This is a genomic window from Runella sp., from assembly GCF_965279615.1.
Classification (GTDB): domain Bacteria; phylum Bacteroidota; class Bacteroidia; order Cytophagales; family Spirosomataceae; genus Runella.
This window is the reverse complement of record NZ_OZ257252.1, coordinates 3,500,587-3,961,959: the sequence shown is the minus strand read 5'-3', so window position 1 is coordinate 3,961,959 and position 461,373 is coordinate 3,500,587. Positions and strand designations below refer to the sequence as shown.

The following is a 461,373-nucleotide window of genomic DNA, read 5'->3' as shown; positions in this document are numbered from 1 at the left end:
CCAATTGATAAACTCCCTCGGAATTGGTGGTGGTGCCTCGCTGTGAGCCTTTGACCAACACACTTACGCCGGGTAGGCCGGCGCCTTTTTCATCGGTTACTTTTCCTTTGATGAGTTGTGCCATTACCGCCGCTTTTTCCAAGTTCTTCGTAATAGAAGTTTCGCTTGTCAAGGATTTTTCGGCGGGCTGTTCGGGGCTGACACTTTCCTGAAATCGGGCCTCAGCTTCCGCCGTTTTAGGAGCTTTTTTGGTTTCCAAAATGAGGTAAGAACCATTTTTGACCTTTTTGTAACTCAAGCCCGATGTCCGCAGGATACGATCCAGGTTTTGTTCCAAATTGGCGTTAAGATTGACCAGCTCCGAAGAAACTGTAATGTCTTCGACCAAACCTCCTTCAAACAGAATATCTACCTGATAGCGACTTTTGAGGTCTTTCAACACATCTCTTAATTTCAATTGAGTCGGAGCGGCGGCCTCCGATTTTTGAGGCATTTTGTGAGCCCTTGCGAAGGTTTGCGACCAACTTGGCTGTCCGCAAAGCAATAAGGCGAAGAGCATGACGCCCATCCAACAGGATTTTTGTAAGCTTTTCTTCATAGTAGGAGACTGGTTTAGCGGCTATTGATATTGATTGTCAGAAAGAATCACGGCATTACCCGTTTTTACGATTTTGATATTGAAAATCTCGGAGATTATTCCGAGCAATTCTTCCGCATTTTCGGCGCGGAAAGAGCCTACAAGGGTACGTTTAGAGAGATTTTCGTCTTTAATAATGACCTGAATGCCGTAGTTTTCATCCATGATCTTTGCAAATTCTTCTAAGGTTGTATCATCAAATACAAAGCGGTGATCTTTCCAAGCCGCGTATTTTTCCGGTTGTTTGGTCACTTCCCGGTTCAGATGATTGCCTTGGTCGAGCGTTACCAAGTCACCCGGTTTCATCATTACCTGTTTTTGGGTTTCGCCTTCGCGGTAGCGCAGTTGAACTTTCCCTTTGTTCAAAACTACTTTTGCCGTTTGCTGACGGGAATAAACCGTAAACTCAGTTCCGAGTACGACCACTTCAAATCCCTTATCAGTTTTTACGATAAACTTCTGATGACTAGGCGTATGCGTCACGGCAAAGTTGGCTTCGCCCGTCAATAATACTTCGCGGGAGGTAGAGCCAAAGCCAAAACGCGGCACCCGCAGAGAAGAATTGGCATTCAGGATCACTTTTGTATTGTCGCTGAGTTGAAGGGATCGGGTTTCACCAAAGGCCGTGGTATGGGTTTGATAAATAAAATCATTTCTGAAAAACCAACCGCCAAACACCAAACCCGCTATAAGCGATGCTGCCATCATCCACATGCCAAGATGACGTCGGGCGGAGAGGGGTGCTTCTGCGGCCGGAAAGGTAAACGTTGGATTAGTATCAAATTGGTCAGCGTACGTATGAAAACGCTCGACGGCTTCGGGTAGGTCGGTCAAATACTGTGGATGTCGGTATTCGTATTCAACCAACCACTTGTAAAAAAGCTCCTCATTGTCGGGATTCTTGATCCATTCATCTACCGTCTGTTTTTGTAAAGCCGAAGTTTTGCCGGATAAGTAGTTGAATATGAATTCTTTGTTTATTTCTGCGTTCATTGGTGCTGTCTTTTTTGAGAGATAAGAATCATTTAGTAAATTCCTTAAAGGCGATGGGTTTAGCGTTTAAAATGGCGCAAAAAGACCGATAAGGAAGAGTGAGGCTGACAGCAGCCACTTATCTTTCAGAAGGTTTCGAATGTACTGGTTGGCTCGGTTGAGTTGCACATCTACGGTTTTGACCGATAGATTGAGTTCGACGGCAATTTCCCGGTACTTTTTACCTTCAAATTTTTGCATAAGGTAAATGCGTCGCCGTTCGATGGGTAATTTATTGACTGCCTCTTCCAAGTCGTGGTATAATTCCTCAAATTGACTGATTTGGTCGGGTTGTTGTTCGTCCAAAATGGGCTTTTGGCAAGCTTCTGTCAGATCGGCCTTGCGGCTCAAATCCCAACGGAGGTAATTATACGCCCGATTTCGGACCGTACGAAACAAATACAGACGATACGAGGAATCGATCTCAGAAAAGGTTTGATTGGTATAAAACTGAAAAAATATCTCCGATACCAAGTCTTCCGCGATTTCGCGCGAGCCGACAAACTTTACCGCGTGCGTACACATGGGTTGGTAGTATCTTTTATAGAGTAGCTCCACCCCAAGACGAAGATTGGTTTCCAGGGTTTTTCGGATAAATAATTCATCATCCAATTCAAAAGGAGCCTTGGGTACTTGCGCCGCCGTGTTAAACGGAATGGAAGGATTGCCAAATGATTTTTGGTCGTCTCCCATATTTTCATTGTAAGCCTTCTCCATCTTTCTGCCTGAGGGTCGTTTTTTGAAGAAATTATATCCCTTTTACTAAGACAAGTTGGGTACAAAAAACTCCTTACAGAAATATGAAAATATTTTTATTTTTTTGAATGTTACTAATTTAATGGAAAAATATCTCTTTTATTAAAATACGGTTAAATGTGGCGCTATAGCCTATGTATGAGGTCACTTCGCTGGCAGCAGGTAGGCAAAGCTGGCGATTGGAAGAAACAACCGCCATGGTAGCAGATTGAGTATTTCTTTGGATTGTAGAAAGCGATGGAACGCTTTTCAAAACCGACAAAGACGGAAATTATGAACAGTTAGGGGAGAAGAGGCTGCTCAGTGCCGTAACGCTTATTGTGGCAATGGACGGTGCACTTTACGTGGTGGAAATGGTAGAACCGGAGGGTAATAAAACGTCGGCGAGGACTGGGCGTCTCCGTTCTAAACCTCGCCGATGTTCGTTCGCCGACGTTATTTTTTATTACGTATGAAGAATCTTATCAACGGGTTTCGTCGGTATCTTTTCGTTGCTTCAGCATGGAAGTACCGGAAAGAAAAAACACGAGCCCTATAATGGTAAGCGCATAGGAATTGACACTTACCAGGTCTTTTCCGAATATGCCCAAAACTCCTAAAATAAGTGCCACTGCACCGATAACCAACAGAATTAATGATGCGACCTTGATCATGATATTTAAGTGATTCGTGATGAAGATTACTGTCTAAAATTCTGTTCCACAGCTAAAAAGGCGTTCGAAATTGTTTAGGTGCTCATGAAAGGCTGCTTGCGCTGAATTATGTAGAAAAAATGCCTCAATAACTGTCTATGTAAATCATTGAGGTAAAGTGTGAATGGAAAGATTATTCAGTTTTACATTTCCGCCTTCCGACGTAATAGTGATTCCGCCTTCATGCTTAGTTGGGAAAACCCAATCGGTCAAGACTTGTTCGCCATCCTGTGCAAATAACTCCACGATAGATTTATCAGCCAAGAGCCTTAAACTGAGCTTTCCATCTTTCAACGGTACTTTTACACGCTCAATGCTTGAAAACCTTGGGTGAAAATTCACTTGTCCCGAATGCGTTCGATCAAGAGACAATTCCTGCGTGAACACATCGTAACGAATCACGGTAGCTTCGTCTTTACTTTGAAATATATTGAGCGTAACAGCCTTGGCCTGTTGGGGTTGAATTTCCAATGCCAAATCAAATACTTCGCCTTTGAACGGCACTTCGTACGCTTTGTTGATAACTTTGTTTTTAACGCTGAATGCCAACTTTTTAAGAGCCATAACAGGATGTTGCACAAGCCGCAATCCATTGGCCGTTTTTTTCAATGATAACTCACGAGGTACCGAAAATCCACCGCGCCATGTATCGCCCGTAGGAATTTCGCGGGCGTATTCCCAATCGTTTATCCAACCGATCATAATGGGTTTGGTGTGTGATTTGGGTAAATTGTTGAACGGAATGGCTGCGTAGAAATCTTTACCTTCATCTACGTACAATATCTCATTTTGCTTCTGTGACGTAAATGTTTTACCGTCAAAATCGCCTACGAAATACTGCATTGCCAAGTAATTCTTTTGACGGTGCCCGCTTGAAACCATCAAAACCCATTTGAATTCTTTTGTTCCTTCAATGGGTATTTTGGTCAATGACGGACATTCCCAGATTTTTGTCATGTCGCCCTGTTTGCCAAATTCGCTCAATAATGTCCATTTTTTCAGGTCTTTGGATTCATAGAATTGAGCCATATATTCGAGCGGTTTGACGACGGTCATGATCCAGGCTTGTTTTTCGGGATACCATATTACACTGGGGTCGCGGAAATCTTTCATGCCCAAATCCAGCACCGGGTTCTTATCATACCGTTTCCAGGTTCTTCCTTTATCAATACTATATGCGATACTTTGATGCTGGGCTTTTCCTTCAATGTGTGAAGTAAAAATGGCTACCATTCCTTTGGTGAAACCTTTTTCGAAAAAGCCGGACGTATTCATGCTGTCGATAACGGCACAGCCTGAGAAAATCATGGTTTGCGTTCCGTCAGGATTGTCAAATTCAGGCAATGCCGGCGGTAATGTTTCCCAGTGTTGAAGGTCTTTACTGACGGCATGACCCCAACTCATGTGTCCCCATACATTACCGAAAGGATTATATTGATAAAATAAATGGTATTCGCCGTCAAGATATACCATTCCATTTGGATCGTTGACCCAATTTTTGGGGGCGGTATAATGGAATTGAGGGCGATAGTCCTGCGGAACGCTTTGGGAAAAGCCAATCAAAGAACGGATGATGAAAAACCAAAAGAGCGCTGTTTTTTTCATTTATATATGTCATTAGAGAACTGTCAAAATTACCCTTTTTTACTAAAGATGAGTGCAGTAAAAATTGGCCTGACATGAATGCACAAAAAAAGGTGCTGACGCGATCAACGTCAGCATTGCAGGTGTTTTTCACCATAGCCATCAAGCTAAGAAACTGCTTCGGAGAAGCTTTACCTTTGTAGAAGTTTATCACCCGGTTACAAGGCTTCGGAGAAGCCCAACCACAAATTAACAATGGGGTTCTCCGAAGCCTAAGAATTTGAGTCATTGCAGGTGAAAAACCCCTCCTAAGACCAAAAAGGCAAAGCCACGCCACGGTGCAGTCGGTTACTGATAACCGACGCTTGGGGTTCTCAAACCCCAATGCCTAAGGTTTTATGATTGAAATAGACGATTTAGAGGCGCTTTGGAGTTAATAAACACAAGTAACCGTACACACATGAGGAAATCATCCCTTTATATTCTCAGTATCGTATTTTTAATACTTCCGTATTGTACAGAGGCACAGGTTGAATCTACCACTTTGCGTGGTTTGATGACGTTGAAAAATCCATCGCCTCAAAAAATATACCGCGTGAGCGACGCCGGCAAGCAGGGCGATTGGAAATACGATGCTGCTGATACTGAATCCATTGCCAACGGCGGCACAATACTCGAAAGTACTAACCGAGCCATCAAAGGTCGATTTAAACGCGAATTTGAGTATGAAAATGGCGTAAACATCGACTGGTTTATCAATAACTCATCGGAAACGATCAATGAAGCGTTATTACAGGCACTGTTGGTATGTGACCGTGTAAATTTTGCGGCAAAAACGTATTCTGTCGGCCCCGTCAGTATTACTCCCAAGCAACTGGTCAATCCTAAAAGAGTGAGTTTTTACTTTCAAAATACCGTGTTACAGGCTCAAAAAGGGCTGACAAAAGTGAAAGTGATTCAACTCGAAAATATTCCGGAACTGACATTTGCCGGCTCATTGACGCTTGACGGTAATACCCCTAATCTCAAAATCTCCAATCCTATGAGTGAAGGCGGTGAGGCGTTTTTACAGATCATGGCACCTTCCAACAACTCAAAATCGCGCTTAACGATGGGCTCAATCACCTTTCGAAATATGCCGATGTGTGCGATAAATATCCTTACCCGCGACCAGGAACGTGACAATGGCTACGACCGTATTCGGGTAAAGGCATTCCGGGAAGTGAATGGCTTTAATTGTTTGAACCTGCAAAAAGATGATTTTGCGGTGTGGGGTGTCAACGTGCGGGGCGCTCACCGGGCCGTTATCATTGACTCTTTGTACGCGCAGCAGGACAATGAAGCGTGGGGCGATGCGCCCATCGAAAAGCCTTTTTATACGTTCACGTTTGAGAACCAAGTAGATCCAACGGTCCATAAGCGCAAGGATAGTTTGTATGTTAAAAACCTGTATGCCAAATATCCATGTGCCATTGTGTTGTATACGCAAGCCATCAATAATGTCCGCATAGATAATTATGTCATGGAAGGCGTGTTGCGAAAACCGGGCGTAGCCGATGCCGCTGCTTACCCAAATATGCTTCAAAAAAGCCTTTCATGGGTAGGTTCAAAGCATACCTGGACGTCGTATCGAAGTCCGAAAAGCAGTTTTCGAGTAAAGAAAATGCTCGTCAGAAATACTAATTCCGCATTTATGAATGAGTCGATGATGAATGAAATGACGGTTTTGTGGCTTAACAAGGCCATTACGGGTGCGATATTTGACGAAGTGGAAACCGACGTGCGCCTTAAACTTTACGGTGATGGTTACTACTTTAATTATTCCGATGTGCCCGACGGACGCCATCGCATCGGTACATTTATATGCAGGATACCCAACAAGAAATATTATGTACAACCTTTGGGTTCCGATTTGACCATTGACAAACTGCATATAGCCAAAGGCGCGGGCGTAACGTTTGCGATGGGGAACTGCAAGATCGGAGCCATCACACAGGAAGCAGGAACGCAGGTAACGTTTGAAAGTCGGGAAAATAAGTTTAAAAATGACGCTCCGCTCTACAATGGTTTCATTGTGGAATCCTGTAAAGCGACCAATATTCTCTGGAATTTTAACTGGTATATTAACCGGCAAAATGTTGCCGATGCCAATAAAGTTTCGACGGGCGAGCGGTATGAATTTAAAAGCTTCTCGGGCAATAATTTTATCCAAACAAACACGAGTGTTGAGTCATCCAATGGCGCATCTGTCTACGTAACGGCTTTCCGCTATGATGAAGACCCAACGTTGCGAACAACGGTGCAGCAATTCCTGAATTTTGTAGAATTCAACTGGACCAACGTCGAGATGAAACTGAAAGATACTTCAAGCAGTGACCTGACGCAGAGATACTTGCCCGTACAGGCTGCTTCGGAAGGATTATTAAAGTCAGGTCGCAAAGCGTTTACCGCACCGGGTTGGAAAAAAGGCTGGCAACCGAGTTCGTTTGTGAAATGTACCATCAGTCGTTAGCAGCGCAAGAAAAGTGAGGGCCGCAAAATCTTTTGCAGCCCTCACTTTTTATAAATGAACGATGGGAATCTTAAAATAATAAACTCAAGCCACCGGTCAGGTTCAGTGAGCCGATTGGGTGTACTTCGCGGATTCTTTCGTCACCTTGATCTTTTCCAATGGTCAATGTGCTCGTTAGGTCGTTGAAAGAAGCTTTGGTGCTTACATAATCAGCATGGAGGGCAAGGGCAAAATTACGGGTGATCTTACACCGAACACTTGCACCGCTACCAACAGTAAACGAGCCGTTGCGGCTTTGCGTTGTTTTGATGGAAAGCGGAACATCATAGAAATTCCCTTTCAGTTCAGTAGTAGGCCGCTGGATCCATGAATAACCGCCCGTAACGCGAGCGTCAAACATCCAAATGCCTGCTTTGAAAGTTATGTACGGGCCTGCCACAAAATGTGAACAGTTCCATGTGCCGCCCGTTGAGGCCCAATTGCCGCCCGGATGGCTTATCTGTATGTTTGAAACAAGTTTTTGAGTACCTGTCGCATTGAGGCAATTGGTAAATGATCCCATAACTCCCACTCTGCGCGTGAGGCGATACCCGCCGGATATTTGCATGGAAGTGCCTCGCAAAGCGGTGATGTCAGAAGGGGCGGTTGGGTCTCCCTGCATTAATGATTTAACAGGAATGCTTACGCCACCTGAAATATTCACAAAACCACGGTGGTCAATGTGCGATAAAATAAAACTTTGCTGGGCAAAACTCATGCCTGTAGCAAGTAAACCTATGACAAGAGTATATATTTTTTTCATAACAACTTACGGATTAAGGTTGATATAGAAAGTTGTTAACAAACTTCGTGCCAAATTTTTAATGCGTTGATTTTCAGCTAGACTATGTTCCGTTTTCTTGGAAAAGAAATGATTTTACGATATTCGCACCTTGAATTTTTCAACATGGATTTATTGGACGACTGTATAGAACGAATTGCTGAATTACAATCGAAAGGAGAGACGTATTTCGACGAGGGGTTATTCCCGGCGCAGCGTATTAATCGACTGATTGGCTACGAGCGTCCTGATACGACCGTGTTTTTTACGGCCATAATTGTCTTTACCCTGCAAAAACTTAAACCGCTGCTTTCGTCCAAAAGTCAACAATTGGTCGATGAAATTGCGCAAAAGGGCGTTCGGACTTATCCGAAATTTCAGAATAAAGACGGGTTGAAAACGTATAATTTTTGGAAAACAACACCTTCAAAACACTTTCCGAACGGTCGTTTGTTTCGTCGCTTCGATCATTTCCGAATTCCGGACGATACGGATGATACGGCCATGATCTACCTTACGTCGTCGCCTACACAAGGTGAATTACGTTGGCTGAAAGAAAAACTGAGTTTACACGCCAACGGCACCAAACAAAGGATTCGAAACACTTATCCCGAATATCGTGAATTAAAAGCCTATTCGACGTGGTTTGGCAAAAACATGTACATTGAGTTTGATGCCTGCGTTTTGACCAATGTGTTGTATTGCATTTATGAATATCAATTACCACTGAATCAGCACGATACCGATAGTTTGGCCTACATCCGTTCGGTCATTGAAACAGATCGCTATTTAACTGAGCCTTTCAGGTGTGCGCATCAATATCCGCGAACGGTGCCCATCATTTACCACGTGTCGCGGCTGATGGGCGCTTTTCAAATTCCTGAATTAGAGCCTGTTTGTGAGAAGCTAATTTCGGACACCCAACATCTTTTGCGAAAACCACACTCCGTGATGGATGAGATTTGTCTGAAAATAGCATTGATGCGGTTAGGTGTAAAAGTAAAAAGTGAAAAGCGGAAAGTGGAAGCGAAAGATTTTGAAGGTTTTTATTTCTTCATTGCGGGTTTGCTAACGGCCTACGAAAATCCGCTACTGTACCGATTGGCTGTCTCGCCTTTATTTCAAATGCGTTGGGAATGTGAAGCGCATTGCCGGACGTTAATGGCTGAGTATTTGGCTTTGCAGCAAAATCAATAATGTTTTGCAACGTGTGATTTTTTCGTGTGGCTATGTGGCTCCGTTTTCTCAAAACCGGAGCCACATAGCCACACGAAAAATGATTGCCACACAGAATATCGAAATTATAAAAGATTGACCCTCAGTTTGGTAAAATAAAACCTTCCGCCAAATCCCATTTGAACTCCTTCATACATTCCGCCCGTTTCGCTGTAAGAAGGATCGTGTTTGCTGGGATAGGTATTTAAGAGATTGGAACAGCCAAAAATAAGCCGCATCTCTTTCCGTAATAAAAATCCTATGGACGCATCAGAGATAATTCTTGCGCCATAAATGTTTGAAATGTAGTTGCCGTCCGCATCCTGTTCGTGGCTTTTTATATCCAATTTTGAAAAGCCGATAAAACGAAGATTCGCGTTGAATTTTGGTTGTTGGAGTGCAAAGGTCAGGTTAAATTTATAATTGGGTGCCGAAGTCAGGACATACGATTGGTCACGTTGTGAAAAGTAATTTTCTTCTTTGCCCACCAAAGAGGCCGTAGTGTTAATGTCACCCAACATGATTTTGTTGTAATTGAAAGAAAACATGGTTTCGAGTTTTCCTTTTTCTCCCATTTCTGAAAAAACGGTTCCTACTACATCTATACCGTAGCTTTGGGTATTGAGCGCGTTGGTGAAAAACAATGCCGATTTTACTTCAAGCGGTTTCAGCAATTTACCAACTTGGGGATCATCATCGGTAAAATCGCCCGTAAGAAGAATTCGATTTTTGACCGCTACATAATAGCCGTCTACCGTCAGGGAAAACGTAGTATTGGGCTTAAAAACAGTTCCCAGACTTGCGTTTATGGCCGTTTCCTGCGTAAGTGGTTTTACACCAAGTGCTTTTGTGATAGAACTGTTGTTGGCGGCCAGAACTTTTCAAAGGAAATTCCGTCCACTACGTCATTATAGATAGCACTAAAATGAGATTGGGCCAAAGAAGGCGCTCTGAATCCCGTACTTGCAGAGCCTCTGAAGGCAATCAGTTCATTGGGCTTTACTCGGAAGGATACTTTTGCGTTCAGAGAATTGCCAAAATCGCTGTAGCGTTCAAATCGCGTGGCAAATGTCAGAAGTAATGAACGGGTGATATCGGTCTCAACGTCGGCATACGCACCTAAATTGGTTCGGAAAGTACTCAGTTCATTTTCCGGTCTAAACCCGGGGAATGTTTGTGCACCGCCCGGCAGATAGCCCGCATTTGGATATTTTTTCCATGAGCCTTCTTCCCCCGCAAAAATGTAATAGTTTTCAACTCTCAATTCACTTCCAATGGCAACGTTGGTATTTTTCAGTCCATTTCTGAATTTTCGCGTTATGTTGACTCCCGTAACATTTTGCATTAGCCCAAATCCTCCTGCATCGAAGGAACGGGGAGATTTGGCGCCTAACGAAGAGTTCAACGTATTAGCCACCGAATAATGCATTTGGTTTTGGCCAAAGGTATTGTTCAGATCAAAATTCCATTTTTTATTGGTTTTCGTTTTAAGTCCGACCGAAAATGTGCCATCCCAAATTTGGGATACTATATGAGGTTCAAAACCATTGGGATAAATAGCTTTAATATTGCGCTCATTATTGGCCTCGTAAGTCCATGAATTAGCATCTGTATTACGAAGTTGAACTCCGCCAAAGGCATAAAAAAAGGCTTTTTGTTTGCGACTTAAAGGGCTTTCGGTGTTAAAATAAAGGCTGTAATTCTCCGCTTTTGTATCGCCAAACATGAGGCGTGGTACATCTGAATAAATGGTGGCCGGGCGATACATTCTCCCACGACCCAAAAAATCGGCGGTTACATCAAAAAAACCTTCGTTTTTGAGGCCTTTTCCATAATGCAGGCTATAATTCTGGAGTACGCCGTCACCATTATTGGAGATACTGTGATTGGTATTGAATTTTAACCCATTCGTATCAGACCTTAATACAATATTGATGACACCTGCAATGGCGTCTGAACCATATTGCGCGCTGGCCCCGTCTCTCAAAACTTCGACGCGTTCAATGGATGCAACCGGAATCGTATTGAGGTCGGTCGGAGTATTGCCTCGGCCCGTTGTTCCAAACAGGTATACCAGCGACGCCTGATGTTTTCGTTTGCCATTGATCAAAACAAGTACCTGATCCTGCCCCAATCCACGAAGCACCGAAGGGTCAACGTGGTCTGCACCATCTGAGCCGGATTGACGATTGGAATTAAAAGAAGGAAGCACAAAATGAAGCAATTGACTCAGATCCAGTTGGCCAAAAGCATCGGCAAATTGCTCAACTTTGATGTTGTCAATGGCAACCGGTGTATCTGTATATGTTCGGTTATTGATATCCCTTGTGCCAACTTCCGTTTCTTCCTGGGTCAAATCGCTGGATGCCCGCATGGCTACATTCAGTTGGTAGTCAGCCACCCCAAATCGGGTTAGAGAGTTATAGGTAACATAGCCGTTTTTGGAAATCTTTACAAAGTATTCTCCACGACTGATTTTTAGACTGAATCGCCCGTCTTTGTTTGAAACGGCACTGCCATCCACTCCTTCAATAGTTATTTGAGCACCTTGAATGGGTTTTCCGGTTTGATTTTCGTAGATTTTTCCAATAAGCTGTTGGCCTAAAAGAGTGGAATAAGAAGCAAAAAGCAGTAGAAGGAAGACATACGTCTTCCTGAAATTTTTTAAGTTCATGAGGGTTAGGTTTAGAGTTTCATAATCGACATAATCACTTTGTGTACTAATCCGACATTAAGTTCTTATAGTGCATAAATAATTGTATTTACAAACTGATAAGCGCCGATAAAGAACATATTGGATTAAGGTGCCGCAATTTATACATTAAAAAATAACAGCCTAAAAAATCAATAAAAAGCATACCAATTAATTTCGTCAGCCGAAAAATTCACGTTGTACAATAGGAATATTTGGCGCTTCATTGCTTTATACAAATAGCTAATCAAAAAACTGTATTCATGAAAGCCTTTGCATTTTCACTATCGTTGCTTGTGCTCTCTTTTGGGTGGGTCGCCCTGAAACCCAAAGACTTTACCATTGCCAAAATTCCGTTGAAGATGACAGAGTTGAAGTTGGTACAAGATGAAAAAGCGGGTACTGTTTCAGTATTTAGAATTAACGGAAAACAGCCAATTCTGACCCAAAATGCAAAAGCCGATTTTCGTCCTTATTTGCATCCTATCATGGCTCCGGATGGCAAAGGAGTATTGACCGAATACAGTCCCGGGCACCACAAACATCAAACAGGTATCTATTGGGGCTATACGCGCGTCAACGGGCGTGACTATTTTCACCATCCTGACGGCGATTATTGGCGGCGTGTTTCGGCCAAAGTCATTAAAAGCAAAGGCGCGGAAGTGAAGTGGGAAACGGTCTATGATTTGCTGGATGAAAAAGGTGCGGCTGTATTGACCGAGACGCAAACATGGACCATGAGTGAGAAAGACGGCAAATACATCCTCAATCTGGAATGGGCGGGCGAAGCGCAAACGGATGTTACGATTGGTAAATACGATTATGGCGGTCTGTTTGTCAGAATGCCGTGGAAGCAGGGAATCAAGGGAGAAGTAATAAACGCGGCCCGTCAAAAGAACGAAAAAGCCGAAGGGCAGCGCGCTACGTGGGTAGACATTGGAATGCAGGTAGAAGGGCGAGACGATTTGGCTCATATCGCCATTTTTGACCATCCTGAAAACAAAGGTTTTCCGCAATACTGGCGCGTAGACGGTCAATTGGGAGCCGGACCGGCGCGGGCGCGCATGGCCGATTGGCAAATCAAAAAGGGGAAAGTGGAAGTGATCAAGCACCAATTGGTGATCTATACCGGCGAATTCAATGATGTTAAAATGTCTGCTACGTGGGGTGAATTCAGCGGGCAAAACATGGAATACGCCTTGTGGGGAGTGGCGCAGCAGGAAGGACGTGATGCCAAATTTCTGACACCCGAAGAGGCCGTTGCCAACATGACTCTCAAAGAAGGTTTTAAAGTGAACACATGGGCATCAGAGCCAATGATGACACAACCAATGGCTTTTTGCTGGGACGACCGCGGACGGCTCTGGGTTGCTGAAAACCGTGATTATGAATCGCGCGGACACGGATTTTCCAATGGGGGTAACAGTCGAATTTTGATTTTGGAAGATACCAACCATGACGGCGTAGCCGATACCAAAAAAGTGTTTTTGGAAGGAATTGCCTTTCCTGCCGCGATGGCCGTAGGATTTGACGGACTGTATTTGGGCGCACCGCCAAACTTGCTTTTCGTCCCCGACCGCAACCACGACGATGTGGCCGACATGGACAACATTGAAGTAAAACTCACAGGCTGGGGCATTCGTGACCGTCACGAAACGTTGAACAGCTTGCATTGGGGGCCTGACGGGTGGTTGTATGGCTGTCAGGGGTTTGCCACTCCTTCCAAGGTTCGTAAGCCCGAAGGGAAAGGGAAAATTTATCGTCATAAAGACCCATTCCCCGAAGATATTTTGCAGGGAGAAGGGGTCGATATCAACGGTGGCGTATGGCGGTACCATCCCACAAAAGATAAATTTGAAGTGGTGGCACACGGTTTCAGCAATCCGTGGGGAATTGACTATGATGCTAAAGGTCAACTGTTTATCAGTGCCTGCGTGATTCCTCACATGTGGCACGTTATCTTAGGCGGTATTTATCATCGTCAGGGTGGGCAGCATTTCAATCCGTACATTTACAGCGATATTCGTACCATTGCCGACCACAGCCACCGCTCAGCACACGGGGGGGCGCGGGTATACCAATCCGACGCATTTCCGCAAGAACAGAAAGGACGCATTTTCATGGCCAATATCCATGAACATGCTGTTTTGTCGGATATTTTGGTAAAAAAAGGTTCCGGTTTTGTGGCCAAACACGGCGATGAATTGCTCACGGCCAACAACGCCCAATGGGTAGGATTCAGCATGGAAGTCGGCCCTGACGGAGGTTTGTATGTACTTGATTGGCACGACGCTGATATTTGCGGTAAAGAAGTCATAAACGGCGAGACGGGCCGTATTTTCAGAATTATGCCTAAAGAATCATTGGCCAAAAACTGGGAAGGCCGTTTTGATGATCTGACGAAATTTTCGGATAAACAATTGGTCGAATTGCAAAAAAATCCGAGTGATTGGCATGCCCGTCGTGCCCGCGTGATACTTCAATCGCGTGCTGTGAAAGGCGCGTTGGACAAGAGCGCAATGGCTGACCTGCAAACCATTTTTCAGACTGATTCCAATCCTGATTACCGACTTCGGGCATTGTGGGCGCGGCACATTACGGGAACTATCACATCAGACGAACTGCAAAAATCACTGAGCGATACCGATGAATACGTGCGTGCTTGGGCAATTCAACTGTTGTGCGAAGACAAAGCCCCTTCGCCGGAAGTATTGACAATGTTTGTAAAAATGGCCAAAGAAGATGCATCTCCGATTGTGCGACTCTATTTAACTTCTGCGATGCAACGGATTGATAATGAATCAGCTTGGAAAATTGTGGAAAATCTTGCCAAACACGGCGAAGATAATGAGGATCATAATTTGCCCAAAATGATTTGGATCGGTTTGGAGCCATTGATCAAATCCAACCCTGATCGAGCGCTTGAATTGGCCTCACAAACGCAAATTCCGTTGATTGCCAAATACATAGCACGTCGAATAGTTGATGCCAATACTCCTGAAGTTGTGGTCACAAGGTTGGCAAGGTCCGGAACCTTGCCAACGTTAAATTTGGTAAGCATATTGGAAGGAATGCGGGATGGCTTAGAAGGGCGATTTGACCTGAAAGCCCCTGCCAACTGGGCCGCTGTGTACGCGAAGTTGAGATTGGAAAAAGGAGAAACAGCATCACTTGCCACCCAAATTGCCCAACGTTTCGGTGATACTGAGGCTACGCAGAAATCTCTGATCACCTTGAAAAATAAAAATGCGTCACTGGCTCAACGCCAACAGGCCATCCAAGCCATTGCGGCCCGTAAACGTGAGGAACTGGTGGATGAGATTCCTGAGTTGCTGAATGAGCCTAAACTGCGATTGGATGTGATTCGAGCCATTGCCGATTATGACAAAGAACCATTAGCTAAATTGCTGATCTCGAAGTACAAAGACTTGAATGCCGCCGAAAAGCAGCAGGCAATTCAAACACTTTCTTCGCGACCTAAATACGGTTGGCAATTGACTCAAGCCCTGAAAAATCAGACAATTCCGAAACGTGATGTGCCGCCATACGCCGCTCGTCAATTATTGCGGGTAGTGGGAAGTGGTTTTATTGAAGTGTGGGGGCCGATTGAGCAGGAACCGTCGTTGGAAAAATCGTACTCAAAATACCAGCGAATGATTACCGACAAAGCCGTTGCAACTGCCAATGCAGCCAAAGGCGAAGTGATTTTTCAGCGCACCTGCGGCAGTTGCCATAAAATGTACGGAAAAGGTGGAAACATTGGTCCGGATCTCACAGGCTCCAACCGCGCCAATTTGGATTATTTATTATTTAATGTCCTGAATCCCAGTGGTGAAATTCAGGAAGATTATAAATTGGTTGTCGTTACGACCCGCGATGGTCGGACGTATTCCGGCAATGTAATTTCAGAAAATGAACGTCAGATTACCATGCGTGTTGTTGGGCAGGATGCGGTCGTGGTCAACAAATCGGCCATCCAGTCGCGCGAGGTAATGCCGACATCGTTGATGCCCGTAGGATTGTTTGATTCATTGACCGAGCAGGAAGTGCTTGACTTGGTCAAATACATGCGCACAATGGGCGGTAATAAACAGGCACAGAAATAAACGTTACAAATCTATAACTGTGGTTACAAAGGTGGCGCTTCTCCGAAGCTTGTCGGGTTTTATTTTTCTACAAATATTGCGCTACAAAGGTTTGGGCTTCTCCGAAGCAGAATGAATACAAAACCTATAAGCTTCGGAGAAGCGCAACCTTTGTAGAAAAGGGAAATAGTAATCATACATCAAAAAAGCTTCGGAACGGTCCGCCGCGCGGAAGCGCCACCTTTGTAGTAGTGACCGTTAAAGAAATCGTGCGTTAGAGGTAAAAACGAAATTTCGTTAAACCTCAAAAAAATCATGGCTGACGTTTTCTCGCAACTATATATTCACCTCGTATTCTCTCCTAAAAATCGTCTTGCTTTAATTCACCCTTCTTGGGAAGAACGTTTACACAAATACATTACCGGAGTGATACAGGCACGTGGACATAAACTGCTGGCCATTGGCGGAATGCCTGATCACATTCACATTTTTGTAGGATTAAAACCGGCCGAGGCTATTGCTGATCTGGTCAAAGAAATAAAAAATGCCTCCAACGATTTTGTAAAAAAAGAAGAGCTGTCACCTGCCAAATTCGATTGGCAAAACGGATACGGCACTTTTTCGTATAGCCGCTCTCATATTGATGCTGTTTGTAAATACATTTTAAATCAAAAAGAGCATCATCGCAAAAAGACGTTTCGTGAAGAGTTTTTGAAATTATGTGACGATTTTGGAATAGAAATAGGAAAGAAAGACTTCTTTGAGTGGTTCGCCTAAACGACTGCTGCCTTAGTAAATTACCCTTCTCACGAAAAGACCAATCTCCTTCGTACCTTTGCGTTTTAAATAGAGCAAAGCGCATGAAGTTTGAAGATTATCACATCGCCCCTGAAATCAAGAAGAGTTTAGTAAATCTTGGTTTTAAACGCCCCACTGATATACAATTTAAAGCAATTCCTTCCATTTTGAAGGGCGAAGATGTGTTGGCGATTGCGCAGACAGGCACTGGAAAAACAGCTGCCTTTGCTATTCCAATCATCCATTTACTGAACGAACGCAAACGAAACAGCCGCCGCCCCGACGGTGTAAAATGCATCGTTATGGTGCCTACACATGAACTGGCCATGCAGATCACGGAGGTTTTTAACCGCCTTGGTCATTTTACATTGGTCGAAACGTTAGGTTTGTTTGGAGGAGTGGCGCAAGACCCGCAAATTGCAAAATTGGCAAAAGGAGTGGATGTGGTTGTGGCAACGCCCGGGCGTTTGTTTGACTTGGTCAGTCAGGGTCACCTTAAACTGGAACGCGTTGAAGTGCTGATTCTCGACGAAGCCGATCATATGCTGGATTTGGGTTTTATCAAAGACATTCGTGATTTGCTTCGCCACCTGCCCCGTCGGCGACAAACCCTGTTTTTTTCGGCCACTATCGACGAAAAAATCAAAAAGTTAGCCTATTCTTTGATCAACAGCGGAGCCATCCGCATTCAGATTTCCCCCAAAGATCCCGTTGCTAAAAACATCGACCATTTTGTGGCTTTTGTAGAAATGGACGATAAACGCTTTTTTTTGGAACGGATCATCAACGAGCATCCCGAAAGTAAAATCATGGTCTTTGTGCGTACCAAAGTGCGGGCCGAACGAGTGTTCAATGCGTTGGAAAGAATGGAAATAAAAAGCGCAACACTTCATGGAGATAAAGAGCAAAAAGATCGCCTATCGGCGTTGAATGATTTTAAAAGCGGTAAAGTTAAAGTGTTGATAGCAACCGATATAAGTGCTCGAGGGATTGATATTGCCAATGTAGATTACGTTATTAATTATGATCTGCCCGAGCAGGCCGAAAACTACGTTCACCGTGTGGGGCGAACAGGGCGCGGTACTCAAAAAGGAAATGCTGTTTCGTTTTGCAGTCCGGAGGAAAAACCGATTTTGGAAGAAATCGAAACTTACCTTGATAAACCCATTGATGTATTGCAAATCACTAAAGCTGAATACGATAGTATGATTGATTTTACCAACGATAATTCGGGAAATCTGCAAGTGTTGCTGCGCGAGATAGAAGAACTGGAAGAAGGACGGAAAAAGAAAAAAGGCAAGAAAAAGTAAGGTGTTGCAGCGCGCTATGTACATTTTTCGTGCCGTATCTTGAATATTTTGTTTTCCGGCAGGCTATCCATTGAGTTTTCTTCTAAATTGCAACTTTAAAATTCAATTTTTTATTAAAAAACCCATATTAACTCTTTACCTTATTTATAAATGAAGTACCTCCGTGCGTTGTTGAGTCTGCTGGTAGCCGGTGGACTGACGTACTTACTTAACCTACCTTTAGGCCCTGCGCCTGCATTAGGCCCTTTTTTCAGTCCTTTTACCGGATTTTGGCAAAATGAGGATGCGCCCCGGAAAGCAACCGCTTCCGAACTCAAACTGAAAGGCTTGAAAGGCGAGGTCGTTGTAAAATACGATGACAATGGCGTACCGCACATTTTTGCGCAAAACGATGAAGACTTGTTTTTTACGCAGGGATATATCATTGCCCGCGACCGTCTATGGCAAATGGATTTCTATACGCGCGTTACTTCGGGGCGTTTGAGTGAAGTAATGGGCCCGCTGGCATTGGACTTTGACCGCTATAATCGGCGCCTGCAATTGCCCGAAGGAGCCGCTAAACTGGCCGAAGCGTTTATGCATGACCCCGTTTCCAAGATGATTGCAGACTCCTATTCTGCGGGTATCAATGCGTATATTGAGCAGGTTGAGTACAAAGATTTGGCCATTGAATTCAAAATCCTTGGCTATAAGCCGGAAGCATGGTCGCCTTTAAAAACGGCATTGGTCGAAATGCTCATGCGCAAAGACATGAACGCCCGTTCTGATGATTATCGGATGTCAAACGCTTTGGCCAAACATGGCAAAGAGGTCATGAAAGACTTGTTCCCGGATTATCCTATTGAAGAATCGCCTATTATTCCAAAAGGAACCAAGTGGGATTTTACGCCTGTGGCTATACCTAAAGTGCCTGAGATGTTGAAAGCAAGCGTGGCGGCCAAATTGGACGTAGAAGCTGAAAACCCGGGCATTGGCTCCAATAACTGGGCGGTGCATGGTTCACGCACGGCTTCGGGATTACCGTTGTTGGCCAACGATCCGCACTTGGGCCTGTCGCTCCCTTCTATTTGGTACCAGATGCAACTGGTTTCTCCTACGGTCAATGTATATGGTGTGTGCGTACCCGGTTGGCCCGGCGTAGGGATTGGGTTCAATAAAGATGTGGCTTGGGGAATGACCAATGTAGGTTCGGATGTGTTTGATTTTTATCAGATCAAATTCAAAGACAAAACTCAAACAGAATATGAGTACGACGGTGGATGGCGCCCGGTGACCATGAAAGTGAATGAATTCAAGGTGAAAGGTGAGGCGAAGGTTGTTTCGGATACCGTTCGTTATACACATCATGGCCCTATCCTGTATAGCGACGGGCAAACGCCTTTTTTTGGAGATATACCTGTAGCACACGCACTTACGTGGATAGGGCCTGTCGCACTTGGAAACTCGCTGAAAGCACTATACATGATCAATCGGGCAAAAAATTACGATGATTACCGGGCTATTATGCCTTTTTTGGCTTCTCCGGCGTTCAATGTAGTTTTTGCCAGTAATCAAAATGACGTTGCCATCACGTCGGCGGGGCATTTGCCGCTCAAATGGAAGGAGCAGGGTAAGTTTGTGCTGGACGGTACAAATCCTGAGCATGATTGGAGAGCATGGATTCCTGTTGAACAAAATCCTCATGTCAAAAATCCTTCCCGAGGTTTTGTCAGTTCAGCCAATCAATTTCCTGCTGACCCTTCCTATCCCTATTATCTGGGGTGGAAATTTGCTCCGGGAGAGCGGGGGATTCGCATCAATGAACGTTTGGAAAACATGAAGCAGGCAACCATCGACAGCCTTCGATTGATGCAAACGGATAATTTTAACATTGAAGCGCGCCGTATTTTGCCTGATCTGCTTAAAATATTGGAAAAAGACTCAAGTTCTAAAGCCAGTCCTGCATATCCTATTTTAGCCAAATGGAATATGAAAAATGATCCCGAGCAGGTAGGTGCAACGATCTTTGAGCGTTGGATAAAAGAACTCCGCCTGGCAATCTGGGACGACGATTTTCCTGCAAATGACAAAAAAGCCCCCATGGCACTGCCCACGCGCGACCGTACATGGGAACTGCTTAAAAAAGAACCAAATTCAAAATGGTTTGACGATAAAAGAACACCCAAAAAGATTGAAAATGCCGCAGATATTGTGCGGACTACCTTTGTGGCTACCATTGATTCTCTCATTGACAAACACGGACGCCTCAATGAAGAATCGTGGGCATGGGGAAAAGCAAAGAGCACAGACATCAAGCACCTTGTGCCGTTGTTTAAATCATTTTCACGGATGGATGTAATCAATGGGGGAGGGGCAAACATCATCAACGCAACCACCGAGGGCGGGCACGGACCTTCTTGGCGAATGGTGGTGCAATTGGACAAAACATGGCCTAAAGCTTTTGGTTTATATCCCGGCGGTCAGTCCGGGAATCCGGGAAGCCCTTTGTACGATAACATGATTGATGGATGGGCTAAAGGCGAATTGAACGAACTTATTTTCCTGAAATCAAAGGATGAAAGCCATCCCAAGATCATTTCAACGATAAAAATCAGCAAGTAGCAAGCTTATTGAGAGGGTTATTTCTATTAGAATTCGGTAATTATTTGTATTTCAGTAAAATCCATTAAAAAACTAAGTACAAATTGTATTATAATAACCGTAAACTCACTAATTTTGTGTAATTCGTTAGTAGCTAGTAGATTGTAGCGCGTTTTCATTATCCTAAACTCAAAGTTATGCTTTACGTTCTTATCATTCTATTCAGTGCCATTGCTCAATACTTTGGTCCTTGGTGGCTGATGCCTATTGTATGTTTTGTACTTTGCTTGTGGAAAGCAGATGCGGCATTAAAAGCGTTTGGAGTTGCTTTTTTTGCGGCAGCAACGTTATGGTTAGGCTATGCTTCTTATCAGCATTTTGTCAATGAAGGACTCATTGGTCAAAAAGTAGCCGACATTTTTAAAATTCCTAATGTGCTGGTACTTGTGGTTATCACTACGCTGATCGGCGGAATTGTATCAGGTTTTGCCGGTATGGCGGGGTATTACTGCCGTAGAGCGCTGGCTTAGAATTTTGTACTTATAAAAAAGGGTCTGAAGGTTCAAAACCGCCAGACCCTTTTTTGATGATATAAGTGTTATTAAATGCTTCGCTCGATCCAGCCGAGTATATAATTAAACACTTCCGATTTTTGCGGCTCGTTATGAATTTCGTGGTACATTCCTTCCCATTTTTTGTAAGTAACCGGGCCGCTTACTCGCTGCGCAAATGCCTCGCTTGCAGGTTGAGAAGTGAGTTTATCTTCGGCTGCGTGCATTATCAGCGTCGGAACGGGCATTTCGCCTGAGTAGGTATTGAGAAAATCGGCTGCTTCCAAAATACCGATACTGGCCGATGCCGTGATCGAACCGTGTACCAACGGGTCATTTTTATAAGCTTCCACCACGGCCGGGTCTTTTGAAATATGTTCCTGCACCAAGCCGCTTTCCTGACTGAATCCGGGAAAAACAGAGCGCATCATTTTACCCAAAGTAACCAAAACAGGCTTGGGAGCAAACGCCAATTGTATCCACGGACTGCTGACAATCAATCCTTTGATAGCGGGTTTATGGCGAATAACATAATTCAAAGCTAAATTTCCTCCCATGGAATGCCCATAGAGAAAAACAGGTTTTGGGGATGTTTGGGAGCCAATAAATGCCAGAAAAACATCAATATCATCTAAATATGCATCGTATTTTGGAGCGTGGCCGCGTTTTCCTGCCGAATTTCCGTGACCTCGGTTATCAAGCGCGTAAAATGAATACCCGTTTTTATTGAAAAATTCCGCTACATGTTTGTAACGACCGCTGTGCTCTCCAAAACCGTGAATAAATGCAATGACAGCTTTGGGTTCTGCAACGGCCCATGTATGGACAAAGAGCGCGAGTCCATCTTTGGCAACAAGGTTTTGAGTGATTTCCGGCATGGTTCAGGATTTTGCCTGAAAGATAAACAAAAACCTCATTCAGTACCTTTACTTCGGTTGGAATTGGGGTATTAGTGTTTAAATTTGCTGATAATCAATCAAAAGCAGAAAACGTGGTTCATGATGGCATATAACAAAAATCCAAAACAGAGCGTTTGAGTAGGTGAGAAAACCCCGTTTCATGTCTTTATAATAAGTCGTTTAATGCGTAGTTGAAAAATGGGAATAAAATCAAAATGGATCGCAACGGGCGCGGCAGCAATAGTGTTGCTGAGTTCGTTTTCGTTTTTAGGAATGTTTGAACATCGGGTAGATTTCAACGATGAAGTAAAACCCATTTTGAACAAACATTGCATGGCCTGTCATGGTGGAGTAAAAAAGGCGGGAGGCGTGAGTTTTTTGTTTGAACAGGATATGTACGAGCCTGCAAAATCAGGCAAACCTCCTGTAGTAGCGGGCGATGCCGACGACAGCGAAATGATGCGTCGTATTTTACTGCCCGAAGGACATGAAGATAAAATGCCCAAAGATGGCCCGCCATTGACGGAAGAAGAAGTAAACGTATTGACAAAATGGATTGACCAAGGTGCCAAATGGGGAAACCATTGGGCTTATAATCGCATTGAGCGCCCTGAAGCTCCTAAAATTGGTGGTTTTTGGGCAAAACTGGGCTTGACAGAGGATGACGAAACACGTTGGGTACAAAATGAAATAGATCATTTTGTACTGGAAAAATTGCGGGAGCAAAATCTTAAACCTGCCCTCGAAGCCGACCGCGCCACACTCATTCGACGCGTAAGTTTAGACCTGACAGGATTGCCGCCCACGGATGCGCAGGTGCAACAATTCCTTAGTGATAAATCCCCTAAAGCGTATGAAACATTGGTTGATACGCTATTGGCTTCATCTGCCTATGGAGAACGCTGGGCCGGAACGTGGTTGGATCTGGCACGTTATGCCGATACCAAAGGCTATGAGCGCGATCCCGGACGCAGCATTTGGCGTTATCGTGATTGGCTTATTAAAGCATTTAATGACGATAAGCCTTATGACCAATTTCTAACGGAGCAATTGGCGGGCGATCTATTGCCAAATGCCACTGACGATAACTTGGTAGCAACGGGATTCCACCGCAATACCATGAACAACGACGAAGGAGGAACACAGGACGAAGAGTTTCGCGTGGCAGCGGTCATTGACCGTGTTAATACCACTTGGGATGTTTTTCAGGGTACTTCTTTTGGCTGTGTTCAATGTCACAGTCACCCTTACGATCCGTTCAGGCACGAGGAGTATTATAAATACATGGCGTTTTTTAATAATTCCCGCGATGAAGATGTCACCAGCGAAACGCCAACGTTGCGTTTTTATAAAACGGAAGATTCGTTGAGCATCGTAAAAGTAGAGAACTGGCTTAAAAAACATTCCGACGCCCGAAATCAGGCAGCAGTTATGCGTGATTTCAGACAGTTCGTCCGCATTATGGAGCCAAAGGTTAACTCGCATGATTTTGACCAACACGTGAATGCTTCCCTGTTGGATGCCAAATATTTTGGAATGCAGGACAGTGCGTCGGCTCGTTGGCAAAATGTGACACTGACGGGCAAAAATCGACTTTTGATAGCGATTGGGACCAATGCCGAAGATGCAATTTTAGAATTACATCAGGATAGTTTAGGCGGGAGAGTTATTGCCAAATTGGCCGTTCCCAAAACGGGCGGTGCCGGCAGAGATACAGTCGTTATTTTGCCCGTACAGCCCGATGCCGGCAAACGGACGCTTTATTGGACGCTCAAAAGCCCTAAAACACCCAAAGACTGGGTACAGATCAAATGGGCAACTTTTCAACAGGCGTTGCCCGGAAGCGATCAGCCCGAATTTGCTGAAATTGAAAAATTATACGCTCAGATTTTGACGGGAAATGTGGAAGGAACGCCTATTATGTACGATGGGCACGGTGATCTGGCGCGTCAAACCAATGTATTTGTTCGTGGAAATTGGACCGTAAAAGGAGAGAAAGTGCAACCCGGTGTGCCAACCGTTTTTAAAGTAAAAAATCAGGGAAAAGCCAAATTTAAAAACCGTCTTGATCTGGCACGATGGATGACCTCGCGCGATCATCCGCTTACGGCTCGGGTAGCAGTGAATCGCTTATGGGAGCAATTGTTCGGTACAGGAATCGTGGAAACCGTGGAAGATTTTGGCTCACAGGGAATTGCACCTACGCATCAGGCATTGATGGATTGGCTGTCGGTAGAACTTATGGAAACCAATCAATGGAGCATCAAGAAAACGTTGAAACAAATAGTGCTTTCGGCAACGTATCGTCAAAGTTCGGCAGTGACGCCAGAAAAGTTAGAAAAAGACCCTTACAACAAATGGCTGTCGCGCGGCGCACGAGTACGGTTAACGGCCGAACAGGTACGTGATCAAATGTTGTCAGTCAGTGGGCTATTGTCTCGTAAAATGTACGGAAAAAGCGTTATGCCTCTGCAACCCGATAATATCTGGCTTTCTCCTTACGATGGTGCCAAATGGCAGCTCAGCGCCGGGGAAGATCGCTATCGGCGGGCGCTTTATATCTACTGGAAACGAACCGCGCCGTATCCTTCGATGGTGACCTTCGATGCTCCAAGCCGGGAGTTTTGCCAAGTGCGACGTTTGCGTACCAATACACCTTTACAGGCATTGGTGACGCTTAACGACCCCGTCTATTTGGAAGTAGCTCATTGTTTTTCGGAAAATATTACGGCGCAATACCACCAACCGCAGCAACAAATTCGCGAAGCCTATCGCCGTCTGACCTATCAAACCATTTCGCCCAAACGATTGCAGGTGTTGATGAAGTTGTATCAACAATCCCTGGTCGAATACCGTAAAGACCCTCTGTCGGTCAAAAAGCTATTGGCAAATGATGGCAGCGCGAATCCCGAACTCGCTGCCCTGACCGTAACCACCAACGCCATGCTCAATTTGGACGAAGTCGTGACAAAAGAATAGTGCTTTCTAAACAAATTGCGTATACTTGGAGCACAAACGATTCCAAAACAGATGAAAATAAATTTCTACGGTGCCGCTCGCCGCGTGACCGGCACCAAACACCTCATTACTACAGAAAAAGGCACCAAAATTTTACTTGATTGCGGGCTGTTTCAGGGGATCAATACCCAAGACCTCAATCAACATTTCGGATTCAGTGCCAAAGAAATTGATTTTGTCATTCTTTCGCATGCCCACATTGACCATGCGGGCTTATTGCCCAGGTTGGTACGCCAAGGATACAAAGGCCCTATTTACTGCACCTCTGCTACGGCAGATTTGTGTAATATCATGTTGTTGGACAGTGCTTTTATTCAGCAAAAAGACCTGGAGCGTATCAATGAACGCCGTCGCAAAAAAGGGAATGCTGAATTGGAATTACTCTACGACGAAAACGACGTGCGCCAAACACTTGATCTGTTTGTTACGGTAGAATATCACGAAGATTTTTGGCTCAATCAGGATGAAGTAAAAGTGATGTTTACCGATACCGGACATCTTTTGGGAAGCGCAGCTGTCCATTTGACCATTAAAGACCAAGGGACTGAGAAACAGGTGACGTTTTCCGGCGATGTAGGTCGTCCTGAGGATAAGATTCTGCGTAGCCCTGAGCCGTTTCCGCAGGCACAGGTGATCATTTGTGAATCCACATACGGTAATCGCAAACACGAGCCTGAGCCGGACATGAAGGCGCATTTGCTGCGCATTGTGCGCGATACCTGCGTAACGCGCGCCGGAAAGTTGCTCATTCCTGCTTTCGCCGTTGACCGCACGCAGGAATTGGTCTATGCGTTGGACCAGCTTGCCAATGAGGGCTTATTGCCACGTTTGAAAGTGTTTATAGATAGCCCGTTGGCTGTTAAGGCAACGGCTATTATGCGTAAACATGACGATTGTTTTAATCCTGATATTCTGGAATACATTGAAAAAGACGGAGATGCATTCAACTTTCCTAATTTGTATTACGTATCAGATGTGGAACAATCGAAAGCCATCAATAACCTCAAAGAGCCTTGTGTGATCATATCTGCATCAGGTATGGCGGAAGCCGGACGCATTAAGCATCACATCAAAAATAACATCCTTGATCCCAACAGCACTATTCTGCTCGTTGGCTATTGTTCACCTGAGAGCTTGGGGGCAGCGCTCAAACGCGGAGATGCCGAAGTGAAAATATTTGGAGAAACTTACCAAGTGCGGGCGCGTGTGGAGGTGATGGATTCATTCTCGGCCCATGCAGATTATACCGAGCTTATTCAATTTTTAAAATGTCAAGATCCTATGCAGGTCAAAACGCTGTTTTTGGTTCACGGCGAATACGAAAACCAAGTGGTGTTCAAAGAAAGGCTTGAAAAGGAGGGATTCCGAAATGTGGAAATTCCCTCACAGGGTGAAGGCTTTTTTCTATAAATAACTTGTAGGGGCAGGCCTTGCGTCTGCCCCTACACGCTCATACAACACAATCGGGCAGACGCAAGGCCTGCCCCTACAAGTTATATGTAAAAATAAAAAACAATCCTTGAAAGTTGCGAAAATCAGAACGGAACGTTTTATTTGCAGCATCAAACAACCGGCGAAGTGGTGGAATTGGTAGACACGCACGTTTCAGGTGCGTGAGCCTTCGGGTGTGCGAGTTCGAGTCTCGCCTTCGTCACGGTATATAGTAGACAGTTACGGACAAAAACCCGTTTTTATGCGACAATATCGCATAGAGGCGGGTTTTCCCCTTTTAGGGACGGAGCATCTGGACACTACTTTGGACAATCGCGGACACTTAAACCCGACCCCCAAAACCATCATGCTAAACGTACAGTTCAAACTTCGAAAACTCAGACCCGACCACTTGAGTCAGGGTCGGGTCTTTCTGACCTGCTATTTTAACAGGTCTGAATTCATGTTTTACACCTCGCTGAATGCGACGCGCTCGCAGTGGGACGAAAAAAAACAGGAATTCAAACGCAATTACGACGGTTGGCAAAAAGCCAACATGGTGCTCGACAACCTGCGGAGCATCGCCAAAACCTACGAGAAAGACTGTATTTTAGGGCAAAAGCCCCTCGATGCGGCCGTTTTAAAGTTTTTATTGCAGGGAAAGAAGGAAAGTGACCGAAATCAAAAGCCGCTGTCCAAATGGTACGAACAGTTCATCGAAGCCAAAACAACGGAAGGCTTAAAACCCGCTTCCATCCGTGCCCACAACGCTACGAAAGATCATCTTTTGGAGTTTATTGCCAAAAAGGAGAAAAATGTGAGCCTTGACACATACGTCGATGAGGTGCACCAACGCTTTCTGACGTTCCTGCGCTCCAAACGCGACTACCATCCCAATTACATCGGAGCCATTCACAAGAATTTGAAGGTGTTTTTCAGCTATTGTGCCGAAAACGGGGGCAAACTCTCCCCCAACCATGCCCGCCTGAAACGCATTTACATCCCGCCGAAACGTGAATTCTTAACGCAGGAGGAACTTAAAAAGTGGATGGGGCTTACCAAAGAAACTTACGACGCCTGGTACATGAAAGTAAGCGGTGGTAAGGGTGGTTACAGTAATTTGCCCACGTGGGAATACGCCGAAAAAGCCAGAGACGCTTTCACGTTTCAGGCGCTGACGGGGCTTCGGCATTCCGATCTGTTCAGATTAACGCCCGATCACATCACTGATCTGGAAGGCGGGGGCAAAGGCCTGAAATTCATTCCGCAGAAAACAACGTCCGTGCGTAATAAAGCCACGCGGTCGGTGACGGTGGGGCTGATCGCGCCCGCGCTGGAGATCGTTAAAAAATACGAAGGCGGGCTGTTTGTGATCCCCGTGCCGCACATGCATCATTATAACCGACAATTGTCGTACGTGGCCGAAGCAGCCGGATTTACCGAACTTGTGGAGGTGGTGGAGTATGTCAAAGGTGTTCCCGTGTCGGTGCAGAAACCCAAATACGAGACGATATCCTCTCACATTGCCAGACACACGTTCGGGACCATTTCAAGGGTATTGGGTATTGATCTCTCCGATCTGAAAGATTTAATGGGGCACAGTGATATTCGCACGACCACGATCTACGATCACATGGCCAACGAGTACAAGGCCATCAAACAGTTGGATGCGTGGAAGGGTTTTAAATAAGTAACAAAAAACCCCGTCAGCACTTTGACGGGGTTTTTTGTTTATGGAAATGTCTTTAATCGGCTAATCACCGTCTTTTTTCACAAGGATGACCGTCTGAATTCGCGTTCGCTGGGAACTGCCGGTGGTTGTACAGGTAGTTCGAAGATGGGTAGCCTGATAATTATCCAACTCCCAAATGGCCCCCTGTACGGTTGAGACGTTGGCAATGGTCAGCAGGTTCTTTTTCTTCATGTACGTACTGTCGATGTCGTAAAAATAGACACCGTCTGTACTTCGCTGAATTTTGCAGGTTGCTGCCGGAGTGCCGTCAATTTTAAGGCCGTTGATCTGAACAGTTACCTTTTTGTAGATCGGTGGTACCTGCAAGGTTTGGGTTTTGGTGTTCGAGGCGTTCAAAAGCGTATCCCAGACCGTCGCATTGGCATCGGAAAGGGCGTAGACTGATTTATACACCGGGTTTTTTTGCGCCAGAGCGCCGGAGGAGTCGTTGAAACAGGTACCAAACAGTACCAGGCCAACCGTAAAGAAAAACAGCAGTTTTTTCATGGAAAAAAGTGATTAGTTGGAAAAGAATAAGAATTGATTTGCTTACAAAAATACAACAATTGATGTATTATCAAACACCAAAAAAAGCGGGCATTTCTTTCCGGATCTGAGCGGCCACCTGTGTCACTTTATCCGTGAGCGCGTCATGGGTATAGATCACGCTGCCAAGGTTTATGGCAAGGGTTTTGTTTTCAGCCGTAAAGATCAGTGCCCCGGCTTCGGTCGCGTAGCCATCGGTGATAAGCCGGCCATAGAGTTGGTTTGACTTGGTACGAAAAGCCGTTTCGGCGGTGTCAGTGGATTGAATTCTTGGAAGCATGACGTTGTTTTAAAAGGGTTGTCAGCCGGGTTATAACAGTTGTTTTTTGTCGGCGTGAGGGCTCCATTGTGTCACCCAAACGCATTACAATGCGGTCGAACGGGTCAATTTCCCTGACATATGTAGGATTGATGGCCGTTGATTTGTGAATGCGCATCAGGCCGAAGCGTTTACACAAAAGTCCCAACGGCTTTGAGCTCAGGATGCTTTTGCCATCGACGAATACTATAATAGTATACACACCCCTGCCTTTCAAATGAGAGATCGTTTCGGGAATAAGTTGAATGCCGTCGACTTTCATTGCTTTCATCGGGTAATAAAATAAAGGGCTGTCAATGCTTCAACACTTAGCGTACCGATTACACCCCATGTAAACCCCTGCTTTCTGCCCGTTTTTTTCGCGGTTTTTACCTGTGATTTCGTCTCGGATTTCCACACCACGCGCTCGGCACGATGCTTCAGCAAAGTATCGGCAAACATGGATTTTAAGGTATCTCGCTCATTACTGAGTTTGACATAGCTACGCTTACAGTCCATAAGCTCAACTGAAACGTTATTTATTTTCTGCGCGTTTACGCTCGTATTCAGCATTAACAGCAGAGTCAGGCAGAGCGTCAACAATCGAATCACTTTTGACTTTTGCATCTTTAAGGGCTTTATTGATAGTGTTAATTTCATCGGCTTTGGTTACGGGCTTTTGGTTGCCTCCGCATTTGGCCACAATACCCCAAATCGAAAACATGACAACTAAGCCCAACAGAATGTAGATAAGCGGCTTTTTCATTTTAATTGCTTCCAGTTTTTAAGTTCAAAATGCGGCCGATCAACAATGCTTTTAAACCTGCCACCCCAAAGAACTTCGTTTGAAATCTTCTCTGCAATGTCCGCGAACCGTTCAAATAACACAGGTCGCCAGTCAAGTGCCTTTCCTTTTTTAAACGCTATGTCAAAGGCGTAAGAGGGTAGGTAATTGTGAGGCGATTCTCCCGGCTTGGCATTGGTCAGGATCCTCCCTTTGACGGTTCTTCCCGAGGCGTATAATGCCGCCTGTTCTTCATTGGGGCGATTTGTGTACGTCAGAAAAGGCACAGGATCGTTCGGGTATTGGACAGTCCATTGCGCTTCTGCCTTTTGCCAGACAGCTACCAAAGTCGGATGCAGGTCGTTGAGGCTTCGTGACATTATTTCTCGGTATTGGTTTGAACAGCCTTGACGATCAACAGAGCACTTACCACATTGCTTACGATCTGGGTAAAGCCGTCAAAAACAGCCTTGTCTTTTGTGGTCACAACCATGTAGATAACACAAAATGTATAACCGCCCACGAGCATGACAGCGATGGAGTTAGCCGTTCCCATGCGGTTATTGAAAAAGTTTATCAGCCAGTTTGCCATTATTTTCGCTTTTTAAGTTTGAAACCTTCCCTGAAAAACTTCTTGGGATTTCCGTCGAAATCCGTATTGATCAGCCGGATAATGCGGGCGATCACAAAAATGAAACCGAACAGGGTAGTAAGCGCTCCAACGGTTTGAAGTGCCACGTCTCCGTAGCGGGCCAGGTCCTTCCAAAAGGGAATAAGTGAAAATATCACAACCAGAACAGACCCGCCTATATCATTACTCAGCGTCATTGGTTTCATGGTTAAAGGGTTTAGAGATCGGTTTAAAAGGGTGTGTTGCGAGTTTCATATTATAGGGGTTTGGTTGGTAAGGTTAAAGGCCAAGCGTGTATTTTATCCAGGAATAAATTTGATATCCAACCGGCCGATGGCCTTCGGCATTAATGTGCGCTTTTATGCCGACAGAGGTGCGCGATGGGATTTCAAAAACATATTCCGGGTCTTGGCTTAAGCTGTATTCAACCGAATTGCCGGCCCTCCAAACAAGAGACTTTGCAGTGGGAATGACAAACGTATTGGCTAAGACAAAGATTCGATTACCGTCTTCATTCGTGACAGCGGCATTGAGGCGCTGCAAATTGTCATCGTGAACACTGCGCTGAAATTCGTCTATAACACTTTGGGAAGCCGGTACCGAGCGGTACGACTTCGGGAAATAAGTTCCGGCACCGTCGATAACGGAGAGTCCGATATTGATGATGCCCCATCCTTGGGCGGCATATTCGGCCTTAATGGCGTCGGCCAGAGACTTAGCCATTAACCCAAAATGCGTTACATTGCCGTCATTCTGGCACGATTGAATCACAATATAATTTGGCAATGTGACATCCAATGTCGCCAAATTGCCGCCCACTTTCGTACCGATAGCACCATTCCCGCTTGCAAGCCTTACGCCCGAATCGTTCATGGTACGCCATCTTGAGAGATATTTGCTTATAGAAAAGCGAATCGTCCAGACATTGCCGGAAGTATCCGTGATGGTACTGCTCTTTGCGGAATCGTAAAAAGGATTTACCGGGTCGTTACCAACGTCGGTAAACTTTGTTATGTAATCGCTAAGCGTAGTTCCTGTAAAACTCAGATTGGCGAGCGCCCAATCCTTCATGGGCTGCGTAAACTTCGGAGTGTTTTGAAGCCATGCTGTGCGGTCGAAAAGCAGTTGTTGTGCGGCCGAATTGACCCAATCCGTCCCGGTTCCATTCCCCAAACCGAGTAAATCCCATGTACCCTGTGACCGCTGACAAAGCACCGGCTTGTTGATGTACATATAATACGACCAACTTCCCCTTCCTTCGGATTCGAGCGTATAGCTTGCCGTAACGCCTCGATAATTCAGGGTGTACTTTTCGAGCGCCGTCGGATCAGTGACCGTGCCAATGTTGACAAAACGATATTTGGTCGTGTCACTTGCGCTAATGGCATTGCTCATGATCTGAGCGGGCGTATAACCCTGTCTGAGCAAATAATCTATTCGGTCTTTTTGCCATTGTTCATGCACCACCCCCCATGCCCGATGCGCGTAGCCGTTCGGCACTCCTATTTCGGTATTAAGCCCGAAAACGGTACTGTCGCCAATTTTCAGAAAGCGGATCGTAGTGCCGGCACCCGTAGAAGCCCGCGTACTTTTCTGCGTAAACGATATTGTCTTGACAAAGTAATTCGTACCGGAAAGTGTAATTGTGCGCGAAATACTTTCGCTTGGCGTAGCGTGAACGGTCGTTCTTTCCGTGTTAGTGGTACCGACAACAAAATCACCGTTTCGTGGTGAATAAATGGGGTACCTTAAGAATCCGTTATCGAATCGTACATCCGTATCGAGTGTGAAATTCGTCGAATTGGTGGGGCCACGCAAAAAATGGTCTGCATAAAGTGACAGCGCATCCTGTCGTACTGAGTCCTGCCGTATGGCCGACGCCGTGGTGAATTCGTTTCTTGGATCAATGTCGTTCAGAGTCGTATAGATCCTGCCCGGTATTGCCGTTGACGGCAGATTGATTTTTATAGGCCCTGCCGTTAAACCCTGCGGCGCATAGACCTGCTGAGAGATCATTGCTTTGCCGCGCAATGACACGTACACATATTCGGTATTCACCGGTAATGCTGCCCAGTTTACTTTTATGGTGGCTCTGACGCCACCTTGCCCGCTTTCGGGCGTTGTGGTCAATACGTCGTAGATGTTTCCGTATGCATCTGGGCTTGGCTCTACATAGTTATCGGAAAACCACGTCGTAATGCGCGTCCCATTTTTGCCCAGCGTCACCATCGAACGCGTGAAAGCGGGTGGCCCCGCGAAGCTCTTGTTTCTTCGGATGGTTTCAAAATGGATCGTGTCACCCGTTACAGCGCTGATCTGATTACCCCCAATGATCTGAATGTCTACAATGAATTTCTTTAAATAGGTATCCGTGCCCGAAAAGGGCAGCGCTTGCAAATAGGAAGGAACTTGGCGGGCAAGAATGCGGCTTGCCGTATCAGGCAATGCGTCGAGTTTATTCCTCAGCGCAGGTACCATGTTATTGGTAGTAACTCCCGACGTAGTCACCGGAAAGCCGGTATCGGTGATGCTTACCGGAAACTGTGCCCACGAAGTGAGCGAAAAAAGTAAAAAGGCTATAAAGTGTCTTGTTTTCATAATCGTCATGAAAGGGGTTTAATTGTCATCGACGGCAGCTATCCAAATACGTTTTCCAGAGGGCCACCATTTATAAATTGTATTGTTCAGGGATTTGTTGGAGTCGGTTAAAACCGTGATTTCGGTCAGTACCGAAGGTGTACCCAAGGCCAACATATCGGCATAGGTGTTTACCTGCACAAAAGCCACCTTAACGTTCAATGCCGTTTGCAGGCCCGTAACCGTGCTTATTGCCTGCGCGCCGGTATGAGTGCTTCTATCTCTTAATTGAGAGTCCGTACTGTTGGCTGTGGCACCTGTGGCAATACCTGCGAGCTTTGTTCGTTCCGCATCCAATAACAGGCTTTGTCCTGCAACTTTGGCTACGTACACTCCTGCTGCCGTGGTTTTGCGGAGTAGGGGCACCGTATCCGTAATGTTTAGCTTTGTGGCAAGATTACCTGTCACCGCATCGACAATCGCCTTGGCCGCATTGGAATAGTTGTTCTGTGAAAGACTGTACCCCGCTACTTTGTCCACTTTTGTAAATAAGGCGTTGGCAATGCTCTCCCCATTAATGATCGGCAGATTGGCGATCACCTCCCCCATTGAAACCGATACGGTTGTAAAAGTCAGCGGAAACAGGTACGTATACCCCGAATTATTCACCGGTGCCGTGGACGCTGCGCCCGTAATGGATGCGTAGATTTCGTAGTTGAATACATCGGTTTTTCTTGCCCCCGTCAAAGCCGTCTGAATTTCCACCTGCCACGTCCCGCGCCCGTAGTAAGTACGTGTGTCCTGATTGGAAAACTTAAAGACATACAATGTGTCACTGACACGTTGTATGCTGCCGTCGGCGGTACTGAACTTTTTCAGGCGGGACGTGGAGGTTCTGAATTCAGCTTCCAACAGGCGAAGTGAGTCGGGCAGATTGCGAATGACCAAACCCACCGAAAACGAAGTACCCTGCTTTTCGGCAATGCGGTTTAAGGTGCTGTTTTGCGCCTGCGTTGTCAGCGCAAGCGCCCAAAAACAGAGAATTAAGAGCTTTTTCATGTTAGTGAAGGTCAAACCAATTAATAAGATCCCGCAATGCGTCGGCAATATCTTCGTGTCCGGTCGTGCTGATCTGCGCCCCGCGCTGCACGTTCGTAGGCGCTGAAGGTGAGCCGCTGAAAGTCACAATGAAGCCGTACCAAAGTCCCGCTTTTTGGTAGGGCAACCCCCATTTGTCATCGCCACTGCCTGCCGAATTGCCGCCGTTGTTACACAGGACATAATCACTCCAATTGGACGGGGTTTTGTCGGTATTTTGTGCCTGTACACGGATTTGGGTGACGGTCGCCGGTATCCACTGTGTAGGGTTTACCTGCCAATTACCCTCTTCGTCGGCCGTTGCGGTGAGAAATTTTTCATTCGTCCCTGCCTGAATCTGAATCTTTGCGCCCGGCTCGGCTGTGCCGCGAAATTCGTACTGCTGGCGTTTTACCTTTCCGTCGCTGTTGGGCGTGATGGTGGGCGTAGCGGTTTGTGTACCGCTTCCCGAACCGGTCGTATGGATCGCTACAACATTGGAGGCGCTGCTGTCATCGGTACCGTTGGTGGCAACCAACTTAAACCAGTAATCCGTATTGGGCGTCAGACCGGAAGCGGTAATATCGGTCACGCCCGTGATGGTCGTGCCGATCTGCGAAAACCCTGCACTGGCCGAAGTGGTGGAGCGCAGGAGTTTATACCCCGATGCCCCCGACACACTTGCCCATGAAAGCGGTACACTTGTATTACCGACAGTCCCCGCTGTCAGCGACGGCGCGGCGGGTGCCCCTGAAGCGACTAAAATGTCGCGTTGTTCGCCCACCTCAATGACGGTGGCAAGGGCAGCGTTGTTGCCACTGTTATACACGGTGAATGCGTCGGAAGAAACGTCCCGTATACGCACTTCGAAGGGATGGTTAACATAATACCCCTCCGGCATGGAAAAGTCCGCATAATGTGTAAAACCTCCCGAAGAGGAAAGTACCCACGAAGCCGTAATGGGCACACCTGCGCCACTGCCGCTTCCGGGCACCAATTGTACAGTATTTGACGCGTGGGTATTGCCGCCATCACCTATATCGGTTTTAAGAAGGCGGCACGGGCCCGGTCCAAAGCCCATCATGCGAATGGCAACGGCGGTAATTCTGGATAGTGACATATTAAAAATAAGTTGGAATCGGTCTCATTAAAACATCTACTTTGCTACTGCTCAGCCCGTTACTGTCGGGACTGACTGCCGACAGCCACGCGGCCACGACACCGTTGGGGCTGCTGACGTTATTGAAAATACTTTCAAGGCTTTGGTAGTTGGAAGCGCCGTAACTGACCGTACTGCTGATGGTCAAAATGCTTCGCTCTTGGTTTCTGACGTAGGTGTCATAGGCCAACTTGGCATCGTCCATAAAGCTGTGCGTAGCCCCGTCTATGCCCAGATAGCCCGTTTCGTCCCATTCGGTTGTTTCATCGTAAAACACGTAAATGAGCCACTCGGCACCCCAATCGAAAGCGACCCGCGCCAGCCGTGACGGCCCGATACGCCCGCCGTTTTCCGAAAGATTATCCCGGTCCATTTCCTGTCCGTACACCACGCCCAGCGCGTGAAGCATGGCCATGCGGAAGGCGTACGATTTGAATCGATTGGAACCTACGGGCGGGCCATCGGTCGAGCCGGAACTGGAGAAAATCACGTCAAATACCTGAAGCATCGACACTACCGCTGCGCCCCATGAAAGCCCCTGTGCGGCATTGAGGTTTTCCGTCCAATATGCCGCCAATTGGAATTTTGTATCGGTCGTACCGTCGCTGAAAACAGGCAGGCTTGAATCAATGGAGCGCGGATTGCGCCACGCAAATTTGACCTGCCCATAAAAATTCTGGTGCATCTCGCACAGAAAATTAAACCAGTCGCGTTGCCTGCGCGTCTGCGCATAATCAATGGTTGAGCCGTAAATGGCAGGACGGTAATCGGTCGGATTGATTTGATCAAAATCGGTAAAACCTGTTCCCCAGTTTGTATTTAAGTTTGAGATAGACCCATATTTTTGGGGTAGCCAACCTCGGAAAGTCTGCGTAGCCTCAATACTGTAGTCGCCATCGTCAAATGCTCCACCGAACTCCGCCGTAAAAAAGCCTGTTTCTTCGCTACCCCCATTGATAAATAAACCGGGGCCGCAATTGGCACGGTAAGTGGCATTGGAACGTATAAAGTGGGCAATGCGGGCGGTCAGCTTTTGAAGGCGTTGTACGTAGTAAGCATTAAAAATAGAGCCGGTCGTTCCGGTAATGCCGTGTTTGGCGCGGTTGCCCGATCGCAGCAAGATCGCGTTGGCAAGTCCCAAATAAGCCGAACTTTTCCCGCTTGCCGTATCCGGGTCATCAACACAGGCGTATCGACGGGGTAACTGAATGACAAACTTGAGTTTTTGCGAGATCAGAAAATCCAATCTTCGCGCCAGTTCCCTAAAATCATAAATGTTGTACCCTGTTTCAATGTCCCACCAGTCAATCAAAACGGTCATGTAGGTCACCCCGCCGATCTTGGCTTTGGAAAGCCAGGGCAGCGAAGATGAGGGATCACCCCAATTCATTTCAACGGGATTGTGCAAAAGCACCTTGCGGCTGTGTTCGGTTTCTACCGGCAGAGGCGTTGTGCCACACTCGGGAGCTGCGGGCAGGTTACTGCGAGCCAGTCCGCGAAAAGTGTCATTTTCGTCCGTTGTTGTGCCGCCGTAAACAGTTGTAAAAATGGCCCCTGCGTACTTCTTGGTTCGATTGTAGAACGAAACCCCGCCCGTAGCTCCGTGGTGAAAGGCTTCATTGTTGCCCGCATCCGGATAAAGCCCAAAGCCATACCCGACGCCGATACCGGTTTGGTCAACTTCCATGGAAAGGACAGCCGCCTCACTTAGAAGCCGAAAGCCGCTATGCACCCCTTTTTTAAGACGCATTTTCAGGAATTTGGCCCAGTCCGCCATTGTTGTACGAAGGCCCGCGTGAATGATTGGATTCGTTGGGTCACCTTCGCCCGGTAAGCCCAATTTATAATCCGTGGCGGTCATACCTAAAATACTCCATACTTCGCTTTGGCAAATCTGCGTCCACGTCTTTCCGGTGGCTACTTCCGCCATACGGGCCGCAATGCACCAGTGCACACCTCCATAAGAATAATAGGTTCCCGGTGTGTGGGAAAGCGGATGATTTGCGGCAATACCGGCAACGGCGGCGGCGGAAGTAATACCGCCCTGATCTTCCCAAGGTACTCCGCCTGTGCCGGTGGATGTTCCGTCAAAGCCGGAGGTGTGTGACATTAGCTGCTTTAGGGTCATACTCCCTTTGCCGGCAGAAGACAGATCGGAGATCAACGAGCCGGCCGTGGTATTAAGGCCGCTCGCAAAAACGCCCTTTTCCACCAAAATAAGCAGCACAGTCGCCGCAAAATGCTTGCCGACCGAGGCTATGTGCACCTGCGTTGTTCGGTTAAAGCTGCCGCGCTCAGCGTACCATATTTCGTTGTTTCGAATCAGAATGCCCACAAAATTACCTGAATAGGCCGAGAGGTTGGCGTCAACCCAGTTTGTGAGTGTGGACGTAATACCGGAAGATAATGTCTCTTCACATTCATTCTTGACCCCGCCGAAATCGGCATCGCTGAATAATTGTGACAACAACGGCACAAAATCCCCGGTAACGGTCTCGTTATCGCAAAACAGGTAATCAAGATCAGGCTCCTCAAATTCATCGTCGGGACTTTCGTTGTCACAGAACAGATACCGCAGATCGGGTTCAAACTTTTCCTGTTGGTAGGGAAACCACCGGTCAACAAAATAAAAGCCGTTATTCCATAGCGCCAGTCCTAACGGAAGTAAATCAGAGGTTACTTCATCCCAAAGGACAATACTGTTATTGGAAGGTTTGAGGGCATACAAACTGCCGGTAATCAGTCCCGGAAGGGTTAATTTAAAGTTAGGCAGGTACACCGTTACCTCATCGCCTGTCGTCACACTTTCCAAAATAACCCCGTGCACGATGGTACGCGCCCGAATGATGGTATTGTCCGCTCCGATCTGCACAAACTGGGCGCGGGCACTACAGTCAATGTCTTCCCCCGCCGTGCAGACGGTAGAAGATTGTTCAAGCACATCTGCATCGAAATCGCGTTCAATGAGCTTTTTGGTATCGGGGGCTATGGTTACGTATTTTCTACCCATCAGCTTCGTATAATGTAGGTTTCAATGTCAAGCAGTAATTCGGTGGCTGACAATGCCCGTCCGATGGGTTGCCAGATGAGGCCGGAACCTTCAGCCGGCCCCGCATCGGAAATACCGCCCGGGTTGGTTGTAGATAAAAAATACTGGGCACCCGGCACGAGATCAAGGTAGGTTTTGATCGTGTCAAATTTGGGTTCGACCGACTGGTCTTCCAAAACCGTTTTGTCAACAAATCCATGGGCGATGTGCGCCTCGTCGGTGCCGATGGCAGGGCGCATTTTGGAGACACCGCCATCGTCGTAAATATTGACCAACATTCCCGCCCAAAGGTGTTCTGACGCAATTACCGTCGCTTCTGACGTGATCTGAATGCCAAACAGATCCTCGGTGTAAGCCCCGATCTCATCGGTATAGCGTACCCTGACGTTGTAATTGCCCGTAGTACCGGAGGGCGCGGTTCCCGAAACAATGTTGGTATCGGAGTCAAACGTCAGCCAGCCCGGAAGGTCATAGAGCGTGATACCCGTAATGTTGCCGTTAGGAGAGGCGGCATTGTTGGGAGAAAGCAGGATTTCAATGTCACCGCCGTAGTGATAATTGACGTTAGGCATGGGTGAGGTGATGATGGGCATCGCGCCGCCCCCGCCGCCTCCACCCCCGCCAATGAGGGCGCTGAACTCGTCCAACAGACTTTGACGCATGTCGTCAATCAGGGCGTCGGTCTGGGTTTTGGAATAGAAATAGGGCAGGGAAACGTCGAAGTACTCGCCGCTTTCGGTCAAAAAACGAATCAGCGGCACACCGTCACCGTCCAGATTCACTTCACCCTCCACGATGACGGCATCATCGGCATTGGCGTTGAAAATGGCGCGAAAGTTCGCAAACGTATGGGACGGAAGTACCTTTAAGACCGACAGCGACATAGTGAATCGTTGAAAAGCGTGATGTTTTTCAAGGCTCTGCCAATAAGGAAAGGGAATAAAAACCCACTTGGTCAGAGCGGGCGTTGTCGGTTAGGCAAATATAGGTAAGATTTTTTACAACAATTGATGTATATAGGGATAAAAATAAAACCGCACACCATTGATTATGCGGTTTTATGTCTCTGACTTAACCTAAACCCTAAAACTTATAATGTTGTCAGCAAAGGTAAGTCGGGTTACGGGTATCTGAATACTCCTGAAGGCATTGTTTATTTAACGGACGTTACCCGAAAGCACTCATCAGACACTTTTCCAGACTTTTCGGCACGGGATTGGCTTCAAAGTCAGCAAAGGTCCATCCTTCATATTCATTGCAATCAGCCAATTGATCATCCACAAGCGATTGATAGGTTTTGAGCATTTTAATACTTGTTTTGCCCGTGCTTTTCTGCCGTCTGACCTCAAAGGGATACCCTGAAAGATCACTGCCGTCCCAATCGGTAATGGTCAGATAACCATAGTCGGTTTCATCGTTGTTCCAGCCTCTGAGGGCATTGCGTATCAGATTGAACTGCGCCTCGGACAGATCACAATTGAACGTAATCCAATCCGGTGAAAAAATGCGTTTGCCCCGATTGGCATTTTCAATGGGGATGTCGGCTTTTTCGGTCAGCAGTAAATGATCGGGATTGCAGGCAGGGAAGGCGTCGGCTGTAGAAAGCTGCGTCACCAGATCACCGTTAAGTTTGGCAAAGGTGTTTTTATAAACCTCATCTCCCTGCATGTACGCCAGTGAACTGTTCAGCCAGGCGGCATGGTTCAATAAATTCTGCTTTGGCGTAATGCGCAGATTGTAGGAGGTTTCGGGCTCCAACAGGTTTTCCACGATGCTGAAATGCTCGTTTCTTTCGGCATACCCCGCAAAATCAGCCGGGGCAATGGTGGCACTCGAAACCACTTCGCCCGTAAAGAATTTATCCAGCACAATGACTGTCTGCACGCCGAAATCAGTCAGTTTTATAATGGTAAAGGTAGTGTTGTGATGGGCAGTACCGGAAATACTGAGTTTTACCCCCACTTCACAAAAAGAGGGTTTAACGGGCAAAAGAAGCAGCGGTCGATTCGCAAACAGCAAGGGATTTTTGGCAAACGTGGCCATGCCGACGTACGAAGGAATGTCAGGATTAACGCTGATAACAAACAGATCGTCATCGTATCGGGTGGAATCCTTGGGACTTGTTTCAAACTGTTCGCGGCGTGTGGCTTCGATGGCATACCCGGAAGCCACTTCATTGGACGTGGCCTGATATTGCCCGTTTTGGTTTAAAATGGGCGTACTGTACTCATGATACGCATTGAACTCATCGAGGTAATTCAAGCCCTCATCCAAATACTTGGCATAGCCGATGCGAAGCATGGAATAAATAAGCTCATTGGCTACTTTTTTATTTAGGTTTGAGACTTCATTAATACGCAGGATTTCGCCGCCTTTATAGAAAAACTCCGCTTTTTCCATGCGGATGACGGGCGTCGTGTTGTCCAAGGTGTATTCATAGCCGATCTTGAAAACGGCATCGGTATCTTCCACAAGTTCTTTAAAAGAGCGCTGAACGGCCTTGTCGAACCTTCGTATCTGAAAGCCGTTGGTTTTTAAATAATTGGCCCCGTCGCCGTCCTGTGGGTAGAGACCGGAAGATTTACCCAAAAAGGAAGAACGAAAACAGTCACTTTGACCGGTGATCAGGCGTATGGCCTGCTGAATGGCGTCATACGCCAATAATCCTTTGGTGGGGGATTGGACGTTTCTCGAAACCCCGTCGATCTGCATGGAAAAGTTGGTACTTGTGGCTTTGAGCGACGTGGAAGCCAGTTCGTTGGCTCCCCGGTAGGTGTACTTGATCTCAACAAACAGGTAGACATTATCCCCCTGCCGAATCTGCAAGGTATTGACAACATTGGCACCCGTTACCGTAAAACGCACAAACAGCGGCCCGTAATAGCCGCCATCGGGTTGGTTGTATTTGCCATCACCGATCTTATAGCGCTTCAATTCGGCTCCGTCGCGTTCGTGCACCAAATAAGGCTGCGCCGTAAAATTGGTAATGGCGGCACGGTTCAAAGAGAACTGACGCTGTTTCAGGTTCAGATCACAGGTGATGTTTAAGCTGATGGTGATGGTGTATTTTCCGTCCGAAAAGGCTTTCCAGAAATAGCTTTTATCGGCAATGGGATCAGAGAAGTCTATTCCAAAAATCCTGCCCGGTACCAGTGTTTTTATATCGGCTTTAGAAGGGTCGGCCAGATTGGGAAACACATACACGTCACTGTCGCCGATGGTGAGATATTCGGCTGTATCACTTGCCGAGGCGACCTGATAGGTTTCACGAAACGCTTTTGAGTGCAGAATGGTCGTTTTAACAGTAGGAGCCGTGACGGCCGTTCCGTCCAAAGCGACTGAGTCCAACAGATTTACTTTGGTATCGGCTTTTGCCTGAATGCGGCTTTGCAGCGTATTGGTCTCCACATCACAGGTCAAAATACCGGCTTTTTCATCCTTTGAACCCATATTCAGTACGCCTTCATGCTCCACGATCTTGGCAGAGTCCACGTCAGCCCCCGACTGAAAGATGATTTTGGCATTGGTACCAAAGGCTTTGTACATGGCCAGTATGATCGACTTTCCCGCAGGGCAGTCGGAAGCCATCGTAAAATCATCCAACGATTCATAGTCGAAGCCGTGGTATTGATTGTGACGCAGTAATACCACCGATACGTCAGCCCAGTTAACGGGCTCCTCTATTTCGGTGGTCACAGGCTCACCGCCGTCCAAACTGTAGATCAGTTGGAAAAAAGTGCGGTACATGTCCCTGAAACCATTAATGGTATGAGACTGCCCTAAGTAGTCAAAGATGGTAGATTGCATAAAACCAAAGCGTTAGAAGGTCTGCTTTGGTAGCTTTGGTCGAGTTAGGACAAAGGTAAAACTATTTATCCAATTGCATTAAGTCAAAATACATTTGACGTGTCGATTGACTTATATCAGTTTCTGTCAGATATAAAAATCCTTTTTTTTCGTAAAAACCGGTGGATTGAGCGTAAGCGTCAACTGTGATAAAACGACAGCCTGTTTTGTTGTTCTCAAAAAAGAAGTACTTAATAAAATCAATAATTTGCGTACCAACCCCTGTTTTTTTGATTCTTTTATTTACAGCAAGCCTACCAATTTTTACACAGGGATACGTATTGAAGCGTTTACTATTGGGTATTTTTCGCTGGAATCGATTTCTTATTCCTTTAAAATCTTCCGATGTAAGTTTGTCATTTAAGACACAAAAAAATCCTAATATTTCGTTTGTCTCCGGATCTTCAATGATATAAGTAACTGCCAATAATTGCTTTTGATATAATCTGGCGTCTTTATAAAGAAATTCGTTTAAATCATGGTCGTCGCAATCGAATACTTTGGTTTCGATGGGATAATCATGATTTAAACGAATTAGGCGAAACTGATCGGACATGAATACTAATAGAAACGAATATTAGTCAACCAGTTTAAATTTTTTGAAGTTCTCCTTCATTTTTTGCATTTCTGCAGCGGACACTTTTGTCTTTTCGGACTTTGCAATGTTATTGGCAAAACGAGCCGCATCTCTACCCTCTAATATGGGTGTTTCCTTAATTGGTCGTGCCATGTTTTGTTTAGTTTTTATATTAACGTGTATTCTGACTAGCAACCATTTTGCATTCAGATTTGTGTTTAATAAGCGATGCATGAAATATAGCATTGCTATTTTACGCTGCAAAATTAATGTTTTATAAGTACATTTCCAAATGCAACTTACTTGCAATCAGTTGATTATCAATGAATTACAACAATTGATGTATTTTAGAAATTTGATGTAATTTGTGTTTTTAAGCCATTAGGAACAATCATAACTGCTCTGGGGATGGGAGATATTAAATGTGCCGAACGTAGTACAGAAGGCAAATTAGGTACAGTGTAGACAGTTTTGACTACACTCTTAGATGTGTAGATGTTAATACTGCATTTCTTGTGACTTAAGGTGGTTGTTTTAGCAAAAAAAACTAAAGAGTTTTTACATATTTTTTCTCAGTAATGCATTTTTATTCGTAGAAATTATACAGAATTCATCATTCTGCGTCAAAATCTGCGCCGCGAATTGCGATAAGAAATTGCACTATTCCTAATTTTGTGACGTTTCCAAACCCCTTCTCATCAAAGTGTATATTTGTTCATAACAAAAGACCTCTCACTTAAAGAGGTCTTTACGTTTAGCTTCCTATAATGTATAGGTGATCTTTACCCCTTTGACCGACATACGGTTTACAGTTGGGGTTGCGGTATTGTAATTCCAAACGCCCGTCCCGTAGTTCCCGGTTGAATTGACGGGCGATACTTGTATCGTATAATATCTTTCGGCCGTTACTGCACTGGAAAATAAAGCACTTGTCAGCGTCGTGATGGTATAAGGCTGTGGATTGGCGGTATTTTGAAACAAAGTGGCATGAGCTATACTATTGGCATCATCAGCCGCTGTACTGCTGAATACAAAGCGAAGGTTATTGGTTGGGTCATTGTCGGTAAAATATACCTGCACCTGAGTGACTGTCGCACCAACGGGTATTGTTGCCGCCGCCACCAGATCTTCCGAAATATTATTACCCATTATGTGAGCATCGCTATAGAACCCGAGGGAGGTAAATGTTCCTCCGCCACTATTGTAACGTCGTTGGAAATCCTGAGGAGGAATCATTACGGTATAAGTTTGGACTGCTGCGGTCAGGGTGCCGTTAGCGTCTGCGCTGACAGTTCTACTACCTGTTCCTGCCAAACTTGAGGCACGAATATTGCCCTGAACCGTTAATTTTTCGGCAGGGACAGTCAATACCGGCAGACCGATACCCACGTTGCCGGGTTTACCGTTACTTGGATTTAAAATAATGTTTCCATTGTTGCTGAGGTAGAGCTGAACACTTGCGTTTGCGGTCGAAAATATCAAGGGGTGATTAGTGGTGGTTTGCAGCCAGCCACCCCAGTGAATAGAACCGGGATCATCTTCAACATACGTATTAATTCGAATCGTTCCGGAGGTATGCTCCAAACCATATGTTTCTGTCGCGGTTTTTGTTTTGACACTGGCAGAGACACTCGGATCAAGAATAATGGACTGAGCAAGGGCGGTGTTAGCCGCAAACAAAAGAAGCGTACAAATTTTTTTCATGTGACGTTTTAGATTAAGTGTTTTAGTTTTATACAAAAAACTCAATAAATAATTGTATTGTTTCTATCTTTAAGTCACAACTTACTAAACGGTAACGGCCAAAAAAACGCCGTTTCGGTTTCCCGTAAACGGCGTAGTACTAAGAGAGTTATATGCGCTAAAACCTCCGTCGTGCATTACGATACGTTATTATTGAATTGTCTTTCTGAATACGTTTTCTAAATCCATCTTCATCCAAAAAGAAATCAGTTTTCGGTAGCCTGTCTACCGCATCATTGAACTTGCCTCCCAAACGGTCAATGTTCATGTTCAACTGCTGGGCAATGGCATAATGCATATTTATCTGCGCTTTCTGCTGTGACACCTGCAAATTCTTGGCCATGTCAGAGGTGATCTGTGAGCGGCCTATGACGGTATTCAATTCCTGAGATTTGAACTGATCGGCCAGCATCCGCGTCGTTTCGGCATGAGTATAAATTTTATCACCACTCTTCAGTGGCACAATCGACGGCTTTTCATGCAGGAAGTATTTGCCCTGTGATTCGTGAAGCTCTGCTCCCTCTTCGGCCACGAGGGCAGGACCCTCGGGAGCGTTTTTAGTCCCCTTTTTAAAGGCCGGTAACGGCGTGGCCAAAACTGTGGCCAATCTGACGGCTCCCTGTGCGGCCACGATGGCGGCAAAGGCAATGCCCAATGGTCCGGGAATTTGAGAGTATGCTTTCATAGTTGCAACAGCCGTCTCCGTAGCGATTTGGAAAACGGACAAAGCTTTTTGATCTTTCGCCTGTTTAATGCGAAGCTCTTTAATTCGGGCATCCATGCGTTTCTCAATCGCTTCTTTGGCTTCGGCATTTTCACCCGCCAATTTCATTTCATACTCTTTTTGTGTTTGCAGACCTGCGATATCACGTTCACGGTAGGCGTTGGTTACTTCAAAAATTCCCTGCACGGTCATGGTAGCCAGTTGGATAGACTCTTCCACTACCATACGTCGATTCTGTACATCCTGTAAATAAAGCTGCTTTTTAAAGTCAAACTCTGCCTGTGCTGCATCTTTACGCTCTTTGTTTCCCCTAAGTTCAGCATCCTGAATCTCTGATAATAACGACATCAACTCCTCTTTTTCTTTCTGCTTAACTCCACGAAGGCTTTTTGAAAAGCTGATTTCCAGACTTTGGCGCTCGGATATAAACTGTTTTTCCAGTAAAAGCCTTTCTTCAAGAGCTTTGCGTTGCGCCTCAAAGTCAGCCGTTTTAATGGGCTTTTTCTGTGTTAACGCCGTCGTGTCCAAGTTGGGCGTAAGTGTATTGGCACTGTACGTGACACGTTGAGGGTCAAGATAATTATTAAACTCTCTGAGCTTTGCAGGAATATCGTAGCCTGTTTCTTTGGAAATTTTCGTGATGTAACTATACAGTTCTTTCCATTTGTCGATGCTCTTTTGGGGCAGATCAATGGCTTTGCCGTTACGAACGTCGGCCAATGCATCATCCAACAGCACATCCTGAAGCTTTTCCAAATCTTTGAGAAGGGCTTCAAGCTGGGTGAGTTCTTTGTCTTTATCCTTTTCCTTTTTCTTGTTATCAGCATCGTTTTTCTTGGCATTTTCAGCCCTGAGCTGACCCTCTCTAAGCTCTGCTTTATATACCTTATCATAGCCCGCCAAAATGAGGTCGTACGCCCGTAAGAAGTTTTTATCGGCCTCCAACTGCGCCTTATTTTCATAAACGGTGGAATCCAAACGGTCTTGGATAGCCTGACGTTGATCATACATGCGCCGATATTCCCGGCTCATTGCCCGTCTGTTGTCAATCCCCTGAAATGCTGCTATTTTATCTTCAACCGTTTGACCGTCAACCGTTACATTACTGGAGCTTCCTGCCAAACGGTATAGTTCGCGAAGTTGACCCACCAAATCGGCCACTTTAGAGGTGACACGGCCAAAAAAGCGGGTAACCCCCGATTCACGGGAAAATTCATCAATAAATAAAGAGGTCTCATTTTTCAGGCGATTCATTTGCCCGCCCATCGTCTCCAGATTCTTGGCGGCGTCTTTACCATAGGTTTTATCCATTTGACGGGCAACTTTCGGCAGTACCTGTTCTGCCAAAACCTCTCCCTTTTGCATCATTTTGTCAAGCTCGGCAGTGGTAATACCCATTGCTTCAGCAAGCAGTCGGTACGCTCCCGGAAGACGGTCGCCGACCTGGCCTCTCCACTCTTCGGCCTGAATACGTCCCTTCGAGATGGCCTGTTCAATTGCTTTGAGGGTACCTTCGACCTCTTCGTTGGATAATTTAAGTGCTGCACCCGTCTTGACAACACCCGCAAAAATATCCCTGACCTTACCACCTTCCAACCGTGTACCTTTGGCCGCAGCTTCCAATTTGGTAAACGTTGGATAAAGTACTTCAATAGCCGAACCCGTATCATTGGCCAGTTTTTCCAGAAAAACCAGATTGGCATTAAAGCGCGCCGTACTTCCCGACGCTACTTCCAAGGCTGTACGATACCGCTCAAAACTATTGATAACTTCAAAGGTTTTTGTAATAGCAGTCAATGCACTGTCAACCCCAAATGCGGCACCTGTAAAAGCCAACAGATTACCTCTTACCCCGTTGAGTGCACTTCCATAATTTCCGACTGACCGCTGATGTTGCCCCATGGAAGCATCCATCCGTTTGAGTGCCGCATCGTTTTGCTGAATCTGATACAGTAAAGCGACGGCTTCCTTATTATTCTTGTTGATCTTGCCCGTGTTGATGTCAAAGGCATTGTCAAGGTTTCTGAGGCGTGTGCGAAATTCGTTGGTTTCTTTGGAAAGTTTGGCGTAGGTATTGACAACGCCGCCCAAGGTTTGATTTACCGCTTTGAGGGTAGTATTCTGGGCGTCAATGGCCTGTTTTGCCAGCTTGACCTTATCGGCGATCTGTTGCTGCTGGGCTTTGAAATCGGCGGCTTTGGGGTCAAGTTTGTCGTATTCTTGGTGTAAAAGCTTGAGAGAGCCTTTCAGGTTGTCAATGCTGATCTCGTTGGCTTTTTGGGTATCGGTGAGAGAGGCTATGATTGCCTTTAACTCCTCATGTCGTTTGATGGAGTTTGACAGCTTTTCGGATTGCTGCTCAAACTTTTGATTGGATCCTGATTGTGCGGTATTAAGGGATTTTATTTCCCTGATCAGGTCGGTTATCTCTTTGGCGTAAGAGGAAAGCGCCGTTTTGACAATGTTACTGCCATCGGCAGTATGCTGAACAAACTTCTGATATTCAGCATCCAGAGAGCCGATTTTGCGCTCTAAGCCGTCAAAATCAAAGAGTTTTTGGTATGAAATCATGTGCCAAAGCGTTAAAGGTTGCTTTGGCCGGTTGTCGGGGAGTGGTCAGGGCAAAGATATAAAAAAAGGAACTCATTTAAAGTGAATCCCTTTAGCTAAAGCCGTCATAAACCGCATCGGTTATCTAATCGTCCGATTTCTTGGTTTTATTTATTTCGTCCAGGTAAAAATCAGCCTGCTTTTGATATTCTTCCTCAGTGATTGCTCCCGATTTCAGTTGCAGTTTTAATATATCTATTTGTGCTTCGTTGGCTACTGCAATAGTCTTTTCAATTGAATTGATAAGCTCCTGCCTTTTTTTCTCAAGATCATTGCTCATTTGTTATAAATTTATTTTTATGATTATCTGCCTCATCAAGCCATTTATTCACTTCACGATCAAACTCCTCATCAGAAATTTGACCGGCATCATGCAGTCTATTTAATTCGTCTATCCACACCTGCCGGGTTATCTGTAACGCCGACTGTGCTTTCTTTAAAAGTTCCTGCCGTTCCGATTCAAACAAAGCTACATGCTGCCCGTCTTTGGAAGCGATCTTTAATTCATCTTTCGTAAGTACCAGCTCGTGCTGCTTTTTAAGATCACGAACAGCCGCCTCGTATTCACGGCGGCTGATACGGTCGTCAGGACGTTTGAAGTTCAGATAATAGACCAATAGGACGGCGACAAACACGGAAAGAAGCATAAAAGCAATTGTTTTTAACAAAATTACCCAATTATTGGCAGTAATTCAATTCAGCTTCCGAATTATCCACCAAGCCTATTCTATTGATATTCAGTGACAATGTCGGGTCATATTCCAACCTGCCGATATTGGAAAGATTGGGTGCATGTTCAATACCATTGACATAGATCAGGCTGTGCTGTTTCAGGGTTTCAATGGCTTCATTGGTCTCCTTATCGGCAGGAGCAAACGTTAGGGTGCGCGTCTTTTTGGAGTTGATCGAGTAGGCCCGTTCCTTACCGGTGGTTTCCGCCCGGTATACCTCCCCATCAAAAATAACATCTTCGGCATTGTCCAGAATGGGCAAACGAAACTGCTGGTAAAACGTGGGCAGAAACGCATAGTATACCCCAAACAAATGCGATTTCAGGTTATTGCGAAACTTTACCACAACCGTATTCAACCGAATGTATTCGGCATCACTAATGATCTGCACGGTATTGGAGTAATTAGCCCCGATCTGAAGTCGGTAGCAACCGTCGGCAACCGCAGGACCTGTAAAGCTGCCGTAGTTGTGAAACTTAGCCCCGTTTTGAATGGTGAGTACATTGGCTGTGCCGACATTGACAACAAACACCCCTGCCAATGTATACAATTTCACATCAACAGGGTCTGTGCCGCCGATGGCCACAAAGTCAGGGGTATTGATATAGAAGTACGACGTTTCTCCGGGTACCAAAATGGGCATGGGGTTTTCGGCATCATCGTCAATAAGTGGATGCGGAATAGGCGTTAGGGTTTCTGCCTGATTGTCGAACCAGCGTAGAAAGTTATGTTTGTTTCGTTGCATTGTACCAAAGCTTAGAGGTTGCTTCGGTCACTTGGGGGTTGTAAGGTGTAAAGATAAAATAAAAATTGCTTATTTTGAGCGTGAAATTATTGAAGTCTTATCAAATGAATTAACCCATGATTATAGGAATTATTCTATCCAGATACGCTGCAGAACGTTTACCCGGTAAACCATTGATTAAAATTAAAGGTAAGCCAATAATCCAAAGAGTGTTTGAGCAGGCCAAGCAAGTGAAGTCATTGTCTATGGTTGTAGTTGCAACAGACGATGAAAGAATTGCCAAGGTTATAAGTGATTTAAATGGAATGGCTATTATGACCCGAAAAGACCATATTAGTGGCACTGATCGTTGTTGGGAGGCATATCAACATTTGGTGAGTCAAAAATTCATAGTACCAGATGCATTAAATTATATAATAAATATCCAAGGCGATGAGCCTTTTATAGAGCCTGCTCAGATAGATGAATTAGCAGCAACTTTAAATGGCAGTATAGAACTTGCCACACAAATATGTCTTATTGAATCACCTGATATTCTTAAAAACATAAATGAAGTCAAAGTAACAGTTGACAACAATGGTAATGCTCTTTACTTTAGTCGAAATCCTATTCCTTACATTTATCAAGTTACCCAAGAAGAATGGCCCATTCATCATAAATATTTTAAGCATATCGGATTGTATGCTTATCGTTCAGACATACTTAGTAAAATTGTTCAATTACCACCCTCTACTTTGGAATTGTCAGAATCACTAGAACAATTAAGGTGGCTGGAGGCTGGTTTTAAAATAAAAGCCAAGCTTACAACCTATCAACCGCAGGATGTAAATACAGAAGAGGATTTAATGAAGATTATAAATAAAATAAATATAAGCTAGCCTTTGTATTTAAATTTAGGTTTTTTATCGCCAGCCTTCTTGTTTTTAAAGACATCACGTTCTTTTTTTAGTTTTTCAGCTATTAGTGGTATTGGGTAATATTCATCATAAAATTGATGAGGATTCACCTTTTTTTCCATTGGTAATATACATTCTGTAAAAAGTACAATTCCTCCTGCACTACATATTTTTTCTGCAGTAGCGTCATTTATGCAACCATCTTGGTGTAACGTTGCTACATCCCGATAAAAATATTTAACTGTACGTCTGGCATCTTCTAGCTCCAATGCCCATCCTTCTTTATTCAGGTATGCAGCATACCAAATATTAATGAACTCCTCTCGATGTTTTTCTGTATATTCTTTTTTAAAGGCCCCTACCTTTTGAAGTGCTTTGTGCATTTTTTCATCACAGTATCTGGTATAAAACTGATAAGATATATTGCCTTTTGTAAGCCTTCCTGCAATGAGAGCATAATAGGCAGATACAGCAGCACCAATGCAGGAAACGACAGAACCCGCAGCAACTACAATTTCTAGTAAATTTAAATTCATAACATTAATAAGTTAAGGATTAAGGTTAAGATATTGAACGCGCTATTTTACTTTTTCAGAAGGATAGGATTATGAAAATTATACTAATCAAGGCTTAAAAAAGTTATCAAGCGGTTGAAACCTTAAACAATCCTATTCGTCAGTTGTAGTTTCGTTACGTTTTTGGTAGAACTCCATTTTGGTCAGCAGTTCAAAGGCGGTGAGCTCCCCCGCATTTTTACAGCCATTTTCCTCCAGAATGGTCAGGGTATTTTGAAAGGCTTTCAGGTGCTGCACCAAGACGTTTTTGGGATGCTCGGGTGTGAAGATCGGCGGTTTGTCGGCCCTTAGTAAACTTACGAACGCCGCCCTTTTTTCGGCCTGCGCTTTTAGGTTTTCCGGGTCAATGACGCATTCGGCAGATGCAATGATGTATTTACGTCTACGTTCCATTCGGGCGATGGATTGTCGATCCAACTTTTTGCTATGCTCAGGAAAGAAGTGTTTGAGTTCGGCTTCCAGTTTTTTTTTACATCTTCCAAACTTTCGTTTAAAATAGTGGCAGTCAATCCATCGTCAGAGCATTGCTGTACAATACCCTGTAAATAATCGTGGTCATAATTCTTCAAAGGCTCCCCATCAATGTTAGCAATGAGACACGCCCATGCGCAGTGCAGCGGATTGAAATTCATGGCCATGTTCTGCAAAGTATAATCGGCATTTTCCAATTCAATGACCGCTCCCGCCAAATCTTCTGTCTGAAGGCGCAGAATGGCACCCGAATAATGGCGGCGCACATCTTCAATGGTTGAGCCGGTACCTGACTGATTAATGAGGTAGAAATGAAAGAAGTTCTCGGCAACCGCCGGAATAGACATCGAGTCGTGAAGCTCCAGCGTCAGGGTATTGAGTTTAATTTTTTTCATTGGTCAGAATGATTCGTGGTAGGAGATAAGAAACGATTGTAGCGCAACACAGTGCGCCCAAAATTGCCCCGGCACCTACCTTTGTTATTAAAAAAAAGACAAGGCTAACCCAAAATGACCAACAGAAAAAACACGTCGTTTTTTTAAAATACGACTCAGTAGCGGCGAAAAACTTCCATTTCCACCCCAAAAACATAATAGCAGTAACAGCAAGGCTGACAACAATGATCAAATCTATCAAGTCGTGCATGGTGAATAGTATTTAGCGGTAAAGGTTAATTTCATGGCGGCATAAGGGTATTTGAAGTACCTCAAATCCACTTTGGAAACGTCATAACCCCTGAAAACCTCCAGAGGTTCGTCGGTGTATTCATCAAAACTTTTCAAACACGATAGCCGCCGCAGTTTTTCCATCAGATCGGCTTTCAGATTCTCGGTATAGGGATAATCCGATTTGTAGGTAAAGCTGATCTTTTCAAGATTCACCCACACGATGATGGATAATTGCCGCGTAGCTTCGGTACGGGCCAGCCGCCTGCCGACATCCCCTTCGGGGTATTTTTCGGGACCTTCGATCTTAATGAAGGTCTGCGAAGCCAAAAAGTCATTTTCCAGTACTGCGAAATACTCTCCTTTTCCCGAATAGGCAAAAGGCAACGCTTTGGGCTTGTCTCCAAGGCCTGTGACCTGTGTCCATGCGCGGCCATAGACATGTTGAATCCATGGCACAGTCCACAACGTATCAGTGATCTTTTGAATGACGGCATCCAATCCCACGGCATTGGGGATTTGGGTAATGCTAACGGGGTTCTTTGAATGCATGAGTGCTATTGTCAAATTTCTGTTCAAAGCTTTTTACCAGCGTTTCTTCAATGATCTCGGCGGTTTCGTCAATGTTTTTATCGGTCAGCCCTAAGATTTCCTCACCGTATTTACCCACGAGTGCCGCCGTCTTGGGGTCAGTGGCGTCCATTTCAAAGGCGTTTTGATGCGTTTTTACGAAAATACTTTTATGAAAACTGCCTTCGTCTTTCAGGGTCACGCGGTCGGTTGGTTGATTTTTGGCCTGTTTGTGAATGATCGTGAACGGCACATACGGCGGAGTGATGGCATGGCCGGTAGCGTCCTGACCCGCATTGAGCTGCTCAATGTTCAAATCTTCGATTTCGGCTTTGTGAGCTTCCACCGAGGCTTTGACCAATACGGCAATGTCGATGGATTTCAGGCCATCCAACAGCCCTGTGAATGCTTTTGCAACCATCAGATATGAACGATTTTAGTGATCTCTATACCAAATTCTCTTTGCAGGATTTCGGAGGCGTTTTTAATGTCATGGAATCTTGCTTCGTGCAGTTTAAAACCACCTTCAACCGCTTTAGTTACCCGTACATAATACAAACCGTCTCTTCGGAATGTATAGCCAACATTCAATTCTCCAAATTCTTCTTTCATGGCAGTGTGTTAAATGGCTCCTGTTCTAACCGCATACGCCACATCATTACACGGCAAACACACGCCCGAAAGTCCTGAAAAATCAAAGCTGATGGCATCGATTACCTTTTGCAGTTTTAAGTGAGGATTGCCATACTTGTTTGACTCTGAACCAAGCTCTGTAAACGCCAGATTAGAGGCTTCACTTGCTTCTTTGTTATTGCGCAGGGTGAACATGATCTCCTGAAGCAAATTGACTTTCAGGGTTTCGGCAATGCCCACGGCAAAATTCTCTTTCTGACGAATCACCGGATCCGTAATGTCACAGTGAATGCCGAAAATGAGATTAAGCCCCCAATTCGTCAGGTTGCAAAGCTCCATTTCGGATTCAAGCCATGTTTGGGTTTTGTCGTTTTCCAATAAACCTGTCGTCACGGCAATCGGACGCACAGCGACGTAAGGGTTCCAGTAACTGCGGTTCATGGCGTTGGGATGGCCACAACCGCTGCAATTCTCTCCCAGAAAATCCCACTGAGCATCATAGGCTGTACCCGTCAGATCGCTTTCGTAATAACCAAGAGTATAATACGCATCGGGCGAAAACGTCAGCTTGGGAGGCTCTGCATCTATCTTAAAGTCAACGTACTGAAACCGTTTGGTATTGGTGTAAACGGCCTGCACCGTACCAATGGGCGCGGCTTGGCTGCTGTGATACAGGTACAGCGTAAGCGTCTGATTGGCTGATAACTGAATGCCCACCTTTTGAATGATCATCAATACGTCCTCATAACGTCCTTTGATCTGAAAGCCCACAAACCGCCCCTGTTTGGCAATGATGGTCGACCCCTCTCCGTGAAAGAGCTGCTTTTCAATGAGCAGCGATTTGAAAGCCCCGGCTGTTTTTTTGGAAATAATGACCGAATTGACCACGGATGAAACGGCATCGGCGTACTTTCTTCGTAGAAATTCCGCTAAAAGTGTCGTGGGTTCCCACCATGCACCATTGTCTACAGGATGATTGGTATTACTGTCCTGAAGGGATTTACAATACTTATCACCATTGGCCACAACCTGCCCTTTTTTATAGGTTTTGCCTGCGTCATACTCATCCATTTTGGTAAACGGGCTTGCCTGCATGACGGCCTCAATGTTGCGAAGCGTCAACAGCGGATGCATACCATCCACGTACAACCCCGATGATGTTGTCAAAAGGTCGGCCGTCAGAAAAGCATCCTGAGTATCAAATGAGGGCCTGAACCCTACCAGTCCCGTCATGGCGGGCTGAATATCTTTGATTCGTATCATAATTACCTCCCTTCGGGATATTGAATTTCATCACAAAGAACCTGGATGAAATACTCGGCGGCTCCATTGGCTATATTGTGAATATCCTGACTGTCCAAGACCGATAAACCCTTCTCATTTTTATAGTGATCGTATTTATCCTTGAATGCCATTGCAATGTTTGCAACATAGGCTTGTCTAAGGCTTTTGTCTTTTCTTAAAGCATCGGTCAGAACATTGACAGCATTTGCTAAATCAGATTGGTTTTCAGTGCAATTTTCCATTGATGGATTGATTTAAAGTTTAAGGTCTCATTTCGGTATACCTCCACCCCTGAAAACCTGTATAAATAAGATTGGGGCAAGGGTGCCAATTGGCCATTACAATGCACTTTGTATTTCTTAGTTTGCCGATGTCGTGCGTCCATCGGTAATGCTCGGAAAGGTCAGTATCCACAATGTCAAAATAGCCTCTGATGAGTCCATCAAAAACCATGTAGCAGACCGATTCACCCAATACGATACTTTTGGGCAGGTTATTGGTATTGATGAGCCGGAACATTGGCCCATCTTCATCCCATTCGGTTGTTCCGTCACATTTTCGTAAAACTCTTTCAGCAACTTCCCATGATGAAAATTTGCTTTTGGGAATGGTTGTCAGAATGTTTTTCATAAAGAGCCATTTGAAACAAAATACCCCCGCCACAACGCGGACGGGGGTAAAGGGGAATTATTCACCAAAAAACAGCCAAAAGGCATTACTATCTATGCGACAGCCGAAGCTTTTACCACAACCGAACGGTTGGCGGTTGAGCTATACGCTTTCACGGCAGCAAAGTCAGCGGCAAAGTCCCATTGACGCACGTACACACGCTCAAAACCTGCGCCATACGTGCCTGAAAGGTCTTTGAAAGTACCGGTAAACAGTACTCCCCAGCTCATGCCGAAGGGATCGACCCACGTAAACATGAAACGACCTTCATCGTACGAACCCTCACCCGTCACACCGCCGGTTTTCGAGCGGGCATCGTGTTCGACGTAGTTCAAAAGCCCTAATGTGCCTTTGGGAGCAAGGTAGTGGAGTTCCACATCCAAGCCCGAAGGCACAATGCCGGTATCAAACTGCGTATCAAACCCGCTGCCGAGCATCGAAAGGTTTTGGCCCTGGTACTGACCCATGGTTTTGCGGTACAACTCCTGAGCGTAGGCTCCGACGTTGGCAAAATCGTGGTACGGACCGGTCAACTGCATTTCGCGCAGGTAGGCAGGCATCTTGATGTAGAAATCATTGATGGCCGCTGTTACCTTGTTGTTGGCGCCGTTGATGGCCAGACCGGGAATTGCAGTTGCAGGCAGTGCCTGATTGATGGACGCCTCCAAAAACGCCACGCAATACGCCGATAAGCTGTCGCCATCGGTACCGTACACCGCCCGTAGGTTTTGCTCCAGATCAAAGGCCAGTTGCGTTGCCGCACTGAACCAGTTCGAGGCGTTGTAAGCACCCACTGAGATCAGGGAGAAGGTACGGGTAAACCAGTTTAAGCCAACAACCGCCGACTGCGATTGTGATGGCGTAACATTCAAAGAACGAACCGTGCCGATGTCAGGGTCAAAGCGCTTGAGTACTGCGACTTCGACGGGACGTTTCGGGTCACGCATTTTAACGAGTTCATCAGCGCGAACCACACGCTTGGTACCTTCCATGAATCCGTTTACGATTCCCATTTCAGGTTTACGGAGTTCATCCTGTTTGAATGTATCCGTGGCAATGGAGGTACCCTTTTGAAATATGGTAGCATCTAAAAGAGCCATTGTAATAAAATTGACGGTTAGAAAATTGATTTCGTTTCCGTCGCTTGCGGTTGGTCGGTTGGTCGCCTGACCGGCTCTGATGCACTATGGATTGATTACTGCAAAGTGGGATTCACTTTTTCGTATTCGGCAAACTCTTTGTTAAATTCCTCGCTGCCTTGGGCAATACCCTGCGCGGCAAGTGCCTTTTGAAACTCGGCAAACGGAACGCTGTATTTTCCACCGGAACCGCCCTGTGGGTTTCCGCCCGTGCCGCCCTGTTGGTGAGAGCTGGGAGCCAACAACGGCCCGTAAAACTGCTTGGTAATGGCATCCACGCCCAAGGGTTTGCCCGCAGCGTCGGCCAAGGCTTTGCCGTCTTCTCCGTAAAAAGCCAGTAAACCGTCAGTGGTTTCTTCGGCTTTCATGCCCAGAAGCGAAGCCCGCACGAGGTTACGTTGCGCCTGTCGGTAGGCCTCAATTTCCTCGTTGGTTTTCAAATGGGCAGGAATGGCAATGTTTAAGGAATTGATGTGAGCATCTACCGTGGCCTTTTTTGTGCGCTCGAAAAGGGTTTTTTCCTTGTTGGCATTTGCTTCTCTCTCTTTCTTCAGATCATCTTCAAGGGTTTTAATCCTTGTATCCAAAAGGTCTTTGTCGGTTTGGTTTTTTGGGTCAGTTTGCACGGTAAGACGTTTTTTGATTTCATCAGGAAAAAAGTCAATCTCTTTAACACCATTGGGCTTTTGAACGCCCAATTGATCGGAAAACACTTTACCCCATGCTTCGTTGATTCGCTTCACTGCCTCACCGTCTCCCAGCTTTTGGGCATCGGCAATGGCTTTATCAATGTCGGCCTGGGTTTTAAGCACTCTGCCATCTTTGGCAAAATGGGCAGTTACCTCCGCAGAGGAAAAAAATTGGTTCGCTAAATCGGGGTTTTCGGCAAGTAATGCCAATAATTGCGCTAAGGTCATTTGTACGGGTGGTTAGAAATGGGTAATTGATTAAACGCGTGGAGGCCAATCCCAATAATGAGAGCCTTCAATGAGGTATTCTGCATCTTTGTGGCTTACACTCCATTCCTGACGCACAGGCTCACCGCCGGGTGACGCCAAAAAAAGTGACAAATTAACCATCGTATCACTGAATACCTGTGTGATGATGGCGGGTGCAGCCTCCATGCCGTTAGGAAGTTGCTTATCGACGCTGTTGCCCGGATGGAAAAAGACAATGCGACCTAATGAGGGTTTTTGCTCTGGCATTTTTATAAAATTTAAAAGATTGTTAAATTCTTTATTGGGGTTCGTGCAAAATCTTGGTTTCGATGTTGCCCAGCTTTTTAAGCGAATTCATGTAGTTCTCAAAGTCGTCTTTGTGAACCGGTACCAGTGCCCCCGTCATTTTTTCAACAATACGGGTGTTTTTGCCCGTTTTGAGGTACTTCTCAATGACGTACGTGTGTCCAAGGTCTGCACCTTTGACGGTCAATACCTCCGAATCATCCATGGAATGTTTGAAGGTTTTATCGGCAGGTACAACCACAGGCGTTTCAACTACGGGCGGTTGAGCCACGGGCGCTTTGGTGTTTTCCTGTGGAGCCGTTGGCGTTGCTACGGGAGCAGTTGCAGCTTTTGCTTTTGGCTCAGTTGCTTTGGTCGTTGACGGCGTTGGCGTTGCTACGGGAGCAGTTGCGGGCGTCGTTTCAGGCGACTTGTTCGACTCGTTTGGGGTCGGGGTTGTTTGACCCCCCTCCGAGGTTTGGAGTGATGCTGAGTCCGCTTCGTTGTTTTGCATAGCGAATTAATTGAGTTTGAATTGATTTAAGTTTGTCTGAGAGTTTTGCTTTTGAGCCAAACTCTTCAATGGTGATATTGTTATCCATTTCGAACTGCTCAATGAGTTGCGGCAGATCGGCCTTGATGCGGTATTCTACCGAGGCGGGGTCCAACAGACTCAGCGACAGATTGCGGTAAGGCTCCAAGAGGCGCATAATGGCCAGCCGTTTTTCCTGCGTATTGTTGTTGCGCACAATAAGAGCTTCAATTTTCTTAAGCTGCTCATCCAACAGGTACACGGGAAGTCCTGATTTTTTCATGCGGTCGAACTCATCCAGCATATCCGTCAGCGTCTCCAAATGGTACTGATCACCGTTCTTGAAAACGTAGCTGACAAACGCATTGCCGTAGCGAAGCTTTGCCGCCGTGGAAATGATGAAAGTGCGAACCGTCTGCATATTCTCCGCCCAATAGTTCAGCTTGGATTTGCGGGCTTCGAACTCATCTTTGATCTGATCCTGATTGACGGCATCTTTGCGGGTATCCTGCTTTTTCTTGCCCGTCAGCATTTCATACAGACGCTTTTCCAGTTCGTCGTTCTTCTCGGTGTAGTACTTCAACGGGTCGGTCGAGGCTTCAATAAACGAGGCCACTTTCGTCACGCCGTCTTTGAGCATGGCGGGCTTGATGTAGTACACCGTGCCGGGGCCACGGTGTTTGCGCGCCTCACAATCGGGACAAACCCCGTATTCGTTGTGCGCCTTTTTGAAATACCCACCCGAACAGCGACTGCCTTCACTTGACACGTAATTACAGGTTTCCTCGGGTACCTGCATCGATGGAAAAGCGGCGTAGAGATCAACATCCCGCTCAAAAGCCCGCTGCATGGCGTAACGGTCAAGCAGGGAAACCATCGGAATGATGGGGCCGAGGGTACGCAGGCCATTGGAACCCGAAAGCAGATCGCCCCAGATCAGGCAGGCAGGGCAGTAGCCTAAGAAATGAGCCACTTCCGATTTGTACTCAAAAGTATCTTTGTCGAAAACGCGGTAAAAGGCATCGTCAATGCCGACAAAGCCCAGATCGGTTTTATAAATGATCAGGTCAACGTTGCCCGCATTGTCTTTTTCGGCATCATGCACCTGATCGGCCTCCAGAAACGTCACAAAAGGCTCAGGGAACAGCGTTGTCTGCTCAGCGGGCAAATCCAAGACCGCAAACGTGGTCGGCTGCTCCATGACCAGATTGAAAACCCGGTCGGAATCAATGCTGCCCAGTTTGCTCTTTTGTAGATACTCCCGAAAATCCTGCGCCAGTTCGGGCGTGGCAAACTGCATTTCTTCGTAACGGTCATTGGCCGTAAAGACGCGGTTTAACTCATCCGCTGCGTCCTGAATAATGTTGGTTGAAATCAACGGAATGTCAAAGACCTTCCAAAAAGTATCCTGTTTCTTGGGTACCGTGATAATGGAATGCACCTTGTCACGAAACCGAAAGAAATGAGAACCCAGATCACCGATGCGCGTAGCGTTACGGGCATGGAACCTGCACCAGGCATTATCAGCAGCGGCAACTTTAAGAATTGACTGATTCCTGGGCTGCTTTATCCTTTCCTTTATTGCGTCTCGTGAGTATGCCACTTTCGTTGATTTCGTAGTTTTTGTCGTCAGGGTTCACAGTCCAGCATCTGCTGTTTGATTTGGCTTGAATCTCGAAAATCTTCAAAGCGTGCTGGTAATCGGTTTCAAGCGGGATGGGTTCTTTGCCTTCGGGGTGATCCTGCGAAAGCAGGTTGACTTTGGGTTTTGGAGCGTCGTCTTTTTCCATTACTGAAGCAGATCAAAAGGTGAGAAAGCGATATCTACAAGCTCAGTACCGACTGACCATCCGTAAGGCAGCATGAATGAGCCGGTCACGTAATCCCAATCGTCCTCAATCGACTTGATCGGGTCGGACACCTGCGCCGAATAGATGGGAATGCCGAAATAGTTGGTTGTGGACTTTTTAGCCCGTACCATGTTGTTTTCGTACATCGGCATAAAAGCCAGCTTGGTAGGCTGTCCGAAGCGGTTGGAAAGGGCAAACATTTTGCGAATCTCGGCCACGTCCGCAGCGGTGATGCTGTCAATGCGGAACGGAACGGAAATGGCTGCACCGTTGGCCAGACGGACCATACGGCGGGCTGACTGTGTTTCGACGGCACGGGCTTCGGTGGCGGGAATGGCAAAGTTTTCCAGTTCAGGCGTGAGAACAATGCGTGAAGTGGTGCTCAGTGCCAACTTGTCTGTCCATACACTTTGCAGCGTAATGTCGGTGCCGGGGGTAGCCGACGTGGTAAAGTCGGCCGTTCCCAAAATCTGCATAAAGGCGAGTTTGACCTCTTTGCCGGGATGCTTACAGATGTTTTGGGTTAAAGACGCCACAGTGGCGATTGTGGGACTACAGGCATAAATGAGTGACGGCATTTTATAAGGTTTTTAAAGTGAAGTATTGCACTTACAAAGGGGTTGGTCGTCACTGCGGGGGAAGATTGGTCGTGCCTGAAAGAAAGTTTGCAGTATCGGAAGTGCCGTCAATAACACAACCTATACTGCGACCCGACAAGCGACCGTTGCAATATTACAACAATTGATGTATTTAAGCAAAAAAGAGAAAATATTTTTCTGCAAGGCGTTTACGGGGCTAATATCCGTACACTTCCTTCACCTCTTCATCGGTCAAAGGTTCAGAAAGCTTGTACCATTTTATTGAGGCTCGGTCACCTTTGATGTCAATGGCGGCAATGACCCAAATGCGCAGTAAACCGCGTTTGTAACGGCTTTCGATCTGACGCATGATGTTGACCAAATAATCTTCGCGCCAAAATTCCGAGAGTGTTTTCATGATGTTATTCATATCTACATGCCGCCTCGCATACCGGCTGTTTATCACAATAATGGAATGGACAGCCTTTTAGTGAGGTTGAAGCTTTCATACCTGTTGCTACTTGATGTTGTGGTATTTGTGACTTAGATAGCTGCTTTTTACTTTGAATCAATTCGCTAATTCGAAGTAGCACATCCTGTGAAGTGTGCCCATCAAAGGGAAATTTAGCTTTCTCAACTTCCGGACATTTAAATAAATCCCAATCTTTTTCTTCATAATGATTGGATATCTGCCCACTTGGCAAAACAGCTACAACAATAAACCATCCACCTCCAAAACACTCATCTCCATCAAAGTGCTTTTTACTTTTATGAACCTCGTAAATACCCATACTTGCCCATTCATTAAATAGTGCAGCGTTGTAGATTTTCCTGAATTCATACAACTCATTAAACGTGTGGTAACCATCTGAATAATTACCCTTTGCATCAGAAGGCGTATTATCAATGCCTCTTTGAACTTCTAAAACAATACCATTCTGTTTCATGATTATTTGGGATTATGTTAAAAAATATATTATCGGTTTGAACTTGATCTGACTCTGTAGCCCTGCAATCGGTAATGCGAATAACTGCCGTAACGCCCCGCATCCATGGCGTGATCATCGAATTTGACGGGTTCTTCCAATTTAATACCTGTCAGTTTGTTTACTTTCCATTGATACCTCTTGATCTCCTTTTGGAGATTAGCGGAGTCTTCATGAATATAAAGGGGGTGGGCCTGTACATAGTCAATGCCGTCTTTGACCGACTTTTCAGCTTCCATGGCGTTGAATCCCGCATTTTGCAGATCAGTGATTTTCTCAGGGGCGGCACTGTCACAATAAATGGGAATATTTCTATCCTGTATGATATTGCCGAGGCGGTCAATGAGCTGCGGTGTATTCAATCCCGGCTCATAGAGTTTTTCTTCCCAAAAGTTGGTATTGTCACGCAGTCCGCAATGTACCAGAGATGATGCATTGTTATATCCAAAGTCAAGCCCGTATGATTCTTCGTCAAACCACACAGGCCATCCTGTACCCATGATCTTCCAGTGAACATAAATCTTGATACGGTTGGTACCCCGCTGACCTAAGCCAAAAACTGAGAAGTAATCAGGATCCGTATCACGAAGCAGCTCAATTTCCGCTACCTGCGCCTTTGGCAAATGCGGATTGTCTTTGTAGGTCGTAACAATGTGGGCGCAGTCGTTACGGGGCAAAACCTCATCGTAGATGTAGGAATCGGGCATTGACGGGTTGTAGTCAATGATGATCTTGGAGGTTGTACGAAGGATCAATTGCCGCCAGACTTCCAATGAGATTTCATTGGCTTCATTGATAAAGACAATGTCCCGCTTACGTCCCCTTACCTTTTGCTCATCGTCGATGCTGAAAAACTCAACATCATTGCGGCCGTAGTGATACTCGTTGTAGGTTTTATTATGATCGGACTTGGAATACATGCCCACCTCTTTGAGCTCACTGATAAAATCTTTCATCACCGAGCCTCGCAGGGCCGGGAATGTTTCGCGGGCAATGGAGATGGTCAGCCCGCTGTATTGAGAAAGACAGCGAATCAGAAAGTGAATGGCCCCAAAAGTTTTACCCGAACGAGTTCCTCCTTGAAGTGCCAATACGCGGTAATTGGCAATTTCTTTCTCTAAAAAGCGCAGATTGGGGTTATGGACGTAGTTACGAACCCCGACGTATTTACTCGTCAGGTCCATCGGCAGTTTCGTCTAAATTAGTGGATTTAAGCCATAGCGGTTTCGGCTTATCGTCATCGGGCTGTTTACCTTCGGGTTTTTCACGCCACATCTCAGGCTGACGGTTTTTAAGCCAGAAGATCATGGATAAAGGGTCGGGAGGAAAGTACTTTATAACCCGCTTGGAGACTACAAGCTTATCGGAAACAACAGGCTCGGGATGAGGATTATTTTCAGACGGTAAAGGTTGTTGATGTTTCTTGACCCGTTCAAAGGTCTCCTCTTCAAATTTGAATCCCTTCGCCCGTTTGAACAGGGAGGCGGCAATGGTGCCGTCAGCAATCATTTTCCCTCTTTTTATGGACTCGGAAAATTCCTTATGCTTTTTCTTCCATTCGTAGATGGTGTCTACATTCACCTCAAAGGCTTTGGATAAAAATACATCATCAGCCCCCAACAAGCAGTAATTGTAGGCTAATTTGACAAATGATCTGTCGTATTTGGTAGGTCGGCCGGGCATAGCCCAAATTTACATCAATTGTTGTAATTAATGCAAATGGCAGAGCGGGAATAAACAGTGCAGCGTTTGGCGTAAGACTATAATTTATAATAACGGTATTGACAGTTATGACACCGGTAACATTTAACCGGCAAAAAAGCCAGAAATGTTTGAACTAAAAACGGCCGGGAAGACCGTATAAAAGTTGTACTCTTACAGTTGGGACACTGCGTAGGTATAGCAGAACTTAGCGAAAACATATCAGAGGTTCAGAATTTATTCTTAAAAAAGGAGTATAGCCTCACCACTCATTAAAGATTCAGCAAAAAAGTAATACAGCATTAGTGCATGGCTTTTTGCCGATCAGCATGATTAGATTTTTATACATACGTAAAGTAACCTCAAAAAGATGCTTCTGTTAAAAAGAATCCTGAACATTTCCTGTTTGGGATTGCCGTTACCTAATCCATATACTGTACAATTGATATTTCTGATGGAATGGGAAGGTGTACTGATATGGCTGGGGTTCGGAGAATTTGTACGGGATATGTATTATAAGTATGCGCCATGAAAAGCCAATGAATAAGAAGTTTGGCAGCAATAAAAATCCCCGCCTGCAATGCTGACGGGGATTCGGTACAAATGTCAATTAAACAAAACTTCAATCAAGATATTTAATAGCCTTAATCAACCGAATGTTATTCAACTCAGCGATTTCCACTACGTTTTCGGGCGGGATGATTCCCCGCGCGATCCAGTTGGTGACAGTCTGTGTGTTGGGTATACCGAATCTGTCACAGTAACGCTTTACTGTCAGCCACTCTCCCAGATTGTAGACTACGCCGTTTTGGTCTAAGATAGCCTTTGCCTCTTTGATGGTCTCATCGGCACGGGCCATTATTTCTTTGAACTTCTGCCGATCAAATTCCTCTTTGCTCATAAAAATATAGTTAGTGGGGCCGGAGCCCCGTTGATTAGTCAAACATTTTGAGGAGTTCGTAGAGGATGTCGAGTTTTTCAAGTATCTCATTTATTTCCTCTTCGGTCATTTCCTCTTGGTCTCGGGTAAGAATCATTTCCAAATCCCTGATGTCCCGAATTACTTTCTTTTTTATTCCTTCATACATTGCCGTGTTGTTTTGTTTAATTGACTGTACAAATATAGGATTTGTTTCGTAACGAAACAAAAAAACGAAGAGATATTTTTACTGTTTTTTACAAAAATTTTCTGCACAAAAAAAGCCCCGTTTTAAGGAGCTTTTCAAATTCAAGACTTTTGTATATTACTTGTATATTACCGACACTTTTACTCTGCTTTATGGAAGACCTAAACAATTACCTGCTTGCGGACAAACTCTGTCCGATCACGGGACTGAGCATTACCATCGCACCATCCAAAGATCATCTGTTTGCCATCAGCTACATTATTGACGGCCTCAACCCGCACTGTACCATTCGAATTCTCGGAGAGGTTATAGTGAATAAACCGATCATGGATTTTCTTCGGAACGCTCAAAAATCGTTTGGGCACAATCTGGTCATGACTGATGCTGAGGAAATCATTATCACTTTGGAGAACTATTTGAACTTTGTGGCGCAGCTTTATTCGAATTAAGTAGATTTGGCAAAAAAATAATATCCTGACCATGGACTTTATTAAAGGACTCTTATTTCTGCTGTTTGCCGCTTTTGCAGGCCTTATAGCTTTTTTTGGAGTATGCGTGATATTCGGTTCTATTTATATCCCATTAAAACTTAGCATGACAGGCAGAGAAAAAATTGCAGTTGTTACTTCATCGCGCCTGGTAATGGCACATAGTCGTAATGGTGTAGAATTACCTGTTCGTTGGAAAATTCACTGTTCAGGAATACCATATCCAATACAGGGAGGATTGTTTTTAGATGAAGATAACATACGTATCGGCAAACGGATAAAAGTTCTGTATGATGATAGAATACAAAAAGCAGTATATGTCTACGGAGAATCCAGAAATGTTATAATGGTTTTGCTTTCATATACAGGGATTATCCTGTTGGTATTTATTGCATTTTTTGTTCAAATTGTACTCTTTGTAAAGTTATACATACATAGTATTTACATGCCAATATATAGTCATCTTGTGGTTAAGATCAGAGAGTTTCCCCAACGCAATTATTCATTTTATTTTACAATTATACGAGAGATTATGCCCTGTTTCATATCAATTGTTTTAATTTGGATAGTTACTTATTTTCTATTCAAAGGAATTCTGAGTGTTGAAGATTGGGGAATTATTGATAATGAGAATGCAGAGCTGGTATTAGGATTTGCATTTTTGGTGTGTTTACTAATATTTAATCTTGCCCCAAGATTGCTGATAAAACCGGTATTACTTTTGAGTGGTGAGCCTAATACTACGATTAAGTTTTTGAAAGAGTTAGTTAAAGTTTCTGTAGAAATTTTCTTTATTTATAAAATTCTCCGCTTTCTTATTGAGAAAGACCTTACCAAATTTGATAATTTTAAAGACTTACTTATGGAATTGGGTAGTCAAATTTTAGATATTTAATCTTTATTAAACTGCACTGCTTATCCATCACGCTATTGGGTTTTACATAAGTGCGATTGGACTCAGGGAAATTGATTGGATTCATTGTTTTGGTTGGTTTTAAATGATTTCGGTAATATTATTTGCGGCGTGATTCAGCATCGGCAGGCCACTCAACGATGTTGTACATTTCGCGCATTCGGTCGTAGACGCGCACGCCGTACATCTCCAAAAATTCATCCGTGGTGTTGTTGGTCGTTACGTGGGTATAGGGGCCCGGACAGTTGGCGTAGCGCAGCAGCAGGATCTCACCCATGACGTTTTTCTTTTTACCGAAGTTGATGCCCGTGTTTTCCGTGCCCAGATCATCGAATACCATCCCGAGTTTGGCATGCCCGAAATACTTTTGCAATCGGTTGGGATTGTCGATCAGCAGGGTATAATCATCAATGGCATGCGGGCCGTCCTTTTCGTATTCGTTGACTACTTCCAGCGTATCAGCGTACAGAAAGGGAATGCGGGGATTGTTGCAAAACGCTTTGATCATCGTCGATTTTCCTACGCCGGTATTGCCGAAAAGCATGATACTTTTTTGAAAGTCAAGTTCCTCGGTGTATTGGTTACGTACCCCGAAAAAGTAGGCGGTAAGCGTATGAAAAACCTTTTTGTCCTGCGGCAAAATCTCCAGACCCGACTGCTTCAGCACAAATCCCGTGTACTCATCAACCGATGTAAACACAGGATGAGCGGGCTGATTGATCTTTTGAGCGTAACGCTGCCTTTCCAACAGAAAATGTTTGGCCTTACGCGCCTGAAACAGGGCTTCGGCCATTTCTTCGTCCGTAAGCTCAATGTGTTCATAGTTTTTTCCAGCTTCCGGCTGTTCGTCCGTTGATCGGCTCTTTTCCCACTGGGCGGAGGCGGTTGTCTGAATGAGTTGCGGCGGGTTGGATGCGGTTGCCATTTTTGGTTTGAATTGATGATTTAAACTTTAATTTTCCTTTCTGTTCGTCCCGAACAATGAACTGATGGATCACTGAGGCCCAATTGCTTCGTTTGACAAAGGCGTCAGTGTCTTTGTGTGCCCATTGGTTCACCAGCGAGTAATAGTGATTTTCGTCAAGTTCCGGGTAACGCCCGGCAAACAGAGCATCGAACTGCGGTTTTTGAAAAAGCGGATCTTCCCGAAACAAATGATCGTCGTCAGAAAAGGGGGGAACACCCGGAACTTTGGGGGGATTTTCTTTTTTTTGCCCCTGCGGTACGGATGGATTTTCTTTTTTTGGAAAAATCAATTCCCATCGCACGCGCATTGCACTGCACTGTTTTACCTTTTGTTTTAAGCACTGTTTTAAATCCTTATATATCTTGAACCCCGACAAAATTGTCCGGGTTGGTATACCGGAAATGTCGGGGTTGGTATACCGGAAATGTCGGGGTTGAATGAAGCGGCGAGGCTTAACCCCGACAAAATTGTCCGGGTTGGAACCTGCAACAGGGACATTTTTGTCGGGGTTGTTTTCAGGGGCGACAAATTTGTCGGGGTTGCCTTTTACAGGTACCAAACGGCGATTTTTGCCCGTTGGGTTTTTAACGATCAGCACGCCCAGTGTGTCCAGCCGTTTGATCAGACGGCCCACGTTGCGGTCGGTCATGCGCAGAAATTCACACCAATAGGCATTGTTGGCATCGCAGTAGCCTGACCGCTTGGAAAGATAGATGATCTGTGAAAGCAGCACCGCTTCCGTAAGATTTAAACGTTTATCGCTCCAGACATAATCAGGAATCCAGACGCCCGAAAAGGACGGCTCCGGAGTGCCTTTGGCAGGGATGGGAAGGGCAATGGGGTTCATGACCGTTGTGTTTATACGTTGATTGATTAAAAACAAAACGACCCACAGCAAGACGGAACGGCGGGTCGTTGGAACAGGGTGAAGGTCATTGGACAATAGCAATGATTTGAGCATTGCCTGTCTTTTCGCCCGTAAAGCGGCAGTCCGGCGACAGACAGGCCATGACCTGTGCATTGTCCACCGCATTGACATCACACCAAGTGCAGTCATGGGCAGTAATGACGGCCCTTGCCTCATTGAAGGTATCAACGGTAGCCCGTGCCTCGCCGGAGAGATCAACAATGATTTGGGCCGTATCCCATGTTTCAACTATACCCTCGGTATGTTCGGCCGGTAGCACCGACACACGGGCATGTTGGGAGGCTTCCAAGTGAAAATTTGCCTCGCCTGAAGCCTTCAGCGTCACTTGGGCCTCCCCCTGCACCTCAAGGTACAGGCGGGCCGTTCCGCACAGAATCACTGTGCTGTCAGTGCAGAGACTGAGTCGGTGATTTCCATGCAGGAAAATGTGATGGTCGGCCAGCGTTTTTTCTCCGAGCAACTCCTCTGCACGCACGGCGATCACTAAGGTATCTTGAACGGCCGAATCTTTAATGACGGCAATGAGTTCGGCCTGAGCCTGAAGGGACAGGCGTTTGCGGGGAGTTCGGCGCAGTAAGCCGGCCGGTTTGTTGGCCGGAGAGGATTGCCATAAAGGCAAAATGTTGGGTGAGAGTTGCATGATGTTAATGATTGGAAGGTGAATGGATTAAACATGTTCCACAACTGCGGAAACCAAAAAGGGTACGGGCAGGTCAAGCAGCTCCATGGCTGTCTGCTGAGCCGCTTCAAATTCTTCTTTGGGGCAGGGGACGCATTTAAGCTCTGTAATGATCGTCGACGAAATGCGACGCCGTTCAATGATCGGATTGAACTCATACAGGCTGATGACCTTGACTTCGGTTTCGGAGAGCAGTTGAAAGAATTGCCCGCCGCCTTTGCTTTTTAAATACTTTTGCTTTTCCATTGGATGAATTTTTTTAGGTGTTAAATGATCGTTTCAGGGTCCGACAATAAGTTGAAATGCTCTTTTTGGCGGTCACGCAGGGCCAGCCATGCCGCGTAAACTTTGGCGATGATCTTTTCAAAGTCGCTTTCCGTTTCGGGAGCCGGGGAATACAGTTCGGCAACCGTCAGGTCATAGGCACGACTTTGTTCATAAAATTGAGTCAGGGATTCTTTAAAGGTCATGGTGTTATCAGCTAGAGTAGTGTGAATTAAAAGAGATTATCAAATGCGCCGTTTTTGGCCATGATGATAAGACAATGCACGACTTTGAGCATGGCGGCGATGAAGAACACCAAGACAAACGGCGTGAAATAGTCCTTTGGGCGTTTTGTGTACTTTTTCATCCGACCGGTTAGGTGATAAGGGCTGAAATTCCGTAGAGAACGGCGGCAACTGCGGCAAGGGCGCCAATGCCGCAAACAAGATGCACGATAAAGGCGGCTGCCATGTCGTCATCGGTGATAACCGGTTTTTGCATGCGTTTAGGGAGTTAGAGAGTTTTGAGAAAAACAGGGAAGGTCATTAGGAAAATGCAGGGGGACACAGTCCCCCGTTATTCCGATTATTCCTAAAAATTAACCTATGAAAAATCGTGTTTGGCGTCGGCGGCATCAAAGCCGTATTCGCCGCTTTCGTAGTAGTCTTCCAATCGGTGCGCTTCGTAGGCATTCAGCGCCTTTTTATCAAGGACAATCGGCCATGCATCACGTACCGACAGATCGTAGAACTCAGCTACTTCGATGGCTTTGTTGTAGCGGTCACGGGCGATCTCTTCGCGTTTTACCTGCGCCATGGTTTGTACTGACCGCAGGTTTTCGGCCCGACAGCAACGTATATCATCCTTGGTGATGTCAAAAAAACAGATCAGGGCTTTATTGGGCTTTTTTCTGCCCGTACCCCTGATGTTTTCAGATGATAAGGCTCTGACGTAGCGGCGGGTGAGCTTACCGTCCTCCACTTTGATAAATTCAACCCGGCAGACTTTGCCCATGCGCAGGTTTCTGCGAAGTTTAGCGGCAAGCGTTAATGACTTTTTTACTGACTTTTTCATAGTTTTAGGAATTAATCTATTAGATATGTGATTCTTACACCGTCTTTGACTTTCAGGGGCGGTGTTTCCCCTTTTATCGTTCGAGGTATTTCAGTACCTCACTTTCACGGATTCCGTAGGCTTTGCCGTCCACCGAAACGGTTTTAAGCTTCTTTTCCGCAATACGGCGGTAGATGGTCTTGGTGCTTTTGCCGAGGCGTTTGGCCGTTTCCTCCACCGTCAGAATGCGGTCCAATTGAGCGGGCTTTTTATGGCCTTCCAAGATTTTGATGCGCGCTTCCAGCGCGTCCACCCTGTCAATTTTATCCATGATGGCGGCGTATTGCTGGGCGGTAAGCACAACAGCGGTTTCGGGGGTAGTGGTAGCGGCTCCCATGGCGATCAGGCTGTTACAGACTTTTTGATATGCTTCTTACGGAGCTCCTCTTCGTATTCGTCGATCACCTGATTTTGCGCCGTTAAAATGCGGTCCATGGTAGGCACCAACACACTGCTTTTTCCGGTCACAGCATCGTTGTAGGTGTTTGGGGAGAGCCCTGCACGTTCGAGGACGACAGATACTTTTTGATAGCGAACCAATAGTTTATGCCGTTCGCTCAATTCCGCTTGTAGTTGCTCAATCGTTGTCATATATTTGAACTATCAAATGATTTATAGTACAAATATAGGTAAAAGGTCATAATAATTCCAAACATTAGGACATATTTTTCTTGTAAAAGGTAATATTTATTTATCCACCCCCCTTAAATAACATGCAAACCATTGAAATGCAGATGCTTACAGTAGGAGAGAGATTGAAACATTTACGCGAAACCCTTGGATTTAATCAAGTGGAATTCGCTGAGCGCATAGAAATGGAACAATCCTATCTATCTAAACTGGAAAAAGGACATAAAGGATTAGGTAAAAGATTATTAAAGGACATGATTAGCACATTTGGCTTTAATGGGGATTGGCTTATGACCGGGGAAGGGGAGATGTTTTTAAAGAATACAGGCGAAATAAAACAGGAGATGGGTGATATGACTCAGATAATGGGTGGCCCCAGAGGTGTGACGGCATATATCCCTGAACGGCTTGTTAAGATACCACTGATTGACATAAATGCACGCGCTGGTTTTGTGGAGAATTTGGATAACTATCAGGAATTTATTTCTGACTTTATTTATATCGAACCCGAATGGGGCGTAAAATATGACAATGCCATTTCCGTCACTTTGGATGGCGACAGCATGGAGCCCACCATGCAGCGGGGAGATAAAGTATTGGCGTTTTTTCAGGAAAACGCTGAATGGGAATACCTGAATCCGGGAGTTTATGCCATCGTATACAGAAATTCGTTTGTCATCAAACGGATAGTAAAGAACACGCTTCAAAATACCGGCCAATTAGAACTCATCTCAGACAATAACATTCACGGCCCTATCACAGTCAAAATTGAAGATATAAAGGCAATATGGAAAGTGACTGATCTTATCAGGAGAAGAATACACTAGAAATTGCATGATTTAAAAATCTCTACCTCGCTATGTTACTCTTTTTTGGTTGGATAATAGGGGCATTTATAATGGGCGCTATTGGCAATAATCGCAAAATAGGCTTTTGGGGTTCATTCCTTTTATCGCTTTTCTTCTCCCCGCTCATTGGGGCAATATTCGTTGCCACCTCCAAGCCGCTTGATGAAATACCCAATGGGCCGCGCCAGCAATCAGCATCCGAAGCTGAAGAGTTAAAAAAGTGGTTTAAACTTTATCAGGAAGGTGTTATTGATGCAGAAGAGTATCACAAAAAAAGAGAAAGAATAATCAATCGGTGATGGCTGGTAAAGTTGTATTTATTGAAGTTTTTGTCTTTAAAACTCCACGGGATTATCTGAAAAATATATAACTATTCCATGAAAAGACTTTTTACACTTCTTGTTTTGATAAGTATTCAGTCTTATGGACAGATCAATATACAGACTTATCAAAATAAGTCCGTGACAATTACACCAAAAGGGCTACAGGGTGGAACGGGCAACTTGGTACAAAGCAGCATAGCAATTGGTGATGATGCGCTTTTGTCAAATACATTTGGAGCTTCAAATATTGCCATTGGCCATTACGCACTACAGAAAAACACAATTGCAAACTTTAATATTGCCATTGGTACAGATGCCCTTTTTTCAAATACCGGGGGGTATTTTAATACTGCCATTGGATATGAATCACTTTTCAGAAATACAAGCGGATCCTCTAATGTTGGCATTGGGGATGAGTCGCTTAATTTCAATACTACAGGGTATAACAATACCGCGCTGGGAGCAAACTCTTTACACAATAACGCCATTGGCTACAATAATACAGCTATTGGCAATACCAGTCTTTATTATAGCACTAAAGGCAGCTTTAATACCGCAGTGGGTGGAGGTACACTATATTTTAATCTTACAGGCTACAGCAACACTGCAATAGGAACCGTGGCAATGTATAACAACATTAATGGTGTACGAAACGTAGCAGTTGGTGATTCATCTCTTTATTCTAATTTAACCGGAACCAATAATACTGCAATAGGGACATTTGCGCTTTATGGCAACACTAACGGTCATAATAATACTGCCAATGGATATTATGCGCTTTATAATAATTCCGGTGGTAGTCAGAATACTGCCACAGGAACCTTTGCCCTTTCTGCCAATACAAGCGGTGTGTCTAATACAGCCATTGGTTATCAATCGCTTTCTTCCAACAAAACGGGGAGTACAAATACCGCTATTGGACAAAGCGCTCTTTTTTCCAATACTTCAGGAAGCTCAAATACAGGAATTGGATCTGTGTCACTTATTTATAATACCTCTGGATATGAAAATACAGCTACCGGGGGCAGGTCTCTTGTTTATAATAAGACCGGCAATGTAAATGTTGCCAATGGCTATGAATCATTAGGGTCAAATACAGAAGGCAGTTGGAATACAGCCATTGGACACTCGGCTCTTCTTAAAAATACCATTGGTGGACAAAATACGGCCATTGGGTATTTCTCGGGAGAAAACTGTGTTTCTGGCTACAATAACACCTTTTTGGGTTATTATGCAGGAACATCAATTCCCGAATCTTATAATGCTACAGCAATCGGCGCCAATGTGACCGTAAACGCGTCCAATAAAGTTAGAATCGGCAACTCGGATGTGACTGTCATCGAAGGTCAAGTTCCCTGGTCAACCCCTTCCGACCGTCGCCTGAAAGAAAACATTGCTTCTACTGATCTCGGCCTGAACTTCATCACCCGACTTCAACCCGTTTCCTACAACTACATTGCCGATAAGACCCATGTACGCCATGACGGCTTTATTGCGCAGGATGTCGAGAAGGTAATGGATGAGCTGGGCATTGAATTCAGCGGGCTGAAAAAAGCCGAAGATGGGACGTATTCACTGGCGTATTCCGATTTTGTCATGCCGCTGGTGAATGCCGTCAAAGAACAGCAAAAACAGATTGAAACCTTAAGGACCCAAACACCGGCACAGATAAAAGAGTACAACATCGTCACCCGAAAGAACGGCTATGATCTGAAAGAGGCGGTAAACAAAGCCATTAAAGAAGGATGGCAACCCATCGGAGGTTTGACCGTCTATGTCAATCCCTCAGACGGCAGTACGAATTTCGCTCAGGCGGTTGTGAGGTAATTACGGGTGGCGGCGCTGGTGAAGATGGTTAGTTCGAACCGGTAAATTCTAATTTCTTAGATACATGAATTTTGCAGAAAGAATGGGCTATGTACAGCCAAAGGGTATTCAAATAGACAGTATTGATGACGGTCTTAGAAATAGACTTTGGAATGTACTTATGGTACGTCTGATTAACAAATTAGGTTCTTATGAATTGTCACCACAAACGCCCTACGATCAGCGCGAGTTATTTGTAGAAGCATTTTTTTTTAAAATATGGGACAGTTTTCTAAAGCAAAAACATGTTGTTTATTTGCCCAACGAGCAAGTAGTCAAATATATGGAGGTCTACTTTTATGATAAATCTGTCTGGTATAAACCAATTCTTTTAATTGAATTTTGTATAAAATTAGCAAACCCTAAACTTGATATATATTTATTTATTGCAACTCTAAATCAGGTTCTTATTGAAGAAAAAAGCGGCTTCAGGCTTATCAATGGTCAATTTGCGCCTATTACCAATGATTCAGAGATATCATCTATAAATGAAGCTACACAGCAAACGAAACAATTTTCTTCGCTGGAAGCCTGTAACACCCATTTAACTGCCGCACTGCAATTACTGTCAGACAAAAAGAGTCCGGATTATCGCAACTCCATCAAAGAATCCATTTCAGCGGTTGAGGCAGCAGTAAGAACGATCACTCAAAAGGATAAATTCTCTGACGCCTTAACAGAGTTCAATAAGAAAGCACCTATTCACGGATCATTGGTCAGTGGCTTTAAAAGTTTATATGGCTATACCAGTGATGCGGCCGGTATCCGCCATGCCATTATGGATGATACAAACTGTGATCTTGACGATGCGAAGTACATGCTCGTCTCTTGCAGTGCTTTTATCAATTATTTGATCGGAAAAGCTTTAAAGGCGGGCATTTCACTTGGAGGGGAGAAGTAATTCAATGTAGTAATTGCCTAACCTGCATCCGGTCTTTTTCAGCCTATAACGTTCACTAAAGTCCAGTCCATGCAAACGAATGTTTTTAATGCAAAAGCCATGACCCGTAAAAATACGAAGCCAGAAAAAGCCTTTTTGATCGCTTTTAGTCCAATAAACCAAGTCGCTTAATTTCATTTTTTTGACTCTAAATTAACACTAAATACCGAATACAACAATTGATGTTTTAAGGTAGGTATAAGTATTAATAAATACCGACAAGATGATACAGGTAACACTGACACCAGAAGAGGGAAGGTAGTCATTGGCGCTGCTTAACTATTTGGAGACGTCGGAGTTTGTGAAAGTGGCCTACCCCACGACCACCGTTACGGCGGAAGCACCCGAAGAAGATACCATTATCAACGATACTGCGCACGGCTTCGCCATTGGCAACGCCTCAGCCGACCAAAACCACTGACATGACCACAACACATTTACCCGACACTTCCAAAGGCGAAAAGATCAAAGCCATTCGTAAGGCGCTCGGTCTGACACAGGCGGAATTTGCCAAAAAAATCGGAACGGCCCAAAACGTCATTCCTGCCTTAGAGAAAGACAAGCGGGCGTTGGGGCAGCGGGTCATCAGTGACATACTGACAACGTTTGCCGTCAATCCCGAATGGTGGGAGAGGGGAACAGGGGGAATGTTTTTAAACGACGGCCTTCAAAAGCTGATCGTAACGATCAACCCTATGGAAATATCGTTGGACGAGCTGAAAAAGATAAAGGGAATCAAATTGGTAAGTATAGTAACATAATCGTTTTTCCAATGAAAATACAGGTACGTATTTTGACCTTACTGATTTTGATCGTGTGCAACGTCTGTTCGGGATGTTTGAAGCCTTTTTTTCCTCCCTGCCCTTCCGACTGGGGTCAGAGAAATGTAACGGCAAACAGTATTGAGATCACATGGGCCGGAGTGGGAAAGATTAGCGGCTACCGAATCTACAGAGATGGAAATGTGGTCGCAGAACTTCCCCGCGATGCTACTTCCTACGTGGATAAAAACCTGAAAAGTAAAACCATGTACCTCTACAAGGTCAAACCCTATACCGGTGACCATGAAAGCGAGGATTGCGGTGTGACGGGAATTATTACTTTGTAATGGTTAGCGTTAAAAATACCCTAAATGAAGCCAAAAATGTCGTGAAACACGCCTTTCTCTACCCAATACCCGACCTCATTAATTTTGCTTTCACTTAAACTATTATAAATCAATCAATTATGCACAGTTTATGTGTCTCGCCTTCGTCACAAAACCCCGTTATCGGCAACGATAGCGGGGTTTTTGGCGTTATTGGCAAAAAATAGGCTCAAAACAAAAAGGGATCAAAACCAAAAGTTGTGGAGAGCGTTGGATTTTTCTAGGTTTGTGTTTTAATCTAACGTACTTACTTTGGAGAGTTTTCTTCCTATCGTTCACATTCAGTTGCTGTTGCCCGAGTTTCTTCTTGAAAACTTTATTTTGATTTCCGTTAACAAACAAGACGATTGCTTTCATGTTCATCTGGAAGAAAAGAACGCTTCTGCTAACGACCCGGTACGGTCAAGTTTGTTCGCCAAAGGTTTCTTTCCGACCATTACAGTCCAAGATTTTCCCCTTCGCGGACGTAAGGTTAAGCGCCGTAAGTGGCTGAACACCATGACTGGTAAAGTTGTATATCAAGACTGGACAGAAGTAGAAAAAGGAACGCGGATGACGAGTGAATTCGCACGGTACGCCGCTGAGGCTTTTTTTTAAGAAAATCACTCAATACCAATCCCAATAGTGCCCATTCAATTGAGAACTTTTATGACGTTAAGGGCAGGGATTTGCTACGCCACTACCGTCATTTTTAGAGTGGTTTTAAAGACTGCAACCAAAGAAGTCATGCTGCAAAATGGCTTTTATACCCCCAAAATTTGGGTACCCACTTACCTTTTGATGAGACCTCGCTTTCTAACGGCGAACTTTATACAATTGTGACTAACAAAGCAAAAGCAGCTAAAGGGCGTAAAGTTTCATTGGTTGCAATGGTAAAGAGCTGCAAACTGCCCAGTCTTTGAAATTTTGAATAAAATTCTAGGGTATATTGATTATCAATTAGTTAGACAACATAAAGGCAGTGTTGTAATTGATTTTTGTAAATCACTTATGTATAATTTTCCTTTTGAAGGAATCTTAACTCCTTTGAGTATCTGATAGAAAGCTTCTGCTTTAAATATTATGAATAATTTACAGGTAAATTCTTCTAAAGACTTATCATTAATAATTGCTGATTTTGAAAGAAAAATTGGCATTATCGGCCATGGGGATGATCAATGGGTTGCAGGTGTACAGTATATTCAAAGCCTAATCATTGGCAGATTTTTGCTTCAACATAAAGAAAATACTCTGCTTTTTTTACACCGCGACTTTCACAACCCTAATGATTATAATAATGTAAAGGACTTTGTTCATCAAGTCCAAACGTTCAACCTTTTCTATGGTTCGAGTTATCCTTTATTAAAAAAATGGTTGGCGGCAGGCAAAAGACTTTTGAAAAATCAAAAGCCTTTATTTCCGGAAAACAATTTACCATCAATGTTAGAATGCGAAGAAATTGATATAATATTTCCCGCGAATGGATTACTCTCCAGAAAATATTCACAAGCCAAACGTATTTGCTGGATTCCTGATTTTCAGCAGCTTCATTTTCCGGAGTATTTCGGTTTTACTGAAAAAATATTAAGGTATCGGGCATTCCGCAAAATGGTCAAGTTGGCAGATAAAATTATTTTAAGTAACCGGGTAAGTTACGAAGATGCCTGTAGGATGGCACCAAGTTCAGCTCATAAATTTGAAATAATGCCATTTACAATGTATTTAGGCAGTAATTGGAGAATTATAGACAACGATCAAATATGTAGGAAATATGATGTTCCGGAAGATTATCTCATGTTTCCCAGCCAATTTTGGAAACATAAGAATCATATGACTTTATTTCTGGCCATATTGTTGTTAAAACGCAGAGGATTAAAAATAAACCTTGTATGTACAGGTTTGTTTTATGATCCCAGATTTCCAAATTATTGCAAGGAGTTACAGTCTTTTGTCAACAAACATGAACTGAAAAGCCAGATATGGATACTTGGCTTATTGCCACGTATAGACCAAGTTCAACTTATGAGAAAGGCAAGAGCTATTGTTCAGCCTTCATTGTATGAAGGCTGGAGCGCATTGCTTGAAGATTGTCGTGGTTTAGGTAAAGTAGTTTTTGTATCTGATATTGTTATGCACAGAGAGCAACAACCTGATAATGCAATTTTTTTTGACCCCGGAAAACCCGAGCAATTGGCTGATTTGATTGATGATCATTGGCAACAGATTGTGCCCTCTATTGGTACTGTACATGAACAGAAGGGGGAACAATTAAACCTTGATGGTTTAAAAAGATTTGCACAAAAATTTTCCGATATCTGTAATACCCTTCCTTAACTATGAAGATTATAGATAATACTTTAGGTAAAAAATATCTCCTTATGTGGAGAACAGAGAGTATCTTTTACAATCAGCAACGAAGAAAACTTTCAGAAGAATGGAATATGGTTCGTTTTACGTCTCTTCCGTTCCCATCTGAGCCGAATTTAATAAATAGTTCACTGGTAAAAAAATTGCCTTACCTGAACAATTCATTTGACGCTATCTACAGTTTTCATGTATTTGAGCATTTATCTTATGACGAGGGCTTATTCGCTCTTAAGGAAATGTATAGGGTAATGAAACCGGGTGCTGTCTGTAGAATATCTACTCCTGATCTCCTGTTTTTTTCTAAGGAATATATTAAGCAATTTGAATTGTACCTTGCTAACCCTGAAGATAAATTACAGAGTTTCAGATATTATTGGGCATCGTTCAACGTAATTGATCAAGCGGTAAGAAAAAAATCGGGTGGCAGAATGGTAGAAGCACTTAAAGCTTTTAATATAGATAGAGATTATTTGAAATTTGTAAATGGAGATTCCCTAAATTTTTTGCTTGATGCAGGTCACCATGATCAAATGCCGGATTCTGCCCGTAAACCTGCTTACTTTAACGGCGCCCCTGCTTCGTTTACCTTTAGAATAAAAAAAATAGTATATGCCTTCATTCGTAAAGTAATTTTGAAAATATCTCCATTGCCGAATATTGAAATCCATAATGAACGAAACAGATGGCTATATGACTCTGTTTCTCTGAAGAAACTATACTTGGAAGCAGGCTTTGTAGAAATAAAGGTACAGGACTATAACACTTCCGATATTGAAGGATGGGAACGTTACAACTATGATAAATCTACAGCAGGAGATTATCCTCTGGAACCATCGCTGTATATGGAAGGAAAAAAAGGAGTTTAAAGGTTATTTATAAAATAACTGTTTTGAAAAATAGCTATCGGTATTGTCTGTTTCCGGTTCACTTTACTCATTGCTTCTTATTGTTCGACAACAGGAGTTAGTTCAATAATTTTATCAACATTTCCTCCATTACTGGTGCAGAGATATACTTTTCCATTGGGGGCAATGGCAATATCTCGCAGGCGGCCGAATTGATTCACAAAGTGCAATGTAGGGGCTCCATCAATTGTATTCCCATCAGCACTGAGTTTGAAACTGTACAGGGTTTGATTTTTTAAGGAAACCATCAACAAACGATTTTTCCAGTCCGGGTAGGCGTCGTTATTATAATAATCCAACCCACAAAATGCCCAAGTAGCAGTATTACCGGAAGAAAAGATAGGCTCAATAACGGAATTTGCAGTACAAAATGTGATTTCCGAAGGTGTATCACAGGAACCTTCCACATCAGGCCAACCGTAATTACCTGCTTTTCTAATAAGATTTATTTCATCTTCAATCGCTCCCCCATGCGACGAACAATACAATTTTCCGTTCGCATAGACCAAGCCCTGAGGGTTTCTGTGGCCTATGCTCCATACAGGGCTCCCTATGGTTGGATTATCATTCGGAATAGATCCATCCAAATTGATTCTCAGTATTTTACCGCTTAAACTGGTATTGTCTTGTGGCAAAGGTGTATATCCGGCATCACCGGTTGTTATATATAATTTTAAATCAGGAGTAATAACAAGCCTGCTTCCATTATGATTAATGCCACCGGTAATATTCTGTAGAAGAACAAGACGGCTAGCCAGTGTATGATTGGAACTGTCATAAGTAAAACGAACAATTCTTTCAAAAACTCCTCCCTGCAAGGTACTATAATTGTATATAACATATACATACGGGTTAAGGACAAAATCAGGATGTAATACCATACCCAGCAATCCTCCTTCTCCATAGGAAAGTACATCCGGAATGGTAGTCAAGACCTCAACTGCGCCGGTTTGTGGATTAACCCTGCTGATTTTGCCGTCTTTTTCGGTCATCCAGATAAAATTGTCGGGTCCCCAAAGGATTTCCCATGGAAATTGTAAACCTGTTGTTACTTCCACAGGTATCAATTCCAACTTTTTACCGGTAAATGCTTTGAATACACTTCCTGCTTTGGCTTCAAAACCGGGATTCAACTGCACATAATTTTGAGCTTTAAATTGCACACCTGCATCGGGTTCGATACGACCGGAGCCCGTAATATAATTATTTGATATGTACTGATAGCCACCCATTGAAACACTGGATGAAACAACTATGTTGCTGCTGTCAGTAGCAGTAATTAATCCTACCTCTACCGGTACACTATTGGATGGTCCACTGCTCATTGTACTGTCGCTGCAGGTCGCCGTAAACCGTGTAGTTAACCTGGGGGCAACATTAATGGAAGTACCGGTCTGACCGGTAGACCAATTGACTGTTCCGATGCATCCGGAAGCTGTTAGGGTGACATTGCCGCCGTAGGTAATAAAAGCCTCTGTAGGCGAAACCGAAGGAGCAACCTGACAAAACCCGTTAATAATACAAAACAGAAGAGCAAAGAAAAGAAGCGTTTTCATAGGCCTGTATTTTTGCATATACATAAGATACGATTTCTTGTACTGCAGAGATTTTTGTAAATATTGATTTTGTGTAAAGAGCTTTAGCGCCCGTTTATAGAAAACAAAAATCCAAATGGCGTACCAAACGGATTCTAAATTTTATTCACATTATGAATAATTCGTATAGATATATACGGCGTTGATTTACAAAAGGTTGTGTTCTATTTTGATTTATTTGGAGGCTTTGAAGAAAGCTTGATAACTTTTGCTGAGACTTACAATATAGGAGTTGCTAATAGCTATCTTGTATTGGTCAAGATATTTCAACCAAGGAGTAAGATAGATGATAGCGGAAAAATACCCAACTATGATCACTTTCACATTGGAATATATTTAAGTAGATTTTTAGTTTATTTGTATATTTTTTGTCTTTTGAGTATATTAATTACCTCGATAACAGGTAAAAAAGTAGAGTAACTTATAAGAAATAACCAAGATTATACTTTGGCTTTTCAAAAAGGTCGGACAATAAATGTTCAGTTAATCATTTGATTTTGAAAATATTAAGAGAAAGTGATGATTGGTTAAGTTTTTAATGCGTTCACTCTTTAAAGTGCCGTTTTTATTCATTTGAGGTTTTTGGTATATAAATGCCTGCTTACTTTGTACTGAGAAAAAGCCATTTTACCCTACTTCCCTTATGAAAATCAAAACTCTTATTTTGCGGGGCATCGCCGATGCTGTGCTTCCTTTTTCCGACATCTTCAAAACTACCGAGTATGATGTCTATCAGGTTACCGGCACCGACCTTGCCAAATTGCCAATGGTTACTTCAACTCTTTGTCCCGATCTGATCCTGTGTGAAGAACGGCTGCTTGAGGCTTTGTTTGGGATGGAAGATAGATTACCGAAGACTCTGCCTTTTATCTTTTTCGGCGTTGGGCAGGCGGCTCCTCAATTACAGCTCACCAACAGGCCTGTGGCTCACCTGACGGCACCATTCAGATTTGGTGTTTTGGATGCGGTGGCAAAGCTGATGATCGATTCGGAAGTCTCGCATTAAAACATTGACGTTTGTACTTCCTCCTTCTGAAAACAATCAGTAAGCATTAATAAAAGGGTTTTAATAGACTTATTCAGGCGTGCTGTTGCCGGCGGGCGCAAACCGATGCACTATTAAGTTTGTTTACCTATAAGCAATTATGCGCGGTTTGTGTGCCGTGCTAAGGTATAGCAACTATAAATTTTTGATTTATAGTTGTTGATATAGGTGCATTGCTTCCATTTGAACCTTAAGCAGAAGATAAAATACTTGTAACCCCAGCGTGTTGAACTCCCTGCTGTTTAGCACAAATACTCTATTTTTCTAAGATGCCTGTAAACCTGCCATTCCCCATTTGGTTCAATTGCTTCCAAAATTCCTCAATTTTTCCCAAAAAATATACCGGCATATTTTTTTTGCACAATTAATTTCGATTTTCTTTTAAGTACTTCCGTCACACACTTTGGCAGATGCAAAAAACTGTACCTCTCTATTCCGAATGCGATCTGGTTGCTCTACTGGTCAAAAAAGACATTCGGGCTTTCAGTTATTTATATGACAATTATTCGGCTGCTATGTATGGGGTTATATTCAAAGCAGTAGGCAATGAGGAAACTTCTCAAGATTTGCTGCAAGATGTTTTTGTGAAAATCTGGAAAAATATTGATAGATATGACGCAGGCAAAGGGCGGCTTTTTACTTGGATGCTAAATATTGCACGTAATACTTCTTTCGATCATTTACGCACAAATCGCCATGAAATTCTTGAATTGAGCTCAATTAATGATATCGCTGCAAACAATCAAAATGTCTTCTTTGGATTTGATAATAATGATGTGAAAGAACTGGTTTCAATGCTTAAAAGTGAACAAAAAATAATCATTGAACTGGTTTATTGGCAGGGGTATACTCATGAAGAAGCCGCAGAACGTTTAAAATTGCCCTTGGGAACAATAAAAACAAGAGTAAGAACCGCATTAAGAAATTTGCGATTTATTCTATTGCCACCACCTACTGCGGTGCTTTGTTGAAAATTGCCAAACACCAAATTTGTCGATGGTGGTGTTCCGTTCTATGTTTCCTTCAGTATAGTAATTGAAGTAATTAATCAAAATTTTACATCTGTATAAAACAAAATGAACCCACATGGTGGTGACAGGTAGATTATACATGTTATTAAAAAATATTTATCGGGCTTCCTATAACTTCAGCCCGGTGTAAATGTGCTGCAAACATATTGACGCAGGATTTTAACCACCTTACCATCATTCGAATAGCGATAAGTGTTTTAATGCCCGTAACAAATGGTATTATTTAGTGTTTCTTTATGAACTTTATAGTTATTGTTGATAAAAGATAAGCTATAAAGTATATTTATACACTGCGTCCCTGCACTAATATCAACGTTATGAAAATCAAGCTCCTTGTTTTGCAGGACACCTCCGGTGTTCCGCTTCCTTTTACTGATAGCTTCGAATCTTCCGAGTATGATGTCTACCGGGCAACCGGTGCTGATGTTGACAAATTGACGACGATTGTTAACCACCTGCAACCTGATTTGATCCTCTGCGAAGATCATTTTTTTAAATCAATGTTTCATATTGAAGAAAAATTACCGAAAAACATACCGTTTATCTTTTTTACCGTTACCGGGCAGGTTGCTCCTCAGGTGCAGGTTAATGATAGGCCCATCGCTTATCTGACTTCGCCTTTTGAATTTAACGTTTTGAATGCGGTGGTAAAACTAATGGTTGGCCCGGAAATACTTCGTTAGATCATTCGGGCAAAAGGAGGGGTAAACCCGTCAAGGCGGCTATATGCTTTCCCGCTCTTCCCATTTTAAAAAAAGCACCTCTCCGTCTTTTTCCACCTCAAAGTGTAAGTCAGTGAAAATGTCTTCGACCGGTAAGTCAAAACCCTGTACCCTGAAGATCAGGATTGTATTCTCGGTTTTATACAATTCAAAGACTGCGAACAGTCTACGTGCCTTTTTAAAATATTCCTCTTTGGCCAAGATGGCTTTGGTCCTTACGAGCGCCATGAAAAATGGAGAAGTTATTTTTGCGCGCAAGTAACACAAAAAGGTATATTAAATAAACAAAAAATAACCGTTTGATAACTATTTTATAGAATATAAGTAGAAAAAATAACTTCCTTCTTTTAGAGGCTAAAATTAAAAAGGTGTAGATTATCGTATGATTGCCTACTGTATTGTCGAAAGCATAGAATCATCTGAAACTGCTTTGGGAACGCAGATTGTGTTGTTGAAATTTCAAACCTTTATGGATAATGATACCAAGCCGAAGACAGAAGGCAATGGTTTTTAAGGCGAAGTTTAGATACTTCGCCCTAAGAGTGTACCGATAGGGACAGCTTGGTGAGATTGCCTCTTAATTTATCAATGATCTACTGCTGAATATACGTCGAGCCGCTGTTATAAAACCGTAAATCAATAAGGTCGGGAGGCAATGCTTGAGTGTTCCAATGGCGGTGAATGCTTAAAGCTGCGCCTAACGATGTAGCTTGCGCTACGGAGGCGGCAAATATTTCCATATTGGGAAAAGCCGCTGCGAGGAGGTTCATATAAATGGGATTCTTGCCAAAGCCTCCATCTACAAACATACGCTTCACGTTTGATTCGGTCAGTACCAATCCGGTAGATATAATTTGTTGATTAACAATGTCTAATATCAATTGATGGTAGGCCTGTTCGTACGATTCAAAACCTGTCAAATCGCGTTGGCCGAAGAGACCTTCGGTCATGGGCGGTTTGGAAAGATGCTCAAAATCAATGCCATCGGTTTTTTTGCCCGCTTTTAACTCATTGATCATACGGGCATCGTAGGTGACGGTTTTGTAATGGTCTGTATCTTTATTAAAATGCGATGCCAGTCGTTTCGTCTGTTGCTCATGTTCGTATCCTGCAAACAGCCGCGATGCTTTGACGGGCTTGCCGTTGTATTGCATATAGCACAGGCAGTCATACTGAAGCTCTTCGTCGGTCAGTGGTGTATGGTTGAAAGGGTTGAGACTGATGCACCATGTACCCGTTGAAATCAACACAAATGGCTCCAAAAAACTAACGAGATACGGAATCAACGCCGATGAGCTGTCGTGCAGGCCAATTCCTACCAGGCGGTTCTGTCCGTTGATGGATTTTGTTACTACTTTATCACCCGGCTCGGTGGGAGCCAGCTTTTCTAAAATATTTTCCTGATGTACCCAATCATGGTAAGCGTTATTGTCAAAATCCCAGAGGTTGGTATGGCAACCGATACTTGTGATGTCGGAAACGTATTGGCCTGATACTAAGTAGCCTACATACTGAGGCAAGTGCAGGGAATACTTGATTTTGGCAAGTACCTCCGGCTTTTCGTATTTCAGGCGATAAATGATCATCCCCGAATTGAGGCTTCCCAAAATGGGAGAGGCCGTGCGGCGGGTAAATTCCTGCTCACCGCCATAAGTATCGTAAAATTGCTTTTTGAGCAATTCGGGGTAAGGCTTAAGGTAATTATATAACGGTAGAACGGGTGTTCCATCTTCCCCTACATGGACCAAACTGGCTCCATAAGTCGAAAAGTTAATGGCTTTGATGTCGTATTCTTCCAAAGCCAGAACTTCCTGAAGCGATTCATCGACCCACGAAGTCAGCAATGCCACATCTTCGCAGGGATCGCCGTCTTCGTCGGTAGTCTCGGGGAACTGTCCTGATTTTTCAAGAACGATCTTATAGTTTTCGTCAAAAAGAAACAGCTTTTTGTTGGTTTTGCCGATGTCTATTACGGCACAAACGGGAACTTTCATAATTTACAAGCCGGTTGCTACCGTTTTGAGTCCTCTTTCGGCGATGAGGTTTTCGCGTACTTTTTGGCTACGATAAAATTCCAAAGGATTCAATGCACCACCGGCGCGCAGTCTTGCTTCGGCTACTAAGGCACGTACGTCGGTACGAAACGCATTTTGTAAAATCTCCTGCGCTCTTACAACATCGTTGTTATTTTGTGTCTCTTCGAGGGCTTTTCTATCTACTGAAAGTGCCTGTGCGTATGACATCATGATGCCTTCGACTGATTGCAGCAAGTCTTCGAGCGGGTCTTTAACGTTATGCGAAGCGTCGATCATCCACCCTAAGTCGGTCGTGTGATTCATCCCTCGGGCATCCATGCCTTCAACCAATTCGTTGAAGATCAGAAATAATTGATAAGGCTTGATAGCGCCGGCCGTCAGATCATCGTCTCCATATTTAGAGTCATTAAAGTGAAAGCCGCCTAATTTGCCTTCCATCAGCAGCAATGCTACAATCTGTTCAATGTTGGCATTGGGTAAGTGGTGGCCCAGATCCACGAGCGTATAAGCTTTGTCGCCGAGTTTTTGAACATACGAATACGATTGACCCCAGTCACCTACGGTGGTAGAATAAAAGTTGGGCTCAAACGCTTTGTATTCTAAAAAAAGCTTCCAATTGTCGGGCAAAGCCGCGTAAATTTCCTGTAGACTTTCAAGCGTATTTTGGTAAGCTTTACGAAAATTCAACTGACCGGGAAAGCATGAACCATCGGAAAGCCAAACGGTCAATGATTCTGAACCCAGCTCAATTCCGTGTTTGATTACCTCAATGTTGTGCTCAATGGCCTGCTTCCGGACCGCTTTATTTACGTTTTGTAATGAACCAAACTTGTAAGTCAATGCCTGATCGGGTTGGTCTTGAAATGTATTGGAATTGACCGCGTCAAATTTTAAGCCATGTTGAGCAGCCAGTGCTTTTATTGCTTTTGCATCTTTGGGAATATCCCACGGAATGTGCAATGAAATAGCTCCGCTGGATTGGTTGAGCGAATGCAGTAATCCTACATCTTCGATCTTTTCTTCCAACGTACGCGGCTCTCCGCCGCCCGAAAAACGCCCAAACCGCGTGCCACCGGTACCCAATGCCCAGGAAGGGATGGCTATCTGAAAATCAACGATTTTTTGGATGATGGCTTCCGCATTTTCAATTTCGGAAGTAATAAAACTCAAACGACGCTCATGACCTTTCAGCAGGTCATTGTTATGTTGTTGTATCTTATATGTTTCGAGTTGCATGACTAAGAGTTTAATTACCTTTGCTTAATGAATAAACCTACTTACAAACTTCAATCATCATCAGACAGTTTACAATACGTTTTCGAAAGTGTTAGTGATGAGAAAAAGATAAACAAAGCAGTTGCTTATATTAAATCAGAGGATGATTCAGATTTATACCAACTTATTTTTGGAGACTTGGCTGAAAATGGCGATATTGATGTTCTTTCGGTAAGCAATAATGCAGACATAAAAATAGTATTAACAACGGTCGCCAGTACTCTTTTTACATTTTTTGAACATTATCCTAACGCTACTGTAGCATTTACCGGAAGTACTTTAAGCCCTACAAGACTTTATCGGGCAGTCATTGCCAAGTTTATTAATGAAACAGAACTTTACTGCAACGTTTTAGGTATCACAGAAAACGGATACTTAGAAGCCTTTGATCATCACACGATATACGTAGGTTATTTAATTACTCAAAAGCAATGAAATCAAAAAAAACAACTACTTCTGCCGATAAGGGTATGCCTTATATTAATCTGAATAGCCCTCAAATCAAAGAACAATTGGAGAAAATGGGCGAAATTTTGAAAAATATAAAACGACCAATTCTCTCCAAATAAAAGCTGATACCACTTTTAGAAAATCTAACGCCTGAAGTCAGACGTTAGATTCATGTATAAACTAACCTATGATGAAAAAACAATCTTTATATTAACGAACGAAAGCCATTGCTACGCCGCCATCTACGTTCAAAACGTTGCCGGTCGACTTACTGAGCAGGCCACCTACAAAGGCAAAACAGGCATTGGCAATATCGTCGGGTAAAATAGCTTCGTTCAACAATGTCCGTTTGGCATAATAAGCCGGTAATTCTTCTATGGTGATACCATACGCCTTGGCGCGGCCTTCGGCCCAACCGCCTGCCCAGATATTTGAATCCGCAATGACGGCATCAGGGTTAACGGTATTAACCCGAATTTTATCACCGCCTAATTCCGCCGCATTGAGGCGGCTTAAGTGCAATTGAGCTGCTTTGGCCGAACCGTACCCTGCGTTGTTGGGTCCGGATACTAAGGCGTTTTTACTTACAATATTGATAACATCCCCGCCAAAGCCCTGTTTGCGCATTACTGCCACACCCGCCTGAGTAACAAGGAACTGGCCTTTGACCAAAATGTCGTACAATTTATCCCAATCTTCAATGGTATGCGCTTCGATGGGTTTGGAGATACTGATACCTGCGTTGTTGACGATTATATCTACTCCGCCAAAAGCCAGTGCAGCAGCATCCATCGCCGACGTAATACTTTTCGCGTCGGTTACATTGAGAAGCGTTGTAGCAACAGCATCTTTACCGAATTTTTTCACAAATTCTTCCTTCGCACCCGCCAAACGTTCTTCGTTGATGTCATTTAAAACCACAACGGCCCCTTCTTCGGCAAATCTTTTAGCGATGGCTTTGCCAATGCCGCCGGCGCTGCCTGTGATCAACGCTACGCGTCCGGAAAGTGCTTTGGGCTTGGGCATGCGTTGAAGCTTGGCTTCTTCCAACAACCAATATTCAATGTTGAATGCTTCCTGACGGGGCAATGAAGTATATTCGGATACCGCCTCGGCGCCTTTCATTACGTTTACGGCATTAATATAATATTCAGAGGCAAGACGAGCCGTTGTTTTATCTTTTGAAAACGTGAACATACCTACGCCCGGGTACAGGATGACCACAGGATTAGGGTCACGCATGGCGGGTGAGTTGGGATGCTTGCAGGTTTCGTAATAATCAGCATAAAGCTCACGATAGGCGATGAAGCCGGGAGAAAGTTTTTCTTTCAACGCCGCTACGTCTGACAGGTCTTCGTCAGGAGTCAGGTTTAACACCAACGGACTGATCTTGGTACGAAGGAAGTGATCGGGGCAGGAAGTACCCAGCGGAGCCAATTTGTCCAGATCGTTGGAGTTGATGAATTCCAATACGCGCACATCATCGGTGAAATGGCCGACCATTGTACGATATGATGAACAAAAGCCACGCAATACAGGTGCCAACTTTGCCGCTTGCGATAGACGTTCTTCGGCCGGTAAACTTTCAATTTTAGCGCCACCAAATACGGGACGTGTTTTTCCGTAGTTAGCTTCTAAATATTCGGCACACTTTTCAATGACTTCGAGCGTATTGATATAGCTTGAGTAGGATGTATCTCCCCACGTAAATAATCCGTGAGAGCCCAACATGATACCGCGTAATGTAATGCCTTTTGCGGCGGCTTCTTCCAAACAGGCACGGAGTTGAAGACCTAATTCAAAGCCCGGACGTTGCCATTCTACCCAGCCCACTTCGCCGTTGAAAAGTTCTTCGGTGATTTTTTTCCCATCTTTAGCGGCCGCAATGGCAATTGCCGCGTCAGGATGCAGGTGATCTATGTGTGTAAAAGGTAAAAAACCGTGTAAGGGAGTATCTATGGAAGGAGCTTTGGATGCCAGGTCGAAGATGCAGTGATTAAATAATTCAACCATTTCGTCTTCAAACTCCAAACCGCGATAAACGTTTTCCAAACTAAGTAACCGATCCATATACAATGCTGCACAACCGGATTTTTTGAGCGTGCCAATATCACCGCCTGAACCCTTGATCCACATTACTTCAGTATCTTTGCCCGTAAGTGGGTCTTTATCAGTGATTTTTACGGATGTATTTCCTCCGCCATAATTCGTTAAACGAAGATCAGCCCCAAGAAGATTAGAGCGGTAAATAAAAAGAGCTACTTCATCGCCCGCCAATTCGGCGGCTTTGGCATCATCCCAAAGGTAGCTTACATGTTTAAACTGAATGGTTGTCGCAGACATATTGGATATTAGTAGTTTGGTCTAATCTAAGAATTGTTATGTTTAATGCAATAAAATTGATAATACAAAGGTAATTTATGTTTCCTTAGAGAGTGTCATGTACCTTCATGGATTGTTTTTACATTTGACTAACTTATATATATCCGTACCATGAAAGCAATTATTGTTACTGCAACGGGCGGTCCCGAAGTATTAGACCTACAAGAACGTTCCCTGCCTGTTCCTACTCTTCAAGATGTACTAATTCGTGTGCATGCAGCGGGCATAAACCGTGCCGATTTATTAATGCGGCAGGGCCGCTACGGCGTTTCATCGCAGGCACCTGTCGAACCGTTGGGGCTGGAAGTGGCAGGTGTGGTGGAGCAAATAGGTTCTCCTGTCAGTCGCTGGAAAGTGGGAGACCGAGTATGCGCGCTCATTCGTCATGGAGGCTACGCCGAATATGCCTTAGCCAATGCGCATCATTGTTTGCCTATTCCCGATGGTCTTTCGTTTGAAGAAGCGGCCTGTCTGCCCGAGACAAGTATGACCGTGTGGAATAATGTGTTTCAACGAATGCACCTTCAGGCAGGCGAAAATTTTTTGGTTCATGGCGGAACGAGCGGTATAGGTGTAACAGCTATTCAACTGGCTAAAGCCTTTGGTGCGCACGCTTTTGCAACCGCAGGCAGTGACGAAAAATGCCGCTTTTGTGAAGAGTTGGGTGCCGTAAAATGCGTCAATTACAAAACCCGAAATTTCGAAGAGGCACTTAAATCATACGGCATAGATGCAGTTTTAGACTATATCGGTGGAGAATATACTGCCAAAAATATTCGGCTTCTTCGCGCAGACGGACGCCTGTGTTTTATTGCCGCTTTAGGTGGTGCACAGACACAGTTCAATAGTATGGAGGTAATGAGTAAACGGCTGACCATCACGGGAAGCATGCTTGCTCCCCGTGATGCCGAATTTAAAGCAGCCTTGACTGCCGAAGTGGAAAAACGCGTTTGGCCGTTACTCCTTACGGGTCAATATAAGCCTATTCTTTACAAAACGTTTCCGCTTAATGAAGCCGCCGAAGCGCACCGATTGATGGAAAGCAGCGAACACATTGGAAAAATCGTCCTTGTAACCACTGGTACTGTCTTGAAATACAAATTTTGAAATAGAATTTTTTTAATACTTTTGGGACTCTGAAGGAGCTGCAGTTTTAGACTGTTGCATCCTGTGTAGTCCCGCCGGTCGGGACTATTTTTTTGCCCTTATTTTCGAGTTCTTTGACATTGTTGTCGGACCGCCGCGCGGAATTGTATTTAGGGTCGTATGGAACATCATTTTTCCAGATCGCATAGCAAAGCGTAAGCAACTTCTTTTGGACTGCAACGTAGCCTTTCATCGGTTCGCCGATGCGATTTGACTTGGCTCCGTTCAAATACCCGCTCAAAAAGGGCTTGGCAGGCAGGTTCACCGAAGCGCACGGCATTAAAAGCGGGTAAGTGTAAAATTCGCCGGATTCGGCTATTGCCTTTTTTTGAAATTTTAGTTTTTCCCGCGCGTTTCCCTGATTGGTTCTCGACCACATCATAACCGGCAAAACTGACTAACTGGCGAATGTTTTCAAAGCCGGTAAAGCCATTCGTTTCAGCTACGATAGTTGCCACTGATAATTCAGCCAGGCCTTTAATTTGGCATAATTGCTCAAATTTAGGTTTGAGAATAAGGTCTTTTTCAATCAATTTGGCAATTGCCTGCTTAGTTTCAAGGAGCTGTTTATCATAAAGTTTAATCAACTTCTCTAAGTGTTTAAGTGTAAATTTATCAACGATTCGACTGTGTAAAATTGCGTGTCGTTGGTTGTCAGATTGGTTTTTTAACTCTTGCAGGCATTGATAATGACGAGTTAGCATTCGTAAATTATAGATGTTTTTTGAGAGCGGCTGCCATAGTTTCAGGTTTTGCTCTAATCCCATTTGAGCCAAACCCCGCGCATCTATTTTATCATTCTTTGATTTATTGCCGATGCTTTTCAGATAGTGTTTAGCCTTATTGGGCAGCACCACGCAAACAGCTAAATCTTTTTGAAATAAAAACCAGGCCAGCTGCTCATGATAGACACCGGTGGACTCCATCACAAAGCGAACAGGTAAGGTTTTGTTATTACAATGCTTATTTACCCATGTCAGGAAGCTCTCGAAAGCAGTCGTTTTATTACTTATCTTTCCGCTCCCCTTGACCGTAACTTTACCGTTAATGTCAATCACTGATATACATACTTGCAGTGTGTCTTTGCTTATATCAATACCTACACAGTAGCGTAGTAAAGTAGCGGTGTTTTGATTCTGTTTGATCATCGTCAGGGGGATTTAAAGTGTATTTTTGCCTGACGGTTTTTCTCGAATTTTGTCGCATCGGCGCTCCGAACATATATGCAGGATTGCGGCCAAAGGCTACATCCAATAGGTACTGCCGCGGTGGCGTACCACTCAAGTTGTAGAGAAAAACAGGGCGAACAGATAGACCAGCGATACAACATCGTACTCGTTGAGACGTGTTAGCGGCGACACTCGGGCTGCTGTTCACCCCTGTCAAACAACTACCCCAAAATTGTACGGCTCGGGCCGCCCCGTTTTTCCAACAATTTCAATGAACTTCAAAGATATGAACGGCGAACCGTCACATAGGTACATAGGGCACATAGTTTTGAATTCCCTTCAAACTTATTTTCTATGTGCTCTATGTACCTATGTGGTTCAGTTATCCAAGGCCTGATAGATCATCATGTCAAATTTGCGTTCGATCTCGCCGCCGTAGCTGGTTCCCCACATTTGCTTCATGATCACGCCGCTGATATTTTCTTTAGGGTCGGCAAAATAATGCGTACTGAATGCCCCGCCCCACGAAAATGTCCCGACACTTCCCAAGTCAGAAGCACGTCCGGCTTCATTGGTCACCCTGAATCCTAAGCTGAAATAGCTGCGTGGGTCAGGAAATAACGTGCCGCTTTGGTTGGCATTAGTGAACAACTCTACGCCTTTACGACTCAATAATCGCTTGCCGTTATAAACACCGCCATTGAGTAACATTTGCAGGAAAACAGCGTAATCATACGCTGTGCTTGATAAACCGCCGCCACCTGAAAAATACGTTTTAGCACCTTCGGTCGGATAGTTGGGATTGGTTGTAAGGTAGAGCTTGTCAACTTTTACCAACTTCTTTTCTTTGTCTTCTGAATACAATGGCACCAAACGGCCTTTTTTCGAATCAGGCAAATAAAAATAGGTGTCTTTCATGCCCAACGGTTCAAAAATATGCTTTTGAAAATACTGATCCAGAGGCATTTTTGAGACTACTTCAACCAGATAGCCCAACACATCAACACTCAAACCATACGTCCATTTTTCGCCGGGCTGATGGTTGAGCGGGAGTTTTGCGAGCTTTTTAATGTTATCCCCGATCTTGTGAGTATCGGTCGTAAAAGCGTCCAGAATTCCTGCTTTAGCGTAAATGGCTTTTATGCGTTCATCGCTCGAAATTACGTTGTAATTGATCCCTGACATGTGCGAGAGCAAGTGGCGTACTGAGACCTCCTGCTTGGCAGGAATGGTTGTAAAACTGCTGTCTTTAGGATTGAACTGGTCGAGCACGACCGGCTTGGCAAACTCGGGAATGTATTTGCTGATGGGATCGTCGAGCATGATTTTACCTTCTTCATGGAGCATCATTACGGCCAATGACGTAATGGCTTTGGTCATGGAAGCAATTCGATAAATGGCCTCTTTCTCCAACGGCTTATTGGATTCGAGGTCAGCTTTGCCGAAGGCTTTGTAATACACGATTTTGCCGTTCCTAACCACAATGGCGGTTACGCCCGGAAAGGCACCTTTATCAATGTACGACTGAATCATTCCGTCCAGTCTATTAAGGCGTTCCGAATACATTCCCACTGATTCGGGAGCAGCGGCAGCTAACAGAGGCGGCGTTTGACGAGTGCCTGTTTGGGAAAAAAGAGGGAATACGGCCAATGTCACCAACGCTAAGGTACGGCCGAAAAATCGTAGAAACATAGTTATAGAGGTTTGAGGATGACCAAAATTAACAGAAACTACGATGACAACAAATCCTCTGTAAATTTCTCAAATGACTTGATCTGATATTGCGCCTGCACCTGCTCATTGAGCAAACGATAGGTGGGGTTATCTAAGTCTTTTAAAACCTCTCCCAGGTGAATTTCGGAGCGAACGGCGTTTTGCGGTGCGAGTTCGATCAGGTGGCGGTCGTTTTGGTATTGATGAATAAAACTGTACAAACTCAGACCTTTTTTGCTTTGATAACCATAATCAATGATAAATGAAGGCGTATCGGTAAAGCACGCTTCCAAACCCATCGTTGTACCCAAATGAAAAAATGCTTCCGCATGGGCAATTTTTTCAAATTTCTCTAAAATATGACCGTCTTTGATGGATAGATCGGCGGTCCGGAAACCATCATCCATTACCACATTCGGCAGATTTCGAAGTGAACTGTAAATTTCCCAATTGCCTTGTACCGGATAAGGCCGAACCACCAATGTCAGCTCAGGGCGGGTTTGGGTTAAAACCTGCGCCACGGAAACCGCCACGTTTACTTCTTCTTTCACCAGATCATCAATGCCAATGGCACATCCAAAGTAGACATAGGAAAAAGAATACGTGCGCGGCAGTTGTGATTGTATCTGTCGGAATTCTTCGATGTAGGCAGATTGACTCGCGCCAACCACTTGTACGTTTTGCGCAGGAATATGTTGAAGATCAACGACATCTTCTTTGAGGCGCTCATTCCAACATACATAGTGCGCCCGCTCCGAAAAGCAAATGTGTTTGCAGGCATGGTCCCAACTGTAAACATACACTTTTACGGGCCGTTTTTCATGAAGAAGACGAGCCATCAGAAAATCATCGGCAATGGCCGTAAAACAGATAAATTGGTCGATACCGCTTAAATCCGTACTTTTTTCATACTTCAACCCTCGGAGATACGTATCGTAAGAAATAAATTTTGGCAGTCGTTGTACCCACTTAATGATGTCGTAATTTTTTTTCCGCACCGCAGAGTCGGAGGTATGCGAGGCTTTGAACAACTCCATCAAAAAGAAGTTATGGCGGCTTTTGGGAATACGCTTGAACAGAATGAATAATTTGATCCAAAAGTTATTCCAAAAATGGCTTTTTCGCTCATTGATCACTCTGAACTCCAGTCCTTCGGGTAAATGCCGAAGAATCTGTTCGCGATTTTCCGGACGGCCAAAAATGATAACTTCATGTTGCTTGGCAGCTTCAGCCATTACGCGACGCACATCATTGCGGAAATCAAAGAAAGAAACGACAAAACCAATTCTCATAGTTGTGGTACGGACGGCCCGTCCGTAATAAGTTAAACACCTTTGCAAAAATAAATGAGGACTTTGTTAGAAAGGTAAGATCGGTAAAATTGCTAAAATCATCCAATCTGCCCAAACAAATCCCCAATTAGATAAAAACGGCAGTAAATACACCTTAATGGAAGCTCCGCCTTTTACTTTTGTTTGACTCAAGCAGTTGCTTTTGTAACTTTACACAAACACATTCACACGATAGTTTATGAAAATTGTGCTGATTCTGCTCTTTTCCGCATTTTTCACGTTTAGAGCGTATAATCAAACCATTTACCAAGAACGGGAGGTTGAAAAAACAGCTGTGCCACAGGGTGGCTTTCACTATTTGCAACAATTTATTAAAGATAATTTGCAGTTACCTTTTCAGGCAAGGGTCCAACAAGTGCAGGGACGCGTGTTTATAAGTGGCGTTGTAGAAACCGACGGCAGTGTTTCGAACCTGAAAATCGTAAAAGGTATCCATCCTCTTTGTGACGCGGAAGCCTTGCGCGTCATAGGACTTTACCAAGCCTGGCAACCCGCACTTAATGCAAATAATGCTGTTCGTCAAGTCTTTAATTTCTCTATTGTTTTTCCTGATACTCCTATCACCAATTACGACAGTACGAGCCAAAGCCTGGTCGATTATTTTACCGATAAATTCCAATTCACGCAAGACCCAACGGTCTATCATTTTAGAAGAAGCATTCCGGTCGATAAAAACGGTGTTATAAGAGACAATGTGGTTATTGAGGAATTGAAAAAAAAGCAATGGAATCCCTTCTCATCCGCAACTTTCAGAAAAGACCCGCTCATGTACAAAATGAACGAGGAAGGAGTTGTTGATTCGTTGCCTGCTTACCGAATTACCGCCCGCGACGAAAGTTGGAATTCATACGTACCGGAGATAATCTTTCAGGAAAAAAATGATCAGTTGCTGTCAACAACAGACTATCAGGGTTTTACGGTTGTTGGCTATTCGCATTATTATAAAAGCGGATTATTGAAAGAACGATTGATGGTCGATGGTAACAATCAACGGATCATAAGTTGGTACGATAACGGTCAGATTGCAGAAGTGATTGAAAGAGAACCTTTTATGCCTACGCAACCGACTAAAGAAAGAATTGTTGCACTTTGGTCTCGCGAAGGCAAGCAACACATCAAAGACGGAAATGGATGGGCTGTAAAAGGGAAAAGCATAGTTTCCCGAGGTCTTGTGCAAAACGGCTACAAAACAGGTCGATGGATTGCCAAGCTGGCTGACAGTACTTTGTTCACTGATGAAATCTACGAAGCAGGTGTTCTCAAAACAGGTACGATCTATGACAAAGGCGAAGCGCGCACGTATACGGAAATCGAAAAAAATCCGGAGTTCAAAGGTGGTCTTTCAGGTTTGGCAATGTTCCTGACACAAAATATCAAATACCCTGCACAGGCATCTCGCAATAATATTTCCGGAAAAGTGTACTTGACGTTTGTCGTCTGCGAAGATGGTTCGCTGTGCGACTATGAAATACTGAAAGGAATTGGATGGGGTTGTGATGAGGAAGCCTTGCGTGTGGTGAAAGCAATGAGCGGCAAATGGAATCCGGGACTTCAGTATGGGAAGAAAGTCCGTGTCAAATACAATATGCCTGTAAACTTTGTGCTTGATAGAAAATAGTAGTTGCTGACAATCAAATCGTTACATTCTTACAAAACGACTGCGAACGCTTCCACAATAATTGACAATAAGTGTATCACCTTGTAGATCCATGTCCCACGTATCGCAAGCCAGACATGAGACCGCTATACACTCAGGATTGAAGGGAAGCTTTTCTTTAGGTTCAATCGCAAATAGTTTTTGGTTCATCTTTAAGTACTTCGGTGCACAGCAAACCTGAAATCCATTGGCGGCAAGAATGACTCCGTCGTATCGTACTGTAAAAGAGTACGAATTGTTTTGAGCTACCGGCTCCCATCGTTTTACATCTTCACCACGTTCTTCGGCCTCCAACCGCCATGTTCCAACTAAGGGTTGAATATCTTCCGGGGCAAGGTACTTTTCTTTGCACCCAACTAATACCGCTAAAAACAATAACAAAAGAATAGGCTTCATGGTCAAAAAGGAAATTTCAATAATGTATCAATTAGTACTTTTAAGAATCTTTAACCAAACTGTATAGTTTTCTTTAGGCGTTAAGCTTGCCTGTTCCTCATTAAGATTTTTGACATCTACACTTTCCAGACGAATGATATACGGTTCGTTATTTAATTTAATTCTGACTTCTTTCAAATAATTGGATTCAATGGGAGTGGAGGCGGGCAAGGAAGTCAATTTATCTAAAGTGAGACCGTTTAACCGAAGTTTGACGGATTGGGTGTTATCAAGCAGCAAGTTTACCGAAATATCGCCGGCCCAAATACACACGATATTTTTGCCGATACATCTGCCGTCTTCAATATCAGACAGTTCTAAATTAAATTTATCACCTTCTGCTTTCAGGGTTGTTTTGTCTTGGTATTTCAACCCAAACACCTCGTCTATGGGAGCTGTTTTTGGAGAAATATCATCTTTTGATCGACAACCGGACCATAGCACCATCATAAAAAAGAAATACGCAATGCTCTTCATCCTGTCTATTGAGTTTAAAGCTTTTCGTACCGGCTGCGATTGGCACCCAAGCAGGAACTGAGGATCAATGTATTTCCCTGTAGATCAATATCCCAAGTCTCACAGGCAAAACAATTAACCAAAGCACATGTGGGGTTGGTTGGAAGAGATTCTTTAGGTTCAATGGTAAATACTTTACCGTTAACCTTCAGAAATTTCGGACCGCAACAAGCCGGTAATCCATTTGAGTCAAGGATTACACCGTCGTATCGTATTTCAAATTGATGCTGACCACTTTGCGTGACAACCTCCCAATCTTTTCCCTCCTGTTGAACTGCGTTTAATCGCCATTTCCCTACCAAAGGTTGTAATTCTTCGGGAGTAAGTTGTTTTTCTTTACACGAGAATAAACCTACAAAGAGCAGTAGCAGCAGAATGTTTTTCATGACAACAGATTTTCTTCCTTTGACGCAATCAAAGTTCAAATGGTTGGAAACAAAAAAAAACGTCGGACGATTTTAACCGTCCGACGCCACATTGGATACTTATTATAGGTTAAAAATGAACTAGCTCCAATCCCGATCATGCGAATCTCTGGTGTTCCATTCGTCAGTGGGGGCAAACCATTTCTGGTCTTTCAACAGGAAGCGTTTGGCCACTTCCTCGTTAAGTTCCACGCCTAAGCCGGGTTTGTTGGGTACGGGAGCAAACCCATTCACTACGAGTGGTTTACCTCCTGTTACAATATCTTCCCAACCGGCAACATCCACGCCGTGGTGTTCGAGGGCCACAAAATTTTCGGTGGCGGCGGCGCAATGAACATTTGCCATAAAAGAAATAGGACTTCCCGCAAAGTGCATCGCCATCGGAATTCCGTGTTCTTCGGCGTAATCACCGATCTTTTTCGTTTCCAAAATTCCTCCCGAAGATGCTAAATCGGGGTGAATCATGTCAACGGCTTTGGCATTGATTAATTTAATAAATTCTTCTTTCAGAAAGATATCTTCACCGGTGAGTGTAGGTGTCTCAATGGCATCCGAAATTTGTTTCCATTGATCGGTATAAAACCAAGGCACAAGATCTTCGAGCCACGCCAATTGGTATTTTTCCACGGCTTTGCCCAAGCGAATGGCCGTATTTACGTCAAAGTGACCAAAGTGGTCAGCCGCAACCGGTATATCATAGCCTACTCCCTGACGTATCTTGTTTACGTATTCGGCAATATATTCCAATCCTTTATCGGTGATCTGTATGCGCGTAAAAGGGTGTTTGGTATTTCCATAATTACCCACAGTCTTGGGTTTATTATCTCGTTGGTTAAGTTTCCATACGTTAGCTCCCGTCAACATTCCGGGTTTATCGGCTAAAAGACCGATACCGAAGTCCATCTTGAGGAAAGTATAGCCTTTATCCAAACGGGTTTCTTTCAATTTTTTAGCAAAACTGGTTGGATCATCAATTTCGGGCGTGTCGGCATACATTCTGACTTCGTCGCGATATTTTCCCCCCAACATTTGATAGACCGGTACATTAAACGCCTTGCCGGCCAAATCCCACAAGGCCATTTCTACGCCGCAAACGCCGCCCGCCGCCCGGCCGTGCCCGCCGAATTGCTTGATCTCTTTAAAGATTTTTTCTACGTTACAGGGATTTTGTCCAAGCAATCGACTTTTGAGCATCAAAGCATAATTAGGACTGGCGTTATCCCTTACTTCTCCCCAACCTACTAAGCCTTGGTTGGTATCAATTCGGATGATGGGACTTCTGAAAGGTACCCCCCCTAAATGGGCAATGCGTACGTCGGTAATTTTAAGCTCGGCAGGTTTGGAATCACGCTTTACTTTTTGGGTGATGTATTCCATTTCCTGCTCATGTTTACCATCCAACATCAGCCCCAACGATAACCCGCCTAACACACCTTTTTTTAGAAAATTGCGGCGTTTATTTTCGGATTGAGCGTGAGCATCAGGCAGTTTTAAGCGGTCGAATAATTTTTTCATTTGGGCTTAGAATTAAAAAAGTGAGCGAAACAATGAGATTTAGGATAACGAATTTTGACTCTGATGAACCGTTAAATTACCGGTTGTCCGTACAACGGCACAAGATTAGGTCAATTTTTTCTGAAAATATTTCAAAATTCACCGTTGGAAAAAGATAGAAGTGTGAAAAAGTTAATTGTTGGACTTTTGTAGAAGCCCCTTGATTCACAAAGGGCGGCTAAACTAAAAAAGCTCTTTTGGGGCAGAGACATTATTATTATGAAAAAGCTATCCCTTTTCTCCCTGTTCCTTTCATCCTTGCTGTTTACTCCTGCATTTTCCCAGATACAAGCTCCTAAAGAACTTATTCAATTTTACACGCAGGAATGGAAAGGCGAACGCTTCCCGGATGGCCGTCCTAAGGTACCCGATGAGATCGTAAAACGATTGGCAAATGTCTCCATCGAAGAAGCATGGGGCATCATGCGCGGCGATGGGTACAACAATCAATTTGAAGGGAATTTTCAAATTATTCACCCCGAAAAGCCCCTCGTTGGCCGCGTACTGACGGCCCAATACATGCCCGCCCGTCCGGACATGGAAAAACCCATCAAAGAAAAAGGTAAAGCTGAAGGGCGAAAAGGAGCCTCCAATTCCTGGCCGATTGATGCCCTTCAAATCAATGACGTGTATGTAGCCGACGGTTTCGGAAAAATCGTGGACGGAACCCTCATCGGCGATAACCTCGGTAACTCCATCTACGCTAAATCCAAAACGGGCATCGTGTTTGACGGCAGTGTGCGCGACTTGGAAGGATTAAGCGCCATTGACGGGTTTGTCGGCTTTACGCGCGGCTACGATCCCTCGGCCATCAAAGACATGACCATGACTTGTATCAATTGCCCCATTCGCATCGGTCGGGCGTCAGTATTGCCGGGAGATTTAGTTTTGGGCAAACCCGAAGGTGTTATTTTCATCCCGGCGCATTTGGCCGAAAAAGTAGTGAACCGTGCTGAATTTATTGCGCTGCAAGACGAGTTTGGCCATAAAATGCTCCGCGAAAATAAATTTACGCCCGGAGAAATTGATATGAAGTGGTCAGAGCCGATTAAAACCGCATTCCGTGAGCATCTCAAAACCCGCTCAGGCAAAGTCTACCTGACGTCGGAGCAGATCGAGGCGTTTTTGTCGAAGGAGTAAGGAAAAAATAATAAAAACACTAAAGCCGGAAGTTGATTTTTTAATCTTCCGGCTTTAGTGTTTAATGGGCAATCTCAGGTTTCATTGTTTCGTACTTCCGCTTAAAGAATCCAAACGAAACCACCACCAACACCACGTACACCACCGCCAAAATATAAGCACCGTAAATAAAGAAATCCAGAAAACTGATGTTGGGTTGGCCGAAGTTTTTGTAGAGCAATACTATCACCGTTCCCAGATACCCCCACCAATCGGCCAACGTTACCACAAAACTTACTGTGCTGACGTATTTAAATGAAGCCACAAACCGCTCAAAATAAAGGCCGTTGCAGGGTACATAAGCGAGATACAATCCCACACCCGTCAGCGTAAACCACACTCCCGGCGACAGCATTCCCTGCTGAAACATCCACGTACTGACTCCTACCGTAATTCCTCCGGCGATCAATAAAAGGTTAATAAGATAAAATGCTCTCCAATTGTCCTTTACCCAACGTAAGGTAGCCATCAACAGCAAAATAAATACGGAGACAAAGGTTTCGGTTTGGGTAAAGATCAACGGATTATCTACCCCTGCCAATTTCAATATTTCGGGCGCGAAATTATCCCTGAAATCACGGAAGGCTGTCAGGAAAACGTAGGAAACGATCAGGGTGATCAGCCCAACCGAAAATGTTTGAATAAAGCGACTGCGGTCGGCGGCATTCATGGGGGCACGTTCGGTACGTTCGGCGCGGTCTTCGGCTGTCGGGGCGGGCAATTTAGCCAATGCCCAAACTGCCAATAATAACGGCAAAGCAAATAAAAGCCCGGTAGTAAACGGCATCCAAAACTCTGAAACCCCATTATTAAGCAGCGTTTTGCCAATGGTTTTCACAAATCCTGACGCAAAAATGAAAGAAGCGGTAAGCCCGGCGACCAGCGCATCCGTTTGGCGCCGGCCTTCCAAAAAGCCTAACACCGTACCGTACACCATACCCAACGGCAGACCGTTCAGGAATAAAAAAGGAATATTGTAAGGAGCCGGGACCAAGGCAAAACCTAACAATGCCAATTCAGCGAAACCCACAAAAGATAATAAATAAAGGGCGCGTTGGGCAGGTTTCATTTCTGAAACTACCTTAATACCAATGAGTTTTGAGAAGGCGTAGCCCAGTACTTGCAGCGTGATCAACCAAATTTTATAATTGACTCCCCAAAAAACCATTCCGTCAAATGTGGCTGCCGTGATTCCTCTCCGAAAAGCATACATACAGGCATAGGCACAAAAAGCAGCCGTAGAACCCCATACCATGAGGCGAAAATCAGAAGGTTTTTTCATAAAACGGGTTTAGTAATAATAAAAAAAGGGTGTTTATCAACAAACACCCAAAAATATCAAATTCTACGTTTCGGCAACGTTATATTTTACTTCAAGCCGGGGAGAATTTGTAACAAAGCCGGGCAGGATTTTGAGCCAGGCAGGATTTTAAATCCTGCCTGACTCTGATGCGAATTTACAATTCGCGCTATTTACTTTTTTACATTATCCAAATTGAAGTGAAGGCCTACATTCTCACGTCGCGCCATCGCCATTTTGAGCACCAAATACGAAACATTGATCATGTTGCGAAGTTCCATGATCGGAACCGACACTTTTGACTGCCAATACAATTCTTCGTGCTCTTTAAAAATAAGCTCTACGCGATCATGCGCACGCTTCAGACGACGATTGGTTCGCACAATCCCGACGTAATTTGACATGATGGCTTCTAATTCTTTCGTCATTTCGGTGACCAAAATCGCTTCTTCCGGATGTGTGGTTCCTTCGTCGTTCCATTCAGGAATATTGTCCGGGATAAGTGCACCCGTTAGGTTTTCGATTGTTTTCTCGAATGCCCGATGCGCAAATACTACCGCTTCAAGCAGCGAATTGGATGCTAAACGGTTGGCGCCGTGTAGGCCTGTACAGGCACATTCGCCCGTGGCATAGAGGTAGAAAATATTGGTTTGCCCAAACTCATTGACCTTGATCCCGCCGCACATGTAATGTTGAGCAGGAACAACGGGAATGTAATCTTTACGAATGTCGATGCCCAGATTGTCGCGACAATAAGCGGTGATATTGGGGAAATGTTCGATAAATTTCTCGTAATCGCAATGGGTAACGTCAATGTAAACGTGTTCGTCACCGTATTTTTTCATTTCGGAGTCAATGGAACGTGCCACAATATCACGCGGAGCAAGTGACAGGCGCGGGTCGTAATGCTCCATAAACGTATCTCCTTTTTTATTCCGCAAAATTCCGCCAAACCCTCTCACGGCTTCTGAAATAAGGAAATTAGGTTTTTTGCCGGGTTGATAAAGCGCCGTAGGGTGAAACTGGATAAACTCCATATTGTCGCAAACGCCTTTGGCACGGTAGGCCATCGCTATTCCGTCGCCGGTAGCAATGCGCGGATTGGTGGTGTTTTGGTAAATATTGCCGATTCCACCCGTTGCCAACATCGTGGTTTTCGCCAAAAATTTCTCAACTTCTCCCGTTTTTGTGTTCAAAACATATGCACCGAAGCATTTAATGTCATCGCGGTGACGATAGACGGTTTCACCCAAATGGTGTTGGGTGATCAGATCAACGGCGAAATAATGCGTAAAAATCTGAATGGAAGCATGACTCTTTACTTCACTTAGCAATGCTCGTTCAATTTCGGCACCGGTTGCATCTTTGAAGTGCAAAATACGGTGATCAGAATGTCCTCCTTCTTTGGCGAGATCATACTCGCCGTCGGCTTCTTTATCAAACCGAGTGCCGTACGAAATCAACTCCATGATACGTTCCGGGGCTTCTTTGACCACAATTTCTACGATGTTGCGTTTGCTGATTCCACCGCCCGCCACCATCGTATCGTCGATGTGTTTTTCGAAAGAATCTTCTTCTGCCCACACGGCCGCAATACCGCCCTGAGCGTACTTTGTGTTGGTTTCTTCGGCTTGTACTTTGGTGATGACCGCAATGGAAACTTTTTCGTTTTGCGCATCAAAATGCCGGGCCAATTTGGCTGCATAGCTCAAGCCGGCGATGCCGGAGCCAATCACTAAAAAATCGAATTGAGGCATATAAAAATAATTTTCAATGTACTGGTGCGAGTTATACGTTTCGGGCAGTAAATGCCTCTTCAATAGGACACTGCTCTGCCACTGCAAGAATAAAGAATAAATCACTAATAATTTAATTTTCAGAATCATTTTGTGATTCAAAAACCAAACCGCTATATTTGCAGTCCGATTTTCGCCTCAAAATGCCCGTTTATATAGTTAATTAATTGATTTTCAACGAAAAAAGTAATAACTAAAGTGGATACACTCAGTTACAAAACCGTATCGGCTAACTCCGCTACCGTCCAAAAGGACTGGATAGTGGTCGATGCTAACGGCGAAATTTTAGGTCGTTTGGCTAGCCAAATTGCCAAAATTTTGCGTGGAAAGCACAAGCCTTATTTTACCCCGCACGTAGATTGCGGAGACAATGTGATTGTCATCAACGCCGACAAAATTCGTTTGACAGGCAAGAAAATGACCGACAAAGAATACGTTCGCCACACAGGACATCCGGGTGGACAGCGTTTCGCTACTCCTCGTGAGATCTTGGACAAACACCCACACCGCGTCGTTGAGATGGCCGTGAAAGGGATGCTTCCTAAGAACCGTTTGGGACGTCGTATGTTTACTAACCTGTATGTATATGCAGGTGGAGAGCATCCGCATTCGGCTCAACAACCTAAAGAGATCAAGTTTTAAAAAACGAGTTCGTTAAGAGTTAGCACGCTGACTTTTAACCACTAAAAATAAAAAAATGGAAGTTACTAACACAGTAGGTAGAAGAAAAACTTCAGTGGCTCGTGTATATGTATCAGCCGGGCAAGGCAACATCAAGGTCAATGGCCGTGAGTTTGCTGAGTATTTCCCTGTTGAAACACTTCAAATCATTTTGAAGCAACCGTTGACCACCGTTAATGTAGCAGCAAGCTACGACATTAAAGTAAATGTTCGCGGAGGTGGTATCAGAGGTCAGGCAGAAGCCACTCGTATGGCAATTGCCCGTGCCTTGTGTGAAATCAACGGCGACTTTCGTCCTGCATTGAAAAAAGAAGGATTCCTGACGCGTGATGCACGTATGGTTGAACGTAAAAAATACGGTCGCGCCAAAGCTCGTCGTCGGTTCCAGTTCTCTAAACGTTAATATCATTGTTGGTCACTGTCAGTTCGGTATTCTTTGGGACTTTTTCCTGCATGCCTGCTGATAATGATTAACTGACATATACGTCCAGGCCGCGCTTATCGTGTCCGATGTGTGGTGCTGCACACTTTTAAGATCCTCCGTTGGTGAGGATTAATTTCAAAACATTTATCAAAACAAAAAAATGGCACAATTAGAGTATAAAGACCTGTTGGATGCAGGCGTACATTTTGGTCACTTGACCCGTAAGTGGGATCCCCGGATGGCTCCATACATTTTCATGGAGAAAAACGGAATCCATATCATCGACCTTAACAAAACCATTGCTTCATTGGATGAGGCATGTCACTATGTTAAAAGCGTAGTACGTTCAGGACGTAAAGTGATGTTTGTCGCTACCAAAAAACAAGCCCAGGAAATCGTATCGGAAGAAGCGCGTCGTTTGAAGATGCCATTCGTAACGGAACGTTGGTTGGGTGGTATGTTGACCAACTTCGCCACTATTCGTAAGTCATTGAAAAAAATGCAGAGTTTGGACAAAATGCTTAGCGACGAGTCTACTGCAAGCAACATCGCAAAACGTGAGCGTCTTATCAAAGGTCGTGAGAAGGATAAATTGGAGCGTTTGTTGGGTGGTGTATCTGACTTGACCCGTTTGCCTGCTGCTTTGTTTATTGTGGATGTAAAACGCGAGCACATCGCCGTTGCCGAAGCAAAACGTCTGAACATTCCAGTCATTGCCATGTGTGATACTAACTCTAACCCTAACGAGGTAGATTACGTGATCCCTGCCAATGATGATGCGTACAAATCAATTTCGTTGATTACACTAGCGATCGGAAAAGCAATTGAGGAAGGCTTATTGGAACGCAAGCAGGAGCGTGATGATGCGCGTTTAGCAGAGGAAGAAGATGCAAAACGTGCAGGAGATGAAAGTGGTGATGTAGTAGTAGAAGCGCCAAAAGCCGCTATTGAGTCAGAAACCGAAGAATAAAAACCTTCGACTATATAATTCCGCTTCGGCGGCGGTCGGCACAGCCGTCCAATCGGATAGCCCGTAGCCTTCTATAAGCTATGGGCTATTCCGTTTAACGATTTCATAAAGTAAGTATTGAGTACAAAGTAGAGGGGATTACGTAATTTTACCATTTACTTATTTTGTTGCCACTCAATGCATTAGATACATTACTCATTACTAAAATCAAAAATTTAAGCAAATGGCTATCACAGCAGCAGATGTTAACAAGCTTCGTCAAATGACCGGTGCAGGTATGATGGATTGTAAAAAAGCCCTTACCGAAGCCGATGGTGATTTTGAGCAGGCAGTTGACATTCTTCGTAAACAAGGCCAGAAAGTGGCCGCTAAACGTGCCGACAACGTAGTTTCTGAAGGCATTGTCTTGGTACACGTTAGTCCGGATGGTACTAACGGTAAAATCGTAGGTTTGGCCTGCGAAACAGAACCGGTATCCAAAGTAGAAAGTTTCCAAAATATGGCAACCAATATCATGAGCCAGGCAGTGGCCGGAAATGCTCCTGATAAAGAAGCGTTGCTTGCTACTTCTCAAGCTGACGGTCGTACGCTTGCTGAGCATATTACTGAGCTTATCGGTAAAATTGGTGAAAAACTTGAACTGATCGCCTACGAAAACGTATCGGCAGACGTAGTAAGTTCTTACGTTCACTCTAATAATAAACGTGGCGTATTGGTTGCTTTTACGGGCGTAAATGGTGCGGATCTTTCAGAAGTTGGCCGTGACATTGCAATGCAGGTTGCTGCCATGAAACCGATTGCGGTTGATAAAGGTGACGTAGATGCTGCGGTCATTGAGCGTGAGATCGAAGTTGGTAAAGAACTTGCCCGCAATGAAGGCAAAGCAGAAGCAATGCTTGAAAAAATTGCTCTGGGTCGTTTGAACAAATTTTACAAAGAAAGCACTTTGTTGAATCAGGAATTCATCAAAGACGGTTCTTTAACCATTTCTCAATTGCTTGATAAAACGCAAAAAGGATTGACCGTGACAACCTTTAAGCACATAGCAATTGGTGCATAATTAAAAAGTCATAGTTTTTGAAAGCCCCGGAGTAATTTTCGGGGCTTTTTGTGTCTTTTTCCTGCTGATTATCACCCGAAAACGGTTGAAATTAAATAATATTAGTGCAAAAGCCTTATTTTTATCTCATAATGACTTATCTCATTATTTTTAATGCAAAATCAGGTAAAAATTACAAATTTTTCTTCTCATTTTGTTACTAAGCCCCCCTTCCTGCGTCATAATGAGCGTACACTCGATTGGAATGAAAAACTATACTGACGAGCAGTTGGTGCGTTTATACGTTGATACCCAACGTAACCCTTTCTTTGAAGAACTATATGACCGCTATGCCGATAAGGTATATCGTAAATGCCTTTCGTTTGTAAAAGATCAGGCGAAAGCAGAAGACTTTACCCATGATATTTTCTTAAAGCTGATTGTACGGGTAGGGTCATTTAAAGAAAATTCTAAATTTTCGACATGGCTATTCTCAATTACGTACAATTATTGTATGGATCAATTGAGAACTACAAGGAAACTTGCAGAGGATGAATTGACGGAAGGCATTGATTTAATTGATGACTCGGATGATATCAACGAAATGGAAATGGATGCAAAACGTCTTCGTGAAGTACTCGGCGGGCTATCTCATGAAGAGCGCACCATTGTCCTGATGAAGTATCAGGATGAATTTAGCATTAAAGATATAGCAGATACCTTTGGCCTCACTGAAAGTGCTGTCAAAATGAGACTTAAACGGACACGTGAGAAATTGCGTAAGAAATATGCGGAAAGTTTGCTATTTACTACACTATTAGTAAGTAAAGTACTTATTTTACTCAAATGGTGGGCAAAACACTAAACCTGTTTAGGTTCTCAACAATTATGAATAACAGTTTTTTTGATATTGATCCCGATGATAAAGTGCCTGAATCGCTGAAAAAAGCGTTGGTTTCAGAAATAGATACACTGCGTAATACATTTGAAATTGTTACACTGTTTGTCAGCCATTTCTTTAGTGCAGCAGAAGTCATGATTAACCCTGATAAGCCAAACGACGAATCAAAATAAAACCTTTACTGATGAAAGAATTGCCTAATTTAAAAGAAGTATTGATCAGCACTTTAACAAAGCTGATCAATCAGTTTGCTGAATTTGTACCACGATTTATTTTCGCTTTTTTTATATTATTTATTGGATATGCTGTAGCCAAGATATTAGCAATTGTCACTAAAAAAATATTAGAACGGGTAGGTTTCGACAAAATTGGGGATAAACTCAATGAAATAAGTATTGTAAAACAACTGCAAACTGAAATTAAGTTAAGCCAAATCGTATCCAAAGTTCTGTATTATTTCATAATGCTTGGTTTTGTGACGGATGCTACTAAAACATTGGGCATAGGGGCAATTACAAGTCTGGTTGAAAAATTAGTCAATTTTGTGCCACAACTTATTGTAGCAGCAATCATGCTTCAAATTGGCGTACTTGTGGCAGAGGCCATTAAAAATGCAGTGACTTCTATTTGTAAATCCTTTAATGTTCCTTCTGCTAAATTAATCGGCAATATAGTTTTCGCCTTTTTTGTAATCATAACCCTTATAAGCGCTTTGGGTCAGGCAGGTATTAATACCGAGTTATTGGAATCCAGTTTTAATTTGCTCATCGGAGGAATCATATTTGCCTTTGCGGTAGGATATGGATTTGCTTCTCGTGATGTTCTGGCCAATATCCTATCTTCGTTTTATACCAAAAATCGTTATCGTGAAGGCCAGACCATAAAGGTAGATGAAACAAAAGGAATCATTACAGGCCTTGATAGCACTACATTGACGCTCCAAACCGGCGAAACGAAAACAATATTTCCGCTCCAAACACTTCAATCGAAAAAAGTGGAAGTATTTGAAAACGAATAAATTTTTTGCAAACTTATTTTTTTTAAGCTATGAAAACCGGATTTCCCTGTTTTGTTATTTCGTTGTGCTTTCTATGTATATTTTCTTTTAGTGCTTCAGCACAGGAAGAAGCAGTAAAAGATACAAGTTATTGGAAGAAAGCCTCAAAATTTGGCCTTAACCTTAGTCAGGGAACATTCAGTAACAGTTGGCAGGGAGGTGGAATAAATAACATTGCTTTTGGAGTTTACCTAAATTCTAAAGGTGAATACACCAAAGGATTGGATAACTGGGTGAATGATTTTCAGTTTCAGCTGGGAGCCATTAAGAATAAAGAAGATGATTTTCGAAAAAGTATAGATCGTTTGTTTTTTGATACTAAATACGGACGACAACTGCACGCCGATTCAAAATGGTATTTCATTGGTACTCTTAACTTTCTTTCACAGATTTCCAATGGTCGCGACTATAAGGATGAACGTGCGCCATTCATTTCTGCTTTTTTTACGCCGGCGTATTTGACGGAAGCTATTGGTTTAGAATGGAAGCCCACCAAATTCTTCAATATGCAATTTTCGCCGGGAGCGGTTCGGCAAACCATCTTAGGCAATAAAAACCTGTACAAGTCCATAGACCTTCTGACTCCTGAATATAAATTCTCTAATTACGGTGTTGAACGCGGAAAGTCTGTCCGAAATGAGATTGCGCTTATGCAACTTGTGATGAACTTTGATAAAGATATAGCCAAAGATGTCAACTTTAAATGGCGATATCAGGGGTTTGCAAGCACAAAGGATCTGAAAGCCATTGACAATCGTTTGGATGCGCAGCTAACGGCCAAATTTGCCAAATATTTCAATGTTAATCTGGGCCTGATCGCTATTTATGATCAAGACCAAGTAGCAAAAATGCAGCTGGCACAATCGATCAACTTTGGATTTTTGTATAGTTGGTAGTTGACTTTCTTACTATTATCCCTATATTCACTCTTATTTGTTCTTAAAATCTCTAACCCTATTTTATTATGCTTAAAGAATTTAAAACATTTATTGCGCAAGGAAACGTTCTTGACTTGTCAGTTGGGGTTCTTATTGGTGCTGCTTTTGGAAAAGTAGTAGCTGCTTTTATGGATGATATTATTAACCCTATTTTGGGGCTTGCGGTTGGTGGAGTTGATTTCTCGGCTCTTAAAGTAGTTTTAAAAGCGGCTGATCCGGCGGCAGGTGTAGCCGAAGTAGCCGTTCGTTACGGAAGTTTCTTGAACGTAATTATTCAATTCTTAATGACCATGTGGGTAATTTACCTGATTGTGAAATTGGCAAATAAAGCTAAATTGTCCGGTTCACTGGCTCCTAAAGAATAACTGCAAAGTTTATAAGTACAAAAACCCCTTTTGCAGACTTGCAAAAGGGGTTTTTTGTTATACGTATTTCTACGTGTTTTATCAAGTGGTAGTACTGATTTCGTTTGCCAAGTCTTGTTGTAAGTATTTAATAATCAAATAATTATAAGCTTGTAGGTATTTTTACGTGTTTTTTTGGCGATTTTTTTTGTAGTACGTTTGTCATGTCGATTCGACGTCCCTACTACTTCTTAATCACAATAAATCAACACGATCATGAATACGCAACCTTTATTCAATAGTTTCCTTTCTGAAAAGGCGGTCAGCACTACGGCGATACACAGCATCATTATTCCAAACGGGAATCATCAGGTAGTAATTCAAACAGATCAGTTGATGTGCATGGAAGGATGTGGCAATTATACGTTTCTTTATACCAATGATGGCAAAAGATATTTAGTGTCAAAAACATTGAAAAGCTATGCGGCAATTCTGGATGAGCAGATGTTTTTGCGGGTACACAAATCGTGGATCATCAATTTGAAATACTTGCAGGAATTTTGTGAGTATGAGCGTTCACTTAAATTACGCGGGGGAAGAGAGATAGCCATCTCACGCCGCCGTATCCGTGAGGTGTGTGAAGTACTCACACCGATCGTCAATTGTGCATAGTCTTGAGAATACTATATTTTAGTGGGTTAATTGGTAATACAGCCGCTCCGATATCGGAGCGGCTTGTTTATTTTTTAGAACAGTACAAAACCGGCGGTCAACTGCCAAAGCGATACTTTGCTGTTAAACTGCGCATTGCTTTGCAGATCAAACTGAGAAATATTTGAAAAACCACTTTCGTAGCGAAGATCAAGATTGAAAGAGCGAATATCTAAGCCTACGCCCGCCTGAAAGCCAAACGTGGCCTGCTCAATGGTTTTATTGACGTTTTGGCTTGTGTACATTTTGAGCGCATCGCCCAGTTGGCTGCCCTGTGCTATGTTAAGTGAAGCCATCGGGCCGGCATTAAGTCGTAAGGGGCCAACTTTCAGTCCTATTAAAACCGGAATATCAATCTGACTGAATTTAACATTCACATTGACGGGCGTAGTACTGCCGTTTTTAAGAATTTCAAACGTACCGCCCTTTGATGATAAAAGAACTTCGGGTTGAATGAATATCTTCCGTCCAATGCGGGCATAGGCGCCTATGACATATCCTGTTCTGTTGGTAGAATTAGTTTTAAAAAAATCCATTGTTGATGCCCCTGGGCGCGATATGCTGAGGTCTTGCGTCTCTAACTTGGAAAAATTGGCACCACCTCTGATACCGATAAAGATCAATTTGCGATTGAACTGTGCCGTTGCCTGTAATGCGCAAAAAAATGCCAGTACAAAAATTACCTTTTTCATGGTTGTTAATAGAGTTATAATATGAATATAATGACCGATTAACGCCTGCAAAGGGTACGAGATTGTTCGGGAATTTTTTAAATTTGAGAAAGGTTGCCAATCTTAATTAAAATTTACACTTCTTAAAGCCACCTAACCATTCATAATAATACTGTAAAACGATCTCAAAGAACCCTCTACCTTTGATGCATCAAATCTCCGAAAGCAATCCTACCAATGTAGAAACTTGATTTTCAACATACTTCAATGTCAAAGGCCGATAACTAAGTCCTGCCCTTTTGACTCAAAGGATTTCTCTAACTTGCACGTAGTTACAATTTTCATCTTTGTAATCAATTAATCACTATTAACAATCATTAACCAACATGGAACCTCAACAAGAACGCGGTTTTTGGTCACAACTGACTACAGTTTCTAAAGTCCTGATTTTTTTAATCGTTATTGCAGTACTGGGAGGCTCAGCCTGGTACATTTTCAACAGCGGTAAAGAAGATGCTGCAACTACTAAATCAGCAACGCTTTCAGACTCAATTGCCTCCGACAATACAAGTACAACGGTAATGACTGATTCTGTGGCGTCGGATATAAATACATCGGCTAAATCGGAAAAGGTAGAAACCGCAGTGGATGAAGCTCCTGTGAAAACAAAGGAGCACGTTGAAAAAGCAGCGGCGATCAAAAAGCTGAAAACAAAATCGGTCGTAAAAAAATCAACGTCGGCTAAATCGGAGTCAACTCCTGCCAAGCCCAAAAAGAAAACGAAAAACAACGAAGACGTAGAAGTGGATATTTAATTGATACCAATTAGTGATTCATCGCGTAAATCGAAAAAATATGAAAAAACAGTTAAATAAATGGCTCCTCCTGACCGTTGCTTTTCTTACAGTGACGCTTGGAACCATGGCGCAAACGCCCAAATATGTAGGCTATCGGGGTGGATTTGATATTGGTTCTCAGGGTGTTAAACTATCAGTCATTGGCTTTTATTTTCAAAATTCCAAACTGCGTTACAAACTGGTTTACGACCGTCAGGAAACCGTTGGGTTGGTGAAAGGAATGGAGACCAACGGCGGTAAACTTCGCCCTGCCGATATTCAGGAAGCAATTGCCTTTGTGCAGGAAATGATGGAAGATGCAAAATCAGCCTATAAATTAAGCAATCAGGACTTCATTATTTACGCTTCTTCGGGGGTGAACATTGCACCTAACATTGCGGACTTAGATGCGTTGGCGCAAAAAAATTTAAACATGCGTATCAACATTAACATGCCCGCCAAAGTTGAAGCTACGTACGGTGCGCGTGCAGGTTTAGCGCGTGAGGATTTTGATTCAGCCATTTTGGTTGACATTGGAGGTGGCAATACAAAAGGCGGTATTTTGCAAAAGTACATTGGAGCCGACGGACGTGAACGTTATACCTTTAAATCGTATAATATTGAATTTGGCGCACGTCGCCTTTCGGAAAGAATCCAGAAGCGTACAAGTTCTTTTGAAACCTATGCAAAAGACCTTAAAAGCATGGTAGAAGATTCCATCGCGCCGCTTATACGTTCGTCGTTGAATGATAATCCTGAGATTCGTTCTGCTTCTCGTAACATTGTTTATACAACGGGCGGGGTTTCTTATCAATTCATTACGTGGTTGACTCCCGAGAAAGTACAGGAAGAAATCATTGAGTACAAATACGATGACCTGCTCAATTTCTACAATATGCTACAAACGGCTGATGGATGGGCAGAATTTGAAACGCGTAAATATGACTCGATCAAAGATGCAAAGTTGAAAGAACTCATGGTGCGGGACCTTGATAAAGCCACCAAAAAAGTATATAATAGAGATGCATGTTTGGCCGGGATTTCATTAGTATTGCAAGCCGCAAAAGAAATTGGTAATCCCGAACGCAAAACGTTTTACTTTACACGCGATGCCTATTGGATCAACACCGCTGTGTATGATACGTATAAAGGAGATTTTAAACTCAAATAACTTTTTCTAAAAGCATTATAAACACTATTGTTCTCATGGAAAACAATCAAGCTTTAACCAAACTCTCTGATTTGCCGATTCTGAAACATTTGGAAGGCGGCGAAAACAAATTGAAAGTCCTGCCTCAAAATATGGCCAATTGGAAAAAAGGAGAGAAATCCATTGCCTGGTTTGTGGGTCTTATTCTCATATTGGGCCTCCTGTATGGTTTCTTTATGTTCGTTTTGCCCGTTATTGTGGCGGCTTTTACAAAGGCGTTGGCCGCATTGGTGGTGGTCGGAACCGTACTTTTCGGAATTATGTTGGCACCTTTTATTTTCAAAGTATTCCGACGTATTGTAAAAGGATTGCATAAATTCCTGATCAAAGTTGATCCTTTTGCTGAACTGGACGACCAACTTGGAAAGATGAAAGATTCTCGCCGCGAATTTGAAACTGTCAAAGCAGAAATAAACGCCTGTAAGATTCAGATGAAGCAGGAAGCTGTGAAAGCAGAGAAACTGGCCAAAGATGCAAGCCAAAAAGTAGTTTACTGTCAGGAAGAAGCTAAAATACTGAAAGCTAAACTGGACAAAATGCTCGAAAAAGGCGGTGATGCTGCTCGCGAAACCGATGATTTTGTGGAATTGGAAGGAAAGCTTAACGCCGCCATCGGTGACGGAAACAGATCGGTTTCGGAAGCGGAAACCTACCGGAGATTGGTAGATACCTTTGGTTCACGAGCCAATGTGTTTGCAAAATTGGATCGTAAACTGGTCGGTTACGGCCACGCTTTCGACGAGAAATTGAAGGATTTTGCGACCAGTATTAACCTGTTGAAAACCGAGTCACGCGCAATGGCTGCTGCTAACAATGCAACCACTCGCGCTCGTAATGTACTGGGACAAAACCAAGATTGGCAGCTGGATTATGCGTTGGAAGTGATTTCGGGTCAAATTGCCAGCGATATTGCGAATACGCAAGCCAACATCCGTGATTTGGATAGCATTGTAAAAGATTTCAATCCGACCGACGAACGCGCGTATGCTCGTCTTGAAACGTTTGCCAATCAAATTAAAGGAGGAGAGTTTGAAGTTAGTGATCCTAACCGCGTCTCTAACCCGAATTACAAACTTACCCCTGAGCAGAAAAATGCGGGTGGTGGGATCACCGATATTTTTTAATCAGTAGTGAGAATGAAGGAGTGAGAAATGAGAACGCAAAACTCATAACCTCACTCCTTACTCCAGCCTTCTGACTCCTAAACAATGACTTTACAACAATTCTTTGATCGTGTAGGTGAGCGTCCGGATTGGGTGCTTATTTATTTTGCCTTGCTGCCTTTGGCGGCATTGTTGGCAAATTTTCTGGGTAAAAATGAAGGACACCTGCCGCCTTGGAATTACTTCTACGCTTTTTTGATCTATTTGGTCTGTGTACCGGGGATTTTTGCCGTGGCGCTCAACATCTATCTCTTTTTGTTTGAACGCCGCAGCATTTTTGATTTCAATATTTATACGCAAATCCTTCCTTTCTTTTCGATGCTGCTTACCTTATGGCTTATCCGTCGGAATGTTGTTTCGTTTGATTACATTCCCGGTTTTCAAAAGTTAAGTGGCTTAGTGTTAATGATTTTTGCGGTCATTGCCATTATGTGGATCGTGGACCGCACACACATTGTTGTCATGTGTTACCTCAAGTTTGAATATGTTCTGGTGATTTTTGCCGTTTTGTTGGTCTTGCTTCTTTGGGGCTGGCGAAAATTATTTAACTAAAAGATTCTTCGTTCGCTTACTGTTTTACGTCGTATGCCTACATATTTTTAACGTTCATTTACATTTTTCAAAAACCGGTAGTTGCTAAAAGTATATTAGTAATCGAATTCAAGGTGTATTTCCTTTAATTCAAAAAGGGAATACCGAAAACCTTGAAGAGAGTAGGTGAACAATATCAACAGTTACGAAAAATGACAAAAGAACAACTCCTTGCCGCTGCATCGAAACTTCCACTTGCTAAAATTCAAAAAGAATTAACGAAAAAAAGAACAACCGGTTTCCTTTTAGGTGGCACTTGCTAATTTTTTAGAAATACCATAACAAAGATGGCTTTTACGTTAAAGGTCGTCTTTGTTATCTTTTTGCTTCACCTCATTCCTGCTTATCGGTATGGAAAGCCTTCTTTCTTTTCTGCAAAATCTCCCGTTACCTGAAACGGTCAGGAAGGCCTTTTTTTCTGCTGAACAATTTAAGCACGATCAAAAACTTTTTCTCACCTTGGGGTCTGTTTTTGCCCCCGCTTTTCCCGGACTTTCGTCTTGGCAGGAATTACGATTGAATGCGGCCTGTTACCTTGGCTCTTTGGGAATTTATCAGCTTGATACAGTTTTGGATGAACAGGTACAAGGTACAGAGAGGATAACTAAAGCGTATCAGGGGCAATTGCTGATGCTTGAGAGCCAACGAATTTTGAGTCACCTGTTTGAATTACAACATCCTTTTTGGGAAACGTATTATAAACGGGTTGAAAAACATTATCATGAGCTTATCCTCAGTAAGGATATTTCTGAACCACTTACGGAAACAGGCTATCTGCATTTGTTAGAACATAAATACGCAATGTTGTATGTGCCGCTCGATGCACTGTTTTTTCTGACGGGCCAAACCCAACCGGTTCAATACGCCACTATTGAAGCGTCTTTACAGTTGTTTTGTAAAGGTTATAATCTCCCGAATGAAGTGATGGGAATGGCGGAAGATATGTCGTTGGGCATCACGAATTATGCCTATTGGCGCTTGAAAGATTCCTTAAAAGAGATTGGCATAGAAGCAGATGACTATGGCTATGAAGAGTTACATACATTGCTCTACGCGTCAGGTTTGGGAGAAACACTTCTTGATGAAGCAGTCGAGGCGTTTAGGGAAGCTGATCTGCTTGCCAAGACCGTAAAACTGCCCGGTTATCAAAAATTGATTTACTACCGTATCGAAAATGTGTTGAGTCGAAAAAAGGTTATTGAAGAACATAAAACGATTATTTCCTGATAAGATGATAGGACTCACCGGCGGTTTTGCTGTTTATGCAGGAGTGTTGATTTTTTTTCACCTGAGCGAATACGGCTTAACGGCACGTTACAATCCTCAGGAGCTTTCGGTTCGTTCGCTGCTGTTTTCGGTGCCTTACGTAATTGCGCTGCTTTTTAGCCTGACGGAGTTTTGGGTGGAATCCTACCTGTTTCCCGAATGGAAGGCGGAAAATTATCCCTGTTATGTGCTTATTGGATTGATATTTGTGGCAATAGGGGAGACGCTTCGTAAAGTAGCTATCATTACCGCAGGGAGAGCTTTTTCACACGAGATACGTACTGAAAAAAACGCCTTTCACCAATTGATTACCACCGGAATTTACAAATGGATTAGACATCCTGCCTATTTGGGATGGTTTATTTGGGCACCTGCCACGCAAGTCTTGCTGAAAAATCCTGTTTCTTTTGTGTTGTTTGTATTGGTAGGTTGGCGCTATTTCAGTCAGAGAATTCCTTTTGAAGAAAATATTCTCCTTTCTTTTTTCGGTGAACGATACGAGCAATATCGCCAAAAAACGCCTACTCGTATTCCTTTCATTCCCTGATAAAAACTATAATTCATCTACCGTACCTGCACCCAATTCCTGCAGCAATGTACTCCAATATTGAGATACATTAGGGTTGTTTTCTCTAGTACTGCTTGTAGGTTCGAAGGGCAGTGCAACCTTTATTTCGGCGGCGTTAAGCGCATATCTTTGCATCTGCTTTGCGTCTGCTTTGGCCCATTCTTCGGCCTGAGCATTATCTTGAGGAGGGTTTGAGTGGAAATCACGGCGATTGGCACCTTTCATGCTTTCGATCATATCACTTAAATAATAGACCTTCACTTCGGCGCCGGTTTCGGTTGCTTTGTTAATAACGGGTAAGCTCGCCCATATATCGGTGTAGCGTTGAGACGTTCCAACGTTCTGAATGCCCAACTTAGCCATTAATTGCCGTAGGAATATCATGCGTTCGCGTTGAAGCGTCATATCGGCAGTGGTTTGAGCTGCTTCGCGGTCGGTCGCGTTCATGTGGCTGATGTCTTCTACTTCGGTGCGACAGGTAAGCGATAACGCCCGCGCTTTTTGGGTGTTTTCGTGGATAAAATAAACTTCCAGTTTATCGCCTTTCTGACGGATATTTTGTTCTACCAGATCACTTAATATTTGCTGATATTTCTGAGCTACAAATGCTTTGTTGACATTGACGCTCTGGGTTTTATCCATAAATACCAACGTATAAATGGGGCCTGCTGCAACCGTTGCTTTTTTCTCGTCGGAGAAACACGAAAACAGCGAACAAAAAACGATAAGAAGTGTACTGTAATTAAGAACGCGAGTCATGGCATTAGTGAGATTTGACGCGAAGATGGCATATGGAAAATAAATACGCAATCCAAAACGGATAAATGGTTTGTCTATTGTGACAAAAATTGATTAAATGGGCTGAATCCTAAAATTCAGCCTATTTAGATGGATAAAAATGCGTGCCGGCAATAAATAATGCTTCCATTTATCCAAAAATAAACCCGTATCGGCAATTGACCGATACGGGTTAAAGCAATAATAATATGAAAAATCTACAAGTGGATCACCTCGCCATACGCAGCGGCGGCGGCTTCCATGATCGCTTCCGACATGGTAGGGTGGGGGTGAACCGACTTCACAATTTCGTGACCGGTCGTTTCCAAATTACGGGCAACTACCACTTCGGCAATCATTTCGGTTACGTTGGTGCCGATCATGTGAGCACCGAGCCATTCGCCGTATTTGGCATCAAAAATCAATTTAACAAAACCTTCCGGGGCGCCGGCAGCTTTGGCTTTGCCTGAGGCAGAGAATGGAAATTTACCGACTTTGATTTCATAACCGGCTTCCTTGGCGGCCTTTTCGGTATATCCTACCGAAGCAATTTCAGGAGTACAATAGGTACAGCCCGGAATGTTGTTGTAATTGAGCGGATGTACATGCGGCTGACCTGCGATTTTCTCTACACAGATAATTCCTTCTGCGGAAGCTACGTGCGCTAAGGCTTGGCCTTTTGTAACATCGCCAATGGCATAATAACCCGGTACGTTGGTTTGGTAGTAATCATCTGTGGTGATTTTGCCTTTTTCAACTTTGATACCTGTTTCTTCAAGACCGATGTTTTCGATATTGGCAACTACACCTGCTGCTGAAAGTACGACGTCGGTTTCGATCTTGATTTCGCCCGAAGGAGTCTTAACGGTCGAAACGCAACCTGCACCGCCGGTATCTACTTTTTCCACGCTTGAATTAAGGTAGATATCAATACCCATTTTCTTGTATTGTTTCGCCAGCTCTTTCGAGATGTCTTCATCTTCTACCGGAACAACGTTTGGCATAAATTCTACGATCGTTACTTTGGTGCCCATGCTCGCGTACACGTACGCAAACTCAACACCGATTGCACCCGAGCCAATGACCAACAATGACTTAGGTTGTTTTTCCAACGACATAGCCTTGCGGTATTCAATCACTTTTTGACCGTCAATGGGCACATTAGGAAGTTGACGGGCGCGGCCTCCCGTGGCAATGATGATACTGGTGGCCGTGTATTCGGTTTTTTTACCGTCTTTTTCAACTTCTACTTTTTTACCGGGTTTTACGCGGCCTGCACCTTCCAAAATGTCGATTTTGTTTTTCTTCATCAGGAAGTTAACGCCTTTGCTCATTCCATTGGCTACATCGCGGCTGCGTTTTATAATAGCTCCGAAATCTGCTTCGGCATTGCCTACGGTGATACCGTAATCTTTGGCGTGGTTGATATACTGAAATACCTGAGCGCTTTTCAACAATGCTTTGGTCGGGATACAGCCCCAGTTAAGGCAAATACCCCCGAGGCTTTCTTTTTCAACAATGGCGGTTTTTAAACCTAATTGAGAAGCGCGGATAGCGGCTACGTAGCCACCCGGCCCGCTACCAATAATTATCAAATCATACTGTGAAGCCATTTCTAATAATTTTGAGTTGGATGTTTCGAATCGGGATAGATAATGCTTTTATTCAGCATTATCTATCCTAAAAGCGAACGCAAAAATAGACGGAAAAGTTGGTTTGACAATAGTCTTCTTTGCTGTCTGTTAACCCAATGTAGCACCTTGTTCGGAAAACGGCTGATTGTAGAGTCGCTTGCCGGTTGTTTTAAAAATAGCGTTGGCAATAGCTCCGCCCGTTGGTGGCAAAGCCGGCTCTCCGAGTCCGGTAGGATCGATGCCGTTCTTAACAAAATGGACTTCAATTTCGGGGACTTCATTGTACCGGATCAGTCGATACTTGTTGAAATTCTCCTGTTGTGGAGCGCCGTCTTTGAAAGTAAGGTTTCCATACATGGAATGTCCCAATCCGTCTACAATAGCGCCATATACCTGATTTTGGGCACTGCTTTCGTTGATGACAATACCGCAATCAACGGCCGCGTATACTTTCTTCAAAACAGGTTTCCCTTTCACAATGACCATTTCAGCAATTTGTGCCACATAGGAAGCGTGAGAAAAATATACGCTGAATCCTTGGTAAACACCTTTTTTCTTCTTGTTCCAGCCTGCTTTTTCGGCAACGAGTTTGGTCACTTCACGGAAGCGATCAGGTTCATACGTGAGTTTTCCAACAGGGCTTTTCTGGGCTTTGTCCAACAATTCCAAACGTAACTGAATCGGGTCTTTGCCGCCGGCCACTGCCACTTCATCCAGAAATGCCTGCTCAGCGTAGGCCAAAAAGTTGGTAATCGGGGCGCGCCAGGGACCGGTAGTGATCGGTGACTTATGATCGTTGGATTGCATCAATGTATTTTCAACGGCCCCCACCGGAAAGTTGTCAGGACGCGTGGCATTGCCCGCATTCATTCCGGCACCATGCAGCATGTAGCCCGTAATATTGCCGGCTTTGTCAATGGAAGCTTTAAAACGATAACGTACTGCCGGGCGATAAATCCCTCCGGTCATATCATCCTCGCGTGACCATGTGACTTTCACCGGTGCTTTGATGATGCTTGATAATTCGGCCGCTTCAACGGCATAATCGGTATTGAGACGACGACCAAATCCTCCGCCCATGCGTGTTAGCTCAAGCGTTACTTTTTCGGGAGCCAAATTGAGCATTTTGGCAATTTGTTTTTGAGCGTTTTCCGGTGTTTGGCTTGGCCCGGCCAATTCGATGCTGTCTCCTTTAAAATGCGCAAAGAAGTTCATCGGCTCCATTGGGCTGTGCGGCAAAAACGGGCATTGATATTCTGCCTCAATGACTTTGTGAGCGTTTTTGAAAGCAGCCTCAATATCTCCATCTTTGCGATGAACCGTTGCGGTGGTACTGTTAAGCATTTCCTTAAAAATGCGATCATGATCGGCAGAACTTTCAAGGTCTTTGTCTTTTTCCCACTCAATTTTCACGGCTTTCCGCGCCTGCATTACTTCCCACGTGGTTTTTCCAACAATGGCAACTTTATTGCCAAACGATACCACGTCTGTAATACCCGGCATTTTTTTGGCTTCTACGGCATCAAACGATTTGAGTTTCAGACCAAAGGCCGGCGGGCGTTGGATCATGGCATGAAGCATTCCTTCGCGTTTGTAATCAATACCAAACAGGTTTTTGCCCGTCAAAATGGCTTTGCTGTCCACGCCTTTTACAGAAGTGCCTATCAGCGTAAAATTGTTTTTGTCTTTCAGTTTTACTTCTTTGGGCGGAGCAATTTGAGCGGCATCCGTGGCTAATTCACCGTAGCTCAGTTTTTTGCCCGAACTGTGCATTACAAATCCTTTGCTCGTGCTGCATTCACTTACAGGTACGCTCCATTTTTTGGCAGCGGCTTCCATCAGCATGGCGCGGGCAGTGGCGCCGGCTTTACGCAGGCGTTCCCACGAATGGCGAATGGCGCCGCTTCCTCCGGTGAGTTGGCGTTCAAATTTTTTGGTGTCCAACGGAGACTGCTCGACCTTCACTTTGCTCCAATCGGCGTCCAATTCTTCGGCCACAATGATGGGGAAAGCTGTCTTGATGCCTTGCCCGATCTCAGGATTGGGCGAATATATGGTTACAATGCCCGAAGGCGCAATGGCTAAAAAAGCGTTAAAATCAAGGTTGTCTGCGACGATGTTGTTCAACACGCCAGCCTCAAAGGCTTCGGTTGAAAACCAGCCAAATCCCAAAACCAACCCACCTGCCGCCGTGGCAGATTTCTTGAAAAAATCTCTTCTGGATTGAAAAGTGCTCATGCTATGTGGTACGGACGGCTCGTCCGTGTTTAGAAGGGTTCGAGAATAGAATTATTTCTTCATTTTGGCAGCCGCCAATTTCACCGCATCATGGATACGATGGTACGTTCCGCAGCGACAGATATTACCAACCATCGCTTCTTCTATTTCTTTGTCAGAAGGGTTAGCATTTTTAGAAAGCAAAGCTGAAGCGGTCATCATTTGACCTGCCTGACAGTAACCGCATTGAGGAACATCGACTTCTTCCCAAGCCTGTTGTACAGGGTGCGCTCCTGTTTCAGAGAGGCCTTCTACCGTAGTGATTTTTGCGTTTGATACGGCCGAAACGGGCATTACGCAAGAGCGTGTTGCTTCGCCGTTGATGTGCACTGTACAGGCACCGCACATTGCCATTCCGCAGCCGTATTTTGTGCCTACCAGATCAAGGTGGTCGCGCAATACCCACAGCAAGGGCGTATTGGCATCAACGTCGGCTTTATACGTTTTTCCGTTGATTTTCAGATTAAATAATGCCATGTTAAAGGAGGTTAAATGTTGGAATGTAACATAAAATTGAACATAAAAATTATATATCACAAATATCTTGTCGCTCCCGGCGACGAACGGTCTTTGGTTAACGACGAAAATGTAATTGCAAGATACTGAATTGTTTATTTAGGGAACGCCCCTGAAGAGTTATTGCTTACTAACAATTTTAAAAGCAACACTCTGACACGATTTATCTACAAAAGCGTAAATTTGTTTCCAAACTGTATAAGACTGTGAGTATAAAAGAGAAATACGTTAATCCTTTTACCGATTTTGGCTTCAAAAAGCTTTTTGGTACAGAGCTAAACAAAGATTTGTTGATTGATTTTTTAAATCAGGTAGTACTTCCTAACCGCCACAAAATTGCAGATTTGTCGTACGCAAAAAATGAGCAAATTGGAAATACTGAAATAGATAGAAAAGCCATATTTGATTTGTATTGCGTTGGTACAAATGGGGAAAGATTTATTGTAGAAATGCAAAAAGCCAAGCAAAACTATTTTAAAGACCGCAGCATTTTTTATTCTTCTTTTCCTATACAAGAACAGGCTAAGCGCGGAGATTGGGATTTTAAATTGTCAGAAATATATACTGTTGGAATTCTTGATTTTGTATTTACGGAAGATAGTGCTGAAAAAGAAGTAAGACATGAGGTACAGTTAAAGGATCAAAACTGCCGGGTATTTTATGATAAACTGACATTTATCTATCTGGAAATGCCTCATTTTACGAAAACAGAAGATGAGCTGAAAACCACCTATGATAAATGGTTGTATGTTTTAAAACATTTACCTTATCTGGACAATCGCCCTAAAGCACTGCAAGAGAAGATATTTGCAAAGTTGTTTGATGCTGCAGAAGTCGCAAAGTTTACTCCGGACGAACGGAACAGTTATGAAGCAAGCCTTAAATATTATAGAGATTTGAAAAACGTAATTGATACAGCCATCGCAGAAGGAGAGCTAAAAGGAGAATTGAAAGGGAAAACAGAAGGTATGATGATAGGACTTATTGAAGGAAAGCGTGAGGGGAAAATCGAAGGTAAGATCGAAGGTAAGCTTGAAGGTAAGATTGAAGGAAAAATAGAAATAGCTCGCAATGCCCTTGCCGAAAATATTCCACTTGATATTATAAGCCGCCTTACAGGGTTTACAATTGAAGAATTAACGAAACTTAAAAACGAGTAAATAAAAGATTTTATACGATTCCCAATTTCAAACAAAGTGTTCGATTTTGAACACTTTTTGTTTTTAATAAATAGATTAAAATATTGATAATCAATAGCTTATTTGATGGCACGCATCTTGAAGCCATTTTATGTATACAGCCAATTTTTTATCAATAATGGACAGAGATTTACCCGAAGAAAGCAAAAAAGAAGAATCCCGCCGTCGATGGCTTTGGATTGGAGTAGTCGCCCTCGTCGTCGTCGGGGCAGTATGGGGATTGCGCGTTTCCCTCAGCAATTCTGTGGATAAAGCAGATATTCGGGTAGCCACGGCCGAGATCGGCAATGTGGAAAATACCCTAACCTCTTCGGGAGAAATCTTGCCCGATTTTGAAGCCGTAATTACGAGCCCGATAACGGCTGTGATCCAACAGATCTACCTTGATGCAGGAGCCTCGGTCAAAATCGGTGATAAGATTTTGGAATTAGACAAGGAGTTTACCCAGTTGAATTTTGAAAAACTGAAAGATGAACTGGAGCTCAAACGCAACGGTATTGTCAAGCTGCGTTGGGAGTTGGAAAAGAGTTTTTATGATCTAAAGATCAACGACTCCATCAAGGTTCTCAAAATCAGTAGCCTACGCGCTGACATAGAAAATGCCAAGCGGCTCTTTAAAGCAGGTGGCGGTACGCGTGAAAGTATTGATCAGGCCGAGCAAAATCTACGCATTGCACAACTCGAAAAACGGCAGCTTGAAAACGATATACGCATCAAGCAGCAAACCATGCAGGCCGACATTCGCGAGTCGGAAATTGGGGCGCAGATAAAAGGGAAAGACCTTCAGGAACTTCAACGCAAACTTCAACAGGCCGATATCGTTGCCAATCGTGCCGGCGTGCTTACGTATGTCAACAAGAATATTGGTTCCAAAGTAGCCGAAGGAGAGGTGTTGGCTCGACTGGCCGATTTGGGCGGCTTTAAAGTAATTGGTTCTATTTCAGATAATTATGCTGAACTGATTCACGTAGGTATGGAGGTCATCGTACGTATCAACGATACACAACTGCGCGGTACATTGACCAATATTCTGCCTTCAGTTCAAAACAACGTGGTCAATTTTGATGTGCAACTCGAAGACAAAGCCAACAAATTGCTTCGCCCAAAGATGAAAGTGGAAGTGTATCCTGTCACCGATGGTCATAATAAAGTAGTAAGAGTATCCAATGGCGCGGGCTTTACGGGCACACCTGTCCAGGATATTTTTGTGCTTCGTGCCGACGGGAAAGCGGAGCGCAGAACGGTAAAAGTAGGTTTGGCTAACTTCGATTTTGTCGAGATCAAAGAAGGTATCCGTGCGGGAGAACGCGTAATTGTCTCGGATATGAGCAAGTATAAAAATGTAAAGGAATTGGAGATTAAACCGTAGGGGCAGGCCTTGCGTCTGCCCACTGCCTACCTCAAAAAGACAGCCATGAATAAGAGATATTTACCTGCATATAGAATAAAAAATTTGTTTGCTCAGGTTGGGCAGACGCAATCGGTACGCCGCCCGGGCCTGCCCCTACAGTTTTTCGTTGCTTTTTGTTTTTGCGTATTCGGTAAAACCTACGCCCAAAACGGCAAATTTACATTGGAAGAAGTAGTCCAAATGGCCAAAAATCAATCTATCTCGGCGCGCCAAGCCGCTACCACCAAAGAAACGAAGTATTGGGAATACCGCACCTTTTTATCAAACTATAAACCGCAATTAACTTTAAGTGGTAATTTGCCCGCGTTCAGCAGGTCGTTTATTGAAGTACGTCAGCCGGATGGAACTATTCAATTTCAACCCGTTCGTAACAATAACTCTTCGCTGAATCTTTCGTTGAGTCAAAGCATCGCCGCTACGGGAGGAAGTATTTATGCTACCTCGCAATTGCAGCGATTTGATGATTTTGACCGAAAAAATACCCTTTATAACGGCACGCCTTTCGCCGTTGGTTATTTGCAGCCGTTGTTGCGTTTCAATTCTTTTAAATGGGATAAGAAAATTGAACCGCTTAAATTCAACGAAAGCCAACAAACCTACGTCGAATCGTTGGAGCAGATTTCGCTACGGGCCAGCGCGTTGTTTTTTGATTTGCTGTTAGCGCAGGTCAATTTGCAAATTGCCGAAACCAATTTAACCAATACCCAAAATATTCTCAAAGTTGCCAACGAAAAATACGAGCTCGGCAAAAATACGCGTAATGAAATACTGCAACTTCAGCTGGAATTGCTCAAAGCCAGAAAGGCCGTTGGCGTCTCAAAACGGGATTTGGAGATCGCTTCCTTAAACTTGAAATCATACATTGGTCTCCAATCGGAAGGAAAAATAGAGCTACAAACTCCCGCAGAACCGGCCGCACTTGCGCTTTCGTCGGAAAGGGCGATCGAACAGGCTTTTGCGAATCGTGCCGATGCCATTGCTTTTGGCCGAAGGACGTTGGAGGCCGAACGTGCCGTGTCCAAAGCCAAAGGTGATAATGGATTAAATGCTACATTGACTGCAACATTGGGTTTCTCCAATCGTGGAATAACCATTCCTGAATTATACCAACGACCTAAAGACCAACAGACGGTAGAGTTGCAGTTGGATATTCCGATTTTGGATTGGGGGCGCTCAAAATCGCGCACCAAAACGGCGGAAGCTCAATTACAATTGGCTCAATACACCGTAGAGCAGGATAAGCAGAATTTTCGGCAGGAGATATACACCCAAGTCACGCTGTTTGAAATGCTTCGCGATCAACTTTCGCTTACGGTTCAGGCCGACAGCATTGCTTCCGAAAAGTATAGGATTGCCCAAGACAGATATGTATTGGGCAATCTGAGCATCACCGATCTGAGTATTTCATTTACCGAAAAAGACCAAGCCAAACGCGACTACATTTATGCGCTGCGTGATTATTGGGGAGCATATTACAAGTTGCGGCAATTGACATTGTACGATTTTGAAACAGACAGTAAATTAAAATAACCCCACCCCGGCCCTCCCCTGTTAGGGAGGGAGTAGCTATCCCCCTTCCCTACAGGGGAAGGGGTTAGGGGATGGGGTAAAACCAAAAACAAACCATGATAAACTTAAAAAACATCGAAAAAGTCTATCGGACAGCCACGGTAGAAACAGTGGCGCTCAACAACATTAATCTGAGCGTTGAAAAAGGAGAATTCATCTCCATTATGGGACCTTCGGGCTGCGGAAAAAGTACGCTGCTCAACATCATTGGATTGCTGGATGAGCCTTCCAAAGGCAACGTGGAAATTGGTGGTAAACATACCAATGGATTGCCCGACAGCCAGTTGGCGCATTTTCGTAATCAGACATTGGGTTTTATTTTTCAGAGTTTTCACCTGATCAATGATCTGCCGGTGTTGGACAACGTCGAATTGCCGCTTTTGTACCGCAAGGTATCAAGCAGCGAACGTCGCCGCTTGGCGAGTGCAGCGCTGGAAAAAGTAGGACTCAGCAACCGTATGAAGCACTATCCCAATCAACTTTCGGGTGGGCAAAAACAGCGGGTAGCCATTGCAAGAGCGATTGTGGGACAACCCGAAATCATTTTGGCCGATGAGCCAACGGGAAACTTGGACAGCAATATGGGCAACGAAATCATGGACATTTTGACCACGCTCAATCAACGGGATAAAGCCACCATCATCATGGTAACGCACGATGAAAACATGGCCAAACGCACACATCGCTTAATCAGATTGTTTGACGGTTCACAAGTTTCATAACTATGCTACTCAATTATCTCAAAATAACCCTTGCCGTGCTGCAACGTCGGAAATTTTACACGTTCATCAGCTTATTCGGCATCAGCCTGACGCTCACCATTTTGGTGGTGGCCACGGCCTTTATTGATCACCTGGTCGCGCCGGGTTATCCCGAAATCAACCGTGACCGTTCGCTTTATATTTGGAATTTAAGGGAAAAAGATACCAAAAATAAGGGGCAAAGTTCGGGGCCGGTAAGCTTTTCTTTTATCAATAAATACGTGCGAACGCTCAAAACTCCGGCCAAAATTTCCGCTGCTACGATACCCAACAGCATCAACATTTACGTGAATAATCACAAATTGAAGGTGAATTATCGCTACACTGACGGTACTTTCTGGGATATTACTTCCTTTGATTTCCTGGAAGGGAAAAACTATACCCAACAAAATATCGCCAATAACGATTTTGTAGTGGTTATCAACGATTATGTCCGTGATGAATACGTCGGGAAAGGCCAGCCTGCCGTAGGGAAAATGATCGAAATTGATAATGTTAACTACCGCATTATCGGCGTAGTAAGGGGCTGTCCGATCACGCGCCTTCAAGTATCATCCGATCTGTATTTTCCTTACAATACCAGCAAATCAGATATTAATAAGCAGGAGCTTCGAGGTCAGTTTGGGTCTATTATTTTACCCGATGATCCGGCCGATATTCCCAAATTTCAGGCCGAATTTGATGCGGTAGTTTCAAAAATTAAACTGCCGCCCACCGGCGATAAATGGTACAGCCCTGACAAGGTATACGTGTCAGCAGATACGTACCTAAGCAGTTTTACACGGCAACTGTTGGGTGAAGGAGGAGACACGGGAATGGGTTATTTCATTACCATTGTACTGGGAATTACCTTCCTGTTTATGTCTTTGCCCGCAATTAATTTGATCAATATCAACGTGAGCCGTATCATGGAACGCGCCTCCGAGATCGGGGTGCGCAAAGCGTTTGGAGCATCTTCCAAAACGTTGGTCATGCAATTTGTGATCGAAAACATCATTCTGACCCTCATTGGAGGGGTACTGGCCATTTTCATGTCTTTGGGCGTGATCTATTATTTAAACCACAGTGATCTGATCGCTTACATTGACCTGAGTTTCAACTGGAAAGTTTTTGCCGGGGCCATCGTGGTGAGTCTGTTGTTTGGGCTGTTGTCGGGCGTTTATCCGGCATGGCGTATGTCAAAATTACAAGTTGTAGAAGCTCTAAAAAATTAAAGCCATGCTAAAACACTTATTTAAACTCATCTGGAAAAGAAAGAAAAGCAACGCATTGATGATGTTCGAGATTTTCTTTTCATTTCTGATTCTCTTTGCTGTATGGACATTGGGCGTCTATAATTATCACAATTATGCTCAACCTGCCGGCTTGGAAACCGACAATGTCTGGGTTGCGTTCATTAACTTCAATGCCCCCAACGATACCATAAAAATGCAGTACAAGGAGTTGGTAGATCAACAAATGAAACGTTACCCAGAGGTAAAGAACTTTGCTTACACAAGCTCTAATGCTCCGTTTACGTTCAGCTCGATGAACAGTCAATTTTCTTACCAAAAGAATAAAGCCATGAGCGAGATCATGGCAGTAGGAATTGATTTTCCGAAAGTGATGAACATGCAATTGTCGGAAGGACGGTGGTTCAATGAGGCCGATCAATCAGGTAAGTTTAAACCCGTTGTCATTACGCGCCATTTTGCAGAAGAATTATTTGGAAAAGAGAAAGCGGTTGGAAAGATCTTAGGAGACGGAAATGAAATCGGGCCAAAACAGACACAGATGCAGGTAGTGGGGGTCGTTGATTATTTTAGACATAAAGACGACTTTCAGGCGCTTTCCAACTGTGTATTCAGGCCTTCCGAAAAATGGGATGATACCATGGTCATGAAAGTTCAGGAAGGTAGCGGTGCCGAGTTGGAAGCCAAAATTTCGAAAGAATTAGCGCGTTTGGGCAAAGATTGGTCGATTGAAATTCAGCAGATGAACAACATGAAGGATAACCGTAACAATCTGGTTATGGTGCCCATTTTGATCTTAATGATCGTTTGCAGCTTTTTGGTATTTAACGTTGCGTTGGGGCTTTTCGGGGTTTTGTTTCAGACCATCAGTCGGCGGAAGCAGGAAATAGGGGTTCGTCGGGCTATGGGTGCTACCAGAGGTGCTATTTTGTGGCATTTTATTGGCGAAACCGCCGTTATTGCTACTTTTGGCCTTATTTTAGGGGTCTTTTTTGCTGTCCAATTTCCTTTGCTGAATGTATTCGACGTCGAAGCGGGCATATATTTTACAGGTATTCTGCTTTCGGTGATTTCTGTTTATTTGTTGGTGACCGTTTGTGCTTTTTACCCCAGTCGTCAGGCGTCAATGTTACAGCCTGCGACGGTTTTGCATGAAGAATAAGTATGCTGTTGATCGTTGATGATGATATTGCCGTTCGAACTTCTCTTTCGCTGCTCATGCGCAAAGAGAAGTTCGACGTTGTAACGGCCGAAACCCCCGAAGAAGCACTCGCGCATCTCAAAAGGAATGCCATTGAGCTGGTGTTGCTCGACATGAATTTTTCCAATAACACTTCGGGAGACGACGGACTGAAACTTCTTGCCAAGATCAGAGAATTGGACGCTCACGTGCCCGTGATTCTCATTACGGGCTGGGCTACCATTGATCTGGCCGTGAAAGGAATGAAAATAGGAGCGGCTGATTTTATCAGTAAACCGTGGCAAAATACGCATCTCATGCAGTCGGTTCGTACAGCTTTGGCGCTGCGTGAGGCAAATGATGAAGAACCTGGGCAAATCCCCAAAGAAGTAAATTCCGGAAAGCGTACTTCAACACCGGCAATAAGCCGACGCCAATTGGGCCGACAATATGATTTTGGGCAGATCATCGGACAATCCGATTCCATGTTGCGAATACTGGAAACCATCGGACGCGTAGCCGCTACCGACGCTTCTGTGCTCATCATGGGTGAAAGCGGTACGGGAAAGGAGCTCATTGCGGAAGCGGTGCATCAAAACAGTCAACGTGCCAAACGTCCTTTTGTCAAAGTAAATTTGGGCGGAATTTCGACAAGCTTGTTTGAATCAGAAATGTTTGGGCACATTCGCGGGGCGTTCACCGACGCTCGCTACGACCGAACGGGCCGTTTCGAATTGGCCAATCGCGGAACCATTTTTTTGGATGAGATCGGCGAATTGGATCTGAGCAGCCAAGTGAAATTACTTCGGGTGTTACAAGACCGAACCTACGAAGTATTGGGAAGCAGCAAAACCAAAACCGTAGATGTACGCGTGGTGTGTGCCACCAATCGAAACTTGGAAGAAATGGTCATCAAAGGCACCTTTCGGGAAGATCTATTGTACCGTATAAACCTCATTACGATTCATTTACCGGCATTGCGCGAACGTCCCGATGATATTCCGCTGCTGGTGGATTTTTTTGTTAATAACCTCCGTCATATCTACAGCCGCCCTGAATTAGAAGTGAGTCGCGAAGCGTTGAAATGGCTCAAACAGCTCAATTTGCCGGGCAATATTCGACAACTCAAAAATCTGGTAGAACGAACGATATTGGTAAGTACCGGCGATGTATTGGAAGTGAGTGATTTTGAGCAAAATTATCAACCACAAAATCGTAAATCCGAAATCGTAAATCCGAAATCGCAACTACCCGAAGTAGGCAGCATGACGCTTGAAGAAATGGAGATTCAAATGATTCGCCGTGCGATGGAATTTCATCGGAGCAAAGTGGCGCGCGTGGCCAAAGCCTTGGGTCTGACGCGCTCAGCGCTGTATCGAAGATTGGAAAAATATAATATCCCGTTTGAAGAAGATTAACTCATTCAATTTCGTAAAACAGCAAAAATCTTAACAATCATAAAAATCAGTGTTCTATTCTTCCAAACAGTACTTCGCAAGCACTACTGTGTTCTCCGCTTTTTGATACCAATCGTTAAAAACGAGTTCCAATTCGTTTACTTCAAACGTTCCAAAATCAACTTCTTTGTACTTCTTTGCTTTTCGGAGAAAAGTCTCAGAATCAGCCAATGGCTCTTTGAAACGAACTACCGTTGAATGAGCAGTTTGAATGGCGTAACGTTTATCAATGGAATGCTGCAACTCAGAATTTCGAAATCGTCGGCGTAACGTATTTCGAATGTCGTTCAATGTATCGTCTTCCGGAAATCCCTGAATAATTAGGCTACCGGGTGACGCCGTAAGCCCCGAGAATGTCACTTTGAACGATTTATGGTTTTTCAATACTTTTTGAACCAACGCTTTGTAGGCCTCAATGTCAATAAGCGACAGCGAAAAACCTGCATAACAGGAAATAATAGATAAAACAGTAACGTGAATATCCGTGACTGGGTAGTAATATTGCTGTGGTTCTGAGGTGTGAAGGTCACGGAGCATTTTTCCAACCGCCTCTTTTACAGTTTCAGAAGGGCGAGCCAAGAGCGTAATACCGCGCCGTTGGTCGTTACTCCCGGCATCTGTCAATGAGTCGTACTCAAAATTGCCCACTGTAAATTGTCGGACGGCATGAGTCCACATTTGATGATAATGTTGTTCCAAATCCATTTGATTCTGTTTTATAAAGCACTGCTAAATATATGAAACTGAGTATTAAATTCATCGTATATATTGCCTGTATTCACATCGCGGCCATTGGGCTTTCATTTTATATCTTCAAGGACGAACCGCTTTTTTTTATAGGCTCTGAGGTCTTAATTCTCCTTTCTTTTTTCATTGCGTGGCAATTATATCAAAGTCTGATCCAACCGCTTAACCTGCTGATGACGGGCGTAGAAGCCATTAAAGACCGCGATTTTAACGTTAAATTTCTGAAAACCGGAAAGTACGAAATGGATCGTCTTATTGAGATCTATAATCAAATGATCGACCAATTGCGTACCGAGCGCACACGGCAGGAGGAGCAGCATTTCTTTCTCGAAAAGCTGATTCATACCTCGCCCACGGGCATTTTAATGATGGATTTTGACGAAAATATTACGGCACTCAATCCCAAAACGCAGGCCATGTTGGGTATTGATGCGGCGTCGGTGCTGCATCGACCTTTGGCTTCCATTCAGCATCCTGTTTTTCAGATGTTAAGCCATTTGAAAACGGGCGAATCGCGCACCATAAATTTCAACGGTTTGGAAACCTACAAATGCCAAAAAGCGCATTTTATGGATCGGGGCTTTCCGCGTTATTTTATCATGTTGGAAGAACTGACAACCGAAATTCTGGCGGCCGAAAAGAACGCCTACGGTAAAGTGATTCGAATGATGGCGCACGAAGTCAACAACTCGGTGGGAGCGGTGAATTCTATTTTGGATACTACCATTTCGTTGGAACAAAACCAGCCTGACGTGACAGAAGCTCTGGAAGTAGCGCGCGACCGCAACGAAAACCTCAATCAATTCATGCGCCGCTTTGCCGACGTAGTGCGGTTGCCGGTTCCTTACAAAGAACCGTTGAATATCAACAGTTTGGTGATGAAAACCACAAGTTTGATGTCGTCGTTAGCCAAGCGTCAAAACATTCGCTTCGAATTTAAGCTCAGTGAGCGAGAGGTTGTTGCACAGGCTGATCTGTTACAAATGGAGCAAGTACTCATCAATGTCATTAAAAACGCCATTGAATCCATCGAAAATGATGGTACTGTTACGTTTGAAACAATTCAAAATCCGCCTCAATTGCTGATCACTGACACGGGCAAAGGCATTCCGAAAGAAGTAGAAGAACACTTATTCAGCCCCTTTTTCTCCACCAAACGCAACGGCCAAGGCGTAGGGCTCACACTCATTCGGGAAATTTTGGTCAATCACGGTTTTGGGCTGTCGCTGCTTACCGAGCAGGAAGGAAAAACGGTGTTTCGGGTGCGGTTTTGAGGTTAATAAAACGCCACTCTTTTAGAGTTTTAGATTTTTGGGTTCTAGTCTTGTATCAAAAACGGCACAGATTTGAACCACTTTTTGCTCAAAGCTGTAGATGATCTTATAATTTCCTTCTACAACAAAACGGTATGTGCGTCGATGGGAAGGCATTTCCTGAATTGCACCTGAATCCGGAAATTGCGCTAATTGACGCGCTCGCCCCATAATACTTTCAATAATCCGGTCGGCTTTGGGTTACCCGACAAACTCTTCAATTTCAAGTAAATCATCAAAAGCGGCATTCGTCCATATGACTTGATGACTCATTGGACGGCGCGTTTTTTCTTAAAAAACTCTTCAACTTCCTGTTGACTCATTACCCTACCTTCTTTACTGTCTGTTTCTGCTTTTTCAAGTTTATTGGCCAGCTGTTCATGAGTCATAGGTTGTAAGTAGCTCTTAGCACGTTTTTGGCGTTCACGACGTAAAAGAGTAGAAAGTTTGAGCAGTACTTCTTCATCATTGACACGAAGATACTCTGACAAAAAGGCTAATTTATGTGCTTGAATGTCCATGGATAGTTACACATTTTCTTCTATGACAAAGATAAGATAAATCCTTTTGAATAAATTATTAAGTACTTTTAGAATGAATTGATGGTTTAAAAATTGATAACGTAGCTACTTCTTCATAAAACGATTAAATCAACAAATGATTTTTTTCTAAATTAGGAGTGACATTTTCATACCTTCTTCGACTTACCCATGAATAATGATGTGAACATTCCCGATCTACGTTTGATTCAGGCCATAAAAGCAGGCGACGAAAAGATATTGGGGCTTTTTTACCGCGAAAATTTTGGAAAAATAGCGCATTTAGTACTGAAAAACAGTGGTGATGACGACGACGCCAAAGACGTATATCAGGAAGGAATGATGGAAGTAGTGATGCAGATCCGTTCGGGGAAACTGGATCAATTGGCAAGTAAACTCTCCACCTATCTTTATTCAATTTGTCACCATAAATGGATAGATAAACTCCGACAGCGCAATAGGTCGGGAGAGGTCATGCTGATGGATTCGGAAGTGGGTGTAGTACTGGAAGAAGAAACGGAACGGCCGGTCTATTGGGACGCATTAGAAAATGTAATGGGGCAGATCGGTGAAAAATGCCGTGAGTTATTACAGGCCTTTTATTACGAAAAATTACCAATGAGTCAGATCGCGTGGCGATTGGGTTTCAAAGACGATAACTCTGCCAAAAGTCAAAAAAATAAATGCATGGACAAAGCCCGTGAATTAGCCAAAGAGGTTGTCAGAAAATTAAACCGCTAAACGGCCATGAACAACGAAGAAAATAAAACCGAACAAATAGATCGCTACCTGGACGACGAAATGATGCCCGCCGAAAGGTTGGCATTCGAGCAACAGATGCTTCACGAAGAAGAACTGCGACTGGACATTGAAGCTCAGAAAACCGTGAAAGGGTATATCCGCCAAAAAGCGGAAGAAGCAGAATTACAGAGAATGTTCAATGGTTTTCACGATGAACTCACGAAAAATGAGGCACCGAAAGTCATTGTTCTAAAAAATGAGTTGGATGAAAAAAAACGCAGATTGGAATGGGGAGGTATGCCTTATTTTGCCGTTGCAGCTTCAATTGCGCTCATCATCATCAGTGTGTGGGTAATCGTCAAACAGGATAACAAAGTACAGTCTGACGTTGAAATTCGAAATAACGGCGACCGACAGAGTTTTCGAATTCCTTTGCTCATATGGGAAACCCAAAAGGATGTGCGAGTTAAAAAACAAACCGTTTTCAAAGACGCTGTTATCATCAATGATACCGAACATCCTTTGCACTATCGCTTTACGGATACGTTTGAACTGCATTTGAATCCTGTACCGACAAACCGTCCGAAACTGAGTCTGGAATTCGATAATACAACGAAATCATATAAAGTATGGCTCAATGGCCGAGCGTATGACGTAAAGCAGACCGAGACAATTACACCGTTAAAATAATATAGTTAGTCCTATCTATTGCCATTGGTTCCGCGAAGCACTAATTTCGTTGGGCACGGCACCTTACTGTCTTTAATTCAATTTGTTATGGGAACTAAAAAGCTTCGTATCGGTCGTAAGCCTGATAACGATATTGTCATTGACGATCCCAGCGTGAGCGGTTATCACGCAACGGCTACCTTGCAGTCAACAGCAGAATGGCTATTGGAAGATAACGATTCTACGAACGGTACTTTTATTGACAATGTGCGCGTGCGCAGAGCCGTAGTGACCACTACCACGCAGGTCTTGATCGGAAAGGTGTCGTTTGATGTTTTAAAACTTTTTCGTGCCAATAAAGCCCCGGATGATTTTACATTGGAGTTTCAGGAATTGTGGCCGGTGTGGGAAGAAATAGAAAAAATAAGAGACCGTATATCAAAGAATCAGAAAAACGTGGATATCGTTCAGGCGTTGCCCTACGTTGGAAAACTCATTGCCGTAGCCTTTGAAGATCAATTTGAAGTAGTCAGCCAACGCGAAAAACTCAAAGTTGTACTTCGTAAATGGGTTTGCCCGAAATGCCAACAGCCGTTGCGTGATTATGATTGGTTTTCGTGGGACGATTGCAGGCGTCTCAAAAACTGCCCTCGCTGCAAAGTAAAATGGTTCTAAAAAAAAATTATAAAAGCAGGTGACCTTTGACAAGGCGTGGCGATAAAGAAGTGTAAATGTCAAAATAGTTAATCTGAAACTTTAAAAACTGTATCAATCATGTCAGAGCAAACACACATCCTTGCAGATTCTGCCGAAGTAGAAAAAGAAACGCCGGCTAAAAAAACGGACAATAGTCAAAGAGCAAAACAGGTCGTTGCAGTCGCAGGAGGCGTAGCAGTAGGAGTAGGGGCCATCGCCGTTGATGCCTATGCCGAAAATGAAAAATCAACCGCTGATGATATCCAAACACCGGAAAATGTTGCCACTGCCGACAGCACAGCTGCCGCTACTGACAGTACTGCCGTTGCTACTGAGGTTCCAACGGTGGCACCAACTACTGAAACGGTTGCTGATACTACATCTGCAAATTCGCAACCGACGACTGAACCTATTTACTCAGCGCCAACTACCGAAGTGCACGCCGATAGTACTGCTGTAACGATGCTTCCTGACAATGTTGCCGTTGTTAATGCGCCGGATAGCATGTCGTTTGAAGAAGCGTTCAGTGCCGTGCGCAATGAAGTAGGACCGGGGTCTTTGTTTGAATGGCACGGCAACTTGTACCATACCTATCACCCTGACGAGTTTGCTTCTTTGCCACAGGAAATGAAAGATGTATACGCCGCATTGTGGTTGGCAGATCAATCTCAAACCGATGGTATTGAAGTTGTGCCCGAAACGGAAGGCAATTATGTAGTATATGATATTAACGTGGGGGATGCCGCTACTGCGCCAACCAATGATACTCAATCTCATACGGAATATGCCACTGATACCACGACAACCGCCGATCAGGAAGAGTACATAACGCAAGTAGATGAACCAATTACGGAAGATGAGTACGATAATGACTACGATGGTTCAGGTGATTTTATGAATCCTGAGGACTTGGCTTAATCACACTTTATCCATTTGCTAACTTTCGACCGTCATGATTGTTACCTGCCCTTCGTGCAGCGCACGCCTGCGATTTAATGAAAAGGCGTTGTCGCCTCAGAATCCAACCATCAAATGTGTTCGTTGTCAAACGTCGATTCGTGTAGAATTGCCCGCTGAACCGGCACCCGCCATGGAAGACCATACGTTGGTAGATAAGCCGATATATCAACCGACCGAAGTAGGTTGGATCATTGTTCACGATGAATATACCCAGGCACAAACCCTGCCGCTCCAATTGGGACGTCAGACCATCGGACGGGCATCGGTTTCGAAACCCTGCGAAGTCATGATTCAAAGTCAGGATCGGTACATGAGTCGGTTACATTTGGTGATCGAAGTGATAAAAACCAAAGAAGGAGCGTATAAATACTGGTTGTCGGAACATCCCGACTGTACAAACCCCACGTTTGTTAATACCTATCCTTTAAAGCGTGGTACTACGCTCGAAATTCTGGACGGTGCTACGCTTCAATTAGGAAAAACCAAGGTAGTGCTGAAAACAATTGCGGCGGTCGGAAATGCCCGTAAAGCAACCGATACTGTAGTGCATTCGGAGTACTTGAAAACCGTACTTTTCTAACAATCTCTTTTATGAAAATTCAATTAGCTCCCCCGCTGGCTTTGCACGAGCGGGGGCAGCGCTCTAATAATGAAGATAATCTTTTTCCGGCCGTTGGAGCCGCTTCTGTCGATGACCGTTTGTTTTTGGTTTGCGATGGGGTAGGCGGTGCCGACAAAGGAGAAGTAGCCAGCGAAACCGTTTGCCAAGCCATAAGTACTTATTTTTTGCAGCATTCCATAAAAAGAGGCACTGCCCAAACCGTACGTGATGCCATTGCCTATGCCGAAGCTGAATTGGAGCGTTATAAAGAAACACAACCGGATAGTTCCGGAATGGCAACGACCTTGACGCTGATGCACCTGAACGAAGATGGTGTTTTGGCCGCGCACATTGGCGACAGCCGTATTTATCATATTCGTAACGGTCGTTTGCTGTGGCGTACGCAGGACCACAGTTTTGTCAATGAATTGGTAAAATCGGGTATTATTACCGCCGATGAAGCCCCTAAGCACCCCAAACGGAATGTGATAACGCGGGCGTTGCAAGGCAGCACCAACGCCGTAGCTCCCGACGTACATTTCATCGAAGATGTACGATCCGGCGATTACTTTTTTATGTGTACGGATGGAGTGTTGGAAACATTCAGCGATGCTGAATTGCTCGAACTTTTGGGGACAACGAAAAGTGATGCGCAAAAAATGGCCTCCATCAAACAAAAATGCGCGGAGCAAAGTCGGGATAATTTTACGGCCTATCTGATACGCATTCAATCGGCAGAGCAACTGGTGGTTGAACTGTTGACGCCGGAGAAAAGTGAGCCTGCAAAAGAGACAAAAAAAGTTTCTAAGGAAGTTGTGGCTCCCGTTTTTACGAAACAATGGGTCATGGTGTTGGTATTGGTCAATTTTATATTGTTCGGAACCATTGCCTGGTTGCTTTGGGGTAAGAAAGAAGAGGTAAAAACGCCGGCGAAACCGGTAAAAACCGAAGTTGGCGCTCCCGAGAAGACGCCTGATACGCAATTTTCGGAAACAAAGCCCAAGAATGAGCTACCTATCAATAAACCGGACAAAAAAACCAACAAAAAACCGAAGAAAATAAAGTGACCTTCGGGCTCGGTCAGCGATAAAGAATCAAAAAACATCCTACGACAATGACTTACGAAGATTTTTTGAAACGCTATCACTTTGATTCCGAAGCCCGTAAATCCTTAGTGGGTACCGGTGGGTTTGCCTCTGTTTACAAAGCATATGACACCGTGCAGCACCGCGAAGTGGCGGTAAAAATAGCCGAAGTAAAACACGAAAAGTTTAACTTACAATATGAAAAACAGCTTGTAGACGAGCTGGATAACCATCCCAACGTTGTTCGTTACGGCAATTGTTACCGCTTTGAGCGAATTCCCGCCTGTTATGATTATGCGATTTTGAAGTTTTATAAAGAAGGAAATCTCAATGAAGCTGCCGGTAAATACCCCTTGACGCTTGCGCAAAAACATCAGATCATTGAAGGGATTTTGAAAGGCGTAGCACATTTGCATAAGCATCATATTATTCACCGTGATCTGAAACCCCAGAATATCCTCATGGATTTTGAAGACAATCGCTGGGTACCGAAACTGACCGATTTTGGATTGAGTAAACTGTCGGATTCGACCGGCCAATCGGTCGAAAATTCGGCCATCGGTCTTTCCATCGCTTATGCTGCGCCCGAGCAGATCCAAAATCGCGCTATTCGTCCAAACGTGGATCTGTGGGCTGTGGGGGTTTGTGTTTATCATTTAATGACAGGTGAACTTCCTTTTCAGGCACCTCAGGGCAGGAGTCTGCAAAGTTGGAATATTGAGGTCAGCAAGCAGATCGTGAAAGGGTTTTTGCCGGCTAAGATCAATATGATTCCGGAACCTTATCGCACATTGATCAGAAAATGTCTGATCGTTGATAACGCCAAACGCGCTCAGAAAGCAGAGGACTTGCTGCCGCTTTTGGAGCAGGAAGTTGTTGAAATTGTACCTTTTATCGAACCGAAAAAAGTGATTCCGGTACCGAAAAAAACAACGGATACTTCTAATTCTACGCCTTACCGTGGAATAAAGATTGCCATTGGTTTGGTTATTTTGTTGATCATGAAACTTATCATATTGGCAAAAGAAGGGTTGCTTTTTTTTTAAGAAAACAGCTTTTAATAAACCGGTCGTTCCGCCACTATTGGAACAGAATCCGAAGGCCAATTCATGAGAACGGCCTCTTGATAAATGTAAAAAAAGAACAAATAAAAATTGAAAACTCCGGTGACCTTTGATGGTTGGGTTCGATAAAGAATCAAAAGAAAAAACGCTACGACAATGACTTACGATGAATTTTTGAAACGCTACAACTTTGATACCCAAGACAAACAGGCGCTGTTGGGAGCCGGCGGATTTGCCTCCGTTTACAAAGCGTACGATACTGTTCAGAAGCGCCATGTAGCGGTAAAGGTGGCGGAAGTGAAGCACGAAAAATTCAATTTGCAATACGAAAAACAGATCGTAGATGAATTGGATTCTCATAAGAATATTGTTCGTTACGGCAATTGTTACCGCTTTCAATTCATGCCGGTTCGCTATGATTTTGCCATTCTGAAATTTTACGAAGAAGGTAATCTTAACGATGTCATCAACAAATATGTGTTGAGCCCGGAGCAGAAATATCAGATCATTGAAGGGATTTTGAAAGGGGTGGCGCACTTGCATCAGCACCACATTATCCACCGCGACATGAAACCCCAAAATATCCTCATGGAGCGCGAAGGAAACAAATGGATACCGAAACTGACCGATTTTGGTTTGAGCAAACTGTCGGACACCAATACGCGCTCAGTCGAAAACTCGGCCATTGGTCTTTCCATCGCTTATGCTGCGCCCGAGCAGATCCAAAATCGCGATATTCGACCGAATGTGGACCTGTGGGCCGTGGGAGTTTGTGCATACCATTTGATGGTGGGAGAGTTGCCTTTTGATGCTTCACGCACTATGAGTCAGGAAAGTTGGAACCTTGAGATCAGCCAACGGATCGTGAAAGGAAAAATACCTGATAAGATCAACAGCGTGCCTGAGCCTTACCGCACGCTTATCAAAAAGTGCCTTACGCCCGATAACACCAAAAGGGTACAAAAAGCGGAAGAGTTATTGGCGCTCTTGGAAAGTGCTAAACCGGTGGTGGTTGAAAAAGAAAAACAACCGGTCATAGAAGATGACAAAACGTTTCGATTGGACGAGCCGATGCTGAACGTAAAAGAGCTGCTTGATAAAGGAAATGAACGCTTTCAAGCCTCCTTCGGACTCATTGGATTTGCCAAAGAACAAGCTCTTAACGAAGCCATCAAATGGTACAGCGAAGTACTGAAAGTAGATGCTCAACACGCGGTTGCCCGGCAGCAAATTGAAAAATGCCGCGCCGAAATGCGAAAAAAAGATACGCCTTCCAAGCTTCTTCCGATCAAGCGTTATGCAACCATTGCGGCGGCGGCGGTAATCATCTTGGGGGGGCTCTATTTCTGGAATTGGCAGCGTAAAGGTAACGAAGAGCTTAAGTGGGTAAAAACAACATTTTATTCGAATAACAATGACCTAACTTCTTTATATCCACAAATTTATACTATTCTGGAAAAATACAACGGCACGGTCCTCATGGACGATACAACCAACAATTTGATAGGATTATTTTACAAAAACGGTTGGGGAGGGGCGATGATGGACATTGACAAAGCCATAGATTCTTACGAAAAAGTAGACGATATTCCTTGGGGAAGTTTCAACTTGGGTAGCGTTTATTACAGTGGCTTAGGTGGTAAAGTAAAAGATTATACAAAGGCTGCCGAATATTTTGAGGAAGCAGCCGAAAAAGGAAGCAAAGAAGCGGCCAATTATTTGGGAAATATCTACTGGAACGGTGGTTTTGGAGTTACAACCGATTATCAAAAAGCCAAAAAGTACTATGAAAAAGGAACGAGTATGGGCGATATGTGGGCGCAATATAATTTAGGCCAACTCTATGAAAGAGGGCTGGGAATGACCGCCAACAAAACTTCCGCCGCCTATTATTACGAGTTGGCTGCTAAACAGGGATTAAAAGAAGCACAAACCGCCTTAAATCGTGTAAATCCGAGCCGCCCTAACTACTCTTATAATCGAACAAGAACCTCAAGCCGCCCCGCCGGCAATAATAACAGTCAGCCTAATCTGACAAATGAAGCCTTGAATGCCATTAATTCTCTTCTTAGAAAACGTTAAACCTCTTAAAATCTATGAAAACGATACTAAATGCCTTGATTTTTCTGGTCGTGGCCGGGGGAATCTACTTCGGATACAAAATGCTGAAATCTTCCGATACTCCTATTGTCGCGACCGGCAACGAAACCGCAACCAACAACGATCCCGAAAATAATAACAAAAAAGCAGGAACCACCTACGCCGTTATCGTGGGGGTATCGGATTACAAATACCTGCCTTCCAGACCCACACAAGGCCGTCCGAATCCTAATGTAACGTATGATCTGAATTTCTGCGACGACGATGCCAATCTCTTTTACAGTTTTCTTCGCAGTTCTGCCGGAGGAAATGTGCCTGCCGAAAACATCGTAAAATTGATTGACGGTCAAGCTACACAAGCCAATATTGTAGCCCAAACGCGCCAATTATTCAGCAAATCCAGCCCCGACGACCGCGTTATTTTTTACTTTACCGGTCATGGTTCTCATCAGGTTCTTTGTCCGTATGACGTTACAACTACATCAGGCAATATGTTGGAATACAGAACCATTGCCGGTGTTTTTCGGGAATGCCGCGCGCGTGATCGCTTCTTTATTGCCGATGCGTGCAATACCGGCAGCATGAAAACCCATATTTCGAGTCAACACGGGTCGGCATCATCTTTGCCCAAAGACAAAACACTGTTGGCCTTTATGGCATCAAAATCCACGCAGTCTTCAAGAGAAAACCTTGAGATCAGTCATGGATATTTTACTTACTTTTTGGACAAAGGAGCACGGGGAGAAGCAGACTTTAATCATGACAATGTTGTGACGATCAAAGAGTTGTATGCATTTGTAAAAATAAACGTAGAGGCAAAAACCAGAAAAGGCCTACCCAAAAATGCGCCTGAGAAATATTATCAAACTCCCATTGCATTTGGTAAATACCCCGACAATCTGTCGTTTGCAACGCTCAATTGACCTTTAATGATTTGATCCATTCGCGCACCAAGGCTACGCCTTCGGTGTGCGTGGTTTTTCGGCCCAACTCGGGCATCATTTCACCGGGATCGGTGGATTCCAGACGATACAATAAAATAGATTTTTCGGGCTGGCCGGGCACAATGCCAAATTGGCGCCCGCCCGAACCCCTTCCTGCCGCCACGGGAGCCTTCATCACTCCCAGCTTTGTCAAATCAGTCTCATCATAATTCAATAATAAGCCGGATGTTTTGGCCGGTCCTTCGCTCCGGTGACAATGGGCGCAATTGATGTCCAGCCATGCTCTGGCCCGCGCATCCAATGAACCACTCGCCGCATCATTCCAAACGGGCGCTTTGGGAATTTCAGTGATGGCCGGCATTCCTGTCAAAATACCTGCTTTTTGCCAATGTACCAATTGGTTTTCTTTCACGCCATATTGAAAGTCTCCGTTCAATTGCCGCGCCGACGGGCCAATGGGTTGAAGTTGTTCGTTGCGATTATGGCAACCCTTACATTGGTTCAGATTTGGCATGGTGTATTGAATCGTGCGTTTTTTGCCATCAGTATGTACCCAACTTATTTCTTTGGTTTCGCCGGCTACTTCGAGATATGCGTCGGTTTGGGCATCGTTCCAAATGTATTCCAAGGCTCTCCAACCGGTTTCTTCATGCACCAAAAGGCGCGTTTCCAAAATACGTCTTCCTGCGCCGGGATTGCGAAAATCATTGGGATAATAAAAGGTTTTGATGATGGTGGTTCCCACGGGGAAATCAAGTACTCGGTCGAAGTTATAAGCAACAGTTTTGCCGGCAGGAAGTTTTACAAACCGCAGCTTCTCGGCATAATCAGAAAAAAGCGGCGTATTCAGTGCATAAGGAATGACCCCTTCAGCGGGAATATGATCGGCCATTTTGCCCTGAAAAAATCCATATTCTGAAAGATTTTCTTTAGGTGCAACCGCCGTCAAAACAACTGAAGAAGTTGTTCTTCGAAAGGAAAAAGCAATAGAGATCGCGAAAACGAAACAGGCAAAAAAGAATATTTTCATTCCGAAGAAATTGATAATAAGTGATTTATACTCGAAAATCTTATAGGTTTTCAAAACCTATAAGGTTTTAGTCTGCTATTTCATCAAGCATCGAAGGCGGAAGAGGAAGTTTGATAGGTTTGCCGTCTTCGGCTTCTCCGAGCAGATAACCAAAGGGAGTGAGAGCATCAACTGAGTCAAAAATGACTTTCATGATGGCCGTCATGGGCAGCGCCAAAATCAAACCGGACACGCCCCATATTTGCCCGCCCAAAATCAAAACGATCATGGAAGCCAAAGGATTAACGCTCACCTTGGAGCCGACAATATAAGGGGTAATAAAATTCCCTTCCAATAGCTGTATAACCCCAAAAACACCCAAAACGCCCAGCGCATACATCGGGGAATCAAGTGCCACCAGTGCCATCAAAGCAGGCATCAACGAGCCGATCAATAAGCCAATGTAAGGGATCAATAATAAACAGGAGGCAAAGAAACCAAAGAAAATGGCGTGCGGTACGCCCAACATCAGCAGTCCGGCAGAGTTTAAAACACCCACAATCAAAATGACTGATACAAGTCCTACCAAATATCCCTGAACTACTTCGTAAATCCGCCGAATGGCTTGGTCCACGCGGCGTTTGTAACGATTGTCAAATATTTTATAAAAGAACTGTCGGAAAAAGTCTCGGTACAAGAGGAAAAAGAATACAAATAATGGCACTAAGCCCGCCGAAGCCAGCGTGCCTGTGGTGGTCGCTACCGCTCCTGTCAGAATAGAGGCGCTGTTTTTGAGGGCTTCGGTAAGGTATTTGCGTCCTTCAGAGATTTGCTTACGTCGGCTCATGCCAAAGTTATCAGATAAGAAATCCTGCCCTTGGTCGATCCAGTAGTTGGCTTTTTTCTCCAAACGTGGCAGTTCTTCTCCAAAACTGATGATCTGAATGGATGCAACATAAATCAACCCGATCAAAACAGCGAAGAAAAGGATTAGACTAATAGAGATGGCAGCAATTCTTGGAAAACGCCAACGTTCCAATAAAGCACATATAGGGTACAATAACACCGAAAACAGAACGGAGAACGTCAGGGGAACCAAAGTTTCGCGCAGCATGTAGAGAATATACACAATAATGACGGCGGAAAGTAACCAACCTGCCAATCGCACAGAAAAAGGAAAAGACTTTTGCATGATTTCATAAAGGTAAATGGCACGAAAATTTAGGAATAAACCTGACGAAACAATCTAAAAATCTCAATTTTATTATGCAAAAACTGATTTGGTGGGCTTTTACGTTGCGTGTGGCCTTGTGTGATTGCCACAATGAGCGTAATAATGTGGGGTTTTTAACCGGTAAAGGCGTCTATGAAATGGTTAAGATCGGTCAACTTCCTCCGGAACTTCGGGAAACATCGGGGTTGGCGTTGGGAAAAGAAGCCCGTACTTTTTGGACGCACAATGACGGCGATAATCCCGCTGAACTCTATGAAGTGAACGATACAGGAAAGGTGAAAATGGTTTTGAAATTACCTCAATTTAAAAACATAGACTGGGAAGATCTGGCTCAAGATAATAAAGGACACCTTTACATTGCCGATCTGGGCAATAATACTAATCAACGAAAAGATCTGGTCATTCATAAAATCAACCCGAATGAACTGACGAGTTATGAAGCCATTCATGTGAGTTACGCGGATCAAAAAGCCTTCCCCCCCCCGCCCGATCAGCGCAATTTTGACTGTGAAGCCACAGTTTGGCATCAAAATAAGCTGTATTTGTTTTCCAAAAATCGCAGTACGAGCAATCGTCTCGTGAAAATGTACGCCATCCCTGATACTGCGGGCACCTACAAACCATCCCCCATCGACAGTGTATACAGCAAAGCGATGGTTACATCGGCTGATGTCAGCCCTGACGGAAAAACATTGGCTTTGTTGACGTATGGCAAAATTCTCTTTTTCGACGTCAGTAAAGGCATGAATTTTCGGAAACCTCTGTATTGCTTAAAATTTGCGCAGGGGCAAACGGAAGCCATTCTATTCATCAACAATGATGATTTTATTATTACCAATGAAGAGAAAGGGGAGATGTTTTTGGGGAGCAAAAAGAATGTGAATTAGTGCCATCTATTTTTGGGTTGTTGAACCGGATAATGAATTGTTTGGACAATCACCGATTTCAGCCTTGAAAATGCTGCCCTTTGGGGCATTAAATCCCGGGTTTAATTCAATATAGTTTTGAGCGCTATAGATTACATTGGCCGAGATTGAAATGTTATTGGAAGCATTGATTGAATGATCAGCCTTGAAAGTATTATTGCTCTTTATAGGGTCAAAAGCGGTTAGTTTCAGAGAAGAAGGACACGATTGGGCCTTTATTTTATAAAGATTTCCGTTCGTGATTGATATGACATATAACTCCCCAAATGTATCTTCTCCAAAAGAAACAGGATTGTTCAGCGTAATGGGCTGGCTCAGATTTTGGTGATCATTGTTAAGATTTCGGCGCAATGTCCAAAATTTTCCGGTTATATAATCGGCATAAATGTAGTAGCCGTACATGGCAGGGAACTTTTGGCCGCGATAGACAACCCCCCCAATAACTGATTCACCCATTCCACCATTGTTGTCATAGCCGGCATATTCATGGATGGGAAATATCAAGGTTGTAGAATCCTCACATACAGGTTGTACATAGCGATGATTTCCCTCATAACAGCGCCAACCGAAATTAGCACCGCCCGGTGTACCATTGGCCAAAAAATCAATTTCTTCCCATCCGTCCTGTCCATTGTCACCCATCCACAGATCTCCTGTTGCGCGGTCAAAACTCAGGCGCCAGGGATTGCGCAGCCCACGTGCCCAAATTTCATCGGGAATGCTGTCATTGTTTGTTTGGTAAGGGTTATCAGGAGGAATAGCATACGTATTATTATGACTGTTTACGTCTATTCGAAGAAGTTTCCCGAAAAGCTTGGACAAGTTTTGGGCATTGTTGAGAGGGTCACCTATTAAACCTCGGCCTCCGTCGGCATCGTCTCCGGTAGTGATATATAAATAACCATCGGGTCCAAAATGAATTGCTCCACCCCGATGCCCTACATTCAATATGTGCGGTATGGTAAGCAAAGGAGTTTCAATTGGACTTGCCTGATTACTGTCTGCGTCACTTTTTCTGAATTGAGAGAGTTGAACAACGTTGTCAGGTTTGCGTACATACAGCACATAAAATCGCCCGTTCTTGGCATAATCAGGATGAAAAGCAAAGCTGTTGATGCCCGCCCATTCCTTATCATATACTTTACTACTGATATCCAGAAAGGGGGTTGAAAGAAGGGTGTTGTTCTGAATGATTTTGATTTTTCCTCCAATCTCGGAAACAAACAGCCGACTGTCGCCTGCTGAGCGAATATCGGTGGGTCGATTAAATCCTGATTGGTATAGTTCGAGCGAAAGGGTAGGAGCTTGGGAATATAGCTGAGTAAAAATTAAGTTAAATACTGTACACAAGCATAACGATAAATGATACTTTGTAAGGGATGTTTTAACGGCAGAAAGAAGAGCGCTGATTTTTGATGGTTTCAAGCAAAAAGGCATAATGTTAAGGCTTATCGGCAGCTATTATACAATAACTTTCGTGAATATTTTTTGGAATAAAGGGTTTAAGGGTGTATAAAAAAAGTATAAAAATATCCATATTATTTAATGTTTCTCTTTTTTCTCCAAAAAGGCATATATTATTGCACTTCTGCATATTTATAGGATATTAAAAATCATTATAAACAAAAAAACCTCGACCGGGAAGCCGAGGTTTTGTGGTACGGTCGACCCGACCGTTGTTTTAAAAAGATTACTTTATCTTATATCCACTGACGGTCGGGCCGACCGTACCACATTACAAAATCGTTTTTGCTTTCTCCAAGGCCGCATCCAATCTACTTGCGTCGCTGCCGCCTGCTGTAGCAAAGAAAGGCTGGCCGCCGCCGCCGCCTTTTACTTCTTTGGCAAGCTCTTTTACGATGTTACCGGCATGCTTGCCCTGTGCTACCAAATCTTCTGAAAGCATCACCGCTAACTGTGGCTTACCGCTCAATACTGTACCCAGAACAATATAACAAGTCGTAAGTTGCTCTTTCAATTGGTAAACCAACGATTTAAGGGCGTCCGCGTTGGCTACTTCTACTCGGGCAATAATTACGGAAATTTCGCCTTTGTTTTCTACCTGAGCCAACAAACTTTGTTTGGTTTGTTGCAATTTCTCGTTTTCAAGCACTTCAATGCGTTTTAGGAGTGTAGCCTTTTCCGAGATCAGATTTTCTACCGCTTTTACGACGTCTTTTTGCCCTTTGAACAATACTTCCAATTGGCTGATGACTGTTGCTTGATTACTGACGATCTCCAGTGCTTTTTCGCCCGTTACAGCTTCTACACGGCGTACACCTGCCGATACAGAGCCTTCAGACGTAAATTTGAAAAGGGCAATCTCGCCCGTTGTCGGTACGTGAGTACCTCCGCAAAGCTCGACCGAAAACTGAGGATCAAATTCCACTACACGCACAAAATCACCGTATTTTTCGCCAAACGTAGCTGTTGCCCCTTTCTTGATGGCTTCGTCGATTGGAACATTTACGTAGGTTCTTTGAGGAATATTAGCGCGGATCTTCGCGTTGACAATGTCTTCTACCTGCTTTAACTCTTCGTCGGTTACTTTGGCAAAATGTGAGAAGTCAAAACGTGTTATATCATCGTTTTGGTAAGATCCTTTTTGTACAATATGCGTTCCTAATACCTTCCGCAAACCGGCCAACATCAAGTGCGTGGCTGTGTGATTGCGCATGATGTTTTGTCGACGGTGAGCATCGACAGAAGCAACAACCGCAGAGCCGGAAGTGAGTAGTGAGTCAAGGTTTTTATCGCGAGAAATATGAACGAACAGATCGTTTTCTTTCTTCGTATCTACGATATTTATTCTCACTACTGACTCCTGATTTTTAACTGCTAATTCTCCCGTATCGCCCACTTGCCCACCCATTTCGGCATAGAATGGTGTACGGTCGAGCACAATGTGGTATTCTTCACCCGCTTTGGTTTTTACTTTACGGTATTTTACAATTTGGGCAGGAGCTTCAAGCGTATCATAGCCTAAAAACTCAAAATCACCGCCTTCGCTTACTTCAACCCAGTCAGTAGCTTCTTTGGCTGCATCCTGACGGCTACGCTTTTTCTGTTCGGCCAAGGCCTTTTCATAACCTGCTTCATCTATTTTATAGCCTTTTTCCTTGGCCAACAATGCCGTTAGATCCACAGGAAAACCAAAAGTATCTGACAGTTCAAAAACAACCTCACCGTCAATAATCCCACCGGCAGGTGTTTGTGCGCTGATAAGTTCAAACCGTTTAATACCTGCCTCTAAGGTACGAAGGAAGCTTTTTTCTTCTTCATTCACTACGCGCGTTACAAAATCTTCCTGTGCTTTAAGTTCAGGAAAGACGTCTTTAAATTGCTCGGCAAGTACAGGAACCAACCGGCTCATAAATGGCTCCGTAAAGCCCAAATACGAATACCCGTAACGGATGGCACGACGCAAAATACGGCGAATCACATAACCCGCTTTGGCGTTTGAAGGTAACTGCCCGTCGGCAATGGCGAAACTTACAGCGCGCAAGTGATCGGCAATGACACGCATGGCTATGTCGGTATAGTCGGTCGTATTGAGCGTACCGTTGATGCCGTATTTCTTGCCGCACATCTCCTCAATGACCTGAATGGTATTTTGGAAAATATCGGTGTCATAATTCGATTTTTTGCCTTGAATAGCCATGCAAAGGCGCTCAAAACCCATTCCGGTATCTACGTGTTTGGCAGGCAATGTAATCAGCGAACCATCGGCTTTGCGCTCAAACTGCATGAATACATTGTTCCAAATCTCGACCACTTGCGGGTGGTCGGCATTGACGAGTTCTTTGCCCGATTTGAGATCTATTTCGGCTTGGTCGCGGAGGTCAATGTGAATTTCTGAACAAGGACCACAAGGGCCTACGTCGCCCATTTCCCAGAAATTGTCTTTTTTATTGCCCAAAATGATGCGATCCTCGCCCAACATGCCTTTCCAAATGTCCCACGCTTCTTGGTCAAAAGGAACTCCGTCTTTTTCGTCGCCCTTAAAAACCGACACGTAAATACGCTCTTTGGGTAATTTATAAACTTCGGTAAGCAATTCCCACGACCACGCAAGGGCTTCTTTTTTGAAATAATCGCCAAAAGACCAGTTGCCCAACATTTCAAACATGGTATGATGGTAGGTGTCAAAACCTACATCTTCGAGGTCGTTGTGCTTTCCACTTACGCGCAAACATTTCTGCGTATCGGCAATGCGCTTGCTGGGCGGCGTGCCGTTGCCCAAAAAGAAATCTTTGAATTGCGCCATGCCCGAGTTGTTGAACATGAGCGTGGGATCATTTTTTGCCACAAGGGGTGCCGATGGCACAATGAGGTGGCCTTTACTTTTGAAAAAGTCTAAAAACGCTTGGCGGATTTCGTGGGAAGTCATTTTCTTATTGATACCGAATGTTAGACAATTGACGTCGGAAGTGAATAATTAAAAAGATAAACAGCATCTTTTTAACGTCTGTCAGCACACCTCCGTTGCCCTAAATTATTGGGCTGCAAAATTACGGAAAAATGCCGTAGGTTTCTGATTGTGATTTGATTTTGATTAACTTGCATTAGAAAATATCTAAAACCTGCACGCCATGAAATACCTATTTTCTGCCGTTTTAGCTTTCTGTTTCTCAAGCGCATGGGCCCAAAAATCAAAATTAAAAATGCCCAACAAAGCGTTTCCGATGAGCAGTTACACCCCTCCGAATACCTATCGAATATCTCAAAACTCGGACATAGTGTACGCGCAAACCGACAATATGCCTATTTTACCGGCACAATCGCCTGAAAACATGCCGAATGCAAACCTAAAAATGACGCAAGACAGTGGAAGTGTATATAGAACGCCCAATCCATTTCGTCGTGAAGCAAAGCCACTTCCTAAAAAACCTTAGAAAACAGCTGATTTTATGAAAAAAGCGGCTGAACTGTTCGTCAGTATTATTTTTTCAGTGGTTGGAATCGCTATAACAGCGGGCGGTTGGTATGCGTATCAAAGTCAAAAAAAGTTTGTTGCCATTGCCCAAAAAACGTCCGGTGTGGTGACGGCGTTGGAGTACAGTCGTTCCCGCAAAGGCGGCGGGTCGTATTATCCCATTGTGGAATTCCAAACTCCCGAAGGAAGAACCTTTTCGTTTCGCTCTGATGTAGGTTCTAACCCTGCACCCTATGACAGAGGAGAACAGGTAGAGGTTTTATACAATCCCCATGACCCCAACGAAGCCAAACTGACCGGATTTTGGAATTTGTGGGGCTTGGCCGCCATTTTTGCCGGATTGGGTAGTGTATTCACGGCCATCGGTATAGGTACAATGGTAGCTTCCATTCGCCGGAGAAAGATGATTGAAGAGGTGAAAATGACCGGCTCTTCCGTTGAACTTCCTGCCCGTGTTGAATACAACCGAAGCAAAGGCCGAAAGCATTATTACCTGCGCTCGGAGTGGTTAAACCCTACCGATGGAAAAATGTATCTCTTCGATAGTGACCCTATCTCTTACGACCCGACACCGTTTGTTCAAGGGCGTTCTGTACGTGTATGGTATGACCCGAGCAACCCGAAAAAAAGGCATTATGTAGATACTTCTTTTTTGCCCGAAAAAGCCTGAATACTACGAAAAAATTATCGAACGGTAAGACGCACGAGTTTCGCAATAAACCGGATACGGGACGTCCCAACATTATAAATACGGTGAGGAAGTAGAGATTCGTTACGATATACAGAGATATTGGTCTTTAATTAAGCAACATTTTCTAAATCACGATAGTTGACAACCATTTTAGAATGAGGATACATAATGTCTGATTCCAAGACGGGAATAGCATCTATAGTTTGACCTTCGTTGTCAAAAAACTCTATGATATAACCATCAGAATTTTCGTTCGCTACGGGTAGATATTCAACAACAGTTCCTACATCTCCCTTACAAAAACCTGATTCCGGCAGATCACGTACCAATAGTACTGTTGAAAATAAGTTAAACTTCATTTTTTCTAAAGTTTATCAGGGTTACTCATACACAAATTCACCGAACTCACTCTGCACCGTTACTTTTTTGCCTTCATTTGCTTCTACATGGCCAATGATTTGGGCCTCAATTCCGAACGATTGAGCGATTTCAATCACACGTTGGGCGTGAGCTTCGGAAAGGTACACTTCCAAGCGGTGTCCCATATTGAAGACTTTATACATTTCCTGCCAATTTGTGCCGCTTTCTGCCTGAATCAATTTGAAAAGTGGTGGAATTGGAAATAGATTATCTTTAATAACGTGCAGATTGTCAATGAAATGTAGGACTTTAGTTTGAGCGCCGCCGCTGCAATGCACCATGCCGTGAATGTGGGGGCGTAATTCATCCAATAAAGCTTTGGCAAAGGGTGCGTAGGTACGGGTTGGCGAAAGAATTAATTGGCCTACATTGACAGGAGCGTTAGCGACTGAATCCGTCAAGCGTTTTGAACCGCTGTAAACCAAGGCGCTATGTACTTCAGGGTCAAAACTTTCGGGGTATTTGGAAGCAAGGTAACTGTCTAACACATCGTGGCGAGCGGAAGTTAGGCCGTTGCTGCCCATGCCGCCATTGTAAGTAGTTTCGTAGGAAGCCTGTCCGAAAGAAGCCAAACCTACAATTACGTCGCCTGCTTTTATGTTGTCGTTTGAGATCACGTCGGCGCGTTTCATGCGGGCAATGATCGTACTGTTGACCGTAATGGTACGTACCAGGTCGCCTACGTCGGCGGTTTCGCCGCCGGTACTGTAAATTTCCACGCCGTGATTGCGAAGCATTTCCAAGACTTCTTCGGTGCCGTTAATGATCTCGGCAATTACGTCTCCCGGAATTTTATTTTTATTGCGGTCAATGCTCGAAGAGATCAGCATCGGGCCAGTGACCCCTACGCAGATAAGATCGTCGGTATTCATCACGATGGAGTCTTGCGCAATACCGCGCCATACCGAAAGATCGCCCGTTTCTTTCCAATACAAATAAGCCAGTGAGGTTTTGGTTCCGGCACCGTCGGCGTGCATAATGGTGCAATAATCGGGATCTCCGGCGAGCGTATCAGGAACAATTTTGCAGAAAGCCTTTGGAAAAAGTCCTTTGTCGAGGTTGGCAATAGCGCGGTGTACATCTTCTTTGGAAGCCGACACGCCGCGTTGGAAGTAACGTTCAGTCATGATGGGGTTAAACACAATATGAAACGCAAAGTTACGAAGCTATACGGGATTTCAAATCCCGTATCAGACTGCTTTCGGATTTGAAATCCGAAAGAGCGAAGGAAAACGTCGGCGAGGTTTAGAACGGGGACGCGCAAACCTCGCCGACGTTGATTAGCTTATTTTCGGCAATTGCCAGCCGTTATTATAATGGGCTTTAATGAGCGCATTGGCTTCAGCATCGTTTTTAAAGGAGCCGGTAGCGGCATCCCAGTATACTTTACGACCTGTTTTATACGCAATATTGCCCATGTGTGCATTGATGGCGGCGATACTGCCCGTTTCAATGCCGCATTTCAGGATTTTTGGATTGTTATCTTTGATCGCCTGAATAAAATTTTTCGTGTGATCGTTGAGGTATTCACCGTTACGTGCCTGGTCAGGAATATCGTCGATCTTATAGACCTTTATGCCGTTTTGGGTTTTGGTTTCCGGATACAGCATCCAACCGCCCCGGTGCAGTACTACTGTGCCATTGTTTCCGATGAATGCAATGCCTTCGGTAAGGCCATAGTTTCCGCCGTCAATGCCCGTTGCATGTTCCCATAACATATTGAAACCTTCGTATTCGTACACTGTTTGGAGCGTATCGGGGGTTTCGGAAGCATCGTCGGGATAGGCCAATTTTCCACCCGAAGCCATTACTGATTTTGGTGCTTTTGCATTCATGGCGTAGAGCGCGATGTCGATCTCATGTACTCCCCAGTCGGTCATTAACCCACCGGCATAATCCCAGAACCACCGAAAATTGAAGTGAAAACGATTGGGATTGAAAGGGCGTTTTTTGGCCGGGCCGAGCCACATATCATAATCCACGCCCGCAGGAACGGCAGCATCCGGTTTAACGGGAACAGGTTCCATCCAACCCTGATAGGCCCATACTTTCACCAAACGGATATTGCCCAATTTGCCCGAACGCACGTATTCAATGGCTTTTTCATAATGTGAGCCACTGCGTTGCCATTGACCGATCTGAATGATTTTATTGGAACGCTTGGCCGCAGCCAACATAATGTTACATTCTTCGATGGAATTGGCAAGTGGTTTTTCACAATATACGTGTTTTCCTGCCGCCAATGAATCGGTCAAAGCCAAGCAATGCCAGTGGTCGGGAGTACCGATGATGACCGCGTCAATGTCTTTATTTTCGAGCATTTTGCGGTAATCTTTGTATTGCTGCGGACGTTTGCCTTGGGCTTTTTCCACATCGGCTGAACGACGATCCAAAACACTTTGGTCTACATCGCAGAGCGCGATGCATTCTACGTCGCTTAATTGAAGGTGAGACCGTAAATCAGACCAGCCCATGCCATTGCAGCCAATCACACCTAAGTGTACTTTTTCAAGCGCGGAAACGCGTTTGCGTTGGCCGGCTAAAATCTCTAAAGGGGCAAATGAAAAGAGTCCGGTGCCGGCCAATGCGGACGCCGAACGAATAAAATCTCTACGGGAAGTTTGCATAGGTTTTGTGTGTGTTTTCTATGCAAAAGCAGGGGGGGATAAGAATCTAATGTATTCTTTTCACGCAGAGTCGCAGAGGAGCAAAGTACTCTTTCTCTGCGACTTTGCTCCTCTGCGACTCTGCGTGAATACTATTTTTTCACCTCCCCGATATGATATTCCTGAATCAATGGAGGGTTTTCGGGCGTGAGGGTAAACGATACCCAAAGATCAGTCTTTTCACCTTCTAAAATATAGCGACCACGAAGTTGGTTTTCGGGCATTATTTCTTTCACATTCACGATTTTGCCTGCTTTTTCAAACAACGCGGCTGACTCTTTTTTCAATGCTTCCAATGAATAATCGGCAAAGAAATTTTCGGCAAAAAGTCCGCTTGCTTCCGCATTTTTCCAATCGGGCAAAAGTTGTGTTATTTCTTTTTGACGTTTTTTGAGAATGTCAGAAGCAGGTAATTGGCGAGGTTTGAGTTTGGCGCTGACAATCAGTGTATCCAATACCTGTAAATTAATAGGCACTGTAGAAGCATACGTAAGATTGGCAAAGGCTACAACCCCGATGCCGTATTGAGGCAAAATCCGCCAATTGCTGCCAAAACCGGGTAAACCGCCACTGTGCCCTACATATTCGCGGCCTTCGCAGTCACGCATCCAGTTGAGGCCATAGCAATAAGCCGATACAGTCCCGCATGGACGTCCGCTTGCGTACTTAAATTGCGGAGCAAAACCGCTGATGTTCCAGGGTTGGTGCATTTCACGAATAGAACTGCGTTTGAGGGGGCTATTGTCAGTATCGTCTTTGGGCGGCCAAGCTGCCAAGTGCAGCGCCATGTATTTGCTGAAATCCTCAATGGAGGTGATCAAGCCGCCCATCGCGCCGTAAGCGCCGTCGTGCAGGAGTGCTTCTTCTACCCATTGTCCGTCGCGCCAACGATAGCCGTGGGCCAATTTATCGGCAGGTATTTCGGCATATTCCCATTTGGTATTTGTCATGCCGAGCGGCTTAAAGATATTTTCGTTGATGAATTGCTGATATGTTTTGCCCGATACTTTTTGAATAATATAACCCAACAGTGTAATTCCCAAATTACTGTATTCATACGCAATGCCCGGTGCATTGGAAAAAGCCACTTGACTTTGCATCAGTTTTAATAATTCGGCATTGGTATCGGCCAACTGACGGTCGCCCCAAGGGTTATCTTCGGGAAAACCGGCTGCGTGCGTCAACAAATGACGGATGGTGATGGCAGGAGCATCAGCTGTGAGCAATTTGGTGTTTTTCATTTCGGGAATGTACTTGTCGGCACGGTCGTCCAGATTGAGCTTGCCGGCATCACGCAATTGCAAAATGGCCATCGTCGTAAAGCTTTTGCTCATGGACGCGATCCGAAAAAGCGATTGAGAACCCGCTACCGTTTTTTTGCTGACATCCGTATATCCTGTACTTCCTGTATGAATTAGTTTTCCATCTACTATCACTCCGTAGGTAAATCCGGGGAAGTGGCTTTTCTGAGCGTGTTCTTGGTAAATTTTATCAATGGTCGGCAATATCGCTTCGATTTTTTTCAGACGCTCCGCATCGGTAAAAACGGGCGGTTTGTAGGATTGGGCGAAGAGGGTAGAAATGCTGAAAGACAGCAAAAATAAAAGACCGTAAAATTGATTTTTCATAGTTGATGAGAGGATGGTTGGTATTAGGGCTATTTTAATAATTGATGAATAAACAAAAGTAACCGAAATGAGAATAGATGTTATGCTATCTTTTCATGATTCTTTTACCAACATTCAAAATCGCATGATTTCCTCTTATCTTTATAAACACTTTAGGGATTTTGAGATTACATAAAGTATATCATCAACTGATTCCTTTTAAATCCATAATCGGCAATTGCGTAATGATTTTATATTTACTGCAAATTTTTTTGTGGTTTGCTTATGGAGCGCTTCACAGCGTCTTGGCTAATAACCGTGTAAAGCTGTTCTTTGAACAAAAGATAGGGACAGTTTATCGTTATTATCGACTGATATACAATGTATTGGCGGTTGTATTTTTGTCAGGTATTATCGTTTACCAATTCGATCTTCCGGAACAACCATTATGGATGTTTGATTGGCGAGTCCATGTTGTGGGAGGTGTCCTGAAATTTGGCGGGTTGGCTATTGTAGTGTTTGCCATTGCAGGCTATAACGTAAAAGAATTTTCGGGTTTAGCCTTTTCGCCGCGTGATGCAAGTGCCGGCTCCGGTACGCTCAAAACAGATGGTTTGCTGCACTACGTTCGGCATCCGATCTATACAGGTACCATATTATTTGTTTGGGGGCTTTTTTTGTCAGATTCGCTGTTGCGTACGATGATTATGGCTGCCTGCGTAACGATTTATACCTTGATTGGTATTTACTTTGAAGAACGAAAACTTTTGGCCGAGTTTGGGAATGCTTATCGGGACTACCGCCGGCGGGTGCCCATGCTTTTGCCAAAACTATGGTAATTGAATCGATTATTACCTTTAAACGTAAAACTATTTCTATTATATGGCACTAAAATACAAAACAGCACTGATAACCGGTGGAACAAAGGGGATTGGCTTTGGCATTGCCCAAGTATTAATTAATGAAGGATTCCGAGTTGCCGTTACAGGAAGAAATGAAGAAACTTTACAGGATGCAATTCAGCAATTGAATCAGGTCAAAGAAGACTGCGCGTTGGGGATTGTGGCAGATGTGCGTGATTTTGACTCACAACAAAATGCCGTCAATCAGGTGATTGAAAAATGGGGTGGTTTGGATGTATTGGTTGCCAATGCCGGCGTTGGGCATTTTGCGCCAATTGAATCTCTCACGGTGGAACAATGGCAGGAAACGATAGACATTAACCTCACGGGGGTATTTTACAGCGTAAAGGCCGCGTTGCCCGCGTTGAAAAAATCGAAAGGGTACATTATTACCGTGGCAAGCTTGGCAGGAACAAACTTTTTTGCCAATGGTTCGGCCTACAATGCCAGCAAATTCGGATTGGTTGGTTTTAGTCAGGCTGTCATGCTTGATGTGCGCAACGATGGCATCAAAGTAACGACCATCATGCCGGGTTCGGTGGCTACGTATTTTAACAATCATGAACCTTCGGAAAGAGACGCCTGGAAAATTCAGCCCGAAGATATTGGTCAGATCGTAGCCGATCTACTCAAAATGAATCCTCGTACGTTGCCAAGCAAAATTGAGGTAAGACCGACAATTCCTAAGTAATTTTTCTCACTAAAAAAGCTGCCGGAGTCCATATATGGGGAATTTTATCCTCATGTATGGACTTTTTTCGTGCTTATCGGGGCAAGTATGACTTTTGTGATAGGTACATCAGTCATTTTAACACTTTCAATTTCCACCACAATGAAAAAGGTATTTGTTATTTTATCCATTTTGTCTGCATTTTCTTACGGCAAAGCCATTGCTCAGGAAAACGTCTCCTTTGGCCCCATTGTAGGGGTAAATTTTTCGAAGTTAACGGGAAATCAAATCTATAATGATTGGAAAACAGGAGCTACCGCCGGGATTTTTATTAATTATAGCGGCGAAAGCCGATTTGGCGTCAATGGTCAGATTCTGTATTCAAGAATCGGAGGCCAGTCATCGAATGGAGCTTCTAAAGGTCACTTGGATTATATCCAAATCCCGATCATGGGAACGTATTATCTCAATGGGCGTGGTAATCAGTTCCGACCAAAATTGATGCTTGGGCCATACATTGGTTTTTTGGCAAAAGCCACCAATGAAAGCGGTATATCGATCAATCCGGAAGGAAGCACTCGTCCTTACAAAGGCGTAGATGCCGGGGCTGCGATGGGCTTGGGATTTAATTATTCCTTGAGCCGTAAAGTGTGGCTAAATGCAGATTTACGCTATAATTTGGGTCTTGCACAAGTGATGAATACTGTTGATGATGTTCACAATCGTTCATGGGGCATCAATGTAGGCTTAAGTTTCCCTTTAGGAAAGTACAGCCCAAGTACCGGAACACTTCGCTAGTTAGTTGTTAGTGCAGGCGGTTCCGATTTATAAGATTCTTATAATATTAACTGTAGGATAGTAGTAAAGGTAAGTGTAGAGTAGTTAATCCACAAAGGCGACTAGTTATCCACATAAAATGTTGATAACTAGCGCTTTTGCAGGGTTTTTTGTGTTTTGTTTTACTCGTCTTTTTGGGCAATTCCTTCTTTTTTATCCAACGACTGCGCTAATTTTACCAATCGTATAAATTCAGAACGGTATCCTTCCGGGTCTTTCGCCAAAGCGTTCTGTGCTGTTTGAATCACCTGCTCGTAAGTGGCGGCTCCTTTAAATTCAGATTTGCGTAACAGCAATCCCCATTCGGCTACGGCCGTGGCAAACCGGAAGTTAGCGGAAGTACGTGCAAAAGGCGTATGGGTATCGCGTACCGGAACTTCAAACAATTTACTGACTTCGCTGTCGGGTTGTTTGTAGCGCAACTTGATCGTTAATACTTCATCTGAAGCTGAATTGTTGGCTGTCTCGGTCGGCTTTTGGTATTTCAAGTCATCAACTTTGGCCAGATAAGCACTTTCTACGCCGGCAGGAATGATCTCATAGAGTGCGGTTACGGTATGTCCGCTGCCCATTTCGCCCGCATCTTTTTTGTCATCGTGAAAGTCCTCGTTTTTGAGCATCCGATTTTCGTAGCCGATGAGGCGGTAGCCTTTCACAAATTTGGGATTGAATTCCAACTGTAGCTTTACATCTTTGGCAACTGTGAAAAGCGTTCCACCAAACTCATGCACAAACACTTTTTGTGCTTCCTGCAAATTGTCGATGTAAGCATAATTGCCGTTGCCTTTGTCGGCGATCGTTTCCATTTTATTGTCTTTGTAATTGCCCATTCCAAAGCCCAATACGCTGAAATACACGCCGCTTTTGCGTTTTTCTTCCACAATCTGCTGCAATTCGCCTTCGCTTGAAACACCGACGTTAAAATCACCGTCGCTGGCTAAAATCACGCGGTTATTGCCGCCTTTGATAAAATTCTCCTGTGCAATTTTGTAAGCCAGTTTGATGCCTTCTCCGCCTGCTGTAGAGCCGCCCGCGCTGAGTTTGTCAAGTGCATCTTTGATGGTAGCCGTCTGATTGCCGGGCGTTGAAGACAAGACTGTTCCCGCCGCTCCGGCATAGACCACAATGGCTACTCGGTCGTTGGGACGAAGTTGGTCAACAAGCAGCTTGAATGCTTCTTTGACCAACGGCAGTTTATTGGCCTGATTCATAGAACCTGACACATCCACTAAAAAGACCAGATTGGAAGCGGGCAGATTATCGGTCGGAATGGTTTTGGCTTGCAGACCGATGTGAATCAATTTCAGTCCTTTGTTCCAGGGTGAATCCGAAATCTCGGTTTGAATAGCTACGGGATGTTCTCCTTTAGGTTGTGGATAATCATACTCAAAATAGTTGACCATTTCTTCAATGCGCACCACATCCCGTTGCGGAAATTGGCCCAAATTGAGCATTCGACGAACATTGCTGTAAGCAGCACGATCCACATCCACCGAAAAGGTGGTCAACGGATTCTTTTTCGCATCGTGGAAAATATTTTCGTTCAATGATTTATACTCTTCGGCACTATGCTCCATATCATACATCATCGCCGGCATCTGTGCAGCAAACGTTTGCGTAGTATTTGCCCTGATCTTGGCAGAAGAAGCGGGTTTGCCGGCAGCTACCACTACTTCCTGAAGCATTTCGTACGCTACTTTCAGGAAAATATGAATGACAGAATCTTTGCCGATTCTGCGTTCTTCACCCTGATAGCCTACAAATGAAAAAGTGAGCCTGTCGTCCGTTTTGGCATAGATGGAGTAATGGCCTTTTGCGTCGGTAACGGTGCCTTTCTTCGTATTTTTGACGGTCACACGTACTCCCGCAAGCGGTACTTTGGTGCCTTCTTCCGAAACAGTTCCTGTGACAGTAACAGGAGTAGATTGAGCGCAAGCGTAAAGTGTCAATGCACTAAAAATCAGGCAAAAGAGTTTTGTTTTCATGGTTGTAATTCTTTAGTTTCAACCATTGGATGCACGAGGCGCAAGGATTCCATAAAAATTTTTAAACTTTTTTTGTGGAATAAATAAACAGACAGCATCTATAGTCAGAAGCGTTTTAAAAACACCTTTCATGAAAATGCTCATTATGGTTCTGACTTTTACATTCTATATTTTTCGGTTTATTATTTTTCAGTTTATCATTTCTCGGTTTTAACATCTTTATCGCTTGTTTCTAAAAATATTTCGTCGTAAAACCGCGCTCACCGATGCCGAGTACCTCTCGGAATACCGCCGTACGGGCGATTTGGCAGGTCTGGGGGAGTTGTATGAGCGACACATGGATATGGTTTTTGCGGTGTGCTTCAAGTACATGGGTGAAGAAGATGAAGCAAAAGACGCGGTAATGCAGATTTTTGAGCAATTGATCACGGACTTAAAAACGCACGAAGTTCAAAATTTTAAATCTTGGCTGCACAGTGTAGCGCGGAATCATTGCCTGATGCAACTCCGTCAAAAACGCGTAGTGGTGGGAGATGAAGGCATTTTTGAAAATGAAGCTTTTGAAAATTTTGTCGCGGAGTCTCCCGAAAAAGAAAATTGGGAAATAGATAGTCAGCTTTCCGATCTGGGAGATTGTTTGCAAACCCTTGCGCAGGAGCAACGACGTAGCGTGGAGTTATTTTATTTTCAACAATTATGTTACCAACAGATTGCCGAACAGACAGGTTTTGCAATCACCAAAGTCAAAAGTTATCTCCAAAACGGCAAACGGAACCTGAAACTGTGCATGGAGGGCAAACAACATGGCTAAACGTCAAAAATACATCGAACCTTCCAATGAGCAGTTGCGCCGCTACGTAGCCGGGGAATTATCTCCTGCGGAGCAATATCATGTAGAAAAAGCTGCCTTGCAAAACAAGCAAATTGATGATATGCTTGAGGGTTTGCAGGCGTTAAAAAATGCAAACGTTGATGAAGAAACAGCTTTAAAAGAATTAAGCCAAAAACTCAATAAAAGAATACGAAAGAATGAGCAAAGGTTAGTGCCTTTTTATTACGCATCAGCGGCAGTAATCATCATTGCGGCAGGGTTGGGCCGGTGGCTGACTCAAAAGGAAGAGTTATCCATGAAGACCTCGTCTACGATTGCCCTTCAACAAACTCCGCCTGTTATTCAACCGGAATCTGCACCGGTTGCAGCAGATAATCAGCCGCCTCAACTCTTATCTCCTAAAGTGGCGACTCCTGAGCCATCTCCTCCTATAACTGCTTCACCACCTCAGCCTCAGGCCGATGCAGTGGCAGAATCGACGCCGCAGGTAGAGAAGCCTGCGCCAACGTTGGTACTTGAAGAAAAAAGAAGCGAATCGCCGGTAGCTGACGCAGTTATAGCTCCGGCCGGCGCACGTCCACCGGATTCGGCCCAACATGTGGTTGCTAAAACGAAAGCACCTGATAATATTTCGGCAGCGCCTGTGGCGGCTTTAGCTAAAAGAAGTGCTTTCGGTGCGGGTAAAGCAGGTGTTTTTACACTGCGGGGAAAAGTACTGACCGATAACCAACAGGCATTAGCGGGAGTTGTGCTTCAGCTTAAAAACCAATCGTCGGGAGTAAGCACCGATGCAGGAGGTAATTTTGTGCTGCCCAATGTTCGTAAAGGTGACGAAATTACGATATCTTCAGTAGGGTACGAACAAACGCAGCTTACCGTCAAAGATTCAGTTATTACGCCTATTGTATTAAAAGAAGACAGACAGGCATTAAGTGAAATTGTAGTAGTTGCCGGTCAGGAAAGTTCTAAAATAAAGACACGGGAAGCGGGGCCTAAAAACGGATGGAAAAAGTATAAAAAGTACCTTGAAAATGCTGCTAAAGCCTACATTGCCCAACATCCTCAATCACCGAGAGGAGACGTCAGTCTTTCTTTTGTGCTGACCACTTCGGGAGAGCCTGGCAATTTTGAAAAAATGAAGAAAGCAGATGCGGGGCTTTTTGAAGAGGCAATACGTATCATCAAAAATGGTGATTCGTGGGAGCCAAGCATACGGAACGGGCAAAAGGTGCCGGATAAAATTTTGATACGAGTACGTTTTGAGTAAAAACACGTAGAAACACCTACACTAAAAAAGTAGTATCACCTTAAAAAAAAAGAAAATAAGAATCGAATTTTGTGCATCTAAAACCGTTAATTTACAAATTGTACTGCAACCCATACATTTTTATGAACAAACTCCTTACTCGGATCTTTTGTGCAGCTTTTTTAGCAAGCGCTGCTGTCAATCACCTTCAGGCACAGGCTACGCCGGCAAAACCTGCTCAATCGCAGCCAACCCAGAGTATGCAGGAGCAGTATGATAAACTGCATGGAAATAACAAGAAACCTGCTGCTCAACCGTCCAAAACGACCACAAAACCGCAAACTGCCACTCCAAAGCCTCAAACTGCTCAGAAGCCTGCTCCGGCACCGTCAGCACCCAAAGCTCCGGCAGAAGAAGGTGGATTTAAGTTTAAGGTAGGTTTACGGGGAGGGGCAAATTATTGTAATTACTCGCTTCCTTCTTCACAGGCAAATTCCGGTGGTACGCTGGATCCTATTTTGGGGTATCACGGCGGCTTGATTCTGAGTTTTGGAGGGAAAGCGTTTTCGGTACAACCCGAAATTCTTTATTCACAAATTGGTACAAAAATAAAGGCTTCGCAAGGCGGACTTACGTTGACAGGCGAGACCATCATTAATACTATTACAGTACCTGTACTGTTTAAGTATTCAATGGGGAGTGAATCGTTCAAGTTTTTCATTAATGCCGGTGGCTATGGCAGCTACGGACTTAACGGAAAAGCAAAAGCAACGCTTAATCAGCAAACGACAAAATCCGATCTTAAATATGAAAAAGGTGATCCTCGCATAGAATACGGTGCCGTGGGTGGTGCAGGAATAGCGCTGGGATTAGGCAGCAGCGGAGCGCAATTGTTGATCGAAGGTCGTTATTACTATGGTTTAGGAAATGATGATAAGAGTCTGGATAACAACGAAAAAGCAATGGTGCGTAACATTCAGGGTTCTATTGGGATTTTGATTCCGATTGGGGGGAAATAAGCAGTTGTTCAAAAGAAATTAAAAATGCCTGACACCAAAGTGTCAGGCATTTTTAATTTACCTTAATCAGTATTGCCCGGTACGAATAAATGCTTCCAAAGCATTAAGGTGATTGGTAAATGCCAGACGACCTTCGGGTGTGGCACCGTAGGTTGTATTCGGTTTTCTTCCTATAAATTGTTTCCGAACAATTAGATACCCCTGTTCTTCAAGCGCGCGTAAGTGAGTTGCGAGATTCCCGTCAGTAAGATTGAGCAATTCTTTAAGTGCATTAAAACTTAATTCCTCATTGACCATCAATACCGACATGATTCCCAGCCGCGCTTTACTTTCAAAGGCCTTGTTGAAATGTTCGAGCATTCGTTATCAGTTAATAATTATATGTAAAAGAGTGCCTTATGAATGGGCGGTTCCTCTTTCGTATTTAAAATACATCAGTGTCCCGTAAATAATGTGTAATACCCCAAATCCAAAGGCCCACACCAAAAGGTTATAGCCCGTCAAAAATAGGGAAACCAATCCTAAAATTACCTCCATGATCCCTAAATATTCCAAGTCCCGAACCGTATATTTACTGGCATTGAGCAGCGCCAAGCCATAGAAAATAAGCGTGGCCGGAAAACTTACCCACAACATATTACGGTAAAACATCGCCAAACAAAAAATGCCTCCTGTGATGAGAGGAATTAATAAACTCGTTAAAAGACGTTGAGAAATGGGACTCCAAATGCTTTGCCCTGATTTGCGTGCTTTGCGAATGGTAAAGAAAACTCCCGATAGAATCGCAACCACCAATACAATGGTGCCGTCGATCAGGATAAATTCGATCATATCCCGGCGGGTCAGCACAGTCATATGTTCGGTGTTCTCGTAATTAAATGCGTCGGTTTTTAGCCTTAAATAAGCTACAGATGCTCCAATAAGCGCCGTTATACCTGCCGAAATTCCTGACAATCCACTGAGCGATAAGAATTTCGAAGAGCGCTGCATTAAATCTCGGATTTCGGTAAGCGCCTGAATAGAATCTTGTTGAGAATCCATGATGATTAAAAGGTAAAAGAGAAAAGTTTTAGAATAGCTTTACCAAAAATGACCGTTCCGGTCAGCGCCGCAGCACAGGCCATCACCAATACCCCGGCAGCGGCCAGGTCTTTGACGGCTTTTATTTGAGGATGGATGCCGGGCGAGACTACATCACAGAGTTTTTCAATAGCTGTATTAAAAGCTTCTGCGGCCCAAACACCTCCAATAACAATGATAATAACAATCCAATCAATGTAGCTTAATCCTATAAAAATACCTCCTGCGATTACTGCTAAAGCCGCCAAAAGATGAAAGCGGGCATTGTTTTCGTATCTAAACAATGCGAAGACCCCATCCGTGGCATACTTAAAACTTCGAAGCATTTTACGTACGTTAATCATAATTGTCTACCTGAGGTTCATAAAGATGGCCTTGCTGTGTTGATTTTATCGACTCTTGGCCTTTAAGGTATAAAGCCAAAAAGCAGCATACATAATCAACATAGCCAATGAAAACGTTATTGTCAATTTCATTGCTGTTGGATTATGCAGATTTGACAAACTGTATTGAATAAGAGAGAAAGGATTGGTCAGAACGTCCCAACTGTTCCAACGCCCAAACCGCCCCAAATAAACGCCATAACTGGATAAAATCAAACAGCAGGCCATAATTACCCAGGCAAAACTGCGATTGGTAATTTGTTCAATCAGCCGATGGATGATCAAAACTGAATAAAATCCCGTAAGCAGGCCCGCCAAAGCGAAAGAAAAACTCATCAATGAGTCATACCATAATAAATAATCGGGCACTTCTTTCAAGTGGATCAGGTCTGTGATCAAATAAGGTGCATTGGGAAAAAGCAATAACCATAGACCGGCTCCTGCCAAAAGACCATAGTGATTCAGCAAATTTCGGCGCCAACTTTGGCGAGTAATGTAGGCACAACCTAGGGGAAGCCAGGCCAGAAATAAATTCCAAAACAGTCCTGCGTGCTCAAATGAACCCGTGATGGCAATACGCCCTGCCAACATTGAAGTGCCAATACCTGATAAAAGTACAAGAAGGAAAAATTTATTGTTCATGATTAAAAGAACTTTGTTTTACAAAGTAAATAAAAAAACAAATAGCTGATTGCTCATTAGTCAATATTTTATTTCTCCCCGGATTATATGAGCAATACGATTCACCGACTTTCAGGCTTGTTATAGCTATATTTAATGCAGCTGAAATGGCTTACGTTACGAAAGCGGAAAAGATAAGTATGACCGGTAGGCTGCCGCAATCCTTCTAATAATGCAATTTTAATTTTTTTTTAATTTTTTTTAAAACGAGCTTCCTTTACTCAAAAGAGCGGCATTTTGTACTCACAAAGGTATATTTTGTCGCAATTTTTTCCGGTTTCGTATGTATACCTATATATAATTAATGCGTAGTGCTGTATATTTGAATTAGTATTCTCAATCTAAACTAAAAATCGAAAGTATGAAACAAAGGTTTACACTGCTGGCCGCAGTAGCTTTGCTATTTTGTGGCCTCTCGTTATTTGCCCAAGATCGCACCGTTACGGGCAAGGTAACAGCTGCAGATGATGGATCCGCACTCCCGGGCGTGAACATCACATTACGCGGAGCTACGCGTGGAACAACGACTGAGGCGGATGGTAGCTACAAGATTTCAGTTCCTACAAACACCACAAAATTAGTTTTCAGTTTCATCGGATTTGCTACTCAGGAAATTGAAGTTGGTACTCAAACCGTACTTAATGTAAAATTGACGCCTGATGCATCTCAGTTGCAGGAAGTTGTGGTTACTGCTCAAGGTATTCGCAAGAACCAACGTGAGATCGGATATGCCTACTCCAAAGTAAGCACTGAAGATGTAACGGTAGGTCGTTCGCCACAATTGGCACAGGCACTTTCAGGAAAAGTGACCGGTTTGGCCGTATACAACGTCAATAACAGCGTTGACCCTTCGGTAAAAATCGTATTGCGCGGTTTCCGTTCATTGACCGGTAACAACGAAGCATTGGTTATCTTGGACGGAATGCAAACTACTTCTACCGTATTGGCATTGATCAACCCTAACGACATCGAAAGCGTTTCTATCCTTAAAGGTGGACAGGCTGCTACGTTGTACGGATCTGCCGGTATCAACGGAGCACTTATCATTACTACTAAAAAAGGCGCTAAAGGTAAAATCAAAGTAGGATATTCTAACAGTACTAACTTTGAGCAGATCAGCTTCCTTCCTCAATTCCAGGAAAAATACGGTTCAGGCTCACACTACTACCAGGCATTTGGCTCAGCCGGTTACAACGCTGATCCCGCCTACCGTTCGCAACAAAACTGGCGTTCATACGAAAACCAGCAGTTTGGTGACTTATTTGACGGTTCTATCCGTATGCAGGGCCGTACTACCGAAAGCGGTGGCCAATATATGTTGCCTTATTCTCCGGTGAAAAACGGCCGTCGCAATAGCTTTGATACCGGTATCTCAATGAACAATCAAGTGAACTTACAGGGCGGCGACGAAAACAGCTCGTTCTATATGTCATTGGAAAATCAGAAAATCGCGGGTATTGTTCCTAACGATAAAAGCGAACGTACAGGTGCTCGTTTATCAGCGACTCGCGAATATAATAAACTGACGGCCGGTTTTACCGCCAGTTATACTCAGGCAAATTATGATCGTACATCTTCGGATTTCTACAATGACGTAATTAACCAACCTGCTAACTTGCCATTGAATGATCTGCGCGATTGGCAAAACAATCAGTTTGCTAACCCTAACGGTTTTTATAACGATTATTATAACAACCCTTATTTCAATGCCGATAACAACCGTCAGAAATATAAGGATGCCAACATCAGCGGTAACCTGAACCTGACGTATAAAGCTGCTCCGTGGATTTCGTTCACCAACCGTTTGGGTATCATGAACAACTCACGGACGCAGAAGAAAACGACCGGTAAGTTTTTATATTCTGACTGGGCCAAAACGAAATCATTCATACCTGCACCATTTTTCCGCGACGGTGACGGTACGGGTATCTATCGTGCCATTACCGATAACTTAGGATCAGTTGAAGATTATTCAAAAACGGAAAACGTTATGAACAATGAATTCCAGATTCAATTGACCAAAGATTTCGGCCCTTTCTCTAATAAACTGATCTTGGGACACAGTGTGTACCAACGTTATTTGAAAGAAATCACCATCGGATCAAACTCAGTCGTTGTACCGGGAATATATAACGTTGCCAACCGCCAAGGTGAATTGACCGGTAGTGAATCTAACAGCTTACAACGTCGTGTTGGTTATTATGCTGACTTAACCACTAACTACAAAAATTGGTTGATCTTGAACGGTACATTCCGTTATGACCAAACGTCATTGTTTTATAAGCCAACACGTCCTAAGAACTTCTGGTCATATCCATACTACGGAGCTGCCCTTTCGTTTATCGCAACTGATGCGTTCCCAAGCATCAAAAGCAACGTGTTGAACTATGCAAAACTGCGGGTGAACGTTAACAAAAACGCTAACGATAACATTCCATTGTATGGTTTAGACTTGGTGTATAACAACGGTGCTAACTTTCCTTTCGGTAACACTGTAGGTTTGACGGTAGGAAATACCTTACCTGATGCCAACTTGAAACCTGAAACCGTTTATTCTTCTGAAATTGGTGGTGAATTCCAATTGTTCAACAACAGAGTTAACATAGATGTATCTGCCTATACGCAAACTTCTAAAGGACAGGTAATTACGGTGAAAGTGCCAAACACTACCGGTTTCTCTAACCTTTTGATCAACGTAGGTGAAACTAAGAACTGGGGTTATGAGGCTGAATTGAAATACCTGATTGCCAGAGGAGGTAAATTCTCTTGGGATGCCAGCGTTCGTTATTCATACAATGACAACAAAGTGGTTGACCTATATCCCGGTATTGATGAATTCTTTGTCAGTGGTTATGCTTATGCCAGTACAAACGTTATCAAAGGTTCACGTTTTCCAATGCTGAAAACAGATGGTTACCAATATGCTCCTGATGGTTCAGGCTACCGTTTGGTAAGTCCTACAACAGGTTATCCATTGCGTCAGACAACGTTATCACCAAGAGGAGGTACATTGCCACGCCATATTATTGGTCTGGGTTCAAAAATGAACTACGGCAATTTCGGTTTTACCTTTAACTTCGAATACCGTGGCGGAAACTACATGTACAGTGACTTAGGACGTCAAATGACCTTCACAGGTTCAGGTAAATGGACTGATAACCGCTCAGATCAAATATTCCCGAATTCGGCTATTTTGAACGCGGACGGATCAGTTACTCCTAATACGACGGTTAAAGTTCGTGAGCCGGAATACGCTCTGTGGGTTGACCAATATCGTAATATCTCTGAAAACTTCGTAAACAAAGCATGGTTCATCAAACTTAGAGATGTGAACCTTTCTTACAGCGTTCCACAAAGCCTGTTGACTAAGACCAAGATTTTCTCAGGAGCAAGCATCGCTGTATACGGACGTAATTTGATCACCATTGTTGATAAAATGAACTTCTATACTGACCCTGAGTACAGTTTTACAACAGGTAACGGTTTAGGTATCAACAACACCAGCCAAACTCCTCCGGTACGTCAGTACGGTGTAAACATTAATCTTACATTTTAATTTTAGTAATCATCATAATTGACTAAAAATGAAATTAAAATCATTCTTCATATTTGCTTTTGTTGCGCTGGTTGGCAGTGCCTGTAAGGAATCATTCTTTGACATTAACACCAACCCCAACACGTTGCCTACTGCGTCGCCGAGCTTTGTATTTACCAATGCCTTGAATACGACGTCAACGAATATCGCCGGCACAAGTGCCGCTCAAGGTTCAAACGAAGTCGGTTTCTACTGGGCAGGTCAATGGTCGCAGGGAAATGGATACATCATCAGCACCACTCAGTTTGCTTATAACTTTACCAATGGTGATTTCAACTATTGGGATGGGTATTATGACAACTTGCAGGATTATCAGTTTGTGATCAACAATGCTGACAGCTATAGCCAAAAGTACCTGAAAGGCCCTGCAAAAGTGATGAAAGCTATGCTTTATCAGCAATTAGTGGATATGTACGGAAACGTACCTTACACCGATGCATTGAAAGGTACTGATGTACTTGCCCCTAAATTTGATGATCAAAAAGCAATTTATGAATCATTGATCACCTTATTGGACGAAGCCATCGTGGATTTAAAAGCGAATCCGTTTGCCAGTGCTTTTGCGGGTTCTGATATCATCTTCAAAGGCAATACTACAAAATGGGCTCAGTTCGCCAATTCGCTTAAAATGAGAATCCTGATTCGTCAATCTAAAATTTCGGGAAGAGATGCTTACATCAAAACTGAAATTAACAAGATCGTAAGCGAAGGCTCAGGTTTTATTACAGGAGAAGAAGTAGGTGTAGGTGGTCCTTCGTTCTACTTGGCTACCGCAGGAAAATTAAATCCTGTGTATGATCGTTGGGGCTATGACGCAAACGGTGCCAAAAGAGCATTGAACAATTACCCACGTCCATCGAAGTTTCTTGTTGATGGTCTCAAAGCCGCAGGTGATACCCTTCGTTTGAAGAGAATCGCTTATGCCAACAGTGGTGAAAATGGTAATACTCCGGGAGTAAGTATCCTGAAAGAAGTTGCAGCTAATTACTCAGGAACCCCTTTTGGAGCCAGCTCAGGCTACTTACCGGCAAACACGGTTTCTTTGGGGCCAAGCTTATTGGTAAAAGGTGAATATAACCGCCCTTATATTCTTATGACGGCGTCTGAAGTTCAGTTCCTTTTGTCTGAAGCTAAACAAAGATACAGTGACGTAACATTGCCCGGTACGGCTAAAGCTTATTTCGAAGAAGGTATTAAGCAATCATTCCGCGTGTTGGGTGCTAACGTAGCCGGAGCTGAAGCATTTAAAGGAAGTAAAATCGTTAATTACGACTGGGATGCTTCAACTGATAAATTAGCGGCCATTGCCATTCAAAAATGGATCGCTTTGACTAACTTTAGTGGTTTGGAAGCTTGGGCAGAATACAGAAGAACCAACTTGCCGGTTACGCCTCAAAGTATCCAGATCATTGGTGAAACTAAGCGTCCTTTGCGTTTCTTCTATCCTAACACTGAGTTGGGATCAAATGGTGAGAACGTAAAAGCACAAGGTACAATTGATGTATTTGCTACTAAATTGTTCTGGGATGTTGACTAGTTCATAACATCAAAGTAAGTAACTAAACAAAAAGGCTGCCTCTGATGAGGCAGCCTTTTTGTTTAGTTATGGTGTCACCACCAATTTGCCCATTACACGTCGCTCAAGCATATCGTTTAGTGCCTGAGGGGCTTCGGCCAACGAATAGGTTTTTTGGATATATGGTTTCAGTGTTCCTTTTTGGTAGAACTCAAACAATTCCATGATGTTTTGGAAGTTGGCTTTAGGTTCCCGTTCGGCAAAGGCACCCCAAAATACACCCACAATAGAGCATCCTTTCAGCAAAGCCAAATTGAAGGGCAGGGCGGGTATCTGACCGGCGGCAAAACCCACCACTAGGTACCGACCTTTCCAATTCATGGCGCGTAAGGCCGGTTCAGCGTAATTGCCTCCGACCGGGTCATATACAACGTCTACACCGGTACCCGCGAGTGCTTTGAGACTTTCGCGTAGGTCTTCGTTGGAATAGTTGATGAGTACGTCCGCACCGTATTCTTTGCATAGTGCCAGCTTTTCATCGCTTGAGGCAGCAGCGATCACTTTGGCCCCCATGATCTTTCCTAAATTAACGGCCGCCAAACCTACACCCCCTGCTGCTCCCAGTACCAGTAATGTTTCTCCTGCTTTGAGTTGTGCCCGATCTTTGAGCGCATGGTATGACGTTCCATACGTATACATCAGTGAGGCTGCCACGTTGTAATTCATCCCCGACGGCATTTTAAAGGCACGATTGGCATCGACCGCCAATTCTTCCGCAAAACCGCCCCAACCGGGCATGGCAAATACGTTGTCGCCTGTTTTGAGATGCTTTACATTTTCGCCGATTTCTTTCACCACACCGGCAGCCTCGCCGCCCGGAGAAAAAGGAAAAGGAGGTTTAAATTGATATTTTCCCTGAATAATAAGGGTATCGGGAAAATTAACCCCGCAGGCTTTTATGGAGATAATAACTTGGTTCTTTTCAGGTTGTAATGCGGGCAATTCTTCCACGACGAGGGCCTCGGGCGGGCCGTATTGTTTGCAAAGGAGGGCTTTCATGTAGCTTTAGATGGTTTAATGTCATCTAAAGCGTTACTTCCTTACTTTTCTAATGGTTAAGACGGGACATACTGCCTTTTTAATTTCCAGCGTAACGGGCGTCAATGAAATACTTGTACAACCTGTTGCCGCAAACCGCGCCCGAGCGTAATAAGTGCCTTCTTTCGTAGGAGTAAATTGGAGTGTTTCTGTTTGCAATGGTGTGCCGCCTGTTGGTTGGGCGTACCAATCTACCGTGGCGCCGTCGACGGTAAAGGCAGTAAAAGGCGTGATGGACGTACCGCTGCAAATACTTTGGCTTCCCACAAGCGGAGAAAGCGGTAAAACGGGGTCACAAACGGGTAAGTCTACAATTTGTGTAGAAACCTGCGCATTAGTGGATGTGAAAGTGAGAGTAAGCTTATAATCGGTTTCGGGCAACACTCCTACAATGGTATCATTCTGAATTTTACCTCTATTGGTAGAAACCGTACCGTTGATTGCTTCAAATACCAAGCGGTATTCAATTTCTCCTTTACATAAATTAGGGCAGATAATGGTTTTTACAACCAGTGAAGGTGATTGAGCAAACATCCTGTTGCATGTAGCAAAATAGCTGCACGCTGATAAAATAGCGATGCGAATTGCGAATCCGCAATTCGAAAAAGAAGCCGGTAATTTCAATCTAAAGTAGGGTAAATGTTAAGCATTAACAGCGCTTAAACTGAATGATTGGGATCATAAAGTGCTCACGTTGTCATGTAATATACAAAATAGGTATAAATTATCCTGAATTACAAATTTTTATACGAAAAATGCTCGCTATCACCAACTTAGCGAGCATTTAAATATACCAAAAAGTATAATTTTTTATTTTAAAACTTCAATTTCCACACCACTCAAAGCGCCTGTCTGATGGTACACTTTATGAGTGGCTTTTATAAAGTCTTTTTCGTCGGCCAAATAAATATTGGGAACGTATTTTTGAGGATTACGATCAAAAAGCGGGAAGGCTGTACTTTGTACCTGAATTTGGATACGATGCCCTTTTTTGAACGTATGCAGAACATCCTGCAAACGGAAGTCAAGTTTGGTTATTTTGTTTGGCACGAGCGGCTCCGGTTTCTCAAATGAATTACGGAAACGCGCCCGCATAACTTCACTTCGCACCATTTGGTGGTAATTACTCAACATGATGTTTTTGTTGGGCATGTACGCATGATTAGGCTCTTCTCCCGGATAAACGTCTACCAGTTTTACAAAAAAGTCAGCGTCAGAACCCGTCGTGCTGAAATTGAGTTTGGCCATAATTTCACCACCCAGTGTAATATCTTCCGTTAGCGGTTCTGTCTGAAATACCAGAACATCCGTACGTCGGGCAGCAAAGCGTTGATCTTCAGACATATAAGTGAATGGCGAAAAGCCCATTGTGGCTGTATTGTCTTCAATGTAAGGGACGGGTTTGTGGGGATCACTTACGTATTCGCTGAAGGCTTGCGTTGTTTTCGGAGCTTCAAACGAAAGTTTACCGCCTGCCTGGAAATAAAGCATTTTTTTCTCAGCAGCGGCGGCCGGCCATTGTGCAAAGGTCTGCCATACTTTTTTGCCTGTATCAAACATATAAGCATCCGGCAGTCCCGTTTTGCCGTCTCCTGAACCTTTTAGGAAATGCCGGAAGAAGTTTGATTCAATTTCTCGTTGATAAAAAGTAGCCACGCTGTCGCCAAAATAAACATTGCTGTGAAGCGTATGGCCTGTTTCCTGCGACCAGCGCCCGTGCCCAAACGGCCCCATCACTAAAGTATTGTAGGTCCCGGGATTGTTCCGTTCCAGGGTTTTGTAAACCGTCAACGGTCCGTAAAGGTCTTCGGCATCAAACCAGCCGCCAACGGTCATTACGGCATGTTTTACGTTTTTAAGGTGCGGAATAATGCTGCGTTTCTTCCAGAATTCATCATAATTTGGATGATCTTTATGCTCCTGCCAAAAGAAATTATCTTTGTAGTACGTATCAAAATTTTTGAGAGGCCCCAAGTCAAGATTAAATTGGTAGCCGTCTTTTGTTTTGGCATTAATGAATTGAGGTAAGAACCAATTATCGGTCGTAGGCTTTGGGTGTTGGATGCCAAATACCGGAAAAGTCAGGAAATAACCTTGGGTAAAAGCACCGTTATGGTGAAAATCTTCAAAAAAGAAATCAGATACAGGCGCCTGTGGTGAAGATGCTTTCAAAGCCGGGTGTTGGCTCAACGCGCCCGCTACGGTATAAAATCCGGGATAGCTGATGCCCCATTGACCCACACGACCGTTATTGTTTGGAATATTTTTGAGCAACCATTCAATAGTATCATACGTATCCGAAGATTCATCTACCTGCTCTTTAGAACTTTTGTTGACGATCTGCGGCGTCACGTTCGTCCATGTTCCTTCGCTTAAATATCTTCCCCGTACATCCTGATACACAAAAATGTATTTATCCTGCATCAGGAATTTGTTGGGGCCTATAATTCCGGGAAACTTACCTTCACCATAAGGAGCTACGCTGTAGCATGTGCGTTGCATCAGGAACGGATACGATTTGGACGCAGAGGCATCCTTGGGAGCGTACACGATGGTATGAAGCTTAATACCATCACGCATGGCGATGTCGTATTCGGTTTTGGTATAATTGTCTTTGACCCAATCAGATTGGGCAAACAGCGAAGAAACCGATAGAAAAGCAAAGAACAACAGCAGGTGCCTCATTATAAAATAGATTGTTTGATGAATAGATAGTCCCCTTCGGGATTGGTTTGCAATTTAACAAAACCCTCTGATTTATATTGATTTAGAAATGAAGCAAAGCCCGCATCTTTACTGAAATAGCTTTGCATATCATGGGTCATTAAAATGAAATTGATGTTTTTTTGCTGAACAAATTTGACAAAATCTCCGTCGGTATATTCTTCCACATGTATCCAGTCAGATTCTTCCTTCAAAAAAACGCGGTACCAGTCTCGTTCGAGTACACGGAGACGCTCTTTGGGATGTAACTGAGTAACAAATCGAACATTATCGGCCGTTGGAGTGGCAGCAATGCGATGATACTCAGGAAAACGAATGGTAATAAAAATGGACAACAACAAAAGACTAAGGAATGCCGGCGAGAATGGTTTAAATGCCGCTATTGTACGAAATGACAAACGATTTATAAAAAAGGCAATGATCCAAAATGCTAAAATTAAGTGAAACACCAAATAATGAGTTCGTGGATAAATGAGTACCGTAGCGATCAACGTTGGAATAAGTAATACAATCAGAGCCATAAATCCCCACCAATCGACCGGTTTTTGTCGGAGATTGCGCCACGTAGTTTTATAGTCTATCAGAAGTAAGAACGCCAAAATAATGCCGGCTGCTACAGCTATTCGCCAAGGCGAGTGCCAACCTCGAAATACGGTTTGATAAAAGATATCAATGAGGTTTTTCAGGTTGGCAGTCAGGGTATTTACAATATTGGTAGTGATGTGCTTAAAAGCCCAAGTCGGTTGCATTTTCAAAGCGTCAGTTGGTGAATCGACATTTGCTCCCAACACCTTATGAAATAGTTCCAACTGAGCCTTGATGGTACTTGGCTCCGGCTGATGCGTCCAAGCGCAATAGTTAACCACAAAATGCTGCTGAAACGCTACTGTACTGCGGTTGTCATCGCCTGTGAAAAGGGGGTTGCCAAACAGCAAATGCAGCCCGATCACTACGATCCCAAAAACACCAAGCAACTGCATGGTTTTTTGTTGAACCAATGCCTTTTCTTTCCAAAGCCAAAATCCGGCTAATAAGAACGCGAACAGAAAGGATACATAAAATTCAGGACGGCAATAAGCACATAATAATCCTCCCAAACTAATGGCTAGAAATCGACGGGAATTTGACCAAGGGCGAAGATGTATCAATGAAACAATCGCTAAGATCAGGCAAAAAGGAGCAATGGATATCTTTGGATTAAGCGGCAAGTTCTGGTTAGAGAATAAAAATAAAATAGTAACCCAAGTGCTTGCTGCCAAAGATGTACCAAAAGAACGTAAGAAAACAAAAACGGTAAACCCGGCCAAAATGCTTAAAAGTGCCCAATTGAAATAGTATAAATTTAAGCTGTTAGCAATGAAAAAATGCCAAAATGCGTACCAGGCCGCATACAGAGGCCCCCACTGAGCGCCACCTTTAAACGGAATGGAAAAAGTAAGCCCGGAGCCGAGGTATGTGATTTCATCGCCAAACTCTACATCTTTCCAAGCCGGCAAATAGTGTACCAGAACTAGTCCGGCAGTTAATAACAGAAAAATACTAAACCAATGAAGACGCATTTTTAAGGATACTATGCAAAAATTGCATGCTGTTTATAATGCTTTGCTTGTATCTGCAGGGGTAATCGGAGGTGCAGGTACGGCAGGACGCGGATAATTTTGAAGAGGAATCAATTCCACCGACACCACAAAGTACTTCGTATCACCATTCCAGGGGAGTTGGAAGAATTTTTCTTCGTAATGGACAGATACCCGTTGCCCCATTCTTTGGGATAAATTAAGCGCGTCAATCGCTTCTTTGTTGCTGTCATGAACCGAAAAATCCCAGGTGGTGGAATTAAATGATCCTGTACCGTCCGACATACCGCCAACCATCAATTGTCCTTCGTGTGTTTTGAATACATAACCCCGCCGACTGAGTTTGACCAACGAACCAACTCTTGTTCCTTCACTGAAAGAACCAAAAGAAATATAATATAAGATGCCCCCCACAATAAGGAAGAAAATGATGATAAATATCCACTTACGCATAATCTTAATAAAAGTTAGATGTTAATAAAATACTAACTAATACATTTTCGAGGAGAAAAAAAATGATCAAATATTTTCAAAAAACGATAGTATACTAATCAGAATAAGGTAATATACCAAACGCACTGTTGACGAACTTCGTAAAAGTAGGGCAATTTTACAACATTAAGTCGATTGTGCCTAAAATTTGCTACTTTTGAAACCGTTTTCATATAGTTAAAAAGCATAAAAACAAGTGGCATTAATTAAATCTATCTCCGGTATTCGTGGAACGATTGGGGGGAAAACAGGAGATTCCCTAACGCCCATTGACGTTGTAAAATTTTCGGCCGCCTTTGGAACATGGCTAAAACGTAAAAACCCGGCCAATTTAAAAATTGTTATTGGTCGTGATGCCCGACTTTCGGGCGAAATGGTAGCCAAATTAGTAGCTTCTACATTACAGGGAATTGGCTTTGAAGTAATTGATCTGGGCTTGTCAACAACACCAACGGTTGAAATTGCCGTCCCGATTGAAAAAGCATCGGGCGGAATTATTCTTACCGCAAGTCACAATCCTATTCAGTGGAATGCCTTGAAATTGCTGAATGGAGAAGGAGAATTCATTTCGGGAAAAGATGGTGCAGATGTACTTGCGTTGGCAGAAAGTGAAGATTTTGACTTTGTTGAAGTACGGAAATTGGGGGCGTATCGCGTTGATACTACCTATTTTCAGAAACACATCGACATGATTTTGGCGTTGCCTTTAGTAGACAAGGCGGCTATCGTTGCCAAAAAATTCAAAATTGCAGTAGATGCCGTTAACTCTACCGGAGGAATTGCCGTTCCGATGCTTTTGGAAGCATTAGGGGTTGAGAAAGGTAATATTAAACTCATCAATTGCGAACCAACCGGCGATTTTGCCCATAACCCGGAGCCCCTTCCTGAAAACCTGATTGAAATCAGCCGCGAAATGACTCGGGGCGACTTTGATCTGGGAATTGTTGTAGATCCGGATGTTGATCGTTTGGCACTTATTTGTGAAGATGGGCAACCTTTCGGCGAAGAATACACACTCGTATCTATTGCAGATTATGTCTTGAAGCATAAAGTGGGAAATACCGTTTCCAATCTTTCGTCGACAGGAGCACTTCGTGATATAACGCTTAAAGCCGGAGGTACTTATTTTGCGTCAGCGGTAGGAGAAGTGAACGTGGTCGAAATGATGAAAGCCAACGATGCGGTCATCGGGGGAGAAGGTAACGGGGGCGTTATCTATCCGGACCTGCATTACGGGCGCGACTCGTTGGTGGGCATCGCTCTGTTTTTGAGTCATTTGGCAAAATTCGGCAAATCAGCTTCTATTTTACGTCGTACATACCCCAGTTACCACATTTCAAAAAATAAGATTGAACTGACCCCGGATATAGACGTAGATGCTGTACTGGAAAAAATCGGCAAAAAATACGCTAAAAATCCGGTCAATACGATAGATGGAGTCAAGATAGATTTCAACAAAGAATGGGTACACTTACGTAAATCCAATACTGAGCCCATTATTCGTATCTATTCTGAATCAGAAACGGCTTCTACCGCTGACCATTTAGCAAAAAAAATAATTGCCGATATCAAAGAAGCAATTCAAAGCTAACTCCTACATCGTTGTCGTTTTATGGTAGATCATAAGGCTGTTTTTATTGCCTCTACTGCTTCGGTTATGGGGCAGGTAACGCTTGGTGAACAAGTATCGGTGTGGTACGGAGCAGTGATACGGGCAGACGTAGAAAAAATCATCATCGGCAACCGTACCAATATTCAGGATACTGCCGTGCTCCACGCCGACGCAGGCTCGCCCACTATTCTCGGCGATGATGTAACCGTAGGTCACGGAGCCATTGTACACGGAGCTATCGTAGGCGATGGATCACTCATAGGCATGCGGTCTACTATCCTAAACAATGCCAAGATCGGAAAATTCTGCATCATCGGAGCTCATGCATTGGTAACGGAGGGAATGGAGGTTCCTGATTTTTCGATGGTACTGGGCAGTCCCGGCAAAATAGTAAAACAACTCCCCGAATCAATTGCCGGCCGTTTGTTGAAAAGTGCCGCTCATTATGTTGAAATGGGTTTACGCCATGCTTCAGGCGAATTTCCTGCTATTCGCTAAAATATCCCTTTTTGTCTTTTTTGTATCTTAGTTGTTGGTTATCAGGCAATAACTAAAGTTGGCATTGTTTTTGATATTCGTTTTTTGTACATTCTTCTTGTATCCGGAAGCTAATTAGAATTAAGTATGAAAAATAATTTACTCCAACTATTCAATCAGGGGAGCCGCAATGCCGTCATTGTGGTCCTATTGGCTTTTATAATTTATAGTTGCCGAACAGCAAATGACCCGACGAATCCCACTGATCCTTCGAAAGGAGCAGAGACCTACAATGCTGAAGTAGCGCTCAAGTGGTCTGAAATGAGCTTGAAATTGATTCGCCAAAGCCCCGGTTTTACACCGCCTGTTGCGTCACGTGCGTTAGGGTATGCCGGATTGGCAATGTATGAAGCCGTGGTACCGGGCATAAAGACAAATCGCTCATTGGCCGGACAGCTCAACGGACTGAAAACGCTTCCTTTACCTGAAACGGGAAAAGAATATAATTGGGCTGCCAGTGCCAACGCTGCCCAGCTTTTTATGGCCAAAAATATATGGTCCAATGCTCCGGAAGCCGTCAAAAAAACAGCAGATTCATTAGCAACAGTACTAAGAGCGAGCCTTTCGGAAAGCAGCAGTCAGGAAGTTATTGAGCGCTCCGAAGCCTTTGGAAATGAGGTGGCAAAAGCAATTTTTGAATGGTCGAAAACCGACGGTGGACATGAAGGATTTAATCGAAATTTTCCGGCCGATTATAAAGTGGTCATAGCTCCCGGCGCGTGGCAAACCACTGAAAACGGGAAAGCGATTCCGATGCAGCCGTACTGGGGCAAAAATCGTACGTTTGTAGGGGCAAATGCATCTATGCCAATGCCGCCTCCCCTCCCGATCTCTACCGAGGTCAGTTCGCCGTATTTTCAGCAGTATTACGATGTCTATAAGAAGAATATCAGCTTAACTCAAGTTGAAAAAGAAACCTCGGTATGGTGGGCAGATGATCCAAGCGAAACGTTTACGCCTCCCGGCCATTCCTATAACATTGCGCGTATTGCCATAAAAAGCAGTAATGCTACCTTGGACAAAGCCGTAGAAGCTTTGGCTCGTACAGGAATTGCCGTTGCAGACGCGTTTACTTTGTGTTGGAAATGTAAATTTACCTTCAACAACGAACGCCCCTACACCTTTGTGCGTCGGGCCATTGACCCCAAATGGATACCTTTCTGGCCGGCACCTCCTTTTCCGGGGTATCCGTCCGGACATGCTACACAATCGTCGGCTTCGGCCGTGGCACTCGAAGCCGTTTTCGGAACCGATTTTGCCTTTGTGGACGATTCCCATGTGAATCGTGTACGAGATACGAAACGTAATGTGGATTTTAAAGCCCGCTCATTTAAAACCCTTTGGGCAGCGGCGGAAGAGTCAGCCTATTCACGGTTTTTGGGCGGAATTCATACATTTCAAGACAATGACACCGGCCTAAAAGAAGGACGTAAGATTGGTCAAAATATCAACGCTCTGCAGTGGAAACAATAACAAACCGTTAATAAATGATCATTAAAAAAAGTCGCTTACTTGTCTGCTTTGGCAGACAAGTAAGCGACTTTTTTTTTAAAGGTACAGTATTATTTCTAACTTTGCCGGCTCATTAGTTAAAGTTAATTGTTATTCGATAATCCGTTAGTATGAATTTGGTTATCAATGCTTTACACATAATAATTAACACATTACTACTAACAATTAACTTTTACCATAACTTAAAACATTTTTATTGTGAAAAACGGACTACTTATTTGGAATGCGGTTTTGACTTTGGCGGTGGTTTTTTTAGGATACCAGCATTACGCTCACCATTCATCTGACAGCGCAGGCGGGGGCGTTTCGGAGGCATCGAAAGGCAAAAAAATTGTATACGTACAAGCCGATAGTCTTCTCAAAAATTATGATTACTACAAAGACTTTCAAAAAGAATTTGAAAGCAAAGGATTTCAGTTAGAAAATGATTTGGCCAACAAAGGTCGTTCTTTCCAAAACAAAGTGGCATTCTTCCAACAACGTGCGCAGCAGGGAGCATTGTCGCAGGATCAGGCGCAAACGGCACAGGCTCAATTGGGAAAAGAAGAGCAGGAGATTGCGGCATACCGTGACAAAGAATTGCGTAGACTGGACGAGGAGCGTATGAAAAAAACGGAAGAGTTCTACGCTAACATTTTCGAATACATCAAGCGTTACAACAACGAAAACGGCTACGAATTCGTACTTGGCTACAGCAAAGGCGGCGGGATCCTTTTTGCTGATGCCGGCTTGGACGTAACGAAGAAAATGATCGAAGGTCTGAACAAAGATTATAAAGAAAAAGAAGCAGCTAAAGCTAAAAAATAAAACCGTCGAATTGTCTGTTACACATTGTCAGTATATAGTTGCAGGAGTGCGACTGTGTACTGACAATTTTATTTTAGTGAAAACAATTTTGCCCCTTCCAAGCGCGTTACAACTATCGAATCCAACGCTTATATTCCCTTTTTTACCGAATGCCCTACATTTTACCTTTTTTTCTTAATCAACTAACGATGAATAATAATGAAAAAGGTAACCTTTATCTTAGGGCTATTGTGGATAGTGGCTTGCGAGAGTGAAAGCGTTCCTGAACCGGCTGCTGACTGTTTGGTGACGGCTTCGGCTCATAGTGGCGAAATAATTGAAGGCGAGTACATTGTCACCTTAAAAGAAAACGCGGAAACTTCGGCGTTGACTTCGACAACGAGCAATGCACGTATTGCCGCATTCTCCGAACAACTTCTCAGTAAATATTCTCTTTCTTCCGGTGCCATCAGAATGGCATTTTCAGGAAAAAACCGAGGTTTTGTGGCAAAACTTTCCGAAGGAGAAATGAAAACGCTGCAAACAGACCAATCCATCGAACTCATTGAACCCGACCGTAAAGTTGCGATCTGTGGCTGTGTGGATGTGGTAGCGCCTGCTTCAGTGACGTGGAGTACGCGAAAAACAGGGTATGGTAACGGTGAAAATTTTGAGGATAAAACCGTGTGGATCATAGATACGGGTGTTGATCTTGACCACCCTGATCTGAATGTTGATACCCAACGAAGTCAGTCATTTATCAGCGGGCAAACTTCCGCCGATGACAACAACGGTCATGGTACGCACGTGGCGGGCATTATTGGCGCACTTAATAATACCATCGGCATTGTAGGGGTGGCTTCGGGAGTGAAATTAGTAGCTCTGAAAGCGTTAGACCAAGTGGGAGAAGGGCGTCTTTCGAGTGTGGTGGCAGCGGTTTCGTACGTGAGCCAAAACGGCAAAGCCGGCGATGTGGTCAATATGAGTTTGGGAATGGATGGAATTTCGACGACCTTGGATCGTCAGGTACAGGCAGCGGCGGACAAAGGGATTTTGTTTGCGATAGCGGCGGGGAATGATGGTAAATTAGCCAACGGATTTTCGCCGGGGCGTGTAAATCACGCAAATGTGTTTACGGTTTCGGCAGTAGACAGTACCGGTCGTTTTGCGAGTTTTTCCAATTATGGCAACGATGTGGTAGATGTAGCTGCCTACGGCGTGCGTATCCTGTCTACGTATGCCAATGGGCGTTATGCAATTTTGTCCGGCACCTCTATGGCGGCACCGCACGTAGCGGGACTTTTGTTGATTCGGGGAAAGGATATTCCAACCTATGGAACGGCGACCAACGACCCCGATGGAGCGGGAGACACAATTGCCAGAGCAAGCAGCCAATATGCCACGACGTCTAGTCTTCTAACACGTTCGCAATGAAGATAACCTTCAGAAACATCATTAACAGAAAGAAAGCCAGTGTCCAGTCAAGGTACACGCGATAAAAGTCTTTGACTTCCTGGTAACGGCGGTTTTTGACTTTTACCCGCTCCAGATTGTCTATTTGCGAAAAAATGTTTTTAAGCGCAGTATTATCAGTAGCCCGGTAAAATCGGCCGTTGGTGGCTTTCGCAATCTGTTGCAGGGTGCCTTCATCCGGGGCTGTTTCTGAAGAAGAGAGTATAAGTGAATCCGAAACGGCTACTGCCTGCTTAGGTACAGCACGGCCAATGGCGACCGCATAGACCCGAACCCCAAAAGCTTTTGCTAGTTTGGCGGCAGTAATTGGGTCCAAATTACCTGCCGTACTTTCGCCGTCGCTTAGCAATACCACTACTTTTGATTTTGAAGCGCTTTCGCGTAAACGGTTTATACACACTGCCAAAGCACTGCCAACGGCCGTGCCGGCAATCGAAATTTGCTTGTGATTTACTTCATCCAGAAAACCGTAAAGCAATTCGTAATCGTTGGTCAAAGGACAAAGCGTAAAGGCTTCACCGGCAAAGATAACAAGCCCGATGCGATCTTGTAAGCGCCCGGCGATAAACGATTTTGCAACGGCTTTGGCCGAAGTTAAGCGGGAGGGAGGAAGGTCTTTGTCGCGCATGGATTCAGAAATATCCAGCGCAAGCATAATGTCAATGACCTCAGCATCACGTTCTGTGAGAATATTGACGGATTGAGGTCGGGCAAGGGCTATGAGCAGGCAACTTAAAGCTAAAAATCCTGAAATAGGATAAAGCAGCCGGAGCCATACCGAAATACTTTTTGGGGTATCTGAATTAACAAACGTAATGCCCAATCGTTGAAAAGCACCTGCATGGAATGCCTGCCGGAGCCAAAAAGCAATCGGAATGACCAATATCCCGTACAAAAAGTAAGGATGTGCCCAACTGAAAGCACGCAATTTGGCAAGTGAAAACCATTCGGCAGAGAACCAATCCCACATGTATATTATTGGTCAACAGTCGATAGTCAACGGATATGAGAAGTAAAAAAAATCTGCTGACCAACGACCAACGCTTAATCTTTTACTTCTTCATAATCTACATACTCACCGCCCCGGAACCGTGATTGGTCAGGGTTAGAAGGCTTTTGCTCGACTCTGACTTCGCCTTCGCGGCGCTGAGTGGTTCGATTGGCTTTCTTCTGCTCTTTTACCAACTGTCGCCCAACCAGCATCCAAAACAGAAAGCGCCGGAACGGAGGGACAAATGCCACGAAGAAGATGAAAATGAGAAGTATATTAAAAATTATTTTCATTGTTTTAAGAAGGTTAATTGTTAAAGCTAACCATTGGTATTTTTTTACTGTCAGCTACTGACTAACTTTTTATTCATCCAAAGTAGAAACGCAGGAAGCAGAATTAAATTGGACAGCATTCCCATTAACAACGTAATGGAGACCAAAATTCCCAATGCGACGGTGCCTTTGAACGTAGAAGCTGTAAAAATAGCAAATCCTGCAAAAAGTATGATGGCTGTGTAAAACATACTTATACCCGTAAACTGAATTGTTTGCGAGATAGCTTCCGCTACGCTTCTTTTATTATTACGAAACTCGTCTTTGTACTTGGTTAAAAAGTAAATGGTTCCGTCGGAAGATAGCCCAAAAGCAATGCTGAAAATGAGCGTAGTGGAAGGTTTTAGATGTATTCCCGCAAACCCCATAATTCCTGCCGTAATAATTAACGGAATAAAACTGGGAACTACGGCGATCAGGATCATGCGCCAATTGCCGAAAAGTACTACCATTAAGATGGAGATCAATGCAATGGCCAACAGCGTACTTGTGACCAAATTGCTTAATAAATAATCATTTCCTTTGGTAAATACGACACTGCTTCCCGTAATCTTAGCCTCATATTGTTCTTCTTTTTCAACTCGTTTGCCCGTTTCCGGATCAACATTGAACAAACTGTCAATTTTGGGTTGAAGAATATCATATAAGGCCGCGATTCGTTTGGTACCCGCATCCGCAATTTGAAAACTTACCCGAGTGTATCGACGGGTACTGTCAAGAAAGCTTCTCAGGCGATCATCATTGCCTTTCATTGTACCGGAATATTCAGCCAATTTATTGAGTTCCAGTGCGCCGGGCAACACAAAATACTTCGGATCACCGCCTCGATACCCTTGGTAAATAAATTTGGCGGCTTCCACCAACGAAATGGGTTTGGTAAACTCAGGGTATTGGGCAAACTCTTTTTGCAGAAGTTTGATCTTGGTCAGCGTTTGAGGGCTTAGTACCCGGCCCGGCCGGCCGGTATCAATGTTAACTTCAAAAGGCATTACACCTTTAAAATGTTTTTCAAAAAAAGCCAGATCGGCCAGAATTGGGTCATTTTTGGGTAAGTCGTCCACGATAAACCCAATGGCTTTGATTTGACTCAGGCCAATGATAGAAATAATTACCAGCCCGGTTACCGTACCATAAATAACGGAGCGGCGGTGGTGTACCAATTCATCTGCTTTTTTTAGGAAAGCACTAATGTATTTACTTTCCAGTCGCACGAGTTGTTTTTCTTTGGGCGCAGCTAAATAACTGTAAAGAATGGTGATCAAAATCAAACAAATGGCATAAGTGCTCATCACGCTTAAAGCAGCGATCAGGCCAAATTCCAACAACAGTTTGCTGCCTGTAAGATAAAAGACACCGAAGCCGATGGAAGTAGTAATATTGGCCCAAAAGGTAGTTTCCCCGATCTTTTCGGCCGCAATTTGCAAAGCTTGGCGTTGGTTGCGCCGCCGACCAAATTCTTCGTGGTATTTATTGGTTAAAAAGATGGAATTAGGAACACCGATCACGACCATAAGCGAGGGTATCATGCCTGTCAGCAGGGTAATCTCATACTTGAAAAGCGCCATATAACCAACACTCCATACAACCCCAATTAATACCACTCCCAGCGAAATAAGCATTACCACAAAAGAACGGAAGAAAAGAAGTAAGATAAGACCCGTAACGATCACGGCCAAAATGGTGAAAAACACCACCTCTTGACTCACTTTGGCGGTAAATTCGGTGCGTATATAGGGCAATCCTGACAAATGCACTTCCAGATCATGCGCTTTTCCAAACGCCAATGCCTCCTGTTTGATTTGATTACTAAGTGAGCTCCTGTTTTTGTCGTTGAGTGCTTCCTGCGTAAGGGTTATTGCCATGAGGTGCGCTTTCCCATCATTGCTGACGATGAACCCCTGATAAAAAGGCAGACGATCTATTGTTGCTTTTATAGCATCCAACTCTGCCTGATTGACAGGCTTGTGAGGTACAATTTGCTTAAAATCAAAGCGTTTCAGGCTGTCGTTTCGAACGATTTCGACTAAACCTGCATTAGATACAACTTCTTTGACACCGCTGATTTTTTTAATTCGTTGATTCAGTGCGTACCAATCATTAAAAACGGGTAATGTAAACATTTGATCCGTTGCAACACCGATCACCAACACATTTCCATCTTCACCATAGCGAGCCTTGAACGACTCGTACAATTGAAAATCAGGATCACTTTCGGGTAAAATTTTGGCTAATTCATAAGAAAGGCGAACTTTGGAGGCTTGATAGCCCATAAAGGCCGTCAGTGCTACACTAATTACCAAAAGAATGAAGCGGTACTTGAGTATAAAGTTGGATACGCGATGCCAGAACATTTGGTAAGTATCAGGATGGGAATAAATGCAAATCTAAAAATATCGGTTGAATAAGTTTAACGTTTCTTATTCGTAAAAAAATACACTTATGGCTGAAACACTCTATCTTCCGGAAACGACCGACCGTGCGGCATTGTACGAAAGTCTTGTCCCGCAGATTGCCGCTCTTATTGAAGGAGAAACAGACTTGATTGCCAATTTGGCCAACATTTCAGCCGCATTGCGCGAGGGTTTTGGCTTTTTTTGGATAGGGTTTTACCTCAAAAAAGACCAACAATTGGTTCTCGGACCTTTTCAGGGACCCATTGCCTGCACACGTATAAAATTTGATAAAGGGGTTTGCGGAGCGTGTTACACCCGAAAAGAAACCATCATTGTGCCGGATGTAGAACAGTTTCCGGGACATATTGCCTGTAGTTCGGCGTCAAAATCAGAGATCGTACTTCCTGTTTTTTCTCCGGATGGAAGCGTTGCCATGGTATTGGATGTGGATAGCGACCAATTGGATGACTTCAGCGCCGTTGATGCGCAGGGCTTGGGAGAAGTGGTGAAATTGGTGGAGAAACTATTAAGTTATAACTGAAAAATGATAAACCGAAAAACCGCGAAATGATAAACTGAAAAACCGTAAAACTGAAAAAGGTTTGAGGAGTAATTTGTAAATTAAAAAATAACTAAATCTTTGTGTAACAGTATTTTATACTTTTCCCTTTTTCAGTTTATCATTTCGCGGTTTTACATTTTTCGGTTACATTACTTTCCCCTTTTCAGCTTTACGGTTTTTCAGTTTATCATTTCGCGGTTTTACATTTTTCGGTTACATTACTTTCCCCTTTTCAGCTTTACGGTTTTTCAGTTTATCATTTCGCGGTTTTACATTTTTCGGTTACATTACTTTCCCCTTTTCAGCTTTACGGTTTTTCAGTTTATCATTTCGCGGTTTTACATTTTTCGGTTACATTACTTTCCCCTTTTCAGCTTTATGGTTTTTCAGTTTATCATTTCGCGGTTTTACATTTTTCGGTTACATTACTTTCCCCTTTTCAGCTTTATGGTTTTTCAGTTTATCATTTCGCGGTTTTACATTTTTCGGTTACATTACTTTCCCCTTTTCAGCTTTATGGTTTTTCAGTTTATCATTTCGCGGTTTTACATTTTTCGGTTACATTACTTTCCCCTTTTCAGCTTTATGGTTTTTCAGTTTATCATTTCGCGGTTTTACATTTTTCGGTTAGCATCATCTTCATTGCCACCGCTGCCGTTTCAGTTCTTTGATCTCAAACGCAAACGATAGTTCATTCATGCACTTGAAATGCCCCTTTGGGCAGCGTTTATAACCGATTTTAGAGCAAGGCCGACAGGTGAGCTGACGGTTCTCGATCATGACAAACTGCGTTTGATAGGGGTACATTCCAAACTCCGGAACGGTATTACCCCAAATGGAATAAATCTTCTTTTTAAAAGCCGCTGCCACATGCATGAGACCCGTATCGTGGCTGAACACCAGCTTGGATTGTTGAACCAGCGAAGCTGATTGATTGAAATTGCACTTGCCGCAGGCATTGTAAATGAAACTTTTGCCAATGGCTTTCTCGATCATATCGCCGTTGGCAGCATCTTCTTTGCCGCCCAATAAGACAATTGGAAAGTTGATCTTTTCGCATAATTCGATCATGCGATTGAGTGGAAGTTTTTTAGTTTCATGCTGCCCGCCGATTGCATATGCCACATAGCCTTTTTGGTGGCTTTCCGGGAGCCAATCCGATTCAATAATGTCGCGATAAGGAATAAAATAATCCAAGCCACGGTCATCGTTTACGACGCCCAATGTCTGGACAGTATTCATATAGCGATCTACAATATGAACGTTGGGTAAGGCGTTAATTTTCCAGTTGACATAAAGCCATTTTTCCCAATTCAGCTTATTAAAGCTAAACGATTCCACACCCAATGCCGCTTTGAGTTGCAGGGTGCGCAGGTTGCGGTGAAGATCAATGATAATGTCGAATTTCTCATCCCGCAGGGTTTTGACCATGCTCCAAATTCCTCCTTCCAGCAAGTGCAAACGGTCGATGTAAGGATTATCAGCAAGTAGGTATTTATAAGAAGTTTTGGTTAGGTAATGAATTTCCACATCGGGGCGTTGAGTTTTAAGACAACGAACCACAGGAGTAGTCAGAATAATGTCGCCAATGGAAGAAAAACGAATCACCAAAACTTTCAGGGGCATAGAACGTATAAGGGTTGTGAGAATTTGACTTTTAGCACAAAACTAACTAATTTTACTGAAAATCAGCCTTCTATTGATATGAACGATAAACTATTTGATCTTAAAAATGATCGCCGTTTGAGCGTTTATCTATACCGAATGGGATTCGGTATGTGGTTGCTTTATATTTTAATGGGAGCTCCTTTTCTGCATCAATATGTTATGTATCGCACACATTGTGCTATTATGTGTGCCATTTTGATGGTGTTTGGCTTATCGGCTTCGATGTATTACGATTACTTCCATCATCACCGGGAATTTGAACAGAGAAAGAAATGGCTCATCATTAGTTATGTGGTTTTAGCCGGGCTTATCTATTTTCTGATCTTGCGGGATAAGCCTTTTAATTTCAACCTGTTTTAACGATACCGCAGTTCAATGCTGCAAATTTTACCCTTACTTCATTACTTTCGTAATTTCATTCAGTTTATCCATTTTTTCCTGGAAATCACCTTTCAGCTTATTTCGGATCTGCTGTAAATTATCCAATGTTTCCTGCAAGGAGTCGGGCAGGATCTCTTCCAACACTTCACGAAAACGTTTGGCAAAGGTGGGCGATTTGCCATTGGTGGAAATAGCGATCTTCAAGTCTCCTTTTTTAACGACTGAGCTTAAATAAAAATCGCAGAGGTTAGGCGTATCAGCTACATTCACAAGTACGCGTTTGGCCTTACAATCCAGTTGTACCTGTTGATTTACGGCTTTGTCGTTGGTGCCCGCGATCACCAGGTCCTTGTCTTCTAAAAAATCAGGTTTGTAAAAATCAACTATTAACTCGACATTAGGATGTTGCCGGGCCAGTGCGTATACCTCCGTACTTATTTCGGGAGCAACGAGCGTTACGTGGGTTTGGGGGGCATTAGCCAATACAGCCGTAAGTTTTTCCAAACCTACATAACCACCGCCAACAATCAGCACTTTGAGTTGCTCAAGTTTTAAGAAAATGGGAAAAAGCGTGTTCATTCCGTTTTAATTTATGAGCAAGATTGTGAATTATTTCACTCTTACCCAACTGTCTGTGCGGCCGATGAGGGCTACGCCGATAAAACCGCGCACGTCAAGCTGATTGGCATTAACGAGTTTTATCTTGCAGCTGTATTCTTTACCGTTTTCGGGGTCATAAATTTTTCCGTCTTCCCAAATTTTATCGCCGTCGTATTTAAAATCGCGGAGATTGATCATACCAATAAGAGGGCGTGATTGTTTTTGAGCGTCGGGGTTTTTGACGTCCATCTTTGGTTTACCCGTAGTGGGGTCGTTGGGTTCTTTAAGCCATACAATTTTGCCGAAATATTTATCGCCCTGTTTGTAAATCTGAACATGCCCTTTTTTGGAACCCGTGAGCCACGTACCCAAGCAAGCGTCAGGGTTATTCTGGGCCAATACCTGCAAAGAGAACAAAATCATGAATAAGAAAAGCTGTACTTTTTTCATTTGAAATCCTGTTTTAGATTTGATTACAAACGCAAATTGGCAGCAGTTTCTTATACTGCCAAGGAAAGGTTATTTATCGGACGAACACAAAAAAAGCCGACCATGGTCGGCTTGTATCGTTGACTCAAAGGTGAGTTAAATTTCTTTGTGTAACTCGTTGTAATATCCCGCAAAAATAAGCCCTTGAATGAGGGTGCCGAGAAGGGCAACGAATAGATCGCCGAATACGAATAACAAAACGATTATAACCAAAAAGAAGGCCAGTAGCCAACCCCAGTGAACTTCCTGCTCTTGATGCGCTTCCATATGAAACGTTGTTTTTTGAGTGATTGCCTAAAAATAACGCTGCAAGTTAGGGATAAATCCCACTTTGTCAAAGCTCTGAACTTTGACAAAGTGGCAATTTTTATATTTTTTTCAATGCTTTTTCCCAAATGGCATACGTGTTGGCGTATTTTTCCTGTAAATCGGCCAACGGCTCAACCGTTGCGATCTGTGTCAAACCGTTAAAGGCTGATTTTAAATCATAGATACCCGTGCCGATGCCCGCCGCTCGGGCCGCTCCCTGCGCACCGTCGGTGTCGTACAACTCAATGGTTGCGCCGGTAGTATTGGCAAACGCTTCACGGAAAAGCGGACTCAGAAACAGGTTGGCATGACCTGCCCGTACGGTGTGTGTTTGCACGCCCATTTCTTTCATCACTTTTAAACCGTATTGAAGGGCAAAAACAATTCCTTCCTGCGCCGCTCTGAATACGTGAGCTGATGTATGCGTATTAAAATTAATTCCTTCCAACTGACCGCCCAACAAACGATTTTCGAGAACACGTTCAGCACCGTTGCCAAAGGGTAAAAAGGTGAGCCCTTCTGCCCCGATGGGTGTTTGAGCGGCCTGTTGGTTCATTTCGTCGTAACTGATACCACCCGCAAAACGACGTACCCAACTGTTCAAAATACCCGTTCCATTGACACATAATAAGACACCGTTTCGTTGTTCTTCGGGTGTACTGTTGACGTGCGCAAAGGTATTCACGCGCGAAAGTGGGTCGGAAGTAGCCTGAGCGTTGATACCGTATACCACGCCCGACGTACCGGCCGTAGTAGCTACTTCGCCGGGATTGAGAACGTTTAGCGAAAACGCATTATTAGGTTGATCGCCGGCGCGATAGGCAATTGGAATACCTGCTTTAAGGCCCAATTCCGCCGCTGCCGAGGCCGAAAGTTGACTTTGCGGTGAAAATGTATCAACAACTTGCGGAATCAACGACGCATCAAATCCGTACAGATCAAGCAACTTCTGTGAGATTTTTTGTTCGGCAAAATCCCAGAAAATTCCTTCTGAAAGCCCTGATACGGTTGTTTGCGGAGTACCTGACATACGCATTGCCAGATAATCTCCCGGCAACATGAAGTACCGGATTTGCTCAAAAATCTGCGGTTCTTTGTCTTTTACCCATTTGAGTTTGGAGGCCGTAAAGTTGCCCGGTGAATTGAGTAAATGTTGCAGGCTATATTCCGAGCCTAAATCGTCCATCGCATTATTTCCGATTTCAACGGCACGACTGTCGCACCAGATAATGGAAGGACGGAGAGGGCGTAAATCTTTGTCAACCACCACCAAACCATGCATTTGGTACGAAATGCCGATGCCTGCCACCAACGCAGGGTCGAAGGAATATTTGGCTTTTAATTTATGCGTTGCATTGACAGCCTCTTGCCACCAACTGTCGGGATGCTGCTCAGCCCAACCCGCTTCAAGGGCGATCATTCCCATTTCCTGATCGGGCGATGTTCCCGTGGCAAGGGCTTTGCCCGTTTCTATGTCCAACAAAGCAACTTTTACGGACGAGCTGCCTACGTCGTAGCCTAAAAGGTATTTCACAGGTAAATAAGTTATGGTAAGTAATTATGCAAAAAAGTTGAAAACGGTCAATTTTACTTGAAATCAGGACAAAGGTAAGCAGTATGTGCTTTTATTCACGCAAAGAAGCCAAGGGGCAAAGAAATAAAACCAAGGCCGCTGAATAAAATTCTCACTCGGCCTTCCTCACTTCTCATTTCTTTATTGCTATTTTCGTAGAAAAAATGGGTTAAAACCAATGCTTGAGTTTTTTACCACCGAACGCTTGATTTGGATCGGGGTGATTTATGTCACCCTTTGTATCGTTGCGTATCTGATACAAGGTAGATTTATCTTTAAGCCCGAAAAACTTCCTCAGGATTTTGAATATAAATATGAAGATCTGTTTGAGGAACTCTTTTTTGATCCTGAACCCAATGTACGCATCAATGCCCTGCGTTTTTATCAGGAAGAAGCCTCTCGCGGGTTGTTGATTTATTTTCACGGTAATACGCGCAGCATCAAAGGATGGTCCAAGTACGCCAAAGATTTTACCACGCATGGCTACGATGTACTGATGATCGATTACCGTGGTTTTGGCAAAAGTGTTGGGAAACAAACAGAAGATGGCATCAAGAACGACGCTCAATATATCTACAACCGAATGCGCTCTAAATACGGTTACGTCGAAGAAAAGATTATCATTTACGGTCGTTCATTAGGCTCAGGATTTGCAACAAAATTGGCTTCGGTCAATCATCCAAAGATGCTGATTTTAGATGCGCCTTACTATAGTTTTACGCGCCTTACCACTCGGTTTTTGCCTTTTTTACCTGTTTCCTACATCCTCAAATTTTCGATTCGTACTGATGTTTGGATCAAATATGTCAAGTGCCCCATCTACATTATTCATGGTACAAAAGATGTTTTGATCCCTTTTCGGTCGAGCGTTCGTCTCGCCAATTTAGTGCCGCAATCGTCGCGCCTGATTCCCATCTATGGCGGTGGGCACAACAACCTGCCCGATTTTCCTGAATATCACAGCCACTTAGCCGATATTCTCAACGACCGCTTTGATTTGATCTTTGATAAGTATGAGAAGAAATTGGAGTGATTTTTAAATATACCTATCTGAGATTAAATCAAATTCTGCATGAGGGCCGGAAATAGCCGGGCAATCAGAAACCATGTCACAACGTGTATATTCTTCAAATTCTTTTTTTTAGATTTGAGAAATACAGGTCTGAAATGTCAATAAATACACGCGTTAATGCGCTGTAGTTACTGCCTTGTTTTGTCTGTAACGCTTCTCAGGGCACCAACTTAGAAAGCAATGGCAGTTACCCCTGCATTTTTTTTGCTCTATTTACTCTTGTAATCCTATGAATGAAATATACCAATTGTTGTTGTTTTTTATTCCATTCAGTACCTCGGCTCGGGCTCCCGGTTTGGTTTCAGACACCCTGAAAAAACCACCCAAGGACACGGCTTTTCCGGCGGTTGTAAATGCTCCCAATCAATTTTTGAGCGGATTGTCGGTTCCTTCTCCGAACGCTGCCGGTTTGGGAAAATTTGCCGATATGCCCGTCAATTTCAACAATGGTCTGCCTCAGATTTCCATTCCCATTGCGACCGTCAGCGAAGCACATTTGCAGTTGTTCCTTTCACTGCAATACCATGCCGCAGGGGTGAAGGTAGGAGAGGTGGCAAGTTGGGTCGGACTCAATTGGGTGCTCAATGCAGGGGGAATCATCAGCCGGCAGGTGCGCGGCGGTCCCGATGAAAGTTGGAGTGGCGGCAATAAAGGAGCCGTGCCGTTTACGGCCTATTACAGTGACCGAACGGGTTATTATCACTATGGAGGGTATCCTGCATTGCCCTATATTACCGGCAGCACCTCAACGTCGGACGCCCTGCGGGCTTCGGATCAATTTGTGGCCGCTGCCTTGGGTATCAACGATACCGAACCCGATTGGTTTACCTATAACGTTGGCGGTCTGACGGGGAAATTTTTCTTTGATGCGCAGCACAAAGCCCACTTCATTCCCCAACAGGACATGGCGGTAGAAGTACAATTTAATGCCAATACCTATCAGTTTGACGGTTTTATCCTGACCACTTCCGACGGAACCCGCTACCATTTTGGCCAAAACAACGCGTATGAAGTCTCCAAAACTGACGTGGGCGTTTCTATCTTGGGCAATACGGCGGCGTTTCGGTCGAGTTGGTATTTGACCCAAATCGAAAGTGCCGACCGCCAAAAACACATTCGGTTGGAATACGCGCCTGAAACAACCGTTTTTCGCCATCTCAACGGTGAAAGGCGAATTTTCTGCGTCACCGACAACGCTTACAACGGCCCGGCGTCCAATGAACGTATCAGCACGACACAGGTAGAAGGGCAGCGTCTTACCCGCGTGTACAGCAGCGGGCAGGAAGTTGTTTTTGGTGCCAATACCAACCGCGAAGACGTAGAGGGAAGCAAACGACTCGACCAAATTGAGGTACGTGCCATTGGCGATGCCGCTTCCTGTATTCGTTTTTTCCTTACCTATGATCATTACCAAAGCCCCGGCAGTACGGGCGGCGATCTACAGGCTCCGACGGATGCCGGCACTACTGATCTCAAACGCTTACGGTTGCTTTCAGTGCAGGAAAAAAGCTGTGACAATAGCCTCAGCAAACCTGCTTACAGTTTTCAATACGAATCGACGGCCTTACCGCGCCGCCTTTCTTACCAACGCGACCATTGGGGGTATTACAACGGGCAGGACCAAAACAACAGCCTTATCCCTCAGGATCAAGCGGCTCCTGCCTTAACTACGTGCAATCGTACCCCCAATTGGGTGTATATGAAAGCGGGACATTTGCAGCAGATCACGTATCCCACCGGCGGCTACACGATTTTTACGTTTGAGCCGCATTTTGAGTTGAATGGATTGAGTTATAAAGGCGGACTGCGCATCCGACAGATCGCTGATCATGCCACGGCCGGGGTGCCGGAAGTACGAACATTCAGTTACGGTAATCCGTTTCAGCCTTACCCCACTGCCGGTTATCGCCGCAGTATCAATGCGAGTGCGTGGGGCACTTATGTGCAAAGCGGCCTGTCGTTGAGCGGTGCGCTGCAAACGTTCAATCCTACCTGTGTGCAAACGTCGCAACTCATCGGCAGTGACTTGTATGCCGATATTGCGGCCGTCAACGGGTCATCCGTTGCGTACAGTAAAGTGAGCGTAGCCCGTGCCGGCGGCGGGCGCAGCGACTATTACTACCTTGCCGCGCAGTATTCGAGCCTGTTTGGCAGTATCAGCGCGGGTGTTTATCCCATTCCCGCTACTTCGAGCCTGTATTATGCGGTCAACGGTAAACTCGAACGGGAGGAACATTACAACGAAAACAACCAACTCCAACGCAAGACCGAATACACGTACCGCAGTTTGCAAAGCCCTTCGGTGCTGACAACGGCGCCCGCCATTCAGTTTGTGCAGGACAATTGTCCCGCCTGTGTTACGCAAAGCCCTAACAATTCGGTGGCTTTTACGCCGTATAACCTGTACGAATACCGCCTGTTGTTGCTGGAGAAAAAGGAATACCAATACAACTTCGACGGTACGCAGGAATTGAGCCTGCCCACCCGCTACCGGTATACCGCCAATCACACCCAACCCATTCGCACGGCTACCGTCGACAGCAAAGGCGACAGTTTGATCACCACAAGCCGATTTGTGTTGGACTATGACCTCAGCGGGAGCCTCTCGGGCACGGCAGCGGTACTCAAAACCATGAAAGACCGCAACCAAAATGCCGAAATTGAGCGCCTGACGTACCTCAAAAAAGCAGGAGAAACCGACGCGACCATGTTGGCAACGGGCGGCACCCTGACCCACTACGGTTCCTTTTTGGTCGGCAGTAACTTTCTGGCGGCGTTGCCCTCGGCCGTTTGGACCCTGAAAGTACCGCAGCGCGTGAGTGTAGCTCCGTCGTATGTAGCGGGAGATGTGGTGTTTGATAACCAATACGAACGGCGGGCTGCCTTTACTTACAACGGCCTCGCCGAACTTTCCGAGGAACAATTGGAGCGCGGCCCCGTGACCCACTATGAATATTATGCCAATCACCTGCTGCAAAGCAGCACCCAAGCCTACGGCAGCAATCAGTCGCAGTACACGTCCTATGTACATAATTCACTGTTTGGCCTGACCCAAACCACCCATCCGCGCGGGGTGCAGAGCAGCTACGAATACGACGCCCTCGGGCGGTTTCTGCACCGCAAAGATCATCAGGGAAATATTGTACAGGCGTATCGGTACGGCTATGCTCCCAACGTGGTAAAACAGTACGTGCCGCGCGTTGCATCGGCATCATTGCCAGAGGATTATACCCAACGTGTCGGGCAGTTTGCGTACGTGGACGGGCTGGGTCGACCCCTGCAAACGGTGCTGCACCGCGCCGCCGGCGATGCCTCCGCCGACATCGTGACCAACGCCCAAACCTACGATCTTATCGGCCGACCCAAACGTACCTACCTGCCCTTTGCCTACGCCGGCGACGGCGCGTTGGCGCCCCTGCCCGGCAGTGTGCAGGGCGACGCTTACCCCTATACCGAGCATCAGGATTTTGACGGCTCGCCCTTCGACCGTATCCGTACCACCTACGGCCCCGGACAGGCATGGCGCACCGCCGGCCGACTCACCGATACGCAGTACGGCTTGGGGGGCGCTCAGGCGCGGCGCTACGAGCTGACACCCACGGGAGCGGCCGCCACCGGCGGGTATGCCTTTTATACCCTGACCGAAAACCTGACCATCGACGAACAGGGCCATTACACCGCTGTCTACACCGACAAACAGGGTCGCGTAGTGCAGCGAAGTACCCAAAAAGACGTGACCGCCGGCGGAGCGCCCACGTTTTATTATACCGCCTACGTTTACGATGAGTTGGGGCGCTTGCGCTACGTGGTGCCGCCCAAAGCCCACGAGGCACAAACGGGTTTTGTGGAAGACAGCGATTATTTCCGCGAAGGCATCTACGCATATCGCTATGACGCCCGGGGGCGCATCACCGAAAAACACCTGCCCGGTGCGGGATGGGCGTACACGGTGTACGATGTGCTCGACCGCCTCGTGCTGACGCAGGACGAAAATGAGCGCACCGACAATCGGTGGCAGTTTACGCAATACGACATTCACGGGCGCGTATTCAGAACGGGAGTATTGACCAACACCGCCGACCGCTCAACCCTGCAAGCGCAGTTTGACAACATCCCCACGCCGTATGAGACCGCCGGCACATCTTCTTTTCCTTTTGCGATCATGGCCGGCGATCTCCAAACCGAAAACTACTACGATACCTACGACGCGTGGCAACCTGCCGATCACGCCTATACCGCGCAGAGCGGCTACGGCGGCGACTTCGGCAATGCCACGGGGCTGCTGACGGGCAAAAAGGTGCGGTATTTGGAGAACAACAGCTTTCTGACAAGTACCTTTTACTACGACGATAAGGCACGGGTAGTACAGAGCCACCAACAAAACCACCTTGGTACCGGACCGTCGTACGGTACTGACCGCGTAGACAATGCTTACCTGCACGCGGGTGAAATTCAACAAACGCAAACCACCCACCGCCGTTCGGGTGCACCCGACCAAGTGACGCGCCACCGCTACGAATACGACCACGCCAGCCGCAGGACCACGTATTTTCATAGCCTCAACGGCGTAGAAAAAGAGATTGCCAACTACCGCTATAATGAGCGCGGCCAATTGATTCAAAAGAAGATTGGGCCGGGCGGCAGTTATCAAACCGGCAGCTCGGGCCTCAGTGCCATTGCGCGCCCCGCCAACCCGGCACCCGCTACTACCGATGAAGCCACGCGGCAACTAGAACTCACCAACGGCACGCTCATCAACGCTGCCCAACTCGGCAGCTACCTGGCGCAGATCGTGCCCGGTGCGGGTACCGGCACCACCGACGCGCTGCAAACCGTTGACTACGACTACCACCTGCGCGGTTGGCTGACGGGCATCAACGCGCCCAACGGCGTAGCCTCGCTCAATGCCGCCCAAAACGACCTGTTTGCCCTCTCGCTGCACTACGAAGCCGATGGTACGTATTTTGACGGAAACCTAAGAAAACAATTGTGGCTGACGGGCTCACTAACCTCCAATGGGGGAATTACCGCGCGGCATTTTACGTATTCTTATAACCACGCTAACCGTCTAAGCAAAGCTACTTACGGCGGCGGAAAAGAGGAGTTCAGTCTGGATAAAGCCGAATACGATGCCAACGGCAACCTGACCCAATTGTGGCAAAACGGTTGGCTGGGCGGCAGCGGCTTTGGCCGTATGGATCAGTTGAGTTTTGTATACAGTGCCGGCAACAAACTCTCCTACGTGAGCGATGCCATTAGTGGCAACCAAGACGTGGGCGATTTCAGAGACCGAAATACGGGTACGGATGATTATGACTATTGGCCTAACGGAGACCTGAAAAAAGACGGCAACAAAGACATTACCCAGATTGAGTACAATTTTTTGCGCTTACCGAAAGAGTTGACGCTAACGGCTTCCCGTTGGGTAAAGTATCACTATGGTGCCGATGGTCAAAAACTACGCAAGCAAAATTCTACGGGTGAAATATGGGACTATGCCGGCGAATTTATTTACAAAAACGGCTCGCTTTATCAAATCGCCCACGAAGAGGGGCGGATTGCCAATGGCAAGTATGAGTACAATTACACTGACCATCTGGGGAATTTGAGGTTAAGCTTTCGTGATAGCCTTACGGTGGGTGCTCCACCTGTAATTACACAGCAGAATCATTATTCGCCTTTTGGGTTGAGTCTGCAAGGGGTTGATTTCCAGAGCGTAACTTCTGATTTGTATAAGTACAGTCAAAATGAGCAGCAAAACGATTTTGGCCTAAATCTCTATGATTTTGGGGCAAGGTTCTCCGACCCAACTATTGGTAATCGTTTTTGGCAAATTGACCCGTTGGCCGAAATCGCAAGGCGATTTTCTCCCTATCTTTACGCCAATGCCAATCCCATGCGGTTTGTGGATCCGGATGGCATGAGCAGTCAGCAAATTCAGGATTTTGAGGGTAACATGTTCTCCATCAATGAGGGGGATATGGTAAGTATTTACAAAGCCCCCGAGGAGAAAGGGGAAGATGGAGATGAAAAAGAAAAACAGGGGTACTATCCCAGCGGAGTCATGCGGCCAGCGGCCCAACAAAATGCAACAATAAAGCCTACTGAGCCCCAAAAATTTGGTTCAAATTTTACACCCGAAGAAAAAGCTGGACATGAGGGAGTATATATTGGTGCCGAGATTATTGTTGGTGAGACACTACTCGGTTTCTTAAAAGTTGGAAAATGGATTAAATCGTTAGTGAGTTTGTCAGATGAGGTAGTAGTAGCTGCAAAGGGGATACCTGCTCTTAGAGCAGCCTACGAAGCCGAAGTTAAAGGATTGGCATCAATTGCAGAAAACATGAGAGTCACAGGAAGTTCATCCGAACAAATTGCGAAGGCCTTACATGGTTTAAGAAGAGAGCTAGGAGTAAAATATAAATCACTTACTCCAGATAATTTGTTGCAGCAAATTTATGAAAGGAACCTCCAAAAGTATGGAGATAAGCTTGGTCCTTCAATAAACTATTTAAGGCAACAAGGTAAATCTTGGGATGATATAATAAATAGTGCTACTAGACCTGGAGGTAAAGATTTGAAATTTTAAACTATTATGATACTTTTACGAAATTTTGATTACGCGACAAAATTTTTTGATTACAAATCAAAAAACGAAATAAATGACACTTCAAACCCGAAAATAAATGGTTGGTATAAATTCATTTCTGGTATCTTGTCTGCCTTATTAGTAATAGAAAATAATCTTTATTTTTTATATAGAGATGAAATGTTTTTAATTACGGATCTTCATAGAGTATTGCTTAAAGAAACAAGTAAAATTGAAAATAAATTTTATCTTATGAATGGAAATGAAGTGCTTGTTAAATTCCTGTATTCTCTACCAGAATCAAAATTAAATGTGCCGCCATTTGAATATATAGATGAAACAGATTTTAAATGGGGGGACTTCATAGAGAAAATAATAAATGACAGAGAAAGAAAAAGGAGTTTTATTATGAATTTAATGGAGGGCTCCTAAGGAGGTAGAGTTATTTACTTTATCTAAATAGTTACCGCTCATATTAATATCACACGGCCTCTGGCCAAAAACTGCGCAAGCAAAATTCCACCGGTGAAACATGGGACTATACCGGCGAGTTTATCTACAAAAACGGTTCGCTCTACCAAATCGCCCACGAAGAAGGACGCATTATCAATAATAAATATGAGTATAATTACATCGACCATTTAGGCCACCTGCGGCTCATTTTTCGTGACAGCCTTACCGCAGGTGCTCCACCTGTGATCACGCAGGAGAATCACTATTCGCCTTTTGGTCTTAGTTTGCAAGGGGTTGATTTTCAACCTGCCACGCCAGATTATTTCAAATTTAGCCAAAATGAACAACAGAGTGATTTTGGTCTTAATCTCTATGATTTTGGGGCAAGAAAGAGTGATCCAACCATCGGTAACCGTTTTTGGCAAATGGACCCGTTGGCTGAAATCGCACGGCGTTTTTCTCCCTATATTTACGCCAATGCGAACCCTTTGCGGTTTGTTGACCCTGATGGGTTGAGTATTCAGCAAATTCAGGATTTTGAGGGCAATAGGGATATGATGAGCATTTATAAAGCTCCAAAGGGAAAATAATTAGGAATACACCCGACACTGTCAAAAGCCAATGCGTTCTACCTCCGCGCTGAAGCCGCAGTAGCCTGCGCCAGTTCTACGCGGCGGTTTCGGTAGCTTTGGGTGGCTACATCGCGCAATACGTTGAGAGAGTCAGCAGTATCGTAGGAGGCCAGACCACCATATATTACACCGTCGATGGATTTTAGCGCACCTGCCAATTGCTGATTAGACAAATTATCCGTAATCTCTTTGGTCGTGTAGGTGGCATACGGTTTGCGTTCCAGACGTTGGAGGTACATTTTCCAGAGAATAACGGCTTTTTCGGCATTGTCAATGCCTTTTTTGCCGTTTACGTCCCGAGTGAGACGAGAGAAGTTTCGCTGAAATTCCCGATTGCGTCGAAACATCAAAAATAACTCCCATTGTCGGGTAAGTGTTTCTCCAAAAAGTAAATAAACCCCCGTTCCTATCAACAAAATAAGCAGAGAAACAAGAAGCATGAAGGGGAAGTTGGTCTGACTTTGAAGGGGGATGATTTGTGTATCCGCTTTTAGGCCCAGTGTGTCTAAGGCACCATCTTTGATGAGCTCCTTTAAATGAATAGAATCTCTGTCGGAATAAACGGCAGTACAGTCGCGGCCGGCCAATGTCCAAACAGGGACTTCCAGCGTTTGGGTCTTATCCAGTTCAAACGAAACCAATGTATACACAGCACTGTCTAAACTGCCTAATTCATTGGTCTTGGTAGGAAAATAATCAGATTTAGTGACTTGAAAAGGGCGAAAATCCGCGCTCGTATCCGGGAAGAAAACTTCGATCTTAGGTGAATGGCGAAAGCTCAGTGCGTATTGAAATGGTTTCCCGATCCGAATGCTATCGGTCAAAAAACTGCCTTGTGGCCGTTGTTGGGCCTTCAACGAGTTGAAAGAAGCAGAAAGCAGAAAGCAGAAAGTGCAGAGCAGAAATACGCGAATGCTTTTTACCATCGTTGACTCCATAAAAGCGAACCTGTTCTTTAAAAAAAGGAAAGGTAAGACATTTGTCTCACCCTTCCCTTATTACTCTACGTATGATTACTTCGCCAATTTTGCTTTCAAATTAGCATCAATGGCATCCAAAAACTCTTCAGTATAAAGATAATGCTCACCGTGATTTACGTTGTTTCCGTGGATACAAACGGCCAGATCTTTAGTCATCTTACCACTTTCTACGGTTTCCACGCACACTTCTTCCAACGCAAGGCTGAAGTCGATAAGTGGTTGGTTGCCATCCAATTTACCACGGAAAGCCAAACCGCGTGTCCAGGCGAAGATGGAAGCGATAGGGTTGGTAGAAGTTGGTTTTCCTTTTTGGTGTTCGCGGTAGTGGCGCGTCACTGTACCGTGAGCCGCTTCGGCTTCCATTGTTTGCCCATCGGGAGTCAACAAAACGGAAGTCATCAAGCCCAATGAACCAAATCCTTGTGCTACGGTATCCGACTGTACGTCGCCGTCGTAGTTTTTACATGCCCATACAAAGTTACCATTCCATTTCAAGGCAGAAGCCACCATGTCGTCGATGAGACGGTGCTCATAATGAACGCCCAACGCTTTGAATTCGGCTTCGTAAATTTCCTGAAATATATCTTTGAAACGACCGTCGTATTTTTTCAGGATGGTGTTTTTGGTAGAAAGATACAAAGGCCATCCTTTTTGCAGAGCCACTTGGAAGCATGATTTGGCAAAACCGCGAATAGATTCGTCAGTGTTGTACATCGCCAGCGCTACGCCGTCACTTTTGAAGTCATATACAACATGCTCAATAACGGTACCGTCTTCACCTTCAAATTTGATGGTTAATTTTCCTTTTCCTTTGGTTACGAAATCGGTTGCGCGGTATTGATCACCAAATGCGTGACGACCTACGATGATGGGAGAGTCCCAGTTGGTTACCAAACGAGGTACATTTTGGCAAACAATCGGCTCGCGGAAAACCGTACCGTCCAAAATGTTACGAATGGTGCCGTTAGGCGATTTCCACATTTGTTTCAAATTGAACTCTTTTACGCGATCTTCATCGGGGGTAATGGTAGCGCATTTGATACCTACGCCATATTGTCTGATGGCATTAGCCGCATCGACCGTTACCTGATCGTTGGTTTCATCGCGGTATTCAACGCCAAGATCATAGTATTTAATATCAACGTCTAAGTAAGGAAGGATAAGTTTATCTTTAATAAAACGCCAGATAATGCGGGTCATTTCATCGCCGTCCAGTTCAACGACGGGGTTTGCGACTTTGATTTTTTCCATGTGAGCAACTAAAATTGGGATAGTGATGACTAAATTGAGGATGCAAATATAACCAACTATGTTTAGGAAGCCTTACGTATTCGCGACCAATTTGCGGCAATAAGCAACAAAGCAGGAGCGGCATTATATACCATAAACTGCACCAATACCGACAAACTGAGCAACAATGTGGCGCTGAACAATAACGCTAAATAGAAAAAAGCGGCCGCCACAGGTGGATTTATTTCTGCATTTTTCTTAAAAGTAACATCCAACCACCGATATACTATTCCAAATAAAATATATCCAACGGCCACTAAGAAATAGCCTCCATTATAGTATAATTCGCCTGCTACGGGAATGACCTTGTCCTGCGATACCAAAGAATCATGATACGCCAAATTATAAACATACGGCCCGCTTTGCTCACGAAATGCTTTTCCAATGATAGGAACAGGTTCTAAAAAAGAGGCCAAAAGCGTAGGAGAAGAGGGAGGAATTGAAAGCAATGGCGTGATTTGATAAGGACTTCCAATGTAGAGTTGATGTGCCTGAATGATGTATTCCCTGCGGTCCAGAAAGTCTTCTAAAAGTATTCCCAGTACTTCGGTGTCTAACGAGGGTTGTACACGCACATAGCCATAGAAAAATAAAAATATGATTGAGATAGAGAACAGTAAAGCCCACCAAAATACATAACGCGTTTTCCAACCCATGCACATAATGCTTAGAAGCATGAGAAGTGGGTAAGCCATGTTCGAGCGATTGCTGCTCAGCGTACCTGCCAAACAAAGTAAAAGCCAGACAATATGCGTTAGCTTATAAATCCTGACTTTCTTTTTTTGCCATTCATACCATGCAAATAGTACACTGAAAGGCAAAAATCGTTGTCCTATATTTGCCAGAAGGCCGGCAGTACTTGCATTTTGCTCAACGATTTCGAGCGTGACATACGTAAAAATAGCCCCCGACCAATAATTACTGAGCGAACCATACAACAGAAAAATTGAGAAAAAAGCAATAATGAAATATACACCGGCCCATATTTTTAGAGAATGAAGGGGAGCGATAGTGTGGAGACCTTGTTTTTTCGGAAAGAAATTCCAACCCACTACAAAAGCCACAAATGAAATAATTGTTGTGATAATTTCGGTCGAAATTTCCTGATTAAAATAAGCTTCGACCGGAATCATGTTTCCCAACCACAGAATTTCCAAAGGGATGATAATGAGTTTGTTGAACCATACAAACAGCATGACATTTTTGGGCGTTATTACGACTGAATCGGGTTTGAAAGTTGGAAGGGTACCCACGATACTTCCCCAAGCTAATGGCAACAACAGTAGCAGTAGATCGTTTTGAGGATTAAAAACGGAATCAAACTGTAAGAGTATTATAAAGGTTATTGCCCAAAAAAAGAGGATAGATAGCTGCCCCCACCATGCTTTATTGAATACCAATGTCAAGTTTATACTAATTTTTCAGTGAACCTTTCGCCCTGTTTTTTGACCAAAAAAAATCTAAAAGTCACCGTTTAGTCAGATAGGGTTGCGAATGGTGCAGCAGGTACTTATTTTCGTAAAAAAATCGACGGATATGACGAAGAAAAAAATAACCCCTCCCGAAAGCGCCGAAAAGCCACGCGTACACAAAGATTTGGATGGCTTTGATATTCGAATCAATTCATTCGGCGAAATCACGTCCACGATTGATATTGATAAGATCAATCAGTTTTTGAATAAACATGTGGACGACAAAAAACTCCGTTCGCGCGATGATTTAAATGAAAACCCCGAAGAACCCTGATTAGACTTGATTATTTAAAGATTATTAAAATGGAAAATGCTGAATTGACGCATAAGATAATTGGTTGTGCGTTTTGAGTTCATAATTCTCTCGGAAACGGTTTTCAAGAATTGATATATCACAGAGCATTAGCTGTAGAATTTCGACATCAATGCATTCAATTTGAATCTGAAAAAGAAATGAAAATTTCGTATAGAGGAGAGGTTATTGGAGTTCGTAGAGTTGATTTTTGGATAGAAAATCAAATTATGCTGGAGATTAAGGCCGTCAGCCAATTAGAGAATGTACACTTAGCTCAAGCCATGAATTATCTGGAGGCCTATCAGATTTATATAGGCCTGTTAATAAATTTTGGTGGAAAGAGTGTGGAGTGGAAACGCGTTTATAATAACAAACTCATTAAGTAAATTTTAAAAAATCAAGTTTAATCAAGGTATGAACTCACACGAAATTGATTACAAGATTATTGGCGAGGATATTCAGATCGTCGAAATCGAATTAGACCCCAACGAAACCGTTATCGCTGAAGCAGGCTCCATGCTGTTTATGGAAGACGGTATTCAGTTTGAAACCAAAATGGGCGATGGGTCCAGCGCCACCCAAAGTCTCATGGGAAAAATCTTTCAGGCAGGTTCGCGCTTACTCACAGGCGAGTCGCTGTTCATGACACATTTTACCAATCGTGGCTACGGCAAGCGTAAAGTAGCTTTTGCGGCGCCTTATCCCGGCACCGTAATGCCGATCAACTTAGCGAATATCTACGGAAACTCGTTGATCGTACAAAAAGACGGATTTCTTTGCGCAGCAATGGGAACAAAACTGAGTATCCATTTTAACCAACGTCTCGGCAGCGGTTTGTTCGGCGGAGAAGGCTTTATCTTGCAAAAACTTCAAGGCGACGGACTGGCGTTTGTGCATGCAGGCGGGGTAGTGATTGAGCGCCAGCTAAACAACGAAACCCTGCGCGTAGATACGGGATGCGTCGTGGCTTTTGAGCCATCGGTCAATTTTAGTGTGCAACGTTCAGGAAGCCTTAAATCAATGATCTTTGGTGGAGAGGGCATTTTCTTGGCAACGCTTCAGGGAACAGGCCGTTGTTGGATTCAATCCATGCCGATCTCTAAACTGGTCGACCGACTTTCTGCCTATGGTCCACAATCCCGCAAAGAAAGTGGTTCTGTTTTAGGCGGCTTGGGCAATTTGTTTGAAGATTAGAAGAAACGTTTTTTCGTGATGTGAGGTCCGGTTCTCAAACCGGACTCAAAGGGTTTCTCAAAACCCTGATCACGAATGTATAGAAAGATATAGTTACCACTAAGGGCGGCCCGTTAAAGCCGTCCTTAGTGGTATTAAGCAATTACTTCTTTTATCACCTTTCCACTTACATCGGTCAGTCGGAAATGGCGTCCTTGAAATTCGTAGGTAAGTTGCTCATGGTCAAAGCCTAATTGGTGCAAGATCGTGGCCTGCAAGTCATGAATGTGCGTACGGCCGCTGATGCCGTGATAGCCAAATTCATCACTTTCTCCGTGCGAATATCCTTGGCGAATGCCTCCTCCTGCCATCCAACACGTAAATGCATCCGTATGATGATCGCGCCCTTTAAAAGGCATTACTTTACCGTTGCGGTTTTCGCGCATGGGCGTGCGGCCAAATTCTGTTCCCCATACTACCAATGTTTCATCCAATAAACCGCGTTGTTTTAGATCCATCAGAAGGGCCGTCATAGAACGGTCTATGCCTTCTGTTTTTCGACGGAGCCCTACTTCCAGCGAAGTCCCTTCGCCATCTCCGTGCGTATCCCAACCCCAATCATAAAGCTGCACAAAACGCACGCCTTTTTCGACCAGTTTTCGGGCCAGTAAACAATTGTTGGCAAAGCTTGCTTCGCCGGGCTTGGTGCCGTAAAGCTCGTGAATGTAGGCCGGCTCTTTGCTGATGTCCATCACCTCAGGCACAGAGATCTGCATATTAAAAGCCATCTCATATTGTGCAATACGCGCCAACGTTTCGGGGTCTTTGAATTCTTCGTATTGTTGGCGATTTACCTCGGTCAATGCATCCACCGCTTTGCGGCGAAGGTCGCGGTCAAGACCGCTCGGGTCGCTTAAAAACAGCACAGGATCACCTTCTGAGCGGCATTGAACACCTTGATATACAGAGGGTAAAAAGCCGCTTCCCCAGATACTTTTGCCTGCATCCGGAGTTTTTCCTCCGGATGTCAATACCACAAAACCCGGTAAATTGGAATTTTCCGAACCCAATCCGTACGTACTCCAGGCACCCATGCTCGGCCGTCCCAAACGGGCGCTGCCGGTATGCATCAGCAGTTGAGCCGGCGCGTGGTTGAATTGGTCGGTGTACATGGCTTTCAGGAAGGAAACTTCATCTACGACCGAAGGAAAATAATTGAAATAATCGGAAACCCACGCGCCCGATTGGCCGTGTTGTTTGAAATTTCCTACCGAACCCAACATATCCGGGACACCCCGAATAAAAGCAAAACGCTTTCCTTCCAGAAACGACGGAGGACAGGGTTTGCCGTCTAATTTTGCCAATTCGGGTTTATAATCCCACAATTCCAACTGCGAAGGCGACCCGCAAAAGTGCATGAAGATCACCGACTTAGCCTTAGGAGCAAAGTGTGGGTTGCGCACCGCCAACGGATTTAAGTCAAGCGGGGCAGAAGATACTTTTTTAGAATCAGTAGTACAATTCCCCAGAATACTTCCCAACGCCATCATGCCAATGCCCGAAGTACATTGTTTCAAAAAATGGCGGCGGGTTTCAAACTGCGCCTGCGCCAATCGAAGTTCGTCGTTTAGCTTCATCATATCATTGCTTCGAAATAAACTCGTCCATGTTCAACATTGTATTGGCCACAAAAGCCAACGCGGCATCATGGGCCGTAGCCGGTTGTTTACTAACCCAGCACACCGCTTTTTCGTTGTCTTTTTCAAAACGGTGAAGTGCGTCGGTATAGAGGCGGATCAAGACTTTTTGTTTGGTGGGTGGCAGGGTGTGGCCTGTCATGAGCCAATAACCGCGTTGGAGTTTGGATGCGACCGTTTTGCCACCTTCTGTTTCCATGCGTTCCGCAAATTTTATCGACATTTCCACAAAAGCCGAATCATTCAATGTGACCAGTGCCTGCAAAGGAGTATTGGTTCGGATGCGCCGCGCCAAGCACACTTCACGGCTCGAACCGTCGAAAGTCAGCATGCTTGGATAAGGACTTGAACGTCGGATGAATGTATAAATGGCGCGTCGATAGGCGTCTTCACCTTCACTTCTTTTCCAACTTACACCACTATACACGATCTGCCAAACGCCCTGTGGCTGATACGGCATCACGGGTTTTCCGTACATTTTTGTGCTTAATAATCCACTGACGCCAAGCGCCTGATCACGTATTTGTTCTCCCGTAAGTCGCACTCTCGGCCCGCGCGACAACCAACGATTGGTTGGGTCTTGAGCAATTTGCGCGTCGGTAGCGCGGGAATTCTGCCGATACGTGGCCGACAGCACCATGTCTTTCAATAATGGTTTTATTTGCCAATTATAATCGTACATGAATTTGTACGACAAATAATCCAACAGTTCAAGGTGAGTGGGAGTAAAGCCCTGTGAACCAAAATCTTCGAGTGTTTCGACCAAGCCGGTTCCGAACAGTTGTTCCCAAAAACGATTCACGGCCACGCGAGCTGTCAACGGATTTTGTGTAGAGGTCATCCATTGGGCCAACCCTAAACGGTTACGTGGCGCATTTTTTGGAAATGCATGCAATGATTTAGGAACATCGGGAGAGACAGCGGCGGCAGGACTTAAAAAACTGCCTCGCTCAAAAACGCGGGTAGTGCGGGCGTATTCGGCGGGATTTTCCTGTAAAATGGGCACCGTTTCGGCTGAAGTGACCAACAGTTTTTGAAAGTTTTTGTATTGCTCTTCGTAACCTGCTTTGCCTTGGCCCGGAAAATTTTCGTCCCAAAACGCAACCCAGATCAATGCAGCGATGTCCGTTTTTTGGTCTTTGATTTTGGAATTTGTGAATAAAAAATGCAGGTCTTTTCGCGTCGAGAATGTTGGAAGGTCTATGTAGGCAATTTTGAAATCCCAACCTTGGGCAGTATCAAGTTTTACGGTGGCTAAAAGCGGCCCGTTCAAACTGTCCGTTTTAATTTGAGCAATAGTTCCCAATTGCCCCGAATGGTAGTAGAGCAGCATTTTTCTTTTACCAACCAAAGGTGCCTGTTTCAACCGAAGCGAGCCGTTGTTTTGCAAAAGCGCCGCTGCTGTGGGTTCCAATGTTCCGTTTTTGTATTGGTCAAAAAGGTGAAAGTAAATCCGTGGCTCCAACGTACGGACATAATGCGTGTATTGTTCCGCTTTTTGAGGCGTTGTGTTTTTCTTCAACCATACGGTCAGCTCATCCAGTTTCTTTTGGTCTTTTTCGTTAAAGAAGCGTAGGAAAGAAGCCTCATCGCTTACGTCCTGATCGCTCGTATTGTTGAGAAAAGCCATGAATTTGTAGTATTCTTCATGGCGAAAAGGGTCGTAAGGGTGGCTGTGGCATTGCACACAGGCAAAGGTAGTGCCCTGCAAAGCTTCCCAAGTGGTACTCACTCGGTCGAGGACTTCGGAGGTGCGAAATTCTTCATTGTCGGTTCCTCCTTCGTCATTGTTCATGGTATTGCGGTGAAAACCCGTGGCAATGAGTTCATTCTCCGTTCTGTTTGGCAATAGGTCGCCGGCGAGTTGTTCCGTCAGAAATTGGTCATAGGGTTTATTATCGTTAAACGCCTTTATGACCCAATCACGGTACCGCCAAATATTACGTACATCGTCTTTTTCATAGCCTCTGGAATCGGCATAGCGGGCCAGATCAAGCCACATACTCGCCCAACGTTCTCCAAAAGCAGGAGAAGCCAACAACGAATCTACGGCCGTTTCGTAGGCTTTGGGGCTTTTATCATTTAAGAAATGCTCGTATTGCGCCGCTGTTGGTGCCAAACCCGTAAGGTCTAACGTAACGCGCCGCAGCAATGTAGCACGGTCGGCTTCGGGAGCAGGAATGAGCGCGTTGCTGTTTTGCGCCTGTTGTTTTTCAAGAACAAAACGATCAATGTCGGAATTTCCCCAAGAAGTATTGTGAAAGAGTTTATCCCACCAACCGGGTTGCGGAACGCTTTGTTTTTCTACGGCAGTATAAGCCCAGTGGGTACCCCATTCCGCTCCTTGGTCAACCCAATCGCGTAAAATATTGATTTCCTCATCCGTGAGCGGGTCGCCTTTTCTGGGCATGCGTTTTTCAGGATCAGGATCATTGAGCAGTTGAATGAAGGTTGATTCGTCAGCATCGCCGGGAACAATGGCCGGTTTGCCTGATTTGGTCTTGCCGAGGGCTTCTTCGCGAAAAAGCAGGCTGAAGCCTCCCGCTTTTTTCACGCCTCCGTGGCAAGCCATGCACTTTTTATTGAGAATCGGTTTTACCTCCGTGTTGAAATCAACGCGATTGTCGGGGAGGATATTCCATCCCGCCCCGATAAACACAAGCGCTGATACACTGAGTAATACCTTGTTTTTAGGCCATTTCATGCGTTATGTATAATTACAAATGTCTCATCTCAATAAGGCAGAAATAAGGCTAAGATACTTGCCAACGTATGACTGCCGCTCTTAATTTTTAGCTCCACCCAACGACGAAGCGCTTCCGCCTAACTGTTGGTTCATTGTCACAATTTTTGTATTCAGGGACTCAATGGCTTTGGCGTGTCGTGCTTCAATGTCAGGCAAATTGGCCGTTGATTTGAGCGATGCTTCGTATTGAAAAGCCGGCAACATCCAGGATGCGTAGCCACTGTAAGGATCAGAAGACGCATACAAAGAGCGGTACCATGAGCCATAAGCCATGCCTTTAGGGTCGAGGAAGGCTTTTTCCAAATCCCTTAATTCTTTGTTGATGGCGGCTACTTTCACTTTATCGAGTTGCTCAGATGCCAACAATGTTTTGATACGGCTTTCAAACTGTTCGGCGTTTTGCTTTAATATTTCCACCTGAGCCAACAATTTATCAACCGAGTAATCAGACTTATACGCCTTAACAGCTTTTTCGGCGGTTTTGAGGTGCGTTGCCAAGTCAGTTGCGTACCTCGAAACATCGTACGGCAAAATATCAGCATTGGCCAACCGCAACGACATTGTTCCTACCACCTGCTCAACCATCGGACCCATTTTGTACGTAGAATCCACAAATTTATTGTAAAAGAATAAGTCATCGTACTGAGAATGATAAAGGGTTGGGCCACCTGTTCCCGCACTTAGTGAAGGAATCCCGGCGTGCATATAAAAGGCAATGTGGTCGGAGCCGCCGCCTAAGTTACCAATCGTTGGCTCATCAACAACTGCTACGGGCGCTGCGCTGTTTATCCCTACCGTACTTCCTCTTTTGCCGCCTTTTTGTGCCATCCAATGTTCGTAAACCGTTTTGTTGGAATCAGGATATTGTACTGACTGCGTAGCTTCGATGAGGAGCTTTTTTAACGAAGGCGACGAACTTCCGCCGAATATTTTTCCTGAAACGGCGGCGTCATAATTCATGTACGCAACGGCTTTGGCGGTCAACTCATCGCGCATTTGTTCTACCCATTCAGCCGAACCAATGACGCCGTGTTCTTCTGCGTCCCAATGGCAGATCTTGACCGTGCGCTTAGGTTTTTGGGGTAATTTTCCCAATGATTCAGCCAACGTCAAAAGCATAGCAGTACCGCTGTTGGGGTCGGTAGAACCGTATGACCAAGCATCATAATGACAACCGGCAATGATCCACTCGTCCGGGAACTCGCTTCCGGTAAGCGTTCCTACGACTTGATAAATACGCACAAACTCTTTGTCTTGCTTTACTTTCAAATGCACTTTCAACTCAGAACCGCCTTCCAGGCGATACGCCAAAGGCAAACCTCCCTGCCATCCTGCCGGAACGGCCTTGCCGGTCATGCGTTTGAGGATCTCAACGGCGGAGCCCCAAGGAAGTGGCGTAACGGGAATTTTATGAAAAGACGCGTCTTTAGGGTCAAGGCGTTTGATTTTTTTTGGACCATCCAATGGCAATGCCGGTTCAAAAGGAGTTAGCGGATCGCCGGTATAATCTACAGTCAATAATGAACCTCTTTGGATGGTATTATCATTAGGTTGCGACCCTTCCGGAAACGTAACGCCTTTCATGTAGCCGTTGTCGGCAGGATCGGTATAAATGATAACGCCGGCTGCCCCTGCGGCTTCAGCATGTTTTGCCTTATACCCACGGAAATTACCTCCGTAACGAGCCAATACAATTTTGCCTTTAACGGAAATACCCATTGCTTTCAATTGCTCGAAATCTTCTTTGCGACCGTAATTAGCATATACGACTTCAGTTGTGACATCTCCCGTTCCCGAGTAAGAATTCCAACCGGGCGTGAGGCGCGGATCGGCGGAGTATTTGTCTTCCTTTATAATAAACTCACGATTGTTGAGCGGCATTCGAATCGGTTCTACCACTTCCACCAAACTTTCGCCGGGGCTTTTGGAAAGATAAATGTCGTGCGGAAAAATTTCCACCTGCAATCCGGCTTTGCGCATCACATCGGCGATGTAATCACGGACTTTTTCGTTTTCGGGCGTACCGGCCAAGTGTGGCACACTTGTTAGTTTTTGAAGGTGATTTTTATAGCGTTCGGACGATTGCTTGGTGCGGTATTCCTGTTCAACCTTTTCCTGTTTTGACTGGTTGGAAACCGAAAATCCGCTAATGGATTTTTGGGCGTGCGCATACATGCCGAGAAGCAGCAGACCGCCTGCAACAAAAGTGCTTTTCATAGGTGAGTTAATGAGAATTATTGTTGATGAAAATTATTTAGCGTCAAAAACAGGCTTGCCGGTTTTTATCTTAATGTAGTTTCCCACGACCGACGCTGCATTGCCAAAACCGCAGTCGTACGCATCTCCTACGTAATCTACCTGCACCAGATTGGTTTCAAAAATGAGGCGCAGTTTGCACTTGCCAAACTCATTGTTTTCATAAATAGCCTGATTGCCAATGAGCTTGACCGTGGTTTTATCGATCATAGCCATATTGTAGGCAGGAGGCCCGTTTATGCAGTCAAAACCCAAGGTGATTTTGCTTGGATCATTCTGAATGATCTTCAATTCTCCGGAGCCGCTATCTTTTCCAAAAGAATAAAAATAAGTACCGGTCAGATTGGGCAGCGGTTTTGCAGCAACACTACTGCTATTGGTTTGCTTAAGATTCAGTTTGAGCTCTTTGCTATTGCTTTTTGGGGCAAACCAACTTCCCGAAATGGACTCTCCTTTCAATGTGCCTGAATAGGTTCCTGTTACGGTCCCGTCTGCCATTAGTTCATTGGCAAAAAGGGTGCCTTCTTCAATGTGCCCAATGACTGTGATGGGAATTCCTTTTTTCGTATAAACCACATTTCCAAAGACAGCGTTGCCGGCTTGTGTTAAGGTAAGAACGATTGGAATTGTGTTGTTTATCGTGCCTTCAAATGTTTTTTGAATACGACTTTGACTATGAGAATATTGACTGAAAAAAAAACATAAAAAAGCCGAAATAATGCATTTAAAAGGCATTCTATAAGTTAGTTTAGGTTGGTTTAGCAAGTTAATAAAATCTTTTAAAAAGCTGTTAACAATCATTAACCGGGCCATTATAAACCTTTGCGATTTTCAGCGTTCTAAGAGTAAAATAAGCAAAATCATTGTATCATTAAAACAAATAAATGCCATGAAAAAGTTAGTGTTTGCAGCCGCCTTGATCTTAGTAGCTTTCGGAAGTGCCAATGCCCAATGGGGTAATAACGGCCGTGACCGTAGGAATGATGACCGTTATGATAACCGCCGTGACGACCGCGGATATGATTCGCATAATAATAGGGGTGGAAATATGGGCGATAGAATAGATGATTTCCAACGTGAAGCCCGTCGTCGAATAGCCGATGGCATTGCGCAGGGTTCTTTATCATCTCGTGAAGCAAAACATTTAATGCGTGATGTAGAACGCATTGAGCGCAAAGAGCAGATCTTCTGGCGTGACCGGGTGCTTGACCCTCGCGAACGTCGTGAATTGACAGATGATTTGGTAGCGCTTAATCGTGAAATTACCCATGAGAGACGGGATAATGAGCGTTCGACCTACGACGACTACGGTCGCAATGGTCAACGTAGAGGATGGTGAGTAGCGACAAAGGGCCGAAATTTTCGGCCCTTTGTTTTTTTATGCCCGAAATTGTAGGGGCAGGCCTCGCGTCTGCCCTTTTTGTGTCCGTATTTGTAGTGGCGGTTATTGAAATATTATCGCGGTTATCGAGCGGAGGTAAACCCCGCCCCTACAGGTTTAGATGTTCGTAGGGGCAGGCCTCGCGTCTGCCCTTTTTTGCGTTTGTATTTGCGTCGGCAATTATTGAAATAGTGTCGCGAATTCCGGGCGGAGGCAAGCCCCGCCCCTACGCGTCGTGTCGTTCAGTCATGCGTATAAGCAGCCTGTCCAGATTATCAGAATCTTCTGACCATCTTTCGGGATTGGTAGCAATGTAATGTTGAATATTAATAAACTCTTGGTTATCTCGAATAATGCGCTCCCAATAATTACGTTGCCAACATTTGGCTATTTCATCTACATTGTTTTGTCGAATAAGATCGTAATACCTTTTGAAAACCACCAATTTAAACGCACAAATAATATCGCCTAGAGTAGGGGCAGGCTTTACGTCTGCCCAAACAGAGGCACTGGAAAATACCCCTAAGATTTGGATAATTGCATGAAAATGATTGGGCATGATGATATACTCATCTAATTCTATCTGGGGAAATCGTCTGGGGAGTGCGAGCCATTCGTGTTTAATAATTTGCCCTAACTGAATCAATTTAGGTTGGTTATCAATTATTTCTCCAAAAATACATTCACGATTTCTGGCGCATATCGTTATGAAATAATACTCTTGGGAGCTGTAATCAAAATCCTTAAGTCGAATAGAATTTCGATGATGGATTTTGGGATTAAATTTCATCTTAAATCGTATTGTAACCTGTCCATTTTGAGATTGGACGAAAAGTATCATGAATTGTCACGTACCTGCAATACGATTGTTGATAAAATCCGTAGGGGCAGGCCTTGCGTCTGCCCTTTTTGCGCTGGCGATTAGTTGGAACTCTTCGCGGTTACCGGGCGGAGGTAAACCCCGCCCCTACGAATTTGGAAGCCCGTAGGGGCAGGCCTTGCGTCTGCCCTTTTGCGTCCGTATTTGCGTTGGCGGTTTCGCGGTTGCCGGGCGGAGGTAAACTCCACCCCTACGATAATTCGGCTTTCAAAAATTTCCCCGTAAAACTCTCTTTTACCTTCGCTACTTTTTCGGGTGTTCCTTCCGCGATGATACGTCCGCCGGCGTTGCCGCCTTCCGGGCCGAGGTCGATGACGTAATCGGATACTTTGATAACGTCCATGTTGTGTTCGATGATCAGAACCGTGTTCCCTTTGTCTACCAGTTTGTTCAGTACATCCAATAAATGGCGAATATCCTGAAAATGAAGTCCGGTAGTAGGTTCATCCAAAATGTAGAGCGTTTGTCCGGTGTCTTTTTTAGAAAGCTCTTCTGCCAATTTCACCCGCTGCGCTTCTCCGCCCGAAAGAGTGGTGGCGTGTTGGCCGAGGGTAATGTATCCCAATCCTACGTCATTCAGGGTTACTACTTTTCGGTTGATTTTTGGGATACTTTCAAAGAATTCCAATGCCTGTTCTACGGTCATGTCCAGTACATCGGAAATGGATTTTCCTTTAAAACGTACTTCTAAGGTTTCCCGATTAAAACGTTTTCCCTTACAGGTGTCGCAGTTTACATACACATCGGGAAGAAATTCCATTTCGATTTTTTTCATTCCTGCTCCTTCACAATCTTCACAACGACCGCCTTTGACATTGAATGAAAAACGTCCCGGCTTATAGCCCCGGATTTTGGCTTCGGGAAGCTCGGCATACAACGAACGAATTTCGGAGAAAAGATTGGTGTAAGTGGCCGGGTTTGAGCGCGGCGTACGACCGATGGGGGATTGGTCCACTTCGATCACTTTGTCAATGTGTTCCAAACCTTCCACACTTTTGTAAGGCAACGGTTCGCGTTTGGAATTGTAAAAATGGCGGTTCAAAATAGGGAACAATGTTTCGTGAATCAACGAAGATTTGCCACTTCCACTCACACCCGTTACGCAGAGCATTTTGCCCAAAGGCAGGTTGAGCGTTACGTTTTTAAGATTATTCCCCGTTGTCCCTTTCAGAACAATGGTTTTGCCATTGCCTTCACGGCGTTTTTTCGGAACGTCAATCGCGATTCTGCCGCTCAGGTAATCAGCAGTCAATGAGCCGTTTTTCAAAAATGTATCAGGTGTTCCATACCCTACTACTTGACCACCATGACGTCCGGCACCGGGACCGATGTCCAGAATATAATCAGATTCGAGCATCATGTCTTTGTCGTGTTCTACGACCAATACGGTGTTGCCTAAATCACGTAATTTTTTCAATGAATCAATGAGACGCACATTGTCACGTTGGTGAAGACCGATGCTCGGTTCATCCATGATGTACAAAACACCCGTGAGCTGCGTGCCGATTTGCGTGGCAAGACGGATGCGTTGCGCTTCGCCACCCGATAAAGTTTTAAGAGGCCGATTTAATGTTAAATAATCCAACCCGACATCCAGCAGAAAACCAACACGTTTGCGAATTTCTTTCAATACTTCGCGCCCGATCAATTGTTGTCGTTCTGTGATGCGATTTTCCAGACCGTTCAGCCAATTGGCCAATTCACGAATGTCAATATTAGACAGATCAGCTATATTTTTATCGTCGATCTTAAACCAAAGAGCTTCTTTTTTCAGACGAGCGCCGTGGCAATCGGGACAGGTCGTAATGGTCATGAAATCCTTAAGCCAATCCTGAATCTTCTCAGAACCGTTTTCCTGCTGCCGGCGCAAAAACGTAATAATTCCCTCGTATTTGCTGTTCCACTCTGTGCCTTCGTATTTTTTGGAAGGAACGGGAACGGGTTCATCCGTACCATTCAGCATGAGGTCGATGGCTTCCGGCGGAAACTTATCTATCGGAGTACTGAGCGTTACTTTGAAAGGTTTAAGCAATATTTCCAATTGTTTGAAAATCCACAAGTCACGGTATTCGCCAATGGGTGCAATGGCTCCACGGCTCAGACTCAGGCTTTTATCGGGAATAACACTATCGGGGGTAATTTCTTCCACCACTCCTAAACCTTGGCAGGTCGGGCACCAACCATAGGGAGAGTTAAATGAAAAACTATTGGGAGCCGGGTCGTCGTAACTGATTCCGGCTTCCGGGTCCATCAGGTTTTGGGAGAAATAATGAACTTCGTTTTTCTTGTCCAAAAGCATCATTACTCCCTTGCCTTGTTTCAGCGTTGTTCCCACGGATTGACTCAATCGGAAACGATCTTCTGTTTTGGGAATCAATCTATCGACTACAATTTCAATGTCATGAATTTTGTAGCGGTCGAGCTGCATTTTGGGAGTGATGTCCTGCACTTCATTATCTACACGAACTTTGGTATAGCCGAGTTTGGCAATTTGCACAAACAATTCCCGGTAATGTCCTTTCCGCCCTTTGACCACGGGAGCCAACAACGTTGCCTTCTGATTTTCAAATTGACTCAGAATCTGATCAATGATCTGATCCTGCGATTGCTTGACCATCGGACGCCCGGTCACGTAACTGAAGGCATCGCCTGAGCGAGCATACAATAAGCGCAGGAAGTCATAGATTTCGGTTACGGTCCCAACCGTGGAGCGCGGATTGCGAGACGTGGTCTTTTGCTCAATGCTGATGACGGGGCTGAGTCCGTCGATCTTGTCCACGTCAGGGCGTTCCATGTTGCCCAAAAAACCACGGGCATAGGCTGAAAAGCTTTCCATGTAGCGACGTTGACCTTCGGCATAAATGGTATCAAATGCGAGGGAAGATTTACCACTGCCGCTGATGCCTGTCACGACCACAAGTTTGTTGCGCGGAATGGTAACGTCAATATTTTTAAGATTATGCTCACGGGCACCCATTACCTCAATCAGGTCTTGGCCGGTGAGTTCAATGTCTGTAAGCGTAGGTTTGTTATTGTCCATGAATTGGTAACGCAAAACGAAAGCGCAAAGTTACCAACTATTTGGGGTTAATAAGAGCTTTGCCAAAGTTTTGAGCTTTGGCAAAGCTCTTATGCATTTATATTACTTCACCTCCTTCATCAACTCCTCCACGGCGCGTTCCAATTGCTGGTCTTTGCCTTTGATAATGACTTCATAGTCATTCCAAACCTTGATGTCGGGTTCGGTTTGGGCATTTTCCAAATAGGTGCCGGCCATGGTTTTAACGCCCACGGGCGGCACGCCCCAACGGATGCTTGGGTCCTGAAGCACTTCCCAACCTGCAAACGTACAGGTGCCCGGTACAGGCTGTCCCACGAGTTTGTTGAGTTTGGTGGCTTGTGTCATGAATGCGTAGCAGTGGCCGTCAGAATAGTTAGCTTCGTTGGCGAGTGAAATACTTGGTCTGGTCCAACGATAGCTTGGCTCAGAATAAATGACACGCGTATCGGTGGAATTGTACATGTAGGTTTTACCCGAAAAGAACGTTGAAAGGTCAGAAACCAGATCGCCGCCGCTGTTGAAACGTGTATCTACAACGATTCCTTTTTTGGTGGCAAATTTTCCCATTACTTCTTCATACGTTACGCGGAAAGGGCCGTCGGCCATGCCCGGAATGTGAATATATCCCAAAGCGCCTTTGCTCAGTTTTTCAACTTCCTCCTGATTGCGACGTACCCAACGTTTGTACAAAAGTTGGTTTTCTTCGCCGGTACTCACGGGTTTTACCACTATTTCGCGGCGGGCGGTGCCGTCCAACAATGCCAAAAGTACATTCTTGCCCGCTTTACGATTGAGGTACTGTGCCAAATCTCGGTCGGCGGTGATGGGCTCTCCGTCAATGGCTTCGATGATCGTGCCTACTTTGATGTTCAAACCCGCTTTGTCGAGTGGACCATCTTTGACTACTTCCTCAATGCGTACACCCGGACCGGTAAAATTTACGTCATAAAAAACGCCCAACGCGGCAGTGGCATCGCCATTGCCGAAAGCGCCGTAAGAAGCGCCGCTGTGTGATACGTTGAGTTCGCCCAGCAATTCGCTCATCATTTCTGCAAATTCATAATTGTTGCCAATGTGTGGTAAATAGCTTTGATAATCAGGTTTGTAACTGTCCCAATTTACACCGTGAAAAGTTGCGGTATAGAATGTTTTCTTTGTTCGACGCCAAACGTGTTCAAACATAAACGCCCGCTCGGCGGCCACGTCCAGGTTCATGTCTCCGTTGGTGCCGATGCTTTCCTGCTTTCCGGAAGTCGGGTCAATTTTGGAAATACGACCGTCGGCGTTCAAAAAGATGCTTTTCTGGTCTTTGTCCCACACCATACTGCCTCCGCCGTTGGCATTAAGGGCTACCAATTGTTTGGTTTCTTTAGTGCGCAAATTGGTACTCCAAAGATTGTAGCCTTTTTCAAAACGCGTCATATAATACAGCATGTCGCCGTCTTTGTTGATAAGTGCGTCGGAAAGATTAGAAGAGTGAATCGTCAATTTTGCTTTGCGAAGTTCAAGCCCTTCCATTTCGATCACTACGGCGGTATCTTTCTTGGCGTCTTTTTTCTTGGTCGTGTCGGCCTTGGCGTTTTTTTCGTCTATTTCTTTGGCAAGAGCTGCTTCTTCTTTGGTCAGTTTGAATTTGTCAAAAGCCGCTTGGGTAAAAAACAGCGCATAAGCATCCATCTGACTGTTACCGCTTTGTGAGAGACTTTTCAATCCTTCACGGTTGCTGAACCACAACATGGCTTTCCCGCCCAACACCCACTTGGCGCGCCCGTCTTCAAAGCCGCTTTCAGTCAGGTTGGTTACTTTGCCTTTGCCGTCGGTTGAAATAAGACCGATTTCTCCTTCACGAATGTTTGGAATGTTATAATCAAACATAAACCATTTTCCATCGGGACTCCATTGGAAATATTGGTCGTTATCGCCCCATGAAAACAGTTCTTTGTCGGTCAATATCGTGCGAATCTGCTTGGTAGCCAAGTTCATGATATTGAGCGTAGCGCGGTTTTCGAGGAAGGCTATTTCTTTGCCGTCGGGAGAATATGACGGTTGATAGTTTTCTTTTTCATTGGAAATCAATGCCGTTTCTTTCAACACCGTGGACGCGTAAAAATAAGGCTCTTCTTTGCGGTTGATACGTGTTTCGTAGATTTTCCAGCTGTTGCCGCGTTCTGAAGAATACAATAAGGCTTTTCCGTCAGGTGAAAAACTCACGTTGCGCTCCTGTTCGGGTGTATTGGTGATGCGTTTGGTCAAGCCACCTTCTACAGAACTGACAAACACTTCACCCCGGAAAATATACGCTACTTCTTTGCCGTTGGGCGACACGGCCATGTCACGCACCCCACCGCTGACCGACACCACGCGTTCGTTGTTGGCGTGGGCATCGGCAGAAATGCTGATGTTTACTTTTTGGGGTTGTGCGCCGGATTTAAGCGTGTAAATTTCACCGTCGTAACTGAAGCAAAGAGTACCGTCGGTGGCAATGCTCAAAAAGCGAACGGGATGTTTTTTAAACGATGTAACGGCTTGCGGCTGAGCGGGAGCATCCAACGAAAGTTTATGAACGTTGAAAGAACCGTTGGCTTCGCTCAAATAATACAGGCTTTTATCGCCTTCTGCAAAAACGGGATTGCGATCTTCGCCGGCGAAAGCAGTCAGTTTGGTATGTTTTGCGGTTTTGGTATCATACGTCCAAATATCTCTTGTGATTGACGACGTATGGTGTTTGCGCCAAGGATTTTCGCCTCCTTTTTTGTCGTGATACACCATCTTGCTGCCATCGCGATTGTATTTCACATCTTCGGCGGGGGTACTGAAAAGTTGCTGTACGCGGCCGCCTTTCGTGCCCACGCTGTAAAGTTCCGGCTGCGAACCCGTTGGATATTGGCGGTTGGAAGCTACATCCATGCGTACACCTCCGAATACAACACGTTGGTTGTCAGGCGAGAAATCGTAAGGGTACTCGCTGTTGGAGTGAAACGTCAGTCGCTTGGCTTCGCCGCCTTCGGCAGGAATGGTAAATACGTCAAAATTGCCGAAACGATCAGAAGCAAAGGCAATCGTCTTGCTGTCGTGCGACCATACGGGCATAAAATCGTGGGCTTCGTGCAGCGTTAAAGGAGTGGCCGCCCCGCCCGTGGCCGCTACTTTCCAAAGATCACCTTTGTAAGTAAAAACGATGGTTTTTCCATCGGGAGAAATGCTCGAGTAGCGGAGCCATTTAGGAGGAGTTTGGGCAAAAGAGTTAAAAGCAAAAAGCGCTAAAGTGAGGGCTTTAAAAAAGATTTTCACAATGTATTTGGATTAGAATGGATAAATGAAGTGCGAAACTTTGCCAAAGTTACCTAAAAACGATAGAAAACCGCAATTGGATTCTTTCAGGTACAGAGTCAAAATAATGCATCTCAAAATAGACATATATGCACAAGTTATCCACAATAAAAGCAGCAATTCTCACTTTTCTAAGTTTCTCTTATTTAGTGAACGGCTTTGCCCAAAAAATTCCCGTCAATTATGATGAGTCACAAATGCCGGCTTATATCTTGCCTGATCCATTAGTACTTCCCAACGGTAAACTCATCAAAACAAAAGAAGTGTGGGAGAAAACGGGGCGGCCTGCGGTTTTGAAATTATTTGCCGAGAATGTGTACGGTGTCAATCCATTTCCGGGATCGATCAAAATAGAAGTAAAAGTCAAAGCCGTTAATGAAAACGCATTGGGCGGGAAAGCCGTTTCCAAGCAAATTACGCTTCGTTTTCCTGAAATTTCACCAACACTAGCGGTGAATATTCTGCTGTATTTGCCAAAAAATGCCCAAAAAGCGCCCGTTTTTGTGAGCCTTAATTTTATGGGAAATCACACCGCTACGCAGGAAAAAGACGTTTTTGTGACCGAAAACTGGGTGAATTCAAACTTTGATAAAACATTCGTCAACAACAAGGCAACCGATGCTTCTCGCGGAATTGCCGAACGAAGATGGCCGATGGAAGCCATCGTATCTCGCGGCTATGCCGTAGCCACGGCTTATTACGGCGATCTCGAAGCCGATCACGCCGAAGGCTGGAAAACGGGACTGCGCTCGGTGCTTACTCCGGAACAACGCGAAAAATGGAGCGCTATCGGCGTTTGGGCGTGGAGCATGAGCCGCATGGTGGATTATTTACTGAAAAACGAATTGCAGATCGACAAACAAAAGATAATTGCGGTGGGGCATTCACGGATCGGCAAAGCCACGTTATGGGCAGCGGCAGAAGACCCACGTTTTGCCATTGTCATTTCCAACGATTCAGGCGAGGGTGGCGCGGCATTGGCGCGGCGGTGGATCGGTGAAACGGTCGAGCATCTCAACACTCAATTTCCGCATTGGTTTTGTGCCAATTACAAAAAATATAATAATGCAGTAGCGAAGCTGCCCGTTGACCAACACGAATTATTGGGATTGATGGCACCGCGTCCGTTGTACGTGGCGAGTGCTACCAAAGATGTTTGGGCTGATCCCAAAGGAGAATTTATGAGTGCAATAGAAGCTGAAAAAGTATATCAACTGTACAAACAAACGGGTTTGGGAACCACAACGATGCCACCTCCCAATACTCCCGTCGGGCAAATCATTGGGTATCATATTCGCGAAGGAGTGCATGATATTCTGTTGTACGATTGGCAACAATACATGAACTTTGCCGATAAGCACTTTGAAATCAAATAAACCGGCTATTTTTGCGGTGGCAAAAAATAATTATCCTTGGTAAGTAAGGTTAATAAACCAACGATGATGATTTTTGCCGTTGATTATAACACTAATCATTTTAGACGTGAACGATTCATCCAAAAGTCCTGCACAGGCGTGGATTTTACTGTTGTTGGTAGCCCTTACTTGGGGAACATCGTTCATTTTAATCAAAAAAAGCCTTCTTACCTTTAGCGTGACGGAAGTGGCAGCAGGGCGATTGTTTCTGGCGTCGTTGTTTTTTGTTCCTATCATGGTTGCCTCGCGTCGCCAAATTCCTCGTGACCGGTTTCCATATATACTGGTATCTGCGCTGACCGGTTATATTATTCCGGCCTTTCTGTTTGCGCTGGCGGGTACAAAATTGAATAGCTCCCTTTCGGGAATGCTCAATTCTCTTAGCCCTTTGTGTACGTTGGTGATCGGTGTATTGTTTTTTGCACAACCGCGCCGACCGTTGCAGATCGTGGGGATTTTGTTGGGCTTGCTCGGCTCCTGTTTTTTGATTTTCTCCAAAGGTGCCGGTACATTGAATGTGGCTGATCCTTACGCGTTTCTGATTCTGACCGCTACGCTTTTGTACGGAATCAATATCAACACTATTTCAAAACATTTGAGTCATTTGCCATCACTGGCCATGACCGCCTGGACGTTTGCGTTTACGGGGCCTATTTCATTTATCATATTATTTACAACCGATTTCTTTCCAAAAATTACGGCGGTCGAAAATATCCAACCAAGTGCTACGCTATTGGCTTTAGGTGTGATCGGTTCGGGCTTGGCATCGGTGATGTTTAACCGAATTGTGCAATTGGCTTCGGGGCTGTTTGCAGCTTCGGTCACGTATCTGATTCCTATTGTTGCGATCAGTTGGGGAATCTTTGACGGTGAGCGCATCAGTTTTCAGCAATACGTTGGAATGGGCATTATTTTGGCAGGAATTTACTTGGTTAACCGTCGGGAACGAGTTACACCCGATCCGGTCAAAAGTTGATACGTTTTACCTTAACTGATTTATCAAAAACTTGAAATGCTATGTTAAAAGTAACGGTCAACGAACAGCAAACATTTGACATTGATTCCAACAAAGGAGAAATGACCCTGAATGGTCAACCTTTTTACTGGGATTTGGTCGCGTTGAATAACGGGCGTTTTCATATTCTGCAAAATGATCGTTCGTATAATGTTGAGGTCATTGAAGCTGATTATGCTGAAAAAAGCTTTAAGATAAAGATCAACCAAAACATCTATACGGTAGCCGCCAAAGATCGTTTTGATCTGTTATTGGCCCAAATGGGCATGGCCGGCGGCGCGAAAAATAAAGTGAATAACCTCAAAGCGCCAATGCCGGGATTGATCTGGGACATTAAAGTACAGGTTGGCGATGTGGTGAAAGCGGGAGATATTGTGCTGGTACTTGTCGCCATGAAAATGGAAAATGCCCTAAAATCATCGGGCGAAGGTGTCGTAAAAAGCATTAAAGTAAACAAAGGAGACAGCGTAGATAAAAACCAGGTACTGGTCGAATTTGAATAAAAATGAACGCCTTTTAATAAACGTTATGAACATAAACTACACACTAATTAATAACTAAAAACATACCATGTCTCAACCTAAATATAAACGTATTCTTCTTAAACTCAGCGGTGAAGCGCTTAGTGGCCCTGACAAAAAACAGGTAATTGATTTTGATATTCTCCAGCAGTTTGCCAAGGAAGTAAAAACAATCGTTGATGCCGGTGTACAGGTGGCAGTTGTTATTGGCGGGGGCAATATATTTCGCGGAGCTTCGGTTGAGAAATCAGGGATTGATCGGGTACAGGGAGACCACATGGGAATGCTGGCAACGGTCATCAACAGCATGGCCATTCAGAGCTCGTTGGAAAAATTCGGGATGGTAACGCGTTTGCTTTCGGCCATCAAAATGGAGCAGGTAGCCGAGCCGATGATTCGCCGCCGGGCGGTGCGCCACTTGGAAAAAGGACGTATCGTAATTTTTGGGGCAGGTACAGGTAACCCCTACTTTACAACCGATTCGGCGGGGGCATTGCGCGCCATTGAGATCAACGCTGACGCCGTTTTGAAAGGAACACGCGTAGATGGAATTTACACCGCCGACCCCGAAAAAGACCCTACTGCGACGCGCTACGAAAAAATAACCTATGATGAAGCATTAAGTAAAAACCTCAAAATCATGGATTTGACGGCTTTTGCGCTTTGTAAGGAAAACAATTTGCCGATCATCGTTTTTGATATGAATAAGCCGGGAAACCTGCTTCGCCTCATCAACGGCGAATCGGTGGGAACATTAGTGACGAACGAATAAGAAATTGCAAATTTACCTTTACCAAATCAAACAGGGATAGGTTATCCGTATATCTCATAGTTAACGAATAACAATAACAAAGTAACAATGGAAGAAATCGAATTTTATCTCGAAGACGCCAAAGACACGATGGACCGGGCGATAAAGCACTTGACCATCGAATTATCAAAAATTCGCGCGGGAAAAGCTTCTCCCTCCATGTTGGACGGAATTCAGGTGGAATACTACGGGGTGATGTCGCCCTTAAATAATGTGGCTTCGATTACCACCCCTGATGCGCGTACGATCACGATCAAACCGTTTGAGAAAAAACTGATCGGAGAAGTGGAGAAAGCCATCCGAAACAGTAACATAGGTTTATCTCCTAATAACGACGGTGAAAACATTCGTCTCAGCATTCCGATGTTGACGGAAGAGCGCCGCCGCGATCTGGTGAAACGCGTAAAACAGGAAATCGAAACGGCCAAAGTGAACATCCGAAATATTCGTCAAAGCAGTAATGGCGATATTCGTAAATTGACCAAAGAAGGTGTTTCGGAAGATGAAGTGAAGATCGGTGAAGAGCGCGTGCAAAAACTAACCGACGGTTTTATTACAAAAGTAGATCAGATATTTTCTGCCAAAGAGCAGGATATTATGTCGGTATAAGCTTGTTGAGTATTGAGTAGAACGTAATGAGTAGTAAGTGTTAACGAAAAATGTTCTTCTCAATACTCATTACGTTCTACCTAAAATCGGTCTAATCCAGATCGCGGTAAGCTAAAATGCCGCCGATCACGTTGCGGACATTGGTGAAGCCCTGACTCTGCATGAACCGTTGGGCGGTTTCGCTCCGTTTGCCTGAGCGACAATGCACCAAAATTTCTTCGTCTCTAAGTTCTTCGATTTCACTGATGCGGTGAGGAAGCTCGCCTAATGGAATGAGCTGCCCGCCGATGTTGTCATCTTCGTATTCGTAATCTTCACGTACGTCAATAAGATTGATTTTTTCGCCGCTTTCAATGCGTTGTTTTAATTCTTCTACGGTAATATCCATTGTGATAGCTTGATGTTAAGTAAACAGATAGGAGGAACAGAATTGAGGGATCAAAGATGATAAAAAATGTAACTCAATAGGTGTTCAATATCATCGTTGTAACAAAATTTTCTTCACAACGGTTTTTTCTTCATTGGATAATCGCACCAAATAAAGCCCATTGGGCAATTCGGAGAGGTCCATCGTTTTGTCGGCAGATTGCACTTCCTGTTGTCTGACCAAAGCGCCGGTCAGGTTAAAAACGTCAATGCGATTGATCTCATCTGATTTCCAGTGAATCAGACCATTGGAAGGGTTGGGAAATACTTCCCAAACGGTTGGTCTTTCAGGTTCTACCGAAGTGATAGGAGGGAGTGCTTTGCCGCCAATAACCGGTCGTACCTGCAAACTGCCTTGAAAATAAGCCAAATTCGGGTCATTTTGAAAAGAGGTATAAGGTACCCATTCCTGCCCTAAATTTACAAATATCTGGTTTTCATGTTGCGTATTTCGGTCTAACCCTACGGCTATTCCGTCTTGACCCACTTGGAGCCAACCAACATAAAATGTATCTCTGACCGCTACGCCATAATCAAACGGAAATTCAATAAAGCCGTTGCGGGCGGTAGCGTACTCCACTTTAAAGGCTTTTTGCTGAAGCATGGTGCCCGGGCGACCATCTTTATTACTCCATACCTGAATGGTGATGGATTGGCCCGTCAGATCTTTCAGGATCGGAACAATGTTCATTCTCACGCCCGAAACAACATCGGGTTTATTCAAAAAATACCGAACGGTTGTTCGACCCAGCGTCCGGTTCATATACACAGCGTACTCAGCCGTTCCGTCGTCGTAGGCGTAATAATCATCCAAAACGGTTTTTCCCGAAATACTATCGTTGCGGCGCAGGTCAATGCCCGGAATCGAAGGATTTCGGTCGTCAGTGGTCAAAATTTGAAAGCGACTGAGGAGCGAAATGCGTTTGGTAACGTTAGTGTCAACGCTGATCGGAAGAGGCTTAACAGTTTTGTTTTGTGAACTGAATTGATCGATAAATACAGAGTTATCTTTCAGCTCTGTTTGAAAAATTTTCCCCGTTACTTCGTCTTTTAAGGTGTACGAAAAAGCCGTAGAGTTAAAGACATTGTGAAGGTTATTGATTCGCGTCGAGACAGAATCAGCCGTTTCGGCGGCAGGACGAACCATATACTGCTTTAGGGGCATGGCTGTATACCGTTTCAAAAAAGAAGTGACGGGAAGGCTGACGGCCACGTCCTGAATATAGCGATTTAAGCGACGGCTTTTATCAAGATAAACATAGTCAATATGCCAAGAATCAAATTGACCGGACTGACGCGCAAATGCCTGAAAACGAAACTGAAAGTTTGCGTGGAGATAGGCCGCATTCCGAATAGGCAACTGTACGTAATTGAAATTAGGATTGGGTACACCGCCCGGCTGCTTCCAGATGGTTTGCCAAACGCCTTTATCGTTTAAAAATTGAACCCGTAAGGAATCGTCGGCGTCAGGAAATTCACCCAAACCGCGCAGTTCCCAATAAAAACTCAGGTAAAGTGAATCGGCTGGTGTCAGACCTGCCAATGTAATGGGTTGAGAAGTGAGCGTATCACTGTTTCCCTGCGCATTTTGGTTGACCAAATTATAAGGCTGCCCTGCGGCATTGGCCCCATCAAACGTAACTACGTTCACCGTAGGATGGTTGATCGTATTGGTATTGTTAACATACGTACCACCCCCTGTCACCCACAAAGAAGGCGATGGGACACCGTTGGCTGCCAACGAAAAATCATCGAAAAAAGGAAGTGAAACCGCTTGCAGACGCGCGTTTTTTACGACAGGCGCAGTATGTGGCGGTGCAATGGGAAAGCCAACGAGTTGAGCTTGAGCCGCAACGCTCAAAAGTGTAAGGAATAAAATGCAACATAGCCTTTTTGTGCAAAAGGCTATGTTACGAGTATCCGATAATAAATATCCAATAACGGAAGTCCGATTTTTAGTAAGGGTTAACTGTGATTCTCCGGCTTCTCTAAAATTATTCATTCTGTTGTTCAGGTTGCGTATCAGGCGATCCACCAACTACCCATAAGTCTATCACCTCGCCAACGTGGATTTTATTTCCTGCCCCTGCTTCCGGATTTTGTCTTACCACAGTTCCGGGTGGTTTGGTAGGGTCATCGACAGGCATTACAAGTCCACGTTTGAGGCTGGAAGCTTTCAGGACAAAATCAGCTTCTTCAAGTGTTTTACCTACAACGTCCGGAACATCAAATTCAGTATTTCCGATACCATCTCCTACTTCTAAATCTATCTTTGATCCTTGTGGAATAAGTGTACCGGGTGTGATAGGCCTCCCATTGTACATTTGAGTCATGACAGAATTTTGAGCCGGGTCAGGAACGTATTTTATTTCTCCCAGTCGTAACCCTAAACGTGCCAATTCTGCTTCGGCGCTTCTTTTTGTGCGGTCAACCAGTTGGGGCATCTTTACGTTTGGCGCATTGAGTGCGGTGATGTAAACGTATATTTTGCGATCTTCCTTCACACGCAAACCCGACTTAGGGTTTTGCCGAATGACCGTCAATGGTTTTTGACCTACTACAAACGTACAATCGACCACTTCATAGCGTAAATTGCGCTCATCGAGGTAGTCTTCCAATTGCTGCACACTCATCCCCGATAGATCAGGTACTGTAATACTTTGTCCGTGATTGGTTGTAAATGGTAAATACAAAAAGAAGAACCCCAAAAATAGTGCCACAACAAGAGCTACGACAAGACTGATATGAACAAAAAGATCGGTACTCGAATTTGTGCTGATTTTCATACAATAGTTATAGATTGAATGGGCCGACGAAACGGCAAATTTTTGAATGAGTACATCCTTCCAATTACCTGTTGATACTCTCGCCGTGAGTTTACTGCAAAGAAAATCTAAATTTCTGAATTGGTGGTAAAATAGCCTTGATTTTGTATAGCCAATGGCTTTTCTACAATTTTGACAAACAGAACGTTAGTTGATTCATTGCCGGTATGAATGCCAATTAAACTATATGATTGCCACTCATGTAAAATGTTGGTTAAATATGAGTTGTATGTAGAATTTTTGTTGTCGATCCCTTCAAACTGATTCCCAATAAACCGTAAATAGCCATGAAATTTCTTCGCCAAACATTTGAAAGTCTGCGTTTTGCCTGGCAGGCATTGCGTTCAAATCTTATGCGTACCACCCTGTCATTATTAGGGGTAACGGTGGGAATTTTTGCCATTATCGGTGTTTTTACCATTGTTGATTCATTGGAGCGCAGCATTCGTCAGAGCTTGGAAAGCATCGGTACGGATGTCGTATATGTTCAAAAATGGCCCTGGAATTTTGGGGGGGAGTTTCAATGGTGGAAGTATTTTCAATGGCCTGAAACGTCTTACAGCGATTATAAATTTTTGGCAGAACGAATGGAAGGAGCCGAAGCCGTTGTAGCGATGGGTTTTAAGGGTGGATTGACGGCCAAAAACGGTAACAACAGCATGGACGCGCTGATTCAGGGAGTAACGTATGACTACAATAAAGTAGCGGATATAGATGTTGAAAAAGGCCGATATTTTACACCTCAGGAAATCGACGCCGGAAGAAGCGTTGCAGTCATTGGAGCCGATCTGGCCGAAACCTTGTTTCCCGGTGACCCTGACCCGTTGGGTAAAAGCTTTAAGATCAGAGGCTTGAATTACTCCGTTATCGGTATTCAAAAAAAGAAAGGAAAAGGATTGCTTGATGTTGGGGGTAATCCTGACACTAAGGCTCTGTTGCCTTTCTTAACGTATGCTAAATCGTTTCAGAATCGTTACGAAAGTTCAGTAACCATTGTAGCAAAAGGAAAACCGGAGGATGCAGGTTTGGTAGAATTAGAGGCAGAAATTACCGGACTTCTTCGCACCAAACGAGGGCTAAAACCTTCTCAAGACACAAACTTTTCGATCAATCGCCCCGAAGCGGCTACAAAGGCAATTTCAGGTTTGTTTGGCATAATTACCATGGCAGGTTGGGTGATCGGTAGCTTTTCCATTTTAGTAGGAGGTTTCGGTATTGCCAACATCATGTTTGTATCGGTCAAAGAACGCACCAACCTTATTGGGATTCAAAAATCATTAGGGGCCAAAAATTACTTCATCTTATTCCAATTTCTGTTTGAAGCCATCTTCCTGAGCCTTATTGGTGGCTTGGTTGGTATTGGACTGGTTTATTTGTTGTCTTTCATTCAATTGGGTACGTTGGACATCGTTCTTTCTCCCAAAAACATCATGTTGGGCTTGAGTGTATCGAGTATTATCGGTGTTTTGGCAGGAATTGTGCCGGCGTTTGGTGCGGCGCGTTTAGACCCTGTAGAGGCGATTCGCGCTAAGTAAAACGTTTTTTATTCCGCCGTTTTTTTGGGAAGTTTGCGGTCACATTACTTGACGATCCACTTCCCATGAATTATTTTTTTCTTTTACTGGCTTTCCTTATCGGAATTTCCAATGCTGTACAGGGAGGGGTTAATTCTCAACTACGCCTTGCTACCCAAAATCCGCTGTTATCTTCTGTCATTTCATTTGGTACAGGGTTCATCGGTCTTGTATTTTGTTATACTATCTTCAACAAAGACCCATTTCCTTCGCTGGAAACCTTCAGAAATATTACTTGGTGGAAATGGATGGGTGGGCTGCTAGGCGCGTTCTATATCGTAACGGTTATTTTTATTATAAAAGATATTGGCCCGGCCAATATGATTTGTCTTGTTATTGCAGGACAATTGGTAGCGGGGGTGCTGATGGATCATTTTGGATTAATGGGCTTTCCGATTCATACAGTAAACACTTGGCGAATTTTAGGAATTGGACTGATTGTCGGAGGTGTTGTTTTGGTGCTTAAAAATTAAATCGGTGTCGCTGAGAATGTTAGATTAAAGTAAAAAAGAGAAAAATGAAGATCAAAATTTTATGTCTTTTCCTGTTGCCCTTGTTTGCAACGGCTCAAAAAGACGCTTATTTGTTTTCCTATTTTGTAAAAAACGGCGAAGACGGTCTGCACTTCGCATACAGTACCGACGGCTTGACGTGGCAGGCGCTCAAAGAAGGAAAATCCTTTTTACAGCCGATGATCGGGAAAGATAAACTCATGCGCGATCCGTGCATTTATCAGGATAAAAGCGGCACATTTCATATGGTCTGGACGAGTGGTTGGTGGGACAAAATCGTCGGATATGCCTCTTCAAAAGATTTGGTGAATTGGTCAGAACAAAAGGCCATTTCGGTCATGGAGCATGAACCAACGGCCAAAAACAGTTGGGCACCCGAAATTGCCTATGATAAAAAGTCAAAACTGTTTCTGATCTTCTGGGCAACCACTATTCCCGGAAGGCATAAGGACGTTGCTGATTCGGAAAAAGAAAAGGGCTTAAATCATCGAATGTATTACGTCACTACGCCTGATTTCAAAACATTCAGCGAGACAAAAATGTACTTCAATCCTGATTTCAGCGTGATTGATGCGACGATTTTTGAAAAGGGGAATGATTATTATATGTTTTTGAAAAACGAAAATCCAAAACCTGCCGAGAAGAACATTCGAATTACGCAGGCTAAAAGTGCTTTGGGGCCTTTTCCAACGCAAGTATCAGCGCCGATTACGGGAGATTATTGGGCAGAAGGCCCAACTGTCATTCAGGTAGGAGAATATGTGTATGTCTATTTCGACAAATACACGCAGCATAAGTACGGAGCCGTGCGTTCCAAAGACCTCAAAACGTGGGAAGATGTATCTGATAAAGTAACATTTCCCGAAGGAATACGCCACGGAACGGCCTTTAAAGTCTCACCATCACTACTGGGATCTCTCAGGAAATTGTAAAAGTATGTCGGCGGTTATGAGTAACCGCCGCACTTCGTAGTGGAGAAGGTTGTGAGCAACCTTCTCCACATATAACTCTTATTTAATCACTTCAAAGCCGCAATACGGCACCAAAACTTTCGGAATACGAATGCCTTCGGGGGTTTGGTTGTTTTCGAGCAGCGCCGCCAAAATACGGGGCAAAGCCAAAGCGGAACCATTGAGTGTATGAAGCAATTGCGTTTTGCCTTCTGTTTTGTAGCGCAATTTAAGACGGTTGGCCTGATAGGTTTCAAAGTTAGAAACAGAACTGCACTCCAACCAACGAGCCTGCGCCGCAGACCACACTTCAAAATCGTACGTCAAAGCCGATGTAAAGCTCATATCGCCACCGCAAAGGCGAATGATACGGAACGGTAATTCCAGTTTTTGAAGCAACCCTTTTACGTGTTCGGCCATTTCGTCGAGTGCCTGATACGATTCTTCGGGTTTGCGAATCTGCACCAATTCCACTTTGTCAAACTGGTGCAAACGATTCAGGCCGCGCACGTGCGCTCCCCAACTCCCCGCCTCACGACGAAAACAGGGTGTATAGCCCGCGTTCCTGATAGGGAGTTCATTTTCAGGCACAATTACATCGCGATACATATTTGTGATAGGTACCTCTGCGGTCGGAATCAGGTATAGATCGTCGGCGGTGGCGTGGTACATTTGGCCTTCCTTGTCGGGTAATTGTCCCGTTCCGAAACCTGATTCGGCATTGATAAGAATCGGTGGCTGAATTTCCAGATAACCTGCTTCTACCGCTTGGTCCAAAAAGAATTGGATCATGGCACGCTGCAATCGAGCACCTTTGCCCTTGTACACAGGAAATCCCGCCCCGGTGATTTTGGTGCCCAGTTTGAAATCAATGATGTCGTACTGTTCGATCAATTCCCAGTGCGGTTTAGAGCCTTCGGGCAAAGTTGGTTTTTCTCCCCACAGATACGTTTCCACATTTTCCTCAGGCGTGCGGCCCGGAGGCACGCTTTCGTGGGGGAGATTAGGCAATAAAATCAAAATAGCCTGAAGTTGTTCTTCTATACCTTTAAGGCTCTCTTCCAGTGATTTAGCGTTTACTTTTAACGTCGACGTTTGGGCCTTGGCAGCTTCGGCTTCTTCTTTCTTCCCTTCTTTCATCAACTGTCCGATTTGCTTGGCCAGTGTGTTGGATTGGGCCAATGTTGCATCCAATTCGCCTTGAGTATCGCGGCGCTGTTTGTCCAATTCCAGAATCTTGTCTACAGATTCGGCGGCTTCTTTAAAATATTTGCGTTCTAAACCGGCGATCGTCAGGTCGCGGTTTTCGCGGATAAAGTTCAGTTGTAACATTGTAATTCATTAATTTGTAAGAGCTAAATCGAAATGTCGAAATAGCCATTGTTGTTTAGTTCTCTTTTAACTCCGGCGTTATAGGAATAGGAGTCTACCTTAGTTCTCTTTTAACTCCAGCCTTTAGGCTGGGGCTGTTGGGATCTATACAACTATCATGGGCTTTAGCCATGACATCATCGTAGCTATCGTCAGGGCTAAAGCCCAAGTGAGGTGAGGCATTCGCCTTTCCCCGGCCTGAAGGCACGGGGTTATAAGAGGGTTACCTTAACTTTCACTTCTAATTCTGGCCGCGACAGTGTATCGCCTTTAGACGGGGTTCACCATTTATGTGACTATCAGATGCTTTAACCTTGACTTACATAGAATCCATACTTGTCTATAAATTCCTGGCATTCTTCCGCAAAAGTCTTTTTCCGATGATGTTCCTCTTGGTTGCGAATATACATTCTTACTTTCTCAATCTGTGATTCACTAACCGATACCGCATAATATTCATCGGCCCAATAAAGCTTTTCGCGAAATAATTGCTCTTGATTAGCCCAATGAGCCGCTTCTCCTTTGATGAGCTGCATTGTCTTTGCCATTGTTGCATCGGCATTGAGAGCCATCAAACAATGAATATGGTCTTCAACTCCGTTGATAAAATCTATGTACATTCCTTTCGCGTGAGCATTCTCTCTAATGTGTGCAAACAATTTTTTGCGTTTACTTTTCTCAAGAGTTGATGCTCTGTTTTTTGTGCCCCAAACGGCATGGATCCAAATTTTGACGAAAGCCATAGTGAGCTGTTTTGTCAGGGCTAAAGCCCCTTTTTCGAGTTTCTCCTTTTCTCCCGGGCCTAAAGGCGCGGGGTTAGGAGAGATTTCTAGGGAATTATTCAAGATGTATCTGTCTCTCCCTCCTCTAACTCCGGCCTTTAGGCCGGGGAAAGTGAATGCATCTCTTGGCAAGGGCTTTAGCCATGACACTGACTGATGGAATTCATTCCACTACTGCGCCGTGAAGATATTCTTCATGGCATCTTCGTAGTAGAATAAGCGTTCATTGAGTACATTCAGCGCTTCGGCTTTGTCTTTCGACCAAACCAAAATGGAGAGATTATGCTCTGACGCGCCGTATGAGATCATCCGGATCGGAATGTGTTTCATGGCTTCAAAAACCTTCAACGCAATTCCCTCTTTATCGGCTTTGAAATCACCCACAATGCAGATGATGGACAAGTCGCGGTCGTGTTCTTCCAAATCGGCGATTTCACTCAATTCGGCAGTAATTTCGGCCAAATGCGTATCATTGTCGATGGTCACGGATACCGATACTTCGGAGGTAGTGATCATATCGACCGGCGTTTTGTATTTCTCAAATATCTCAAACACCCGACGCAAAAATCCGTAAGCATTCAGCATACGCGTCGAATGAATATAAATAGCCGTAAGACCGTCTTTGGCGGCAATGGCTTTGATCTCGCGGTCGGTCGTGGTCGTTGCAATGAGTGTCCCGAAGGCTTGCGGCTCCATTGTATTTTTCAAACGCACGGGTACACCGCGCATCTTGGCAGGTGTGATCGTGCTTGGGTGGAGAATCTTAGCTCCGAAATACGCCAGTTCAGCGGCTTCTTCAAAGGTCAGTTCACGGATCGGGAACGTACGTTTTACGATGCGGGGATCATTGTTATGCATTCCATCAATGTCGGTCCAAATCTGAATTTCTTCGGCCCGAATGGCTCCTCCGATCAACGAGGCTGTATAGTCCGAACCGCCGCGTTTGAGGTTATCCACTTCTCCGCGAGGATTACGGCAAATAAAGCCTTGCGTAACGATGAGCTGTTTGCCGGTCTGCTGGTCCAGCATATCGCTCAAAAGTGCTTCAATGGTTTCCAATTCAGGTTCGCCGTCGGTGTCAATGCGCATAAAATCAAGGGCCGGCAAAAGCACCGAGCTTTCTTCCTGCTCTTCCAAATACGCCTGAAACAGTTGCGTACTCATGATCTCTCCCTGCGCCACGAGTTCTTTGTCTTGCTTGAGGGTAAAAGGTCGGCTTTTCAACACCGAACGAATGAAATTGAACTCATTGTCAACGATGGCCTGTCCCTTTTTGAGACTTTCTTCGTTGCTGTATAATTCTTTGATAAACGCATCGTAATGCGATTTCAAGGCATCTATTTTTTCCTGTACTTCGGCGTCATTGTTGGCTTTTGCCGATTCTCCCATCGAAATCAACGCATTGGTCGTACCCGAAAGAGCCGACAATACTACAATTTTGCGACCGCTGTCGGCCGTAATAAGTGTTCTGATTGAGTGCATCCGTTCGGGTTTTCCTACCGACGTTCCGCCAAATTTCCAAACTTGCATTGTTCTATATTAAATTGTTGTACAGGTGAATTTGCTGTTTTTATGATAATTTGCTCTCTTTCCCTCGCTTCACCATTCCCCAGATCGCAATGCCTACCCAAACGATATTGACCACAGCGGAGGGAATTGCATCGTGAAAAAGTGTATTGACGATCAGACAAACACTGCCGACGAGATTGGCCCATAAATAAAAAGTGGAGTTGGAATGTAAACGACCGCTGATGTTGAGGGCATAAGCCGCTACCACCAATACCGAACCAATCCAGCCAAGAATATCTATGATAATGCGTTGGGACATTTTTTGAAATTTTTCGCAAAATTACAGGATAAATCCGTAGAAACCTGTCTGTTTTACCAATACTTGAAAATTGTGGTAATAATCTTATAACCAATTGAAAGAACGTACTTTAAAAGTGCCCAAAATCTGTAAGAAGCCGACGCCGAATTCCTGAGAAAATAATTAGCCCAACTACTTCCCCGAGCTTGTTCTTTTGAAAGCCTAACCCTAAATTTTGAGCGTAGAATTTCTTCATTGTACAATAAGAATAATCACGATAGGATTTAAAATGATATGGTTTTAAATGAATGAACGGTAGATTGCAAATACCGGGAAACTTTACGGAGGGGTGTTTCGTTTAGGAGTTTAGACTTGAAAGTGAGTTTTGATTCTCAATGTCTAACCGCTTTGGCGGACTGAGCCGGCGTCTGTCTAATGTCAAATTTTCCCTCGAACATGCATTGTCAACCTTTACCACTTGCAATTACGGGAGCTTTCCCGCCGCTTTTTTTAGATTACATCTCCCAAAAAGCTCATTTACAGCCTTTTTATGGACATTTTCCAACACTCAGCAATTTTGAAGGACAGTTAAAAGACAAAAGCCAATTCCCGTCTTCTCACCGGGAAGTACTCGTAAAAGCACTCGAACGACAGTACAAACATTTACCGATAAAGCCGAATTTGGCAGTTCTGAATGATCCTAATACGTTTGTGGTCACGACCGGACACCAACTGAACATTTTTACGGGACCGCTCTATGTGATCTATAAGATCGTCACTACCATTAATTTGGCCCGAAAACTAAAGGATGCTTATCCTGATTTCAATTTTGTACCCATCTATTGGATGGCAACAGAAGATCATGATTTTGAGGAAATCAGTTACTTTAATCTTTTCGGTAAAAAATATACCTGGCAAACCCAACAGCGTGGCGCCGTGGGCCGAATGACGCCCCGCGAACTGGGCGAAGCACTCAAAATTTTGCCGGAGCGCGTGCCTGTTTTTGAAAAAGCCTACCTGCAATGCGATAATTTGGCCGACTCCGTTCGGTGTTATATGAATGAATTGTTTGGGGGCGAAGGCTTAGTATGCATTGATGGCGACGACTCAGAATTAAAGGCGCTGTTTTTGCCCGTTATTGAAGCTGAATTAAAACACCAACAAGCCCACCGGATCAGCAATGCCACCACGCAGCAACTTGAAGCCGTGGGCTACCATACACAGCTCACCCCCCGCGAGATCAACTTTTTTTATTTGGATGACAGCCTGCGGGAGCGCATCGTAAAAGAAGGCGACGTGTATCGCGTGCTTAATACCGATCTGACGTTTTCACAAGAAGAAATCATAGCCTTGGCGCGGAAGCACCCCGAGCGATTCAGCCCAAATGTAGTGTTGAGACCGCTGTATCAGGAAGTTATTCTGCCGAACCTGGCCTATATCGGTGGCCCTTCAGAGGTGCCGTATTGGTTGCAACTGAAAGGAATATTTGACCATTTCCAGGTTCCTTTTCCCATGTTATTACCGCGAAACTTTGCACTTTATATCAACTCAGTCAGTCAAAAACGTGCTGAAAAATTGGGTGTAACGGTTGAAGAATTGTTTTGGGACGATGTAAAACTCCGTAAGTCGTTTGTAGAGAAAACTTCTTCTTTATCGTTGGAATTGAGCCACGAAAAACGCGCCATCGAAGAAGTATTTGTGAATATTTTACGCAAGGCTATTTCAATCGATAAAACGTTGGAAGGAGCGGTAAACGCAGAGAAAACAAAAGTGCTTAATACGTTGGAAAACGTAGAAAAACGCCTCCAAAAAGCGGAAGAACGTAACTATGAAACGGAAGTAAATCAATTGTTGAGCCTAAAATCAAAGCTTTTCCCTAACGGAAGTTTACAGGAACGAAGCGATAATTTCCTCAATTTTTATTTAAACGATCAGACGTTCTTAGAAAAACTCTTGAACGTATTTGATCCATTGGACTTTACCTTTAATATTTTGACCGACGAAGAAAGCGAAGAAGAAGCAAACTCGGCAGCAAGTGCGGTCGGTCGAAACAGTCAGGGTTAGCCAAGTGTATAAATTGAAATAAACAACAAAGCCGTCCCAAGAGACGGCTTTGTTGTGAAAGAGCATGGACTATTGCCTATGCGTATATCGCTTCTTTTCCGAATTTTTTGACAAGCAAATAATAAAATACCACGCGCAACTTACGATTTACACCTTTCAGCGTGGCTACGGTTTCCGCAATGGCGGCGTCCAGTTCCGGCCCGTCGGTTAATCCCAACTTACCGATCAAGAAGTTGGTTTTAACGCGGTCAAGTTCTTCAGAATCAGAAGCTGCCACCAACGATGAATCTGCGTTGTAGATGGATGGGCCGAGGCCTTTTGCTACTGCCGTTACAAGTGCTTCGTCGGCACTTACGCCTACGCCGCTGAGTTGTTCAAGAGATTTTTCTACTACTTCGGTAAATGCACTCATAGTATTAAATTTTTAAGGTGAAAAAAAGGGTTATTCCAATAGAAAGCGAATAATCGAAAAAAGGGATTACTTCTGCAAACTTTTTGGTTTATTTTTTGAATCGCTTGAACACCTTCCAGCATTGCAGAACTTCGTAGGTAAGCTCATAATCGGTGGAAAGAAGGAGGAATTCCTCCGAAAAATCGCAGAAATAACGGAAACGTTCCATGCGTTCGCCGCTTAATTCCGTGGCTTGACCCGCGATCATTGCAAAACGATAATTGGCCAAGTCGCGCCGACGTTTTTCCTGCATCAACATCGCCACCTTCCGGTCTTCACGCGCCGACTTGCTAAAGAGCTCATAAAGAAGGCTAATGGGCGATTGCGCCAATTTTATCGCTTCGCCAAATGACAGATTTTTGCGGGCTTCCGGTTCGGCAACCACTCTTGCGATCTCCTTTTGGAGTTCCTGTTCGCGTTTGGAGATTACTTTTACTTCGGGCAACTCAATGGCTTTGTCCAGTTTTTTTAACAGAAAAGTAATTTCTTCTTCATTGCCATTCCAGCGAAAAGCATTGCGTTGATGGGTCAAACTGGCTATTTCAATGGAATCACCCACGGAAGCGTCCAGAAAAAATACGCCGTACTTATTGGTACGGGTCATGTCGCGGGTTTTCAGGTTGGTAATGGTGGCTAAATTGACTCCTTCTTTGGTTGCAACGTCCAGTACTTTGCCCAAAACATATCCTTTTTGGGCAAAAAGTTGTCCTGTCGTTAAGAAAGAAAGCAGGAGAATAAAATGGCTAAAATGCTTCACAAGTTAGGGGTAATAAGACAATAGAATAGTAATGTTAACGCCCGTTGATTACAAATGTTGTTTGCCGTCAGATAACCATTTTCGATAGTCACCATGCGGAATAAAGGTAAATGATTCAACCGATTGACAAAAAAGATACGCCCAACAGGAGATTATGTTTCCATTTTCAAGCACGACCGAAATCTGCTGACGTACATACTCAGGATTAAAAACAGTAACGCCTTCGTAGCGATCCAAAGTGATGATTACTTTTTGGAAATCCCGTAATTCCCATACTTCGCCGTGTACTTTGCCTGCACTTTGAGGGTCATAAATGGCTCCCGGGTATTCTCCCAGATCGTATAAAAAACCTTGAAATGAAGCTTTTCCCAACCAAGTTCCGTTTTGTCGGATCTTCTTCGCAAATGGATTCGTAAAGCCCTGCATCAGCGTTCCATAGACGAAAAGGTAAGCATTTTCCGGCGACGATTCGGCGTTCATAACAAGTTAGTTTTGGAAAGACAACCCGATGGTCCAACGAAAGTCGTTGGTTTTTCGCCCCGGCACTACATAACTTTCGTAGGCATTTTCAAATTTAGTACGTAAACTCAAATTATTGCTCATTTTGTAAGCCATTGTTAATGAGCCGTTCCAACGAAAATTATTACGCATGGATATGGCAGGTTGCAGAAAAACAATGCCTGTAACGGTAAACTTCCCTGCTTTATCAGGCGCAAATTCACCCAAAAGCCGGGTTGAATTTCGCCAAACATCAAGGTCAGTTCGTTCCAAAAAATCAGTTACTTCGTGCAATATCAGGTTGGTTATAGAGATATACGCTCTCTTTTGTTGAACCAATTTTACACCTACGCCCGCACCCTGTGTCCACCGATTAAGAATATGCCGCAAATTGCTCTTGTCCCACGCCAAAAAAGCAAGTCCATATACCTGTTTTTGGTGCCAAAACGAACCACGTATATCAGCAAAAAATTCGCGTTCGGCCAATACTTTAGCCTGTTTCCCATAGATGAACGAAGGACTGCTCGATAGCTTGAATTGCTTGCTCGGCTTCCAATCCAGCGCAGAAGACAGTTGCAGCAATACGCGCTCTACGTTGCCGGTAGATGCTGTTCCGTCCAGATTGAAACGAAGAAAAAATTGCTGAACACTGTCTTGTTCGGCCTCTGCTACATCCGGATAAGCGGGGTCTTCATCGTCGGATTCAGAAGGGTTTTCGGTGGAATTTACCTGTAAAGTGTCAGGGACGCTTTGCGCAAAACAGGTTGAAACAAAGGTGATTGCTAAACAAAGTGCAACAAAGAAAAAACGAATTATCATAAAACTTTGCAAACGTTTGAGTCGCAAAGATAAATTAAAATCGCAGGCTTACCCCATTTCCGTTCAGGGCTACTTTGTCCAATAGTTGATGTAAACGAGGACTATCGGCGCGGTGAAGCAAGTAATTGGTTACATCAAAAATCAACAGAAAACCACCCTGTACAATAACTGCCTGACCAAAACCCCGAAAGCGATCTTGGCGTGTAATATTTGTTTCAAATTTTGATTTATCAAGTAGCCAAAGCCCGCCGGTGACGTACGCTACGTCTAAACCTGCATTGAAAAGCAATGTTTTTTGTAGAGCATAATGACTTTTTACGGCCGACGAAAGGGTAGGGGAAGAGGCTTTTTTGCGAAGACTCAGTAATCCAACTCCTGCAATACCAACATTGACGGCATTCCAATACAGGTTCATTTCGTGAAAATACCGCGTGCTTCCGGTGGATTGCCCAATCGCAATTCCGCTCACTGCCAAATTGGCCGCCGACCAACCCGCCAATGTCCACATGCCGGCTCGTTGGATTTTTGCCTGATGCTGGGTAATTTCCGAAAGGGTTGAAATTGACTGAGCAAGAGTGAATTGGAGGCTTCCCAAAAGCATCAACAATCCGATAAAAAGTTTTTTCATTTGCCGCGAGTGGATAAACGGTCGAGCAGCTATTTGTCAGTCGGTCAGCCAAATTTTTTGACTGATGCGCCGACCTTGATACTCACCTACTAACCAATACCAGCCGGCGGGGGTAATTGTTTGAAAAATGTAGTCATCGGTTGTCAAAGACTGCCATTGGAGAGGAATGGATTGGCCGTTAAAAGAGAATAATCGAACATCGGAAGGAGTCAAATGACGAAGCCGTACCTGAATTTTATGGGCAGGTGCAGGATTGCCGAACACCCAAAGTTGAGGAGTCTCTGCGTCAAAATGAATAGGGATAATTTTTGAGTACACAAATTGGCCATCGCGGTCTACTTGGCGCAACCGATAATACATTACGCCCGGAATGGGTGCGTTATCAGTAGCAGTATAGTGCGTACGCTCGCTGATATCGCCTGCGGCGGCTGTGGAAGAGAAGGTGGTAAATTCATTTAAATCTTTGCTTCGTTGGACATCAAAATGAGATGCATTCTTTTCCCAAGTCGTTTCCCACTGTAATTCAACATTTTTGTCAACGGCCTGTCCACGAAAGTAAGTCAGTTCTACGGGCAAAGGAATCACCATAACTGTACCGTTAATCCGCAGATTATCAAGCCGAAGTGTGCCAAGATCATCATTGGCAGAATATGCGTAAATGCGGAATGTAACAGTATTTTCCAACTCGTTGAACGAAATGCCGTAGTTTTGAGTACTGAAATTTTCGCCTACCGAGCCTGAGCCGAGATCATTGCTGAATCCGTCCTGGCTTGAGCGTAACGAGACTTGCGTTGGACCTTGCGGGGAACGGCTGCAGGCGAAAGAAACGGAAGTAATGGAGCAACGATAATTTTGCGGAGAAATCGAGAATTCGACGTATTTATTGCCATTTAGGCCGCCGGTTGTCCAGAGGCGAATACTGATCGCATCGCCCGATGCACCGTTTGGATAACCTGCCTGATTGACATTACCACTTAAACCGACTGACGAAATACTTATGTTAGGGCTATTGACCGACCCGCCTGTATTACCTTCAAAATCCCATGAAGCTGTAAAAGATGTTTGGGCCTGCACCGAAAGTGCAAAGAGGAGAAAGACCAAAATAGACAGCCTGAATTGCATTTGTTTTACCCCTTAAATGGAAACGTCTATTGAACAATAAGCAGATTATTCAGTAGACGTTTATTTGGGGAAAAGTAACGGAGTTAATGTTCAAATCGTGGCAAATTTTATAGCGTTTTGGCTTTGTTCCAATATTCATCCATTTCCGCCAGCGTCATTTCGGTGAGTTTTTTGCCGTCGGCGCGGGATTGGGTTTCGAGGTAAGTGAAGCGTTTGATGAATTTTTTGTTGGTACGTTCGAGGGCAGTTTCAGGGTTAATGTCAATAAATCGGGCATAATTGACCAATGAGAACAGCAAATCACCAAATTCACCTTCGGCTTTTTCGCTATCGATCACGGAGTTATCTTCTGCGTTGAAATGCTCTTTGAACTCTTGCATTTCTTCTTCCACTTTCTCCCAAACCTGCTGTTTTTCTTCCCAGTCAAACCCTGCGCCACGGGCTTTTTCCTGAATGCGCATGGCTTTTACGAGCGCCGGCAGCGATGTTGGAACACCTCCCAACACCGATTTGTTGCCTTCTTTAAGTTTGATCTGTTCCCAGTTCTGCTTTACCTGTTCTTCCGTTTCGGCCTTGGTGTCGCCGTAGATATGCGGGTGACGTACAATGAGCTTTTCGCAAATACCGTGAAGTACATCTGCGATCTCAAAGGCCCCCGTTTCGGAAGCAATTTTGGCGTAGAATACAATGTGTAACAGAATATCGCCCAGTTCTTTCTTGATCTCAGGCAGATCATCTTCCATGATTGCGTCCGACAATTCGTAGGTTTCTTCGATCGTCAAATGCCGCAGACTGTGAATGGTCTGTTTTTTATCCCACGGACACTTTTCCCGCAGATCATCCATGATGTTGAGTAGGCGGTCGAAAGCGAGAAGTTGTTGAATGCGGCTTTCAGGTATCTCAGATAAAGTACGAGTTGTCATAGGTGTCATTTATTGTCATGAAGTGGTCTTACGATATAGGGAGTTTCAGGCTATTCATGACGAATGTTATTGTTATAAAATCACTTCTTCCAGCATTTTGATATACTGCGCTACACCGGCTTCAATTTCGTGGAGATAAATGAATTCATTGGCAGTGTGCGAGCGTTCGGAGTGGCCCGGGCCCATTTTTAAGGAGGGACAATCGAGCAATGCCTGATCGGAAGTAGTAGGAGAACCATAGGCGGTGCGACCCAATTTAAGCCCGGCCTGTACAATCGGATGCTCGACGGGAATACTCGATGGACGCAGACGAATCGAACGCGGATGTATCTCAGATTGAATGTTTTGACGAATGGTTTCGATGATCTCTTCCAACGTGTATTGCTCCGTTACGCGCACATCGACGGTGAATTTGCACGTATCCGGCACCACATTGTGCTGACTTCCCGCGTTGATGATCGTCACCGACATTTTGATCGGGCCTAACGTGGGCGAAACTTTCGGAAATTTATAACCGGTGATCCACTGAATATCCTGAATGGCCTTATAAATAGCGTTGTCACCTTCTTCGCGGGCGGCGTGTCCCGATTTGCCGTGCGCAATGCAATCCAACACCAACAGCCCTTTCTCGGCCACGGCCAAGTGCATTTCGGTGGGTTCGCCCACGATGGCAAATTCGATGGGAGGCAGATCATCCACGATCATTTCCAGACCTTCGCGACCCGAAATCTCTTCTTCGGCAGTAGCGGCCAACAAAACATTGTGGGTCAAATTGGGGTTATCGTAAAAATGACAGAACGTAACAATGAGCGAAGTAAGCGGCCCGCCGGCGTCGTTGCTGCCCAAGCCAAAAAGCTTGCCGTCCTGAAGAAGCGGTTCGTACGGATCGAGCGTCCACGACGGATTAGGTTTAACGGTATCGTGGTGAGAGTTGAGCAATACCGTGGGTTTTTGAGGATCAAAATGGCGATTAAACGCCCAAATGTTATTTTTCTTACGTTGAAAAGGGATGCCTTTGCGGTTCAAAAACGCCTCGATCAACGCCGCTGTTCCTTCTTCTTCCCGACTGAACGACTGTGTTGCGATCAGTTGTTTGAGTAATTGAATCGCCTCTTGCGCCAAGGCACTTGGAGATAAAATTGTGTTGGTTTCAGACATAAATATGGGTTTTGTCCGGCGCAAAGGTAAAGCTTTTAGTGCATAGTTATTGTTCATTATCAACGATTTTATACGAGATGTCCATTCCCGAACAAATTCAAAATGAAGTACTGCGCCCCATTCTGAAAGCGCAAAATGACTTATTTATCTTACTCTTTCGGCATTATTTAGATAAACGTAAGATCAATTTCGGTCATTTTTCTTCCGAAGATAAAGTCATTTACATCGAACAGTCCATTCGAAAAGACATCTATTTTCGTAGCCTGTTGGTCGGAACAGTTATCGGGCATTTTACACCCGGACAGTACGAAGCGTATCTTCCGCTCGAAGAAGAACTGAATAAACGGATCATCAATATGTTGATCAAGCGACTGTGTTCTCAGGCAGAATTATTGATTGCCAATTCTTAACAAGCTATCTAAGGTCGCTTGATACAGCGGAAAAGTATCCAAATGAAGGTGATGACCGTCGGGTAGCGTGGTCAATTTTACCTTGCCGACGGTCGGAAGACCTAAAAGTATAAGACTGTTTTTATAAGGAACAGTAATGTCGTCGGTACCGTGAAAAAGATGAATGGGGCAATGGATATAAGCAAAACAACTGTCGGTTCGGAATTTATACCGCGTAAGCCATTCGTACGGGAAAATGGGTAGTTGCGTTTGGCCCAACGTCGGAATACTGGCGTAAGGCGCTTCCAAAATCAGCATTTTCGGATGATTTTCAGCCGCTACCCGAGCCGCCATACCCGAGCCGATGGAGTAGCCGTACACGACGATAGAATCTTCAGAGAAACGTTTTTTGAGAAAATCATACAGGTAGTGTGCGTCGTAGTGAAGAGTCTCTTCGGAGCGCTCGCCGGTGCTTTTACCGTATCCCCGATAATCATACATTATTACCTGATACCCTCGATCGGTAAATCGTTCGGAATATTCGCGCCCCCAACGGGCGAGATTGTCGCGATTTCCATGAAAAAATAAAACGATTTTGCCGGGCATGGAAGGAGAATGATTGATCGAAACCGGTCCATCCGTTCCAAACCATAAAGTGTTAAGCGTTGCTTTTCCTTTTTCGGTTTCAAAACGTAACTCCTGAAAAGGTTTTTTGAAATGATATTTATAATCGGCAGCTAACGCGGTAGGGCGAAACAAAACCAATGGATGCAGCCACCAAATCAGCAAGGCAGCAACTGTATAAACGATGATTCCCCCTTGGGCAACTTTGGCTATTGCTGACATAAAATCGGTTCAGATCGCTCCCGTTTGCGTTGTTTGTGTTTGGCAGCGTTATTTGTTAAAGCACAAAAGTCTAAATAAAGCCTTAACTTCGTGGCAATTAACGAAACTTTCTCCGAAACAATACCGTTTATTCATACCCGTTCAACAAATAACGGATAACCATTAATCCCGAATTTTCGGGACGTAAGCGTAAATGAATTCAACCGCCAAAAAACAAGAAACCGCCGTATTAGTCGCTGTCACTACCCAACGTCAAACTGCCGAACAAACTCAGGAATACCTGGAAGAATTGGCATTTCTGGCGTCTACGTTGGGAGTAGAGACCGTCAAAACTTTTACGCAAAAACTCGAATATCCTGATAATCGCACGTTTGTGGGAAAAGGCCGACTCGAAGACATTAAGATCTTTGTGACGGACAATCCCGTAGACATGATTATTTTCGATGATGAACTGATCCCTTCACAGGTACGTAACCTCGAAGCGGAATTTAAAGACATAAAAGTACTTGACCGTAGCTTATTGATCCTTGACATTTTTGCGATGCGTGCCCAAACCGCTCAGGCAAAAACACAAGTAGAATTGGCCCAATACCAATATATGTACCCGCGACTGACCCGTATGTGGTCGCACTTAAGCCGCCAAAAAGGTGGGGTCGGGATGCGCGGTCCGGGGGAAAAAGAGCTTGAAACCGACCGTCGTATTGTTCAGGATCGGATTGCCTTTTTGAAAGATAAACTCGAAAAGATTGACAAACAGAGTATTACCCGTCGCAAAGAACGTAATCGTTTGGTGCGTGTGGCATTGGTGGGCTATACCAACGTAGGCAAATCTACACTCATGCGCCGGTTGGCAAAAACCGATGTTTTTGCCGAAAACAAACTGTTTGCCACTGTTGATTCTACGGTTCGCAAAGTAGTGCTCGACAATATTCCTTTCCTCTTGACCGATACCGTTGGGTTTATTCGTAAACTACCCACCAAACTCATTGAGTCTTTTAAATCAACGCTTGATGAGGTGCGCGAAGCTGATGTGTTGTTGCACGTGGTCGATATATCGCATCCTTCCTTTGAGGAGCAGATCGAAGTGGTGAATCAGACCTTGGCCGAAATTGGCGCGGGCGCTAAATCTACCGTGATGGTGTTCAATAAAATAGACGCCTATCATCCCAAAAAAGAAGCTTTTGACGAAGTGATCGAAACCGAAGAAGGGGAAATTGTGGTGGAACAAACGAAAGAAATGGTGTTGGAGAAACTCAAAAAGAGCTATTATAACGGTTCGGCGGAGCATGTTGTGTTTATCTCAGCCGAAAAAAGTGAGAATTTGACTGAACTGCGAACTAAGCTTTTTGAGTTGGTAAAGAAAAAACACTACGTAATTTATCCAAATTGGCTCAATATGCCTTTTACAGACGTTGATTTTGCCGAATAGTTTTCAGAGATTTGCGGAAAATCAGACTCCATAGTTCAACGGATAGAGTGGAGCGCAGCCCGATAAGCGTTTTCTAAACGCTTGATATGAGTGTCTGAGATTTTTGAAATAGACTCCGTAGTTCAACGGATAGAATAAGCGTTTCCTAAACGCTTGATATGGGTTCGATTCCCGTCGGAGTCACTTGTTTTTTATAATAACGCTTCCTAAACGCTTGAGATGGTCGGAGTCGCGTACGACTTCGATTCCCGTCGGAGTCACTTGTTTTTTATAATAACGCTTCCTAAACGCTTGAGATGGTCGGAGTCGCGTACGACTTCGATTCCCATCGGAGTCACTTGTTTTTTATAATAACGCTCCCTAAACGCTTGAGATGGTCGGAGTCGCGTACGACTTCGATTCCCGTCGGAGTCACTTGTTTTTTATAATAACGCTTCCCAAACGCTTGAGATGGTCGGATTCGCGTACGACTTCGATTCCCGTCGGAGTCACTTGTTTTTTATAATAACGCTTCCTAAACGCTTGAGATGGTCGGAGTCGCGTACGACTTCGATTCCCGTCGGAGTCACTTGTTTTTTATAATAACGCTTCCTAAACGCTTGAGATGGTCGGAGTCACCGGTTTTTTACAGCAGCGTTTTCTTTTTATACATCTGCAACAACTACCATTGGTGAAGGGCTGGAGATTTACCGGGATCAGACGGCTTTCAAAGGTTGGACATCCCCTTTTGTCCCCATTTTGATTGGAGAAATGATTGGTCGGAAAGAACAGTCTTCCAAAGAGTTCGTTTACCGAGCCAAAATCTCCTAATAAAAAGTACTAATTGATCGTAACGCTTTGTCCCGTTCTAAATAATTGATTTCCGGTATTTTGCACTATCCAAACGCCAATCTGATAGGTTTCGTTGTACAAAACACCTTTAGGGCAATGAATTAAAAAACCTTTTTGAGGATTATGAAATACCTGCTTTGCAGGTACCGAAAACAGGTGGAAATAAGTTGGTGAGGTTAAAGAAATAAAGGCACCCATGCTTTTCCCTTCAGTATATTCAATTATTTCATTCGTAATTACGACTGTGGTAGCCTGATTATCTACTTTTACCGACGTTGTCGGTAGTTTCAGCGTACTGTTTCGCAACATTTTTTCGATGTCTTTTTCTTGCGGGTCAATCAAAGGTTCAGGTAGTTTGTAAAAACCTTTATGCTCGGCACTATCTAAGGCAGCTACAATAAATTTGGCAAAAGCAGAATTCTTTTCGGCTCCTAATCCCACGCCGTTACGCTGTTGATTAAAGGCAAAAGCCAATCGTTGCTTTTGGTCATGTTGTACCTGCGGCACAAAATACCAATAAGAAGAAGACCACGATAACAAAGAAGCACTCAAAACCGGTATAAGACCGAATTTTTGTCGCATTGGAGCAAGTATTTGCAACAATAAGATAGCAGTTATGGCCATGAGTGTGCCCGGATAAATCTTATACGTAGCCCAAAGTATCAATTGATAATCAAAGCGCGTACGAAAAAATACCACAAGTGCGCCGGTGATCAGTAAATACACAAAGCATCCCACCCAAAAGGCTCCCCAACACAGTTCGAGGTTTCGAAAATAAGGGATCCGCAAATAGAATTTAGTGAATTTGGAAGAAAACAGCGTACGCCAACGTGCTGAAATGCTCATGACCCCAAAAGTATAAAACAGAAAAAAGCATACGATAAACACGCCGCCCACTACGGGCAAAACCATCCGTTTTTCAAAAGGAGCTCGGGGAAACCAATCCAAAATGCCACCTGCAAATGCAAAAAAACCAATAATGACTTTAAGCGGATGTTGGAAAAAATAACTGAATCCTTCGTCATTGCCTTGGACAAAGGCATACCCTGAAAAATAGCCCACAATGGCTAAAATGCCAATGATCAACCAAGTAATTAATCGTGGTCGTTGGCCTAAATAGAGCAGGAGAAGGGCTCCTGTCGGCCATACCATTAAACCGTTACCCATGCTGAACGTCCCTAAGATTGCCGTTAAAATAGCCCCGCCAAAACTTAAACGGGTAGGTTTGATCAATAAATAGAGAGATAAGAACACCTCGCAGATAATCAACTGGTATTGAAGTGACATGATCGTCATGAACGTCATGCTGTAAAATTGTAAATTGAAAATAAAAAATGCTGCCGGTATGAGGTGAAGAGGCTGAACGTTATTTTTTAGATAAGCTCTGCCAATAAGCGAGAAAATGCCCAATACCGTCAAATTTCCGGCCAATGCCAACGCCCGAAAATTGATTTCATTTGTCATCAAATAAGTAAGATAGACAATAAGTCGGGCACTCAGGACGCGGTGCTCGTTGTTAGGACGTAAAAATGCTTCGACCCGTTGATGCCAAGATTGGGAGTCAAGTAGCCCGGAAAGAAAATAGGGAATATTCTCTATATCATCAAACCACGGAATATTGGTGCTGTAAGCTACACTAAAGCCATAAAAAATGACGATAGGAAGCAAGAGGAAAGCAAAAGCGGTATATTTTTTTGACGTATCCAAACTAAAAAATGTAAAACAGCAAAGGCGTAGGTTACTGTGAACTTTTTTAAATAAGGCTTTTTTTCAAAGTATTTTCCGGTTAGACAAATATAAAAATAGATTAAGATTTATTTATTGAAAAAGGGATGATAAATAAAGTTTTTATACCTATATGCAGTTAATATTGTCCCTTACGACTTTTTTTATCTCCCTGAAATAGCCCGGCACTACCCATATCAATCAGATAAAGGTGGACGTTCAAATTTTCAACTTCAGTTAAATTTGCCAAAGGTTGTTTAGAGCCTTGCTTCTTCATCCGTCCGAAATACAGAAGAGAGTAAACAGAAACGAATGAAATTTATATTTTTCGTAAAATGACAATTCATTGGCTCACGCAAGGGTGCTCCCGGTCGGGCTAAAAACGGTTATCCCGTTTTCTATAAGGATAAAATTAGAAAACTTTTTTTGATCATTGAACAAGTTTTTCACGGTAAAATTATAATATATTTGCCTTCCGTACCATTTTATGATTGAATGATTATCTTTCTACTAAAAAATAACGTTCTATGAAAAAACTATTTCTTTATTTAGCCTTCCTCGGTGTTAGTACATCATTTATGGCTTGTCACAAAAATAATTATGTAACAGCCATTCCTGCCCCTCATTTTCAATACATAAAAACAGACGCGAAAATTGCCCAAAAAAACCGGGAAGCAATTCAGAAAGAACAACACTCAGACACAACGGAGATAGGTAGTACAAACACGGAGACATTGGTTTTAGCGGCAAATGTTAAAAATTTGACATCCTATCATACTAAGCCTTATTTATTAAAGACCATAGCGTCCAAAGCCGCCACAGACAAATTAATAAAGGCGCGGTCGGTATCAAAAGAGGCTTCTGCGAAAAAGTTGACCTTGAAAGAGCGTGTGTTTGGAAAAATGCTCACCAAACGCATTGAAAAAATGCAAAACGGTACTGCACCTAAAGCTAATAAAACGAATACGGTAGCGCTACTCTCAGGAATAGCCGGGCTTGCGGGTTTAGTCCTGTTGTTAACGAGTGCAGGTGCTATTTCGATTCTGTTAGGGGCAGTGGCTATTATCATGGGCTTTGTTGGAAAAGCTCAAATCAGACGAACCGGTGAGGCGGGAGTAGGTTGGGCAATAACAGGAATTGTAAGTGGAATTATCATTTTCTTTATCCTTCTTTTGGCTGTACTGTTTATTGCATCTCTTCTTGGATTATGAGTCTAAAGATGTTTGATCATTGGCAAAGGTCTTTCATTGTAAACTAAAGCCAAATGGGTATTGTCATATAATAACATGACCCCGCCTTAAAAAGACGGGGTCAATGCATAACACATTACCCTAATTGAAAATATCCTTTAAAACAGTTTTCGAAAGTTGTTTTTTAAGAATAACCAGCCGATAGCCTTCATTTTGAGATACTTCTGAATAGTCTACCGTAAATTAAAGTTAGCTAAATTTCAAACAGAATGCTTGCTGTTTCAGGCCGCAAAATTCTCTTCCCTTGCTCGGTTGCCTAAAAAATGACTTTTCAATTGGTGAAATGACCATATGGAAAGCGGAATAACCCCTTAGGAATAGTAAGTTAAAACCGGTTTTGGGTAAAAAACATGACCCCGCCTCAAGGAGACGGGGTCAATGCTGTATACTTTACCCTACTTTAAAATTCTTCAAAACTGCCGAGACAGTTTATTTTGTTCTTTTATAACGTTGAATATAGCCTACAGGAAACGATTGTATATATGTCACTGTGCGACGTCTATCTTCTGCTCCAAAGTAACATAAAATTTAGACAGGTTGTCTGCGATTTTTGGCCTGACAGCCGTGAAGCCTACCTATTTGCCGGTGAATCCTACCTAATTGCCGATGAAATAACACCCTCGTTTTTTATGATGTTTACTGTATACCGTTTGTGTTGCAATCTCTTGGTAGCCGGTATGGGTTATAATCCGAAAAAATATGATTTTTATCAAATTTTGGGATACTATTAATAGTCATACTATTCGTTGATTTTTCATTGGCGAATAGTATAATTAAAACTAAAAATCATTATATATAATTATGTAAAATGCTGATATGTAAAGCTATTAGCAAATACCGTACCGATTTTTGTGAATATTATAGTAAATTTTTTTTTTAAATAAAGCATATTAAATAACTTAAAATATCCCTTTTTTTAGGTTATTTGCCGTTGTTTTAAAGGATATTCAAATCGGAATATTTTGGACGTTAATTTAACCATTATCTGAAACAATCTGAGTTGGATTTTATCCTCATTAAGGCGTTCGTTCCTCTTAAATAATAAATTCTACACCCTGATAATGTTACCTTTGATTCCTACAAAATCAAAGCAATGCCCCCGTTGTGGGAGTGTTGCTTATGAGCGGTATCGTCGACCGTTTTTAGTACGAACTTTCCTGTTTTTTTTGCCGCTCAAATGCTTTCGGTGTGATAATTGTCAAAGCCGTTTTTATCAATTTTAACGGGTATTACCGGTATGAGTTGCCGATCACTTTGAAGTTGACCAATAGCTCCTTTTCAAAACAAGCCAACGCTTTTTGCCTGGGTCTTGCCTGCGTACATTCTTCGTTCAGCCTCTCCATATAAACATGGATTTTTGGCCTATCCCTGTTTTCATGGATGGAGCATAAAAATCCGTCAAGTAGTTTTATGGGCTGAATTATAAACTGATTTTCATGATTCTTCATGGGTTGAAAGTTATTGCGGAGGAGTTGAACAATCACCTCAATACATTGCCGTTTTCGTTGGAAGATACGGTAGTCCTGGGCAATATTGGAGGAATTGAAGGAAGCGGCGGGGGAGCGTTGCGCGGAGGAATTGTGATGACATTGGTGAGCATACGCGAAGAAAAAACGCTCAAAAACGGCGTTCATTCCCGAACCAACGACCGTACACTGCGCACTGAATACTTTAACCCACCTGTATTTGTCAACCTTTATGTGCTGTTTTCCGTAACGTCGAATGCGTATGAGACTTCTCTGACGCACCTCTCACGGATCGTGCGCTTTTTTCAGTCTAAAAATGTATTTACGCACGAGAACTCGGTAGATGTGGGCGGTAATAATTATGATCGAATGACCGAGTTCAAACTCATCATGGAGCTGTATTCGCCGTCGTTCGAAGAGATGAATTACCTGTGGGGCACCTTGGGCGGGAAGCAATACCCTTCGGTGCTGTATTGTGTGCGATTGGTAGAGCTCAAGCACGAAACGATTATTCAAGGCGGGGGAGTAGTGATGGAAATAGAGCAAAATGCAGGAGTCATCCCGCCTTTAAGTTGATGGAAACATTCAGCACTCGTTATCGGGCATTGGTTGAGGTTCGTGTTTTTCACGAATACTACGCCGACCGCACTGGCGAATGGCTGCGTATTGTACCTGATAAGTCCACCCGACAGGTTTTAGCCAATCATGGATTGGTTTTCAGAAGAAGCCCGTCGGGGTTTTTAGTAACGGTTCAAACGGCCTCCGACAATCGCCCCATGAAATTGCTTGATGATATGGAATTAGTGTTTGAACTGACATATGTTCATGCCGAAGCCGCCCAAAAAGCAGATCTGCCAAAAACAAAACAGGGCGCAGAGGCTACGCTCTATGTCATGGGAAATGATCTTGCCTTTGTTGCTGCCCTAACCCCACCCGCATTGCTTGAAACCCCCGCAGACAATCTGCAACTTATTGAGAATATTCGATTTACCCCGGAAATAGAAATGGAGAAAATTACGGACCGCGCCTTGTTGGGCAAGATCAGAATATCGGGTAAGCAGGGTTTGGGAGATTATGGCTTATTGAAACCGAACGGTGAAATAAGGACGGAACGGCAACCCAACGGCAATTGGAACATTCCTACGTTCACGGTCAAGGTCAATGTTCCGGCAAATTAAGTCAGTTTAATGAACACATTTATAATCGCAAAAACGCAGACGGAAACGCTTTAAAATCCTCATTATCATGGCTGCAGGTAGTTATAAAACCCCGGGGGTATACATCGAAGAGATCCCCAAATTTCCGCCCTCCATTGCTCCCGTTGAAACGGCCATTCCGGCTTTTATTGGCTATACCGAAAAAGCAACTTCACCAACAGACGGCGATTTGCTCCTCCAACCCAAACGGATCAGCTCGTTAGTCGAATACCGAACTTACTTCGGCGAGGCTCAACCCGAGGAGAAGGTCACTGTAACTCTCAACGATGCGTCACCCGGGAATACCGCACAAGTGGCTGAAGCGGATCGTTCAAAGCATATTATGTATTATGCTTTGCAATTGTTTTTTGCCAACGGCGGCGGCCCGTGCTATATCGTGTCGGTGGGAGCCTATAACGCTACTGTTGGGGCCGCGTTGGTCGAAACAGAATTGCACGCCGGGTTGGACGCTTTGGCAAATGAAGATGAACCAACGCTGATTGTATTTCCCGAAGCTCAAAACCTTGGCATTGACGATTTCAAAACGCTTCATGATGCCGCTCTTCAACAATGTGCTGATCTTCAGGATCGCTTTGTGGTCATGGATATGCACGGCGACGACCTATCGCTTTCCGACGCAGCCACCGATTTATTAGATGCAGTTGATAATTTCAGAGACGGGACCAATGGTGCCATCGGCCTTAACAACCTCAAATACGGCGCTGTTTATGGCCCAAATGTCGAAACAACTATTGATTTTCAGTATGACGAAACCACCGTGGATGTCAGCATAAACGGGGCGACAGCCGTAAAGATGGATACCCTCAAAACGTCGGCAAATGACCGTTACGAACAGGCCAAGGCAGCGATTCGGGATCTGCCGTGCAAGCTGCCCCCAAGCGGCGCTATCGTAGGCATTTATGCATCGGTAGACAATAGCCGAGGAGTTTGGAAAGCGCCGGCCAATGTCTCATTAAATACCGTTACTAAACCGACCATTGCTTTTTCCAACGTACAGCAGGACCAAATGAACGTAGATCCCGTGGCAGGGAAATCTATCAATGCGATTCGTGCATTTACCGGAAAAGGGACACTTGTATGGGGCGCTCGAACGCTGGCGGGCAATGACAACGAATGGCGCTACGTAAGTGTGCGGCGGTTTTTCAATTTTGTGGAAGAGTCGGTTAAAAAAGCGACTGAGCAATTTGTTTTTGAACCCAACGACGCTAATACGTGGGTAAAAGTACAGGCCATGATCGAGAACTTCCTCAACACGCTGTGGCGACAGGGAGCCTTGCAGGGCATCAAACCCGAACACGCATTTTACGTAGCTGTAGGATTGGGCAAAACCATGACCCCGCTCGACATTCTGGAAGGGCGCATGATCGTTGAGATCGGCCTGGCGGCCGTACGCCCTGCGGAGTTCATCATCCTTCGTTTCTCGCATAAACTGGCTGAATCATAAATCCGAAATCCTTCAATTATGGCACAAGAATATCCCTTGCCGAGGTTTCACTTTCAAGTGGACTGGGGCGGCGCAAAAATCAGTTTTACCGAGGTGACGGGATTGGACATCCAAACGGAAGTCATTGAATACCGCCACAGCGACAGCAAAGATTTCAACAAGATCAAAATGCCCGGACTGCGCAAATTCAGCAATATTCTCATGAAGCGCGGCAAATTTCAGGGCGACGATGATTTCTATAATTGGTACAATGAGATATCCAACGAGCGTGCCAACAACCGCCGTGATGTGGTGATTCGGCTGCTGAACGAAAAGCACGAGCCCGTGGCAGTGTGGAAAGCAACCCGTTGTTTTCCCACCAAGATCACGGCTCCCGACCTCAAATCGGACGCCAACGAAGTAGCGATCGAAAGCATCGAAATTGCGCACGAAGGACTAAGTCTGGTACGATAAGATGGCCGTTGATTATTATCCGCCCTGGGGTTTTTATTACAAAGTAGAGTTTAGCATAAGCTCTAACCGAAACGACGTGCGTTTTCAGTCGGTTTCGGGGTTGTCGGTGGAATATGAAATGGAAAATTACCGTGAAGGCGGCGAAAACCGATTTGAACACAAGTTGCCCGTTCGAACCAAATACAGCGATCTGGCGCTCAAACGGGGTATGTTGACGGACTCAGCGGTGACTCAATGGTGCATGAATGCTTTTCGCGACCGCATTTTTGTTCCCGCTGATCTGGCGATCATTTTGATGAACGAACAAAGTCAACCATTGAAAGTGTGGAACGTCTCGCGGGCCATTCCTAAAAAATGGCAGATCGCTGATCTCAACGCCAACGAAAATGCCCTCGTCATCGAAACCCTCGAATTGACCTACCAATATTTTACGCTGATGTAAAACATTCACTGTTCAACACTATGCCTGTCGAAATCAAAGAATTGAATATTCGTGTAACCGTCAATGTATCGGAGCGTACCGCCGGGAATCAAGGGATACTGCCTAAAAAAACCGAGGCGACTACCGGCATTGACCGAGATGCAGTGGTGGCGGAATGCGTAGAGCAGGTCATGCATATATTACACCTTAAAAATGAACGATAGTCATGGCCGGAAAACTGGAGAAAATGCTCATTCTGGCGTTCAAAGATTCAAAAGAAGCGGAATCGGGTGGCAAAGACCAAGCGGACGCTTTTTTCGAAACATTGATCAATCCCGAAAGCTATACGCTTGATTATAAACTGAAATTCTCGGAAAGTCAGGGACAGGGAACGAGCGGTAAACAGCTAAAATACGAATACACCGAACCCGAAGAGATCACGTTTGAATTTTTGTTTGACAATACCGGGATCATTGACGGCAAACCTCGCCCCGATGTAGCCGAAGATTTGCAGCGCTTCAGAGAGGTGTTGATTGATTACAAAGGCGATGCCCACGAACCGCGACATTTCAAGCTCGTCTGGGGTGCCGGATTAAGCAACAAAGGCATTTTTAAAGGACGAGTAACAGAAGTAAGCATTACGTACAAGCTGTTCAGTCCGGATGGGAAACCGTTGCGGGCGGTGGCGAAGGTAAAATTCAAGGCCAGTATTGAGGAAATGAAACGGGCGGCCAAAGAAAATAAACAATCCCCCGACCTCACTCATCTACGTACGGTAAAAGCGGGTGATACCTTGCCGCTGCTCTGCTACCGAATTTACGGAGACTCCAAGTACTACCTGCAGGTAGCCCGCATCAATCAGTTAAGTAACTTTCGTCGCCTGATTCCCGGGCAGCAACTCGTTTTTCCACCCATTGAAAAAACACCTCAAACTCCTTCAAAATGAGCGCTGCCAACGGTCCATCGGCTATTCCTACGCCCGCCACTCCCGACGTTTGTACCGTCAAAATACTGATGGAGGGAACGGAAATTTCGGGGGCGTATCATATTTTGTCGGTATTGGTGGCCAAGGAAATCAATCGAATTCCTGCCGCTACGTTGCATATTCAGGATGGCGAAGCGTCCAAAGCCACGTTTGAAGTAAGCAATACCGACCTGTTCATTCCCGGAAAAAAAATAGAGATCAAATTAGGATACCGTTCGCAGGAAGAGACTGTTTTTAAGGGAATTGTGGTAAAACACAGTTTGAAATTACGTAAAAACAGTAACCTGCTCATTGTCGAATGTCGCGATGAAGCCGTGAAAATGACCCTGACGCCCATAAACCATTATTTCACTAACCAAAAAGACAGCGACATTGCTGAAGAGATCATTGGTAAATACGGTCTTCAAAAAGACGTAAAGCCAACAACAAGGCCCATTAAAGAAATTTTCCAGTACGATACAACCGACTGGGATTTTCTGATGTGCCGTGCTGAAGCCAACGGACAGGTGGTACGCGTGGAAGATGGAAAGATTTTCATTGCCGCGCCTGATGTAAAGCAAGACCCTGTGCTGAACGTGCAATACGGTGCTACGCTTTTGGAAATGGACATGGAAATGGATGCCCGCTTTCAAAATGCTTTACTCAAAACGACAGCATGGAACCCCGCAACCCAAAAAACCATTGAAGCCGAAGCCGGTAAGCCGGCCACGACCGCTACCGGTAATCTGACCCCTTCAGCGTTGGCGAATTCCATAGGAATGCCTACCCATATACTTCGTCATGGCGGCGCTGTTTCTCAGACCGAATTACAGGCGTGGGCCGATGAAAGACAACTCAAAAATCATCTGGCGAAGGTACGCGGGCGGGTTAAATTTCAGGGATTTGCCGAAATAAAGCCCGGCAATCTGTTGGAGATCGGTGGCATTGGAGAACGATTTGAAGGAAAGCTGTTTGTGTCGGGTGTGCGGCACCAAGTGGCGGCGGGAAATTGGGAAACCGATGTACAACTTGGATTAAGTCCTGAGCCGTTTGCCAAAACGGCTGACATCCACCCCTTGCCGGCGGCAGGGTTGGTGGCGCCGGTAGCAGGATTGCAGACCGGAATTGTGACGCAACTCGAAGGTGATCCCGAAAAACAAAATCGCATCAAAGTTCGACTGTCGCTCACTGATGCCCAAGCCAAAGGCACTTGGGCGCGCATTGCTACGCTCGATGCAGGCAAAGAGCGCGGGACTTTTTTTCGACCCGACATCGGAGATGAGGTCATCATCGGTTTTATAAACGATGATCCAAACCATGCCGTCATGTTGGGAATGTGCCATAGCAGCAACAAACCTGCGCCCGAACCCTTGAAGAATACTAATCATCAAAAGGGGTATTGGTCGCGGTCAAAAATGAAATTTACGTTTGACGATGAAGATAAAATAATGACGCTTCAAACACCCAAAGGAAACGTAATTAAACTGTCGGAAAAAGACAAAGGAGTGACGATCTCTGACCAAAACGGCAATAAGATCATCATGAATAACGACGGGATTACCATACAAAGCATAAAAGATATTGTGTTAAAGGCCACTAAAGACATAAAAGTGGAGGGCACCAATCTAAACCTGAAAGCAAAAGGGGCGCTGAAGGCGGAAGGAAGTGGAAGTGCCGAGATCTCTTCGGGAGCCACAACAACCGTCAAGGCCGGTGCTACGACCATTATTAAAGGAGGAATGGTTTTAATCAACTAGTTATTATGTTACCTGCTGCCCGACTCACCGACCTCATTGTCAGTACGGCTACTTCCGGCGTTCCTGCGCCATTGGTTGCGCCCGGGTGCCTTACTGTGCTTATCGGCGGCTTGCCGGCCGCTCGTATGGGCGATACTGCCGGGGCTGATGCCGTCATCAAAGGGTCGGGTACAGTCATTATCGGTGGTTTGCCGGCGGCACGTGTCAGCGATCTGACGGCCGGCGGCGGGGCCGTTTTGCCGCCCGGTTGTTTGTCAGTTTTGGTGGGAGGGTAAGAAGAACAATAAATAAATGTAGGCCATGAACAATGATTTTCTCGGTCGCGGGTGGTCTTTCCCGCCTACTTTCAGTCAGGAATTGCAGGGAGTGAAGATGGTCACTCGGGAAGTCGATATTACGTCGAGCCTCGAAGTATTGCTTACGACTGCCCTTGGCGAGCGGATCATGTTGCCCGACTATGGCTGCAACATGGACGAATTGATCTTTGAGTCATTGGATGCCACGACCAAAGCGCTGATCGCGGATAAGATCGAAACGGCCATTCTGTACTTTGAGTCGCGGATCGAACTGGAAAACGTCTTTTTAGATGACAGTCGTGGGTTGGAAGGAGTGATATTGATCGAGATCACGTACCGCATCCGAGCCACCAACTCGCGCTTCAACTTTGTGTTTCCTTTTTATAAACAGGAAGGAACCGACATCAATTTGGTCACAACGCTTGATTTTTTACCTGAAAAAAATTAACTGAATGCCGAAAGACTGCGCCCATAAAGTCACGTCCCTTAAACTCATTCGCGAAGGGTGGAGTCAGGAGCAGCGCCTTGCCGAAGCGCTCAAACCTGCCTATGCCCCGGTGGATGAACGTGAAACGGAACACCATTTGGTATTCGCTCAGGCATTTGCGGAGTTTTTGCATTATTACGATACTACTAATACGCAAAACGGCAACTGGCAGGCATTCTTTGCCAATGATCCATCGGCGTTATTGGCCGTTATTGCCTCACAAAATATTGATTTCTATAAAGTTAATGTCAAAGAAACGTTTGATTTTGTGCGTAATCGTACGAATCAATCAGCGCCCGATCTAAAACAAAAAGCAGGTGTATTATTTAGTTATGCCGGCAGTTTGGCGCGTCAACTGGATGTTTTCAAGGAAAAAATTCCCACAGATGTTCTGCTCAAAAAATCACTTCAACACCTGATTCGTACGCAACTGGCACCGCATCTTCGTCGCTTGGTCAGTTATTACAAAGGCGGTGGGGCGCTGATAGAAGAAGCGGCGGCCGATATTCAGGTTTTGGGCGCGAAAGCGGTTGCGTTTCAAACAGTGCTGAACGATGGGTTATCAAGTGATTGGATAACGGATGCTTCACCCGATTGGAATGCTTTTGTAACGGGCATTTCACCCGAAAGTTCGGTATATGGCTCCGGAACGACAGACTTTGAGAAAATCAATCATTTGGCTACGCACAATCTGTTTACGGGTATTTTTGAGCAGTTTCTCAAAGTGTACGGCAGAATCATAAAAGAGGCTGAAAAAGGGCTGGAAGCAAGCTTTAACCAACCCGATCATGCACCGCATTATGCATTATTCTTAGCGTTTTTAAAATTAAGAGAGTTCACGCGTGAACAAACCAACCGCCTCACCGAGCGGCATTTGGATTTTTATTACCGACAAATTCTGCAACTTACCGAAAAACCTGCCGAGCCGGCGCAAGTGCATTTATTGACCGAATTGGCCAATGATTTTGACCCCTATCTGCTCAAAAAAGGAACGGCCTTCAAAGCGGGAAAAGACGCAAAAGGCAACGATGTTCTTTTTGAAAGTGATGATGATTCGGTCATTAATGCGGCCAAAGTAACAGAATTGAAAACGGTGTATCGGCACCGGAATAAAACAAATGATACGCTTCCGTTTCAAAACGGTCGGCTGTTTGTCGCCCCCATTGCAAACTCAGACAACGGTCTGATGTCCGAACTTACGTCGGTCGATGGGGCTTGGCATCCTTTTTACCATAAAATCTATGAGAACGACCAACTGACCAATATTCAGATGCCGCCCGCCGAAGTGGGTTTTGCGGTGGCTTCTCCTGAACTGTATGTGACGGAAGGATTTCGGCGCATTAGCCTGTCGTTCGGATTAGCCGGATCATTTACGGGTACATTTCGAGCGACGGTGTTTATTACCACCGTCGAAGGTTGGTATTTGTCGGATGAACTGTTTTCAATGAACGGAACCACCGCCGTACTTGCCTTTACGATGGAAGCTGATGCCCCGGCCGTTGCTCCTTATGAGGCAGAAGTTCACGGCGGTAATCTTGCAACCGCCCATCCCGTCGTGAAATTTGTGCTGAAACATTCTCCCAATCATGAATACGATTATCAAAAATTAGAGAATAGTGTTGTCACGCATTGTACCGTCAGTGTACGGGTGGGGCTGAACGAAGTGGGTATTTTTACTAAATCGGGCATTAACTCGTTGGTAGTCAGTACGGATTTTGGAGAGGCGGATGTGTCTAAACCTTTTCAGCCTTTTGGCCCGTTGCCCCAAAAAGGGAATGCGTTATTGATCGGTCATAAAGAACTGTTTCAAAAGGCAAACGTTAACCTTCAACTCAAGATCAAGTGGAAAGGCTTGCCCGCCAGCGCCGCCCAAGCCGATTTTGGAACAAACCTGCCCTATGCCCCCGACGCCACGCTTCAGCGCCTGACCAAAGATGGTTGGCTGACGGTTAATACTGCGGTCAAATTGTTTGAAACAAACTTTACGCCTTCGTCTGCCATAGTGACGTTGTTGGATGAAGATACGCTCAGCGTTTCCATAAATATCCCTTCTTTTGGGACGCAGTTGTTTCAAATTCCTTTTACAAATACATTTAAAAATACGGGGATCATTTCAGTGGCGTTACCGCCTGAACCGCAATCTCCCATTGATTATACACCCAACGAACCCTATACGGTTGGCGATACAAACGGATTTTTAAAACTAATATTAAACGGAGATTTTGGACATAAAGCCTGGCAGGAAACGCTTACGCGTCATTTATTGAAGGTGGCACTTAAAGAAACTCCTGCCGATGCGGCTCTGCCGGTAGCGCCTTATATTCCTGAGATCGAAGCCATTAGCATTGGTTATTCGGCGCAATCGGCAGTGATGCCGCTCAATTCGGCGCAGTCCAACGTAAACTTTGCATTCTTTCACCTTTTCCCTTTCGGGGTTTCCGAACAGCACCCTCGCCTTGGTACAACGCCCGACGTCTTTTTGGTACCTCAATTTAAAAGCCTACGAAACGGAGAGGCGCATGAGGCAGAATTTTACATTGGCATTGAAGGGTTAAAACCGCCACAAACGCTTTCGTTGCTTTTTCAGGTCGCTGACGGAACGGCCAACCCCTTGTCGGTAAAGCCTGAATCGCATATACAATGGAGTTTTGTGAGCAACAACCAATGGATTGACTTCAAGCCTTCTGAAGTGGAAGATCATACCGGACAACTCCTGCGCTCCGGGTTGGTGGTCTTTTCATTTCCGCGCGAAGCTTCTTCTCAAAATACGCTTTTACCGGCTGAAAAACATTGGATTCGGGCGGCTGTCACCGAAAAAAGCGATGCCGTTTGCAGTTTGATCTCGGTAACGGCGCAAGCCCTGAAAGCGACTTTTGCAGATCATCAAAATGACCCTGCTTTTTCGGCCAGACCATTGCCTGCCGGTACAATTACCAAATTGGACCGGCCCATTGCGGAAATAGAAAAAGTGGAACAGCCTTATGAGTCGTTTGGCGGCCGGGGCAAAGAGCAGGCAGAACCATTTTATACCCGCGTGAGTGAGCGACTTCGGCACAAAGATCGGGCAATCACTTTGTGGGATTATGAACATTTGGTATTGGAAGCATTTCCGCAGATATATAAAGTTAAATGCCTGAACCATACGCGGTATGGCCCCGATAAAAACGGCCAAATGGTGTATAACGAACTCGCCGCGGGCCATGTTACGTTGGTAACCATTCCGAATTTACAGTTTCAAAAATCCCGCGATCCTTTAAAGCCTTATACCGGTCTGGGAGTGTTGGAAGACATTGAGGCTTTTTTACGCCAACGACTTTCCTGCTTTGTGAAACTGCACGTTGCCAATCCTCTGTTTGAGCCGGTTCGTGTCTCGTTCAACGTCAAATTCAGGGAAGGGTACGACGAAACATTTTATCGAAATCAACTGGAAACTTCCCTCATTCAATTTCTGTCCCCGTGGGCGTTTGCGGGAGGCAAACCGCCTTCGTTTGGCGGGAAAGTGTATAAATCAACACTTATCAATTTTGTGGAAGAGCAGGGGTATGTGGATTATCTGACTGATTTTCAGCTGTTTCATTACATTGTTGATCATGAAGGAATCGACCGACGTTTCATTGATCGTAACGAAGTGGAAGCTTCCACGGCCATTTCCATCTTGGTATCTATGCCTAAAGGCGGACACAGCATTGCGGTCATCAATGCCGTAGAAGAAGAACAATCAACCGAAAAATGCGCGTGTGAATCATGACTCAAGAGCCTGTTGCCATAACGAAAAATCCTGCCGCTGCGCCTGCCGAAGATTACTACCTTTTGCGGCGAAAAGGCATTGGTTTTGTGGAAGCAATGGGCAGTACTTTGTGGACTGATTACAACCTGCACGACCCCGGCATTACCATCCTGGAAGTGATTTGTTACGCGCTGACCGATCTGGCCTACCGAACCGGATGGGACATCAGTGATCTGCTCACGAATGAAAATAACGAACCGGCCGGGCATCAGGCATTTTTTACGGCCCGTACCATTTTGACCGTCAACCCGTGGACAACCGATGACTATCGCCGCCTGTTGATCGACCTCGACAGCGTACGGAATGCGTGGGTATTTTGTAAAAAATGTGCCTGCGATTTTCCGATCTATGCGTCGTGCGAAGCCGAACAATTGCAACTTTCGTATCAGGAACCGGATAATCAGAAAGGTGTTAAGGTAGAGCCGCGCGGATTATATGAAGTGCTGTTGGAACTGACTTCTTCGCCTGAATCGGGAGATTTGAGCGACCGCAAAATAGAGCAGTCGTATACCCTTTTTGACGACGACGACGAGCCTCACACCGGCTTGATTGAGGTGCGTTTTCCGGAATGGAGTTTGTCCAATTCCGGTGAATATGCGTTGTTTTTGGAAAACGATACCGCTGTTGGAGTCATTACCCTTTTTAAGTTTTCACGCAGCAAAACGGATTCCAATGTGATGGGAGACGACGAAATGCGGCGAAATTGGCGGGGCGTTTTTTATACCACATTTGAAGTGGCATTGCTGCCGGGAAGTCAGAAGATAAAGATAGAAAATGCCGCGATACGCCTGTTTGGGGATGAGGTGGTGAAGCAACAAAGCACCGTAGCCGAACTGACGCATTTGCTTGCCGATGCAACGGCGGCAGGGTTGATGCACAAATACCAACGTAAGTTGAAGGAAGTTGCGCGGCAAATAGCTTTGGCAAAAGAGATGCTGCAAAGCCACCGAAATTTGGACGAAGATTATTGCCGGATCGAAGCGGTAAGCATTGAAGATGTTGCCGTATGTGCCGATATTGAAGTGCAGGCCGACGTCGATATTGAACGTGTTCAGGCCGAGATATGGCAGAAAATAGCATATTATTTCAGCCCGCCGGTGCCTTTTTATTCGCTCCGGGAATTACGGGAGCAAGGGATGCCCGTAGAAGAGATATTTAACGGCCCTGAACTTCAAAACGGCTTTATTACCTCAGAAGATCTTGCCGCCGCGCAACTGAAAACTGTACTGCATACTTCTGACATCATTAATGTGTTGATGGACATTGAAGGAGTAATAGCCGTCAATAACCTCTTACTGACGAAGTACGACCAAGAAGGATTGCCCGTCAAAGGGGCCGCCGACGGAAATCCGAACAAACTGAGCGCGCAGTGGGCGTTGACGATCTCAGACAATCACCAACCTCGTTTGTACTATAATCTCTCGCGCTTTTTGTTTTACAAGAACGGTTTGCCATTGTTGCCTCGGATGGACGAAGCACGGGATACGCTTGTCCAATTGCTCGGCGAAGCGGAAACCGGCAAAGGAAAAGATACGCTCAATGATCTGCCTGTTCCGGTCGGAACGTACCGTGCGGTAGACGATTATTTTCCTTTGCAATACAGCTTTCCGCTTACGTATGGCATTGGAAAAGAAGGATTGTCGTCCAACGTGCCGACGTTGCGCAAGGCGCAGGCCCGGCAGTTGAAAGCCTATCTGATGGTATACGAGCAGTTTTTTGTCAATGACCTGATGCAGTTGGCGCACGTTGGAGACTTGTTTTCGTTGGATACGGCAGTAAAGCAAACGTATTTCTCTGAACGTATTGATAATCAACTCATCAACGGAGCCGATGCGCTTCTGGAAAATACATTGACGGCTGATCGCCTACACTCTTTTGTCGAATCCGAGAGTGATTTTTTAGAACGACGCAATCGTTTTCTGAATCACTTGATGGCGCGGTTTGGGGAAGATGTCAACGAATATGCGCGATTGCTTTTTGATTGGAAAGGCCAAAAAATAGCGTTGGAAGAGTTGATCGCGGATAAAATCGCGTTTCTCAATGCCTATCCGGTCATCAGCCACGACCGCGCCAAAGCCCTTAATTATGCGCTTCAGCCGTTTACGTTGACCGATAATCGGGCGGGTGTAGAACTCAAATTAGAAAAAATACTCGGCATCGAACAATTGATGGTGGTAGAGCACCTCTTGCTTCGTCCCAAATTCTTGGGAGATGCTTTGTATCCCATTTGCTCCGACGGAGATTGTGAAGAGGCGTGCTGCGGCGACCATGATCCCTATTCTTTTCGACTGACGTATGTGATGCCCGGTTGGCCGGAACCCTTCGCGACCAACATGGAATTGCGATTGTTTGCCGACCGTACTATTCGGCAGGAAACACCTTCGCATCTATTGCCGAAAATTTGCTGGGTATCCGAAACGGCGTACAATGACTTCAAAACCGCGTGGGAAAATTGGCTGACTGTCAATGCAACTCATGACTGGATCTCATTGCGTTTGCAGGAACGCGTAGAGGCAATTCTGACGGCAAATCATGTACCAAATGCCGCTCAACCGGCCGCGCTGCCAACGGCCTGTGCCTGTGCGCTGCGTATCGTAAAAGCGTACGGACAGCTTTTTTTTGATTTGGTACAACAGGCCGCCGATGAGCCGCCGACGCTCACGGATGATATACGTCAAAGCCCTATTGTGCTGTGTGATGGGCATACGTTTGCCAACGGCACCGAAGATAAGATTCGTGAGGTGTTGAATGAAGCGTATGCTTCTTTGACTGAAGTCTCGTTTCGGTTGCGACAAGTATTGGATGCGCTGATCCTACTTGAAAATATGTACCCCACTGCCACCCTCCACGACTGCGACGATGGCAATGATGATAATCCCGTTCGACTCAATAATACTGCTTTGGGAAGTTAAAACTGCTTTTGACCATGAAGCCTATTCAGGATACGTACCCCATTTTTGAAGCTAACCAAGTGCTTACGAATCGGCACCTCAACGCGGTCTTCAACTACTTAGACGAGCAGGAACGCCTGACTCGTGCCAACCTCATCGGGATTGGTATCGTGTGCGGTTTGGAAGCAGGTTTTGAGGCCAACGGCCCGCAAATTCGCATTACCAAAGGGTGCGGCGTCACGTCCGAAGGGTATCTTATTATTCAGGAGGAGGTGTTGCTGACGGCGCGGAAAGACTACGTTCTGCCCGCCGAATTGGATTATCCTCCCTTTAAAAACGGCAATCAATCCTATCCATTGTGGGAATTGTTTCCAACGGGCGAACCCGATGCCGTTGCACTGGATGAGGCATTCCTGAAAGGCAAAGCATTGTTGTTGTTTCTGGAACTTAAAAAAGACGACCTGCGCAATTGCAGCCCCAACAATTGCGACGACAAGGGAGCCGAAGTGACCGCCACGGTGCGTCCGTTGCTGATCACACTTGATGATCTTGCCAAGATCGTGGCCGCAGCGCAGGGCTTGGGTGGCGGGCTTACGCCGGCCGATGTGCAGGCCAATTTACAAACGCGTCTGAATCTGCCCGATCTGCGTTTGCCGCGTTACGATGTTCCCAACACGGCACCTGCTTCTTCGGAAGAGGTTTTGGAAAAATTCTTTGACGTTTTTAAGAAATATACTTTAGCAAAAAAAGTGAGCCAAGCGCTCTCGGCGGCTTATACGGCTTTTCGGCCTTTGGTCGAAAGCAGTTATCCTAACGATCCGTTTGCGTCATTTTTAGCTGATTTCGGCTTTCTTGATACGGCTCCGCAAACCGTTGAGCAGGCCATTTTTGTACAGAATTTTTACGACCTCTTCGATGATCTGTTGCAGGCGTATGAAGAATTACGTTGGCATGGGTTGGAACTGTTATGTGCCTGTTGCCCGCCTTCGGGGTTGTTTCCGAGGCACCTGATCTTGGGGGAATTACAACCCGAAACGCATAGTTTCACCACTACGTATCGCCATTTCTTTCAACCTTCTCCCGCCGTAGGTTGTTGCCGGCGTGAATCGGGAGAGGTGGCTCAACTGTTTCAACGGATTGTTGAAATGATCGGACAATTCCGTCTGACACCGCCTTTGCAAAATAATTTCTCAACGGATGTATTAGCCCCGATCATTGTGCAAGGCCGCGAGCCGGTTCGGATCACGCCCACGAAGTACGGCAAGTTCCTGTTGTCTGAAAAAGCCATCCCGTATTATTATTTACAAACCGGTACGCCGCCGCTGTATACACTTTGGAGCCCTGAGAAAACACAACGGAATCGTGCCAAACAAAATCTCAGCTACCGCGCAGATGAGTACGCTACAGATGATTTTATCAGAGAACCTTTGGTTTTTGACCTTGAGCCTTCCAATTTTTTACGCATTGAAGGGCATTTGGGTCGCAATGTCGGGAGTGTGTTGCGCACTTTGTTGGCGCTCAAAATCCGTTATCGCCTGCCCGTCGAGATCATTGCGCTGCGTACCGGTGAGTTTGATGAAAGAATAGCACTTGATCTGACGAAAGAAAAATGCCGTTTTGAGGATCTGGAAGCGCTTTATGATGCCTTAAAGGATGATTTCAGAAGCTTTTTGGCTAAACAAATGGCTTTTTTCTACGATTTGCCCGTTCGGGAAGCAGATGCTTCTGACCGTTTGTTGGCTTCCATCGTTCCGGTATTCAAAAAATACCAACCCAACGTTTTGGTAAGATCGGATCGTTTGGGAGCGTTGTTTGAAAGCCAATACGAGCAACAACAGTTTTCGGATGAATTGCTTGATTTTGTTTCCAACAGCGTCAATACCGCTTTTTTCAGGATTATTTTTCGTATCGTCAAATTGGACGAATTGCTGACCAACGATTTAGGTGATCTAACTGTTCAGGCACTTTCAAAACAGTACCAAGCGCTTGAAGTTGCCGTGAAAGAACTGGAAACCAAGCGTGAAGAACGCTTTAATCAATTGGAAGGATCGGTCGCTGTTCTCAAAGCCGAAGAAATCGACGACCGCCTCGAAGCTCTCCTGTATCAATGCCGCATAGATGCGTTTCAAACGCTTTTTGCGGAATACAAGCGGCGATTGATCGAGGCAAAGAAAAAACAGTTTCTACGCTTTTTTCTCGAAAAACATCCCGGTATTCAGCACAAAGCGGGCGTTCCGCTTGGAGGAACGTTTATTTTGGTTTACCACGATGACCCGGAACCTGTTCGCCCCACGCGACCGGGACTTGATCTTACCGGAATTCGACCTACAACGAATACGTTGGCAAAGTCCATTGAACGCATCAAAACGCAGTATGTGAATGACCTGGAATTGCAAAATGTGTCGGTGCTTTTGGAAGAACTGATCGTGGCAAACCCCGACCTTTTTCCAACTGTTCCGACCCAAACCCCCGCACAGGAGCAGATCGCAGAAGCGGTCTCGAAACTTCGCGACGGGACGATCATTGCTGACTTTTTTCTGCCGTATCAATGCTGTTCCGATTGTTCACCGATTCAATTTGTATTGCCGCCGGTGGTAGAAGAGCCAACAAACCCGTTGGTTTTCAGCGTTGAGAAATTCACGTGTGCTGACGGAAATTATACGGTTGCCTTTAAAATAACGGGCGGAACACCGCCTTATAAAGTGGCTGCAGAAACAGGCACGATCAGTACAGCCAATAATTTTAAAAGTAAACCTGTGCCGAGTGGCACGCCCATCACGGTAGAGATCAGCGATGCGGAAGATCAAAAATTAACCAAAACGTTTATCCATGAATGCCCTTCGCCCTGCAACTTGCCCTGCGGTGGCAAAGCCATTCGATGCGGATATGTTTTCTGGTTGCCGGAACCTTCTCCCGAACGAAAACTGGAAAGCTACGATGCCAAAATAGAAACCTTCCAATTCACCGCGCCTGATGGTTCTGTTGTCGATCTGGCAGGGGAGTTGGACATCAGCGCGGCGGTTGATGCGTTGAATGCAGATTTCAAAAGTATGGTTGAGCGTTGGTTGAAAAAGATCAATGCCATTGTAGCGCAAAAAGTACAAAGCGACGATTGGTTTGTTTTGGGATACCATAGAGAAGCCAACGACCCGTTTGGCGTGTTGACGGTAGAACACTTTGCCTGTCAGGGTTTTATACTGAAATTGACCACTAAGTTTTCATACCGTGACCTGACCGAGAAACGGTCGATCACCTATTCTGATAAAGGAACGCAAATTAAACTGAATGATGCAAATGAAACCGTGGATGTGCCGACCTTTGGCTGTGAGGAAATGAATAAGTGCCTGCCAAATCGTGAATTAAAGCCTGTTTGTATAGGAACAACGCTTCAGTTACGGATGAAAACCGGCGTTGATCAAAACAACGTCGTTAGCTTATTGGCGCGTCCTTCGGGAACTGACGAGGAGCTTCAATTCCTGTGGGAAGTCGAAGATGCAGTGCCTTCTCTGTTGGTTGGAAAAGAAGTAAAAACTGCGGTGGTTCGTACATCGCCGCGCAGCAAGCAGGTAAGACTGACGGCTTTCACTAAAACGGGATGCGTCGTGAGTATTGTTCAAACCATTAATTTGCCCGGTTAGCGATGACGGTTGTTGGTTCACATAGCATTTGCCGCCAGAAGTTGGATGTCACGTTCAATGGCGCTGAACAGGAAGGCCTCAGTCTTCAAAATCGCCTGTCGGATTGGTGCGGCAGCACTTGGCCGCGACTGATGGAAAAGATGCTGGATACGTATGCTCCTCAGGAAGCGTATCTGTGCATTGATGAGCTGACCATTGAAGTAGAGTCCATTCCATTGGAAGATTTGGAGAAAGAACTGGAAAAACAATTAACCGTTCTTTTTGAAGAGGCCATTCGGCAAAAAATACATATTTCCAACGGAGCAAATGCTCCAAAAGACCTTATCAGAACCGGACATCAAAAGACCATAGAAGCGTTTTGTTATTTCCTGCAATCGGGGCAATTGCCTTGGTCATTTCGTGTCCCTGCCGGCAAAACATTAGACGAATTAGTGAGGGAAGCGTTTGCCCAAAACAGGTATTACGATCAAACGCTCATTTTACACGCTCTGTTAAGCGAGGTGGCTTTGCGAAGATTGGTTTCGGCGTTTTCCAAACAAACGTCTGAGCTTGTATTGGCTGCTTTATCTTCTGAAAATAAAGCTGTTATTAAGCAATTATTGGAAATGATAAAAGAAAAAAACTATGATTTGTCGATGGATAAAGAGAGTCTAAACGCATTGCCGTCGTCAATTCAGGAACGGATAAAAGCCATTGTCAATGACTTAAAAGACAAACCAAGGATAAAAAAAAGTGAATCAAAATCGGAGAACAATTTGCCGGTAGATTCTGAGTCTATCTACGTGAACAATGCGGGCTTGGTACTGCTGCATCCTTTTCTGAATGCTTTTTTTGAATCGGTCAATGTGGCGCAGACAGGACAATTGACGAATAAAGCGAGGGCGTTGCAATTGCTTCATTTTTTGGCAACGGGTGAGCTTTTCGGCCCTGAATATGAGTTGATGTTGCCTAAAATCCTGTGTGGAGCAGCACCTCAGGCTTGGTTTGAAACAACCGATGAACTTGTTGAAAGTGATAGACAGGAAGCTGATCATTTACTTACGGCGGTTATCGGACATTGGAATGTGCTGGGCCAAACTTCGCCCGATGGTCTGCGCGAAGCATTTTTGAAACGCCCGGGCAAACTATCCCGACGGGGTGATGGGTGGCTTTTGCAGGTGGAGCGCCATTCTTTCGACATCCTGTTGGAGCAACTCCCGTGGAATATTTCGGTTTTTCGTTTGCCGTGGATGAACGACTTAATTTGGGTTGAATGGGGATAACATGAAAGCCACTGCCGACAAATCAACTTCTTCTCACGCGACGCCTGCTTCGTCGAGTAAACCTTTTTTTAGTAAATCAGGAAGCGCTGATTTCTTTGAACCAACGGCTAAAATAAACCCCGGAATTCAGCCCAAACTGAAAGTAAATCAACCTGGCGACAAATGGGAACAGGAAGCGAATAGAATGTCGGAGCAACTGGTACATTCACCGGAAGAAACGGTGGACGCCGAAACTATTCAGCGAAAAGAATCAGATAACCTCCTGTCTGCTCAATGGCCGATAGATTCAACAGCCGATGTGAATGCGGCGATAAAACAAAAGATTCAGCAGGAAACAACGGGCAGCCAGTCATTGCCGCACCGCATTCGTCCGCGCATGGAATCGCATTTTGGCGTTGACTTTGGGTCGGTCCGAATTCACAGTAACCAAGAATCGACAAAACTGAATCACCAACTCGGAGCGAAGGCGTTTACGTACCAAAATCACCTCTTTTTTAACCGTGACCTGTACCGACCGGATATATTGGAAGGTAGAAAACTGCTTGCCCACGAACTTACGCACGTGGTGCAACAGGGAGCGGCAGACTCAATGGTTCAGCCCGGTGCGCCACCGCTACATCTGACGGTTTCAAAACTGCCGACAACTACTGAGAATGTGCCTTCTCAAGGAAAAATCAGTCTATCAAAAAAAACGCCACAGCATAAAAACACAACGCCGGCACCCTCCGTTGAGCCGTCTGAAAAGAATGAGCCGGTTGAGGCAACCCCAACCGTAAAAGCAACTCCCGCCACGTCAAAAGAAGATCCGGAATTTCAGGCGACCATTACCCAACTCAAACAATCGCGAAACGCACAAAAAAAGCACCCCGAGCCTGAAGACAAAAAAGGCCAGATAAAAAGCGCGGCTGTTTTGCCGGTAGGTGAACAAAAACAATACAATGACCGTAAAACGCATCTCAATGCCATTGACCAAACGGCCTCCAAAGAAAAAGGAACGAAGCGTTTTAAGGCCGAAACATTCAAGGCGTTGCTCAACACGGAGCTTTCCAAGTTAGAGTCAAAACTGCCACACAGCGAAAGTGCGGCTGCACAGTTCAAAAAAGACAAACCGCTGGAACAGGTACGGGAAGGAATCAGCGGTCAGGTAAATAATGAAAATAAGAAAGTAGCCGCGCCCATTACCGAGCAGACGGCTCAACCTATGCCTCCCGATAGCGGTATAGCTGCGCAAACGCCCGGCGATCTGCAAAAAGATCCCTTGGGAAATCGGCCCAAACCCATCAATCCCGAAGCGGCGGCTCCCAAACCCAAGCAGGAAGCAGAGATTTCGATGGAGGAAGAAAGTCGTTCGTTGGATGAATTAATGAATGAAAGTAAACTTTCTGACGAGCAATTGGCCAACTCCAACGAGCCCGATTTTATTCAGGCGCTCGACAGTAAAAAAGAAGCCCAGACCAAAGCGGCGGAAGTACCCGTACAGTACCGCGCTCAGGAAACCGTCACGCTTTCCAAAGCTCAGACGAGTGCTAAAATAACGGCACAACGCGGGCTGAATGGAATGGTGGCGCACCGGGACCAATCGTTTGTGGCGGTGTTGGGCAAGCAGACTGGCACCAAAAACAACGATCTAACGGAGCAAAATCGCGTCAAAGACAATCTGAAACGTATCTACGATGCTACGAAAAACGATGTCAACAAACTATTTGCTGACCTTACCACCAACGAGCAAAGCCCCACCAATGTCAATAAAATCTTCAACGATAAATCGGCGGCCGCCAAAGATGTTTTTGAAAAACGGGTTGAAGATCAACTGGATGACATTCATGGATTGGGAGTCAAAGACTTTTTCTTTGGAGAAGATACCGAAGCCATCGAAGGCGTTTTCACGCGGGAGAAGGCTACTTTTCTGGCTTCAATGGATGCCGCGCTGAACGAAATTTCCGGAATCATTGCCACCCAACTCAATGCCGCTATCGACCGGATACAAAAAGGAAGAGAAGAAGCGGAAACATTTTATGCTTCGCTGAGTACCGAGCAGCAACGCCTTTCAGGAGAGGCTATGGAGCAGTTTCGAACGCAATACGCCGATCTGGAGTCAAGTGTGGACGAGAAACAAACCGAAGTCGCGAGCAGTTTGGCAGAATCATACAAAGAAAATGTGGATTCGTTACGGGCCACGTTCGATAAACTGGAAGAAGAAGCCGGCAAAAATTTCCTTCAAAAAGCCGCTGATTTTGTCATTGGCGTTGCCAAGGCTGTGTATAATTTGGGCAAACTGTTGCTTTCCATCGTTACCCGAATCGCTTCTATCATTGATGAAATTCTGGCGCATCCTATCCGGTTTCTGGAACATCTGGGTGCCGGTATCAAGCAGGGTTTTGCCACATTTGTGGAGAATTTTGATACCTATTTGCTGAAAGGTTTTTTTGATTGGCTGCGCGGTTCCATGAGCAACGCAGGTATTCAGCTTCCTGCCAAACTCGACGAAAAAGGGCTGTTTAGTCTGGCTATTCAGCTTGTGGGGCTCAATTACGAAACCTTCCGCGAAGTGGTCATACGGAAGTTGGGCGCAGGGGGCGAGAAAATAGTGGCGATGTTGGAAAAAGGCGAAGAGTTATTGGGCGAAGCCACGGTGCTGTTCAAGATATTAAAAGCCGAAGGCATCGGCGGGCTATGGACGCACCTGAAAGAAATGATCCTGAGTCATCTCACCGAGATATTTGACCGAATCAAAGAAACCGTTCTGTACGAGACCATCAAAAAAGCATTACTGTTTGTTGCCTCCATGTTTAACCCTATCGGGGCATTCATCAAGGCGGTGCAGGCGCTGTATGCGGGCCTTAAATTCCTGATGGACAACATCGAACGAATCGCGATTTTGGTTAACTCCTTTTTGGATTCGCTCGAAATGGCCGTCAAAGGCAACGTGAGCGGGATCGCCGGTAAGATCATTACGGCGTTGAGTACGTTTATCGTCATGGCCATTGATTTTCTGGCTAAGTTGCTTGGCTTGGGTAATCTCGGGGAAAAAGTGCGTAAGATCATTCAGGTCTTCCGTAATCCCGTCATACGCGCTATGGAGTGGGTGGTGGATAAGATTATCAAGCCTGTGGTCACGACTCTCACAAAAGCCGGTAAAGGATTGATAAAAATGATCATGCCCAAAACATTGGGAGACACCGTTCCTTTCAGTACGCCTAAACACAGCCACAAATTGTACATTGTTCAAAACGGCAGTGCGTACAAAATCATCGTAGAAAGTACGCCGCAGACCGTAAGAGATCAATTGGCGGAATGGCGAACTGAGTTGGATAAAGACGAATGGAAAACAAGAAGCACCACAAGGGGTGTCATAAGAGAAAAGATCAGAAAGGTGGAAAAGGACTTGGGAGTAGTGGAAGCTCAAACGAAAATTGTTGAAGATCAAGTAACTAAAAACCAACCTATCAACGATAAACTGCTTAAAAACGCCGAAGGAAGATTGTCAGATTCACTGAAAGCGGTCTTTATTGAGTTTGACCAATTTGCGGACGATAAAGACAAATCTACCGATTTTAATGTCGTTTTTGCAGCCAATTTGATGAATGTTCATCCAACGGCTAAGTTGGTGGTGGATACAGCCGTGGATAAAATTTCCAAGAATAATAAAGCCAAAGGTTTTGCCGAAATCAGAGAATGGTCCGGGTTGTTAAATTTTATCATTGATACAGAACCTGCCAAAAGTTTATACGCAAAACCAATGGGCACCAAAAATGCCGCAGGGTACCCCGGCCATGCCTACAAACAAGTGGTGGACAATGCCGCCAAGGCCACTTTACTAAAAGGAGAGCCGCAGGAAAAAATAGACAAAGTGACCAAGGATGTGGTAAACAGCGTGGCTCAGGGAACGCAGGTATTTTTTGCGCTCAGAGATCAAATCTTTGATAAAAATTCCAAAAATATCGTAGATGAAAAGATCGTTGCTCTTTATAACAGCCAAAGTCCTCATACACGTTATTATCCGGACGATATTGATTTTCGGGTAGAAGGGGATGAGTTTGTTATCAGTTATAAATATAAATCAGAGCCGGGCGAAAAAAGTCCTGTGTTTACAGTACGCTTTAAAGCTGAAAAGGTAAAAGGCGGCAGAAAGATTACTCAAAAAGTAACAGGAGAAAACTTGGTATTAAAAGACCCCGGATCAAGAGGAGTAACGCATACGGTCTACAAAGAAGCGTATGTGAATCAGCCGCTGAAGCTCAACTCAGCGCACATAATTGCCGACCGTTTCATGGGCTCGGGTTACAAACAGGGCTTGAATCTGATTGCCACCAGTGATGAATTTAACAAACAGGATATGGCCAGATCAGAAGACAGAATAGCTAATAAGGTATTGGAAGTGCAGAATAAAAAGGAAAACGAAAATAAAATTGTATCTTTTACTTTGACCGTTACGGCAACGTGGCAATCATACGACGATAAACAGGTGCTTACTGTGTTTGATATATTGGATCAGAAACTGAATAAAGATGACTTGCAGGCAATTGCGGATAAATTGGCAAAACGCCAAGACCCAAGGCGGTGTGAAAGCGTTGTGTATGACACTTCTATATTTGTAGATTCTAAAGCGTATTCAACACTTCTTCCAATTGAGATCGGCCCTGATAAATATTTGAAAATACCATAAATGAATTCGTTAATAGTTGAGCAAAAGTTTTTGGGTTTATAACTAGTATTGCTCACAACCCGACCGGCGGAACAGAGAATAAATTAACTGTTTCAAATGTTTAATGATTTGATTATCAATTATTTGTTTTGGTGTTGACTTATGGAAAAAGTGAAAGCGTTTATGGAGAGTTTTATTCAGGCAGAAGTGTCGGCCCAATTGGCTCGGCTAAAACCGGACCTTGAAGCTTTCAATAAACAACTCGCCGTGATGGATGAATTTCTTTCCGAAAGCCTAAAAACAAGGTTTGGGATGTTATACCTAACGGAATTAAAATCCACCGGTTTTTATGAGAATGCTCAAAACATGGAGCCGATCACACCCAGACACCTTTTTGTGATAAGGGAGTCCAATGGCAAAAAACGCGGAAATTTATACAGCGTCTATGTGAGCGATATAAGTAGTAATAAATCTTATTTTGATTGTCTGATTGTAAAGCCGGAAGGAGAAAGCTTCCTGATCATCAGTCGTTTTACGTTTGGTTATGGCAGCGGTGGGCGCAAAGAAAAGCATTGGTATTTTTCGGGAGGCGAAGAAATGGAATTCAGCAACCTGAAACCCGTCACTGATGTACTCCATCTTTTGGCTCCCGAAGACGACGAAGACGCTATGAAAGATTATTTGAAGGATTTAAAATAGGCATTCCCCGCATTCAGACGAAATTATGCCTAACACGCCCAACCTTACCACGGCCATTGCTTATCTCCATTCGGTGGTGAACGGAAGATTAAAGGTGCATTTTGGCCGAGAAGAAACAGTCGACGTCAGCGGCGTGGGGTATGTGCAGGATGACTCTTCCTTTGCCAAATTTCTGGAGATGTACCATCCCGGTTTTGAAGAATACGTGGTGTTGCTGTTGGCCTTGGTACCGCACCTGCAACCCGATTTTTTCAGTACTGTTATTGCCGATTTTTTGCCCGAAGGAGGAGACTTTGCACCGTTTGGCGGCGCGCGTTCGGGCAATCATCGCGGGATAATGCCCACGGGTGAAACCGCTCAATTTATTCTGGCAGATGATGATTTGGCCAAACGCCTTTCCGTGCAGGCCCTGTTCAGTACTTCGCATTGGTTTTATCAGCAGCACATTCTGACGTTGGAGCCGGTTCGGCCCGGAGAGCCAATGATGAGCGGACGGATCATTTTAGATTCGGAAGTGGTTGAATTACTCACGGTGGGCTTGGTAAGCAAACCGAAATTCAGCACTGATTTCCCGGCAGAATACCTGCAAACTCCGCTCGAATGGGAAGACTTAGTGTTGCACCCGCAAACGCTGCGGCAGATCCGTGATATTGAAAATTGGATAACCTGGAATCCTACGCTGCTCGAAGATTGGGGCATGAAACGGCACATCCGGCAAGGCTACCGAGCGTTGTTTTATGGCCCGCCCGGAACGGGAAAAACCCTCACGGCAACCTTGTTAGGGAAAGCAACGGACAAAGATGTCTTTCGGATAGACCTTTCCCAAACCATTTCAAAATACATCGGAGAAACGGAAAAAAACCTGTCGCGTCTTTTTGATAAAGCCCAAAACAAAGATTGGATCCTGTTTTTTGACGAAGCGGACGCGCTTTTCGGCAAACGGACTGACATTCGAGATGCCCATGATAAGTACGCCAATCAGGAAGTGGCTTATCTTTTACAACGCATTGAGTCATTTGCGGGATTGGTGATTCTGGCGTCCAACCAACGTAATAATATCGACGAAGCTTTTGCCCGGCGTTTTCAATCGATGATCTATTTTCCAATGCCGCGCGTGGAAGAACGACTGTCGCTTTGGCAAAAAGCCATTCCGGAACAACTGAAAGTAGATAAAAATGTGGATTGGGTTCAAATTGCAACCCGTTTTGAATTGACCGGAGCAAGCATCGGTAACATTGTCCATTACTGCCTGTTGACACTTTTGGCCGACAAAAATCACGTACTTGACCATAAGCGTTTGGAAAACGGCATCATGCGTGAATTGGTCAAAGAAGGAAAATTAACCTAAGTCAGATAGCCACACAGTTGTTCCACAATGGCCGTGCGTACCAGACCGGCCGTATTTTTGACCCCTAATTTTTGAATCAAATTGAGACGATGGGTCTCAATGGTACACTTGCTTACAAACAATTTATCGGCGATTTCGCGGGTAGTGTACTCATCCACAATGAGTTGTAATACCTCCTGCTCGCGAGTGGTAAGTTTATAGTACGCTGTTTTGGCAAATTTGGCAGGGGTAGAGACCCAACTCGTCAAAGATTCTACCAAGGATGCCGATACGTATATTTTGTTTTCTGCAATAATGTGCATGGCCTTTGTCAACTCATCAAGGCTCGCCATTTTTGATAAATAACCCCGAATTCCCAAACGATAGAATCGTTGAATATCAACAATGGTGTCTCCAAAACTGAAAACAATGATTTTTAACGCGGGGAATTGTTTTTGGACCTTCTTCAAATAGCCCTTTTTACCTATTTCTTCTACAGTTCCGTCTACCCACAACCAATCGGGTTGGGTGGTTTTAAGTAATTGATCCAAAAAATCAAACTTTGACGGTGTACCAACGATTTGGATATGAGAAAATCTTCCAAAAAAGTCGGAAAGAGTACTTTGCAACAGGGGCAAAGATTCAAAGATGATCATTTTTTCCATAGTTGAGTTAGATTACGGAGATACCTCGCAGGAACATAATTTCAATTTCAGCATTTTTTTGAAATAGTTGTGCATACATTTTAGTATACGGTAAACGAAAATGAACAAATGGCCTTGGATTATTCATATGCCTTATTTTATCAATCTTACCGATTTCGACAGTTGATAATTTCGACTCTTCGATATACATTTGCTAATGTTACTAAAATGTACATAATTATGTCATTGATAGGTCCTATCATTTCTGTTGAAGATGATACTGATGATCAGTATCTTATAAGCCAAATCATTGGAAGTTTGGATTTACCGAACGAGCTTATTTTCTTTCCCAACGGAAAAACGGCACTTCATTACCTGGAAACCACTGCTGAACAGCCGTTTCTGATATTGTGCGATATAAATATGCCGGTCATGAATGGAATAGAACTTCGTGATCATATCAACAAAAGTGAATTTCTGCGCAGAAAATCAATTCCTTTTGTATTTTTGACAACGGCCGCCAATGCGCAACTTATCCGAATTGCGTATGATGCAGCGGTGCAGGGTTTCTATAAGAAGGCAACGAGCTATGCTAAATTTCAACAGCAACTCAAACTCATTATTGAGTATTGGCAGAGTTGTCTCCATCCCAATAGCCACTTGTAATAGTTAGCCCATAGTTCATCAGCCCGAAGTGTTTATGGTTTGGGGCTGATGAATGGTCAGGTTCGAGCTGGATTTAATGATTAGGAACGAATCAATCGGGGCATTGGTCGTAACATAATGTCCAATTCAACAAGTTCATCTTCTGTAGGGACTTCCGCCTGTCGACGTAAATTCTGAACGACTGAAATAACGGAATCTTCTTCTTTTGCCTGTTTACCAAGCGTCAATAGGCTGTGCTTTTTTTGTCGGCTTCGCTCCCAAAAGAATAACTCTGTTTTGGCGTCATAAATACCGATCGGAGTACCGCGACGGCTACGGGAGATCTTTTCCAATACAGCTTCGGCTTCCTGGCGCGTGCTGTACGAAAGGTGATGGTATTGTTTTCTAAGCGTATATAAAACTGAAAAACGGTTCATGTCAGTGGTATTTTAAATGAAGTGTATAACGACTCGCAAAGGAGTTGTTAAAAAGTTTGTGCTCGACGTACGGTTTTTTTGTGAATGATTGCTCAGCAGGCACTCTATGTCAATCAAAATAAGAATCGACGTATGAATGGCTGCGCTGAAAAGTCAGATAAAATATTGGTAGTAGTTTTTTCCCCTGATTAGTGTCTTAGTGAATGAAATTGCCATCATATCAATAGACGGCTCAAAGAGGTAGAAATGTACAAAAGAAAGATTTTCTTTCTATGATTGGAGTAGTTTTGTATTACAAATATAGAAGATATAATTTGCTATTCAAGAACATAGACAATTTTGCCAAAAAAAAAGTTTCCAAAAAATATTTTCTTTAAATATGATTATTTGAAGAAATTTTTGGTGGTTAATTTTCAGATATAATAATTGCAATAATTTAAAACTTTTGTCCTATGCATTAATTGTATGACATAATTAAGCTAAAACAATTCCCAATTTTCCAGTACATGATAGCCTTCTTTTAACTCTCCGGTACGGAAGCGATTGACGAACTCATGCGCTTTACGGGTAGGCTCAGGCAAACGATAATTACCAATACAATGCATTGCAATGTTTAAACTGTCTTGGAGGCACATCTGATTTCCCGGGGAGATAAAAACGGGTTTAACATTATTTTTGCTCCGCAGTGCATAGCCTACAATTTCTTCTTTGTCTTTTATGAGCATGTAGGAACCTTTGATGGATTCGGGCTCTGACCATTTTCCGAAGAGAATTTTCTTGGCGCAACCCAGCGTTGTGGTATTGGTCAGCGTGCCAAAATGGGAGGCGATTCCCATGCGTCTTGGGTGAGCTATGCCGTGTCCATCCACCATAATGATATCGGGCTTGATCGGCATTTGCTCCCAAACCTGCATAAGCGCCGGCACTTCCCGAAAGGCCAGATAACCCGGTACATATGGAAAGGTATTGGTGCTTTTGACCAATGAGTACGCTAACGGCTGCAAATCCGAATAACGCAGAATGACGATGCCCGCATAAATGGTTTCACTGTAAAGATTAAGTGAAATATCAGCTCCGGCAATGGTGTGAATTGGTTTATTGAGTGGCGCTAACTGAACGTTAGCGCGCAAATTTTCCTGAATCACCTTAGCTTCAGCAATCGTTAATTGATTATAGTCAATATTCATGGCCTGTGATTTTAGTTTTATTGAAAAAAATCCGTGCCAAAGGTGATGCAGGTTTTTCAAAACCTGCATGAGAAGTCGTGTGAAATTTCTTTTTTACAGTTTCATTGGGTTGTGAGCAACCCAACCGGCAGTTTTAAGAAACTGCCGGCACGGCGTGGTACAGGTTTCTCAAAACCTGTACAGGGAGGCGTTTACCAATGTCATCAAAAATCCCGACGAATTAGGCGTCGGGGTTTTTGATGACATTTCTTATTTAATAATATCGTCCAACGGTCGGGCTTTCTACAATTTTCTTGCGGACTTCGCGTGCGTTAATAGCTCCCTGTTTGGTATAAATGACTTTGCCGCCCGGTTCAATGATAAGCGTGTAAGGCAATGCCCCCTGCCATTTTGGATCAACGATTTCGATGAATTGGTACACATCCATTCCGTCCAAAATGTAATTGGTATTGGAAGCCTGCTTTGCTTTAAGAAATTTTAATGCTTTTTCACGTTGAGCGGGTTTGTCGGTAGTGATGCTGACAAACTCAAATTCGCGGCCGCGATACATGCGGTTCATGGTCACAAATTCGGGAAATTCCACCACACAGGGGCCGCACCAAGTAGCCCAAACGTTGATAACGCGGAGTTTTTCAGTATCATTTTTCAAAAGCTTGCGAAGACCGTCGGGGGTAATGGATTCAAGTTTTACTTCTTCTTTGGCCCATTCGGCTTTGCCTTTTTCGATCCAATCTGATTTTTCTTTCCATTTGACCGAACATCCAAATGATTTGGTTTTAGGAACGGCCACCGGTTTTCCGGCCAACAACGCCTCAACGGCATCGCGGGCATTGTTCACTTTGGGCGTTTCGGTTGGTTTTTCCACATCATCAAAACGGCCAACGTATTGCAGCTTGCGGCTTTGGTCAAAAATAAAAACGTGAGGCGTAGCTACGGCACCGTAAGCCAAGGATGTAACCTGCGTATCGCCGTCGTAGAGGTACGGAAAATTATAGTTTTTGTCTTTGTACCTGATCTTCATTTCCTCAAAGGTGTCGCTCAGATCCGTATATCCCAATTCATCCAGACGCACCGCCGATGGGTCATTGGTTGATATTGCCACTACCTGTACACCTTTGGCTTTGTAATCATTGGTCAGGCGAATAATTCGATCTTCATAGGCCTGAGCAGTGGGGCAGTGATTACAGGTAAAGATCACAACCAATACTTTCGCCTTGCTGAAACTCGCTAAACTGTACGTTTTTCCGTCCGTGCCGGTAAGTTTAAAATCGGGAGCCTGCGCTCCGATCTCCAACGTTTTTGGGTCTATGGCGTGAGCATTCAGCGTAACCCATAAGACAGATAAAAGAAACATGAACGTCATTTTCATTGCATTTTTTGGGTTTAATTGACGGATTCTTTACAATCACTGCTCCATTGCCGACTTCCGGTTAATCGTCGATGGATTGATAAATGATTTGCCGAAACAAATTATTGAGGTTGTCGCCGCTGCTTTGGGTTTGTTTCATAATAACGCCAATGATCTTTTCTTTGGGATCGGCAAAATAATTGGTGTTGAAATAACCGCCCCATTCGAACGTGCCTTCACTGCCTTTGGCTCCTTTTTCTGCCCCGGCTTTATTCAATAACCCAAATGCCAGTCCGTAAGAAGAGTTGGCTTTGTCGCCGCCGAGCAATTCGCCCACCTGATTGCTGAGAATGGCTTCGATGGTCTTCCGACTCAGAAAACGTTTGCCGCCCAATTCGCCGCCGTTCAGGTACATCATCAAAAAAGTAGCGTAATCTTTGGCCGTACTCGACAATCCCGCTCCTCCCGAAAAGAACGCTTTGGCTCCTTTAATGGGGTAATCGGTATCATAAAAAGTGTTGGGGTAACGCACCCATTGACCGTTTTGCGGTTTCTGGATCGATACCAAGCGCGAAGCTTTGGCGTCCGGCAGATAAAAATAAGTATCATTCATGCCCAACGGATCGAAAAGCCGTTTGCGTAAAAATTCATCAAAGGGCATTCCGGACATGATTTCGATGAAATAGCCCAATACATCCAGACCTTCTGAGTAAACGTATTTTTCGCCCGGATGATGATGCAAAGGCAATTTTGCCAATTTTTTGATGTTGTCTCCGATTTTGACGGGCTGCGTGGTAAACAGATCCACGATACCGGCTTTGTAATAGAGTGCTTTGAATTTTTCGTCGCCATCAATCGCTCCGTAGCCAAGCCCTGAGGTATGCGTCAGTAAATGGCGAATCGTTATTTCTGACTTGACCGGCTCAGTGGTGTAAGTACTGTCCTGAAACTTGAAGTTTTTCAGAACGGTCTGATTTTTGAACTCCGGAATATATTTGGAAATAGGGTCGTCCAATTGAAATTTACCTTCTTCCCACAGCATCATTACCGCCGTAGAAGTAATGGCTTTGGACATGGAAGCGATGCGGAAAATATCGTCGCGTTTGAGCGGGCGATTGGATTCATTGTCGGCCATGCCAAAGGCTTTGTAATAAACGATTTTGCCGTTGCGAACCACCAGCGCCGCAACGCCCGGTACCGAACTTTGCGCCACGGCATTTTGTAAAACGCCGTCCATACGACTGAGTCTTTCAGAAGACATGCCCACGGTTTCCGGAGCGGCGTCGGCCAACGGTGCAGAATTTTTAATGGATTTTGTCTGGGCATTTGCCTGTGAAAAAAGGAGAAAAAGAAAGGAAAGAAAGTACAAAGAGCGCTTCATAATAATTGCTAAGTATTTACAACACTATCAAGCAATTGTGAATCAAATTTTACTGATTATGTGGATAAAAGTAGATTTATTGTTGATAACTCTATAAACCAAAAGAGACGTGAATTCACGTCTCTTTTGGTAACTCGTAGGGGCAGGCCTTGCGTCTGCCCGATAACCGCGAAACTGTCAGCTCAAAAAGGGCAGACGTAAAGCCTGCCCCTACGGATTTCTTATTTATCAATATTTGGCGGGTTGCCCCGGTTTGGGCAATGACTGTTTGATAAATTGACGAATATCTTCATTGCCCGTTTGCAGATCTTCTTTGCGCAGGTACATCATGTGGCCGCTGCGGTAGCCTTTCCAACTCATGCGATCTTTGAGTTTTCCGCTGGGGTCCATTTGCCACATGTTGTATTTGGCGTTGAAATAATCACAAGCGCCGTCATAGTAGCCTGATTGTACCATCACATGCATGTATGGATTTTGCGCCATGGCCTGACGTAGGTTTTCGGCCGATTGGTCGCCGTTGCGATCCCACGGATTGACAGGACCAAACATGTAGTATTTCATGTCCGTTTTGTAATTCAGCTCATTCCGCAAATAAATATTGATGGCAGGCGTGAAGGAATGCAGCCATGAAGTCAATTCTGAGTTGAAGTCAGGTTTGTCTCCTACGTCCTGGCGGTCAATGCCTTTATAGCGGGAATCCAACCGACCTACAGTAAATCCCTTGTCGCGGAGAAGTTCTTTCCAGAAATAGCTGGTTGTTACGTCAAAATTGCTTTGTAAGATCACTTTTTCGGAAAGACCCGAGTATTTTGCCATTTTGGCGGCAATTTCTTTTCGTTTGGCATCTTCCAAAAAACCTCCTTTGCTGATGGCCGGCAATAACTCGTTAATCGTAAAGTTTTCCACTTCGGGCAGCAGGTCTGTCAGATCTTTTTTCTGGAGATCCGCACCCAACGCTTTATGATACCAAGCCGTAGCGGCAAAATAGGGCAAACGAAGGGCCGCTCCGGAGGCTTCACCGCGCTCAATACCAAGCGAAGTAGGAGAAACCAGAATAACTCCGTTCAGGTACATCCATTGCGAGCTTTGAAGCTCCAATGCCAAGCCTGATACACGTGTCGTTCCGTAACTTTCTCCGATCAGGTATTTAGGCGAAGCCCAGCGATTGTTACGTGTGACAAACGTTCCGATCCATTCGGCCAGGTATTTTATATCGGCCCGTACACCAAAGAATTTTGAGCCCGGAATATCTTTACTTGTGGGTCTTGAATAACCGGTATTAACAGGGTTAACAAAAACAATATCAGCCACATCCAGAATAGAATAGGGGTTTTCTTTGATGCCGTACGGCTGAACGGGATACCCTTCATCGTCAATATTGAGCAAGCGCGGACCGGTATAGGCAATGTGCATCCAAACAGCCGCCGAGCCGGGGCCGCCGTTGAACGAAATAACCAAAGGGCGAGTCGTACGATCTTTTACGTCTGACCTTTCATAAAAGGTATAGAACAGACCGGCAATGGCTTTGCCATCTTCATCCCACACGGGCATGGTACCGGTAGTAGCGCGATACGGAATTTTTTGACCTTTAATGGTTGTTTCGTGGTCGGTTACTACGAATGAATCAGGATTGAAGGTAAGATTATTGGATGATTTCTTTTCCTCTGTTGGTGTAGTTGCAGGGGCAGGGGTTGGGGCGGGAGGAGGGGTTCGTTGTTGGGCGTCGGTCAGAATACAACTGCAAAATAACGCAGCAGCAACAAGTAGCGATTTTTTCATACGGGAATTTAGTTTTGAAGTGAATTTTTCAACTGAATTGCGGTGTTATAAAATTGATCGGTTTGGGAATAAAGGTCTTGGAGATGCAAGAAAACAAACAAACCGCCAAATTCAAAAGGATATAGCTTTATCTGTTAAAAATGCTTTTACGGAAACCTATGGACGCGATTTAAGCATTACCTGTTGAGAATTAATCGTTGATTTCGTAGGGTTTGGAGTGCCAATCTTTACTTTTATAAGGTATTTATTATTTTCTCTTTTATGCAAGTATACGACGTATTGATAGTAGGCGCAGGACCATGCGGATTGGCCGTAGGGATCGAAGCGGTCAAAGCCGGATTGAGTCACCTCATTCTGGAAAAAGGAAGCATTACGGAGTCGATTCGTTGCTATCCAAAGCGCATGCGTTTTTTCTCCACTGCCGAAAACATCGAAATTGGCGGTCTTCCATTCCCTATTTCAGAAGTAAAAGCCAACCGCAGTGAGGCATTGCAGTACTATCGTAAAGCTGCCGGTTTTTATCACCTGAATTTTAAACTTTTTACGGAAGTGACTCAGGTGGTCAAACAGGATGAGTTATTGGAAGTGCAAACCATCCAAGGTGAGACGTATTATGCCCGTAAAGTGATCATTGCTACAGGTTATTTTGATTTTCCGCGTCGGTTAGGAATTCCCGGGGAAAATTTACCACATGTTTCTCCATATTATGACGAACCTTTCTTATATTCGTTCTCCAAAGTTGTTATTATAGGTGCCGCCAATTCTGCCGTTGAGGCAGCATTGGAATTATATCGTCACGATGTAGACGTGACGATCGTCCACCGAGGCGAAGATTTCCGTCCGACGGTCAAGTATTGGCTTGTGCCGGATGTGAAAAATCGAGTACGGGAAGGAAAAATCAAAACACGTTTCAACAGCCTGACTACAGCCATTGAACCAAAGCGTGTACAGATCGAAAATGTAGAGACCGGAGAATCAGAATGGCTTGAAGCGGATTTTGTGTTGATGTTGATTGGGTACATTCCGGATGCTGCTCTGCTTCAACGTTGCGGAATAGAGCTCACTCAGCCGAGTATGGTACCGATCTATGATCCTGAAACCTTTGAAACCAATGTACCCGGTCTTTATTTATGTGGCACAGTTGTGGCGGGGATTCATACCGAAAAAGTATTTATTGAGAATGGCCGCGAACATGCAGCGGCCATTATTGATCATATTGCGGGTCGTAAGATCCGTCAAGTAAAAGAATTAATTGAGAGAATATAAATTAGGTTTATTTGTTTGCGAAACACCATGTTAGTTAAAATGTTAAAAACCGGACAATCGCCCGGTTTTTAACATTTTAAAGTATGATGAAACGATGATTACATCGATTTGATAAATGGCATGGCAATCGCCGTTACCTGTTCTTTGGTGAGCGGCTCATCAAATGATTCACGTACCACTTTCTCTGCTCTCATACTATCCAAAAATTTAGGCGTAGTAAGTGAGATCAAATCAATTCCGTTCATGTGGTAAATGTTATTTTCTCCGGCATAAACGGCCGCAGGAACACCACCATTGCCTGATCCGTTGTTTCCTTCGTTGGCGTATGGGGTCAGCTCACGAACCAATCGAATCTCTCCTGCGTGACGAGCTTCTACGGAGTGAATACGCAAAGCAGTTTCCAAAATATCGCGGTTACTTGCCAATTTAGGCGCTTGCCCTTTGTAGGCTCGTACGCCTGTATCTTCGAATGCCTGGGCTAAAGTCAGGAAAACGGGATAATTTGTAAATGGATCGGGAAAAGCTCCTTTTGCCGTAAAATCAAATACAGGTTTGGCGATGGCAGCGGCTCCCAATGCAGACTTCAGCAGGGCAACGTGTTGGTTTTCATGTTTGGCGATTTCTTCAAACAGCCCTTTAGATATGCCGAAGTTTAAGCCTGAATTGATACCTTTTGTATAAAATTCTGCTTCCAGATATTCTAATAACAACGCGAAATTCAGTACTTCATTGATTTCCGGCGTTGCGGCAAAAGCCTTGTTTACAACGCCCGCAAAAAGAGTAGAAGTTGCAGCAGCTGCGATGGTAGTGGTTTTGAGCATTTTACGACGAGTGAAAGTATATCGCTCGTTGGCATCCACATCGATTTTTTCAATGTCGGACAATATGTTGAATAAGTTCATAGATGTTCGCCGGTTTAAGCAGTTGGTAAATTAGCTCCACTCAATTTTTGTTTAAGAAAAGGTTGAACCTTTGGAAGAACTTCAGCGGGTTTATAAGCCACATCCAATCCATTGGAGTCAATCAATTCATGCGCAATTGAAAACTTAGAATTAGGAAGCAACATGTGCCCGGTGAGGGAGGCATGTCTTGCTTCAACCGATACGATCTTGCCGGCTATACCGATCACGTCAACATTTTGGATGTACCGAGCTGCGCCGTTGTAGGCCCCCACGCCGGTCGATTCAAATTTGTTGGCAAGATCAAATACCGCGTTGCGATTATTCCAGTCAACTCCTGAAAAGTCAACCTCCAGATCAGGAATGGCATTAGCGCCTAATACTGCCCGGAAAAATTCGCGGTGAACCAACTCATGATCGCGAAGTTCCTGAAGTACCATAAGGTCTTTGCTCGATAAACCCTTCGTTTTTTCTACTGCTGTCATGTAGAAAGCAGTTTCCAATTGTTCCAGCGCATAGGCATAATTCAAGATGCCAACGTCGCCGGAGCCAAGGTCGATAGAGCCGTCAGCATTGATCTTGGCAGATGAATGATTGACGGCTGCGCCACCGGGAGTAAAGTCAAGGCCTTTGCTGCAGGAGGCAAGAAGGGCAGTTGCCGAAGCAGTTAAGAGCCCCATGTGCCGAAGAAAGAGACGTCTTTCCACCGAAGGAATCGCCGGCACGGTCGACCCTTTCCCGGTGCCCGGTAAAATGGTGTGTTTTTCCATTGAATAACGAAATTTTAAAGGTTTTTGAATACTTGATTAAAATCGACCATATAAACGACGCAAGCCTTATTTTAGATTTCAGGCATATAGAAATTGCCCGGAATAATAAAAATCAATATTTTTCTTGTCTTGTTTGTAATTGATAATGAGTGAGTTATAAAAAAACAATAAAAAATAAAAAAGGGCCCCACCATCAGTGGAACCCTTTTTATGTGGAAATGAAATTACTTCAATAGATTCTGAAACACAGTAACAACCGAACGTTACGGGTGAATCAATAAGTTTTTAAAATCAGGAGATGAGCAAGGTCAGCCGAGAAAATTTTCTACTAATTCTTCGGCTTTTGCGAGTGCAGAGTCAAGGTTGTCATTCACCAAAATGACATCAAATTGATCTTGAAATGACATTTCGAATTTAACTTTAAAAAGCCGTTTAGAGAGGCTGTCTTCGGTTTCCGTGCCTCGCATCTTAAGACGCTCTTTAATGGCGTCTTCGCTTGGTGCCTTTACGAAAATGGCAAGCGCGCGTTCTCCAAAGTACTCTTTGAGTTTGAGGCCTCCCTTTACATCCACATCAAAAATGACATGTTTGCCATCGGCCCACAAACGTTCTATTTCGGATTTCAGTGTCCCATAATACCCTCCCGGGTAAACTTCTTCCCATTCCACAAACTCATTATTGTCGATTCTTTGCTTAAACTCATCGGGGCTTAAAAAGTAGTAATCTTTTCCGTGCACTTCATTACGACCGCGACGGTCGCGTGTGCAGGCGGAAATAGAAAAACCCAAATTAGTGTACTTTGAGAGTAAGTGGCGTACGATGGTCGTTTTACCGGAACCGGACGGTGCAGAGAAGATGATGAGCTTTCCTTCCAAAACTTAGGAGATAATGTTTAATTTTGTCTTGATTGCCTGTACGAGATTGTCGGGGCATAATCGCTTGTCGACTTTCGCCTGAAGGGCTTCCTTAACACACTTTTCGAGGTGGTACATTTTGATGCAGTGAAGGCAATCATCCATGTTTTCCCTGAAGTGTTCCTTCTCGGCTTCTGAAGCTTCTCCATCTAAAACCGACTGAATTTTCTTCAGACATTCTGCGTGGTGTTCGCAGTATTGTTTTTGAGGCTTCCTCGTTTCACTATTCTCACTGGCGGAGGCTGACGAATGCATATCCAATAACATTGCAAAGGTTCAATTTTTTCTTTGAATCTTACTATTAAGTTGTCTTTACTTAGAATGAATTTTCATTAAAAAAAGTTCAAAGACATAGCTTAAAATGTTGGATATCATTCAATACAGCCCTAAATCAGTCCTCATCTGTGTCATACCCCATCGAAGAGGCATACACTTTGAGCTTGTCTTTAAGGAGATTCCGTGCGCGGTGCAAACGAGAGCGAACAGTACCAATCGGAATATCCAGAATCTTAGCCATTTCTTCGTAGGTAAATCCTTCAATATCACAAAGAATAATTACCGTACGAAAATCAACCGGCAATGAATTCAGCGCAGTGGCTACTTCATCGCCAATCATGTCTTGAACAGTTTCGACGCGTAAGTCGGTAGTATGATCGACTTCGGCAGCTTCTTCCGAGTTGTAGGTGGTTTCTACTTCCTGGTAATCTACCTTCGACGGCTCTTTACTCCGTTTACGATAATCATTAATAAAACTGTTTTTCAGGATTCTGAACAACCACGCTTTGGCATTAGTTCCCCGTTCAAAAGAAGAAATAAAACGAAAAGCTTTTAAATAGGTATCCTGGACGAGATCATTGGCATCATCTTCGTCCATTGTAAGCCTAAAGGCAAAGTTGTACATGGAGTTTATGTGGGGCATAAACTCACGATTGAATATATCGTTCTTCTCAGTGTCGTTATAAGACGTCTCTGAGGAGGCTAAGGGGATTTCTTCGATTTCTTCTGACATAATGACTGACATGGCTGCCGTAAATTTACGAATTTTAGCAAACGACCCACCTTCCGCGCAACTCTTCTTTCACCAATCGACAAAAACCCTTTATGAAAGGTTATTTTTTCAGGATTAGCTGTGGAAGAACTTACCCATACTTAGTATGGTATAATATACGACAAAAATTATTCCAACGGAATTAAATACTTTAATTTTTAGACAAAATGTCAGAAGTGGGAACTTTTTTTCTTTATCAACGAGAAAAAAGCTGAGTAAGCAACAGGGTTACTGTCGTAAATAAAATACTGCAACCTACTTTTAAAAGAGTATAAGGGAACAAACTTAAGCTGCCTGCTTCAATAAAGAACAATAAAAGGTGGTGAATGGAAACCAATAAAAGAATATAAGACAAAAAGGCAGGAAGCCCCAGTTCGTTCAATGAAAGTTCCAGACGCCCCTCCGAAAGTTTTTGAGCAAACTGGTAGCGAATGACAATAGGACGCAGGTACGCCAAAAAAACGGAGGTTGCGGCGTGTAGGCCGAGCGTATTATCAAAAGAATCAATAGTGACACCCGTAACGAACGCTATCAACAGCAGACCCGTTAGACTGATCTCCTGCGGTAAGAACAAAATGGCACCTACATAAATAAAGCAAAACGCATAGTCAAACAGCACCAAGTGGCGTGCTACAAAAATATGAAGCAACACATAAATCAACCATCTTAAGATACTGCGAAAAATTTCGTTTGGATTCATTTACGTTTATTAATAAGGCTTTCCTGAAGAGATTGTTGTTGATCCAGAAGCTTATTGTTTACCAAATACACATATGAGACTTTAGAGAAGTCGGTCGCCAGCTGGAGGTCGATTTCAAAAAATGCCTGATCAGGTGCAACTTTGAAACTTTTGACATATCCTATAGGCACGCCCGGTGGGAATACAGCATTGTAGTCAGATGTGACGGCTGTATCTCCTTTACTGACGGGTTTATATCGTGAAATATCTTTCAGCTGTATGATGGAAGGAAGACTGTTGTTCACCCACTCGGCATTGCCATTTTCACCGCTTCGGATCAGTTTGGTGGAAACCATGTACTGAGAATGAAGAATAGACGTAATGACCGAAAAGTTTTTGTTACAAGTCTTTACTTTCCCCACGACTCCCGTAGATGAAATAACACCCATACCTACTTTTACGCCGTCGGCATAACCCTTGTCAATGGTCAGGTAATTGTCGGCGCGGTGAATACTGTTGTCAATTACTTTAGCGATCGTCACGAATTTATAACGAGTGGCAAAAGCGGAATCGGCTTTGTAACCGGTGGGAGCATTGGCGGGATTTTGCTGTTGCAGTGCTATCAGTTGTTCGTGCAGGCGCCTATTCTCTTCGGCCAAAGCAGCGTTTACCTGCCTTAGGCCGGTATATTCCCGTAGGGTGTTTGATGCTTCCAATGCCCTTGCATTGAGAGAGTTGGCAGTGTTGAAGTATTCTACACTCCAATAATTATTGTTATTGACGAGCAACCAAAAACTAAACACCTCAAGCAAAACAAAGAGGATAAAGTTTCGATTGCGGCCAATAAACTGAAAAAGTTGGAGCATTTTTACGCAGGAGTGAGAAGGTAGGAATGAGGAGTGAGAATGGAAAAACTCACTCCTCACTCCCGGTTTCCCGCTTCTATTGGATTAATACAGACTTATATAATTCCAGATTTTTCAGGATCTCACCCGTTCCTTTTACGACAGCTTTGAGAGGATCATCAGCCACGTGGATCGGCAGTTTTGTTTTGGTTGCCAACCGTTTGTCCAAACCGTGCAAAAGAGCACCACCACCTGTTAAATGAATACCGTTGGTGTAAATATCGGCCGAAAGCTCCGGAGGAGAGATTTCAAGGGCTTTCATAACAGCTTCTTCGATTTTGGAAATCGATTTGTCCAACGCATACGCGATCTCGCTGTAAGTAACTTTGATCTCTTTCGGAATACCTGTCATTAAGTCACGTCCCCGAATTTCAAAATCTGCCGGTGGATTATCCAGTTCAGGAAGAGCAGAACCCACTTCAATTTTGATTTGCTCAGCTGAACGTTCTCCGATCAACAGGTTATGCTCACGACGCATATAATCCACGATATCCTTCGTGAAAACATCACCCGCAATACGAATGGATTGCTCACAAACAATACCGGAAAGCGCAATAACGGCGATCTCGGTCGTCCCACCGCCAATGTCCACGATCATGGTGCCGTTGGGCTGTGTAATATCAATGCCAATACCGATAGAAGCGGCAATAGGTTCATGTACCATATAAACTTCCTTCGCGCCTGCATGCTCTGCAGAATCTTTTACGGCCCGTTTTTCTACTTCTGTAATACCCGATGGGATACAAATGACCATTCGGTGTGAAGGCGTAAAGAAGCGATTGTTGGGCGTGATCATTTTGATCATCCCTCTGATCATTAATTCCGCAGCGGTAAAGTCGGCAATAACACCGTCTTTTAACGGGCGTATGGTTTTTATATTTTCATTGGTCTTTTCGTGCATTTGCATTGCTTTGTGACCAATCGCCAACACCTTCCCGTTATTCTTGTCCAAAGCAATGATTGAAGGCTCGTCCACAACGATTTTGTCTTTGTGAATAATCAGCGTATTCGCCGTACCTAAATCAATCGCAATCTCGCTCGTTAAAAAATCAAATAATGCCATGTTGTTTGCTTTCGCAGAGTGACTAAAATTATATGAGCCGCAAAATTAAAGGATTTTATCGGGTTTTCGGTAGAATATAAAACAAGTAATTTTTTTGATTAAAGTCTTGAAAATGAGTCGAAGGTTTTGCAGCCTTTTACAAAATATGCCCAAATGATGCTCTTGGAAGAAATTGGCAGCGATTCATGGCTTTTTATTTGTACTATTTCCTGCTGGATTCGGTCCCGTTTCCGGGGAAGTTCGCCAAAAATCCACCCATAAAATGCAAAATGAGCTCTCACAATAGCCCATATATCTTTCCATTGTCTCTTGGGCAAGTAGCGTACCGACGAAACGCCGTCTAAAATAAGCCTCAAAATGATGATAAACCACTTGCGATGCCCCGGTAAATTCTTGTAAAGCATTGCCAGACTGTTCCGATAATTGAGGTACGTCTTGAAAGGACTGGAAGGAGGAAGTGTACCGCCACCTACATGATACACGACTGATTGAGGACAGCAATATATTTGATATCCTGCCGAATGCAATCGCCAGCAAAGATCGATCTCTTCCATGTGAGCAAAGAAATCCGCATCAAATCCGCCCATTTCGTGGAAAAGATTCCTGCGAATGACCAAGGCCGCACCGGAGGCCCAGAAGATAGGAACGGCCGTGTCATATTGGCCCTTATCTACCTCGTTGTGGTAAAATATACGACCGCGACAATAAGTATATCCCAACCAGTCAATATAGCCTCCTGAAGCACCTGCGTACTCAAATTGAGTTTTGTCGTGGTAGGCCAACAATTTAGGTTGACAGGCTGCGATTTTGGGATTATTATCCATCAGTTTAATGATGGGGCTTAACCAATGTGGAGTAACCTCAACATCTGAGTTGAGCAGGATATAATACTCGGCAGAAACTTCTTTCAGTGCTTGATTATAACCTCCCGCATATCCGTAGTTTTTGGGTAAAACAATCGTTTTTATTGTAGGAAAGTGGCTCTTTACCCATGCCACTGAGCCATCAGTAGAGGCGCTGTCGGCCACATAAACAGCGGCAGATTCGGAGTATTTAATAACAGACGGGAGAAACTTCTCCAGAAAGTTTCTCCCGTTATAGTTAAGAATAACAATGGCAACTTTATCTACCGACATTTACTTCATGAACTTACTCAAATCCAGCCCGGGAATGTTTGGTAAAACTCCTTCGGTAGATTGTTGAATGTGTGCTTTGATCTGATCCTCAATTTTTTCCATAGCCTTATTGATCGCCGCTGCAATCAAATCCTGCAACATTTCGCGGTCTTCAGGTTTGATAAGTTCGGGATCAATACTGAGGCTTGTTACCTTTTTAAGACCGTTCACTGTTACTTTTACGAGTCCTGCACCTGATTCGGCCGACTCGGTCAAATGCCCAAGACTTTCCTGAGCTTCCTTCATTTTGGCTTGGAATTCTTTAACTTTTCCAAGCATTCCCATCATATCTCCAAACATAACTTTTGGGTGCTAAAGCGAGCGTTTTTTTAGGACGCAAAGATACGTAAAAATAATAGCAGGTAATCAACTGTGTAAAAGATACAACGATTGATTACCTGCCGAGATGCTATTGTGAACACGAATTACTTCTCGCCTTCAGGACCTTGATTTGGTTGATCAAGTGCGTACTGAGTATCAGACTGACTGTCGCGGGCGGCGGCTTGAGGCGCATGCTCCTGAGCGTACTTTTCGTAGTTCAACTCTTTTTCGGCAACTGTCGTAGTAACCGGCTCAAGAATAGCTTCCGCGTTTTTCTCTACCGTGATCTTAACTGCATCAACAGCTGCTTGTGTACGCAGGTAATACATACCCGTTTTGAGTCCTTTTTTCCAAGCGTAGAAGTGCATGGATGTCAATTTGCCGTAGTTGGCATTGTCCATGAAAATATTCAGTGACTGAGACTGACAGATGTAAGCCCCTCTGTCGGCAGCCATGTCTACAATGGTCTTTTGTTTGATCTCCCACGCCGTTTTGTACAGTTCTTTGAGATGCGAAGGCACTTCGTCAATTTTTTGTACCGAACCGTTGTGAGCCATGAGTTTATTTTTCATGGAGTCATTCCACAAATTCTCTTTCACCAGATCCTTCAAAAGGTACTTGTTTACCACAATAAACTCGCCCGACAACACTCGACGAACGTAAAGATTGGAAGTGAACGGCTCAAAACACTCGTTATTTCCTAAAATCTGGCTGGTCGAAGCCGTCGGCATTGGCGCCAAAAGAAGTGAATTGCGTACGCCGAATTTCACCACATCCTTGCGCAATTGTTCCCAGTTCCAACGTCCGCTCTTAGGATTGGTGTTCCACATGTCAAATTGGAATATACCCTGTGAGATCGGTGAACCTTTCCATGTTTCGTACGGTCCCTGTGTTTTTGCCAATTCCATTGAAGCGGTCATGGCACCGCAGTAGATAGTTTCATGAATATCTTCGTTGAGACGACGTGCTTCTTCCGATTCGAAAGGCATGCGCATCATCAAAAATGCATCGGCAAGTCCCTGAATACCAATCCCGATGGGGCGGTGACGCTTGTTGCTGCGTTCTGCTTCCGGAACAGGATAGTAATTGAGATCAATGATCTTATTAAGGTTTTTCGTAACCACTTTCGTGATGTCGAAAAGTTTCTCGTGGTTGAAATGGAAAAATCCGTCGGTTCCCTGCTCCACAAATTTAGGCAATGAAAGCGAGGCCAGGTTACAAACTGCCACTTCGTCAGGAGAGGTATATTCCATGATTTCGGTACATAAGTTCGACGACTTGATGGTACCCAAATTCTTCTGGTTTGATTTACGGTTGGCGTGGTCTTTGTAAAGCATGTACGGCGTTCCGGTTTCGATTTGGGACTCCATAATGGCAAACCAAAGATCTTGCGCTTTGATGGTTTTGCGCGCTTTTCCTTCACGCTCGTATTTTTCGTACAATTGCTCAAATTCATCGCCGTAAGTATCCGCTAATCCCGGACACTCGTGCGGACACAGCAATGACCAAGTATCATTGGCTTCTACGCGTTTCATGAACAAATCAGGAATCCACATAGCGTAGAATAAGTCACGGGCACGAAGTTCTTCTTTGCCGTGGTTACGCTTCAAGTCCAAAAACTCAAAAATATCAGCATGCCAAGGCTCCAAATAGATAGCGAAAGAACCTTTACGCTTGCCGCCTCCCTGATCTACGTAGCGAGCGGTATCGTTAAATACGCGCAGCATCGGCACAATACCGTTGGAAGTACCGTTGGTACCTTTGATGTAGCTACCCGTGGCGCGAATATTATGAATGCTCAAGCCAATGCCGCCCGCCGATTGTGAGATCAACGCACATTGTTTAAGCGTATCATAGATTCCGTCGATGCTATCGTCTTTCATCGTCAGCAGGAAGCAGCTCGACATTTGAGGCTTAGGAGTACCGGCGTTGAAAAGCGTAGGAGTAGCGTGTGTAAACCAACGTTCCGAAAGGAGGTTATACGTCTCAATAACGGAATCAATATCGTCTAAGTGAATACCAACAGCCACGCGCATCAGCATGTGCTGAGGGCGCTCGGCAATTTTACCGTTCACTTTTAGTAAGTATGATTTTTCAAGTGTTTTATAACCAAAATAATCGTAACCGTAGTCACGGTCGTAGATAATTGTCGAATCTAATAATGCAGCGTGTTTACGAATAATATCGTGTGCTTCTTTCGAAATAAGCGAGGCATTTTCTCCCGTTTTAGGATCAGTGTACGTATAAAGCTGCTTCATGGTCGCTGAAAATGATTTCAGCGTGTTTTTGTGTAGGTTTGAAATAGCGATACGGGCTGCCAGAATTGCATAGTCCGGGTGCTTGGTGGTCATGGAAGCGGCCGTTTCAGCAGCCAGAACATCCAGCTCTGCGGTTGTGACGCCATCGTAGATACCGGCAACTACTTTTTTGGCTACTTCAATCGGTTGAACGTAGAGAGCGTCTAAACCATAGCACAGCTTTTCGATGCGTGAGGTGATTTTGTCAAACTTGACCGATTCACGGCGGCCATCACGTTTTATAACATACATAGAGTTAAATAATTATATGGGGTTTCAATACCTTGTTTTTACTCTTTCAAAAAATATACAGCAATCCTGCGGGAATGGTATTTATTCCGGGTACTTCTCAAAACGTTAGGTATAGTTTGCGAAAATACGAATCTTTCCTGTCTCTCTACAACTCGACTTGCTTCGTAGGCAGAGAGGAAATTTGAAAAATATAATCGCGACGTGATATTAAGAAATCGTTAACAAATTTGCCCTTAGTGGGTTACGCTAAAGACTTACAGTTTTAGGTTCGTCGAAAATTTATACGAAAAATTTTTCTTGATTTTTTTACTCGAACTTTCATGACTGTAATTGAACAATTAGGAGGATTTGTTTACAATTGTAAACAAAGAATTTGACCCCGCAAAATTTTCAGGAGACTTTTTTTGAATTATTTATCCAATGGTATCTATTAAAAATCATATTCAATAGTCATATCGCCATATTGGGAATATTTCTCCTTTACGAAACTCATTTCTTTCTTGAGGTAATTCTAAAAAGCCTTGAGTATCAGTTAGGTTAACAAAATCTCCTGAGCCATGACCCGTCAATGGGCGTGCCATTAATGTTGCTCCTTCCAAATAAATCTGTACCTGAAGGAAGTATGTAAGTGGCGAATTATATACGTAATCGTCACTAAGAGAGGCATAGCCGTTGTCCATTGGGGCTATTCCCAATGACTTGCGCAGCCAAGGAATAAAATACCGTCGGGCGCACAGAAAGGACGAAACGGGATTGCCGGGCAGTGCAAAAACGACGTTGTTGCCTTTTCGGCCAAACCAAAACGGTTTGCCGGGTTGCTGACTCAGCTTATGAAAATATTTTTCAACGCCTTCGGCTTCCAGGGCTTTGGGGATGTAATCTTTCTTGCCCTGCGATACTCCGCCGCACAGGATCAGTACATCGTATTGTGTCAGCGCCTTTCGAATGACTTGTTGAGTGGCAGACAAATCATCATGAATATGGATAAAATCGGCGGTGATCTGATACTCTTTCAACAGCGTAGCAATGCAGTGAATGTTCGAACTGCGAATTTGATGGGGAAGGGGCGTTTGCTCCACCGCCACCAATTCGTCGCCCGACGTAATAATGACAACGGAAGGCAGTTTTCTGACAGGTACCTGAGCCGCCCCGATACCGGCGGCGATCGCAATGGCCGGCGGACCCAAAAGCGTATAAGGTGGCAGGATAGGTGCGCCTGCTTTGCGGTCTTCTCCTTGGTAATGCACATTTTGCCCTTCCTTTACAGTAGTGGTAAGATGAGCTGTGCCATTTTTGATCGTAAGATCTTCGTACCGAATGACCAAGTTGGTATTGATGGGCAACATGGCACCCGTCATGACCTCAATGCAGGCAGTGGGGTCGGAGAGGGTATGCTGCGACTCGCCGGCGGTTTGAGTGCTTTCGATTCGAAAATCCCGTTGACCATTTACATAACTCTGCCACTGAATGGCAATGCCATCCATCGTGACGCGGTCAAAGGGAGGGAAATCGCGGTCAGCTACAAGTGGTTCTGCCAACACCCGTCGGTTGGCGTCAGTGAAAGGTATATGTTCGGTACCGTAGTCGATACTGTTTTCTAAAATGATGCGGGTTGCTTCGGCAACGGGAGTTAATTCCATAAGATCAATCTCTTTCGTGAATGGGAGTAGTACGCAGGCGCAGGGCGGCGCCATTGCGGTCGGAAAATACGGCCCGAATTTCGGCGATGATAGAAAGCGCAATTTCTTCGGGTGAAATAGCGCCTATGTCCAGACCGACGGGCGCGTGGATGCGTTCTAAGTCTGTTTGTGAAATTTCAATTCCTTCCTGCGAAAGTTCATCCAGTATTTTTTCGGAGCGGACGCGCGGACCCAACATACCAATATAGGCAGCCTTTGTTTTGAGTACTTTCGGTAAATTATACTTATCGGTTTTGAAATCATGTGACATTAAAATAATGGCGGTATGTTCATCAATTAAAATGGTTTCGAAGTCGGCGGGAGTAACGATTTCATCGGCAACAGCACTCAACTTTTGCATGATTTTTTGCGGATTGGCCACCACCGTAGCTCGCCACCCGATCTCTTTGACCAGCCGAGTGAGGGGGAGCACATCGTATTGATGCCCCATTAATACGAGATGAACTTCAGGCGGAAGGATCTCGATAAAAATTTCCAATTCACGCCCGTCCGAAAGTTCAAACGTTGCCGGTCTTGAGCGTCCTTTTTGGGTAAAATTCTGAATACTCTTTTCAATTTTTGCCTCCAACTCCGCATCTTCAAACACATTCAGGCTTTCCTGCCCGGTATAACGAAGCATATTACCCGCTCTTAAGCCATTATATTCATCTTCCAAGCCGATGATGGTCAATAAAATATGCGTTTGCCGGCGTTCGGCCCTGCAGCTTTTCAGGATTTCGACAGCATTGTTGGGATTGCCGATTTCCAATGGAGAAAGCAGTACATCAATCACTCCGTGACAGCCCAATCCTACGCCGATCTGATGTTGGTCGTCTTCGGTTGTATCATAGGTTACTAAGCTGGGTTGAGCCTTGGCCATGGCCAATCGGGCGCGTTTGAGCGCATCACCTTCCAGGCAACCGCCGCTGATTCCACCCACCCATATGCCATCGTCTGTAACAAGCATGCGCGCTCCTGTGCGGCGGTACGAGGAACCTTCCACACGTACCACGGTGGCAATGGCCGCTTTGGTTTTTTCGGGGTTGAGGAGGTTGTAAGCGTTGATGATTGCTTTCAGCTCTTTCATGCTTTTGTTAAAATCTATATGTATCGATTCACAACAAAAATAGATTATTCGTTCCTTTTGGCAATGACTGTCGTTAGCATTGGTCAAATTCGTTCCCGATATTTGCGCCCAAAAGCTTATTTTCCGAACATGAAATCGATCGTTGTATATTGTGGCTCCAACGCGGGCAAGCGTCCCGAATATCTCCAATTGGCTACTGAAGTGGGTCTGGCAATGGCCAAACGAGGCATTAATCTGGTGTATGGCGGTGGAAACTTGGGACTAATGGGAGCCGTAGCCGACGGAACATTGGCCGGCGGCGCGCAGGTAACGGGAATCATTCCTAATTTTTTGGCCAAACTGGAAGTAGCGCACCAAACGCTGACCGAAATTCATTTTGTGGAAACCATGCACGAGCGCAAAGCTAAGATGGTGTCACTTTCGGATGGGGTCATCAATTTGCCGGGCGGCTATGGTACACTCGATGAAATGTTTGAAATTTTGGCGTGGGCGCAGTTGAAGATATTCCACGGGCCGGTAGGTGTACTTAATTACAACGGTTTTTACGATCACCTTTTAGCCCACATGGAAGTAATGGTGGAAGAAGGATTTCTTAAACCTGAAAACCGTGATCTGCTCATTGTTGCCGATAACATTGAGACGTTATTGGATAAAATGATGGCTTTTGAACGGAAAGAAAGCACGTTGGAATTGAAGAATATTCAGCAGGAGAAGTAAGTTATCAGTGCGGTTGGTTTCTCAAAACCAACCAAGAGGATTCTTAAATCCTCGTTTTCTCAAAACAAAAGAACGTAAATTTTATATGTCAAAGACGCTTCAGGAGATATTGGCGGGTGTTCCGATCATTTCTATCATCGGAAATACAGATATAGAATTAAAAAGTATTGAATTTGATTCGCGGAAAGTAGCCGGTGGATCGTTGTTTGTGGCCCAAAAAGGTACGCAGGTGGATGGCCATCAGTTCATTCCGAAAGTGTTGGAAATGGGTGCTGCCGCCATTTTGTGCGAACAGCTTCCTTCCGAACTGAACGATGGCATCGCCTACATTCATGTGGCCGATTCGGCCCGTACGATGGGGTTGATGGCGGCCAAATTTTACGATAATCCTTCTTCAAAACTTAAATTGGTCGGAGTAACAGGCACCAACGGCAAGACGTCAACCGTGACGCTCTTATTTAAATTGTTCCGCCAATTGGGCTACCGCGTTGGGTTGCTGTCAACGGTGCAAAATCAGATTGACGACGACGTCATTGCTTCCACCCATACTACTCCCGATTCGGTCAAGATCAATGAATTGTTGGCCGAAATGGTTCGACGCGGTTGTACGCATTGTTTTATGGAAGTAAGCTCCCACGCCGTTGTGCAGGAGCGCATTGCGGGGCTGCTTTTCTCGGGAGGGATTTTTACTAACATTACCCATGACCACCTCGACTTTCACAAAACGTTTGACAATTACATCAAAGCCAAAAAAGGGTTCTTTGACCAATTGCCGAAATATGCTTTTGCGCTTGTCAATATCGACGACCGCCGTGGCGGCGTGATGGTACAAAATACAGTGGCCCGCAAAGAAACATATTCACTCCAAACCGTTGCCACTTTCAAAGGTAAGCTTCTTGCAGATAGCCTTTTCGGTCTTCAAATGGAGATTGATGGGAAAGAAGTATGGTTTAAACTGATCGGTAAGTTCAACGCTTACAATCTGTTAGGTGTTTATGGCGCGGCTTTGTTGTTGGGAGAAGACGTTGAGCAGGTACTCACGGCGTTGTCGGCGATTACACCGCCACCCGGTCGTTTTGAGCAAGTGGTAAGTGCAGATGCCGTGGTCGGAATTGTGGATTACGCTCATACACCCGATGCCTTGCAAAATGTGTTGGAAACCATCAGCGAACTTCGGGAAGGTGATCAACAGGTAATTACGGTGGTGGGTTGTGGGGGCAATCGCGATGCAACCAAACGCCCTGAAATGGCACGAATTGCCGGGGAGTTGAGTAGTAAAGTGATTCTAACCTCTGATAATCCGCGTAACGAAGAACCGATGGCGATTTTGGAGCAGATGGAAGTAGGAATATCGCCCGTAGATTATAAAAAAATGAAGGTCATTGAAGATCGTCGTCAGGCCATTCGCTATGCGGTGTCATTGGCGCAGCCGCACGATATTATTTTGGTGGCGGGAAAAGGCCACGAAACCTATCAGGAGATCAAAGGCATCAAGCATCATTTTGACGACCGCGAAGAATTGAGAGAGGCATTTGAGGCGAAGGCGTAAATCCGTGCCAAATTTTAGATTTTCGGGTACATTAGATGAGACTTTCCAAGTTTTTCCGGTAAACTATTACTCCTCAATATGTTTTAAAACTTGGAAAGTCTATTTGCACAATTATTTCCCTTCGATCAACTGATAGAATTCCTTCAAATAACTGTCGCCAACGGGAATGATATGCTTTTGAATGTAAATACGTTGACGCTCAATGGATTCGATTTTCTCCAACGCCACGATATATGATTTGTGTACCCGAAAAAAGCGCGGCGCGGGCAGTGTCTCTTCCATTTTTTTCATGGTTTGAAGACTCAAAATTCGCTCGTTTGCGGTGTAAATGGAGACATAATCTTTCAAACCTTCCACCAGTAAAACATCCGAAAGGTTAATTTTAACGATCTTGTATTCAGTCTTCACAAAGATAAAATCAGACGATTTCGTGTCGGTTTTCAGGGTATCACTTTTCTCGCTGACGGGAAAAGGTAAGTTAGGATTGAAGCGTGTCTGCGCTTTCCGGACCGCCGTTAAAAATCGCTCGAAGGAAATGGGTTTCAGCAAATAATCAACTACATCGTACTCATAACCGTCGAGCGCATATTGTTGGTAAGCAGTGGTCAAAATGGATTGGCAACGCCCGTTGACAACCCGTAAAAATTGAAGTCCCGTCAAATCCGGCATTTGAATATCCACAAAGGCCAAGTCAATTTTATCCTGTTGAATGAGCGCCAGCGCATCAAGAGCTTTGTGGCAAGTGGCGACCAGTTCTAAGCCCGGAACTTTGCGGATATAATCGGCCAAAATATCCAGCGCAAGCGGTTCATCATCAAGGACAAGGCAACGGAGTGTCATAACATTAGATTCAATTCGCAACGATAGTGATCGAGAGCGTCTTCGATGTCGAGACTGTACCGATCTTTATACAACAAATCTAACCGTCGTTTGACATTTTGCAAGCCAATACCGCCTTCTTCGGCTTTGTTTTGGCGACTTTTTCGATTCCTGACTTCCAGATGCAAATTTTGCTGATTGACCATAATAACAATGCTTAACGGGAATTGAGCATCAGAAACCTCTCCGTGTTTGAAGGCATTTTCTACAAAAGCGATCAGTAAAAGCGGCGCAATGCGCAGGCCTTCCACTTGGCCCAATATGTCAAAATCAATGAATTGAGGGCCATGATAACGGAGTCTTTGTAAGGCTGTAAAGTTTTGTAAGTACTTGATTTCCTTGTTCAAATCTACTTTTTCTTCGTTACTTTCATAAAGCATATAACGCATCATTTCGGAAAGCTTCATCACGGCATCGGGAGCGGTATCTGCTTTTTTGTAGACAAGTGAATAAATATTATTGAGGGTATTGAAAAGAAAGTGCGGATTGATTTGACTTTTCAAAAACGCCAATTCCGCCGCCTGTTTTTCCTGCGTGACCTGTTGGCGGATAAAAAATTCATCAATGGCTTTAAAAACAAAACTGATCAAAACCGGCAACAGCGAATTGCGGAGATTGTCGGTAAAATAATACAGCGGCGGAATGTCTACTCGGTAATTCCTAACCCCGATGGTTTGAGGTAAAATAACTTCTTCCACCCCAAAACGGATCAGGGTGTGAAGAATGTAAATAAGCAAAATTAAGATTATCCCTAATCCATAACGCCGTTGGTTGAATGTCCAATTGAGGCTGAAAAGGCACAAATAAGTGGTAAAAAAGGTACGCAGATAATGTGAAATTCCGAGCGGATGCAACAATTCCCGCATGACCGAGCTCCATGTAAAACTCATGTTGGAATGTTCGGCAACGTCTTTCAGGTTAGTGGTCAGAAAATAGATCGCCCAAAAAAGAACATGAAGCAGGATTTTCCGTTGGCGGGGCATGTTTATTACTTTTCTGCAAGATATCTCTTTTTCAAGTTCGCCAAAATCTGCGGGAAAAAGGCTTCAAAATCGGCGTATTTTTGACGATTGGGTAAGTATTCATTGATCAACATTTCTTCTACATCTTTTACATACACAAATCCCTGCGCGATCTCTTTGCAGAGCGCACGCTCGTATTTGTCGGGAGATAAATTTTGATGCTGTAACGCTGTCGAAATGGCGCGTACCAAAGTTTCGTCAAAGCAATGCGGCCACTCTTTCACCTGTCGTTGAAGAGATTCTTTGACGTCGTCGTCGAGGCGTTCCCAGAGTGGACTGAGTTCTTCGATTTCTTTTTTGTACTGTTTTTGGAGATCGTTGGTCAATACATGGCTGCCTTCGTGCCAAGTCAGATCGTACTTAAGAAAATTGGTGATCTTATAACGCGGATACTCGTCGGGTTTTGTGGCCGACCAATAGCCCTGTTGGTAAATGATCATTCCCTCCAGTGCCGGGTTAACCATTTTAGGGATCACGGCATGAGCGCCATTGGCATTAAGTACATCCAACGCAATGTACCATTTCACTGATTTTCGTTTGCCGTAAAAAGCTTCCAGTTTCTCAATGATTTGGTCTTTCTGAATCGCTTCGCGAATGGGCTGCCCCCACGCGGCATATTGATCTCTGTGCGTATCATAAAATTGCTGAAAATTTGATTTTCGGTAAAAGTCAAGCGCTTGCTCCATGAAAATACGAACGCTGTCACGGCTTTTCATGACTCTTTCCCAAACGGCAGGTACATGCTGAATGACAGGATTGTCGGGTAACTTCCCCAACGCAAATCCCAATTCATGAATGTCATAATAATACCAACTGCGATTTCGTGCGGCTACTACGGCGGGATGATTTTCGTAAGGCTTAAAATAGGTTTTGACATCGGTAGCGTACTGAGAAGGCGTCGTATTGGTTTTACCTGCCATGCAATGAATGACCGCAAACAGCTCCATCCCCGAATGAACTCCAACGGTCAGTTCTGTTTGGGCAATGGCAGATAGTACAAAAAATGAAAAAAGAAAGCTTAAAAGTGTTTTCATAGCTGAGGTAAATTGTAAGTGAAAATGGATGCTCAAAACTGAAGTATATTAAATAAAAATCCGCCCCTAATCGTCAAACCAGCTATTTCTCCCGACCAAGCGGTTAACGGACATTGAAAAACAAAATGGACCACTTGACCCGAAAAGAGGGAATAACTATCGATTTTTCGATAATATGTCAGTAGCGTTAATAAAAATGAAAAATTACGAGACTATTTTTCAAGCCTAAAACTATTTGAGCCTGTTGGTCGTTTATGTGTTATATCTGTTTTTGCAAAAGCTCCGCTCTCTACAAAGCGGAGCTTTTATTTTTTACTGCCTGTTGCGTTGAGCGTGGCGATCGGGCCCTTCTAAAATCAAATTAGCATAACAAAGGGAGAGGTCGTAAATTTGTGCTTTCGCTGATTTTCGAAAGCTTACCAATGATTAACCTACCACTTGCTGAATTAGCTCAACGCCTCAAAGGCGAACTTTACTACGACAGTACCATGCGAACGCTCTACGCCACTGATGCGTCGGCGTACCGCGAAATGCCACAGGCCGTGGCTATTCCAAAAGACATTGATGATCTTAAAACGTTGATCGCTTTTGCGCGTGAAAACCGCACTTCACTTATACCGCGTACTGCCGGGACATCGTTGGCCGGGCAGGTTGTTGGAAACGGCATTGTAGTGGATGTGTCGCGTACGTTTACTAAGATATTGGAAATCAATGCCGAAGAACATTGGGTGCGGGTGCAGCCGGGCGTGATACGTGATGAGCTTAATATGGCGCTCAAGCCATACGGCCTATACTTCGGCCCCGAAACTTCAACCGCCAACCGGGCTATGATCGGCGGCATGGTGGGAAATAATTCATGTGGGTCTAATTCGGTTGTTTATGGTTCCACGCGCGAGCATTTATTAGAAGTAAAGGCTTTATTGGCTGATGGAAGCGAGGTTACCTTCGGGTCAACTCCCACCCCGGCCCTCCCCCTGTTAGGAGAGGGAGGCTCGTCGGGATTTGCAATCCCGACGGATAGAAAGTCAGATTTAGAATCCGAGATATATCGTAAAACGTTTGAAATCCTTTCCAATCCTGAAAATCAGGCCGAGATCCGGAAGAATTTTCCGAAGAAATCCATTGAGCGCCGGAATACGGGCTATGCGCTGGATATGTTGTTGGATTGTCAACCATTTACGGAGGAAGGGCCTGAGTTTAACATGTGCCGTTTGATTGCAGGTTCAGAAGGAACACTTTGTTTCCTGACCGAAATAAAATTGAACATCATTCCGCCACCACCCAAAGCGCAGGGATTGGTGTGTGCGCATTTCAATACAGTTGACGAGGCGCTACGCTCTACCATTACGGCGCTTAAATACAAGCCGCAGGCGGTAGAATTAATTGATAATTACATTCTGGAATGTGCCGCTGAAAATCCGGAACAAAGCAAAAATGCCTTCTTTGTGCAGCGAAAAGCAGATGGCTCTTTTCCCATTATTTTGGTGGTTGATGTATCACAAAATACCAAAGAAGAGGTAGAAAAAGTAGCGGCAGAACTGATAAAAGATTTCAAAAGTGAGGGCATCGGATTTCATTATCCTTTGTTGCACGCCGATGATACAAAGAAAATATGGACGCTCCGTAAAGCAGGTTTGGGGCTTTTGGCCAACTTACCGGGCGACGAAAAAGCCGTAGCCGTTATTGAAGATACGGCGGTGGATGTCTATGATCAACCCGCTTACATTCGTGATTTTAACGAGATTCTGCACAAAAACGGAATGTCGGCTGTGCATTATGCCCACGCCGGTTCGGGAGAGATTCACCTGCGGCCTATTATAAATTTGAAAACCAAAGAAGGGCACGCGCAGTTTCGGATGATCGCGGAAGAGATTGCAACGTTGGTTAAGAAATACGACGGCTCGCTGTCGGGTGAGCATGGCGACGGCCGTTTGCGCGGTGAGTTTATTCCGCAGATGGTGGGGGCCAAAAACTACGAATTGTTTAAAGAAATCAAGCGTACTTGGGACCCGTACACTATCTTCAACCCGGGCAAGATCGTCGATACAGCTCCGATGGATACCTTCCTGCGGTATGAAGCAGACCAACAAACGCCCGAGTTTAAAACCTATTTTCGTTACCCTGACCAAAATGTATTGCAGCACGCCGAGCAATGCAACGGTTCCGGTGATTGTCGGAAAACGCAGCTCAGCGGCGGGACGATGTGCCCAAGTTTTATGGCGACGCGCAACGAAAAAGATACTACGCGGGCAAGAGCCAATGTATTGCGCGAATTTTTGACCCGTTCTGACAAAGCTAATCGTTTTGATCATAAGGAGGTCAAAGAAGTATATGACCTGTGTTTGGCATGCAAAGGTTGCAAAGGCGAGTGCCCTTCCAACGTAGATGTAGCAAAGCTGAAAATGGAGTTTTTGCAGCAATACTATGATAGCAACGGCGTTCCGATGCGGTCGTGGCTGGTGGGTAATTTCTCCAAAATGACAGGCATTGCCAGCTACGTTCCTTGGGCTTATAATTTAATTTTCAAGAATGCTCCCCTGCGACGTATCGCCAATCAAGTGGTTGGTTTTCATCCTGATCGGACAATGCCGTTGCTGCACGGCACTACTTTGAAATCATGGTTTAAAAAACACACCACAGAACCGAAAAATGTTCGGTCCGCCGATGCGGCGTCTCTAAAAAATCGGATTTATTTATTCTGTGATGAATTTACGAATTATAATGACGTAGAAATCGGCAAGAAAGCCATTCTGCTTTTAGAAAAACTGGGTTATGAGGTTATCATCCCTGACCATGCCCCTAGCGCTCGTCCACAGTTGTCGAAAGGCTTATTAAAAGACGCTAAAAAAATTGCCGAGCAAAATGTACAAATGCTCAAAGATTTAATAACCGATCAAACACCGTTAGTGGGAATTGAACCGTCAGCTATTTTAACTTTTCGCGATGAATATCCCGATCTGGTCAGCGAAGAGTTGATGGAAGCCGCGCAACAGTTGGCTAAAAATGCCTTACAGTTCGACGAATTCATTGCCCGTGAAATGGACGCCAAACGCATTACAAGTGCGCAATTTACGACTGTTGCTAAAAAGATAAAATTACACGGCCACTGTCAACAGAAGGCAATTGCTTCAATGGTACCGACGAAGAAAATGCTTTCGCTGCCCAAAAATTACGAAGTAACCCTTATTCCAAGCGGATGTTGCGGTATGGCGGGAAGTTTCGGATACGAAAAAGAACATTACGATCTGTCAATGAAAATCGGCGAATTGGTCTTGTTTCCAACCGTTCGCAATCAGCCCGAAGAAGTACTTATTGCGGCGCCGGGAACAAGTTGTCGTCATCAGATACACGATGGTACGGGAAAGACAGCTTTGCATCCCGTGGAGATTTTGTGGGAGGCTTTGGCCTAAAAAAACGTCGGCGAGGCTCAAAGCCTCGCCGACGTTCATTCGTTCGAATAGTATAAAAACAAAAAATGGCAAACCGAGAATCTCACCGCTACGACCACCTACCCTTGCTTCGGTCAAGACCTGGGGGATTCAGCAGGAGCTGGTAGTTCCGATTTGCCGGTGCAAAATTAGGAAATTGTGAACAACGCGCCAAAAAGTGAAGCAGAATTGTTAAGAGATAATTGGTAAGTGTTTGATAAATAAGATTTTAAAATTAAATAAAACGGCACTTTTGGGGCCGTCGGATGTAAAAAAGAGGAACAAACGAATGAAACCTTGGATTGAAGCGGCACGTTTGAGGACGTTGCCATTGGCCTTGTCGAGTATATTAATGGGCTGTTTTTTGGCGGCAGCACATGAAAAATTCAGTTGGATCATTGCCATCTTGGCCGTTGTAACTACCATTTGTTTGCAGGTACTTTCCAATTTTGCCAATGATTACGGCGACGCCGTCAATGGAAAAGATACCGAAGCCCGTCAGGGGCCGCAGCGGGCGGTGCATTCGGGAGCTATTTCTGCGGGAGCAATGCGAAAAGCCATCATTATTTTTTCACTCCTGTCGTTAGTAAGCGGCATTTGGCTTTTATACGAAGCCCTCAAAGACGCTACTTGGCATACGTTTGCAGCTTTTTTGGGATTGGGAGTGTTATCTATCATTGCCGCCATCACTTATACAGCGGGCAAGCGCCCTTATGGTTATGAGGGTTTGGGTGATTTATCCGTCTTTATCTTTTTTGGTTGGGTTGGTGTATTGGGTGTTTATTATTTACATACCAAAACGTTAGATTGGACATTGCTGTTGCCTGCTACAAGCTGTGGTTTATTCGCGGTTGGGGTCTTAAACATCAATAATATTCGAGACATTGAGTCGGATACATTGACCGGCAAGCGTTCAGTGCCCGTTCGAATCGGGCGCGAGCGTGCGATTGTTTACCATTGGCTTTTGCTGGGTATAGGAATGGTCTGCAGTATTTTGTATTTACTTATTCACTCCGGAACTTTATCTCAATGGCTTTTTGTGCTGAGTTTTCCGTTATTCATTCGTAATGGATTAGCGGTAAGCCGTTTGAAAAACCCGCGCGAATTGGACCCCTATTTAAAGCAGATGGCTTTGTCAACGCTTGTTTTTGTAGTGCTTTTCGGAATAGGATATTGGATTGGTTAGTATGTCGTTTATCGTAAAATAATTTTACCGGCAAGTTGGCAAGCCGTTTAAAATTAGGTAGTTTTGGCGGCTAAATCCCATGTTCATCTACTATTTTCCTGTTTGTGTAATGAAGAAATACACTTTTTTATTATTTGTTTTTGCCACCTTTTTGGCAATGCCTACTGTGTTGAAAGCTCAAAAAACCGCTGCGGAGTATTTTGAAGAAGGAGTGAATAAGAGCAAAGCGGGAGATTTTATGGCGGCATTGCAGGCTTTCAACGTAGCCATTACGATGAGCCCCGAAAACGCGCCGAGCTATTATAACCGTGCCATGGCCAAAGCCAATTTGAAAGATAACCGTGGCGCTATTTTAGATTTTGACCGTTCTATTGAACTTAATCCTAAGTATTCGGACGCCTATTTATACCGTGGCATCAGCAAGGCGAAACAAGACGATTATCGTTCGGCCATTCAGGATTTTTCACGGTCTATTGAACTCAATCCGGATGACTCTCAGGGATATTTGCAACGAGGCATTAACCGCGCCCGTCTTGAAAATTTCAGAGGAGCATTGCAGGATTTGAATCGTACGGTTGAGTTGGAACCAAACAATGCCGGAGCGCTCTATACGCGAGGAAACGTAAAACTTAAACTCGACGATTTTACCAGTGCTCTGGCTGACTATTCGAGAGTCATTGATCTGACACCTAAAAGCGCTTCCGCTTACGCAGGAAGAGGGTATTCGCGCCTTAAATTGAATGATTTTAACGGGGCCGTGGCTGATTATTCCAAGGCAATCGAACTGAAGCCCGATGATTCAGAATCATTTTACAGCAGAGGGTTTTCCAGAAGTAAACTGGAAAAATACGAAGAGGCCATTGCTGATTTTGACCAAGCCATTACGCTCGACCCACAAAACCACCGAGCTTATTACGGACGCGGATTTTGCAAAAGTAAATTAGGCAGTCAACGTGAAGCGATCACCGATTTAAACAAAGCTGTTGATATCAATAATACGCCAACAGATGCGAAAGTGGTATACGCAGGAAAAATTACGCGTACTATTTTAGATGATTTGAGAGGGGCAGTGCAGGAACGTAACAAAATCAACGAGCTCTCGTCCGAGCGTTCAGAAGCATTATTTGTAAGAGGAGTTGGCAAAAATAAGCAGGGAGATGCTAAAGGAGCGATCATTGACCTGAACAGAGCCATTGAATTAAACCCCACTTACTACGAAGCGTATTTTACGCGTGGAATGGTAAAGTCAGCGATGGGAGATCAACGCGGTGCGGTGCTGGATTGTTCAAGTGCTGTCAAACTGAATCCTAAATATGCCGAAGCTTATTATGTGCGCGGCTTGATCAAGCATAGCCTCGGCGATGAGAACGGCGGTTGCATGGATCTTTCGAAAGCAGGTGAGTTGGGTTATACGCAGGCTTACAAAGTAATCAGTGATTATTGCAATTAAGATTCTATAGATAAAAGATAAAAGCGCAGTCGGTATGCCGGCTGCGCTTTTGTATTAATGACGTAACAGATTTGTTATTCGAAGCGCAAGTGTTTTACCGATTCACCCGAATTGGCCAACTCGATGAGTGAATCAATGCCTATTTGCAAATGGCGTTCTACAAATAGAGACGTTACTTTCTTGTCGCTTTCCTCGGTTTTTACTCCCTCCGGCACCAGAGGGTTATCAGATACCAACAACAATGCTCCGTGCGGTATTTGATTGACGAAACCAACCGTAAAGATAGTGGCCGTTTCCATGTCGATGGCCATCGTGCGGATTTCGCGTAAGTAATCTTTGAATACTTCGTCATGTTCCCAAATACGGCGATTGGTCGTGTATACAGTACCTGTCCAATAATCCAGTTCGTGTTGTTTTATTACGGAAGAGACCGCCCGTTGCAACCGAAACGACGGGAGCGCAGGGATTTCGGGCCGCATATAATCATTGCTGGTTCCTTCGCCGCGAATGGCAGCAATAGGAAGCACCAGATCGCCGATCTGGGTCTTTTTTAATCCCCCGCATTTTCCTAAAAACAAAACGGCTTTAGGGTTTACGGCCGACAACAGGTCCATGACCGTGGCCGCCATGGCGCTTCCCATGCCGAAATTAATGATGGTGATATTATTGGCCGTAGCCGTTTGCATCGCGCGACTTTTCCCCTGAATTTCTACGCTATACTTCTCGGAAAACATCTGTACGTAATTGATGAAATTGGTCAACAGGATGTATTCTCCGAAAGATTCAAGCGGGGTACCCGTATAGCGGGGCAGCCAATTTTCTACGATTTCTTCTTTGGTTTTCATTATTTTTGTTGTTGATTTTTGGGAGGAATAGGTTAAAAAAAAGATTTGTAAGAATCAACGCCCTTACAAATCCCCGCAGAAGATGGTACAATTAAACTTGCCCGCCTTTGAGTACAAAGTTACAAAAATTGGCGGAAAACCATACATTTTCGACATCATACGTCGTAAGTACATTATGATCACGCCCGAAGAATGGGTGCGTCAACATGTGCTGCATTGGCTGATGGGAGAGCACCGATTTCCGAAAGCGCTCATTCGGACCGAAAGCGGATTGAGCTATCATCAATTGGCTAAACGCACCGATATCCTGATCTATGATCGGGAGGGACTGCCCTTTTTACTGGTTGAGTGCAAGGCGCCCCATATTTCATTGACCGACTTAGTGTTTGAACAGGCGATTCGCTATAATTCCATCCTGAAAGCCCGTTATGTATTGATAAGCAATGGGTTGGAGTACTTTGTGTTTGAAGTAAAAGAAGGACAGGCATTCCTGCTGGAAACCATTCCTTACTATGCCATCATTGACTAATGAATCACCGTTTCATCATTTTTTTCTGAATCACTTCCTTAGGAGTATGAACGCGTAAAATATACATGCCCGATGGCCCTGCAACCGGTAGGTAAATTTCGTTGACAGTATGTTCCAGAAAATGCAGTTTGGTGTCAAGCAGCTTACCGTTTATATCAAAAACTTCCGTCAAAATTTCCATCGGACGCGGTGTTTTCACCACCACTCGGGCTTGTTCTGAAAAAGGGTTTGGGGCTATTTCAACGGTAGTTTCGGTTGCGATGCCGGGCTCTGTGGCGGTCAAAGTGCCGGGCATAGAAGCATCCAACCAGGTCAGACGTTGCGCCAGCCAATTTTTCAACTCAATGATTTCGCCTACCCAACTGGAGGCAATCGGGCGAGGATTAGGCCAAACATAGATTCCTAAAATGAGCCAACGTTGAAAATTTCGGTATTGTGCTTGCTGTAAAGTCGTGGATAATGAGTCGATATAGGCATTTAGACGCTCAGTTTTCCAAGGCCCGGCGCGCATGCGTTTGTACTCACTGTTGACGTTGCTGACAAAATAAGGGTCTTCGAGCATTCGCTTCCATTGAAAGGGCATTTGCCAACCATCATCCGGGCATACGTCGCCGAAAAGATAAGCCCAACCATAGGTTTGAACACCTTCACAGTATTCGACATTGCCAAAAGCCAAGTCATAATCCCAAGCGGGTCCGGCTTTTATTTTTCCTTTTTTGCTGTCCCGTTCCTTATTAAAAAATGTACTGATACGGTACCCATCCACGTTTTTAGAAGTTTCATTGACCAGAAACATCTGCGCAAATGAAAGCGGATCAAAATAGCGCCGGTAGCCATTGACCGAATCACGAAATGTTGAACCGTTAAGCGTAGCTTCGGCAGTCTCAACATAGTTTTGAAGATAGAGCTTCTGTTGGCTCGTCATTTCATCAAACTTCGGATAGTCATATAAATAATAAGTTCGCTGACCGCGCGAGGATTTTAAAGGAGGAATTTTAGAATACCAACCGGCACTTCCTCCCGTAGTTTTGTCTATTTTAAAGATATATCCGCCCGTAACGGCATCACCGGTGTTATCTGTGTTGGCCATTTTGGTGATTCCAAGTCGCCCGTTACTGCGTTTTATCTTTTCCATCAACACATACACGCCTTCGTATTTGCCGTTCACGACCACTTCTACGTATTGGGTTCGGCTGGCGTACATGCCTAAGTCGTTGGCCATTTTCATGGCCAAAACGTTGTGCATGAGGCTTTTTTCGTTGTAGGAGGCAAACAATATCCAATCTTCGTTTTTGGGCATCCCAAAAAGGGCTACTTCTTTGTTTTCCCCTTTTTCGTCCCGTAATTCAAAACCGTATGATTTTTTTGGAAACTGTTGCGAAGAAGAACCGCGATATTCAATCCCTGCAAAACCATCATACACATTGGGTGCGTCGGTGAGGGAAGTAGTTTTAGTAGCCCCGTTGTAGATAATCTTCATCTTGACGGTGGTTTTAGGCTCATCAACAATGGTACGTCCTTCGGTATCTATAACAACGATCGGTAAATTGGTAGAAGAGAAGTTTTGGGCATAAATAATGTTCCATAACGACAAACAACAGCACAAGCCAATCAATTTTTTCATTTTCACAATCTTTTTTGTAGCCTTACGTTTCCATAGGGAATTAGTGGATAAATTTAAGAAAACAAACTCTCGCTTGTTGAAATAATACCGGTTTTTATTGGAAATAAGTAATTGCCAAGTGCTCCAAAACCAAGAAAAAGCTATTTTCAGTAAGTAAACAGTGAATTTATAAACCTCATTGACACATGATTACGAAAGAAAACTCAGTTACGATGGACCGTAAGGAATTTTTTAAATTGGTTGGGATAAGTGTAGGTGCCATTGTATTACAGCAGTGTTTGTCAGGATGCAGTACGGGAGGTAAGGATGATCCAACACCGGTGGATGAAACCCCAACGGGTGATTTTACGATCAATGTTAACGATGCAAATTATACCGCGCTGCGTACCGCCGGCGGATACATACGTTACAAAGGAATCATTATTGCACACACGTTGCAGGGAGCGTATATTGCAGTTTCTCAGACTTGTACCCACGAAGGAACGGCCGTTAACTATGTAAGCTCGAACAGCACTTTTTTGTGTCCGAATCACGGTTCGGTTTTTACAGAAAGAGGAGCCGTTCAAACAGGCCCGGCCACTAAGCCGCTAACGGCGTATAAAACAACTTTTGATGCCTCTACCGGTGCGATTGCGGTCATTGTTTAAAACGAACGATGTATTACGAGATCAATCCCAAAACGATTCTTCAAACTCCCGCACCTGATGATCCGTATTTTCGGCAGGCGTGGGAGTTTTGCTGTGAATGGGCTAAGGGACAAACGGCGTTTATACTTCATACGTCCGGCTCAACGGGGCAGCCCAAACCCATCACTCTCACGCGAACTCAGATGCAGGCAAGCGCCCGCATGACACACCGGGCGCTTGAGTTGAAAGAAGAGAATACGGCGCTTGTGTGCTTAAACACAGCTTATATTGCCGGCACCATGATGCTTGTGCGCGGCATGGAGATCGGTATGATTATGTACGTGGTACCGCCTGCGGCTCAACCTTTTGCAGTGTTGCCTGAAGCTCTGAAAATTGATTTTGCGGCTTTTGTTCCGTTGCAACTGCAAACCATTCTGGAACAGACGACGTCGCAACTTGAGACTTTGAAAGTGATTTTGGTAGGAGGAGCGCCGGTTACGGGCAGTTTGTTAACTCAAATTCGGCAATTAAATGTGCCGGTATTCAGTACCTACGGAATGACAGAAACAGTGTCGCACGTAGCTTTGCAGCGACTTAACGGCACAGCGACCATTAATGGATCGTATGAATTGCTGGCCGGCATAAAGACCGAAACGGACGAGCGCGGTTGTCTGCGAATCTGCGGAGCCGTAACCAATAACGAATGGATACAAACCAATGACGTGGTTGAATTTACGGACGAGCGCCGTTTTCAGATCATAGGCCGTGCCGATAATATCATCAACAGCGGCGGGGTGAAAATTCAACTGGAAAAAGTAGAAAGAGCGTTTGGGCAGGTATGGAAAGGCTCGGAGCGGTATTTTGCATGGTGGATGCCCGACGAGCGCCTGGGTCAACGATTGATTCTGGTATTGGAAACGTCGGAATCAGTTGAGAATGAGCCACTGAAAAAAGGCTTGGCTTCTTTGTTAAATCCTTATGAAATACCCAAACAAGTGATCTCAATAGAAAAATTTAGCGAAACTCCCACGGGAAAAGTAGATAAACGGGCTACCTTTGCAAGGTCTCAATCGTCGTAAAGGCTTGAAATAGCGACGATTCTTCATTCAATTAATCCCTGAAAAATGTCATTGTTTCGTCAGCTGACCATTCATTTTGAAACTTCGGCCCAATTGCCGCCACCGTATTCCTATCAGTATGCATTAACACTTTCTCCTGCTGCGGAACTTTTGCACGTCGATTTGAAATTATCGTACACGCACCGCGATGAATTGGATCCGGATGAAATTGAAGCAGAGGGATTTACGGACAATGATGATTATCAATGGAAAGGCGACTTGGACAAAGTATGGCGCGCTGAACTGGAAAAATTATTGACCAAAACCCGTCTTTCAGGCGGCATAATGTTGGATGACGATCAGGATTTTTTGACGTTGGATTGGCAAACCGAGCGCCTGTCAAAAGGACAACCGGAAAACCTGACCGATTGGCATTATTTTGCGCAGGAACTGTTACAGGCCATTTACGAAACTTCCGGAAAAGAGCGCGCTTTTGAATTGCATATTTTGGACGTGACCGCGCAGGGAACGGTAGAATCGACCGTAACGGCATCCTTTCGTACGCGCAGTGCGCAGATAAAACGGGTAGTCGACGGCGGTAAATCATCGCTGCGGTTTTATCCCTGGCACGAGTTACCGCATTTGATGGAAGTACTTTATGCTCCCAATTGGCTCTCTGATGCTGCTTCGGCGCAAAAACCCAAACGTAACGGTCTGTATTTCAACCCCGGTGATGAATTGTGGTATGAATATAATAAGCAGATTGTAGAGCCGGGCAAGGGGGCTTCTACATTGCCTAAATTGAAAAATCTGGTTGGCAAGCTCTTAAGCTAGGTAGTTGATGACTTTCTTTCAGTAGGCTGTTTTCATGAAGATCAGGACCAAAATAGCGCTCCAATTTACGGCCATTATCGCGTTGATTTTGGCGACTTTCTCGGCTTCATTTTACTACATTGCCCAACAAAACCGCAAAGATGAATTCATCACGCGGCTGCGCGACCGTGCCCTGACGGATGCTAATTTGCTCATAAAAGTAGGTCCTATCAATACAAAACTGCTTAAACTCATTGATCAAGAGACACTTTCGAAACTGTATGCCGAAAAAGTGTTGATGTTTAATGCCGACAATAAAGTTCTTTATGCCAGTTACAACGCCGATAGCCTGGAGATATACTACTTCTATAATCTTGAATTGTTGAAACGCGTACGCGAAAAAAAATACGTTGAGACCACCAAAGACAGTCTTGACGTAGTGGGCGTAATGTATACCGACGAAGAAAAAGGAGAGTTTGTGGTGATGGCGTCGGCGCAGGATTATATGGGTAAAATACAACTCGAAAAACTGCGCGAATCGTTGGTGTACAGCTTCCTGTTTGGTGTTCTGATCACCATTGTGCTGGGATTTATTTTTGCGGGACAATCGCTCAAGCCCATTGCGGGAATGAACAAAGAGATCAGCACCATCACGGCGTATAATCTCCGAAAACCGCTCAACGAAGGGAATCGGCAGGATGAGATCGCACAATTGGCCATTAATTTTAATCAAATGCTCGAACGACTGGAAGAGTCGTTTGATCTTCAACGAAGTTTTGTGTCCAACGCTTCGCATGAATTGCGTACACCTTTGGCGGGCTTAAAGTCCGAAATCCAAGTGTCGTTGGAAGAAGAACGCACCCCCGACGAATACCGAAAAGTGTTGCGCTCGGTACTCAACGATACGCAACGCCTTATTCAACTTACCAACGGCCTTCTTCAATTGGCGCAGTCGGAAAAGAAAGAACGCGGCATCAGTTTTCAGGAAGTGCGGTTGGACGAATTGATCTTTGAAACGCAGGAAGAACTCCAAAATCTTCATAACGACTACCAAATCAACATTGATTTTGATGGTATTCCTGATCTGGAGCAGGATATTACGGTATTGGGCAATGCTCCCTTATTGAAGACGGTCTTTAGTAACTTGATTGATAATGCCTGCAAATATTCGTCCGATAAACGAGCCGAGGTTCGCATCGGCTTTAACGATAAAAGCTGTACTATTCGAGTAATAGACAAAGGGATCGGTATTCCTGAAGACGAGAAACAGCGTATTTTCGAACCGCTTTACCGCGCCAAAAACGCCACTTCCTTTCGTGGATACGGGATCGGTTTGTCAGTATGCCGACGGATTGTGGATATGCATCGGGGCTCAATTCGAGTACAGAGTGAATTGAACAAAGGAAGCACCTTTGAAGTAGTATTGCCGCATGTTTAGCCTTATTAGCTGAATTTACTAAACCCAATCATAACTTTATGGAGACTACGGATCAATCGTTGTTCAAAGCTAAATTCAATGAGCTTGTCAAACCCTACATGATGCTCTATGTTGGTTCTATCTTTCTCGCTACCGTCATCGGGATCGTGTTTTTACCTTTTTGGTTTTTGGGTGTAGGCCAATGGTGGAGCCGCCATTATTACGATAAGCTGGAATGTGAACTCACCGAACGAGCCATTCGTTTTAAAAAAGGGATTTTGGTGCAGGTCGAAAAAACAATTCCCTTAGAGAATATTCAGGACGTAACCTTTGTGGAAGGGCCGCTGTTGAAGTATTTCCATTTGTGTATTCTTAAATTTGAAACCGCCGGTCAGAGCGCCGGCCAAGCACATGATATGCAACTTATTGGCATTATCAATGCGCATGAATTGCGTAATCTGATCTTATCGCAACGCGAAAAACGGATGATGGCCAAAAACACGACACCTGCTAATCCTGTTTTCGACAATGCAGTGGTGCTTCAGGATATAAAAGAATTGTTGTCGGATATAAAAGGAATTTTGCAAAGTCAGCGTGTTCAGTGATTTGTTTCGGTTAGAAAAACGCACTTTCCCGCTTTTGCCATCAAATCGTTTATTCACTCAAACTTCCCAAACGACATAACTATGTTTCGTCGCGACTTTGTAAAATCTGCCCTTACCGCTACGGGAGCCACCTTGGTCGGTGGAACTGCCGCAGCTTCCAATAATGCCAATCCGATGGCAAAAAACAATTTTAAATTGGCGTACGCGCCTCACTTCGGCATGTTTCAAAACAGTGCCGGCAAAGACCCTATCGACCAACTTAAATTCATGGCCGATATGGGTTTCACAGCTTTGGAAGACAACGGCATGATGTCAAAACCACTGGAACTGCAATCCAAGATCGGGGAAACATTGGCGAAGTTGGGCATGACAATGGGAGTTTTTGTGGTAGATAAAGGCGGAAACTCTCAAAATACAATGGCTGCCGGAAAGCAAGCGAATGTGGATATTTTTCTGGATGGTTGTAAACGTGCGGTAGAAACTGCCAAACGTTGCAATGCCAAATGGATGACCGTTGTTCCCGGCGATTTTGAACGCAATCTGCCCATTGGTATCCAAACCGGCCACGTAATCGACGCCCTGCGTCGCGGTGCTGAAATTTTGGAGCCGCACGGATTGGTAATGGTGTTGGAACCACTCAGTGACAGCCCCAATCTATTCCTGCAAACCTCTGATCAAACGTATGAAATCTGTCGCGGTGTGAATAGCCCGGCGTGTAAGATTCTGTTCGATATTTATCACATGCAGAAAACCGAAGGGCATATCATCCCACACATTGACTGGTGTTGGAATGAGATCGCTTACTTCCAAATTGGCGATAATCCGGGCCGTAAAGAGCCAACAACGGGTGAGATCAATTATAAGAACGTGTTCAAACATATTTATACCAAAATGAAGGCCAATAACCAAAACTTCATTTTCGGGATGGAACACGGCAATTCTAAGCCCGGCAAGGAAGGCGAAGAAGCATTGATCAAAGCCTACATAGAGTCAGACAGCTTTACGGTTTGATTTATTAACTTTGCAGTCTAAACGTTGGTGAAATGAAACGTCGGCGAGGTTTTGAACCTCGCCGACGTTATTCAAAGCCTCGCCGACGTTACTTTTACACTGCATGAAATCACTTCTCAAAAATATCGTCGGTACTTCAGGTCGCAAAAAACTTCGAGCGGTTCAGGCTTCGGCAAGAGCCACCCTTTACGGATTGGGTAAGGATGTCGAATGCCCGATTTGTGGCAGTACTTACAGTCAATTTTTGCCTTTCAATCGCCCCAATGCTTTATGTTACACCTGCAAGTCGCTCGAGCGGCATCGTTTGGTGTATTTATACCTGAAAAATAAAACCGACTTTTTTGAAGGGTCGAAAAAAGTGCTGCATTTCGCGCCCGAAAAATGCCTGCATGACGTCATTCGAAAATATCCCCAAATCGACTACCAAACCGCCGATCTGATGACAACCTACATCGACGCCATCGGCGTAATGCCTGACCATGTGATGTCGGTGACGGACATAAAGTTTCCTGACAATACCTTCGACGTAGTTATCTGCAACCACGTTTTTGAACTCGTTCCCGACGATGGAATGGGAATGCGCGAGATTCACCGCGTGCTCAAACCCAACGGCTACGCCGTCATTCAGGGAGCAGTCAATAACAACCTTCCCAAAACCATTGAAACCAAAGACCTTGCGCCCGAAGAGCGTAAACGCATTGCCGGTGCGCACCAACACGTACGTCGCTACGGTCGCGATTACCGCAATCGCCTCGCTGCCGCCGGGTTTCGCGTGGAAGTAAGCTCCTATGTAAAAGAATTGGACTGGAAACGCTATGGACTAATGGCGGATGAAGAAGTGTATGTTTGTTGGAAGTGAGTGAAATCGCCCCGATTTCTTCCACTATGAATGCAACCTTTTCTTTGGATAACGCATCTTAGTCGCATGCGACGATATTTAATTTTATGTTTCTTATTTACAGCGGTTTCCGGGAAAATTTTTGGACAACGTGTTTCCATTCAAACCGCTGATGTGCAAAACTTTTGGATCGCTTTTGACAGCATTAAAGCAGAAGCAGATGTGAATAAACATGAAGCGATCATTCAACGGCTGTATTTTGATAAAGCGACGGTCGGTTTGGCCGAATTTACCAAACGCCGCGATTGGAAGCCTGCTAAGTTTGTAGAAAGCATCAACCGATATGACAATTTTTGGAGAACGGTGCGCCCTAAGACCTTGAACGTTACGAATGAGATCCCTCAAATCAAACGACTCTTCAAACGCTATAAAAAACTGTACAAGGCATTCGTGCCTCCGGAAATATACTTTGTAATAGGCTATTGCGAAACCGGCGGAACAACAACACAAACGCAGATACTGATCGGAACGGAGATAGCGTCGGCCGATAGTACAGTTAACGGAGAAGGACTTCATCCTCTGGTACAAAATTTTATGCTGACCAATAAAGGCGCCTTTTCTATCGTTGCCCACGAACTTACACATACTCAGCACAAAGGCGGCGACATGGAAACCAAGCGTAAATCCAATCTCTTGGGGCTTTGCCTGGCTGAGGGAAGCTGTGATTTTATGGCCGAACTGCTCGTTAAGGAAAGTATCGACAGACCCTATATGGTGTACGGACGGAAACATGAAAAAGAGTTGTGGGAAAAATTCAAACTTGATATGCACGGCAAAAACACCATCAACTGGCTATACAATGGTGCCTACAAGAAAAAAGGAGATGCTGATTTGGGATATTTTATTGGTTATTCTATCTGTAAATCGTATTACCAACGGGCTATGGACAAAAAAGAAGCGATTAGGAAAATTGTTTCACTTGATTTTGAGGATACCGACAAGCTCAATGCATTCTTGGAAATGTCGTCTTACAATCCATAAAGTTATTTCTTGGCCTACAGAAGGGCGGCGACTTTTGGAATAGCTGTTGGTGAATTGTTTTGGGAAATAGATTCGCTCATAAACAGTTAATTTTATTCATTGATTGACTTTGTAATGAGAGTGTTTGTTTCTGACGTTAATTCCCGACTTTATGCCGCGTCCTCACTATTTCATTTGCCTGATCGCGTGTTTGACGATGTTGGCTTGCTCGCCCGAGCTTCCAGGCGATGTGGCGGCGGCGTATAAAGAATTACCCAACGAGCTTGATTACAACCTTCACGTCAAACCCATTTTGGCCGACAAATGCTTTGCCTGTCATGGGCCGGATAAAGCCAAACAAAAAGCAGGATTACGATTGGATATTGCCGATTTTGCCTTTGCCGATCTGCCTGAAAATCCTGACAAAGTAGCCATTGACCCGGGCGATCTGAACGACAGCGAAGTATTTCATCGGATTCTTTCCGCTGACCCCGAGTACATGATGCCCACCCCCAACTCCCATTTGAGTCTTACGGCGCAGGAGAAAGCTGTTTTGATAAAATGGATCGAAGATGGCGCTGAATACAAGCCACATTGGGCCTTTGTTGCTCCTGAAAAATCGGACGTGCCCGATGTAAAAAATGGAGAATGGACCATCAATCCGATTGACCATTTTATTCTTGAAAAACTGGAGCAGGAAAAATTACAGCCCGCTAAAATGGCGGATAAAGAAACGCTGTTGCGCCGCCTTTCGCTCGACCTGACGGGCTTGCCGCCGACGTTGCCTGAAATCGACGCATTTTTGAAAGACTCTTCGCCCAATGCCTATGAAAAACAGGTAGATCGTTTGCTGAATTCACCGCATTATGGTGAGAAAATGGCCGTCGATTGGTTGGATCTGGCACGCTTTGCGGATTCCCACGGCTATACCGTTGACCGGCTGCGTGATATGTCGCCGTATCGTGATTGGGTGATTGGTGCGTTCAATAAAAATATGCCATATGACCAATTTGTCCATTGGCAGTTGGCGGGAGATTTGATGCCCGGCCGCAACGGCGGACCTCCTACCAAAGATATGCTCATTGCGACGGCGTTTAACCGAAACCACCAGCAAAATATGGAAGGCGGCATCATTGAGGAAGAGTTTCAGACTGAGTATGTTGTAGACCGTACCAACACTTTTGGGGATGCATTTTTGGGGCTTTCGGTGGGTTGCGCCAAATGTCACGACCATAAATACGACCCGATTTCACAGAAGAATTACTACGAATTATTCAGCTTTTTCAACAACGTGAAAGAAGCCGGGCAAATTTCGTGGGACGATGCCATGCCTTCGCCTACGCTGCTGTTGCCTACGGCTGAACAGGAAAAAGTGCTGCAATTTATCAATGCACAGATCAAAAAGCAGGAAACAGTTATAGCCCAAACAAAAACAAATTCAGCCGGTAACTTTGACAAATGGCTTGCCTCAAACGCTCATCAAAAATTGGCCGGCCAAACGATTCCTCAAACGGGATTAATAGCTCATTTTGGATTTGAAAATGATTTAAAAAATAGCCGAAGTCCTAAACAATCAGGTCGAATGCTGCGCGAAACGGGTGAAGAGGCAGCGTCTTTTACGGAGCGGGGTAATGGCAAAGCATTAACGCTCAACGGCGATGTATGGTTAGACCTGGATTGTGTTGGAGCTTATCGAAAAACACAGCCTTTTACTGTGGGAATTTGGGTAAATATCCCTAAAAATTTGAAAGAAGGGGTTATTATTCACAAAAGCCAAGCGGAGCGTTTATACAATTTCAGAGGTTGGCATTTGAACCTGAAAGACAATAAACTTGAACTTAATATGGCGCACGTTGCGCCCTCAGATGCCATTGCGCGCGTATCTACTCAATCTGTTCCGCGCGAAAAATGGATTCAACTCACTATTACGTACGACGGCTCGTCGCAAGCTCAAGGCTTTCGATTGTACCTCGACGGAAACGAGATGAACATGGAAACGACCATGAATCAGCTGAAAAAAGACATTTTGTTTCGATCAAAGGAGCAATCAGGCATTCAAGTGGGCGCTTGGTGGCGCGGATGGGGTTTTACTGGTGGAAAAGTAGATGATATTATATTTTATGATCGCGTATTAACACCTTTTGAATTGAGAATACTGGCGCAAAAAGCCGGTTGGAATGCGCTTTCTGCTAAGAATAAAGCACAATTGTCGGCCTCTGAATTGGCTGATTTGAAGGAATACTACCTTTCTGCCATTGAGCCAACAATGATTATGGTGCGTCGGCAATTGCAGCAATTACGGACTTCACTAGCGGATTCGACCGAAAAGATAAAAGAGCTGATGGTGATGCAGGAAATGCCCAAACGTAAAAAGGCACACATCCTTTTGCGCGGCAATTACGATGCGTTTGGCGAAGAGGTTTTTCCTAATACGCCCGAAACCATTTTAGCCTTCCCCAAAGATTTACCAAAAAACCGATACGGATTAGCGCAGTGGTTGACCCATGAAGATAATCCGCTAACAGCGCGCGTGACGGTGAATCGTTTATGGCAAAATTTCTTTGGAACCGGTCTGGTCAAAACAACAGAAGACTTTGGAAATCAGGGAGAATTGCCGAGTCATTTAACTTTGTTGGATTATTTGGCAGTTACGTTCAGAGAATCAAATTGGGATGTAAAGCAGTTGAATAAACAGATCGTAATGTCAGCTACTTATCGCCAAGCTTCTCAAACCACCAAAGAAGCCCGCGAAAAAGACCCCGAAAATCGTTGGCTGTCGCATGGGCCTTCTTATCGACTTACGGCCGAAATGATTCGTGATAATGCACTCATGGCGAGTGGATTATTGAACAAAAAAGTAGGAGGCGCAAGTGTTAAACCGTATCAGCCGGAAGACCTGTGGAAAATCAACAGTGCCAATTACGTGCGTGATTCGGGCGATGCGGTTTACCGCAGGAGTTTATATATCTTAGCCAAACGAGCGGTTCCAAATCCAACGCTTTCGACGTTTGATGCTACTTCGCGGAGTTTTTGCGTGGTGCGCCGTCAAAAGACCAACACACCGTTACAGGCATTGGTAACACTTAATGATCCAACATTTGTGGAAGCCTCCAAAGTGATGGGCGAGCAAATGGCCAAAATTCCCGATAGCAAGCAGGCAATTATTACCATCTATCGAAAACTAACGGGACGACGACCCTCAGAAAAGGAAGTGGCATTGTTGACTAAGCTGCTACAAACGCAGCAAAAGAAATTCAAAGAAAATCCGCTGAAAACCGGTGGTTGGCTAACTGCCGGTCAATATGCAATAAATGCAGATTTAGATGCCTCGCTTGTTGCGGCTAATGCCGTGGTAGCGAGTACGATATTGAATTCAGATGCGAGTTTAACGAAGAGATAAACAACCCCACCCTAACCCTCCCCTGTGAGGGAGGGGATTTTATAGGGTTCCCTCCCTCACAGGGGAGGGTTAGGGTGGGGTTAAACAATACCATCATGTCACATCACCACGAAGATGAATTCAGACTGAATACGCCTGATTTTCAGGAGTTGAACAAACGGCTCGACCGACGGCATTTTTTGACCAAAACCTCTTTGGGATTGGGTGCATTGGCGGTGGGGTCGCTTTTCGGGGCGAAGCATCTTTTCGGTGCATCGCCAAAAGTAGCGGAAGAAAGTTCAGCCAACTTTGAAGAAGAGATTTTGAAGGCATTGCCGCACATTGCCCCAAAGGCCAAACGTGTGGTGTATCTCTTTATGGCGGGCGGTCCCTCGCAGTTTGAAACGTTTGATTACAAACCTAAACTCTACGAAATGGCGGGGCAGAATCTTCCCGATTCGGTCAGAAAAGGCCAACGACTGACGGGAATGAGCGCCAATCAAAGTGCGTTGCCGGTGGTTCCTTCGATCTATAAATTCAATCAACACGGAAAAAACCAAACGTGGGTAAGCGAACTTTTGCCGTATACTGCGCAGGTAATTGATGAATTGTGTTTGGTGAAGTCAATTCATTCCGAGGCAATTAACCACGATCCGGCCATTACGTTTTTTCAGACAGGCAATCAACTTCCGGGCCGACCTTCGATTGGGTCGTGGGTGAGTTATGGTTTGGGGTCAGATAACCAAAATTTACCGACGTTCATTGTATTGGTTTCTAAAAATGCTCCCAGAGACCAACCGCTTTACGCACGTTTGTGGGGAAACGGTTTTTTGCCTTCCAAGCATCAGGGAGTACAGTTCAGATCGGGCAAAGATCCTGTGTTGTTTCTGAATAACCCTGAGGGTTATGAAGGGAATGACCGTAAAGAAATGTTGGATTATCTCACGAAACTCAACCAACTTCAAAACGAAGCCTACGGCGATCCGGAAGTAGATGCACGCATTGCGCAATACGAAATGGCGTATCGGATGCAGACATCAGTGCCGGAAGTAATGGATCTATCGGGTGAATCGGACGAGGTTTTTCAGCTGTATGGCCCCGATAGCCGCGATTCCGGAACGTATGCGGCCAACTGTATTTTAGCGCGAAAACTGCTCGAAAAAGACGTAAAATTCGTGCAGTTGTATCACCAAGGTTGGGACCAACACGGCGGTTTGCCCAAAGCCATTGCCAATCAATGCAAGCAGGTAGATCAGGCTACGGCTGCACTAATTATTGATCTCAAACGTCGCGGAATGTTGGACGATACGCTGGTGATCTGGGGCGGCGAATTTGGACGAACAGTTTACTCTCAAGGTAAACTAGCGGCTGACAATTACGGCCGCGATCACCACCCGCGTTGCTTCACGATGTGGATGGCGGGTGCAGGTGTAAAGGCCGGCATAAGTTATGGAGAAACTGACGATTTTAGCTACAATATCATTAAAGACCCCGTTCACGTTCATGACTTTCACGCGACGTTGATGCACTTAATGGGTGTTGACCACGAGCGACTTGTCTATAAATTTCAAGGAAGAAGATTTCGCCTGACGGATGTGCATGGGAAATTGGTGAAGGGGATTTTGGGGTAATCTGTTTTTGCTGACAAAAAAACATCCGGTGCATAGATGCTATAGAAATATATGCTAAAATATGACCTTTAGGCTATTTTTTCGGGCCATTTTACATTTTTCAAATAAGCGCGTGCTTCATCGTTCTTAGCCTTTAAAGCCGCATCTAACGTATCGTATTTTTTTACTTCTTTGGCTTTTTTAATTGGTTTGATCCCTTTTTCCATAGTTATACTTTTTTTGCTATTAAAAATGCTTCATATTCTTTGCCCGGCTCAAAAACCTGTGGCTGGCTATGCATGAAACCAAAAATACTATATTCTCGTTTAAAATCCTCGTGAAACTTCGCAATTACCATGCGATAAAGCCTTGTTCGAGAGGACGTACTTCCTTTGAAGAATACTTTTGCACCTTCAAATTCTGTAAAAAATATACCTAATGTCTGGACTACGGTAGACAGTACCTTTTCCATGTCTTGATTATTACTTACCATTAAGTCGCTTAACTGTCCATTTTCATCTTTATCAACCAACGATAAATTGAAGATATTCTCAACATCGTCAATAAGTTCGTAGGCAATTACTTTATGAATTAGTTTACTTTCACTAACACTGTCAAATTCAAAAAGTAATTCACGTTTAATTTTCCTAAAAGGATAACTTGGTTTGTCCATGCACCAAAAGTAGGTTCTTTGATCAATACAAACAAAACTACATAGAGGCAAGGTTGTCGTCCGTAAACTCAATAAATTTGTGGGTTTTACTCAATGTTTAAAAATAAGGTCATTCAACCCTTTTGTGTAGTAAAAAAAGGGGGCTAACTTGCTTCTGGTTTTAAAATACCCCCTTACATCCAATGAATCCAATCGAAAAAACGAATTCAAGAAGAAACTTTCTGAAAATAACTGCCGGAACGTTGGCAGGAATTGCCACTTCAAGCAGCTTGGCCGAAGCGGCTTTTTTTAGTGAAACCCAAAAAGCATTCTCATTGCCTTTGGGCGTTTGTACTTCTTACGACAAAGCCCCTTTGCTAAAGAGTTTGGGGTATTCGTTTGTGGAGGAGAATGTCGGCAGGTTTTTGATTCCTGACAATGGTGGTGATGAGCAATACAAAAAAAACGCAGAAGCCCTTCAAAAAGAACAGTTTCCGGTTCGTTCTTATGTCAGTTTCTTTCCCGGTACATTGAAATCGGTGGGAAATGATACACATCATGATGCGATTCTTCAACGTGCTGATCTGGCTCTGAAACGCGCCAAAGAATGCGGTTCGGCCAATATTGTGTTTGGAAGTGGTGGTTCACGGTTCATTCCCGAAGGATTTGACCGCGAAAAAGCCAAGCAACAGCACATCGAATTGAGTAAAAAAATGGCGCTTTTGGCCGAAAAACACGGTGTAACGTTAGCCATTGAACCGCTCAATAAAAGCGAAACCAATTTTATCAATAGCTTGGCCGAAGGTGTCGAGATCATTGAGGCGGTCAATCACCCACGCTTTCGCTTGTTGTGTGATATTTACCACATGATGAAAGACAATGAAGGACCCGAGCAAATTATAAAATACGGCAAATACATCACGCATTGCCACATTGCCGAAAAACAAAATCGCACCGCGCCGGGCGCAGTTGGAGATGATTTTAAAGAATATTTCAAAGCGTTGAAAAAGATAAAATACACCGGCGGCCTTTCCATTGAATGCCGTTGGAAAGATTTTGACAACGAAGCCAAAAAGAGCATTGAAGTATTAAAGCAGCAGATGTCAGAAGTATAAATAGTCTGCTATTTCCAAAGCCCGAACCTCATTTACCTCTACATTGTATGACCCCATCCGGGGTCAAATGTTAATAAAAATCACAGAATTACCTACAAACATTTGACCCCGGATGGGGTCATACTTCGTTTTCAATTTGAAAAATTACGCTACCTTTTATTTCGTTGTCTTTTTAATAAATGCCGGGCTTCTTCATGCCCAAACGGCATTGCCGGACCCGTTGGCAATGAACAATTGGCAAAGGATAAAAACGTCAAAGCAATGGCACATACAACGACGAAAGGAGCTGTTGGAATTGTTTGCCAATGAAATGTACGGGCATTCGCCCAAGCGACCTTCACAAATGCGCTTTGAGGTGTTTGATGAAGATAAAAATGCGTTGAACGGCAAAGCTACGCGCCGGCAAGTCGCAGTATACTTCAATGGGAAGGCTGACGGTCCGCGCATGGATTTGTTGATGTACATTCCTAACAAGGTCAAAGGCCCCGTTCCCGCTATTGTAGGATTGAATTTTTGGGGAAACCACGCGGTCAATACTGATCCAAAGATTCGTATTACCCAAAGTTGGATGGAGTCAGGGAAAGGAAATCCTTATGTCAATCTTTCGTGTGTTGTTAATAATCAAGCTACTGAAGCCTGTCGCGGCGTCAATGCCAAACAATGGCCGATTGATTCCATTTTGGATCGCGGATATGCGCTTGTTACGGCTTATCGCGAAGATATTGCATCTGATGACCCTAAAACAGGACTGCAAAAAGGTGTACATTCGCTGTATCCGGAGCTCCAAACTCGTGACGATAATTTCGGAACCATTGCGGCTTGGGCGTGGGCATTGAGCCGTGCGATGGATTATTTAGTGACGGATAAAGCCATTGATTCCAAAAAAGTGGCCGTTTTTGGTTGGTCGCGTTTGGGAAAAGCCGCATTGTGGGCAGGAGCGACCGATGAGCGTTTTGCGATGGTTATCAGCAATGAATCGGGGGCGGGTGGTGCCAAATTGTTTCATCGTGGTGTGGGCGAAAATATCCGTCGATTGTGTACCGTTTTTCCGCACTGGTATTGTGCCAATTTCAAAAAGTACATGGATAAAGACACGATTCTTCCTTTTGACCAGCACCAAGTGATTGCACTCGTGGCACCGCGTCCCGTTTATATTGCAAGTGCAGTAGATGATAAAGGTGCTGACCCGGCAGGTGAGTTTGCCGCTGCCAAAGCTGTAGGGTCTGTGTATCGCTTTTTAGGAAAAGAAGGACTGCCGGCTGATACATTACCCGCCTTGAATACATCGGTTCAAGGGCAGATTGGATATCATATTCGTTCGGGTGGGCACGATGTGACCTTGTATGATTGGCAACAATACCTGAACTTTGCAGATAAACATTTTAGATAGATTATCTCTGAATCCTCATGACCTTTTTACGAAAAATTTTGATTGCCGTTTTAGCCTGTTTGGGAAGCCAAACAGCTTGGGCGGAGAAAGTGGATACGGTAGAAACGTACAGTGTTGCGATGAAAAAAAGCATCAAAGCTGTGGTTATTACGCCCGATTCGTACGATGGAAGTAAAGAATTTCCGGTAGTATATTTGTTGCACGGCTACAGCGGCAATTATAGTAATTGGATAAAATCAGCGCCTTCCATGCGCGACGCCGCAGATACGTATCAAACCATCATAGTATGTCCCGACGGCGCTTTTTCGAGCTGGTATTGGGATAGCCCCGTTGACCCGACAATGCGCTACGAAACCTATGTTTCCAATGAATTGGTAGCTTGGGTGGACAGTAAATACAAAACCATCAAAAGCCGTGCAGGAAGAGGCATTACAGGGTTGAGTATGGGTGGCCACGGAGCATTGTATTTAGCGTTTAAACACCAGGATGTATTCGGAACAGCCGGAAGTATGAGCGGCGGCGTGGATATTCGTCCGTTTCCTAATAATTGGGAAATGGCTAAACGTTTGGGCAAATATGCCGAAGCCCCCGAAAATTGGGAGAAAAATACGGTTATTAATATGCTGCATTTGTTGACGCCCAACTCATTGGCGCTGATCATTGACTGCGGTAGCGAAGACTTTTTCTATCGGGTCAACAACAATCTTCACGAAAAGCTGCTCGAACGCAACATTCCGCACGATTATATCTCCCGCCCCGGCGGGCACAACTGGTCTTATTGGAACAACGCTGTCAGTTATCAATTGCTGTTTATGAAGCAGTATTTTGACAACCGGAAAAGTAAATAATTCCTATGTCCTTCAAGCATTTTGTCCGCGACAGTTGGCTGACGGCTTCTTATTATACGGGATTAAGCCAAGTGTATAATGCCTTGGCGGGACAAAAACGAGGCGTTATCTCGTATCATAATGTGTTGCCGGTAAGCGAGTTGCCTCCTTTTGACACATACAACGTAGACGTAACAGCGGCGGTATTTGACAAACAATTGACTTTTCTGAAAAAGCATTTTAGGGTTTTGCCTATTCAGGAACTGGAGAATCCGAATGCGAAAGGGATATTTCTGACCGTAGATGATGGAATGCGAAATAACTATGAGATCCTTGCGCCGATTTTGGAGCAGCACGATTTAACGGCGCTTTTTGCAGTTTGCCCTGCCATGATCGATGGACAATTGCCGCATATCTGGCGAGATCATTTGTTTTTATTGTTATATGCGGCACGAGGGAAAGAGGTTTTTTTGCCCATCAATGACTATTTAGAACCCTTTCGTGTACCTACCGATCTTTCAACGATTCAAGACGTGCAAGTCTTCAACAATTTAACGCGAAGGCTCAAAAAATACGTTTACGAACATTGGATTTCCGATGTCTACAATTTTATCCGTGAAATTTGTGAAAAGAATGATTGGTCGTATAGATTGATTTCCGAAGATGCGCTTCGATATCATTTCATGACTTGGGAGCAAATTCAGAAGTTGGTACAACATGGTCATCAGATCGCTTCACATACCATGACACATCGAATATTGAGGTTTTTGTCGGAAGGTGAAAAACAATATGAAATCGTAGAATCAAAAAAACGGCTTGAAAATCAGTTGGGTATTCCAATAGAAATACTGGTATATCCATACGGTGGAAGATCAGAAATTGATACAGCTTCGGTACGAATTGCGGCACAGGCAGGGTATCAAATGGCTTTTATGAATGTTCGACGGGACTCGCTTTCCCATCGTAATCTTACTCAGCCTCGTTTTGCCTTACCGCCGATTACCGATGCGGCTCATTTACACGCCATTGTGTCGGGCTATAAGTTTTTGTTTCGGTAAGTGCAGGCCAAACAGATTACTTAATAAATATTCGTAATTTTGAATAAACAACGCCACTTTGTTATGCTCACCTATCGTGCTTTTGACGAAATAATTGATTTTATCACATCCATTCCAAAGCCGGAGCAGGTTTTGGAATATAAACCGTCTTTGGCCGCGCAGCAACGACTGGAAATGTTGCTTGAAAAAAAACGTAACGGTCACGTGAGTGAAGAGGAATCCCATGAGTTAGAGCAATATATGATGATTGAGCATTTGATGCGGGTAGCTAAAAAAAAAGCTAAAAAGCAAGGGCGGGAATGAGTCGGTATATTGCAGAGGCTACCAGGCAAATAGTAGCAAAGCGGGCGAATTATTGTTGTGAATATTGTCTGATTTCTCAAGAAGAAGTCTTCTTTCCATTCCAAATAGACCATAGTATCAGTCTTAAACATGGCGGCATAACCTCCCTTGAAAACCTTGCGTATTCGTGTTTCCATGTAATAACAATAAAGGAAGTGATGTAGGAACCGTTTTATTACCTGATCAAACTTTTATACGATTGTTTAATCCTCGAATTGATGAGTGGGGTGGGCATTTCAGTATAGAATCAGGCGTTATTTATGCCAAAACCAACCTGGGTGAAGCAACAATTAAAGTGTTGAAATTGAATGATATAGACCGAATCATTGAGCGAACTCTGTGATCATAACTACTCTTTCCTTAACTATCATGCTTAAATACCTCCTATTCTTCTCTTTGGCAACTATCTCAGTTGTTGCCCAATCTACACCTCAACAGGAAATCAACGAACAGATTTGGAAGCGCTTTGTGGAAGCCTACGGAAATCAGGATACGGAGGCATTCATGAAAATTCATTCCGAAAAACTGGTACGAAATCCCATTGGCTATGAAGTGGTTCGTTTTGAAAAATACAAAGAGCAGAACGAGCAGAATTTTCAACGCCAAAAAAAGGCGGGAGTTAAAATCAAGATTGACTTCACTTTTGCCTTTCGTACCGTGACGGGTAGCGTGGCGTATGAGATTGGTTATTATAAAGTGACAAGCCTGAAAGATGGCAAGACGGATTATTATTATGGCATGTTTAATGTGATTTTGCAGAAAGAGAGCGGCACATGGAAAATCCTTTCCGATGCTGATACGGGTGAAAATATAAACGAAGCGAAATTCAATTCAGGCAAAAATTGGGAGTACGTTTTTAACTGATGACAAACATCCTTTTCTTACTTCTTTGCCTTTTGCTTGGTGCTTTTCTCAAAAAAATACCTGCTTTAAGCAAAGATGCTCCGTTGGTTATCAACAACTTGCTTTTGTATGTTTGCCTACCCGCCGCTACGCTGCTGTACACTTCTACGACCCAATTTAACCCCGATTATGCCCTGCCGATTCTAATGCCCTGGATTTCCTTTGGCGGTTCTTTTCTGTTTTTTCAAATCCTGACGCGTTTTGTGAAGCTTCACCGCCACAGCGAAGCGGTACTCATTCTGACATCGGGCATTCCGAGTGTTTCATTTGTAGGCTTTCCCATTTTTGAATTGCTGTACGGTGAAGAAGGAATGAAAATTGGTGTTTTGATGAGTCAGGCGGGGTCGTTTTTAGTGTGCAGTACGCTGGGGATTATCACAGCGTCTTATTATGCCAACGCTCAAACCAAGAAATGGGCATTTCTATTGGATGTATTGCGATTTCCTACGTTTATTGCTTTCTGTGTAGCCTTGACTATCAACTTATTGGATTGGGCGCTGCCTTTAATTGTGATTGATCTGTTGAAAAAGCTCGCGGCTCCATTCAGTATGCTGGCGTTGATTTCGATAGGAATGCAGATTGATTTTCGTGATAAAAATATTGATTGGTCGGCACTTGGCTGGGGATTGGGCTATAAACTGATTTTGGCTCCGGTTTTGATATACCTTCTTTTTATAATTGTGCTGAAACAACGCGGAATTATTGCCGAAATGTGCGTTTTAGGGGCGGCATTAGGTCCTATGAATACCATTGCCATTATTGCTTCCAAGTACCGGCTTAATCCCGCATTGGCTGCTCAAATGGTGGGAATCGGCATTCCGCTTTCGTTGGCGGTTATATTTCTTGTTCGCGGGTTACTCGTTTTTTTTGGCTATTTTTGAAAAATGCCTTTTCTGTTTAAAACAACGATCAATTCATTGCCCGTTTTCGACCTTTTTAAGCGACCCCTTTTCTGAAATTCTGATGAAAAAACTCTTTACCAACCTAACCTTTTGGGTACTGACCGCTATTACGCTTGGTGTTTTATTGGGTCATTTTTATCCTTCGGTTGCTTTGCAACCTATTATGGAAAAGCCCATCAAATTCAGTCTTTGGATTTCTGAGTTTGAGATAAAAACCACTTTCAGCGAGTTTCTGAGCAGCATTTTCATCAGCATTGTCAAACTCTTCATCAACCCCATCATTTTCGTGACCATTACGCTCGGAATCATCAGCATGGGTGACCTTAAAAAAGTGGGGAAAGTAGGCGCTAAAGCATTGATTTACTTCGAAATAGTGACCACTATTGCCCTTGTCGTTGGGGTGATCGTTGCCAATATCATTCGGCCCGGCGATGGCGTGATCACCGATGCCATTCAGGGAGGTGATATTTCCAAATATACCAAGAGTGCTGATACGTTCAGTTGGTGGAAATTCTTTTGGGATAATGTTACTTTGCAGGTACTTGTGGTAGCCATTGTATCGGGAATCGCCATCAGCGGTCGCCCGATAAGCACGAAAGTTGTTGCATTTTTAACGCCGATCTCAAAAAAGATTTTTTGGGGGTTGCACAAAGTGATGTTGTTGGCTCCTATCGGGGCTTTTGGCGGAATGGCCTTTACGATCAGCAAATACGGCATCAAAACGCTCCTGCCCCTCGCCAAACTCATGCTTACGGTCTACATCACGATGGCTTTGTTTGTGTTTGTGGTGCTTTATTTTGTGCTGCGTTATTATAAAGTCAACATCTTCAGGTTCTTGCGTTATATCCGCGAAGAGTTGTTGATCGTGTTGGGTACGTCGTCATCGGAGGCAGGTTTACCTTCGCTTATGGAAAAATTAGAGCGCATGGGCTGCTCCAAATCAGTGGTCGGGTTAGTGGTTCCTGCGGGTTATTCGTTCAATTTGGATGGAACCACTATCTATCTTTCGATGGCGGTGATTTTCTTGGCGCAAGTGTTTAATGTTCACCTTGATATAGGGCAAATTTTGACCATCATCGGCATTTTGATGGTTACGTCCAAAGGTGCAGCGGGCGTGACAGGAAGCGGCTTTATCGTATTAGCCAGTACATTGTCGGCCATCAAAGTAATTCCCGTAGAAGGCTTGGCGTTGTTGTTGGGCGTTGACCGTTTTATGTCAGAAGCGAGAGCCATTACCAATTTTATCGGTAACGGCGTGGCAACGGTTTGGATCGCCAATAACGAAAAAGAGTTTGACCGTACCAAAATGAATTATGCCTTCGGGCACGTGGAGCAAACGGAAAATATAAAGATTGATAACTTACAATAAGGTTGATTTAACCCCACCCTAACCCTCCCCTGTGAGGGAGGGGAGTTTAGAGCATTCCCTCCCTACAGGGGAGGGTTAGGGTGGGGTTATCCAATTATTGGTGCTTTATCCAGACCTTGTAGGGAGAAACACCTCGGTTACCAAATGTATAAAAAGGAATAGCCGTAAACGTAACTTCGCTGGAAGCACCGTTGCCTGCTCGCCCTGTTATCACATTTACCCCATTCAACAGTTCCGATTTGTAGTTAAGTTGCAGAGCCGCATTTGCGTTGAGGGCAAGGTCGCTGAGCGTAGGATTGTCAACACCTTCAAAGCCATAGACAATCGGTCCGGAGGCTAACGCGATTTTCCCTTTGACGCTCTGTATCGAATCATGAGGGAAGACAATCCGGGGTTGCATAGGTAAACTCAACTCAATTTTATCCCCCTTTTTCCAAGTGCGTTGTATTGCCGCATAGCCATTTTTAACTTTAAACGATACCTTTTTATCATTCACTTTTAGGATAACCGGCTCGGTTACTTTTGACGTATAAAGATCAAATGGATTCTCTTTCCCCTGTGCCCAGCCCGGAATCCGAACATTCACAGTAAACGATTTGCTTGTTGTGGGATCAACCAGAATGACTGACTCTCCCTTCCAAGGATAATTGGTGATCTGTTTAATGGCAACAGAATTGTCATCCTGCTTTATTGTGGCGTCACTCCCAATAAAAAGATTCACATAAATCCCCTCTTTGTCATACGCATAGATATACTCAGGCATGGCCGAAACCATTTTCAACAACATGGGAGGGCAACAGGGGCAGCTATGCCAAGCCCAACGTTTGTGATCTGTGGCAATCAATGGGTTTTCGTAAAAATAATGGCTTCCATCCAACGAAACACTCGACAACAGGTTGTTGTACAATACTCTTTCCAACTCGTCGATGTATTTTCCATCGGCCTTTAACTGGTTCATACGCTGACTGAAAAAAGCCGAACCGATGGCCGCGCACGATTCCAAATAGGCAGATTCGGGCATAAAATAATTGGCACCAAACCGTTCTCCGTCGGCAATTGCGCCTTCGCCACCGGTAATAAACATGCGTTTTCCGATCATATTATCCCAATAAGCGTTAGCTGTTTCTACATAACGGGGATCGTTGTTTTCCAACGCTGTGGCTGCCACGCCCGTCGCCAGAAGCGTAGCCCGAACCGCGTGGCCTTCAATTGTTTTCTGCTTAAAGACCGACATGTGGTCTTGGTTGTACGATTCATCGCTTTTGCGACTGTGGCTCCCATCTTTCTCTCCGTAATTCCCGCGCTGTTCGATCCAGAATTTAGCCATATCATAGTACTGCTTTTCCTCCACGGGGACACTCATTTTGGCCTTTAAAGAAGGTTCATCTCTAAAGAGCCAATAGAGTTTCAAAATAGCTTCTTCCGGGCCTCCATGACCGGGAACGACGTTGAATTTTGGCGCCGGCCCCATTTGTCGGTACATGTAGTTGCTGAATTTGGTCGCCGCATCGAGCAGTTTTGTTTTGCCCGTAGCTTTGTAATAATGCACCGCGGCTTCGATCAACGTACCCGCATTATACACATCATGCTGCCATTTGTCGTCTCCGCCATTCGTGCCCCAACGTTGGGTTGGTTTCACAAGCGTAGTATAAGTGTTAAGATAACCGTCCGGGTCAACGGCCTGCGCTGCTACAATCCGGTCGATGTACGCGTCAATTTTTTGTTCCAGCTTCGGATCGGGATACGTTTCAAGAAGATCCGCAGCTCCCCGAATGGTCTCGTAAACCAAACCATCGTACCAGGGAGGGCCGTCGTGCTTACCCGTATTTTTTTGACCTTGAGCCACCCAATCAAAGTTAAGAAATGCATTACGGGTACGACCAAGTTTGGCTTTCTCTTCGATCAGATCTTTGCGGTCAGGCTCATAATTGCCTTCCAGTTTATCAAATACATCGTAGACTGTTTTAGAATCCCATACCTTTAATTGCGGACTCCAGAACAGGTCATTTACCCGAACTTGCTCCAACTTAAGCGGCTTTATGATATGGGTAGGAGAAGGTTGCGCTGCGGTGTTATGCGCGATAAGACTGATATTCAGGACAAACACAGCCGGTACTGCCGGTCGCAAAAGTAATCTATAATTCATCATAGGATATTGACTTTGCTAAAGAAGACTACTTTCAAAGGGGATAAATGACCTTTATCTACTGCAAAACACTCCTGATTCTGAATGCGTCGTTTACTTGGCAAATGATCTGAAAAGAGACGAACGATCAACGATCCTCCCGAATCATAATGGTATGCAGGATGCCATCTTCGAGGTAATCTTCGCCCGTAGATTGAAACCCGAACGATTCATAAAATTTCAGAAGATACTTCTGAGCACCGATTTTGATGGGTTCCGAACCGTAAAGTTTTTCACATTGCTCAATGGAGTAAGCCATTAATTTTTGACCCACACCTTGGCCGCGAACTTTGTTGGAAGTTGCTACGCGGCCAATGGAGGTATACCCTTCATACGATAAGTTGACATCAAAAAGGCGTGTATAAGCTACCAGATCACCCTCTTCATCGTATCCTAAACAGTGATGAGCTACAAAATCTTTTCTGTCAGCATCATGAAAAGGACAGTTTTGTTCAACAATAAAAACATCTATTCGTAACGCCAAAACATCGTAAAGTTGGCGGAGGCTGAGACTGTCAAACGGAAGGCACTGAAACGTGATGTTACTCATTTTGGGTAAGTTTAATAACTTTGATACCATTCTGAAATTTCGGCAAAGTTGACACAATTTCTCAATTTTCACACACACAATTTCTCGCCAAATTCTGACGGGGAAAGCATTTATAACCTGCTGATACAGGATGTCGGCCGGTTTAATGAACTGGAAAATCATTGGCTTTCCGTTGGAATTCACCCTTGGTATGCTGACGCTGAAAATTGGCAAACCCAACTGAAAACGGTCGGGCAAATGGCCGCTCATGAGAACGTTTTGGCGATTGGAGAATGCGGAGTTGATCGTTTGATCGAACTGCCGTTGGAGCAACAGTTTCCCATTTTCGAAGCCCAAATAAAGCTGGCTGAACAACTGCGGAAACCTGTCATTATTCACTGTGTACGAGCTTTTAATGAACTTTTGCAATGGAAAAAACGAGTGGCACCAACCATTCCGTTGATCATACATGGCTTTAACAATAAGCCCGAAATAGCACAGCAATTAATTGCTCACGGTTTTTATTTTTCGTTGGGTACGGCTTTATTGGAAACCGATTCAAATGCGGTAAAAGCGTTGAAAATTATTCCGTTTTCAAAGCTATTCTTAGAAAACGATGACCGAGATACTCCGATTGAAAAAGTATACGAAGCTGCCGCAATGCATTTAGAAATAACTATATCTGTATTAAAAGACCAAATTTGGACTAACTTTGTAACTGTATTCAAGCGGTAAACAACAGGATACCTTTTCATTGAGAGATACTGTACTTTGCCTATTAGATACATAACCCTTTACATGCTTATACTTTTTACTGTTCAAAAATGGCTGATTTGTCATGGCTTTCGCGTACGCACCTTTTGGTGGGCGACGAAGGATTGAACCAACTTCAAAAAGCCCATGTGCTTATTGTAGGATTGGGCGGCGTAGGTTCTTTTGCTGCTGAATTTATCGCTCGGTCGGGCGTAGGAAAGATGACCATCGTGGATGGCGATGTCGTTGATCCTTCCAATCGAAATCGTCAATTGCCGGCATTGGCTACTACGCACGGATTACCCAAGGCTGACATTATGGCGGAGCGACTGTTGGCCGTTAACCCTGAATTGCAATTGCGGGTTGTCAAAGAATTTTTAACGCCCGAAAAAGTACGCGAAATTCTGGAAACGGGCCCGTATGATTATGTCATGGATTGCATCGACAGCATTACCCCAAAATTGACTCTTTTGTCAACGTCGTTGAACTACAATTATCCATTGATAAGCTCCATGGGAGCAGGCGGCAAATACGATCCTACACAACTGAAAGTGGCCGACCTATATGATACCTACGAATGTATGTTGGCGCATTACGTACGTAAGCGACTGAAAAAATACGGCATAGAGTCAGGAATAAAAGTGGTATTTTCGACCGAGAAAATGCAGAAAGATTCGCTGATGCTTACCGATGGGAATAACTTTAAACGCTCGGCTTACGGTACGGTTTCTTACATTCCCGCTACCTTTGGAAGTGTTTGTGCCTCAGTTGTTATCCGCGAATTATTGGGCCAAAAAGTAGAGTTGCACAAGAATCCGTTGAAAGAAATCAAGAAAAAACAGCAACGAAAGAAGCTGAAGAAAGCACAAAAAGGCTAAATTTGAAAAAAGTACCGGCGTATGTCTTTTTCCCTTCACTTAAATCACGACGCTAAAACCCCTAAGTATAAGCAGATTGTAAAATCGGTGATCGACGGGGTTGAACGGGGGTCTCTTAAGCGTCACCAACAACTGCCCTCAATCAATGAGTTGAGTGAAGAATACTACTTGGCGCGTGATACTGTCGAAAAAGCCTATAAAGAACTGAAAGCGTTAGGAATAATTGATTCAGTGCGTGGCAAGGGATATTATATCCTTAACGAAAAACCCAAACAAATTCGGGTTTTGTTGGTGATGAATAAGTTAAGCGCCTACAAAAAAGCTATTTATGAGTCTTTTGTGGCTACATTGGGTGAGCGTGCCACGGTCACGCTGCACATTCACCACGGGAGTCTTCGTATTTTCAGGGATATTATTAAGGAGAGTTTAGGGCATTATCACTCGTATGTTATCATGCCTCATTTTTATAACGATGTCAATATCTCGTCGGTCATTGACACGTTACGGCAAATTCCGGCCAATGAATTGGTCTTGTTAGACAAAGAAATTCCGGAGTTGACAGAAGCACATTCCAGTATCTATCAGGATTTTACCAACGATCTGTACGGTGCTTTGGAGTCAGGGCAGGATCTGTTGAATAAATACGAAGAATTGGTTTTGGTGTTTCCTAAAGATGTAAAATATCCCCCCGAAATTGTACGCGGATTTCGAAATTTCTGCGCTCACTTTCACAAAAACGGCAGAACCATCGAAAGTGCTTCTTCTGAAAACGATCTGAAAGGACGCGCATACGCTGTATTGGAAGACTCGGATTTGGCGGAATTGGTCAAAAAAGCCAAACTTCAGGGGTTGGAATTGGGCAAAGACGTAGGCGTGATGGCCTTCAATGACACGCCCCTCAAAGAAGTGTTGGCGGATGGGATTACGGTTATTTCTACCGATCATGAACAGATGGGGCGCTCGGCCGCAAAGATGATTCTGGAAGGGAATACCGCCCAAATAAAAAACCCTTTTGGGTTGATTCGCCGGGGCTCGTTGTAGGCAAAAGATTTTATGCAGTGAATCATTCAAAAAGTGCCGAATAAGTTGTAAAATTGAGTATCAACAACCTACAACTTATCGATATGTACCGAATTCTACTCCTCTTGGTTGCCTGTTGGACAACTTCTGTTTGTGCCCAAACTCAATTTTCCGTTACTTTTCCTGCCGCCAAAGGTGCTTCTTTTGATGGCCGCCTGATGTTGTTTTTGGCAAAAGACAACAAATCAGAACCTCGCTTTCAAGTCAGTGACGACGCCAATTCGCAGCAATTATTTGGCCAAAATGTAGATGGTTGGCAGGCCGGCAAACCGGCCGTTGTAACTTCTGCGGCCGTTGGTTATCCTGTCAAATCACTGGCTGATTTTCCTGCCGGCGAATATTGGGTACAGGCTCTTTTGCACAAGTACGAAACCTTTAAACTCAAAACGGGCTATACCGTTAAACTGCCGATGGACCGTGGCGAGGGTCAAAATTACCGTACTGCCCCTGGGAATATCTACTCTAAACCCTTCAAGATCAAGGTAGATCCCAAAGCTAAGCAAGTTGTAAAAATTGTGTTAGATCAGGAAAACCCTCCGATAAAGGAGCCGAAAGACACCAAATACATCAAACACATTAAGGTACAAAGCAAACTGCTGACGGAATTTTGGGGGCGGCCCATTTATTTGGGCGCACACATTTTATTGCCGCATGGATTTGATGAACATCCCGAAGCCAAATATCCTATTTGTATCAATCACGGACATTTCCCTTCCGATTTCGACGGCTTTAAAGAAACGCCTCCACCGGCCGACATGGATACCACCGATTACATTGCACGGTTTGGGGTGTATGGCTACAAAAAGTTTGTGTGGCAGGAAGCTTACAATTTTTACAAACAATGGACAAGCAAGGATTTTCCTCGTATGCTTATCATTGAAATTCAGCACGCTACGCCGTATTATGACGATTCATACGCCGTCAATTCGGCCAACATGGGGCCGTATGGGGATGCTATTACGTATGAATTGATTCCCGAAATCGAAAAGCGTTTTCGCGGAATAGGCCAAGGTTGGGCGCGTTTCCTGTATGGCGGTAGCACGGGCGGATGGGAGGCATTGGCTGCGCAGGTATTTTATCCTGATGAATACAATGGCTGCTTTGCCGCTTGCCCCGATCCCATTACGTTTGAAGCGTATACGGTTGTAGATATTTACAAAGACGAAAACGCTTATTACCTGCCGGGGGATTTGAAAAAGACGCCCCGTCCCGGAATGCGTAATTATCTGGGCCATGTCAAATGCACCATTGAAGAAATCAACCAACGGGAATTGGCCATTGGTGACAACTCGCGCTCCGGCGATCAGTGGGATATATGGCAGGCTACTTACTCGCCGGCGGGAGCGAATGGTTATCCTAAACCAATTTGGGACAAAGCAACGGGAAAAATTGACCATACAGTAGCAAAATATTGGTCAGAAAACTACGATCTGATGCATATTTTGAAGCGCCAATGGGCAACGGTCGGCAAGAAATTACAGGGAAAAATTCACATTTATTGCGGTGATATGGACAACTATTATCTCAATAATGCCGTTTATTTGATGGAAGACTATTTAAAAACAACCAAAAACCCGCACTACGATGGCGAGGTAAAATACGGTGATCGCTTCGAGCATTGTTGGAATGGGGATCCTAATTCACCTAACTATGTCACTCGATTGCGGTATAACACGATGTACCTTCCCAAAATCCTCAAACGCATCGAAGCCGGTGCTCCGGCAGGTGCTGATTTGAAGAGCTGGCGGTATTAAAAACAATATTAACTGTGTACTTCGTTGGTCTGCAATCAGTTACAAACCAACGAAGTAATTGACTTTCAGAAATCAGCCTTTTAATAAATATGAAAAAAGTCATTCACTTGATGTTCGTTTCTCTGTCAGTGCTGCAATTTGCGGTTGCACAGCAAACCAATAATTATGCAGACAGCCTTGAGAAACATCGTGAAAATTACCGTCAGGAGTTTTTGAAAAGCGCGGGTTCTCCGCTCAAACAGGAAGATCTGACTTTTCTGCGTTTTTATGAAGCAAACCCTAAATTCAAAATTACAGCCTCTTTTGAAGCTACCCCTGCCGCCGAACCTTTCACGATGGCAACCACCGACGGAAAAAGAGCCTCTTATGTGAAGTATGGCATTGTTAGTTTCAGCGTAAATAATAAAACCTATAAATTGTCGGTATATCAAAGTCTGGCATTGATAAAAATGCCTGATTATAAGGATTATGTATTTATTCCTTTTCGAGACGGTACTTCAGGAAAAGAAACGTATGGGGGAGGGCGCTACTTGGATTTTCGATTGAAAGACTTTCAAAACGGGCAGGTAGTTGTTGATTTTAACAAAGCTTATAACCCCTATTGTGCGTATGCCGATGGCTATAGTTGCCCTATTCCTCCCAGAGAAAATCATTTGGATGTGCGTCTGGAAGCTGGCGAAAAGATTTATGGGAAGGAACGTTAGTACAGTAAATTGCAAAAATGAGTTGAAAAGAAGGTTGTTTATCCAATTATCCATAGTTACCTTGCAATACAAAAGATTTGTACTATGCAGCATCTGGAAAGAATTACCATTGATCCTGAGATTAGTCACGGCAAGCCCTGCATACGAGGCATGCGTTGGCCTGTAGAGGTAGTAATAGATATGCTGGGTGCAGGAATGTCTTTTGATGAAATTTTGGAAGACCATCCTGAATTGGAGCGGGAAGATATTTTAGCTTGTCTTAGTTACGCCAAGTTATTGGTTTCAGGGCGTTCACTTAGAGAAGCGGCCTAAAGGAAATTTATTTGTGACGTTCATATTTCCTACAAACTCGTTCGGTTTCTGACAGCGAAAGGATTTGAGGCTTTTCACGTAAATTCCTTAGAAGATAAATGGCACACCAAAGACCGCGAAATCTGTCGTTTCGCAGATGCCAATGGTTTAATTGTTATTACAAAAGATGAAGACTTCCGTAATTCGTTTTTTCTGCAACACACTCCTCGAAAATTGATTCGCATCCTTCTTGGAAATATTTCCAATGATACTCTTATCTCATTATTTGATAAACATTTGCCCTTAATTCAAGAGTTAGTTGAAAATGAACGATTTTACCTTGAAATGGGGGATGCTATTAACGTTTACAATTTTCAGCAATAGTTATTGTTAAAAAATGAGAATGATTAAACGATTTTGGCTTATTGGAATCTTTGGACTTCTCATAGGTTGTCATGGCCAAAAACAGGTAAAAAAGCACAATCCCTATTTCTCATTGACAGATACTACCGAACTTCGTTTGCCCAACAGTGTTTGGAAAGAAGTATTGAGCGACGGTGTCTATACCATTACGCGTGAACGATCCACTGAAGCGCCGTACAACAACGAATTTTGTGACTTTAAAGCCGCAGGAAATTACCACTGCGCAGCGTGCGGAAATCTTTTGTTCAGCTCCGTAAACAAGTATGATAGCGGTACAGGGTGGCCCAGCTTTTGGCAGCCTATTCAGCCGAATCGATTGCTTTTTCGGAAAGATTTTTCGGAAAAAATGGAACGGGTCGAAGTGCTTTGCAAACGTTGCGGCGGACATTTAGGCCATTTGTTTTACGACGGCCCTGCGCCTACGCGGCAACGGTATTGTATGAATTCACTGGCGTTGAAGTTTATGAAGGATTCTGTAAAATAAGCCTATAATCAAAGTCATATTTTGGTAGTTATGGATTTAAGGTGTCAAACAGTTCTTTAAGTAGAGTCACATTTGTAAAACCTTTTTAGCGCAGCCCCGATGCAAGCGCATCGTCTTTCGTAAGAAGCGGATAACCAAATTCAAGCGAAAGTGCTACATAAACGGTATCCTTTTCATCAATATCTTTACAGAGTGTAAAGGCCTGATAATAATGATGAGTAGAGATTAAGAAATTAGGAACTACGATCAATTTCTCGAACAGATTAAAGTATAATCGCGCAGTTTTTGTCCTGAAATTCGAGATTTCTCAGTAATTAATTCTTGATAGAATTGAATTTCTGTTAAAGCAAAGTCAGGTAAGTAAAATTTGTTTTCTGAAACAATATGTAGGTATTGTTCTTTGCCGCTGATAAGGCAACTGAAAATTACGTTAGCGTCTGTTACAAACTGCTTCAAGACTTAAACAAGGTAGAATTGTCAATCTTAAATTTTTCCCAAGCTTTTTGGCGAGCTGTTTCGGCAACGGTATTATAATCAATGTTTTTTTCCTGTAGGGATTGTTCATATTCCTCCGCTAGCAGATGCATTTCTTCCCATTCCATCTCACGTTGTACACGTTCCTGTAAAGCTCTGACACCGTAGCGAGTTACTAAGGCATCGCTTACTTTTATCTGAATTGTTGTCATAGCAGGCGTTTATAATTAAAACGAAAGTAGTTTTTTTTGAGATAATATCAAATTCAGAGTTCCATTAAAAAAGCCGCCCCAAATGGAGCGGCTTTTTTTGCCAAGCATCTCTAAACCTTTAAAATTAACTATACTTCTAAATTCTTTTCCTGCTTTATTTTAGCACTTTTGCCATTGGTTGACGGCTTTCCGTCAACATCACTTACGACAGGAGCCAACACGTAACGGTCTTTGATGCCGAAACGGTTTTTCAAACGCTCAATGATGTAATACATGGCAGGAACCATGATAAGGGTCAACAATGTACTGAATGATAATCCGAAGATGATCGTGTACGCTAATGAGCCCCAGAACACCGCGCTGAATCCACCGATAAAGAACTGTGGATCAAAATCCGTAAAGAGTGTCACAAAGTTGATGTTCATCCCGATGGCCAGTGGCACCAGACCCAAAATACAGGCCGACGCGGTCAGCAATACCGGTGTAAGACGAGCCGCACCTGCTTCGATGAGCGCCTGGCGTACCGGCATTCCGCGTCCGCGCAACTCTTCGGTAAATTCAATGAGCAGGATTCCGTTTTTGATTACAATACCTGCCAAGGCAAAGATACCCACACCCGTCATGATGATCGACATGGTTTTGCCGGTGATCATGAATCCTAACAATACTCCGATCAAGCTGAACAATACCGTAAAGAAGATAATGAATGGCTTGCTCGTGGAGTTGAACTGCGTTACTAAGATCAGGAAAATCAATAAGATAGCTCCTAAGAACGCTACACCCAAGAACTGCATGGATTTCATTTGTTCTTCCTGCTCACCACCCAAACGTACGTTGTATCCCTGCGGAATGTCAATGCCGTCGACCACTTCCTGAATTTGAGCGTTTACATCATTGGCGTTAAAACCACCCAAAACATCGGAAGAAAGTGTTACAACACGCTCTTGGTTTTTACGGTTGATACCGCTATAAGTGGTTGCATAACGAATATTGGTCAATGTACTTAACGGCACCTGACGCAATACGCCGCCAAGGTTCATGTCGCGATACACGATATTCATGCTCAACAGTTTTTCGATCTGACCGCGGTCATTTTCCTTCAAACGCACCATGATTGGATAATCATCTTTGTCGTCACGGAATTTAGATACTTCAGTTCCGAACAAGGCACCGCGAATCTGCAATGCGATCTGTGCCGTACTGATACCTTCACGGGCGGCTTGTTCACGGTCGATATCGATCACGATCTCAGGTTTGTTCAACACCAAGTCAGATTTCAATTCTTCGATTCCCTGAATCCCTGCTTTAACGATTGAATTTTTTACGTTAGCAGTCAACGCAACCAATTTATCAAAATCTTCCCCGGCGATTTCAATCGTTACCGGTTTACCCGTTGGAGGGCCATTACTTTCAGGCTCGGCCGTTACCTGCGCTCCGGGAATTCCTTTTACGCGTTCACGTACTTTGGCCAAAATGTCGGCGGTTGAGATACCGTGATGAACACGCTCTTCTACGCTTTTGAAAGCCACCGTGATTTTACCTTTATTAGGCACTACCGTACGGTCAGGATTGAAAGGATCTCCCGCGTTGATACCGATGTTGGTAATGACCGAAGCCACAATCGGACTGTCTTTGCCGATCACGCCATAGACACGATCTTCGAGCGTTTTCATGATCTCGTTGGTCTTGGCAGCGTCGGTTCCCTGCGGCATAACGCAGTAAACGTATACAAAGTCAGGATCACCGGAAGGGAAAAAGACCGATTTAGGTTGTACGATTCCCGTCAAAATGATGGTGCCAATGAACATTACGATCACACCGACAAACAATACATAAGGTCTTGCGCCCGTAATTACCCACGAAATGAGCTTACGATAACCGTTTTTCAGACGTGGAAATACATTTTCCTGGAAAGGAACAATGATGCGTGGTGTCAGAATATAATGGTTGAAAACGAATAGAAGCGTAATGAGTGCCAATAAGTTACCGATACCAAAGTTGATCAGATAACCAACGATCGAAAGCCCTGCCAATACCAACAATGGCGTAAGGATAGAGCGGAACGACTTATCTTCGTTGGCGTGTTCTTCAACACGTTTCAGTGATGACGAAGCAAACACAGGGTTCATTACGTAGGCCACAAACAACGACGCGAAAAGCGTAATGATAAGCGTCAGCGGTAAGAATTTCATGAACTCACCCACAATACCCGGCCAAAACAAGAGCGGCAGGAATGGTGCAATGGTTGTCAACGTTCCTGTCAATACCGGAACAAATACTTCACCTGCTGCAAACGAGATCGCCTGATTTCGACTTAGCTTTTTATCATCGTTATACACGCGGTGGGCGTTTTCGATGACCACAATGGCATCATCCACCACAATTCCCAGACCGAGTAAGAAGGCAAAAAGTACGATAGTGTTCAACGTAAAGGTAATACCCGTAGCTGCCGCAATGACCGGGAACAGTACAAAAGCAACCAACGTAGACAGCGGCACCGAAAGCCCCACAAAGATGGCATCCTGAACACCCATGAAGAACATCAAGACCAATACCACGAAGATAAAGCCCAAGATTACGGTGTTCAACAAGTCGTTCAATTCTACCTTGGTACGTTCTGAACCGTCGTTGGTCAAGCTGATCTTAAGTCCGTCGGGGAATTTTGTTTCCTCGTATTTCTTCAGGATCGCTTTGATGTTGTCAGAAGCCGAGATCAGGTTTTCACCTCCGCGTTTGATAACGTTCAGGGTAATAACCGTTTTCCCATCCAGACGGGCATAACTTTGTTTTTCAGCAAAGCCGTCTTTCACATCGGCGATTTCATTTAGTTTCAGCGTAGCTCCGGTAGATGAACGAATGATGATGTTATTCAACTGAGTTACATCTTTAAATTCACCCACTACGCGCAGGTTACGGCGTACGTTATCGACGTTGAGTTCTCCACCCGACACGTTAATGTTTTCGCCCTGAATGGCATTTTGAACTTCAAAAAAAGAAACCCCGGCGGCCTGCATTTTGTACAGGTCGAGGTTGATCTGAATCTCGCGGTCGAGCGCACCTACGATATCCACGCGGGTGATTTCGGGCAACGATTCGATTTCATCTTTCAATTGCTCGGCGTAATCTTTCAGTTTTTTCAATGAATAATTACCCGCCAGGTTGATGTTCATGATCGGAAACTCAGAGAAGTTTACTTCCTGCACCGAAGGGTCCTGCTTACGGTCGGTAGGAAGGTCAACCAATGCTTTATCTACGGCGTCTGATACGCGCTGCTTGGCTGCTTGGGCCGTAATTCCCGTCGTAAATTCGACCGTGATGAGTGAAAAATCCTGAATCGAATTTGATTTGATTTTTGTCACTCCGCTCGCGGCTTTCAATTGCTTTTCGATGGGTTTCGTAATGATCGTTTCGATATCCGAAGGGCTCGCACCGGCGTAGATCGTGGAAACGATTACCGTGGGCACGGCGATTTCGGGAAACTGCTCTTTGGGCATCGTAAAATATACGAACAGGCCCGCCAGCGAAATAATGGCTGTGAAGAGATATACCGTGGTCTTGTTCTCTAAGCACCAACGGGTAATTGCAAAGTCCTTTAGGGTTGTCATGAGCGTTTTTGACTTCTATTAATAACTGATAACCTGTCCGTCCACCAAATCCTGATAACCTTCCGTCACGATCAGATCTCCTGCTTTGAGGCCTTCCGTGATTTCGATTTCGCCGTTATATGATACGCCCGTTTTGATCTTGCGAGACCGTGCTACTTTCTTATTCCCTTCCGTTTCGGCTACATACACCACATCACCGAATTCCGTGCTTTGGATATAGTTTTGCTTGATCACCAACGCGCTGGCTTTGTTGATATCAGCAATGTGAAGTACCGAAAGCATATTCGGTTTGATATCGTTGGTAGTAGGAATGGATGCTTCTATTTTGAACGTACGGTTGGCGGGATTGACCAATTTGCTGATGAATGTTACTCGGGCATTGATCTCACGATTAACATCAGGCAAATTCACTTTTACAGCATCTCCCATTTTGATGTTGCTCAAATACGTATCCGGAACATTGGCGGTCGCTTTCAGGCTGCCCAAGTTGACAATATTGGCCAACGGCATTCCCGGTGCAGCGATCTCACCCGTTTTGGCCAGTACTTTTTCTACCGCTCCGTTGATGGGCGCATATACATTGTACATATCGATTTGGGTAGTAAGAACGGCAAGGTTTTTCTCCAACGACTCCTTGTTGCTTTTGGCTTGCAAAAACTGAATTTCCGTTCCGATCTTTTGGTCCCAAAGAGATTTTTGTTTTTCATAAACGGTATTCGCCAATTCCATTTGCTGCTTCAACGCCGCGATTTGGTCGCGCAGAATAGCGTTGTCAATTTTAGCCAACAACTGACCTGCTTTTACACTTTGGCCTTCCTTTACGTAAACCGTTGTGTAAGTACCTGCCATTCTTGGCGTAGCGGTAGCGGTATTTTTGGTTTCAACCGTCCCCTGAATTTCAATGAAGCTTTTGAAGCTTTTTGGTTGAAGCGCCGTAGTTACCACCGGAATTACCTTCTCGGCCGCTTTCATGCTTGGATCAGCAGCTTTGAGTTCGGTTTCCAGCGAGGTGATTTTCTCCGTCAGGGCTTTCGAATCGGCTTTGAGTTTAGCCAACGCTTCTTTTTTCTCCGCTAACGTATTGGGTTTCTTTTCGCCTCCGCAGGCAGTTACGAACAGAGTGGCTGCTAATAAAATAATGTATTGTGCTTTCATAAAATTGTTGTTTGGATTCAGGTTAATCGGAGGCGCTGACGGATAAGACAACGCTTTCGATTAACGTCTTAATTGGTTAATTTCCCTTTGGCTTTGTCAAGATCTACTTTGGCTAAAAGCAAATCGTAAAGCGAGGCGAAATAGTTGGTTTGTGCTTCTTTTAAGGCCGATTCGGCGTTGATCACTTCAATGTTGGAACCCGTTCCGGATTGGTACTTGATCTTGGTCACGCGGACTACTTCCTGTGCCAGATCCAAATTGCGTTTCTGAGATTTGAGCGTTTCGAGGCCATTGATGATGGTAAGATTGGCGCTGCGAATCTGCAAGTCGATGGATTGCTCCACCAAATTCATGCTTTGCTTTACTTTATCGACCGTAAATTTGGCTTGCTGAATTTTGTATTTCTTGGCAAAACCGTCGAAAATGGGAATGTTGATACTTAAACCAATATTTGCGCTATTGAACCAAGGGGAACCGAAAACTTCGCTGAAACTATTTCTACCGGTATTGTAACCATAACCGGCAAAGGCCGAAACGGTAGGGTAGTAGCCTCTTTTGTTGTTTTCAACATCCATTTCGGATAGAAGTAAATTGCTTTTCAAAATAGAGTAATCAATGCGTTGGTCATACTTGAATCCGCTTCCGTCATCGGCTTTTACCTCCGCAGCAATCCGCTCTACATCTACTTCATTGATGCGATCAGTCAGTTGAATACTTTCGTCAAGTTTCATGCCCATTTGAAATTTCAGCATGTAATAGCTCAGATCCACCATATTCTGAACCTTTGAACGCTCGGTTTTGAGGTTATTCAATGATACTTCCAGACGATCTACATCCAGTTTTTCAATAAACCCTTTCTGATTCATGGCCGTCATTTCGCGAGTCGTACTATCAAGACGTTGAATGTTCAGATCCAACAATTTGGCTCTTTCTTCAGCTACCAGTACGCCGTAATACGCTTTTGAAACGTTTTCAGCTACCTGCACTTTGGATTGAGTTACATTCTTAACCGCTAACTCACGATACGCTTGCGCCGCTTTTAACCCTAATAACCATTGCGCATTAAAGATCATTTGATTGAGTTGTGCAGAAGCAGTGCCCGAATATTTTACACCAAAAGGAATTGCAGTTGGTGGATCATCGGCAGTACCTCCAAAAAATACAGCAGGTAGGAACGCTTTTTGAATAATCAGATTATCCATTAAACTTATACTGGCAGAGGCTTGAGGTAAACCTACCGAACGAATCTCACCAATACGAGATTCGGCACTTTGCGCGTCGATCTGCGTATTCTTGACATTGATATTGTGCGTCAAACCATACTGAATGGCTTCCTGGAGAGAATAACGCGTTTGGCTGTAGGTTGGAAAGAGCGGTAGCATCATCAGTACCAGCCATTTCCATTTGCGTTGAATTGATTGCATATAGTAGAATTGAATGAATTGTTTGGTGGCCATTTTCGGCCGATACGAGTTAAAAAAATGGGCTGTTAATAGGTACTACTTTTGGTGTTCAGCAGTGCTGAGAGGGATACAGGCATGGAAAGCCGCGTGTTTAGGTATTCATTGTATAAGTCGAGTCCTTCATGAGTAACGATTCCGCGCAGAAAATGGTCAAGTAATTCGAGTTGAGTGTCTAACGGATTGAACTGTCCCAGAGGAAAAAGATACGGATCAAGGCCCATTTCAATCTGTTCGAGGCGTAATTTTGCGATCACTTCTACGTTGATGTTGGTTCGGTACAATCCCATTTCGATTCCTTTGCGGATGTTCTTCCGAATAATGTCCAACACAAATTCTTTTTTATACTGCGAAAACAGATCCCACGCTTGAGGATAGTATTTCTTGATATCAAAAATGGCTGATGGGTTTAACCCCGACATCGTTTGGCGCATCATTTCGGCTCCCATTACTGCTTCGGCAATTGGGTTTGGCGCTTCATTGTGGATCTTTTCGGCAATGAAGTGGTCGCACTCAAAATGATGTCTCACGCCCGCACATACCATCGAATTTTTGTCTTCAAAATGTTGGTAGATGGTTTTCTTCGAAATGCCCAGTTCGCGGGCAATATCATCCATCGTAACACTTTTTACACCGAACCTAAAAAACAGTTCCTGCGCTTTTTCAAGGATTCTTTCTCTCACTATCGTTTTTCACTTTTTAAAGATAGAAACTTTGGAAACTTTAAGAAAGTTCATAGTTTCCAAAGTTTTTTAAGAAATATTTTGAATAGCCACAGCGGAGAAACAAGCGTTTTAGTGAGTATTTTAGGTAATACAAATTTAATATGGCACACTGACAACCCTATGTCAGTAGTGATTGAGAAACCTAAATAATTATTTAGAGCGCCAAAAGGCGAGAATGAGTAAAGTTTATTTTGTATTATTTTGAGAAAAAGTGTTGTTAATCAAAACTTGCCGTTTCTTAAGAAAATACAATAATAAACCTCGTTTTTATCGGGAGACAAATGTAAACGCTAACCGTACACGACGCCGGTAAAAAAGCGCGAAGTGGGTGAAAAGACGGACAAAAGGGAAGATTTGGGGGATAAGAATTGAAAAGGTGGCTTTAAATAGCCTCATTCAGGAAGTTTTCAGCCTTGATTTTGGTGTTCTCTTCTTCCACCAAACGATTGATTTCTTTAATGACCTCAAAGAAAATAACCAGTTTATCGAGCGGAATTTGATCACGAAGCATCGTATTGAAAGAAATAACACCTTCGCGCGCCAACTCACGTCTTCTTTTGCCTTCGTCGGTCAAAAAAACTTTTACAAAACGCTTATCAATCTCATCGGTTTCGCGCCGAATCCAGCCTCGTTCTTCGAGTGCTTTGAGCGTACGCGTGAGGCTGCGCGGCTCCATGCCGATCGAAGGGCCAATACGCGTAGCCGGCGTACCGTTTTCCATGTCAATGTTCAGCAAAACATACCCAATAGCCATCGTCATACCATACCTCCGGGACGCGTACGTATTATACATCCTGGAAATGGCGTGCCAAGCCCATTTGATGTGAAAGTCGACCGTTTTTTCCTTACGCATTGCCTATTGATTGATGTCAGTTATAAAACTTCCCAAGTTTTGACAGAGTTCTCTGCCAAAGCCAGGAAGTTTAAATCAGTGTCAGATAGGCAAATATAGCCGTTAATATTGATTAAGGTATGTTTGCATACCACATTATTGTACCGTCATTTTGAATTTCGTCAAATAAAAACGGATGGCTCTGCCAATAAACAGCCCTCCGATCACGCCCGGCATAATCCAGGTAGCGATATTGACCGCCACAGAAGCATCAGGAAAAATGTAGCGAATATTCACTAAGGCGAAAGCCGTAAACGTGGCAATGTAGGAACCGCCCATGCGCTCAATATGCACAAAGAACCATTCCCGATTGCCGTATTTGGCTTTGTAAGGTAGGCGATATTTGGTGAAATCGTAGCGAGCGCTGGAACCGCTGAAAATACCGAATACCAAAAATAAAATCCCAATAGCTTCGAATTGCCCTTTCAACCAAATGTTGGAAACATTGTATAAACCATAAGCGATCATCGCCAGCGACGTAACGCCCATCAATCCGGAAATGCCCCAATCGTACCATCTGACAGGTTCATGATTTTTTTGTTGAAGCGAGCGGCGGCCGGTAAAACACAAATAGAAGCTGAATACTGCAATGCCCGTTAAAAACAGGCGTCCATCGGTAACGGGAGAAATAAGCACCAACGCAACCGCTGAGACGGCTACAAAGACCATTGACCAATAGTAAATCAATCCGGTGGTATTATGCAGTCGACTTCCTTTTTTTGATAACATCGGAATGAGCCCAACGGCAAGAGCTAAAAATCCAATCGCGACGTGAGAAATGATAAGAAAGGTTTTCATGGCAATCATAAGTTTGGTTGAAGGATTGTTTAGACGCGAACAACGAAACAAATATCCAAGAAAAACCTGCGTAGCGCAGCCCTTTTCCGACGAAGCAACGGCCAAAGGGAGTGAAGTGAAAAAAGAAAAGGGCAGAGCGAAATACTTACTGAACCTGTGCTGCAAAGTCACGGCAGGCAGCGCTGAGTTGTTGAATGTCTTCGGGGGTATGCCATGCACTCAACACCACGCGGGTGTTGGCTTTGTCGGTAGGTTTGGGGTAAGAGAAACTGTAAATGAAAATACCTCTTTCCATCAAAAAAGGATAAAGTTCATCGTGCTCGGTATAAAAAACGGGGTAATTGTCTGTAAAACTCAGCAAATCCAAGTCACGTATTGCGTCCGTAAATTGTTGAATATTCGTTTGCAAATGCGCGTACGCTTCGGCATAAAGTGCTTCCGCATGCATATAAGCGTAAAGATGGGCGGGAGCGATAGGGGAGCAGCCGCCAAAATACGCAGAATAACGAATACGATGCAAAGTAGCAGCGTCTGAGAAAATGATACCGCCGGGCAAGCCCATCGCTTTGGCCAACGATGCGGTCACTATCAGACGGACATTGTCTCTTTTGGGAATGCGCTTCCAAACCCCGCGACCTTCCTCCCCTGTGACACCTAAGCCGTGGGAATCATCAACGAGTAATACTATGTCGCGGTCTTCAGGAATATTTTTTACCCAATCAAAATCATACAGTTTCCCGCGAAGCGCATCGACGGCGTTGGTGATGATGGCTATTTTGCCATTCGTGTTTTGAACAGAGATTATGGTATTTTCAGTCCAACTTTGAAATGTTTCTTTTGGAATGTTGACTTGGGGCAAATGCCAAACCGCAGGATGAACATCCGGTGAATACATGAACTCATATCCTTCCAACATCAATTGTCGCATCGCAGCTTGCCCCGCCAACATTCCGGACGACAACGTAATTGCCGAATCAACACCTACCCACGCGGCAAGTTTTTGTTCGGCCCGGTCGTAAATGGAAAGCTGCAAATTGCCGTTTCGTGAACTGCCATACACACTGCCATACTGATGCAAACCCTCTTGTGTAAGCCGGTGAAATTCTGAGTTTTGGGGTAAGCCCAAATAGGCCGTGCCGCTGAAAAACAGGTATTCCTGCCCATGCAGGTTGATGGTGCGTCCGGGAAGATGATCTATTTGGTGGAAATTGGCGGAATCAGACAAAGGAAATCAAAAGTAAAAGTGTACGAATGTAAGTCAATGATGTGTTCGATCCGGTTAAAATCACTTCAACGTTTCGTCCAGCCATTTGTAAAATTCCCGTTGCCAGACCAAGGCGTTTTGGGCGCTCAATACCCAGTGGTTTTCATCAGGTAAATACAACAGCTTGCTTTTAATGCCGCGAAGTTGCGCCGCCTGAAATGCCTGTAATCCCTGTTCGAGTGGAACACGATAGTCTTTACCGCCCTGAATAATAAAGATCGGAGTATCCCATTTTTCCACAAAGTTGCTCGGCGACTGACTGTAAGAACGTTGGGCAACCGCATTCTTTTTGTCCCAATAGGGGCCACCTTTTTCCCAATTTTCAAAAAACACTTCTTCGGTGCTACCGTACATGCTTTTGAAATCAAAAATGCCATCGTGAGAAATGAAGGTTTTGAAACGCTTTGCGTGCATGCTTGCCAAAGCAAATACCGAAAAACCGCCAAAGCTTGCCCCGATGCAGCCACGGCGGTCTTTATCGACAAACGGCTCTTTGGAAACGGCATCAATGGCATTTAAATAATCGTTAATGACCAAACCGCCCCAATCTTTGCTTACCTGCTCATTCCATTGTGTGCCGTGGCCGGGCATACCTCGGCGGTTGGGCGCTACGATGATGTATCCTTGAGATGCCATCAATTGCAAATTCCAACGATAGGAATAAAATTGAGTCAGAGGCGATTGTGGTCCACCTTGGCAATACAACAATGTGGGGTATTTTTTGGAAGGATCAAAATTGGGTGGGTAAACGACCCAAACAAGCATTTTCTTATTGTCAGTTGTCGTTACAAAACGCCGCTCGGTTTTACAGGTCAATAACGTTTTGAGCGTTTCGTCATTGACATGAGTCAGTTGTTGCATGGCTCCCGTGGCGCTATCAACAGTATACAATTCGGCGGGATGATTCATGTCATTACGCGACACGATCAGGCCAGTGCCCACTTGTCCCACAATGCCTGTTACGTCAAAATCTCCTTTAGTGATTTGTGTAATCACAGGCATCATTTTGGTGAGGCCCGGATAGGTGACGTTAAACAATTGGAGTGTTCCGTTGATGGGTGCCCAAAAGTAAATGGATTTTCCGTCTTCGCTCCATTTAAAACCCTCTACATGAATGTCGTCTCGCTGTTGGGTGAGGTTCATTTTGACAGTTCCGTTCATCACCACAATATCTTGTTTGTCAGACTCGTAGCCGTCGCGTTTCATTTGGAGCCATGCCAATTGCCCTTTGCCGTTGTATTCAGGCGCAACATCATACCCTTTGTTTTCTTCCGTCAGATTTTTGGTTGTACCCGTCGTAATGTCATATTCAAAAAGGTCAGTATTTGTGCTGACAGCATAAGCAGTACCGAATTTTTTCTTGGTTACATACACAATGTGCTTACCGTCGGGATTCCAGATAAAGTCTTCATCGCCGCCAAAGGGCTTCTGCGGACAATCGTGCGGCTCGCCCGCCATGATATCTTTAGGTGTTCCCGCTTTTCCGTTGACCAACGGTGCTACAAAAACGTGGTCAAATTTCCCGTCTTCCCACGTATCCCAATGGCGATAATTGAGGGAAGTAAAAACATAGGCGTTTGATTTTTTTAGGTCGGGGTATTTGTCGGCGCCTGTAATGTCAAGCACCTTAACGGCATCACTGCTGATAATGAATTTGTTGTCGGAAGAGATTTTTGTGTTAACTAACAGACTGTCGGCGTTAGTGATCTCAACGGCGGCCCCACCTTTGACAGGGATTTTATACGTTTTTCGTTGACTTTTGTTTTCTTCGGCATTGGGTGTGCTTACGGAATAGATCACAAACTGTTTATCCTTTGAAAGTCCTACTCCTGAAACTCGACTCATTTTCCAAAGTTGTTCGGGAGAAAGCAGATTTTGAGCAGTTGCTGAAAAGGTTATGGAGATAATAACCCACAAAAGCGTTATCTTTTTCATATAAAATGATTCCTTTTTTTTGTTCAAACATACGGAGAATCTTTCAATTTGTGCTTTCAATAATAGACAGGATTTCAGGATCAATAGAATTATCCCGGCAATCCTGAAATCATGCTGAACGAACTTTCTGATTATAAATTTTTTGTAGCATCTTTGAAAAATAACCATTATAAAATGAACGAAAGGCTTCACAACCGTCGCGGTTTTTTAAAGAAAAGTGCATTGGCCACACTGACAGGAATGGTTGGAACAGAGATTGTTTTTGCCGAAAATATGCCCAAAGATCACGTTCCATTGGCCTTGGATGAAGGATTGACCGGGAAGCATCCCGACCTGATCGTATTGAGTGATAAACCTTGGAACGTTGAAACACCTCCGCATCTGTTAGATGATGAAATCACACCCATAGAGCGGATGTTCATTCGTAACAATGGTCTTGTTCCCGAAGAAAAGATCGACCCTAAAACATGGACGCTGACCATTAAAGGAGAGTCGGTCAAAGCGCCGAAAACGTATTCATTAAGCGAGTTAAAATCAAAATTTAAAAACTATACTTACCAACTGGTATTGGAATGCGGCGGCAACGGTCGTTCCGGATTTGTGCCGCAAACGTCAGGGAATCAATGGGATCAGGGTGCGGTAAGTTGTGCAGCATGGACAGGTGTACGCCTGAAAGATATTCTCAACGATGTGGGCTTGAAAGACGATGCGGTATATATCGGTTACTACGGCAAAGACCTGCATCCAAGTCGCGACCCGAGCAAAGTGGTGATTTCGCGTGGTGTACCCATCAAAAAAGCGTTGGAAGATGAAACCCTTGTGGTGTGGGCGGTGAATGGGCAGGACTTGCCTTTGATGCACGGGTTTCCATTGCGGCTGGTGATTGGCGGCTGGCCGGCTTCAGTATCGGGTAAATGGCTGCATACCATTGCCATCCGTAACAAAGAACACGACGGTGCCAAGATGGAAGGTCATAGCTACCGCATTCCCCGACAGCCCATTCCGCCCGGAGAAAAGCTGGCCGAAACGCCTGAAAACTTTCGTATCATAGAGTCAATGCCTGTCAGATCATTGATTACCTATCCAAAAACGGGTGCTATGATCGAGTTGGGAAAAACACTTTCATTGCGCGGCCATGCTTGGGCGGGTGATGTCGGGGTGAAAGAGTTTCAGGTTTCCATTGACTACGGAGCTACTTGGCAAAAAGTAACCCTTCAAGCACCCAAAAACCGCTTGGCATGGCAACGATGGTCGGCTCAAATTCAGCTTCCTAAAAAAGGATATTATGAAGTATGGGCACGCGCCACGGATGCCAACGGGGTAGCCCAGCCAATGGTGATACCTGCCTGGAACCCGGGAGGTTATCTTAATAATTCCTGTCATCGTATTGCCGTGAAAGCGGTTTAGGAACTGAAAATGATGAACCGAAAAATGATGAACTGCAAAATGTAAAATGAGAAAGTGTTGATAATCAATACAATTAACTTTAAATCCATTGGCCATTTTTAGGCTTATCTCTTGATTGATCACTATGATAAAAAACTTATTTTTAGTCTTTTGCACCGTTGGATTGTTCGTTGCAGCTATTCAACGTGAACAAAAAAATAACTCATTTTCAGCATCAACGCAACTGCTTGCCGACAGTGTCGATGTTGAAACGGGTCTGGCACTAGACCCCAATTTTATGATCGTAAAAGCGCAGTGTACGGGATGCCATTCGCCTAAATTGATCTTACAGCACCGCTTTACGCGCGATGAATGGCTCAGTAAAATTCGCTGGATGCAACGCAATCATAAATTGTGGGATTTGGGGCAAACCGAAAAAACGGTACTGGATTATCTGGCCAAGCATTATGCGCCCAATCAAGCTGCTTACTCGCGCCGGGAGCCGTTGCGCAATGTGAAATGGTATAAGTTGGAGGAGTAGAAGAAATATTTTACCATATAAGGCATATAACAATATATTAAGTAAGCAGTGGTATTTATCATTGTAAACCGTTAATTAAAAAGTTTGAATACAAATGATTGTATCTCTTTAAGGCTTGTTTTACGGAAACCCAAAAGCCTCGGAGAGGCAAAACCTTTGTAGATTGAAAGAGAAGCCTGCCCGGAGCTTCGGAGAAGCATAACATAAATAGTTCCTCCTCTCGTTTGAAGCAAAGGAACTGACATCCTTCCAATTTATGTTGCATAAAGACTGTGTCGACAGCAGTATGCATTTTTTGATTCAAATCCAATGAAATACCACCGCGTTTTAGTGGAAGCGATTGTTTTTTCGCTGACCGAAATCTTCGAAAAAGGGCGTCAGGCCGACAAAGTAATTGAACAGGTTCTCAAGTCCAATCGTAAATGGGGCGCGCGCGACCGAGGCTTTATTGCCGAAAATACCTATGAAATTGTTCGTTGGTGGCGATTGTTGGATTTTGTAACCCAGTCGATGGGCAAACCTTCTTATCTGGATTTCTTTGCGGCATGGCAGTTGCTTAAAGGGAATGAGCTTCCGCCGTGGACAGAGTTTTCTCATATAAAACCAAATGCCATACGACAGGCGTACGAAGAAGCAAAGAAAAACCGCAAAGTCCGTGAATCAATTCCTGATTGGTTGGACGAAATAGGCGCTTCCGAATTGGGAACAGCATGGGACGCTGAACTTCATGCGCTTAATCAAACCGCGCCGGTGGTTTTGAGAGCCAATACGCTCAAAACGACGGCAGCAGAGTTGAAACAGGCGCTGGCAAGCAAAGATATCTTTACTGAAAACCTACCTGATCTTCCGGATGCTTTGAAACTGCGGGAGAAAAAGAACGTTTTCCAAACAGAATATTTTCAAAATGGCCTCTTTGAAGTGCAGGACGCAGGCTCGCAGCGCATAGCACCCATGTTGGATGTACAGCCGGGCATGAGGGTCATTGATGCATGTGCGGGAGCGGGCGGCAAAACCCTGCATTTAGCGGCACTTATGCAAAACCAAGGGCGACTGATCGCGATGGATATCGAAGGTTGGAAACTGGAAGAACTTCGTCGAAGGGCGCGGCGAAATGGAGTAAGCAATGTAGAGACGCGCGTCATTGAAGCCAAAACCATCAAGCGCCTTCGCGATACCGCCGACCGGGTTTTATTGGATGTGCCTTGTTCAGGTTTGGGGGTTTTACGTCGAAATCCCGATTCCAAATGGAAAATGAAACCTGATTTTTTGACGCAGATTCGCCAAACACAGTATGAAATTCTGACCAATTATTCACAAATGGTGAAGCCGGGAGGAAAATTAGTGTATGCCACATGCAGCATTCTGCCGTCAGAAAGCGAGTGGCAGGTAAAGCGGTTTATGCAGGAGCAGGGCGCAAAATGGCAGCTTTTGCAGGAAGCGCGAACCTCTCCCGCTCGCGATGGTTTTGACGGATTTTATATGGCCGGTTTGATGAAATCTTTGTAAACCAACCATTTTTTACGTTCTTTACACCAGAATCTATATGACGAAATGCTTACCATTCAAAGCAACGTTTCTCTTAAATCATACAATACCTTCGGCATAGATGCCACGGCGCGTTATCTTGTAGAAGTGGATAATGACGAAGATATTCAAACGCTGCTGCAACTCCCGGATGTTCAGACCTTTCCCAAACTTATCTTGGGTGGCGGCAGTAATCTTCTCCTCACGCAGGACTTCAACGGGTTGGTTGTCAAAATCAATATAAAGGGAATTCAGACGGTCAAAGAAGATCAGGATAATGTATGGATACGAGCCGGTGCCGGCGAAAATTGGCACGAATTTGTGATGTATTGTGTGGAAAAGGGACTGAGCGGTCTTGAAAATCTATCACTTATTCCGGGTACGGTCGGTGCAGCTCCCATGCAGAATATCGGTGCTTACGGTGTTGAGATCAAAGATACCTTTGAACGGCTCGAAGCAGTTCATATTCTGACCGGTCAAAAGCGGATATTTACCAAAGAAGAGTGCCGATTTGGCTACCGCGACAGTATCTTCAAAAACGAGGTAAGAGGAGAATACATCATCAGTCATGTTCAGTTCAGGCTGCAAAAAACGCCGACATTCCACGTTGCTTACGGCGATATTCAAAAAACACTCGACCAAATGGGCATCAAAGAGTTGACCATCAAAGCGGTCAGCGATGCGGTCATCAAAATAAGGCGCAGTAAACTTCCTGATCCCGCCGAGATCGGAAATGCGGGAAGTTTCTTCAAAAACCCTGAAATCCCGGCGGCTCAGTATCAAACGTTGAAAGCGACTTTCCCCGAAATACCGGGATATATCATTAATGATGAAACCGTGAAAGTACCGGCAGGTTGGTTGATCGAGCAATGCGGCTGGAAAGGCAAACGCTTTGGAAGTATTGGAGTACATGCCCGTCAGGCGTTGGTATTGGTAAACTATGGCGGTGGTAAAGGTAACGATATCAGGCAATTAGCTGAGAAGATACAATTGTCTGTCGAAGAGCAATTCGGTATCCGGCTTCATACCGAAGTCAATTTTATATAAAAAAAGTTGCTCGGAATCCGACCAACTTTTTAAACCTTCCTCTTTTAAAATCAGCATTCATCACTTTACCTGTTGGAATTGATGACATCGCTAATGTTGTGTCAGCTCGCTCTTACTCAAAAAGCATGTGCGTAGACAAACAATTTGTCTTTAAGTTCTTTACGTGCAATGTGGATCCGATTTTTAACCGTCCCGATGGGAATCCGTAAACGGTCGGCGATCTCATGATACTTAAATCCTCGATAGTACAACATAAAAGGTGTACGATAGGACTCTTCCAATGAATTAACGGCTTTGCTGATGTCGTCCATCACAAATTTGCCTGAGGCATCATTTTCCGTACTGTTTTCAAAAGAATTGATGTAATGTAAGTTATCACTTGTATCAATAAAGGTATTCTTACGCACCATCCGTTGGTAGTTGGTGATGAAGGTATTTTTCATGATCGTATACAACCAAGCCTTTAGGTTGGTACCATCAGCATATTTGTCACGATTTGTAAAAGCCTTCAATAACGTATCCTGAAGCAAATCATTCGCATCCTCGTTGTCTTTTGTCAACCGCATGGCAAAAGGCTTGAGCGACTTTGAGACCTTAGCGATGTGATAAGTAAACTCAATGGCAGTCATGGTAAGGCTTGTTTATTTTTTATTGTTATTTTGTTGAACCAAATTTAGGTAAATATTAAACAAAAATCAAAACTATTAACGAGAAAAATTATTTAAAACCGTTATGAGGTTTGTTTTTTAAGCTTAAAATATGCTGTATACGTTTGGTGTATTTAAGCTATAAGGCTGTTTTTAATAAAAAAAAGAAACTTTATGGCTTGAAAATTCAAAAATACAGTAATGTTTAACGTATGGCTAACAAGGCTATACAATTGTATGCCAAAAACAATTGTTTTGCTTTTTGTTTAATCTATCCTAAACAAAATTTTGAGCTTAGTATAAAAAATCCAGAGGATTGGGGTAGATGAATTGATAGTTGAGCTTGTCTTGTAATTTTTGAGAAGAAATGATTTTAAAAGGATTTTTAGCAACGGTTAAAAAAGTTGGGGGTTCATAGCCATAAGGGGCACAACTCGCCAAATAAACGTCGCGTCGAGTAGGATGGAGTGGTGCCGTTACATTATAGGTTTCGTTCCATACCGAAGGATTTTGTAAAAAAGCTTTTATCACTCCAATGGCGTCGTCTCGGTGAATATAATTGACGGGAACGTCGCCGGTAGTGATGTCTTTTTTACCTGATACATATTTTCCCGGTATTCGCTCATACCCCATCAACCCACCACATCGTAATATGAGTGATTGCTGAGGCAGGGTTTGAATCAGTTGCTCTGCTTCTGCCAACGCCGGAGAAGCCGATTGACTTGGTTGAATCACGTCTTCTTCTTTTACTTCGCGGTTAAGCTCGGGATAAACAGAAGTTGAACTGATATAAATGATCTGTTGAACAGGAGTTTCTTTCAATAATTCCAACAAATACCGCATTTGAGCAGGGTGGAAGTCTGCGCCTGTACGCTCCAATCGGGGAGGGATGGCAATGATCAGCACTTCACAGTCCAACAGATAATCCCAGCCTATGCCTTTGGGTTCGGGGGTAAGTTGCAGCCACAAAGGCTCGATCTCAAGCGCGCGCAAGGCAGCCAATTTTTCGACGCTCGTGGTGCTTCCCTTTACCTTATGCCCTTCTTCCACAAGTTGCGCGGCCAGCGGTAATCCCAACCAACCACACCCTAAAATGCTTATTTTCATGGTTTTTCAAATCTTAGAACAGCCCATTGATTGAGCGTTTTTTGGGTTATCAATCGGAGATTAACCTCTTCGGCTTTTTGGACAATGTCGGCAATATCAAATTCATAAAAACCGCTGACCATCAGCGTTCCGCCATTTGCAAGAAACTCAACGTATGTTGGTATTTCCTGTAACAAAATGTTGCGATTGATATTTGCCAAGACGATATCATACGTAGCCAACGGACAATCAGCGATTGTTCCCTGAAAAACGTGGATATGGCTGCAACCATTCATTGCGGCATTCTCAACCGCATTCAGATACGCCCACTCTTCAATGTCAAAGGCTGTCAGGCGGGTTGCTCCGAGTTTCTCCGCCAAAATGGCTAAAATTCCCGTGCCACTACCCACGTCCAACAACGATTTTTCCTCATGATCAAGTGAAAGTTGTTGTTCCATCACCAATGTAGTGGTTTCATGGTGCCCCGTTCCAAACGACATTTTAGGGTCGATCACAATATCATATTCAAACGTTGGATCGGGTGTATGGTAAGAAGCACGAACACGAATCTTCCCGGCTACTTCAATGGGTTGATAATTGCGCTCCCATTCTTCGTTCCAGTTTTTTGTCTCCAATTGTTCATGTACAAAGGCAATAGGTGTCAGCGATTGATAGCGATCTATCACTTGCTGCAACAGTACTACGTCAAAGAGCGTTTCAGGTATATACGCTGAAAGGCCGTCATTGGATTCTACAAATGACTCATATCCGATCTCGGCCAACTCAGCGATGAGGATATCATTATAGTCAGGATTAAGCGTTAAGCGTGTTTCGGCGTAATTCGTGGGCATAACAAAGAAGTCTAAATGAGTAAATTTATAAGTAGTTATGAAACAGCACACAAGGCTATTTGTTGTTTACAAAAGGGAGACAAAGGTACGCCCAATCTGATTTTAAATTACATTTGCACAAACCATTCGTTCCAATGTTTTACGTTGCTTCCACTGCATTGCCTTTCCATCAATTACTCCTTGATTTTAAGGGAGAAATCTATTTTGATGCTTCTACTGAACACCAAGCAATTCGGCGGTTGTATTCAACAGATGCCTCCGTTTATCAGGAAATGCCACTGGCAGTCGCTTTGCCGCGAACAGTCAATGACATTCAAAAACTTATTTTGTTTGCAGCTGAAAATGGTACCACACTCATTCCACGGGCGGCGGGAACATCCTTGGCCGGTCAGGTGGTAGGAAATGGAATTGTGGTGGATATTTCTAAATATTTTGATAAAATTTTGGAGATCAACCCGGAAGAACGTTGGGTGCGGGTGCAACCCGGCGTTATTCGTGACGATTTGAACGTTGTTTTGCGACCCTACGGATTGATGTTTGGCCCCGAAACATCTACTGCCAACCGCGCCATGATCGGCGGTATGATCGGCAATAATTCCTGCGGCCTTCATTCCATCAGTTGGGGCGCTACCCGTGACCACTTATTGGCAACAAAAGTAGTATTGAGCGATGGAAGCGAAGCGACTTTCGGTGGCAAATTGGCCTCTGACAGCAACAATACTTTTCAACAGCAGATAGAACAAAGCCTTACTTCACTGTTGGCAGATGCTCACAATCAGGAGCTTATTCGCCAAAAATTTCCAAAAAAAACAATTACCCGCCGTAATACAGGGTATGCCCTCGACGCGTTGCTCGAAACGCAAAACGGCATCGATTTACCTAAACTCATTGCAGGATCTGAAGGGACATTGTGCTTTATTACAGAAGCAAAACTCAATCTTTTGCCCCTGCCACCCACTGAATTGGGCTTGCTTTGCGTGCATTGTACTTCGCTCCATGAATCGCTTTTGGCCAACGGCATTGCCATGAAATATACTCCGTTGGCGTCTGAATTGGTCGATAAGTATATCATGGATTTTACCATCGGTCACCATGAATACCAATACAATCGCTTTTTTATTGAAGGAGATCCGGCGGCCTTACTCATGGTGGAATTTGGGGCCGAAACGCGCATTGAAGTAGAAGCCATTGCGGCAAAATTGGTTGGTGAATTAAAAATCAACGGATTGGGGTATGCCTTTCCATTGCTGTTTGGCGACGAATCCAAAAAAGCGTGGGATGTGCGTAAAGCAGGACTTGGCTTGATACGCAACTTGCCCGGTGATCTGCAACCGGTCAACCTCATCGAAGACTGTGCCGTGGCGGTGGAAGATCTGCCGGAGTATATTAAAGACCTGGGTGAAGTGCTCCAAAAACATCAGGTACATGCATCGTATTATGCCCATGCGGGGGCGGGAGAGTTGCACGTTGAGCCAATGGTCAATTTAAAAACGTCGGAAGGAAAAACGAAATTTCGGGCTATTTTGGCGGATACTGCCGTATTGCTCAAAAAATACAATGGATCACTTTCCGGAGAACACGGCGATGGCCGTCTGCGAGGTGAGTTTATTCCGTTTATGATGGGAGAAGAAGTGTATGGGTTGTTTCGGGAAGTAAAGCAGTTGTTTGATCCGAAGGGCGTATTTAATCGGGGGAAAATCGTGGACACACCGCCGATGAATGAATTTCTGCGTTATCAGCCCGATCAAAAAGCCTCTCACATAGACACGATCTTTGATTTTTCAAAACAGGAAAGCCTTTTACGGTTAACAGAAAAGTGCAGTGGATCAGGTGATTGTCGCAAAACGCACATCACAGGCGGAACCATGTGTCCCAGCTACATGGCCACGCGACGCGAACGTGATACTACCCGCGCACGCGCCAATATGTTACGGCATTTTTATACCGAGTCTTCGTCTATTGGTGCCACCGCAGAGGAAACGAAGGAGATTCTGGACTTGTGTCTATCCTGCAAAGGCTGTAAATCAGAATGTCCATCGAGCGTGGATATTTCAAAGTTAAAGGCGGAGTTCTTGCAAAGCTATTATGACAAAAACGGCGTGCCGTTTCGGTCGCGCCTGATCGCCAATTTTTCTCAGCAAATGCGACTTGCGAGCATTGCGCCGTGGGCGTATAATGCTGTTTTCGGAACAGACACATTGCGCCGAATGGCTAATAAAGTCGTTGGCTTTCACCCTGATCGAACCATGCCGATGCTCCATAAAACGACATTGAAGCAATGGTTTAAGAACCGCACTGTAGAGACGCAGCAGCGGCGGGTCTATTTATTTTGTGATGAATTTACGAATTACAACGATGTTGAAGTTGGACAAAAAGCGATTCAATTGCTGGAAAAACTGGGTTATGAAGTAATCATCCCCAAACACGTTGAAAGCGGCCGAACCTATCTTTCCAAAGGCTTGGTGAAAGAAGCAAAGAAAATTGCGATTCAAAATGTGGAAATGCTGAAAGATCTGATTTCGGCAGAAACCCCTTTGATCGGGATTGAACCTTCCGCTATTTTGACTTTCCGGGATGAATACCTTGATTTAGTGCCTAAAGAACTTCAGGAAGCAGCCCAAAAATTGGCGCAAAATGCACTACAGTTTGAAGAGTTCATTGCCCGTGAAATGGATGCGAAACGAATTCATCGTCAGCAGTTTACGAATGAACAAAAAACCATTAAATTGCACGGGCATTGTCATCAGAAAGCCTTATCGTCGTTGACACCGTCCAAAAAGATGCTGTCTTTGCCCGAAAACTACACTGTTCAGTTGATTCCATCGGGTTGTTGCGGTATGGCGGGTTCCTTCGGTTATGAGCAGGAACATTATGAATTATCAATGCAAGTGGGTGAATTGGTGCTTTTCCCTACAGTACGCCAACAGCCCGCAGAGGTGCTCATTGCTGCGCCGGGCACGAGTTGCCGCCATCAGATCAAAGATGGAACGGGGCGCAAAGCCAAGCACCCGATCGAGATTTTGTGGGAAGCCTTACGCAGTTAAACAGCCAATCTTATGCGGTACTTACTTCTCTTGCTTTTTTGTTGTTTGCGGAGTTTTGCCCAGTCGAGCGGATCGGTTACGCCGAATGTGCATATTCAGGGGCATTTCGAAGGGTTTCCGTCTTCGCAATATCGGGTCTTTGTGACTAAACCGGCCGTACTCAGCAACTACAATTACACTCCGGAAGAGACAACTACAAGAGAACAAACCGATCAATGCGGGAGTTTTAAAAAAGACCTATGGCTTGAATCCCCCCAAAAAGTAACGGTTGAATGTTTGGGTTATCAATTGGATTTTTTTCTTAAACCCAACGATACCCTTTATTTTGTCAATCCAAATCGCTCGCATTCGCCGGTCATAAAAGGACCAACGGCGCCTCTACATCGTTTTTTGTACGAAAGTATGTTGCTAGGAAAAGACTCACTTTGTCAGAAGCCGTTGTTTCAACACATGTCTTTGGAGGATTATTCGTTTGTGGTCAATGACCTCAGCGCGTTATCTTGGGAGCGTTATCAACGGGAATGCGATACCGCTAATGTTGCTATTAATTACTATGTAAAGGCATCGTTGGAAGGACAAAAGTTTTTACGTAAGCAAACCTATATACGCAGCCAGGGAGAACAGTCAAAGAATGAAACGATCTCATTAAACTTACTCGGAGATGAAGCCCTCATTTCGGATATTTATATCAACGCCCTTTATTCTCATTGGCTTGGCTACCTTCCAACTCCATTTATGAACAGAAATGCCGTTTTCCAAATAGACAGCACTGTCTGGGAAGGGCGCTATAATGCCATTTATGAGGGACTTCGAAAATTGCCCAAAACCCGTGAGTTGATGCTTGCTCATACCGTACGAAGATCGGTCTCCTTTATTTCGTTTTCTACAGAAAAAGAAATAACCGTTCCCACCAAATTATTTGAGCGCTTTAAAGAAGATTTCCCTCGGTCTTCCTATACCAATGTACTTGCGCAAGACATTCTTGACACCTCAAAGCGGGTAAAGAGAATGCCTCCGCCTCAAAAGTAAAAGTCAGTCGATCAGTTTGTTTTTGATGGCAAAGCGCACCAGCCCCACTACCGTATTCAATCCCAATTTCTTGAAGATATTGCGACGATGGGTTTCGATAGTATGAGTACTGATATTCAACTGTTTGGCGATAGCTTCGCTGGACAGATCCTGCACGATGAATCGGATAATTTCGATTTCCCGTTTGGTCAGCTGAGGAACGCCATCTACTATTTCGTAGCCACCGGGCACCTGCGGATTGGGAATGGAAGCTAATTGTTTTTCTATGTCGCGGCTAAAATAACGCCTGCCTTCATTGATTTCTGTCAGGGCTTTTCTCAGCTCATCCGGAGTGGCACTTTTGAGAACATAGCCCCAAGCACCTGCCTGAATTGCTTCGCGAATCTGGGAGGCTTCCTCTATCATAGTAAGCAATACCACTTTAATGTGAGGAAATCGCTCTTTTAAGCGAATGGTAATTTCAATACCTCCTAAATAAGGCATATTAAGGTCAGAAACAACGATGTCAATCGGGGTTTCTTCAACTAGTTGGAGCACTTCCAGTCCGTTCGTTGCTTTGGCAACAACCTGAATATCTTCTTTTTTTTCTAAGAGAATGGCCAAGCTTTCCAGTAAAATCAGGTGATCATCTGCCAGTAAAACACGCATATGTGGGTACTTTTTCCCGGAAAAAAGATTCTTTTTTGATAGAGAATGGTATAATGCTCAAAAATAGATAATGGTGTAGATAAATAACTTCTTTTACTAAAAAGGATTAGTTAATAATTTGAGGATCGATGTTCTTTTTCTTCGGGCAATGGGAATGGAGGTTCCATCCGTCATCAGGATACAATGATTGTCACTATCTACCGACAAAATGTATTGGCAGTTGACAACATGGCTTTTATGTACTCGTATAAACTGCTCCGGAAGGCGATCAAGATAGGTACCAAGGGGGCGGCAGGTCATAATGGGCTGGCCGGCCACTTTGATAAAACGGGTATAATTACGAACACCTTCCAATCTTGTTACGCTTTCGAGATTGAATGAAAAACGATGCAGACGGGCCAAATCTGTGGGAATGAGTAAGTGCGGATTCATAACATAGGATAGTAATAGGTGAATACGTAGATAAAGTAAAGGTTTGAATACCCAAAGTTCACACAACCTTTGACAACACACAATACTGGAATTCCGGTATTTTTATCCTAAATCGGCATTTTTTTGTTGAATTTTTGGGATATTATGCCCATTTTCGACAAGTCGCCTTCGAAATGTATTTTGGAGTAGTACAATTTGAGAGATTTATCGACTCCGAACCGTTTGATAACTATTTAATAGAGCGGTTGTTTTTCTAGAAAAGACTCTTTTATCTTTGGCGCACTATACGTTTTGGCGTATACTTCTTCTACCCTACTTTCTGATGAATAAATGAGTGACAGCCTTGACCGAAAAGCTGTTCATCAGAGATTATCTATCTATCTATCTATCTATCTATCTATCTTGGTAGGTGGTTGCTGATGAACACCTTAAAAAGTGTTTTCATGTGCAATTTCTCCTGTTATAAACTATGGCAGCCAACTACTTAAACAGCGACCCTTTCAAACCGTTAAATCATCTGGAGTCTTACTTGCTCCGCCAATCCATTTTTCTCTCCCGTCAGGAGTTGAAGGTTCTGTATTGGGCTACAGAAGGAAAAAACAACCCTGAAATTGCTGCTCAATTAGGTACAGCCACTTGCACCGTTAAGACGCACAAAAACAACCTTATCGCAAAGCTTGGAGTAGCAGGAAAAGCCGGCTTTCAGAAGTTCTTGCTGGAGACAGCTCAAAATATATGGTTAACGTGAAAGCGTTTGTGATTTCTACAGGCAAGCCCGTACAAGTGCCTTTAAGTGCCTTTACGCTTGCTTACGTTTAGATAGATTCAATTTAGCAACGTACTTGCTCAGGCTTCCCTGTGGAAGTATTTTGCTAAATATGGGACTATATAAACAATTTTATTGAAGACCAATAACGAAAACAACCACATCTAAACCTCATGCACTCATTGAAACAATTAGAAGCCTTCCTGCTTCGGAAATCTATCTCGCTCACTTCTCAGGAACTGAAAATACTCTATTGGGCTATCAAAGGACAAACCAATGCTGAAATTGCGGCATTATTAGAAGTGAGCATCGCGACCGTCAAAACCCACAAAAATAATCTCATTTCAAAATTGGGTGTGGAAGGAAAAGAAGGATTTCGGAAATTTTTGTTAGAAATTATCAAACTTCTACAATAAGGTAAAAATCCACCCTAGGGTTGAGGCGCGGTAAAAATCTTTTGTAGAGATTTGCCCCTGACTATTGCGCAATAGTGAGTTCAAAAAGAAAAAGCCACCACGACTTTGGACGGCTGCGGTGACTTTTTCAGGCAGTTCAAACAATTATTTAACCATTTAAACCAGTACAAATTTATGAAAAAAATCGTTTTATCAACGATGGGGGCAATCCTTTTGACTGCTCTGATGATTAGTTGTAATCAGCCAAAAGAAACGGAAGTTTCGCCGACCACCGCAAAAAGAGGTGAAGAGCCTCTAAGTGTCATTGACCAAATGGAGAAGGAAGAAGGAGTGAAGTTTTTTAAAAAAGATGTAACAATTACTGATGAAAGTGGCAAAAACAAGGTAGTAATGCGATTTGCAACATTAAAAGAAGATGCACTTAGTGCATACTTAGCAACTCATCATTATGAAATTATACCAAGGTTTAAGGCTTCTAAAGCAGAAAGTACAATCTCTCAAATCACCAACCCTTTAGATGAAAAGAAAAATAAGGAATTCTTAAATGTGGAGAGAGAGAGAATTGTTACCGAAGTTATATCTAAACAACTTGAAAAGGATGTTATTGGTTATGCGGTTAAGGTTACAATAGGAAGCATTAAAAACGCTAAAACTTTATACAATTATGCTTACAGTGAAACTCATACGACCCCTGATAATTGGCCGGAAGAATTAATTATTACCGTTTTTGGTAAAGTCGGTTGTGCAGAATCCCATGTTCTTTATGGAATAGATTATAAGAATAACTGGGCTTCATCTTGGTATTCGCTGGATGGTAAACCTTGGGATAACTATTGGGTTGGAGCGGATTACGGTATATACAATTGGTTGCCTTGCGAGCATCCTAATCATAATGGTACACGTACACACAATGTTGATGGGCCATATAGAGTGCGATTTAACATCCAACATGATGGTAATTATACCTATCAATGGGTAAATCCGTAGTAATTATTCAATTTATCACCCCTTAACAGTTTGTTAGGGGGTGATATTAATCTAATTTAAAATGAAAATATTACATATTGCATTGTGGATAACAGGACTTCTTATTTGCTTTTCGTCATGTTTAAGTAAGCAGGAAAAGGTTATTCAAACAGAGTTAGATAAGATTGAAGGCCAATGGAAAATAAACGCCTTAACTGTAGAAGGGCAAAATGCCAATGATTGGAAAAATTTGCTAAAGTCGGGAGAGCTATTGTTTAAAAACTGTCGCGCAAAAAATGTTAAACATGAAAACACCTATTGTGATGGTGATATTGAAATAAATAAAGGAATATATAAAATCAGCTACAGATTTGATATGAACTTTATTGTTAGTGTACGTGCTCTCAGTAAAGACGGCTCTGGAATTGTAAAAATGACGGAAGAAGAAGCTAGGGTTACACAACTTTTAAGTGGTAATTGGGAATTTGTAGTCAATGATAATATACTTATTGCCAAACAACTCAAAAATAATCCTTATACGGGAGTTTTGGTCTCATTTACGGCGACCCGTAAGTAAGAAGAGTGCTTAATTTCAGCTATGAAGTATTGTTGGATATTGATTTTTTTGAGCACTGTATTGCAGGCTCAAACCGTTAGCATTAGTGGCTACGTCCGGGAAAAAGGTAGCCAGGAAAATCTTATCGGAGCTACTGTTGCTGTTGTGGGCGGTACTAATGGCACATATACTAACGCTTACGGATTTTATTCGCTTAGCCTTCCCGCTAATAGGGCTGTTACTATTCGCTTTACAACTTTAGGCTACACTTCGGAAGAAAAAGAGGTTAATCTCACCCAATCTATCCGACAAGACATATTCCTTTCCCCCAAGGCACAAGAGTTACAAGAAGTAACAATAAGTGAACAGCAGGAATTCAATCAAACAGCGCAGATGAGTGTGATGCGATTGCCGGTATCGCAAATCAAACAAATCCCTGCGTTGCTGGGCGAAAAAGATGTTATAAAAGCTCTTCAACTCTTGCCGGGAGTCCAAAAAGGTACAGAAGGCAGTACAGCTTTGTACGTACGTGGTGGTGGTCCTGATCAAAACCTGATTCTGTTGGACGAAGCACAGGTATATAATGCTAATCATTTGTTCGGATTTTTCTCCGTATTCAATGGAGATGCTATCAAAAACGTTGATTTTTGGAAAGGAGGCTTTCCCGCTCGATATGGCGGGCGGCTGTCATCGGTGATTGATCTACAGATGAAGGAGGGGGGCAAAGATCGGTTGCGGGGTGAGGGCGGAATAGGGTTACTTTCCAGCCGATTAACGCTTGATGGTCCGTTACAAAAGGAAAAATCTTCGTTTCTGATTTCGGTAAGGCGCACCTATCTTGATTTGCTTACCATGCCTCTTATGTCAAAAGAACTGAAGATAGGCTATCATTTTTATGATTTAAATGCCAAATTCAATGTTGATTTAGGTTCCAAGGATAAGGTTTACGTAAGCGGTTATTTTGGCAATGATGCCTTAGTGAATCGCGAATATGTAGAGCGTTCTACTTCTATTATCAAAACTGATTCAGGATTAGGCTGGGGTAATGCTACGGGTACGTTGCGTTGGAATCACCTGTTTAATCAAAAGCTCTTTTTGAATACCACTCTGGCGATAACTGATTTTCGTTTTCGATTATTTGATGATTTTGAACGCAGACCCACTGACGGTAGTGCTGTAAGAAGTACTTTTACCGAGTTTACTTCGTCTATTCGAGACTACACTCTAAAAACTGATTTTGACTATTTTCCTACCAATTCCCATCAGGTAAAACTAGGGGCGCTAATAACCAATCACCGATTTAAGCCACGAGCCTACATAAAAGAAAATCGAGCAAACAGTACCGGTGAATCTGAAAATCAATTATTTCAAAATCAGGAATTTGCCGGATATATTGAGGATACATACACCGGCCCAAAATTCTCTATGAATGTCGGGCTTCGCCTTAATGGTTTGAATACTTCGAGTCGTACTTACTTATTTGCAGAACCCCGTCTGACACTGGGTTATTCACTGCCTCAAAGTTGGACTATAAAAGCATCATATGCCCGCAACAACCAATTTGTTCATTTATTGACCAATACAGGTACAGGACTTTCGACCGACTTATGGGTGCCGGCCACTGAACGAGTGCCTCCGCAACAGGCTGACCAAATTGCAATAGGGATAACTAAAATGTTTCCAAAAGCAGGGTTAAATTTGACCATTGAAAGTTATCGCAAATGGATGCGCGGAATTGTAGCGTATAAAGAAGGAGCTGTCTTTTTGTCATTTGATGAGGGAGCCCAACCGTTACAATGGGAAAACAACGTAACTACCGGAAATGGTCGGTCGTATGGAACAGAGGTATTGCTTCAAAAAAACAAAGGCCGACTGACAGGCTGGATAGGCTACACACTTTCGTGGACTGTCCACCAATTCGATTCTCTTAATAATAGTAAACCATTCTATCCGCGTTATGATCGTCGTCATGATTTGTCAGTAGTTGCTTCATATAAATTATCTCCTAAAATTACCCTCTCAGCTAATTGGGTCTATGCTACGGGAAATGCTCTTACGGTACCTCAGGGTTTTTATTTTACACAAGTGGGTTTAGGCAGGACATTTCCCGAGCGGTTTGATTATCTGGGCAGCCGTAACAGTTTCAGAGCGGAGGCTTATCACCGATTGGATGTAGCTGTGCAGTTTCATAAGAAAAAACGCTGGGGTGAACGAACGTGGGAAGTGGGACTTTACAACGCTTACAGCCGACAAAATCCGCTTTATTATTATTTAAAAACTGAAAATACATCACAAGGACAACGAACTACGCTTGCCAAAAGGGGCCTGTTCCCGGTGATTCCATCAGTTAATTATAACTTCAAATTCTGATGAAATACTCTCTTTGCGCGGTTATTTTAATGGCAGGTTTTTGGGTTACATCTTGTAATAGTGGGGTGGAAATAGAACGAATTTCACCTGAAAATCTGGTAGCGCTCAGTTCATTTATATCTCCACAGGATTCGATAGTGCGGGTGTATGTTTATCAAGGCAAAGCATTGGGAGATATTTCTCGCTCAGAAACAGCAGTCATAAGCGATGCCAAAGTAACAATTGAAGAAGAAGGGAAAATTCATACTTTAGGGTTTGAATCAAAAACCAATAGTTATGAAATAAGTAATCAAATATTGAAAGTGACACCTTCTAAACACTATACTCTTCAGGTTACTACAAAATCAGGACTTGTTTTAAAAGCTGCATGCACTGTTCCTTCCAATCCTGATACCTTATTATTTGAAAGTGTTAAGGAAGGGAATGACTTTGTTTTCAGTCCGGTTTGGCCTGAGAAAACCTCTTTTTTTACGTTTTCATTTGAATTAAAGAACGTTATTTTTAACCCTAAATTAGGCGCTACAACCGGACCGTACTTAGGTGTTGTAACCGGTAATAATCTTTATGAGAGTGCAGATCGACCCAATAAGCTCTTAGAAAATAAAGTATATAATGCGTTTCTGGCAGAGACTATATCACTTAAAATAACCCTTTATTCATTGGATAAAAATGCTTTCAACTATATGAAAACGAAAGTAGAAGCCTATAACTGGAGTGCCAATACAAGCGGTCTTATTCCAAATCTTCGTGAACCGCAGCCGGTATATTCTAATGTACAGGGTGGGGTTGGGATATTTGGTTCCTATAATCAATCCATTAACGTTATCATAATTAAATAAATTTATTGATTTGAGTATTTGATAATGAGCTGTTATCAAAGAGAAAATACTTGACCGTTAGTCTGGTGAACAGGATCATGCAACAATGAAACGGGGTACGATAGACTTCTACTGTACCCCATTTCATTGTTGGATTATTCTATTTTGCAACAGCATAGATGTTAATATTTTTACGCCATTTAGTAATTTCTTCTTTTGTTTTGATAGGAATTATCTGAGCTGTTGTATCAAATTCTTCAAAGTAGAAGATGTTATAACCATGCTTGGAAATAACCTCAAACAATTCCATTTTTTCTGCATCTGTATTATTCTCAAAGCTTTCCGCAACGATGGTTGGCTTATATTTACCGATCAGATCTGAAATAGATTTTAAAATTTCTTTATCATACCCTTCGGTATCGACTTTTATAAAAGAGAGCTTGGGTAGCCATTCGCTATAATTCTTTTCTAAAAAAGACATCAACGGAATTCCTTTAATTTTTTCAGGATAAACAAATTTCCCGTGGCGACTTTCTTTGGTTGACGAAATTCCGCCATTAACGAAGGACGCTTCAGACGAAATAAAGTAGAACTCTTCTTCCTGAACAGAAATGGCAAAAGGCAAGGGATGAATGTTTAATTTCTCTTTGTTAAGTGTAGCGTTTTCACTCAATATCTTAAAAACATAAGGATTAGGATCAAACCCTAATGCTAAGCCTGATTTTCCTGCTGCTAAGCCCATCGGCACGGTTGTGTCTCCAATATTGGCGCCGATGTCAATAACAAAGTCTCCTTCTTTGATAGATTTTCGAAAGAAGTCTACCATTTCCTGCTTTAAACCCAATCGAGTGGTCAGGGGATTGTCCCACTCGGCAAAATCAATTTGACCGTCTTTTTCCAATTGATAATGGTTAATGAGCGAAGGATACTCTTTGGTAAACCGTCGGGCTATTTTTCGACGAAATGAATCTCTGAAGTAACTGAACATTAGTGTTTTAGCGTTTAGGTAAACTGGAAAAATTTAAATAATTTTCAGGAAAACTCAGCTATTGATCAAATCGTGCTAATTGATCTGATCGCTTTGGAAGGTGTGGATAGCAAATCGTTTGTCGAAAAAAGACAAGATATATGATAAACGACCGATTGGCTCGCTTGGGCCGGCAATCTTACACAACAGCCCGCTTCATTGAAGCGGGCTGTTGTGTAAAAAACTATTTCACTCTATGATTAGCCTTGTGAAAGCGCTTCGGCACCACCTACGATCTCAAGGATTTCCTTGGTGATGGCGGCTTGGCGGGAGCGGTTATATTCCAGACGCAGCGCTTTGATCAATTCCTGAGCATTGTCCGTTGCTTTGTCCATTGCAGTCATCCGTGCCCCGTGCTCGGAGGCGTTGGATTCGAGTACCGCGCGGTACAATTGAATTTTGAGCGTTTTGGGAATCAAATCGGTAACGATCTCCGCTTCCGAAGGCTCAAAAATATAGTTGACGTTGGACGTTGTGGCTTTTTTCAGATCATCCTTTGCTTCAGGGATAGGCAAAAGCTGATCGACACGGATGATTTGGGTTGCTACATTTTTGAATTCGTTGAAAATAACTTCAACGGCATCATACTTACCGGATTCAAAATCGGCCATGATGCTTTCGGCAGCTTCTTTCACCACACCGAATTTCAAGCGGGTGTACACATCCATAAAAGACGTATTTACCTTTAACCCTCTGCGTTGGCAGGCTTCGCCTCCTTTTTTGCCTAACGCAAAAATTTCTACATTGCCTTTGGCGGCTTGTGCAGAATATTTTTCCTGAATGAGCGCCATTGCTGCCTTAACGATATTGGTATTGAAAGCACCGCAAAGTCCACGGTCGGAAGTAACAGTGACGATCAATACTTTTTCAACCGGGCGTACTTGCTTGTAAGGGCTTTCTGCCGCAGTTTCGGTACCTGCAGAGACGGTAGCGAGCATTTCGCTCAACTTCTTAGCGTAAGGACGCATTTGAATAATGGCATCCTGCGCTCGGCGAAGTTTGGCGGCAGACACCATTTTCATGGCCTTCGTGATTTGTTGCGTCGAGTTAACCGACGTGATTCTATTGCGAACTTCTTTTAATGAAGCCATTTTTTTACAGTTATCTGTTATCTGTTACCAATCATTCTCGCTGAATGACCAAATCTAACTTATCGGCATTACTGCCAACTGCTTACTTGACCTTGCGCAGCCAAATGCTGGAACCACGGCCGCGAGTGGCATAGGTAGGCATATTTTTGGCAAGCCAGTCAGCATGGAACGTTTGAAGAAAATCGTTATGGAACAATATCTGAAACGTATCCTGATACATCAAAAAGGCGCGCAAACTATAGGCTTCGTTCCAGCCAAAACGTCCGTTACCGTCAATTACCCATGCTTTGGGGTACTCAAACGGATAAAATACGTCGTGAACGTGAACGATGACGCCCGGTTTGAGACGCGGAAATAGTTCGAACAAAAAGTAATTGACATCGCTTCCCGTTTTTGATACGTGCGTTGAGTCGATAAAAAGAATATCGTTCTCTTCCAGTTTTTCAAAATAATCGACGGGAATATCCTGCAACGTTTTTTCAAAAATCGTCGTTTGCTGCCGGTCAGCCGGTGTCAACAACGAATACAAACGGTCGGGATAAGGCTCAATAAAAGTGAATTTTACGCTTTGATCGAGAAATCGCTCGTTGGTATCCAACATCACCGCCGATGAAAACCCCGACCCGGCTTCCATGATCTGCTTGGGTCGAAAATGCCGCATCATGCAATGAAGCGTGGTGGCGTCGGCGTGGATAAAATACTTGTTGACAAAGTAATACCGAAAACCGTCTTGAGGAGTATCGGTAAAAGGAACCGATGGGAAGTACGATTTTGCAAACGTCTTCATCAAAGCTACCTGCTCCTCTTCGCGAAGGTCAAGACCCGGCAATGTGCGCGGAGGCGCCGGATAGATCTGTGCTTCACGTTTGCGTACTTCATCCACGGATACGATGGGGCTGTAAAAATGCCCGGCGGGAACCCGTGTACGGTACTTACCGATAAATCGGGCTACGTCCCCGATGAGGGGCGTAGCCTTGACGATTTCTTTAATTCGCGACATTTAGCTCAATTATGCGTATTTGGCGGCCAGTTCGCGACCAACTTTTTTAATAATATCAGTAGCAGAATCATCCAATTTGCCCGCAGCCAGGCTCGGAAGTACTTCCGGATGAACGGCTCTCAACAAATTCATGAATTCTATATCAAATTCTCTCACTCTTGATACGGGTACTTTGTCCAATACACCATTGATGGAGGCGTAAATGATGGCAACCTGATCGCCGACACTGACCGGAGAGAACTGACCTTGTTTCAGGATTTCCTGGTTACGACGACCACGGTCGATCGTCAATTTGGTAGAGGCATCCAAATCAGAACCAAACTTAGCAAATGCTTCCAATTCACGGAATTGCGCTTGGTCCAATTTAAGCGTACCTGCTACTTTCTTCATGGATTTGATCTGCGCATTACCCCCTACGCGAGATACCGAGATACCTACGTTGATGGCCGGGCGAATACCTGAGTTGAACAGGTTGGATTCCAGGAAGATCTGACCGTCTGTAATAGAAATTACGTTGGTAGGAATATACGCCGAAACGTCACCCGCCTGTGTTTCAATGATCGGGAGAGCCGTTAATGAACCACCGCCTTTTACTTTGTCTTTCAACGAAGCCGGAAGGTCGTTCATGTTTTTAGCGATCTCATCCGAAGTGGTTACTTTGGCGGCACGTTCCAGCAAACGGCTGTGAAGATAGAATACGTCACCCGGATAGGCTTCGCGGCCCGGTGGGCGACGAAGTAAAAGAGAAACTTCACGGTACGCAACGGCCTGTTTTGACAAATCATCATAAACAACCAATGCCGGACGACCGGTATCGCGGAAATATTCCCCGATAGCGGCTCCCGTAAACGGAGCAAAGAACTGCATTGGAGAAGGATCAGAAGCAGAAGCCGCTACGATAACGGTGTAATCCATTGCACCATATCTGCGAAGCGTAGCTTCTACCTGTTTTACGGTTGAGGCTTTTTGGCCGCAGGCTACATAGATACAAAATACGGGTTCGCCTTTATCGTAAAATTCTCTTTGGTTGATAATAGTATCGATACAAACGGCGGTTTTACCCGTTTGGCGGTCACCAATTACCAACTCGCGCTGACCACGACCGATGGGAATCATGGCGTCGATTGCTTTGATACCTGTTTGAAGCGGTTCTGTTACCGGCTGACGATAAATTACCCCGGGAGCTTTACGCTCTACGGGCATTTCAAACGTTTCCCCTTGGATAGGCCCCATCCCGTCGATAGGTTCGGCCAATGTATTTACGACACGTCCTACGATACCGTCACCTACTTTTACGGATGCGATTTCGCCGGTACGTTTTACGGTATCACCTTCTTTGATTTCGTTCGACTCTCCAAGCAATACGGCTCCAACGTTGTCTTCTTCCAAGTTAAGAGCCAAGGCTTTAAGGCCATTTTCAAATACGAGCAATTCACCCGCTTGTACTTTTGTCAGGCCATAGATACGAGCTACCCCGTCGCCTACTTGCAGTACCGTACCTACTTCTTCGAGTTGGGCGTCGGTTTTTGCACCGGCCAATTGCTCCCGAAGTATCGCCGAAACCTCATCCGGTCTTACAGCTACCATAGTATGTTTGTGTTTATGTTTAGTATTAGTAATCGGTTCGTTAATTGTGACAGGCCGTTGAAGTATTAAAAATGCTTAATCCCCCGACTTTCACTCACAACTACGTTTAAATTTGCCGCAAAATTAGTGATAAATTTGCTTTGTTAGTATTGCTCATTATAAAAAATATACAATTTTTTGCTAAAAGTTCAGTAGATGCCCTAAATGCCTCAAAAGGCTGTTTTATTAGGCGAAGATCACAAACATACCGACCAACCGATTGGTATACTAATTAATGCAACACCAATTGATGTATCGGTAAAATTTTATTTTAGATGGGGTTTTTGTTTTACCTTTAGCTTACTTTTGCCTCCTTAAAATTTTTTATCGGACAAAATAAGGTGGTATGAAGCCTGTCGCCGTTGTTATTCCCTTGTACAAATCCGTTTTCAGTTTGCACGAGCAAGTCTCTTTTACCCAGGGACTGCGCGTCTTGAAAGAACACCCCATTGTTATTATAAAACCCGTTTCGCTGGATATTTCGTATATAACAGAAGCTCATCCGCAACTGGAAGTAGAGAATTTTGCCGACGATTATTTCAAAAGTGTTCAAACCTATAATCGCTTGATGCTCTCTGCGGAGTTTTATGAGCGATTCAATGACTATGAATATATTCTGATCTATCAATTGGACGCATTCGTATTTCGTGATGAGCTTTCGGAATGGTGCCGGAAAGGATATGATTATATTGGTGCGCCTTGGCGTATCGAACGTGATTTCAGTTCTGTTACCGATCGCGTTATTTTCAGTCTAAAGAAACAATTAGCCATTTGGCTGAATTTAAAGGATAAAAAACGGAACAATCAACCGCTGGACGTGACGATAAAATTTACGGTAGGCAACGGCGGATTTTCGTTGCGAAAAGTTCAGAAAATGTTGGACATTGTGCAAAACAACCGTCCGAAGATTGAAGAGTATTTGGCACAGAAAGGGTCGTTTTACAATGAAGATATTTTCTTTTGCATCGAAATGAATCGGTACATCAAACAAGTGCGTTTGCCGGGTTGGCGAGAGGCACTTCGTTTTTCGGTGGAAGATATGCCCTCCAAAGCATTTGTATTGAATGGCAATCAACTTCCGTTTGGGAGCCATGCCTGGGATATTCACGAATTAGATTTCTGGAAGCCCCATTTTGAAAAATTTGGTTATAAATTATAGCGCATGAAGCGGCATTACAGTGGTACCCCACGCGAGACAATTCCATTACGCATTCTGGATTTCTTCATTGATATCTATGTGCGGTGGTTTTATCGTAAGCGGGAAAAAGGGGCTATTGCTGCCACTCCTAAAGTCCTGATCGCTTCATTGGGCCACATGGGCGATGCACTTACGGTATCTTATCTGTTTCCCATCATTCGCGAAAAATATCCCAATGCGATCATCGATATTATTTCACCAAGCTGGTGCCGGGCGGTCAATGAACACAACCCCTACATTCGCCATATTTTGGTCATTGATCATTATTTAAGCAACCGAAGTAAGATAAGTTGGTGGCAAAAGGTAAAACGACATTATCAAACATTTAAGGAAGCGTTACCGGTGTTAAGACGGGAAGAGTACGATTTTTATCTGGATGTTCGTACTTCTTACGGGGTTTCGCATTTTGTATTACCATTCACACATGTTAAAAGAGCCGTAGGATTTAACCGACGGGGAATGGGCAGTTTTTTAGACGTTGAATTGGAAATTCCGAGACAAGATGGCAACTATCATCATTTTGAGGCCTACGCTGCTTTATTGAAGGAGATCGGCATCGAAGTAAAATTGGAAGATGTGGTTCCTTACTTCCCTATTGATAAAGCTATTTCTTCCCGGAGTATTGAATCAAAACTTGCCGTAAAACTCTTAAAACCCTATATTTTACTGTTTCCCGAGACGGGAGAAACGCACCGGCAAATGTCTAACTCATTTTGGGTCGGGATATTAAAAGAAGTGCTTCTAAAGTCAGATTACTCAGTTGTGCTTTGCGGGCAGACAGACCTATCAGCACAAATTATCAACGGAATTCGCCAGGCTACAGAGGCTCAATTTCCGGAGCGAGTAGTTGATGCTTCCAAAATATTGTCCATTCAGGAGTTGGCTTTTCTATCTACACAAGCAGATTACGCGCTGACGTTGGACTCATTTCCTGAACATTTATGCTGCATTTTCTGTGAAACGATCACCATTTATAAAGCTTCAGGGCTTCCTTTCTTTCCCATCGCCAACCATCCTGTACTTCTTTTTCATACCCATGTACTCAGTAAAGGGGTCGATTATGTGCGCCGGAACGTTAAAGTAATGTATTGCGAAAAATTGGAGACGCCCGAAGTGAGCCGGATAATTGTGGAGAAAATAACGACTGAAGACAAAGTAGATGTAGCCCCCCGTACAGGCATTTCGGTTATTCCAAAACATCCCCAAGAGCCGTCATAAATATACCTTTCTTCGAAGTGTCCTGATCGGCAAAATAATGATAATTTCCTTTTACCCATTCTTTAAAAACCGGCACAAGACGCAGTACCCGATTGCCGGGAAGGTTGGCTCTTACGGTTAGAAAATGAATTTTCTCTTCTACAATTTTTAGGTTACTATGTCCTTGAGGAATAACCCGTTGCAGGTGTTTATACAGCGTAAGAAGCTCACGCTGACGTTGTTGATAAGGAAGCAGTTTCAGCTGATGTGGTCTTGCCAACCGCTGTTTGAGACTCAATGGTGTTAAATTTTTAGGGCGCGTGCCAACTTGTTGCGCACCATGCTGTCGATACTGAACAAGGCGTTCGGGAATGTATTGGATCTGTTCCAGTACAGACGCTACAAAGGCAATCCAGGTATCGTGAAGAAATTCAGGTATGTCATTGGGGAAAGGGACCAATGACTGTAAAAACGTTTTTCTAAGGGCCATTGTACAACCTGCTACGCGGTTGCCGACAAGCATCACCTTAATGCTCTCACCTTTTTTCCATTGTTCCAATTGGGGCGAGTGGAGACGTACGATCTGCCAGAATGTAGTTGGAAGCGGTTCTGCCCGTTCATTCACTAAAACAGCATCTGAAAATACGACACTCAACGAAGGGTTTTGCTCCAAAAACAATGCCATACGAGCTATTTTCTCCGGTTCCCATATATCATCCTGGTCGCATAGAAAGAGAATATCCCCCTCACATTTCGTCAAGGCTTTCTCAAAGTTTTTGGTTACGCCCAATTGCTGCTCGTTAACAAAAACAGTTACTTTAAAAGGAGCAGTTTGGGCAAATTTTTTTACCAACTCAATGGTATGATCCGAGGAATTGTCGTCACAAACCACCAATTCGTCAGGCAGTTGAGTTTGGCGAGCTAAGCTCTCCAATTGTTCCCATAAAAACCGGTCTCCATTGTAGGTACACAAAGCGACGGAGATCAGTGATTTATTGGTAGACATACCGGGGAAAAAGTGGTTTAAAAATATACTAAAATGAATTACTCAAGAGGCGTTCAATAACCGTAATAAACGCCTGCATCCGGCAATAATTACTCGCTTTAGCGCTTTGTTTTTTTGATAAAAGTAAGAAGGATTATGATATGCATTGGGTAAAGCACGAAAATCGGGGTCTTTGTTAGCAATGAGCGAGCTTTTATAGATATCGTATAATGGTTTTACATCAGGCCTGTTTGTAAAAGTATACCTATTCTGATGTACCGATAAGTCATCGGGGTGGGAAAGATGATACCCGCTGAAATGAAAAAATAATAAAGGGGTTGTTTCATTGACCCAAAACCTGTCTTTACGTTCAGTCACTTTTCGCTCGTGCATATTCCAGTAAGCCACATTGTAGCCGGGATTCTTGCTGATCAACGCATTGGGATAAAAAAGCGGAACGTAGTTGAGCCATAGCTGATCTACAAACATTCCTTCTGCAAAATTGTGGTAACCTTCGTGCCAAACGCGGTCTTGCCACCAATGAAGAAAGGTCAATGATTCGTCGTTGCGGCGAAGAGCAAAAAAACCCCCGTTGTACAGTCCGGCGTTGAGAAAACTTCGTAATCGAGGCAGCCCTTCCGTAATGATAGGCTTCGTTACGTGAGGCGTAATGACAATGCTGTGATCTTCCAAGTCGTCTTCGATTGCCTTTAAACTATCAAAAAAGAGAATATCAGAATCGAAATAAAGCAGTTTTTGAACCTGAGGGTACTTGGTCAGAAGCCAATTGGCCAGGTAAGGTTTGGCCAAACAACTCAGTTCAAAAGGAGTATAACGGTCAAAAAGTTGTTCAAAGTCCGGTATTTGTTCTTTATTGATTTCAACAAGTAGGTACTTTTCAACCGAAGAAACGTCTCGATCATTGATTTTATCGAAGAGACCGATAACGACCTGATAATCGGGATTGTGCTTCACAAGACTGTCGGCCATGGTTTTGGCCTGAGCTAAATGGCTGAGTGTACAAATGGTAAATGCAAGACGCATCAGAAAAACAGTAGATTTTGGGCAAAAATAAACGCTTCTTTTGAGTTTCGAACAGTGAAGTTGGATTTTTGATTATTCGGGAAATGACAAGAATAGATAGTTAAGAAAGAGAGAGTAGCCGGAATATTTTTCGGAGTATCCTATTTTTAACGTCCTGATATAGCCCTTATTGATAAAATTAAACTGACAAGCGTAGGCCACAACAGGTAAATATGCCTATTATTTAAGCCTGAAAATGGTTGGTCACTAATGATAAAACGGCAAAAGCGTCTTCCACTTTTGCCGTTTTTCATTTTTCGGTTAACTAAATTAACCTCATTTCACCTTCGCACGTCGTTCACGCATTTCGCGCCAAGTGGTGAGAATAATGCCCTCTTTTTCGATGAATTTCTTAAGTTCAGGGTCTTGCATTGCCCATAAGTCACCGTAGCGCGTAGGCCACGAATCGGTAAGTTCTTTGAAATTGTCGCTTGGGGCGGCGCAGTGCATGATCACCATTGTAATCCCCGGTTTAGCTTCTTTCAATAGGTCAATGTATTTCTGCGTTTTCATTTTACGCAAATTTTCTTCGGTATTGGGCGTTTCGGCCGGCAGCCTCCAACCATAAGTATCCGCAAATAAATCATCCAAAACAGGCAGGCCGGCGTTCCAAAGCATTTTTCCTATTTGCTGAAACTGCTGAATTTCCTGCGCGCCGCTGTTGCGTTCTTTTGCAATCAGTGTAGCATGGCCTCCCGGCAGCATTACGGGGATTTTCTCCTGAATCCCTACTTTAATATACCGTTCGGTAAAAGCCGGCGAGCCAAAAAGTGTTCCCATATGCGAGTCAATGTGCGACGGCTCCACGCCAAATTGACGAAAGCGTGCGATCTGCGCTCTGATCTCGATTTCCACTTCATCGGGTGTGGCATGTTTGACCACATCGGGAACATTGGACCACATGGCTCCTTCTTTGTCCAACAAACCGGGGACTTTCTCACGACCTGAAAGTGGAAACCAACGGTAGCCTTTCCATTCGGAAGTCAGGGTAAGGTGAACGCCGGCGTCGGTGGTAGGGTGCTGTTGTACGTATTTCATATAGGCGGGCACCCAACCACAGGGCATCATAACACTGGTGGAGTTGGCAACGCCTTTTTCCATGGCCAAAATTGTTCCCTGATTGGCTTCGTACGACATGCCGGCGTCGTCAATGTGAAAAATGATGACTTTTTTGCCTTTGGGATAACCCAATTTTTCAGCGAATGTTTCCTGGGACATGCTTTTCGTTACACAGAAGAAAGATAACGTAGCGATTAAAAGATATTTCATGGACAACAGCGTTTATATTTGCTTCATTAAAGTCTTTAGTAATGTAACCTTACCTGTTTCGGCAAAACCACCTTTATTATTTACTTTTTTTTGGTATGAAAAGACTATATCGGAATATACTTTTTAGCTTGGGTGGCGTGTTGCTTTTAGGCGCGGGCCTGACGTACACGCCGCCTTTTGCACACATTCGTAATTATATACAACGGGGAGAAGTCGATATTTTGGATTATAAAAATCACCCCAAACGTCAGGTATTGGCCTCAACCATTCCTGAGCCTTGGCCATTGGACTCTAATTTCAACAAGGCAGTTATTTCCAAAAACCTTATGGACACGTTGGAAAAGTACCGAACAACGGCATTTTTGGTGTTTCAGGATGGCAAATTGGTTTATGAAAAATACTGGGAAAACTTTGACCAAAAGACCTTAAGCCAATCATTTTCGGCGGCCAAAAGTGTTATTTCAATGTTGATCGGGGTAGCGCTGTATGAAAATAAGATCAAAGGTTTGGACGAACCCATCGCGAACTACATTGATTCGTTTCGTGACGGAGAGAAAACGAAAATCACGCTTCGCCATTGCCTGACCATGAGCAGCGGGTTGGATTGGCACGAAAAAGATAGAGGAACGTTCAGTAATAATGCCTACGGTTATTATGGCGAAGACATGGCCAACGTCGTTGACGGACTGCACGTTGAGAAACCTGCGGGCAAAGAATTTGAATACAGCAGCGGCGATACGCAGATTTTGGGATTGGTTTTGGAGAAAGTATATAACAAAAAAATAGCCGATCTGGCTTCCGAAAAAATATTCCAACGTATTGGCAGTGAAACAGACGCTTTTTGGATGCTCGACAAACCGAAAGGTCGGGAAAAAGCATATTGTTGTTTTGCGCCCACCGCGCGTGATTACGCTCGCTTCGGCCACCTGATGCTTTGGAAAGGCAATTGGAAAGGTCGCCAAATTGCTTCCGAAAAATACATGACCGAAGCGCTCAGTCCCGCCAAGAATGTCATTGATCCAAAAACCAACAAACCCATTGAAGTATATGGTTATCAGTTTTGGATGCAACCTTATAAAGGCCTGCAAACCGTCAGTATGCGCGGACTATTGGGACAATTGATATGGGCCATTCCGTCCAAAAACGCGGTGGTTGTGCGGTTGGGACACAAAGAAGCTCCTCAAAAAGTGACTCCTTATTTCAAACAGGATTCTGAAATGTATTTGCAGGCCGCGATGGAGGTGTTGGGAAATTCAAAGTAGTCTGCATGTATGCTTAATTTTTGGAAAGGTATAACCATTAGTTATGAACTTATTTGTCTATTTTTGAATAAACACAATTAAAAGTGACATTTGACAATTTAGGAAATCTATTTCCTTATGATATTATTAAGACTGATCTAGTGTCATTTGAGCAAGTATTTGTTACAAATTTCCCGAAATCAGCAACCAGGAGGAGAATTTTTGAAAATTACCAACAATTAATTGTTGACTTCAAACATCAAGTAACGGGCTCATTTTATCAATGGATTGATGGAAGCTTTGTTTCTGAGAAAGTTAATCCAAACGATATTGATATTATTACTTTTCTCGATCATAAAATCTATGAAATACAAGCTCAAAAACTTATGAACTTTTCGGGCTATGAATTACAAAGAGAAAAAAAGATAGATTCATATTTTGTGAAACTTTATCCGGTTGAACATCCTCATTATGAAATTATTACCAAGTTGGATACGTTAGAATGGTTACATTTGTTCTCAAAAACAAAAGTACAGCGTAACGGTAACAAATATCCAAAAGGCATTATTCAAATTGATTTTAAGCTATGAACTTTGAAAATCAACTATCTAAAGCTGAGTTTTTGAAAGAATCCGTTTTCGATTTACTCGATTTAATTGACCGTACCAATCGTGCTATTGAAAGACATAAAGCAGTATCACCACAAGATAGTACAGCTATTGAAGGGTTTATGAGACTTCGAGAGCAACATGCCTCTCGTTTGGATGAACTTATGGCTGAATTTGGTTTGCATCTTGCCAAACAGGAAGGCGAGACCGGAGAATATAGTTATGCAATGGCTTCATGAATTTTGTTTCAAAGGTTCAGCTTAAACTGTTTTATTATTTTGTTGCAATCCGTGACAAAGTTTAGCTATTTGCAGTCAAAGACGAAAAGCAGTAGCAATGACAGTAACCGAAAAATTCAGTTCCATTAAGACAGAAAGCATTCCTTTCCCATCTATAGCCCAACCCATTTTTACATTTATTGATCTGTTTGCGGGAATCGGTGGCTTTCGAATGGCTTTGCAATCCCTTGGCGGCCAGTGTGTTTTTAGCAGTGAATGGGATTTGCAGGCACAGAAGACCTATGCCGCCAATTACGGCGAAGCTCCCGTAGGCGACATTACCAAAGAATCAACAAAAAGCCTCATTCCCGACGGATTTGATATTTTGTGCGCGGGATTTCCCTGTCAGGCCTTTTCCATTGCCGGCCGTCGTGGAGGGTTTGAAGATACACGAGGCACTTTGTTTTTTGACGTTGCCGATATTATTCGCCGAAAGAAACCCAAAGCCATTTTTTTAGAAAATGTCAAAGGTCTCATTAATCACGACAAGGGGCAGACGCTTAAAGTGATTTTAAATACGTTACGCGAAGACCTCGGGTATTATGTGCCTGCGCCCAAAGTAATGAATGCCAAAGACTTCGGCGTACCTCAAAATCGAGAGCGCGTTTTTATCGTTGGTTTTCGTGAAGATTTATGCGTTGATAATTTTGAATATCCTAAACCGTCAGGCATTCCGGTGGCTTTTGAAGACGTTAAAGAAAAGGTACCTGTGCCGGCAAAGTATTATTTATCAACTCAATATTTGCTGACACTGGCCAAACATAAACAACGTCATGCCGCGAAAGGCAACGGTTTTGGGTACGAAATTATTTCGGACGATGCCATTTCCAATGCCATTGTAGTAGGAGGAATGGGCCGCGAACGTAACTTAGTGTACGACTTTAGAATTACCGATTTTACACCACAGACCAGAATCAAGGGAGAAGTAAATCGGGAAGGAATTCGTAAAATGACCCCGCGTGAATGGGCGCGCCTGCAAGGTTTTCCGGATGAATTTAAGATCGTGGTCGCGGATGCTTCGGCCTATAAACAGTTTGGCAATTCGGTGGCGGTTCCGGCGATCAGAGCTACGGCGGAGAAAGTTTTGGAGAAAATTCTGCCTTACAATTTACCTAATTTTTGAATACAGCGGCCGGAGGCCTTTTAATAACGGTCACTCGTCGGAGCCGAGCGACTGCGCCTTAGCAGGCGGTTTCTCAAAACCGCCTGTACACAGCACACAATTATTTCTTACTGTATTCCCGAAAGGCAAAACGCATGAACGATTCGGCCAACGGCTCGGGTTGCCCCTGTAAGTGAATCAGCCAAAATTTTCGCAAAAGAGCTAACTCTTTTACTTTGATCAGCTTCAGTTGCCCCATGACCAGTTCTTTCTGAATGGAACGAATGGAGAGAAAAGCCATGCAATTGGCGTGTTCCAAAAATGATTTTATGCTCTCGGTTCCGCCCAAATGCATGATGATCTGCAGAGAGGAGAGTTTCAAATTGTGTTCTTTCAAGGCACTTTCAATCACTTCCAACGTCCCTGAACCTCGTTCGCGCAAGACCAGCGGAATTTGGGTAAGTTGCTCAATGGTAATTTCCTCTAAAGGTGCCAATTTGCTGTTGCTGTGTACCACGGCCACGAGTTCATCATCCATAAAATCCACGTATTTGATGCCCGAATGATGTTTTTTCCCTTCTACCACCCCCAAATCAATGGTGTGCGATAAAACAGCATTTTCGATCATTTCGGTATTCCCGTTGAGCAATGACAGTTCTATCTGAGGAAATTTCTCATAATATTTAGCTAAAAGGGGCGCAATAAGGTATTGACCAATGGTAGTACTTGCACCCAACCGAAGAATGCCGCTGTGTTTGGATTGCAGCGTGCTTAGCTCGAAGCCGGCTTCCTGGTATAAATGTAGAATTTGACCCGCGTACTTTTTGAGCAACTCGCCCGCAGGAGTTAGGTAAACAGCGTTTCCTTTGCGTTCAAACAGCCGAGTGCCATATTGTTGTTCCAGTTCTCGAATATGCTTAGTGACGGCAGGTTGTGTAATAAATAACTCACCTGCGGCTTTGGTAAAGCTGAGGTGTTGAGCAACACTGTTAAATACTTTGAGGCGAAAGTCAGACACGTTGAATCAGCTTGGGTTGATGTACAAAGTAAATAGAAATTACCAAACAGTTTTAAAGCAAAATAAGGCAAAACGGTATCTGTTGAAATATTCGGATGCTATAACAGGCTGATAATCTGGAAAAACAGTTGGTTTGACTAAGAGATGGGTAGACCTATGAGATTGCAAAAACAGAAAAAACAAAAAGAAAATAAGGCGTAAAAACGGCTAATTCCTAACTTTACATCTTACACTTGCTACTCTATACTTTGAAACCAAATGCCACAAAAGAAAATACAGGAGATTTTTGAAGAGATGGGAAAGGTGGTCGTAGGTCAGGAAAATCTGATCAATCGGTTGCTGATCGGTTTATGCACGGGAGGACACATTCTTTTGGAAGGCGTGCCGGGGTTGGCTAAAACTCTTACAGTCAATACATTGGCAAAAGTATTGGATCTGGATTTTCAGCGGATTCAGTTCACGCCCGATCTGTTGCCGGCTGATATTATCGGAACTATGATCTACAAACCTAAACTGGGCGATTACGAAGTTAAAAAAGGACCCATTTTTGCGAATATGATCTTGGCCGATGAGGTTAACCGTTCGCCGGCTAAGGTGCAATCGGCGTTGTTGGAAGCAATGCAGGAAAAGCAAGTGACCATTGGTGAAGATACCTTCCGTTTGGATCGTCCTTTTTTTGTGTTGGCAACCCAAAACCCCGTTGAACAGGAAGGAACGTATCCATTGCCGGAAGCGCAATTGGACCGCTTCATGATGAAAGTTTTTGTGGATTATCCCAGTAAAACGGAAGAATTAGAGGTGATGCGCCGTATGTCGAACCTAGACTATAATTACGAGCCTAAAGCTATCCTGACCAAGGAAGATATTGACCAGATTCGCCACGAAATCAACCAAATCACGCTTTCCGAAACATTGGAGAATTATATTGTAGAACTGGTATTTGCCACGCGCCGTCCACTGGACTATGGTTTGCGTGAAGAAGCCCGGTACATGCAATTTGGCGTGTCGCCGCGCGGGACCATTAAACTCAATTTGGCCGCAAAAGCCATTGCGTATTTTGCCGGTCGCGATTATGTTCTTCCCGAAGACATCAAAGAGGCTGCTCCCGATGTGTTCAATCATCGGATCATGCTCAATTACGAAGCCGAAGCGGATGGAATTACTACGCGTTATGTCATTGATTCCATTTTGCGTAAAGTAGCGATTGGAAGATAATGATGGATCGTAGAGCGTCTTTAAAAAACATCGGTTTAGCAGCCGCGACTTTGTCGGTAAAAAATGTAAGTACGGAAGTTCAGGCCAAGAAAAGAATTTTGCGGATTGCCCATATCACCGATATACACATTCGTCCCGAGCATGATGCACCGAATCGTTTTCGAAAATGCGTTGATGAGATCAAAAAGCATAAACCGGATTTCTTCCTAAACGGCGGAGATACAATTTACGCGGCTGATTATCAAAATATTACTCGTGAACGGGTGAATGAACAATGGATGATATGGAGAAACTGTCGTGCATTGCTTCAAGGGTATGAAGTCTATAGTTGTTTGGGAAATCATGATATGTGGTGGGCCGCTCCTTCACCCCAAGATGAGATGTATGGTAAAGAGCACGTGGTCAGGCAATTGGAAATTCCAAAGCGCTATTACAGTTTTGATAAGAAGGGTTGGCATTTCATTGTATTGGACAGTAATAACAAAAGTGCAGGTTCCCTAGATGATGAACAAAGAACTTGGTTAGAGGCTGATTTGGCTAAACTTGCTGCCAATACGCCCATTTTGGTGATGAGCCACTATCCATTATTGGCGGTATGTACGCACTTTGACGGTGGAGGAATGCACACTGATTTCAAGTACCTTGCCAACCTGTTTTATCAACACAAAGACAAAATTAAAACCTGCATCAGCGGACATATTCACTTGGTGGATCGAGTAGTTTATAATGATATTTCCTATTTCTGCAACGGCGCATTAAGTGGTTTTTGGTGGGAAGAAGGCGACAAAAACTCAGCACAAAAATACTATTATCTCCAAACGCCTCCCGGCTACGCCATCATTGATCTCTACAACGACGGAAGCGTTGAGAATACCTACCATCCTCATTCATTTTAACGTAGATTAGTATATTAAGTAAGCAATAAGAAGTATTTGGCACTATTTTGTTTGACCCCGGATGGGGTCAAACATCCTGCAAATAATTTAAGCTAATTTTGAACAGGTAATTTTAACAAAAACGGCGACCCTTTCGAGGTCGCCGTTTTTGTTATAAAACAATAGCAAATTACTTTCCTGAGCCGCCGAGTTTTGAAGCCTCGGTTGCTTTGACGGTTGGTGCAAGGTGTTGATTAATACCCTTTTCTACTAATGGTAATCCTTCTTCCATCCATGATGGTGCGGGCGCATCTTTGAGATAATGATCAAAATATTGGTACAAACGCACGGCAAAATCTTTCATGTTTTGGCGTTTGGTCAAACCGTGTTTTTCGCCGTTGTAGTTAAGCATCCAAACGGGTTTGTCCAAACGTTTTAGAGCCATATAAAACTCAATTCCCTGGTACCAAGGCACAGCGCCGTCGTCGTCATTGTGCATCATCAGTACGGGCGTTTGGATTTTTGGCGCGTGGAAAAGCGGTGAGTTTTCGATGTATTGCATGGGTTTTTCCCACAGGGTACCACCAATACGGGTTTGGGTACGCTCGTATTGCGCTTGCCGTGAAAGTCCTGTATCCCAACGAATTCCGCCATAAGCGCTGGTCATGTTGGCCACGGGGGCACCTGCTTCGGCGGCTTTGAATAGGTTGGTTTGTGTGACCAGATAGGCAGTTTGGTAACCACCCCAACTATGGCCCGAAATACCGATGCGGTCTTTGTCAATAAATCCTTTGTCAATCATGCTCAATACGCCGGGCACGATACAGTTGTAGGCACTTTGACCCGGATAGCCCGTTTTGTATACGATATCAGGTACAAAAACCACGTAGCCATTACTCGTAAAATAAGAGAAATTGATGTATGAACGAATGGGACGAGGCGCGTAGTGAGTGTGTACATTGTCGGCGTTTTTCTCGTAGAAATACGTCATCATTGGGTATTTCTTGGTAGGATCGAAATTTTCAGGTTTGTACAACAATCCCTGCAAAGGTGTGCCGTCGCCTGCACGCCAATTGACTATTTCTACCGAACCCCATAAATAATTGGATTGCTGCGGGTTAGCTTCGGTGATACGTGTTATGTTCTTGAATGTACCGTCGGTCGCGTACCAATCGGGATAATCTTTGAAGGTTTGTTTGGTAAACAAATAACGGTCGGCATTTTTGGCTTTCAATACGATGTTGCCCACGCTGAAATCGCCTTCATACAATTTTGTTAGCTGCAAAGCTGGCGATAACTGCGAAAATCCTGTTTGTTTAGTAGGCTCATGGAATGTGCTCAATAGAAGTGGTTTCGACAATTCAATGTTTCTTTCTTCCATGTCCAACCTTTCGTAGCGGAATACCCGTTTTTCGGGACGACCATTGGTCAGTTTTTTGGCACTGCCGGGATTCAACGGATCAATTTGCCAAATATCATAGCGGTCATTTACTAACACGAATTGGTCGCCTTTGCTCCAGCCTGCGATTCCATAGGCGTTCGGAACGTCGGGATGATCGTCTTCTTCATCGTAAAACTTGACGCCTTTATTGGTCGTGAGTTGAATGGTCTTATTGGCGGCAATATCATGGGCAAGCCAAGAAGTATCTGTGTTTGAGAACCAATACAAATACTTACCCTCAGGAGATACGCGGGCGTTACCGTATATCTTTTCTTTGAGTAATTTCTTAGAACCATCCTTCGTACTGATGAGATAGGCATCTTCTTTCGAATTCCAATCCCAGTGTTGATTGGAATAACGTACATCTGAGTGACCAACGATAAATTCGCTGTTTCCTTCGCTGATCATTTCTGATTCAGGAATGAGTTCGCTGCCCAACTGCACGAGTTTTTTATCACTCAGGTTGATCAATGCCAGATACGATTTCTTCCGATCTCTGTCCAACGATACCTTTTGTTGCGTTTGGAGTTTTGTATCCTGCCAATGCCACACTTCCACATTCACGATCTCTTCGGTTAACAATGTGGTATCCTGAATGATTGGTTTGGGATTAGTGCCAAAGAATAATTTAGCGCCGTCTTTCGAGAACTTAGGCGTGTATTCGTTGCTCACCAACCATCCTTGGGCCGCAGGCTGCGTGGTTTCATCCACCAAACGTGAAGCCATTGCGTCGCCGGTTTTCCAGTAGAATAATTTAGGCAAACGAATTTGTACTTTGGCGTTAGTGTCCAGATCGGCCACAAAAGCAAGTTGGTCGCCGTTTTCGTCAAACGATAACTTCTTGAATTTGTGCTTCGGTACGCCGGCGTGGATCAAAATCAGTTTATTGGAAGAAGGCTCAAATACGTAAACACCCGTTTTGGTAGAATCAGCGCCCGTTGAAGCGAAAGCCAGACGCTTGCCGTTTTTGGAGACTTCATATTCGGTCACGAACGGAAATACTTTTTCGGTGCCGCTTTTCAATTGACGCACTACCAGACGGTAGCCATTGTCTTCCGATTCGCGTTTGGGCCGTTTGCTTGCCGCTCTTTTAGAGGTATCGGGTTTTACTTTGGCACTTTCGCCCAAGTACGCGACCCAATCGCCGCCTTTTTCGGGTAATTTAAAGGACTGAACAGTTGGGAATTTGATAAGCTGCTTGGTTGAAAGCGCGTAAATTCCCAGGGAATCTTTGGGCATTTCGTCTTTTTTCTTCTTAGCGCGTTTGGCGGCTTTTGTCAGACTGAGTTGCGGTTTGATCTTAAAAACGGCAAACTCCGAATCTGTACTTAGTTTTAAGCCTTCACCGCGCGCCACTGAATCGGCCTGATTGGTGGTGAGATTATGAAATACGATCTTACCATCACCTTCTTGTGGATTGAGCGCGTAGCCGAACCATTGTCCGTTGTTGCTGACAACACGCTCGGGAATGTCTTTCCAAAAATCGTAAACATCGTGGGTAAGGGGCTTTTTAACCACTGCGGGTGGGGGAGGCGGAGCGGTTTTCTTCGCTTTCTTTTGGGCAATGACTGTGGTAGACAGTCCTGCCAGTAACAAAAGTAGTGCGTACTTTTTCATCGTGTAGTCAAAAAGTGGTTATTGTTTGTTGATTAGGTAAATTTCAGAAGTTTACGCAAAGCCTGCTAAAATTATCTTGTATTTGCGACGAACCGGAAAAATTCAACTATGATTTGCTTTCGCGAACTTCCAAAGAGCAGAATCGAAGTTGAGTTTCCAGGGTTTTGAATTCATGAATAAAGATAAATTGTATTTCTAAATAAGTTTAAAATAGGTTATTACCTTGTTTTTCAAGAGGGGAATTAATAAACCACTTTTACATTTTAAATTTTTCAGTTTATCATTTTTCAGTTCCCTTGAGATGCGCTTTATCTTTTTTGTAAACTTACTCAAAATCGCGTTTTATTGCCAAAATATCCCCAATTTTGCGCTTTAACCACCAATTCTTACCCCCGACCGATGAAAATTGCAATTGTAGGCTGCGGAAACATGGGCATGGCCTTTGCCAAATCGTTTTTGCAGTATGATCTGGTAAAAAAAGAGAACCTTCTTTTGATCGAAAAAAGTGCCGACCGCGCCGAAACCCTGCGTGCCGAGAACACGGGCGTGGTCATTGAAACCATCAGTAAACACATTGGCGAGTACGATATTGTTATTCTGTCGGTCAAACCGCAGGATTTTGCTGCGGTGCAGGATGCACTGCGCGATGTGTTACAACCGCAACAGGTGATATTGTCGATCATGGCAGGAATTCCGATTGCGGCTATTCAGGAAAAGCTCAACCATCGGCTTGTTATTCGCGCCATGCCCAATACGCCCGCCATGCTTGGCATGGGGATTACCGGTTTTTCGGCTTCCAAAGAATTGAGCTTTGCACAGTTGTTGAAAGTAGACAACCTCATCAATGCCACGGGACGATCAGTATTTTTGGAAGATGAATCCATGTTGGATGCCGTTACGGCGTTGAGCGGCAGCGGCCCGGCGTACTTTTATTATTTGGTCAAAGCGATGGTGGAAGCCGGTAAGCAAATGGGCTTTGAAGAGTCAATGGCGACGTTGTTAGTGAAGCAAACTATGTTAGGCTCTTTTCATCTGATCAATAATGCGGACAAGAGTTTAGATGATCTGATCAAAGCCGTAGCCTCCAAAGGCGGAACCACCGAAGCGGCTTTGCGTGAATTTGAGGGAGGAAATCTGGCAAAGACCCTTCAAACGGGAATTTTGGCGGCGGAGCGTCGAGCGAAGGAATTATCAAAAGGGTAGAAAACTGCAAAGTAATCTCTTTGTTTCACTGCCAAAATCATAATTCTTCGTAATTTAAAAGCTGCATTTTCGTTTTTTCTGTATGAAGCAAATTTTACTGATTACCTTACTATTTCTGGGAATTTCCAACGGAATAATGGCCCAAAATTCCGCAGCGGTTCGGTTTGTGCGAAATCAGGGACAGTGGGATGCGGCCGTGCGCTATTGTGCCGAAATACCGGGAGGGTATTTGCTGCTGAAAGAAAAATCGTTGATGTATGTTTTTTTCGAGGAAGAGGCCCTGAAAAGCCCTCATGCTCGGCGGGATGCACCGAATGCCCGCAAAACGAATCTAATGAACGGTCACTCCGTCGAAGTGCTTTTTGAGGATGCCAATGCCTCGTTCAATGTCGAAGAGCAACACCAAAACCCAACTACTTACAATTATTTTTTGGGTAATGATCCCAAACATTGGGCATCCAATGTGGCCTCTTTTGGCGAAGTGGTTTACCGCGATGTGTATCCCGGCATTGATTTCAAGATGTATGCTTTCCGGCAAACGCTCAAATACGAATTTTTAGTAGCACCCAATGCCGACGCTTCGCGCATCAAAATGCGGTATGTAGGAAGTAAGGAATTGAAATTGGTCAATAACGAGCTTTTAGTGGCTACGACGGTCAATCAATACAAAGAAGCAAAGCCGTACACATATCAGGAACTCAATAAACGAAGCAAAGAGGTAGCGACGCAGTACCGTTTAGAGGGAGAACACCTGTCCTTTGATTTTCCCAAAGGATACGACCGCACCGCTCCGTTGACCATTGATCCTGAGTTGGTATTTTCTACATTTTCGGGTTCTTATGCCAATAATTTCGGCCACGCCGCTACCTACGATGCACAGGGAAACCTGTATTCTATCGGAACCATTCACTCCACGGGCACTTTCCCTACCACAACGGGCGCTTTTCAGCGACAGGCAGGTGGACAAATAGACATTGGGTTGCTCAAGTTTAGCCCTGATGGGACAAAATTGCTGTATGGCACGTACTTGGGTGGCGCTGATTGCGACGTGCCACATAGCATGATCGTAAACAGCAAAGATGAATTGGTGGTGTTTGGAACCACATCATCGCTCAATTTTCCGCTTACTTCGGGCGCGTATCAGACGCGTTTTGGCGGCGGAATCCCCGTTGCGCCTCTCAACGGATTTGAGTTTAATAACGGCATGGACATTTTCGTGCTCAAATTAAATTCTACCGGCAGTATGTTGACGGGAAGTACGTACGTGGGCGGAAATGGCAGCGATGGATACAGCCGTACGCCTGAGTTTACGATTGCCAATTACGGAGATGAATTTCGGGGAGAAGTTGTGGTAGACGACAAAGACAACGTCTACGTAGCTACTTCAACAAACTCTTCCAACTTTCCGCTGGTAAATGCCGTTGGAAGCCAATACGGCGGCCGGCAAGATGCGGTTGTATTTAAGTTAAGTGCTGATCTGAAGACGATGATGATGAGTACATATTTGGGAGGCACCTCTGCCGATGCGGCCTATGGACTCAAATGGGCACCTTCCGGATCGTTGTACGTAACAGGAGTAACCCGAAGTTCTAATTTGCCCGTAAAAACAGGTGCCTTCAAAAGAGTTATGTCAGGGCTGGAAGATGGATTCTTAGCCAAATTTACCAATAACCAGCTTGAACAGATTACCTATATGGGTGCCGACAGCGCCGATGTAGGTTATTTGGTGGATGTAGATGCGGAAGAAAATGTCCACGTTTTTGGACTTACACTTGGTAAATATCTAACCACTGACGGAACATACAGTGTGTTAAATGCCGGTCAATTTATTCATGCACTTGATAAAAGCCTGAATCACACAGTATTTTCCACTACCATCGGCTCAACGCGTAAGCATCCGGACATTGCTCCTACGGCTTTTTTAGTCAATGAATGCGGCAATATTTATCTGTCCGGATGGGGGGGAGTAGTCAACAGTCGCAATGCGTATAATTTGGCAAGCAGTACACTCGGCCTGCCTACTACGGAAGATGCTTTCAGACGAAGCACGACCGGGAGTAATTTTTACATTGCGATTTTGGAAAAAGGGGCAAAATCGTTGCTTTACGGTACATTCATCGGAAGCACCGTTGACAGTGATGATGGCGACCACGTAGATGGCGGAACCAGTCGTTTTTCCAAAAACGGTGTTATTTATCAGGCAACCTGCGTTTGTCGAAAAGCCAATTTTCCTTCCACACCCAACGTTTGGTCGGTGAACCGAAACAATGCTGATTGTAACAACGCTGCTTTTAAGTTTGATGTGGATCGTATGGTAGCCAACTTTGATACCTACGAAGGTTCTAAAAAAGATGTGGTCTCCGGATGCGCCCCGCTTACTCTTGACTTTATCAATACGAGTGTTGGCGGAAGAACCTATACGTGGGATATTCAGGGAAATAATATCTCGCGCGACCCTGTCAAAGCAACCTATACATTCAATCAGCCGGGTGAATACCGCGTTACACTACGAATCGCTAATCCGTTGGTTTGCCGAGGCCAAGACGTTGTAACAAAGATCATTAAAGTAGGAACTACAAAGGCAAAAGTAAGCGGTGATACCACCGTTTGCGGAAACGTAAGCGTGCCGCTTTTAGCACAGGGAGGACTAAAGTATTCATGGACGCCTGCTGCAAGTTTAAGCAACCCCAACATTGCCAATCCTATTGCTAAGGTCAACGCTACCACTCAGTTTATTTGCACCATAACCGATTCCAATTGTACCGTTACACGCAATGTGACGGTCAATATAAGAAATGACAAAGCGGATTTTCAGGCGTTAAAAGATACCGTGATCTGCGTAGGCCAAAGCGCCGTTTTAACGGCGTTGGGCAGCGCGACCCGCTACCGTTGGAATCCTTCATTAACCTTGAGTGATTCGGTAGGAACAAGAGTAGTGGCTAAACCTATCCAAACCACTACTTACACCGTGACAGGTATTTACGCCGATGGTTGTCTTCCGCAAAAAAGTGTAACGGTTAGGATCGAAGATGCCAAGACGGATTTTAAGGTGGTTCCGGATACGATTATTTGTGCGGGGCAAAGTGTTCAACTAACCGCTTTGGGAGGGGCAAACAAGTTTCGATGGCTTCCTTCGGCAACGTTGTCCGATAGCACTGTTCGTAATCCAATCGTCAAGCCTCCCCAAACTACTACCTATACCGTGACGGGAACGTACGCTGATGGGTGTAATCCCAAAAGGACTATAACCGTACACGTAGAACAGGGACCGCAGAATGTGCGTTTTGACATAGAGCCGATCTATACTTGCGGGCAACCGACAACATTGCAGTACTTTAATCGAAGCTCAGGCAACAATAAATTTGAATGGGATCTGGGGAATGGAACGCGCAGCTCGAACGCTACACCGGCCATTGCTACGTATACCCAAAACGGAACGTATCAGGTGACGTTGCGGGCTTTTTCAGCCTTTGGTTGTGCAACCTCTGTGACGCAGACCGTCTCGGTACTGAATTTAGATAAGATCCCTAACGTCATTACGCCCAATGGTGATGGCAAAAACGATACGTTTGTCATTGGAATTCCCAATGCCCAATTGGAAGTGTATAACCGTTGGGGCAAGCAGGTTTACATCAATTCCAATTATCCGGACGATTGGGGAAAAGGAGTATTGAACGGTACTTATTTCTACCAATTGAAACTCTCAACAACCGTCCAATGTAAAGGTTGGGTGCAGGTAATAGAATAAAAAAAGCGGCCGAAAGCCGCTTTTTTTATTCTATTATTGATTCAATTAGTCATCGCTTCTTCTTCCGAGCAATAAACTTGCGTAATATAACAAGTTGGCCAATGCACCCAAAGCGGCTACTACGTAGGTCATGGCAGCCCACCAAAGAGCATCTTTGGCCATAGCGTGCTCATTGCGGTTTACAATGCCGCGTTGCTCTACCCAAGCCAATGCCCGGCGGCTGGCGTCAAATTCTACCGGTAATGTGATCAGCGCAAAGAGTGTTACGCCTAAGTTGGCGGCTACCAGAATGGTCAGTAAGGTAGTACTCACAATACCTTGGTTATAGAAAATAAAACCACCGATAAACAACATCCCCATATTGAAAATATTAAGGATATTGCTGCACACCTGTACTGCCGGTACCAAAGCCGAGCGCATTTTCAGCGGAGCGTATGCCACTTTGTGCTGCACCGCATGACCGCACTCGTGCGCGGCTACGGCTGCTGCCGAAACACTGCGTCCTTGATACACATCGGCACTCAGGTTGACGGTTTTATCGGCAGGATTATAGTGGTCGGTAAGCATTCCTTCCACTTGCGTGACCCGAACATCATAAATACCGTTATCGCGCAACATACGGTCGGCAATCTCGGCACCGCTCATGCCGTTCATGAGTCCAACGTGTGAATACTCCGTGAATTTACTCTTCAAACGCCATTGGACAAACATCCCAATGACCATAAACACGATACCAATAACAATTAAACCTCCCATTTTTGTGTCTTAGATTTTACAGATTTTAGGTGGATCAATGGATCTTCGTTTCGATCAATGCAACGTGAAATCGTCAAAATCTACTTAAAATCAGGGTTAATAGCTGTTTTTTATCTTTTCAATCAAGAGAGTTGTGGAATAACCTTTCACCAACGGAACTGTTAACACTTCTCCCCCTCTTTCTACGACAAAATCCGCGCCAACGATGTTTTGGGGTGTATAATCATCACCTTTGACCAAAATATCAGGACAAATTGTCTGAATCAGCTCCAAAGGCGTAGGTTCACCGAACAAAATGACAGCATCTACAAATGCCAAAGCCGCCATCAGGCGCGCCCGGGCGTACTCATTGACCACGGGGCGAAGCGGTCCTTTCAACTTGCTGACCGATGCGTCGGTGTTTAGCCCCAATACCATCTTATCGCCCAGGTTACGGGCCTTTTCCAGGTAATCGATATGGCCTAAATGAACAATATCAAAGCACCCGTTGGTGAAAACAATTTTTTTACCTTCTGCTTGCCATGCGCGTGCAGCCTCTGCGCCGGCTTCCCATGACATAATTTTGTTGGCAGTCTCAGACATTTTTGCTTGGAATAGAATGTGTTAATGTAGTTTGATCTTCGGCTTTGGGGCTTTTGACTAACGTGATAATGAACGAAATACCGCCTAACAACAACATCAGAATCATTTGTGTGCCGTGGATGTAGGTAGCCAATGCCAAACCATCTTCTTTGGACAAACCGTACAATACCAGTGCGCTGCTTACCAGAATATGATAGGGGCCGATTCCGCCCTGAACGGGTGCCGACATTCCCAAACCGCCCATGATCAGGATGGTTAATCCCGCCAATAAAGTAAGGTGAGAGGATTCGGGTAATACAAAAAAGCACACGTAAGAACTGAGAAAGTACATGACCCAGATCAGAACGGTATGAAAAACAAACGCCCAAGGGTTTCGAAGTTTGCGAACGCTTAAAAGTCCTTCGATCAAACCTAATACAAACCCTTCGATCTTAGCAAAAACAGTATTCTGACGCAGGCGTTCTGCATTTTTTCGGTAAAACCACCAAGCCGCTGCCGCAATGCCTATCCCTATTACTGCAACGCTTACCAGAAGGACTAGTCGGCCGGAACCATCTCCGGCGCCCATGCCCAACTTTTCGCCGAATAGACTCATGAAAAAGTCACTCAGGCGATTAAATTCCAACACAAATGCCAGACCGATGAGCAATAAAAGCGTTACTACATCAAACACACGCTCGGCCACAACGGTACCAAAACTCACATTGACCGGCACGCGTTCCAGTCGGTTAAGTGTGCCGCAACGCGTCACTTCTCCCGCACGGGGAATAAGCTGATTGGCAAAATATCCCGTAAATACTGCTACTGTGGAGTCAAATGCAGAGGGTTTAAAGCCGAGTGGTTCGAGCAGCATATTCCAACGGGAAGCCCGACTCCAAGCCGCAATAATGGTAAAAAGCGTGACGAGGATGAGCCACCAATGGTTGGCATTTTCGAATTTTGCCCACATGGCAGCCAAGTCCATGTCTTTAAAAATGTACCACATCAAGCCACCCGCAATGGCCAGCGAAAGACAGTATTTCAGGATATTTTTCATTCTTTTCGGTAAAAATCTATCACCCGCAATTTAGCGGACGAGCTTATTGTTGTCGTCGGGAAAAACGATTTTGGGTTTAAATGTTTTGGCTTCTTCTTCGGTCATCACGCCGTACGAAATAATGATGACCACATCACCTACCTGTGCTTTACGGGCGGCGGCACCGTTGAGGCAAATGATACCCGTACCGCGCTCACCCGTAATGACATACGTGATAAGGCGTTCGCCGTTGTTGTTGTTTACGATGTGTACCTGTTCATTTTCGAGGATACCGGCGGCATCCATAAGGTCTTCGTCAATAGTGATGCTGCCAACGTAATTTAGTTCTGCCTGAGTGACCTTGACGCGATGAATTTTGGATTTAAATAGGGTAAGTAGCATTGAGAGAAAAAGTTATCAATTAGTGGAAAACGTTATTTATGGGGAACGGCACTTGAAAAACTTTTAATTGGGATGCAAAGTTCACGCTAAAAAACCAGATTATCAATGAGTCTTACTTTTCCGAGATAGGCAGCAATGCAAAGAGCGGTTTGGTCTTCGGGGGCCTGCGAATCAATGGGTTGAAGCGTATACGCATTGACGATCTCAAAATATTCCAACCGAAAAGCAGGTTCTTTGCCAAAATGCAGATTGATTTCCTGTTTCACTTCTGACGGCGGTGTACCCGAAAGCAGCAGTGATTTGGCCAATGTTAACCCTTTGAAAATATGCGATGCAAGGGGGCGCTCTTCTGCCGTTAAATTACGATTCCGCGACGACATCGCCAGGCCGTCGGCTTCGCGGAGGGTGGGGCAGGGATGGAGTTCGATCTGAAAACCCAAGTCGATCATCATACGTCTTACGACGGCTACCTGTTGCAAATCTTTTTGCCCAAAATAGGTGCGGTCGGGTTGAACAATGTTGAATAATTTGGAAACTACAATGCCGACACCATTAAAATGCCCGGGCCGAAATTGTCCCTCCATGACGCGTTCCAGTTCACCAAAATCAAATTTCAGGATAGGTTTAGCATATGCGACCGACGGGTTTGAACCGTCAGAAGATAGGCTCGATCTGTCCGACGTTTGAGCAGGTCCATACATTTCTTCGGCAGACGGTGCAAAGACCACGTCACAACCCGCAGGTGCAAGCATGGCACAGTCGGCGTCGAGCGTGCGCGGATAACGGGAAAGGTCGTCCGGGTTATTAAACTGAATGGGATTGACAAAAATACTGCAAACGGTGAGGTCATTTTGCGCTTTAGAGGCTTCGATGAGCGACAAATGCCCTTCGTGCAACGCGCCCATGGTAGGCACAAAACCGATCGTTTTACCTTCTTGGCGTTGTGAACGCAGGTAAGAACGAAGCTCGGCAATAGAATGAAAAATCTGCATTACGCTTTCGGAATTTTGGGCAAAGCTACATAATTTAGGTTGAAAGCGCCTTCAGGACTGCCGTTGCTTTCTTCGCATCTTGGATTGGCAAAAAGATGTGGTCGTGATAAGAGGCGGCTTAAGTACGGGTTGCATTGTTTTTAATAAAAGAGAAAGATCAGTTTCCCCCGTGTGTTTTTTGTATGCCTGAAGTCAACCGATGGCAAATTAATAGCCTTAAACTCTTTTTATTTATCCCAAAAAGCAAATGCAATCCGAAAGATTACTGCGTCTGAAGGTATATTTATGAGGTTGAACACCTTTTGAAAGGAGAAAAAATGCTTAATTTTATCGCATCATCCTGATTGGCAATTAAATGTAACGGGCAATTCAAGCTCATTAACACTCAACCCTAACTGTAAACATTCGATGGAAGTTCAAAGAGTAGGCGATATCTCACATAAGGAGTTTATGGAGGAATTTTATAAACCCGGCATTCCGGTTGTTTTTAAAAACGCTACCAAAGTATGGAAAGCCAATGGCGTTTTTACGCCGGATTGGTTCAGAGAAAATTATGGTGACCGCACTACTGACTTTAAAGGCAAAACCTACACCATGAGAGAGGTGATGGACAGAGTGGAAAACAGCTCGGAAACCAACCCGGCTCCTTATCCGTTTTTGTTCAGCATACCCGAAATTCTGCCTGAGTTATTTTCTATGCTGCAACCGCTCAATCTAAATTACGCAAGCCCCAACTGGTTGGAAAGTAAATGGTTTCAACGGGGGTATTGGGGGAGTGCTACGGAGATATTCGTAGGAGGCCCGGGGGGTAAATTCCCTTATTTACACCTCGACTATTATCATTTAAATGCCTGGATAAATCAGCTTTATGGAGAGAAGCGGTTTACCGTTTTTCCCCGTGGACAAGAGCATCTTTTATACCCAAAAGCAGACGATCCGTGGCGGTCTGAATTGAATATCTTTAAACCGGATTATGAAAAATACCCATTGTATAAAGAAGCTACGCCCATTCATTTTACGGTAGGTGCGGGTGAAACACTTTTTATCCCGGCCGGTACATGGCATACAGCCTATTCTCTTTCGCCTACCATTTCGGTTGCGTTTGATCAGTTGAACAGCAAAAATTTCAATGATTTTTTAAAGGATGTCTGGACCTTCAAAAAAAGAGATAATAACTTGATAAAAGCCTCAGCCATTTATACATATGCGTGGTTGGCAGGGCAAGCGTGCAGAATGAGCGAATAAACAGGAATACACATCTTCGATAATAAATAATTTAGAATACCCTATGCAGATTCAAAAGGTGGGCGATATTTCGCACAAAGAGTTTATGCGTGAATTTCATGACCCGGGAATTCCTGTTGTTTTTAAGAACGCTTCCAAAGCATGGAAGGCCAACGGACTTTTTACACCTGATTATTTCAGAGAGAAATTCGGTGATCGAAAGACCGGTGTTAATGGTAAAGATTTCACCATGACAGAGTTGCTTGATCTTATTGAAAACAGTACGCCGGAAACTCCCGCTCCCTACCCCTGTATTTACAATGTTGCCCATCAATTGCCTGAAATAGAAGAGCTTATTAGCCCGTTGGGGATGAATTATGCCGTTCCTAACTGGTTTGAAAGCAGTATCTTTCCTAAAAAACTCATTGGCAGTGAGACAGAGTTGTTTCTTGGCGGACCGGGTGGAAAATACCAAACCCTGCACATTGATTTTTACCATACCAATGCGTGGGTGACGCAGTTGTATGGAGATAAGAATTTTATCATTTTTCCGCGCGGACAGGACAAGTACCTTTATCCAAACGCCAAGAATAAGTGGATATCGGATGTAAACTGGCATTCCCCTGACTACGAAAAACACCCCGAATTTAAACACGCTACTCCCGTGATAGTGACCGTGAAACAGGGTGAAACCATCTTTATTCCCGAAGGATTATGGCATACGGCGGAGGCGCTTTCAACCAGTATCTCGATTATTTTCGATCAAATAAATGCCAAGAACTTCGATAGCTGGAGAAATGATGTTTGGGAAGAGAAAAAGGAAGGCAACAAAATGAAAGCGCTTGCCATTTTTATGTATGTATCAATGGCTAAAAAATACTGCCAGGCACGTGATCTGTTTAGGGTAAAAAAATAAGAAAATGTCGACCGGATCGGTTTCGACACGATCAAAATAGGCTTGGTCTATTTCTTATGAATAAACCAAGCCCAAAAGATCAGCACAAATTGTATTGGTAAACGTATCAATGCAACCCTGTGGCTGCCAATGGCCGGATCGTCTTTGAATACGTCAATGATGTGTAATGGCAAGAATAACAGCATCATGATGAGTATCCCAAGGGTTGCCTGCGAACGGTACTTGGGAATAAATACGCCGACTCCAACGATAATTTCAGCTATTCCTGCCAAATAATTGATAGCGTCGTTAGGCAAAAAAGCAGGAATAAAAGGCGCATACATCTCCGGTTTCAGAAAGTGATTTATTCCGGCAAAAACCATGAAAGCGCCGAACAGATACGTTAAGATGAGTTTTGTGATCTTCATTTTTCTGAGTTCAAAGGGTTTTAGGAGAAAATAAAATGCGGTGGATCGTAAGCAACCCACCGCACATAACCGGCACTTTATTTTTATAAACTCTTCAAAAAGCCGCTTTCTACTTTCCAGCTTTTTTTATCGGAACGAAGTTCAAAATTGCCTCGGTCGCCCAATCTCAAAACGACCGGTTTGCCTTTGGCATCAACGAGCATAGCACCTTGGGCGTCTACTTCATCAATGCCATAGAAAACTGACAGATCTCCAAAGTCTTCTACACTGCTGCGATAGCTGAACGCCGTGGCATCTGCATTATTCACTTCATTGCGATTGATCGCAATATCAACGGTATAGGTCTGTCCGTTGAGTTCTGTTTTGGCATTACGTATGATAAGGTCGTAATGGTTACGGCCGTTTTGCGGAATTTTCTCGTAATCATTGCGATTTTCGCGGGCGTATGTCCCATCTGCAATGGCTTCTAAAGCGGTCAAAATAGCAATGAAATTCATTTTGCGCAAATACTGTTTTTCGGGGTCATTCTTATAGCCGCCCGATTCGATCAACACGAGGCTTGTACCCCATTTAGCAATGTTATCGCCAAAGGCACGCGGCTCAAATTCATCGGAATAACGTGCTACCTGATTCGGGACAAACTTTTGTAATTCGCGATTCATGCCCACGATCAACTGCATGGCACGTTCGCGGATGGAATTAATGGTACGTTCTTCGTTGTAAGCCGTTGCCAAAAATGAAATAGCTGCCACTTCTTTCGACTCACCTACGCTGTAACGCGGACTTTGGTCGTGAAGATTAAAACCGACGGCGGGTTTGAGGGTCTGCTGAAGGCTTTTGAGCAATTTTGACTCAGGGCATTGCAGGCGCAACGCATCGCGGTTCATATCAATTTCCTGCGCTGTACGTCGCTGCCAACGTTCAACACCGTCCGGATTGAGCATAGGAATAAAGTAGAGCGTACTTTTTTCCTGCAATTTTTTGCGCAGATCATCAAAACCGTCGCCGCTTGCACTCAGAAAGTTGAAAATGTCCAACATCGCCATCGTTGCCGTGGCCTCGTCGCCGTGCATTTGTGACCATAGCAACACGGGAGGCGCGCCTTTGCCGTATTTTACCTGAAAGATCGACCGACCTTCAAACGATTTCCCGGCTTCCGTAACGGTGAAATGGGCGTTGGATTTGGCCTTGTCGATAAGAGGAAGCAAATGACGGTGCTTAAAAGCGCGCCGCTCGACAACACTTTTCTCTTTGAACGTATCGTGCGCATCGAAGAGGCGTTGCGCTAAGTTGTTTTGGGCAAGAATGGTTTCAGACATACAAAAAAGAAAAACCACCGCGAAAAGGTGTTTCATATGATTAGGTTGGTTAAGGGTATCAAGAAGTTACGCAAATTACCAACGAACTTGTCCATCACCCACAACTACCCATTTTTCCGTTACCAACTTTTCTAGGGCAAACGGTCCCCGGGCGTGCAGTTTTTGGGTAGAGATGCCAATTTCCGCACCAAGTCCAAACACACCTCCGTCGGTAAAGCGTGTGGAGGCATTGGCATATACGGCGGCCGCATCTACTTCATTCAGGAAGCGATCAATGGCTTCCTGATTTTCGGAAACAATGGCTTCGGAATGACGGGATGAATAATGTTGGATATGTGATAAGGCTTCGCCAAGGCCGTCAACAATTTTTACAGCCATTTTGTAATCCAAAAACTCCCGTCCAAAATCCTGCGGTTGAGCGTGTTGGAGCATTGGATACCTGATTTCTTCAAAAATAGGATAGGATTCATCATCGGCAAAAACTTCCACGTTCCATTTGATGAAATCATCTTTGAGCATCGGCAAAAAGTCAGCGGCAATGGCTTTGTCTACGATCACACAATCCATTGAATTACAGACCGAAGGACGCGAGACTCGGGCGTTGACCACAATATCGCGGGCTTTTTCGAGATCGGCCGTGGTTTCTACATAACCATGGCAAACACCCGCGCCCGTTTCGATGGTTGGAATGAGCGAATTTTTACGCACAAACTGAATCAAAGACTCTGATCCGCGCGGGATGATTATGTCCACGTAGCGTGTTGCCGTAAGCAGCTCGGTTACAAATTGGCGGTCGGTTGGGAGCAATAGTACGGCATTGGTATCTACGCCGCTTTCCTTCAATGCCTGGTGAATAAGCCCCACTAAACAGCGATTTGAAAAATCGGCTTCCTTGCCGCCTTTGAGTACGCACGCATTGCCCGAACGCAGGCAAAGCGCCGCCACATCGACGGTAACATTGGGCCTTGATTCAAAAATGGCACCGACTACGCCGAGCGGAACGGCTATTTTCTTTAATTTTAATCCCTGTTCAATTTCCCGCTCCAATACAACCTGTCCCGATGGGTCGGGCAGTTGTGCTACGTCGCGCAGGCTGTCGGCCAAACCCTGAATGCGTTTTTCGTTCAAAAATAAGCGGTCTTTTTTGGGATCTCCGTCAGGCATGCGGTCCATATCTTTTTGGTTTTCAGCCATGATATGGTCTTGGTTTTCAAGAAGCAGATCGGCCAGGCGATTGAGCAATGTCGTTTTTTGCTCACTGCTCAGTCGGCGAACCTGAGCCGCCGCCTGTTGCGTTGCCTGGAGTTGGGGAAGAATCGTAGTGGTCATTTTCTTATTCGTAAAATCTATAATCACATTCCGTTTTTATAGATGTACAAAATTGGGTAAAAAAGCCGCAAAACCCAAACTTGCCAAGTCTTCAAGAGGTGGTAAGTTTTATCTACGAAATATTTCGTACAAAAAATTTGGTATTACGAAACTCTTCGTATATGTTTGCTACGAAATTATTCGTAGATGAAATAGATGCCTTCCGGCATGACAACAGGTAATAATAACAATCCATGAAACCAACCGATTCTGAACTCGAAATTTTGCAGGTGCTTTGGCAGCAAGGGCCCTGCACGGTACGGCAGGTGAATGAGCGCCTCGCCGAAAACAAAGATGTGGGGTACACCACTACGCTCAAGATCATGCAAATTATGCACGAAAAAGGCCTTTTGACGCGTTTGGAAGAAGCACGTTCACACGTGTATGAAGCCAATGTCAGCGAAGAAGAAACGCAGTCAACCTTGTTGGAACGTTTCGTTGATACGGCGTTTCGCGGCTCTGCAAGTAAGCTCGTCATGCACGCCTTAGGCAATCACAAAGCCACTCCCGCCGAACTCGATGAAATTCGTAAACTCTTAGACCAAATCGAAAAACAGCCATGAAACTTTTCTCATTATCCTCAGAACCAATCATTAAAGCCTTTGGGTGGATGCTTTTGCACGCCGTTTGGCAAGGCTTTGTCGTCGCGCTGGTGGCGGCGGGAGTTTTATTTTTATTGCGCCGTCGGGCAAGTTATGGGCGTTATTGGGCAGGCATCAGTGCATTGTTGCTTCAGGTGGGAGCTTCTATCGCAACCTTTGCGCTGTATTATCAACCTCGCGTTTTGCAGGCGGCTTTGCCCCATGTCTCACACTTTACTCAGCCTTTGATCACAAAGGGCTCGCAGGTCATGATCACCTTGCCTTGGTACAAACAAACATTGTGGTTTTTACAAAGCCATTTAGAAACCATTGTATTGTTTTGGGTCATTGGCGCTTCGGTGTTATTGTTGCGTTTGGCGGGTAGTTGGGTGTATGTGCAACAACTGAAAGCCGAAGGAATTCGATTGACAGAATCAAGAATTCAGGAAATGTTTCGCCGGATCGCCGCTACGCTCAACATCAAGGCGACCGTGCATCTGTTTGAGTCGGTGCGGGTTAGTACGCCTGTGGTGATCGGTTTTATCAGACCGGTGGTTTTGTTGCCGGTAGGATTGGCTACAGGGTTGAGTACGAAGCAGATAGAAGCAATATTAGCGCATGAATTGGCCCACGTAAAGCGTTACGATTATTTGATAAATCTGCTGCAATCGTTGATCGAAGTGGTGTATTTTTTCCATCCTGCGTTGTGGTGGGTGTCATCACGGGTTCGAATTGAGCGCGAACATTGCTGCGACGACATAGCCATTCAGGTTTGCGGCGACAAGTTGGCCTTTGCCAGAGCTTTGGCCGAAGTCGAGACCTTTCGCCAGTCGCCGGCGTTGGCCATGGCATTTGCTTCCAAAAAAGGAGTAATGCTGCAACGCGTTCGTCGGGTGTTGGGCGTGACCGAAAAACCACAGCGCAGGATGAGCCCGAATGCGTTGGTCTTGCTCGTATTGTTGGTATTTGGGGTATCGGTCTATGCGTTTCAACCAAAGCAGGATAAGCCGCGCCAGCAAAAAGCCAGAAACATCAGCCATACGTCAAAAGACACAAAAATTGTGTTGGACGACAATGGAAAACTTACGAAAGTTGTCTGGAACAAACGCCAATTGTCACGGAAGGAAGTGATTGAATTGCAGGTGCTGAAAGAGAAATTGGATGAAGGAGAAATAACGCTCAGCAATATCAAAAATGTGGAGCAAAAAGCAATTTTGCTTCGTCTTACAGAAGTAGAGACAGGACTTCATGATGGAATGACGGCGTTGGCCAACGGGCTTTCACACATTGATTTTGAAAATCTTGTTATTTCCGATGACAAACTGAATGCTATCTCTGAACAGGCATTAGCCGATGCTCAACCCATTGTAGATGCGCTCGCAGCGGCGTTTCCGGATACGATTGACGAACGCAAAATACAATACCACCACCGTAAGATGGACAGTCTGAATCGGCTGATGGAACCACAGCACCAAAAGATGGAGGTCATTCGCCTGGAAATGGAGCAACACGAGTTTAAGATCAATGAGTTGGAACGCAAAATGGAAGTATTGGAGTGGAAAAAGGAGAAAGCTTCCGAAGAGCGTGGTGAAGTATTGGAAAAGCGGAGCCGGATCATGTACCGAGATGGACAGAAAATAAAGAAGTCGGAAGCTGAAATTGAAAAGGACCTTGAGCAGCTTGAAGGCCAGATCAAACAACGAGAAGAACAAATGCAACTGCTTAATAAGCAAATCGGTGAACTGCGCCAACAAATGAAAACGGTTCGCCAACCGCTGGCGGACCTGGAAGTGCAAATAGAAAAGTTGGAACAGGTCAACGAAGAGTTATCGCAAAGGATAGAAGTAGAAACAGAAGCTATGGAGCATCTGATGCCACCTCCCCCCATTGAATATGCACCGCGACTCCGTCTCCAAACCCCCAAAGCTGCGCGGGCGCCGGTAAGAGTGAGAGAAGTTGCACCTGCTCGTACTCCCCGTCCCGTAAAACTATCGATCTCGCCGGTTGCTCCTGTGCCGGCCAAGAAAAAATAGAATTTATTCGTAGTTGAAAACAGTTTTCGGTTTTGCCTGCTTTTAAGCAACAAAGCTGAAAACTGTTTTTCTTTTTGTCGGTTTACTTACAAGAAAGGCATATTACCCGGTGACCGATAGATAAAAGGCAGATAAAAAAGGAAGGCGATTTTTGCGACGGTAGCTGAAATGCACTTATTTTGTTGCTTCATATCAACCGCTCCATGCCATTATTTGGTGATTGTGGCCATTATTTTATACCGGTGAAGAACAAATCAACGCTTTTCAATTTCAAAGACCTCATCATTTACTTCTTGATTGCGGGTACGGGTGCAACGGTACAGTTTATAGCAGGGAGTTTTTTTCGTAACTATGTAAATTTTTATACCTCGGTATCATTGGGGTATATTGTTTCATTTGTGGTGGGTTTTGTGCTAACCAAATTGTTCGCTTTTGATGCCCGTAATACCAACCAAACACGCCGGGAAATGGTGAAATTTGGCATTGTAGCGGCTATCTCTTTCGGAATCACCGTGGGTGTGGCAGCATTAACGCTGGCTATTTTACATTCCTCCGATCCCAACGATTTTATTTATCAACTGCCTTTCTCATTTATTCCTGAAAAATACCGAGAGATCAACGTAACAGAAGCTTCTTCTACATTGGCGGGTATGGGTTTAAGTTTTGTCAGCAATTATATATTACACAAAACCTTTACTTTCAAAAGCACCGGTTTCTACGACCGCGCCAAGGCGATTGTGCATTTGGGCAAAGATTAGTTACTTGCTTCTTTTTGAACCATATAAGTCATATAAGACTGATAAACAAAAACTTATATGACTTATATGGTTTCATTTATTTCACTTGTTCCTGCGTAAGAATTGCTATCCAGGTTTTTATTCCTTCTACATAATTCCCCAATCGCAGGTTTTCGTTGGCAGCGTGTTGGTTATTGTCCATGTTGACCATCGGTACGTGAATAGCGGGTAAATTCAATTCCCGTAAAAACGGCACGATCGGCACGGAGCCACCGGTCATACGAATTTTGATGGGTTCTTTGCCAAAAGTTCGCATCATGGCGGCTGTTAGCCAACGGTCCGGGTAAATGCCAAAATCGGTACGAAAAGGAAGCATTCTGGCTTCTCGCTCAAGCAGCGTTACTATTTTGGGATATTTGAGGCGTTCCTCATCGGTCGGTTTTCGATTCAGGACTAAGTATCCTTTGACTTCAATGTGTTTTTTTATCAACGCAACAAGTCGGTCGGGGTCTGTTTCAGGAACAAGGCGCAGGTCAATTTCAGCGATGGCTTCATCCGGAACAATGGTATTGGCTTTTTCGCCAATATTGCCACAAACCAATCCCCGAACGTTGAGCGATGGATACTGCAAAGCTTCCTGATAGTTGGCACCCACTTTATCAGGTTCGGCAAAAACCAGTTTTTGTTTGATGGTTTCGGGATTATCAGGCACTGCCGCCAGAATTTTACGGGCGTTGTCGTCGATTTTAATACCGTCATAATATCCCGGAATGGTTACGCGCCCGTCTTCATCTTTCATGGAAGCCAATAATTGCGCCATCCGAAGCGCAGGATTGGGGGCGTAGTTGCCGTAATGCCCGCTGTGTTGTGGCGTTTTAGGTCCGTATGTACTCAGCGTAATGGTTGCAATGCCACGGCATCCATATGTAAGCGTTGGTTCATTGGAAAGGTGTCGTCCGCCGTCCATCACCATCAAAAAATCAGCCGCCAGTTTGTCTTTGTATTTCTTCACGGTTTCGGCCAAGTGCGGCGCGCCGATCTCTTCTTCACTGTCCAGAATCACTTTAATATGGTAAGGCGATTTGATGTTTTCTTTTTGCATCATGTCCAACGCCGCCAACAGCATCAAAATAGGGCCTTTGTCGTCGGAAACGGCGCGCGCAAAAATGCGCCATTCGGGGTCGTAACCTGTTTGCAGATTACTCCATTCAATGGCTTCCCATTGCCCATTGGCAGCGCGTTTTTTCAAGACGGGTTTATAAGGAGATTCCTGTTGCCATTTTTCGGGTTCAACGGGTTGCCCGTCAAAGTGCATATAAAACAAGAGCGTTTTCAGTGGGCCTGTTGTTGGCGCTGCCGATTTCTTTTCGGCAAAAAAAACGGGATGCCCGCCCGTTGGCAACGCTTCGGTGGTGAAGCCCTGCTTCTCAAAGGTTTTTTTCAACCAATCCAAATTGGGCTGAACCTGCTCTTTGATGTGCGCATTGCTTGGCAAAACCATAAAATCGTACAAATCACCGTAGTAATTTTTAACGTGCTTTTGAACAGTGGCTTCTAAATCAGGCTTCGGTTGGGCATGAGTGCTTAAAGCCGTCAAGGTGATAAGAAATAAATAAAAGGCTTTTTTCATAAATTTAGGTTGGTTACATGCTGGCTTTCGGAAGAGACTTTCCAAGACTGGGCGTCCCCGACTGGGCGTCCCCGTTTCAAAACTTGGAAAGTCTAATGGCCTAATGAGTAATTCCTTCACCAAATACCCATTTGCCAAACCATTGCAGATTTTCTTCCATTACCTGCCGCATTTGCTTGGGCTTGGTGATTCCGTGCCCGAAGCCTTTGTATACGACCATTTTAACGGGTACATTATTGTCTTCCAACGCCAACCGTAATTCATAGGCATTGGCAATAGGCACGCGTCTGTCAAGTTCGCCGTGTTGAATCAAGGTAGGAGTTTTGGCAGTTTTGATGTACGAAATGGGCGAGGTCTTTCTATAAATATCGGGGTCATTCCACGGTGTTCCTTTAAGGTATTGACGTGTAAAAGGCGTAATATCGGTGTTTTGGTAATAGGTGGCCCAGTTGGAAATACCCGCCCCTACCGATGTAGCTTTGAAACGGTCGCTGAAGGTGGTAATGAACGCCGAAATATAACCGCCCTGACTCCAACCCATTGCACCTACTTTGTTTTTATCGACTATGTCATTGGCGATCAAGAAATCGACACCGGAGATCACATCGTCATAATCGCCAACGCCCAGATTTCGTACGTTCAATGCCCTGAACGCTTTGCCGTAACCTGCCGATCCACGGTAATTGGGACGTAAAATAAGTGCGCCTTTGGCCGCAAAAAGCTCAATGGGATAGTAGCGATCTGCCGTAACAGAAGGCATATCAATGCCTGTCGGGCCGCCGTGAATGACAACCAACAACGGGTATTTTTTGGAAGGATCATAATTGGCAGGTTTGATCAATACTCCTTCGATGGTTGCTCCGTCGCGCGATTTCCAACTGATCACTTCACGGCTTGCCGTTTTGTAGGGCTTTAACTGGTCGCCCATTTGCGTCAGGATTTTGGGCGTAAATGCAGGGTAGGGGGTAATGGCAATTTCTCCCATTTGATTGGGTGACGCCAGAACAAAGGCAATTTGTTTGAAATCTTTCGTGAACGAAAATTGATTGGCGATCAAGTTGTCAGTTTTCGTAATTCTGGTAAATTTCTTTGTAGTTGGTGACAGTAAAAATAAATGCGACGAAGTTTTTTGCAACCCACTGAACCAAATTCCTTCCGGTGACCAGTACAGTAAATTGGCATTTTCGTCAAAATTTTGACTTAAGACGGTTGGTGTTCCTCCGTCAGCCGAGACACTTGCAATGAGGCGGTTGGAGTAAAAAAAGAATTCATCTTCGTTAGCAGTTCCAAAAGCGATCTGCTTGCCATCGGGCGACCAAACAGGATTGCTGTCCGGACCTTTTAGCGAAACGATCTTACGGGTTGTTGTATCAGCCAAGGTAAGTACATAGATATCAGACGTATGTCCATTGATCAGATCGGGATTTTTGGTGGCATCAAACGCGATCTTTTTTCCATCAGGTGAAAAGGAAAAGCTGCCTACTGAAAAATCAGTTCCTTTTGTCAACGCTTTAGGCGTGGGTAATTTAGAGGCCGTGTCCGAAACGGGGAATGTGTACAGATGGGTCATTTTATAATCTTCCTGAACCACTTCGTAATCGCTGTATTTTTCGACCCGTTCCTTAAACGCCTTTGTGTCGGGTGCGGTGGCGGCAAAAACAATGGATTTCCCATCGGGCGAAAAATCAAAATTGGAAACGCCCGTTTCAAACTTGGTCAATGCTTTGGCTTCACCGCCTTGTGGGCTGATCACGTAGATTTGACTTTTGTCGTCGCGGGTAGAAAGAAAGGCCAGCGTCTTACTGTCGGGTGCCCATACGGGGCTGTTGTTTGATTTTTTGGAGTTGGTCAATTGGTATTTCTCACCGGTAGCGGTGTTGGCCAACCAAATTTCGGTTTCGTAGGAATTTTCATCCCAATTGGTTTCGGTCACAGTATACGCAACCCAACGACCATCCGGTGAAATTTTTGGATTGCCCACACTTTTCATCGAAATGGATTGCTGAATAGTGGGCGTTTGCGCGAAAGCTGCCACACAAAAAAAGGCAGACAGTAGAAAAAGGTATAGTTTCATTGGATGAAGGTTAGTTACCCCTAAAAATAAAGAATTTAAGGAGGTGAACAATACAACCTTCTACGTCAATGTTCAATTTTTTCTAAATGTGTGTTACTTTGAAAAAATTCATTTTTACTTCGTTAGCGTATTCACGATCTGCCGCATGGCTTCGGAAGGAATTACAAAATTGAAATTTCCCCAAACAACTTCGTCGTATTTGGGAATAACTTGAGGTGAGAAGTTTTCAGTATCAATTAAAACGTCCGTTTCGGGAATACGCATTCCGTTGCTTTTCTGAATTTCGGTTGCCACAAATTGCAGTTTTATGCTTCCAAGTGTTTGGACTTTATTTTGTTCAAACTGCGTATCCAACAGCATTCGATAGTCCTGTAAGTACCATTTTCCCATAAAAGGCTTGTAATTGATGCAGGTATATACACGTTTGGCATCCCGTTTAGTCTTCCCAAATACCTTGTCGGAAGCACCCGTTTTAAGCACATCTTTGACGCCCTCGGCGGTAAAATCATACTCAATTCGGATAATGGCAGAGTCGGCGGCACAAATGCTGATGATGCCGGTACGGGCGGCTTTGATTCCGGCATTGACGGGACGAAAAAACACCCGATACACCTGTTTGTCTAAATAATACGCAATGGTATCATCCAACTGATACGCATAGTCATAAAGATTTTTGCCGTCCAAATATTCCGGAATGCCTACGTCGATTGAATGTGTCACAATGGTGGCACCGTTGGGAAAGGAATACCCTTCCATTACTTTCGAGCGACTATCGCTCAGAAAATGACGACCTCTTAACGCTTTTACTTTTTCAGGAACGAGAATTTTGGGGCGGGGATCTTTTTCAGTTTGCAGTACCGCTTCCCGAATGTCTACGTATTCACCGTTTTGTTGGAGCGATTCACGGTAAAAGCCGTTGAGTACATAGGGCATTTGCGGATTATTTTTTTTGATCTTGCCCAACGCGTCCGAAATCAGATTACGTGCTTCAAAGGTCTTGATGAATGAACTGTCTACGATGCGCGGCACGGCGGGCTCCAACTCAATAACCACATCTTTTTGATTCAGTTGAAAGGCGGACGCTTTTTGCTGAAAAGGTTTATAACCGATCACTGCTACCACCACGGCCGAATCAGCGGCAATGCGTGGGAAACGGTAAAAAAATTGCCCGTCTTCGTTGGTCAATGTGCCGGTACTCTTGCTCATCATGCCCACATAGGCGTGGGCAATGGGCGTTTGGGTTGATTTATCAATAACCTTTCCCGAAAGCAACAGGTAGCCTTGAGAATGACCGGACGTTGAGATTAACGAAAGAAAAAACGTAACAGCAAGAAGCGTATAACAGGAAAGGCGCATCGGTTGAGCAAATTTTATTGAAGAAGGAATGAACAATAATCACGCCAATTCAGCCAAGTTATAGCATCTCCGGCAACGCGCTTCGTAGGAATCCGTTTCGCCCAAAAGAATTTTATCTTGAGAAGTCACTTTTCGGTATGAATATTGTGCTACTTCTCCACAGACAACACACACTGCGTGGACTTTCGTAACATACTCGGCAATAGACAGTATGAAGGGCATCGGACCGAAAGGTTTTCCCGCAAAATCCATGTCTAAGCCCGCCACAATAACGCGTTTACCGCTATTGGCAAGCTTGTTGCATACGTCTACCAGATTGCTGTCTAAAAATTGCGCTTCGTCGATACCCACTACGTCGCAATCACCTGCAAAGAGCAAAATCTCTTCGGAGGTATTAACGGGGGTTGAACGAATCGAATTTTCGTTATGAGAAACAATGTCCACGTCGTGGTAACGTTTATCAATGGCAGGTTTAAAGATTTCCACTTTTTGTCGTGCGATCTTTGCCCGATTGAGACGTCGAATAAGTTCTTCGGTTTTTCCGGAGAACATAGAGCCACAGACAACCTCCACCCACCCAATGCGAGGCTGTAAATGTTTAGTATTGTGATTGGGTTCGATGAACATTACGATAAATAATAGCCGTTACAGATGACCCGTTATTTGTTTAATTTTACCAAAATTTTAGAATAATGGCTAACAGCCAATCGGCTTTGAAAAAGTACTTTTACAAAACAAACGATTTTTAGGATGCTTCACAAGTTTAATGTTTCGGCCCTTAATGACTATAGTCAGCAATTCGCCCAAAAAGTTTGCGACGATTTTTTTGCGCACAATTCCACCGCGTCAGGTCAGCATATCCTGAACCTAACGACTATTCCACAGGTGAATTTGTTTGTTATCAGTAGTTTATATGATAAGTGGAAAGCGGATGCGGAAGCGTTTAAAAGCCCGTTTTTCGATTTTGAAAGCAGTGAGGTAAAAGAAGCGCTCAAGCAATTCATGAATGTGGTCTCGCGCAAGATTTCGGTAAAAAGAGAACAACTTGAACCCGTTTTGGTGGAAGCAACCAAAGATACGTTGGTGCTGTTGATCGATCCAAACAGTTATTTTAACGAAATTTTCCGCAATCAACCTAATTTTACCGTTACGGCAGATACCGTTCAACAACTGCGTAAATACATTCGGTTTAATAAATTTGTGCCGCAGTCCATCGCAGAGGCTATGTCTGACCGTGCTTTTGTGTACGTGAACCAAGCCATTGAGTGGTCAGAACAGGCTATTACGCAACGCGCCGCTGAAGCAGATTCCATCGAACAATGGGCAACGGTGTTTTCGGAGAAAGTACCCTTGGATGCGTCATCACTTTTGAAAAAAACAAATCGTCCTGAACCGATCATTACATCTGCGGAGCCTGAAGCTAACCAGTCGTTTTTTGATACATTGGTGGTAGAACCGGTAGCTGCTCCGGTCAAACTTCCCGAGCCGGAACCGGAGCCGTCACGCCCTGCTGAAGTATATGTAGCACCGATACCTGTTTATACGCCTCCTGTCACTTCGCCTGTTATGCCGCCAACCCTTCATGAAACCGTAGGTGGTAATGGAAATGCTGCAAAGGAATCATTGAATGAGCGTTTTCGGACTGAACAGGCTTCTATTTCGAGTAATTACCAGAAACAACCTATTGCGAGTATTTCGCAAAATATTCCGCTGCACCAGAAGTTTATGTTTATTCATCAACTTTTCGGCGGCAGCAACAGTGCTTATGAAAGTGCCATCACAGAATTGGAACAGGCACCTGATTTTCAAACGGCACGTGGCCTGATCACGTACAAATTTGCCTCTCAGCATTTATGGGACATGACCGGCGATACCGTTGGTGAATTGTTGGAAATTGTAAAACGTCGTTTTGGGCAATAACAGCTCTTTCTTCATTTGTAGTTGGGAGTTTCTGCGTTTCTAAGTTTCTTTGTATTGAAATCGAAACGCAGAAACTCTTTTTTATAACCCCACCCAATGATCGCTTGCCACAACCTTACGTTTTCGTACTCTCCCCAAAAGCGTTTTTCATTTCCTGACATCGTTTGTAATGATCGTGAAGCGCTCCTGATCTTGGGTCAATCGGGCAAAGGAAAAACGACATTGTTGCATTTGATGGCGTTGTTATTGCGTCCCGAAGGCGGTCAGGTACTCATCAATGATCAGGATATTACGCCGCTTTCCGTAGCCGAAGCAGCAGCAGTACGGGCAAGTCAGATCGGTATTATTTATCAGCGTCCGCATTTTGTGAGTTCGCTGAATGTGCTTGATAATGTACTTCTTTCGAGTTATTTAGCCCAAAAGCCACAAGACAAAACGCGGGCAAAACAGTTGGCCGAGCAATTGGGATTTGCCGATCATCTTTCCAAAAAAACAAATCAATTGAGTCAGGGAGAGCAGCAACGCGTCAGCATTGCGCGGGCATTGATGAATAACCCCGCCGTGATTTTAGCCGACGAACCTACGTCAAGCCTTGATGATATTAATTGCGATAAAGTAATTGAACTTCTGAAGAATCAATCCGAGCAGATCGGTGCCAGCCTTGTAGTAGTAACCCACGATCAACGCCTCAAAGACGCATTTGCAAAGCAGGTGAAGTTGTAGAATAACCCCTTTCCCTAAGTGGGGAAAGGGAGTCTTGTTCCCCTCCCTCACAGGGTCGGTCACGGTCCGCTGCCGAGGGGCTATGGGGTATAAATTAACAAACCATTACCCTAAAACTTAGGACACGAAAGTTGTTTGTCTTTCTTTGAGCGGCGGTGGCGGGGAGAAGGCTCAAAATCAAAAGTGTAAGCCATTGAGATCTCGTGTGAACCACCACTTGGTAAACCCAACGACGAAATGGTAATATCGTAGCTGTAACCAAACGAAAATTTGTCCTGACGGTAACCAATTAAAGCAATCAATGACTCGCGATTGGTGATGTTGTCTACGTATTTCTTGATGGGTAAGCCACGGTACCAAAGGCCTAATACGATGGGAGAATAGGTAAGGTAGACGCCTAAGTCCAATTGGTCGTATTTTCCTTGGAATTTATAATTAATGGCAGGCGAAATCGTCATTTCACGGTTCCACTCATCAGCCAAACCGGTATACCCTCCAAACGGAATGACTAACCCTGCATGAATGCTTCCTTTGATGGGCAGGCGAGTACCGTCGGCAACCTGAAAAAATCCCTGTTCAGGGCGGTTGAGGTGGTGCGCCGAAACACCGATCCAATAGCGATCAGAATAAAGCAATAATCCCGTAGCAAAACTCATGTATCCGACAGATGGTGTACCGTTGGCAGCCAGCGGGTCGGCAGTAGGATTGCCGGTAAAACCACGGTTGGTATATTGATCACCAAAGGTCAGATCGCGCAGGTCAGCGCGGCGGTTGGCGTACGTTCCCTGCAAGCCCATGCGTAGGGCCGTTGTTTCGTTAAATTTGAGTTGGTAGGCGTATTGCGCAGAGATTTCGGATGTTCTCAAACTTCCGGTTCCTTGGGTATCATTGACAAACATAAGCCCAACGCCACTATTCACGTTCGAAAAATAATGATCAACGGCAAATGACGTAGTAACGTAATTGGCGGCTAAGCCCGGCCATTGGTTACGGTAGTTCATCATGACGCGCGGCGCCAAAGCTCCCCCTGCAAAAGCAGGGTTGAGGTACAGGGGATTCGCATAGAACTGCGAAAACTGAGGGTCCTGCGCCTGCGCGACCCAAAAAGATATACCAAATAGCAGGGTTAATAATAGTCTTCTCGTCATGATACCAAACGCTACCGCAAACATTTTGCCAAATTAATCATTAAATCTCCGAGAATTTAACGGTTTTTTCAAGGAAATGTTATTTAGGTTTTAAAAAAGCCGACTGAAAAGATTGAATGCCGCTTTTGGAGGTGTTTATGAGTACTTACCTTTTAATGAAAGTTTGAGTTTTAAGAATTTAATACCGATTACTGACCTCATTGTTCAAGTTTTAAAATTCTGCTTTAGGTTTTATACAGCTAATAGGCAAAAAGAAGCTTTTTATAAAAATAAATGGCAGTAAAACGAAGCAGAAACGTAAGTTGCGAGAACTTTTGGGCATTATTAATCCAATATAAGCTTTGATACAAGAGTGATAAATTGTTACATTTGATAGTATAATTAAGAATATTACTAATCTTTCGCTATGACTCAAACAGAATTTATAAGGACATTCAATGCCTTTCCCGCAAAGGACAGACTTGCTATAGCCAAAAAAATTCAACTACAGATGGCAGATGCACTTTTTGATGAATTAGATGCTGAACTGCCGGATGTTGAACTTTCAGCATCCGAGATTCAAAAAGAAATAAATGCCTTCAGAAATGCCCAAAAGAAGAAAAATTAATGTGGTAATTGACGCAAATTGGTATATTTCAGCTTGCATCAATAAAAATTCCCGACGAACACTTTACCATAAAATTTTAAAACATACTCATTTACAGATTTACTATTCAACTGAATTACTTCAAGAATTTGAGGGTGTAATTACCCGAAAAAAGTTTTCGAAAATTATAGCACCCAATCAGATTGTCAGATTTATCACGTTAGCTCTGCTTTTTATGAAAGAAGTGCCTATTACAACAAAGCCTACTTTGGTAAGAGATGCGAAAGATGATTATTTGCTTGGAATTTGTGAAAGTTGTAATGCTGATTTTTTAGTGACCGGCGACGCCGATTTGTTAAGCTTGGAAACATATAAAAATACAGCCATAGTTACTATGGGACAGTTTGTTAGGTTTCTTGGATTGTTCTAAAAAAGGCCTACAGTCCGTAGGCCTTTCTGCTATTTTCTAAAAAAACTATTCAACAGCTGCGGGTGCAGCAGCGCCCGTTTTTTGTTCGTTTTCCAAACGTTTCTTCTTACCCATGCTGATCTTTTCGATCAACACAAAAAGAACGGGAACGACAAAGATGGCCAACGAAGTAGCGGCCAACATTCCTCCGAATACCGTCCAGCCGATGGTTTTACGTGATTCGGCAGCGGCACCGCTGGCAAATGCCAGTGGCAATACACCCAGAATAAACGCCAGAGAAGTCATGATGATAGGGCGAAGGCGTAACTGCACGGCTTCCAACGTAGCTTTGACCAACTCCATGCCGCCATCTACGCGTTCTTTGGCGAATTCTACGATCAAAATGGCGTTTTTTGCCGCCAAGCCGATCAACGTAATTAAACCGATCTGGGCATAAATGTTATTTGATAAATTGGGTAAAAACGTGAGTGTCAGAATAGAACCGAAAGCACCAATGGGAACGGCAAAAAGTACCGAGAAAGGAATCGACCAACTTTCGTATAGGGCGGCTAAGAACAGGAATACGAACACAATCGAAATGGCAAAAATGGTAGTGGTACTATCACCTGCTTTTATTTCCTCGCTGCTCATGCCCGAAAACTCGTAGCCATAACCGGCGGGCAATGTGGCTGCCGCCACTTCGCGAAGGGCGATAATTGCCTGACCGCTACTGAATCCCGGTTTGGGTGTTCCGTTGATCTCAACCGAACGGTAAATGTTATAGTGAGATATAAGAGCAGGATTCTCAATGACTTTTGTCGTGATCAAAGAGCTCAACGGAATCATGTTTCCTTCTCGGTTGCGTACGTAGAATTTTTCAATCTTATCCAACGAAGTACGGAAACTGCTGTCAGCCTGCACCACGACGCGGAAATTTCGCCCGTAAAGGTTGAAGTCATTGACGTAACTGCTTCCCAGCATGGCTGATAATGAACTGAATACCTCCGATACCGAAACGCCCAGCTTTTTGGTTTTTTCGCGGTCTACATCAATTTTGTAACTTGGTGTGCGGGTGTTAAAAAACGTAAATGCTGTTCCGATCTCGGGGCGCTTGGTAAGGGCCGCCAGAAAGTTACGGGATACGCCTTCAAACTGTTGGATATTATCGGTACTGGTGGTTTGCTGTAATTGAAACGTAAACCCTGACGTAGCACCTAAACCGGGAATAGCCGGCGGAGCGATTGCCAGAATACGGGCTTCTTTGATATCAGCGGTACGCTTCTGAATCTCTTTGATAACGCTCTGAACGTGATGCTCAGCGCCTTTTCGTTTGTCCCACGGATGCAGGTTGATAAACAGCGTACCAACGTTGGATTTATTGGAAAAACTAAGCACGTTCAATCCCGCCAAACCACCCACGACCCGCACTTCGGGAATGGATTCTACGCGTTTCATAACTTCCTTGATCATCGCAATGTTGCGCGTAGTGGAGGTAGCTTCCTGCATCTCGTAGGTTACAAAAAGGCGCCCCTCATCTTCGACAGGAACAAAACCCGTTGGTTTATTTTTGAATAAGAAAAACAGCCCAACGAACAGACAAACCATCATCACCATGACATATGGCGTTCCTTTGATCCATTTGGCTACGCCGTTGGTGTACGAGCGGGAAATTCTGTCGAACCATTTATTGAAACGATCGAAGAATTTTTCCATGAAATTTTTCTTGTCGTTGGCACCTTTAGAAGGGCGAAGCATGGTAGAACACAATGCCGGTGTCAGCGAAAGCGCCACGAAGGCCGACAAAAGCACCGAAACGGCAATCGTAATGGCAAACTGTTGGTATAGACGCCCTACAATGCCCGGAACGAAGCTAACGGGCACAAACACCGCCGCCAAGATCAGCGCAATGGCAATCACCGGGCCTGAGATTTCTTTCATTGCCTTTGCCGTAGCGTCTTTGGGCGAAAGCTTCTCGTGGTCAATATTATGCTGCACCGCTTCCACCACCACAATAGCATCATCCACTACGATACCGATGGCCAGTACGAACGCAAACAAGGTAAGCGTGTTGATGGTAAAACCAAACGGGATAAAAAAGATAAATGTACCAATAAGAGATACCGGAATAGCCAGAATAGGAATCAGCGTAGCTCGCCAGTTTTGCAGAAATAAAAATACCACGATAATAACCAAAATCATGGCTTCGGCAAAGGTGTGCATTACCTCATTGATAGAAACACGTACCACGGTAGCCGTTTCGGTTGGCATTACGTAGTCAATGTCCTTAGGGAATGTTTTCTTCATGGATTCCAACGTTCTGATTACACCATCGTACGTTTCGAGAGCATTCGCGCCCGGTGCCTGATAGATCAACACAAAAGCGGCGGGCTTCCCATTGACAAACGCATTGACCCCGTAATCAAATTTTCCCAGTTCGACCCGCGCCACATCGCGCAAATACACTACGCTTCCTTCATCGGGTGCTGTGCGTACTACGATGTCTTCAAACTGTTCCTTGGTGTTTAAGCGGCTGTTGGTCAATACGCTGTATTCAAATGTCTGCGTATTGGGCTGTGGATTTCCGCCCACGGTTCCTGCTGCGATTTGGAGGTTTTGTTCCGAAAGCGCCGCCGAAATATCGGCAGGAGTCATGCGGAGAGAAGCAAGTTTATCAGGATTCAGCCAGATACGCATTCCGAAGTCGTCAGCGCGTGAGACGATATCACCCACTCCTTTTACGCGTTGTAAGGCGTCTTTTAGGTAAATATTGGCATAGTTTCCAATGAATTGTGCATCGTGCGTGCCATTAGGTGAATATAGAGCCAGTACCACCATGATGCTGGGTTGGCGTTTCCGCACCGTAATTCCCAATCGCTTGACTGCATCAGGCAACGAAGGTTCCGCCACACTGACACGGTTTTGCACGTCCAATGCCGCGATGTTTACGTCGGTTCCTACCTCAAATACCACGTTGATACCGCTTTGTCCGCTACTCGTACTGGTGCTGGACATATAACTCATTCCGGGTACTCCATTGACTTGGGTTTCCATAGCCGTGGTGGTCGTTTGCTCTACCGTTTGCGCATCGGCTCCGATGAAGTTTCCGGAAATGGATACCGTTGGAGGAGTCACATCAGGGTATTGGGCAATGGGCAAAGTAGACAAGGAGATCAGCCCCACCAATACGATCACAATCGACGAGACAATGGCAGTAATGGGCCTTTTTATAAAAATATCTGCAATCATTTTAGAGGATTTTGGATTTTTCAGCGGTTTATCGCTGACATTTTACGATACTTTTCGATCCGTACTTCCGGCACTATTTATCCGTTTTTACGACGGAGCCTTCACGCAAATTCTGCACACCTTCAACGGCAATTTTTTCACCTTCTTTCAAGCCTTCTTTGACAATGATTGTGGTGCCGAGCGATTGGCCCGGTACAATGCGCCGTTGGCTTACTTTGCTGCTGTCCCCTGCGACATAAACGAAGAATTCACCTAATTGCTCGGTTACGGCTTTGTACGGAATCACGATGGATTTGGTGGAAGCTCGGTTAAGAACTCTCACGGTTCCGGTCATGCCGGCGCGTAATAAATTGTCGCGGTTGGGGAAAATCAATCGTGTTTTAATGGTTCCGGTTTGTGGATCTACCGCGCGGTCGATCAATTGAATTTTGCCGGGATACGGATAAATATCTCTGCCAAAGGCCAACGTGAAGGTTGAATCTTTGGATCTGTTATTTTTTAGCAGAGTCGTAAACCGATAGATTTCTTTTTGGTCCACGCCAAAATCCACAGCAAGTTGTCCATCCGTTGAAACTGTATTCAACACCGTTTGTCCGGCCGAAACGGCGGCTCCTGCTTTTACCAGTGATATACCAATGATTCCGTCAAAAGGAGCAAACACTTTGGTATAACGCACACTCGTTGAAACAGCCGAAATGTTGGCTTTGGCAGCTTCCGCCTGCTTTTTAGCTACTTCCAGTGCAGCATCGGCATTATCAACCAATTGTTTGGCTACAGCGTCGTTTTTATCCAATTCATGGTAACGGTCGGCGTCTTTTTGTGCTTTGTTGACGTTGGCTTCCTGTACTTTGAGATTGGCTACCGCCTGCTCATAATTGGCTGAATACAACTGAGCATCAATGGAATATAGAAGTTGTCCTTTTTTTACCCGTGCGCCGTCCTGAAAATGAACGCCTGTGATAAAACCCGATACCTGTGGGCGCAGTTCTACCTGATTTAAAGGAGTAATGGATGCAGGGTATTCATCGTAGTAAACGGCATCGGTCGTAGTAACTTCCTCTAACGTAACGGGCACGGCAGGAGGCGCTTGCTGGGCGGCTGATTTTTGTTCCTCTTTTTTATCGCATGAGGTCAACAATACGATGGATAATGCGACGGTAAAATAGTGTATGAGATTCGAATACATGTTATTCGTAGATTCAGTTGTTAAAAATTAAGTTGGCCGAGGGCTTTTTGTACGTCAATTTTATTGGCAAGAACTTGGTAGAGCGCGTTGTAATAATTAATGCGCGCCAAGCGCAGATCGGTCTCTGAGGTAATGACTTCCAGGTACGTTTTAATGCCCGAGCGATATTGCAATTGAAGAACATCATATACTTCACGAGCCAATTCTATGTTTTCCTTTTGGGTGAGCAGATTGGTCAAACTTCCTTTGTAGTTGCCCAACGCCCGCACATATTCCGCGTTGACGTTCAGTTGCAGACGCTTGATATCCAGATCAATTCGTTTCAATTGCCATTCGGCGGTATTGATGTTTATTTTTCGTTTTCCGCCTTGGTAAATAGGCAGTGAAAGCGTGATCGCTAAAAAGGAGTTTGGAAAATTCTTGGTGTACAGATCAAAAAACTGATTGTTCTGGAAATTTAAGTTGTAAGCACCGTTGGCCGCGACCGTTGGCAAATAACTCCATTTGGTGTATTGAAAATTATATTCCAACAATCGTTTTTGCGTGCTTAACAATTGATACTCAATGCGCGAAGTATAGTCGGCGTTTTGTAAAGTATCTAAAAAGATTTCGCGCTCCATTTGGAGGCTATCGTACTGAATTTCCAATGATTGCTCTTTTGGATAGCCCATCAATGATTTCAAATATTCCACTTTTCCTTTCAATACCTCTTCATTGCTTTTCTTGGCGGCTTTGGTATTATTGAGCGAAATCAGCGCACGTTTGTAGTCGATCTTATCCGTTACTCCTGCTTTGTACTGATTTTGAGCATCTTTCAGGCTTCGTTCCAAACGGGCAATGTCTTCATTGGATACATCAATTTGCTGCACTGTGGTCAATACATCATAAAAAGCTTTGGAGACGTCGACGGCCAAATCGGTTTTGTTGGATGTGGTAAGTTGGCTTGACTGTAATCGAACATCGTTTTGAGTACGCCTTGCCAAAAGTACATCGCGATTAAAAAGTGCCTGCGACACCGTGAATTGTCCCGCAGATATATTGCTGACCCCCAACTTTACGGGATTGCCGCCGATGATGCTGGTTTGAACAATAAAATTGTGTTGCAGGTTATAATTGAAGTTGATCTGTGGATACCAATCGGCGAGGCGACTCTTGATGTTATTTTCAGTGATGCGTTCATCAATTACGGATTGTTGGATTGCCGGTTGGTTTCTGATGGCATACTTTACAACTTCGTCCAATGTAGCCTTTTCCAACGTTCCATTTCCCAAAGTTGAGCTTGGAGGCGATTGTGCCAAGAGTGAATAAGGCGATTGAAAGAGAAATGCAACGGCAATCAGAGCGAAAAAGATCTTTTTATCTGATTTTGACCAATAGTTCATTCAGGGTAAAAATTTATAATATGACAGAGAGAATGGAAATGAATTATAGCTTAAATACGCATAAAAATCAGGAATCATTGGACACGAAGAAGGCCAATAATGTCGCTGTTTTAGTAAAATAAAGAAGACTGATCGCTGCTGTCCAATCAAAGAGTATAGCTGCGCCGGCGAATACAGGCATGGTTCTTATAAGCTTTAATTCTTAACGGCCAAATTTTGTACCGAGCGTGTATTTACATTTCGGAAGCATCAAAAAAGCCGGAAAGATGTTAAGAAAACGGATGATGTGAATAGGTGACTCCAGTTAGTAAAACAATAAATTTTTAAAAGGGTTCACAGAAGGATTGGTAAAGATTCCATTGGACGCCGCTCTTTTTGGGCATTTTCCGGACGCCGGAAAGATAAACCAACGACAATATTTTGCAGGCAATGGCCTGTTTATCAAAGAAAAGGGAGTTTATAAAACAACTTTATTCTAAAATTTATAAAAAAAATCATAATTCAGAGGTTAGGTTTAGTATAACCTTGTCTCCTGTCATTGAAGGCTGACCTTTTACGAATGAAACCTCGACCCAAAAACGAAGATACCCAGCAACTGTGGCAGGATTACCGTGCCGGCGACAGCTATGCCCTGGCTCAACTGATGCAGGTGCATTATACGGATCTTTTTCATTGGGGAATGCGACTTTATCCGGAACGGGAATTGGTCAAGGACTGCATTCAGGAGTTGTTTCTCAGTCTTTGGCAAATTCATGCTACGATCAGTGAGGTAGAAAATGTGCGGGCTTATCTACTCAAAGCGCTCAAAACCAAGCTGCTGAGAGAGCTTTCTAAAAAGCACAATCAATTCTACGAACTCACTGACGACTATGCGTTTGATGTGGTCTTTTCCGCAGATATGCGTATGATCGAAGATGAATTCGAGGTGTACCGACTCAAGCAATTGGAGAAAAGCCTTCAACAATTGCCTCAACGTCAGCAAGAGCTTATTTACCTGCGATTTTATCAAAATCTGAGTTATGATCAAATTGCCGAAACCATGCAGATCGGACGCCAATCGCTGTACAATTTACTCCAAAAGGCGTTAACGAGTTTACGGAAACATTGGCAGGTAGGACTCAACGTTTTGTTTTTGATACTATGGGGTAGATAATTGATACTCAGGTGTCTTAAAAGAAAGCTCTTAACTTAAACGAATGAAAAAATACGAAGAATATTCCACACTGGATTTTGTAAAAGACGATGCATTCCGCGATTGGGTGCAGGGCAATGGACGTGATGAAGGTTTTTGGATGCATTTTTTACAACAACATCCTGAAAAAAGGGCAGACATTCGGCAAGCTGAATTATTGATTCGGGCGATGAACGTTGTGCCTGAACAACTTTCAGAGAAAGAAATTCGTAACGAGGTCAATCAATTTTTAGAAAAAGTAAACAGCGCGCCGGAAAAAATACATGAACCAACGACCATTGAAATACATCGCCGTTGGTGGCAACGCTCGGCCTATCAGATTGCGGCGACAGTCATACTGTTAGTTATTGCGGCAGGAGCTTGGTGGATGACCGGTTCCACCAAAAAACAACTCGCCGTTGAGACAAAAAACGAAATAAACAGATCATTGGCCGAAACCGTAAACCATACCGATCGACCGTTGAAGTTAACCTTGGATGATGGTTCAGAGGTTAGACTTAGCCCTCACAGTCGGTTAAAATATGCTCCCAAATTTACGGGAGATATCAGAGAGGTATTTTTGACGGGTGAGGCTTCCTTTGAGGTTGTGAAAAAAACGCAGCCTTTTTTGGTCCGGACAGGTGAAGTAACCACCAAAGTGCTCGGGACCAGTTTTACGGTAAGAGCCTACGAAACAGATCGGCGTGTAATGGTACAGGTGCGTTCGGGTAAAGTATCCGTTTATGCTAATCATAAACAAACCGGCACGTCAGGGCCTGTGACCAAAGGCGTGATCCTGACGGCCAACCAAGCGGCGGTGTTTGAAGAAAAAGAAAGGCAATTGAGCAAAACATTGGTCGTTCAGCCCATTTTGCTGCGCCCGGAAGTTATACTTAATCATTTTGAATACGACGAAACCCCCTTGCCTCAGGTGGTTAAGCAACTGGAACAGGCCTACGGAATTCACTTTCAGTTTGACGGTGAGGTACTTAAAAATTGCAAAATAACCGCAACTCTTTCTAACGAATCACTCTATGATAAACTTAACCTGCTCTGCAAGATCACGGGGGCAACCTACGAGATTGTAGACGGACAAATTATTATTGACGCCCAAGGGTGTCAATAAAAGAAAAATCGGCAGTGGTACCAGCACCGCCGATTTGGATTTAGTTCTTTTCGTAACGTGTGTGTACGCTGTCTTAAAAAGAGGACAGTTAAAGATTATTATCTCAAACCCAATGGTCTAAACCCAAACAAATTTATGCAAAACCTTTTTACCGGTCAATTTTGGCTTCGAATTATGAGGTTTACTTTGACGCAAATGGTCGTTGCCGTGTTATTTCTGAGCATTTCCCACGCTCATAAGATGCACGCTCAGGAACTTCTGAACCAGCGACTAACGCTCAGCTTTGAAAGCACTGAAATCAAAAAAGTATTGCAACGCATCGAGAAATCGGCGCAGGTGCAGTTTATGTACAGCTCAAATGTGTTGCAAAACAGTCGTAAAGTAACCTTTGCAGCCTCCAACGAACGCTTATCAGATGTGTTGGAAAGTTTATTGACACCGCTTCAGGTATCGTATGAAGTGTCAGGAAATCGTATTTTGCTCAAGCGAAATAAAATCGAAAAAAGCGCTGCTGTCCCTGACGTTTTAACTCCCCCAAACGTATTCGCCCTCGTCGACCGGCAGGTGTCAGGAAAGGTCAGCGATGAAAATGGGGCAGGTTTGCCGGGGGTAAGTGTAATTTTAAAAGGAACGTCCAAAGGCGCAATCACAGACGTTGACGGAAAGTATACACTCAGTGTTCCCGACGGTGCCGTTTCGCTGATCTACAGTTTTGTGGGATACGAAGCGCAGGAAGTAGCGTTGGGCAATCAAACAACCTTCAATATCACCCTCAAGGTAGATGTAAAATCATTGAGTGAAGTGGTCGTGGTTGGTTATGGAACTCAAAATCGGAAAGATGTAACCGGTTCGATTGCTTCCATCAGTTCGCAAGACATCAAAGATTTGCCTGTTACCAACGTAGCCGAAGGAATGGCGGGAAAACTGCCCGGTGTATTGATTCAGCAAACTACGGGTGCGCCCGGAAACAGTCCTTCCATTAAGATCAGAGGTTTTGGCTCCATCAGTGCAGGAAACGGTCCTCTTATCGTAGTCGATGGGCAGCCGCTTAACTCAGGAGGTTTGAACAATGGCAGTGGTCTCAACCTCATGAATCCCAATGATATTGAAAGTGTGGATGTATTGAAAGATGCTTCTGCTACGGCTATTTTTGGGTCAAGAGGTGCCAACGGCGTAATGATGATTACGACCAAACGCGGAAAAGCGGGGCGTAGTCGGATCAATTTTGATTATTATACCGGCGTTCAGGAAATCAGCAAAACCATGAATATGCTGAATGCCCAACAGTTTGCGGATTTCAGCAAAGAAGCTTCCAATAATGCGTATTTGGAGCGCGTACCCGGTTCATTGGCTACTGATCCCAACAGCGTACGGGCCGCAGGAAACCGCTATCGTTATCCGCGCGGCGAATACCCGGGCATTGATTTCGACAACCCTTCGGCGCTGACTTCGTACGATTATCAAAGCATGATTTTCCGTCAAGCCCCCATGAGCAATTATCAATTGTCGGGTTCGGGCGGAACGGATAAGATTCAATACATGGTATCGGGAAATTTTCTCAAACAGGATGGAATTATCAATACCTCGGGCTTGAAACGCTATACATTCCGTTCAAATATTGATGCGCAATTATCGCCCAAATTGAAAGTGGGAATGAGCATGAGCCCTTCGTATACAACCGAACGCCGCGTAAACTCTGACGGTCACTGGGCAAACAACGGTGTAATCAATGCGGCGTTATCGCAGGCACCGATCATTCCGATTTATCAGGCCGACGGTGTGACGTACAATTCGCAGGCATCCATTGCCGGCGCGTACGATTGGGCGGGTGTAACCAATCCTGTGGCTAACATTACTGAATTGGACAATACCGCGAGCACGTTGCGATTGTTGGGAAATGCTTACGCTGAGTTAGCCATTTGGAAAGCCCTCAAATACCGTGGAAGCATTGGCGGAGATATAAACTACTTCCGTCAAAATCAATTTCAAACCTCGGCCATTCCACTCAATCAGTTATTGCCGCCGAATGCCAACGCAGGTTCTTCGAATACAAGCCAAACCATTAACTGGGTTACAAGCCACACGTTGAGTTACAATTTTGATCTGCAAAGCAACCATCATTTTGATGCCTTGGTTGGTTTTGAAGCTCAGAAAAATGATTTTGAATCCAACTTGGTCAATGCCAATAAATTCCCGAATGACATTGTTCGTACCCTTGGTGCCGGTGTCGTAATCAGTGGTAACTCTTCCAAAGAGCAATGGTCGTTAGCTTCTTATTTTGGACGGGTGGGTTATTCTTACAAAGATAAATATTTGGTGAACGCCTCCATTCGTCGCGATGGTTCTTCCCGTTTTGGAGCCAATCAGCGTTACGGGATCTTCCCATCCGGCTCTATCGGATGGCGCGTGAGCGAAGAACCTTTTATGAAAAATATTCCTGTCATATCAGACATGAAACTTAAAGTGAGCTACGGTTTAGCGGGAAATAATGCCTTCACTAACTATGGTTCTATTGGTACGTTGGGCACTGACAACTACGTTTTTGGCAATAATCTAGTCAACGGTTTAGCTACCAACAGCATTGGCAATGATAACCTAACGTGGGAAAAAAGCCGCCAGACTGACATTGGGTTGGAATTGGGCCTGTGGAAAAACCGCATTTTCCTGACCGTTGATTATTATTCACGCATTACCACTGATCTGTTGCTTTCGGTGCAGGTGCCTACGCTTACCGGCTTTGCTTCGGCAAGCCGTAACATCGGGAAAGTGGAAAACAAAGGAATGGAATTTGGGCTTACTACCCGAAACCTGACGGGCGCATTGAAGTGGAATACTGATTTCAATTTATCGTTTAATCGCAATAAAGTACTGGCACTCGGGCCAACGGGCGATGCTATTCGGAGTGGTACGGGCGTGGGGGAAACCAACATTACGGTTATTGGCAAACCGCTTGGTAATTTCTATGGTTACCAACAACTGGGCATCTTTAAAGATCAAGCCGATCTGGACAGCTACCCACACGATGCAACGGCTCGGCCGGGAGACGTTAAATTTGCTGACGTCAACGGCGATGGTAAATTCAATGCCGACGACCGTACCTTGATCGGTAATAACCAACCTGATTTTATTTACGGAATGACCAATACGCTTTCGTTTAAGGGAATTGACCTCGGCATTACGGTTCAGGGAATTCAGGGAGGACAAATTCTGAACCTGAGTCGTCGCTTCATTGAGAACCTGGAAGGAAACCAAAACCAACTCAGTACGGTGTTGGATCGTTGGAAATCGCCTCAGCAACCCGGTAACGGCGTCGTTCCGCGCGCCAATGAACGTACTACCGGCAATAACAACGCCATTTCCAGTCGTTGGGTAGAAAGCGCAAGTTATTTCCGGATTCGGAACATCACGATAGGCTATAACCTACCTAAAACAGTGCTTGATCGCGTTAAAATTCAGAGCCTTCGCTTGTACGGCGGTATCCAAAACGCATTCACTTCGACCAAATACCTTGGCTTCAACCCTGAAGTAAGCGGTTACGAAAATGCGTTGACGGGTGGCGTAGATTACGGCTCGTATCCGTTGGCACGTACGTACACGATTGGTTTAAACATTGGCTTTTAATAAAACCTAAAACGGCAAAACAATGAAAATCAGGTATATATATCTTACAGCGCTTGTATTAGGCTTCAGTAGTTGTAAAGACAGTTTTTTGAATTTGGCACCCATTTCTTCGGCCAATACCGCTACTTTTTATAAGACAAGCAGTGACATGCTCAATGCGCTCAATGGTGCTTATGGTTCACTTCAATCGGCCGGGCAGTACGGCAATTACTACGTCGTTTCTGAAATTCCCTCGGACGATACTACGCCCGTGTTATCGGGTTCGGTAACGGATCAGGATGAATTTGATAAGTTTTATTTACGTACGACCAACCCCTTTTTATTAGCCAGATGGAGCGACGGTTACAAGGGGATTTACCGGACCAACGCCATTGTAGACCGCATCGGCGCCGTAACAATGGATGAAACGCTTAAAAAACGCATTGTGGGAGAAACGAAATTCCTGCGCGCATTGATGTATTTCAATTTGGTACGGGTATTCGGAGATGTGCCTTTGGTATTGAAAGAAACCACTGATCCCGCCGAAGGCTACGAATACAGCCGTGCGCCGGTGGCCGATGTGTATACGCAAATCGTCAAAGACCTGACCGATGCTGAAAGTGCGCTGCCCGATAAATATACGGGCGCTGATATCGGAAGAGCCACCAAAGGCGCGGCCAAATCGTTGCTTGGCAAAGTTTATTTGACCCGTAAGCAATACGCCGAAGCAGCCACTAAGCTCAAAGAAGTAATCGACGGTGCGGTTTATGATCTGTTGCCGAATTATGCGGATGTTTTCAAAGCCGCCAACAAAAACCACAAAGAATCCATCTTTGACATTCAATACAAAAAAGGCTCCATCGGCGAAGGAAACGGCTTACCCAATGCCTATGCTCCCGAAAACTCAGGTAACTCGGTCGTGCAGTTCGGTGGTGGTGGTAATAACCGTCCGACGGCAGATTTTGTGAATGCGTACGAAAAAGGTGATTTGCGCCAAGCTGTCTCCATGGCAACGGGCTATACCAACGCGCAGGGCGTGCGGGTAGAATACAATCACGTTCGGAAATACTCAGATACACCGACGGTAAGCGGAGATTCGGAAGATAACTTTCCGGTATTGCGCTATGCTGACGTGCTGCTAATGTACGCCGAAGCATTGAACGAAACCGGAAAAACGTCTGATGCGCTTCCTTATCTGAATCGTATTCGGAAGCGAGCAGGTTTGGCCGATAAAGGCACGTTAAGTCAGGCAGAGATGCGTTTGGCGTTGGAGCAGGAACGTCGTATGGAGTTGGCGTTTGAAGGACATCGTTGGTTTGATCTGGTACGTACCGGACGCGCAACTACCGTTTTGAATGCCAAAGCACAGGCAATCGGTATCAAAACAAACCTTACTGACAACAACCTTATCTTTGCCATTCCGCAAAGCCAAATTGACATTAATCCGTCTAAGATCAAGCAAAATACAGGATATTAAGCTGATCCATCCCCATTGTTAGTACCAATAAAAACAGTCAGACTTCATGGTTTGACTGTTTTTATTTCATTTATTAATAGGTTAAAAATGAACTGATAGGCTCCGGATAGTTGTCGGGAGCCTATTTTATTGAATGGACTTAAAATCAGACAGAAAACATAGTAGAAAACTGCCTCCGAAGCTTTCGAAAGTAATCCATCAGGAACCCCTATCCCCGGCCCTTGCGGTCCGCCGCCGCGGCCCCTGTGAGGGAAAGGGAGTTTCTGTTCCCCTCCCTAACAGGGGAGGAGCTGGGGATGGGGTTTTACAAATCAATTCACATAACTGCTTAAGATGAAATTACTCACAAAAGCTATTCTCATATTTCTGTTTATGAATGCTTCCAATGTGTGGAGCCAGGCTCCTGCCAATCGGGTAATAAATCAATTTCCGGAGGGGACTGTTTTGCATGGAAATATTGCCTACGCTAACGATACGCTCAAAAAGCATTTACTGGATATTTATCTGCCGCCCAATGCGCAGGGAAATCTCCCGGTGGTGATCTGGGTACATGGCGGTGCGTGGATGCTGAATGATAAATACGCCGATATGAGTTATATGAAGAAGACCATTTCGGCTATTCTTGCCAATGGTTTTGCCTTAGCCTCCATTGACTATCGGCACAGCACGCAGGCCGTTTTTCCCGCTCAACTTCAGGACTGTACGCAGGCGCTGGAATTTCTCTACCAAAATGCGGGCAAGTATGGGTTGAACAAAGATCGATTTGCCCTAATGGGTTTCTCGGCAGGCGGGCATTTAGCCTCGTTATTGGCGTTATCCCAAAATAACAACGTTACGACTTTTGTTGCTCCGGGCGCTAAAAAGTCGTTTAAAATAAAGGCGGTCGTAGATTTTTATGGGCCGGCCGATTTAGTGGGAATGGTTCGCAAAGGAGACGAAAACAATCCCAAAGATCCGATTTCCCTTCTGTTAGGGGCATCGCCGATAGCTCGGCCTGATTTGGCTAAAATTGCCAGCCCGGTAACGTATGTTGATAAAAATGACCCGCCGTTTATTATCATCAATGGCGAAAAGGATGAGTCAGTGCCGTACATACAATCACAGCTCCTCGGTTCGTGGCTGACGCTTGCGGGCGTCAGAAATGAGGTGATCGTTGTCAAAGATGCGCCGCATTATGGTGAAATGTTTGACGTAGATGCCATCAAAACAAAAGTGATCGACTTCCTGAATAAAGAAGTTAAACGGTAAGTTTAGGACAAATTATGGTGATGATCTTTGCTGTCGGAAAAAGCAGAGCCAAATATCTTATCCCAAAAATCAGAACTTACCCCGTAGCCTTTGTCAGCCTCGGAATAGTGATGCAGCATATGATGCTTTTTGAGTTTTTTCCAAAAGCCTGATTTAAAATTGGCGTGATGCAGGGCATAATGACTCATGTCATAAAATAAATACCCGCTGATAAATCCCGCAAAAAAAGCCCCCAACGCATATTTCCCCAAAAAAAGCGCAAATAGAAAATAGAATGCAGTAGCCAGCGGAATACTGACGGAGGGTGGCATAACGAGCCGTTTGGCGTCGTTAGGATAGTCGTGATGAACGCCGTGAAAAATGAAATGAATGCGCTCCATAAGCTTCCCTTTTGGCGTAAAATGGAACACAAACCGGTGCATGAAATATTCCGTAAATGACCACACAAACAGTCCGGCAAGGTAATAGCCGGCAAAGGTTGCTACTGAGAAATCGCCTTCAAAAAGGGACTTCCACGAAAAATAGCCAATAACGGGAAGGAAGATAAAAAGAGGAACGGTGTAGTGGACTTTTGAAAGTGCTTCTAAAAGATCACTTTTAAACATCCTGTTAGATTCCGTTGAGTTCGAAACATATTTTTTAGGCATGTTAAGAAGGTTTTATGCGTTGACTGACGATTTTTCCGGTGGCGGTTTCAGTTCCTTTCAGTTCAATATAAAGTACATTGGGTGACCAGAATGTTCCGCCGTCGATGCGGATGAATACGCGACTCAACACACACTCTTTTTTGTTGATGTCGGTATAGACCCGGTAATTATTTTTGGCATCTTTTCTTAAAATAAGCGGCAGTTTGGAATAGGCTACAGATCTCAACTCATATTGCTCATTTCCTACTGCTTTAACGTTGATCCCGTACGCAAATTTGCGTTGAATGTAGTTCAGGTCTTTGCGCATTCCGCCTTCCGGATACCGGATCCAAAAGGCATGAACGGGGTCATTTCCTTCCAACTGACCGTTCTTATTCATGTTAAGCTCGTAACAGATCGTGTTGGTATTGGGGTCACGCTGAATATAAAACAGCAATCCGGGAATTCCATTTGGAATTGGAAAGCTCTCAGGATCAGGGAGTGGTGCTTTTTCGGCGGTGCTCTTTGTCGTAGAAAATGAAAAGAGTAGAGGCGTAATAAGCAACCACAGAATAATCGAAAATTTCATGACTGTAAAGGGAATGCTGAAATCAATTTATGCGACCGAAGACCAAGCCTCCGCCCAAGAGAAAACCTTTTCGTATCTGTCCGGAGTTTCATAATTGAGCACTTTTGCGACTTTATTGAAGTCGCCCGAGAAAGGCCCCGAAGCCTCAATATTGATGGTTGCCATGGCAGCACCGAACTCGCCTGCTTCCACTACGTCAGCACCGGCTATTTTCTTAGATAAATAACCCGCCATGTAGGTATCGCCACAGCCCGTTGCGTCTATTACCGCGGTGGGAGTGAAGGCCGGGATTTTGTGAAATTGTCCCTGCGTATAAATGACCGACCCGTGGCTGCCAAGCGTAATGATCACTTCTCTGACGCCCATATCGGCCAAGTACTTAGCACCTTCCTGTACTTTGCTTTTGCCGGTCAACACTTCCATTTCAAACTCATTTGCCTTCAAAATACTCACGTACGGAAGGGCCTCTTTCTTGTCGGACCAGTCTTTGTAAAGCACTTTTTTATCTTTTACGTACCTTAAATACCCCTGAATATCCAGCGAAACCATGCCTTTGGTAGCCAAGAGCTTCAGCAGTTCCAACGAAATATCATCGGAAAGCAAAGGGCCTAAGTGGTATATCTTGGCGTTAATGTCGGGCATGACAGGAACATCAAAAGGCGATGCTTTCTGCAATACGTTCTGCTCGCGATTGTTCTGATTGTGACTGTAAATATTCTCAAAATAAACAGAATGTTCGCTGGGTAATGCATACACTTCAACACCTGAATTTCGTAACTCTGACACCACACCAAGCTCACTCGTTGCTAATGCCGTCACGAGTGCGTACTTAATATCTGCCTTTTGGAGCGCTTTGGAAAAATAAAAAGAAGTGCCTCCCGGCATGTAATTGATCGATTGGGGTGTCACAACTTTATCAAGTGTGATATGCCCGATGGTGCAAATATCATACATACTTTTCAAACGATTTGGTGTCTGTATTCTTTAAAAGAGTTGTACATTAAAGATTGAAAACGAGGAAGCTAGATGGGGGTTCCTGCGTTCTTTATGATTTCTTTATTGCTTAACTCCGTACTTTTTAACTTAATGACCGTTCAGCCCGTTGATACCCCCAATCACCATTGTAAAATTATTGATTTCGAGGTCGGCTACTGAGGGTGCTTTTGTATCGGTTTCTTCCCAGCCCTGTACATTTAACCATATTGTCTTACATCCGGTTTCTTTGGCGGGAATTATATCTTTACTGTACGAATCTCCTATCACAACGCAGGCTTCTGCGGGCAATTGTAAGGCATCTACGCCGAGCTGATAAATGGCAGGATTAGGCTTTCTTACCCCCACCACGGCCGATTCCACTACGGCGTTGAAATACCTGTCAATGCCGAAATCACTCAAAACACTGTTGATATTTCCGTAAAAATTGGAGACCAATACCAATGGAAACAATTCAGACAGTTCTTTCAAGATAGGTGCGGCCTGCGCTACAGTTGTTTTGGCAAAATGATTACAATCGGCTGCGATCATTTCGATAAATGCATCCTCAACCTTAAAACCGTTATCTTTTAAGAATTGAAACTGCTGTTCAACTTTGAGTTGTAATGTGTCTAAAAAAGTGTGCCCGGGCTGTATGATCGGATGAATGGCCAAGGCTCTTTCTCCGTAAGAGTACGCTTTTGAAAATGTTTCCCGGTCAACCGGTACGTCGTATTTTTGATAACTCTTCCACAATACACTTCCCCAATGCAATCCATTGGTGTCGATAGTGCCACCGTAATCGAGTAAAACTCCTTCTATCATAAACAATTCACTTTAATAATCGGCGGCCGATTTGGCCTGAAAAATCATAATTTATCTGCCACCACTTCCACCGGATTTGCTTCGCCGATGGGTTGCATATTGGTTTTACGGAGCAACAACAGCCCGATCAGTATCCAAACCAACTCTCTGATGCGCACCACAATACCAATGAATACACCTGCGTTAGCGGATAATCCAATACTCTGTAATGCCAGTGCCAAGCCTCCTTCGCGCGTGCCCAATTGCATCGGAAAGAAAAAGATCAAATTGGCAAATAACGATGAACCCGAGCTAACGATCAATGACTGCACCACCGACATTTCCAAACCGATGGCCTGTGCAGTAAAATAGATCTCGGCACATCCGACCACGCGCGCCAAAAATTCCAACCCCAACGAGGTGTAAAATCGCGGTTTGCGTTCGGCATATAAGATTCGGATCTGCTCGTCGATCTCATACAAAGCGTCTTTTTTTTCTTCGAAAAAAGCAGTAGCCTTCTTTTTAACGAAAGGTATTTTCTCCAACAATCGAAAGGTACTTACGGTAACGCCGCGTTTATAAACGCGGATAAACCAAAAACCCAGCAGGACGCCCACCACCATCATAATGCCGCAACCCGTGAGCATCACCGTACTTAAAGGTACATACGCAACGATAAGCACAATCGACGCCAGCCAAAATAACACGTGCGAGAACATGTGCATCAAACTGTACAGCAACACCGACGACGTGGCTTTGCGCATTCCCAAGGCGGGTTTCAGCAACATGATTCGGTACGGCTCGCCGCCCAACGCCACAAAAGGCGTGATGTAATTGATGACATAGCCCGTAATGGTCAGTCGTAACACCTTTCTGAAAGAAAGATTACTTGCGGGCAATTGCGGCTCTTCAATGATGGCTTTAAAGGCAAATGCATTCAATACGTAAATCACCAGCCAACTGCCAATGATCGGAATGAACCAAAAACCCGTTTTCTGGATATTGGTGCTGATCACATCAATCCCCATACCGTGCACCATATAGCCGAGGAAAATAACGCCGAGGGCTAAAAACAGGGCTTTATAGAGTGTTGCACTTTTCAACTTAAGATACAATTTTTTGGTAAAAATGACGACTTACTTTCTCCTGATTCACGCACATATAAATGAGAATAGGGTTCAGAATAAAGATGTCAAACAAAAAATAGATCCAGGCTTGGTCAATAAATAACCACAAAAACAGAAACAAAACCCGCGTGTTGAACTGAATGATATTGGTATATTTCATCAATGGCTTGTTTTGCGCTCTAAACTCCGTAACGAGCCATTGGGGTAATCCGGTGCGGTATTTTGTGCGAACTGCCCCCAACAATTTTTGTAAATTAGGGGAAAAGCTTTCCTGCATTTTGGTATAATTCATGTAGAACCTTGCTACCAGTTTCATTCCAAAATCTTTGCCCCATGAAAGAGCATCGTATTCTTTTTGCAATTCAAGGCTATTGTCCAACTCACTGCCCGAGGTACCTTTGATAAAGAACAAATGAACATTGCGGTAGTAATCTGCCATGGCCGATTGCACCACGTGCGATGCTCCTGCCAATACGCCGGGCACCCAAATAAGCGCACTCCAACCTTCGTTTTGACTACGCAAACAAATGGCAATGTGAATGGCAATGAACCAAAAATCACCGGCGGCACCGTCCAAAATACGCCCCAAACGGCTTTTATTGTTGGTCATACGGGCCAACTGACCATCGGCGCTGTCGAGCGAGTTGGCAAAAACCAACAACAACATCCCGATGACATTTATCCACAATTCCTGATAGTAAAACAGAATCCCCGCCGCTACGCCGAAGAAAATACTGACAATGGTTACGGGATTGGGCGTGATACCAACTTTGGCACAAAAAAGGGCAATTTGGTAGCCGATGGGCCGATAAAACCATATATCTATCTGCTCCTCGGTATCGCTTGATTTCAAAGAGCTTTCAAAAGCGCTGCTTTTGGGTTCTTCCAACTCCTGAGTAGGTATTTTTTGAGTCAAATTATCCATTAGATGGCTATGGTAAATCGTTGAAAAATGGCTTGGGCAATGGATTCTGAGGCTTCCTGACGACACGGAGCAAAACTGGGCCAGTCATTCAGGTCAATAATATGAAATTGACCGTCTTTTCCCACAATGGCGTCGCCGCCGTAAATATGTACATTCAACACTTCGGCGGAAGCATTAGCAGCTTTTCGGAGTGCTTCTTCGTCAAAAGAATAGTACAACGATTTGCCGTTAATGTTTTCATAATCAGCGTATTTATGATGGTTGTTGGCGTACGGATAAAACCAATAGAAAAAATCGGTATTTCGTACGGCATAAAATTTAACCAGATCGCCGATCAGGTGCTCTGAAATGACCGCATCAGGAATGTCTCGTAATGCATATTCACGCAATATTTCTTTGGCTTCCCCTATGCTTGCCGCAAAGCTCACGTCTTCTTTGTGAATGGCGTGAAAATCACCGCGTTTGATCCAGAATCCTTTTCCCGGCAATTGCTCAAAAACATCGTTCCCGGCATACGAAGTGGGAACAACGAAGCTTTTTGGGTAAGGAACTCCATTTTCGACCAAGCCTTTGGTCATGTTTGTTCTGAAACAATTTTCAATTCCAAAACCTGAGTTGACAATCACTTTTCCTGCCAACTCCAATTCCTGCAACTTTTTTACCACTTCTTTTTGACGACCCATGGTAAAAATAAAAGGTTGGTCTATCGTTTCTCTTTGTAAAAATTCGTCTTCGCAACAGATGCTTACTGTGCATCCCATTCGTTCAAGTGCCTGCGCTGTTAATGAAAAAATGGCATCGTCATTTCCGATATGGTTGGGTGAAAACTTCTTGTTTCTATGTACTCCAAGTAATTCTAAGCTATTCATTATAAAGCAACTTCATGATTTGGTGTGTACTGCGCGGCGCTTAAAAAAAGCTCGGCAGTAGTAATATCTCTTACGTGATCTATATCTACGATTTTTGAGAAGGGAAAAGCTTTGATCAGTAAGTTATTATCGATCAATTGACGCTGAAAATTCCGCATCCGGCTGGTTCCGCTTTCTACTGACTGAGTGACGCAGTCAAGGGCTTTGTTTCGTAAACAATAGATTCCGCCTGAGACAAAAGATGTATTCGTAAAATTAGTATCGGTAAAAGCCGTGATCAACTGACGTTCGTCCGTTGCCACAAACAAAGGACTTTCGTCATCCACAAAAGTAGTCACAGCCATCAGACCGTCTAATTTTTTATTTTGTTCAAATTCAAGGATATACGCTTGAAATTCGTCTTCCAAAAATACGGTATCAGTTGTAGTTAAGCACAATTCGTTGATTGCTCCATTGGCCTGCAACAATTCGAAAAAGCTGTGCAACGAACTCGGGGTAGACTTTTTAATGACATGAACCGGCACATCATAGGTACTTTCCGACAAATGCTTTGCCAATGCTTCAGATGCTTCGTTGATGATGATCTGAATCGATTCCGCCCGATTTTTAATAAAGATCGCTATTAAACGGTCAATCAGCATTTCTCCATGCAGTTTTACCATTGGTTTAGGAAGTGAAAAACCTTCCTTTGCCAATCGTGAACCTTCTCCTGCTGCAATGATCGCGTAATTCATAATGTGTGTGTCAGTGAGTTATGTGGTTAAAGATCAGAGAATTAATTTAATTCTTCAACCCTTAATTTATTCTTAAAAATCAACTCTGAATCTCGCCCGGATTCCCCATTCAGATACGCCGGGATGGTTGAGGTAATTGAAACGTTTTACCAGATCCAATCGCAACAACTTGAAAATATTGGCTACGCCCACGCTGCCTTCCACATAAGGCGTACGCCCCAGTCCGTAGCTGATGGATTTGTCCTGAGCGTCTACCGGGAAGCGGAAAACCGATGACTGTTTGTCAGGATTGTTTTCATTACGCAATCCACCGACCAACGCTTTTACGCTGATCACTTCACGCAGTTTTAGCCTTTTAAGTAACGGTATTTTGTTGAATATGAATCCATTAAGATAATATTGAACATCCAGGCTTGCGTAATGGTCGCTGACGAATTCAAGAAAATTCATCAAATTATATGAATTCAATTGATATGCATACGTTTGATTGGCGCGGTGAATCATCAGCAATGGAAAAGGAATATGACTGCCAAAGATATATCCACCTTCGGTCGTAATATCTGCGTAGCCGTATTGAGAAAGGTAGTACCGTTTGGCAATATTGGCCGTCAGGGTATGATAATTGTTTTCACCCGACAAAAAGCCTTTTATGCCTACATTGTATCGAACCGTAAAAATTGGGGAGCGGTTGATGAGCGGAGTACGGTACAATTTGCCTTGGTAAAACTGCTCATTGGGTGCGTACCGAAGTTCAAGACTTAACTCGGTATTTTTCAATTGAGGCACGCGTTGGATATTTCCTTCATTATCTACTTTTTCGTAGCGCAGAATACCGGCAGGCGTTTGATTCCATTGCGAAAAGCCAACTTTGTACGAGAAATGACTGGCTAACTCGCGAATGTATTCGATCTTGAAAATGTCGTTGTACAACCAACGGTTATTGTCACCGCGTTTGAACGATAATAAAAAGTTGTCTTCCTGTACAAATTGCAGATCCTGTCCGGGAATCTTGGTATCGCGCTGAAAGCTGGCGCGGATGTAATGAAAGGGGAACTGATAGATCGATTTGTTATTCAATGAATACGTGCCGCTGAAAAAATACTTCCATTTTTCATCTTTGAAACCGTAAGCCGCATACGACTCAAAATAGAGCCGATTGCTTAATTCGGTAGTGGTGCGACCACCGAAACGAAGGCGGAAACCTTCCACAGGATTAAAACTGTAAAAAGTATTGACGGGGCCAACCTCTACAATGCCGAACGATTTGTAACCTGCTAAAAGAAGCGTAGCAATGTCCATCGTTCTACGGAAAGAAGGGATCGTTTGAAGCGTGTCTACGTTTCTGTAAATATTTTTTTCCAACAATTCCAGCGGAATATGGCGTACGTTGTTCCAGTAATCGTCGCCTCTTTTGGGCAATACTTCGGTGGTATTTTCCTGAGCCGGGCCTTTATAAACGCTGTCGGGGCGAGGTTGATTAATGGTATAATTTTTGAAATTCACCACACGTTGACCGTACAGTCCGGCAGCTTTTTCGCCCAATGCAAACTCCATTCCCAAGGTGGTTTTGCTTGGGTGATAACGCCCGTCGGAGCTTTTCTCAAATTCAAGTTTCGCTTCCAGATCGCGCATGAAGTTGAGGTTAATGTCCCGATTAACAGTCAGGTAAGCATTTTGAACGCCGTAATTGCCATCAAGGGTTATAAACAGTTTTCCTTCAAACAACATATCCGTTTTGTTGCGGGGAACAAAACCAAGTTCGATCAGCCAAGGCGTCTGGGTCTTGACGGTATCACGAATAAAAAACTTATAGAAAGTAGGAGCGGTATTGGCAATGGGACTCAATAAAAGGTTGGTCGCGATAGAAATATCATTTTTGTAAATGTCAACATCTTCGTACAAACGTCTGAAATAAGCATTTAGACCATCGTTGTCGATAAATTTAGCGTCAAATTCCGCCTTACGATCTGCTTCCACCCACTGCTTTTTAGTATATGGGTTTTTACGAAAATAGACTTTTGAAAGTTTTTCCTGCATATAAGCCGGCAGCATGCTCTTGCCGCCTAAACCGGAAGAATCCTGATTGACGAACAAAAACTGATAATTCCGAAAAATGCGGCGGTCTTTAAAGCTTTCGGAGAGGTTGCTCAACGCAAGCGCAATCTTCTCGTATTGCTCGTATTCCACGTAGTCATTGCCCGCCATTTGGTTTTGCTCTTTGTGCGCAATCACCTCGCGGATGAGTTGTACGGCCGGGTTGTCTTTGTTGCGATAACGGCTCGTTTTTCCTTTTACAGTTACCTCTTTCAGCATCACCGCGTCCACCGCCATTTTTACGTTAATGGTCTGCTCAATACCGGGAGTGACCGGTTTTTCGAGGCTTACATAACCGATATAGGTAAATTTTATGACAGATGTATTGGCCGGTAGCGTGAGGCTGTAGCGCCCCTCAGCATCTGAAGTACTGCCAATGGTGGTTCCAACTACCTGAACATTGACATAAGGCAATGTTTCGCCGGTCTTGGCATCGGTAATTGTTCCCTTTACGGTGGTTTGTGCAAACGCAGCTCCCAACGTCAGGCAAAAGATTGAAATAATGGTGGCTATATGTGTGGTCAACTTTTTCATTTTAATATGGGCCTTTTGCCCTTTGTTCAGCACGACTGTTCATTGATCGGTACTAACAATCTCCTTCGCGAGAAGAAAACGTTCTAATGGGTGATTTCCGGTAAGTTCTTTTTCTAAAGCCAGTTGTTGGCCTTGTACCATTGCCAGGTTTCGGCAATTCCCTTTGCTAAATTATATTGAGGGCGGTAGTGTAAATCATGTTTGGCGGCTTCAATACTGCAAAACCAGTTTGAAGCGGTCAGTTCTCTTACTTTTTCACGGTTCACTACGGGCGCAACCGGCGAGAAAGTCGCTCCCAGTTCCATGATATTGGCAGCCAGTTTCAGCACTCCTACGGGCAAATGAACCCGGCGCGGATTTTTACCGCTGATCGCTTTAAATGAATCCGCCAAGGCGTATCGGTCGTAGGCAAATCCGTCAGAAATATTATACACCTGACGTCCGTTTTGGCCTTTAAGCAAAGCAGAAACCGTGACTTCTGCCAGATCTTTGACGTATACAAAACTCAACCGTTGGGGTTTTGTTCCGATGTAGGCGTCAAGGCCTTTATTGAGGGTTTTGAAAAGAATAAAGATGTCTTTTTCTCGCGGTCCGTACACGGCGGTGGGCCGTATGGTGGTTAGAGGCAACGCTCTCAATTCTTCTAAATACTTCTCTGCCAGTAGCTTGCTTGCACCATAACTTGTAATGGGCGCCGGCGTTGTAGTCTCCGTGATTGGCTGCTCGTCGGTATAGGCTAAAGGTCCCAACGCCGCCAAACTGCTCATAAACACAAACCGTTTTAACGGAATATCTGTCTCCAGTGCAGCTTCAGCCAACAAACGGGTATAATCGGCATTGACTGCATTATAGGCTTGACTGTTTTTGGCCCTTGTGGCCCCCGCAGAATGGATGATATAGCTATAATTGCCCTCGTGCAACAGCTTTTTCAGCGCATTCTTTTCACTAAATTCAGGATAGACAAATACGGGTTCGAATTTTTTCAGGTGGCTTACATTACTGGAGGGCCTCACAGCAGCATGTACTTCTAAGCCTGCTTTCTGTGCTGCTTCTATCAGGTGATACCCGATAAAACCGCTCGCCCCCGTAATCAATACCCTGTTGTTCATAATTCTTTCTCGTACAATCTGTACCTTTTGTAAAGCTTACCATTGATCTGTTCGATGGCGTGGTTCATCAGGTAATTATCTTCCAACATCCATGAACATTCGCCGCCCGTAATCTTGGTGCCGTAGGTGTTCTTGATGATGGTGCCGTATAAGCAAGCTTCAATTCCCATCTTACGGTATCCTTCAAGCACACCTAAGGTCAAAACACGAAGGCGGGTGATATTTTTCTTTTGAAACAACAATTTGAAAAGCCCCGTCGGTAACAATCTTCCGCGCTTGATCTTGATAAGTACCTGATTTATATCAGGAATACCCAACGCAAATCCCACAAACTTGCCGTCTTTTTCGGCCACTATGCAAAAGTTAGGATCCAAGACTAACTTTAGGTCATTGGCCAGATAATCAAATTCTTTATCGGTCATGGGTACAAAACCCAGGTTCTTATCCCATGCCGAATTATATACCTCTTTGATCTTAACAGCCTCTTCCTTAAATTTTTTAAGATTAACTTTGCGAATGGTAATCCCCTGACGTTTAAGTCGTTCCTGCAACGTATCCAACAACTTTATCGAACGGTCGTTAGAGTTACTTACTTCCAGTTCGTAGGCCAACAGATCGGTTTTTTTGTGCAGCCCCGTATGTGTTAACAATGTTTCATAGTACGGTGCATTGTAAGGCATCATCGCCATCGGCGGGCGATCAAAACCTTCTACCAACAGTCCGGATGGGTCATTTGTTGAAAAATTGACCGGACCGATAATAGTCTCCACGCCCTGTTCTTTTAGCCAATCAGATGCCTGTTTAATTAATGCATCTGCCGTTTTTTGATCATCAATGCAATCGAAAAATCCGAAAAAGCCGTCTTTTCTTTCGGTAAAAGCATTGTGGTTCGTATTTAAAATGGCGGCAATTCGGCCTACTACACGTTGATCACTATACGCAAGAAAAAGCTTCACTTTTGAGTGCTCGTGGAAAGGATGCTTACCGGGCGTCAGCATGTCTCGTTGAGCAATGAAAAGCTCCGGGACATAATTTTGATCGTCGCGATACAAATCGTGCGGGAAATCAATGAACTGACCAAGCTCCTTTTTAGAGTCTACGGAAGCTACGCGTATCATAATCTTTGTTTTATTGCATGAGGACATATTTTTCGGTAAATTCTTGCCATTTTATCAACCGCTTCTTCAATTTGACTGAAGGTATGCGTTGCCATCAAAGAGAACCGGATCAGGGTATCTTCGGGGCGAACAGCGGGTGAAACGACAGGATTTACGAAAATGCCGTCTTCCTGTAAAAGTTTGGTTATCAAAAAAGTATGTTCGTTATTTCGGATATAGACCGGTAAGATCGGGCTTTCCGTATGTCCTAAGTCAAAGCCATTGATAAGGAGCAACTCTTTGGCATAACGGGTATTGGCCCAAAGTCTTTCGATATGGAACGGCTCCGATTCAATAATATCCAATGCGGCCAATGTGCTGGCTACCGTGGCGGGAGTCATGCTGGCGCTGAATATAAGTGAACGCGCACGATGTTTTAAATACTCAATAGTGTTGTTGTCGCTGGCAATAAATCCGCCCAACGAAGCAAGTGATTTACTGAATGTTCCCATGATCAGATCGGTCGTTTCTGTCAGCCCGAAATGAGAGGCCGTGCCCGCACCTTTCTCTCCGATCACTCCCAAACTGTGGGCGTCATCAACCAAAACTGCGGCATCAAATTCTGCCGCCACTTTATTCAATTCCGGAAGTTTGACAATATCTCCTTCCATACTGAATATGCCATCAGTAGCAATCAACTTGACCGCTTCATCCGGTAATAAACTCAGTTTTTTTCTCAGGTCGTCCATGTCATTATGAGCATACTTAATGACCTTCGAAAAAGATAAACGACTTCCGTCAATAATGGACGCATGATTCATCTCATCCAATAAAATGTAATCGTGACGGCCCGTAAGACAGGAAAGTGCCCCTAAATTAGCCTGATAGCCGGTACTGAAAAGAATTGCTGATTCTTTTCCCGTAAAGGCAGCCAATCGCCTCTCCAACTCTATATGAATATCTAATGTTCCGTTCAAAAATCGGGATCCTGCGCAACCCGTACCATATTTCTGGGCCGCTTTCTGCGACGCCTCAATAATATAAGGATGGTTGGTAAGCCCCAAATATGAATTGGAACCAAACATTAAAACAGGTTTTCCACCAATCATCACTTCCGTATCCTGCCCTGATTCAATAGGTCTGAAATAGGGATATAACCCTTTCTCTTTTACAACCGCAGCTTCCTTAAATTCTGCGACTCTGTTTCGTAATTTATTACTCATACTGTCAATGTGTGTCAGATATATAAATTAAGCTAAATTGGTGATCAGCCAATTCCTTCATAGGTGTCAGTAATTTCGCAGAGGGTAAAGGAAGTAAGATGGCCAACTTAAAGTTACAAACAATTATTTGGAAAAATTGTTCAAACACGGTTAAAAATACTAAATAACGGCTTCCGGGATAAAAAGATATTCTGTAATCATGCTGATAATTAGGTTTTTATGATTTTCGGCAAACGCATTAAATTCTTCTTCCGATGAATTATGCATCTTCATATTGAGGTTTTTGCCGACAAAAATAAACTGCAAACTTCCCATGATCAAAGGCATCAAATGCTCAACCGAAATATTCCGCATTCTGCCGTTATCGATCTCTTCTTTGATCTGGTTTGACAACGTAACGTTTAACAGTTGTTTGAAATTTGTCAACTCAGGTAAAAGACGTTCCGGGTCGCGGTGAATTTCAGTCATTAAAAACAACACCAACGTTGGCTCTGTTTTCATCATCTGAAAATCCTCTTCGATCAATTCGATCAGTTTTTCCCGAATGCTGATCGGCTTCTCAAAGATTTTTAAAGTGTTCTTGCAATAATAACTGAACAGATCCCTGAATATCTCCTGAAAAAGCTTCTCCTTACTTCTAAAATAATAATTCGTCAGCGCAATATTCATACAGGCTGCTTCAGCAATATCTCTCGCCGTAGTTCCTGCAAAACCCTTTTTTAAAAAAACAGACTTCGCTGCTTCTTTAATTTTTTCTTCACTTGATTGAGTAATACACGTCACCTTAACCTCCTGATTTTCTTAACCTGCGTCAAAGGTTGCAACTATTTTTTTATTCACCAAATATTTTAAATGCATATTTTAAACAAATGTTTAAAATATGCATTTAATTCAATAAAAAATTAGTTTTGTCTAAAAAAACAAATGATTTTTTGTTGAATATATGAGAAAAATCCTGTTTCATTTTTTCTTATCCTTTAATACTATGTAACACAATTAGTTATTATTCAGTAGTATATACTATATCAAAATACTGTGCCAAGGTGGTTTTGAATTGGTATTTAGCCTATAAAAAATAGTATGATTTATGAAGGTTTGTTTGTTAATTTGATGTCAACTTTGATAAAACGCATAAATCGGCCTTTTGAAAATCAAGTTCTTACATACGGAAGAAGAACTGCTTTGGCAACGCTTCAAAGAAGGCGACAGCGGCGCATTGGGACAACTCTCACGGCGTCATTACCGTGCGTTGTTCAATTATGGCACTAAGTTCACCAAAGACCGTGAAATTGTCAGAGACTGTATTCAAGACTTATTTTTGGAACTATGGGAACGGCGGGAATACCTTACCGAGACACCTTTTGTGCGTATTTATCTCATAAAATCACTTCGGAACAATCTCTTCCGTAAACTTCGTCAGGAACGATGGATGCTTGACGCCGAAGACCTCAACGACGACATCCCTTTTTCTGATCATACTTCTGCCGAATCTTCCCTGATCGAAAATGAGCTTTTTCAGGAAAATGAAGAAAAAGTAAAAGCGGCGTTGGCCAAACTTCCCAAACGCCAGCAGGAAATTATCTTTCTCAAATTCTACGAAAGTCTGTCTAACGACCAGATCGCCGAAATTTTGACCATGAACCGTCAGTCGGTAGCTAATCTACTGCACCGCGCCCTTACTTCACTGAAAACGAATTGGTTTTCGTTGGCCAAAATGCTGGTTTGCATTTGGGCGGGATAAAAAAATCAAAAAAAAATTACTTCAACTGAGTATTGCCAAGATGAAGCTGTCTATCTCATTATAGACAAGGTATCAAAGTACAATTATTTCTATGATTGATTATACCACCTACACCGCCGAAGCGTTGGCCTTAGATGAATTGTTTCGGGCGTGGGTTCTGGAAAACGCGGAGCCGCTTTTTTGGGAAAATTGGCTAATAGATTACCCGGAAAAGGCGGTGGTTGTGCAGCGTGCAAAACAAATTGTGCTCACATTGTACCGCGCTCAGGAAGAAATTTCAGAAGATGAAATTGATGAGGCGATCCAACAACTTGTACAACGGGCAGAAGAGCGTGCGGTTGTTGTTCCGCTTTGGCGCAGAACATGGGTGCGAGTGGCAGCGGCGTTGATCTTGGTTCCGCTTGCCGGTTGGTTGATTTATCGTGAGAATAATACTGATAACGTAACCCCTTATCAGGAAGTAGTTCAGCAAATTCAGAACGAAGTCAAACTGATCGAATTTACCAATACAACCTCCCGCGCCCAATTAGTGACGCTTTCCGACGGCAGTTCTGTGGTGTTACAGCCACAAACGCGCATCAGTTATCCCACCATTTTTCCATCCGACAAGCGGGAGGTTGTTTTGTCGGGCGAAGCTTTTTTTGAAGTTTCCAAAGATCCTGCTAAACCTTTCTTCGTATTTGCCAATGGATTGGTAACCAAAGTGTTGGGGACCACCTTTACGGTGCAGGCTTACGAAAAAGACCGCGAAGTACGGGTCATTGTCAAAACGGGAAAAGTTTCGGTCTTTTCTCGGGAAGATCCAATGGCAAGCTCCAAACAAAAAAATCGAGAGCTTACAGGCCTCGTACTGACGCCCAATCAGCAGGTAACGTTTCACCGAGCCGACAGCCGATTGGTGCGCTCTTTGGTCGAAAAGCCGCAGTTGTTGGCGTTGTCTGAGATCCAACAGCAAAGTTTTGAATTTCGTCAGGCGCCCATTTCAGACGTGTTTGCGGTTTTGGAAAAAGCCTACGGCGTAAAGATCGTGTACGACGAAGAACTTATGGGGGCGTGCGAACTCACCGCTACGCTCGGTGACGAACCGTTGCTGGAAAAAATGCATCTGATCTGTAAAGTACTGGAAGCCAATTATGAATTGATGGACGCACAGATTGTGGTCAATGGTAAAGGATGTAAATAACACACAAAGCAAATGCGATTAACAAACAATAAACTCCACAAACTTCGATAAATACAGAACCTTTTAACCCCGTAGGCACTCTATGATTTGAAAAAGTTTTAGCTATTAACCAACAAAAAAAGTCGGTGATGTGTCCGCATCACCGACCCGTAGTTTTCCCCAAAGTTTCTCAGGCTTCGTGACACCCGTTATTTAACGAGTGCGGGGATATTTTTGTCAATCTTGTAAACCAACAAAGATCAAAATTATGTCAAAACATCGACAATTCAACAAGTTGCTGCTCAAAATCATGCGAATCACTTGTTACCAATTATTTCTGACAATTCTATGCACTTCCTTCGGATACGCCATAGACACCAAAGCGCAGGAACTCCTTGAACGCAAGATAAGCGTTCAGGTAGCAAACCAGGAAATCGGCCGCGCCCTCGAACGAATCGAAAAAGTAGCGGATGTACGGTTTATGTACAGTCCCCAATTGATCTCATCTAAACGAAAAGTAACACTGGTGGCTAAAAACGAGCGCCTTTCCACGATTTTGGAAGGATTGCTTCGTCCGCTTAATATCGAATATGAGGTGGTAGGAAATAAAATCCTTCTCAATCGTACACCTCCTCGTGCGGCATCGGAGAATGACCGTACGGAACTTCTCCCAAACGCAATACCCATCGAACAAACCGTCAAAGGAACCGTCACCGATGAAAACGGTGCGGGCCTGCCGGGCGTAAGCGTGGTAATGAAAGGGGCGAATAAAGGAACAACCACTAACCAAAACGGCACATATTCGCTCGCCGTGCCTGACGAAAAAACAGTGTTGGTGTTCAGCTTTGTCGGCTATGAACCACAGGAGATCATCGTAGGGAATCGTAGTATTTTGGACGTAGCGCTGAAGACAGACATAAAATCGCTCAGCGAAGTAGTGGTAGTGGGTTATGGACAAGTCAAAAAGAGTGATTTGACCGGCTCGGTAGCGACTGTTCCCGTAGAAGAAATCAAAAAAGTGGCAGTGACGTCTCTTGACCAGGCCTTGCAGGGACGCGCAGCGGGGGTACAGATAACCCAAAACTCCGGCTCGCCGGGAAGTTCTACCACCATTCGGATTCGGGGCGGTAACTCCATTCAGGGAGATAACGAGCCGTTGTACGTGATCGACGGAATTCCGTTCAAGAACGACGGTGCCGGGAGCGGTTCAAGTTTTAACGTACTGAGTACGTTGAATCCCAGCGATATAGAATCAATGACCGTGTTGAAAGATGCTTCTTCCACTGCTATCTACGGTTCTCGCGGAGCCAACGGTGTTGTTATTATCACCACCAAACGCGGTAAAGCCGGTAAATCAACCATCAACTTTGAAAGCTACTATGGCGTGCAGCAGGTTCGTAAAAAATACGGTGTGCTGAACGCTTCTCAATATGCGCAGTTTGTCAACGATGCCAACACTAACGAAGGCCGCGCGCCGGTTTATACCCAAGCGCAGGTGGACGCTTTCGGTGAAGGAACGGATTGGCAAAATGAGATTTTTCGTTCGGCTCCCATTGCCAATTATCAGCTTTCTACAAGCGGTGGCGATGAACGTACACAGTATGCATTGGCCGGCGGCTATTTTAAACAGCAGGGATTGGTGGCCAATTCTGACTTTGATCGTTATTCGCTTCGATTAAATCTTGACCGTAAACTGACGGATAAACTTAAAATAGGCAACAGTCTGACCATCAATCGCACTTCTACCAATCGGGCGCGCACCGACGGCGACCTGGGCAGTGCCGGCTTGGTAACGATGGCCGCCTTACAGTTTCCGCCGATTTTGCCCGTTTACAATCCTGATGGTACTTACCTGATTACAAGCCCCGCTTTATCATTTACCGCCGATAACCCGGCGGCGTTGGCGCGTGAAAGTAAAAATATCAACACGGCGTTTCGCGCGTTTGGAAATGTCTTTGCTGAATATCAGATCATTGAAGGGTTAAATCTGAAAGTATTGCTCGGAGCCGACGCCATTTTGCAGAAGCAGGATTCCTATTTGCCGCGCAGCGTATCAAGCGGTTTGGCTCAGGGGGGAGCGGCTTCCATTTTTAACAGTCAATCGCTGACGTGGCTCAACGAAAACCTGCTTACGTATTCCAAATCGTTTGGGGTACATAACATCAATGCCTTGTTAGGGTTTACGCAACAGGCCAACCGTACTGAAAACAGCACAGCCTCGTCCCGCAACTTTGTAAATGACAATTTAGGCTCGGGCAATTTGGGTGCCGGTTCGGTGCCGTTGGTGCCTTCATCGGGCATTGGCACGTGGGGGTTGCAATCGTATTTGGCGCGGATCAATTATGGTTACAAAGACAAATACCTGTTTACGGCGTCGTTCCGAACAGACGGTTCATCGAGGTTTGGGGCTAACAAACGATACGGCTATTTTCCTTCGGCGGCGTTGGCATGGCGTGTGTCGGAAGAAAGTTTCCTTAAAAGTGTACGTTTCCTAAGCGATCTGAAACTTCGCGCTACTTACGGCTCAACGGGAAATCAGGACGGTATCGGAAATTACCCGGCGTATTCGTTATTAGGAACGCAGAATTATGTGTTGGGCAATCTCGTTTCGACGGGTATCGGGCCTTCACAAATCGCCAATCCTGACCTTTCATGGGAAACAACGACGCAGGCAGATCTGGGCATCGACGCCGGATTCTTCAATAATCGCCTTACGCTTACTGCTGACGTGTACCTGAAGCGCACGAAAGATTTGCTTTTGAACGTGACCATTCCAAGTACATCCGGTTATTCAAGTGCGATTAAGAACTTGGGTAAAGTTGAAAACAAAGGCATTGAGATCAGTATTTCGTCACATAATCTGGACGGAGCCTTTAAGTGGAACACCGACCTGAATTTTGCTTCCAACCGCAATACCGTGCTGGATATTGGCGGTGTGCCGCAAATATTTGCGGGCCAGGTAGCCAACATCGCCCAAAACGTCAACTCGGGCATCGTGCGCGTAGGTGAGCCGTTAGGAACCTTCTATGGGTATGTAACCAATGGATTGTACCAAACTACTGACGAATTAACGGCCCTCAGCGATCCGCAAGCGCGTAAGCCCGGCGACCGTAAGTACTTGGATCTGAACGGCGATAAGAAAATTGACGATAACGACCGTACCATCATCGGGCGGGCGCAACCTAAGTTTATCGGTGGAATCAGCAATACATTTTCGTATAAGGGATTTGAGTTGACAGTATTTTTACAGGGCGTTTATGGAAATAACATCCTGAATGCCAATCGGTTTGAGTTGGAATACCTCAACGGTACCAACAACCAGGACCTTGATATGCTCAATCGCTGGACGCCTTCCAATACCAATACCGATATTCCGAGAGCATCAACTACCCGTCCGGCCAACCGCATTTCGACGCGCCAGATTGAAGATGGTTCCTATCTGCGTTTGAAAAACTTGCAATTGGCCTATAACTTTTCGCCGACGGTGTTGAAAGCGCTTAAAATCCAGTCGTTACGGGCGTATGTAACGGCTCAGAACTATGTGACATGGACCAACTATTCCGGCTATGACCCCGAAGTCAACCGTTTTGGGCAGGACAGTCGCAGCCAAGGATTTGACTACGGCAGTTATCCCGCCGCCAAAACCTTGATGTTTGGGTTAAATATTGGTTTTTAATTACTTAAAACGATGACGAAAATGAAAGCAAAATATATTCTCTGTGCACTGACGCTCACTTTTGGAGTAACTTCCTGTGATGTGTTGGACCAAATTCCCGAATCAAGTTTTACGCCCGATAATTTTTACAAAAATGCCGATGATGCCAAAGCGGCCATGAATTCGGTGTATGATCTGATGAATACGGCTGAAATGTACAATCAGGTCATGTGGATATTGCAGGACCAAGCCACCGACGACGCGGAATGGGGCGGAGGGCGCTCAACGGCCAATCAGGCGAAAAATGACCTTGATAAGTATACTTTCACCCCTGCCACCAGTACGTTTCAATCCGTTTGGACCACTGTGTATCGGGCTATCAGCCGAGCCAATACGGTGATTGACCGCTTGCCGGCGGTTCCGATGGACACTGACTCGAGGAATCGTTTGATCGCGGAAGCTAAATTCATGCGTGGATTCTATTATTTTACGTTGGTTCGCTTGTTCGGTGGAGTGCCTTTGGTTGTTAAAGAAACGACCTCGCTTAGTGATCTGGCGGTGGCTCGCGCTTCCGTAGATGATGTATATAAACAAATCATTCAGGACTTTACCGACGCTGAAACGGTTTTACCTACCACTTACAGCGCAGGCGACCGCGGGCGGGCTACGAAGGGGGCCGCTAAAGCATTTTTGGCAAAAGTGTACCTCACACGTCAGGATTGGCCTAAAGCATCGGCCAAAGCCAAGGAAGTAATGGACATGGGAATTTATGATCTGTGGGCCAATTATGCCGATGTATTTGCCATTGCCAATAAGAACGGGAAAGAATCCATTTTTGAAATGCAGGCATTGGGCGGCGGCGTTGGCGAAGGAAGTTTCATGCAGGGCTACATGCGTCCCAATTTTGACCGGGTCAATGGCGTATCGGGTTTCGGGGATGATCCGGTAACCGACAACCTTTACAATACTTACCGCGCCGACGACAAACGCCGTAATGTCAATCTGAGACTTTACACCGCTACGGGTACTCCTGCGGCTCCTTCCAGCGTTACGTTTCCCTGTTATGTCTATAAATACTTAGATCCTACCGCGACCGGCAACGGCGACGGAGCGAATAATTTTCCGATCTATCGTTTCGCCGATGTGTTGCTGATCTATGCCGAAGCACTCAACGAACAGGGTGCCAACAACGCTGAAGCGTATGCCGCCATCAACCGTGTTCGTACCCGGGCGGGATTGCCGGCGCTTACCAATCTTACTCAGGCACAATTTCGGGAGAGTGTGTTGTTGGAAAGACGCCTTGAATTGGCGTTTGAAAGCCATCGTTGGTATGATTTGGTGCGTACTAAACGGCTAATCAGTGCAATGCAGGCACAAAATCCGAGCATTAAAGTAGAAGAAAGGCATTACCTGTTTCCTATTCCGCAGACGGAGCGGGATGTCAATCCAAAATTGGATCAAAATCCCGGCTATTAATTTTTAAAGGGGTTTTCGGGTAGTAAAAAAACGCCCGAAAACCCCTTTTACTGTTTCTGAACCTTATTCAACTAATTGATAAAATGAGCATTTTTGAACGTCTTACTACACCGTTTTTGACCTTAAAAGTAACGATTTTTGGAACGCTTTTGGCCGCGGTTCTCCTATTGCCAAGCCATACCCCAAAATTGACCAAACCTGCCAAAACATTTCAGGCCGATGTAATTATTTATGGCGGAACCTGTGCGGCGGTCACGGCAGCGGTACAAGTCAAAAAAATGGGCAAAACAGTCATTATTGTTTCTCCCGACAAACATTTGGGCGGACTGTCGTCGGGTGGATTGGGTTTTACCGATACGGGCAACAAAGAAGTGATCGGTGGATTGTCGCGTGAGTTTTACCAACGCCTTTACAACCATTATCAAAAAGAAGAATCATGGAAATGGCAAAAGAAGGTAGAATACGGCAACAAAGGACAAGGTACTCCCGCCATTGACGGTACCAACCGAACCATGTGGATCTTTGAACCTCACGCAGCAGAAGGCGTTTTTGAAGATTTTGTAAAAGAATACAAGCTCACCGTTTACCGTAACGAATGGCTCGACCGCTCGGCCAAGGGCGTTACCAAACAGTCGGGCGGTATCACTTCTTTTAAAACGTTGAGTGGTAATGTGTACCAAGGAAAAATGTTTATTGATGCCACGTACGAAGGCGATCTTATGGCGGCAGCAGGTGTAAAATACCACGTTGGACGCGAAGCCAACAGCGTATACGGTGAAAGATCAAACGGTGTACAGGCAGGTGTATTTCAACATGGGCACTATTTTAAATCAAACGTGAGCCCTTATAAAATAGAAGGTGATCCTAAAAGCGGATTATTGCCCGAAATATCGGCGGAAGAAATCGCCCCTAATGGAACCGGCGATAATAAAATTCAGGCGTATTGTTTTAGAATGTGCCTGAGCAATCATCCCGACAATCGTATTCCTTTTCCGAAACCCGTAGGTTATGATCCTGCAAGGTATGAGCTGTATGCACGGGTGTTCAAAACGGGTTGGCGCGAAACCTACGATAAGTTTGACCCCATTCCCAACCGTAAAACCGATACCAACAATCACGGCCCGTTCAGCACAGATTATATCGGCAAAAACTACGATTATCCCGACGCAAGCTATGAGCGTCGCAAAGCGATCATCAAAGACCACGAACTGTACCAAAAGGGATTAATGTATTTTCTGCAAAACGACCCGCGCGTGCCCGCCGACGTTCAGGACAAAATGAAGCAATGGGGATTGCCGAAAGATGAGTTCACCGATAACGGCAACTGGCCGCATCAATTGTACATTCGCGAAGCGCGGCGTATGTTGGGCGTATTTGTGATGAAAGAGGCAGATGCATTGGCAGAAACCAAAGTGCCCAACCCGATTGGGATGGGATCGTATGCGTTGGACGCTCACAATGCACAGCGCTATGTCAAAAAAGATGGCTATGTACAAAACGAAGGCGACATTGGCGTACATCCCAAAAGCGCTTATTCCATCGCCTATGGGGCGATTTTACCGAAAGAAAATGAATGCAATAATTTATTGGTGCCGGTCTGTGTGTCAAGTTCGCACATTGCCTTTGGCTCGATTCGGATGGAGCCGGTTTTCATGATTTTGGGGCAGTCGGCAGCGACGGCGGCGGTGTTGGCAATTGATACTAAAGTTTCGCCGCAAAAATTGCCTTACGAAAAACTTCGTGAAGTGCTACTCAAAGATAAGCAGCGATTGGAGTTATGATTAAAAATAGTTTTTCTTTAAGGAGTTTTTTAGGTAATTCAGTTGTTCAATCCACAGGGAATTATCAAGTTATATAAAGACTTGACAGATGAAAAAAAGATAACTTTTTCTCATAAAAGAACATAATTAAGAAAAATGCCGGAATTTCAATAACTTTAGCTTGTGCGAAAGCACTTTACAATTGGTTAGTATTGAAAAAGCCTCGGGGAGCTTCGCCGAGGTTTTTTATTTGTGGGTTTGAAAGTGAAGTAAGGGTAACTATGTATTTGTAAGTGCTTTACAAATACATAGCATAGACTAAACAACAAAGAAATATGCCACTATCATTATCTCGACGTTCGGCCTTAAAAAATGTAGCAGGAAGCGCCGCTCTTATATTGTCACCTTTAACGCTGACGGAGGCTTTTACTGCATCAAATAAAGCACTGGGTCCTGAATTAAAAGGTCGGATCAAACAATCGGTGTGCCGCTGGTGTTACGGCAAGATCCCTCTGGAAGATCTTGCTCGCGAAGCAAAGGCTATGGGACTTCAATCCATTGAATTGTTAGGACCCAATGACTGGCCCATTGTTCAAAAATATGGGTTAACGTGTGCCTTGCCTAACGGCGCGGGTATGGGAATTGAAAAAGGATTTAACAATCCCTTATACCATGATGAACTTGTAGCGAGTTATGAAGCAATCTTTCCTAAGTTGGTAGAGGCAGGCCTCAATACCATTATTTGCTTTTCTGGAAACAGGAAAGGTATTTCTGACGAAGAAGGTTTGGTAAACTGCACCCTGGGCCTTAAACGCCTCATACCGTCAGCGGAAAAGTATAAGATCACCATGATTATGGAGTTGTTGAACAGCAGAGTAAATCACAAAGATTACCAGGCTGACAAAAGTGCATGGGGTGTTGAATTGTGCAAAAGGGTCGGCTCGGAGCGCTTTAAATTGCTGTATGATATTTACCACATGCAGATCATGGAAGGCGATATTATCGCCACTATCAAAAGAGATCATCAGTATTTTGGACATTATCACACCGGTGGTGTACCGGGCCGCGCCGAAATCGACGATACGCAGGAATTGTATTACCCCGCCATCATGAAAGCCATTGCTGATACAGGTTTTCAGGGGTACGTAGCGCAGGAATTCATTCCCAAACGCCCTGACCCTATCGCTTCATTGAAGCAGGCGGTGGAAATTTGTGATATATAATGTACTGTCAGTTTATTGATGTGTTGTCGGGTTCTCAAACCCGATAGAAGTGGTTTCTCAAAGCCGCTATAGTTTCTATATTTTTTAATTTACACAGATAAAAAAACGAGTCGTGCTTTCACAAAAGCGCGACTCGTTTGCGTTTGAACAAAATAAAAACTTTTTCCAAGAAGGTTGTTTTGAAGGTATTGTCAAAAATGCCCCATATTTTATCTATGTTGTATAATTTTAAGGCAAATTATATTCTGTAAAATTTTTATTTTGTTCAATAAAAGTGCGATTTTGGCCTTTTACAAGGAGTCGAGCGAGCTTGTACAGAATATAATTCCGTTCAAACGATATTTTATGCACTTCACCCTTTAAAACCCACGGTTCATACTATTTCGCTTTTCAGGCTCAAAAATACCTGCCACCTTTGTCATGTCATTAAGACACACAGCCAAAAAACAAAAAAATACAGCCAACAATTAAGAACATTAAAATCATGAAATCGTTAATCGCAACCGCCGCTTTAAGTCTGTTAGTATTAAGTACTGTAGCAGAAGCTCAACCACAGAAAGATCAGTCGCTTATCGCCTCCAATTTGATGGCTTCCTTGCCAACCCAAGATGTTGAGTCCGTAATTACCACTAAATCATCTGTAAATTATCTTTCTTTATTGGCTTCATTACCAATCGTTGATGAAAACGTAGAAACCCCTGCTTATGTAAACGCCTCTGCATTGATGGCCTCTTTACCTATCATGGACGAAAACGTAGAAGTTCCTGCCAGCCTATACGCTTCAAAATTGATGGCTTCGTTGCCCACAATGGACGAAAATGTAGAAATGCCTGCCAAACGTATCAACATAGCAAAATTGATGGCTTCATTGCCAATCATGGATGAAATGACCGTAACGAGTGTATTAAGTGTATTAGTGGATACAAACATTAATCATTTAGATACCAAAAATCAAACAGCTATTCGTTTGACTGAAGAATAATCAAGCTATTCAATTCCATAGATCAGAAGAAAGGCGTATCAGAAAGAGGTCAAACTCTTATGATACGCCTTTCGTATGTTAAGCGATCTTTTCCTGACTGCGCCATTGTTCGGCTTTTTTGCCTACGAACCAAAACGACAGTGCAAGAATAGCAAAGAAGATTCCTTTGTTGGTTCTGTCCCAAAAATATTCAAAGTATCGTGTGTAGATATTGGCCAAAAAGAATACCAGACAAATATCGCGCAGCGTGTCGTTTTTGCTGCGAAAAGCATAAAAGGTAAGTGCCGACAATACCACAGTAAAGCCTGCTGACCAATACCAAAGTGTACCTTGTTTGATGGCCGACCAACGACTGAGATCGTCATAATTGCCGAAAATAGAAAGCATCCAAGCCGCAAAAAGGAATACCACCAACCCAAAAACGTACGTAACCCGTTCGAAAGAACTCAATGGCTTGACTTTCTCGATCATCCATGAAGAGGCCCAAATCACTAAGCCTAAAAGAGTAATACTCAACGGATAATTCATTCCTGCAAATCGAAATCCGCCATCTGACCATTGATATGTTTGTCCTACCCACCAGCCAACAAGCGACAAAAGCATGGCTACCCATAAAAGTTGCGAAGGCAGAAAAGCGCCGATAATTCCGTAAATAATAGTAGCGATCAGTATTGGTTGTGCGTAATGCCCGTCGAAAAGCCCCAGACTGCGCGTCCAGTAGGCAATGGCAACCGCTACGCTTAATGCAATGGTAATGGTATAAGATTCATTACTAATTTGAGAATTGGGATATTTTACTTTCCGCCGGCGCGCCAAATAGACAAAAACTCCTGCGACGAGCGTAAATCCAATGCCAACGGTTGCTTCCGAAAATTCCCATCTTTTTCGTAGTAACTCGATCCATTTTTCATCGATCACCAATGCCCCAAACGCCAATAACCCGCAGGAAACGGCCGAAATAAAAGCATACCAGGCAATGGTGTCGACGTTGGAACTGCGGACTTCGTAGCTTTTTCGCAACTCTTCTGCCAGTTCAGGGGATAGTTTGTGAGAATCTTCCCAAAAGCGAATCGCATTTGAGACAGTAGCAGCTTCTTTTTTATCAAGTTTCATCAACTGTTTCATTGTGGTCCTTTTGATAGACAAAATCTTGTGCCGGTGTGTGAGCTTAGTCGTAGGATTGTTGGAATAAGCCATCAAAGTAAGAAAAATAATTTTCTTTTGATCAATGAGGAAAAAGCAATCATTTGTTGCATAGGTCAATCTTGGCCATGGATTATAGCTTTTAGGGTTCCGGAATAGC

General features: G+C 44.3%; 415 protein-coding genes, 2 tRNA genes and 2 pseudogenes (1 of these 419 only partly in view). 201 read left to right on the top strand and 218 right to left on the bottom strand.

What is annotated here, in order from left to right; all coding sequences use genetic code 11:
* From ACQY73_RS16875 to ACQY73_RS16855, 5 genes are all read right to left on the bottom strand, one after another.
* Positions 1-598 carry the 5' end (the start) of a SusC/RagA family TonB-linked outer membrane protein gene (locus tag ACQY73_RS16875; RefSeq protein WP_428668188.1) on the bottom strand. The gene continues 2,954 nt to the left of window position 1, outside the view, so only the first 598 of its 3,552 coding nucleotides appear in the window; the start codon lies at positions 596-598; its stop codon lies beyond the left edge, outside the window.
* Positions 599-619: 21 nt separating this feature from the next.
* The gene (locus ACQY73_RS16870; protein ID WP_428668186.1) at positions 620-1,630 is read right to left on the bottom strand and encodes a FecR family protein; all 1,011 of its coding nucleotides are present in this window, start codon (positions 1,628-1,630) and stop codon (positions 620-622) included.
* A gap of 66 nt (positions 1,631-1,696) precedes the next feature.
* Complete coding sequence (locus ACQY73_RS16865) at positions 1,697-2,386, bottom strand: RNA polymerase sigma-70 factor (protein ID WP_428668184.1); 690 nt, start codon at positions 2,384-2,386, stop codon at positions 1,697-1,699.
* Positions 2,387-2,889: 503 nt separating this feature from the next.
* A complete protein-coding gene (locus ACQY73_RS16860) occupies positions 2,890-3,078 on the bottom strand; it encodes a hypothetical protein (RefSeq protein WP_428668182.1) in 189 nt (62 codons plus the stop codon).
* Between the two features lie 144 nt (positions 3,079-3,222).
* Complete coding sequence (locus ACQY73_RS16855; RefSeq protein WP_428668180.1) at positions 3,223-4,722, bottom strand: glycoside hydrolase family 32 protein; 1,500 nt, start codon at positions 4,720-4,722, stop codon at positions 3,223-3,225.
* Between the two features lie 439 nt (positions 4,723-5,161).
* On the opposite strand from ACQY73_RS16855, the gene ACQY73_RS16850 reads away from it, so the two are divergent.
* Positions 5,162-7,213, top strand: coding sequence for a hypothetical protein (locus ACQY73_RS16850; RefSeq protein ID WP_428668178.1), 2,052 nt, complete (start codon positions 5,162-5,164; stop codon positions 7,211-7,213).
* Positions 7,214-7,283: 70 nt separating this feature from the next.
* Here ACQY73_RS16850 and ACQY73_RS16845 read toward each other — a convergent pair whose 3' ends face one another.
* Positions 7,284-8,015, bottom strand: coding sequence for an outer membrane beta-barrel protein (locus ACQY73_RS16845; RefSeq protein WP_428668176.1), 732 nt, complete (start codon positions 8,013-8,015; stop codon positions 7,284-7,286).
* A 144-nt stretch (positions 8,016-8,159) separates the two neighbouring features.
* Between ACQY73_RS16845 and ACQY73_RS16840 the strand changes: the two genes are divergently transcribed.
* Entirely contained in the window at positions 8,160-9,230 is a 1,071-nt protein-coding gene (locus ACQY73_RS16840; protein ID WP_428668481.1) for a hypothetical protein, read from the top strand.
* Positions 9,231-9,334: 104 nt separating this feature from the next.
* On the opposite strand, the gene ACQY73_RS16835 is transcribed toward ACQY73_RS16840, so the two are convergent.
* Together ACQY73_RS16835 and ACQY73_RS16830 are read right to left on the bottom strand one after the other, a co-directional pair.
* The gene (locus ACQY73_RS16835; RefSeq protein ID WP_428668479.1) at positions 9,335-10,045 is read right to left on the bottom strand and encodes a TonB-dependent receptor domain-containing protein; all 711 of its coding nucleotides are present in this window, start codon (positions 10,043-10,045) and stop codon (positions 9,335-9,337) included.
* Between the two features lie 35 nt (positions 10,046-10,080).
* A complete protein-coding gene (locus ACQY73_RS16830; RefSeq protein WP_428668174.1) occupies positions 10,081-11,922 on the bottom strand; it encodes a TonB-dependent receptor in 1,842 nt (613 codons plus the stop codon).
* 281 nt (positions 11,923-12,203) lie between these two features.
* Between ACQY73_RS16830 and ACQY73_RS16825 the strand changes: the two genes are divergently transcribed.
* The 5 genes from ACQY73_RS16825 to ACQY73_RS16805 all read left to right on the top strand — a co-directional run bounded on the left by ACQY73_RS16825 (position 12,204) and on the right by ACQY73_RS16805 (position 21,243).
* Positions 12,204-16,046, top strand: a complete 3,843-nt coding sequence (locus tag ACQY73_RS16825; protein ID WP_428668172.1) for a PVC-type heme-binding CxxCH protein — start codon at positions 12,204-12,206, stop codon at positions 16,044-16,046.
* A gap of 294 nt (positions 16,047-16,340) precedes the next feature.
* Positions 16,341-16,802: an IS200/IS605 family transposase gene (tnpA, locus tag ACQY73_RS16820; RefSeq protein ID WP_428668170.1), complete on the top strand. Its 462-nt coding sequence runs from the start codon at positions 16,341-16,343 to the stop codon at positions 16,800-16,802.
* 83 nt (positions 16,803-16,885) lie between these two features.
* Positions 16,886-18,133 carry a DEAD/DEAH box helicase gene (locus ACQY73_RS16815; RefSeq protein WP_428668168.1) on the top strand — a complete coding sequence of 416 codons (1,248 nt, stop codon included), beginning with the start codon at positions 16,886-16,888 and terminating at the stop codon, positions 18,131-18,133.
* 150 nt (positions 18,134-18,283) lie between these two features.
* The gene (locus ACQY73_RS16810; protein WP_428668166.1) at positions 18,284-20,734 is read left to right on the top strand and encodes a penicillin acylase family protein; all 2,451 of its coding nucleotides are present in this window, start codon (positions 18,284-18,286) and stop codon (positions 20,732-20,734) included.
* Between the two features lie 176 nt (positions 20,735-20,910).
* Complete coding sequence (locus ACQY73_RS16805) at positions 20,911-21,243, top strand: hypothetical protein (protein WP_166556692.1); 333 nt, start codon at positions 20,911-20,913, stop codon at positions 21,241-21,243.
* 71 nt (positions 21,244-21,314) lie between these two features.
* Here ACQY73_RS16805 and ACQY73_RS16800 read toward each other — a convergent pair whose 3' ends face one another.
* A complete protein-coding gene (locus tag ACQY73_RS16800; RefSeq protein ID WP_428668163.1) occupies positions 21,315-22,142 on the bottom strand; it encodes an alpha/beta hydrolase in 828 nt (275 codons plus the stop codon).
* Positions 22,143-22,361: 219 nt separating this feature from the next.
* Between ACQY73_RS16800 and ACQY73_RS16795 the strand changes: the two genes are divergently transcribed.
* From ACQY73_RS16795 to ACQY73_RS16780, 4 genes are all read left to right on the top strand, one after another.
* Positions 22,362-25,142, top strand: coding sequence for a DUF1553 domain-containing protein (locus ACQY73_RS16795; protein ID WP_428668161.1), 2,781 nt, complete (start codon positions 22,362-22,364; stop codon positions 25,140-25,142).
* A gap of 51 nt (positions 25,143-25,193) precedes the next feature.
* Positions 25,194-26,591 carry an MBL fold metallo-hydrolase RNA specificity domain-containing protein gene (locus ACQY73_RS16790; protein WP_428668159.1) on the top strand — a complete coding sequence of 466 codons (1,398 nt, stop codon included), beginning with the start codon at positions 25,194-25,196 and terminating at the stop codon, positions 26,589-26,591.
* A gap of 162 nt (positions 26,592-26,753) precedes the next feature.
* Positions 26,754-26,835: transfer RNA gene (locus tag ACQY73_RS16785), tRNA-Leu, on the top strand.
* 39 nt (positions 26,836-26,874) lie between these two features.
* The gene (locus ACQY73_RS16780) at positions 26,875-28,302 is read left to right on the top strand and encodes a tyrosine-type recombinase/integrase (protein WP_428668157.1); all 1,428 of its coding nucleotides are present in this window, start codon (positions 26,875-26,877) and stop codon (positions 28,300-28,302) included.
* 63 nt (positions 28,303-28,365) lie between these two features.
* On the opposite strand, the gene ACQY73_RS16775 is transcribed toward ACQY73_RS16780, so the two are convergent.
* The 21 genes from ACQY73_RS16775 to ACQY73_RS16675 all read right to left on the bottom strand — a co-directional run bounded on the left by ACQY73_RS16775 (position 28,366) and on the right by ACQY73_RS16675 (position 49,441).
* On the bottom strand, positions 28,366-28,851 hold the full coding sequence (locus tag ACQY73_RS16775) for a hypothetical protein (protein WP_428668155.1): 486 nt from the start codon (positions 28,849-28,851) through the stop codon (positions 28,366-28,368).
* 70 nt (positions 28,852-28,921) lie between these two features.
* Positions 28,922-29,170, bottom strand: coding sequence for a hypothetical protein (locus ACQY73_RS16770; protein ID WP_428668153.1), 249 nt, complete (start codon positions 29,168-29,170; stop codon positions 28,922-28,924).
* Positions 29,145-29,480, bottom strand: a complete 336-nt coding sequence (locus tag ACQY73_RS16765) for a LytTR family transcriptional regulator DNA-binding domain-containing protein (protein WP_428668151.1) — start codon at positions 29,478-29,480, stop codon at positions 29,145-29,147. The genes ACQY73_RS16770 and ACQY73_RS16765 overlap by 26 nt, the downstream gene beginning before the upstream one ends.
* Positions 29,477-29,707, bottom strand: coding sequence for a hypothetical protein (locus tag ACQY73_RS16760; protein ID WP_428668149.1), 231 nt, complete (start codon positions 29,705-29,707; stop codon positions 29,477-29,479). The genes ACQY73_RS16765 and ACQY73_RS16760 overlap by 4 nt, the downstream gene beginning before the upstream one ends.
* 16 nt (positions 29,708-29,723) lie before the next feature.
* Positions 29,724-29,954 carry a hypothetical protein gene (locus ACQY73_RS16755; protein ID WP_428668147.1) on the bottom strand — a complete coding sequence of 77 codons (231 nt, stop codon included), beginning with the start codon at positions 29,952-29,954 and terminating at the stop codon, positions 29,724-29,726.
* The gene (locus tag ACQY73_RS16750; protein WP_428668145.1) at positions 29,951-30,352 is read right to left on the bottom strand and encodes a M15 family metallopeptidase; all 402 of its coding nucleotides are present in this window, start codon (positions 30,350-30,352) and stop codon (positions 29,951-29,953) included. Before ACQY73_RS16750 ends, ACQY73_RS16755 begins: the two co-directional genes overlap by 4 nt.
* Positions 30,352-30,564, bottom strand: coding sequence for a hypothetical protein (locus ACQY73_RS16745; RefSeq protein ID WP_428668143.1), 213 nt, complete (start codon positions 30,562-30,564; stop codon positions 30,352-30,354). The genes ACQY73_RS16750 and ACQY73_RS16745 overlap by 1 nt, the downstream gene beginning before the upstream one ends.
* Positions 30,564-30,809 (bottom strand): hypothetical protein, encoded by a 246-nt coding sequence (locus tag ACQY73_RS16740; protein WP_428668141.1) that lies wholly within the window; start codon positions 30,807-30,809, stop codon positions 30,564-30,566. The genes ACQY73_RS16745 and ACQY73_RS16740 overlap by 1 nt, the downstream gene beginning before the upstream one ends.
* Before the next feature lie 73 nt (positions 30,810-30,882).
* Complete coding sequence (locus tag ACQY73_RS16735) at positions 30,883-33,201, bottom strand: hypothetical protein (RefSeq protein WP_428668139.1); 2,319 nt, start codon at positions 33,199-33,201, stop codon at positions 30,883-30,885.
* An 18-nt stretch (positions 33,202-33,219) separates the two neighbouring features.
* On the bottom strand, positions 33,220-34,239 hold the full coding sequence (locus ACQY73_RS16730) for a hypothetical protein (RefSeq protein ID WP_428668137.1): 1,020 nt from the start codon (positions 34,237-34,239) through the stop codon (positions 33,220-33,222).
* A 1-nt stretch (position 34,240) separates the two neighbouring features.
* On the bottom strand, positions 34,241-35,377 hold the full coding sequence (locus ACQY73_RS16725) for a hypothetical protein (protein ID WP_428668135.1): 1,137 nt from the start codon (positions 35,375-35,377) through the stop codon (positions 34,241-34,243).
* 1 nt (position 35,378) lies between these two features.
* A complete protein-coding gene (locus ACQY73_RS16720) occupies positions 35,379-38,426 on the bottom strand; it encodes a serine hydrolase (protein ID WP_428668133.1) in 3,048 nt (1,015 codons plus the stop codon).
* Entirely contained in the window at positions 38,426-39,349 is a 924-nt protein-coding gene (locus ACQY73_RS16715; protein ID WP_428668131.1) for an Ig domain-containing protein, read from the bottom strand. Before ACQY73_RS16715 ends, ACQY73_RS16720 begins: the two co-directional genes overlap by 1 nt.
* A 283-nt stretch (positions 39,350-39,632) precedes the next feature.
* Complete coding sequence (locus tag ACQY73_RS16710; protein WP_428668129.1) at positions 39,633-42,272, bottom strand: hypothetical protein; 2,640 nt, start codon at positions 42,270-42,272, stop codon at positions 39,633-39,635.
* Between the two features lie 61 nt (positions 42,273-42,333).
* On the bottom strand, positions 42,334-42,867 hold the full coding sequence (locus ACQY73_RS16705) for a GNAT family N-acetyltransferase (RefSeq protein ID WP_428668127.1): 534 nt from the start codon (positions 42,865-42,867) through the stop codon (positions 42,334-42,336).
* 21 nt (positions 42,868-42,888) lie between these two features.
* The gene (locus ACQY73_RS16700) at positions 42,889-43,041 is read right to left on the bottom strand and encodes a hypothetical protein (RefSeq protein WP_428668125.1); all 153 of its coding nucleotides are present in this window, start codon (positions 43,039-43,041) and stop codon (positions 42,889-42,891) included.
* A 609-nt stretch (positions 43,042-43,650) separates the two neighbouring features.
* Entirely contained in the window at positions 43,651-44,592 is a 942-nt protein-coding gene (locus tag ACQY73_RS16695; RefSeq protein ID WP_428668123.1) for a hypothetical protein, read from the bottom strand.
* 157 nt (positions 44,593-44,749) lie between these two features.
* On the bottom strand, positions 44,750-47,926 hold the full coding sequence (locus ACQY73_RS16690) for a tape measure protein (protein ID WP_428668121.1): 3,177 nt from the start codon (positions 47,924-47,926) through the stop codon (positions 44,750-44,752).
* Positions 47,927-48,050: 124 nt separating this feature from the next.
* Entirely contained in the window at positions 48,051-48,245 is a 195-nt protein-coding gene (locus ACQY73_RS16685; RefSeq protein WP_428668119.1) for a hypothetical protein, read from the bottom strand.
* Entirely contained in the window at positions 48,235-48,612 is a 378-nt protein-coding gene (locus tag ACQY73_RS16680; RefSeq protein ID WP_428668117.1) for an SHOCT domain-containing protein, read from the bottom strand. The genes ACQY73_RS16685 and ACQY73_RS16680 overlap by 11 nt, the downstream gene beginning before the upstream one ends.
* A 31-nt stretch (positions 48,613-48,643) precedes the next feature.
* Positions 48,644-49,441, bottom strand: coding sequence for a hypothetical protein (locus tag ACQY73_RS16675; RefSeq protein ID WP_428668116.1), 798 nt, complete (start codon positions 49,439-49,441; stop codon positions 48,644-48,646).
* Between the two features lie 116 nt (positions 49,442-49,557).
* Between ACQY73_RS16675 and kdsB the strand changes: the two genes are divergently transcribed.
* Positions 49,558-50,319 carry a 3-deoxy-manno-octulosonate cytidylyltransferase gene (gene kdsB, locus ACQY73_RS16670; RefSeq protein WP_428668114.1) on the top strand — a complete coding sequence of 254 codons (762 nt, stop codon included), beginning with the start codon at positions 49,558-49,560 and terminating at the stop codon, positions 50,317-50,319.
* Here the strand turns inward: kdsB and ACQY73_RS16665 are convergent.
* The 20 genes from ACQY73_RS16665 to ACQY73_RS16570 form a co-directional block, all read right to left on the bottom strand.
* On the bottom strand, positions 50,316-50,873 hold the full coding sequence (locus ACQY73_RS16665; protein WP_428668112.1) for a hypothetical protein: 558 nt from the start codon (positions 50,871-50,873) through the stop codon (positions 50,316-50,318). The genes kdsB and ACQY73_RS16665 overlap by 4 nt on opposite strands.
* A 132-nt stretch (positions 50,874-51,005) precedes the next feature.
* Positions 51,006-51,305, bottom strand: a complete 300-nt coding sequence (locus ACQY73_RS16660) for a hypothetical protein (RefSeq protein WP_428668110.1) — start codon at positions 51,303-51,305, stop codon at positions 51,006-51,008.
* On the bottom strand, positions 51,242-51,778 hold the full coding sequence (locus tag ACQY73_RS16655) for a hypothetical protein (RefSeq protein WP_428668108.1): 537 nt from the start codon (positions 51,776-51,778) through the stop codon (positions 51,242-51,244). The genes ACQY73_RS16660 and ACQY73_RS16655 overlap by 64 nt, the downstream gene beginning before the upstream one ends.
* 237 nt (positions 51,779-52,015) lie before the next feature.
* The gene (locus ACQY73_RS16650; RefSeq protein ID WP_428668106.1) at positions 52,016-52,600 is read right to left on the bottom strand and encodes a hypothetical protein; all 585 of its coding nucleotides are present in this window, start codon (positions 52,598-52,600) and stop codon (positions 52,016-52,018) included.
* Positions 52,578-53,039, bottom strand: coding sequence for a hypothetical protein (locus tag ACQY73_RS16645; protein WP_428668104.1), 462 nt, complete (start codon positions 53,037-53,039; stop codon positions 52,578-52,580). Before ACQY73_RS16645 ends, ACQY73_RS16650 begins: the two co-directional genes overlap by 23 nt.
* Positions 53,039-53,230, bottom strand: coding sequence for a hypothetical protein (locus tag ACQY73_RS16640; RefSeq protein ID WP_428668102.1), 192 nt, complete (start codon positions 53,228-53,230; stop codon positions 53,039-53,041). The genes ACQY73_RS16645 and ACQY73_RS16640 overlap by 1 nt, the downstream gene beginning before the upstream one ends.
* Before the next feature lie 9 nt (positions 53,231-53,239).
* Complete coding sequence (locus tag ACQY73_RS16635) at positions 53,240-54,514, bottom strand: hypothetical protein (RefSeq protein WP_428668100.1); 1,275 nt, start codon at positions 54,512-54,514, stop codon at positions 53,240-53,242.
* A gap of 2 nt (positions 54,515-54,516) precedes the next feature.
* A complete protein-coding gene (locus tag ACQY73_RS16630) occupies positions 54,517-54,777 on the bottom strand; it encodes a hypothetical protein (protein ID WP_428668098.1) in 261 nt (86 codons plus the stop codon).
* Between the two features lie 19 nt (positions 54,778-54,796).
* Entirely contained in the window at positions 54,797-55,165 is a 369-nt protein-coding gene (locus ACQY73_RS16625) for a hypothetical protein (RefSeq protein ID WP_428668096.1), read from the bottom strand.
* 92 nt (positions 55,166-55,257) lie between these two features.
* A complete protein-coding gene (locus ACQY73_RS16620) occupies positions 55,258-56,304 on the bottom strand; it encodes a hypothetical protein (RefSeq protein WP_428668094.1) in 1,047 nt (348 codons plus the stop codon).
* A gap of 95 nt (positions 56,305-56,399) precedes the next feature.
* Positions 56,400-57,260, bottom strand: coding sequence for a hypothetical protein (locus ACQY73_RS16615; RefSeq protein ID WP_428668092.1), 861 nt, complete (start codon positions 57,258-57,260; stop codon positions 56,400-56,402).
* A 30-nt stretch (positions 57,261-57,290) separates the two neighbouring features.
* Positions 57,291-57,548 (bottom strand): hypothetical protein, encoded by a 258-nt coding sequence (locus ACQY73_RS16610; protein WP_428668090.1) that lies wholly within the window; start codon positions 57,546-57,548, stop codon positions 57,291-57,293.
* 31 nt (positions 57,549-57,579) lie between these two features.
* Positions 57,580-58,080, bottom strand: a complete 501-nt coding sequence (locus ACQY73_RS16605; protein WP_428668088.1) for a hypothetical protein — start codon at positions 58,078-58,080, stop codon at positions 57,580-57,582.
* Positions 57,989-59,701, bottom strand: coding sequence for a hypothetical protein (locus tag ACQY73_RS16600; protein ID WP_428668086.1), 1,713 nt, complete (start codon positions 59,699-59,701; stop codon positions 57,989-57,991). The genes ACQY73_RS16605 and ACQY73_RS16600 overlap by 92 nt, the downstream gene beginning before the upstream one ends.
* Positions 59,637-59,888, bottom strand: coding sequence for a hypothetical protein (locus ACQY73_RS16595; protein WP_428668084.1), 252 nt, complete (start codon positions 59,886-59,888; stop codon positions 59,637-59,639). The genes ACQY73_RS16600 and ACQY73_RS16595 overlap by 65 nt, the downstream gene beginning before the upstream one ends.
* Positions 59,888-60,526, bottom strand: a complete 639-nt coding sequence (locus tag ACQY73_RS16590) for a hypothetical protein (RefSeq protein WP_428668082.1) — start codon at positions 60,524-60,526, stop codon at positions 59,888-59,890. Before ACQY73_RS16590 ends, ACQY73_RS16595 begins: the two co-directional genes overlap by 1 nt.
* A 217-nt stretch (positions 60,527-60,743) precedes the next feature.
* Positions 60,744-60,944: a hypothetical protein gene (locus tag ACQY73_RS16585; RefSeq protein WP_428668080.1), complete on the bottom strand. Its 201-nt coding sequence runs from the start codon at positions 60,942-60,944 to the stop codon at positions 60,744-60,746.
* 4 nt (positions 60,945-60,948) lie between these two features.
* The gene (locus ACQY73_RS16580) at positions 60,949-61,473 is read right to left on the bottom strand and encodes a hypothetical protein (RefSeq protein WP_428668078.1); all 525 of its coding nucleotides are present in this window, start codon (positions 61,471-61,473) and stop codon (positions 60,949-60,951) included.
* A 29-nt stretch (positions 61,474-61,502) separates the two neighbouring features.
* Complete coding sequence (locus tag ACQY73_RS16575; RefSeq protein WP_428668076.1) at positions 61,503-62,696, bottom strand: PBSX family phage terminase large subunit; 1,194 nt, start codon at positions 62,694-62,696, stop codon at positions 61,503-61,505.
* Entirely contained in the window at positions 62,680-63,195 is a 516-nt protein-coding gene (locus ACQY73_RS16570) for a terminase (RefSeq protein WP_428668074.1), read from the bottom strand. The genes ACQY73_RS16575 and ACQY73_RS16570 overlap by 17 nt, the downstream gene beginning before the upstream one ends.
* Before the next feature lie 388 nt (positions 63,196-63,583).
* On the opposite strand from ACQY73_RS16570, the gene ACQY73_RS16565 reads away from it, so the two are divergent.
* Positions 63,584-63,745, top strand: a complete 162-nt coding sequence (locus tag ACQY73_RS16565) for a hypothetical protein (RefSeq protein WP_428668072.1) — start codon at positions 63,584-63,586, stop codon at positions 63,743-63,745.
* Between the two features lie 90 nt (positions 63,746-63,835).
* Here ACQY73_RS16565 and ACQY73_RS16560 read toward each other — a convergent pair whose 3' ends face one another.
* Positions 63,836-64,114, bottom strand: coding sequence for a helix-turn-helix domain-containing protein (locus tag ACQY73_RS16560; RefSeq protein ID WP_428668070.1), 279 nt, complete (start codon positions 64,112-64,114; stop codon positions 63,836-63,838).
* 34 nt (positions 64,115-64,148) lie between these two features.
* Positions 64,149-64,301: a hypothetical protein gene (locus tag ACQY73_RS16555; protein WP_428668068.1), complete on the bottom strand. Its 153-nt coding sequence runs from the start codon at positions 64,299-64,301 to the stop codon at positions 64,149-64,151.
* A 191-nt stretch (positions 64,302-64,492) separates the two neighbouring features.
* Between ACQY73_RS16555 and ACQY73_RS16550 the strand changes: the two genes are divergently transcribed.
* Positions 64,493-64,789, top strand: coding sequence for a hypothetical protein (locus ACQY73_RS16550; protein ID WP_428668066.1), 297 nt, complete (start codon positions 64,493-64,495; stop codon positions 64,787-64,789).
* A gap of 31 nt (positions 64,790-64,820) precedes the next feature.
* The gene (locus ACQY73_RS16545; protein ID WP_428668064.1) at positions 64,821-65,723 is read left to right on the top strand and encodes a hypothetical protein; all 903 of its coding nucleotides are present in this window, start codon (positions 64,821-64,823) and stop codon (positions 65,721-65,723) included.
* Between the two features lie 118 nt (positions 65,724-65,841).
* Here ACQY73_RS16545 and ACQY73_RS16540 read toward each other — a convergent pair whose 3' ends face one another.
* From ACQY73_RS16540 to ACQY73_RS16495, 10 genes are all read right to left on the bottom strand, one after another.
* Positions 65,842-66,666: an AAA family ATPase gene (locus ACQY73_RS16540; protein ID WP_428668062.1), complete on the bottom strand. Its 825-nt coding sequence runs from the start codon at positions 66,664-66,666 to the stop codon at positions 65,842-65,844.
* A complete protein-coding gene (locus ACQY73_RS16535) occupies positions 66,560-67,669 on the bottom strand; it encodes a hypothetical protein (protein ID WP_428668060.1) in 1,110 nt (369 codons plus the stop codon). The genes ACQY73_RS16540 and ACQY73_RS16535 overlap by 107 nt, the downstream gene beginning before the upstream one ends.
* Positions 67,641-68,276 (bottom strand): hypothetical protein, encoded by a 636-nt coding sequence (locus ACQY73_RS16530; protein ID WP_428668058.1) that lies wholly within the window; start codon positions 68,274-68,276, stop codon positions 67,641-67,643. The genes ACQY73_RS16535 and ACQY73_RS16530 overlap by 29 nt, the downstream gene beginning before the upstream one ends.
* A gap of 27 nt (positions 68,277-68,303) precedes the next feature.
* Positions 68,304-68,561 carry a hypothetical protein gene (locus ACQY73_RS16525; protein WP_428668056.1) on the bottom strand — a complete coding sequence of 86 codons (258 nt, stop codon included), beginning with the start codon at positions 68,559-68,561 and terminating at the stop codon, positions 68,304-68,306.
* 20 nt (positions 68,562-68,581) lie between these two features.
* Positions 68,582-68,785, bottom strand: a complete 204-nt coding sequence (locus tag ACQY73_RS16520; protein WP_428668054.1) for a hypothetical protein — start codon at positions 68,783-68,785, stop codon at positions 68,582-68,584.
* 26 nt (positions 68,786-68,811) lie between these two features.
* Positions 68,812-68,946: a hypothetical protein gene (locus ACQY73_RS16515; protein WP_428668052.1), complete on the bottom strand. Its 135-nt coding sequence runs from the start codon at positions 68,944-68,946 to the stop codon at positions 68,812-68,814.
* 8 nt (positions 68,947-68,954) lie between these two features.
* A complete protein-coding gene (locus tag ACQY73_RS16510; RefSeq protein ID WP_428668050.1) occupies positions 68,955-69,080 on the bottom strand; it encodes a hypothetical protein in 126 nt (41 codons plus the stop codon).
* A 102-nt stretch (positions 69,081-69,182) separates the two neighbouring features.
* The gene (locus ACQY73_RS16505; protein ID WP_428668048.1) at positions 69,183-69,653 is read right to left on the bottom strand and encodes an SH3 beta-barrel fold-containing protein; all 471 of its coding nucleotides are present in this window, start codon (positions 69,651-69,653) and stop codon (positions 69,183-69,185) included.
* Between the two features lie 73 nt (positions 69,654-69,726).
* Positions 69,727-70,029, bottom strand: coding sequence for a helix-turn-helix transcriptional regulator (locus tag ACQY73_RS16500; protein WP_428668046.1), 303 nt, complete (start codon positions 70,027-70,029; stop codon positions 69,727-69,729).
* Positions 70,030-70,034: 5 nt separating this feature from the next.
* Entirely contained in the window at positions 70,035-70,283 is a 249-nt protein-coding gene (locus ACQY73_RS16495; protein ID WP_428668044.1) for a hypothetical protein, read from the bottom strand.
* 122 nt (positions 70,284-70,405) lie between these two features.
* Here ACQY73_RS16495 and ACQY73_RS16490 point away from each other — a divergent pair, with 122 nt between their 5' ends.
* From ACQY73_RS16490 to ACQY73_RS16445, 10 genes are all read left to right on the top strand, one after another.
* Positions 70,406-71,149 carry an XRE family transcriptional regulator gene (locus ACQY73_RS16490; protein ID WP_428668042.1) on the top strand — a complete coding sequence of 248 codons (744 nt, stop codon included), beginning with the start codon at positions 70,406-70,408 and terminating at the stop codon, positions 71,147-71,149.
* A gap of 32 nt (positions 71,150-71,181) precedes the next feature.
* Positions 71,182-71,469 (top strand): SHOCT domain-containing protein, encoded by a 288-nt coding sequence (locus ACQY73_RS16485; protein WP_428668040.1) that lies wholly within the window; start codon positions 71,182-71,184, stop codon positions 71,467-71,469.
* A gap of 78 nt (positions 71,470-71,547) precedes the next feature.
* The gene (locus tag ACQY73_RS16480) at positions 71,548-73,320 is read left to right on the top strand and encodes a tail fiber domain-containing protein (RefSeq protein ID WP_428668038.1); all 1,773 of its coding nucleotides are present in this window, start codon (positions 71,548-71,550) and stop codon (positions 73,318-73,320) included.
* A gap of 64 nt (positions 73,321-73,384) precedes the next feature.
* Complete coding sequence (locus ACQY73_RS16475; protein ID WP_428668036.1) at positions 73,385-74,260, top strand: AbiJ-NTD4 domain-containing protein; 876 nt, start codon at positions 73,385-73,387, stop codon at positions 74,258-74,260.
* 322 nt (positions 74,261-74,582) lie between these two features.
* On the top strand, positions 74,583-74,720 hold the full coding sequence (locus tag ACQY73_RS16470; protein ID WP_428668034.1) for a hypothetical protein: 138 nt from the start codon (positions 74,583-74,585) through the stop codon (positions 74,718-74,720).
* Position 74,721: 1 nt separating this feature from the next.
* Positions 74,722-75,060, top strand: coding sequence for a helix-turn-helix domain-containing protein (locus ACQY73_RS16465; protein WP_428668032.1), 339 nt, complete (start codon positions 74,722-74,724; stop codon positions 75,058-75,060).
* Between the two features lie 11 nt (positions 75,061-75,071).
* Positions 75,072-75,407, top strand: coding sequence for a fibronectin type III domain-containing protein (locus ACQY73_RS16460; protein WP_428668030.1), 336 nt, complete (start codon positions 75,072-75,074; stop codon positions 75,405-75,407).
* A 291-nt stretch (positions 75,408-75,698) separates the two neighbouring features.
* Positions 75,699-76,043 (top strand): ISAon1 family transposase N-terminal region protein, encoded by a 345-nt coding sequence (locus tag ACQY73_RS16455; protein ID WP_428668028.1) that lies wholly within the window; start codon positions 75,699-75,701, stop codon positions 76,041-76,043.
* A 465-nt stretch (positions 76,044-76,508) separates the two neighbouring features.
* Complete coding sequence (locus tag ACQY73_RS16450; RefSeq protein ID WP_428668026.1) at positions 76,509-77,759, top strand: glycosyltransferase family 4 protein; 1,251 nt, start codon at positions 76,509-76,511, stop codon at positions 77,757-77,759.
* A gap of 2 nt (positions 77,760-77,761) precedes the next feature.
* Positions 77,762-78,658 (top strand): class I SAM-dependent methyltransferase, encoded by an 897-nt coding sequence (locus tag ACQY73_RS16445; protein ID WP_428668024.1) that lies wholly within the window; start codon positions 77,762-77,764, stop codon positions 78,656-78,658.
* A 77-nt stretch (positions 78,659-78,735) separates the two neighbouring features.
* On the opposite strand, the gene ACQY73_RS16440 is transcribed toward ACQY73_RS16445, so the two are convergent.
* Positions 78,736-80,253, bottom strand: coding sequence for a PQQ-dependent sugar dehydrogenase (locus ACQY73_RS16440; RefSeq protein WP_428668022.1), 1,518 nt, complete (start codon positions 80,251-80,253; stop codon positions 78,736-78,738).
* Between the two features lie 682 nt (positions 80,254-80,935).
* On the opposite strand from ACQY73_RS16440, the gene ACQY73_RS16435 reads away from it, so the two are divergent.
* The 3 genes from ACQY73_RS16435 to ACQY73_RS16425 all read left to right on the top strand — a co-directional run bounded on the left by ACQY73_RS16435 (position 80,936) and on the right by ACQY73_RS16425 (position 83,051).
* Positions 80,936-81,298, top strand: a complete 363-nt coding sequence (locus ACQY73_RS16435; RefSeq protein WP_428668020.1) for a hypothetical protein — start codon at positions 80,936-80,938, stop codon at positions 81,296-81,298.
* Between the two features lie 449 nt (positions 81,299-81,747).
* A complete protein-coding gene (locus ACQY73_RS16430; protein ID WP_428668018.1) occupies positions 81,748-82,308 on the top strand; it encodes an RNA polymerase sigma factor in 561 nt (186 codons plus the stop codon).
* A gap of 377 nt (positions 82,309-82,685) precedes the next feature.
* Positions 82,686-83,051, top strand: a complete 366-nt coding sequence (locus tag ACQY73_RS16425; RefSeq protein WP_428668016.1) for a hypothetical protein — start codon at positions 82,686-82,688, stop codon at positions 83,049-83,051.
* 39 nt (positions 83,052-83,090) lie between these two features.
* Here ACQY73_RS16425 and ACQY73_RS16420 read toward each other — a convergent pair whose 3' ends face one another.
* From ACQY73_RS16420 to ACQY73_RS16410, 3 genes are all read right to left on the bottom strand, one after another.
* Positions 83,091-83,318 carry a hypothetical protein gene (locus ACQY73_RS16420; protein ID WP_428668014.1) on the bottom strand — a complete coding sequence of 76 codons (228 nt, stop codon included), beginning with the start codon at positions 83,316-83,318 and terminating at the stop codon, positions 83,091-83,093.
* A gap of 365 nt (positions 83,319-83,683) precedes the next feature.
* Complete coding sequence (locus tag ACQY73_RS16415) at positions 83,684-85,084, bottom strand: FGGY-family carbohydrate kinase (RefSeq protein WP_428668012.1); 1,401 nt, start codon at positions 85,082-85,084, stop codon at positions 83,684-83,686.
* 3 nt (positions 85,085-85,087) lie between these two features.
* Entirely contained in the window at positions 85,088-86,362 is a 1,275-nt protein-coding gene (locus ACQY73_RS16410; protein ID WP_428668010.1) for a TIM barrel protein, read from the bottom strand.
* A gap of 27 nt (positions 86,363-86,389) precedes the next feature.
* On the opposite strand from ACQY73_RS16410, the gene ACQY73_RS16405 reads away from it, so the two are divergent.
* Together ACQY73_RS16405 and ACQY73_RS16400 are read left to right on the top strand one after the other, a co-directional pair.
* Positions 86,390-86,836: a DUF6934 family protein gene (locus ACQY73_RS16405; RefSeq protein WP_428668008.1), complete on the top strand. Its 447-nt coding sequence runs from the start codon at positions 86,390-86,392 to the stop codon at positions 86,834-86,836.
* Entirely contained in the window at positions 86,833-86,970 is a 138-nt protein-coding gene (locus tag ACQY73_RS16400) for a hypothetical protein (protein WP_428668006.1), read from the top strand. The genes ACQY73_RS16405 and ACQY73_RS16400 overlap by 4 nt, the downstream gene beginning before the upstream one ends.
* 91 nt (positions 86,971-87,061) lie before the next feature.
* Here the strand turns inward: ACQY73_RS16400 and ACQY73_RS16395 are convergent, their stop codons facing one another.
* On the bottom strand, positions 87,062-89,194 hold the full coding sequence (locus ACQY73_RS16395) for a bifunctional aldolase/short-chain dehydrogenase (protein WP_428668004.1): 2,133 nt from the start codon (positions 89,192-89,194) through the stop codon (positions 87,062-87,064).
* Positions 89,195-89,344: 150 nt separating this feature from the next.
* Between ACQY73_RS16395 and ACQY73_RS16390 the strand changes: the two genes are divergently transcribed.
* The gene (locus tag ACQY73_RS16390) at positions 89,345-90,340 is read left to right on the top strand and encodes an NAD(P)H-quinone oxidoreductase (RefSeq protein WP_428668002.1); all 996 of its coding nucleotides are present in this window, start codon (positions 89,345-89,347) and stop codon (positions 90,338-90,340) included.
* Positions 90,341-90,507: 167 nt separating this feature from the next.
* On the opposite strand, the gene ACQY73_RS16385 is transcribed toward ACQY73_RS16390, so the two are convergent.
* From ACQY73_RS16385 to ACQY73_RS16375, 3 genes are all read right to left on the bottom strand, one after another.
* Positions 90,508-91,527, bottom strand: coding sequence for an IS110 family transposase (locus tag ACQY73_RS16385; protein ID WP_428668000.1), 1,020 nt, complete (start codon positions 91,525-91,527; stop codon positions 90,508-90,510).
* A 399-nt stretch (positions 91,528-91,926) separates the two neighbouring features.
* A complete protein-coding gene (locus ACQY73_RS16380) occupies positions 91,927-93,240 on the bottom strand; it encodes a serine hydrolase domain-containing protein (RefSeq protein ID WP_428667998.1) in 1,314 nt (437 codons plus the stop codon).
* Positions 93,241-93,278: 38 nt separating this feature from the next.
* Positions 93,279-94,553 (bottom strand): hypothetical protein, encoded by a 1,275-nt coding sequence (locus tag ACQY73_RS16375; RefSeq protein WP_428667996.1) that lies wholly within the window; start codon positions 94,551-94,553, stop codon positions 93,279-93,281.
* 238 nt (positions 94,554-94,791) lie between these two features.
* On the opposite strand from ACQY73_RS16375, the gene ACQY73_RS16370 reads away from it, so the two are divergent.
* On the top strand, positions 94,792-96,231 hold the full coding sequence (locus ACQY73_RS16370) for an energy transducer TonB (RefSeq protein ID WP_428667994.1): 1,440 nt from the start codon (positions 94,792-94,794) through the stop codon (positions 96,229-96,231).
* Between the two features lie 21 nt (positions 96,232-96,252).
* On the opposite strand, the gene ACQY73_RS16365 is transcribed toward ACQY73_RS16370, so the two are convergent.
* The 4 genes from ACQY73_RS16365 to ACQY73_RS16350 form a co-directional block, all read right to left on the bottom strand.
* Positions 96,253-96,666 carry a hypothetical protein gene (locus ACQY73_RS16365; RefSeq protein WP_428667992.1) on the bottom strand — a complete coding sequence of 138 codons (414 nt, stop codon included), beginning with the start codon at positions 96,664-96,666 and terminating at the stop codon, positions 96,253-96,255.
* Between the two features lie 27 nt (positions 96,667-96,693).
* Positions 96,694-97,182 carry a hypothetical protein gene (locus tag ACQY73_RS16360; protein WP_428667990.1) on the bottom strand — a complete coding sequence of 163 codons (489 nt, stop codon included), beginning with the start codon at positions 97,180-97,182 and terminating at the stop codon, positions 96,694-96,696.
* 14 nt (positions 97,183-97,196) lie between these two features.
* Entirely contained in the window at positions 97,197-97,607 is a 411-nt protein-coding gene (locus ACQY73_RS16355; RefSeq protein WP_428667988.1) for a hypothetical protein, read from the bottom strand.
* A gap of 120 nt (positions 97,608-97,727) precedes the next feature.
* The gene (locus ACQY73_RS16350) at positions 97,728-99,161 is read right to left on the bottom strand and encodes a mandelate racemase/muconate lactonizing enzyme family protein (RefSeq protein WP_428667986.1); all 1,434 of its coding nucleotides are present in this window, start codon (positions 99,159-99,161) and stop codon (positions 97,728-97,730) included.
* Positions 99,162-99,419: 258 nt separating this feature from the next.
* On the opposite strand from ACQY73_RS16350, the gene ACQY73_RS16345 reads away from it, so the two are divergent.
* Positions 99,420-100,340: an RraA family protein gene (locus tag ACQY73_RS16345; protein ID WP_428667984.1), complete on the top strand. Its 921-nt coding sequence runs from the start codon at positions 99,420-99,422 to the stop codon at positions 100,338-100,340.
* 61 nt (positions 100,341-100,401) lie between these two features.
* On the opposite strand, the gene ACQY73_RS16340 is transcribed toward ACQY73_RS16345, so the two are convergent.
* Positions 100,402-101,661 carry a DUF5690 family protein gene (locus ACQY73_RS16340; protein ID WP_428667982.1) on the bottom strand — a complete coding sequence of 420 codons (1,260 nt, stop codon included), beginning with the start codon at positions 101,659-101,661 and terminating at the stop codon, positions 100,402-100,404.
* A 191-nt stretch (positions 101,662-101,852) separates the two neighbouring features.
* On the bottom strand, positions 101,853-103,436 hold the full coding sequence (nadB, locus tag ACQY73_RS16335) for an L-aspartate oxidase (RefSeq protein WP_428667980.1): 1,584 nt from the start codon (positions 103,434-103,436) through the stop codon (positions 101,853-101,855).
* Positions 103,437-103,673: 237 nt separating this feature from the next.
* Here nadB and rplM point away from each other — a divergent pair, with 237 nt between their 5' ends.
* From rplM to ACQY73_RS16285, 10 genes are all read left to right on the top strand, one after another.
* A complete protein-coding gene (gene rplM, locus ACQY73_RS16330; protein ID WP_428667978.1) occupies positions 103,674-104,117 on the top strand; it encodes a 50S ribosomal protein L13 in 444 nt (147 codons plus the stop codon).
* A 55-nt stretch (positions 104,118-104,172) separates the two neighbouring features.
* A complete protein-coding gene (gene rpsI / locus ACQY73_RS16325) occupies positions 104,173-104,559 on the top strand; it encodes a 30S ribosomal protein S9 (protein WP_428667976.1) in 387 nt (128 codons plus the stop codon).
* Positions 104,560-104,740: 181 nt separating this feature from the next.
* On the top strand, positions 104,741-105,550 hold the full coding sequence (gene rpsB / locus ACQY73_RS16320) for a 30S ribosomal protein S2 (RefSeq protein ID WP_428667974.1): 810 nt from the start codon (positions 104,741-104,743) through the stop codon (positions 105,548-105,550).
* 223 nt (positions 105,551-105,773) lie between these two features.
* A complete protein-coding gene (gene tsf / locus ACQY73_RS16315) occupies positions 105,774-106,610 on the top strand; it encodes a translation elongation factor Ts (RefSeq protein WP_428667972.1) in 837 nt (278 codons plus the stop codon).
* A gap of 244 nt (positions 106,611-106,854) precedes the next feature.
* Positions 106,855-107,454 (top strand): RNA polymerase sigma factor, encoded by a 600-nt coding sequence (locus ACQY73_RS16310; protein ID WP_428667970.1) that lies wholly within the window; start codon positions 106,855-106,857, stop codon positions 107,452-107,454.
* A 23-nt stretch (positions 107,455-107,477) separates the two neighbouring features.
* The gene (locus ACQY73_RS16305; RefSeq protein ID WP_428667968.1) at positions 107,478-107,663 is read left to right on the top strand and encodes a hypothetical protein; all 186 of its coding nucleotides are present in this window, start codon (positions 107,478-107,480) and stop codon (positions 107,661-107,663) included.
* Between the two features lie 11 nt (positions 107,664-107,674).
* Positions 107,675-108,508: a mechanosensitive ion channel family protein gene (locus ACQY73_RS16300; RefSeq protein WP_428667966.1), complete on the top strand. Its 834-nt coding sequence runs from the start codon at positions 107,675-107,677 to the stop codon at positions 108,506-108,508.
* A gap of 29 nt (positions 108,509-108,537) precedes the next feature.
* Positions 108,538-109,443: a DUF3078 domain-containing protein gene (locus tag ACQY73_RS16295; RefSeq protein WP_428667964.1), complete on the top strand. Its 906-nt coding sequence runs from the start codon at positions 108,538-108,540 to the stop codon at positions 109,441-109,443.
* A gap of 68 nt (positions 109,444-109,511) precedes the next feature.
* Positions 109,512-109,850 carry a large conductance mechanosensitive channel protein MscL gene (mscL, locus tag ACQY73_RS16290; RefSeq protein WP_428667962.1) on the top strand — a complete coding sequence of 113 codons (339 nt, stop codon included), beginning with the start codon at positions 109,512-109,514 and terminating at the stop codon, positions 109,848-109,850.
* A 255-nt stretch (positions 109,851-110,105) separates the two neighbouring features.
* The gene (locus ACQY73_RS16285) at positions 110,106-110,501 is read left to right on the top strand and encodes a LytR/AlgR family response regulator transcription factor (protein ID WP_428667960.1); all 396 of its coding nucleotides are present in this window, start codon (positions 110,106-110,108) and stop codon (positions 110,499-110,501) included.
* Positions 110,502-110,575: 74 nt separating this feature from the next.
* Here ACQY73_RS16285 and ACQY73_RS16280 read toward each other — a convergent pair whose 3' ends face one another.
* Complete coding sequence (locus ACQY73_RS16280; RefSeq protein WP_428667958.1) at positions 110,576-111,232, bottom strand: porin family protein; 657 nt, start codon at positions 111,230-111,232, stop codon at positions 110,576-110,578.
* Positions 111,233-111,597: 365 nt separating this feature from the next.
* Here ACQY73_RS16280 and ACQY73_RS16275 point away from each other — a divergent pair, with 365 nt between their 5' ends.
* From ACQY73_RS16275 to ACQY73_RS16250, 6 genes are all read left to right on the top strand, one after another.
* A complete protein-coding gene (locus ACQY73_RS16275; protein ID WP_428667956.1) occupies positions 111,598-112,026 on the top strand; it encodes a hypothetical protein in 429 nt (142 codons plus the stop codon).
* A 40-nt stretch (positions 112,027-112,066) separates the two neighbouring features.
* Complete coding sequence (locus ACQY73_RS16270; protein ID WP_428667954.1) at positions 112,067-113,218, top strand: hypothetical protein; 1,152 nt, start codon at positions 112,067-112,069, stop codon at positions 113,216-113,218.
* A 35-nt stretch (positions 113,219-113,253) separates the two neighbouring features.
* Positions 113,254-114,381 (top strand): hypothetical protein, encoded by a 1,128-nt coding sequence (locus ACQY73_RS16265; RefSeq protein WP_428667952.1) that lies wholly within the window; start codon positions 113,254-113,256, stop codon positions 114,379-114,381.
* A gap of 84 nt (positions 114,382-114,465) precedes the next feature.
* Positions 114,466-114,972, top strand: a complete 507-nt coding sequence (locus tag ACQY73_RS16260; RefSeq protein WP_428667950.1) for a hypothetical protein — start codon at positions 114,466-114,468, stop codon at positions 114,970-114,972.
* Between the two features lie 390 nt (positions 114,973-115,362).
* Positions 115,363-116,238: a hypothetical protein gene (locus ACQY73_RS16255; protein ID WP_428667948.1), complete on the top strand. Its 876-nt coding sequence runs from the start codon at positions 115,363-115,365 to the stop codon at positions 116,236-116,238.
* Positions 116,239-116,242: 4 nt separating this feature from the next.
* The gene (locus ACQY73_RS16250) at positions 116,243-116,824 is read left to right on the top strand and encodes an isoprenylcysteine carboxylmethyltransferase family protein (protein ID WP_428667946.1); all 582 of its coding nucleotides are present in this window, start codon (positions 116,243-116,245) and stop codon (positions 116,822-116,824) included.
* Positions 116,825-116,830: 6 nt separating this feature from the next.
* Here ACQY73_RS16250 and ACQY73_RS16245 read toward each other — a convergent pair whose 3' ends face one another.
* From ACQY73_RS16245 to ACQY73_RS16230, 4 genes are all read right to left on the bottom strand, one after another.
* Positions 116,831-117,604: a hypothetical protein gene (locus ACQY73_RS16245; RefSeq protein ID WP_428667944.1), complete on the bottom strand. Its 774-nt coding sequence runs from the start codon at positions 117,602-117,604 to the stop codon at positions 116,831-116,833.
* A 236-nt stretch (positions 117,605-117,840) separates the two neighbouring features.
* Positions 117,841-119,235 (bottom strand): dihydrolipoyl dehydrogenase, encoded by a 1,395-nt coding sequence (gene lpdA, locus ACQY73_RS16240; RefSeq protein WP_428667942.1) that lies wholly within the window; start codon positions 119,233-119,235, stop codon positions 117,841-117,843.
* Positions 119,236-119,364: 129 nt separating this feature from the next.
* Positions 119,365-121,494 carry a molybdopterin cofactor-binding domain-containing protein gene (locus tag ACQY73_RS16235; RefSeq protein ID WP_428667940.1) on the bottom strand — a complete coding sequence of 710 codons (2,130 nt, stop codon included), beginning with the start codon at positions 121,492-121,494 and terminating at the stop codon, positions 119,365-119,367.
* Positions 121,495-121,545: 51 nt separating this feature from the next.
* A complete protein-coding gene (locus ACQY73_RS16230) occupies positions 121,546-122,010 on the bottom strand; it encodes a (2Fe-2S)-binding protein (RefSeq protein WP_428667938.1) in 465 nt (154 codons plus the stop codon).
* A 245-nt stretch (positions 122,011-122,255) separates the two neighbouring features.
* Between ACQY73_RS16230 and ACQY73_RS16225 the strand changes: the two genes are divergently transcribed.
* The 7 genes from ACQY73_RS16225 to ACQY73_RS16195 all read left to right on the top strand — a co-directional run bounded on the left by ACQY73_RS16225 (position 122,256) and on the right by ACQY73_RS16195 (position 130,819).
* Positions 122,256-123,209 (top strand): Rpn family recombination-promoting nuclease/putative transposase, encoded by a 954-nt coding sequence (locus ACQY73_RS16225; protein ID WP_428667936.1) that lies wholly within the window; start codon positions 122,256-122,258, stop codon positions 123,207-123,209.
* Positions 123,210-123,366: 157 nt separating this feature from the next.
* Positions 123,367-124,617: an efflux RND transporter periplasmic adaptor subunit gene (locus ACQY73_RS16220; RefSeq protein WP_428667934.1), complete on the top strand. Its 1,251-nt coding sequence runs from the start codon at positions 123,367-123,369 to the stop codon at positions 124,615-124,617.
* A 45-nt stretch (positions 124,618-124,662) separates the two neighbouring features.
* Positions 124,663-126,189 carry a TolC family protein gene (locus ACQY73_RS16215; protein WP_428667932.1) on the top strand — a complete coding sequence of 509 codons (1,527 nt, stop codon included), beginning with the start codon at positions 124,663-124,665 and terminating at the stop codon, positions 126,187-126,189.
* 95 nt (positions 126,190-126,284) lie between these two features.
* Positions 126,285-126,950 carry an ABC transporter ATP-binding protein gene (locus ACQY73_RS16210; RefSeq protein WP_428667930.1) on the top strand — a complete coding sequence of 222 codons (666 nt, stop codon included), beginning with the start codon at positions 126,285-126,287 and terminating at the stop codon, positions 126,948-126,950.
* 2 nt (positions 126,951-126,952) lie between these two features.
* Positions 126,953-128,203, top strand: coding sequence for an ABC transporter permease (locus tag ACQY73_RS16205; protein ID WP_428667928.1), 1,251 nt, complete (start codon positions 126,953-126,955; stop codon positions 128,201-128,203).
* 4 nt (positions 128,204-128,207) lie between these two features.
* Positions 128,208-129,383, top strand: a complete 1,176-nt coding sequence (locus ACQY73_RS16200) for an ABC transporter permease (RefSeq protein ID WP_428667926.1) — start codon at positions 128,208-128,210, stop codon at positions 129,381-129,383.
* 2 nt (positions 129,384-129,385) lie between these two features.
* Positions 129,386-130,819, top strand: coding sequence for a sigma-54-dependent transcriptional regulator (locus ACQY73_RS16195; protein ID WP_428667924.1), 1,434 nt, complete (start codon positions 129,386-129,388; stop codon positions 130,817-130,819).
* Between the two features lie 54 nt (positions 130,820-130,873).
* On the opposite strand, the gene ACQY73_RS16190 is transcribed toward ACQY73_RS16195, so the two are convergent.
* On the bottom strand, positions 130,874-131,563 hold the full coding sequence (locus tag ACQY73_RS16190) for a 2'-5' RNA ligase family protein (RefSeq protein ID WP_428667922.1): 690 nt from the start codon (positions 131,561-131,563) through the stop codon (positions 130,874-130,876).
* A gap of 32 nt (positions 131,564-131,595) precedes the next feature.
* Here ACQY73_RS16190 and ACQY73_RS16185 point away from each other — a divergent pair, with 32 nt between their 5' ends.
* Complete coding sequence (locus ACQY73_RS16185) at positions 131,596-132,879, top strand: sensor histidine kinase (RefSeq protein WP_428667920.1); 1,284 nt, start codon at positions 131,596-131,598, stop codon at positions 132,877-132,879.
* Positions 132,880-132,900: 21 nt separating this feature from the next.
* On the opposite strand, the gene ACQY73_RS16180 is transcribed toward ACQY73_RS16185, so the two are convergent.
* Positions 132,901-133,104 carry a type II toxin-antitoxin system RelE/ParE family toxin gene (locus tag ACQY73_RS16180; protein WP_428668477.1) on the bottom strand — a complete coding sequence of 68 codons (204 nt, stop codon included), beginning with the start codon at positions 133,102-133,104 and terminating at the stop codon, positions 132,901-132,903.
* A gap of 83 nt (positions 133,105-133,187) precedes the next feature.
* Complete coding sequence (locus ACQY73_RS16175) at positions 133,188-133,439, bottom strand: hypothetical protein (protein WP_428667918.1); 252 nt, start codon at positions 133,437-133,439, stop codon at positions 133,188-133,190.
* 189 nt (positions 133,440-133,628) lie between these two features.
* On the opposite strand from ACQY73_RS16175, the gene ACQY73_RS16170 reads away from it, so the two are divergent.
* The 9 genes from ACQY73_RS16170 to ACQY73_RS16130 all read left to right on the top strand — a co-directional run bounded on the left by ACQY73_RS16170 (position 133,629) and on the right by ACQY73_RS16130 (position 142,296).
* The gene (locus ACQY73_RS16170; RefSeq protein WP_428667916.1) at positions 133,629-134,198 is read left to right on the top strand and encodes an RNA polymerase sigma factor; all 570 of its coding nucleotides are present in this window, start codon (positions 133,629-133,631) and stop codon (positions 134,196-134,198) included.
* Between the two features lie 6 nt (positions 134,199-134,204).
* Positions 134,205-134,888 (top strand): hypothetical protein, encoded by a 684-nt coding sequence (locus tag ACQY73_RS16165; protein ID WP_428667914.1) that lies wholly within the window; start codon positions 134,205-134,207, stop codon positions 134,886-134,888.
* Between the two features lie 87 nt (positions 134,889-134,975).
* Complete coding sequence (locus ACQY73_RS16160) at positions 134,976-135,542, top strand: FHA domain-containing protein (RefSeq protein WP_428667912.1); 567 nt, start codon at positions 134,976-134,978, stop codon at positions 135,540-135,542.
* Positions 135,543-135,641: 99 nt separating this feature from the next.
* Positions 135,642-136,481: a hypothetical protein gene (locus tag ACQY73_RS16155; RefSeq protein WP_428667910.1), complete on the top strand. Its 840-nt coding sequence runs from the start codon at positions 135,642-135,644 to the stop codon at positions 136,479-136,481.
* 34 nt (positions 136,482-136,515) lie between these two features.
* Positions 136,516-137,103: a zinc-ribbon domain-containing protein gene (locus tag ACQY73_RS16150; RefSeq protein WP_428667908.1), complete on the top strand. Its 588-nt coding sequence runs from the start codon at positions 136,516-136,518 to the stop codon at positions 137,101-137,103.
* Between the two features lie 11 nt (positions 137,104-137,114).
* A complete protein-coding gene (locus ACQY73_RS16145) occupies positions 137,115-138,191 on the top strand; it encodes a PP2C family protein-serine/threonine phosphatase (protein WP_428667906.1) in 1,077 nt (358 codons plus the stop codon).
* A 47-nt stretch (positions 138,192-138,238) separates the two neighbouring features.
* Positions 138,239-139,255 carry a serine/threonine-protein kinase gene (locus ACQY73_RS16140; RefSeq protein ID WP_428667904.1) on the top strand — a complete coding sequence of 339 codons (1,017 nt, stop codon included), beginning with the start codon at positions 138,239-138,241 and terminating at the stop codon, positions 139,253-139,255.
* Between the two features lie 174 nt (positions 139,256-139,429).
* Entirely contained in the window at positions 139,430-141,355 is a 1,926-nt protein-coding gene (locus ACQY73_RS16135) for a serine/threonine-protein kinase (RefSeq protein WP_428667902.1), read from the top strand.
* A gap of 14 nt (positions 141,356-141,369) precedes the next feature.
* The gene (locus ACQY73_RS16130) at positions 141,370-142,296 is read left to right on the top strand and encodes a caspase family protein (RefSeq protein WP_428667900.1); all 927 of its coding nucleotides are present in this window, start codon (positions 141,370-141,372) and stop codon (positions 142,294-142,296) included.
* On the opposite strand, the gene ACQY73_RS16125 is transcribed toward ACQY73_RS16130, so the two are convergent.
* Together ACQY73_RS16125 and ACQY73_RS16120 are read right to left on the bottom strand one after the other, a co-directional pair.
* Positions 142,289-143,401, bottom strand: coding sequence for an SO2930 family diheme c-type cytochrome (locus ACQY73_RS16125; RefSeq protein WP_428667898.1), 1,113 nt, complete (start codon positions 143,399-143,401; stop codon positions 142,289-142,291). The genes ACQY73_RS16130 and ACQY73_RS16125 overlap by 8 nt on opposite strands.
* Positions 143,402-143,414: 13 nt before the next feature.
* Positions 143,415-144,518, bottom strand: coding sequence for an AI-2E family transporter (locus ACQY73_RS16120; RefSeq protein WP_428667896.1), 1,104 nt, complete (start codon positions 144,516-144,518; stop codon positions 143,415-143,417).
* A gap of 74 nt (positions 144,519-144,592) precedes the next feature.
* Between ACQY73_RS16120 and ACQY73_RS16115 the strand changes: the two genes are divergently transcribed.
* Positions 144,593-145,447: a hypothetical protein gene (locus ACQY73_RS16115; protein ID WP_428667894.1), complete on the top strand. Its 855-nt coding sequence runs from the start codon at positions 144,593-144,595 to the stop codon at positions 145,445-145,447.
* 6 nt (positions 145,448-145,453) lie between these two features.
* On the opposite strand, the gene ACQY73_RS16110 is transcribed toward ACQY73_RS16115, so the two are convergent.
* Positions 145,454-146,911 carry a PQQ-dependent sugar dehydrogenase gene (locus tag ACQY73_RS16110; RefSeq protein ID WP_428667892.1) on the bottom strand — a complete coding sequence of 486 codons (1,458 nt, stop codon included), beginning with the start codon at positions 146,909-146,911 and terminating at the stop codon, positions 145,454-145,456.
* Positions 146,912-147,221: 310 nt separating this feature from the next.
* Positions 147,222-149,876, bottom strand: coding sequence for an alanine--tRNA ligase (gene alaS / locus ACQY73_RS16105; protein ID WP_428667890.1), 2,655 nt, complete (start codon positions 149,874-149,876; stop codon positions 147,222-147,224).
* Between the two features lie 202 nt (positions 149,877-150,078).
* On the opposite strand from alaS, the gene ACQY73_RS16100 reads away from it, so the two are divergent.
* Positions 150,079-150,381 carry a hypothetical protein gene (locus ACQY73_RS16100; RefSeq protein WP_428667888.1) on the top strand — a complete coding sequence of 101 codons (303 nt, stop codon included), beginning with the start codon at positions 150,079-150,081 and terminating at the stop codon, positions 150,379-150,381.
* A 15-nt stretch (positions 150,382-150,396) separates the two neighbouring features.
* Positions 150,397-151,092 carry a DUF3592 domain-containing protein gene (locus ACQY73_RS16095; RefSeq protein ID WP_428667886.1) on the top strand — a complete coding sequence of 232 codons (696 nt, stop codon included), beginning with the start codon at positions 150,397-150,399 and terminating at the stop codon, positions 151,090-151,092.
* 131 nt (positions 151,093-151,223) lie between these two features.
* Here the strand turns inward: ACQY73_RS16095 and ACQY73_RS16090 are convergent, their stop codons facing one another.
* From ACQY73_RS16090 to ACQY73_RS16075, 4 genes are all read right to left on the bottom strand, one after another.
* Positions 151,224-151,472: a DUF4926 domain-containing protein gene (locus tag ACQY73_RS16090; RefSeq protein WP_428667884.1), complete on the bottom strand. Its 249-nt coding sequence runs from the start codon at positions 151,470-151,472 to the stop codon at positions 151,224-151,226.
* 21 nt (positions 151,473-151,493) lie between these two features.
* The gene (locus ACQY73_RS16085) at positions 151,494-152,660 is read right to left on the bottom strand and encodes an AIR synthase-related protein (RefSeq protein WP_428667882.1); all 1,167 of its coding nucleotides are present in this window, start codon (positions 152,658-152,660) and stop codon (positions 151,494-151,496) included.
* 153 nt (positions 152,661-152,813) lie between these two features.
* On the bottom strand, positions 152,814-154,160 hold the full coding sequence (locus ACQY73_RS16080; RefSeq protein WP_428667880.1) for a Gfo/Idh/MocA family protein: 1,347 nt from the start codon (positions 154,158-154,160) through the stop codon (positions 152,814-152,816).
* Positions 154,161-154,291: 131 nt separating this feature from the next.
* Entirely contained in the window at positions 154,292-155,827 is a 1,536-nt protein-coding gene (locus tag ACQY73_RS16075) for a serine hydrolase domain-containing protein (protein ID WP_428667878.1), read from the bottom strand.
* A gap of 224 nt (positions 155,828-156,051) precedes the next feature.
* Here ACQY73_RS16075 and ACQY73_RS16070 point away from each other — a divergent pair, with 224 nt between their 5' ends.
* The 3 genes from ACQY73_RS16070 (at position 156,052) to ACQY73_RS16060 (ending at position 158,176) form a co-directional block, all read left to right on the top strand.
* Complete coding sequence (locus ACQY73_RS16070) at positions 156,052-156,645, top strand: methyltransferase family protein (protein ID WP_428667876.1); 594 nt, start codon at positions 156,052-156,054, stop codon at positions 156,643-156,645.
* Positions 156,646-156,688: 43 nt separating this feature from the next.
* Positions 156,689-157,399 carry an SDR family oxidoreductase gene (locus tag ACQY73_RS16065; RefSeq protein ID WP_428667874.1) on the top strand — a complete coding sequence of 237 codons (711 nt, stop codon included), beginning with the start codon at positions 156,689-156,691 and terminating at the stop codon, positions 157,397-157,399.
* A gap of 141 nt (positions 157,400-157,540) precedes the next feature.
* Positions 157,541-158,176, top strand: coding sequence for a porin family protein (locus ACQY73_RS16060; protein ID WP_428667872.1), 636 nt, complete (start codon positions 157,541-157,543; stop codon positions 158,174-158,176).
* Positions 158,177-158,337: 161 nt separating this feature from the next.
* Here ACQY73_RS16060 and ACQY73_RS16055 read toward each other — a convergent pair whose 3' ends face one another.
* The gene (locus ACQY73_RS16055) at positions 158,338-160,200 is read right to left on the bottom strand and encodes a YfbK domain-containing protein (RefSeq protein ID WP_428667870.1); all 1,863 of its coding nucleotides are present in this window, start codon (positions 160,198-160,200) and stop codon (positions 158,338-158,340) included.
* 226 nt (positions 160,201-160,426) lie between these two features.
* On the opposite strand from ACQY73_RS16055, the gene ACQY73_RS16050 reads away from it, so the two are divergent.
* From ACQY73_RS16050 to ACQY73_RS16040, 3 genes are all read left to right on the top strand, one after another.
* A complete protein-coding gene (locus ACQY73_RS16050) occupies positions 160,427-161,011 on the top strand; it encodes an RNA polymerase sigma factor (RefSeq protein WP_428667868.1) in 585 nt (194 codons plus the stop codon).
* A complete protein-coding gene (locus ACQY73_RS16045; RefSeq protein ID WP_428667866.1) occupies positions 161,004-162,299 on the top strand; it encodes a carboxypeptidase-like regulatory domain-containing protein in 1,296 nt (431 codons plus the stop codon). The genes ACQY73_RS16050 and ACQY73_RS16045 overlap by 8 nt, the downstream gene beginning before the upstream one ends.
* 122 nt (positions 162,300-162,421) lie before the next feature.
* Positions 162,422-163,297, top strand: a complete 876-nt coding sequence (locus tag ACQY73_RS16040; protein ID WP_428667864.1) for a porin family protein — start codon at positions 162,422-162,424, stop codon at positions 163,295-163,297.
* Between the two features lie 66 nt (positions 163,298-163,363).
* On the opposite strand, the gene ACQY73_RS16035 is transcribed toward ACQY73_RS16040, so the two are convergent.
* From ACQY73_RS16035 to ACQY73_RS16020, 4 genes are all read right to left on the bottom strand, one after another.
* The gene (locus ACQY73_RS16035; protein ID WP_428667862.1) at positions 163,364-163,657 is read right to left on the bottom strand and encodes a winged helix-turn-helix domain-containing protein; all 294 of its coding nucleotides are present in this window, start codon (positions 163,655-163,657) and stop codon (positions 163,364-163,366) included.
* A gap of 36 nt (positions 163,658-163,693) precedes the next feature.
* Positions 163,694-164,338 carry a hypothetical protein gene (locus tag ACQY73_RS16030; protein WP_428667860.1) on the bottom strand — a complete coding sequence of 215 codons (645 nt, stop codon included), beginning with the start codon at positions 164,336-164,338 and terminating at the stop codon, positions 163,694-163,696.
* A gap of 5 nt (positions 164,339-164,343) precedes the next feature.
* On the bottom strand, positions 164,344-164,703 hold the full coding sequence (locus ACQY73_RS16025; RefSeq protein ID WP_428667858.1) for a diacylglycerol kinase family protein: 360 nt from the start codon (positions 164,701-164,703) through the stop codon (positions 164,344-164,346).
* A gap of 63 nt (positions 164,704-164,766) precedes the next feature.
* Positions 164,767-165,402 carry a DUF1361 domain-containing protein gene (locus ACQY73_RS16020; protein WP_428667856.1) on the bottom strand — a complete coding sequence of 212 codons (636 nt, stop codon included), beginning with the start codon at positions 165,400-165,402 and terminating at the stop codon, positions 164,767-164,769.
* A 400-nt stretch (positions 165,403-165,802) separates the two neighbouring features.
* Between ACQY73_RS16020 and ACQY73_RS16015 the strand changes: the two genes are divergently transcribed.
* A complete protein-coding gene (locus tag ACQY73_RS16015) occupies positions 165,803-168,997 on the top strand; it encodes a SusC/RagA family TonB-linked outer membrane protein (protein ID WP_428667854.1) in 3,195 nt (1,064 codons plus the stop codon).
* Between the two features lie 28 nt (positions 168,998-169,025).
* Positions 169,026-170,573, top strand: a complete 1,548-nt coding sequence (locus tag ACQY73_RS16010) for a SusD/RagB family nutrient-binding outer membrane lipoprotein (protein ID WP_428667852.1) — start codon at positions 169,026-169,028, stop codon at positions 170,571-170,573.
* Between the two features lie 66 nt (positions 170,574-170,639).
* On the opposite strand, the gene ACQY73_RS16005 is transcribed toward ACQY73_RS16010, so the two are convergent.
* The 5 genes from ACQY73_RS16005 to ACQY73_RS15985 form a co-directional block, all read right to left on the bottom strand.
* A complete protein-coding gene (locus ACQY73_RS16005; RefSeq protein ID WP_428667850.1) occupies positions 170,640-171,611 on the bottom strand; it encodes an NADPH:quinone oxidoreductase family protein in 972 nt (323 codons plus the stop codon).
* A 33-nt stretch (positions 171,612-171,644) separates the two neighbouring features.
* Positions 171,645-172,184: an immunoglobulin domain-containing protein gene (locus tag ACQY73_RS16000; protein WP_428667848.1), complete on the bottom strand. Its 540-nt coding sequence runs from the start codon at positions 172,182-172,184 to the stop codon at positions 171,645-171,647.
* Positions 172,185-172,460: 276 nt separating this feature from the next.
* The gene (locus tag ACQY73_RS15995; RefSeq protein WP_428667846.1) at positions 172,461-174,335 is read right to left on the bottom strand and encodes a CocE/NonD family hydrolase; all 1,875 of its coding nucleotides are present in this window, start codon (positions 174,333-174,335) and stop codon (positions 172,461-172,463) included.
* Positions 174,335-175,933 carry a hypothetical protein gene (locus ACQY73_RS15990; RefSeq protein WP_428667844.1) on the bottom strand — a complete coding sequence of 533 codons (1,599 nt, stop codon included), beginning with the start codon at positions 175,931-175,933 and terminating at the stop codon, positions 174,335-174,337. The genes ACQY73_RS15995 and ACQY73_RS15990 overlap by 1 nt, the downstream gene beginning before the upstream one ends.
* Before the next feature lie 33 nt (positions 175,934-175,966).
* Positions 175,967-176,404 (bottom strand): hypothetical protein, encoded by a 438-nt coding sequence (locus ACQY73_RS15985; protein ID WP_428667842.1) that lies wholly within the window; start codon positions 176,402-176,404, stop codon positions 175,967-175,969.
* A gap of 235 nt (positions 176,405-176,639) precedes the next feature.
* Between ACQY73_RS15985 and glmM the strand changes: the two genes are divergently transcribed.
* From glmM to ACQY73_RS15960, 5 genes are all read left to right on the top strand, one after another.
* Entirely contained in the window at positions 176,640-178,034 is a 1,395-nt protein-coding gene (glmM, locus tag ACQY73_RS15980; protein ID WP_428667840.1) for a phosphoglucosamine mutase, read from the top strand.
* 21 nt (positions 178,035-178,055) lie between these two features.
* Positions 178,056-178,553, top strand: a complete 498-nt coding sequence (locus ACQY73_RS15975; protein ID WP_428667838.1) for a gamma carbonic anhydrase family protein — start codon at positions 178,056-178,058, stop codon at positions 178,551-178,553.
* 126 nt (positions 178,554-178,679) lie between these two features.
* Positions 178,680-180,065: a phosphatase PAP2 family protein gene (locus ACQY73_RS15970; protein WP_428667836.1), complete on the top strand. Its 1,386-nt coding sequence runs from the start codon at positions 178,680-178,682 to the stop codon at positions 180,063-180,065.
* A 237-nt stretch (positions 180,066-180,302) separates the two neighbouring features.
* A complete protein-coding gene (locus tag ACQY73_RS15965) occupies positions 180,303-180,911 on the top strand; it encodes an OmpH family outer membrane protein (RefSeq protein ID WP_428667834.1) in 609 nt (202 codons plus the stop codon).
* Positions 180,912-181,109: 198 nt separating this feature from the next.
* Positions 181,110-182,324 carry a S8 family serine peptidase gene (locus tag ACQY73_RS15960; protein ID WP_428667832.1) on the top strand — a complete coding sequence of 405 codons (1,215 nt, stop codon included), beginning with the start codon at positions 181,110-181,112 and terminating at the stop codon, positions 182,322-182,324.
* On the opposite strand, the gene ACQY73_RS15955 is transcribed toward ACQY73_RS15960, so the two are convergent.
* The 3 genes from ACQY73_RS15955 to ACQY73_RS15945 form a co-directional block, all read right to left on the bottom strand.
* Positions 182,299-183,333 (bottom strand): vWA domain-containing protein, encoded by a 1,035-nt coding sequence (locus ACQY73_RS15955; RefSeq protein WP_428667830.1) that lies wholly within the window; start codon positions 183,331-183,333, stop codon positions 182,299-182,301. The genes ACQY73_RS15960 and ACQY73_RS15955 overlap by 26 nt on opposite strands.
* Positions 183,334-183,407: 74 nt before the next feature.
* Positions 183,408-183,647 (bottom strand): DUF4834 domain-containing protein, encoded by a 240-nt coding sequence (locus ACQY73_RS15950; protein ID WP_428667828.1) that lies wholly within the window; start codon positions 183,645-183,647, stop codon positions 183,408-183,410.
* 50 nt (positions 183,648-183,697) lie between these two features.
* Positions 183,698-186,037 (bottom strand): efflux RND transporter permease subunit, encoded by a 2,340-nt coding sequence (locus ACQY73_RS15945; RefSeq protein WP_428667826.1) that lies wholly within the window; start codon positions 186,035-186,037, stop codon positions 183,698-183,700.
* A gap of 88 nt (positions 186,038-186,125) precedes the next feature.
* Between ACQY73_RS15945 and ACQY73_RS15940 the strand changes: the two genes are divergently transcribed.
* On the top strand, positions 186,126-186,620 hold the full coding sequence (locus ACQY73_RS15940) for a GAF domain-containing protein (protein WP_428667824.1): 495 nt from the start codon (positions 186,126-186,128) through the stop codon (positions 186,618-186,620).
* 660 nt (positions 186,621-187,280) lie between these two features.
* Here the strand turns inward: ACQY73_RS15940 and ACQY73_RS15935 are convergent.
* Positions 187,281-188,267, bottom strand: coding sequence for a glycosyltransferase family 9 protein (locus ACQY73_RS15935; protein WP_428667822.1), 987 nt, complete (start codon positions 188,265-188,267; stop codon positions 187,281-187,283).
* A 78-nt stretch (positions 188,268-188,345) separates the two neighbouring features.
* Between ACQY73_RS15935 and ACQY73_RS15930 the strand changes: the two genes are divergently transcribed.
* The gene (locus ACQY73_RS15930; RefSeq protein ID WP_428667820.1) at positions 188,346-188,669 is read left to right on the top strand and encodes a hypothetical protein; all 324 of its coding nucleotides are present in this window, start codon (positions 188,346-188,348) and stop codon (positions 188,667-188,669) included.
* Between the two features lie 33 nt (positions 188,670-188,702).
* On the opposite strand, the gene ACQY73_RS15925 is transcribed toward ACQY73_RS15930, so the two are convergent.
* The 4 genes from ACQY73_RS15925 to ACQY73_RS15910 form a co-directional block, all read right to left on the bottom strand.
* The gene (locus ACQY73_RS15925) at positions 188,703-189,269 is read right to left on the bottom strand and encodes a precorrin-2 dehydrogenase/sirohydrochlorin ferrochelatase family protein (protein WP_428667818.1); all 567 of its coding nucleotides are present in this window, start codon (positions 189,267-189,269) and stop codon (positions 188,703-188,705) included.
* Positions 189,270-189,299: 30 nt separating this feature from the next.
* On the bottom strand, positions 189,300-189,740 hold the full coding sequence (locus ACQY73_RS15920; RefSeq protein WP_428667816.1) for a DUF2147 domain-containing protein: 441 nt from the start codon (positions 189,738-189,740) through the stop codon (positions 189,300-189,302).
* A gap of 135 nt (positions 189,741-189,875) precedes the next feature.
* Entirely contained in the window at positions 189,876-190,046 is a 171-nt protein-coding gene (locus tag ACQY73_RS15915; protein ID WP_428667814.1) for a hypothetical protein, read from the bottom strand.
* Positions 190,047-190,146: 100 nt separating this feature from the next.
* On the bottom strand, positions 190,147-191,622 hold the full coding sequence (locus ACQY73_RS15910) for a xylulokinase (RefSeq protein WP_428667812.1): 1,476 nt from the start codon (positions 191,620-191,622) through the stop codon (positions 190,147-190,149).
* Between the two features lie 217 nt (positions 191,623-191,839).
* Here ACQY73_RS15910 and ACQY73_RS15905 point away from each other — a divergent pair, with 217 nt between their 5' ends.
* The 4 genes from ACQY73_RS15905 to ACQY73_RS15890 all read left to right on the top strand — a co-directional run bounded on the left by ACQY73_RS15905 (position 191,840) and on the right by ACQY73_RS15890 (position 200,365).
* Positions 191,840-192,694 carry an alpha/beta hydrolase gene (locus ACQY73_RS15905; RefSeq protein ID WP_428667810.1) on the top strand — a complete coding sequence of 285 codons (855 nt, stop codon included), beginning with the start codon at positions 191,840-191,842 and terminating at the stop codon, positions 192,692-192,694.
* 268 nt (positions 192,695-192,962) lie between these two features.
* Complete coding sequence (locus ACQY73_RS15900) at positions 192,963-199,322, top strand: RHS repeat domain-containing protein (RefSeq protein ID WP_428667808.1); 6,360 nt, start codon at positions 192,963-192,965, stop codon at positions 199,320-199,322.
* Positions 199,323-199,328: 6 nt separating this feature from the next.
* Positions 199,329-199,754, top strand: a complete 426-nt coding sequence (locus tag ACQY73_RS15895) for a hypothetical protein (protein WP_428667806.1) — start codon at positions 199,329-199,331, stop codon at positions 199,752-199,754.
* Between the two features lie 263 nt (positions 199,755-200,017).
* Entirely contained in the window at positions 200,018-200,365 is a 348-nt protein-coding gene (locus tag ACQY73_RS15890) for an RHS repeat domain-containing protein (RefSeq protein ID WP_428667804.1), read from the top strand.
* A gap of 38 nt (positions 200,366-200,403) precedes the next feature.
* Here ACQY73_RS15890 and ACQY73_RS15885 read toward each other — a convergent pair whose 3' ends face one another.
* The 3 genes from ACQY73_RS15885 to ACQY73_RS15875 form a co-directional block, all read right to left on the bottom strand.
* Positions 200,404-201,345, bottom strand: a complete 942-nt coding sequence (locus ACQY73_RS15885; RefSeq protein ID WP_428667802.1) for a hypothetical protein — start codon at positions 201,343-201,345, stop codon at positions 200,404-200,406.
* A 75-nt stretch (positions 201,346-201,420) separates the two neighbouring features.
* Positions 201,421-202,638: an NADP-dependent isocitrate dehydrogenase gene (locus ACQY73_RS15880; RefSeq protein WP_428667800.1), complete on the bottom strand. Its 1,218-nt coding sequence runs from the start codon at positions 202,636-202,638 to the stop codon at positions 201,421-201,423.
* A gap of 62 nt (positions 202,639-202,700) precedes the next feature.
* Positions 202,701-204,083, bottom strand: coding sequence for a hypothetical protein (locus ACQY73_RS15875; protein WP_428667798.1), 1,383 nt, complete (start codon positions 204,081-204,083; stop codon positions 202,701-202,703).
* Between the two features lie 130 nt (positions 204,084-204,213).
* On the opposite strand from ACQY73_RS15875, the gene ACQY73_RS15870 reads away from it, so the two are divergent.
* The 3 genes and pseudogenes from ACQY73_RS15870 to ACQY73_RS15860 all read left to right on the top strand — a co-directional run bounded on the left by ACQY73_RS15870 (position 204,214) and on the right by ACQY73_RS15860 (position 205,638).
* The gene (locus tag ACQY73_RS15870; protein WP_428667796.1) at positions 204,214-204,423 is read left to right on the top strand and encodes a hypothetical protein; all 210 of its coding nucleotides are present in this window, start codon (positions 204,214-204,216) and stop codon (positions 204,421-204,423) included.
* An 89-nt stretch (positions 204,424-204,512) separates the two neighbouring features.
* Positions 204,513-204,830: pseudogene (locus ACQY73_RS15865) on the top strand (GxxExxY protein); the annotation flags it as partial.
* A 28-nt stretch (positions 204,831-204,858) separates the two neighbouring features.
* Positions 204,859-205,638 (top strand): TIGR00266 family protein, encoded by a 780-nt coding sequence (locus ACQY73_RS15860; protein ID WP_428667794.1) that lies wholly within the window; start codon positions 204,859-204,861, stop codon positions 205,636-205,638.
* Positions 205,639-205,772: 134 nt separating this feature from the next.
* On the opposite strand, the gene ACQY73_RS15855 is transcribed toward ACQY73_RS15860, so the two are convergent.
* From ACQY73_RS15855 to ACQY73_RS15840, 4 genes are all read right to left on the bottom strand, one after another.
* Entirely contained in the window at positions 205,773-207,257 is a 1,485-nt protein-coding gene (locus tag ACQY73_RS15855; protein WP_428667792.1) for a DUF1501 domain-containing protein, read from the bottom strand.
* Position 207,258: 1 nt separating this feature from the next.
* Positions 207,259-210,018: a DUF1553 domain-containing protein gene (locus ACQY73_RS15850; protein ID WP_428667790.1), complete on the bottom strand. Its 2,760-nt coding sequence runs from the start codon at positions 210,016-210,018 to the stop codon at positions 207,259-207,261.
* Positions 210,019-210,099: 81 nt separating this feature from the next.
* Entirely contained in the window at positions 210,100-212,277 is a 2,178-nt protein-coding gene (locus ACQY73_RS15845) for a M28 family peptidase (protein ID WP_428667788.1), read from the bottom strand.
* A gap of 33 nt (positions 212,278-212,310) precedes the next feature.
* Complete coding sequence (locus ACQY73_RS15840; RefSeq protein WP_428667786.1) at positions 212,311-213,051, bottom strand: hypothetical protein; 741 nt, start codon at positions 213,049-213,051, stop codon at positions 212,311-212,313.
* 154 nt (positions 213,052-213,205) lie between these two features.
* Between ACQY73_RS15840 and ACQY73_RS15835 the strand changes: the two genes are divergently transcribed.
* The gene (locus tag ACQY73_RS15835; RefSeq protein WP_428667784.1) at positions 213,206-213,655 is read left to right on the top strand and encodes a hypothetical protein; all 450 of its coding nucleotides are present in this window, start codon (positions 213,206-213,208) and stop codon (positions 213,653-213,655) included.
* A 268-nt stretch (positions 213,656-213,923) separates the two neighbouring features.
* On the opposite strand, the gene ACQY73_RS15830 is transcribed toward ACQY73_RS15835, so the two are convergent.
* The 3 genes from ACQY73_RS15830 to ACQY73_RS15820 all read right to left on the bottom strand — a co-directional run bounded on the left by ACQY73_RS15830 (position 213,924) and on the right by ACQY73_RS15820 (position 220,929).
* Positions 213,924-214,538, bottom strand: coding sequence for a transposase (locus tag ACQY73_RS15830; protein WP_428667782.1), 615 nt, complete (start codon positions 214,536-214,538; stop codon positions 213,924-213,926).
* A 229-nt stretch (positions 214,539-214,767) separates the two neighbouring features.
* Positions 214,768-217,617 carry an excinuclease ABC subunit UvrA gene (gene uvrA, locus ACQY73_RS15825; protein ID WP_428667780.1) on the bottom strand — a complete coding sequence of 950 codons (2,850 nt, stop codon included), beginning with the start codon at positions 217,615-217,617 and terminating at the stop codon, positions 214,768-214,770.
* Positions 217,618-217,719: 102 nt separating this feature from the next.
* Positions 217,720-220,929: a S41 family peptidase gene (locus ACQY73_RS15820; RefSeq protein WP_428667778.1), complete on the bottom strand. Its 3,210-nt coding sequence runs from the start codon at positions 220,927-220,929 to the stop codon at positions 217,720-217,722.
* Positions 220,930-221,057: 128 nt separating this feature from the next.
* On the opposite strand from ACQY73_RS15820, the gene ACQY73_RS15815 reads away from it, so the two are divergent.
* The 5 genes from ACQY73_RS15815 to frr all read left to right on the top strand — a co-directional run bounded on the left by ACQY73_RS15815 (position 221,058) and on the right by frr (position 225,339).
* Positions 221,058-222,344, top strand: a complete 1,287-nt coding sequence (locus ACQY73_RS15815) for an acetylxylan esterase (protein ID WP_428667776.1) — start codon at positions 221,058-221,060, stop codon at positions 222,342-222,344.
* A 106-nt stretch (positions 222,345-222,450) separates the two neighbouring features.
* The gene (locus ACQY73_RS15810; RefSeq protein WP_428667774.1) at positions 222,451-223,359 is read left to right on the top strand and encodes a DMT family transporter; all 909 of its coding nucleotides are present in this window, start codon (positions 222,451-222,453) and stop codon (positions 223,357-223,359) included.
* Between the two features lie 41 nt (positions 223,360-223,400).
* Positions 223,401-223,901, top strand: a complete 501-nt coding sequence (locus tag ACQY73_RS15805) for a biotin/lipoyl-containing protein (RefSeq protein ID WP_428667772.1) — start codon at positions 223,401-223,403, stop codon at positions 223,899-223,901.
* A gap of 67 nt (positions 223,902-223,968) precedes the next feature.
* Positions 223,969-224,691 carry a UMP kinase gene (gene pyrH / locus ACQY73_RS15800; RefSeq protein WP_428667770.1) on the top strand — a complete coding sequence of 241 codons (723 nt, stop codon included), beginning with the start codon at positions 223,969-223,971 and terminating at the stop codon, positions 224,689-224,691.
* Between the two features lie 87 nt (positions 224,692-224,778).
* Complete coding sequence (frr, locus tag ACQY73_RS15795; RefSeq protein WP_428667768.1) at positions 224,779-225,339, top strand: ribosome recycling factor; 561 nt, start codon at positions 224,779-224,781, stop codon at positions 225,337-225,339.
* 91 nt (positions 225,340-225,430) lie between these two features.
* Here the strand turns inward: frr and ACQY73_RS15790 are convergent, their stop codons facing one another.
* From ACQY73_RS15790 to ACQY73_RS15780, 3 genes are all read right to left on the bottom strand, one after another.
* Positions 225,431-225,727: a rhodanese-like domain-containing protein gene (locus ACQY73_RS15790; protein WP_428667766.1), complete on the bottom strand. Its 297-nt coding sequence runs from the start codon at positions 225,725-225,727 to the stop codon at positions 225,431-225,433.
* Positions 225,728-225,817: 90 nt separating this feature from the next.
* Entirely contained in the window at positions 225,818-227,767 is a 1,950-nt protein-coding gene (locus tag ACQY73_RS15785; protein WP_428667764.1) for a T9SS type A sorting domain-containing protein, read from the bottom strand.
* On the bottom strand, positions 227,760-228,551 hold the full coding sequence (locus tag ACQY73_RS15780) for a PASTA domain-containing protein (protein ID WP_428667762.1): 792 nt from the start codon (positions 228,549-228,551) through the stop codon (positions 227,760-227,762). The genes ACQY73_RS15785 and ACQY73_RS15780 overlap by 8 nt, the downstream gene beginning before the upstream one ends.
* Before the next feature lie 326 nt (positions 228,552-228,877).
* Between ACQY73_RS15780 and ACQY73_RS15775 the strand changes: the two genes are divergently transcribed.
* The 3 genes from ACQY73_RS15775 (at position 228,878) to ACQY73_RS15765 (ending at position 231,608) form a co-directional block, all read left to right on the top strand.
* On the top strand, positions 228,878-230,125 hold the full coding sequence (locus ACQY73_RS15775; RefSeq protein WP_428667760.1) for an ABC transporter permease: 1,248 nt from the start codon (positions 228,878-228,880) through the stop codon (positions 230,123-230,125).
* A 65-nt stretch (positions 230,126-230,190) separates the two neighbouring features.
* Entirely contained in the window at positions 230,191-230,637 is a 447-nt protein-coding gene (locus ACQY73_RS15770; protein ID WP_428667758.1) for a DMT family transporter, read from the top strand.
* 44 nt (positions 230,638-230,681) lie between these two features.
* Positions 230,682-231,608 (top strand): glycoside hydrolase family 43 protein, encoded by a 927-nt coding sequence (locus ACQY73_RS15765; protein WP_428667756.1) that lies wholly within the window; start codon positions 230,682-230,684, stop codon positions 231,606-231,608.
* Positions 231,609-231,686: 78 nt separating this feature from the next.
* Here ACQY73_RS15765 and serS read toward each other — a convergent pair whose 3' ends face one another.
* From serS to ACQY73_RS15745, 4 genes are all read right to left on the bottom strand, one after another.
* Positions 231,687-232,958, bottom strand: coding sequence for a serine--tRNA ligase (gene serS / locus ACQY73_RS15760; RefSeq protein WP_428667754.1), 1,272 nt, complete (start codon positions 232,956-232,958; stop codon positions 231,687-231,689).
* A 347-nt stretch (positions 232,959-233,305) separates the two neighbouring features.
* Positions 233,306-233,740 (bottom strand): IS200/IS605 family transposase, encoded by a 435-nt coding sequence (gene tnpA / locus ACQY73_RS15755; RefSeq protein WP_428668475.1) that lies wholly within the window; start codon positions 233,738-233,740, stop codon positions 233,306-233,308.
* Positions 233,741-233,950: 210 nt separating this feature from the next.
* Entirely contained in the window at positions 233,951-235,309 is a 1,359-nt protein-coding gene (locus ACQY73_RS15750; RefSeq protein ID WP_428667752.1) for an aspartate kinase, read from the bottom strand.
* A 40-nt stretch (positions 235,310-235,349) separates the two neighbouring features.
* The gene (locus tag ACQY73_RS15745; RefSeq protein ID WP_428667750.1) at positions 235,350-235,607 is read right to left on the bottom strand and encodes a CBU_0592 family membrane protein; all 258 of its coding nucleotides are present in this window, start codon (positions 235,605-235,607) and stop codon (positions 235,350-235,352) included.
* Between the two features lie 435 nt (positions 235,608-236,042).
* Between ACQY73_RS15745 and bshC the strand changes: the two genes are divergently transcribed.
* On the top strand, positions 236,043-237,650 hold the full coding sequence (bshC, locus tag ACQY73_RS15740) for a bacillithiol biosynthesis cysteine-adding enzyme BshC (protein ID WP_428667748.1): 1,608 nt from the start codon (positions 236,043-236,045) through the stop codon (positions 237,648-237,650).
* Between the two features lie 76 nt (positions 237,651-237,726).
* Here bshC and ACQY73_RS15735 read toward each other — a convergent pair whose 3' ends face one another.
* From ACQY73_RS15735 to ACQY73_RS15700, 8 genes are all read right to left on the bottom strand, one after another.
* On the bottom strand, positions 237,727-238,062 hold the full coding sequence (locus tag ACQY73_RS15735; protein ID WP_428667746.1) for a DUF2853 family protein: 336 nt from the start codon (positions 238,060-238,062) through the stop codon (positions 237,727-237,729).
* A gap of 88 nt (positions 238,063-238,150) precedes the next feature.
* Positions 238,151-238,858 (bottom strand): hypothetical protein, encoded by a 708-nt coding sequence (locus ACQY73_RS15730; protein WP_428667744.1) that lies wholly within the window; start codon positions 238,856-238,858, stop codon positions 238,151-238,153.
* 48 nt (positions 238,859-238,906) lie between these two features.
* Positions 238,907-239,338: a gamma-glutamylcyclotransferase family protein gene (locus ACQY73_RS15725; protein ID WP_428667742.1), complete on the bottom strand. Its 432-nt coding sequence runs from the start codon at positions 239,336-239,338 to the stop codon at positions 238,907-238,909.
* A gap of 6 nt (positions 239,339-239,344) precedes the next feature.
* On the bottom strand, positions 239,345-240,175 hold the full coding sequence (locus ACQY73_RS15720) for a DUF481 domain-containing protein (protein WP_428667740.1): 831 nt from the start codon (positions 240,173-240,175) through the stop codon (positions 239,345-239,347).
* A gap of 34 nt (positions 240,176-240,209) precedes the next feature.
* Positions 240,210-240,803: a DUF6992 family protein gene (locus tag ACQY73_RS15715; RefSeq protein WP_428667738.1), complete on the bottom strand. Its 594-nt coding sequence runs from the start codon at positions 240,801-240,803 to the stop codon at positions 240,210-240,212.
* 36 nt (positions 240,804-240,839) lie between these two features.
* Positions 240,840-241,925: a hypothetical protein gene (locus tag ACQY73_RS15710; RefSeq protein ID WP_428667736.1), complete on the bottom strand. Its 1,086-nt coding sequence runs from the start codon at positions 241,923-241,925 to the stop codon at positions 240,840-240,842.
* 107 nt (positions 241,926-242,032) lie between these two features.
* Positions 242,033-242,848 carry a nucleoside triphosphate pyrophosphohydrolase gene (gene mazG, locus ACQY73_RS15705; RefSeq protein WP_428667734.1) on the bottom strand — a complete coding sequence of 272 codons (816 nt, stop codon included), beginning with the start codon at positions 242,846-242,848 and terminating at the stop codon, positions 242,033-242,035.
* Positions 242,849-242,920: 72 nt separating this feature from the next.
* A complete protein-coding gene (locus ACQY73_RS15700; RefSeq protein WP_428667732.1) occupies positions 242,921-244,006 on the bottom strand; it encodes a M20 family metallo-hydrolase in 1,086 nt (361 codons plus the stop codon).
* Positions 244,007-244,083: 77 nt separating this feature from the next.
* Here ACQY73_RS15700 and ACQY73_RS15695 point away from each other — a divergent pair, with 77 nt between their 5' ends.
* Positions 244,084-244,416 carry a glyoxalase gene (locus ACQY73_RS15695; protein ID WP_428667730.1) on the top strand — a complete coding sequence of 111 codons (333 nt, stop codon included), beginning with the start codon at positions 244,084-244,086 and terminating at the stop codon, positions 244,414-244,416.
* Here the strand turns inward: ACQY73_RS15695 and ACQY73_RS15690 are convergent.
* A complete protein-coding gene (locus ACQY73_RS15690; RefSeq protein WP_428667728.1) occupies positions 244,396-245,241 on the bottom strand; it encodes an alpha/beta hydrolase in 846 nt (281 codons plus the stop codon). The genes ACQY73_RS15695 and ACQY73_RS15690 overlap by 21 nt on opposite strands.
* 193 nt (positions 245,242-245,434) lie before the next feature.
* Here ACQY73_RS15690 and hflX point away from each other — a divergent pair, with 193 nt between their 5' ends.
* Complete coding sequence (hflX, locus tag ACQY73_RS15685; RefSeq protein ID WP_428667726.1) at positions 245,435-246,670, top strand: GTPase HflX; 1,236 nt, start codon at positions 245,435-245,437, stop codon at positions 246,668-246,670.
* A 111-nt stretch (positions 246,671-246,781) separates the two neighbouring features.
* Positions 246,782-246,853, top strand: a tRNA-Arg gene (locus ACQY73_RS15680).
* 636 nt (positions 246,854-247,489) lie between these two features.
* Here ACQY73_RS15680 and ACQY73_RS15675 read toward each other — a convergent pair.
* Complete coding sequence (locus tag ACQY73_RS15675) at positions 247,490-249,208, bottom strand: hypothetical protein (RefSeq protein WP_428667724.1); 1,719 nt, start codon at positions 249,206-249,208, stop codon at positions 247,490-247,492.
* Between the two features lie 545 nt (positions 249,209-249,753).
* Here ACQY73_RS15675 and ACQY73_RS15670 point away from each other — a divergent pair.
* From ACQY73_RS15670 to ACQY73_RS15585, 18 genes are all read left to right on the top strand, one after another.
* Positions 249,754-250,437 (top strand): DUF4190 domain-containing protein, encoded by a 684-nt coding sequence (locus ACQY73_RS15670; RefSeq protein ID WP_428667722.1) that lies wholly within the window; start codon positions 249,754-249,756, stop codon positions 250,435-250,437.
* Between the two features lie 1,475 nt (positions 250,438-251,912).
* Positions 251,913-252,518 (top strand): DUF4255 domain-containing protein, encoded by a 606-nt coding sequence (locus tag ACQY73_RS15665; RefSeq protein ID WP_428667720.1) that lies wholly within the window; start codon positions 251,913-251,915, stop codon positions 252,516-252,518.
* Positions 252,518-253,120, top strand: coding sequence for a hypothetical protein (locus ACQY73_RS15660; protein ID WP_428667718.1), 603 nt, complete (start codon positions 252,518-252,520; stop codon positions 253,118-253,120). Before ACQY73_RS15665 ends, ACQY73_RS15660 begins: the two co-directional genes overlap by 1 nt.
* 67 nt (positions 253,121-253,187) lie before the next feature.
* The gene (locus ACQY73_RS15655) at positions 253,188-254,603 is read left to right on the top strand and encodes a phage tail sheath family protein (RefSeq protein WP_428667716.1); all 1,416 of its coding nucleotides are present in this window, start codon (positions 253,188-253,190) and stop codon (positions 254,601-254,603) included.
* An 18-nt stretch (positions 254,604-254,621) separates the two neighbouring features.
* Positions 254,622-255,056: a phage tail protein gene (locus ACQY73_RS15650; RefSeq protein ID WP_428667714.1), complete on the top strand. Its 435-nt coding sequence runs from the start codon at positions 254,622-254,624 to the stop codon at positions 255,054-255,056.
* A 1-nt stretch (position 255,057) separates the two neighbouring features.
* A complete protein-coding gene (locus ACQY73_RS15645; protein WP_428667712.1) occupies positions 255,058-255,498 on the top strand; it encodes a phage tail protein in 441 nt (146 codons plus the stop codon).
* A gap of 20 nt (positions 255,499-255,518) precedes the next feature.
* Complete coding sequence (locus tag ACQY73_RS15640; protein WP_428667710.1) at positions 255,519-255,701, top strand: DUF5908 family protein; 183 nt, start codon at positions 255,519-255,521, stop codon at positions 255,699-255,701.
* 2 nt (positions 255,702-255,703) lie between these two features.
* Complete coding sequence (locus ACQY73_RS15635; protein ID WP_428667708.1) at positions 255,704-256,423, top strand: CIS tube protein; 720 nt, start codon at positions 255,704-255,706, stop codon at positions 256,421-256,423.
* Positions 256,420-258,198 (top strand): type VI secretion system tip protein VgrG, encoded by a 1,779-nt coding sequence (gene vgrG, locus ACQY73_RS15630; protein WP_428667706.1) that lies wholly within the window; start codon positions 256,420-256,422, stop codon positions 258,196-258,198. Before ACQY73_RS15635 ends, vgrG begins: the two co-directional genes overlap by 4 nt.
* 5 nt (positions 258,199-258,203) lie before the next feature.
* Positions 258,204-258,473 carry a PAAR domain-containing protein gene (locus ACQY73_RS15625; protein WP_428667704.1) on the top strand — a complete coding sequence of 90 codons (270 nt, stop codon included), beginning with the start codon at positions 258,204-258,206 and terminating at the stop codon, positions 258,471-258,473.
* A gap of 25 nt (positions 258,474-258,498) precedes the next feature.
* Positions 258,499-258,942, top strand: coding sequence for a GPW/gp25 family protein (locus ACQY73_RS15620; RefSeq protein WP_428667702.1), 444 nt, complete (start codon positions 258,499-258,501; stop codon positions 258,940-258,942).
* Positions 258,943-258,946: 4 nt separating this feature from the next.
* Positions 258,947-262,729, top strand: a complete 3,783-nt coding sequence (locus tag ACQY73_RS15615; protein ID WP_428667700.1) for a baseplate J/gp47 family protein — start codon at positions 258,947-258,949, stop codon at positions 262,727-262,729.
* Positions 262,726-265,680: a hypothetical protein gene (locus ACQY73_RS15610; RefSeq protein ID WP_428667698.1), complete on the top strand. Its 2,955-nt coding sequence runs from the start codon at positions 262,726-262,728 to the stop codon at positions 265,678-265,680. The genes ACQY73_RS15615 and ACQY73_RS15610 overlap by 4 nt, the downstream gene beginning before the upstream one ends.
* A 14-nt stretch (positions 265,681-265,694) precedes the next feature.
* On the top strand, positions 265,695-269,297 hold the full coding sequence (locus ACQY73_RS15605; RefSeq protein ID WP_428667696.1) for a hypothetical protein: 3,603 nt from the start codon (positions 265,695-265,697) through the stop codon (positions 269,295-269,297).
* A 2-nt stretch (positions 269,298-269,299) separates the two neighbouring features.
* Positions 269,300-270,559: a contractile injection system tape measure protein gene (locus ACQY73_RS15600; protein WP_428667694.1), complete on the top strand. Its 1,260-nt coding sequence runs from the start codon at positions 269,300-269,302 to the stop codon at positions 270,557-270,559.
* Between the two features lies 1 nt (position 270,560).
* Positions 270,561-275,225 (top strand): eCIS core domain-containing protein, encoded by a 4,665-nt coding sequence (locus ACQY73_RS15595; protein ID WP_428667692.1) that lies wholly within the window; start codon positions 270,561-270,563, stop codon positions 275,223-275,225.
* Between the two features lie 141 nt (positions 275,226-275,366).
* On the top strand, positions 275,367-275,903 hold the full coding sequence (locus ACQY73_RS15590; protein WP_428667690.1) for a hypothetical protein: 537 nt from the start codon (positions 275,367-275,369) through the stop codon (positions 275,901-275,903).
* A gap of 25 nt (positions 275,904-275,928) precedes the next feature.
* A complete protein-coding gene (locus ACQY73_RS15585) occupies positions 275,929-277,251 on the top strand; it encodes an ATP-binding protein (protein ID WP_428667688.1) in 1,323 nt (440 codons plus the stop codon).
* On the opposite strand, the gene ACQY73_RS15580 is transcribed toward ACQY73_RS15585, so the two are convergent.
* Positions 277,248-277,895, bottom strand: a complete 648-nt coding sequence (locus ACQY73_RS15580) for a LuxR C-terminal-related transcriptional regulator (RefSeq protein WP_428667686.1) — start codon at positions 277,893-277,895, stop codon at positions 277,248-277,250. The two genes, ACQY73_RS15585 and ACQY73_RS15580, sit on opposite strands and share 4 nt — an antisense overlap.
* A 219-nt stretch (positions 277,896-278,114) precedes the next feature.
* Between ACQY73_RS15580 and ACQY73_RS15575 the strand changes: the two genes are divergently transcribed.
* Positions 278,115-278,540, top strand: a complete 426-nt coding sequence (locus tag ACQY73_RS15575; RefSeq protein ID WP_428667684.1) for a response regulator — start codon at positions 278,115-278,117, stop codon at positions 278,538-278,540.
* Between the two features lie 80 nt (positions 278,541-278,620).
* Here the strand turns inward: ACQY73_RS15575 and ACQY73_RS15570 are convergent, their stop codons facing one another.
* The 5 genes from ACQY73_RS15570 to ACQY73_RS15550 form a co-directional block, all read right to left on the bottom strand.
* On the bottom strand, positions 278,621-278,956 hold the full coding sequence (locus tag ACQY73_RS15570; protein WP_428667682.1) for a hypothetical protein: 336 nt from the start codon (positions 278,954-278,956) through the stop codon (positions 278,621-278,623).
* 479 nt (positions 278,957-279,435) lie between these two features.
* Positions 279,436-280,143, bottom strand: coding sequence for a deoxyribonuclease V (gene nfi, locus ACQY73_RS15565; protein WP_428667680.1), 708 nt, complete (start codon positions 280,141-280,143; stop codon positions 279,436-279,438).
* A gap of 253 nt (positions 280,144-280,396) precedes the next feature.
* Positions 280,397-281,512 (bottom strand): redoxin domain-containing protein, encoded by a 1,116-nt coding sequence (locus ACQY73_RS15560; protein ID WP_428667678.1) that lies wholly within the window; start codon positions 281,510-281,512, stop codon positions 280,397-280,399.
* 61 nt (positions 281,513-281,573) lie between these two features.
* Positions 281,574-282,872 carry a serine hydrolase domain-containing protein gene (locus ACQY73_RS15555; protein ID WP_428667676.1) on the bottom strand — a complete coding sequence of 433 codons (1,299 nt, stop codon included), beginning with the start codon at positions 282,870-282,872 and terminating at the stop codon, positions 281,574-281,576.
* Positions 282,873-283,100: 228 nt separating this feature from the next.
* Positions 283,101-284,651, bottom strand: coding sequence for a S10 family peptidase (locus ACQY73_RS15550; protein WP_428667674.1), 1,551 nt, complete (start codon positions 284,649-284,651; stop codon positions 283,101-283,103).
* Positions 284,652-284,912: 261 nt separating this feature from the next.
* Here ACQY73_RS15550 and ACQY73_RS15545 point away from each other — a divergent pair, with 261 nt between their 5' ends.
* Positions 284,913-285,917: a YpdA family putative bacillithiol disulfide reductase gene (locus tag ACQY73_RS15545; protein WP_428667672.1), complete on the top strand. Its 1,005-nt coding sequence runs from the start codon at positions 284,913-284,915 to the stop codon at positions 285,915-285,917.
* 98 nt (positions 285,918-286,015) lie between these two features.
* On the opposite strand, the gene ACQY73_RS15540 is transcribed toward ACQY73_RS15545, so the two are convergent.
* The 12 genes from ACQY73_RS15540 to ACQY73_RS15485 form a co-directional block, all read right to left on the bottom strand.
* Complete coding sequence (locus tag ACQY73_RS15540; protein WP_428667670.1) at positions 286,016-286,819, bottom strand: ferritin-like domain-containing protein; 804 nt, start codon at positions 286,817-286,819, stop codon at positions 286,016-286,018.
* A gap of 14 nt (positions 286,820-286,833) precedes the next feature.
* On the bottom strand, positions 286,834-287,586 hold the full coding sequence (locus ACQY73_RS15535) for a ferritin-like domain-containing protein (RefSeq protein ID WP_428667668.1): 753 nt from the start codon (positions 287,584-287,586) through the stop codon (positions 286,834-286,836).
* A gap of 308 nt (positions 287,587-287,894) precedes the next feature.
* Positions 287,895-288,461 (bottom strand): guanylate kinase, encoded by a 567-nt coding sequence (gmk, locus tag ACQY73_RS15530; protein ID WP_428667666.1) that lies wholly within the window; start codon positions 288,459-288,461, stop codon positions 287,895-287,897.
* 430 nt (positions 288,462-288,891) lie between these two features.
* Entirely contained in the window at positions 288,892-289,521 is a 630-nt protein-coding gene (locus ACQY73_RS15525) for a sigma-70 family RNA polymerase sigma factor (protein ID WP_166556820.1), read from the bottom strand.
* A 223-nt stretch (positions 289,522-289,744) separates the two neighbouring features.
* Positions 289,745-290,248 (bottom strand): hypothetical protein, encoded by a 504-nt coding sequence (locus tag ACQY73_RS15520; protein WP_428667664.1) that lies wholly within the window; start codon positions 290,246-290,248, stop codon positions 289,745-289,747.
* Positions 290,245-291,093 carry a rod shape-determining protein MreC gene (gene mreC, locus ACQY73_RS15515; RefSeq protein WP_428667662.1) on the bottom strand — a complete coding sequence of 283 codons (849 nt, stop codon included), beginning with the start codon at positions 291,091-291,093 and terminating at the stop codon, positions 290,245-290,247. Before mreC ends, ACQY73_RS15520 begins: the two co-directional genes overlap by 4 nt.
* A gap of 76 nt (positions 291,094-291,169) precedes the next feature.
* Positions 291,170-292,195 carry a rod shape-determining protein gene (locus ACQY73_RS15510; protein WP_013926777.1) on the bottom strand — a complete coding sequence of 342 codons (1,026 nt, stop codon included), beginning with the start codon at positions 292,193-292,195 and terminating at the stop codon, positions 291,170-291,172.
* Positions 292,196-292,293: 98 nt separating this feature from the next.
* Positions 292,294-293,331, bottom strand: coding sequence for a glycosyltransferase family 2 protein (locus ACQY73_RS15505; protein ID WP_428667659.1), 1,038 nt, complete (start codon positions 293,329-293,331; stop codon positions 292,294-292,296).
* Positions 293,332-293,670 (bottom strand): YbaB/EbfC family nucleoid-associated protein, encoded by a 339-nt coding sequence (locus ACQY73_RS15500; protein WP_428667657.1) that lies wholly within the window; start codon positions 293,668-293,670, stop codon positions 293,332-293,334.
* 125 nt (positions 293,671-293,795) lie between these two features.
* Positions 293,796-296,240 carry a ribonucleoside-diphosphate reductase subunit alpha gene (locus ACQY73_RS15495; RefSeq protein ID WP_428667655.1) on the bottom strand — a complete coding sequence of 815 codons (2,445 nt, stop codon included), beginning with the start codon at positions 296,238-296,240 and terminating at the stop codon, positions 293,796-293,798.
* Between the two features lie 443 nt (positions 296,241-296,683).
* Positions 296,684-297,880, bottom strand: coding sequence for a molybdopterin molybdotransferase MoeA (locus tag ACQY73_RS15490; protein WP_428667653.1), 1,197 nt, complete (start codon positions 297,878-297,880; stop codon positions 296,684-296,686).
* A 4-nt stretch (positions 297,881-297,884) separates the two neighbouring features.
* The gene (locus tag ACQY73_RS15485) at positions 297,885-299,006 is read right to left on the bottom strand and encodes an XdhC family protein (protein WP_428667651.1); all 1,122 of its coding nucleotides are present in this window, start codon (positions 299,004-299,006) and stop codon (positions 297,885-297,887) included.
* 129 nt (positions 299,007-299,135) lie between these two features.
* On the opposite strand from ACQY73_RS15485, the gene ACQY73_RS15480 reads away from it, so the two are divergent.
* A complete protein-coding gene (locus ACQY73_RS15480) occupies positions 299,136-299,723 on the top strand; it encodes a TIGR00730 family Rossman fold protein (RefSeq protein WP_428667649.1) in 588 nt (195 codons plus the stop codon).
* Positions 299,724-299,808: 85 nt separating this feature from the next.
* Complete coding sequence (locus ACQY73_RS15475) at positions 299,809-301,272, top strand: UDP-N-acetylmuramoyl-L-alanyl-D-glutamate--2,6-diaminopimelate ligase (RefSeq protein WP_428667647.1); 1,464 nt, start codon at positions 299,809-299,811, stop codon at positions 301,270-301,272.
* Positions 301,273-301,383: 111 nt separating this feature from the next.
* Here ACQY73_RS15475 and ACQY73_RS15470 read toward each other — a convergent pair whose 3' ends face one another.
* From ACQY73_RS15470 to ACQY73_RS15460, 3 genes are read right to left on the bottom strand one after another with little or no spacing between them, the layout of a single operon-like run.
* The gene (locus ACQY73_RS15470; protein WP_428667645.1) at positions 301,384-302,112 is read right to left on the bottom strand and encodes a LytR/AlgR family response regulator transcription factor; all 729 of its coding nucleotides are present in this window, start codon (positions 302,110-302,112) and stop codon (positions 301,384-301,386) included.
* Positions 302,109-303,134: a sensor histidine kinase gene (locus ACQY73_RS15465; RefSeq protein WP_428667643.1), complete on the bottom strand. Its 1,026-nt coding sequence runs from the start codon at positions 303,132-303,134 to the stop codon at positions 302,109-302,111. Before ACQY73_RS15465 ends, ACQY73_RS15470 begins: the two co-directional genes overlap by 4 nt.
* A 5-nt stretch (positions 303,135-303,139) precedes the next feature.
* Positions 303,140-304,207: a DUF4932 domain-containing protein gene (locus tag ACQY73_RS15460; RefSeq protein WP_428667641.1), complete on the bottom strand. Its 1,068-nt coding sequence runs from the start codon at positions 304,205-304,207 to the stop codon at positions 303,140-303,142.
* A 422-nt stretch (positions 304,208-304,629) separates the two neighbouring features.
* Here ACQY73_RS15460 and ACQY73_RS15455 point away from each other — a divergent pair, with 422 nt between their 5' ends.
* The 3 genes from ACQY73_RS15455 (at position 304,630) to ACQY73_RS15445 (ending at position 310,271) form a co-directional block, all read left to right on the top strand.
* Positions 304,630-307,617 carry an FAD-binding and (Fe-S)-binding domain-containing protein gene (locus tag ACQY73_RS15455; protein WP_428667639.1) on the top strand — a complete coding sequence of 996 codons (2,988 nt, stop codon included), beginning with the start codon at positions 304,630-304,632 and terminating at the stop codon, positions 307,615-307,617.
* 307 nt (positions 307,618-307,924) lie between these two features.
* On the top strand, positions 307,925-308,821 hold the full coding sequence (locus ACQY73_RS15450) for a 1,4-dihydroxy-2-naphthoate polyprenyltransferase (RefSeq protein ID WP_428667637.1): 897 nt from the start codon (positions 307,925-307,927) through the stop codon (positions 308,819-308,821).
* Positions 308,822-308,930: 109 nt separating this feature from the next.
* On the top strand, positions 308,931-310,271 hold the full coding sequence (locus tag ACQY73_RS15445) for a tetratricopeptide repeat protein (RefSeq protein WP_428667635.1): 1,341 nt from the start codon (positions 308,931-308,933) through the stop codon (positions 310,269-310,271).
* 74 nt (positions 310,272-310,345) lie between these two features.
* Here the strand turns inward: ACQY73_RS15445 and ACQY73_RS15440 are convergent, their stop codons facing one another.
* Positions 310,346-311,116 (bottom strand): AMP nucleosidase, encoded by a 771-nt coding sequence (locus tag ACQY73_RS15440; RefSeq protein ID WP_428667633.1) that lies wholly within the window; start codon positions 311,114-311,116, stop codon positions 310,346-310,348.
* Between the two features lie 82 nt (positions 311,117-311,198).
* On the opposite strand from ACQY73_RS15440, the gene ACQY73_RS15435 reads away from it, so the two are divergent.
* Complete coding sequence (locus ACQY73_RS15435; RefSeq protein WP_428667631.1) at positions 311,199-311,645, top strand: type I restriction enzyme HsdR N-terminal domain-containing protein; 447 nt, start codon at positions 311,199-311,201, stop codon at positions 311,643-311,645.
* A 4-nt stretch (positions 311,646-311,649) separates the two neighbouring features.
* Here ACQY73_RS15435 and ACQY73_RS15430 read toward each other — a convergent pair whose 3' ends face one another.
* Positions 311,650-313,269 (bottom strand): CotH kinase family protein, encoded by a 1,620-nt coding sequence (locus ACQY73_RS15430; protein ID WP_428667629.1) that lies wholly within the window; start codon positions 313,267-313,269, stop codon positions 311,650-311,652.
* Positions 313,270-313,454: 185 nt separating this feature from the next.
* On the opposite strand from ACQY73_RS15430, the gene ACQY73_RS15425 reads away from it, so the two are divergent.
* The 10 genes from ACQY73_RS15425 (at position 313,455) to ACQY73_RS15380 (ending at position 325,667) form a co-directional block, all read left to right on the top strand.
* A complete protein-coding gene (locus ACQY73_RS15425) occupies positions 313,455-313,916 on the top strand; it encodes a ubiquinol-cytochrome c reductase iron-sulfur subunit (RefSeq protein ID WP_428667627.1) in 462 nt (153 codons plus the stop codon).
* Between the two features lie 8 nt (positions 313,917-313,924).
* Complete coding sequence (locus ACQY73_RS15420) at positions 313,925-314,974, top strand: AMP-binding protein (protein ID WP_428667625.1); 1,050 nt, start codon at positions 313,925-313,927, stop codon at positions 314,972-314,974.
* 45 nt (positions 314,975-315,019) lie between these two features.
* Positions 315,020-315,787 carry a hypothetical protein gene (locus tag ACQY73_RS15415; RefSeq protein ID WP_428667623.1) on the top strand — a complete coding sequence of 256 codons (768 nt, stop codon included), beginning with the start codon at positions 315,020-315,022 and terminating at the stop codon, positions 315,785-315,787.
* A gap of 34 nt (positions 315,788-315,821) precedes the next feature.
* Positions 315,822-317,204 carry an ATP-binding protein gene (locus tag ACQY73_RS15410; protein ID WP_428667620.1) on the top strand — a complete coding sequence of 461 codons (1,383 nt, stop codon included), beginning with the start codon at positions 315,822-315,824 and terminating at the stop codon, positions 317,202-317,204.
* A gap of 38 nt (positions 317,205-317,242) precedes the next feature.
* Positions 317,243-317,788: a PH domain-containing protein gene (locus tag ACQY73_RS15405; RefSeq protein WP_428667618.1), complete on the top strand. Its 546-nt coding sequence runs from the start codon at positions 317,243-317,245 to the stop codon at positions 317,786-317,788.
* Between the two features lie 81 nt (positions 317,789-317,869).
* Positions 317,870-318,799 (top strand): hydroxypyruvate isomerase family protein, encoded by a 930-nt coding sequence (locus ACQY73_RS15400; RefSeq protein ID WP_428667616.1) that lies wholly within the window; start codon positions 317,870-317,872, stop codon positions 318,797-318,799.
* Between the two features lie 103 nt (positions 318,800-318,902).
* Positions 318,903-319,658 carry a class I SAM-dependent methyltransferase gene (locus ACQY73_RS15395; RefSeq protein ID WP_428667614.1) on the top strand — a complete coding sequence of 252 codons (756 nt, stop codon included), beginning with the start codon at positions 318,903-318,905 and terminating at the stop codon, positions 319,656-319,658.
* A gap of 66 nt (positions 319,659-319,724) precedes the next feature.
* A complete protein-coding gene (locus tag ACQY73_RS15390) occupies positions 319,725-320,678 on the top strand; it encodes a hypothetical protein (RefSeq protein WP_428667612.1) in 954 nt (317 codons plus the stop codon).
* Positions 320,679-320,829: 151 nt separating this feature from the next.
* Complete coding sequence (locus tag ACQY73_RS15385; protein ID WP_428667610.1) at positions 320,830-324,057, top strand: DUF1553 domain-containing protein; 3,228 nt, start codon at positions 320,830-320,832, stop codon at positions 324,055-324,057.
* Positions 324,058-324,152: 95 nt separating this feature from the next.
* Positions 324,153-325,667, top strand: a complete 1,515-nt coding sequence (locus ACQY73_RS15380; RefSeq protein ID WP_428667608.1) for a DUF1501 domain-containing protein — start codon at positions 324,153-324,155, stop codon at positions 325,665-325,667.
* A gap of 68 nt (positions 325,668-325,735) precedes the next feature.
* Here the strand turns inward: ACQY73_RS15380 and ACQY73_RS15375 are convergent, their stop codons facing one another.
* Positions 325,736-325,873, bottom strand: coding sequence for a hypothetical protein (locus tag ACQY73_RS15375; protein WP_428667606.1), 138 nt, complete (start codon positions 325,871-325,873; stop codon positions 325,736-325,738).
* A gap of 2 nt (positions 325,874-325,875) precedes the next feature.
* A complete protein-coding gene (locus ACQY73_RS15370; protein ID WP_428667604.1) occupies positions 325,876-326,319 on the bottom strand; it encodes a DUF6934 family protein in 444 nt (147 codons plus the stop codon).
* Between the two features lie 182 nt (positions 326,320-326,501).
* Here ACQY73_RS15370 and ACQY73_RS15365 point away from each other — a divergent pair, with 182 nt between their 5' ends.
* The 10 genes from ACQY73_RS15365 to ACQY73_RS15320 all read left to right on the top strand — a co-directional run bounded on the left by ACQY73_RS15365 (position 326,502) and on the right by ACQY73_RS15320 (position 334,204).
* A complete protein-coding gene (locus tag ACQY73_RS15365) occupies positions 326,502-327,413 on the top strand; it encodes a sugar phosphate isomerase/epimerase family protein (protein ID WP_428667602.1) in 912 nt (303 codons plus the stop codon).
* A gap of 112 nt (positions 327,414-327,525) precedes the next feature.
* The gene (locus tag ACQY73_RS15360; protein WP_428667600.1) at positions 327,526-328,803 is read left to right on the top strand and encodes an acetylxylan esterase; all 1,278 of its coding nucleotides are present in this window, start codon (positions 327,526-327,528) and stop codon (positions 328,801-328,803) included.
* Between the two features lie 17 nt (positions 328,804-328,820).
* On the top strand, positions 328,821-329,651 hold the full coding sequence (locus ACQY73_RS15355; RefSeq protein WP_428667598.1) for an alpha/beta hydrolase: 831 nt from the start codon (positions 328,821-328,823) through the stop codon (positions 329,649-329,651).
* A 5-nt stretch (positions 329,652-329,656) separates the two neighbouring features.
* Positions 329,657-330,688: a polysaccharide deacetylase family protein gene (locus tag ACQY73_RS15350; RefSeq protein WP_428667596.1), complete on the top strand. Its 1,032-nt coding sequence runs from the start codon at positions 329,657-329,659 to the stop codon at positions 330,686-330,688.
* 63 nt (positions 330,689-330,751) lie between these two features.
* The gene (locus tag ACQY73_RS15345; RefSeq protein ID WP_428667594.1) at positions 330,752-330,991 is read left to right on the top strand and encodes a hypothetical protein; all 240 of its coding nucleotides are present in this window, start codon (positions 330,752-330,754) and stop codon (positions 330,989-330,991) included.
* Entirely contained in the window at positions 330,988-331,194 is a 207-nt protein-coding gene (locus ACQY73_RS15340) for an HNH endonuclease (RefSeq protein WP_428667592.1), read from the top strand. Before ACQY73_RS15345 ends, ACQY73_RS15340 begins: the two co-directional genes overlap by 4 nt.
* The gene (locus tag ACQY73_RS15335; RefSeq protein WP_428668609.1) at positions 331,158-331,373 is read left to right on the top strand and encodes a hypothetical protein; all 216 of its coding nucleotides are present in this window, start codon (positions 331,158-331,160) and stop codon (positions 331,371-331,373) included. Before ACQY73_RS15340 ends, ACQY73_RS15335 begins: the two co-directional genes overlap by 37 nt.
* Before the next feature lie 26 nt (positions 331,374-331,399).
* The gene (locus tag ACQY73_RS15330) at positions 331,400-331,894 is read left to right on the top strand and encodes a YybH family protein (protein ID WP_428667590.1); all 495 of its coding nucleotides are present in this window, start codon (positions 331,400-331,402) and stop codon (positions 331,892-331,894) included.
* Positions 331,894-332,814 carry an AEC family transporter gene (locus ACQY73_RS15325; protein ID WP_428667588.1) on the top strand — a complete coding sequence of 307 codons (921 nt, stop codon included), beginning with the start codon at positions 331,894-331,896 and terminating at the stop codon, positions 332,812-332,814. The genes ACQY73_RS15330 and ACQY73_RS15325 overlap by 1 nt, the downstream gene beginning before the upstream one ends.
* Before the next feature lie 82 nt (positions 332,815-332,896).
* Positions 332,897-334,204, top strand: coding sequence for a cation:dicarboxylate symporter family transporter (locus ACQY73_RS15320; RefSeq protein WP_428667586.1), 1,308 nt, complete (start codon positions 332,897-332,899; stop codon positions 334,202-334,204).
* A gap of 94 nt (positions 334,205-334,298) precedes the next feature.
* Here ACQY73_RS15320 and ACQY73_RS15315 read toward each other — a convergent pair whose 3' ends face one another.
* Positions 334,299-336,353: a glycoside hydrolase family 127 protein gene (locus ACQY73_RS15315; protein WP_428667584.1), complete on the bottom strand. Its 2,055-nt coding sequence runs from the start codon at positions 336,351-336,353 to the stop codon at positions 334,299-334,301.
* Positions 336,354-336,477: 124 nt separating this feature from the next.
* Positions 336,478-336,939 (bottom strand): GNAT family N-acetyltransferase, encoded by a 462-nt coding sequence (locus ACQY73_RS15310; RefSeq protein WP_428667582.1) that lies wholly within the window; start codon positions 336,937-336,939, stop codon positions 336,478-336,480.
* A gap of 48 nt (positions 336,940-336,987) precedes the next feature.
* Here ACQY73_RS15310 and ACQY73_RS15305 point away from each other — a divergent pair, with 48 nt between their 5' ends.
* From ACQY73_RS15305 to msrB, 8 genes are all read left to right on the top strand, one after another.
* Positions 336,988-337,653: a TatD family hydrolase gene (locus ACQY73_RS15305; protein ID WP_428667580.1), complete on the top strand. Its 666-nt coding sequence runs from the start codon at positions 336,988-336,990 to the stop codon at positions 337,651-337,653.
* A gap of 89 nt (positions 337,654-337,742) precedes the next feature.
* Positions 337,743-338,549 (top strand): tRNA threonylcarbamoyladenosine dehydratase, encoded by an 807-nt coding sequence (locus ACQY73_RS15300; protein ID WP_428667578.1) that lies wholly within the window; start codon positions 337,743-337,745, stop codon positions 338,547-338,549.
* A 21-nt stretch (positions 338,550-338,570) separates the two neighbouring features.
* Positions 338,571-339,590, top strand: a complete 1,020-nt coding sequence (locus ACQY73_RS15295) for a GntR family transcriptional regulator (protein ID WP_428667576.1) — start codon at positions 338,571-338,573, stop codon at positions 339,588-339,590.
* Positions 339,591-339,673: 83 nt separating this feature from the next.
* On the top strand, positions 339,674-341,383 hold the full coding sequence (locus tag ACQY73_RS15290) for a hypothetical protein (protein WP_428667574.1): 1,710 nt from the start codon (positions 339,674-339,676) through the stop codon (positions 341,381-341,383).
* Positions 341,384-341,472: 89 nt separating this feature from the next.
* A complete protein-coding gene (locus ACQY73_RS15285) occupies positions 341,473-342,087 on the top strand; it encodes a DUF1684 domain-containing protein (protein WP_428667572.1) in 615 nt (204 codons plus the stop codon).
* Positions 342,088-342,171: 84 nt separating this feature from the next.
* Positions 342,172-342,399 (top strand): DUF433 domain-containing protein, encoded by a 228-nt coding sequence (locus ACQY73_RS15280; RefSeq protein ID WP_428667570.1) that lies wholly within the window; start codon positions 342,172-342,174, stop codon positions 342,397-342,399.
* Between the two features lie 9 nt (positions 342,400-342,408).
* On the top strand, positions 342,409-342,762 hold the full coding sequence (locus ACQY73_RS15275; RefSeq protein WP_428668473.1) for a DUF5615 family PIN-like protein: 354 nt from the start codon (positions 342,409-342,411) through the stop codon (positions 342,760-342,762).
* Positions 342,763-342,781: 19 nt separating this feature from the next.
* Complete coding sequence (gene msrB / locus ACQY73_RS15270; protein WP_428667568.1) at positions 342,782-343,285, top strand: peptide-methionine (R)-S-oxide reductase MsrB; 504 nt, start codon at positions 342,782-342,784, stop codon at positions 343,283-343,285.
* Between the two features lie 85 nt (positions 343,286-343,370).
* On the opposite strand, the pseudogene ACQY73_RS15265 reads toward msrB, so the two are convergent.
* The 10 genes and pseudogenes from ACQY73_RS15265 to ACQY73_RS15220 all read right to left on the bottom strand — a co-directional run bounded on the left by ACQY73_RS15265 (position 343,371) and on the right by ACQY73_RS15220 (position 355,805).
* Positions 343,371-343,741: pseudogene (locus ACQY73_RS15265) on the bottom strand (PIN domain-containing protein).
* Positions 343,738-343,971 (bottom strand): hypothetical protein, encoded by a 234-nt coding sequence (locus ACQY73_RS15260; RefSeq protein ID WP_428667566.1) that lies wholly within the window; start codon positions 343,969-343,971, stop codon positions 343,738-343,740. Before ACQY73_RS15260 ends, ACQY73_RS15265 begins: the two are co-directional and overlap by 4 nt.
* A 128-nt stretch (positions 343,972-344,099) precedes the next feature.
* The gene (locus ACQY73_RS15255) at positions 344,100-347,576 is read right to left on the bottom strand and encodes an efflux RND transporter permease subunit (RefSeq protein WP_428667564.1); all 3,477 of its coding nucleotides are present in this window, start codon (positions 347,574-347,576) and stop codon (positions 344,100-344,102) included.
* 18 nt (positions 347,577-347,594) lie between these two features.
* The gene (locus ACQY73_RS15250) at positions 347,595-348,731 is read right to left on the bottom strand and encodes an efflux RND transporter periplasmic adaptor subunit (RefSeq protein ID WP_428667562.1); all 1,137 of its coding nucleotides are present in this window, start codon (positions 348,729-348,731) and stop codon (positions 347,595-347,597) included.
* Between the two features lie 68 nt (positions 348,732-348,799).
* Complete coding sequence (locus ACQY73_RS15245) at positions 348,800-350,155, bottom strand: TolC family protein (protein WP_428667560.1); 1,356 nt, start codon at positions 350,153-350,155, stop codon at positions 348,800-348,802.
* 65 nt (positions 350,156-350,220) lie between these two features.
* Entirely contained in the window at positions 350,221-350,874 is a 654-nt protein-coding gene (locus ACQY73_RS15240; RefSeq protein ID WP_428667558.1) for a TetR/AcrR family transcriptional regulator, read from the bottom strand.
* A gap of 424 nt (positions 350,875-351,298) precedes the next feature.
* On the bottom strand, positions 351,299-351,769 hold the full coding sequence (locus ACQY73_RS15235; protein WP_428667556.1) for a MarR family winged helix-turn-helix transcriptional regulator: 471 nt from the start codon (positions 351,767-351,769) through the stop codon (positions 351,299-351,301).
* A 135-nt stretch (positions 351,770-351,904) separates the two neighbouring features.
* Positions 351,905-352,606 carry a DUF2306 domain-containing protein gene (locus tag ACQY73_RS15230; RefSeq protein ID WP_428667554.1) on the bottom strand — a complete coding sequence of 234 codons (702 nt, stop codon included), beginning with the start codon at positions 352,604-352,606 and terminating at the stop codon, positions 351,905-351,907.
* A gap of 145 nt (positions 352,607-352,751) precedes the next feature.
* Complete coding sequence (locus ACQY73_RS15225; RefSeq protein WP_428667552.1) at positions 352,752-353,831, bottom strand: aminotransferase class I/II-fold pyridoxal phosphate-dependent enzyme; 1,080 nt, start codon at positions 353,829-353,831, stop codon at positions 352,752-352,754.
* Positions 353,832-353,891: 60 nt separating this feature from the next.
* Positions 353,892-355,805 (bottom strand): S9 family peptidase, encoded by a 1,914-nt coding sequence (locus tag ACQY73_RS15220; protein WP_428667550.1) that lies wholly within the window; start codon positions 355,803-355,805, stop codon positions 353,892-353,894.
* Positions 355,806-355,979: 174 nt separating this feature from the next.
* Between ACQY73_RS15220 and ACQY73_RS15215 the strand changes: the two genes are divergently transcribed.
* From ACQY73_RS15215 to murB, 4 genes are all read left to right on the top strand, one after another.
* Entirely contained in the window at positions 355,980-357,212 is a 1,233-nt protein-coding gene (locus tag ACQY73_RS15215) for a sulfite oxidase (protein WP_428667548.1), read from the top strand.
* 124 nt (positions 357,213-357,336) lie between these two features.
* Positions 357,337-357,732, top strand: a complete 396-nt coding sequence (locus ACQY73_RS15210) for a hypothetical protein (protein ID WP_428667546.1) — start codon at positions 357,337-357,339, stop codon at positions 357,730-357,732.
* Between the two features lie 309 nt (positions 357,733-358,041).
* Positions 358,042-359,238, top strand: a complete 1,197-nt coding sequence (locus ACQY73_RS15205; RefSeq protein ID WP_428667544.1) for an RsmB/NOP family class I SAM-dependent RNA methyltransferase — start codon at positions 358,042-358,044, stop codon at positions 359,236-359,238.
* Positions 359,239-359,283: 45 nt separating this feature from the next.
* Positions 359,284-360,303, top strand: a complete 1,020-nt coding sequence (murB, locus tag ACQY73_RS15200) for a UDP-N-acetylmuramate dehydrogenase (protein WP_428667542.1) — start codon at positions 359,284-359,286, stop codon at positions 360,301-360,303.
* A gap of 116 nt (positions 360,304-360,419) precedes the next feature.
* Here the strand turns inward: murB and ACQY73_RS15195 are convergent, their stop codons facing one another.
* From ACQY73_RS15195 to prmA, 3 genes are all read right to left on the bottom strand, one after another.
* On the bottom strand, positions 360,420-360,932 hold the full coding sequence (locus ACQY73_RS15195; protein ID WP_428667540.1) for an RNA polymerase sigma factor: 513 nt from the start codon (positions 360,930-360,932) through the stop codon (positions 360,420-360,422).
* 312 nt (positions 360,933-361,244) lie between these two features.
* The gene (locus ACQY73_RS15190) at positions 361,245-362,057 is read right to left on the bottom strand and encodes an SDR family oxidoreductase (protein WP_428667538.1); all 813 of its coding nucleotides are present in this window, start codon (positions 362,055-362,057) and stop codon (positions 361,245-361,247) included.
* Positions 362,054-362,887 carry a 50S ribosomal protein L11 methyltransferase gene (gene prmA, locus ACQY73_RS15185; RefSeq protein WP_428667536.1) on the bottom strand — a complete coding sequence of 278 codons (834 nt, stop codon included), beginning with the start codon at positions 362,885-362,887 and terminating at the stop codon, positions 362,054-362,056. The genes ACQY73_RS15190 and prmA overlap by 4 nt, the downstream gene beginning before the upstream one ends.
* A gap of 134 nt (positions 362,888-363,021) precedes the next feature.
* Here prmA and ACQY73_RS15180 point away from each other — a divergent pair, with 134 nt between their 5' ends.
* Entirely contained in the window at positions 363,022-365,931 is a 2,910-nt protein-coding gene (locus tag ACQY73_RS15180; protein WP_428667534.1) for an FAD-binding and (Fe-S)-binding domain-containing protein, read from the top strand.
* Positions 365,932-365,943: 12 nt separating this feature from the next.
* Positions 365,944-366,960 carry a hypothetical protein gene (locus ACQY73_RS15175; protein ID WP_428667532.1) on the top strand — a complete coding sequence of 339 codons (1,017 nt, stop codon included), beginning with the start codon at positions 365,944-365,946 and terminating at the stop codon, positions 366,958-366,960.
* 3 nt (positions 366,961-366,963) lie between these two features.
* On the opposite strand, the gene ACQY73_RS15170 is transcribed toward ACQY73_RS15175, so the two are convergent.
* Entirely contained in the window at positions 366,964-367,608 is a 645-nt protein-coding gene (locus ACQY73_RS15170; RefSeq protein WP_428667530.1) for a response regulator transcription factor, read from the bottom strand.
* A 96-nt stretch (positions 367,609-367,704) separates the two neighbouring features.
* Positions 367,705-368,040: a LytR/AlgR family response regulator transcription factor gene (locus tag ACQY73_RS15165; protein WP_428667528.1), complete on the bottom strand. Its 336-nt coding sequence runs from the start codon at positions 368,038-368,040 to the stop codon at positions 367,705-367,707.
* 469 nt (positions 368,041-368,509) lie between these two features.
* On the opposite strand from ACQY73_RS15165, the gene ACQY73_RS15160 reads away from it, so the two are divergent.
* The 6 genes from ACQY73_RS15160 (at position 368,510) to ACQY73_RS15135 (ending at position 373,953) form a co-directional block, all read left to right on the top strand.
* The gene (locus ACQY73_RS15160; RefSeq protein ID WP_428667526.1) at positions 368,510-368,788 is read left to right on the top strand and encodes a helix-turn-helix transcriptional regulator; all 279 of its coding nucleotides are present in this window, start codon (positions 368,510-368,512) and stop codon (positions 368,786-368,788) included.
* A 191-nt stretch (positions 368,789-368,979) separates the two neighbouring features.
* A complete protein-coding gene (locus ACQY73_RS15155) occupies positions 368,980-369,222 on the top strand; it encodes a response regulator transcription factor (protein WP_428667524.1) in 243 nt (80 codons plus the stop codon).
* 174 nt (positions 369,223-369,396) lie between these two features.
* Positions 369,397-370,209 (top strand): hypothetical protein, encoded by an 813-nt coding sequence (locus ACQY73_RS15150; RefSeq protein ID WP_428667522.1) that lies wholly within the window; start codon positions 369,397-369,399, stop codon positions 370,207-370,209.
* Positions 370,210-370,270: 61 nt separating this feature from the next.
* Positions 370,271-370,765: a hypothetical protein gene (locus tag ACQY73_RS15145; RefSeq protein ID WP_428667520.1), complete on the top strand. Its 495-nt coding sequence runs from the start codon at positions 370,271-370,273 to the stop codon at positions 370,763-370,765.
* A gap of 21 nt (positions 370,766-370,786) precedes the next feature.
* Positions 370,787-373,114, top strand: a complete 2,328-nt coding sequence (locus tag ACQY73_RS15140) for a TonB-dependent receptor (RefSeq protein WP_428667518.1) — start codon at positions 370,787-370,789, stop codon at positions 373,112-373,114.
* Positions 373,114-373,953, top strand: a complete 840-nt coding sequence (locus ACQY73_RS15135; RefSeq protein ID WP_428667516.1) for a DUF4249 domain-containing protein — start codon at positions 373,114-373,116, stop codon at positions 373,951-373,953. The genes ACQY73_RS15140 and ACQY73_RS15135 overlap by 1 nt, the downstream gene beginning before the upstream one ends.
* A 139-nt stretch (positions 373,954-374,092) precedes the next feature.
* Here the strand turns inward: ACQY73_RS15135 and ACQY73_RS15130 are convergent, their stop codons facing one another.
* The 4 genes from ACQY73_RS15130 to atpA all read right to left on the bottom strand — a co-directional run bounded on the left by ACQY73_RS15130 (position 374,093) and on the right by atpA (position 378,637).
* Entirely contained in the window at positions 374,093-374,833 is a 741-nt protein-coding gene (locus ACQY73_RS15130) for an FkbM family methyltransferase (protein WP_428667514.1), read from the bottom strand.
* 326 nt (positions 374,834-375,159) lie between these two features.
* Positions 375,160-376,050, bottom strand: coding sequence for an ATP synthase F1 subunit gamma (atpG, locus tag ACQY73_RS15125; RefSeq protein ID WP_428667512.1), 891 nt, complete (start codon positions 376,048-376,050; stop codon positions 375,160-375,162).
* Positions 376,051-376,132: 82 nt separating this feature from the next.
* Positions 376,133-377,050, bottom strand: a complete 918-nt coding sequence (locus tag ACQY73_RS15120; RefSeq protein ID WP_428667510.1) for a class I SAM-dependent methyltransferase — start codon at positions 377,048-377,050, stop codon at positions 376,133-376,135.
* 9 nt (positions 377,051-377,059) lie between these two features.
* Positions 377,060-378,637, bottom strand: a complete 1,578-nt coding sequence (gene atpA, locus ACQY73_RS15115) for a F0F1 ATP synthase subunit alpha (protein WP_428667508.1) — start codon at positions 378,635-378,637, stop codon at positions 377,060-377,062.
* Between the two features lie 385 nt (positions 378,638-379,022).
* Here atpA and ACQY73_RS15110 point away from each other — a divergent pair, with 385 nt between their 5' ends.
* Positions 379,023-379,835, top strand: a complete 813-nt coding sequence (locus ACQY73_RS15110; protein ID WP_428667506.1) for a DUF5672 family protein — start codon at positions 379,023-379,025, stop codon at positions 379,833-379,835.
* Between the two features lie 3 nt (positions 379,836-379,838).
* A complete protein-coding gene (locus ACQY73_RS15105) occupies positions 379,839-381,092 on the top strand; it encodes a glycosyltransferase family 9 protein (protein WP_428667504.1) in 1,254 nt (417 codons plus the stop codon).
* Here ACQY73_RS15105 and ACQY73_RS15100 read toward each other — a convergent pair.
* The 3 genes from ACQY73_RS15100 to ACQY73_RS15090 form a co-directional block, all read right to left on the bottom strand.
* Positions 381,061-382,077, bottom strand: a complete 1,017-nt coding sequence (locus ACQY73_RS15100; RefSeq protein ID WP_428667502.1) for a glycosyltransferase family 2 protein — start codon at positions 382,075-382,077, stop codon at positions 381,061-381,063. The two genes, ACQY73_RS15105 and ACQY73_RS15100, sit on opposite strands and share 32 nt — an antisense overlap.
* Before the next feature lie 42 nt (positions 382,078-382,119).
* Complete coding sequence (locus ACQY73_RS15095; protein WP_428667500.1) at positions 382,120-383,100, bottom strand: glycosyltransferase; 981 nt, start codon at positions 383,098-383,100, stop codon at positions 382,120-382,122.
* 315 nt (positions 383,101-383,415) lie between these two features.
* Entirely contained in the window at positions 383,416-384,408 is a 993-nt protein-coding gene (locus ACQY73_RS15090; protein ID WP_428667498.1) for a polysaccharide deacetylase family protein, read from the bottom strand.
* Between the two features lie 95 nt (positions 384,409-384,503).
* Between ACQY73_RS15090 and ACQY73_RS15085 the strand changes: the two genes are divergently transcribed.
* From ACQY73_RS15085 to ACQY73_RS15070, 4 genes are all read left to right on the top strand, one after another.
* On the top strand, positions 384,504-385,670 hold the full coding sequence (locus ACQY73_RS15085) for a serine hydrolase domain-containing protein (protein ID WP_428667496.1): 1,167 nt from the start codon (positions 384,504-384,506) through the stop codon (positions 385,668-385,670).
* Between the two features lie 83 nt (positions 385,671-385,753).
* On the top strand, positions 385,754-386,239 hold the full coding sequence (locus ACQY73_RS15080; protein ID WP_428667494.1) for a DUF6932 family protein: 486 nt from the start codon (positions 385,754-385,756) through the stop codon (positions 386,237-386,239).
* Entirely contained in the window at positions 386,236-386,496 is a 261-nt protein-coding gene (locus ACQY73_RS15075) for a hypothetical protein (protein ID WP_428667492.1), read from the top strand. The genes ACQY73_RS15080 and ACQY73_RS15075 overlap by 4 nt, the downstream gene beginning before the upstream one ends.
* Positions 386,497-386,593: 97 nt before the next feature.
* Positions 386,594-387,658 (top strand): DNA cytosine methyltransferase, encoded by a 1,065-nt coding sequence (locus tag ACQY73_RS15070; protein WP_428667490.1) that lies wholly within the window; start codon positions 386,594-386,596, stop codon positions 387,656-387,658.
* A 100-nt stretch (positions 387,659-387,758) separates the two neighbouring features.
* Here ACQY73_RS15070 and ACQY73_RS15065 read toward each other — a convergent pair whose 3' ends face one another.
* Entirely contained in the window at positions 387,759-388,655 is an 897-nt protein-coding gene (locus tag ACQY73_RS15065) for a LysR substrate-binding domain-containing protein (RefSeq protein WP_428667488.1), read from the bottom strand.
* Between the two features lie 258 nt (positions 388,656-388,913).
* On the opposite strand from ACQY73_RS15065, the gene ACQY73_RS15060 reads away from it, so the two are divergent.
* Complete coding sequence (locus ACQY73_RS15060; protein WP_428667486.1) at positions 388,914-389,870, top strand: AAA family ATPase; 957 nt, start codon at positions 388,914-388,916, stop codon at positions 389,868-389,870.
* Entirely contained in the window at positions 389,870-390,766 is an 897-nt protein-coding gene (locus ACQY73_RS15055; protein WP_428667484.1) for a metallophosphoesterase family protein, read from the top strand. The genes ACQY73_RS15060 and ACQY73_RS15055 overlap by 1 nt, the downstream gene beginning before the upstream one ends.
* Before the next feature lie 169 nt (positions 390,767-390,935).
* Here the strand turns inward: ACQY73_RS15055 and ACQY73_RS15050 are convergent, their stop codons facing one another.
* Complete coding sequence (locus ACQY73_RS15050) at positions 390,936-393,803, bottom strand: prolyl oligopeptidase family serine peptidase (RefSeq protein ID WP_428667482.1); 2,868 nt, start codon at positions 393,801-393,803, stop codon at positions 390,936-390,938.
* Between the two features lie 399 nt (positions 393,804-394,202).
* Here ACQY73_RS15050 and proC point away from each other — a divergent pair, with 399 nt between their 5' ends.
* Both proC and ACQY73_RS15040 read left to right on the top strand, forming a co-directional pair.
* Entirely contained in the window at positions 394,203-395,006 is an 804-nt protein-coding gene (gene proC / locus ACQY73_RS15045; RefSeq protein WP_428667480.1) for a pyrroline-5-carboxylate reductase, read from the top strand.
* 82 nt (positions 395,007-395,088) lie between these two features.
* Positions 395,089-398,754: a gliding motility-associated C-terminal domain-containing protein gene (locus tag ACQY73_RS15040; RefSeq protein ID WP_428667478.1), complete on the top strand. Its 3,666-nt coding sequence runs from the start codon at positions 395,089-395,091 to the stop codon at positions 398,752-398,754.
* A gap of 45 nt (positions 398,755-398,799) precedes the next feature.
* On the opposite strand, the gene ACQY73_RS15035 is transcribed toward ACQY73_RS15040, so the two are convergent.
* The 5 genes from ACQY73_RS15035 to panC all read right to left on the bottom strand — a co-directional run bounded on the left by ACQY73_RS15035 (position 398,800) and on the right by panC (position 402,501).
* The gene (locus ACQY73_RS15035) at positions 398,800-399,510 is read right to left on the bottom strand and encodes a zinc metallopeptidase (protein WP_428667476.1); all 711 of its coding nucleotides are present in this window, start codon (positions 399,508-399,510) and stop codon (positions 398,800-398,802) included.
* 96 nt (positions 399,511-399,606) lie between these two features.
* The gene (gene rfaE2 / locus ACQY73_RS15030) at positions 399,607-400,092 is read right to left on the bottom strand and encodes a D-glycero-beta-D-manno-heptose 1-phosphate adenylyltransferase (RefSeq protein WP_428667474.1); all 486 of its coding nucleotides are present in this window, start codon (positions 400,090-400,092) and stop codon (positions 399,607-399,609) included.
* The gene (locus ACQY73_RS15025) at positions 400,085-401,128 is read right to left on the bottom strand and encodes a lysylphosphatidylglycerol synthase transmembrane domain-containing protein (RefSeq protein WP_428667472.1); all 1,044 of its coding nucleotides are present in this window, start codon (positions 401,126-401,128) and stop codon (positions 400,085-400,087) included. The genes rfaE2 and ACQY73_RS15025 overlap by 8 nt, the downstream gene beginning before the upstream one ends.
* A gap of 30 nt (positions 401,129-401,158) precedes the next feature.
* Positions 401,159-401,509: an aspartate 1-decarboxylase gene (panD, locus tag ACQY73_RS15020; protein WP_428667470.1), complete on the bottom strand. Its 351-nt coding sequence runs from the start codon at positions 401,507-401,509 to the stop codon at positions 401,159-401,161.
* A gap of 86 nt (positions 401,510-401,595) precedes the next feature.
* A complete protein-coding gene (gene panC / locus ACQY73_RS15015) occupies positions 401,596-402,501 on the bottom strand; it encodes a pantoate--beta-alanine ligase (RefSeq protein WP_428667468.1) in 906 nt (301 codons plus the stop codon).
* A gap of 408 nt (positions 402,502-402,909) precedes the next feature.
* Here panC and ACQY73_RS15010 point away from each other — a divergent pair, with 408 nt between their 5' ends.
* Together ACQY73_RS15010 and ACQY73_RS15005 are read left to right on the top strand one after the other, a co-directional pair.
* A complete protein-coding gene (locus ACQY73_RS15010) occupies positions 402,910-403,746 on the top strand; it encodes a cupin-like domain-containing protein (protein ID WP_428667466.1) in 837 nt (278 codons plus the stop codon).
* 43 nt (positions 403,747-403,789) lie between these two features.
* On the top strand, positions 403,790-404,641 hold the full coding sequence (locus ACQY73_RS15005) for a cupin-like domain-containing protein (protein ID WP_428667464.1): 852 nt from the start codon (positions 403,790-403,792) through the stop codon (positions 404,639-404,641).
* A gap of 47 nt (positions 404,642-404,688) precedes the next feature.
* On the opposite strand, the gene ACQY73_RS15000 is transcribed toward ACQY73_RS15005, so the two are convergent.
* From ACQY73_RS15000 to ACQY73_RS14990, 3 genes are all read right to left on the bottom strand, one after another.
* Positions 404,689-405,048: a DoxX family protein gene (locus tag ACQY73_RS15000; protein ID WP_428667462.1), complete on the bottom strand. Its 360-nt coding sequence runs from the start codon at positions 405,046-405,048 to the stop codon at positions 404,689-404,691.
* Between the two features lie 83 nt (positions 405,049-405,131).
* Positions 405,132-406,403, bottom strand: coding sequence for a M14 family zinc carboxypeptidase (locus tag ACQY73_RS14995; RefSeq protein WP_428667460.1), 1,272 nt, complete (start codon positions 406,401-406,403; stop codon positions 405,132-405,134).
* Between the two features lie 39 nt (positions 406,404-406,442).
* The gene (locus tag ACQY73_RS14990) at positions 406,443-407,696 is read right to left on the bottom strand and encodes a glutamate-5-semialdehyde dehydrogenase (protein ID WP_428667458.1); all 1,254 of its coding nucleotides are present in this window, start codon (positions 407,694-407,696) and stop codon (positions 406,443-406,445) included.
* Positions 407,697-407,929: 233 nt separating this feature from the next.
* Between ACQY73_RS14990 and ACQY73_RS14985 the strand changes: the two genes are divergently transcribed.
* The 3 genes from ACQY73_RS14985 (at position 407,930) to ACQY73_RS14975 (ending at position 411,107) form a co-directional block, all read left to right on the top strand.
* Positions 407,930-408,298, top strand: coding sequence for a BlaI/MecI/CopY family transcriptional regulator (locus ACQY73_RS14985; protein WP_428667456.1), 369 nt, complete (start codon positions 407,930-407,932; stop codon positions 408,296-408,298).
* Entirely contained in the window at positions 408,295-410,349 is a 2,055-nt protein-coding gene (locus ACQY73_RS14980) for a M56 family metallopeptidase (RefSeq protein ID WP_428667454.1), read from the top strand. The genes ACQY73_RS14985 and ACQY73_RS14980 overlap by 4 nt, the downstream gene beginning before the upstream one ends.
* 242 nt (positions 410,350-410,591) lie before the next feature.
* A complete protein-coding gene (locus ACQY73_RS14975) occupies positions 410,592-411,107 on the top strand; it encodes a GtrA family protein (protein ID WP_428667452.1) in 516 nt (171 codons plus the stop codon).
* A gap of 76 nt (positions 411,108-411,183) precedes the next feature.
* Here the strand turns inward: ACQY73_RS14975 and ACQY73_RS14970 are convergent, their stop codons facing one another.
* The 4 genes from ACQY73_RS14970 to ACQY73_RS14955 all read right to left on the bottom strand — a co-directional run bounded on the left by ACQY73_RS14970 (position 411,184) and on the right by ACQY73_RS14955 (position 416,773).
* Complete coding sequence (locus ACQY73_RS14970) at positions 411,184-412,716, bottom strand: M20/M25/M40 family metallo-hydrolase (RefSeq protein ID WP_428667450.1); 1,533 nt, start codon at positions 412,714-412,716, stop codon at positions 411,184-411,186.
* A 100-nt stretch (positions 412,717-412,816) separates the two neighbouring features.
* A complete protein-coding gene (locus tag ACQY73_RS14965; protein WP_428667448.1) occupies positions 412,817-414,790 on the bottom strand; it encodes a S9 family peptidase in 1,974 nt (657 codons plus the stop codon).
* 114 nt (positions 414,791-414,904) lie between these two features.
* Positions 414,905-416,146: a carboxypeptidase-like regulatory domain-containing protein gene (locus ACQY73_RS14960; RefSeq protein ID WP_428667446.1), complete on the bottom strand. Its 1,242-nt coding sequence runs from the start codon at positions 416,144-416,146 to the stop codon at positions 414,905-414,907.
* Positions 416,147-416,185: 39 nt separating this feature from the next.
* Complete coding sequence (locus tag ACQY73_RS14955; protein ID WP_428667444.1) at positions 416,186-416,773, bottom strand: thymidine kinase; 588 nt, start codon at positions 416,771-416,773, stop codon at positions 416,186-416,188.
* A 123-nt stretch (positions 416,774-416,896) separates the two neighbouring features.
* Here ACQY73_RS14955 and ACQY73_RS14950 point away from each other — a divergent pair, with 123 nt between their 5' ends.
* Together ACQY73_RS14950 and ACQY73_RS14945 are read left to right on the top strand one after the other, a co-directional pair.
* The gene (locus tag ACQY73_RS14950) at positions 416,897-418,066 is read left to right on the top strand and encodes a hypothetical protein (protein WP_428667442.1); all 1,170 of its coding nucleotides are present in this window, start codon (positions 416,897-416,899) and stop codon (positions 418,064-418,066) included.
* A 96-nt stretch (positions 418,067-418,162) separates the two neighbouring features.
* On the top strand, positions 418,163-418,789 hold the full coding sequence (locus ACQY73_RS14945; RefSeq protein WP_428667440.1) for an ABC transporter ATP-binding protein: 627 nt from the start codon (positions 418,163-418,165) through the stop codon (positions 418,787-418,789).
* A gap of 110 nt (positions 418,790-418,899) precedes the next feature.
* On the opposite strand, the gene ACQY73_RS14940 is transcribed toward ACQY73_RS14945, so the two are convergent.
* Positions 418,900-419,937 (bottom strand): PorP/SprF family type IX secretion system membrane protein, encoded by a 1,038-nt coding sequence (locus ACQY73_RS14940; RefSeq protein WP_428667438.1) that lies wholly within the window; start codon positions 419,935-419,937, stop codon positions 418,900-418,902.
* A gap of 406 nt (positions 419,938-420,343) precedes the next feature.
* Between ACQY73_RS14940 and ACQY73_RS14935 the strand changes: the two genes are divergently transcribed.
* Together ACQY73_RS14935 and ACQY73_RS14930 are read left to right on the top strand one after the other, a co-directional pair.
* Complete coding sequence (locus ACQY73_RS14935) at positions 420,344-420,544, top strand: hypothetical protein (protein ID WP_428667436.1); 201 nt, start codon at positions 420,344-420,346, stop codon at positions 420,542-420,544.
* Positions 420,522-420,953, top strand: coding sequence for a putative toxin-antitoxin system toxin component, PIN family (locus ACQY73_RS14930; protein WP_428667434.1), 432 nt, complete (start codon positions 420,522-420,524; stop codon positions 420,951-420,953). Before ACQY73_RS14935 ends, ACQY73_RS14930 begins: the two co-directional genes overlap by 23 nt.
* A 45-nt stretch (positions 420,954-420,998) precedes the next feature.
* Here ACQY73_RS14930 and ACQY73_RS14925 read toward each other — a convergent pair whose 3' ends face one another.
* The 3 genes from ACQY73_RS14925 to ACQY73_RS14915 all read right to left on the bottom strand — a co-directional run bounded on the left by ACQY73_RS14925 (position 420,999) and on the right by ACQY73_RS14915 (position 426,746).
* Positions 420,999-424,178, bottom strand: coding sequence for an efflux RND transporter permease subunit (locus tag ACQY73_RS14925; protein WP_428667432.1), 3,180 nt, complete (start codon positions 424,176-424,178; stop codon positions 420,999-421,001).
* A gap of 73 nt (positions 424,179-424,251) precedes the next feature.
* A complete protein-coding gene (locus ACQY73_RS14920) occupies positions 424,252-425,364 on the bottom strand; it encodes an efflux RND transporter periplasmic adaptor subunit (RefSeq protein ID WP_428667430.1) in 1,113 nt (370 codons plus the stop codon).
* Positions 425,365-425,384: 20 nt separating this feature from the next.
* On the bottom strand, positions 425,385-426,746 hold the full coding sequence (locus ACQY73_RS14915; RefSeq protein ID WP_428667428.1) for a TolC family protein: 1,362 nt from the start codon (positions 426,744-426,746) through the stop codon (positions 425,385-425,387).
* 559 nt (positions 426,747-427,305) lie between these two features.
* Here ACQY73_RS14915 and ACQY73_RS14910 point away from each other — a divergent pair.
* The 5 genes from ACQY73_RS14910 (at position 427,306) to ACQY73_RS14890 (ending at position 435,368) form a co-directional block, all read left to right on the top strand.
* Positions 427,306-427,899 (top strand): RNA polymerase sigma factor, encoded by a 594-nt coding sequence (locus ACQY73_RS14910; protein WP_428667426.1) that lies wholly within the window; start codon positions 427,306-427,308, stop codon positions 427,897-427,899.
* Between the two features lie 43 nt (positions 427,900-427,942).
* Positions 427,943-429,043, top strand: coding sequence for a FecR family protein (locus tag ACQY73_RS14905; RefSeq protein WP_428667424.1), 1,101 nt, complete (start codon positions 427,943-427,945; stop codon positions 429,041-429,043).
* A 135-nt stretch (positions 429,044-429,178) separates the two neighbouring features.
* Positions 429,179-432,664 carry a TonB-dependent receptor gene (locus tag ACQY73_RS14900; RefSeq protein WP_428667422.1) on the top strand — a complete coding sequence of 1,162 codons (3,486 nt, stop codon included), beginning with the start codon at positions 429,179-429,181 and terminating at the stop codon, positions 432,662-432,664.
* Between the two features lie 22 nt (positions 432,665-432,686).
* Positions 432,687-434,120 (top strand): RagB/SusD family nutrient uptake outer membrane protein, encoded by a 1,434-nt coding sequence (locus ACQY73_RS14895; RefSeq protein WP_428667420.1) that lies wholly within the window; start codon positions 432,687-432,689, stop codon positions 434,118-434,120.
* Positions 434,121-434,453: 333 nt separating this feature from the next.
* A complete protein-coding gene (locus tag ACQY73_RS14890) occupies positions 434,454-435,368 on the top strand; it encodes an alpha/beta hydrolase fold domain-containing protein (protein WP_428667418.1) in 915 nt (304 codons plus the stop codon).
* Between the two features lie 2 nt (positions 435,369-435,370).
* Here the strand turns inward: ACQY73_RS14890 and ACQY73_RS14885 are convergent, their stop codons facing one another.
* The 13 genes from ACQY73_RS14885 to ACQY73_RS14825 all read right to left on the bottom strand — a co-directional run bounded on the left by ACQY73_RS14885 (position 435,371) and on the right by ACQY73_RS14825 (position 448,854).
* On the bottom strand, positions 435,371-436,015 hold the full coding sequence (locus ACQY73_RS14885; RefSeq protein ID WP_428667416.1) for a sterol desaturase family protein: 645 nt from the start codon (positions 436,013-436,015) through the stop codon (positions 435,371-435,373).
* Position 436,016: 1 nt separating this feature from the next.
* Positions 436,017-436,583 (bottom strand): DUF4833 domain-containing protein, encoded by a 567-nt coding sequence (locus tag ACQY73_RS14880; protein ID WP_428667415.1) that lies wholly within the window; start codon positions 436,581-436,583, stop codon positions 436,017-436,019.
* A gap of 27 nt (positions 436,584-436,610) precedes the next feature.
* On the bottom strand, positions 436,611-437,537 hold the full coding sequence (locus tag ACQY73_RS14875; protein ID WP_428667413.1) for a PfkB family carbohydrate kinase: 927 nt from the start codon (positions 437,535-437,537) through the stop codon (positions 436,611-436,613).
* Positions 437,538-437,666: 129 nt separating this feature from the next.
* A complete protein-coding gene (locus ACQY73_RS14870; protein WP_428667411.1) occupies positions 437,667-438,380 on the bottom strand; it encodes an HAD family hydrolase in 714 nt (237 codons plus the stop codon).
* 44 nt (positions 438,381-438,424) lie between these two features.
* Complete coding sequence (locus tag ACQY73_RS14865) at positions 438,425-439,462, bottom strand: lysylphosphatidylglycerol synthase transmembrane domain-containing protein (RefSeq protein ID WP_428667409.1); 1,038 nt, start codon at positions 439,460-439,462, stop codon at positions 438,425-438,427.
* Between the two features lies 1 nt (position 439,463).
* Positions 439,464-440,411 (bottom strand): CDP-alcohol phosphatidyltransferase family protein, encoded by a 948-nt coding sequence (locus ACQY73_RS14860; protein ID WP_428667407.1) that lies wholly within the window; start codon positions 440,409-440,411, stop codon positions 439,464-439,466.
* Positions 440,411-441,280, bottom strand: coding sequence for a hypothetical protein (locus ACQY73_RS14855; protein ID WP_428667405.1), 870 nt, complete (start codon positions 441,278-441,280; stop codon positions 440,411-440,413). The genes ACQY73_RS14860 and ACQY73_RS14855 overlap by 1 nt, the downstream gene beginning before the upstream one ends.
* Complete coding sequence (locus ACQY73_RS14850; protein ID WP_428667403.1) at positions 441,280-442,014, bottom strand: NTP transferase domain-containing protein; 735 nt, start codon at positions 442,012-442,014, stop codon at positions 441,280-441,282. The genes ACQY73_RS14855 and ACQY73_RS14850 overlap by 1 nt, the downstream gene beginning before the upstream one ends.
* A 72-nt stretch (positions 442,015-442,086) precedes the next feature.
* Positions 442,087-444,642, bottom strand: coding sequence for a DUF5686 family protein (locus ACQY73_RS14845; protein ID WP_428667401.1), 2,556 nt, complete (start codon positions 444,640-444,642; stop codon positions 442,087-442,089).
* 113 nt (positions 444,643-444,755) lie between these two features.
* Positions 444,756-445,751, bottom strand: a complete 996-nt coding sequence (locus ACQY73_RS14840; protein ID WP_428667399.1) for an NAD-dependent epimerase/dehydratase family protein — start codon at positions 445,749-445,751, stop codon at positions 444,756-444,758.
* Positions 445,748-446,869, bottom strand: a complete 1,122-nt coding sequence (locus ACQY73_RS14835; RefSeq protein WP_428667397.1) for a hypothetical protein — start codon at positions 446,867-446,869, stop codon at positions 445,748-445,750. The genes ACQY73_RS14840 and ACQY73_RS14835 overlap by 4 nt, the downstream gene beginning before the upstream one ends.
* Positions 446,866-448,071 carry a serine palmitoyltransferase gene (gene spt, locus ACQY73_RS14830; protein WP_428667395.1) on the bottom strand — a complete coding sequence of 402 codons (1,206 nt, stop codon included), beginning with the start codon at positions 448,069-448,071 and terminating at the stop codon, positions 446,866-446,868. Before spt ends, ACQY73_RS14835 begins: the two co-directional genes overlap by 4 nt.
* 159 nt (positions 448,072-448,230) lie before the next feature.
* Entirely contained in the window at positions 448,231-448,854 is a 624-nt protein-coding gene (locus ACQY73_RS14825; protein WP_428667393.1) for a TetR/AcrR family transcriptional regulator, read from the bottom strand.
* Positions 448,855-449,215: 361 nt separating this feature from the next.
* Here ACQY73_RS14825 and ACQY73_RS14820 point away from each other — a divergent pair, with 361 nt between their 5' ends.
* From ACQY73_RS14820 to ACQY73_RS14790, 7 genes are all read left to right on the top strand, one after another.
* On the top strand, positions 449,216-449,812 hold the full coding sequence (locus tag ACQY73_RS14820; RefSeq protein WP_428667391.1) for an RNA polymerase sigma factor: 597 nt from the start codon (positions 449,216-449,218) through the stop codon (positions 449,810-449,812).
* Positions 449,813-449,903: 91 nt separating this feature from the next.
* Positions 449,904-450,995 carry a FecR family protein gene (locus ACQY73_RS14815; protein WP_428667389.1) on the top strand — a complete coding sequence of 364 codons (1,092 nt, stop codon included), beginning with the start codon at positions 449,904-449,906 and terminating at the stop codon, positions 450,993-450,995.
* A gap of 247 nt (positions 450,996-451,242) precedes the next feature.
* Positions 451,243-454,650 (top strand): TonB-dependent receptor, encoded by a 3,408-nt coding sequence (locus tag ACQY73_RS14810; RefSeq protein WP_428667387.1) that lies wholly within the window; start codon positions 451,243-451,245, stop codon positions 454,648-454,650.
* 21 nt (positions 454,651-454,671) lie between these two features.
* The gene (locus ACQY73_RS14805; protein WP_428667385.1) at positions 454,672-456,105 is read left to right on the top strand and encodes a RagB/SusD family nutrient uptake outer membrane protein; all 1,434 of its coding nucleotides are present in this window, start codon (positions 454,672-454,674) and stop codon (positions 456,103-456,105) included.
* An 83-nt stretch (positions 456,106-456,188) separates the two neighbouring features.
* Entirely contained in the window at positions 456,189-457,886 is a 1,698-nt protein-coding gene (locus ACQY73_RS14800) for an FAD-dependent oxidoreductase (RefSeq protein ID WP_428667383.1), read from the top strand.
* Positions 457,887-458,200: 314 nt separating this feature from the next.
* Positions 458,201-459,088 carry a hydroxypyruvate isomerase family protein gene (locus ACQY73_RS14795; protein ID WP_428667381.1) on the top strand — a complete coding sequence of 296 codons (888 nt, stop codon included), beginning with the start codon at positions 458,201-458,203 and terminating at the stop codon, positions 459,086-459,088.
* Between the two features lie 484 nt (positions 459,089-459,572).
* The gene (locus tag ACQY73_RS14790) at positions 459,573-460,070 is read left to right on the top strand and encodes a hypothetical protein (protein ID WP_428667379.1); all 498 of its coding nucleotides are present in this window, start codon (positions 459,573-459,575) and stop codon (positions 460,068-460,070) included.
* A gap of 78 nt (positions 460,071-460,148) precedes the next feature.
* Here ACQY73_RS14790 and ACQY73_RS14785 read toward each other — a convergent pair whose 3' ends face one another.
* Positions 460,149-461,195 carry a hypothetical protein gene (locus ACQY73_RS14785; protein WP_428667377.1) on the bottom strand — a complete coding sequence of 349 codons (1,047 nt, stop codon included), beginning with the start codon at positions 461,193-461,195 and terminating at the stop codon, positions 460,149-460,151.
* Between the last annotated feature and the right edge of the window lie 178 nt (positions 461,196-461,373).

What these genes read in the sequence shown, in the direction of transcription:
- ACQY73_RS16870 (WP_428668186.1), bottom strand. Translation starts at nt 1,630, where the DNA reads ATGAACGCAGAAATAAACAAAGAATTCATATTCAACTACTTATCCGGC.
- ACQY73_RS16865 (WP_428668184.1), bottom strand. Translation starts at nt 2,386, where the DNA reads ATGGAGAAGGCTTACAATGAAAATATGGGAGACGACCAAAAATCATTT.
- ACQY73_RS16860 (WP_428668182.1), bottom strand. Translation starts at nt 3,078, where the DNA reads ATGATCAAGGTCGCATCATTAATTCTGTTGGTTATCGGTGCAGTGGCA.
- ACQY73_RS16855 (WP_428668180.1), bottom strand. Translation starts at nt 4,722, where the DNA reads ATGAAAAAAACAGCGCTCTTTTGGTTTTTCATCATCCGTTCTTTGATT.
- ACQY73_RS16850 (WP_428668178.1), top strand. Translation starts at nt 5,162, where the DNA reads ATGAGGAAATCATCCCTTTATATTCTCAGTATCGTATTTTTAATACTT.
- ACQY73_RS16845 (WP_428668176.1), bottom strand. Translation starts at nt 8,015, where the DNA reads ATGAAAAAAATATATACTCTTGTCATAGGTTTACTTGCTACAGGCATG.
- ACQY73_RS16840 (WP_428668481.1), top strand. Translation starts at nt 8,160, where the DNA reads ATGGATTTATTGGACGACTGTATAGAACGAATTGCTGAATTACAATCG.
- ACQY73_RS16830 (WP_428668174.1), bottom strand. Translation starts at nt 11,922, where the DNA reads ATGAACTTAAAAAATTTCAGGAAGACGTATGTCTTCCTTCTACTGCTT.
- ACQY73_RS16825 (WP_428668172.1), top strand. Translation starts at nt 12,204, where the DNA reads ATGAAAGCCTTTGCATTTTCACTATCGTTGCTTGTGCTCTCTTTTGGG.
- tnpA (WP_428668170.1), top strand. Translation starts at nt 16,341, where the DNA reads ATGGCTGACGTTTTCTCGCAACTATATATTCACCTCGTATTCTCTCCT.
- ACQY73_RS16815 (WP_428668168.1), top strand. Translation starts at nt 16,886, where the DNA reads ATGAAGTTTGAAGATTATCACATCGCCCCTGAAATCAAGAAGAGTTTA.
- ACQY73_RS16810 (WP_428668166.1), top strand. Translation starts at nt 18,284, where the DNA reads ATGAAGTACCTCCGTGCGTTGTTGAGTCTGCTGGTAGCCGGTGGACTG.
- ACQY73_RS16805 (WP_166556692.1), top strand. Translation starts at nt 20,911, where the DNA reads ATGCTTTACGTTCTTATCATTCTATTCAGTGCCATTGCTCAATACTTT.
- ACQY73_RS16800 (WP_428668163.1), bottom strand. Translation starts at nt 22,142, where the DNA reads ATGCCGGAAATCACTCAAAACCTTGTTGCCAAAGATGGACTCGCGCTC.
- ACQY73_RS16795 (WP_428668161.1), top strand. Translation starts at nt 22,362, where the DNA reads ATGGGAATAAAATCAAAATGGATCGCAACGGGCGCGGCAGCAATAGTG.
- ACQY73_RS16790 (WP_428668159.1), top strand. Translation starts at nt 25,194, where the DNA reads ATGAAAATAAATTTCTACGGTGCCGCTCGCCGCGTGACCGGCACCAAA.
- ACQY73_RS16780 (WP_428668157.1), top strand. Translation starts at nt 26,875, where the DNA reads ATGCGACAATATCGCATAGAGGCGGGTTTTCCCCTTTTAGGGACGGAG.
- ACQY73_RS16775 (WP_428668155.1), bottom strand. Translation starts at nt 28,851, where the DNA reads ATGAAAAAACTGCTGTTTTTCTTTACGGTTGGCCTGGTACTGTTTGGT.
- ACQY73_RS16770 (WP_428668153.1), bottom strand. Translation starts at nt 29,170, where the DNA reads ATGCTTCCAAGAATTCAATCCACTGACACCGCCGAAACGGCTTTTCGT.
- ACQY73_RS16765 (WP_428668151.1), bottom strand. Translation starts at nt 29,480, where the DNA reads ATGAAAGCAATGAAAGTCGACGGCATTCAACTTATTCCCGAAACGATC.
- ACQY73_RS16760 (WP_428668149.1), bottom strand. Translation starts at nt 29,707, where the DNA reads ATGGACTGTAAGCGTAGCTATGTCAAACTCAGTAATGAGCGAGATACC.
- ACQY73_RS16755 (WP_428668147.1), bottom strand. Translation starts at nt 29,954, where the DNA reads ATGAAAAAGCCGCTTATCTACATTCTGTTGGGCTTAGTTGTCATGTTT.
- ACQY73_RS16750 (WP_428668145.1), bottom strand. Translation starts at nt 30,352, where the DNA reads ATGTCACGAAGCCTCAACGACCTGCATCCGACTTTGGTAGCTGTCTGG.
- ACQY73_RS16745 (WP_428668143.1), bottom strand. Translation starts at nt 30,564, where the DNA reads ATGGCAAACTGGCTGATAAACTTTTTCAATAACCGCATGGGAACGGCT.
- ACQY73_RS16740 (WP_428668141.1), bottom strand. Translation starts at nt 30,809, where the DNA reads ATGAAACCAATGACGCTGAGTAATGATATAGGCGGGTCTGTTCTGGTT.
- ACQY73_RS16735 (WP_428668139.1), bottom strand. Translation starts at nt 33,201, where the DNA reads ATGAAAACAAGACACTTTATAGCCTTTTTACTTTTTTCGCTCACTTCG.
- ACQY73_RS16730 (WP_428668137.1), bottom strand. Translation starts at nt 34,239, where the DNA reads ATGAAAAAGCTCTTAATTCTCTGTTTTTGGGCGCTTGCGCTGACAACG.
- ACQY73_RS16725 (WP_428668135.1), bottom strand. Translation starts at nt 35,377, where the DNA reads ATGTCACTATCCAGAATTACCGCCGTTGCCATTCGCATGATGGGCTTT.
- ACQY73_RS16720 (WP_428668133.1), bottom strand. Translation starts at nt 38,426, where the DNA reads ATGGGTAGAAAATACGTAACCATAGCCCCCGATACCAAAAAGCTCATT.
- ACQY73_RS16715 (WP_428668131.1), bottom strand. Translation starts at nt 39,349, where the DNA reads ATGTCGCTGTCGGTCTTAAAGGTACTTCCGTCCCATACGTTTGCGAAC.
- ACQY73_RS16710 (WP_428668129.1), bottom strand. Translation starts at nt 42,272, where the DNA reads ATGCAATCTACCATCTTTGACTACTTAGGGCAGTCTCATACCATTAAT.
- ACQY73_RS16705 (WP_428668127.1), bottom strand. Translation starts at nt 42,867, where the DNA reads ATGTCCGATCAGTTTCGCCTAATTCGTTTAAATCATGATTATCCCATC.
- ACQY73_RS16700 (WP_428668125.1), bottom strand. Translation starts at nt 43,041, where the DNA reads ATGGCACGACCAATTAAGGAAACACCCATATTAGAGGGTAGAGATGCG.
- ACQY73_RS16695 (WP_428668123.1), bottom strand. Translation starts at nt 44,592, where the DNA reads ATGAAAAAAATTTGTACGCTTCTTTTGTTTGCGGCTAACACCGCCCTT.
- ACQY73_RS16690 (WP_428668121.1), bottom strand. Translation starts at nt 47,926, where the DNA reads ATGATTTCATACCAAAAACTCTTTGATTTTGACGGCTTAGAGCGCAAA.
- ACQY73_RS16685 (WP_428668119.1), bottom strand. Translation starts at nt 48,245, where the DNA reads ATGAGCAATGATCTTGAGAAAAAAAGGCAGGAGCTTATCAATTCAATT.
- ACQY73_RS16680 (WP_428668117.1), bottom strand. Translation starts at nt 48,612, where the DNA reads ATGCTTCTTTCCGTGTTTGTCGCCGTCCTATTGGTCTATTATCTGAAC.
- ACQY73_RS16675 (WP_428668116.1), bottom strand. Translation starts at nt 49,441, where the DNA reads ATGCAACGAAACAAACATAACTTTCTACGCTGGTTCGACAATCAGGCA.
- kdsB (WP_428668114.1), top strand. Translation starts at nt 49,558, where the DNA reads ATGATTATAGGAATTATTCTATCCAGATACGCTGCAGAACGTTTACCC.
- ACQY73_RS16665 (WP_428668112.1), bottom strand. Translation starts at nt 50,873, where the DNA reads ATGAATTTAAATTTACTAGAAATTGTAGTTGCTGCGGGTTCTGTCGTT.
- ACQY73_RS16660 (WP_428668110.1), bottom strand. Translation starts at nt 51,305, where the DNA reads ATGGAACGTAGACGTAAATACATCATTGCATCTGCCGAATGCGTCATT.
- ACQY73_RS16655 (WP_428668108.1), bottom strand. Translation starts at nt 51,778, where the DNA reads ATGAAAAAAATTAAACTCAATACCCTGACGCTGGAGCTTCACGACTCG.
- ACQY73_RS16650 (WP_428668106.1), bottom strand. Translation starts at nt 52,600, where the DNA reads ATGCATTCAAAGAACCCCGTTAGCATTACCCAAATCCCCAATGCCGTG.
- ACQY73_RS16645 (WP_428668104.1), bottom strand. Translation starts at nt 53,039, where the DNA reads ATGGTTGCAAAAGCATTCACAGGGCTGTTGGATGGCCTGAAATCCATC.
- ACQY73_RS16640 (WP_428668102.1), bottom strand. Translation starts at nt 53,230, where the DNA reads ATGAAAGAAGAATTTGGAGAATTGAATGTTGGCTATACATTCCGAAGA.
- ACQY73_RS16635 (WP_428668100.1), bottom strand. Translation starts at nt 54,514, where the DNA reads ATGATACGAATCAAAGATATTCAGCCCGCCATGACGGGACTGGTAGGG.
- ACQY73_RS16630 (WP_428668098.1), bottom strand. Translation starts at nt 54,777, where the DNA reads ATGGAAAATTGCACTGAAAACCAATCTGATTTAGCAAATGCTGTCAAT.
- ACQY73_RS16625 (WP_428668096.1), bottom strand. Translation starts at nt 55,165, where the DNA reads ATGAAAAACATTCTGACAACCATTCCCAAAAGCAAATTTTCATCATGG.
- ACQY73_RS16620 (WP_428668094.1), bottom strand. Translation starts at nt 56,304, where the DNA reads ATGGCTCTTTTAGATGCTACCATATTTCAAAAGGGTACCTCCATTGCC.
- ACQY73_RS16615 (WP_428668092.1), bottom strand. Translation starts at nt 57,260, where the DNA reads ATGACCTTAGCGCAATTATTGGCATTACTTGCCGAAAACCCCGATTTA.
- ACQY73_RS16610 (WP_428668090.1), bottom strand. Translation starts at nt 57,548, where the DNA reads ATGCCAGAGCAAAAACCCTCATTAGGTCGCATTGTCTTTTTCCATCCG.
- ACQY73_RS16605 (WP_428668088.1), bottom strand. Translation starts at nt 58,080, where the DNA reads ATGCAAAACAACGAAGCGGACTCAGCATCACTCCAAACCTCGGAGGGG.
- ACQY73_RS16595 (WP_428668084.1), bottom strand. Translation starts at nt 59,888, where the DNA reads ATGGAAAAAGACGACGCTCCAAAACCCAAAGTCAACCTGCTTTCGCAG.
- ACQY73_RS16590 (WP_428668082.1), bottom strand. Translation starts at nt 60,526, where the DNA reads ATGCCGTCACTCATTTATGCCTGTAGTCCCACAATCGCCACTGTGGCG.
- ACQY73_RS16585 (WP_428668080.1), bottom strand. Translation starts at nt 60,944, where the DNA reads ATGAAAACACTCTCGGAATTTTGGCGCGAAGATTATTTGGTCAACATC.
- ACQY73_RS16580 (WP_428668078.1), bottom strand. Translation starts at nt 61,473, where the DNA reads ATGAAACAGAATGGTATTGTTTTAGAAGTTCAAAGAGGCATTGATAAT.
- ACQY73_RS16575 (WP_428668076.1), bottom strand. Translation starts at nt 62,696, where the DNA reads ATGGACCTGACGAGTAAATACGTCGGGGTTCGTAACTACGTCCATAAC.
- ACQY73_RS16570 (WP_428668074.1), bottom strand. Translation starts at nt 63,195, where the DNA reads ATGCCCGGCCGACCTACCAAATACGACAGATCATTTGTCAAATTAGCC.
- ACQY73_RS16565 (WP_428668072.1), top strand. Translation starts at nt 63,584, where the DNA reads ATGCTTCTGTTAAAAAGAATCCTGAACATTTCCTGTTTGGGATTGCCG.
- ACQY73_RS16560 (WP_428668070.1), bottom strand. Translation starts at nt 64,114, where the DNA reads ATGAGCAAAGAGGAATTTGATCGGCAGAAGTTCAAAGAAATAATGGCC.
- ACQY73_RS16555 (WP_428668068.1), bottom strand. Translation starts at nt 64,301, where the DNA reads ATGTATGAAGGAATAAAAAAGAAAGTAATTCGGGACATCAGGGATTTG.
- ACQY73_RS16550 (WP_428668066.1), top strand. Translation starts at nt 64,493, where the DNA reads ATGGAAGACCTAAACAATTACCTGCTTGCGGACAAACTCTGTCCGATC.
- ACQY73_RS16545 (WP_428668064.1), top strand. Translation starts at nt 64,821, where the DNA reads ATGGACTTTATTAAAGGACTCTTATTTCTGCTGTTTGCCGCTTTTGCA.
- ACQY73_RS16540 (WP_428668062.1), bottom strand. Translation starts at nt 66,666, where the DNA reads ATGGCAACCGCATCCAACCCGCCGCAACTCATTCAGACAACCGCCTCC.
- ACQY73_RS16535 (WP_428668060.1), bottom strand. Translation starts at nt 67,669, where the DNA reads ATGCTCAAATCATTGCTATTGTCCAATGACCTTCACCCTGTTCCAACG.
- ACQY73_RS16530 (WP_428668058.1), bottom strand. Translation starts at nt 68,276, where the DNA reads ATGCAACTCTCACCCAACATTTTGCCTTTATGGCAATCCTCTCCGGCC.
- ACQY73_RS16525 (WP_428668056.1), bottom strand. Translation starts at nt 68,561, where the DNA reads ATGGAAAAGCAAAAGTATTTAAAAAGCAAAGGCGGCGGGCAATTCTTT.
- ACQY73_RS16520 (WP_428668054.1), bottom strand. Translation starts at nt 68,785, where the DNA reads ATGACCTTTAAAGAATCCCTGACTCAATTTTATGAACAAAGTCGTGCC.
- ACQY73_RS16515 (WP_428668052.1), bottom strand. Translation starts at nt 68,946, where the DNA reads ATGAAAAAGTACACAAAACGCCCAAAGGACTATTTCACGCCGTTTGTC.
- ACQY73_RS16510 (WP_428668050.1), bottom strand. Translation starts at nt 69,080, where the DNA reads ATGCAAAAACCGGTTATCACCGATGACGACATGGCAGCCGCCTTTATC.
- ACQY73_RS16505 (WP_428668048.1), bottom strand. Translation starts at nt 69,653, where the DNA reads ATGAAAAAGTCAGTAAAAAAGTCATTAACGCTTGCCGCTAAACTTCGC.
- ACQY73_RS16500 (WP_428668046.1), bottom strand. Translation starts at nt 70,029, where the DNA reads ATGGGAGCCGCTACCACTACCCCCGAAACCGCTGTTGTGCTTACCGCC.
- ACQY73_RS16495 (WP_428668044.1), bottom strand. Translation starts at nt 70,283, where the DNA reads ATGACAACGATTGAGCAACTACAAGCGGAATTGAGCGAACGGCATAAA.
- ACQY73_RS16490 (WP_428668042.1), top strand. Translation starts at nt 70,406, where the DNA reads ATGCAAACCATTGAAATGCAGATGCTTACAGTAGGAGAGAGATTGAAA.
- ACQY73_RS16485 (WP_428668040.1), top strand. Translation starts at nt 71,182, where the DNA reads ATGTTACTCTTTTTTGGTTGGATAATAGGGGCATTTATAATGGGCGCT.
- ACQY73_RS16480 (WP_428668038.1), top strand. Translation starts at nt 71,548, where the DNA reads ATGAAAAGACTTTTTACACTTCTTGTTTTGATAAGTATTCAGTCTTAT.
- ACQY73_RS16475 (WP_428668036.1), top strand. Translation starts at nt 73,385, where the DNA reads ATGAATTTTGCAGAAAGAATGGGCTATGTACAGCCAAAGGGTATTCAA.
- ACQY73_RS16465 (WP_428668032.1), top strand. Translation starts at nt 74,722, where the DNA reads ATGACCACAACACATTTACCCGACACTTCCAAAGGCGAAAAGATCAAA.
- ACQY73_RS16460 (WP_428668030.1), top strand. Translation starts at nt 75,072, where the DNA reads ATGAAAATACAGGTACGTATTTTGACCTTACTGATTTTGATCGTGTGC.
- ACQY73_RS16450 (WP_428668026.1), top strand. Translation starts at nt 76,509, where the DNA reads ATGAATAATTTACAGGTAAATTCTTCTAAAGACTTATCATTAATAATT.
- ACQY73_RS16445 (WP_428668024.1), top strand. Translation starts at nt 77,762, where the DNA reads ATGAAGATTATAGATAATACTTTAGGTAAAAAATATCTCCTTATGTGG.
- ACQY73_RS16440 (WP_428668022.1), bottom strand. Translation starts at nt 80,253, where the DNA reads ATGAAAACGCTTCTTTTCTTTGCTCTTCTGTTTTGTATTATTAACGGG.
- ACQY73_RS16435 (WP_428668020.1), top strand. Translation starts at nt 80,936, where the DNA reads ATGAAAATCAAAACTCTTATTTTGCGGGGCATCGCCGATGCTGTGCTT.
- ACQY73_RS16430 (WP_428668018.1), top strand. Translation starts at nt 81,748, where the DNA reads ATGCAAAAAACTGTACCTCTCTATTCCGAATGCGATCTGGTTGCTCTA.
- ACQY73_RS16425 (WP_428668016.1), top strand. Translation starts at nt 82,686, where the DNA reads ATGAAAATCAAGCTCCTTGTTTTGCAGGACACCTCCGGTGTTCCGCTT.
- ACQY73_RS16420 (WP_428668014.1), bottom strand. Translation starts at nt 83,318, where the DNA reads ATGGCGCTCGTAAGGACCAAAGCCATCTTGGCCAAAGAGGAATATTTT.
- ACQY73_RS16415 (WP_428668012.1), bottom strand. Translation starts at nt 85,084, where the DNA reads ATGAAAGTTCCCGTTTGTGCCGTAATAGACATCGGCAAAACCAACAAA.
- ACQY73_RS16410 (WP_428668010.1), bottom strand. Translation starts at nt 86,362, where the DNA reads ATGCAACTCGAAACATATAAGATACAACAACATAACAATGACCTGCTG.
- ACQY73_RS16405 (WP_428668008.1), top strand. Translation starts at nt 86,390, where the DNA reads ATGAATAAACCTACTTACAAACTTCAATCATCATCAGACAGTTTACAA.
- ACQY73_RS16400 (WP_428668006.1), top strand. Translation starts at nt 86,833, where the DNA reads ATGAAATCAAAAAAAACAACTACTTCTGCCGATAAGGGTATGCCTTAT.
- ACQY73_RS16395 (WP_428668004.1), bottom strand. Translation starts at nt 89,194, where the DNA reads ATGTCTGCGACAACCATTCAGTTTAAACATGTAAGCTACCTTTGGGAT.
- ACQY73_RS16390 (WP_428668002.1), top strand. Translation starts at nt 89,345, where the DNA reads ATGAAAGCAATTATTGTTACTGCAACGGGCGGTCCCGAAGTATTAGAC.
- ACQY73_RS16385 (WP_428668000.1), bottom strand. Translation starts at nt 91,527, where the DNA reads ATGATCAAACAGAATCAAAACACCGCTACTTTACTACGCTACTGTGTA.
- ACQY73_RS16380 (WP_428667998.1), bottom strand. Translation starts at nt 93,240, where the DNA reads ATGTTTCTACGATTTTTCGGCCGTACCTTAGCGTTGGTGACATTGGCC.
- ACQY73_RS16375 (WP_428667996.1), bottom strand. Translation starts at nt 94,553, where the DNA reads ATGAGAATTGGTTTTGTCGTTTCTTTCTTTGATTTCCGCAATGATGTG.
- ACQY73_RS16370 (WP_428667994.1), top strand. Translation starts at nt 94,792, where the DNA reads ATGAAAATTGTGCTGATTCTGCTCTTTTCCGCATTTTTCACGTTTAGA.
- ACQY73_RS16365 (WP_428667992.1), bottom strand. Translation starts at nt 96,666, where the DNA reads ATGAAGCCTATTCTTTTGTTATTGTTTTTAGCGGTATTAGTTGGGTGC.
- ACQY73_RS16360 (WP_428667990.1), bottom strand. Translation starts at nt 97,182, where the DNA reads ATGAAGAGCATTGCGTATTTCTTTTTTATGATGGTGCTATGGTCCGGT.
- ACQY73_RS16355 (WP_428667988.1), bottom strand. Translation starts at nt 97,607, where the DNA reads ATGAAAAACATTCTGCTGCTACTGCTCTTTGTAGGTTTATTCTCGTGT.
- ACQY73_RS16350 (WP_428667986.1), bottom strand. Translation starts at nt 99,161, where the DNA reads ATGAAAAAATTATTCGACCGCTTAAAACTGCCTGATGCTCACGCTCAA.
- ACQY73_RS16345 (WP_428667984.1), top strand. Translation starts at nt 99,420, where the DNA reads ATGAAAAAGCTATCCCTTTTCTCCCTGTTCCTTTCATCCTTGCTGTTT.
- ACQY73_RS16340 (WP_428667982.1), bottom strand. Translation starts at nt 101,661, where the DNA reads ATGAAAAAACCTTCTGATTTTCGCCTCATGGTATGGGGTTCTACGGCT.
- nadB (WP_428667980.1), bottom strand. Translation starts at nt 103,436, where the DNA reads ATGCCTCAATTCGATTTTTTAGTGATTGGCTCCGGCATCGCCGGCTTG.
- rpsI (WP_428667976.1), top strand. Translation starts at nt 104,173, where the DNA reads ATGGAAGTTACTAACACAGTAGGTAGAAGAAAAACTTCAGTGGCTCGT.
- rpsB (WP_428667974.1), top strand. Translation starts at nt 104,741, where the DNA reads ATGGCACAATTAGAGTATAAAGACCTGTTGGATGCAGGCGTACATTTT.
- tsf (WP_428667972.1), top strand. Translation starts at nt 105,774, where the DNA reads ATGGCTATCACAGCAGCAGATGTTAACAAGCTTCGTCAAATGACCGGT.
- ACQY73_RS16310 (WP_428667970.1), top strand. Translation starts at nt 106,855, where the DNA reads ATGAAAAACTATACTGACGAGCAGTTGGTGCGTTTATACGTTGATACC.
- ACQY73_RS16305 (WP_428667968.1), top strand. Translation starts at nt 107,478, where the DNA reads ATGAATAACAGTTTTTTTGATATTGATCCCGATGATAAAGTGCCTGAA.
- ACQY73_RS16300 (WP_428667966.1), top strand. Translation starts at nt 107,675, where the DNA reads ATGAAAGAATTGCCTAATTTAAAAGAAGTATTGATCAGCACTTTAACA.
- ACQY73_RS16295 (WP_428667964.1), top strand. Translation starts at nt 108,538, where the DNA reads ATGAAAACCGGATTTCCCTGTTTTGTTATTTCGTTGTGCTTTCTATGT.
- mscL (WP_428667962.1), top strand. Translation starts at nt 109,512, where the DNA reads ATGCTTAAAGAATTTAAAACATTTATTGCGCAAGGAAACGTTCTTGAC.
- ACQY73_RS16285 (WP_428667960.1), top strand. Translation starts at nt 110,106, where the DNA reads ATGAATACGCAACCTTTATTCAATAGTTTCCTTTCTGAAAAGGCGGTC.
- ACQY73_RS16280 (WP_428667958.1), bottom strand. Translation starts at nt 111,232, where the DNA reads ATGAAAAAGGTAATTTTTGTACTGGCATTTTTTTGCGCATTACAGGCA.
- ACQY73_RS16275 (WP_428667956.1), top strand. Translation starts at nt 111,598, where the DNA reads ATGGAACCTCAACAAGAACGCGGTTTTTGGTCACAACTGACTACAGTT.
- ACQY73_RS16270 (WP_428667954.1), top strand. Translation starts at nt 112,067, where the DNA reads ATGAAAAAACAGTTAAATAAATGGCTCCTCCTGACCGTTGCTTTTCTT.
- ACQY73_RS16265 (WP_428667952.1), top strand. Translation starts at nt 113,254, where the DNA reads ATGGAAAACAATCAAGCTTTAACCAAACTCTCTGATTTGCCGATTCTG.
- ACQY73_RS16260 (WP_428667950.1), top strand. Translation starts at nt 114,466, where the DNA reads ATGACTTTACAACAATTCTTTGATCGTGTAGGTGAGCGTCCGGATTGG.
- ACQY73_RS16255 (WP_428667948.1), top strand. Translation starts at nt 115,363, where the DNA reads ATGGAAAGCCTTCTTTCTTTTCTGCAAAATCTCCCGTTACCTGAAACG.
- ACQY73_RS16250 (WP_428667946.1), top strand. Translation starts at nt 116,243, where the DNA reads ATGATAGGACTCACCGGCGGTTTTGCTGTTTATGCAGGAGTGTTGATT.
- ACQY73_RS16245 (WP_428667944.1), bottom strand. Translation starts at nt 117,604, where the DNA reads ATGACTCGCGTTCTTAATTACAGTACACTTCTTATCGTTTTTTGTTCG.
- lpdA (WP_428667942.1), bottom strand. Translation starts at nt 119,235, where the DNA reads ATGGCTTCACAGTATGATTTGATAATTATTGGTAGCGGGCCGGGTGGC.
- ACQY73_RS16235 (WP_428667940.1), bottom strand. Translation starts at nt 121,494, where the DNA reads ATGAGCACTTTTCAATCCAGAAGAGATTTTTTCAAGAAATCTGCCACG.
- ACQY73_RS16230 (WP_428667938.1), bottom strand. Translation starts at nt 122,010, where the DNA reads ATGGCATTATTTAATCTGAAAATCAACGGAAAAACGTATAAAGCCGAC.
- ACQY73_RS16220 (WP_428667934.1), top strand. Translation starts at nt 123,367, where the DNA reads ATGGACAGAGATTTACCCGAAGAAAGCAAAAAAGAAGAATCCCGCCGT.
- ACQY73_RS16215 (WP_428667932.1), top strand. Translation starts at nt 124,663, where the DNA reads ATGAATAAGAGATATTTACCTGCATATAGAATAAAAAATTTGTTTGCT.
- ACQY73_RS16210 (WP_428667930.1), top strand. Translation starts at nt 126,285, where the DNA reads ATGATAAACTTAAAAAACATCGAAAAAGTCTATCGGACAGCCACGGTA.
- ACQY73_RS16205 (WP_428667928.1), top strand. Translation starts at nt 126,953, where the DNA reads ATGCTACTCAATTATCTCAAAATAACCCTTGCCGTGCTGCAACGTCGG.
- ACQY73_RS16200 (WP_428667926.1), top strand. Translation starts at nt 128,208, where the DNA reads ATGCTAAAACACTTATTTAAACTCATCTGGAAAAGAAAGAAAAGCAAC.
- ACQY73_RS16195 (WP_428667924.1), top strand. Translation starts at nt 129,386, where the DNA reads ATGCTGTTGATCGTTGATGATGATATTGCCGTTCGAACTTCTCTTTCG.
- ACQY73_RS16190 (WP_428667922.1), bottom strand. Translation starts at nt 131,563, where the DNA reads ATGGATTTGGAACAACATTATCATCAAATGTGGACTCATGCCGTCCGA.
- ACQY73_RS16185 (WP_428667920.1), top strand. Translation starts at nt 131,596, where the DNA reads ATGAAACTGAGTATTAAATTCATCGTATATATTGCCTGTATTCACATC.
- ACQY73_RS16175 (WP_428667918.1), bottom strand. Translation starts at nt 133,439, where the DNA reads ATGGACATTCAAGCACATAAATTAGCCTTTTTGTCAGAGTATCTTCGT.
- ACQY73_RS16170 (WP_428667916.1), top strand. Translation starts at nt 133,629, where the DNA reads ATGAATAATGATGTGAACATTCCCGATCTACGTTTGATTCAGGCCATA.
- ACQY73_RS16165 (WP_428667914.1), top strand. Translation starts at nt 134,205, where the DNA reads ATGAACAACGAAGAAAATAAAACCGAACAAATAGATCGCTACCTGGAC.
- ACQY73_RS16160 (WP_428667912.1), top strand. Translation starts at nt 134,976, where the DNA reads ATGGGAACTAAAAAGCTTCGTATCGGTCGTAAGCCTGATAACGATATT.
- ACQY73_RS16155 (WP_428667910.1), top strand. Translation starts at nt 135,642, where the DNA reads ATGTCAGAGCAAACACACATCCTTGCAGATTCTGCCGAAGTAGAAAAA.
- ACQY73_RS16150 (WP_428667908.1), top strand. Translation starts at nt 136,516, where the DNA reads ATGATTGTTACCTGCCCTTCGTGCAGCGCACGCCTGCGATTTAATGAA.
- ACQY73_RS16145 (WP_428667906.1), top strand. Translation starts at nt 137,115, where the DNA reads ATGAAAATTCAATTAGCTCCCCCGCTGGCTTTGCACGAGCGGGGGCAG.
- ACQY73_RS16140 (WP_428667904.1), top strand. Translation starts at nt 138,239, where the DNA reads ATGACTTACGAAGATTTTTTGAAACGCTATCACTTTGATTCCGAAGCC.
- ACQY73_RS16135 (WP_428667902.1), top strand. Translation starts at nt 139,430, where the DNA reads ATGACTTACGATGAATTTTTGAAACGCTACAACTTTGATACCCAAGAC.
- ACQY73_RS16130 (WP_428667900.1), top strand. Translation starts at nt 141,370, where the DNA reads ATGAAAACGATACTAAATGCCTTGATTTTTCTGGTCGTGGCCGGGGGA.
- ACQY73_RS16120 (WP_428667896.1), bottom strand. Translation starts at nt 144,518, where the DNA reads ATGCAAAAGTCTTTTCCTTTTTCTGTGCGATTGGCAGGTTGGTTACTT.
- ACQY73_RS16115 (WP_428667894.1), top strand. Translation starts at nt 144,593, where the DNA reads ATGCAAAAACTGATTTGGTGGGCTTTTACGTTGCGTGTGGCCTTGTGT.
- alaS (WP_428667890.1), bottom strand. Translation starts at nt 149,876, where the DNA reads ATGACTTCCCACGAAATCCGCCAAGCGTTTTTAGACTTTTTCAAAAGT.
- ACQY73_RS16100 (WP_428667888.1), top strand. Translation starts at nt 150,079, where the DNA reads ATGAAATACCTATTTTCTGCCGTTTTAGCTTTCTGTTTCTCAAGCGCA.
- ACQY73_RS16095 (WP_428667886.1), top strand. Translation starts at nt 150,397, where the DNA reads ATGAAAAAAGCGGCTGAACTGTTCGTCAGTATTATTTTTTCAGTGGTT.
- ACQY73_RS16090 (WP_428667884.1), bottom strand. Translation starts at nt 151,472, where the DNA reads ATGAAGTTTAACTTATTTTCAACAGTACTATTGGTACGTGATCTGCCG.
- ACQY73_RS16085 (WP_428667882.1), bottom strand. Translation starts at nt 152,660, where the DNA reads ATGACTGAACGTTACTTCCAACGCGGCGTGTCGGCTTCCAAAGAAGAT.
- ACQY73_RS16080 (WP_428667880.1), bottom strand. Translation starts at nt 154,160, where the DNA reads ATGCAAACTTCCCGTAGAGATTTTATTCGTTCGGCGTCCGCATTGGCC.
- ACQY73_RS16075 (WP_428667878.1), bottom strand. Translation starts at nt 155,827, where the DNA reads ATGAAAAATCAATTTTACGGTCTTTTATTTTTGCTGTCTTTCAGCATT.
- ACQY73_RS16070 (WP_428667876.1), top strand. Translation starts at nt 156,052, where the DNA reads ATGATTTTATATTTACTGCAAATTTTTTTGTGGTTTGCTTATGGAGCG.
- ACQY73_RS16065 (WP_428667874.1), top strand. Translation starts at nt 156,689, where the DNA reads ATGGCACTAAAATACAAAACAGCACTGATAACCGGTGGAACAAAGGGG.
- ACQY73_RS16060 (WP_428667872.1), top strand. Translation starts at nt 157,541, where the DNA reads ATGAAAAAGGTATTTGTTATTTTATCCATTTTGTCTGCATTTTCTTAC.
- ACQY73_RS16055 (WP_428667870.1), bottom strand. Translation starts at nt 160,200, where the DNA reads ATGAAAACAAAACTCTTTTGCCTGATTTTTAGTGCATTGACACTTTAC.
- ACQY73_RS16045 (WP_428667866.1), top strand. Translation starts at nt 161,004, where the DNA reads ATGGCTAAACGTCAAAAATACATCGAACCTTCCAATGAGCAGTTGCGC.
- ACQY73_RS16040 (WP_428667864.1), top strand. Translation starts at nt 162,422, where the DNA reads ATGAACAAACTCCTTACTCGGATCTTTTGTGCAGCTTTTTTAGCAAGC.
- ACQY73_RS16035 (WP_428667862.1), bottom strand. Translation starts at nt 163,657, where the DNA reads ATGCTCGAACATTTCAACAAGGCCTTTGAAAGTAAAGCGCGGCTGGGA.
- ACQY73_RS16030 (WP_428667860.1), bottom strand. Translation starts at nt 164,338, where the DNA reads ATGGATTCTCAACAAGATTCTATTCAGGCGCTTACCGAAATCCGAGAT.
- ACQY73_RS16025 (WP_428667858.1), bottom strand. Translation starts at nt 164,703, where the DNA reads ATGCTTCGAAGTTTTAAGTATGCCACGGATGGGGTCTTCGCATTGTTT.
- ACQY73_RS16020 (WP_428667856.1), bottom strand. Translation starts at nt 165,402, where the DNA reads ATGAACAATAAATTTTTCCTTCTTGTACTTTTATCAGGTATTGGCACT.
- ACQY73_RS16015 (WP_428667854.1), top strand. Translation starts at nt 165,803, where the DNA reads ATGAAACAAAGGTTTACACTGCTGGCCGCAGTAGCTTTGCTATTTTGT.
- ACQY73_RS16010 (WP_428667852.1), top strand. Translation starts at nt 169,026, where the DNA reads ATGAAATTAAAATCATTCTTCATATTTGCTTTTGTTGCGCTGGTTGGC.
- ACQY73_RS16005 (WP_428667850.1), bottom strand. Translation starts at nt 171,611, where the DNA reads ATGAAAGCCCTCCTTTGCAAACAATACGGCCCGCCCGAGGCCCTCGTC.
- ACQY73_RS16000 (WP_428667848.1), bottom strand. Translation starts at nt 172,184, where the DNA reads ATGTTTGCTCAATCACCTTCACTGGTTGTAAAAACCATTATCTGCCCT.
- ACQY73_RS15995 (WP_428667846.1), bottom strand. Translation starts at nt 174,335, where the DNA reads ATGAGGCACCTGCTGTTGTTCTTTGCTTTTCTATCGGTTTCTTCGCTG.
- ACQY73_RS15990 (WP_428667844.1), bottom strand. Translation starts at nt 175,933, where the DNA reads ATGCGTCTTCATTGGTTTAGTATTTTTCTGTTATTAACTGCCGGACTA.
- ACQY73_RS15985 (WP_428667842.1), bottom strand. Translation starts at nt 176,404, where the DNA reads ATGCGTAAGTGGATATTTATCATCATTTTCTTCCTTATTGTGGGGGGC.
- ACQY73_RS15975 (WP_428667838.1), top strand. Translation starts at nt 178,056, where the DNA reads ATGGTAGATCATAAGGCTGTTTTTATTGCCTCTACTGCTTCGGTTATG.
- ACQY73_RS15970 (WP_428667836.1), top strand. Translation starts at nt 178,680, where the DNA reads ATGAAAAATAATTTACTCCAACTATTCAATCAGGGGAGCCGCAATGCC.
- ACQY73_RS15960 (WP_428667832.1), top strand. Translation starts at nt 181,110, where the DNA reads ATGAAAAAGGTAACCTTTATCTTAGGGCTATTGTGGATAGTGGCTTGC.
- ACQY73_RS15955 (WP_428667830.1), bottom strand. Translation starts at nt 183,333, where the DNA reads ATGTGGGATTGGTTCTCTGCCGAATGGTTTTCACTTGCCAAATTGCGT.
- ACQY73_RS15950 (WP_428667828.1), bottom strand. Translation starts at nt 183,647, where the DNA reads ATGAAAATAATTTTTAATATACTTCTCATTTTCATCTTCTTCGTGGCA.
- ACQY73_RS15945 (WP_428667826.1), bottom strand. Translation starts at nt 186,037, where the DNA reads ATGTTCTGGCATCGCGTATCCAACTTTATACTCAAGTACCGCTTCATT.
- ACQY73_RS15940 (WP_428667824.1), top strand. Translation starts at nt 186,126, where the DNA reads ATGGCTGAAACACTCTATCTTCCGGAAACGACCGACCGTGCGGCATTG.
- ACQY73_RS15935 (WP_428667822.1), bottom strand. Translation starts at nt 188,267, where the DNA reads ATGCCCCTGAAAGTTTTGGTGATTCGTTTTTCTTCCATTGGCGACATT.
- ACQY73_RS15930 (WP_428667820.1), top strand. Translation starts at nt 188,346, where the DNA reads ATGAACGATAAACTATTTGATCTTAAAAATGATCGCCGTTTGAGCGTT.
- ACQY73_RS15925 (WP_428667818.1), bottom strand. Translation starts at nt 189,269, where the DNA reads ATGAACACGCTTTTTCCCATTTTCTTAAAACTTGAGCAACTCAAAGTG.
- ACQY73_RS15920 (WP_428667816.1), bottom strand. Translation starts at nt 189,740, where the DNA reads ATGAAAAAAGTACAGCTTTTCTTATTCATGATTTTGTTCTCTTTGCAG.
- ACQY73_RS15915 (WP_428667814.1), bottom strand. Translation starts at nt 190,046, where the DNA reads ATGGAAGCGCATCAAGAGCAGGAAGTTCACTGGGGTTGGCTACTGGCC.
- ACQY73_RS15905 (WP_428667810.1), top strand. Translation starts at nt 191,840, where the DNA reads ATGCTTGAGTTTTTTACCACCGAACGCTTGATTTGGATCGGGGTGATT.
- ACQY73_RS15900 (WP_428667808.1), top strand. Translation starts at nt 192,963, where the DNA reads ATGAATGAAATATACCAATTGTTGTTGTTTTTTATTCCATTCAGTACC.
- ACQY73_RS15895 (WP_428667806.1), top strand. Translation starts at nt 199,329, where the DNA reads ATGATACTTTTACGAAATTTTGATTACGCGACAAAATTTTTTGATTAC.
- ACQY73_RS15885 (WP_428667802.1), bottom strand. Translation starts at nt 201,345, where the DNA reads ATGGAGTCAACGATGGTAAAAAGCATTCGCGTATTTCTGCTCTGCACT.
- ACQY73_RS15880 (WP_428667800.1), bottom strand. Translation starts at nt 202,638, where the DNA reads ATGGAAAAAATCAAAGTCGCAAACCCCGTCGTTGAACTGGACGGCGAT.
- ACQY73_RS15870 (WP_428667796.1), top strand. Translation starts at nt 204,214, where the DNA reads ATGACGAAGAAAAAAATAACCCCTCCCGAAAGCGCCGAAAAGCCACGC.
- ACQY73_RS15860 (WP_428667794.1), top strand. Translation starts at nt 204,859, where the DNA reads ATGAACTCACACGAAATTGATTACAAGATTATTGGCGAGGATATTCAG.
- ACQY73_RS15855 (WP_428667792.1), bottom strand. Translation starts at nt 207,257, where the DNA reads ATGATGAAGCTAAACGACGAACTTCGATTGGCGCAGGCGCAGTTTGAA.
- ACQY73_RS15850 (WP_428667790.1), bottom strand. Translation starts at nt 210,018, where the DNA reads ATGAAATGGCCTAAAAACAAGGTATTACTCAGTGTATCAGCGCTTGTG.
- ACQY73_RS15845 (WP_428667788.1), bottom strand. Translation starts at nt 212,277, where the DNA reads ATGAAAAGCACTTTTGTTGCAGGCGGTCTGCTGCTTCTCGGCATGTAT.
- ACQY73_RS15840 (WP_428667786.1), bottom strand. Translation starts at nt 213,051, where the DNA reads ATGCCTTTTAAATGCATTATTTCGGCTTTTTTATGTTTTTTTTTCAGT.
- ACQY73_RS15835 (WP_428667784.1), top strand. Translation starts at nt 213,206, where the DNA reads ATGAAAAAGTTAGTGTTTGCAGCCGCCTTGATCTTAGTAGCTTTCGGA.
- ACQY73_RS15830 (WP_428667782.1), bottom strand. Translation starts at nt 214,538, where the DNA reads ATGATACTTTTCGTCCAATCTCAAAATGGACAGGTTACAATACGATTT.
- uvrA (WP_428667780.1), bottom strand. Translation starts at nt 217,617, where the DNA reads ATGGACAATAACAAACCTACGCTTACAGACATTGAACTCACCGGCCAA.
- ACQY73_RS15815 (WP_428667776.1), top strand. Translation starts at nt 221,058, where the DNA reads ATGCACAAGTTATCCACAATAAAAGCAGCAATTCTCACTTTTCTAAGT.
- ACQY73_RS15805 (WP_428667772.1), top strand. Translation starts at nt 223,401, where the DNA reads ATGTTAAAAGTAACGGTCAACGAACAGCAAACATTTGACATTGATTCC.
- pyrH (WP_428667770.1), top strand. Translation starts at nt 223,969, where the DNA reads ATGTCTCAACCTAAATATAAACGTATTCTTCTTAAACTCAGCGGTGAA.
- frr (WP_428667768.1), top strand. Translation starts at nt 224,779, where the DNA reads ATGGAAGAAATCGAATTTTATCTCGAAGACGCCAAAGACACGATGGAC.
- ACQY73_RS15790 (WP_428667766.1), bottom strand. Translation starts at nt 225,727, where the DNA reads ATGGATATTACCGTAGAAGAATTAAAACAACGCATTGAAAGCGGCGAA.
- ACQY73_RS15785 (WP_428667764.1), bottom strand. Translation starts at nt 227,767, where the DNA reads ATGAATAATTTTAGAGAAGCCGGAGAATCACAGTTAACCCTTACTAAA.
- ACQY73_RS15780 (WP_428667762.1), bottom strand. Translation starts at nt 228,551, where the DNA reads ATGAAAATCAGCACAAATTCGAGTACCGATCTTTTTGTTCATATCAGT.
- ACQY73_RS15775 (WP_428667760.1), top strand. Translation starts at nt 228,878, where the DNA reads ATGAAATTTCTTCGCCAAACATTTGAAAGTCTGCGTTTTGCCTGGCAG.
- ACQY73_RS15770 (WP_428667758.1), top strand. Translation starts at nt 230,191, where the DNA reads ATGAATTATTTTTTTCTTTTACTGGCTTTCCTTATCGGAATTTCCAAT.
- ACQY73_RS15765 (WP_428667756.1), top strand. Translation starts at nt 230,682, where the DNA reads ATGAAGATCAAAATTTTATGTCTTTTCCTGTTGCCCTTGTTTGCAACG.
- serS (WP_428667754.1), bottom strand. Translation starts at nt 232,958, where the DNA reads ATGTTACAACTGAACTTTATCCGCGAAAACCGCGACCTGACGATCGCC.
- tnpA (WP_428668475.1), bottom strand. Translation starts at nt 233,740, where the DNA reads ATGGCTTTCGTCAAAATTTGGATCCATGCCGTTTGGGGCACAAAAAAC.
- ACQY73_RS15750 (WP_428667752.1), bottom strand. Translation starts at nt 235,309, where the DNA reads ATGCAAGTTTGGAAATTTGGCGGAACGTCGGTAGGAAAACCCGAACGG.
- ACQY73_RS15745 (WP_428667750.1), bottom strand. Translation starts at nt 235,607, where the DNA reads ATGTCCCAACGCATTATCATAGATATTCTTGGCTGGATTGGTTCGGTA.
- bshC (WP_428667748.1), top strand. Translation starts at nt 236,043, where the DNA reads ATGCATTGTCAACCTTTACCACTTGCAATTACGGGAGCTTTCCCGCCG.
- ACQY73_RS15735 (WP_428667746.1), bottom strand. Translation starts at nt 238,062, where the DNA reads ATGAGTGCATTTACCGAAGTAGTAGAAAAATCTCTTGAACAACTCAGC.
- ACQY73_RS15725 (WP_428667742.1), bottom strand. Translation starts at nt 239,338, where the DNA reads ATGAACGCCGAATCGTCGCCGGAAAATGCTTACCTTTTCGTCTATGGA.
- ACQY73_RS15720 (WP_428667740.1), bottom strand. Translation starts at nt 240,175, where the DNA reads ATGATAATTCGTTTTTTCTTTGTTGCACTTTGTTTAGCAATCACCTTT.
- ACQY73_RS15715 (WP_428667738.1), bottom strand. Translation starts at nt 240,803, where the DNA reads ATGAAAAAACTTTTTATCGGATTGTTGATGCTTTTGGGAAGCCTCCAA.
- ACQY73_RS15710 (WP_428667736.1), bottom strand. Translation starts at nt 241,925, where the DNA reads ATGCAATTCAGGCTGTCTATTTTGGTCTTTCTCCTCTTTGCACTTTCG.
- mazG (WP_428667734.1), bottom strand. Translation starts at nt 242,848, where the DNA reads ATGACAACTCGTACTTTATCTGAGATACCTGAAAGCCGCATTCAACAA.
- ACQY73_RS15700 (WP_428667732.1), bottom strand. Translation starts at nt 244,006, where the DNA reads ATGTCTGAAACCAACACAATTTTATCTCCAAGTGCCTTGGCGCAAGAG.
- ACQY73_RS15695 (WP_428667730.1), top strand. Translation starts at nt 244,084, where the DNA reads ATGTCCATTCCCGAACAAATTCAAAATGAAGTACTGCGCCCCATTCTG.
- ACQY73_RS15690 (WP_428667728.1), bottom strand. Translation starts at nt 245,241, where the DNA reads ATGTCAGCAATAGCCAAAGTTGCCCAAGGGGGAATCATCGTTTATACA.
- hflX (WP_428667726.1), top strand. Translation starts at nt 245,435, where the DNA reads ATGAATTCAACCGCCAAAAAACAAGAAACCGCCGTATTAGTCGCTGTC.
- ACQY73_RS15670 (WP_428667722.1), top strand. Translation starts at nt 249,754, where the DNA reads ATGAAAAAACTATTTCTTTATTTAGCCTTCCTCGGTGTTAGTACATCA.
- ACQY73_RS15665 (WP_428667720.1), top strand. Translation starts at nt 251,913, where the DNA reads ATGATTCTTCATGGGTTGAAAGTTATTGCGGAGGAGTTGAACAATCAC.
- ACQY73_RS15660 (WP_428667718.1), top strand. Translation starts at nt 252,518, where the DNA reads ATGGAAACATTCAGCACTCGTTATCGGGCATTGGTTGAGGTTCGTGTT.
- ACQY73_RS15655 (WP_428667716.1), top strand. Translation starts at nt 253,188, where the DNA reads ATGGCTGCAGGTAGTTATAAAACCCCGGGGGTATACATCGAAGAGATC.
- ACQY73_RS15650 (WP_428667714.1), top strand. Translation starts at nt 254,622, where the DNA reads ATGGCACAAGAATATCCCTTGCCGAGGTTTCACTTTCAAGTGGACTGG.
- ACQY73_RS15645 (WP_428667712.1), top strand. Translation starts at nt 255,058, where the DNA reads ATGGCCGTTGATTATTATCCGCCCTGGGGTTTTTATTACAAAGTAGAG.
- ACQY73_RS15640 (WP_428667710.1), top strand. Translation starts at nt 255,519, where the DNA reads ATGCCTGTCGAAATCAAAGAATTGAATATTCGTGTAACCGTCAATGTA.
- ACQY73_RS15635 (WP_428667708.1), top strand. Translation starts at nt 255,704, where the DNA reads ATGGCCGGAAAACTGGAGAAAATGCTCATTCTGGCGTTCAAAGATTCA.
- vgrG (WP_428667706.1), top strand. Translation starts at nt 256,420, where the DNA reads ATGAGCGCTGCCAACGGTCCATCGGCTATTCCTACGCCCGCCACTCCC.
- ACQY73_RS15625 (WP_428667704.1), top strand. Translation starts at nt 258,204, where the DNA reads ATGTTACCTGCTGCCCGACTCACCGACCTCATTGTCAGTACGGCTACT.
- ACQY73_RS15620 (WP_428667702.1), top strand. Translation starts at nt 258,499, where the DNA reads ATGAACAATGATTTTCTCGGTCGCGGGTGGTCTTTCCCGCCTACTTTC.
- ACQY73_RS15615 (WP_428667700.1), top strand. Translation starts at nt 258,947, where the DNA reads ATGCCGAAAGACTGCGCCCATAAAGTCACGTCCCTTAAACTCATTCGC.
- ACQY73_RS15610 (WP_428667698.1), top strand. Translation starts at nt 262,726, where the DNA reads ATGACTCAAGAGCCTGTTGCCATAACGAAAAATCCTGCCGCTGCGCCT.
- ACQY73_RS15605 (WP_428667696.1), top strand. Translation starts at nt 265,695, where the DNA reads ATGAAGCCTATTCAGGATACGTACCCCATTTTTGAAGCTAACCAAGTG.
- ACQY73_RS15600 (WP_428667694.1), top strand. Translation starts at nt 269,300, where the DNA reads ATGACGGTTGTTGGTTCACATAGCATTTGCCGCCAGAAGTTGGATGTC.
- ACQY73_RS15595 (WP_428667692.1), top strand. Translation starts at nt 270,561, where the DNA reads ATGAAAGCCACTGCCGACAAATCAACTTCTTCTCACGCGACGCCTGCT.
- ACQY73_RS15590 (WP_428667690.1), top strand. Translation starts at nt 275,367, where the DNA reads ATGGAAAAAGTGAAAGCGTTTATGGAGAGTTTTATTCAGGCAGAAGTG.
- ACQY73_RS15585 (WP_428667688.1), top strand. Translation starts at nt 275,929, where the DNA reads ATGCCTAACACGCCCAACCTTACCACGGCCATTGCTTATCTCCATTCG.
- ACQY73_RS15580 (WP_428667686.1), bottom strand. Translation starts at nt 277,895, where the DNA reads ATGGAAAAAATGATCATCTTTGAATCTTTGCCCCTGTTGCAAAGTACT.
- ACQY73_RS15575 (WP_428667684.1), top strand. Translation starts at nt 278,115, where the DNA reads ATGTCATTGATAGGTCCTATCATTTCTGTTGAAGATGATACTGATGAT.
- ACQY73_RS15570 (WP_428667682.1), bottom strand. Translation starts at nt 278,956, where the DNA reads ATGAACCGTTTTTCAGTTTTATATACGCTTAGAAAACAATACCATCAC.
- nfi (WP_428667680.1), bottom strand. Translation starts at nt 280,143, where the DNA reads ATGAATATTGACTATAATCAATTAACGATTGCTGAAGCTAAGGTGATT.
- ACQY73_RS15560 (WP_428667678.1), bottom strand. Translation starts at nt 281,512, where the DNA reads ATGAAAATGACGTTCATGTTTCTTTTATCTGTCTTATGGGTTACGCTG.
- ACQY73_RS15555 (WP_428667676.1), bottom strand. Translation starts at nt 282,872, where the DNA reads ATGAAGCGCTCTTTGTACTTTCTTTCCTTTCTTTTTCTCCTTTTTTCA.
- ACQY73_RS15550 (WP_428667674.1), bottom strand. Translation starts at nt 284,651, where the DNA reads ATGAAAAAATCGCTACTTGTTGCTGCTGCGTTATTTTGCAGTTGTATT.
- ACQY73_RS15545 (WP_428667672.1), top strand. Translation starts at nt 284,913, where the DNA reads ATGCAAGTATACGACGTATTGATAGTAGGCGCAGGACCATGCGGATTG.
- ACQY73_RS15540 (WP_428667670.1), bottom strand. Translation starts at nt 286,819, where the DNA reads ATGAACTTATTCAACATATTGTCCGACATTGAAAAAATCGATGTGGAT.
- ACQY73_RS15535 (WP_428667668.1), bottom strand. Translation starts at nt 287,586, where the DNA reads ATGGAAAAACACACCATTTTACCGGGCACCGGGAAAGGGTCGACCGTG.
- ACQY73_RS15525 (WP_166556820.1), bottom strand. Translation starts at nt 289,521, where the DNA reads ATGTCAGTCATTATGTCAGAAGAAATCGAAGAAATCCCCTTAGCCTCC.
- ACQY73_RS15520 (WP_428667664.1), bottom strand. Translation starts at nt 290,248, where the DNA reads ATGAATCCAAACGAAATTTTTCGCAGTATCTTAAGATGGTTGATTTAT.
- mreC (WP_428667662.1), bottom strand. Translation starts at nt 291,093, where the DNA reads ATGCTCCAACTTTTTCAGTTTATTGGCCGCAATCGAAACTTTATCCTC.
- ACQY73_RS15510 (WP_013926777.1), bottom strand. Translation starts at nt 292,195, where the DNA reads ATGGCATTATTTGATTTTTTAACGAGCGAGATTGCGATTGATTTAGGT.
- ACQY73_RS15505 (WP_428667659.1), bottom strand. Translation starts at nt 293,331, where the DNA reads ATGTCGGTAGATAAAGTTGCCATTGTTATTCTTAACTATAACGGGAGA.
- ACQY73_RS15500 (WP_428667657.1), bottom strand. Translation starts at nt 293,670, where the DNA reads ATGTTTGGAGATATGATGGGAATGCTTGGAAAAGTTAAAGAATTCCAA.
- ACQY73_RS15495 (WP_428667655.1), bottom strand. Translation starts at nt 296,240, where the DNA reads ATGTATGTTATAAAACGTGATGGCCGCCGTGAATCGGTCAAGTTTGAC.
- ACQY73_RS15490 (WP_428667653.1), bottom strand. Translation starts at nt 297,880, where the DNA reads ATGGAATTAACTCCCGTTGCCGAAGCAACCCGCATCATTTTAGAAAAC.
- ACQY73_RS15485 (WP_428667651.1), bottom strand. Translation starts at nt 299,006, where the DNA reads ATGAAAGAGCTGAAAGCAATCATCAACGCTTACAACCTCCTCAACCCC.
- ACQY73_RS15480 (WP_428667649.1), top strand. Translation starts at nt 299,136, where the DNA reads ATGAAATCGATCGTTGTATATTGTGGCTCCAACGCGGGCAAGCGTCCC.
- ACQY73_RS15475 (WP_428667647.1), top strand. Translation starts at nt 299,809, where the DNA reads ATGTCAAAGACGCTTCAGGAGATATTGGCGGGTGTTCCGATCATTTCT.
- ACQY73_RS15470 (WP_428667645.1), bottom strand. Translation starts at nt 302,112, where the DNA reads ATGACACTCCGTTGCCTTGTCCTTGATGATGAACCGCTTGCGCTGGAT.
- ACQY73_RS15465 (WP_428667643.1), bottom strand. Translation starts at nt 303,134, where the DNA reads ATGCCCCGCCAACGGAAAATCCTGCTTCATGTTCTTTTTTGGGCGATC.
- ACQY73_RS15460 (WP_428667641.1), bottom strand. Translation starts at nt 304,207, where the DNA reads ATGAAAACACTTTTAAGCTTTCTTTTTTCATTTTTTGTACTATCTGCC.
- ACQY73_RS15455 (WP_428667639.1), top strand. Translation starts at nt 304,630, where the DNA reads ATGATTAACCTACCACTTGCTGAATTAGCTCAACGCCTCAAAGGCGAA.
- ACQY73_RS15450 (WP_428667637.1), top strand. Translation starts at nt 307,925, where the DNA reads ATGAAACCTTGGATTGAAGCGGCACGTTTGAGGACGTTGCCATTGGCC.
- ACQY73_RS15445 (WP_428667635.1), top strand. Translation starts at nt 308,931, where the DNA reads ATGAAGAAATACACTTTTTTATTATTTGTTTTTGCCACCTTTTTGGCA.
- ACQY73_RS15440 (WP_428667633.1), bottom strand. Translation starts at nt 311,116, where the DNA reads ATGAAAACCAAAGAAGAAATCGTAGAAAATTGGCTGCCCCGCTATACG.
- ACQY73_RS15435 (WP_428667631.1), top strand. Translation starts at nt 311,199, where the DNA reads ATGGTACAATTAAACTTGCCCGCCTTTGAGTACAAAGTTACAAAAATT.
- ACQY73_RS15430 (WP_428667629.1), bottom strand. Translation starts at nt 313,269, where the DNA reads ATGAAAAAATTGATTGGCTTGTGCTGTTGTTTGTCGTTATGGAACATT.
- ACQY73_RS15425 (WP_428667627.1), top strand. Translation starts at nt 313,455, where the DNA reads ATGATTACGAAAGAAAACTCAGTTACGATGGACCGTAAGGAATTTTTT.
- ACQY73_RS15420 (WP_428667625.1), top strand. Translation starts at nt 313,925, where the DNA reads ATGTATTACGAGATCAATCCCAAAACGATTCTTCAAACTCCCGCACCT.
- ACQY73_RS15415 (WP_428667623.1), top strand. Translation starts at nt 315,020, where the DNA reads ATGTCATTGTTTCGTCAGCTGACCATTCATTTTGAAACTTCGGCCCAA.
- ACQY73_RS15410 (WP_428667620.1), top strand. Translation starts at nt 315,822, where the DNA reads ATGAAGATCAGGACCAAAATAGCGCTCCAATTTACGGCCATTATCGCG.
- ACQY73_RS15405 (WP_428667618.1), top strand. Translation starts at nt 317,243, where the DNA reads ATGGAGACTACGGATCAATCGTTGTTCAAAGCTAAATTCAATGAGCTT.
- ACQY73_RS15400 (WP_428667616.1), top strand. Translation starts at nt 317,870, where the DNA reads ATGTTTCGTCGCGACTTTGTAAAATCTGCCCTTACCGCTACGGGAGCC.
- ACQY73_RS15395 (WP_428667614.1), top strand. Translation starts at nt 318,903, where the DNA reads ATGAAATCACTTCTCAAAAATATCGTCGGTACTTCAGGTCGCAAAAAA.
- ACQY73_RS15390 (WP_428667612.1), top strand. Translation starts at nt 319,725, where the DNA reads ATGCGACGATATTTAATTTTATGTTTCTTATTTACAGCGGTTTCCGGG.
- ACQY73_RS15385 (WP_428667610.1), top strand. Translation starts at nt 320,830, where the DNA reads ATGCCGCGTCCTCACTATTTCATTTGCCTGATCGCGTGTTTGACGATG.
- ACQY73_RS15380 (WP_428667608.1), top strand. Translation starts at nt 324,153, where the DNA reads ATGTCACATCACCACGAAGATGAATTCAGACTGAATACGCCTGATTTT.
- ACQY73_RS15375 (WP_428667606.1), bottom strand. Translation starts at nt 325,873, where the DNA reads ATGGAAAAAGGGATCAAACCAATTAAAAAAGCCAAAGAAGTAAAAAAA.
- ACQY73_RS15370 (WP_428667604.1), bottom strand. Translation starts at nt 326,319, where the DNA reads ATGGACAAACCAAGTTATCCTTTTAGGAAAATTAAACGTGAATTACTT.
- ACQY73_RS15365 (WP_428667602.1), top strand. Translation starts at nt 326,502, where the DNA reads ATGAATCCAATCGAAAAAACGAATTCAAGAAGAAACTTTCTGAAAATA.
- ACQY73_RS15360 (WP_428667600.1), top strand. Translation starts at nt 327,526, where the DNA reads ATGGGGTCATACTTCGTTTTCAATTTGAAAAATTACGCTACCTTTTAT.
- ACQY73_RS15355 (WP_428667598.1), top strand. Translation starts at nt 328,821, where the DNA reads ATGACCTTTTTACGAAAAATTTTGATTGCCGTTTTAGCCTGTTTGGGA.
- ACQY73_RS15350 (WP_428667596.1), top strand. Translation starts at nt 329,657, where the DNA reads ATGTCCTTCAAGCATTTTGTCCGCGACAGTTGGCTGACGGCTTCTTAT.
- ACQY73_RS15345 (WP_428667594.1), top strand. Translation starts at nt 330,752, where the DNA reads ATGCTCACCTATCGTGCTTTTGACGAAATAATTGATTTTATCACATCC.
- ACQY73_RS15340 (WP_428667592.1), top strand. Translation starts at nt 330,988, where the DNA reads ATGAGTCGGTATATTGCAGAGGCTACCAGGCAAATAGTAGCAAAGCGG.
- ACQY73_RS15330 (WP_428667590.1), top strand. Translation starts at nt 331,400, where the DNA reads ATGCTTAAATACCTCCTATTCTTCTCTTTGGCAACTATCTCAGTTGTT.
- ACQY73_RS15325 (WP_428667588.1), top strand. Translation starts at nt 331,894, where the DNA reads ATGACAAACATCCTTTTCTTACTTCTTTGCCTTTTGCTTGGTGCTTTT.
- ACQY73_RS15320 (WP_428667586.1), top strand. Translation starts at nt 332,897, where the DNA reads ATGAAAAAACTCTTTACCAACCTAACCTTTTGGGTACTGACCGCTATT.
- ACQY73_RS15315 (WP_428667584.1), bottom strand. Translation starts at nt 336,353, where the DNA reads ATGATGAATTATAGATTACTTTTGCGACCGGCAGTACCGGCTGTGTTT.
- ACQY73_RS15310 (WP_428667582.1), bottom strand. Translation starts at nt 336,939, where the DNA reads ATGAGTAACATCACGTTTCAGTGCCTTCCGTTTGACAGTCTCAGCCTC.
- ACQY73_RS15300 (WP_428667578.1), top strand. Translation starts at nt 337,743, where the DNA reads ATGGCTGATTTGTCATGGCTTTCGCGTACGCACCTTTTGGTGGGCGAC.
- ACQY73_RS15295 (WP_428667576.1), top strand. Translation starts at nt 338,571, where the DNA reads ATGTCTTTTTCCCTTCACTTAAATCACGACGCTAAAACCCCTAAGTAT.
- ACQY73_RS15290 (WP_428667574.1), top strand. Translation starts at nt 339,674, where the DNA reads ATGTACCGAATTCTACTCCTCTTGGTTGCCTGTTGGACAACTTCTGTT.
- ACQY73_RS15285 (WP_428667572.1), top strand. Translation starts at nt 341,473, where the DNA reads ATGAAAAAAGTCATTCACTTGATGTTCGTTTCTCTGTCAGTGCTGCAA.
- ACQY73_RS15280 (WP_428667570.1), top strand. Translation starts at nt 342,172, where the DNA reads ATGCAGCATCTGGAAAGAATTACCATTGATCCTGAGATTAGTCACGGC.
- msrB (WP_428667568.1), top strand. Translation starts at nt 342,782, where the DNA reads ATGATTAAACGATTTTGGCTTATTGGAATCTTTGGACTTCTCATAGGT.
- ACQY73_RS15260 (WP_428667566.1), bottom strand. Translation starts at nt 343,971, where the DNA reads ATGACAACAATTCAGATAAAAGTAAGCGATGCCTTAGTAACTCGCTAC.
- ACQY73_RS15255 (WP_428667564.1), bottom strand. Translation starts at nt 347,576, where the DNA reads ATGACAACCCTAAAGGACTTTGCAATTACCCGTTGGTGCTTAGAGAAC.
- ACQY73_RS15250 (WP_428667562.1), bottom strand. Translation starts at nt 348,731, where the DNA reads ATGAAAGCACAATACATTATTTTATTAGCAGCCACTCTGTTCGTAACT.
- ACQY73_RS15245 (WP_428667560.1), bottom strand. Translation starts at nt 350,155, where the DNA reads ATGCAATCAATTCAACGCAAATGGAAATGGCTGGTACTGATGATGCTA.
- ACQY73_RS15235 (WP_428667556.1), bottom strand. Translation starts at nt 351,769, where the DNA reads ATGCGTAAGGAAAAAACGGTCGACTTTCACATCAAATGGGCTTGGCAC.
- ACQY73_RS15230 (WP_428667554.1), bottom strand. Translation starts at nt 352,606, where the DNA reads ATGAAAACCTTTCTTATCATTTCTCACGTCGCGATTGGATTTTTAGCT.
- ACQY73_RS15220 (WP_428667550.1), bottom strand. Translation starts at nt 355,805, where the DNA reads ATGAAAAAGATAACGCTTTTGTGGGTTATTATCTCCATAACCTTTTCA.
- ACQY73_RS15215 (WP_428667548.1), top strand. Translation starts at nt 355,980, where the DNA reads ATGAACGAAAGGCTTCACAACCGTCGCGGTTTTTTAAAGAAAAGTGCA.
- ACQY73_RS15210 (WP_428667546.1), top strand. Translation starts at nt 357,337, where the DNA reads ATGATAAAAAACTTATTTTTAGTCTTTTGCACCGTTGGATTGTTCGTT.
- ACQY73_RS15205 (WP_428667544.1), top strand. Translation starts at nt 358,042, where the DNA reads ATGAAATACCACCGCGTTTTAGTGGAAGCGATTGTTTTTTCGCTGACC.
- murB (WP_428667542.1), top strand. Translation starts at nt 359,284, where the DNA reads ATGCTTACCATTCAAAGCAACGTTTCTCTTAAATCATACAATACCTTC.
- ACQY73_RS15195 (WP_428667540.1), bottom strand. Translation starts at nt 360,932, where the DNA reads ATGACTGCCATTGAGTTTACTTATCACATCGCTAAGGTCTCAAAGTCG.
- ACQY73_RS15190 (WP_428667538.1), bottom strand. Translation starts at nt 362,057, where the DNA reads ATGAAAATAAGCATTTTAGGGTGTGGTTGGTTGGGATTACCGCTGGCC.
- prmA (WP_428667536.1), bottom strand. Translation starts at nt 362,887, where the DNA reads ATGCCCACGAATTACGCCGAAACACGCTTAACGCTTAATCCTGACTAT.
- ACQY73_RS15180 (WP_428667534.1), top strand. Translation starts at nt 363,022, where the DNA reads ATGTTTTACGTTGCTTCCACTGCATTGCCTTTCCATCAATTACTCCTT.
- ACQY73_RS15175 (WP_428667532.1), top strand. Translation starts at nt 365,944, where the DNA reads ATGCGGTACTTACTTCTCTTGCTTTTTTGTTGTTTGCGGAGTTTTGCC.
- ACQY73_RS15170 (WP_428667530.1), bottom strand. Translation starts at nt 367,608, where the DNA reads ATGCGTGTTTTACTGGCAGATGATCACCTGATTTTACTGGAAAGCTTG.
- ACQY73_RS15165 (WP_428667528.1), bottom strand. Translation starts at nt 368,040, where the DNA reads ATGAATCCGCACTTACTCATTCCCACAGATTTGGCCCGTCTGCATCGT.
- ACQY73_RS15160 (WP_428667526.1), top strand. Translation starts at nt 368,510, where the DNA reads ATGGCAGCCAACTACTTAAACAGCGACCCTTTCAAACCGTTAAATCAT.
- ACQY73_RS15155 (WP_428667524.1), top strand. Translation starts at nt 368,980, where the DNA reads ATGCACTCATTGAAACAATTAGAAGCCTTCCTGCTTCGGAAATCTATC.
- ACQY73_RS15150 (WP_428667522.1), top strand. Translation starts at nt 369,397, where the DNA reads ATGAAAAAAATCGTTTTATCAACGATGGGGGCAATCCTTTTGACTGCT.
- ACQY73_RS15145 (WP_428667520.1), top strand. Translation starts at nt 370,271, where the DNA reads ATGAAAATATTACATATTGCATTGTGGATAACAGGACTTCTTATTTGC.
- ACQY73_RS15140 (WP_428667518.1), top strand. Translation starts at nt 370,787, where the DNA reads ATGAAGTATTGTTGGATATTGATTTTTTTGAGCACTGTATTGCAGGCT.
- ACQY73_RS15135 (WP_428667516.1), top strand. Translation starts at nt 373,114, where the DNA reads ATGAAATACTCTCTTTGCGCGGTTATTTTAATGGCAGGTTTTTGGGTT.
- atpG (WP_428667512.1), bottom strand. Translation starts at nt 376,050, where the DNA reads ATGGCTTCATTAAAAGAAGTTCGCAATAGAATCACGTCGGTTAACTCG.
- ACQY73_RS15120 (WP_428667510.1), bottom strand. Translation starts at nt 377,050, where the DNA reads ATGTCGCGAATTAAAGAAATCGTCAAGGCTACGCCCCTCATCGGGGAC.
- atpA (WP_428667508.1), bottom strand. Translation starts at nt 378,637, where the DNA reads ATGGTAGCTGTAAGACCGGATGAGGTTTCGGCGATACTTCGGGAGCAA.
- ACQY73_RS15110 (WP_428667506.1), top strand. Translation starts at nt 379,023, where the DNA reads ATGAAGCCTGTCGCCGTTGTTATTCCCTTGTACAAATCCGTTTTCAGT.
- ACQY73_RS15105 (WP_428667504.1), top strand. Translation starts at nt 379,839, where the DNA reads ATGAAGCGGCATTACAGTGGTACCCCACGCGAGACAATTCCATTACGC.
- ACQY73_RS15100 (WP_428667502.1), bottom strand. Translation starts at nt 382,077, where the DNA reads ATGTCTACCAATAAATCACTGATCTCCGTCGCTTTGTGTACCTACAAT.
- ACQY73_RS15095 (WP_428667500.1), bottom strand. Translation starts at nt 383,100, where the DNA reads ATGCGTCTTGCATTTACCATTTGTACACTCAGCCATTTAGCTCAGGCC.
- ACQY73_RS15090 (WP_428667498.1), bottom strand. Translation starts at nt 384,408, where the DNA reads ATGAAATATCTTTTAATCGCTACGTTATCTTTCTTCTGTGTAACGAAA.
- ACQY73_RS15085 (WP_428667496.1), top strand. Translation starts at nt 384,504, where the DNA reads ATGAAAAGACTATATCGGAATATACTTTTTAGCTTGGGTGGCGTGTTG.
- ACQY73_RS15075 (WP_428667492.1), top strand. Translation starts at nt 386,236, where the DNA reads ATGAACTTTGAAAATCAACTATCTAAAGCTGAGTTTTTGAAAGAATCC.
- ACQY73_RS15070 (WP_428667490.1), top strand. Translation starts at nt 386,594, where the DNA reads ATGACAGTAACCGAAAAATTCAGTTCCATTAAGACAGAAAGCATTCCT.
- ACQY73_RS15060 (WP_428667486.1), top strand. Translation starts at nt 388,914, where the DNA reads ATGCCACAAAAGAAAATACAGGAGATTTTTGAAGAGATGGGAAAGGTG.
- ACQY73_RS15055 (WP_428667484.1), top strand. Translation starts at nt 389,870, where the DNA reads ATGATGGATCGTAGAGCGTCTTTAAAAAACATCGGTTTAGCAGCCGCG.
- ACQY73_RS15050 (WP_428667482.1), bottom strand. Translation starts at nt 393,803, where the DNA reads ATGAAAAAGTACGCACTACTTTTGTTACTGGCAGGACTGTCTACCACA.
- proC (WP_428667480.1), top strand. Translation starts at nt 394,203, where the DNA reads ATGAAAATTGCAATTGTAGGCTGCGGAAACATGGGCATGGCCTTTGCC.
- ACQY73_RS15040 (WP_428667478.1), top strand. Translation starts at nt 395,089, where the DNA reads ATGAAGCAAATTTTACTGATTACCTTACTATTTCTGGGAATTTCCAAC.
- ACQY73_RS15035 (WP_428667476.1), bottom strand. Translation starts at nt 399,510, where the DNA reads ATGGGAGGTTTAATTGTTATTGGTATCGTGTTTATGGTCATTGGGATG.
- rfaE2 (WP_428667474.1), bottom strand. Translation starts at nt 400,092, where the DNA reads ATGTCTGAGACTGCCAACAAAATTATGTCATGGGAAGCCGGCGCAGAG.
- ACQY73_RS15025 (WP_428667472.1), bottom strand. Translation starts at nt 401,128, where the DNA reads ATGAAAAATATCCTGAAATACTGTCTTTCGCTGGCCATTGCGGGTGGC.
- panD (WP_428667470.1), bottom strand. Translation starts at nt 401,509, where the DNA reads ATGCTACTTACCCTATTTAAATCCAAAATTCATCGCGTCAAGGTCACT.
- panC (WP_428667468.1), bottom strand. Translation starts at nt 402,501, where the DNA reads ATGCAGATTTTTCATTCTATTGCCGAGCTTCGTTCTTACCTGCGTTCA.
- ACQY73_RS15010 (WP_428667466.1), top strand. Translation starts at nt 402,910, where the DNA reads ATGGAAGTTCAAAGAGTAGGCGATATCTCACATAAGGAGTTTATGGAG.
- ACQY73_RS15005 (WP_428667464.1), top strand. Translation starts at nt 403,790, where the DNA reads ATGCAGATTCAAAAGGTGGGCGATATTTCGCACAAAGAGTTTATGCGT.
- ACQY73_RS15000 (WP_428667462.1), bottom strand. Translation starts at nt 405,048, where the DNA reads ATGAAGATCACAAAACTCATCTTAACGTATCTGTTCGGCGCTTTCATG.
- ACQY73_RS14995 (WP_428667460.1), bottom strand. Translation starts at nt 406,403, where the DNA reads ATGAAACACCTTTTCGCGGTGGTTTTTCTTTTTTGTATGTCTGAAACC.
- ACQY73_RS14990 (WP_428667458.1), bottom strand. Translation starts at nt 407,696, where the DNA reads ATGACCACTACGATTCTTCCCCAACTCCAGGCAACGCAACAGGCGGCG.
- ACQY73_RS14985 (WP_428667456.1), top strand. Translation starts at nt 407,930, where the DNA reads ATGAAACCAACCGATTCTGAACTCGAAATTTTGCAGGTGCTTTGGCAG.
- ACQY73_RS14980 (WP_428667454.1), top strand. Translation starts at nt 408,295, where the DNA reads ATGAAACTTTTCTCATTATCCTCAGAACCAATCATTAAAGCCTTTGGG.
- ACQY73_RS14970 (WP_428667450.1), bottom strand. Translation starts at nt 412,716, where the DNA reads ATGAAAAAAGCCTTTTATTTATTTCTTATCACCTTGACGGCTTTAAGC.
- ACQY73_RS14965 (WP_428667448.1), bottom strand. Translation starts at nt 414,790, where the DNA reads ATGAAACTATACCTTTTTCTACTGTCTGCCTTTTTTTGTGTGGCAGCT.
- ACQY73_RS14960 (WP_428667446.1), bottom strand. Translation starts at nt 416,146, where the DNA reads ATGCGCCTTTCCTGTTATACGCTTCTTGCTGTTACGTTTTTTCTTTCG.
- ACQY73_RS14955 (WP_428667444.1), bottom strand. Translation starts at nt 416,773, where the DNA reads ATGTTCATCGAACCCAATCACAATACTAAACATTTACAGCCTCGCATT.
- ACQY73_RS14950 (WP_428667442.1), top strand. Translation starts at nt 416,897, where the DNA reads ATGCTTCACAAGTTTAATGTTTCGGCCCTTAATGACTATAGTCAGCAA.
- ACQY73_RS14945 (WP_428667440.1), top strand. Translation starts at nt 418,163, where the DNA reads ATGATCGCTTGCCACAACCTTACGTTTTCGTACTCTCCCCAAAAGCGT.
- ACQY73_RS14940 (WP_428667438.1), bottom strand. Translation starts at nt 419,937, where the DNA reads ATGACGAGAAGACTATTATTAACCCTGCTATTTGGTATATCTTTTTGG.
- ACQY73_RS14935 (WP_428667436.1), top strand. Translation starts at nt 420,344, where the DNA reads ATGACTCAAACAGAATTTATAAGGACATTCAATGCCTTTCCCGCAAAG.
- ACQY73_RS14930 (WP_428667434.1), top strand. Translation starts at nt 420,522, where the DNA reads ATGCCCAAAAGAAGAAAAATTAATGTGGTAATTGACGCAAATTGGTAT.
- ACQY73_RS14925 (WP_428667432.1), bottom strand. Translation starts at nt 424,178, where the DNA reads ATGATTGCAGATATTTTTATAAAAAGGCCCATTACTGCCATTGTCTCG.
- ACQY73_RS14920 (WP_428667430.1), bottom strand. Translation starts at nt 425,364, where the DNA reads ATGTATTCGAATCTCATACACTATTTTACCGTCGCATTATCCATCGTA.
- ACQY73_RS14915 (WP_428667428.1), bottom strand. Translation starts at nt 426,746, where the DNA reads ATGAACTATTGGTCAAAATCAGATAAAAAGATCTTTTTCGCTCTGATT.
- ACQY73_RS14910 (WP_428667426.1), top strand. Translation starts at nt 427,306, where the DNA reads ATGAAACCTCGACCCAAAAACGAAGATACCCAGCAACTGTGGCAGGAT.
- ACQY73_RS14905 (WP_428667424.1), top strand. Translation starts at nt 427,943, where the DNA reads ATGAAAAAATACGAAGAATATTCCACACTGGATTTTGTAAAAGACGAT.
- ACQY73_RS14900 (WP_428667422.1), top strand. Translation starts at nt 429,179, where the DNA reads ATGCAAAACCTTTTTACCGGTCAATTTTGGCTTCGAATTATGAGGTTT.
- ACQY73_RS14895 (WP_428667420.1), top strand. Translation starts at nt 432,687, where the DNA reads ATGAAAATCAGGTATATATATCTTACAGCGCTTGTATTAGGCTTCAGT.
- ACQY73_RS14890 (WP_428667418.1), top strand. Translation starts at nt 434,454, where the DNA reads ATGAAATTACTCACAAAAGCTATTCTCATATTTCTGTTTATGAATGCT.
- ACQY73_RS14885 (WP_428667416.1), bottom strand. Translation starts at nt 436,015, where the DNA reads ATGCCTAAAAAATATGTTTCGAACTCAACGGAATCTAACAGGATGTTT.
- ACQY73_RS14880 (WP_428667415.1), bottom strand. Translation starts at nt 436,583, where the DNA reads ATGAAATTTTCGATTATTCTGTGGTTGCTTATTACGCCTCTACTCTTT.
- ACQY73_RS14875 (WP_428667413.1), bottom strand. Translation starts at nt 437,537, where the DNA reads ATGTATGATATTTGCACCATCGGGCATATCACACTTGATAAAGTTGTG.
- ACQY73_RS14870 (WP_428667411.1), bottom strand. Translation starts at nt 438,380, where the DNA reads ATGATAGAAGGAGTTTTACTCGATTACGGTGGCACTATCGACACCAAT.
- ACQY73_RS14860 (WP_428667407.1), bottom strand. Translation starts at nt 440,411, where the DNA reads ATGGATAATTTGACTCAAAAAATACCTACTCAGGAGTTGGAAGAACCC.
- ACQY73_RS14855 (WP_428667405.1), bottom strand. Translation starts at nt 441,280, where the DNA reads ATGAATAGCTTAGAATTACTTGGAGTACATAGAAACAAGAAGTTTTCA.
- ACQY73_RS14850 (WP_428667403.1), bottom strand. Translation starts at nt 442,014, where the DNA reads ATGAATTACGCGATCATTGCAGCAGGAGAAGGTTCACGATTGGCAAAG.
- ACQY73_RS14845 (WP_428667401.1), bottom strand. Translation starts at nt 444,642, where the DNA reads ATGAAAAAGTTGACCACACATATAGCCACCATTATTTCAATCTTTTGC.
- ACQY73_RS14840 (WP_428667399.1), bottom strand. Translation starts at nt 445,751, where the DNA reads ATGAACAACAGGGTATTGATTACGGGGGCGAGCGGTTTTATCGGGTAT.
- ACQY73_RS14835 (WP_428667397.1), bottom strand. Translation starts at nt 446,869, where the DNA reads ATGATACGCGTAGCTTCCGTAGACTCTAAAAAGGAGCTTGGTCAGTTC.
- spt (WP_428667395.1), bottom strand. Translation starts at nt 448,071, where the DNA reads ATGAGTAATAAATTACGAAACAGAGTCGCAGAATTTAAGGAAGCTGCG.
- ACQY73_RS14815 (WP_428667389.1), top strand. Translation starts at nt 449,904, where the DNA reads ATGATTGATTATACCACCTACACCGCCGAAGCGTTGGCCTTAGATGAA.
- ACQY73_RS14810 (WP_428667387.1), top strand. Translation starts at nt 451,243, where the DNA reads ATGTCAAAACATCGACAATTCAACAAGTTGCTGCTCAAAATCATGCGA.
- ACQY73_RS14805 (WP_428667385.1), top strand. Translation starts at nt 454,672, where the DNA reads ATGAAAGCAAAATATATTCTCTGTGCACTGACGCTCACTTTTGGAGTA.
- ACQY73_RS14800 (WP_428667383.1), top strand. Translation starts at nt 456,189, where the DNA reads ATGAGCATTTTTGAACGTCTTACTACACCGTTTTTGACCTTAAAAGTA.
- ACQY73_RS14795 (WP_428667381.1), top strand. Translation starts at nt 458,201, where the DNA reads ATGCCACTATCATTATCTCGACGTTCGGCCTTAAAAAATGTAGCAGGA.
- ACQY73_RS14790 (WP_428667379.1), top strand. Translation starts at nt 459,573, where the DNA reads ATGAAATCGTTAATCGCAACCGCCGCTTTAAGTCTGTTAGTATTAAGT.
- ACQY73_RS14785 (WP_428667377.1), bottom strand. Translation starts at nt 461,195, where the DNA reads ATGAAACAGTTGATGAAACTTGATAAAAAAGAAGCTGCTACTGTCTCA.